Below are 461,373 nucleotides of genomic sequence, written 5' to 3'. Positions count from 1 at the left end.
TCTTCGTTGATGAAAAACAAAGAATCAACCACCAAACTGTTCTTGTCATTTTATACATGACAAAATCAATTCATTGGTCGATTCTGGTTATTTTAATTTGTTAGTTCACACATGGATCATTGTGCTAATTTTTTACTTAAACATCCACACTTCTTCCTGTTGAATGAGTCGATTAAGCGCCAATGTAGGTCACGCCACTACTATAAGCAATTGCATTAGGTAAGACACGATACGAAATCGTTTGATCATTGATGACATTGCTTTCAGAAATAATGATTCCATCAGAAGTGACCGCTTCAACAAAAGCAACATGTCCATATTGATTATCTGCGCCAGCAACTCCTGGTTGGAAACTAATCGCACGACCAGCTTTAGGCAATGAACTAACTTGATAGCCTAATGCACGTCCTTTTCTTCCCCAGTCACTGCCATTTCCCATAAATTCATCCACAGAAGTGCCTAACTGTTTGAAACGATTATAGACATACCACGTACACTGGCCCACGGGATAGCTACCACTTCGATTATAATTGATCCCATCATAGACTGGAAAATGCATTTGTTGCTGTTCCGCTTCCGACAGCTCATTTTTAGATTGGATAATCAAACCGTCCACTGTTTTTGGTAAATCAAATTGCGTTAAGTTATAAACCGCAATTAACGAATTTAATTTATTATCGTATTGCTTGTCTGTTGCATATTTACCTGTTAAAAAACGCGTTGCTTGAAGGTAGTTTTTGGCTTCCGAACGCCACGCTGGTTTATAAAAATCTTGATTTCCGTCAATCCCTTGTCGGAGTAATTGAACATAATCTTGCAGTGAGTCATTATAGCCACCGTAATCGCGAAACCCAGCGGAAATTGTATAAAGTTGGCCCCTCTGATCAGCCTCTTTTGTTGAAAAGCTAACACTATTTCCTTGGAACGAACCTTTCACGCCAAAGAGATTATAATAAGGTTCTTTGGCTAGTTGACTTTCGCCAGAGCCACTTTCTAAAATAGCCTGAGCTATCATCACTGATGCAAAAACATCGTATTTTTCGCCAAGTTCTCTGGCTGTCTCACCAATTTTTTTAATAAACGCTGTGGTTTGTTCTGACTTCTGCATTTCAAATGACGCACCATATGTTGCTAAAACTTCTTTGCCATACTCCGTTAATATGAACTCCTTAAAAGGATTAGTCACTACCAAGCGTTTTTCCTCTTTTGAGTCTGGTTGTTGTTTGGCAGTATAGATATTCTCTAACTGAGCGATTACTTCTGGTTTCTCTTTAGAATCCGCTTCCGCTGCGGCAATTAAATATTTTCCTTGGCCAAGATAAACACCATTTTGAAGCGTTTTTCCTTCAGCTGTTTGCCAAAAAATCAGATCACCAGGTTCTGCCTCCTCTATAGAACGAACTTTACCAAATGTCATTTGTTCTTGCGGCGTACTGCCAATGTCTATTTTAAATAATTGTTGGTAAACTTTTTGGGCAAGGAAACTACTGGTCAATGCTTGCTCCGTCAAATTAAATTCTTTTTTTGTTTTCCCAACGTGTCTTAATGCTTCAGCCACCACAACTGCCCGTTTCTTTTCGCCAAAAGACGACAACAGTGGAAGTTCGTAGCCTTTTAAATTTGAAGAAGCTATTTCATCTACTTTGAGGGACGGATTTAACGATACAGCCTGATTTTCTTCAACAACGTTATTGGTGGCTTCAGGAACTTGAATAGGTTCTTCGGGTTCTTGCTTGGTCACAGGAACTTGTGGTGGTTGAACTTGTGGTGGTTGAACTTGTGTTGGTTGCGATTGTTCAACAGGCTGCGTGATTTCTGATGATACCGTTGACTCTGTAGGTTCTTTTTTTGTTTCAGAACTAGTATTTGTGGTTGTCGTTTCTGTCGTTGAATGACTCGTTGATTCGGTAGTCGTATCGGTAGAACTATTTGATTCAGATGACGAACTACTAGTGGACGTTGTCGATGTAGCAACAGTTGTTTCGGTTGTTTCAATTACTTTTTCTTCCGAAGTAATTGTCGTTTCCGAGGACAGAGCTGTTTGTAGCGAGCTACTTGGTAATTCTGCAGCCAACGTAACAACTGGAGCGACTTCCAAACTCAGAAGAACGAGAATACTTGTTAAAACAAGTAGTTGATTCTTGATTTTCTTTCTTTTCATTCGTAAAAATCCTCTCCTATTACATACTCGCGCATTTGCACACTGTTTTTGTACAAATGCGCCTTGTAAGTTAATGATACGCTAATTTTGGTCTTTTTTATTTTTGAAGAATAATTTTCCTAAACCAATACTTACTATCAATAGAAAACCACTAATTGACCAGATTGGCGAAACAACTTCATTTGCTTTTGGCAAAGTACCAGAAGTGGTGGTTTTCGTTGTCGTTCCACCTGCTGCTGTGCCCTTTCCTGGACTGGTTACGCCACCAGTCCCGCTAACCGTGCCATGATTTCCATTGTTGCCTGTAGAGTTGCTACTGATTGGCTCTTCTGCCATTGCTTCAATGGCTTGTGCTAAAATACTTAAACATTTGTCCACAGCTTCTTGCGTCGCATTTGGGTCCTCAACAAGTGCTTTTGCTTGTTTAATTGCTTCAGCTAAAGCTTCTTGCGATGCTTTTGTAAATTGTTTTCCTGCTTTAGGTTTCAAGGTTTCTGCTTTTTGAAGCAGTTCTTTCAACTTTGTTTTATCCGTTTGAAGGACTTGTTCCTCTAAACTATCCAAAGCAGTTTTTACATTTTTTTCAGCAGTATCAATTTGTTCTTGCCGAGCATTTTTATCAGCTAAAATCCCTTCCGCTTGGTCAATTGCTTCAGTTAAGCGCGCTTTAGACTCGCTGGTAAATTCTTTTCCGGCAGATGGTTTGATTGCTTTTGCTTTGGCTATCATTGCCTCTAAGGCTTTTTTATCTGTAACTAACGCTTCTTCTTGTAACCCATCAATGGCACTAGTTAATTCAGCAACCGCTTCATCAATCATTTTTTGATTAGCTGCTGGGTTTTCCAATGTGTTTTTAGCTGCTAAAAGCGCTTTTTGTAAATCTTGTAACGAGGAGGCAGTAAATTGGTGCCCTTCACTTGGAGTGACTTGCTGCGCTCGTTTGACAACTTCTTGTAATTGGTCTTTATTTACAAGGGGTACTTCTTTTAATTGAGCCATTGCAGTTTCCAATGCGTTTAGAGCCTCTGAGACTTCTTCTTTTGTCGCCGTTTCTTTCGCTACGATTGCTTCAGCCGCTTGAATTGCTTCTTGCAATTGTTTTTCTGTTTCTTTTGTAAATTGGTATCCTTCTTCTGGCTTTTTTCCTTGGGCTTGAGCGATTCGTTCTTTTAAGGTTTCCTTATTAACGGCGACGGGTTGTTCTTTTAATTGTGCAATTGCTTCACGCAATGTTTTAGTCGCTTGGTCTATTTCTTCTTGGGTAACTTTTTCTTGAGCAAATACTTTTTGAGCTGCTGCTAATGACTCTTCAAGAACTTTTTTAGTTTCTTCGGTGAATTCTTGCCCATCACTTGGTTTCTTCGCTAGCCCCTCTTGAATTGCTTTTTCTAAATCAGCTTTATTCGCTACATCAGGCATTTTTTCCAACTGACTTGCAGCCTTTTCTAGGTTTTCCGCGGCAGCAGAAACGTCTGTCTGTGTGGCTTGTTCATTGGCTAGAACAGCTACTGCCTCATCTAAGATTGGTTTAAAGATTGCCCAAGTTTCAGGCGTATATTCTTTTTCGACACGTGCTTGATTTAGCGTAATTAGCGCTTGTAATAACTCTTTATCTACTAGCTCTGTGGGCTTCACTGTTACAGAAAAATCTGAAAGTGTGGCTTGTTGGAATCCTTGGCCTACTAATAAGCCTTGACTCATATCAAATTGTAATGGCTGCTCAACAGTTGTCGCACGTTTTACGCGTGTTGTTTCTTTTACTTTAACTTTAAAGGTAACTAAGTCCATTGAACCATTTAACAATTGTTTATTTCCTTGATTACTAAGAACTAAATATAGATTCTCCACATCATTTGAATGTTTCCGATATTTAGAATAATTTTCCATTTGTTTTGTATTATTCGTGGTTGCAGGCTGACCGACAAGTTCAAATTTGCTAGAATCAAAGGACATTTTTGTGCTTAACGCATTAATGTTTTTTAAGTCTTGACCTTTAAGTGTAAAGGTTAATGTATCGCCAGGAAGATAGGTATCCTTGCCATTTTCATTAACCACAGCAAGGGATAAACCGCCCGCAATTTCTTCGACATCAGGTATCTCAATCCCACCATCTAATTGTCGTAAAACATAACTGATATCATAAGCATCAATTACCCCATTTTTATTTAAATCACCTTTTTCAACATAGCCATTAAAGTCACTGTCCACAGATTCTAAGCCTGTATAGTTTCGATAACTCATTGCATCATTTTCATCAATCGTTCCATCGTTAGTAATGTCTCCATGTAAGATTCCTTCTGTTCCTGGTTGTTTGTAAAAGAGCATCTCACGACCAGAGCCAAAATTACCCACCGATTTTAATACCTTCATTTCAACAAAACGATACGCTTGGTCCTTCGTTTCAATGGTTTTTGTCAAAGCATCTTGCTTCCAGTTAATAGGTTCTGAAAACTCTGTCCAATTAGCTCCATCTTTCGACGTCCGATACTGGAGCTGCAAAATATTTCCGTTGCCGGCATTGTCTCTTGGCAAGTATTCAATTTTATCCATTTGATACTCCGCACCAAGATCAAATTTTAAAGTCAAGAAATTTCCATCACTTGGATTAGCGATGCCGGTTGACCAGTTCGTATGCCAACCTGTACTCAAATCTTTATCTGTTAATTTCTTCAATTCTGCGCCTGGTTGTTCTGGTAAATTACTTGTTGCTTTGACTTGATTAATTGTTTCTTTATAGGGATCATCTTGTGTTTTTCCTTTAATCGGTTCACTCCATTCAGAGACCCCGTTTTTTCCAACAGCTCGAACTCGAAAAGTATGTTCGCTTAGGAAGGAAAATCCATCAAATGTTGCTGTATTCGTTTGAATATTTCCGAAAACAGTCCCGTCACGCTCTACTTCATAACTTGTTGCCTCAGTTACTTGATCCCATTGAAGAGTCAAAGAAGATGGCGTTGTTTTTTCTTCATTGATTGCGACATTTGCCGGAATAGTTAACTGGTCATCGACCGTTGTATTTCCTCCGTCAACCGTTCCTTTATTAATGAAACCTTTGACAGTTATTTGAACATCTTTGGCGGTCACAGATTGTTTCGCTAGTTTTACTGATAACGCTGATTGGTTCAGTTTTTCTCCTGAAGCTTCAGAAAGATACTGATTCACTTGGAATTCTTTATCAAAATAATATAGATTTGTGCCAGCTAAAAATTCTTCTTTATTAGCTGCTTGTTTCAAGGTTACTTCTGTCCCCCCCACCATTGCTGTTACGCTTTCGGGCGCTTCTGAAGCTAACAAATCAAGCGTGGTGCTTCGTTCATCAACAAAGTCTTTATAACTTCCTTTTGTCGGTTCGATAGTAACGGTCAGATCCCCTTTTTCGTTTGATTTAGGGCCTTGACTATTTATTTTAGTCGTAGCTGATTGCCCAGCTTCATAACTAGTTGAAATTCCGTCATCTTCATACATATTAAAAGAAGTGGCGCCATTTGGATAAATCAAGAAAGATCGTTGATCCCGTTGGATTTCCTTTGGATTGTTGTTTGGATTCGTCATTGGGATAATACTGCCATCTTTGACGAAAACGGGCACCTTCCACAGCGGTGTTTTTACTCCATTTAAGACACGGCCACCTTGATATTTTTCGCCTGTAAATAAGTCAACCCAGACTTGTTTTTCATCTGGTAAGTAGATTCCATCACGGATTGAATTTCCTGCCTCATCTTGATTGCTATTATAAATTGGGGCAACGAGTAAATTGGGTCCCCACATATATTGGTATTGAGAATCTTTTGTATATGCTGTTCCTTCATTAGGAAATTCTAAAGCCATGGCCCGTACCATTGGTAGTCCATCAACTGATTCCTTGGCAATACTGTAGTTATAAGGCATCATCATTGATTTTAATTTTAGATACGCTCGGTTCAAATCTGTGGCTTCTTGATCAAAAGCAAATGGCGTTTTTGGATTGGAGCCCCAGCCGTCCATATTTAGCTGCACTGGTGTAAAAGTTTTCCATTGGAAATCACGTATGTTGACCTCTTTATTTTTTTCACCAAAAATTCCATCCATATCTGAACCGACATTTGGTTGTCCAGACAACGAAGTCCCGATATATGTTGGGATATGGAAGCGAATATATTCCCATTGACCACCCGTTTGATCGCCTGTCCAAATACCAGCGTGCCGTTGGGTTCCGGCCCAACCATCTAATGAAACAATCATCGGACGAACTGCGCCGTCTGTTTCTTTTACAAAAACATTCGCGGCATCTTCTACACCATTTAAGCCAAAGGAATACCCATACCCGACCCACGCCACGTCAGTTTTGAGAGCTTTAACACCAGCGACACTAACTTCTTTCGCAATATCCCGTTCTCCTTTTTTAGGATTTTTAGGATCCGCTGGATGGAGATTAGATTGAGTCCACAGCCCCACTTCAACACCATTGGCTTGAGCATACTCTGTAAATTCTTTTAAGTTTTGTACATCGCCGTCCAATGAATCTGTTTGGCCATAGCCAGCACCGTAGCCGTCATTTGGCAAGAACCACCCTAACGGCATATCGTTTTTCTTATATCGATCAATAACTGCGCGTGCAGAAAATTGATAATTCTCTTTTTCTCCATTTAAAGATTCTAGCGTGCCATTTAAGTTTCCTAGATCGCCTGGTTGGTATTCTTTGTAAAAATTACCATCTTCAAATTTAACTGCTCCCGCGGTTCCTTCTGCTACTTTCACCCAATAGTCCCGATTATACGCGTTTAAATGCGCTTCATAGAACCCGTATTCTGGCATCAAAGCTGGTTTCCCGGTTAATTCATAGTAATCTTTTAAAATACCTGCTGAGGAATCATTAAAGAAATAAAAAGCATCAAAATCTGTTCCTTCGTGCGTTGTTGTGGTTGTTTGTGGATCATGACTTCCAAAATCATAGTTGCCAGGTTTCCATGTATTTCGAACAACGCCATACCCTGCAGTTGACCAATAAAATGGGTTAGGCGATGCTACTCCGCCATCTACCCAATTGTTCGTATTGACAATCTGGATAGCTGTTCCTTTATGCGTAAATCGACCATTTTGAGTTCCTCCGCCAAAATAATTTTCTTGACTACTTTGTTTTAACGTTTGTGTAGCTTTATCATTTTTAAAGGATAGCGGAGCGGTTTCTTCTAAAATAACTTGATTCTTTTTCTTGTCTAGAACCTTCATTAAAGCGCTTTCTTTTTCGAACATAATTTTTAAACCATTATTTTCTAGAATAAATTGGTTTCCTGAATCTGTGACGTTCGTTTGCTCAAAGGCTTGTGTACCATAGTCGGCCATTGTTTTAGCCGTAATTTTCGCAACATGCTTTGGATCATTTGGCGTTGGATATTCTTCAAATTTACCAGTTGGATCTAGATGATAGCGAAAAAGATGGTCGTTTAAAATACTAATTTGTGCTTTTTTTCCAGAAGCATACGTAATGACAAAGTTTTTCTCCGCTTTTTCAATCGACACAATTGCTCCGACTGACGTTGCTGAATCAGCTACGTCTTCTTTTGCTGTTTGCTCTTGCGCATCAACCACTTGAGAATCCATCGTAACAAACGAATGGAACGCCAATACAGACGAACTCACTAATAAAAATGTCAACCAGTGCTTTTTACCGTAAATTTTTTTACCCTGATACTCTTTGTTCATTTTTTCCTCCTTAAAATTGCTCCCCATAGAATAGTTCCGACACAATTACTCGCAAAATCCAAAACCCAACAAAGTTTTATCCAGATGAAAAGTCATAAAAAGTCATAACGATTTTCTTAGTTTACTGAGACTGTTAGAAAGTCAGTTTCAGTAACCCCTTCATAAACACATCCTTTCAATAAATTATTAAATGAAAACAATCTATTTTCATCTTATATAAAAATTTTAGTACAGAATCACAATTTCCCGATGAATGCGTTTTCATTTGTTGACTACCAATTTTTCACTTTTTTAATAACATAATTATCGTATGATGGTTTTTTTGTGTTTGTCAACGGTTAATTATAGCAGCCACCATTAACAAGTATTAACCCTTGATAAACCTGTTAATTCACTTATAATGATGATTTTATTGCAAAAATATCTACATCAGAAAAAGAAAGACTTTTTTCAAAAATCTAATACCTGTTGCTCAAATCTAGTCTATTTAAAAATAATCAACACCCTCCTGCTCAGCAAGAGGGTGTTGATTACTCGTTTTTTAGTGATTGATTTGACTTGCTGGTGTGAAAAGCAAACTAATGATGATGCCAACTATCAGTACCGCTAGCAATATAAAAATTAACTTTCCAAACCGGTGATAGGGATTGATCGAAAGCCCAATCCCATAAACTTTCGGAACCCACAAAGGAGGCGTTGGATTATCTTTTTGATCTTTATAGGCTATCTTTAAAATCTGCCACGCAAAATACAACAATGGTAAAACCATAATTACCCCAACTATACCTAGCCATTTTGCTAATAAGTCACTAGTATGCAAAAGACTGATTGTCAGAATTGGTACAAACAAAAGAATAAAGCTAATTGTGGCTCCCACTTGTGCTTGTTTAAGCAGTCGTCTCTCACGGAGAGTAAGATTCGCAAACATTCCATCCATCCTTTCATGGTTTTCAGATTAAATCAACGAATCACTAAAAAACTAAATTAACTGCGAAAATCAATGACCATGCGCCCGCGAATTTTTCCTTGTTCCATTTCTTCAAAAATAGCATTAATTTCTTCTGGTTGGCGTGTTTGACAAACAGGAACAACTTTTCCTTCTGCACCGAATTGGAAAGCTTCGCTTAAATCTTGACGGGTTCCAACTAACGATCCGACTACGTGAATGCCATCAAGAACAAGACGTGGAATAGATAAATCCATTGTCTCAACAGGTAATCCAACGGCGACAACCGTTCCTCCCGCACGGACTGCATCGACTGCGCCATTAAATGCTGATTTAGCTACCGCAGTGACTACTGCTGCATGGACACCACCAATTTCTTTTTGAAGTTGTGCAGCAAAATCAGGATATTTAACTGGATTAATTAAAAGATCAGCACCCATTTCTTTCGCAAAAGCTAACTGATCATCATTCACATCAACAGCTACTACTTTTGCATTAAAGACATGCTTGGCATATTGTAAAGCTAGATTACCTAGCCCACCTAATCCTGAAATCATTAGCCATTGACCTGGACGAATCCCAGATTCTTTTATCGCTTTGTAGGTTGTTACCCCTGCACAAGTAATAGAGGAAGCTGGCTCTGATGCTAAATTTTCTGGCACTTTCACTGCATAACCGTCTGTGACGATGCATTCTTCGGCCATGGCACCATCAACTGTATATCCAGCATTTTTTACTGAACGACAAAGCGTTTCTCGACCAGAAGTACAATATTCGCAATGCCCGCAGCCTTCATAAAACCATGCAACAGATGCACGATCACCAATTTTTAAACTAGTAACGTCTTTTCCAACCTCCGTCACAATACCAATTCCTTCGTGACCTAAGGTACAACCGCTAACATCGCCAAAATCTGCATTCTTAACGTGTAAATCCGTATGACAGACACCACAGACTTCCATTTTCAACCGCGCTTCATTATCTTTCAATGGACGCGATTCTTTTTCAACAATTTTTGTTGTTTTTCCTTTTGCTGCGACAATTGCTTTATACATGGTTCTTTCCTCCTTGTTTCTATTGTGAATCATTGAACAATAATAGTATAATACTACTTTCCAAAATAAGGAACACCAATGACTTGCGTAAATTAACGCTAATTTGACAATTTATCCTTGCTAGACAGCTATTCTTCCCTTATGTCATAGATAATTCATACTGGCATGATTTTTTCTGCATAATTGTCAACTATTTTAAAGGCAGGTTTTACAACCTCATTTTCCCCTTCTTTTTTCCCAAGATATAGCAGACGGTACCTAAAATAACTAGAATTAAAAAGGCCATGAGGTACTTAAGCCAGTGAAGGTTTTTGACTTTATGATCAACAGAACGCTTATTATACTGATCAGCTTGCTTTTTGTTTATCGTGAAATCTTTTGAGAACGTCCAGCTCCCCTCATGGTTTTTCAACTTAATGGTATAGGTATAGTCTCCAGGTTTAAACGAATCTTTCAGTAAAATAGGTAGGTCAAACCTTGTGTTTGGTGCAAAACTCAGATTATTTTTCTTTTCGTGAATGATCGTTTTGTTTGTTCCTTTTTCTTTAACAAAAAAATCTCCTTCGACTTTTGACAATAACTTCCGCTGTGGATTTTTAATTTCCATCGAAACAGTATTGTGGCGGTTAATTTGCCCAATTTTAACAGAACCACTTTCCAATTTTGCAGGTATGGTCTCTGCTGTTTCATTCACCCGAATAGCAATCGTATGCATATAAACATTTTGAATCCCACCCTTGCTTTGGTCCCCAGCTATCTCTACAGGTCGAATCGTCACTCCACCTAATAAAATTCCTGAGAATAACTTTTCTGGCATCGTTATTTGAAAATCAATCGTTTGTGATTGTTTACCAGGAACACTAATGTCCTTCCTATTGGGACTAATCAAATCACTAAGTACCAAACTCATCGATGGATCTTTTTCAAAGCTACTTTTTGTATAGTCAACTATCCCATTACTATTTGTTGTTGCTGTATTTACCTGAACTTTAAATTTTTGAGGGTTCGGCGTAGTATTGGTTATCGTTAATTTGAATGTATCTTTTTGTTTCGGAGTTAATGTCATATCAAAAAAATTACTGGTTTTGTTATTTTGAGTTGCTCCGAAAACGGGTGTGACTGTATACGCATTCGCATTGTCAATTGTTGCTGAACTATTGGTATTAGACGGATCTGCCCAGGCACGCATCGCTCCACCTAAACAGAGAATAGTCAATATAAAAAGTATCTTTAAAATTCTTTTCAATTTATCTGCCTCGTTTTCTTACATCGTTTTATGTTAAATTCTTAGGCGGGTGCTCCATCGATGGCATTCCAGACGATGGTCCCAGAGTAGGTATTTGCAGCAATACTTTTAGGTATATTTAACGTTGCATTTAAATCGGCTGTCGTGACAGTGTCTGATAAACGGATATCACTTTTATCTAGCGAAATAATGGTTGAAGCATCTGTGGTTAAATCAACGCCCGTAAAGGTACCTTTTTCAGAAGATCCGTCAGGTTTTTTAGTGTCTAAATGAAGTGTCATTCCGTCTAAGCCGGTGACACCTTTTCCTTTATCTTCTAAATTCGCTGTCAGATACCAACCTGTATTCGTTGTCCCACGATTATCATTAATGATAAGTTGCGACTTGCTTTGATCTGGTTGCGTATGATCTTGGCCGTCTTTTGTCACCGTCCCAAAGTTAATTTGTGCTAATGGTGTAATGGTTAATCCGCCACCCAAAACCGACACATTCGCTGTAGTATTGGTATTATCAGCCGCATTCACAGTTTGTTGTCCAATTAAAAAAATCCCCGTTCCTAAAGTGACAGTTAAACCAATTATTTTTTTATTCATTATTTTTCCTCTTTTCTTTATAAAGTCCAACGATTAATGTACTTCCGAGTACCACGATTCCTAAAATCGTCTCTTGAGACGTAATCTCGTTTGTTTTTGGTAAAAAATTAGGTTGTCCTCGTGAAGTTGGCATATCGTTAGTCTGAGGTATAAGCTCATTGGGATGTGGAACAATATCCTCACTCTCTTTCACTATTACCATGACTTTTGTGCCAGCTTGTGCGTCAGTTGTCTTGTCTTCAGCTTGTGCTTGAATTGGCAAACCGAGAATAAAGGCAACAAACAATAAATCATAGATAAACCATTTCACAGCTATTCCCTCTTCCCTTACGGTGTTGCTTCTAAGTTCCAAATTAACTGAGCTTCATATTTATCAGCAGGTGTGACTTTTGAAATAGTTAATGTGGGCAATAATTGTAATTTCGTCAAAACTTTTTTATTTTTGATAGATTGGTTACTTACATCAGCTACTAATTGTTGCTCATCGTTAACCATAATATTTTGCTCAGTTGTTACATAATCGACTGACTTTGGATTTAGCGTGAGATCAAGCCCTGCGTCTTTCCACGCTTGTGTTTTCTGATCATTTAAATTATAGGCTACTTCAAGCTGCCAGCCAGTTGTCCGATTAGGATCCCCCGTATCTTCAATGTTCATCTCACAACTTTTTAATGTCTGTGTTTGATCTTGGCCATTAAATTTTACGTTCTCAAAAGGCATTAGTTGTTCAGATAAGTGATAAAAGTCTAGACGATTAGAGTAATAGTAGGTCCAATCAACAGTAATACTTTTACTAAAACCTACTATTTTAGAGATATCATAAGTAATTCTATAGATGCCTGCTACTTCATCGTTTACCTGCTTAGGCGTATAGCGAATCGTTATCTTACTATAAGGAATGGACTGTCCATCATTATCTGTTGCACTATCAAAAAGACGTTTTGGATCGAAGGGCGTCCCCACAGAAAAGCTGCCGTTATGTGCACCAATATGAGCTGAAGAGGGAATGACTTCTAGTGCAGTCTGCGCCTCTAATCCTAGGTAGTTATAATCAATTTCATATTTACCAACCACTTTTGTATCCACCGCATCTACTGGGACCTTTTGCTCTCCGTCCAGTTTATATATGGTGACACTTACGTCTCGAAAATCACCTTTTTTACCATCTGGTGTTTGTAAGCTAGTCACTTCACTTTCTGGTTGCCATTGAGTATATTGATAAATCGTATCTTGAGATTTAACTTTAATTTGCGCTTGATCAATGTGCACAGCTAAACTTTTCTCATTTGAGTAGCTTTTAGATGTATCATCAACATCAAGAATTCTAAATGTTAATGTGTAATCTCCTGAAGTTGGTAAAGCATCTGCTAAACAGTTAAAACTAACGCAATCATCTGTGACTGGTAAATTTTTTAAATCTTGCTCCCCAATTTTATGAAAATCAGTTTGGACAGCACCTGAAATTTTTTCTTCAATCTGAACTTTTCTAGTTGTCGGAGCCTTAACGGTTAGTTCTACTGGTATCTTTTGTTGCGGGTGAAATGTTGTTTGACCTTTAACAAAAGCTGCCTTTTCTAAACTTGGCACTTGGTATGGATCTGTTGTGACGCGCATATATGTTTTATCTGTGGGCTCTGAAGAATCCGTTCCTGGCGGATTGACTAACGGCAGCCCACAACCATCTTTGCCACTAAACAAATAAGTTGTTAACCCGTTTTGCTGTTGTGAAGAGACATTCACATTGGCCTTAGGATCAACTGTGTGAGTATGAAAATTAACTACGCGCGCAAACCGTTGAGCAACATACCCATCTGTCCAATTAAGCGGATTGTCTTGTCTTTGGTTCATCGTAAACTTTGGTGATAAAAAATCCCCTGGTAACATCGTTTTGCTTTCAGGTATTTCAGGATATTTAGAGGCATCTTGGGTATTGTAATTGGATAATGGATTGTCTTTATCGCCGCTGTCCCATGGCGAGATATAAGAAGACCAAGTAGCCACTTTTCCAGTGATTCCAGTGATAATTTGATGATTCAAATTATTTGGATCTTGCTTTGCTGCTGCCGCTAAACTTGTCGCACGTAACCACATGTCCGGACTAAGCAATATCCAATTATGATTAACCGTATTCGTTGTATCTGATTCGTAAGTTCGACCAAAAAAATCTGCCGACAACGAAAATTGATCACTTTCAGTGCCATCCGACAAAACATTTGATACTGGTAAGCGATGTTTCGTTAAATTTTTATTGAGGGAATAATCCTTTGAATCGCCATCCTTCATTAAAGTAGCTACATCTAAATCAAAATGAAGTTCAAATTTTATGGCCGATTTGTCAGGTTCATGTCGCCAAATTTCATAAAGTTTAGTAAAAGAAAAATTAATAGTGTCCCCCCGTTCACAAAACATCACCTGATGCTCAGTATCAATTCCGCTATAATCTTGATCAGGATCACCCCATCCCGGTGAACCATCTTCTGAAGAACCGTTAAACGTCCGCATTCCTTTTGTGTTAACAATTGGTATTTGTGTGTTTTTTTGTCCACTAATTGAATAAAAATTTTCTGGATTATCCGCAAAAGCCTTGTCATAAGCCGCTTTAAAATTATCTGCACTTATATTTTCTGGCAAATGAAACATCAGTCCATATTGCATTCCTACAGTACCAAAAGAAAGAAACTTCAATGCTTCTGTATGAGAAGTGTCCACTGTTCCGTATAATTTTACGTGTAATTTTCCTCCAAATGATCCATCAGGACCACTACCACCGTCATGGCTTATCTCCATTCCATAAGGTAAATCAGTTCTCAAATCAATGGCTATCCCTCCCGCTTGATAGAGCGAAGCTGCCTCGCATTCTTGAAAATGCACGCTCAAAAAACAAGAAATCGATACCAATAGTAGACAAGAGTAAAAGAAATAAGCAATGCTTTTTTTTCTTTTGTAGGTTGGCATTTTCATTTTTAATTGTTCGTTGATTTTTTTCATTGCTTACTCACCTTGACCTTTTTTGGAATTAGAAACTAAATAATAATTATTCTAACTACTGCTAGCTTATCAACATTGAAATTGCTTTGCCACACACAATTAATGTATAAGGCTGTACATTAATTGTGATGGCCGCTTCTTATTGCGCTTGTGTTAACATATCAATACAAAAATTTAAAGAAAGTAGACTACAATGAACCTAAATTTTACTTTTGGAGGTCCATAACATGTTTCCATCCTACCTAACGAATGAGCTAGAAATTTTATTTTACATAGTGAAGCGAGCTCATACGTCATTAAATGAAATTTCTTCCAATTTAAAAATTTCAAAAAGAACGGTCAAGGAAAATCTGATAAAAATAAATCAAGAATTCGAGGATACTTATCAAATCCAACATTTTATTGTCTCTAACAATAATGGCATTGTTTGTGTAAATCCAGCGTACCGAAAAAGCGCGGTCGAATACGCCTACACGTTAAAACTCAATCTTTTAAAAAACAATGTACAATTTAATTATTGCGTACAATTGGTCACACATTCTTCCATTGATAAAAACGAATTAATTAAAGTTTTATATATTTCTGAACATTATCTGGTAAAAATCACGAAACAACTGAATAACTTTTTTAAAATTTTTGATATAGTAATCGTTAGTATTAAGGGTATTTATCAATTAACTGGCAATGAATTATCGATTCGAGTGTTTTCTTTCATTTTCCTACAAGATTCCTTTCAAGAATTGGCTTGGCCTTTCTCTAAAATAAGTCTTGAAGAAATAAAAAAAAGTCTACCCGATGAACTTCTTGAACGATCCTATAAAAATGTCCGAATGAAGAAAAGAGCGTTTTATATTTTATATGCGATATTTAAAACTAGAACAAGTGCACAAAACTTCTTAAAGATGCCGCACTCTAAAAACCTGCATTCTTTTTTTATTCTGATCAATCAATACAGTCATGTGACTTTATTTTTTCTTGAACACTCTTTCGCTGACATTCAATGCGAAACAAGAAAAACTGAAATTTTATACTTTAATTTTTTATCTCGCATTTTTATCCCTTATATCTTTTCGGAAAAGCAAACGAAACAAATAGAAAAATTATTTATAGAATCTAACCATCCTTATTGTGTCTTATCAAAAAAATTATTTAAGCAAGTAGCCTACTTACTGACAAATCAGCATGATTATCAATACGTTTACTATCTTTCTATTTTTAATGCTTGGTACTTTTTAACGGAGGGCAATTATTATACTTTTTTAACACTTTATTTACCGCAGCCAGAAATTTGTACTCCGTCAGATGTGGCATACTTTAATCGAATAAAAGGAACGGTGGCAAAATTAGTTCACCAAGAAACGCATTTAGAGTTACTCAGTCAACTGCTTTACACATTGTCTGTGTCCGAAAAAAAAGTACAAGTGAGAATCTATTTACAAATTATCAAAGATTTTTATGCAAGTTATTTTATTAAAACACGGTTATCCTCCTTATATAATACAAACGCAATCTCTATTACCGAAGACTTCACAAATGCGGATATCATCATCACAGATTCCTTCGAAAAAGCTACTTCTAATCAAGATATTTTCTACTTAGATTCCATTGAAAATGAAGAAAGTTGGCATGAGCTTACAGAATTTATTCAACAAAAATATATGGCTAAACTTAATGTTGGCTTATAATTGTGAGTTTTCTTAAAAAGAGCAAATTTGAAAAAAAATTTTAGAGGTGTATACTAGCAGAGGAATAATTTTTTAGCTTTTAATAAATTTTTAAAGAAGGAATGTTTTGTGAAATTATCTATCAAAAAATTTTTTGAGGTCTTCTTAGAATCGTCTTGGGCGTATAGTCGTCCTATACTAACTTTTGATACAAGACAGAACTGGTTTGCTCTTGTTCTTAGTATCATTATTGCAAATGCTGTTGGTGCTGTTCTAACAATAGTCTTTCCTTTCGCTTTTGTTTTAGTAAATGTTGGTAGCTTTTTGGGCACTGTAATTTGTGTCTTACCACGACATAGCTCTCCACAAAGAAGTGCCATAGATGGTATTTTAATGATTTTTCTTGGTGCCAGTCTGGGGATACTTTTACAGTCGTCAAGTATATTCATTATTTTATTATTCGTCCTTGGTTTGTATTTTTCAGGGATTGTGAGAAACTTTAGTATTGGTCTGTATATTCGATGTCTCTTTGGGACCATTTCTTTACTAGCTGGTGCGCAATTAAAAGGCAATTTGTCTATTGGTCAAACTTTTGAAGGTCTGGGTGCAATAATTTTAGGTATGTCCATCCTTTGTTTGTTCTATTGTCTTTATTCTAAGCCGCAAAATAATGAAGCACGAAAATTAGTAGCCGATTTATATGAACAATTATATTTATTAGCACAAGGAAAACCCGCACGCTATGTCCATTTCAGAATAAAAGTACGCGAATCTGTTGAAACAATGCCCTGGGTCAATCATCAAAAAACACCATGGATTTATCCCTTGGTTTCACAAGCAGATGCAATTGCAGGCTCGTTAGATTCAACCAATGCAGCTGAAAATCTTCCTGCTTTAAAAGCAATTCAACTCTTTTTAAAAGGAGAACAATTAACCCTACCTCTTCAAGAATTTGCTTCAGCAAACACCGAAATAAAATCAGCAATCCTTCTGATACAAAACGAACAATCCTTTAAAAAAATCTCATTTAAATCTTTCTTACCCACAAAAGAAGGACTTGCAGAAGCCAAAGAGATCCTTCATTCTTACAAAGGCAGCTCTGCTAGATTCGCAATTCGTTTAGCTTTAACAGGTTTAGTGTGTCATTTTTGTTCGCTTATTCTTAATTACATGTACCCTTTGCCTTTAGCTAATCACGAATTCTGGGTAGTTATTTCTGGTTGTTTAATGGTTATGCCAGGTTATCATGGTACACTCGGTAAAATCACTTCAAGAACTATTGGTTCTATTTTAGGTGGTTGTTTAGGCATTTTTTTGTCTCAATTAATTGCTAACTTAACAAACCTAAATCCTTTATGGCCAATGCTATTGTCTTGTTTGCTAGTTATATTGTATGAAACCGTCCGTAAATTAAGTCAAGCATTTCTAATGCTAAGTGTGACCACTTGGTTAACTTTCACATTAGGTGGTAGTTCTGCAGGCTATACAAGAGTTTTTGATGTAATTATTGGTGCGCTGATTGCTTTTGTTATGTTTTTTATTTTCCCAACATGGCATAGTCAAGTATTACGTAAAAATATCAATAGTTGGTCAAAAACGATCAGCTCTATTTTGCTAGCGTTAATCAATGAAGAGACCACGTTACCAAGTGATGCTTGGGTACTAGCTTATCGAGTACAACGTAGAGTAAACTATTCTATTCAAGAAATTGTTCTTGAATCTCCTATTTATAGTAACGATGCCTCTGCTGAAAGCTTAATGCAACAAAAACAACTAAATGATCAACTGTTGGAAATGCAAACTGCTATGGAAGAGCTTCTTTTAGAACTTATGAAAACACAACACTACTTAAAAAAATTAACGCCAGTTAGGCCGGACACACTAAACACTGAGTTATTTAACTATTCACAGCAAATACTTTCACTCACGAATCCCAAAAATAATCGACTAATCAACCAGTCCAAACAATCCATTTATTTTCCTCAAATTGAACAATCACTGGTAATCTTAAAAAATTCTACAGCTAATTTCTTTTTAGCAAATATCAAATGATTAAATAGACAAAAAGCCTAGGAAAAATCCAAAGGGAATTTTTCCTAGGCTTAAAAGTTAATAAACTACTGGCAGAGTAATCAATGAAAACAACCGACCTAATCGAGCAGAAAACTTGGTTTTTGTAACGGAATACCCCTGTCCTGACTCCGTTACACCGACTCAATTTTATAAACTTATCTGTCTAACATTCACAAAAAACTTTTTTTTCAGTTTCTGTGAGGATATCATTCATTCGGCCAGATTTAAATCCTTCTAAGTCAAAAGTTACATAATTAAATCCTTGTTTTTTAAGATAATCTGCAATTTTTTCTCTGTTTTCTAATAACAGAGAAAGTTTGTCTTCTGGAATTTCAATCCGTGCTAAATCATGATGTGCTCTGACACGGACAATTGGAAAACCTATTTCCCGTAAATATTTTTCACTAGCAAATACTTGATCAATAGCTGAGCGTGTTAACTTAATGCCATAAGGAATTCTTGAAGCAATGCTACATGAGGCAACTTTACTCCAATTGGAAATACCTGCGTCTTTAGCAAGTTGACGTATTTCAATTTTATATAATTTAGCTTGTTGTAGCGGACTGATGACCCCTTCTTGATCTCTTGCTCTTAATCCAGGACGAAAGTCAGTATTATCATCCATAATCATCCCATCGGCCAGAACATCAAATCCCTCTTTCTGAATAGCCGAACGAATAGTTTTATATAATAATTTTTTACTGTAGAACCAGCTATTAGGGTTATTTGCAACAATTCTATCATCCGCTAATTCGCTCATTTCAAGGCCTAACACATTTGCTCCCAACCCATTAGCTAAATCAACCGCTTTATCAAACTCATCATCAGAAAATAATTCTGAATTTACAACAACCGCAAGTACATTTTCAGCACCTAAAGTGTCCAAAGCTTTTTTTAGCAAGTAAGAGCTATCAATTCCACCTGAATATGCAACAGCCAACTTATCCATTTTTTGTAACTCGCGAACTAAATTTTGTTCTTTCGTTTTCATGACAGACATTTAAACCATCTCCTATTGATTTTCTTTTACATAATTAATTATAGACATCTCCACATTAGAAAAAATCACGATTCATAGTATCAATTATTGTCAATATTTGTACACTTAATACCGTTTTAAATGTTGTAACAAGTTAGCATTGGCTTCTATCTCTTCCTTTGAGTACCTTGTGACAACCGAATCAAACAATAAAATGGAATCAGCTTCCTCGCAAATACTCAAATAGTCATGGGTGGAAAGGATAATTGTTTTACCAAGTTGATGCAGATTTTTTATTATCTTTTTAAATAATTTTTCCGATTCTTTTGTCAACCCAGCAAACGGCTCATCTAATAAATACACGTCTGGATTCATTACTAACAGACTAGCAAAAGCCACTTTTTTCTTTTCTCCTCCCGATAATTGATAAGGCACTTGATTGCTTAAATGGGTAATTTTTAATAAATTCAAACAATCATTAATTCTTTTTGCTGTTTCATGCTCGGATAGTTGGAGCTGTCTAGGGCCAAATGCCAATTCGTCATAAACTGTTGCATTAAATAATTGTGTGTCCGTCTCTTGAAATAATATACCCAAATGAGCATAATACTTCTTTTTATGAATAGGGTCTTTTTTCCAGGCCGTTAATGATTGTTCCATAAAATAAATCGTTCCCTCGGAAGGTTTTAAAAAACCTGCGAGCAAATTTAAAAAAGTGGATTTGCCACTGCCGTTATCTCCCATCAAAACCAGATATTCTCCTCTGGCTATTTCCAAATTACAAGGCGAAAAAACAGGCTTCGTTTGATAGCGATAAACCAAATGATTTACTCGATACATATTAGTTCCTCCCTAAATAAAGCAACCCCCCGAAAAATAAAAGATAGGCAATACTAACCAAAAAATCTTTCGTTTTTAATGGTTGCTTTACTCGATAATATTGACCAGTATATCCTCTTGCTTCCATCACCATGTTCAACTTTTTCCCATACGTAAAAGATTTTAAAGAAATAAGACTGATTAAATTACTACCCGTACTCAACTGGATATTCCCACCAACTGCTCTAGCTTCTACAGCGGCAAGCAGTTGGATTAAGAGATTTCCAAAGAAAAAGATATATTTAATCGTAATATCTAATTGTAAAAGTATTATATTCGGAAAATGAAAGATTTTTAATGCTGCTATAAATTGATTCATGTTGGTTGTTTCCATATATTGACTAATCACTATGGCTAAAAAAAACAAATGAACAATAAATAATAAACTAAATTGACCTAAAAAAAAGATCGGTAAATAGATAATCAGCGGCATCAAAATGAGGATACTAGCTTTTTTGACAATGTTTCGTAGAATAGTTGGTTTTTCAACTAAAAGTAACATGCCTAGGTAGATGCCTAAGAGCCACAAAACAAGAACTTTTTGTGTAGTGCTGATTAAAACAATTAGTAAAAAAGTACTGATCAGTTGAATTGCTGGGTGTATATCACTGAGAATAGTCTTATTGCGTTTCCCACTCACCTGAAATTTATTTAATAAAAAAAGGATTCCTTTTCGATTTTTAAGCATAAAGGTTTCTTTTTTATTAGGTTCAAAGGACGTGGAAGATTCTTTCATCCATTCAGGCATCAACTTTGCCTTCTTCCATTAAATAAACGAAAAATGAGTAAAAAAACGATTATGGCTGTTACGCCACTTAAAATATACCCAAGTGCTAATGGCAGTCCTGGAATAAAGTAATCACTGAAAAGTGCATGAAATGAAAAACCATTCACCATACCTTTTGGTTGTACTGCAGGCAAATGATTCTGTTTTAAATTCTTGACTAATTCAGATAAATCCCATTCACCCCAAGCAGTGGCATGATCAATCAAACCTAATGGACATAAAATTACCATGACCAATAACAGTCTCTTTAATCGCAACAACGGAGTCCTTTTCTTCTTTTCTTCGATAAAAATTGCATCTTTTGACACACTTTTTACAAAATTATAGACACACACGGTAAAGAGACCTTCAACAATTCCTATTACTAACAGATGGACACTCATCATTGCTGGTATAGTTATAGAAAGACCATATGGGTTATAAAGTGGCGTACCATTCGCTTCATGGAATAGTAAGGGTTGGATACCTAATAATACAGAAGTAGAAAATGCCGCCACATTTACACCAAGATACCCAGCTAAGAAAAGACCCATTGTTTCAAATTTTTTTACACGCGTAACTAGCTTATAAACTCCATATCCCACGAATGGCATCACAAACGCCATAGAAAAGGCGTTTGCACCAAAAGCTAATATACCACCATCACCAAATAAACAAGCCTGTAATAGTAAAGCCACCGAAACAGACAGCGTCGCGGCCCAAGGTCCCATCAATAATGCGATGAGAACAGCCCCAACAGCGTGCGCAGTTGTTCCACCAGGTACTGGCAAATTAAACATCATTATTAAAAATGACAAGGAGGAGGAAATCCCTAACATGGTCCCTGTATCTTTTTTTAATTTAATTTGAACGTCAACTTTTTTTACCGCGCGGTACCAGACAGGTACCATAATCGCGCCCATCACTGCGCAAGTTTGTGGGCTTAAATAATTTTCTGGAATATGCATGTTCGTCAGACTCCTATCTTATCGATCAATATAATCAGCTAAATAACTTTGATCGTAAATCACAATTTTTTGTTTTTTGATATCGATGACTTTTTCCTCTTTTAAATCATGGATAATTCGGTTTACGCTATTTCTCGTTGAAATCCCGCAAAACCCCGCAATATCCTCATTAGTTACTTGAAAATCAATTAATATTCCTTCCTCTGTCTGTACACCAAACAAATCAATTAATTGGTAAATAAAAGTACAAACAGCCCCTTTCTTACCATTCATTGTCATATTCTGTAAGGAACTAATACTCTCCGATAATTTTGCTCGGTAGTAATCCCGTACATAATCTTGAAGAACAGCATCTTCTCTAACATATTCCCAAAATACAGTCCTTGGTATCCGATAAAAGCTAGCCTCTTCCGACTCAATGCGGATATTAAAAGGAGCAGATGTATAATTTGATACTTCATCACGTAACAATGAAATAATGTCAGGAGACACAATATACGACAGATTAAATTCTCGTCCATCCTTTAAAATAATACTCGTCTTAACGACCCCTTTCTTTAATACATAGGTGTACGCTTCCTCCAATCCATGATAAGCGAGATAAGTATGGCGTTTTTTTTTGATAATCGGCGTCTTCTTTCTATCTAAGAAAGCTGTAAGATAATCTGACTCCATAATTGTCACTCCTTTGACTAAGTTTCTGTTTGATTCGTTAACTATTATAAACACTCTCACCAACCTTTTGTTAGCAAATGTTACCCACAATAAGGACTGTGTGATTCCTAAATTTCATTATACTTAGTCTCGTAAAATATTACTTAGGAGATGATTGCTATGGTAGAAATTAACCTACCTTATGACAAGAAAATGATTACTGCAAGAATTCCCGATAAAAATTTTATTGGGCTTCTCGAATCAAAAGCTGAACATTTTTCAAATCCATATACTGAGAAAGAAACAGTCGAAAAATCGCTGGACAATCCTATTGGAAGCCTTCCATTAGAAGAATTAGCTAAGGGTAAAAAAGACATTGTCCTCATTAGTTCCGATCACACACGTCCCGTTCCTTCACATATTATCACCCCAATTATTTTGCGTAGAATTCGTTCAGTGAACAAAACAGCTAGAATCCGAATTTTAGTTGCTACAGGCTTTCATCGCCCTTCTACACGAGAAGAACTGATTAGCAAATATGGTAAAGCGATTGTAGAGAATGAAGAAATCGTTATGCATATGTCTACTGATGATTCCTCAATGGTCAAAATCGGTCAACTACCTTCAGGGGGCGATTGTATCATTAATCGCATTGCAGCAGAAGCAGATTTACTGCTGGCCGAAGGGTTTATTGAATCACACTTTTTTGCAGGATTTTCTGGTGGACGTAAATCTGTTTTACCTGGAATTGCTTCTTATAAAACCATCATGGCTAACCATTCTGGAGAATTTATTGATTCCTCCAACTCACGGACAGGAAATTTAACGGATAATCCGATTCATAATGACATGGTCTACGCTGCCGCTAAAGCGAATCTAGCTTTTATTGTTAATGTCGTTTTAGATGGTGACAAAAAAATTATTGGTTCCTTTGCAGGCGATATGGTTGAAGCGCATAAAGTTGGTTGTAACTTTGTAAAAGAAATTGCCCGTGTCAAAAAAATACCTTGCGACATTGCGGTTTCAACGAATGGCGGATTTCCACTTGATCAAAACATTTATCAAGCAGTTAAAGGGATGACCGCTGCAGAAGCAACCAATAAAGACGGCGGTGTCATTATTATGGTCGCTGGGTGTCGTGATGGTCACGGTGGTGAAGGTTTTTATGAAAATATTGCCAATGTTAAAAATCCAAACGAATTTTTAGAAGCAGCCATCCATACACCACGATTAGAAACCGTGCCAGATCAATGGACTTCGCAAATTTTAGCGCGAATTTTAGTTCATCATCATATAATTTTTGTTTCAGATCTTGTTGATCCTGAGCTTATCACTTCGATGCATATGGAAATAGCAAAAACGTTTGATGAAGCATTAGAGCGAGCATTTGAAAGAGAAGGTCTAAATGCAAAAGTGACTGTGATTCGAGATGGCTTGTCTGTCATTGTAGAATAATGATCCTTGAGAAATCAGGAATAAGGAGCGTTGTATTATGCAACCGAAAGAAATTTTAGGAGCTTTTAAAGAGGGAAAATTATCTTTAGAAGAAGCAACAAACAAATTAAATGGCTTTTGCGAATTAGACTTTGCAAAAATTGATACGCAGCGCAAAGAAAGAACTGGGTATCCAGAAGTCGTTTACGGGGAAGGGAAAACAATTGAGCAACTCATCAAAATTATCAATAGCTTAAGAAAAGAAAACAATACAATCTTAGTTACTCGCGTTTCACAACAAAAAGCCCAACCTTTAGAGTCGAACTTTCCTCATGGAACCTACTATGAACTTGCACGTTGTTTCGTTATCAACCAAATGGAGACTACAACAAAAAACTATATTGCGATAGTTACTGCTGGAACGTCAGACATGTCCGTTGCTGAAGAAGCAGCAATCACTGCAGAAACTTTCGGGAATCAAATAAAACGTATCTATGATGTAGGCGTTTCTGGCATTCATCGTTTGTTCGCTCACCTAGATGAGATTCAACAGGCTTCGGCGGTTATTGTGATTGCAGGCATGGAAGGCGCACTGGTGTCCGTGTTAGGCGGACTAGTTAGCGTGCCAGTGATTGCCGTCCCTACTAGCATAGGCTACGGCAGCAATTTCCAAGGACTGACTGCTCTTTTAGGAATGCTAAATAGTTGTTCCTCTGGCGTTAGTGTAGTCAACATAGATAACGGGTTTGGTGCCGCTTATAATGCAAGTATGATTAATCAAATAAAGGAGTCTTCACTATGAAAAGCTTATTTTTAGAACCATTTTCTGGTCTTAGTGGTGATATGTTAAATGGATTGTTGCTTGACTTAGGCGGGGATTTAAACAAACTGTTAATCGAATTAAAAAAACTTCCCATCGATGGGTTCACCATTCAAGCCCAACGAATTGCTAAAAGTTGTATTTACGGAACAGATTTCGATGTTCTCCTACAACATGGAAAAAAGGATTACGGTATAAAACACAGTCTCTCTCCTCACCACGAAAATGAACATCATGAAACGAAAGAACATGCACATCATCATAGCCATTCTAGAAATTTAAAAGATATTTATACATTAATTGAAAAAAGCGACTTGTCCAATTTTGTAAAAAAACATAGTAAAAATGTTTTCTATGACATTGCAAAAGCTGAAGCTGCTGTTCATCAACAAACAATTGACACTATTCATTTTCATGAAGTCGGAGCAATTGATTCAATTGCTGACATCGTTGGCTTTTTTATCTTATGGGAACAGTTAGAGATTGAACAAGTCTATTCAACGCCAATTACAGATGGAAGTGGCACTATCACAATTGCCCATGGAGTCATGCCAATACCAGTTCCTGCGGTGATGGAATTACGTAAAGAAACAAATTTAATCATTCAACAAGACTTTGAGATAAAAACTGAACTTGTCACACCGACTGGCTTAGCTATTTTTAAAGAACTTAGTCCTCTATTTGTCGCACCAGAACAACGATTAATTGAAAAAATAGGTTACGGATTTGGCAAACGGGAAACAGGCAAGTTCAATGCCCTCAGAGGATCAATCTTTACTGAAACACATAGTAAAAAAAAGAGGACAGAACACCATGACCAAGTCTTAAAAATTGAAACAAATATAGACAATCAAACTCCTGAACAGTTAGGTTACGTAATGGATCTATTATTGGAACATGGTGCTCTAGATGTTTTTTTCACGCCCATTCATATGAAAAAAAACCGAAGTGCCATTCTATTAACGGTTTTAACAACAACAGAGGAAAAAGAATATTTTACAGAACTACTCTTTAAACATACTTCTACAATTGGTATGCGTTTTCAAACAATGGAACGTAGTGTGATGGACCGTTCTTTCAAAATCTTGGAAACACCTTTTGGTAAGGTCCATATTAAAAAAAATCATTATCATGGCCTATTGAAAGAGTCTATTGAATACCAAGATTGTGAACGAATTGCTAAACAATATAATTTTACAATCGAGGAAGTCTATCGCCTCGTCCAAACATTAAATAACAAAACTATTGATTAAAGGAGCTTTATCTTATGTTTCATCATATCTTATCAGAATTTATGGGAACTGCATTAATGATCGTATTTGGGGTAGGTGTTCACTGCGACGATGTCCTAAAACGAACAAAATACGCTGGTTCTGGTCACATGTTTGCAATCACTACTTGGGCTTTTGGAATCTCTGTTGTTCTGTTCGTCTTTGGCGGAGTCTGTATTAATCCAGCAATGGCCCTCGCTCAAGCTATTTTAGGAATGATTCCATGGTCTTACTTCATTCCCTATGTCATCGCTGAAATGTTAGGCGGCATTTGTGGCGCCGTCATTGTTTATATTATGTATGCTGATCATTTCAAGCTATCCGCCGATAGTGTCGATCCAATCGCTATTCGTAATATTTTTTCTACAAATCCGAACCAACGAAATTTACCAAGAAACTATTTTGTTGAAACTTTTGCAACATTCATTTTTTTAACATCTATTTTAGCGATTGCACATTCCTACGAAACACAACTACCCATTGCTGTTGGCTTGCTTGTTTGGGCAATCGGCATGGGGCTAGGTGGTACTACAGGATTCGCAATGAATCAAGCACGTGATTTAGGTCCTCGTATCGCCTATCAACTTTTACCAATCAAAAATAAAACCAATAATGATTGGCAATATGGGTTGATTGTTCCCGGAACTGCACCGTTTTTAGGAGCCATTTTTGCGACACTTTTCGTAAAATTTTTCCTAAAATTCTAATAAACCAACTAAATTTCTAAAACAAAAAAATATATAAAATAGAAGCTAGTCTCTAAATTTCTTCTATTTTATATATTTTTATTTTAATCACAAGATTCTTTCTGTGTCTTAGAGAACAATAATTTAATTTATTAGCTTTTTCGTCATCGATTTTCTGCAAAAGTCAGTTTGCTCTAACAGTTAGAGTCCTTTTTGGTGATTGTTCAGTAAGTTAATCCTGGATTGAAAATACCTAATAAAACGCCAACGAGAGAAATAACAACTAAAATAAGCATCGTCCAAATAGCGGAAACATGTTTTTTGGACATTAACCACCAACAAAACAAGGTAACAAGTATCGTTAATAATCCTGGATAAATACTGTCAATTTTATCTTGCAGTTTAAGGAAAACTTTTCCGTCAGCACCTATTAATTTAAAAGAAGTAGTCACATTTACCCAAGATGCAAGGACCCCACCGACAACCATACTACCAATAACTCCGATAGCAACTCTAACGGCGGCTCCTTCTTTCCCAACTAAGAAACTTACTGCTTTATCGCCAAAATGATAGCCTCTAAAATACAAAAAGCGTTGGCCAAAATAGGAAATTAACGTCCAAACAATAATATAAAATATGGCACCAATTGGCGAACCGCCCGTGGACATTCCTAAGGAAATTCCTAACAAGATAGGAATCAAGGTACCATCAACTAACGAATCACCAATCCCTGCAATTGGCCCCATTAATCCTGCCCTCATATCATTAATGGTTTCTCCATCAATTTCATTCTTACTTGCTCTAGCCTCTTCCATACTAGCAGTCACACCAACAATGACCGTTCCAAGCATTGGATTTGTGTTAAAAAAAGCTGTATATGCTTGAATGGCTTTCACTTGGTCTTCATGTTTTGGATAAAGTTTTTTGATAATAGGAAGCATTGAAGAAAGATAGCCGAACGTTTGCATATGCTGTTGTGAAAAACAAGTTAACGCTCCCCAAAACCATAAATGAAAAGAATGCTTTAACGTTTTTTGGTCTAATTTATTTGCTTTCAACTCTTCCATCTCATATGTCCTCCTCTTCGTCATCATTCGTTAGACTTCCCGTTGAATCAACCAGTTTAGTATTGTTTTTAATCAAAGCAATTTTATAAAAAATTACAGCAAAAAGAAGCGCAATAATCGTTATTGAGACTAAATTGAGTTTTAATGAAGCAGCTAATGTGAACCCTACAAAAAAAGGTACAAAATCAATGTTCTTATTAACAATTTGACGTAACAAAATTGCAATTCCCACACACGGAAGCATGCCACCTACAGTAAAAAGCGTTTTCATTGCAAGACCATCCATAGGTAATGCATCTCTCATTGCTGTAACAGCCGTAGCCCCAAAATAGGTTAAAATCACGGTTGGCAAAAAGGAAAAAAGTAGATGAGAAATCCACGGCCAACCAAAATTAATGGCATATAAATGATCAAGCTTGCCTTTTTTTATATCTTTCCAACCAAACGATTGCCAAACTAAATTTAACGCGGCAACAGAATAAAATAATACCGTTCCGATCGTTCCAACTAATGTGCCGACCGATTTAGCCAGGTCGGCTGCAGAGCCGCCAAGTGGATCTAACCCTTTGGTCGAAATCGCCACCATCGCCAAAGGAATCCCGATATATGAAATTGCCCGCACATCAGCAGACACTGTGCCTCCAGGTGTGACCAAAGCAATGTAAACTAATTGCATTGCTACGCCACAAGCGATTCCTAATTTTAAATCTCCTAAAATAATGCCACAAACTAATCCGCCGACTAAAGGACGCCCAATCGTATAATTTCCCACCGCTTGTCCAGCCATACAAGAATTTGAACACAGACAAGCAAATAGGCCTAAAATAGCCGCTTGTATCCAGTTGATTGTCATAATACTACTCTCCTCTTTTCAAAACTTCTAGAATCAGTAACCAAATTTAGCTTTAAAATGCGCCCAAGAACCAATTCGTTGATCAGGTAACAAGGCAAAATCCACTTTGTAACCAGCCTTTTCAATTTCTTCAAAAGCCGCTGCTTCTTCTGCTGTAAAGGATTGGTTATCCCCTAATTTAATTGTCCCTTCGCGATCATTCCCCGGTCCAACATTAATCATTTTTACTTCACTTGGAACAAAATGCCAATCTACCAAAATTTTTTTCATATCCAAAGGGCTCTTTGTAATCAAAAAGTATTTTGACTTAGACGCTAATACTTTATCCTTTACATCAAAAAAATGCGCCATTGTCCAAATAAAGGTTTTTTTATCTTGTGCAGCTGCTTTATATGCTTCCTTTAAAATAGGGTTACTTGCTGCTTTGTCATTCACAGCTATAATGCCATCACAAGGCATTTCTTTAGTCCAACGTAAAGTAATTAAGCCATGAATCATTCGATCATCGATTCGAACAAAAGAAATTGACATGTTCATCTTCTCCTTTAGATATCCTCTTCAGTTATATCGTTTTCAGTTACATCGTCTTCATTTACAGTTAACTCTCTAATGCCATGACAAGCATCTGCTACTATCATTTTTTTCAAATCAGATAATTCACTAGTTTCTTTCAATAGAAGCGCATTTAAAGCCATTGGAAAATTCACTCCTCCAACAATCAGAGAATTTTCTAGCATTTTTTGCTTATCTAATACTTTACAAATAGTAGCAAGTGGACTCCCGCCTACAATATCAGCCAAAACGATTAGCCTCGTTTCCTGCGGTAATTTTTCAACTTCACAAAGAAACCGCTTACCAAAATTATCGGTAGATTCACCAGGTTGTAAGCCAAACACTCTGACTGTCTCTATATCATCGCCAGCAAACATTCCTAATGAATTTTTTAATCCTCTAGCAAAATCGCCATGACTGACCAGAACTAAATAAGTCATTTCCTCTCTCCTTTCTTAACATTTCCACTTCAAAATTTTTTAAATCACCTCTTTTTAAGAGTCCATAATACAACTTTTATAAAATGAAAATATTTGCTTCGTTCGCCTCACACTCCTTTGATAGCATGAATGTTTAACAACAGTACCTTTCTAAAATTAAAGTCATTCACTAAAAAAGTTCTAATGAATTTGGCTGTTGTAGCTTGATTACAAGGAACAATGACTTTCTTTATCCATAAAAACATTTAGTTGATTACGCTTAAAAAAATAAATAATATAGCAATTCCCAAAAAAGTTGCTTTTGAATAGTCCCTTTTCTAAATTTATTGATTCATTTTTTCAACTATTAGGTTAGCAAAGTCCCAACACACATTCCACCCACAATAGGTGTACATAGTTGTACATTATTCGGAGTTAATCAACTCATTTAAGCTATGGTAAAATAACTATATATCACTCCAATTTTCTAATTATATAGGTCATTCCAGGTCATGCTCTTTTGGATACAACAAAATGAACTTATATCGAATCTATGGTTTTATGCTCTTAATAAATTAAAAAGTAAAGTAGGGATATTTGTATGTCAGCAAAAGAAAAAACGATGAAATATGGATTGGTAGGCTTCTTTTTGGGGATATTGTTATTAGCTCATCTAAATTTATTAGCTGAAAATCTTAGTTATCTTCTCTTAGGATTATTACTTTTACTTGTTGCATATCTAATCTTGGTAAAAAAATTTTATTTTTTCTCAAACTTGATTCCTAAAAATACTACTGATATAAATTTAGGTAAAAAATATGGTACGGCTTCTGGCATCGGCAGTTTAGTTATCGGGATTATTTTAATAATTCTGGGACTATTTTTATAGAAAAATAATTACTAAAATAAAACAAGCAGCGAAACCATAAAAAGTACACGAGTTCTTTTCTCGTGTACTTTTTATGGTTACCTGTATAGCCTTCAATTTGTTCCTTTGTTACTTCTTTTTCTTAATAATGCTCTTTACAGTGCCACATTAAAACAGCAATAAAAATTAATGAAGGGGAATTTAACTCAAATACCAATGATTATTATTTAAGACCGCTTTCTCAAATAACCCTCATTGATTACGTACTAATCGTGATAGACTCCTCGTTGCCATTTATCTAAAAATTCATCGAAAAAGTGCGCATCTTGTTGTTCTGGATGTTGTTTTTCAACTTGATTAATTTTTTCAATTAGTTGTTCGTTGTCTTCTGTTGGATGATAGTGTGCTTCAATAAAGGCAGCAGCGATATCACAGATCAAGAATTCTCCTGTTATTTTCCCACCGAAACCAATAACATTTGCGTTCAATTCCTCTTTCGCATACAACGCTGTAGTCATATCGCGAACTAAAGCAGAACGGATACCCGGCACTTTGTTAACCGCATTGTTAATTCCAACGCCTGTTCCGCAAATACATATACCCAAATCAGCCTGATTGCTCATTACGGCTTCTCCCACTTTTTTTCCGAAAATAGGATAGTGAGTTCGAGTAAAATCATACGTGCCTACATCTAAAATTTCATATCCCTTTGCTTTCAAAAAATCAGAAACTGCTATTTTGGTATCCGTCACAATATGATCACAACCAATGGCAATTTTCATAAAAACACTTCCTTTCTATTATTTGTTAAGCCATTTTATTTAACATATCTACACGTATTTGATGACGCCCGCCTGCATAATGACCTGTTAAGAATTCTTTTATTATGTTTTTGGCTAGTTCCGTTCCAACAATTTTTGCGCCCACCGTGATCATCCGAGCATTGTTGTGTTCTCGCGCCATATATGCAGAACGCTCATCTGACAACTCAGCGACAATCATTCCTTTAATTTTAGCAGCAGTCATAAAACTACCTGCCCCATAACCATCAAAAACGATTCCTAAACTTTCAGTATCCTTTAAAACTTCATGAGCAACAGCAAGCGTTGCTTCTATAAAGTCTTCCGAAGCACTTTCACTTTTATCGATTACCTCAACTTTTTCTTGCAATAAGTATTGTTTCATTTCTGCTTTTAATTTTATTCCATCTAAATCTGAACCAAGTATGACACGCATTTTGTTTTCCTCCTTACCTCGTGTATCTACTATTAAAATTCTGTCCCTTTCTTTAAACTCAAATCCCCTTCTCGAAAACATAATAAAACAATATCGAACTTTATTCAACATTTATTTTCTTTTTTGTTTATTATTGTTTAATATTGTGTTGACATCTTTTTGAAAGCGTTTTATATTATACTTGTAAATAAATAATAATATATTAAAGAAACGAGGGGTTCTATGGTTATTAAAACATCGATTTTTTCATTAGATACTACCTATATTTCAAACAAAAAAACACAAGAAGAAGTTTTTGAAGAAGTTTATTTAGACTTGTTAAAAAAGAAATTAGTTACACCTGATTTTCTAACTAATTTATTGGAACGAGAACACAACTATCCGACTGGTTTAAGTTTAACACCGATTGATCCTGCACTACCGAATATCGCCATTCCGCATACCGAAAGTACCTTTGTACGCACGACAAGAATTATCCCGATTAAATTGAAACAATCCTTATCATTTCATAACATGATTATCCCAGATGAAACGCTCTCTGTTTCCTTTCTTTTCATGATTTTAAATGAAAACGGTATTGAACAAACGGGTCTTTTAGCGACTATCATGGATTTTATTAACACGACAGACCGTTCATCACTATTGGCTTTTTTTCAATGTGAAGATAAAGAAGAAGTTTATCGTTTTTTACAAAAAAATTTTAAAGGAGAGATTTAACATGATTAAAATTTTAGCTGCATGTGGGGCTGGGGTAAACTCTAGCCATCAAATCAAATCTGCATTAGAAACAGAATTATCTAAAAGAGGCTACCAAGTTTCTTGCGATGCCGTAATGATTAAAGATATCAATCAAGAGATGCTATCCCACTATGATATTTTCGCCCAAATCGCCAAAACAGATTTGGGTTTCCCAATCACGATTCCTGTAGTTGATGCAGGCGCAATTCTTTATCGAATTCCAGCAATGGCTGAACCTGTTTATCAACAAATGGAAAGTATCATTCACTCTTTAAACAAATGATTTCCTTTTCAGACTAATTACTTACGCTTCACTGTCAACACTAACAAAACTAAGATAAAAATTTTGTTATCTTAGCTTATGAAGGAGAAAATAAATGAATACGATTATTGACCTAGCAAATACAATTTTTAAACCTTTAATTGATTTAGGTGCTGCTCCTTTAATGACTATTGTTTTAACACTGATTGCCCTTTGTTTTAAGGTAAAACTCACTCGCGCATTAGAAGGTGGTCTTAAACTAGGAATTGCTTTAACTGGTATCAGTGCTATTATAGGAATTTTAACTACTGCTTTCTCAGATGCAATGGCCTCTTTCGTAGAACGTACAGGAATTTCTTTAAATATTACCGATGTTGGTTGGGCACCTTTGGCCACCATCACTTGGGGATCTCCTTACACCCTTTACTTTCTTTTAATTATGGTGATTGTCAATGTCATTATGTTAATTCTAAATAAAACAAACACATTAGATGTGGATATTTTCGACATTTGGCATCTATCGATTGTTGGTTTATTTGCTATTTTTTGTGGCGCAAACTTAATAATTGCAACAATCTTAGTTATTTTCATAGGTGTTTTAAAAATTATCAATTCTGACTTAATGAAACCAACGTTTAACGATTTACTTAACGCCCCAGATACCAATCCTATGACTACCACACATATGAACTATATGATGAACCCAATCATTATGGTTTTTGATAAAATTTTTGATAAGCTTTTTCCTTGGTTAGACAAATACGATTTTGACGCTGCCAAATTGAATAGTAAAATTGGCTTTTGGGGATCAAAATTTGCCATCGGGATTTACTTAGGGATTTTTGTGGGTCTTTTAGCTGGCCAAACACCCACGCAAATTTTTTCTCTATCCTTTACGGCTGCAGTCTGTTTGGAACTATTCTCTTTAATTGGAACTTGGTTTATCGCTGCAGTTGAGCCTTTATCACAAGGTATCACTGATTTTGCTTCGAATAAATTAAAAGGGCGTACACTTAATATTGGTTTAGATTGGCCTTTCTTAGCTGGTCGTGCTGAAATCTGGGCAGCAGCTAACGTATTGGCTCCAATTATGCTATTAGAAGCCATTGTCCTACCTGGCAATAAACTTTTACCACTTGGCGGAATTATTGCAATGGGTGTAACCCCTGCTCTACTAGTAGTTACAAGAGGTAAACTCATCCGAATGATTATCATTGGAGCAATCGAATTACCTTTGTTCTTATGGTCTGGTACCCTAATTGCACCGTTCGTTACCGAAACCGCAAAAAAAGTTGGCGCTTTCCCAGCGGGTCTAAATAATAATACTTTAATTTCACATACTACCATGGAAGGGCCAATGGAAAAATTCTTAGGATACTTAGTCGGCAATGCATCACAAGGTCAACTCGAATTTATTTTATACGCATGTCTGGCGCTAGTCGCCTATCTACTGATTTTCATTTGGTATGCAAAACAAATGAAGAAGCGAAATATTATTTATGCTCAAAAAGCTCAATAAGGGAAACTAAAAAGAAGAGGTGCATCTGCACCTCTTCTTTTTAGTAAATCACCCTGACAACTTTTTCCAATACTTTAGATGTGTCAAATTTATCTTTATTTGTAACTACCGCTGTCACTTCTTCTAATTGATAAAAAGAATAAAAATCCTGTTTCTCTACTTTAGAAGTATCCATTAACAAATATTTTTCTATTGAGTTATCTAATGCAATTGCTTGTGTTTGTCCTTCTTCAATAGTGGCTGTCATAATTTTATTATCTTTTAACGCATTGCAACTAAAAAATGCTTTATGGAAATGCATTTCTTCTAATGCTTTATTAGCGATTTCACCAAAAAAAGATTTAGTTAAAAGTCGCATTTCTCCACCAACCAAATAAATGGTCAACGCATTCTTTTTTTTACTTAACGTTTCAAACACAGGCAAACAGTTTGTTACTACTCTTAAATGTTTAAATTCCATTGCCTCGGCCAAAAGTTCAATAGTTGTTCCTGGTCCTAGGAAGATAGTTTCTTCTTCGTGAATTAAACTTAATGCTTTTTGGACAATTTCTTTTTTTTCAACACTATTAATAATTTGTTTATCATCATGAGACAGTTCATGTGGACGATATGTATTTAAACTGCTAGCTCCTCCATGTACTCGTTTTAAACGCCCCGCTGCTTCTAATTCTGTCAAATCTCTACGAACAGTCATATCCGAAACATTTAATCGTTCCATAATTTCAGTAACTTTGATTGCCCCTTTTTGATCTACTAGAGAGACTATCGCATTTAATCTTTCTTCTTTTAGCATTTTCATCGCTCCATTGTTAGTATATCTTTTATTCTACGATAAAATACTTACTATGAATACTAAAACATTTCTCCATTTATTTTAACATGAACGACGATTTGTAAAAAATTGACGATTTAGCCTATCTTTATATAAACAGATATCACTTCAACGATTGATTCAGATCTATTTGAGCCTAGTCAAATAGAGATCTAGCATAAAAACTTCCCAGAAAAACATCCCCTACTCTGAGCACCTCTATCCAAAAAAATAGCACATAGGCAAAGGCAGGCTGCTTATAAAAAGGTAAGCAACCCGCCTTTGCCTATGTTTAAGTAAACGATGTATTTCCCCTATTACTGATTCAAAGTCCTTAAAACTTTATAATCACTGTTTTGCACGAGTAAAACGCTACTAGGGTTATCGGGATAAGCGGCATTACCATCAAATGATACAACAACAGTATTCGTACCAACTTTCGTGAATTGTGTGTATGAGCCTCCAGCACCGCCTACGTTGGCAAAATGCAATGTCAAAGTGTCGCCTTTTGTTTCTACCTCGCGCCAATTTGCCCGCTGATAGTTATGCCAGTCAATTTGAGTTGAAATTTCGTTTGTCGTGTTTTTATACATTCCTTCGTAAAAATCAATCGCTTCCTCTTTTGAAGACCACGGATTGACTGAAATATTTGGGATTTGTTCTTTAGTAATTGACGGGGCACCTACAATTTTTTCAAAGCCAGCCCTCAACTCTGCATTATCTGTTGCTCCAAAATATAGATAGCCATAAGGATTTCCTTGATTTTGCATCGTCACTAAAACTAAGGGCTGATTGTTAACGATGGTGAATAAATACAAATGCTTTTGCATTTCTGGTTGCGTTTCTGCATCAGAGTAAACAGCAACTAACGCATATCCATCCTTCACTTGTCCATTTTCAGACCATTCTAAATAAATAGGATGCTGACCAATCGCTGGCTGCATAGTAACATTTCCTACTAGACCATCAGGCGCTTGAACACCATTAAAATTGATTGAATTTCCTGGTGTATATTCTTTATACGTTTGGTTCATCCGTTGCCCCCAATCAGCCATAAATTGTTGTAGCTGTGCTTTTTTTTGCACAGACCACAACTGATTTTCAGTTTTAGTAGAAGCAGAAGAATTACTTCGAGTTGTACTAGATTTTGACTCCGTGCTCATTTGACTCGCTTGGCTACTGTTAACGGTAGCAGGTGCTTTCATTTCTGATGTTGCTGTCGGCTTGCTTGCAGTGCTGTCACCATTTTTGTTGGAAGAACATCCTGATAAAATACTCAATAAAAGACCTATCAAGATTATTTTTTTCATTGGGAATCCCTTCTTTCTGACAAGAATACTGTACTACTTTTCCCCTTTTCTCACCAGCAAAACTCGACTAAAAACGGCTATATTTATTTGTTATTTAATTGTCAATTTAAGTTGATTGTAAGCATCCCATAACCAAGGATGCACAACTTTAATATCGTGTTTCAAAATATAATCGATATAGAAATATGCGGCATTTTCTAAAGAACAATTTAAAGCTTGTAATAAACCATCTAAGTATGGTGGCTTCCCTTCTTGATCCCACTTTATTTTATCAGCGACAAACAAAACTAAATCTATGTCCGAATAGTTTTTCTTCAGTGTTGTATGGCATTCAATAGCTGATAAAATTTCATTGTCTTCAATACCAAAATCCATTTTCGCAATAGACTTAGAAATTTTTTGATGAATTATCATTGGAAAGGCCATTTCTGCTTCGTTTAATTCAATCCCATATTTTTGTGCGACACTAATTCTCTGATTATTTGGATAAATCGCAGAGATATCGTGTAAATATCCTGCAATACTTACTTTTTCTGGACTAGTTAAATATTTTTCACCAAGTTGATAGGCATACTCTCCAACTTCCATACAATGATAATACGTCTTCTCACAGTTTTTACTCACTAAATATTGTTTAATTTCATTTTTCAACACCTGTTGATGATCCATTTCCACAGCCCTTTCTCATTCCGATTACTCTTCTAGATAAATAAAGTATACTCCTTTCATCCTCTAGCAACCTTTTATTTTTTATTAAATAAACAACTAACTAAATTGAAAAAATTGAAACTTTTTGGTCCTCAAATTCGTCTATAACTAATAGGACGTTCAATTTTGTATAACGTGGAGGTGTATTTTTTAACTTTTTCATTAACCAAAGAGGAGTGAAAGTATGCGACATAAGAAAAGAAAATTCAAAATAAACGGGTATGTATTATTTAGTGCGTTAATCCTCATTGTTCTTGTTTTCATTCAAACGTTCCTATTAACTCAACCCAAGATAACAAGTAAAAATGATGATACTACGCAGACATCGACTAAAAATTCAACTGCAAAAAAAGATTCCCCGACCAAGTTAGAAAAGGAATCAACACACATGACTATTTCATCAAAAAAATATGCTTACTCAGCAGACAAAATCAGAAAATATATAACTGGAGAAGAACCTTACAAAGGTGAAAAATTAGTATTCTTAACCTTTGATGATGGCGTTAATAATCAAATAACCCCACAAGTCCTAGATGCATTAAAAAAGTATAACGTCCACGCAACTTTTTTTCTTGTAGGAAATACCCTAACTTCCGAAAATCAAAAGATAGTGAAACGCGAAGTTGCAGAAGGACATTCAATAGGCTTTCATAGTTCAACTCATGATTATGCAACGTTATATCCAAACGGGATTGTCAACACTGAAGAAATACAAGCGGAAATAGCAACCATGGAGAACTCTCTTAAAAAAATATTGGGCGAAACATTTCAAACAACTCTCTGGCGATACCCAGGAGGTCATATGTCATGGGGAGGTACAGAAAAATCTGATGAATTATTCAAACAACTTGGCATCCATTGGATTGACTGGAATGCGATGGTTGGAGATGCGGAGCCGTTAGACAGACAGCCTACTACAGTCGCAGAAATGCTCGCTTTCCATCAACATTCACTTGAGGTCTATCCAGATTATAATATTAGAGTAGTCTTAATGCATGATTCAGTAGATAAGGAATTAACAAAACAAGCATTGCCACAATTAATAGAGTTTTATCAAGCAAATGGTTATCAATTTGGTGTCTTATATTAGAGCAACTAGGAACACTAAAGGAAGCATTTCTGGTCTTAGTCAATGTTGATTTTCCACTTAATTACACAAAAAAACACCCTCTTGCTGAGCAAGAGGGTGTTCGTTTGTCGAATAGTAAAGATTAACGACGGATTTCTTTGATACGAGCTGCTTTTCCGTGTAATGCGCGTAAGTAGTAAAGTTTTGCACGACGTACTTTACCGTAGCGAACCACTTCAATTTGAGCAACACGTGGTGTGTGTAATGGGAATGTACGTTCCACACCAACACCATTTGAAACTTTACGTACTGTGTAAGTTTCGCTGATTCCAGCACCACGGCGTTTAATTACAACACCTTCGAATAACTGGATACGTTCACGAGTACCTTCGACTACTTTCGCATGAACGCGAACAGTGTCACCAGGGCGGAACGCAGGAATATCCGTACGTAATTGTTCTTGTGTTAATTCTTGAATTAATGGATTCATTTTATCCTTCTCCTTATTCCCAAATATTCTTATGGTCACTTCTGCCACAGCGGAATATTGTAATAGTTAGAGCGCATTGCACTCACCAAATTAGTTTACCACAGACAAAATAAGCTGTAAAGAGAATTTTCTTGAAAGTTCCCTTATTTTTGCTCTTCTTGTTTAATTTCCTCTAATAACTTCAACATTTCAGGCGTCATTTCTACTGATTCCAACATGTCAGGTCGACGCAAAAAGGTCCGTCGTAATGATTCTTTTAGTTGCCATTCTGCAATTAATTTATGGTTACCATTCGTTAGCACGGCAGGGACTTCCATATCATTGAAAATAGCAGGTCTGGTATATTGTGGATGCTCTAATAGGCCAGTGGAATGTGAATCCGTTTGTGCAGAAAGATTGTTACCTAAGACATCAGGTAATAAACGGACTGTCGCATCAATCATGACCATTGCGCCTAATTCGCCCCCTGTTAAAACGTAATCCCCCAATGAAACTTCATCTGTAACCATCGTGCGAATTCGCTCATCATAGCCTTCATAATGTCCACAAATAAAAACTAAATGTTCTTCTTGTGAAAATTCCTCGGCCATTTTCTGATTAAACGGTTTTCCTGCTGGATCTAATAAGATGACCCGTTTTGGTTGCTGGTTTGTCTCTTCTTCAATTGCCTTTAGGTTATCATAGATCGGTTGTACTTTTAAAAGCATCCCCGCGCCACCGCCATACGGATAATCATCGACCGTTTGGTGTTTGTTATCTGAAAAATCGCGAAAATTAGAGACATTCAATTCTAATAACTGCTTTTCCCGAGCTTTCCCAATAATTGATTCCCCCATTGGTCCTTCAAACATTCTAGGAAAAAGAGTTAATACATCAATTCTCATCGTCAATCAATCCTTCTGGAATGTCCACATCAATCCGTTGATTTTCGACATCGACTTTTGTAACAACGCCTTCAATATACGGTAAAAGTAAATCTTTTTTCTTTGGTCGTTGGACGACCCACACATCATTCGCACCAGGAGATAAAATTTCTTTAATTTTTCCCAGTTCACTACCGGTTTCATCATAAACAGTGGCACCAATGATTTGGTGATAATAAAATTCGTCCTCTGCCAATTCAGCGAGATTGTCTTTTTCAACTTTTAAAATACCGTCACGATATTTTTCAACATCGTTGATATTTGGATGTCCTTCAAAGCTTAAAATGTCAAAATTCTTATGCTTGCGGTGGGACTTCACGACCAATTCAATTGGTGCTTTTTTCTCTTGAAATAGCAGTAACGTTGCCCCTTTTTGATAACGTTCTTCTGGAAAATCCGTTTTCGAAATGACCCGAACTTCCCCTTTGATTCCTTGTGTGTTCACAATTTTTCCTACATTTAAATAATCTGTCACGTGAAAGCCTCTCTTCCTTGTATTTCATCTTTCCTATTCTACCATTTCTTACGCGCAAATTCTATGAAAAAACAAAGGCCAACTTTTCCAGTCAGCCTTTGTTTTTATTAATTCGTTAAACCAGTTAATGTGCCATAAATTAAAAATAAATTCAATAACGTCAAGGCAATAGCAATAATCCAAGCTAAAAATTTCACCCACGCTGGATTCGCAAATTGGCCCATTAATTTTTTATCACTTGTATACATCGTTAAAGGAATAATCGACACTGGCAAAGCAATACTTAGGAAAACTTGCGTATAAAGCAACAAGTCTTCAACAGCCGTTTCGCTACCGCCATAAATAATGACACAGATAATGACTGGCACAATTGCTAACAAACGAGTTAACACTCGTCGTGCCCACAACGGCATTTTTAAATGGATAAAGCCTTCCATTACAATTTGTCCTGACAGCGTACCTGTAATCGTTGAATTTTGACCCGAAGCCAGTAAAGCAATTGCAAAAAGAATACTTAACACTGGGCTAGCAATATTACCAACAATATCTGGATTTTTCAGAGCATCAAATAAATCAACAAATTTACCTAATTCACTGTTGGTTCCATAAAATAATGCTCCTCCTAAAATTAACAACAAACAATTTACGACAAAAGCGACAGTTAATTGAATATTTGAATCCCAAGTAGTGAAACGAATTGCTTTGGCTTTCTCAGCATCATCGTTACGATCAAATTTCCGAGCTTGCGCAATGGAAGAATGCAAATATAAGTTATGAGGCATGACTGTCGCTCCAACGATTCCCAAGGCTAAAAATAACATGGATTTATCTGTCGCTATTTTTGTGTCTGGAATAAAACCTCGTAATACTTCACCAACATTTGGATCTGCTAATGCCACTTCATAAGCAAAAACAAAAAAGATAACTGCAATTAAACAAGAAACAATTGCTTCGATTTTGCGAAAGCCTAACTTTGTCAGTAGCAACAGTAATAAAACATCAAACGTTGTTATCAACACACCAATTAATAATGGAAAACCAAATAATAATTGCAAAGCAACGGCACCACCAATTACCTCAGCGATATCTGTTGCCATTATGGCTAACTCCGTCACCACCCACAAGGCAACGCCCGTTCGTTTACTTGTATGCTCTCTAGTCGCTTGGGCTAAATCCATTCCTGTCACGATTCCTAAGCGCGCAGCCATACTTTGTAGTAACATGGCAACTAAACTAGAAAGTAAAATCACACTAAGTAACGTGTACTTATATTCCGCTCCGCCAGCAATTGACGTAATCCAATTTCCTGGATCCATATAACCAACAGCCACTAAAGCGCCAGGTCCGCTATAGGCTAACAAAGTTCGCCAAAAGCTAGCATTTTTAGGTACCTCAACGGTATTATTTATCTCTTCTAAACTAGGTCCATTTGCATAATTAAGCATTTTTTCCGTTTTCTTTTCTTTCATCCAACATCCCTCAATCTATCTTGTTCACACATTTCACTTTTAGGTACACCTAAAACTAGTTAACATAATTATAGTCTTCTTATTCTTCGTTGTAAACTGTTACATTTTAATTTTTTAAGCACTTTCGCTATAAATCGTTTGGTTTTTACCAAAAAATCCCTTACACTTATTTTATCATAGATCGGAGGTTATGAGGATGAAGTTAGATATGGTCGGTATTATCGTCAACGATATGACACAAGCACTCTCTTTTTACCAAACGCTAGGTTTTAACGTGCTGGGAGAAGCTTCGCCCGATTACACAGAATTACAAAACAATGGCGTCAGGATTTCTTTAAATTCACTACAAATGATTACTGGTGTCTATGGGTTTGCGCCTAGCCCACAAGGCGATAAAATTGAACTTGCTTTTCTTTGTGAAACGGCCGCAGAAGTTGATAGCACCGTAAAAAAAATGAGCCAAGCTGGTTACATTGTTTTTAAAGAACCTTGGAATGCACCTTGGGGCCAACGATACGCAATCATTAAAGACGTGGATGCAAATTTAATTTCACTCTTTGCCCCTCTATAATATTACTAAAAAATGCGCCACTTTCGTTTCTTTTACTCTCTTTCGAAAGATCAGTGCAGAATGGGTCTTAAGTAGGATGTCTTTTCTGTCTCTTTTTTTGTATAATAAACTTATCAAATGATGTGTATCTTACAACTTTGTTCGTTTGCAGAAAGAACAAACGATGTTTTTTATTGATAAAAAGTTATATACTAAAAGTACGATGAGTATAACTAAAGGAGATGAGAAATGTGAGTGTTACCCTATCTAGAAAAATTGTTAATATTATTTCCATTTTGGGCATTGTTGCAACCATAATTGCAACCATCTATTTTATCCGATTAGGTGTCTTCAAGGACATCAATGCACTAAGAGGACTAGTAGGGCAATCTGTCATTCTCGGTCCGATTATTTTCATGTTAATTCAGATTATTCAAGTGGTTATTCCGATTATTCCTGGTGGTGTTAGCTGTGCTGCAGGGGTCTTGATTTTCGGGCCAACAATGGGCTTCGTCTATAATTACGTTGGTATTGCACTTGGCTCTATTATCATTTTCTTATTAGGTCGTAATTATGGGAAACCATTCATTATGAGCCTTGTCAGTGATAAAACATATAACAAGTATATCGGTTGGTTAGACAATGAAAAACGTTTTGAACGATTGTTTGCTTTAGCAATTTTCTTCCCGATTGCACCAGATGATGCGCTTTGTTTAATGGCCGGTTTAACAAAAATGTCTGTGAAAAAATTTACTCTGATTATTTTATTAGCAAAACCTGCTTCTATCTATTTATATAGTCTTGCGTTAATTTATGGCGGTACATTTTTAACTAGCTTACTGGGAATGTAAAATAAATAAAAAAGCGAACGGACTAAATCAAAACTCTGCCTGTGTCAGTTTGATTTAGTCCTTTTATTATGGAATTTTGGTAGAAACTGGGGGACTTTTGATGTTTAGTTATTTTAAAAATAGTATTGTGAATACGCTAGATTTTCTTAAAGGGACAACGGCGTATTTTCGCGATGTGCTCTTGATGCACGGATTTATGTTATTCGTTCTATTGCCTTTATTGACAAGTTTGTCTAAATTGGTACTCAAAGAAGGTGGGATTGATTATATTTCCTACGATAACTTAGGGTCAATTGCTACGCAACATCCCTATGTCCTTTTGACTTTTCTACTAATTGGGCTGTTAATTTTACTAGCGCTCTTTTTTGAATTTACCTTTTTATTGCTTAGTGTCTATTTTATTAAGAAAAAGCAACCAATTACTCTAACGCAATTATTGCACGGCACCTTGCTTCAGATCAAAAAAGTTCGAGGAATTACCTTTCTGTTTTTCCTGGCATATTTCTTTTTGATTTTACCATTAAGTGGGTTAACCTTCCGCTCTTATTTATTAACAAGAGTTAAGATTCCAGCCTTTATCTTAGATTTTATTTTTGCAAATCGCGTCATTATTATTATTGGTTTCGTATTGTTAGAACTGATTATCTTATATTTAGCGATTAGACTTGCTTTTGCCCTTCCAGAGTTGATTTTACGTGATGTTGGTTTTCGTGAGTCTTTAAAACGTAGTTGGCAAATTACAAAGCGGCGCTTTTTCCAGATTTTAGGGCAATTTATTATCATTGGTGGAACTGTTTTAGGGATTTTTACGGCTGGCTATTTCTTGATATTTTTAGGTCAAACCGCAGTCGAAACGTTTAAACCTGAGTGGTCTTTACCTAGCGCTGTCATCGCTATGACACTCCTTCAGGTTATGATGCTCTTAAACTTGGTGTTGTCTAGTGTTGCTATTTTTTACATTATTGTTGATGATATGGAGGATGAAGGGATTTTGCCTGACACGCCAGAATGGTTCACCCCGAAATCAGAGGTTCGGGTAGAATGGACCACCTTCAGAGTCGTTCTTTTTTGTTTGATTGCAATCATCTTCGGAATTGGTGTAGGCACCTATAATACGAATTACCTAAGTCATACACCTGACCGAAAACCGGTTACCATCTCCCATCGTGGTGTTAATGGTAACAATGGCGTTCAAAACACCTTGGACTCTTTAATCGAGACCAATAAGGCAAAACCTGATTATGTTGAAATGGATATTCAAGAAACCAAAGACCATCAATTTATTGTCATGCACGATTTTAATTTACGGGCGTTAACAGGCGTTAATAAACGACCGAATCAATTAACACTTAAAGAATTAACGAATATGAATGTCACAGAAAATGGTCAAACTGCTAAAATGGTTTCTTTCGATGATTATTTAGCCAAAGCCAATCAATTAAAACAACGTTTATTAATTGAAATCAAAACCACGCCTCAAGATAGCCCTGATTTAGTACAGCGCTTTGTCAAACAATACCGTGAAAATATTTTAGAAAACGGCCATATCCTTCATACCTTAACCTATGATACGGCGATGGCCTTAAAGAAAGAAGAACCACGCTTTTATGTAGGCTACGTTATTCCTTTCAACATTGTGGGACCGCCTAAAATGCCAGTTGACTTTTTTACTATGGAATACAGTACAATGAATCGTAACTTTGTAAATGCCGCTCATCATGATGGGAAAAAGGTTTATGCTTGGACAGCAAATGATGAAGATGTTATGACACGAATGATTTTTTATGGCGTCGATGGCATCATTACCGATCAGCTCAGTCTACTGAACGAAACAATGAAAACCGATTTAGAAAACCCAACATACTCCGATAAACTGTTGAATTTCGCTATTGGAATGGGTTAAAAAAAGAGCCAATCTGCTGAGCAGATTGGCTCTTTTACGTTCATGTTAGTTGTTTTTACCAAAAATTCTTAAGAAAGCTAAGAATAAGTTGATGAAGTCAAGGTATAATTGTAATGCGAAGAAAACGGCCATCCCAGTACCTGCTTGATCACCTGTTTGCGCATAGACTTGGCGTATACGTTGGTTATCATAAGCAGTAATCCCTGAGAAAATTAGGACCATTAAAATGGAAATAAAGAATTCTACAGCATTACTGTGTAAAAGGAACATATTTAGCAACATCGCAATGATGATTCCAATTAAGGCACTATAAGCGGCATGACCAACTGCTGATAGGTCTTTCTTCGTAAAGACACCTACTAATGACATCGCGCCAAAGGTAGCTGCTGCACTTAAAAATGCGCCGGCCACTGTTCCACCAGTATACATTAATAACGTCACGGATAAAGTGACACCATTTAATAATGCATACGCAACAAATCCTGCAATCGCAATGGTTGGATTCTTCTGTGCTTTTGCGCCTAGATATAAAACTAAGCCAATTTCAACAAGCCAAATCATCCAAAAAGCTAAGCTTGATTGGAATAAAGTAGCTAGAACGGGTAAAAAAACAGTTGTCATTGCATAAGCCATAATTGCGCTAATACCAATTCCTAACGCTAAAAATCCGTAAATTTTGGCATAAAATTTATTCAAACCTGTGCCAGTTTGGATATACTCTTGATTATTCATAAGTTAAAGTCCCTTCTTTCTCTGTTAGTTCATCAATCGTCACTTGGGGTGGTTGAACCATCACCACTGCATCTAACACGCGATTTTCTTGCTCATTAACAGCCTCAACTGAAATGGTAATCACATCTTTCATTTTGTCGACTTTGATTACTTCTAATTGGAAAGTCAATGTTTCGTAATGAAAAACGGGTTCCACAAAGTTCACAGAGAAATTCACAACATGTGAACCTGGTCCTGGTAAATGTTTTGAAATCGCACTAGTGATAATTCCCATCAGCATAATTGATGGTACGATTGGTTTTTCATATTCTGTTTTTTGGGCATAATCATGTTGGATATATAAAGGATTCGCATCATTGGTCAAGCCCAAGTAAAGTAATAAGTCCTTGTCTTCAATTGACTCTGTCAAGGACAACGAATCTCCCTCTTCGATATCTTCGATGGTTTTGCCTAATTTTCTCGGTTTTCCGATATTCAAATTAGTACACCTCCGTTATTGATAAGATAATTGTACCAAAATGTACTTAAAAGGCAAGTTAAAAAGTAGTCTTTAAAGGATGTTTAAACAAAACCAACTTATCTACCATGCTAGCATTCTAAAAAAAACAACGGAACAGGAGCAGCTTCTTATTTTTTGAAGCCAGATACCCCTGTCCCGATTTTGTTTATGTTCTCTTATAAAACGTTTCTAGTTGTGTTACTTAGTAATGTTTCGTAAGCTTGTTCAAATTTCTGAACGTCGCCAGCACCCATAAAGACCACCACTGCATTTTCAAAATCTAGTAAAGGCGACACATTATCTTCGGTAATTACTTGTCCACCTTTTTGAATTTTTTCGCCTAAATCTTCAATGCGTACCTCGCCTTGTGTTTCACGTGCAGAGCCAAAAATATTACATAAGAATACTTCATCTGCCAAATCCAGTGCTTCAGCAAATTCATCCATTAAGGCAATTGTTCGTGTAAATGTATGTGGCTGGAAGACAGCAATAATTTCTTTGTCAGGATATTTTTGGCGGGCGCCATCAATCGTTGCTTTAATTTCAGCTGGATGGTGCGCATAATCATCAACAATAATCATGTCACTGACTTTTTTCTCGCTAAAACGACGTTTTACACCTTTAAAACTTAGCATTTCTTCTGCGACTTTTTGCATATCAAGTTTTTCAAAATAAGCCACAGCAATCACACCTAGCGCATTCATGATATTGTGATGGCCAAATGCTGGTAAGACAAAATGACCTACAAAATCATCCTTGTGATAAACATCAAAAGATGAGCCTTCCGTTGTTCGTTGAATATTTCGGGCTTGGATATCATCCTCTTCACTGACGCCATAATAATAAACTGGCACTTCTGATTCTAACTGACGAAGATACTTATCATCACCATAAGCAAAAATTCCTTTTTTGACTTGATGAGCCATTGTTTGGAACGCTGAAAAAACGTCCTCAATGCTCTTGTAGTAATCTGGATGATCAAAATCGATATTCGTCATAATCGCATAATCTGGTGAATAAGCCAAGAAATGACGGCGATATTCACACGCTTCAAATGCAAAGAAATCAGCATCTGGTTCGCCGTGGCCAGTGCCATCCCCTATTAAATAACTAGTTGGATTGATACCACTTAATACATGTGCTAGCAAACCAGTCGTACTTGTTTTCCCATGTGACCCTGTTACAGCAATGCTTGTATACGGTTCGATAAAACGAGCAATGAAATCGTGGTAACGAATTACTTCTGCGCCTAATTCGATGGCGCGGGCGATTTCCTCATGGGTATCTGGAAAAGCATTTCCAGCAATAACAATCATGTCTTTATCAATATTATCTGCATTAAATGGTAAAATAGGGACACCTGATTTTTCAAGATCCCGTTGTGTAAAGAAATACTCTTCTACGTCTGATCCTTGAACGTTGTAGCCTTTTTGGTGTAAGACCAACGCTAATGAGCTCATGCCAGAACCTTTAATTCCGACAAAATGGTATAATTTGTTCTCTTGATTTCCCATTATAATCCTCTTCTCTGTCACTATATAAAACATACCTTTTTTAAAAAAATTTCAATCATACGAGATTCATTATCGTATAAAACAAAAAAATAATCAACTATTAAAACAGAATAAAAAACTTACATGTTTCAAATCCACATGCAAGTTTCATCTCTTAACTAAAATATTTACTGTTTTCTAATACAGAACTTGAATCTTCTAGCATCCCACTTAATGGTTTATCCAAGATGCCCTTTTTCTTCTCTTCTGTCACAAGTGCTTCAGGCTCCACTTGAGCATTCGCTTTAGCTAATTTTTTCCCATAAGCAGTTTGACTTTTAGCATTTTTCTTTGCGGCATTCAAACGGGAACGCGAACGTAAATCCAACGCATCTTCGCCAAAACGTTCTAAGTCTGGTTTGATTTGTTGATATTGTCGTCTAGTTAAAGGAATCTCAGGTTCTGAGGTTGGAATATTAAACTTCCGCACCGTTGGATCTTCTTCCGTATCTTTCACTTGAAAAGCCGTTGGTTCATCATCAAGAATGACATATGAACGCCGATCTTTTTTCATTGCTTTTAGCAACTCTTCTTCAGTAAAACTAGGTTCCTGTTCCTCAGGAATCACAGAAGCCGGGATATATTTAGGAACAAAATAAGAAGGTGTCGTTTTCTGCACTAATGGTGATGCGGCAGGTCTACTTGGTTTCGCTACGACTTCTTTTTTTTTATACGTTTGTGTCCAGCCATTTCCTTTTGGCGTCCCAAAAAGGCTATTATTTTTTTTCGTTGCTTGTTTATTTTTCGTTGCTTTACTAGCATGTTTTGTGTAGTCTGGCAAATTAGAACGATGACGTGCTAATTGCTCTTGTTGTGCTGCCGTTAATTGTTGTGTTTGTTTATTTGTAGTTGATTGATTCGTTGTTGGTTGTTGGACGGATGGTGTGCTTTGTCTAGTATCTTCGGCAGATGTTGTAGTTCTTCTGCTACCAGACATTGCTTTACCAATCAGATCATCTTGAAATAAGTTACGTTCATTATCTGTTGGTAATTTTACGCCCTGTTCATCATCATACGCTGGAAAACGGAAATGTTTTCTCTTCACTTGAGCATTATCCATTGCGGTCATTCCTTTTATTTTTCTTTCTCATTAGTTTAACACATTCTCAATGAATACTAAAGAACTTGCCTGAATTTTTAAGAGAACAAAAAAAGAAACCTCCGTTTAAAAAGGTTTCTTTTTTGTTTATTTATCTAGTTGTAATTTGGCAAAGTCCGCTTTGACTTGAATGAATGACTGAAACAATTGTAAAAACTGAAAGAGTCGCGCCCGATTTTCAAATTCACTTCTTGTTTGCGGTAATGGTTTTGTGCGATAGGTTTCATAAACGGTCTTAATTCGATTCATAATTTCTTGTCCATCATTATTCTCTGCAAATGTTTCTGCCGTATATTCCAACAATTGTTGAATATAGCGAACTTGTTGCGCATCAACAGTAATATCTTCTAATAATTCCAACATGTTTTTTAGAATATTACTTTGCATTTTTCTCATCGCAAAGTACTCTAAATAGTACGTATTGGTAGACAGCAATTGATTCTCGGCATGATTTTTGGCCCACGTCTCGCCTGTGCGAATAAAGGTTTTTAAATCTGCACAATGCATGACCAAATTTCGCTCTCCTGCAGCGTTGTTTAAATGTAGCGCCATTTCCCTTAAAATTTTACGAAACATTGTTTCAATGACTTCTTGGTCTTCTCTTAAACGTTTTTCTGTATCAGGCATATAGGAATTAGCTAATAACGCTAGTCCCACACCAATACTCATTAATAAAAATTCATTTCCAATAATCGCCCAAGAAAGATTTTTTTCGACTAAATAATGAGTTACCAAAACGGAACTCACAACAATCCCATCAGATAATTGAAAATACACAGCTGCTGGAATAAATAATAACAAAAAAATACCAAAAGCAATCGCTGTAAAACCTAAAAAAGTAAAACAAATATACGCTAAAATAGTTGCTAAAGCTAAGGATAACAAACGATAAATTCCTGTCATGACAGATGTTTTTTTCGTGCTAGTAACACTTAAAACTGAAATAATCCCTGCCGAAGGGGCATAAAGTAATCCCAGTTTTTCCGCAATAATCATTGCTAATGCAGCGCTAATGGCTGTCTTGACTGTTCGTAAACCAATTTTCATGCATACTCCCCTTAAAAAATAATAATTCTTCACTTTTCTCTAGTAATTTTACCTCTATTTCGGTTATCATTAAAGAGAAAAGTTATTTAGGAGCGAATATTTATGATAGTGGGTCGATTTCGTTTAGGCATGCGAACGTTAAAAACAGCAATTGCTGTCATGCTGTGTATTCTTTTATTTCAATTTTTCCATCGTGGCTCACCTATGATTGCCTGTTTAGCAGCTGTTTTTTCATTAAGACAAGATTTAAATACCAGTTTGTCTTTTGGAAAATCGCGCATTATTGGAAACACATTGGGTGGCTTTTTAGCTTTGCTTTATGTATTAGCACAAGATTATTTTCCTAATCAACACTTAGTAGAATTACTGCTGCTACCACTTTTAGTCATTATCGTCATCGTTGTTTCTGATGGGATTAATAACAATGCTGGAATCATTTCTGCAACTGCGACACTTTTAATGATTTCTTTAAGTATTCCGCAAAGCGATTCCTTTCAATATGCAATGGAACGTGTGTTGGATACATTCATTGGGACCTTTATAGCGATTGGTTTAAACGTCTTTTTACAACCTAAGCCAGCAGAAGAAGCCCATGAAATTTCTGAAGATTTAGCTGAATTAGAAAAGAAAGAAAAAGAACTAGAAACTTTACGCCAACAAGTTCAAGCGCGGATTGCTGCAGAAGAAAACACTGATGACAAGGCAAATAAATAAAGAAACAGCCGATTGAAGAGAATAACAATCGGCTGTTTCTTTATAGTTCCCAATTCGTTTTTGCTTGAAAGTTGGCGGCTGCGCCAATCAAGTTGGCATCATTTTGATAATGGCAGGTCACGATTTCTGGAACAAAATCTTTTAATTCAAAGGTTTGTAAATGCGTTAGCATCCGGCGATTAATCTCTGCTAATAAGCCTTCTTTAGCAGAAACACCACCTCCAAGTACAATCATTTCAGGATCATAAGAAAACTGTAAGCCGAATAATCCTTGTGTTAAATAATCATAAAAATTATTGACTTCTTCGCGAGCAATCTCATCCCCTCGTTGTGCCAGTTCAAAAACTTCTTCTCCTGTCACCGCCTGTTTTTCGACTCCAATTCGTTCACAATAGCGCTGAGCCATTTTGACAGCTGTGCCAATTTCACTGAATGTTTGGCCATTACTTAAAAAGTTCAGTCCAAACTCGCCTCCATATAAATGAGCGCCTTTGTACAATTCACCATTGCGAAAAATCGCTCCGCCAATTCCTGTCCCAATAACGACAAAAAGCACTTCTTTTTTCCCTTTCGCCGCGCCTTCATATATCTCAGCTAAACCAGCACAATTCGCATCATTTTCGATAGTCACTGGTAAGCCAAACAACGCTTCTAATTCTTCATAAATGTTAAAATGATGAATATATGGAATGGCGGAAATCCCTAAAATCTGTTGACTTTTTTCGTCAACTACTCCAGGTGAACTAAAAGCAACACCACTAATCGACTCATTTCTTTTGTCTGCATAAACCGAATATAAATGCGCTTTCATTTCTTCCCAAGAGCCAGGTGTTGGAAAGCTCCCTTGATTTGTTAATTCTTTGCCTGTCCAAACGCCGTATTTCACGGAAGAACCGCCAAGATCAAATGCTAAAATTGCCATATTTATCCATCCTTTTCTACTTCTGTTTTCTTATTTCTTCGATACGTATACGGTCCATGATAGGTCTCATCAGGATTTTTCGTCAAGCGAAATTTCAACGGAACATAGTCAATGCCGCCTTTAACAAAAGGATGACATCGTAAAATCCGTGCTACCCCCATCGTTGTTCCTTTGACACTTCCATGTGTATGAATTGCATCAATCATATATTGTGAACACGTTGGGTAATAGCGACAACGTGCAGGCAATCCTGGAGAAATAAATCGTTGATAAAAACGAACACCGCCGATTAACGGATTTTTCATAAAGTGCCTTCTTTCTAACTAATTCTTACTAAAGAATAGCTTGTTTTTTCATGTTTGGCAAGTCCTAGTTACGAGAAATTACACTAGACCCAACTATGACGAATTCTTACATTTCTGTTGCTATCCAAATGAAAAAAAACGTGCTACACTATAAAAAAAGGAATGGAGGCTTAGTAAATGGGATTAAAATTTGAACGTTCCAATGACTTAGATAAACTCTTCGATTCTTTCGCCGTTGATCCATTAAAGAAAGAAGTACCTCTTGAAGAACTGGCAAAACAACGACAAGAAGTAAAAAAAGAAGAAGCAAAAAAACAAGCAAAAGAGTAATTTTGCTTGTTTTTTCTATAGAAATTTTTCAATTGCTGTCCAAGCTGCTTCTTTTCCTTCTTTTGTTTCAGAAGAGAAAATAATAAAGTCATCTTGTTTATCAAAATTCAAGGCTTTTTTGATGACACTCTCGTGTTTGTTCCATTTGCCCCGCGGAATTTTGTCTGCCTTAGTTGCCACAATAATAACTGGCAAATCATAGTATTTCAAAAATTCATACATTTGGATATCATCTTGGGTCGGCGGATGACGTAAATCAATTAAAGAAACGACTGCACGTAATTGCTCACGTTGCGTGATATACGTTTCAATCATTTTTCCCCACTTCGCACGTTCTGTTTTAGAAACTTTGGCATAACCATAGCCAGGAACATCCACAAAGTGTAAGGCATCCTCAATTAAATAAAAGTTTAGCGTTTGCGTTTTACCAGGTTTACCTGAAGTTCTTGCTAAATTTTTACGATTAATCAAGGTATTAATAAAAGATGATTTCCCAACGTTCGAGCGTCCAGCTAAAGCAATCTCCGGTAACTGAGATTCAGGATATTGTTTAGGGGATACCGCACTAATCACGATTTCTGCATTATGTACGTTCATTGTTTTCCTCCGTTCTTCTGTTCAGTCTTTCATTCAAAAGCTTAACAAAAACAGCTCTTTCGGAGATCCGCCGAAAGAGCTGTTTTCAGCTTCAATCTTATACAGCTTCTTTATCTTTTTTGTTATAAATAATTGTTGGTTTACCGGTACCTTCAGCGGCCATTTTAGTAATGATAACTTTTTCAATGCTTTCATCTGAAGGAACATCAAACATTACGTCCATCATAATTTCTTCAATGATTGAACGAAGTCCCCGTGCGCCAGTATTACGTTCAATGGCTTTGGCTGCGATGGCTTTTAATGCTTCTGGTTCAAATTCTAATTTAGTGTCATCAAGAGACAATAATTTTTGATATTGTTTCACCAAGGCATTCTTCGGTTCTGTTAAAATTCGAACCAAGTCATCATTCGTTAATTTATCAAGCGCAGCCATTACAGGTAAGCGTCCAATAAATTCTGGAATTAAACCAAATTTCAATAAATCTTCTGGAATAATATGTTGCATGATGCTTTCTTCTTCATTTAAAGCAGAATTGGTTTTACCAAAACCAATAGTTTTTTCGCCTAAGCGGTTTTTAACAATGGTTTCAATTCCATCAAATGCTCCACCAACGATGAAGAGAACATTCGTTGTGTCAATTTGGATAAATTCTTGATGTGGATGTTTGCGGCCCCCTTGTGGTGGTACACTTGCAACTGTTCCTTCAAGAATTTTTAGTAAGGCTTGTTGAACACCCTCACCTGAAACATCTCGAGTAATCGAAACATTTTCACTCTTACGGGCAATTTTATCAATCTCATCAATATAGATAATGCCCTTTTCCGCACGTTCAACATTATAGTCAGCAGATTGTAGTAATTTTAAAAGGATATTTTCAACATCTTCCCCTACATAACCTGCTTCTGTTAAACTGGTCGCATCAGCGATTGCAAAAGGTACATTTAATGTTTTTGCTAACGTTTGAGCCAAGAAAGTTTTACCTGAACCTGTTGGTCCAATTAAACAAATGTTACTTTTTTGCAATTCAACGTCATCTTGAGTTGCAGCTGTTTCTGATTGATTTACACGTTTATAGTGATTGTAAACAGCAACAGAAAGTGTGCGTTTTGCACGTTCTTGTCCAATAACATATTCATTTAAAACATTTAAAATTTCTTGGGGTTTTGGCACATCCGTTAATTCTCGGACTGCTTCATCATAAAATTCTTCATCAATAATCTCTTTACATAGATCAATACATTCATTACAAATATAGACACCCGGACCAGCAACAATTTTTTTTACTTCTTCTTGTGTTTTCCCACAAAATGAACAACGAACGGTCCCGTTATTATCCGTATTGTCGTACATGTTCGTCACCCCTCTAAAAATCAAAAAATGACTGTCATCACAGTCTCTCATCATAATAGCACAAACCACTTTAAAATGCGAACATCTCAGATAGAAAGTTTTATTGTTCTTAGACTTCTTATGGTATACTACATTATATAAAAGCACTTTCATAAAAAGTGATTGTGTTGAAACAAATTGGAGGAATTGTGATGTTAGAACAAATTTTACTAGGTACCTATACTCGAAGAGCCAGCCAAGGCATTTATAAAATTGCATTAGATACGACACAAGGTCGTTTAACAGAAGCGACACTTTTGTTAGAAGAAACGAGTCCTACCTATCTTGCTCTGAGTCAAAAGGGCGAACTTTTTAGCGTCACTAGTGTTGACGGTGAAGGTGGCACTGCCGCTTATCAACCAGAAATGGACCATTTTAACTTATTGAATAAAGTAACTGAGGAAGGTGCGCCGCCATGTTATGTAGCTGTTGACGAAAACCGACAACTTGTCTATGCAGCAAATTATCACCAAGGTATCGTTCACGTGTATCGTATCTTAGAAGATGGTTCTTTGGAAGATGCTGACAAAGTGATTCATACAGAGCCAACTGGTCCTCATGAAAACCAAAACAATGCCCATGTTCATTACACAGATTTGACGCCTGATCAACGCTTAGTCGTCTGTGATCTAGGAACCGATCGTGTGTATACGTATAATGTTAGCTTAGATGGAAAGCTTTCTGAAATCGCTCAATTCGTGACTGAGCCAGGGACTGGTCCACGTCATTTAGTGTTCCATCCAACAAAATCATTGGCTTATTTATTTGGTGAATTAGATAGCACTGTTTCAGTTCTTTCATATGATGAAACAGATGGTTCTTTCACTGAATTACAAAAGGTTTCTACTTTACCTGCTGATTATGATGCGTTTAATGGTGGTGCTGCAATTCGTATTTCTTCTGATGGCCGTTTCCTTTATGCTTCAAACCGTGGCCATAACTCGATTGCTGTCTATGCTGTTTCAGAAAACGGCGAAGCGATTGAACGAATTCAATTAATTTCAACAGAAGGCGATATTCCAAGAGATTTCGATTTAGATCCTTCTGAAGATTTCATCGTTGTCGCTAATCAAGACTCTGATAACTTAACACTTTATCGTCGGAACCAAGAAACAGGCTTATTAGAAATGATTCAAAAAGATGTTGCTGTTCCCGAATGTGTTTGTGTTTTATTTGTATAATTAAGTTGACTATTTCCTTGGAAAATAACAGGAGTCAGATGCTAAATAATTTTTGCATCTGACTCCTGTTTTCTTATTTTAAACGATGGATTGGTTCTCCAATTCTTTAACGTATAAATAAAAAGAGCCAAAGTCTAAGCGATTCATTTGTAAAGATTCATGAATTTTTGTGAACCCTTTACTTTCGAAAAATCGAATCATTCTATGGTTTGTATGATTAGTTTGAGCATACATTTTACGTCTTCCTTCCCAGACTGCCCGTTTCTCCAATTCATGGAACAATAAACTGCCATAACCCTTGGCAATATAATTAGGCGAAGTTGCAAAGCGCTTTAGCCAAACAAAGTCTTGTTTCTGCTCCATACAGAACGTTGCCATTGAAAAAATCATTTCTTCGTGCACTAGCAAATACAATCGTTTTTTTGTAATGTCTTCTTGGATATCTTCTTGAGAAGGGTAGTCCTTTGTCCACTGTGTAATGCCCACAACATCCATGTATGCCTTTACTTCTGTTAAAAATTGAAAAATCATCGGTAACTCTTTCTCATCAGCCACTCTAATTTTCATTGTTTATTCTCTTAATAAGGTAACAATAGAATCGACAAGACAATCACACTAATAATGCCAATGATGGTCGGTACACTCGTCCGTTTTAAAATTCTGATGGGACTAACTCCTACTGTTGATGCGACAATCATGACAACTGCTGCTACAGGAGAAATCGTTCTAGTTAAATTCGCGATCATCTGCATTGGCAAGGAAATTAAGATGCCATCAATCCCAGCTTTTTCGGCAATTCCAGGGATTAGTTCGATAACCGCATAAAACATTGCCAGTCCACCACCGCTTAAAATTCCAAAAAGGGTCGTTGCACCGCTGAAAATTAAGGTCGTGACAATTCCTGCTGAACTTGATGCTTCGACAGATGCCATAATACTATCAATAATTCCTAACGTTTGAATCGCAGACGTGAACAATGAACCGCCTACGACAAGCATCACAACTTGACTAAACCCTTGCCCCATTCCTTTAAACATCTCGACAGCTGTATCTTGAACCTTTTTAAAAGATTTCAAGCGAAGCGTCTCAACCAATACAGCGATGAAGAAAGAAATAAATGTAAGAACAAAAATATCCATCGTTATTCCTTTAATAAACATTCCTGCGATTCCCACTCCAACAATTAATAATAGCGGTAATATTGGCAATATTGCATAAAATTTAGGAACATCAAATTCTTTTTGTTTGCTTAAGCCTTCTTCATTTAATGAGACATAGGCAGCCTCACCTTCTTTTTTATCGCAGTATTTTTGCCAGAAGTACTGTGCAACCGCAATGATTAATAACGATGGCAGCGAAATTTTGGCATTCCATACAACATAATTTAACACATCATAACCAAGGGTATTTGCGGCGATTACGTTATCCGCGCCTAAAGGTGTTGGCATGATAGTTGCCGTCATTGCAATCACACCTGCAGCAGTTAATGATGAAATCCCCATGCTGGCTAGCATCGGATATAATATAGACATTAAAATAATCGCTAAGCTTGATGCACTAGGAACTACTAGTGACATTAAATTTCCAATTAAAAAGACCACAGGGACAAATAACGATTTACGTTTAATCTTCATTAATGGTTTCACCAAAAAGTTGACAGCCATCTGATTGGCCCCGATTGCATTCATATAGCCTGAATAACCAAAAAGAATCATAATTACAATTCCTGCTGAACTCACTTGTGCAATAATTGTATCTTTAAACTTCAAGAAAATATCAAATAATCCAAAACCGGTTCCTTCTCCTGCAGGATAAATGGGATGTCCTAACATCCATGCACATGCAAGTAGAACAAGCGCACCAATAATTAAGCTGAGTGCGGGATGATAATTTTTTACAATCAAATAGGCTACAACAACTAAAACGACCAATACCAATAAACTTTCAATCATACTTATCCTCCTTCAGTTAATTAACCGCTTTCATTTTTTCGACAACCCATTTTTGAAAAGCTTCAACATTTACATCTATACAGGCAACGGCATTCGTGTTTTTATGATACTTCATTTTTAAATCCGCAACAGTAGCTCCCGCAGCTGGACCTTCCAAAGCAACTTCAATGAACGTTTCAGTTGTCTCAAATAATTCTGGTGAAGTTAAATAGGCAATCGCACAGACATCATGCATTTTCAAACCTGTAGTTAAACTGCCGCCTCTATAATGACGGAAAAGACCATAAAACATTTCCCCAACTCTACCAAGCGCTCTGATGGCTGTTACTTCATGATTCGTTAACACAGCTTGACTTGTAACATCTAATCCTACCATTGTTAGCGGGACACCTGATTGGAAAACAATTTGTGCAGCGTGTGGATCGACATACGTATTAAATTCGGCACTTGTATTTGTATTTCCCCTTGCTAATGAGCCACCCATCATGACGATTTCTGCAATATTTTCTTTGACTTCTGGATAGAGGGTCAGTAACAAAGCAATATTCGTTAATGCAGCAATTGGAACAATGGTCAAAGGAACATCACTAGACAGAATTTCTTTTCGCATAGCTTCCACTGCATGAATATCTAAACACGTAGAGATAGGTTGCGGAAACTCAAAGCCATCCATGCCAGTCTCCCCATGAATCTCAGCAGAATCTTCCAATTGAATAAGTAACGGACAATTACACCCCTTGGCTACAGGAACCTTTTTCCCAAAAAAATCGACAAGTTTCAAGGCATTATTTGTTGTTTTTTCTACATCTACATTCCCTGCAACCGTCGTTATTAAGCGAACTTCTAGGTTAGGATGATTCAGTGCAATCGCTAAAGCTACAGCATCATCAATTCCTGGGTCCGTATCAATAATGATCGGTCTTTTCTTTGTATCCATTTTTCTTCCTCCATTCACATTTAGGAAAAACATTTCCGGAAACGTTTTCTTAATTTGAGATTAACAGCGCTTTCATTAAAAGTCAAGCAGAATTTCTAAATAATAAATAATTAGGCTTTTTCTTGACTTTCTGCTTTTAGAATGCTTACTATAAAAAAGAGTTCAGTGAAAGGACGAAAATGATGAATATTAAAGATATTGCAAAATTAGCTGGCGTTTCCGCTTCAACTGTATCCAAAATTATAAATAATAAAGATCAAACTATTAGTAAAGAAACCCGTGAGCGTGTCTTAAAAATCGTTCGAGATTACAACTACACACCTTACTCAGCAAATCTCGTCACAAATAGTACTACAAAAACCTTCGTGTTATTATTAAATAGCCATGAAACTTTTGAGGCTTGGGTTACGAGCTTTATTGATAAAGCTCAAGAAAATGGCTATAACTGCTTGATTTTAAATAGTCACGGTAGTTTAGAACAAGAACTGAAAAATATTACCTCGCCAACTTTAAAACAAGCCAGTGGCATTATTTGGGACCCAATCAATGAAAACAGTAAACAATACGCGAAATTTATAGAAGAATTAACGATTCCTTACTATTTCGTCAATCACTCAACTAACGAATTGCCTTCTCTAGCGAGGCTTTATGAAGAAGCTAGTTATGTTTTAACCCGAGAATTATTACAGAATAACCATAAAAAAATTAGTTATTTCGTCACTAACCAAAAATATAAAGAAGCAATTATTGCAGGCTATAAAAAAGCCTTATTTGATGTCAATTTACCCTTTAGTAAAGAAAATATTTTAACTACTATCCCTGCTGATTTCAGTAATCAGCTTATCACAGATGGGATTACGGGTATCCTTACTGATGACTATACCCAGGCTGTTTTTTTGGAACAGCTTTTAAAGCAGAGCGGTTTGCGAACCCCCGATAATTACTCTTTACTCGCAATTAAGCGAAAAATTGATCGTTCATTTTTACCTGATCATATTTCTTCCGTCTTATTAGATACAGAGACGTTTGGTAGCAAGTTATCCTTATTATTGCTTAACAAACGCAAAGAAAAAACAGCCTTGATTAATGAGGCTGAAAAATTGGTGCTAGATCACAAAAATACATTAGGCATGTCTAGTGTTAATCCACATAGCAAAATGATTGTAGTGGGTAGTTTAAACGTTGATAATTATCTGTATTCAACAAATTTACCACATAACGGCAAAACAAATTTTTTGTCTAGCTATGCTAAATTCCCCGGCGGAAAAGGATTAAATCAAGCTGTTGGCTTAACCAAACTGGGCCATCAGGCCACCTTAATTGGTTGTTTAGGCTCAGACACAGATGCGAATTACTTATATAAAGAATTAGAAAAATACCACGTTACGACAGATGGTATCACACGTATTCAAGATACTGAGACTGGTCAAGCTTATATTTATGTTGAGACAAGCGGCGACTCCATGATTTCAATCTTACCTGGTGCAAACACAGCGCTTACACCTAAAAAAATCGCACAGCAAAAACACCTATTTATGGATGCCAGTTTTTGTCTCATTCAAACAGAAATTCCTTTGTCTGCTGTAGAGAAAGCTTGTGAAATTGCCCAACATTCAGGGGTACCGATTATTTTAAAACCAGCTGCTATTCATCATATTCCAGTGAATATACTAGAAAAGGTTGATTTTTTCATTCCCAATGAAGATGAATTATTGGAACTTCAACCAGATACTGGTACATTAGAAGAGAAAGCGGCGTACTTCTTAGAAATGGGCGTAAAAAATGTCATTGTTACTTTAGGAAAAAAAGGCGTGTTATTAAAAACACCCCAAGTGTGCCACTATTTCCCTGCAACAGAAAATATAGCTGTGGATAGCACTGGTGCCAGTGACAGCTTTATCAGCGCGCTCGCCTCCTATCTTTCGAAAGGTTATCCGACTGAAGCAGCCATTCAAATAGCAATTCAGGCTGCAGGATTTTCAGTTTCTAAAGAAGGGGTGATTGATTCTTTAGTTGATCACGTCACTTTGGAAAATTATTTGATAAAAAAAGAACCCGCTCTTTTTGCTCATCGTAACACCTGTGTCGACTGACACAGGTGTTTTCCTGCTGAATATCTTGTTATTTTCTCATAAACCAATGAGAATTGTTCTTTTTTATTACAATTTATTAGGCGAACTATTATAATAAAAGAGAAGTTATTACTAAGGAGTGAGTCTCATCAAAACACAAGATGCCATAAAAACATTTTTACTTTCAAAGAAAACACAAAAAAAATTGGCTGTCTTTTTATACTTAGCAAAACAAACGAACCTTGATTTATCTAGTGTTGCCCGAAAATTCGATCTTTCTACTAAAAATTTATCAATTTATCTTCGTGAAATTCAAGAAGACTTAGCAACCCTTCCTGAAAATACCTTAGAGATTCAGATCCATCACGGAAAAATTTCATTACATACGACTTCCAATGATTTTCTTTCCCACTATTTTTTATTATTTAATTATTACTGTGTCCATTCTACTGACTTCATTCTTTTTCAAGCAATTATCAAAAAAGAAAACAATTCTGTCTGGAAAGTGAGTCAAGAAACTAATTTTAGCTCATCTTACATTTACAAACGGTTAAATAACATTAATAAACTATTTGGTTTGTATGGAATTTCCGTCCATTTTTCCCCCTCGGCGAGTAAAGTGATTACAGGTTCTGAATTTCAAGTCCTATATGCTTTTCTTGATGTCTACTGGACCATCTTTTTAAATACCTTAGCCTTACCACGTTATACCTCTACTTATTTTGAAGATATACTGACGCAACATATTAAACCAGAAATTCTTGAACGCTTGGAACACGCTTCTCTACTAAAATTAAATTTACTTTTACACATCGCAAAATATCGCTTTCCATATACTTGTGAAGATGATCTCCAAAAAGAATTTGAAGAACATCCTTATTTAAGGCTTTTCTCAGACTCAAAACAAACTATTTTTTGTTCCCAATCAAATTTTTCAGAAGATCAACAGCGGGTTGTAGATATCATTGCACCCATTGCCATTGATAATTTTGATTCAGCAAAACGAGCCAAAGATTTACTGGCTGCTCTAAATGAAATTTCTTGCCCAGAATATTTCTACGTTGATTCTTTATTAACCAATTTTTGCGAAGTTTTTCAAATTCCAAAAATGCGTGAATTTGATCGTCATTACTTCTTACTTATTTTATTTAAAAATATTATCTATAACCAATTATTTATTTCACAGCAACCAAATACCGCAATTCTAGATTTTTTAGTCAATAAAAATAGTACTTATCAAAAAGATTTACAGAAAGAAATTTATGCTTTTTATCAAAATTTTTCAGCGCATTCCCCTTATCAGCTAAGATTTAAGGATCAGGAGAACCCAATTTGGACATGTGAATTGTTGTTACGAATTTATAAGCACTATAGTCCCCGCAAAAAAATTAAAATTGGTGTTGCATATTCTCGCGATTTTTACATTGCTAGCTTTATTATGATGAAAATCAAGCAAGCATTTAGTGAGGATATTATTTTTGAACGAACCGATTTTTCTAGTTGTGATATTGTGATTACTGACTATCCCTTATTTGATTTACCAAAAGAAATTGACCGAATTTACATTTTAGAAGAAGAATTAACCCGAGAAGATTGGGAACTAATTTTCAGTAAAATAAGTATCGCCATTTTTGATTTGCAATATTAAAACAAACACCACAAGCGCTAACTTGTCTCACCAACCATAATGAAAACAAGCGACCTACAAACCACTTCTGCCAGTTTTAGTCTGACAGAAAATAGTTTGTAGGTCGCTTGTATATTGCTGTTCTTTTCTACGTTACCTTCAAAGACAATCTAGTAAGTGGGTACACGTCGTACTTCAGTCCTTAAAGTGCTACGCTTCCACCGCTGATCAGTTTATAAGCCTGAGACAAAAATCCAAAGTGTTTTTTGTCTCAGGCTCTTACATTTTTTCAACAAAGATGTTACTAGGCGCTACTTGAAGCTGAAAACTATTTTCTCTATCGAGATTCCTCATCAGTAGACTCAAATTTAAAACTTTTTTCTATAAAAGCGACTTCTTTTGCGTATGTTTTTACAAAAGAAGAATAGTCTTTGGGATCTTTGACCTTTTCCAATTGGTCAACAGAGACTTCTAATTCAAATCCTGTCCCATCTTTAAAGAGATAATATTTTGAGATGTCTGTATATCCTTGATTCCGTTTTAAAATATAGCCGGTTTGTACATCAGCAATTTTATCAATTGGGTATGCTTTGATAAACTCTTTACTTGTATCCAAATAATCAGAAAGACTGTTGACAAGATTGCCAGAAAGGTACATACCTGCCGATGTATAATAGTCTCTTTTTTCATAAAAACTGATATTGCCTAGATATTTTGTATCTGGATACTCCTCTGTAGAAGGTAAAATTAAAAAGTTCTTTCCGCCACTGGTTTCAATATCGGCATCGCCGATAATTTCTATTTGATAGCCTTGATTAAATAAAAGTTTATTTTCTTCTATTGTGACTTTTAGTGGTTTTTCTAAATCAACAGGTCCAGTTGTGGTAAGTCCAGCTTCTTTTAAAGGATAAACATCTTCTGATGAAGCGGAGTAATCCCAATAATCATCTTTCTCCGCAAGATCAATATATACTATAAAGCCAATTGCTACAGCAATGCCTATCCAAATAATTTTTTTGTTCTTTTTTTGTTTTTTCTTTTTTTTCGTCTGTGGTTTTACCACTTTTTTATTTGGGTTAGGAAGTTGCTTTACTGTGTCTGTTCTTGTGACAGGAAAAAACGACCATTTTGGCTTTTGAAAAAGCGCATCATATATATCATAAAAATTCTTTTGTTTAGCCATTTTTTCTCTCCACTAATTTTTTTGATAAGGCAATTTCCTCAGATGCTTCGGAGACTAATTTTTCGTAATCATCTGTGATACTTTCCGACAACACTCGTATGGTACTTAAGATACCATTGGTTGCAAGTGTTATTTCTTCTGTTGACAATTTATCTTCTTTAATGCTTAAAAACCGTTCTGATGCTCGTAAAATCTCTGGTACCTTATGATATAAAAAATCACTAAAATGAGTAATTGCTTCAGGATACTTCACTAAGTGTTTAAAGATGCCCTTAGCGGAAGCAACACCCAGTTCTACTTGTTCAATTTTTTTTAAATTTCGTGACTTATTCGTTAGTTCGTTTAAATAAATAATTTGTTTTTTTAATTCGTCCATAATTCTTTGGTACATCTCTAGGTCACTGTCCGTTAGATGGTGCGTCGTTTGATATTTTTTTAGATTTTTTTTATAACGGAAATACGTACGACCATTTCTATAAATAACCCAACCGATGTACCCAGCGCCCACTAACAAAACCATTATCCCATTCAAATCATGTACTCCTTTTTAAATTAGTATATATTACTGAACACATTGTCCAGCTTAAAATTGACAAATAAGTATGAAATGTTACTCCCCCACTTACTTGTGCACTTTTATTGTATCATATAGGAAAATTGTTCTGTTCCGCATTTAGACAAATTGTCTAAATGTCTAAGGAAATCTTTTTTGGTTTAATATGTAGCAAAAAAACACTTGCAAGAATTGATTACTTCTCACAAGCGTTTTTTATTGTCTAAAACAACTATTTACATTTCATTTTATTAAATAGTGAATAAATAAATTACTGCAGCTAATGAAGCACCTAAGATAGGTCCCACAATTGGCACCCAAGAATAAGCCCAATCGGAATCACCTTTTGTTTTCACAGGAATAATTTGATGCGCTAAACGAGGTCCTAAATCACGTGCAGGGTTAATTGCATAACCTGTAGGTCCGCCTAATGATAGACCTAGTCCTAAGACCAAAATCCCAACAAGCATTGGGTTAATGCCAGCCGCTAAGTCGTTTTGAGAAAAGGCTAGTAAGCCAAAAACCAAGACAAATGTGCCGATAATTTCTGTTAAAACATTGGCTGGATAGTTACGGACAGCTGGACCAGTGGCGAAGGTTCCTAAAATAGCACCTTTGTCTTCTGTAATGTTCCAATGGGGTAAATAAGCTAACCAGACAACTAAACCACCAATAAAACCGCCTAGGACTTGAGCTACGATATAAGGTAAAACCATGCCCCATTCAAAGTTTCCAGTAATTGCCATCGCAACTGTTACAGCAGGATTTAAATGCGCTGGACTCATATACCCAGACATGTAAACAGCTAATGTAACAGCAGCGCCCCAACCTAAAGCAATAACGACCCAACCAGAAGCAAAGGCTTTGCTTTTCTTCAAGTTAACTGCGGCACAGACGCCATCCCCTAGTAAAACTAAAATCATCGTTCCGAAAAATTCACCGAATAATTGTGTCATCATCGAAGTTCCCATTTTTTCTTCACCCTACTTTCAAATTTTTTAAATCTGATTCTTCAATTACTTTTTCTAATGTTTCAATGTGTCGTGCTCTTTCTTCCGCTGTCCACTGATAATGCTGTGCCATTTCTTCAATGACTCCCGCTTTCACTTGGTCCAAACGATCACGCATAAACAATAAGTGGTTGGTCCGTCGCAATAAAAAGTCGACGGGTGTTAAAGCCATTTCTTCTTCCATCGCATAGTTTAAAGAGACAGTTTCTGTTAAGGTTAAACCAGGAATTACTTTGGCATCATCAATCATTTCAAAAACAGTTGGTACGTTGGAGCCATATAAATGAGCTAAGTATAATGCATCCTTTTCACTTAACCCTTTAGACACGCCATGTTTTGCCAACGCTTCTAATTCTTCGTCTACCGTTGCAGGGTTCAATTTCCCGCCTGAAACTGGATAGTTTTTAGAATCTATTAAGGTGAATTCTTTCTGGTATTCTTCTGCTAAGATGGTTTGAATCATTTTCATCGCACCTTCTGCCATTTTACGATAATCTGTTAATTTCCCACCAGCCAAAGTGAGCAAGCCATCCGCTGATCTTTCCAATGAGCTGCCTCGAGAGACAGCTGAAGGATTGACTTTATTTTCCACCAAACTGTCTTCCAGATGGTTTAGGACTTCTTCAATTTCTCGTTTATCTGTTTGGTTTTTTTGGTATCTGTCAACGACATCAATGACTTCATCAATACTTTTATCTGAAAGTTTGCCATTGTTTCCCCCGTTATAATCTGAGCCACCGTTAGCAGAAATTAAAGGTCGTAAGCCAGCCCAGCTGGCTTCAATATCATCAATTGTCAATTGTACCTCTGGATAACGATTATTGACTACTTCCAATAGGTAATCCACATCACTTTGTTCTACTGTTGGATGTTGAAAGTCTCCATGGTAATCTGTATCCGTCGTCCCAAAATATGTTTTTTCTTCTCTTGGAACAACGAAGACCATGCGGCCATCTTGTTTACCTGTATCAAAATACGTTGGTTGAGGAACATTTAAACGGCTTTTGTCGACAACTAAATGAACCCCTTTGGTTGGACGCATTTGTGGTGTAAATGAATCATTTTTGTCTAAGCCTCTTAATTTATCTGACCAAGGACCAGTAGTATTAATCACAACATCTGCGTGAATCTCAAACTTTTCGTCAGTTAGTAGGTCCTTTGCTTGAATGCCAGTAATTTTCCCTTCATCATTGTATAAAAAGCCCACCGCTTGAACCCGACTCACAGCATGCGCCCCGTCAGCTACTGCTTGTTTAATATTCTCAATAACTAAACGAGCATCATTATTTCGGTAATCTAAATAAACACCGCCACCTTGTAGACCTTCACTTTTTAGTTGTGGCTCACGTGCCAAAACCTCGTCTTTTGTTAACAGATAGTTGGCGTACTTGGTACCTGTTACATCAGCTAACTGATCATATAAATCCATTGCTATTTTGACAGAAAATAGATTAAATGTTGCATTTGGCTCATCATAAATCGGCAGTAACATGGGATCCGCTTTAGGGATGTGTGGCGCAATGGATTGAACGACGGCTCGTTCTTTCACTGTATCTGCTACCACCTCCACGTCAAACGTTTTCAAATAGCGGATACCACCATGAACTAATTTGGTTGATCGTGAAGAGGTGCCCTCTGCGAAATCCTGCATTTCAATTAACCCTGTCTTCATTTTAGCGGCACTGGCTTGCAGAGCAACGCCTGCGCCAGTAATGCCACCACCAATAATTAAGACATCTAAGTGTTGTGTTTTTAAAGCGTCGATTGATTGTCGGCGTGTTTCTATTGAGAAAGTCATAGAAAATTCCCCTTTTCCATTTACTTATTTTTACGTTTGAATTGTTGGGTAGCTGCTACTGCTTGTTGCCAACCTTCATATAAATCTTCTCGTTCTTCTTCCGCCATAATTGGTTCAAATTGTTGTCCTTCTTCTTGGAATGCTTTGATTTCTTCTAAGTCTTTCCAGAAGCCAACCGCTAAGCCCGCCAAGAAAGCTGCGCCTAAGGCCGTTGTTTCTAAGTTATGGGCTCTTTGAACAGCAGTGTTTAAAATATCTGCTTGGAATTGCATCAAGAAATCATTGTTTGCTGCTCCACCGTCTACTTTTAAGACGGGAATATCTATGCCTGTATCTTCTTTCATCGTGTCAATAATGTCACGAACTTGATACGCAACTGCTTGAAGTGTCGCTTTGACAAAATCTTCTCTCGTGGTACCACGTGTCAATCCAAAGACAGCCCCACGCGCTTGTGAATCCCAATATGGTGCGCCCAAACCAGTGAATGCCGGAACCACATAAACTTCATTGTGTCCTGTTGACGCTTTGGCTACTGCTTCAGATTCAGCAGCCGTTTGCAACATTTTTAAGCCATCTCGTAACCATTGAATCGCTGAACCAGCCACGAAGATACTTCCTTCCAAGGCATAATATACTTTGCCGTTAATGCCATAGCCAATAGTGGTAAGCAGATTATTTTTAGAAAGTTGAGGTTCTTCGCCAGTGTTCATGACAATAAATGAGCCTGTTCCATAGGTATTTTTAACCATCCCAGGTTCAAAGGCCATTTGACCAAATAAGGCGGCTTGTTGGTCACCAGCCATCCCAGCGATAGGAACTTCACTTCCGTAAAAATGGTAATTTTTTGTTAGTCCATACACTTCAGAGTTCGAAACGACTTTCGGTAACATCACTCGTGGGATATTTAAAAGATCCAAAATTTCTTGATCCCAATCTAAATCATGGATATTAAACAACATCGTCCGACTTGCATTTGAATAATCAGTGACATGAGTATCTCCCGTTAATTTCCAAACGAGCCAAGTGTCAATTGTTCCAAACATCAATTCTCCATTTTCTGCACGTTCTTGCGCACCTTCTACGTGATCTAAGATCCAACGAACCTTCGTTGCTGAGAAATAAGCATCAATGATTAACCCAGTTTTTTCATGAATCATTTCGCTGTAGCCATCTTCTTTTAGTTGATCAGCAATAGGTGTCGTTTGGCGTGATTGCCAAACAATTGCGTTATAAATGGGTAACCCAGTTGCTTTGTCCCAAACAACGGTTGTTTCCCGTTGGTTTGTAATCCCAATTCCGGCAATATCCGTTGGTTTCACTCCTGACTCAATTAAAGAACCTGCAATAACGGATTGAACAGAATTCCAAATTTCATTGGCATTATGTTCCACCCAGCCTGCATTAGGAAAATATTGAGTAAATTCCTTTTGTGAACTACCAATTTTGTTTCCTTTTTTATCAAAAATAATTGCACGAGAACTAGTCGTTCCTTGATCAATCGCCATAATATATTTTTCTTCTGCCATGATAATTCCTCCTAAACGTTTTTGAAATCGTTTTCTTTATGTCCCTATCTTACAAACAAAAGACTAACTAAACATGTCAAAAACTTTTTTTATTTTAAAAAAATTGAAAGGATTTCTACTAAAACCAACAAAGACAACGCTTTCAATAATACTTTTATTATCTCTAATTTTTCAATAAAAAGAAACATTTTTGTTTAAAAAAGCCTAATTTTCGACTTTTAGTTGTAAAAAGGCTGGTGCGAGGATCAGACAATTTCCGTCACACCAACCTTTTGTTTATTTCTCCCGCAAGGTGCGTATTTTCCTTTTTAATTGTTGCACATCATAGGTCGAACTTAATTCTGACAAAACATAGACTTCCGGTGTTCCTTGATAGCTCGTTTGCTGATAATTGGTCACAATTAAATCATATGTTTGTTCAGGCTGATACCTCTCCACCAGCGTGCCATTCATATTTTTAAGACTGAGCATTAATACTTGTGTTAACGCCGCTTGATAAAGAGCATCCATTGCTAAATGAATTCCAATTTTTATTTCACCAATCATTTTAAATTCAATTAATGCCAACACGCTTAAATATTTGACCAGAGAAAGTTCATGCAAACTATCTCCTGGTTGATACGTTTCATCAAAACAAGCTAAAGCTTTTTCTAATAACGTTGTTGAAAAAGAAGCTAATTCCCGACTAGATAATTGCTGTTCTTTTTCCCAGATATGGGCCCGATCAAAGACTTCCAATTCTCCTTTAAAAAAATACAGTTTTCCATGAATTTGTGAAAAATAGTAAGCCATGGTTTTCTCAAGAGTAGGTTCAAATTTATGGGGCCGATAATACAAGACCACATTTTCCAAGATAAACGTATCAGCTAAAGAAACAGCGGAACGACGTCCCCGAATTAAGGAATATTCATCAAAAGCTGATTCTGGTAAGACCGACATTGTGATTAGAAAAACAAAATGAATCATGCTTTCTCCTTCGTCTAATTCTAATGAATAGCGACTAGAAAAACGGAAAAACAATTGTCGAACTTGCTTAAATAACGGATCTTCTTTAAAATCAATCATTTTCTTTCTCAATTGTTGATATTTTTTTGAAGTGACCGCTAGGCGCTTTTTCGTAATACTCAACCAAAGGCTAACTTTTAGCGCATTATGTTCATTAAAAGTAAAACCTAAGCCAGTCTCAATCCCTTCAATTATGCGTTTATTTAACGGCGACATCGTTTTTTTCTGGTGTATTTCATAGGGAGTAATATACCAATACAACTGAAAGTAAAAGTAACGAATCTGCAATTCTTCTCCCTGTAGTTGTCCATTTTTTATTTGCAAATCAAAGGCGGCTAACAATTGATTGAGTTCTTTAATTTTTCGAAATAAAGAAGACTCACTAATCATAAATTTAGTCGTTAATTGAACAATAGAAAACTCTTTATTACGATATAAATAATCTAAAAGTTGAAATTTAAGAGACTCTTTTACAAATGCTTCAATTAAATGATTCAACGAAAAAAAATCCGATAAGGTGATTGATAGCTGCTGGCCATCATAAGTAAGCTGACAGTCCTGTCCAAAAGGTTTCAAAAAATAATGTAAATCCTCTAAGTCTTTTTCAAAGGAGGCTTTTGTGACCGCTAAAAATGCTGTTAAATCAGAGACTGAGCAGGTACCGCCTGCTAAGATGGTTTGTTGCACCGTTAATAATTGTCGCATCGCTTTCTTTTCCAATAACGTCTCAACTTTCATCGTTCTCTCTCCAATAAGCCGAAGCACCCATCAAATTTGTAATATCATAAATATTGGTTAAGGAAGGTTGATAAAAATAATCTTTTTGTAATAGGTCTGTCAGTGTCTGACCTGTTTGGATACTTAATGCTAACGTATTTATTTTTTCTAAACAATTGTTTTTTGAACAAAGCTGTGCACCAAGGACCCGTTGCGTCACTTTATCATAGATTAATTTGCCTAAAATTTCTGTCCCATGTTGTAGAGGCGGCGCTGGCTGTCTAACAATTATGGAAGCAAGTGTTTGCGGAAAAAATAAACCTTCCGTTTCGGTTAGACCTGTACTAGCAAGGTAATAGTCCCCCACTTTTGTTCCCATTGTTCGCAAAGAGCCAATGAATCGGTGTGTTTTTTCTTCTAAATTGTTGGCGACTACTAAGCCAGTTCGTACCGCATTGTTCACTAACGGAGCATAAAAAGTTTCCGCGACTGGTTCATTCATAACTGAAATGCAATCTCCGATGGCAAAAACATTCGGCACTGAAGTTTGTAAATAAGAATCCACCGCGATTGTCTGATCCAGATTCCGTTGAATTTTTTTATCCAAATAGGCTAATTGAGGATGTAAGTTTAAAGCAAAAATCCCACTGTCACAAGAAATTTTCTGTTCGCTTGTTTCAAGAACAATACCATTTTCTGTTTCTTCAATTCCTAGGACCGTTTCTTCAAAATGGAAAATTACTGCTTGTTTTTCCAAAGATTTTTGAACTTCTGCAACCATTTCTTTATCAAAATATTTAGGCAATAGATTTTCCAAGCTTTCAAAGACATGGACCGTTTTCTTCATTTTCACAAGAAAATCAATAGCTTCCATTCCAATGGGTCCTGCACCAATGACGGCTACTGTCTGGCTATTTTCCAGTAATGGAACAGCCGCTAAAGCACCTGATAAAAATTTATATTTGAGTAGTTTTTCTGTTTGACTACCACGAATTTGCGTGGAAAACTGGCTCGCGCCTGTCGCTAAAATCAATTTATCATAAGAATACCACTGTTGCTCTTCCTTTCGTGTCCAAGCAATCAATTGGTTCTCAACATCCATTGCCACAACTTCTCTATTTAAAAGCAACTGAATCTTTTGACGACGTAATTCCTCTTCCGTTATGTAACGTGCTTCGTGTAATTCATTGATGGTATGATTAAAATACGCACTTAAGCCACCAGATAAATACCCCACTGTTGCTTGTTTATCAATTAAAGAAATTTCTGCTTGGGGATATTTTTTCCTTGAAGCAATTGCTGCGGAAATACCTGCGAATGATGCACCAATAATCACAATTTTCATTTGTTTCCTCCTCTGTCAGGACCTACTATACTTCTCTCAGTTTATCATGATTAAAAAGAATGCTAAAGCAACAACTATAGTTTTCACTTAAAATAATTATTTTTGCTGAGCGCATTGCTTTTCAAGCACTTTCATTTTCATTTATAATAAATGTTACTACTGTTTGAGGAGGAGTTTTCATGTCTGCAACAAAAGAGCAATTGGAACTATTTTTATTTTATTTATCTGAAACCCATACAAAAAGTTTATCTTTACATGACTTAGTTACAAGTCGACCACGCCCAGAAGAAGCGCGTATTTTATTAAATATTAACGAGGTTTTCACTTACTACCATAGCGCTCGTGTTCTCTACACAAGTGTTCCTGCTCTTGAAAACAACAAGTCTGAGCCTTTTTTCCAAGCCTTCGAAAATTTTTATTTTGAATTAAAACAACATTTTTTCAATGAAGAAGATGAAACCCATCAATTGAATGAACGTCTAGAGGAAATGAAAATTGCCTTTGAACAATTGACGGATGACTACAATGTTCTATAATAGAAGAGAACAATTCGTTGAGAAGGGGTCCTTATGAAGCAAGAAGAAGTGATTGAACGTTTAAAAGAAGAACTAAATTTGCCATTTTTTAATGGTACGCTAGAAGAAAAGAACTATTCTGAAGCAGATTATCAACAAATCAAGAAAGAGTTAATTCAATACTTTGATGATTATGTGCGAAATGTTGAAAATTAACAAGCTAAAACAACCTTTGATTTTAATAAAATCAAAGGTTGTTTTATTATTAAATAAAAAAAATAACAAAAAAACCACCGGCAGTTTTGCCGATGGAAAAGGAGTATTTACTCAATAAGAGTAAAATGAAAAATAAAAAGGTTGTTGTTGGTATGAATTAATAATACAATACACTTTCTCTTTTGTCCATAAAAAAGACATGAAAAAAATATTAAATTCGTTAGTTATTTTTATTAGTTTTTTATTTTTTCAAAAGAATGTTGCTCATCCGCGTAATGGCAAAGGTTAATTCATCCGTTGCTTGATCCTGCTTTTCCTCTGAAGCATTAAATAAATCTGCATCAATACCTGTTTCTGGATCTGTTGCTAAAATCATTTCATTGCATCCTGCTACATATTCTGTATAAGCATGTTGAAATTTTTTGTGAATGCCAAGTACTTGTGGCGTCGGTTTTAATGTTCCGACTTTTTTGAGCATTAATTCATATTTTTCAGTACCTTCTTTAAATTTTGCTTGAATTTCTGCAATTCGTTCGGCTGTTAAATCATTCACTTTATTCTTATCGATCGCTTGACGAACTTCTTCGTAATATGGATTCATGACTTCGCCAATGTCTTCTGTTGTTTTAACGATATCATTAATTGTTTGAACGTAAAATCCTAAATTTGGTCTCATAACCATCCCTCTTTTCCCTTTTCTCTTTCACTCCATTTTACACTTTTTCTATTCCATCTGACAAGTGGCACTTTTTCAGTCTTCATTCTTTTGATTTTTAACAGAGAAAACATAGTGAGGCATCGTTTTGCCACGGTATGTTTTAATGTATCGATCCCTAACAAGCATCTGGTTTCGAATAGCGACATTCATAGAGGCTAAGTTCGTATCACGAATCGTTGAAATAACTTCTGGAAAATTTAATACATCGAATGCGTACTGTTTTGCCGCTGCGGCAGCTTCAATCGCATACCCTTTGTGCCATTCTTTCACACATAAATGATAACCAATTTCTGGATAGCTCTTACCTTTTACTAATTGATTGGTGAGACCACACTCGCCGATGACTTCGCCTGTTCGCTTCTTCTCTAACGCCCATAAGCCGTAGCCGTATTCTTGATAGGACTGTAAGTTCCACTTTAGCCAGTTTGCAACCTCTTCATCAGAAAAAGCGTGTTCATAGGCATACATCACATTTTCATCTTGCAAAAATTTTTTCAATTCCACTTCATCTTCCGACTGCCATTCTCTGACAATAAGTCGTTGTGTTTCGAAAATAATTTTCCGTTTCAAGCCCTTTCACTCCTTACATAAAGAAAAATTGACTGGTTTAAGTACCAGCCAATTTTCTTTTCTTATTTATTAAGCACCTTTACCTGCTTTACGTTGGAAGAACTTCACAATTTCCACAATTGGGATGATAGCAAAAGAAGTACCTGCTACAATTGCCCATTGATATGCATCTAAATGTGTAACGCTGAATAAATCATTAAATCCTGGAATAACAATCGTTGCAGCTAATAGCAAGAACGAAACAAGAATCCCATAGTTAAATGATTTGTTGCGGAATAAGCCAACTTTGAAAATTGATTGATAAATCGACTTCACATTAAAGGCATGGAACAATTGAATTAATCCCAAAGTAGCGAAGGCCATGGTTAAAGCATCGCCGTGTTGTAAATCATACAACGCTTGCGCCGATAAGTTTGTGTTAGCTGCGGTATGTGCTGGGAACATAATTGACATTTTGTACACAATCAAAGTCAATGCCCCTTGCGTAATCCCTTGGTAAACAACACTGCTTAAAACACCGCCAGAGAAGAAGTTCGATTTTTTACCACGAGGTTCATGGCTCATCACATCACGTTCTGCTGGTTCCACACCTAACGCAATCGCTGGGAAAGTATCCGTTACTAAGTTAATCCACAATAAGTGAACAGGTAACAAGGTATCCCAATTGAGCATTGTTGCAATAAACAAGGTTAATACTTCCCCTAAGTTAGCTGAAAGTAAATATTGAATCGTTTTTTGGATATTTGAGAAAACTTTACGTCCTTCTTCTACTGCCACAATAATTGTTGAAAAGTTATCATCGGCAAGGACCATATCTGAAGCACCTTTTGATACTTCTGTTCCGGTAATTCCCATACCAATCCCGATGTCAGCAGCTTTTAAGGCTGGGGCATCATTTACGCCATCACCAGTCATAGCAACCACTTTTCCTTCTTGTTGCCACGCTTTAACAATCCGAACCTTGTGTTCTGGTGAAACACGAGCATAGACAGAGTAGTGTCCCACGACTTGTGCGAATTTTTCATCTGACAATTCATTTAATTCAGCGCCTGTAATGACTGCATCGTCGTCACCTTCTTTGATGATGCCTAAACGTGCCGCAATTGCTTCTGCTGTATCACGGTGGTCACCCGTAATCATAATTGGACGAATACCCGCTTCTTTCGCGACTTTTACAGCATCTGCAGCTTCTTTTCTTTCTGGGTCAATCATACCGACTAAACCAGCAAATGTTAAATCTTTTTCCACAAGTTCAGAACTCATTTCGGCTGGAATCGTCTCAACATATTTATAAGCCATTCCTAAAACACGTAGGGCTTGTTTCGCTAATGAGGTGTTTGTTTTCAAAATTTCTTGACGTTTTGTTTCATCTAATGGACTTGTTTCTCCATTTGATAAGATTTCCGTACAACGTTTCAATAATTCATCTGGTGCACCTTTGACAGAAACTAGGAAGCCACCTGTTTTTAATTCATGAACAGTAGTCATTAATTTACGATCAGAGTCAAAAGGAATCTCTGCCACACGAGGTTCAGCTGCTACTTTTTCGGTTACGTTAAACGCATGATCTAAACCAAATTGTACTAAGGCAGTTTCTGTTGGGTCACCAATTAATGAACCATCTTGAGCGATTTTTGTATCATTCGTAAAGTTCATGATTTTTAAAGCCATATTATCAGCAGGGATTTCTGTGGAAGCAGATAAAACTTGACCATCTGTATACAACGCTTCAACGGTCATTTGATTTAAGGTTAACGTACCTGTTTTATCTGAACAGATAATGTCTGTACTTCCTAATGTTTCAACGGCTGGTAACTTACGGACAATCGCATTTTTCTTGGCCATTTTTTGGGTACCTAAAGCCAAAATAATTGTGACAATCGCTGGTAATCCTTCTGGAATTGCCGCTACAGCTAACGAAATTGACGTTAATAACATGTCAATCCATGAACGACCATTCATCATTCCTACCACAAACATCACCGCTGCAATGACTAAAATGGCAATTGTTAACATTTTACCCAATTGGTTTAAGTTTTGTTTTAAAGGCGTTTCCGTTTCTTGTTCGCTTGCTAGCATGCCAGCAATTTTACCGACTTCTGTATTCATTCCTGTGCCAACCACAACGCCAAGACCACGTCCATACGTCACATTACTATTGGAATAAGCCATATTGATTCGGTCACCGATACCAATATCGGTTCCCTCTAAGATGGTTACTTCTTTTTCAACTGGAACAGATTCACCGGTTAACGCTGCTTCTTCAATTTTTAAGCTATTCGCTTCCAATAAACGTAAATCGGCTGGAACGACATCCCCTGCTTCTAATAAAACAATGTCACCTGGCACTAATTCATCGCTTTTAACAGTAATGACGTGTCCATCACGGCGAACATTAGCATTTGGTGAAGACATTTCTTTTAATGCTTCAATGGCTTGTTCCGCTTTGGCTTCTTGGATGACCCCAAAGATGGCATTCAAGATAACAACCACTAAGATGATAATCGAGTCTACCACATCATGGGAAAAGACGGCTGAAATGACCGCTGCCGCTAATAAAACAATAATCATAAAATCTTTGAATTGCTCAAAGAATTTCACGGCAAGTGATTTTTTCTTCCCTTCATCTAGCACATTTTCCCCGTACGTTTCTAAACGCTTTTGAGCCTCCTGTGCACTTAATCCATCAGTTGTTGTGTTCATTTTCTCCAAAACAACTGTGTCGTCTTGTGCGTAAAACGCTTCAGACAATTGTGTTTTCTTTTCTTCTGACATGTTCTTCCTCCTCTATTTTTTGCAGCATCCTTCAAGTACTATTTTACATTTCATCAAAAATAAATGAAAAAAAATAGACTTGTGTATGCTACTTCGTCGAACATACATAAGTCTCACCGTTTAAGACAACACCAGAAATTGCTTTCGGAGTTGGTGATGTTGTCACAGCATAAATACTGTCAGTTACTCCCTCATGAAAAAACTATTTAACATTGATTGGAGAACCAATGTTATGAATAATTACTTAATTAGTATACCGTTTTCCACTCTTTTTTTCAAATAAAAGTTCTGCTCATTTGAAAAAAACTGAAATCCTTTCATTCGGATTCCAGTTTCTTGATTTGTATTCGTAAAATACGTTGTTGCCCCCGCTTTCGCGACCAACTAATAACCCAAGAAAGTAAGAAAAGACTAATCACGGTTCCTTCACGAACAAAAATCGGCAAATGATAACTAATGGACAATCCTAGTGCCAAACTGACACAAAAAATATCAACTAAATAACGATAAAACTGAAAATTATAGCGCGTTCTTTCAGAAATAAGTGTACAAAATTTTTCAATAGGAAATTGCAAAACACCTAGCGCAACTACCTGTCCTGTCCCGATTCCTGCTATGATTGTCCCTAAAATAAATAGAACAATTTTAACCAAATAATTTTGAAAAACAAGCGAACCAAATAATTGATATAAGAAAAAATTAATGACAAAACCAAAGCCAATTAACGCCACCAAAATAATCAAATAGTCCTGAATTTTACGCTGCTGATCTAACAACCAACACGTGCCTAAAAAAGCGAAATTGATAGCTGTGGTAACCGTCCCGACTTTTAAATGAGTAAGTGTTGCAAAGGTCACATTAAACGCATTAAAACTGCTAACCCCGATGCCTGCTTGAATTGTCAAACTGATGCCCAATGCACTAATTAAATAAAAAAGAAACGATAGTACAATTTTTTTCTTCCACATTATAAAAACTCCTCTACTCTTGATACGTCTATTATGTGCTACAATAGAAGAAACAAATAGGAGATATCTCCTATTATAAGGAGAAAAAATGCTTAAAACAGCCTACCAACGATCACCGAAACAAGAATTAGCTAAAAATACGCCTTTTTTTAATGAAACTGATTTAAAACACAGTTTTATTATCGATTTTGAAAATCAAGAATTCATTCATCACCAAGCAGAGCCATTAAATTATCTTTTTTATTTAATCAAAGGAAAAGCGAAAATTTTAAAAACAGAACGCAATGGCCGCCAATCCATTGTTCAGTTTTTAACGACAGGTGATTTAATTGGCGATTTAACATTAGTTCAAGCGGAAACGATAACCAAGGACGTTATCGCCTTAGGTGAAACCTGTTGTTTGGCTGTACCTTTAGCTTACGCAGAAACTGTTTTAAAAAACAAGGTACTTTTTATGCAGCAACTCAGCCATTATCTAGGGAAAAAAATGCTCCAACGGGTGGACCACTTTACAACGAATCAGACCTATGAACTAAGTTATCGGCTAGCGGAATTGCTATTGGTTGCCGCTAATCACGAAGATGTTTATAAAGAAAAACATACTGAGATTGCCGAATACTTAGGGGTTAGTTATCGCCATCTTATTTATACCTTCAAACAATTTCGAGAGCGCGGCTTTATTCAAAAACAAGGAACTGCTTATCACATCAACCGCTTAGCGTTACATTCTTTTGTGCAAAAAATGAAGAGTTAAAGTGGTGGATTGTTGACAAATAGTGCGCTTCCCGCTACCCTATTCTTATTAATAAGAAAGAAGGGACAGCAATGGAGCAAGCATCATTTACTGTATCTAGTTGGCAAGAACAACCGATTGACAATCTTAATGAAAATTTCCCAGTGAATCAAGCGAGCGCTACTTATCAATTGTCAGGCGCCTTATCTGGGACAGCTTCTGTGGAATACTTAATGACTTATCAAGGCTCTTCAATGGCAGATGGGCTTGAAGCTGTGGCTCAAGTGGTCGGTTTCCTACATTTCGAAGGAACTTATTTAGGAAAAAAAGGCACCTTTACTGCTTGCGAAAAAGGGACGTTTACACAGGGTCTTTTAGACTGCCCAGGTGAACTATTTCAAGCATCAGGTGAGCTTGCCGGTTTATCCGGTCGCTACACTTATGAATTTAGTCAAGAAGAAGCGCTTCTTCATTTAGACTTTGTATAATAAAAAATTTCAAGGAAAGTTGGTGACATTATTTTACTTATTTTAAATTTGGCGGTTGTAAAAGACAATGGGTGTTTTTGATTAGATTAAACTTTTAAGGAGAAAAATCATGAAAAACACCCGAAACACCGTCCCATCATTACTAATTATTATTTTGCTTGTGGGATTTCCACAAATCAGCGAGTCGATTTTCACACCCATTTTACCAGCGCTTAGTTCTGCTTTTAACATTCACGATAGCGTGGCACAATTAACCATGAGTATTTATTTTGTTGCCTTTGCCGTTGGCGTTTTATTCTGGGGAATTTTATCCGATACGATTGGACGTCGCCCAGCTATGTTATTAGGAATTTTATGCTATTTAATTGGAAATATTGGCCTTTTTTTGAGTCCGACATTTCCTTGGCTGTTATTCTTCCGTTTAATTCAAGCATTTGGTGCAAGCGTTGGTTCTGTCATTACCCAATCAATGATGCGGGAAAGCTTTAACGATCTTCAAAGAGGGAAAATTTTTGCTCAAACAAGCGCTGCCCTATCGCTATCTCCTGCCATCGGACCCTTAGTCGGCGGACTTGTTCAAACCTATTTTGGCTATCAGCATGTCTTTAGCACCTTAATTGTCATGGCTGTTCTATTACTTTTCTATAGTTTTTATCGTTTACCAGAAACCTTTCACTTAGGAAATACCTTAACGAAAGCGCCTTTTTGGTCCGTGGCGAAACGCCTTTCCTTCGACTCGAAAGTTTGGTGCTACGGCTTATTGATTGGTGGCATTAATGGTTTATTATTTAGCTACTATGCAGAAGCCCCGTTTATTTTCATCAATCACTTTGGCTTTAGCAGTGTCCAATATGGCTTTCTTGGTTTAGTTTTAGCTGTGTCTAGTATTCTTGCTGCGGTTCTTATCAATTGGTTGCTAGGATATTGGTCAGCGGAAAAAATTGCCTTTGCTGGTTTGCTGCTAAGTATCTTTGCGGCTTGCTGTTTATTAATAATGACACAATTTGAAACAATCATTGGTCTTATTTTGTTTATTTTTCTCTTTTTCTTAGGGATTAATATTACTTTGCCCAATGCCTTAAGTATGGCCTTAAAAGGCTATGAATCTGTAATTGGTACTGCCAGTGGGATTTTTAGTTTTGTCTATTACTTGTTTGTTAGTTTCTTTACCTATTTGATTAGTTACTTTCACAATGGTACCATTTGGGTCTTACCGCTTTACTTTTTAAGTTTTGCCTGCCTGTTAGCTTTCAGCTATTATGTCATTGTTTATCGTAAAACTTTAAAATAAAAATCAAAAAACACACGAATATTTCGTGTGTTTTTTTTAGCTAAAAAATTGATTTTCTAAACTATATTGCTTCCCTGAAACAATATCATATTGAATCAGTCGGTATTCCTCATATAGTTGTTCTTGCTTTTTATTCATTTCTACTGTTTTTTTCCATTCCCCACCGAGATAGTAATTCCCCTTTTCAAAAGCAGGCAATTGTTCTTGTACCTCATTTAGCATAGCGTAAAATCCCGATTGCGGTAAGCCGCTTTGTTGGAAAAGTGAGGGAGCAAAATAAACTGGACTAATGGTTGCTTGATGCTGATTTTTTTCTGTTAACTGATTCGCCGTATCATACATTAGAAATTCGGTCTGGTGAAGGGCTGCCCCTTCATTCAACGCTTGAATGTTTTCATCATAAATACTTGGTAAGTGATCTCCCCAAAAAACGACTAATGTGCGTTTGGGCATTTTTTCGATTTCTTGTAGGAAATTTTTCAAAGCTTCGCTACTGTAGGCAATATCTTGCAAGTAATTATTGAGCGCGACTTGATTGCCGTTTCCTTGAGAAAAATAATTGGACGTTGTGTATTTATTTTCATAGGGCATATGTGTTTGCATAGTAACTAAATGAATGAATTGCGGTTGCTCTTTTTCTTTAAGCAGTGTCGTCACTTCCTGATACGCTGCTTGATCTGAAATGTAAGGATTATTTTCTAGTTTATCCGTATAGTTCATTGTTTTTTCATTGATAAATTGATCAAAACCTAAAATTTTATACACATCTTTTCGTTTATACATAGATGTATTGTACGGATGAATAGCCGTTGTTTGGTACTTTTGTTCCTTAAGTAATGAAACAATGGAAGGCAATTCCGTCATCTTAGGAATCATCATTGTATAAGGTGTAGTCATTTGGGCATTCATTAATTCCATCGAAAAACTTGTTAGGGCTTCAAATTCAATATTCGCAGTTCCGCCCCCGTAGTTTTGTGAAAGCATCTGGCCACTGTAAGTTTTATCAGCGATTTGCTGATAATCAGCTAAAGGATTACCAATAATGGACAAACCTTTCAGATGATCTGGATTTGAAAAACTTTCACTCATGACAAACACAATATTTGGTTGCTCATTGCTCGGCACTGTTTTCGCCTCGGCCAACTTTTGATATTTCTGAGTAATTTCTGAAATAGCTTCTTTTGAATAACCCTTTGGTTGGTCCATAGCCTCTACTTTTAAATTATATAGAAAACCACCAATAAATCCTGTATTGTAGTAATTCATTTTTTGGCTGTAAGGAATCCATAACGCGGTTTTATTATAGGCTTTACGTAACAAATTTTGCGGATTGTTAAAATCACCAATATATGAAAATAGACCAATCGAAAGAACAAGACTTAACACACGAATCGTTTGTTTTTTCTTCGATAAAAAGAAACTTTTATAAAAGGCTTTTCCTAAGAAAAAAAGTGCTACACAACCTAACGCTACCACAAAAACAAACGGCCATAAACCAACCATTTCTTTTAATAAACTAACTTCTGTGATCATTTTTAAGTCGTCTGGGTAAATAGGTTCGACACGATAAAACATCTTTTGATAGTCCGCAAATCCTAAAACACCTATTATGACACTATATAAAAGAGCGCCAACTCCTAATGAGCCTGCCAAACTACATAAAAAAAGTAAAAAAACGCTTAGCACAAAACAACCTAAGAAAAACTTTTCCGTATGCCACGAAAAAGCAAACTTGAAGGCTAAATCAACAGACAAGTTATTCTGACACCATTGCAAATATAAATTACTAAAAATAATTAATAAGATGAACCCGATTCCATACAAAAGGTAGCGGTAAGGCCATCGTCTAAATTTCTCAACTCTCTTTTTCACATCGATCTCCTATTCAAAAACTAGTAATGTATTTATTTTATGCTTCTTGAAAAAGAATGTAAAGAAGTAGCTAGCAAAGAAGTCTAAGGAATGGTAAAGAAAAAATGTTATTTGTTGCAAAAATAATTTTCCAGTGGTATAGTAACAATGGAATTTCGTTATCAGTTATCGTCGCCTTTTTAGAGTACTTTATGAAAGGAGAATAACTATGACTTACAAAGTAAAAAACATTCAATACCGTATTCAATTAGACACAGACAAAAATATTTTCATTGTTTTTGATGCAAAAAATGAAAGTAAAACAGCAACTGGTCACACAATTGAAGAAGCAATTGCACACTTAAAACAATTAAACTAAGGAGTGACAAACATTTCCATGCAAGACCCTTTAGGTAGTTATTTAAGCTAAAAGCCGTTTAGTAAAGAAAAAATACTAGACGGTTTTTTTGTATCTTCTTCGCCTTTTATTTTTTACATAGTATACTGAAACAAACGGAGGTGTTTTTATATGACCATCATTGCAAACTATATTCGCCAGCAACCCCAACATCAAACACAGTTAACAGAAATCTACCAAGCAATTTTAGCGGTTGTTCCTCAGGAGACTACTGAAAAAATCGCTTATGGAATGCCGACCTTTTACTTAAATGGCAATTTAGTGCATTTTGCGGCGGCCAAGCAACATTTAGGTTTCTATCCTACGCCATCAGCCATCCAACGTTTCAGCAAAGAATTACGCCCTTTTAAAACCTCGAAAGGTGCCATTCAATTTCCCTACACGCAAGAGTTACCTCTTTCATTAATACAGGAAATAGTTAAATTCCGTGTACAAGAGAACATGAAAACAGGGTCTCATTGAGACCCTGTTTTCATGTTCTTAAAATTTTTTCCATCGCTTTTCCCTTGGCCAACTCGTCGATTAACTTATCTAGGTAACGGATTTTTTGCATTAAAGGATCTTCAATTTCTTCCACGCGATAGCCACAAATTACGCCTTTGATCAATTGGGCATTTTCATTAAAATTGGGTGCTTCTTCAAAAAATGTTTCCATCGTTACTTTTTGAGCCAATTGTTGTTGCAAGCCTTTTTCATCATAACCAGTTAACCAGTAAATAATTTCGTCAACCTCCGCTTGCGTTCGATTTTTACGTTCTGCTTTTTGGATGTATAGCGGGTAAACACTGGCAAAGGTCATTGTATAGATTTTCGGTTTTGTCATTGGTTTTCCTACTTTCTGAAGTATTCTCTCTTCAGTCTACCACAGGCTTGCTGGAAAAAGAGGCTATTTTGTCTTAGTAATCAAATTGACGATAATAACGACGAATCTCTAATGGGTGACAATTCAATTTTTCTACATGCGCATCAATGCGTTGCGTTACCGCATGCATTAGGAGAAATGAAATAACTCGGCCACGATATTTTTCACTAATTCCTGGAAGTTCATACGCTTTCGAATCAATAATTGTATAATTGGCACAGATTTTCGGCAATAATTTTGCTACTCGTTCTGCCAACGGTCGCTGCTCGTCTTCTCCAATAAACAACGTTACTGGCGTAGTTTCATCTACAATTTCTAGCGTTCCATGTAAGAACTCTGCTGCATGAATTGATTTTGAGCGAAGCCAACTTTGCTCTTCCCAATAGCACATTGCATAAGAATAGACCGCTCCCCATTGGTTCCCTGCGCCAATAAAATAGTGAATGCTATCATGACGATGTTTTTCCGCAAAAGCTAAGCCAAACGCATCGGCACTTTTTTCGGCTTCAGCTAAACCTGTAGGCAAATATTCTTCCAATTCTTGGTAATAATTTTCGTAATCTGTAAATTCGTTGTTTTTTTGCATTAAACGATCAGCTACCATAAAGAACTTGATTTGCTCAGTTCCTGGAGCTGGATAAGTCACCACATAATCACATAAATCTGCTAAAAGACTGTCTTTTGCATCGATAAAACCAAATAACGTTGCGCCGACCTTTTTGATTTCTTGAACGGCTTGCACCACTTCTTGTGTTGTCCCAGTAACGGAAGACAAGATGACGAATGATTTTTCTGTTAAACGTTTATTGCCTGTTGTGTAATACTCAGCAGCATGTTGAACATAGATTGGTAAATTACTTTTTCCATTCGCATAAGTAACTGCTTGCATGGCTGAAGCATAAGTACCGCCGATTCCTAAATAATAGACCGCATCAAATCCTTTCGTCCAAACTTGATCAACAACTTTTTCAACATCTGAACGCAAGGCTAAGGCACCTCGTATGTCTTTGATTTGTTGTTCTTCATTAAATTTTAACATGGCTGATTTCCCTCTTTCTTTGCTATTTTACTTTTTAGGACACAATCAAAATCATCAAAAATCCGTTGAGATAAATCAATTCCTTTACTTGTAGCTACTTGATACGCCAAGTATTGAAATGGAATAACTAACAATAAAGGACTAATTTTTTCTTCGACATCACTTGCTAACTCTAACGTATTTGATGCCCTCGTTGAACGCGTTGTAATTGTGTAACATTGGCCAACATAACTGGCTAGATAGTTTCTCAAGGCTTGACTACGTGCTTGAATAGGACTTTGATTTTCAATAAAAAACAAAAGATGTGTAGTATCCGCTTCAAGATAAGGCCCATGCATATAGGCTTCGACTTCAAATCCTTGGGAAGGTAAGCGAACTGTTTCTGTAAACTTCGTCTCAAACTCTTTTGCCGTACCAATATTAGGTCCATAACCAATTGCGATAAATCGTGTCCCCTCTGTTAATTCTTTTTTCGTTTTTTGCCAAAATTGTTCGGTTTTATAAATCACCGAATCGATTTCCTGAATTGCTTTGGCAAGTTTTGCTAATTCTTCTTCAACCTCTACTTTTGTTAATTGATGCTTTTGATAGCCCAGTTTCAAACCAAATAGAAATAAATTTAAAAGTGTTGCCGTATAGCCTTTTGTGACAAAACCAACTGTTTCAAGCCCCATTTTTAAATCCAGGACTTCATCCACAACCTCCGTAATCGGGCTGGTGACATCACTTGTCAAGGCCACTGTTTTTACAGACGTTTGGTTTTTAATTTTTGCAATGGCATCAATTGTTGAAGCACTTTTACCACTTTGCGAAACCGCTACGACCAGATCAAACCGATCATCCACTTTGCCATAATGAGCAAAATTGAACGGCTCTTGGATTTCTACATAAATAGGCGCCACTTCTTCAAGGTAAACTTTAGCCGCCTGACAAGCGTTATGTGACGAGCCAGTTGCTAAAATTAGACAGTGCGTGACCTTTGAAACGTCTGTATCAGTTAATTGAAATTGGTTAAGAATCTGAGTTAGAGCTGCTTGCTCCTCATTTATATAATCCAGCATCGTTTTCATATTTTGCCTCCTAAAATAGACCAATTAATGAGCCAAGAATTCCGACAATTGCCATGCCACCTAAAATCGCTAAAGGTTTTACTTCTTTTTTCAATAAATAAAAAACAAAACCAAAAGATGCAAGCGGTAATAATTTAGGCATGATATCGTCAAAGATACTTTGAACTGTGACTGCATTTTTGCCACTTCCGCTGATTGTAATCGGGATAGTTAAATCAATCATGGAGGCGGTCATAGCACCTACCACCATCAAGCCAATTATTGAAGCGCCTAATGTGAGACTTTCCATCATGCCATTTGCTTGAATCTTTTTGAGAAAACCAGTTCCTAATTTATAGCCCCAACGATTCAGTAAATAACGAACAATCACATGGGGGACGTTAAAAATGAGTAAAAATAGAATTGGCCCTAACACATTCCCTTGTAAAGCTAACGAAGTTCCAACACCTGTTGCAATCAAGCGTAAGGTTCCCCAGAAAAAGGAATCACCTAAACCAGCTAAAGGTCCCATTAACGAGGTTTTAATACTATCGATTGTTCCAACTTCAAAATTTTCGTCCAGAACATTTTCTTCTTCCATTGCAGCATTAATTCCTAAAATAAACGTCACGATATGCGGCGTAGTATTAAAGAAAGCAAGATGCCGTTTTAAAGCTGCCGCCATCTCTTCTTTTTGAGGATATAATTTCTTTAAAATAGGGATCATGGCATAGACATAAGCCATATTCATCTGACGTTCATAATTCCATGAAAATTCCATTTGAAATGAACGCCAAAAGACTTGATTAAGTTCTTTTTTTGTAATTAAGTTTTCTGTCTTAGTTTTAGAAGTCTTCGTCATCATCAATTACCTCCCCACTTGTTGTTTGTATTGTTTCATTCTTTCCTTTGGCATAATTCATGATATTCACAACAATTACTGCTGTAATGGCACCCAAAATTGCTACTCCTGTTACAGGTAACTTAAAGTAGGCCATTAAGACAAAGCCTAAAAAGAAATATGGCGCTACTTGTTTGTTAATCAGTAAGCGTGCAAGCATCGCAAATCCTAGCGCTGGAATAATTCCCGTTGCAACAGACAACCCATGTTGAATAAATTCAGGGATCAGATCAAGTAAGCCTTTAATGGTGTTGCTACCCACGGCAAATGAAATAGTTACAATGAGCGCTAGCATGAACGATAAGCCAAAGCCTGCAAGTAAATGCATGCGCTCCACCCCTTTATATGCTCCTTCTTCAGCATACTGATCAGCTTTTTGACTCATGATTGGGATGAGCAAACCCAAATAAATATTTTTAAGAATCAACGTTAACGTTGCGATTGGCAAGCCTAAGACTAAGGCTGTTTCTGTTCCTGCGCCAGCAGTAATAGCAAACGCTGTACCAAGAATCCCACCAGTCACTACATCAGGTGGGATTGATGCGCCCACTGAAAAAGAACCGATGAAAGCTAACTCTAAGGTCGCGCCCATGATTACGCCCGTTTTAACATCACCTAATACAATTCCGACAAATAAACCGGTTACAATTGGTCTTGAAAGCAACGAGGTACCTAAAGCATATTCCGACTGCGCAATAAAAGCGATGCAACCTAAAAGAATCGCTTGTCCTATCATTTGTATTTCTCCTTTCTACAAGACATTTAATGCTGCTACTTTTTTGTCATTTGGGACTTGTCGAATTTCAACTTCACAACCATTTGCGACCAATTCTTTAACCATTTTTTCTTCATCCGGTGTGATATTAATTGCTTTAGAAATGTTTCGAGTATTTTCCCTTACTTTCATCCCTCCTAAGTTAATTTCTTTTATTTCTGGATAAGCAGTAGCCAATCGATAAGCATCTTCCACACTTTCAACTACAATAAAAAGTTTGTATTTTTCTGTAACACCACTTTTTAGTGCGGCAATAGCATCTTCAATCGTTTTAATGACCAGTTTTACTCCTGCTGGTTTAGCTAGCTTAATGGTTGTTTTTCGAATATCATTTTTAGGTACGTCATCATTTGCGATTAAAATACAATCGGCGCCTAAGCCTTGGGTCCATGAAAAAGCCACTTGACCATGTAACAAGCGATGATCGACTCTTAACAATTTAATCATTTCATTTCCTCCTAAAATTCTTCTTCTAAAATTTCTTTACTAGATAACTCATTACAATAACAAAAACTTTCTTGTCCGTTTTCAACGGCACGTTTTACTAAATCAACTAATGAATCAACAGTATTTATTTGGGTATATATTTCAATTAACGTTGCTAAATTTAATCCTGAAATTAAATGCATTGCTTGTTTCCCCACATAATTAAAGAATTCGTTATTCACGCTTCCGCCAAATAGGTCTGTAATCACAATTAATTCATTTTGTTGATTGTTCTTTAAAATGTCTTTGACCGTCTTGGCTAAATCATAAGGTTGTTCCATATAAGCGCAAAGACATTCCACATTCTTTGTTTCACCACAAATTAAAGCTAATGATGTCTGAATCCCTGCAGCGAAATTACCATGTGTTGCCAGAATAATTTTACGTTCCATTTTCTTCACCTCACTTACTTCTTTACATAGCAAAAAGAGTGCCAAAAAAGTGGCACTCTCTCCTTTTTATTTTAAAAATCGCTTTCTGCGTTGTTAAACTCCGTTTTTCCAAACAACACATCATAAACATAAAAAAGCTCCGATTCAGGTATATTGACACTATAAACTTTTTCAATGACACTAAACGCCTCTTTCAACTCTTGCAAGACCGTTCTTTGACACTGCTTTAGTTGTTCGGCGCCATTATAATTTTCAATAGGTTCATTCCGGATTAATCGTTCAATTAAACAACTGACATGGACATATACCGCCAATTTACGATCATTTTGAATCGTTTGTTGCCACCGCTCTTCTAATTGAATTAAAAAGACTTCTACTTGTCGAATAATTTTTTCTGTATCTAAAATCGTCACTGATTGAATGACCCGATCTAATGAAAAGTTACGAATCAACTCATGATTTACATAGGACAGCATATCTTTAGTTAATTCTCTCTTTGTCCATTCTAAAAGGGTCGTAATTCCTTTTCCTGCAATCAACTCTTCTAAAGAGATATACGGGAGGTCATTTGAAGACGGGTTGTTTGTACCGATGATGCCGACAATCTCATATTCTGGGAAACTTTCTTTGATCGATTCTGCATTACGTAATTGATTATATTCACAAGGAATAATCTTTAATTGTGCTTCTGCAGGTAAACTTTTTTCAAGTAAATCTCTAATTTTAACGGCTGTACCAATTCCGGTACTACACGTTGTTAAAATGACACGTTCCGTTTTATTTTCAGGTAATATGATTTCCCATTCATTTGGATGAACCGTTAACGCTTTTTGGGGCAATTCTTCAAAAGAAACTTCGTCTTTAATGGCTTCTCCTATAGACAGAGCCAAGCTTGTTGTCACATTATTCATTAATAAAAAAGGACCTTCTTCTTCTGCCGGAAAATACTGATAAATTTCTTTCAATGAACCCATATCAAAAAGAATTACTAAACCATTCCTCGTTTCTTGACGTTCCATATAGTGAATTAAGTGTTCGGAAATTTTTTTGGGAGTAACATCTAACGGCATGTCAAACGATTGAAAAATTGGCACATTTAACAGCCGATTTGCAACATTCGCAATACTACTTGCTGTGGCATATCCGTGGGCAACAATCACCGCTTTCGGATAGTGACTTTCCTTTACTGAACCCGAAGAGTGAAGATAAATGGTGACAATAATTCGATCCATCTGGGATAGCTCAATATCTAATGAACGTTTCACTAAAGTTAACAGTTGTTCAGCGTAGCCATAACTAGTTGCTAATTTAGTTTGAACTTCTGTTAAAAGTTCGTCAATGACTGTTGTAGGTTCTTTTTCTGGAAACCAATCAATACATCTTCGTTGAAACAGATAGGTGCTTAATGCATAGACTAAACTGCCATTAAACCGAATTTGATAAGACGATTCAATCGTTTCCAATAATTGACGGATATTTTGCGTAATAAACAATAGCATTTCGTGATTTTTCTCTCGCTTCTTTTCAAATAATAAATCATCGAATAAGCGTTCAATTTCTTTCGAGATGTCGTTATTGGCAGTGGAAAGATGATGATGGTGAGAGACATAAAGACGAAGGATTCGTTCATAACTCTGGATAATTCTTCTTTGCGCAAGCTCTGTTTCCTCTAACAAACTAACCAGATTTGTTTGCCCATCTAAACGAATAGGCAATTCATTTTCATCAGGAGCTAGTCTGATCGATTGATCCAGAAATTCTTTCGGTAGATCGTGCAAAGTGATTGGAATAACATGTTTGTCAAGATTGACGGCAAAGCTGCGTGCAGTAATAATTTTTATATTATTTCTTAATTCACCTACATTGCCTACATAATGGTGGTTTTCTAAAAGTTGGATAACTTGTGGCGTGATAGTAACTGCTTTTTGAATAGCTTGCTGTTCCTCATAAAATGCTCGCATAATTAATTGTTTTCTTTCCGCTTGAGTGCGTTCAGCAAGACTTGGGATTTTAATTTGAATAGGAATTCGTCTTAAAAATGTCGTTAAAAAGGTGCTAGAAATTTCTTCAGTTGTGGCAAAGCACAACCGACACGTAACAGGAATGGGCCGATTGGTTTCACCCATCCGATAAATGATACCCTGATCTAAAAATGTAAACAATTTTTCCTGCCCTTCAGGACTCAAACGATGAACTTCATCTAAAAATAAAACGCCCCCTTCTGCACTTTGAAAGACCCCAATTTTATCGGAATCTGCTCCCGTAAAAGCGCCTTTAAGATGCCCAAATAATTGACTAGTTAAAAGCTCTGGATTGTTGGCATATTGCGCACAATTAACTGTCACAAAAGGTGCTGAATCGTCAAGTAGTTCTTTTGAAAGACAAAACTGATAATATAAGGATGCTAAAAAACTTTTACCCGTACCACTTTCACCTGTAATTAAGACAGGCAATCCACCGCCAGGATAAAGCGCTGCCATTTTTAATTGTTCGATGGTCTGGGCTAAACTACCTCGATAACCAATGACCGACTGAAAAAAATCACTTTTGCGATCAAAAACAGGCTGTTCATCGATCATTTCTTGGAAACTTTGATAAACAGTTCTTTTTAAAAGATAGTTTTGTTGTTGAAACGCTTCTTTATGAAAAAAGTAAACTGGTCGTGTATTGATCTTAACTAGAATCCCTTCTTCGTTTAACTGATTTAAATAGTGACTAGCTGTATTTCGTTTGATAGAAAATGTCGTTGCAATATTGCTTGCTGTGAAAATTTCACTGACTAAAGATGGTTCAAAAAAAGCTGTTTGATTGCGTAAATAATCAACAATTTGCATTTTTAACATAAAATCACCTCTCATTTATCATAACGTACCTAAAAAAAACGTCAATATTCAAAATTTCTTTTGTTATTTTTCTTTATATAAGGAGCCCATTTTTTATGTTATTTAATCACAGGAACCTGATTCTATCATTGCAGAATAGGCTTTCATTCAGTATACTGTAAATAGAGGAACAAGAAACGAATTGGATAATTAGGCACTGAAAGAACGCACCACCGTTCTGAATGTTTCGAAACACACAACAGGTTATCGAAATGGCCATTGGAGAAAAATTCCTTTTTCTCCGAGGTTAGCGATTGTGACATGTTGCAATCGTTTTTTGTCCTTAAAATGTTGAGAAAAAGAAAAAAGGCACTTTGCATGTCAGCACCACCTGACAAACAAAGCCCTTCATAGACAGCACAACCTATCTATTCCAGTTGCCTTTTTTGCTAGTTACACTAGCTAATTTTAGTGTACCCGATTTTCAGTGAAATTACTAGCATCTTTAAAATTTTTACTGAAACGATCAGCCTGTGCAATGAACTAGTTTTCTTCAGCGGCGGCAACCGCTGAGAAGCTTTTTCTCAAATTTTAAGTGAATAATGTATCATAAACTTTTTTGGCATATCCATCCGTCATATTACATACAAAGTCCACCGCCATTTTCAAACGATAATAGTCTTTTTCTGCTTCTGTAGCGTTCTTTGCTTCTCTTCTATACAACGCTTTCGCGCTTTCCGAAATATTATTAAAGATTCGCTCCTCATACTTATTCATGGAAACTTTTTCATATTTCAGTACGACTGGAACAAATTCATCTAGTAAACGATTGATGATATTGAAGCCCAATACCTCTTGATCCAAAATTGTTTTTGTTTGAAAAACATAGACTCTAGAAAAGTTTTTTAATGCCTGAAAGCATTTCACTTCATCACAATCTTCAATGATAATTTCATTATGATAGATACCTCTCATAATTAAGTCATAATGATTAGCAAAATTTTTCGCTACGCTTTGACAAACAGCTCTTTGTGTCTTTCTCAAAAATTCTTGTAAGGTAGCTTCTTCTGTTTTATCTTTTTCTAACATTAAAAATTTTTTTGTTCCTGTTTGCGCATCAACAAACTGCTTTAAATCTTGATAGCTGTATAAACCATAATTATAGGCATCTTCGATATCTGAAAAAGTATAGGCGATATCATCTGAAGCTTCTAACAAAAAGACTAATGGGTGTCGCTTATTTTGTGTTCCTGTCGCAAATTTAATGGCGTTAAACACTTGTTTTTCCGAGTAAAAATAGCCAACTTTTTTAGACAAAAGCTGTTGCTTATTTAATTGATCTGAAGATGCCGTATATTTGATAACTGTATCTAATGTCGTGGCTGTTAGTTTCATTCCTGCTTTAGAAGTCCCATTATCATGATGCAGTTTTGTTAAAAGTCGGATGGTTTGAGCGTTTCCTTCAAAGTTAAGAAAATCATTTTGTTGTTGCTCCGAAAAATCAGACCAACAAGCATACAAAGGACCATTTTTTTCAAACCAAATACGAATGGCTTCTTCCCCAAAATGTCCAAAAGGGGGATTGCCGATATCATGGATTAATGCAGCTGTTTCTAACAACCGATAGCATTCTGATAATTCCATAACCTCAATGTTTCGTTCGTTCAACTGTGAAATAACTAATCTAAGTATATCCCTGCTATGCATTGCCACTTCTAAGCTATGTGTTAAACGTGTTCTTACAAAATCATTACGTTCTAAAGGAAAAACTTGTGTTTTATCTTGTAAGCGTCTAAATGCATCACTTTTAATTACTCTACGATAGTCACTATCAAAAGATTTACGAAGTTCTGTGGCTAAATCAACTTGCTTATTTAACCAGTCATTTTGATATTGTTTGCCATTATCAGAAATGCGATATGTACCAACCAACTGACGCCAATTCATTTTCATTTATTACCTCCTCCAATTACTCTACCTTCTCTAAATAAGAGACGTAAATATTTTTACATTTACCAATATCACTGAATTCCCGATTGTTATACGCCTTATCCTTTTTCAATTTAAACCGCACTTTTTCGCCTTCTTGAAAAGTTCCCCACGTAAGAAAAAAGAATAGCCAATGGCTTTCATCCTCTGATAGCGTGTCTAACCCTAAGCTTTTAGGCTCAATTAAGCTAGGTAATTTGAAACAGTCATACACCCCTTTTGCTGTGCCATACACAGGACGATGAGTGCTAAGAGTCGTTTCAAAATATCCCTTTTCATCAGGTTTTAAATAACTTGCTTGCCGAATCAGTTGTGTCAGTTTATTTTGGAATGGCTGAATATTTTTCTCAACGTTTAGTTCAAAATCTGGCTCAGCTTGTACATCTGTGTCATGAGATAACTTTTTTAATAAGCAGTTTATTTCATTAGTACTTGTCTTATCATTAAACGCAATCGCCAAACGCTCACTACTAATAACACCTTTCATATCTTTCATAGAAAAATTATTTAACGCAATTGGATAGTGTTTATCTGATAGCATCCAAGAAGCACCCATTTCGTTTAAACATGGAATACTCTGATAATAATGATCAGATAAAAAATACAGCATGACAGGTTGATTGGTTAGCTCCCTTTTAATCGTGTCAAAAATTAATTCTCCTGGCTGTACACCTGTTTCAATAGTGGAACTATAAAAAATATCCTGTGTTCGAAACCCAAACTTTTTCAATAATTGGATAAACGCATCCACATATTCTTGATCCTTTGAACTATGACTAATAAAAATCTTTTTCCCGTTGCTCACTACTCAACATCCTCCAAGTTAAATTTGTGTTTTCATTTTTTTGTGAAATTCTATACTATTTCTTTAAGCGTACAGCGTTATCTGAAACCAGTCAATACTAAAATTATAAAATAACAATTATTTTGTTTTATTAATTTTTTATATAATGTTGTTTTGTTAATGTTTTGTTATTTTTAAACAAGTGATTATAGAGCGATGTACGGTTGAAGTTATTTCTAATCTATTTTTTTCAATATTTTTATAAATATAAAAAAACACGCCTTTCTTTGCAGAAAGGCGTGTTTTTACGTCCGAGTATAAGGAGAATTGGTTCATTAACCAATTGTCCCTTTAAGCGTTATTCATTTAATGAATTATTTGTTTTTTAAGTTGTAGAAAGATTTTAAGCCTTTGTATTCAGCTACATCGCCTAATTGATCTTCAATACGTAATAATTGGTTGTATTTAGCAATACGGTCAGTACGGCTTAATGAACCAGTTTTGATTTGGCCAGCGTTTGTTGCAACAGCGATATCAGAGATTGTTGAATCTTCTGTTTCACCAGAACGGTGAGATACAACTGCAGTGTAGCCAGCTTCTTTAGCCATTTCGATTGCTTCAAATGTTTCAGTTAAAGTACCGATTTGGTTAACTTTGATTAGGATTGAGTTAGCGATACCTTTTTCGATACCTTCAGCTAATTTAGTTGTGTTTGTTACGAATAAATCGTCACCAACTAATTGAACTTTGTCGCCTAATACTTCAGTTAATTTTTTGAATCCGTCCCAGTCGTTTTCGTCTAAGCCGTCTTCGATTGAAATGATTGGGTATTTAGAAACTAATTCTTCGTAGAACGCGATCATTTCTTCAGTTGTTTTTTCGCCTTCGCCTGAGTCAGCTAAAACGTAAACGCCTTTTTCTTTGTCGTAGAATTCTGAAGAAGCAGCATCCATAGCAAGAACAACGTCTTTACCAGGAACATAGCCAGCTTTTTCGATAGCTTCGATGATTACTTCGAAACCTTCTTCGTTTGAACCTAAGTTAGGAGCGAAACCACCTTCGTCACCTACTGAAGTAGCTAAGCCACGACCTTTTAAGATTGAAGCTAATGCGTGGAATACTTCTGCACCCATACGTAAAGCTTCTTTGAATGTAGGCGCACCTACAGGCATGATCATGAATTCTTGGAAGTCAATACTGTTGTCAGCATGTGATCCACCGTTGATGATGTTCATCATTGGAGTTGGTAATACTTTTGTATTGAATCCGCCTAAGTAGTGATATAAAGGCACTTCTAGGTAATCAGCAGCAGCACGAGCTACGGCGATAGACACACCAAGAATAGCGTTAGCACCTAATTTACCTTTGTTAGGAGTTCCATCTAAATCGATCATTGCTTTATCGATAGCCATTTGATCGCGTACATCGTAACCGATGATTGCTTCAGCAATGATGTTGTTTACGTTATCTACAGCTTTAGTAACACCTTTACCTAAGTAACGAGCTTTGTCGCCATCACGTAATTCAACTGCTTCGTATTCACCAGTTGAAGCTCCTGAAGGAACCATTCCACGGCCGAAAGCTCCGCTTTCAGTGTAAACTTCTACTTCGATTGTTGGGTTACCGCGTGAGTCTAAGACTTCGCGTGCGTAAATATCAGTAATAATTGACATGTTTTGTCTCTCCTTTGAGTTTGTATTTATACTAAGGGGATTCCCTCATGTATGATTGTAGTTAATTCTCGCAAACTATGCAAACATTTTTTTGCAAAAGTCATTGAGAAAACGTTACCGTTAGTGATTTCTTATTTTACAGCATCTAATAAAGCTAGGAATGAATCTGCTTCTAAGCTTGCGCCGCCGACTAAAGCACCGTCAACGTTTTCTTTTGCCATATATTCAGCGATGTTTTCTGGTTTAACAGAACCACCGTATTGAATACGAACAGCTTCAGAAACTTCTTTGCCGTATAATTTTTCAACTGTTGAACGAACAACACCACAGATTTCATCTGCAATATTAGCATCTGCAGATTTACCAGTTCCGATTGCCCAGATTGGTTCGTAAGCGATAACCATTGAAGCAACTTGTTCGTTTGATAAACCAACTAAGCCGTTAGTGATTTGACCTTCGATCCATTCCGCTGTTTTACCAGCTTCATACGTTTCTAAAGTTTCACCACAACAGAAGATTGGTGTCATACCATTTGCAAAGATTGCTTTGGCTTTTTTATTGATATCTTCATCTGTTTCGTGGAAATATTCGCGACGTTCAGAGTGTCCGATAATCACATAGTCTACACCTAAATCTGCAATTGCAGCTGGTGAGTTTTCACCAGTGAAGGCACCAGCGTTTTCCCAGTAGCAGTTTTGTGCAGCTAATTTCACTTCAGAATCTTTTAGGTTCCAAGCTAAAGGAGCTAAGAATAATGCTGGAGATCCAATCACAGCGTCAACAACGTCGTTTGATGGAACAGCATTTTTTACTGCTTCTGCAAAGCTTTGTGCTTCGCTTAAAGTTTTGTTCATTTTCCAGTTACCAGCGATAATTGGTTTGCGCATGAAAAGCACATCCTTTTCTTTTTTTAAAAATATTGTCTTTTAAACTGATTATTTATCGTTAATAGAAGCTAAACCTGGTAAAGTTTTGCCTTCTAATAATTCTAAACTTGCTCCGCCACCTGTTGAGATGTGAGAGAATTTGTTTTCGTAGCCTAATTGAATTGCTGCAGCAGCAGAGTCCCCGCCACCGATGATTGTTGTTGCGTCTTCTAAATTAGCAATCGCTTCACAAACACCAATTGTTCCTTTGGCAAAGTTACTCATTTCAAATACGCCCATTGGTCCATTCCAAACAACTGTTTTCGCACCTTGTAATTCGTTAGCAAATAATTCAATTGTTTTTTCACCAATATCCAAGCCTTCTTCATCATCTGGGATTTCAGTTGAAGGAACCGTGTGGAAAGGAGCGTCATTGCTGAACTCTTTAGAGACAACTGTATCAACCGGTAAAACTAATTTGTCGCCAGCTTTTTCCATTAAGCTTTTCGCTAAGTCCACTTTATCTTCTTCAAGTAAAGATAAACCAACACTATAGCCTTGTGCTTTCATGAATGTGTAAGCCATACCGCCACCGATTAAAATTTTATCGGCTTTTTCAATTAGGTTTTCAATGACAGCGATTTTGTCAGAAACTTTAGCGCCACCCAAGATTGCTACGAATGGACGTTTTGGATTTTCAACAGCTTCGCCGATGAATTTAATTTCTTTTTCCATTAAGAAACCAGCAACTGTTGGGATACCAGTTGAAGCAATTCCAACGTTTGAGGCATGTGCACGGTGTGCAGTACCAAAAGCATCATTGACAAATACATCGCCTAAAGAAGCCCAGTATTTACCCAATTCAGCGTCATTGCCGCTTTCTTTTTTGCCGTCAACATCTTCAAAACGAGTGTTTTCAAATACTAAAACGTCGCCGTCTTTCATATTGTTAACAGCGTCTTCTAATTCTTTACCACGTGTTTCTGGAACAAAAGTAACTGGTTGACCTAGTAATTCGCTTAAACGTTCAGCCACTGGTTTTAATGATTTGCCAGCTTTGTCTTCTTCTGTTTTTACACGACCTAAATGAGAGAAAAGAATTGCTTTTCCGCCATTTTCAATCACGTATTTGATTGTTGGTAAAGCCGCTACGATACGATTATCGTTTGTGATCACGCCATCTTTTAACGGAACGTTAAAGTCAACACGGACAAGGACTTTTTTGTCTTTTAAATCTACATCTTTAATTGTCTTTTTAGCCATGAGTAGACCTCCTGTATTGTCAATTTTAGGATTTTTCTTTTTTAAAAAAAGAAAGCGGAGAAGCGCGTTGCTTCCCCGCTTATTATTTCACAATTGTTCAAATTTCACTAATGATAAGAATGAATCTTATAAGTTAGCGAAGTATTCTAAAGTACGAACTAATTGAGCAGTGTATGACATTTCGTTGTCATACCAAGCAACAGTTTTAACTAATTGTTTGTCGCCAACTGTCATAACTTTTGTTTGAGTTGCATCGAATAATGAACCGTAAGTCATACCTACGATATCAGAAGAAACGATTTCGTCTGTGTTATAACCATAAGATTCGTTAGCAGCTTTTTCCATTACTGCATTCACTTCATCAACAGTAACTTCTTTGTCTAATACAGTAACTAATTCAGTTAATGAACCAGTTGCTACAGGAACACGTTGAGCAGCGCCATCTAATTTACCGTTCAATTCTGGGATTACTAAGCCGATTGCTTTAGCAGCACCAGTTGAGTTAGGTACGATGTTTGCAGCAGCAGCGCGCGCACGACGGAAGTCGCCTTTAGGATGTGGTCCGTCTAATGTCATTTGGTCACCTGTGTAAGCGTGGATAGTTGTCATTAAACCTTCAACAACACCAAAGTTGTCATGTAAAGCTTTAGCCATTGGAGCTAAGCAGTTTGTAGTACAAGAAGCGCCTGAAATTACAGTTTCTTCTCCAGTTAATGTTTCATGGTTTGTGTTGTAAACGATTGTTGGTACATCGTTACCACCAGGAGCTGAAATAACTACACGTTTTGCACCAGCAGTTAAATGTTTTTCAGCAGCTTCTTTAGAAGTAAAGAAACCAGTACATTCTAAAACGATGTCTACGCCTAATTCGCCCCATGGTAATTCTTCAGGGTTACGGTTAGCTAAAACTTTGATTTCTTTGCCGTTAACGTTGAATGAACCTTCGTGAACTTCAACTGTACCGTTGAAACGGCCTTGAGTTGTGTCATATTTTAACAAGTGTGCTAACATTTTAGCATCTGTTAAGTCGTTGATTGCAACTACTTCGATTCCTTCTACATCTTGGATACGACGGAAAGCTAAGCGTCCGATACGTCCAAATCCATTAATACCTACTTTAACTGTCATTAAAGATTTCCTCCTTATGAAAATCAAAAATTTTTTATTTTAAAGGGTTACCCCTTTTAAAATCTCGTTTGCGGCAGCTTCATCTGTGATGAGCCACGTTTGTTTTGGTGCATTTTTCATATATGCGCGAATGGCTTTGGCTTTCGTTTTGCCGCCCGCAATTGCGACGACATAGGGAATTTCTTGTAAGTTTTTTAATTGAAGGCCAATTCGTGGAATTTTATAGACCACTTTTCCTTCTTCATCAAAGAAATAACCAAACGATTCTGCCACGGCATTTTTTTGTTTGAGCATAACCATTTCGTCATCAGACATTTTTCGGCGTGCCGCCATGTGCAACGCTCGACCAATACTGTGCACCACACAGTTGGCATGACTAATTAACGTAAGAACTTCTTGAATCGAGGGTTCTTGTAATAAACTATTATACGTTTCACGACTCAATTGTTCTGGGACATATAACGCCCGGTAGTTACCACCCGTTTTGTTGGCCATTACAGCACTAATTGAATTGGCTTGGACAGAAACTGCTTCACCAATCCCTCCTCTGGCTGGAACAAACAAATTATGACGTTTTTCAGTTTCTAGTGATCCCATATTTTCGGCCACCATGGCCATTGTTGTCCCACCCATAACCGCAATTGTATTCTCACCATTTGGTAAGAGTAAATTCAGCGTATTGGTTAAGACATCTCCAAAGTCCGAAAGAACTTTCTTTTGGATATCACTATCTCCTGCAACAACGATACAACGTTGAATGCCAAAGTACTGTGTCATTTCTTTTTCGATTTGGTGCATGCCAAGCAATTGATTCATGACTAATTCTAAGCCTTGATAGACTTCCAAACCGCGTTCTGTTAATGTCATTCCGCTTTTTGAAGGTTCAATCAGGTTGAGCTGCTTCAAAACATCTGTTTCTGTACGCAAGACTCGCTCTGTAATTCCCATCGTTTCTGATAAACTTCTACGTCCAATAGGTTGCATCCAATAAATATTGCGAAGAATTTGGAATCTTTCTTGTAATACATCGAGCATATCTGGAGCAACTGCTTCAATCATTTTAAATTCTTTTAACATGATGCGCTCCTTTTGTGGGTCGAAATATGTCCAAGTAAGACTGAAAACGACCTATGAACTTTAAAAAAATAGAATTGATGTTCGTTTTTCCTACTATTTATTCATAACAGTATTAAAAGTACTTATCAATTACACACTTAGTGTACCAGTTTTTTTAGGTCTTTTCAATAAAAATGATTCTTTTTTCATCGTTTTCTTTCAAATCCAAACAAAGCATTCGTTTGTGGGAAACAATAGCGACTTATTTCCGAATAATCAGATCTAATTAAACCAAAAGCAAAGGAATTCACGAACGTCTTTCAATTAACTTCTTGTTTAAATGGGAATTTCAGGTCCTCACACAAAGCATTTTTTTACTTATTTTTCAAAAAAAGCAACGAAAGAATAGACACAGCCATTCTCTCGTTGCTTCATATCCTTTTATTTGTAATCTTCTTCGTAAAAACGTCCTAAAATTTTAACATTATCTGAGATGCTGACAAAGGCATTCGGATCACTTTCTTTCATGGCTGCTTCTAAACTTGGCAACTCAAAGCGTGTCACAATAGTTAGCAAAACAGTTTGGCGGTCGTGGCGATATGCCCCTTCCGCTTCATGAATAATTGTAATACCGCGGCGCATTTTCTTTTGAATCTCATCCACGACTCGATCTGGGTTTTTGGTGACAATCATAACTTGCATTTTCTTTTGCTTAGTATAAACGGCATCTGTGACCTTCCCACTTACAAAAATTGATAACGCACTGTAGAACATGTACTGCCAGCCAAATAAATAACCTGCAACGAAGACAATTAGTGCGTTAAAATAAATTGAAATCGAGCCAACGGAACGCCCCGTTTTTTTCCGAATGGTAATGCTTAGAATATCTAAGCCCCCAGAAGAAACCCCGTTTTTTAAGACAAAACCAATTCCTGATCCAGAAATCGCCCCACCAAAAATAGCACAGATAATTGGATCTTGGGTCATCACCGTTTGCGGAACAATATGCATAAATAATGAAGTTAAAGTCACGGTAATGAAAGTAAAAATTGTAAACTTCTTACCTATTTTCTTCCACGCAATAAAGAATAACGGCACATTTAAAAGATACAATGTAATGGAGACAGGCACATTAAAACCCACAATTTTTGTTGAGAGGGTTGTTAAAATTTGTGCCAAGCCTGTTAAGCCACTGGAATAAATATTTCCTGGTTGATAGAAAAAGTTCATGGCAATTGATGCAAGAATAGCATAGACAATCGACACAGAAAATTTTGTTGTATAGTCATGAACTGGCAGTCCGTCATAAATTTTTTTCATAAATAATAGCCTCGTTTCAGGTTTTCAATAAATTACATTTCTTTTCATATTATACGTGGTTTACCGAGAGAAAAAAAGAGATTCCTATAATAATTACGGAAGATTCATCAAATGTTTATAGAAATGAAAAAAGAACGAAATCTTAACGATTTCGTTCTTGGGTTGTTTCATAATGGGCTCTTGGTCCACCAATATATTTAGGACGAGAATATAATGCTGTAACATGAGCCGCACCTAACGTTCGAATGCTCAAGCGAAGAGGAACTTGCACATGTTTTACATGCATACCGATAGATGTATCGCCAATGTCAATCCCTGCTTGAGCAACAATATGCTCCACTTCCACAGGTTCATCAAATTTTTCAAAGGCAGCCACTGAACAAGAACCGCCAGCATGTAATTGTGGTACTACCGAGACAATTTCAAATCCTTTTTCTTCAGCCACACGACGTTCCATCGCTAAAGCACGATTAATATGTTCGCATCCCTGGACAGCCAAAGAGATGCCTTTTTTATCTAATTGTTCAATTAAGGTTGAGACAATCCATTGTCCTACTTCGGCACTGGAATTTTTACCAATGACGCCACCTACTACCTCGCTGGTGGTACAACCTAAAACAAATAGGTCCTCTTTTTGTAAATTTCCTGCTGTAATGACTTCTTCTGTAATTGTCACTAACTGTTCTTTTAACATTTTTTCATCGATAGTCATTTGTTCATCCTTCTTTCTTCTAAACGACCATTTTTTGGTAACACACGTTTTAATGTTTGACTAAGAGGCAATGCTACAATCACCCCAAATAAGGATTGAATGATATTCCCTGGTAAAGAGGCAATCCCCGCACCCACGCCGTAAAGCCAGCTAGTCGCTAAAGCATACCCGCTAATCATGAGGAGACTGGCTAAAAGTAATCCTAGCGTTTGCATCTTTTTATTTTTATTAAAGAAGTGACCTGCTAACCAACCTTGTCCGCCATGAATCAATAACGAAAAAACGAACCATTGTGGATAGCCTGACAATAAATCAATTAAGCCACCGCTTAAAGCTCCGACTGTCAAGCCACCAATCGGACCAAAAAGTAAACTAGCAATGTAAATCCCTGCATCCGCCAATGTAACAAAGCCATTTGTTGCTGGGACGGGGATAATAAAGACCATTGACACAGCCACTGTTAAAGCGGTAATTACTGCATATAGACTAATTTTTCTTGTCATTATCCGCCACACCTCCTGCTAGTAATCCTTCATGCCACACACTTCCAAAAGCTGCATTTAGCTGGACCCCAGAAACAATGGCTTCATGAACGTATGTTTTTGCTAAATCAACTGCTTCAATTAACGGATATCCTTTAACTAAATTCGCACCAATTGCAGAGGCAAAGGAACAACCAGCGCCATCAATGGTGTGGGCCATTACTTTTTCTTTGACCAATTGAATATGTTGTTGTCCATCATAAAAAAAGTCACGTGCTTCTTGGCCAAGCCAACGATTACCACCTTTAATCACCACCGTTGCCGCTCCTAAAGAGTTTAACTCTTCCGCCGCTTGTTGGACTTCTTCGACGGTTGTTAATTTTCTACCAATGAGTAATTCTGCTTCTTTTAAATTAGGCGTTATAATCGTTGCGAATGGAAAAAGTTTTTCAATCAATAACTGCATGTATCTTTTTTCATAAACTGAAGTCGTTTCTTTAAAAGCCAAGACAGGATCCAACACCACCGGCAGACCTGCGTGCTTTTTCAAAAAGGTTACAATTTGTAACATACTTTCTTCACTGTGAATCAAGCCAATCTTGATGCCGTCTAAACTCCCGGCAGGTATGGAAGCGAGTTGCTCTTTCACCAAAGAAGTCTCCAGGTCATGAATCTGAAAATGATTCTTGGGGGCTGTAGCAAGGCAAGTTAAAGTTGATAAGCCAAAGACTTGATGATTTTCAAACGTTTTTAAATCTGTTTGAATCCCGCCACCTGAAAAAGGATCGGAACCGCCAATTGTTAAAATTATTTTTGTCATTTGTTTCGCTCCTTTATACACTCAGTTATCATACAAAGTTTTCTAAAAAGAAAAAACAGCCAATTGGCAGATTTTTAGCTCAGCCACTTTTTAAGTCTTTCGTTATCTTTTTCCTTCCCAAAGAAAGAGTGACCTCATCCGTCAATGAAGTCACTCTTTCTTTGGATTTAACACTTATTCGTCAATGGCTGTTACATCAATGTTTAATTCAAACAATTGTAATGGAGAAACTAAACTTGGTGCGTTGTTCATTGGGTCAATTGCTTTCCCGTTTTTAGGAAAGGCAATCACTTCACGAATATTTTCTTCCCCAGCCAATAGCATTGCTAAGCGGTCTAGCCCTAAAGCAATCCCTCCATGTGGCGGGAAGCCGTAATCTAATGCGTCTAGCAAGAAACCAAATTGGTCTTGTGCTTCTTCTTTTGTAAAACCTAACGTTTCAAACATTTTTTCTTGTAATTCTCGTGTATGGATCCGTAATGAGCCGCCACCTAATTCGTAGCCGTTTAAGACAACATCGTAAGCTTCAGCATACACAGAGGCTGGGTCTGTTGCTAAGCGGGCCACATCCTCTGCTTTTGGTTGTGTAAATGGATGATGAGCAGAAACATAGCGGCCAGCTTCTTCATCATATTCAAACAACGGCCAATCCACAATCCATAAGAAATTAAATTTCGATTCATCAATTAAACCTAATTCTTTACCTAAACGTGTACGTACCGCACCTAAAGCAGCGGCTACGATTTCAGGTTTATCGGCACCAAACATTAAAATATCACCGACTTCTGCATTGGTAGCAGCAATTAATTCATCACTAACTTCTGTTAAGAATTTAGCAATCGGTCCTTTTAAGCCATCTTCTTCAACTTTTAACCAAGCTAAGCCTTTTGCACCAAATTGACTCACATACTTACCTAAGTTATCCATATCCTTACGAGAATACTTATCTGCGGCGCCTTTTGCATTCAAAGCCTTCACATGTCCACCATTTTCCAACGCTGCTTGGAAAACTTTGAAGTCTACGTCTTTCACTACATCTGCAACATCAATTAATTCCATAGCAAAACGAGTGTCGGGTTTATCGCTACCATAGCGTGCCATTGCTTCGTCATAGCTCATTCGTGGAAACGGAACAGAAATCTCAATTCCTTTTGTCTCTTTCATCACTTCAGCCAACATATTTTCTGTATATGTTTGAATTTCTTCTGGTGTTAAAAAGGTCGTTTCGATATCGATTTGTGTAAATTCTGGCTGACGGTCGCCTCGTAAATCTTCATCACGGAAACAACGAACGATTTGGTAATAGCGATCGAAGCCTGCCCCCATTAATAATTGTTTAAAGAGTTGTGGTGATTGTGGTAAAGCATAAAAATGACCGGCATGGACACGAGAAGGAACCAAATAATCGCGAGCGCCTTCTGGTGTTGATTTGCCTAAATAAGGAGTTTCAATGTCTAAAAAGTCATGATTATCTAAATAGTGACGGATTGTTTTCGTTACTTGGTGACGTAATTTAATGTTGTTTGTCATTGATGGACGACGCAAATCTAAATAACGATATTTCATGCGCAATTCGTCATTAACGTTATTGTCATCTTCAATGGTAAATGGCGTTGTTTTCGCAGTATTTAAAATCGTAATGTCAGTCGCCATCACTTCAAACTCGCCAGTTTTCATTTTGGGATTAATCGCTTCTTTATCACGATAAACGACTTGACCTTTAACTTCGATGACGTATTCACTACGACATTTATCAGCAATTTCCCATGCTTCTTTTGACTTTTCTGGGTTAAAGACCACTTGGACGATTCCTTCACGGTCACGTAAATCAATAAAGATAACGCCTCCTAAGTCACGACGTTTTTGAACCCATCCTTTTAATACAACTTCTTTTTCAATAAATTCGGCAGATACATTGCCGCAATAGGTTGTGCGTTTTGCCATTTCTCAATCTCTCCTTTTTATTCTTCAATCATTTTTGTCATCATTTCGTCATACACTTCATCAAATGAATCATGAATAGCACTTAACGGGAAGGCTTTTTCTTCGCGTGTTGCCATTGATTTTACGTTGACAATGCCTTCATTCAATTCATTTTCACCGATTGTTAAAACTAATTTTGCTTGTAATTTATCGGCCGTTTTAAATTGCGCTTTTGGTTTGCGATTCATGTAATCACGATCAGCTGAGAAACCAAAGTTACGAATGCTTTGAACAAGTTGCAAAGCTGCGACGTTGGTTTCTGAACCAATGCCAACCACATATGCGTCTAATTCAGATAACGCTGGAATCACAACTTCTTCAGCTTCCATTGTTAACAACACTCGCTCAATGCCCATACCAAAACCAAAACCTGGTGTGTCTGGGCCGCCTAATTCTTCAACTAAACCATTGTATCGGCCTCCTGCACAAATAGTTGATTGCGCACCCATTTTAGGCGCTTCACTCATAATTTCAAAAATTGTGTGTGTGTAATAATCCAGGCCGCGAACCATATTACTATCAATTTCATAAGGAATTTCTAGTAAATCTAACATATCAGTTACTGCTTCAAAATGTGCTTTAGATGGTTCATTTAAATAATCTAAAATGGAGGGCGCTTCTGCGACAATCACCTTGTCTTTTTTATCTTTGCTGTCTAACACCCGCAATGGATTTTCGTGTAAGCGACGTTGTGAATCCTCGCTTAATTCTGCCATATGGGGCTCTAAATAATCGATTAATGCTTGACGGTACGTAGCACGTGTTTCTTTATCCCCCAAGGAATTAATAACTAATTTGATTTGTTGGATGCCTAATTGTTTGAAGAAGTCCAAAGCCATAGCCATGATTTCAACATCCAATGCTGGGTTTTCACTACCAAATGCTTCCACACCAATTTGATGGAATTGACGCAAACGACCAGCTTGTGGGCGTTCATAGCGGAACATCGGCCCCATGTAATAGGTTTTATATGGTTTCGTATATTCCGGACCATATAATTTATTTTCAACGAAGGCCCGAACAATTGGCGCTGTCCCCTCAGGACGTAGCGTCACGTGACGGTCTCCTTTATCATAAAAATCATACATTTCTTTTGAAACAATATCTGTGGTATCGCCAACACTGCGAGATATTACTTCATAATGTTCAAAAATCGGGGTTCTGATTTCTTGGTATTGATAATCTTTAAAAATCAAACGAGCTGTTTCTTCCACAAATTGCCATTTTTCAGAAGTTCCTGGCAAAATATCGTTTGTTCCTTTTGGTTTTTGATAACTCATTGTCTTTCTCTCCTTCTATCATTCCACAAAAATGTGTGCGCCATTTTCTTTTTTCTAAAAATGAAAAAAGCCCTTGTATGTTGAACATACAAGGGCGTAAAAGTCTCTTTTACACGGTACCACCTAGTTTTGAAAGATTTTACTCTTTCCTCAACGATTAACGCTCGTAACGGGACGGCTTTTCTTCCGTCCATCTCCAGAATGTCTTTCACTTTCACTGTTGAAGTTGCTCTCAGCCACGGCAACTCTCTCTTCGCAGACAGATGAAACTTACTCGTTCCTTCGTAGATTTTTAATATTATCTATAAACTACTAAAGTTCTCTTAGAAAGTCAAGGGGTTCCGACAGGAAAATCAATTATTTTTCTCGTGTATCAATCACAATGGTCACTGGACCATCATTGGTCAACGACACTTGCATATCCGCGCCAAATTCTCCTGTGGCTACCGCTATTCCTTCTGCTTCTAATTGTTGATTAAATAATTCATACAAAGGAATCGCCACATCTGGACGAGCCGCTTCAATAAAACTGGGACGATTGCCTTTTTTAGTTTTTGCATAGAGGGTAAATTGAGAGATACTCAAAATTGATCCTTCAATCTCTTGAATACTGCGATTCATTTTTCCTTCGTCATCTTCAAAAACACGTAATTTACTGATTTTGCCAACAACATAAGCCACATCTTCTGGCGTGTCTTCTTGATGAATGCCCACCAGCACCATGAAGCCTTGTTTGATTTGTCCCACTATCTGCTCTTCTATCGCAACTTGTGCTTGACTGACTCTTTGAATAACTACTTTCATCTTTTTTGCCTCACTTTTAACACTTACCCATTGGTTCGACGAACACTATAAACATCTGGTACACTTTTAATTTTGTCAACGATGGTTTTTAAATGAGAAAGGTTTTGAATTTTCACAGTAACATGAATCTGGGCCATCTTATCTTTGGATGGACGAGCTTCAACGCCGACTAAATTTTTTGTCATCGAACTAATGACTTGTAAAACATCACTTAGTAAGCCACTACGATCATAGCCGTAAATCTCCAAATCGGCAGCGTATTCTTTGCGACTGTGCTCGGTATCTTCCCACTCAACTTCAATTAGACGTTGTGCTAGTTCTTCTTGATGTTGTACGTTAGGACAGTCCGCACGATGAATTGAAACGCCACGTCCTTTGGTAATGTAACCAACGATTTCATCACCAGGCACTGGATTACAACAGCGGCTTAAACGAATCAATAGGTTGTCCACCCCTTGAATCACGATGCCGCCTTCATGACGAACTTTCATTTTTTCTGATTCTTTTTTAGCTGGCTGATTTAACAACTCTTCTGCTTCTTGACGTTGGCGTTCCAACTCTTGTTCGCGGCGTTCTTTTTCTGTTAAACGATTGCACACTACTTGCGCACTTACTTCGCCATAACCTACTGCCGCAAATAAATCATCTTCCGTTTGAAATTTAAATTTATCTAACACTTCCGCCATTTTATTCTTCGTTAAAAATTCTTTTGGTGTAAAGCCGATTTCTGTCATGTATTTAATGACAGCATCATGCCCTTTAATAATATTATCTTCACGGTCTTGTTCTTTAAAGAAACGTTTGATTTTATTTTTAGCTTTACTTGTTTTAACCATTTTCAACCAGTCGCGACTAGGTCCGAAAGAATTCGGTGATGTTAGGACTTCAATAATATCCCCATTTTTTAGGACATAGTCTAACTGTACCATTTTGCCGTTGACCTTCGCACCGGTTGTTTTATTCCCAATTTCAGTATGAATGCTGTAGGCAAAATCTAGTGGTCCGGAGCCTTTTGGCAGTTCGGTTACATCTCCGCTTGGCGTAAAGACATAGACTTTGTCGCTAAAAATGTCTTCTTTCACACCTTGCATAAATTCAGAAGCATCATAGCTTTCATCTTGTAATTCAATAATTTCATGGAACCAATCGACTTGCTTCGTCAGTTCATCTGTTTCAATTTTTTCCGCTTTGCCTTCTTTATAGGCCCAGTGAGCCGCCACCCCAAATTCGGCGATTTGGTGCATCTCATGGGTCCGAATTTGGACCTCTACTGGATTCCCTTTTGGTCCAATAACTGTCGTATGGATAGATTGATACATATTCGCTTTTGGCATAGCAATATAATCTTTAAAGCGACCTGGCATTGGTGTCCAACGTGTATGAATCGCCCCTAACACGGCATAGCAATCTTTAATGGAATCGACAATAACACGAATGGCTAATAAGTCATAGATTTCATTAAACTGTTTCTTTTGGTCCTTCATTTTACGATAGATTGAATAAATATGTTTTGGTCGACCATATATTTCTGCGTAAATTTCTAAATCTTCCGTAGCTAAACGAATATCTTCGACTGCTTCTGCCACATAAGCTTCACGTTCATCACGTTTACTTTGCATCAAATTAACAATTCGATAGTATTGGTTGGGGTTAATATAACGTAAGGCCGTATCTTCTAATTCCCATTTAATTCGACTAATCCCTAAGCGATGTGCTAAAGGCGCATAAATTTCTAAAGTTTCTTGCGCAATCCGTCGTTGCTTATCTTCACGTAAATGTTTTAATGTGCGCATATTGTGCAAACGATCGGCTAGTTTCACCATAATGACCCGTAAATCTTGCGCCATTGCCAATAACATTTTCCGATGGTTTTCGGCTAATTGTTCTTCATGAGATTTATATTTAATTTTTCCTAGTTTCGTCACGCCATCGACTAACATTGCGATGTCTTCGCCAAATTCTTCTTTTAAATCGTCCAGTGTTACGTCCGTATCTTCGACAACATCATGTAAAAATCCTGTTGCTACAGTATGGGGATCCATATGTAATTCAGCCAGAATGCCTGCCACTTGAATCGGATGGATGATGTAAGGTTCACCTGATTGTCGGACTTGACCTTCGTGTGCTTTTTCAGCATAAGTTAATGCTTTTTGAACCAACTCAACATGTTCTGGTCCCATATAGGTACTTACAATTTTGATGACCGCTGGGCCTGTCAGTATTTCTTCTTTTGGCATGGTATTCACTCCTCTATGAAGGTGACCTTTGGATAAAGAACACTTCGTTCACGTTTTATCTATTTTAATAAAAAAGAAAAGTACCACTTGAAACAGTAGCACTTTCAACAACTCTATTATACTAAATTTCCCTTAAATTTCAATCACTGTCGCTTTTTTACTCTCTGTTTATTTAAAGAGAATGCCTACAAGAATTTTACAGGCGGGCTTTCGTTTAATTTAAAAGTTCCATTTGGTAGCTAACCGCACTTAAAAGATACAACGGTGCTGTTTCTGCTCGTAAAATTCTCGGACCCAACCCGCAAAGTTTCGCCCCAGCCTGCAGAAATTGTTCAATTTCTTGCGGTGCAAAGCCACCTTCAGGTCCAAAGAGCACACACAAACGTGCGCCTGGCTGGCAAGTGGATAATACTTGTGCTAATTGACTTTTTTCTCCTTGTTTTGCTGATTCTTCATACGCAACCAAGACTGTGTCATATGAGTCAAATTGCGCAATGATTTCTTGTGTTTTTTCCACCAAAAAAACACTTGGTGTCTGCTGCCGATGCGATTGTTCCGCCGCTTCTGTGGCAATTTTTTGTAATCTTTTTTCTTTGGCTGCTCTTTTTTTGTGGTCCCATTTGACAACGGAAGTTTTCGCAGGAAAGCCGATAAACTGATTGCCACCTAGCTCCGTGCCTTTTTGAACAATCCATTCTAACTTGTCCCCTTTTGGTAACCCACACGCAATCGTCACTTCAATTGGCAATTCTTTGTCCATTTCTTCTTTACTAATTTCTTTAAAGTAAACAGATGTTGAATCAATTTCCACAATCTCAGCTAAAATGGCAGTTTTATTTTGAAATACTAAATAACAACGATCATTCGGCGTCATTCGCATAACTCGCACAATATGATGATAGTTTTCATCTGCGACTTTATACAAATCTTTTTCTTGATAATCTTCTTTCATGAAATACCGTTGCATTTTACTCTTCCTCTGGTTTCTTCAAGATAATCGCATACCAATCGCCTTGATTAAAGAGTTGGTCCACCACAAACCCGACTTTCGTTAGTGCTTCTAAAACCATTGCTTTTTTATCTTCAATAATTCCAGAAATAATGAAGGTACCGTCTTGTTTTAGCAAACGCCAAGCATCTTCAATCATTAACACAATAATATCTGCCAAAATATTTGCGACGATTACATCAGCAGAATGGTCAATCCCTTTTAGTAAATCATTGGCTGACACATGAACATCGGCCGCAATGGGATTTAAATCCATATTTTCTTTTGCCGCTGCAACTGCTACTTCATCTAAATCATATGCGTAGACGTCTTTAGCCCCTAAATAGCGACTTGCAATACTCAAAACACCAGAACCCGTTCCTACATCTAGAACTGTTTCGCCACCACGTAAAACAGTTTCTAAAGCTTGCAAGGTTAAACGAGTCGTTGGATGCGTGCCTGTACCGAAAGCCATGCCCGGATCCAATGTGATAATTTTTTCTGCTTCATCTTGTGCGTGATAGGCTTCCCAACTTGGCACAATCGTTAAGAATCGTGTGACACGGACAGGATGATAATATTTTTTCCAAGCAGTTGCCCAGTCGCTTTCTGCTACTTCACTAATTGTCATTTCGTTTTTACCAATGGATAAGCCGTACTCTGGCAAGCGTAAAATATTTTCTTTCATAAATGGTAAAATTTCTGGTAAGAAGGTTGTTTCAGGAAAATAAGCCATCACAATCGCCCCTTCTTTAATGTGGGTGAATTGCTCTTTATCTAAAATTTCCCCATACAGATCACTTTCAAAATTTTCAATGTCCAACGCATCTTCAATGGCCACGCCACTTGCACCAGCTTCCATCATAATGTTTGAAATTGCTTCAACTGCTTCGCTAGCCGTTTCTACTTTTACTTCTGTCCACTTCATGTTCTCACCTCTAAATTAATAACTTGGATACGCAATCCATTGTTCTTTTTCTGTTTCTGCCACTTTTTTAATCATCGCTTCAAAATCTGCTGGCTCCCAATGCAATTCAAAAACTTCCGCTGTTTCATCTGATAAAAAGTCTAACAAATCACTTTGCCCTTCATCTAAAACCACTTTTAAATAGTGAATGAATCCGTCTAAAACTGCTTTGCGTAGCCCTTTTTTTCCTTCATAAGGAATTGTGACTAAATACTCTTCGTCATCAACGACTGACTTTTGCGGATTGTAAAATAACAAACCATCTTCAAATTCAATGAATTCTTCTTCTGAAAGCGTACCATCAACATCATCAATCGCCACTTGCTCATTGTTTTCTGCATATAAACGAACAATGACTTCGATGGTATGGTTTTTACGATCCCAATCAAGGCCTACTTCGTAATCTCCTAAGTGTTTTTCAAGTTGTTCCTCTAAGTATGTGAGCATTGTTGCTTTTTTCATTTTCTTCATCCTTCCAGCCAAAATCTATTTGGTCTACTGCTGTTCTTTTTTGTTTAGAAATATATGGATTGCCAGCCACGACGTATCTTAAAGGCAATTCTGTCCAACGACCTTTATTGGGAATTCCAATTCGTGGTAGTGCCTCAATTTTTTTCGGAAATTTTCGTTTTTCTGGCACAAGCCGTAACGAACTAGAAAAAATCGACTGCCCATATAATTGCTTATCAATTCCTAAGGCTGCAACTAATTTACCTGGTCCATTGGTCAATTCCACGCCTTGACGTCCTTGGCGATTTTCAATCATTTTGTCGACACCTTCAACAGGTTCAATCGCGCGGATCATCACCCCTTGTGGTTTGCCTTGTTCTTGTGTCACCATATTTAAAATTAAATGCGTGTGCATAGTATATAAATAAATCGTGCCTGGTTTGTCATACATGGCTTGTAAGCGTGGCGTTTTTCTCAAGCCAAAGCTATGGGCCGCCTCATCATCAGGACCTAAATAAGCTTCTGCATCCACAATGTACCCACCTAAAACGCCTGTTGCTGTTTCGTGCTCTAAATACATCCCTAACAAGTATTGCGCCACTTCTTCAGTTGTTTTTGTGTTAAAGATATTTATCGTTTCTTTCATTTCTTTCACCACTCCCTATCATACACGAAACCTTCCGCTATATCCATCTAAAACCCAAAAAACCACCAAAAAGCGAATGTACGTTCTTTATGTTATAATAAGATGATTATGAAAAAGGAGGTCCTTTTATGCAACAACCTTTAGCCTATCGAATGCGACCTCGTCACTTAGACGAAGTAGTTGGTCAACAACATTTAGTCGGCCCTGGTAAAATTATTCGTCGGATGGTCGAAGCCAAAATGCTTTCATCGATGATTCTTTATGGGCCGCCTGGCACTGGAAAAACCAGTATTGCCAGCGCAATCGCTGGTTCAACAAATTATGCCTTTCGCATGTTGAACGCGGCCACAGACACCAAAAAAGATTTACAAATCGTTGCTGAAGAAGCCAAAATGAGTGGCACAGTGATTTTACTGCTTGATGAAATTCACCGATTAGATAAAACAAAACAAGATTTTTTGCTCCCTCATTTAGAAAACGGACGAATTATTATGATTGGAGCCACTACCGAAAATCCATATATTACAATTAACCCTGCGATTCGTAGTCGCACGCAAATTTTTGAAGTAAAGCCCTTAACGGAAACAGACATTCAGCAAGCGATTCAAGAAGCCTTAACCGATAGCACACGTGGCTTAGGCGATTATCCCGTCCACTTAGAAGAAAAAGCATTACAACATTTGACACGCGCAACGAACGGTGACTTACGTAGTGCGCTAAATGGACTAGAATTAGCTGTTAAATCAACACCCAAAAATGAACAAGGCGAAATTAAGATCACCTTACCGATTATTGAAGAGTGCGTGCAACGAAAAGCCTTAACCCATGATAAAGATGGCGATGCCCATTATGACGTGATTTCCGCTTTCCAAAAGTCGATCCGAGGAAGCGATGTAGATGCTGCACTTCATTATTTGGGTCGCTTAGTTGAAGCAGGTGATTTACCGATTATTTGTCGTCGTTTAATGGTCATTGCTTATGAGGATATCGGTCTTGGGAATCCTGCGGCCGCCGCTCGGACAGTCACCGCTGTTCAAGCCGCCGAAAAGCTAGGGTTTCCAGAAGCTAGGATTCCTCTAGCTAGTGTCGTCATTGATTTATGTTTATCGCCAAAATCAAATTCTGCAGTCACAGCGATTGATGCTGCTTTGGCAGATATTCGACAAGGCTCTGTGGGAGACGTTCCTGATCATTTGCGTGATGCCCACTATGCTGGAGCCAAAGAATTAAACCGTGGTATTGGTTATCAATACCCACATAATTTTGAAAACGGTTGGGTCAATCAGCAATACTTACCTGACAAATTAAAAGAGGCACGTTATTACGAACCGATTGATATTGGTAAATATGAACAAGCCTTACATCAGCAACTCAAGCGTATCCAAGAATGGAAACAGAAAAAATAACAAAATAATACGCTTTCAAAAAAAGAAACAATCTCGTTGCCGATTTTGAGAGAGTATGCTATTATAAAGATGGTAAATCTGTGATGTACGCGTTGTCCTTTCACTGTGTTGACCGAACATTTTTATTGATATCTAGGGATCCTGCTTGTATCAAAGTTGGTAACATGCCTTTTCTTTTGGTAGTTCAATACTGCGATCGAGGAACCCACCTGCTTATCTTGCGGGTTCAATACTCTAGGACGATTACCGGCATCGACGGATTTTACCATTTTTATGAAGATTTCTAAACAATTTGCTCTGGCAAGTTGTTTTTTTTTGGAGGACAAGATGATTCGTATACTCGTACTATTACTCGCCGTTGTCACAGGCGTAGCCAGTTATTATTTGATGAAGAAAAGTGCAGCTTTTTTACCACTCTTAAAAAAAGAAACTGCAACAGAAAGTCAACAGTTTATCGAACGTTTTGGGCGTTATTACTTGATTATCGCCATTCTAGGTGTTCTAGCGGCTATTTTTAATCGCCCGTTATTGTCAATTGGTTTTATCTTTTTTGTTTTATTACTTTCAACGTTGTTTAGTTTAACTTTTGCAAAAAAAATGTCATAAAAGACGATGAATTTAAAGAGGTCGGGACAGAAGTGTTTAACTCCGAGAAATAAGAAGGAATTTCCGAAAATTGTTCTTTAATTTTTGGAGAATTTCGGCTTATTTCCGAAGGAGTTGCTTCTGTTTCCGCCGTTTATCAATTTTTAAGCCTGGGACAAAAATCCAAAGTGATTTTTGTCCCAGGTTCTTTTTTTACAAAAAAAATGCCAATATTCAGAAAAAAAGAAGCGGTTTCAGTTTCTTTTTTTCTTTGTTTGTTTTACAATTATTATAGAAACAATTAATGATTTTTTTTACGCTGAAAGGAGCGGTTATTATGTTACAACAATATCAAAAAATTATGATAGCAATCGATGGTTCTGACGAAGCAGACTTAGCCTTTAAAAAAGCGGTCAACGTCGCTAAACGAAACGATGCTGAATTACTATTAGCACATGTTGTTGATACGCGCTCTTTCCAATCAGTGTCCTCTTTTGATGGTGCGCTAGCAGAAGAAGCAATGTCAATGGCAAAAGAAACCTTAGACACCTACCAACAACAAGCGGTGGATATGGGACAAACAAAAGTCTCTAGCGTTCTAGCCTATGGTTCTCCTAAGAATATCATTGCCAAAGAATTACCAAAAGAATACAACATTGATTTAATTATGTTAGGAGCAACTGGATTAAATGCCGTTGAGCGTTTATTTATTGGCTCTGTCTCTGAATCAGTTATCCGTAACGCTAGCTGCGATGTTCTCGTTGTACGGACGGATTTAGACAACAAATTATCAAAAAATGAAGAAAAATAAAAAATAAGAAAAAACTGAGCCAACTATCACTTTTGATAGTTGGCTCAGTTTTTTCTTATTTACCTATTAAGCACACCTTGTGAGAGCGTCTCACAAGGTGTGTTCGTTTAATTATTTTAGACGTTCTACGTCACGGGCAATCATTAACTCTTCATCAGTTGGTACTAATAGAAGCTTGATTTTTGAATCATCAGTTGAGATAACTGCTTCTTCACCGTGTACATTATTTTTGTCATCATCGATTTCACAACCAAACCAAGTCATGCCATCAATAATATCTTTACGAACGCCAACTGCATTTTCACCGATTCCAGCAGTAAAGACAATCGCATCAACGCCATTCATAACAGTAACATAGCTACCAATGTATTTACGAATACGATCGATAAAAATGTTGTATGCTGTTTGAACTTCAGGTTTATCTAAGTTTGATTGAATATCGCGCATGTCGCTTGATAAACCATTTGTTAAACCTAATAAACCAGATTTTTTGTTTAAAATATCAACCATGTCTTGTACATCAGTCAAGCCAAGTTTTGTCATTAAATAAGGCAATAGTGACGCATCAACATCCCCTGAACGAGTCCCCATTGTAACGCCAGCAAGAGGAGTGAAGCCCATTGATGTATCGACTGATTTACCACCATCAACTGCAGTGATTGAAGCACCATTTCCTAAGTGACAAGTGATAATTTTCAAGTCTTCAATTGGACGACCTAACATTTCTGCAGCACGTTGAGAGACATAACGATGACTTGTTCCATGTGCCCCATATTTACGTGCAGCAAATTTTTCATAGTATTCACGCGGTACACTATATAAATAGTTGTGTTCTGGCATTGTTGTGTGGAACGACGTATCAAAGACTGCCACGCTAATGATTTCTGGTAAGATATGTTTAAATGCTTTAATCCCCATTGCATTCGCTGGGTTGTGTAAAGGTGCTAATTCAGATAAAGCTTCAATTTTTTCTAATACTTCGTCTGTAATAACAACAGAATCTTTAAATTCTTCTCCACCAGCAACTACACGGTGACCAACACCAGTAATTTCATCATAAGAACCTAAAATGTTTAAGTCGATTAATTGGTCTAGTAACATTTTTACTGCCACTTCATGGTTATCAATATCAACAATTACTTCATATTTTTGTCCTTCACCATATTTAATTGTGAAGATAGAATCTTTTAAGCCAATACGTTCAACGATTCCTTTAGCGATCACTTCTTCATTTGGCATTTGGTATAATTGCCATTTTAAACTTGAACTACCTGCATTAATTGCAATTGTTTTAGACATAATTTTCTCCTCTTCGTTACTATTTTATTTTAAATTTGAAGCTTTCCAAGCTTCAAATTGTTTAAAGAACTCCGTTACTTTATTGATATCTTTCAAAGAGGCAAGTTTTGCTAACAAAACTTCCTTCACTTGCTCAGCATCTGCACCCTTGTTTTGAACAAGCAAGATACTTTTACGTGATTGTTCTGACTTAAACAATTCATCAGGTAACTGTATCATTCCTTGTAAATAGACATTTTTTGTCAACCAATTTTTAAAGAATTCACTTTGCTCAGTCTCTAAAATATTGGTCGGGATTAAGAATAAGCCAAACCCTGCTGGCTTCACGTATTTCATGGCTTGTTCCATTAATAAATGATGCGCATAACTATGGCCTTCCTCAGCAGCAGCAGCAAATCCCTTTGCTCGCTCATCATTTGGATAATAGCCAATCGGTAAGTCACTTAATGCTAAATCAACTGGATCCAATAACAAATCTTGCAATCCGTCTTGATGGAACAACTGAATATTGGCTTGTGACCAAGCATTGTTCACAGAAGATACTGCCAAAAGTGTTTCATCGATATCCACACCATAACCAGAAACTTTGTAACCAGCTGTTTCAAGGTTCAGCAGAACCGTTAACAGTAAATTTCCCATTCCTGAAGCAGGATCTAAAATTTTTAATGGCTCTGATTTATTTGTTAATTGTTCTACTAAATAAACAAACAAAAAGCCAATACCGTCTGGCGTCAATTGATGATTTGCTTGAAGCTGCTCTTTTCTCGTTCCTTTTAACAAAAGTAATTGGGACAAGCGTCGCACATCTTCAGGAGCTAAATCAATTTTTTTAATCGTATGATACAGCGTTTCTAATTGTTTCACTGTCTCTGGATTAGGTACTCCGTCAAGTACTCGTACTTGAAAATCATCTAAAATATTTTCACCATTTTCAATATACGCATCTAAAAAAGAAGTATCCAATGACTGTTGCAATAACTGGATTGCTTGTTCCATTGGCTCGAAAGCCTCTTCAATTTTTTCTGGGAACAAATTAGCACCTCTATTCTATTCAAAATGTAACAACTTCCATACCTGTTTTATTTTAACGAAAAAAGAAAGAATAATCAATGCCTTTACTGTCTTTCTTCTAAAATCTAATAATTTGTAGAAAAACAACGCTATTCCAGCATTGTTTCCGCTTTTTTTTGATGAGAAACTCTCTCTTGATATTGGTATTTTCGACCAGATTTGTTTAATAAAACAGTTATTCTTAATTGTTCATTTTTATATGTATAATCGAGGGTTACTTGCGCGTATACGAGCCTTTCTTCTGTTTTTAACTTTCGTCTATTTTGTTTAACATCTGCAAGAAATAAATGAAGGATACTTTTCCCTGCATAGTATTCCTGGGTAGCTTGCGTAAATTTTTGTGTTAACTGACGTTCTTCTAGTAACTGAAGGGCGAGAAAACTCATCAAATAAACAAAGGCCATGGCCGTGAACAATAAGTTTCCTGAATATTTTTGCCTCATTAAAATTCTCCCTTTATCGGAAAAAAACTATCAAATGTTTTTTCAGAAGTAAAAGTAACTTCCAAAGTAAACGATTGTCCTTCATTTTTAAACTGTCCATTTTTGATACCAATTAACAGCGGTTGATAGCCTTTACCATTGACTCGCTTAATAATTTTATCTTCTTTGATTTGAATTGAAATAGTCTTGTTTGTTTCTGAGTCGAGGAAAGAAATCTCTTGAGCAGAGCCTGTTTGGAAAACGAGCTTTTGACATTCTTTTTCTAATTGAATTAAAAAAATATGCCAGGATTTCGAATCATTGTTTTTCAAATATTGATTTCCGATAAAACTTTGTTGAATCATCAACTGAAACAATTGACACATACAACTTAAAACGACTAGTGCCACTAAACACTCTAACATTGTAAAACCCGCATATTTTTTATTGACCAATCAAAATCGCTCCTCTTGAATCTGTCACTTTTAGTATCCTTCTTCCCTCGTTCTCCATCAAAGAAAATCGGTAAGTTTCTCCTTGATATATCCGCTCTTTGAAACGTAAATCACCCGTCTGCTCTAAAAATAAAATTGCTTCGTATCCTAGACGAGTGCGCGTTAATTCTTGCTCCCGTTGATAATTTTGCTGAATTAATTGTGTAATAGTCAGGGAGAATATCCCTGCTATCACACATACAATACTAAAACTAACGAGACTCTCTAATAAAATAAAACCGCTATAAATAGTTAATTTTCTTCGTATATTTGCCACTCCCCATCTGAAATTGTAAAATAAGTTACTGTTTCTTTTCAGTCCAAGTAAAAATATATTTCACTAAACGGCCATTGTTCCCTGACGAATGAAGAAAACTGAGCTTGCTTGGGCCACTCACTGTCATTTTTTCAGGTACAGCTAGCGAAGTCCTTCCAGCTGGTTGGTTCAATTTATCAGGAAATGAAAAGCTTTGTTGTTCTTCAAAAAACCAAACTTCTTGTGTTTCCTCTAAAACAATTGCTTGCTGTTGCGCAAAACGAAGTTGTTTTTCTACCGTAGCAAGAAACTGTTCAATTTTTAATGTTTCTTGCCAGCGGTGAATAGCGAATGTTGGGAGCATAGTCATAAAGCAAACAATCGTTAAACTAGCAAGTGTTTCCATTAATGTGAATCCTGCTGACTTGTTCATTGCTTTTCTGCTGTATATTTATCTAACTGCTCTTTAGTAATGTAGCCTTCGTTGACTAATTCATTTAAGGAAGGCGTCTTATTTTTTTCTAGTGTGTAGAGCTCGATTTGTGATTCTACAATTTTTACGATTGCTTCATTGCTTTTTTTATCAACTGTTTCTTTATGTTTCGCTAAGTTAGGAACAAAAAGTAAAATCAATACGGAAATAATCAATAAGACAATCAACATTTCTAATAATGTAAACCCTGCGTATTTTTGTTTCTTTTTCATTATAAAACTCCTTCCATATTGCCATAAATAGGCAGCAACATTGCCCCATAGACACCGATAATTAAACAAGCAATTATGATAAAAATAAATGGTTGAACAAGGGTAATGACTCGTTCAATTTTTTTGAAAAAACCTTGGAAACAGACATTACTATAAACCATCAACTCCTTGCCTAATTTTCCTTTTACTTCTCCTTGTTGAATCATTAAACCCAATGCTTTTGTAAAAAAAGGATAAGCAGCTAATTGTCTATGTAAGGTTTCACCAACTAGCAGACCTTCACTAATTGCTCCAGCTAATTCTTTCATTAAGGGGTAATTGGTTGTATGGCGCATCAAATCGATGACCTCTTTCATTTCTAATCCTTGTGCAAGCAACTTCCCCCATTCTAGTGCAAAAAAAGCACTGACGTATTCCCGATAAAGGCCACGGATAATTGGCAATTTCAGATAAATGAACGCTCGCTGAATAGCAGACTGATGCTTCAAATAACGGCTTAAAATAAAGAAACTAAATGAGAGGACAAAAACTAAGGTAACCAGAATGTACGGACTGTACACAATCAGAAGAATCCCAATATTTTTAGAATAACTATTGGCATCATTTTCCATTAATTGGGGCAATAAAAATTGCCGAATACCAACAATGACGAGAATCAAAAAAACAATCAAGAGCAGCGGATAACTAATTATTTTAAAGAACTGTTGCCGATATTTTTCCGTTTGAAAAAAATGTTCGGAAATCGCTTGTAGTGTCCCTACCAAATCCCCGTGTGCGGTAGCAAACGATAATTGAGCCGAGACCATTGTTGAAAATCCTAATTCTTCGACTAAAGCTTGTAAGGCAATGCCTGAGGAAAAACCTTCAACTAAAAAAGTTATACTGTGCTGAGGTAATGCGTTTGATTTTTTCATGAAGGAAAAACTTTCTTGTATATTAAAACCATTGGCAAGTAAATCCGCTAATAGTTTCAGAAAAAGCTGCTGTTGTTTTTTCGTTAGTTTATTCGATGGCTTGAAAATACGTTTTTTCTGTAATAAATCCATACGTCCACGCCTTTCTTAGATTCTTTTGCCAACTACTCTTTATAACAGCTTCCTTAAAGAAGAAATAATCATAAAGAATTCCCGCTACTTGTTCCTTATTAATCGTGGTTGTCAAAATCTGTTGATAAATGATACCTTGCAAGCATTCGGCCAATTCATGCTCTGGGCCACCTAATTCTATCAAACGCCGTTGCACCCCCAATAAGTTACGGGCGTGAATTGTCGCAAAAATAGTATGACCCGTTAAGGCGGCTCGAATAACTGCTTGAGCCGTCTCGCCATCACGAATTTCACCAATAATCAAAATATCAGGATGATGGCGCAAGCAAACTTTGATTAAGGCTTCATAAGTTAACTGAATTTTTTCATTTGTTTGCAACTGTAAAAACTGCTTTTCCTCAATTTCAACAGGATCCTCAATCGCTATCACTTGTTGTTCGCCACTTATTTGTTTAGCCACACGATACATGGTTGTTGTTTTCCCAGAACCAACTGGCCCACTGAATAAATAAAGTCCTCGTTTCTGACAAGATGCTTCAATTTCATTCAGCTGGTGGGGAAAGAAAAAATGTTCAGCTTGTTCACCAAATCGGTGCAAAAAACGAATTACCAAGCTCTCTCGATTCTGAAAATCTCCCACAGATGATAAACGCAAGCGTTGCTTCGTCTCGCCAATTAGATAAGTTGTCGCGCCTAATTGTGCTTTTCGTCTTTCTCCGACATCCATGCCGCCTATAAATTTAAAGTGGAAAATTAACTTTTCGCCTATTTCTGCGGAAACTTGTGTGTAAGGTGTCCGTTGCATCCCTGTCCGAAAAGAGATAGCTATTTCGGTATCATTGGGTAAAAAATAAACGTCTTGCGCCCCATGAAGGACGCCCCATTCAATTAATTGATGGGCCAATTTCTTTACATTTTCAGTCATTCATTTCCTCCTCTCACTAATAAACTACGCATTTATTTTATGATTTCAGCAAAAAAAAAGAACCTTCACCAATAAGATGAAGGTTCTTTTTTTGAAGTTTGTGCTGTCCATCTATCTTCCCCAAAATAGTGGAACTCCTAGACACTTAAGTATTATACTAAAAAAATCTTGCGTTTAGTTTTCAAAAATTTCTCTGAATCACAAAATTTTTGAGAAAAACTATGATAATCTGATTGGATCGTTTACGTTTTTGGCTTCGTTTTTTGTTTATTAACTAAATAAACTGGAATTCCTAAAAGCGTAATTCCTATACCAATCAATGCTAGAATAGGCTGTGTAATACTCGTTGTAACCAAGATGAAGATACCACCTAGACTTGCGATAATTGGAATAATTGGATAGCCAGGAACTTTATACGGTCGTTTTAATTCAGGTTCTCGTTTTCTTAAAATAAAAACGGCTAAGAAAATTAATAGATTAAACAGCCACATAACAAAAACTAACATATCCGTCAATAAATCGAAGGTCCCGAAAAACATCATGATAATGGCTACAGCTAACTGGTAAATTCCAGCAACGTAAGGAACAACAAAGCGTTTAGACAACTTTTGAAACTGACGACTAAAAGGCATCAGATTATCTAAGGCTAAGGCATAAGGAATCCGAATCCCTGTCATTGTGTAGCCGTTTAACGCACCATATACAGAGATTAAAATCCCAATAGTTACGATTTTGCCGCCAATTGGTCCAAAAATAGCCACAGAAGCATCCGAAGCTGCATTCAAATTCCCAGCGATTTGCTCAATTGGTAATGTTTTTAGAAACACAAAATTAATTAAAGCATAAATTAAAGTAATCAATAACAAACCAAAAATAATGGCTTTAGGCAAGTCTCTTTCTGGTCGCTTCATTTCACCAGCCACGTTACCCACACCTAGCCAGCCATCATAAGCAAACATGGTGGCAACTAAGGCGCCACTAAAAGCAACTAAAAAGCCAGTATTCGCTGTTGTTTCAATGGGAAAAAGCGAAACAGCTACTTGTCCTGGAGTAAATAACCCCACTAAAGAAATCAAGGCAATTGGAATCAGTTTTACCACCAATGTCGTTGATTGGACCAAAGAAGCAATTTTTGTTCCTAATAAATTAATTATCGTGATACTGGTTCCCGCAAGAATGGCAATTGGAATCAATAAATTTGCCGATAAATGAAACAAATTGATTAGTTGTGTACTAAAAATAATGGATAACGCCGAAATGTTGGCAGGATAATAAATGATACTTTGTGCCCACCCTAAAAGAAAACCAGCTAATTTACCATATGTATATTCAATATACTTCACTGCGCCACCTGTTTCAGGGATTGCTGTAGCAAGTTCGGCGCTGGTTAATCCTGCACAAATGGTTAAGGCACCACCTAACACCCAAGCAAAAATAGCTAAACTAGCTGACTGTGCGTGTCCAACGACACTCGCAGCTTTAAAGAAAACACCAGCGCCAATCACCGTACCCATTACCGTGGATAACGCACCAAACGTTGTTATCTCTCTTTTTAATTGCTTTTTCTCCATAGACTCCCTCATTTCATTTAAACTAAACAAGCGTAACAAAATTTCACTTTCTTGAAAAGATAACGAAAATAATAGCTGTTTTCATGAAAAATTCTGTGACGATCTCTTTTCAGTATAGCTATTTCTTTTAGAATTTCAAGTTTGAAAACCACAAAAAGAAAATTTGTCATAAAAGTTTTAGAGCATTCATCTTTTGTTTATAAAAAAGAATGGAAAAACCGACGATTTTTTATTAAATAAACGAAAAATCGAATCAAAAAGAAACCTTTCTGATCCGATTTTAACTACGTTATTGGTTTTTGACTTTTTCTTTTTTCATTTGTTTGCTACGTAATTGTCCGCAAGCCGCATCAATATCTGTTCCATGCTCTTTACGAATAACACAATTGATGCCATTCTTTTTGAGTACATCATAAAATTTTAATACCGCTTCTTTAGAGCTTCGGCTATATTGATCGTGTTCACTCACTGGGTTATACGGAATCAGATTAACATAAGAAAGTTTTTTCTTATTCCGTAGTAAATCTGCTAATTGTTGAGCATGTTCTGGTCGGTCGTTCACTTGACTCAACATAATATATTCAAATGTAACACGTCGGTTGGTTTTTTCAATGTATTCATCAATTGCTGCCATTAATTTTTCAATTGGAAAACTACGATTAATCCGCATAATTGATGTACGGACTTCGTTGTTAGGAGCATGTAATGAGATTGCTAAGTTTACTTGTAGTCCACTGTCTGCAAATTCACGAATTTTTGGCACTAAACCACTTGTTGAAACTGTAATATGGCGGGCACCAATAGCCAAGCCTTTATCATCATTAATCGTTCGTAAAAAGTTCATGACATTGGCGTAATTATCAAATGGTTCACCAATTCCCATCACAACGACATGGCTAACACGTTCATCCAACCCACGTTCATCGAAATAATGTTGCACCCACATAATTTGGGCAACAATCTCGCCAGCAGTTAAATCTCTTTGTTTTTTTAATAGCCCACTAGCACAAAATGTACACCCAATATTGCAACCAACTTGAGTGGTCACACAAACAGATAATCCATATTCTTGACGCATTAAGACTGTTTCAATCATATTTTTATCTGGTAATTCAAATAAATATTTCACGGTACCATCTTGCGCTTCTTGCACAATGACTTGTTTTAATGGATTTAATGAAAAATTTTCTTCTAATAAAGTCATCAACGATTTAGAAATGTTCGACATTTCACTAAATGAAGCAACACGTTTTGTATACAACCATTCCCACACTTGTGTTGCGCGAAATTTCTTCTCGCCATGGGCTAAAAACCAGTCCACAAGCTGTTCTCTCGTCAGTCCATAAATGGATTCTTTCTGCATTTCTTTTCCTCATTTCTGCTATTACATTCGCTTCATAACTATAACGTATTCTCACTTTGAATGCAATATCACGAAGAACATCAAAAAAAATCGTTAAGCGTGCATGCTTAACGATTTTTTATAATTAATCTTTCACTAAGTGATAAACTTTCTTGAAGTAGAACGTTCTGGCAATTAAATAGTAAACGACCTGAATCAATAAGAAAACGCCTAAAACTTCCCAGCCAGCTAATTGCATTGGCTGATCTAAGACAGCATACATTGCTTTCAAAGCAACAGCTCCATGAATAAATGAAACAACAATTGGGGTAAAGAATAAAATACCTACTTGTTGGTAAATCATTTTCTTCAATTCTTTTTTCGTCAAACCAAGTTTGTAAATCATCTTGAATTTTTCAACGTCCGTATTCATATCACTGTATAAACGGAAGTATAAGAAACTACCCGCCGAAACAAAGAACACGATACCGATAAATAGTCCGACAAATAGAACTGGCGTATAAAATTGCGTAATGGCTGCCGACATTGCAGCTGTTCCTAGTAACATGGGATACTTGTCACCAATAATATTTTCTGCTTTTATCAATTCTTCACGATCAGTTCCTGCTTTGGGCTGCCAAATGGTATTTATTTCACTTTTAACTCCGTCTAACGGTGTTGTATCAGGAACAACTAAAATCCCTCCAGCTGTTGGCAAAACATTGGTTTTAGAGATTTTATCGACTTTTAAAGTTTGATTGTTAGCTAAACTAACTGTTTTTACGTCCACAAACATATCTGAAGGAACATTTTCTTGTTTTAAATTAACTACGCTATTCCCATCAATCGTTGGTTCGTCAATCATTTTTGCTAACTTATTATATTCTGATGCTTGAATTAAGCGGATACCTTCATTTGTTGTAAATTGTGGATACTCCACTTCATCAAACTGAATATTTTTTTCTTGGAATGTTTTTGTCGCAAATTGTTTCATTTCTTGATTTTCTGGGTTGGTCGAATCAGACAATGTCAGTTCGTACGGCACAGAACTTATTCCTTTAAAAATCATCTCATTCACGCCGTATAACGTTCCAATGGCAGCAAAAGCAACCGTTGATATCACCGAAACCAAGAAGAACGAACGTGCATTATCTTTCATGCGGAATGCTAAATCTGATAAAACGACTATATTGGTTTTTTTCCAAAAGATTTTTGGTTTCCGTTTTAAACGTTCAATGACAGAAACACTCAATTGGTCAAATAAGAATTTTGTCCCTAAAATAACTAAGAAAATTACTGGGAACATCACCATTAAAACTAACTGTCCCTTAGCAACTAAAGCAATTCCGTAACCGACAATTAAAAGTAACACGGCTAAGAAAGATTTAACTTTAGAGCTTTTGATTTCACCTTTACCCATTTCTCCTGCTTTTAATAGCTCTTGAAGTGTCGCTTTTGGCAAGCGGAATTGAATAAAGAAAGAAATTACTAAGAACAAGACCGCAAATGAAATGACAGTAATGATAAACGGCATCACTGGCAAATAAAAACCTAAACCTAGATGCATTAATAAATTGCTAATCCATAAAATAAACTGTGAAAATCCAACACCTAAAATGCTACCAAAAATTGTAGCAAAGAAACCAATCACTAAGTTTTCAATAAAAATCATTTTCTTTAACTGTTTTGGACTCATCCCTTGAATCATCAAGGTTCCAAACTCTTTTTTCCGAGATTGGATAAAGACATCCATCGAGTATAAAACGAATAAGAAAGAAAAACCATAGATTATAATTGCCGCAGCCGTCATTCCCATTTGTGCTTTAGGATTTAAACCATTAGCTAAGGCTGGGTGAAAGACAAAACCAGTGAACGTAAAAAAGATCATCACAGAAAACATTGTACTTAGGAAATAAGCCAAGTATAAATGCTTATTTCGAATCGTGTTTCTTATAACAAACTGATTAAAATTCATTATCGACACCTTCAATCTCAGCCAGTTTCATCATGATTAAATCGTAGAACTCTTTTTGGTTGCCGTTTTGGATAATTTCATCAATTAATTCACCATCTTTAATAAAGACGATGCGCTTGCAATAACTTGCGGCTAGCGGATCATGGGTCACCATTAAAATAGTCGCCGCTTCTTCTTCATTTAATTGTTGTAACAAGCCCATCACATCCTTAGATGATTTCGTATCTAAGTTTCCTGTTGGTTCATCAGCCAATAATAATTGTGGATGATGAATCATTGCCCGAGCAACGGCGACCCGTTGTGCTTGTCCACCAGAAATTTCTGCAATTCGTTTTTTCAACAGATGATTGATACCTAAACGCTCACTTAATTCTGCTAATTGTCGTTTCATTACAGAGACTTTTTCTCCATCAAGCGTCAATGGCAAAATAATATTTTCTTCAACAGTTAATGTTGGCATTAAATTAAAGCTTTGAAAAACAAATCCTAATTCTGTACGACGGAATTTAGCAATTTGTTCTTGATTCAAATTGTTTGGATTTTTTCCATTTAAAAGTATTTCACCGTCTGTTGGACTATCGATTGTTGCCAACAAATTTAAAAGTGTACTTTTTCCACTTCCAGAAGGTCCCATAATACCAATAAATTCACCATCTTGGACAGTTAAATTAATCCCTTTTAAGGCTTCATATTTAATTTCGTTTCCGTAAACTTTTTTCAAATTTTGTACTTCTAACATATTTTCCACTCCTATTCTTCTCACTCATTTAGTGTATCGAAAACGAAAAAAAACGACAATAGAAAAGAATAACAATGAACTTACATTACTGTAAGTGCACTGTTATTCTTTTAAAAGTTATGCTTCATATTCAATCACATAAGGATGAATCTTCGTATTATAAATAGCTTCTGAATATTCTACGCAACGACCTGTTGGGCTTAACGAACGCCGAATTCTTTTTAAGCCCGTTGTTTCAGTTGTTTGCAACATCTTTTGCTCTGCTTCTGTCAAAGTTGCAACTTCAAAACGGTCTTCAAATTTATAAATTTCAATGGCATGTCGATCCATCAAACGATACAAGGATTCTTCTTTGTATTCAGTCAATGATACGTCTTTCATGGCAGCTGGCAAATAGTAATTAAAATAAATATAGGGTTGTTCATCGATTAGATATAACCGTGAAAGGTGAACCACTTCTTCTCCTAAAAATTGATAAGCCGGCATCTCTTTTGACAACGTCAAGTTTTCAACTTGTAAAACTTTTTTAGTGACTTTCTGACCTGATTCATTCAAAAATTCAGTGAATGTCCCTGCTTTTGATAGTTTATTATAGGGACGATTGCTTAACACAGTTGTGCCCCGGCCACTTTTTTTCTCAACAAATTCTTCTGTTGCTAACATTTCGATTGCTCGCCGAATCGTAATTTTACTAACGTTAAACATCTCTTCCAATTCTGTTTCTGTTGGTAAAAACGTTCCTACTGGATACTTGCCACTCAAAATATCTTCTTTAATCTGATCTGCTACTTCTAAATAAAGCACGCTCTTTCTTCTCATGATACGCTCCCTCCCAACCGCACTATTCCTTTCTATTTTACCAGAAAATGATGATTATAACATGATGCTTTGCTGAAATTATAAAAAAAGAACAAAAATAGATAAATTTATCTATTTTTGTTCTTTTTGTTTATTATTCTGGCATCTCAGGTGCTGCCTCTTCTGATTCCGCTTGTAGAAAGACTTTTCTTGGTTTACTACCTTCTGATGGTCCAATAACTCCGTGTGCTTCCAATTCATCCACTAAGCGAGCCGCACGATTATAGCCAATTCTAAAGCGTCTTTGTAGCAATGAAATACTAGCTGTTTGCATTTCAACCACCAAGTTTTTCGCTTCTTCAAACAACTCATCTTGAGGAGCTTCGCCTCCGCCTGAAGTGGTCGGTTCATCTGTTGGCATCATGCTTTCTTGATATTCAGCTTCTTGTTGGTCCGTTACAAACGCAACCACTCGTTCGACTTCTTGATCAGAGATAAAGGCCCCTTGGATACGAATTGGTTTATTTTCTCCCATTGGTAAGAAGAGCATATCACCTCGACCTAATAGTTTCTCCGCCCCGTTGGTATCAATAATGGTACGCGAGTCTGTCCCACTTGAGACCGCAAAAGCCATTCGAGAAGGGACATTTGCTTTGATAATTCCTGTAATGACATCCACACTTGGCCGTTGTGTCGCTAAAATCATATGAATGCCCGCTGCCCGTGCCATTTGGGCTAAGCGGATAATCGCATCTTCTACTTCATTACTTGCCACCATCATTAAATCAGCTAATTCATCAACAATGACAACAATAAATGGCAGAATCGGACGATTTTCGCCATCTTCCGCATTTTTCTGTTGAATTAGTTGATTGTAACCAGTGATATTTCGGACGCCTGTTGCTGCAAATTTTTCATAACGAAATTCCATTTCTTGAACTACTTTTTGCAGGGCTTGTGCCGCTTTTCTCGGATTAGTAACCACTGGCGTTAATAAATGAGGAATCCCGTTATACACATTCAATTCCACCATTTTCGGGTCAATCATCATTAATTTTACTTCATGGGGTTTCGCTTGCATCAAAATACCTGTGATGATGCCATTGATAGCAACCGATTTCCCACTTCCTGTCGATCCCGCAATTAATAAATGCGGCATTTTTGATAGATCCGCAGTTTGAACCATCCCTGAAATATCTCGACCTAAAGGTACTTCTAATAGTTTATCTGGATGACTTGGTTGTGCCTCAACAATATCTCTAAAGGATACTGTACTAATTGCACTATTAGGAACTTCAATCCCGATTAGTGATTTCCCAGGAATCGGGGCCTCCATACGAACATCTTTGGCCGCAAGCGCTAAAGCAATGTCATCCGTCAAGTTAACAATTTTGCTAACTTTTACCCCAACAGCGGGTTGAACTTCAAATTTTGTGACAGATGGTCCTAAACTAGCTTTGACTACTTTAGCATCAACACCAAAACTCTTGAAGGTTTGTTCTAAGACGCCAATATTTTTTTCGATTTTTTCATATTCACCACTTTGATCCGTTGCTTGAATTGTATCTAACAAATCAGTTGGGGGTAGTTGATAATCACGATCTTCCGCTTCTTCAGAAATTTCAAATTCGAGAACACCAGCTTCATCTGCCGCCTCTTCTTCCTGCTCTCGTTGCGGTTTTGTTGTTGCAATTGGTGGTACAGGCATCGCCTGATTTTGCTGTTGAAACGAATCAATTTGAACAGGCGTTGGTGCGGCCGGTTCTTCCACCATTGGTTGGTGGGTTTCAACTGGTGTTTTTGTTAAGCGCTCGGCTGCCGCTTGTTCCATCCGTTCCCGTTCTTGTAATTTTTGTTGGGCAGCGGCTTCAATTTTTGCTTGGCGTTCTGCAGCCCTAGCTTCTTTCTTCGCTGCTCGCTTCGCCTCTTTTTCTTCTTGTCGCGCCTGTGATTTTGCCGAAACATGACTTAGGCGATCTTGAATACTTTGGAAATGATCAACAATTTGCTGAAAATCCCACATACTCATCAAGAAAATACCTGCTAACAGTAGCAATGTAGCAATTAAATAGCTGCCAAATTGTGCCACCAAAAAGTACGTTCCTTGATAAAGCAGCGCGCCAATCATACCGCCCCCTACGTTTTGCGTCACTTGGTTAGCTTTTAAATCGCTTTGCAAAAATTCCCAAGTGTTACCTAAAATATCTGGTTGACTGCCACTAACATTTCGAAACATAAAGGCATGGAAAAATAACAAAACACTAATATAAATCAGAACAGCCCCAAAAATAGGGCGCCCTCTTTTTAACGGAAAATCTTTCCCATAAATCATGACTAATAAGCCATACAGGATTAGTAAAATCGCTGCAAATGGAAAGGTATTACCTACAACTAAGCGTAAACAATTCGCTAATAACGTGCCTAAAAACCCTAAGCGAAAGAGTCCAAAGACACCGAATAAAATAAAAATCAGGCCAAGAAACATATAATTTAAACGTTCTTGTTGTTGCTGTTGTTTTTTGGTCTTTTTCTTTGTCGTACTTTTTTTCTTATTTGTTGCTCTTTTTTGTGCCATTTAACTTCCCTCTTTCCATCACTTCTCATTATACATAAAAATGGAATCGAACAAAAGTGCCCACCTCATTTTACTTGAAAAATCATGGAAATTTTTTAAAAACTTTCATTTAAGAAAAATGGAACAATGGTCTCTTGACCACTGTTCCATTATTTCTTATTTTGCTGATTCTTAATGGTATAAGTCGAAACGACCTTTAGCCATCATTTCTTTGGTACCACCTGTTTCAAAGAGCGCTTTGTTCATGATGATTTTTTTCATGAATGAAGCTGGGTATCCTTTAATGTCTGTTTTACCAACAATTCCTAAAGCACGTGTATTTCCGACAGAACAAACAGAACCTTGTGATTTAAAGCTGAAAGGTTTAGTTGCTTCCCCTTTCAATTGCGCTTGAATATTTTTAGCAGCATGAGCGCCCATCTTCAAGGCGATTTGTGCTGTCGTTGGGTAAGGTCGATTAGTTTCTGTATCCATAACTGCTGAGCAGTCACCAATAATATAGACGTTGCTATGGTTCGCATCTGTTAAATCTGGTTGAACCATGACACGACCACGACGAGCTTCAAATCCAGAATCGCCTACAACGTGGCTTCCACTAACACCCGTTGTCCAAATAATTGTTTTAGCAGAAAGTTCTGCCAAGTCGCCTGCTTCGTTATCTTGATAAACAACTGCGCCTGGTTTGATTTCTTTAATCGGTTTACCTAATAATAAATGAATAGCTGAATCTTTTAATAATTGCACACCATAGTTCGCAAGTTTTTCGTTAAACATCGGCAATAGGCGAGTAACTGCTTCGACACAATAAATTTGGATTTGATCTGCTGAGACACCTGCGATTTCAGCAAATTTTGGTTTGTTTTCAACAAGAGAACCTAATAATTCAATCCCTGTAAAGCCTGCTCCGCAGACAACAATTTTTAAGAATTCTTCGTTTTGAGTTGCTTTGTATTGACGCATTTGTTCTTGGATATGTTCATACACGTTTAAAGCCGTTTTCACATCTACCATTTGTAGAGCATGTTCTTGCACACCAGGGATACCAAATGATTCTGATTCAAACCCAAGAGAAACAACTAAGTAATCATAATTGATTGTTTGACCATCTTCTAAAGCAACTGTTTGTGTTGCAGCATCAATTGTTTTAACTGTTCCTTGGATAAAGGTGGTCATTTTTTCATCGACAACATCCATAATATTGTATGTGATTTTTTCAGCTGGTTGTGTTCCAGCAGCAACTTCATGTAAGTCCGTTGCTTCGTAGTGATAGTTATTACGATCCACTAAAGTAATTTCGACGTCTTTGGCGCCTTTTTGTAATTCGCGTAATGTTTTTAAGCCTGCGTAACCAGCACCTAAAATAACAACATGTTTCTTATTCATTTTGATTCCCTTCCACTCTATAAAAAATTTACAGCCACCACAAACCTATGGCAAAAAATAGCACTTGTGCAGTTGCTCCCACAGCTAAGATCTTCACAGCACAAACAAATGTTTTACTCTTCACTTGTTCCTTCAATAAGGCTTGGGTTTGTTTCCGTACAAAAGGTAAAGTTAAAAGCATGAGTAACATTGTTGGCGGGGTTAATCCTAAACCGACAGCTAACAAAATGGCTAACATTGCTATTGTATTTAATCCGACGAATAATTTCAAAGAACTTGCTTTGCCAAGATAATGAACTAATGTATATCTCTTGTTATTTTCATCTTCCTCTAAGTCACAGATATTATTTGCTAACATTAAGTTAGCAATGTAACAAGTGTTAGGTAAGGCGACTAAAAAAATTCCCCATAAATTAGCTGCTGACCAATTGAAAACTTCAAACGTATTAATGTAGACACAAATAAGGGTAATCATGAACCCCATTGTAAATCCTGAGAAAACTTCCCCTAATGGTAGACTGGACAAAGGTTTCGGTCCTGATGAATAAAAAATACCAATTAAGTAACAATAAAGACCCATAATTAATAACGGCCAGCCGACAATAAATGACAACCCAATCCCCATTAAAGCAGAAACGAGAATCATCCAAAAAATCATTTTGCGTATTAATGGCAAAGATAAATTTTCTCGACCGATAATATTCGTTTTTTCCTTATAATCATGAACTTCTGTAGCATGATGGTAATCATTATAATTATCTAAAATATCGACCGCCATATTAAAAATAAACATCGCAATGAAAAAAATTAAAACATAACCAACATGGAGCCGCCCATATTGGTACCAACTAAAACAAATTCCTAACAAAAATGGCAAAACACTCGCTGTTTTTGCTTTTAATTCTACTAATTCAAAAAATATTTCTCGATTCAAACTATCCCTCCGCTACTTTTTTACAAACTTTGTTACTTTTAAAACTTAATTACTGTATTTCTGTCGCCAATTCGTATACAATCAAATAGTATTGAACCACTGAAAGGATCGTAGTATATTTATGAACACATTTTGGAAGTCGTTTCCTGACGTTGAACGTTCTTTAACGGAAACATGTGAATTAATTGAACAAACGTTGCATACACGCAACGAAGACATTGAAGAAGCCTTAGTAACTTTGGCTCGTTCTGGCGGCAAATTATTACGCCCCGCTTTTTTCTTTCTTTTTGCTCAACTGGGTGATGAAGAAAAACAAGAGAAACAACAATTATTAAAAATAGCTGCATCTTTGGAAATCCTACATATGGCTACGTTGATTCACGATGACATTATTGACGATTCTCCATTGCGCCGAGGCGCTGTGACTATTCAATCACAATATGGTAAAGACGTGGCTGTTTACACAGGTGATTTACTATTCACTGAATTCTTTACTTTGATTGCAGATGCCATGAATGGCTCTGAATTTATGAAAATCAATGCACAAGGAATGAAACGGTTATTACTTGGTGAACTCGATCAAATGAGTCATCGATTTGACCGCCGCATGTCGATTCCTGCTTATTTAAGAAGTGTCAACGGCAAAACAGCCGAACTTTTTTCACTAAGCTGTCTTGAAGGGGCCTATTTCGGTCATAGTTCAAAAGAAGTCCAACGTTTAGCTAAACGAATTGGCCGTCATATTGGCATTGCTTTTCAAGTCTATGACGATATTTTAGATTATACTGCTGACACGGAAACCTTGAAAAAGCCCGCTTTAGAAGACTTGTCACAAGGTGTTTATACGTTACCCCTTCTCTTCGCTTACCAAGCAGCACCTGACGTATTCAGCCCTTATTTGGATAAAGGACGCGCCATTACCTTAGAAGAAGCAGCTGAAGTTGCGGCGCTAGTCAACGACTATCATGGCGTTACAGAAGCACAAGCTTTTGCTAAAAAAGTAACCAACAAAGCAATCACTGATATTCAACAATTGCCTGATGGCACAGCAAAAGAAACCTTACTTTCCTTAACTGAGCTCTTATTACATCGTTCATTTTAAACGTTTTATGGAAGAATTGCCATTAATTGAAATAGAAAAACGACTGATTGTTTGCTTTAATCAACAACCAGTCGTTTTTTTATTCCTCGAAAGAACTAATGCCACGATCAATTCGGTAAAGTTTTTGATAATGCGCATTGGTTACAAGTAATTCTTCTGGTGTACCACTCATCTCTAATTGGCCATCTTCAATAAAGATCACTTGATTCATCAAAGTTACGCCTTGCAAATGGTGGGTAATCCAAATGACAGTTTTATCTTTTAATGCCTCAAAAAAGGTTTCCAGCAATTGCTGTTCTGTAATTGGATCTAAACCAGTAGTTGGTTCGTCTAATAACACAATCGGTGTATCTTGCAAAAGAATCCGCGCTAGTGCCAAGCGATGTCGTTCGCCACCAGAAAAACGCAAACCTGCTTCATCCACCATTGTTTGTAAACCTTCTGGTAATTGGGTAACCATTTCTTTTAAGCCAACTTTTTCTAAAACCGCCCAAACTTCTGCTTCGCTTGCTTCTTCTCTACCAATCCGAATATTATTTAAAATGGTTGTTCGAAATAGGTACGGTGCTTGATGCATAACCCCAATATATTCAGTCATCGTCTCACCAAATGCCTCAGTTGGGATGTTTCCTAAAAGGATTTCTCCCGAAGTAGGCCGTAAATCACCACGAATGAGCGAAGCCAACGTACTCTTTCCGGAACCACTGCGCCCTAAAATCGCTAATTTTTGTTTTTCAGGAATTGTTAACGATAAGTCATTTAATACCTTTTTCTCTTGATTTTCATATGAAAAAGACAAATGTTCTATCGATAAAGTGGTGCCATTTGGCTGAACAGGCGCTTCTGTTGAGTAATCTTCCCCTTCAGGAAGCTCATTAAAACGACGAATGGAATCCTTATAAATCGTTGTTTCCTGTGCTGCAGCAGGTAGCGGAGCAAAAGCATCAATTAACGGAAAAACGGTTAAAACAAAGGCACCAATCCAATTGGCTGCGCCCCCATGATTACCTGGAAACCGCACACTAGTCCAAGCTAAGACAGCAATCGCAATCACCCCAAACAGAAGTTGTAAAAAAAAGTCTCGGCCACGGTTAAATTGCTTCATTTTTTCATCTAATGCACGAACGTTTGCTTCATCTATTTCATAACGAGCAACGAATTCAGAGCCTCGTTGACTAAATACCCAATCAGACACACCTAGAATATTGTCGGTTAGTGTTTGATATAACTCATTTTTGGCATATTTATGTTTTTCTTGACGCGCACCATTCACTAGAACTGAAACAAATGGTAATAGAAAAACAACCACTCCTAACATCAGTAACATGCATAAAGCAAACCACCAAGAAAAGAAACCTAATGCAATCACTAAAAAGATATACAAAATCCAAGCAATAACGGTTGGGAAAATCGTTCGTAAATATAAGTTTTGGATATGATTAATATCTTCCGAAAGCAAACCTAAGATATCCCCAGTGCGATATTTTGTCTTAAAGAAAATCGCATCTTTTTCTAGCACATTATAAAGTTTCAAGCGCAGATCAGAGGTCATTTTTAACACCCAGTTATGACTCGTTAGACGCTCCACATAACGAAAAACAGGACGGCCAATCCCAAATGCTCTTGTTAAAACAATGGGAATATAAATTAATAAAATATTCTCTGGTAAGGAAGCCGCACGACTGATTAAGTAACCAGACGTAAACATTAATGCCCCTGCGCTAAAGAACGTCAAGAAGCCTAAAAGTAAGGCAAAATACAAGGTTTTTTTATAGCGTTTTAAGAAAGGACGAACCCATTGATCGTTTTTCCAAACGTCTTTCGTTGTCGGCTGTTTTTCCATCATTGGCGTCCTCCTCTCATTTGCTTCATTAATTGAACATAGTAGCCATCTTTTTCAATCAACTCTGCTAGCGTTCCTTGTTCCACTAATTGACCTTTTTCCATCACTAAAATGTAATCCATTTCTTCCATCCAATGCAGACGATGTGTCGCAAAGAAGACAAGATGATTGTTCATTAATGGCAACATGCGCTCTTTCATTTCAACTTCTGTTTCAATATCCAAATGCGCTGTCGGCTCATCAAACAGCAAGACGTGGCGTTTTTGATCGACAAAGGCGCGGGCCAACGCTACTCGTTGCGCTTGTCCCCCACTTAACATTCGACCACTTTCCCCAATCAAGGTATGAATTCCTTCGGGAAGGTCTTTAACCAGCTCGTCTAAGCTAACTAACTGAATCGCTTGCTGAATCGCCTCATCTGTTGCTTCAGGTGTATAAAAGCGAATATTGTTTGCCAAAGTATCTTGGAAAATATATGGTGCTTGCGGAATATAAAGGATTTGTTTTTGCCAGTCTTTTTGTAAAAAATGTGGAATCGTTTGGCCATTTATCGCCAATTGACTCGTTTCTTCTGTTGGCAATAAAAAGCCACTTAATAAATTAATTAACGTTGACTTACCAGAACCACTCGCCCCAATAATTCCAATCTTTTTGCGACCATCAACAGAGAATTGCAACGATTGAATTGCTTCTTGCGTTGCATCTTCATAGGAAAAATTTAACGCTGTGACTGACAACTGACTTTCTTGATGCCAATCATCTAACGTGAGCACATCGGTCTGTTCTGCTTCTGGCAATGCTAATACCGCTTTGATCGCTTGAAAAGAGTTTTTTCCATCTAAGGTTGCATGATAATCACTTGAAAAATCACGAATCGGTAAAAAGAACTCAGGTGCTAAAATTAAAGTAACCAAGGCAGGAAATAATAAAATCGTGCCGTTTAATAAACTTAATCCAAGGAAAACTGCTACAACAGCTACCGATAATGTCGTAAAAAAGTCTAACGCAAAGGTTGATAAAATAGCAATTTTCAATGTACTCATGGTCGCTTTTCTGAATCGTTCACTTGTATGGTAAATACTCCCAGCATATTTTTTGCTCAACCCAAACAGTTTCAGCGTGTCAATTCCTCGCAAGGAATCAATAAAATGATTGGAAAGCATTTGAAACGCCGCATATTGCTTGTCCGCTTTACTTTGTGCTGCATAACCTAACACAATCATAAAAATAATAATAATCGGAAAAACAATCAGCAATGTTACGCCTGAACGAATATCTTGTGTAAAAACAAAGGCCAAAATAATCCAAGGAATAATCATCATATTCATCATTTTCGTCAAAATCAATTGTAAATAATTTTCGGTTTGACTGATGCCTTCTAAAGCCATGGTAACCATATTTCCAGTTCCATTTTTTTGAACAACATTTGGCCCCAAACGGAAAATTTTGGTTAATAATTGTTCGCGTAATTCTTTCGAGCGTTCATAACTAAATGTATCGAGCATTCTCTCACGAAAATACGTAATAACATGTCGACCAAGATAAAAAATAAAAAAGAGTAAAATACTCTGTAGTTGTTGGTTAAGATGCCCGCCACTCCAAAGGCCGACAATGGCTTTTGAAAGAAAAAAAGCTTGCCCAATTATAAAGACTGCTTGCAGGAAAGAAAAACCTGCAAGCAAGACAAGAATTTTTTTGATTTTAGGCATCTGTAAGATGTCTTTATCAATCATAGATTTAATACCCCTCTGGTACGGCTGTCTGTGAAATACGTTTTCTGAAAATATAATAGGACCAAGCAGTATAAGCTAACACGAATGGTAAAATGCTTAAAGAAATCCACGTCATAATTTTTAGTGTATATGGTGTGCTTGTTGCATCTTTAATCAACAAATCAAAACCTTCACTACCAATCATAACACGTGGGAACAAGCCACTGAACAAGAGAGCAACTAGTACAACTAATGTTAAACCACTCGCTAGAAAAGCTAACATCTCTTTGCGTTTAAACACCCCAACATTGGCAATGACCGTTAAGACCACAATTGCTAACGTTAAAATTAAAGTGACCGCAAAGTTCTTTTCATAAAAGTCCGTTTTGAAGTACATCAACACTGCAAAAACAACTAAACCGACATATAAAACGCCGTATAAGATTTCTGCATAATTTCGAGCACGTTCGCGAATTGGGCCTTCTGTTTTTAAAGCAATATAGTTCATACCGTGTAAGTAGCAAAGTAATGTTAAGGCTACTCCACCAACAATTGAAAACAGATTAAAATAATCCGTAAATCGCGCATGCATATTGCCGTTTGCATCTAAAGGCATCCCTTGGACTAAGCTAATAAACAAAATACCAAAGAAGAACGGTACAAGGAAACTACCAATTGATAGCGTCCAGTTCCACATCCGACGACGTTTACCTTCCGGCATGTTGTGGCGGAATTCAAAGGAAACTCCGCGAATAATTAAGCCAAATAAAATCGTAAATAGAATTAAATAGTAGCCACTAAATAATGAAGCATACCAATATGGGAAAGAGGCAAACATTGCGCCACCCGCTGTTAATAGCCAAACTTCGTTTCCGTCCCAAACAGGTCCAATTGTTGCAACGACTTGATCTTTTTCGTCGTCATTGTGTGCCAACGTTTGAACGGCCATTCCAACACCAAAGTCAAATCCTTCTAAGAAGAAGAAACCTGAGAACAAGACGCCGATAAGGACAAACCATAATAATTGTAGTGTACTCATTCGCCAAATACCCCCTTATCAAATGGATCCAACGCTGGTTCATTTTCTTTCGCTAATTTTTTCGCTTCATAGTCTGGTCCTTTACGTAATTCTAAAATAACCAAGTAAACCATGACACTACCTAAACCAGCAAATAATAAGAAATAAATGACATTTGACGTAATTAATGAAGCAACCGATACATTTGGTGAAACACTTTGTTCAATCGTAAATAATCCATAGACAGTCCACGGATAACGACCTAATTCAGTGACTAACCAACCTGTTGTATTGGCAAGGAATGGTGCGAATGTACATAAAGCAACAATCCACAGCATCCATTTCTTCTCGTACAGAGATGGTTTTTTCTTCCTTGTAAAGAATAGTCCTAAGGCAGCAACCAATAACATTAAGGCACCAAAACCAGCCATGATACGGAAGCTCCAGAATAAAGTGTTAACTGGTGGATAATAATTTTTATCATCCCCATATTTTTCTACCAAACGCTTGTTGACTGTATCCATTCCATCAACCGAACCTGATAATTTGTTATACGATAAAATACTTAGCATATATGGAATATCGATACCAAAAACTTGTTTATGTTCTCGTTCATCTGCCCAAGCAATCAATGTCCAAGCAGCAGGATCATCAGAGTCTTCATAGGCCCCCTCCATCGCCGCAAATTTCATTGGTTGTCCTTCAATTAGAGCTTTCATTTGCAAGTCGCCAGCTAATAAAACGCCGATTGAACCGAACAAAGTAACCCATAAGCCAATGCGCATAGATGCTTTGTGGAATGAAATATCCCGTTTTTTCAACAATTGGAAAGCAGCCATACCAGCTACTGCCATGCCGCCCAATGTAAAGGCGCCCATGATAACGTGTGAAAATTCATACCAAACTTTTGGATTGCTGATGACAGCTACAAAGTCCACCATTTCAGCACGGCCATTATTGATGACATAACCTACTGGATGTTGCATAAAACTATTGGCAACTAAAATCCAGAAAGCAGACATCATTGAACCGAATACGACTAACCAGATAAAGGTTACGTGAACTTTCGGATTCATTTTATCCCAAGTAAAGATCCATAAACCTAAGAATGTTGACTCTAAGAAGAAAGCTAAGAGCGCTTCTACCGCCAACGGTGCCCCAAAAATATCTCCGACGAATCGAGAATAATCAGACCAGTTCATCCCAAACTGAAATTCTTGAATAATCCCGGTTACAACCCCAACAGCGAAGCTTAATAGGAATATATTTCCCCAAAACTTAGCCATTTTACGATAACGTTCCTCTTTTTTCACAACGTACATTGTTTCCATAATTGCTACAACAAGTGCTAATCCTATTGAAAACGGTACGAAGAAAAAGTGGAAAACTGTTGTCATCGCAAATTGGATTCTCGCCAATGTTACAATATCAAACATATTATTTCCTCCCTGATTTGCCTCCACACAAAGAAACAAGCTTACCTGAATTGTTCATTTCCATTAGCGATGACTCCTTTTATCTACGAAACTAAAAGAAAATTCAAGTGAACTTTTCCAAAAAGTGTGAAAATGCATGTAATATAGAATAATTCCAATCTAAGTATACAACTTTCTGAGGCAGAAACCAAACAATACAGAAGCATTTCTCACAATTTTTTTAGGTGCTCCCAAGATTTCTTCCCTTTCTTCTATCAATAAAAAAAGCCCTTCCTAAAAAAAGGAAGAACTAATCTCAATCTATCAACATTTTGACTTATCACTTGATTAGTTTTCGAAAATTGAAGCAGCTCGTCTTTGATGATAAAATTCTAATCTTGTGATGAAAATTACGGATTGCTTGTGGTGATAGTTTGTTTTTAAACAATATGGCTATAAAACTCTAATTTTTGAGTAATCGTACCAACTTGGGTTTTGGTACCATTCTAAACAACATGACTCTAAAACAGTTGTGGCGTTCCCATAAAAGATTGAAAAGTTTTGGTACCATTCCAAACAACATGACTCTAAAACAAGAAGCTGAACGAATGATTTTTGAAAGATGTTTTGGTACAATTCCAAACAACATGACTCTAAAACCTCGGAGAATTATTTTTTCTCCATGATTCCGTATTCGCATCACTTATCCATAGCTAGATTTCAGTTTAGAAGGTCTGATTTTTTTCTTCACGTTTATTATACCAAACTTTCTCCTTCTTGGCGGAAAAACCCACCATTTTTCAATGGTGGGTTTTCTTTATTTAGTAGCTGTAACAGCGAGCCAGATTTCACTATACTTAGCTTCTGCTGGTCCTTGATATTGCGTAAACGAAATTTCTGGTGCTGCAACAACTTGGTAACCAGATGAAGGCAACCATTCAGAGAATATCCTTGCCCAAGTTTCTTGTAATGTTTGTGGGAAAGGACCTTCATTTGGAAAAACCGCCCATGTATGAGCAGGTACGCTTAGTTGCTCCAAATCTTCATAGGTATTTTCTTGCAAAGTGGCAAAGCCAATCATGTGTGTCATTTCTCCACCTTCTGTTGTTCGTCCCTCTTGAAAGTCAAAAGAAGTATTTACTACTTGATGAGGATATACATCATCAAATGTATGCATTTCCGCTCGTTGTTGTGGTGTAATGCGCTGTGCTAATTCCATGATTGCTTGATTTTCCCCTTGATACTGCAAGGGAACCTTCTGACTAACTCCGACTATTTGAAACGCTGGTTTTTCAATCAATTTAACATCCATTGATTGTCCTCCTTTAATATCAATATAGAAAGAGAATTTAGGGAACGTTTTTTGGATTTGTGTTTTCATTACTTCAGAAGGTGCTTGTCCTGACCAATCGCGAAAAGCTCTTGAGAATCCTTCAATACTTTGATAACCATATTTAAAAGCTACATCTGTCACTTTTTCACCAGCAAGTAATGCTAAATTTGCTTCCGCCAAACGTCTCTTTTTAATATACTCAGCCAGACTCATCCCCGAAATAAACGAAAAAGTTCGTTTAAAATGGTAAACAGAAATCCCTGTCTTTTTCGCCAATTCATCGAAGGATACTTCTTCCGTTAAATGTTCTTCAATATAATCCATTGCTTGATTCAAATTTGCGAGCATCCGTGTCCCTCTCTTTCTATTTGAAAGTTTACTAAAGACCAACAAGGATGACTTGATTATTTATAGCCAACATTCGTCAAATCGCTACTCTTGGTTCATAGCGGCTTTTAAGGCCTGTGCTAAAGCACTTTCTTCTGGTTCGTCTGGTTGTGAATATTTTTTCATCAAACGACGTTCTTCATGTTTAGTCATTTTTTGTTTTCGTTCTTTTTTATCGGGAATTTTTTCAGTAATCGAACAGAATTTACATTTGAAAGAACGACCATTTTTTCCTTCTATGATGACCATTTTTTTATGACATTGTGGGCAACGGTGATTGGATACTTTAGGATCTTTTCGCCGACGATAAGAACATTCTTGGTTTGTACAAACGTAAATCTTCCCATCTTTCGTATTTTTTTCCCGTAAGTTTGAGCCACAATCTGGACATTTTTTTTGCGTAATGGAAAAATCTTGATATTTTTTCTCGCTTTGTTTAATTTCACGGACTAATTTTTTCGTATCCTCTTCAATATCCTTTAAGAAAAGTTGACTCTTTTGTTGACCCGAAGCGATTGCTTCGAGCGACTTTTCCCATTTTTCCGTTAGTTCAGGTGTCACAAGTGATGGATTCACCAAGTCTAATAGTTGCTTTCCTTTGGCAGAGACACTTAAACCGCTATTGGTTCGTTCCATCAATTCTGATTTAATCAGTTTTTCAATAATTTCAGCTCGCGTTGCCGGTGTGCCTAAACTGTGTTTCTCCATTTTTCCTAACAACGTTCCTTCGGTTAATGGTTTTGGCGGCGACGTTAATTCTTTGTTAATGGTAAAGTTTGGCGCAACGGTCATGCCTTTTTGCCATTGGACAGTGGACAGCGGCTGTTCAGCTGTTGTTTTCCAGCCAGCAACAACTACTTTATTTTGATGAAAGACAAATGTTTCTTTTCCAAAAGCGACTGTAACTTTTGTTTGTTTTGTTTGGTTTGGCTCAGCAAACAAACCTAAGAATCGTTGAACAATCATTTGATAGATTTTTTGTTCATCATTACTTAGTTTTTCATAACGAGGACGTTGTTCAGTTGGAATCAACCCATGGTGATCCGTGACTTTTGCATTTTGGAAAACTTTTTGTTGTTTAACAACAGCCCCATTTTTAAGGTAGCCTTTCACTTCTGGTGAAAAATCAGCAATAGCTTGAAGGCGCTCTTTCATCGTTCCTTTCATATCCGTCGTTAGATATTTGCTGTCAGTTCGAGGATAGGAAACAATTTTATGAGTTTCGTATAAACTTTGTACAAGAGACAACGTTTTCTTTGCAGAAAATTGGAATCGCTGATTGGCTTCACGCTGGATTTCGGTTAGATCATACGGTAACGGCGCATTTTCTGTTTTAACTTTTTCTTGAATATCGGTAACTAAGCCCTTTTGTTTTGAGAGTTCTTTGACTAATTGTTCTGCTTCCTGCCGTTCTTTTAAAGCGTATGGATTTTTTTGGGTCATCTTTGCTTTTTCTGATTCAACAGTTAACGAGATAGTAAAATAAGTTTGAGGCTTAAATTGTTCAATCGTTTTTTCTTGTTGGCGCACCATTGCTAAAGTTGGTGTTTGAACACGACCTGCGGATAAGTTATCTTGATATTTCACTGTCAAGGCCCTTGTGACGTTTAGACCCACTAACCAGTCAGCTTTTGCGCGCGCCAAGGCAGAGTAATACAAATTATCGTAGTCTTTCGCTGGGCGAATTTTCTTAAACCCGTCTTTAATGGCTTTGTCTGTTTGAGATGAAATCCATAAGCGTTTGACTGGTTTGTTAAAACGGACATATTCTAAAATCCAGCGGGCCACTAATTCACCTTCACGACCAGCATCGGTGGCAATCACGGCTTCAGAAACATCTTTACGATTAGCTAATTGTTTAATCGCTTTTAATTGATGTCCCGTTTTCGGTAACGGTTTAATCCCTAAATTCTTAGGAATCATCGGTAAAGTTTCCATTTGCCACGTTTGCCATTCTTTGTTTAAATCTTCTGGCATTTTTAGTCCTAAGAGATGGCCTAAAGCCCATGTGACAATCACGTTGGGTCCTTCATAATAATTCTTATTTTTTTGATTTGCTCCTAAAACGCGGCTTAAATCTTTTGCTACGCTAGGTTTTTCAGCAATAATTAATTGTTTTGCAACCACTAGTTTCGCTCCTTTTTGAGTGCTATCTTTTCGTATTATACCAAATATTAGCTCGATTTTCTCTAAATTCCGAGAATAGAAAAAGAGTTTAAAGAAAATTCCCTGAGGTTTTTCTTTAAACTCATGCGTTTCAAATAACTTTCCGTTTGCAGAATTTTGTTTTGCCAAAATGATTGGATATTGTGGTAAACTCAGCTTTATTTTCAAAAGTAACCGCATGATGATTTTCTAGTAATGCTAAACCGAAGTATTGTTGTAAATCTTCATCGCATTCTTCACACCAGCGTTCTTCCCCATCATTCCAGAAAGCCGTTAAATAATTAGGCTTTGTGTTGACGTATGTATAATTCTGAGAAAGTTTTTGCCAAACTTCCACATAATATGTCTCTGCATCGGTCAAGTTATCGAAGGTTTTTTCTTGAACAATGTCCTCTTGCCAATCATCAAAAAACCACCAAGGTTCATTGTCGCCATACATTGTAATTACTTGATACATTGAACCGCTCCTTTTTTTGCTACTGTAGGTATCATAGTCACTTTCTGAAAAAGTTGCAAGGATTTGGTTTCGGACTGAGAAATTTTTGAAATTTATTTTATCCTGCCACTTCTAAAGAAGCAATAAAATCTTCAATCATGCGACGATAACTTTCTTCCGGCGTGGCTTCTTCGCGTTGAAAATAACCTAAAAAACGTAAGGTAATATAACCATGGATTAAGCTACGTAGTTCTCGACTTTTGTGCAGTCGTTCTTCATTATTAAATGGATAAAAAGCTAAAAGTTGTAAGATAATTTGATTGGTTTCATGGATGCCTTCAATTAATTGTTGGTTTTGCGTTTTCGGCACACTGATAAGTAATTCATAGACTGCAGAATTTTCAAAAGCAAATTGTTGGTACGTTTCAGCATATATCCGAATTGCTTCTGCGCCACTCTTACCCACTAAGGCTCTTCGCAATGCATCATTTAATTCTTGAATTAACAAGTCCACTAGAGCATTTTTTACTTCAGCAATATTTTTAAAGTGATTATAGAGTGAAGGATACTTGATGCCTAAATCAACGGCTAAATTTTGAAAGGTTAATTGTTGAACGCCCAATTCTTCCGCTAGGTTGCGGGCACTTTCAAGGATTTTGGCTTTCGTTAAATTCCGTTTTTTTGCCATCTTTCTGACGCCTCCAATTCTTAAATTTTGGACAAGTATTAGTTTATCATATCTATTGACTCTTTTTAAACTATAAATTATAGTTTATAATAATAATTTGTAAACATTATTTTTGAAAGAAGGCTGTTTGGCATGCATATTACCAACCGTTCTCATTTGGCCGATCGTTATGGCAAACGAACTAGTGCAGAATTTTTATTACACGAACGTCCTATTTTATCTTTTCCTATTTCTTTAGCGGCCATTCCTAAAGAAGCCCGTTATTTATCCTGGGAATTAATTGATTATGACACGATTCCTCTAATCGGGTTCCCTTTTATTCATTGGTTAGCTGCCAATGTTCCTGTAACCAATGAGATTCCTGAAGACTTTAGTCGAACAGCACTCAAGCCTACCATTCAAGGAAAAAATAGTCTTGCTTCTCCTTTGGGGAAACAGATGATTCCTGCGCTTGCCACTGAAACGTTACCTGAGTTAACCGAACGTTATCTGGGGTTAAGCCCTCGCTCTGGTGTGCACACCTATACGTTATATGTGTACGCTACAAAAAATCCACTAAATTTAAAAGAAGGCTTTTTTGCGAATGAATTGCATCAAGCATTGAATGATCAACTACTCGCCAAAGCCAAATTTGAATTTCTTTACTAGAAAGTGAGGAAATAGAATGTATGAATTAATTAAAAGTAAAATTTTCCGTCCAAGACAACCTTGGGAAAAAAATCTGCTTGTTTTATGGTTTGGCACATTTATGGCTGGTATCGGCTTTAGCTTAGTGATGCCATTCATGCCTCTTTATATCAACACATTAGGTACTTTTACCCACCAACAATTGAATTTTTGGAGCGGAATCACGTTCTCCTCCACTTTTTTAGTCACGACCATTGTTTCTCCTTGGTGGGGCCGTTTAGCCGACCGAAAAGGACGCAAGTTAATGTTATTACGTGCTTCATTAGGGATGGCTATCGTCATTAGTTTAATGGGCGCAGTCACAAGTGTTTATCAATTGATTGGCTTGCGCTTATTACAAGGTGTTTTTTCTGGTTATATCAGTAATGCGACTGCGTTAGTTGCTACAGGCACACCTAAGGAAAAAAGCGGTCAAGTGCTTGGTACTTTAGCCACTGGTTCTGTTACCGGCACGTTGCTTGGTCCTCTTTTGGGCGGTGTCACTGCGTCTATTTTCGGTTATCGGCCAACCTTTTTCATTACTGGTACGATTTTATTACTCGTTTTTGTTTTGAGTCTCGTCTTTGTCCATGAAGAGTTTGTGCCAATTGAAAAAAATCAAGCCGCATCTGGGAAACAAATTTTAAAAAAACTAGAACATCCCCACGTGATTCTTGGAATGTTTATTACGACATTAATCATTCAAGCTTCCAATAATTCAATTAGTCCCATCATCAGTTTATATATTCAACAATTGTTGGGTGGTCACGGAAATGTCACCTTAATTAGCGGAGTCATTGCTTCTATTCCAGGGATTGCAACGTTAATAGCCGCCCCTCGTTTCGGCCGGTTAGGCGATCGTATTGGCAGTGAACGTATCTTGACAATTGGCTTAATTTTAGCCATTTTCGTTTACCTACCAATGGCCTTTGTTCAAAATGTCTGGCAGCTTGCCATGCTTCGTTTCTTAGTTGGGATTTCCGATGCCTGTTTACTACCAGCTGTTCAAACGTTGATCACTCGTTATTCCCCAAGTGACGCTGCAGGTCGTATTTTCAGTTACAATCAATCTTTCCAAGCGACAGGAAATGTGATTGGTCCTATGATTGGTTCAAGCGTATCTGCCGCTTTCGGTTATCGTGGGGTCTTTATTTCCACTTCTTGTCTGGTTCTCATTAACCTTCTATGGGTTCGTCGAAGCACCGCCGAATTAAAAAAAGAGAAAAATGATGACTAAGTTATACACAGAAAAGTTATCCACAATTTGAATTTTTAATTTTTCTCTTTTTCTTATTTTAAAAAAATAGGCATATAAAACAAAAAAGAAAAGCGGATATTTACTGGTTTTATGACCAGCATATCCGCTTTTCTTTTGGTTAACTATACGCTTTTTGTTTCACAACTCGTGAAACTTTTTAGACGTATTGTAGTTCTTTTTCATCTTGGTAGGCGCGATCAATTAAGCCGCCCCCTAAGCATTCCATCCCATCATAAAAAACAACAGCTTGACCTGGAGTGACTGCGCGCGCTGGTTCCTTAAACGTAACGGTTGCTTTTGTGCCATCTTCAGATAAGGAAACATGCACTGGGATATCTGCTTGACGATAACGGAATTTAGCCGTACAGTCAAACTCTTTTGGCATTGGTGTATCAACAGTAAAATGAACCTCACTAGCTTCTAAATGTGTTGCATATAGTTTTTCATGGTGAAATCCTTGTCCCACATATAATGTATTGGTAGTTAAATCTTTCCCAATCACAAACCATGGTTCTTGTGTTTTACCGCCACCACCAATTCCTAAGCCTTGGCGTTGACCGATAGTATAATACATCAGACCATCATGTTGTCCTTTGATTTCGCCATCTTCTGTCACCATGTTGCCTTTTTTAGCTGGTAAATAATTACTCAAAAATTCTTTGAAATTCTTTTCACCAATAAAACAAACGCCCGTTGAGTCTTTTTTCTTGGCTGTGGCTAATCCAGCACGTTCAGCAATTGCACGAACTTCTGATTTTTCCATGCCACCCAATGGAAACATTGTTTTTGCCAATTGGGCTTGTGATAATTGGCTTAAAAAATAGGTTTGGTCTTTATTATTATCAATTCCACGTAACATATGCACTACGCCATTTTCATCCGTTTCTACTTGTGCATAGTGGCCAGTTGCAACATAGTCAGCGCCTAGTTGCATAGCATAATCTAGGAATGCTTTAAATTTAATTTCTTTATTACACATGACATCTGGATTTGGTGTCCGTCCTAACCGATATTCTGCTAAAAAATATTCAAACACACGGTCCCAATATTCTTTTTCAAAATTGACCGAATAATACGGAATCCCAATTTGATCCGCTACTTTTGCGACATCTTTATAATCCTCAGTTGCGGTACAGACACCATTTTCGTCTGTATCGTCCCAATTTTTCATAAAGATCCCAATTACATCATAGCCTTGCTCTTTTAAAAGCAACGCTGTGACAGATGAATCGACACCGCCACTCATGCCTACCACGACACGCGTTTTGCTGTTATCTGCCATTTTATCACCATCATTTCAATTAGATTCTGAAATCATCCACGATTTGAAGGTCGTAACTTTTCAGTGCTTTTCATTATACTATTTTTTTGAAATAAGTAAAGCAAGCCGGGCGTATAATGAGAAAATACTTGGAACAAAGACACAGCCAACAAGCTGTTGCTTTCAAATAAACAGAAAACCTGAAGGAACAAGCTACTTTCACTTGTTTCTTCAGGTTTCTCTAAGTTATTCTACTTTCTCTAATACACCACGGCTAATTAAGCCATCCATTAAGAAAAAGTATTTTTCTTTACTCATTTCATGTTGTTCATTCTTGAAAATATTCATTGGTTTTAAACCATTTGCCGTTGTAATGGACATTTTCAACTCTTTTAGATCAGCAGTGATCGTAATTTTCAATTTGAAGCCTTCATTTCTCTGAGGCGTTGGATCTAAGGAACGAATCAATTGAAAGTTCCCTGATTTTGTTTCAGTAAAGCCGTTATCTTTTAATGTATAGCGTTTTGCACTAGGATGTACTTTGTAAAAAACTGTTGAGCCTTCAACAGCAGCCGTTGTTGTAAATGCCATGGGTTCCACCTCGTTATTTTCATTGTTATCTTCATTATAGCGAAAACCTGTAGCTGCCGCAATCAGATTATTTTTTCAATTGTTGAATCACTGCAACTAGTACTTCAGAAAAAGTCGCAATTTCTTCTGGTGTGTTCCCGTAGCCAAAACTAATCCGGATTGATTCTTTAATAGCTGAGGAATTTTCACCATACATCGCTGTCAACACGTGTGAAGGATCCACAGTTCCCGCTGTACAAGCCGAGCCAGTTGAAATCGCAATACCTCTTAAGTCCAAATGCATTAAGAGCAAATCACTAGGAATTCCTTTTAAATGAAGATTTAAGACATGCGCTAAACGATTCGTTGGTTCACCATTAATTGAAAAATCAATATTGGCTTCTCCTAACGCTTTTAAAATAATCGTTTGAAAACTTTGATAGGCTGTTTTTCTTGCTTGCTTTTCTGCAGAAGTTAGTAATGAAACGGCAGTACCCATACCAATAATTCCAGCTAAGTTTTCCGTGCCCGCACGTCGTTTTTCTTCTTGTTCCCCACCATGTAAAAGAGGTGGTAATTGGATTGCATCGCTTTTAAATAAAAAACCTACGCCTTTTGGACCATTGATTTTATGAGCGGAAATGCTTAATAAGTCGATCCCTAATTCATGAGGTAAAATGACTTCACTTCCATAAGCTTGGACGGCATCTGTATGAAAAATCGCCGAATGATTTTTAAGAATTGCACCAACTTCAGCAATCGGTAATCGATTTCCAATTTCATTATTGCCATACATCATTGAAACCAAGATCGTTTCTTCGCGTAAAGACTTTTTGAATTGATCCATTGAAATCTGACCATTTTCATTCACAGGCAAGTAAGTCACTTCAAAACCTAACGTCTCTAAATATTCCATCGTTCGTAACACAGCAGGATGTTCAATTGCCGTAGTAATAATATGTTTTCCTTCCTTTTGACGAGAAAAAGCAACTGCCAAGATGGCTGTGTTATCCCCTTCTGTGCCACCACTATTAAAAATAATTTCGTGGGGTTTGGCTTGTAAGCTCTCGGCAATCGTTTGACGCACTTCTTCCAGAAGACCGTGTGCCTTTCGTCCAAACTGATGAATACTTGATGGATTGCCAAAAGTCGTTTGCATATTTTCAGTCATCGCTTGAATGACCGTTGGATGAAGCGGCGTTGTTGCCGCATGATCTAAATAAATGGGTTCCAAATGACTCGTCCCTTTCCTTATGTTCTGGCGTTATTCTAGCATAAAAAGCTTAAAACACAAAATCAGAATACTTTCTCTTCTATTTATAAAAGAGATAAGAAAAATAGGCCCAACACTATTAAAGTTGTTAGACCTATTTCTAGTTTAAGAAATCACTTATTCTCCTTTTGGTTCTAAACGGAATAATGGACTCATTGGTTTATTTTCATGGATACGAAGTAACGCTTCCCCCATTAACTCAGCGCAAGAAATAATATTCAAGGTTGCTGGTTGGCGGTCTGCTGTCGTATAAACAGAGTCAGTAATACTAATTTCCTTAATTGGCGCATTTTCTAAGGTTGCTTTTGCGCCTTCTGATAACAAACCATGCGAGGCGCAAGCATACACTTCTTGCGCACCATTTTTCATTAAAACTTCCGCCGCTGTGGCTAACGTTTGACCAGTATTCAAAATGTCATCAACAAGAATACATTTTTTCCCAGCGACATTCCCAATAACGTAACCTTCTTGACGCACCCCATCAATCTCTTCATGGTCTACAATTGCTAAGGTCGCATCTAAGTACTCCGATAAACTACGTGCGCGTTGAACACCACTGTTTTTAGGCGAAACAATCACAATTTCTTCCCCTACTAATGCTTGTTGACGATAATAATGAGCAAACAAAGGCATTGTAAATAAATTATCTACTGGGATATCAAAAAATCCTTGGACTTGAACAGTATGCAAGTCTAATGTTAACAAACGTGTTGCGCCTGCCTCTACTAACATATTAGCAACTAATTTCGCAGTAATGGGCTCTCTTGGTTTCGCTGTGCGGTCTTGGCGAGCATAACCATAGTAAGGCAAAATAACATTAATTGTTTTTGCGCTAGCACGTTTTAATGCATCAATTAAAATAAGCAATTCCATCAAATGATCATTTACAGGAGCATTCGTTGCTTGGATGATGTAGACATGATCGCCACGAATACTTTCTTCAATATTAATTTGAATTTCGCCATCACTAAATTGGCGCACGGTGCTTTTTCCTAATTCTGTTCCTACTGATGCTGCTATTTTTTCAGCAAGTGGTCGATTTGCATTTAAACTGAAGATGCGTAAGGTGTCATCTTGATAGTTTTCGGTCATGATATCCTCCGTCAATATAAAATAATAGTCGTTTTCATTCATATTCTACCATTTTTTGTCATAAAAATCATGGGATCCTCCTTAATTTATTGAAAGAAACGGTTTTCTTTGTGAAAAAAGCGCTTGTATTTAGGCGCGCCTAAAAATTATTTGCATTTTCTTAAACTATCCCTTATACTGATTTTAAGGCAAACCTAAAAAGGAGGAATTTCATGAGTAAAAGCTTTAACTTAGCTGTTCAAGCGTTAACCGTTCAATATCAAGGACGGACCGCTTTAAATAATATCCACGTTACTATTCCCTCCGGTAAAATTACTGGAATTATCGGACCAAATGGTGCTGGAAAGTCAACATTTATTAAAGGGTTATTAGGCTTGATTAAAACAAAGGAACGTGATGTTTTGTTAAATAATCAAGCGATTGACCAACAAAAAACAACCATTGCCTATGTAGAACAACGTAGCGCCTTGGATCTTAGTTTCCCAATTAGCGTTTTTGAAACGGTCTTGCTAGGAACCTATCCAAACTTGGGACTATTAAAACGCCCAGGAAAGAAAGAAAAGCAAGCAGCCATGGCTGCATTAAAAATGGTGCAATTAGAAGACTATGCGCAACGCCAGATTGGCGAACTTTCTGGTGGCCAATTACAACGTGTGTTTATCGCCCGTGTTTTGGCCCAAGGTGCTGAGGTGATTTTTTTAGATGAACCTTTCGTCGGCATTGATATGTCTAGTGAAAAAGTGATTATGGATATTCTCAAATCATTAAAAAATCAAGGTAAAATGATTATCATTGTTCACCATGATTTGCACAAAGTGTCCCACTATTTTGATGAATTAATCGTTTTGAAAAACCGGCTAATTGCTGCGGGTCCTGTTGAACAAACGTTTACTGCAGAAACGCTCCAAGAAGCATACGGTGATTTGTTAGGTGATTTATTAATACAGGGGGTTGCAAAATGATTGCTGCATTTATTGATGGTTTATTCCGTTATCAATTTTTACAAAATGCCCTTTTGACGTCTATAATTGTCGGACTCATTTCAGGGGTAATTGGTTCATTCATTATTTTACGTGGGATGTCTTTGATGGGTGATGCGATTTCACATGCTGTTTTACCAGGGGTCGCTGTTTCTTATATGTTTGGTTTCAATTATATTTTTGGCGCTTCTATTTTTGGCTTATTAGCTGCATTATCGATCGGCTTTATTACCCAAAAAAGTCCACTAAAAAATGATACTGCCATTGGTGTTGTCTTTAGTTCTTTTTTTGCTTTAGGGATTATTTTTATCTCTTTTGCAAAAAGTTCCACCGATTTATATCATATTCTGTTTGGAAATGTATTAGCGGTCGCAGATACCGATATTTTAATTACTTGTGTCGTCGGTGTGATTGTTTTGATTTTTGTGGCATTGTTTTATAAAGAGTTGCAACTCACTTCTTTTGATCCCACAATGGCTCAGGCTTATGGTTTAAATATTCAATTTTTCCACTATGCATTGATGTTTTTACTAACATTAGTCGCTGTTTCTTCTTTGCAAACCGTCGGAACTATTTTAGTCATTGCCATGCTGATTACACCAGCGGCAACAGCTTATCTATTAACAAATCACTTACCGACAATGATTGGCTTAGCCTCTACTTTTGGGATTTTAAGTTCAGTGATTGGCCTATTCTTCAGTTATTCTTATAACTTAGCTTCTGGTGCGACGATTGTTTTAACCGCCGCCTTATTCTTTTTATTGGCTTTCTTTTTCTCACCAAAGAAAGGCCTAGTATTTGTAAACCGTGAGAAAGAAATGGAGGAATCAACGAATGAAAAAATTTAGTTTATTTTTTTTAACACTTTTAGCAGGGTTAACGTTAGCTGCTTGCGGGAATCAAGCCGCTGAAAAGAAAGAAAAATTAGCAATTGTGACAACGAACTCGATCTTATCCGATTTAGTGAAAAATGTTGGGGAAGACAAAATTGAGCTGCATAGTATTGTGCCAATTGGGACAGACCCTCACGAATATGAACCGTTACCAGAAGACATTGCGAAAGCTTCTGAAGCGGACATTTTATTCTTTAACGGCTTGAACTTAGAAACAGGCGGAAATGGCTGGTTTAACAAATTAATGAAAACGGCCAAAAAAGTTGAGAATAAAGATTACTTTTCTACAAGCAAAAATGTTACGCCACAATATTTAACAAGTGCCGGTCAAGAACAAACAGAAGATCCACATGCTTGGTTAGACATTGAAAATGGCATTAAATATGTAGAAAACATTCGTGACGTGTTAGTAGAAAAAGATCCAAAAAATAAAGATTTCTATACAGAAAACGCGAAAAATTATACCGAAAAACTTAGCAAACTACATGAGGAAGCCAAAGCTAAATTTGCTGATATTCCTGATGATAAAAAATTATTAGTTACAAGTGAAGGTGCCTTTAAATATTTCTCCAAAGCTTATGATTTAAATGCCGCTTATATTTGGGAAATTAACACAGAAAGTCAAGGAACACCTGAACAAATGACCACGATTATTGATACCATTAAGAAATCAAAAGCACCTGTGTTATTTGTTGAAACCAGTGTCGATAAACGTAGTATGGAACGGGTCTCAAAAGAAGTGAAACGACCAATTTACGATACACTTTTCACAGACTCTCTTGCCAAAGAAGGAACAGAAGGCGATACGTACTACAGCATGATGAACTGGAATTTAACAAAAATCCATGATGGCTTAATGAGTAAATAAATAATAAAGAAGAAAGAACCAAGTTGACTCCCCCTCAACTTGGTTCTTTCTTCTTTATTTAACTAATTCCTCAATATCAATTACTCGATCCACAATTTCCTCATAAAAATCTGCTTCATGGGAAACCAGAAAAACCGTTCCTGGGTAAACGTGAATTGCTTCTTGTAAACTTTTTTTGGCCGCTTCATCAATATGATTGGTTGGCTCATCTAAAAATAACAAATTACTTGTTTGCATCATTAGTTCCGCTAGTTTTACTTTTGTTTGCTCACCACCACTTAACAGGGCTAGCGACTGCATTGCTAACTTATCTGGTAAACCTGCTCTAGCCAAATGACTTCTTCGCTCTTTAATCGTTGTATCTGGAAAACGATCTGATAAATAGTCTAGCGGCGTTAACTGCTCATTAGGCCACGCCAAGTCTTGGGTAAAATAAGCAATTTTTGTATTCAGCGGATAATGAAATTCTCCATCTAATGAAGGAATCACTTTCGTTAACGTTTTAATTAATGTTGATTTGCCAATCCCATTGAAGCCTTTCAATGCGACTTTTTCACCGACATGAACCATTAAATCTAACGGTTCTAACAAAGGTTCCCTATAGCCGACAACTAACTTCTGGGTCGTTAGTGCTTGCGTTGCAACTAACCCTTGATAAGGAAATTCAATCGCTGGCTTAGTCAAGGAACCTGGCGGAGTCAATCGTTCCAACCGGTCCAATTGTTTTTGTCGACTTTTAGCCATCGTTGCTCGATTTCCAGCTTTGTATTTACGGATGTAGGCTTCCATTTTTTCAATTTTTTCTTGTTGGGCCTGATACTGTTTCAAATAGGTTTGTTTATTCTGCTCTTTTTGTGCAAAAGATTTTTCTACATTTCCAGTATATTTGGTTAATTTGCCAAACTCAATATCTGCGATGCAATTCGTCACTTCATTTAAAAATTGATAATCATGGGAGACTAATAGAAAGCTTCCTTCAAAATTATTCAGATAGCGAACAAGCCATTGAATATGTGTATCATCTAAATAGTTGGTGGGTTCATCTAAAAGTAACACATCAGGGGCCTCTAACAATAATTTTGCTAAAATCACTTTTGAACGTTGACCACCGCTTAGCTCCCCTAACTTTTTATCCAAACCAATTGCTTGTAGTCCTAACCCATTGGCTAAATCCTGAATAATCGTGTCGATTTGGTAAAAATTACTTTCATCTAAATCTGTTTGTAACTTGCCTGCTTGTTCTAAAAGTTTTTCCGAAGCCGTTTGACTGTATTCTTCATAAAGCTTTGTCAGTTTCGCTTCTTTATCAAAAAGTTCTTGAAAGGCTTGTTTCAAAAAATCAACCATCGTTAGTGATTGTTCTACAGAAACATGCTGATCCAAGTACCCAATCTTGCAATTTTTTTGCCACTGAATCGTTCCTTCGTCTGGCAATACTTCCCCCGTTAAAATTTTAATTAAGGTGGATTTGCCGACACCATTTTGGCCAGTTAAGCCTAAATGATCCCCTTTATTCACTTGCAATGAAGCCTCTTCATACAAGACCTTTTCGCCAAATCGATGCGTTAAATGTTCAATAGTTAAAATACTCATTTTCGTCACTTCTTTCTTGTTAACTGATTATTTTGGGACAACAAAAAAAGAACCACGTCTGCACGTCGTCCATCCTGACAGAAATCCCGACAACCGCTTGTACGTACACTCAAATAAGACTAGCTTTTCTAGTCAAAAAATGTCCTATCAAGCGATGAAGAAATTAATTGCTCGGCTCCACAACAGTGCTTCATCTGTTCTTAAACTATCGGGAGCTACTTTTCTTGTTAATTTATCAGTTAAAACAAAAAACATGTGAATCACCTTTCGTATGCTTGTATTCTACCATAGAATGACAAGAAAGCAAGCCACGTTGGTTTATAACGAAAGGAGCCCACAAACAATCATTTTGTCGGCTCCCTATCCCTATTATTCTGATAAATAGTTTAATGCATAGCGTACGTGGTACTCTGCTGCTAAAAGTAAGGCACGTTCATCAATATCAAATTGTTCATGATGGTGTCCAAAATGGGTAGCAGGATTTTCAGGGTTTCGTGAACCGACCCGTCCATAGATACCAGGAATTACCGCTAAGTAATCAGCAAAATCATCCGCCCCTAAACTTTTAGGATGATCGGTCACAACATTTTCAAAACCAACAATTTCACTGGCTACCTGCTGTGCACGGTTGGTTGCTTGTTCTTCATTAATTAATGGATTCGCTGCCGCATAAACAGAAAAATCAGCAATTTCTGTGCGATGAGACTGGGCAATTTCATGGGCAATTTCTTCGACTCGTTGTAAAACAAATTGGCGCGTTTCCTGACTAAATGTTCGAACAGTACCTTCAATGGTTGCATGGTTTGCTACAATATTATAGCGTGTTCCTGCTTGTAAAACGCCAATTCCTACTACGACAGAATCTAAAGGATCAATCTCGCGAGCTACAATTTTTTGTAATTCCACAACGATACTGGCCGCTGCTAAAACAGCATCTCGGCCATTCTGTGGTTGGGCGACGTGACTACTTTGACCACTGACTTCAATTTTAAAAATATCACAAGAGGCGTTGGTGGCGCCTTTGGTAGCGACTAATTTTCCGACCGGCACACTAGAATCTAAATGAATCCCAAACACTTGGTCGATTGCTTCTAAATAATTTCCTTCCACAAATTGTCGAGCGCCTGCACCAATTTCTTCAGCTGGCTGGAAGGCCAGTTTAACCGTTCCTGAAAAGGTATCCTGATGTTTTTTGAGCACTTTAGCTGCACCTAGCAATGCTGCCGCATGACCATCGTGTCCACAAGCATGATTGAGTCCTGGATTTTTAGAAGCATAGGCAGCGCCTGTTGCATCTGGCAATTCCAACGCATCAATATCTGCACGTAACAAAATCGTTTTGCCAGCGCCAAGACCTCCTTCTATGGTTGCTAAAACACCCGTTTCCCCTACTTCTACAAAAGGAATAGCTAAGGCTAGTAGTTCTTCTTTAATTCGTTTAATCGTTTCATATTCTTTTAAACTTGCTTCAGGGTATTGATGAAAATGACGTCTTAAATGGATTATCCATTCCTTTTCCGTAGCAATAGCTTCTTGGATTGTTTGAATCGTTGTTGTACTCATTATAAATACCTCCTTTATTTTTTACCAAATGTTTCCCAGGCTGGAACATTGGCGCCCTTTGATGTTTCTGCAATGACCTTTTTCGTTTCTTCTTGTTGATATTCTTCTACAACTTTTTGATAAAGTTTATTCTCTTGATCTTCTTCTCGGGCCACGACAATGTTCACATAAGGTTTCGCTTTTTCGTTTACAGGTTCTAAGAAAATAGCATCTTTATCTGGTGTATACCCAGCATCGACAGCCATGCCGCTATTAATCACTGAAGCATCGACATCTTGTAAAGCGCGCGCTGTTTGCGTAGCATCTAATTCAGTTATTTTCAATTGGCGTTTATTTTCAGTAATATCACTGACAGTCGGTAGTTGCTGTTTCGCAGGATCAACTTTTATCAGTCCTGCAGTTTGTAATAAAATTAACGCCCGCCCACCATTCGTTGGGTCATTAGGAATAGCAATTTCTCCGCCGTCTTTAATTTTCGTGATATCTTTCAATTTATTAGCGTAAATTCCCAATGGTGCATTGACTGTATTGCCAATTGATACTAATTTCGTCCCATGTTCTTTATTGTAATTGTCTAAAAAGATTTGATGCTGAAAGGCATTTAAATCAATTTCTTTTTCTGCTAATGCTGCATTGGGTTGCGTATAGTCTGTAAATTCTACCAATTGTAGATCAATATTTTTCTTTTTCAAACGCTCTTTGACCGATTCCCATTCATCATTTTTTGTTCCTACAACCCCTAGTTTAACGGTTTCTGTCTTAGTATCTTTCGCAGTCCCCGATGCACAACCTGCAATCGTAAAAGCTAATACCCCAATAAGTCCAATTAATTTACTAAATTTTTTCATTTGTCATTTCTCCTTTTTTCTAATGTGATGTTTTTTTGATTAATTGATTACTAATGGCTTGACTGATAAATACCATAATTAAAATAATTAACGTGGCCATAAATGTCACATCGGTTTGAAACCGATTGTATCCTCGAGTAATCGCTAAGTTGCCCAGACCACCGGCTCCAATCGCTCCTGCCATGGCTGTTAATCCAATCAAATTAATAATTGTCACCGCTGAAACACGAATAATACTTGGTAACCCTTCAATTAGATAAACCCGAAAAATAATCCCTAAGGGACTCGTCCCCATGGCTTCTGCCGCTTCAATAACGCCAGGATCCACTTCTAATAACGCATTTTCAATTTGGCGCGCGAAGAACGGAATTACGCCAATAACTAATGGGACTAACGCTGCGGTTGTACCAATTGTCGTTCCTGCCAAAATTCGTGTTAATGGTTGAATCAGTGCGAGCATAATAATGAAAGGAATAGAACGGCAAACATTAATAATTTTTTCTAAGATACTATACAGGGGTGGATTTTTCAAAACACCACTTGGGCCAGTACTAACAAGCACGACACCCAACAAGACTCCTAACACGCCAGCAATCAAGGCTGTCCAAAAAACCATGTATAATGTTTCCCATGTACTTTGAAGAAACTCTTGTTTTAATTGGACAACATTCGGAAAATATTTCTCAAATAATTGATACATTCTCAGTTCACTCCTTTTTTAAATCACCTGTAAATTCTGCTTTTGCTTCGTTTGCTGATAGTTTTTCAAAACATTGGTTCGCACGCCTTGTTTCGCTAAATAAGTAAGGGCTTGTTGACGCTGGGCCTCATCACCAGAAAGCACCACAATTAAATGGCCAATAGGAACGTTTTGAACAATTTCGACATTGCCATAAAGGATATTTGTATATACCTGATATTGGCTATACAATTGTGCAATTAATGGCTCGTTCGTTTGATCTCCCACATAAGAAAATTCAATTAATTCTTGATTTTTATCTAAATCAGCTAATTTAGGATGTTCAAGAATCGTGGTTAATGCTTGGTCAATATGAGTTGCTGTCCGGATAAAATCTTTGGTTAAAGGTTGTTGGGGTTGACTAAAAATCGAAACAATATCGTTTGATTCGACAACGCAGCCATTTTCCATCACCGCGACTTTATTACAAATTTCTTTAACCACTTGCATTTCATGGGTGATTAAGACAATCGTCAAGTTCAGTTCTTGATTTAACTTTTTTAACAAGGCTAAAATCTGTCCCGTTGTTTTTGGATCTAACGCACTCGTCGCTTCATCACAAAGTAAAATTTCAGGATCATTTGCTAAAGCGCGGGCAATCGCAACCCGCTGTTTTTGCCCTCCTGATAGTTGACTGGGGTAAGCGTCCCGTTTTTCACTTAGTCCAACTAGCTCTAATAAATGGCTGATTTTTTGACGCCGCTCAGTTTTACTTAGCCCAGAATATTTTAATGAAAAATCGATATTACTAAATATGGTCCGCTCTTTCATCAAATTAAAATGTTGAAAAATCATTCCAATCTTTTTTCGTTGTTGTCGTAATTCCTTTTTAGAAAAAGTTAAAATATTTTCTTTGTTAATAATAACGGTGCCCGCTGTTGGTCGTTGCAATAAATTAATTACCCGTACTAGCGTACTTTTTCCAGCACCGGAATAACCAACGATTCCGTAGATATCCCCTTTATCAATTGTCAAAGACACATCTTGGACAGCCTGAATTTCTTGTTTTTTTTGTTGAAATGTCACACTGATATTTTTTAGTTCAATCATTCTTTATCCCCCTTCATTCTTACCAACCTGCATTTTTTCATAAAAAAGAAAAAAGCATCCTCAACGACACAACTCAAGTTGTATCGTTGAGGACGCTTTTTTGCGTGTTACCACCTCATGTTCAGAATTTGCTCACACAAATTCCCTTTTCAAGTACGGAACAATATGTTCGATACCCTAGCTCGATAACGGGAGCCCCCGTCGCCGCCTTGTGTTTAACACTCGGAGCGCTTGCTCAATAGCCATTTTCCAAAACGTCTTTGTCACCTATTCTCAGCTACCTAGGCTCTCTGTTAAACAAATCAAGTCTTGTACTTACTATATCACTGCTTTTTTATTTCTATTCATTCTAAACTGATTTTCATCTGTTTTCAAAATTAAACAGACTAGAGTTAATGTTCTCTTCGAACAGCTTGTACTGTTCATCACTTACAAAGGCCATACTGCGTCGAGTAACCGCAGACAGCATCTACTCTGTCGCTTCGCGCCAGTCGTAGTGATTCGTGCAAATGACACAACTTGCCCTTCGGTCACCTTGTACTGTTCATCATCTACTCTGTCGCTTCGCGCCAGTCGTAGTGATTCACAGCAAAAAGCCCTTCACTAGCGTTTTGCTAGTAAAGGGCGAATGATTCGCGGTACCACCTTTTTTCGAAATATAACTGATTCTTTATATCTCATCTCTTATCCAAGTCTTTATTAACTTGGTGCACATGGTAACGGGTGCTTAGCCGAAATTGCTTACTTATCAGCAATTTATTCTCAGAGGCCATCTTCAACTTTTCTGAACCTTGTCCCTTTTCACCAATCAGGACTCTCTTTTGAAGGTCATCAAAATTTACTCTTCTCTTCAACGAATGAATAGTTATCTGTGATGTTGATTTACACTTTACTAGAGAAAAAAGAGATTGTCAACAGTTTTTCTTAGAAAAAAATCATTTTTCTTTTTTTACGAAAGAGCAATTGACAAACTTTCGTCTATACGTTATTCTATTTCTTGTGCACGAGATTTGTACGATTTTTCAAAAGGAACTTTGACGATTACTCGTCGCAGTGTAGCCTTTGAAAGTGAACTCTATGGGTTTCACTTCGTTGCAATCCTCGAGTTAGTTTAGCCTTTGAAAGTGCCGCCTTAGCTCAGTTGGTAGAGCACCACCATGGTAAGGTGGGGGTCGCCGGTTCAAGCCCGGCAGGTGGCTTTTTGGTAAAATCCCAACTCTTTAATAAAGAGTTGGGATTTTTTTGTTTTGCCTACCCTTAGTGTTCTGTCAAGATGAGAAAATAACAAAAGCAATTTCTTCATTCCACTCGTTATGGTATATTTTAATTGTTAAATAATTATTGGAGTGGAGTACAATGATGAAACAATTACCTATAGAATCAAAAAAATTTGATTTAAAGAATTGGTGTATTGAAAATAAAGCTTATCTTCTATTGATCATTTTAATTTATCAAGTGGCAGTTTTATCCATCGGCATTATCAATTTCCCTTACTTAGATGATAATGCTCGCCAAGTCGCTGGAATGACAGATTTTGGTACGACTTACGCACGTTGGGGCAGTGAATTTCTCTCATGGTTTGTTCAAGGAAGTCGTCATTTGACAGATCTGGGCTTGACCACACCGATTCTAACAGGTCTTATCTTATCTCTCACAAGCATACTGGCAATTTATATCATCAATGACCAAAAAATTAGCTGGGGTTCCTCTTTAGTAGCTACTTTAATTGGCCTCAATCCTTGGTTCCTCCAATGTCTTAGTTTCAGGTTTGATAGTCCCTATATGGCATTGAGTATTTTTTGTTCGTTTCTTCCTTTTTATTGGTGGCAGCGTAATTCTTTTACGTTTTTCTTGGTTTCTGTCTTTTCACTGTTTGTTATGTTTAATACTTACCAAGCCTCGTCAGGAATTTATATAGTTATCGTCTTATTCCTTACTTTCAAGCAGTTACTTGCTGGAGAAAATTTCATTGCTCTTTGTAAAAAAGTCGCACTTGCTGCTATCGCTTATCTACTTTCTATAGTCAGCTACCTTATCGAGTTAAAATTTGTACCTTCCGCAACAAACAACATTGGGGGCAGTCAGGCCTTACCAAGTTTGCACGATATTCCAAGTGTGGCTTATCAAAATAGTTACCATTATTTTTCAGAGCTATTGAACCAGAGTAATCGTTTATGGCTCTTATTACTGCTCCTACTGCTTGTTTTATTTTTTATTAGTCATCTATCAAATAGTAAAATCAACTTGGGCTTAAGTTTCCTTTATTGTATCTTATATTTAGGACTTGCTTCTCTCTTAAGTTTTGGTATTTTTATTGTCTATTCAAGAAATATCGCAGGTGATGCGCCTCGCTATATTTACGGATTTGCTGTTTTCGTTACAATCAGCATGTTAAGTTTATTTAACAATCGACAAGTGAAAGCAATTTATCTAACTTCGTTACTTGTGGCCAGCTTGTTATCTTATTATATTTTATCGTTTGTTTTGGTGTATTCTTCCACATTAAACTATCAAAAAGAAGCATTCAATCGCCAAGCAGCTGTTTTAACAGATGATTTAAAAAATGTTGTAACAAACGAACGAAAAAAAGTTTATTTAAATACGTTTTTCAAAAATTCAACTGTTTATGCTAATACAAGTCGAAACTACCCAATTCTTTCAAAAATTGTGCCACCAAATGACGGTCTATACTTCCCTAATTACGTTTGGTTCAATACTTCATCGAATTTAGGAGTAGAGATGGCACCACTGACCGATACGGATATGTCTAAAAATCAAAAAGTAGTAAGTAATCACTTTTATGACATTTATACAAACAACAAAGAAATATTTGTGTTTATGAAATAATTTGTTCCATCCAAAAACACTTCTTTTGCAATAAACGTGACTGTATGGTTTGATTAAGATGGATTAAGTATTCTTTTCGGGTACATTTATTACTTCCTGAAACTTGTTTATTTCCCATTTTTCTTATGAAGTAACAAAATTTTTGAGAAAAAACAGCTCGTTTTCTATGTTATGATAGAGAAGTGAAAATCACCAGAAAGGTTGTTGCGGACTATGAGAACTCGTCAGAAAAAATTATTTTTATTTTCAATGATTTTATGGTTAGTTGAATTTTTAATTACACGGATTTCTGATTCTTTTCCAGGAGCAACGCCATTGTTCGTTGTGATTTGCTTGATTCAAGGAATCCTTTTTACTTATTTCTGTCTTGCTTTTTTCTATTATCCGCAATAATCAGTCAAGAAAAGCAATTAGAGCAGATTCAGCAAATTTCTGAAACCGAAAAAATGGCACGTCCTCGTTTTTAGGACGTGCCATTTTTTAAAGCATTATTTGTGTAAAAGCCGTTCGTATCGCCTGTTGAACTTTTTGAACAGCAGCGATTTGATGGCCTTTTGCTTCAGTCAATTCTTTTTCAATATATTCAGGATAGTAGGTTGCCAAATAACCCAAGACCCAGATAGTTGGATCTGAAATAACCGTCTCTACTAATGGATACAAATAGGCAAGATGCAACCGAATTTCTTCTTCCAAATGCTGCAGCATAATTGGATCATCATTTTCTAAACGATTCCTAAGTTCAGTACAAATTTCGGAATAGATCGGCGTATTTAACGGTCCATTTTTTCCTTCTAGTAAGACTGTCTGAGGCTGATTGTCATACCAAAGAAAAGTCAGTGGTTCTGAAAATTTCAACAGTGCTAATTCTTCAATAAACCATTCCCGAGCAAAATAACTAAGTGCTTGGTTCATAACTAAATCTTTTGCGACTTCCACAAATACTGGTTTAGGCAAATATAAACTGGTTTTAATGTTCGCTAATTGTTGATAAACGGGCAATTGATCGCTTACTAACAAGTTCCTTTTAATTGCTTGAATTTGCTGCGTTTCTAATTGTTGATACGCCTCTTCCACTTGCATTAATTGCTGTTCTAACGTTTTTTGTTGTGCTAGCGTTATTTTTTTAGTTTGAAGTAATTGCTTCAATAAAATATACCCTTCAATAAAGCGACGACTTTGACTATAAATTTGCATATAAATTGCCGCTGTTTCAAGGTTCTCAAAATAAGTCTCTTGGAACGCTTCTGCCAATGCTAGTGCTTCGTCAGCTTCACCCATTTCCAACAATAATTGGACAATTTTTTGGTTTACTGGCGGCGTTTGTTGTAGCTGATAGGCTTGTTGAAAATTTTCTAAAGCGACGATCTGATTATGTTCTACAAGTGCTTCTTCTCCTTTCGCAATAAAACGTTCATAGTTTTTGGGAAAATCATGAATGGTACTCATATCTAACCTCCTTTATTTCTTATTTAAAGCAGATGAGCCTGGGACAAAAATCACTTTGGATTTTTGCTCCAGGCTCAAAACCTGATAACCGGCAGGAACAGAACCAACACTACGCGTTGCTCGGAGCTAAACGGTTCTGTCCCGACCTCGATTTTAACTATTCAAACGGACTTTTTAGTAAAGATTACGAATAATAATTGCCGTTTCTAGGTCGCCCTCAGCGTTCATCTTCTCCGCCTTTTCTTCTAAACTATACCCAGCAAAACTTTCGTTTGTTAAAACATCTGCTACTGTAAATTTAGCAACTTTTTCAATACTGACCGCATCTGGGGCTACTTCTTGCACGCTATCCCAGCCTGTATCAATAAAGACTTTTGTATCTTCTGTAATCGCTTCGTTTGCTTCTAACGCCTGCATAATTTCTTTTAACTGTGCATACGTCATAACCTCAACTTGATTTTCCATTTAAACGCCTCACTTCGTCCATTCCTTTTAAGGATTAGGTTTTAATTTTAGACTTTTTCTTTAATTGTTTTTAATGCGTGGTATAAGGCATATTTCATTGGTTTGGCTTTCCATTGAAAATTGCCCATTAATTCTTCGACATGACCGCCAAAGGATTGTTTGAATTTAAGAACCCCATCACTTCCATCAAAGACACCGTCAACGCCATAAAAATTATATTTGGGAATGTTATTTTCTACTGTGTAAGTTAACATTTTATGTTGAATTAAATACGGTGCATAGTATTGTTTATATTTTTCATACGTACCACTAAACAAGTAAACTACTTCTTGTGGATGAACAATGAATAAGGCGCCTGCTAAAATTTCAGGTTCATCTGATGTTTTCATTTCTTTAGCTTCGTCAATCCGTTTGCGCACGGTACGAACTTCATCTTCAAATTCACGTTTCTGGTTATTTTTTTTACGGCTTTTAGGATTGGCAATTAACGCTTCATTGACTTCGTTGAGCGTCTCTTGTAATTTGCGTAATTTCTCATGAAGATTTTCTAAATAAGTAGCAAAGTTTAGTTCCGCCACCATAAATTTCGCTCGTTCACCAAACTCTTCATAAACAGCTTGGTAATAAGCTAAATCCTTATCTTCAAAATTACGCCGTGCACTTGTTTCTTCCGTTAATTTCTTAAAGAGAGGTAGCTCTTCGTAACGAAGTTCTCGGGTTGTTACTCCATATTCCCATGTTTTCTTGATGTCATATTTAGCATCTTTTCCATAAGATTTCCAAAGATCTTCTTCTGTTAATCCAGCCATATCTTTGATAAACAACCAACGTGGCGCGCCATCAAAATTGTGCACATCAAACCCTTGGTGTTCAAAACCAATTGATGTGAAATAGTCAAATGTTTCTTGATTGACCTTTTCAACTTCACCGCCATTAAAATCACGTAAACAAATTTGTTTATTGGGAGTAAAGGTTAAATAAAGGCCATCATTTTTTTTCACATATTTTTTTAAGCCTGTGAAAAAGGCTTCTACACATTTTTTATCTGTATAATCCATCAAAATTCCGCCGTCAATGTCGAAAGCATAACCAATTTTGACTTTTTTCTTGCTTAGGATACACGCAGCAATTAGTTGGCCTTCTCGTTTGACGCCAACGTATTCACAATGCCAGCCACGTCGTTCCAATAAATGTTTCATTTCGGGTGTTTCTAAAAAGTTACCTGCAGGATGTGTCATTGCAAAGGTAGTAAATTCTTGTTCAGTTAATGTACTAAACTGATCCATATCAAACAACTCACAATCTTTTTTTGTTAAATAAATTAGCACTTTTCAGCTTAACCTACTTTTTGCTTTCTTTCAAACAAAGTTACCTCACTGGCTAATTCTTATTTTTCGGTTCTTATTAATTATATCTAATTTTGCTAAAATGCAAACAGTTTTCAACGGAAAAAAAGAATTTCTTTGGAATCTTTCATTTTTGACTGAATATCTTTCTTTTATAAAAAATATCTGAGACAAAAATCTAAAGTGATTTTTGTCTCAGATATTAAAACTCATGAAAACCCGTTGAACATCTTTCTCTCAGGTTCTTGATTTATTCAACAGTTACACTTTTGGCTAAGTTCCTTGGTTTATCAACATCGTAGCCTCTTTGTAAGGTTGCATAGTACGCTAATAATTGACCTGGAACAATGCTAACTAAGGCAGAAAGTAACGGATGAACATCTGGAATAATCAGTTGGTCCTGTGGTTTTGCCAAGGATTCCAAGGCAATCACAATATTTCTTGCTCCACGACTTTCGACTTCCTTTAAATTGCCTCTTGTATGGGCTGCGACTTTGGCATCTGTCACAATCCCAATCACAGGTGTTCCTTCTTCAATTAAGGCAATCGTTCCATGCTTCAATTCACCTGCCGCAAAGCCTTCTGCTTGAATGTAGGAAATTTCTTTCAACTTCAAGGCCGCTTCCATCGACACATAATAGTCGACTCCTCGCCCAATATAGAAGGCATTTCGAGTATACGTCAGATAATCTTCCACTAAGGCTTTCATTTGTTGTTTTTCATCAATCAAGGTTTCCATGACAGCTGCTACCACGCTCAATTCGTGAGCCACATCAAATGAGACGGCTGCTAATGTTTGGCGTTCTTCACCAATTGCTTTTGCTAAAATAGCTAAGACAGCGATTTGAGCAGTATAAGCTTTGGTGGAAGCGACAGCAATTTCTGGTCCTGCGTGTAATAACAAGGTATCGTCCGCTTCACGTGATAATGTTGAGCCAGCAACATTTGTTAATGTCAGTGATGGATGCCCTAATTCATTAACCTGTACAAGTACTTGGCGACTATCCGCCGTTTCACCACTTTGACTTAAGAAAATGAAGAACGGTTTTTCAGATAAAATAGGCATGTTGTAGCCAAATTCGCTTGATAAATGAACTTCCACAGGAATACTGGCAATCGTTTCAATTAAAGATTTTCCGACCCAACCTGCATTATAACTTGTCCCACAAGCAATAATGTAAATTCGGTCACATTGATTAATTTTTTCAAGTAACGCCTCATCTAAAGTCACTTTTTCACCTTGAGTATACGCTTGAACAATTTTGCGCATCACTGCAGGTTGTTCATCAATTTCTTTGAGCATATAAAACGGATATGTTCCTTTTTCAATGTCATTTAAATCTAATTGCGCTTCAAAAGGTTCTCGGTTGATTACTTGTCCTTCTGGCGTTTCGATTACTACTTTGTCCGCTGTAACAGTTACAATTTCACCATCAACAATCTCAACAAATTGATTGGTTTCTTTAATCATCGCCATCGCGTCACTACAAATAACATTAAAGCCTTCACCTAGACCGATAAGTAACGGGCTTTTATTTTTCGCTACGTAGATAGTATTGGGATCCATTTTATCCATTAATGCAAAAGCGTATGAACCTTTAATTTCGGCTAAAGCCGCTTTAAAAGCATCTTTTGTTGAAAAACCATTATCAGCAAAATGAGCAATTAATTGAACGACGATTTCAGTATCTGTATCACCAATTAAGTGAGCACCACTTAAAAATTGTTCTTTTAATTCTTCAAAGTTTTCAATGACACCATTATGCACTAATGCAAAGCGTTGATCGCTTGAAACATGGGGATGTGCATTGGCGACAGTTGGTTCGCCATGAGTGGCCCAACGAGTATGACCAATACCAACTGTTCCATCGATTTCTGGCGTTAATTTTGCTGCTAAATCGGCAATGCCCCCAACTGCCTTAACTACATGGGGCTGTTGGCTTTGATCATTCACACAAATCCCAGCAGAATCATAACCTCTATATTCCAATTTTGTTAATCCTTGAATCAAACTTTCCGTGACATTTTCTTTTCCAATCATTCCGACAATTCCACACATAATGCTAATTCCTACTTTCCAATTGAAATTCTGTATTTACTAGGTCCTGTTTAACTAGCAAATCCCATTATATGTTTCTACCTGCGTGATAACCGCTTTGTTCTAACTTCACAATTAGTTTTTCTTTGTTATCTGTAGAGTGCAGTCCCTAGAGCCACCCGCCGAATCTTCGATAAGCTCTCTCCTCGTCACCTGAACGTTCAGGTCTGGCGCTATCCAATATTGGTCTATATACCCCCTTTGCAAATATATTCCGTAGAAACATAAACAATCATACAATTAAAAGTAGGTGCTTGTCAACAAAAATCTAAAAAACGAAAATTGGTCTAGTTCTTTAAAGTTGTAAAAAAAGAATCTAGTAAACTCATAGTAAGAGAAAGTACTAGATTCTTAATAATAAAAAAATATCCGTTCTATTTATAGAACCTTATCAATTTGTTATTTATTGGAATGGATTATAAAACCGGCCACCATTCACATGGAACAACCAGAAACTGATTCCTAATAAGCATAAGGCAAGTAACATTACCGAAAAATCACACAGATGAAAAGGTTGTTGCGCATACCACGTTCGATTTTTCTTTTGACCAAAACGCCTTAATTCCATAGCGGTACTCACAGTTTCAATTCGATCTAAACTAGATAGGATTAAGGGTAAAACAATTTGTGCTACGCCTTTGATTCGTTGGCCTAACCGTCCCTTTTTAGACATCTCATAACCTCGCGCTTGTTGTGCTAAAGAAATATTAAAAAAATCTTCTTGGATATCGGGAATATAACGAATAGCCAGCGCTACTGCATAACTAATCCGATAACTCACACCAATTCGATTCAAGCTGGAGGCAAATTCACTAGGATTTGTTGTTAATAAAAAGATTAATGCCAACGGAATCGTACAGAAATATTTTAAAACTAAATTAAATTCATAAAATAATTCTTCTTGTGTCAAAGTAAACCGTCCGATTCCTTCCCAAATCACGGTACGTGATTGATATAAATCAACCCCATATTCAGGTGCAAAAAGGTAAACCGTTAAGATATTTAACAAAGAAAAAATAGCAATAAATTTAATAACAAAAGATATTTGATGCCATTTAATATTTGATAATTTTAACAAAACAAGCGAAACCACAGACATTCCTAACAGATAACGAGTATCATACGTGGTCATACAAGCCACAGAGACAACGATTAAAAAGACTAATTTGCTTGTGCCGTTTAAGCGATGAATCCAGGTTGAATCAGGATGATAGCCTAACATTTGTCGTTCACTCATCCAAAACGCACCTCACGATCGTAAGCAACAAATTTTTCCGTAAATAGCAAGGGATTTTCCAAGCCTAACGCTTTAGCAAAGGTAAACAAGCTCGTTTCTTTTAAAGAAGCTGCTTGAATTAATTTTTCATCTGTTAAAACAGCAACTGGAGTCGCATCTGCTAGTAAACGTCCATCACAAACTACTAACGCACGTGTTGTATATTCCAACATTAAGTGCATATCGTGAGTGATCATTAAAATAGTCACACCTAAGCGGTTCAATTCTTCTAAAAATGTCATCATTTCTGTATAATGTTTAAAATCTTGCCCAGCTGTTGGTTCATCTAAAATTAATAATTCAGGTTCTAAAACTAAGATTGATGCAATAGTTACCCGTTTTTTCTGCCCAAAACTCAACGCAGAAATCGGCCAGTTCCGGAAGGGATACAGCCCACAAATATGTAAAATATTCGTCACACGTTCCTCAATTTCTGCTTGTGGCACATCTCGTAAAACTAATCCTAAAGCTACTTCTTCAAAAATCATTTTTTTAGAAATCATTTGATTGGGGTTTTGCATCACATAACCAATTTTATCTGCACGTTCTTTGATTGAATAATTGGAAAAATCCTGTCCTTCCCATAAAATCTTACCCGATTGAGGCGTGATGAACCCGCAAATTATTTTAGAAAGTGTAGACTTCCCGGCACCATTTTTTCCTACAATGCTGATCATTTCTCCATGATGAATAGTTACTGAGAAGTCATCTAACACTTTTTCACCGTGACGATCATATTGATAGGACACTTGTTCCAAACGTAATAGTTCAGCTCCTTTGACTGCACTAACTGAACTAGGTTGGACAGACCACTGTGTCATTTTAGGCAAAACCGTTTCGCCTGATACTTCGGCTAATTTGTCTAAATGACTAACTTGTGTTAAATCAATCCCAGCATATTTCATGGCTGTAACGTACAAAGGTTCACGAATCCCTTGTTGGGTCAACGTATCTTGACGTAACAATTCATCTGGCGTTGTATCAGAAATAATTGCGCCCTCATTCATGACAATAATTCGATCAACTGATTCGCAAAGAACGTCCTCTAAGCGATGTTCTATTATTAAAACAGTTGCTTTTGTTTCTTGTTGAATGGTGTCAATCAAAGTCATTGTTTCTTGTCCCGCTCGTGGGTCAAGATTAGCCAAAGGTTCATCAAAAAGTAAAATTTTTGATTGGTTAATTAGAACGCCCGCCATAGATACACGTTGTTTTTGACCACCTGACAAATCTTGTGGACGGTGTTGCAATAACTGATTCAGCTCAACAATCTCGGACCATTTGTGGACCGCTTTTTTCATTTCTGCTTGTTCAACTGCATCGTTTTCTAAAGCAAAAGCAATATCCTCAGCAACCGTTAAGCCGATAAACTGCCCATCGGTATCTTGCAAAACAGTTCCTACATCAAAAGACAAATCAAATAGACTTGTTTCTTGGATATTTTTACCAGCAACCGTAGCTGTTCCTTGAATCTCACCTTCATAAATATTGGGAATTAACCCGTTGATACATTGCGCCAATGTTGATTTGCCACTACCACTAGGCCCAACGATTAAAACCTTTTCTCCTTCATAGATGGTTAATTGAATCCCCTTTAATGTTGGTTCAGATTGGCTATGATATTGAAAGGAAAAATTATTAAAAGTAATGATTGGTTTTTTCATTCGGCCTCACCTCAGTTTCTCCATAAAAGAAAGGGTCTGAGCATTAGCAAAGTAATTACTAGGGCAGACCCTTAACCATTTAAATTATTTCGACAGTTTCTTAATCTTTTGATAAACTGCCTTTCTTTGTTCTTGTTGATGCATAAGCTTTCATCAACAATGTTCCAATAATCCCCACAGCGACAATATTTGAAACAGTCGCGAATACTCCTTGTGTAAACACTTTACTTGCGGGTTCACTATAAATCAAAATATCCAAACTAGGCGCGATTAAGCCCCAAACGACGATATTACCAAAGGCTTGGAAAATATTGAAACGCACCATGTCATTTGTTGTAAATTCACCATGTTGAAGATCCATTTTACGACCAGCAAAGCCAAAAATAATACCAATAATTCCTGAACAAATAATCCAGCTCCACCAAGCGCTACCATACGTGGTAAAATCTTTTAATGTGTGACCAATCAAACCAATTAGCCCTCCAGCTACTGGTCCAAAAACAACTGACATTAAAGCAAGAAATGGATACGACGTTTCTAAGTTCGTATTAGGAATCCCAGTTGGAATTACAACGAATCGACCTAAAATAACAAAAACTGCAGAGCCAATTCCAATTGCTACAATTGTCTTGACGGACATTTTTTCTTTCATTTCGCTCCTCCATTCTATAACTCCATTGATTTACAGCCGCTCCCTTCTTGATTTTATCAAATAAAAAAAGAAGATACGCGGTGCATCTTACTTCTAAAATAGTACCCTTTTAACCACTCTATGTCAATGATAGACGGAGCTTATTAGCTATTTTCTTTTTTGGATTTCCAACAAAGAAACCAGACACTTAACGCAAGCTAGCATTAAGTGTCTGGTTTCTAATTTGTTCTTATTCAACGCCGATTTCTGCACGTACTACTTCAACAATTTTATCAACGTAATAATCAACTTTTTCTTGTGTTGGCGCTTCGGCCATCACACGTAACAATGGTTCTGTTCCAGAAGGACGAACTAAAATACGACCTTCGCCATTCATTTCTGCTTCTGCTTGTTCGACAACTGCTTTGATTGCCGGAACTTCCATTGCACCATTTTTATCTGTGACACGAATATTGACTAATTTTTGTGGATAAATCGTCACTTCATCCGCTAATTCAGATAATTTTTTGCCCGTTTGCTTCATAACATTCAACAATTGAATCCCTGAAAGCATGCCATCACCTGTTGTGTTGTAATCTAAAAAGATCATGTGACCAGATTGTTCGCCACCAAAATTGTAATCATTTTTACGCATTTCTTCTACAACATAGCGATCACCCACTTGCGTTACCACATCTTTTAAGCCAATTTCTTCTACAGCTTTATGGAAACCTAGATTACTCATCACCGTTGTAACGATTGTATCTTTTTTCAAACGTTTTTTCTCAGCTAAATATTTGGCACAAATATACATGATTTTATCACCATCGATAATTCGTCCTAATTCATCGACTGCAATAATTCTATCACCGTCGCCATCGAAAGCCAAACCAGCATCTGCGCCTTTTTCAACAACCATTTCTGCCAAAGCTTCAGGATGAGTGGAACCCACACCATCATTGATATTCAATCCATTAGGACTTGTTCCCATTGTATAGAAATCTGTCTCTAAATCCGCGAAGACACGATTGACTGCTGTTGCAGTTGCTCCGTTGGCAGCATCTAAACAAACAGTCATATCTGCTAAATCGCCAGGAATACTTTGAACTAAAAATTGCGAATATTTTAGTAAGCCTTCTGGAAATTCATCTAATGAGCCTAAGCCTTCTGCAGAAGGTCTTGGTAAGGTGTCTTCTTCTGCGTCTAACAATGCTTCAATTTCTGCTTCCTGATCGTCTACTAATTTGAAGCCATCTGCCCCAAAAAACTTAATCCCATTGTCTTCCGCAGGATTATGTGAAGCTGAAATCATTACGCCAGCGGATGCTTTTTGTAAACGAGTAAGATATGCTACACCAGGTGTTGAAATCACCCCTAATTGGAAAACTTCAATTCCGACTGATAATAATCCAGCAATCAATGCTTGTTCCAACATCTCACCTGAAATACGTGTATCGCGGCCTACGAGAACACGAGGTTTTCTTGAACTATCTTCATGTTGACTCAACACATAACCACCATAACGCCCTAATTTAAAGGCTAATTCAGGTGTTAACTCCTTATTTGCAATTCCTCTTACACCATCTGTTCCAAAATATTTACCCATTTTGATTCTCCTTAGTCACTTGATTCTCTGTATTTTCAGTTGAACCAGCAGTTGTACTTTCTACTGTTGATCCCTCACTTGTTGTTTCAGAAGTATTTGATTCTACTTGACTGGATGTACTTGGTTGTACTGCTTGGCTACCTGAGCCAACCGTTGTTGAACTTGCAGGTTCCTCTGAAGTTTCATTTGTATTTGATGACTGTTGTTGATTGTACACGGGGCTCAAAGAAACGTCAACCTCATCTGGTGTAACTACGTATTCTCCATTAACGGGAATAGTCACTGATTGTTTTGTTTCTTTGCGAATATCAGAAATATCTACCGGTACCTCAATTGATTCTAGCGTATCTAAAATTGATTGCGGACCACTGACCCTAACTTGGTACGTTGATAAACTATAATTGTAATGAGCGATCCCAGCTGGTGGCGTACCTGTCATACTAACATTCAGTGGTACATCTTTTGTTGGCGCAGTTAAGCCTACTGTTACTTTGACTTGTGGTGCTGGATTTTCGATACTTAGGACTTGACCTTTGGCATCTAGCGCTTGAACATTTACCGTTTGTTTAATCGTATCAATTGTTTGTTTGGCACTTGAGACTGGCGCAATCACTTTGTCAATTGCTTTCGCTGTTTCTTCTCCAGTTGTTACTTCTACGGTTTTTGGATCCACAGAAATATTTTTTACTTTGTAGCCTTCTTTTTCAATGTTATCAGAAAGTTGTGCTTCTACATCGAATTTTTTTGTTACTCTCTTTTCAATCGTTACAGTCACTGTTTTTGGTTCAATTTCAGCTGTAACAGCTGAACTTAGTCCCCGCACTGTCAAAGGCACTTCCGAAGTCCCTAATGGCAATTTGGTTAAGTCTGCGACCACTTGGAAATTTCGTGTGTCAGCATTTGATTCCATGTTTAATTGAATGCGGTTCGCACTACGTAAATGAACATTCACACTCTCTTCAAATCCAGAGACATAATATTTGTCTTTATCGTATTGGACTTGGACAGGAATATTATTCAATGTTTCACTATACGTTTGGCTTGAACCTGAATTGGAGGGATTATTGCCTGTTGCATTGGCATTAAAAAATAACAACAATGCAAACAGCAATGAAAGCAAACCATTAAACCAGCTTTTTTGGGAGGCTTTTCTCATTTGCGTTTAACCCCCTTTGTTACATCATCGATAAAATGCTGCAAAGCACTTTTTTTATCTTCCGATGATTCCGAAATTAACTCCTTACGCAAAATTGTTAAATACTCTTCTTGCGTTAGACCAGGAATTAATTCATTGTTCAACGTCAAACTAACGTCACCAGTTTCTTCAGAAACAACAATCGTAATGGCATCACTGACTTCACTGATACCGACTGCGGCTCTATGGCGCGTTCCAAATTCTTTTGGAATTAAATTGCTTTCTGATAGCGGTAAATACGCACTAGCAACAGCAATTTTTTCATTTTTGATAATCACTGCACCATCATGTAGTGGTGTATTTGGAATGAAAATATTAATCAGTAATTCACCAGTAATATCGGCATCCAAATCAATACCTGTCTCAATGTATTCATCTAAACCGGTATTGCGTTCAATGGTTATCAAAGCACCAATTTTCCGTTTTGACATGTACTGAATGGCTTTGTCAAAGGCCTGAATAATACGCTCATCTTCTTGTTGCGCACCTTTATTCGGGCGGAAAAACGAACTTCTCCCTAGATGTTCCAGCCCTCTTCGCACTTCTGGTTGAAAAATAACAACCGCGGCGATTACACCATACATGATAACTTGATTCATTAACCAAGATAATGTATGTAGACCAATTATCTCACTTAGAATGCGGATAATGATAAAAACAGCGACACCTTTTAATAGTTGGACTGCTTTTGTTCCACGAACAAGCATGATTAATTTGTAAACGAGGTACCATACGACTAGGATATCTATGATATTGATAACAAAATCCTTAGATAAGAAATCCGTTGAGATGACTTGCTGCCAATAATTCAAATCTAATAGTTGATTCAATTGAAACGACATCATACCCCTCACTTCTCTCTCAAGATTTCCTAACAAGTATACCACATTATTTTCTTTCATCACAGAACGCAAGCGGAAACATCAAAAAAATTTAGGAACTTTTTCAAATAACTTGAAATTTTTCATCAAAAAATCGCATTTCTAACTAAAAAACGTGTCCAAGCAAAAAGCTCAGACACGTTTTTTTGATTTCTATTTAATCTTGCTCACGTTGTTTTCTCTTGGCTGCTAGTTCAGCGCGACGGGCAGCCCTTCTTGCTTCCACTTCCGGATCAACTACGCGTTCTTTTTTCACTCGTGGCTTCTCGTTCTCTGGCGCAGTTATTTCTGGTTCACTTTGTTTTTCAAGTTTTGCTCGAATTTTTTCTTCTTGACCAGCTAAACGAGCATAATTATAGAACCGTCTCTTAGCATCATTAATTGTTTTATTAAATAACAATTCCGCTGTATCTGGTTGACTAGATTCTAAGGACGCAAAGCGAACTTGTTTGCGCATAAACTCTTTCATTAATGAAAAATCTGGTTTTTTAAAATCCAATGTCATTGGTTCTTTGCCCTTTTCTCGCAATAATGGATTATAGCGATATAAAGACCAGTAACCTGAATGAACTGCGTCTTTCGCTTCTTTCAACGTTTGACTCATCCCACCTGCTAAACCATGTGTAATACATGGTGTATAAGCAATAATAATCGATGGTCCAGGGAATTTTTCTGCTTCTTCAAAAGCTTTAATCGTCTGCATTTGGTTTGCACCTGAGGCAATTTGAGCGACATAGACATTTTCATAAGTCATTGCCATCATCCCTAAATCTTTTTTAGAGGCATACTTCCCACTGGCAGCAAATTTCGCAATCGCTGATGCAGGAGTTGCTTTGGAAGTTTGGCCACCTGTATTGGAATAGACTTCATTATCTAGAACTAACATATTTACATCCGCGCCACTGGCTAACACGTGGTCAATCCCGCCGTAGCCAATATCGTAAGCCCAGCCGTCCCCACCAATCATCCACTGACTTGGTTTTACAAAAAGATCTTGATCGTCATAAATTGCTTCCAATAAAGGTTGATTCGTTTTTTCTTCAAGCAAAGCTGCACGTAATTTAGCTGCACGTTGTTGCGTACCTTCACTTTCGGACAGATGTGCTATCCAATCTTCCATCAATAAACGTAAAGAATCACTGGCTACAGAAAAAGCTTTGGTCATTTTACTAGCTAAACGTTCGCGACGCGCTTGCGTTGCTAACAACATGCCGTAACCAAACTCGGCATTATCCTCTAAAAGAGAATTTGACCAAGCTGGACCTTGTCCTTGTTCATTAGTGGTGTATGGTGTCACACCCGCTGCAGCACCCCAAATCGATGAGCAACCTGTTGCATTAGCAATCAGCATTCGGTCACCAAACATTTGCGTCAATAATTTAACATAAGGCGTTTCGCCGCAACCAGAACAAGCACCAGAAAACTCTAATAAAGGTTTATTAAATTGCGAACCTAAAACAGTATTCGGTTTTGCTGGGTTTTCCTTTTGACGTAACGTCATAGCAAACGCCCAATTCATAGCCTGCTCTTTTTCTTCTTCATAAGGTTTCATTACTAAGGCTTTGCCTTTAGCTGGACAGGCTTCAACACAAAGTCCACAGCCAGTACAATCTTTGACTGAGACTTGGATACGATATTTCAAGCCGTCGGCACCACGTAGATCACGCACAATGAATCCTTCTGGCGCTTCAGTCATTTCTTCTTCATCGGCTAAGAATGGTCGTATCGCCGCATGAGGACATACAAAGGCACACTCATTACACATAGTACATCGATCGCTAATCCACTCAGGTACTTCTAATGCAACTCCACGTTTTTCAACTGCCGCAGTTCCCAAAGGCATCCGCCCATCTGTCATCCCATTTTTCGCTAGTGTCGCAACAGATAACGCATTGCCTTCTTGACGATTAATCGGTTCAACAATTTCATGAACAAAATCACTAACATTTTCTGAACGTTTTCGCGGTTGAACTTCAAGCGTTCTCCACTCTGCTGGAACAGTTACCTGATGCAACAATTCAACGGTCTTATCGATTGCTTGAATATTTTTTTCGACAACTTTCATGGACTTATGACCATAACTTTTCAGTGCTTCTTCTTTTAAAATTGGCAACACTTGCTCAAAAGGCATGATTTCCGCTAATTTGAAGAAAGCTGTTTCCATTGCGGTATTAATTCGCCCGCCTAGTCCGACTTCACTAGCTAATTTCACTGCATTGATTGTATAAAACTGAATCTCATTTTCAGCTAGATACCGTTTTAATTGATTTGGTAAAAATCGTGCTAGTTGTTCATCATTCCAAAGGGTATTTAAGAGGAAAGTCCCGCCTTTTTTTAACCCTTTTACTAAATCATAGGTATGCAAATAAGCGGCTGTATGACAGGCCACAAAATCAGAATGTTCAATGAGGTACGTTGAGCGAATGGGTGTCTCGCCAAAGCGTAAATGAGAAACGGTCAACCCACCTGATTTTTTTGAATCATAATAGAAAAAGCCTTGTGCATACTTGTCTGTATGATCACCGATAATCTTAATTGCTGACTTGTTCGCCCCTACTGTCCCATCAGAACCAAAGCCCCAAAATTTAGCTTGATAGGTTTTCGGATTCGTCAAATCAAGTGGTTTGCCAACTTCTAATGAAGTATAAGTTAAATCATCATCAATCCCAATTGTAAAACGCTTCTTCATGGCAGAACGTTCTTTCATTAATTCATCAAAAACCGCAACAATTTGATTTGGCAGCACATCTTTAGAACCTAAACCATAGCGCCCACCAATAATTGTTGGGCGAATGTCCGCTTCATACATCGCACTTTGGACATCCAATAATAACGGTTCGCCACCAGCACCGGGCTCTTTCGTCCGATCCAAGACAGCAATTGCTTTAACTGATTGTGGTATTTTTTCAAGAAATGTTTCAACTGGAAATGGCCGATAAAGATGGACATTAAGAAAGCCAACTTTTCTTCCTTGTTGTTGTAAATAATCAACAGTCTGTTCAATTGTTTGTGCAACTGAACCCATCGTAACGATCACTTCTTCTGCATCTTCTGCGCCATAATACGTCACCAAATCATAATTGGTTCCCCGTAACCGGTTAATTTCTGTCATATATTTTTGAACAATACCAGGTAATTTTTCATAATAAGGATTTATTGTTTCTCGTTGTTGAAAGTGAATATCTGGATTTTGGTTCATTCCACTAACGGAAGGGTGATTCGGATTCATGCTCCGACGACGGAATTCGGCTAATTTCTCTTGATTTACTAAGGGTGCTAATTCTTCATAGTCAAGAACTGCCACTTTTTGAATTTCATGACTTGTTCTAAAGCCATCAAAAAAGTTCATAAATGGAACACTCGCTTCAATCGAAGCCAAGTGAGCCACTGGTGCCAAATCCATCACTTCTTGCACACTGCTTTCTGACAACATAGCAAAGCCTGTTTGGCGCGCGGCCATTACGTCTCCTTGATCACCAAAAATATTTAAAGCATTTGTGGTTAAAGCTCGGCTCGCCACATGAAAAACAGATGGTAATAGTTCTCCAGCTATTTTGTACATATTAGGAATCATTAAAAGTAACCCTTGTGAAGCCGTATAGGTCGTGGTAAGCGCGCCGGTTTTTAAAGAGCCATGGACCACGCCGGCAGCACCAGCTTCCGATTGCATTTCGACTACTTTCACAGGTTGACCAAAGATATTTTTCTTACCTTCGGCCGACCACTGATCAACAAGTTCAGCCATCGTTGAACTTGGTGTTATTGGATAAATGGCTGCTAATTCTGTAAAGGCGTAGGAAATATAAGCTGCTGCAGCATTCCCATCCATTGTTTTCATTTTCCGCATGTTTTTCTCATCCTTTATATCTAAAAAATAGAATAGTTGCACGCATATTCTTGTTTATTATAGCGGAATTTCACAAATTATGAAAGATTTTGTCAATTTTTTTGCTTAAAAATAAAAGAGAAATTGAGAAAAACCCCCTTTTTCCCCTATAAAAAAACTATTTCACTGAATTAAAATTACTTTATTTTGTGAAATAGAAATTATCTATTCATTCACAAACTAAAGAACGAAAGAGGAAAATAAGCGTTTCGACTTATCTTCCTCTTTCTAAACATTAAGATTATTAAAAGTAACGGCTTTTAGTACAACTCCAAATATTGTTCTCTTTCCCATTCAGAAACGGTTTGACGGAAGGCTGCCCATTCCATTCGTTTTGCTTCTACAAAATTGGCAAAAATGTGGCGACCTAATGCATCAATCATTACTTGATCTTTACGTAATTCTTTGATGGCATTGTGTAAGGTTGATGGCAAATCTTCAATTTGTGCATGTTGACGTTCTTCCTCATTCATCACATAAATGTTACGATCAACCGCTGGCGGTGGCGTAAGTTCATTACGGATACCATCCAAACCTGCTTGTAATAAGACTGCCATTGTTAAATACGGATTCGCTGAAGGATCGACAGAACGTAATTCTAAACGAGTCGATAAACCACGAGATTCAGGAACTCGAATGAGTGGTGAACGATTTCTGCCGCTCCAAGCTACATAAACAGGTGCTTCATAACCTGGTACCAAGCGTTTATAAGAGTTCACTGTTGGGTTACATACCGCAGTATAGGCACGGGCATGTTTTAATAAACCACCTAAGAAATGATACGCAGTTTGGCTTAAGCCCATCTCTCCTGACTCGTCAAAAAAAACATTACCTTCTTCATTAAATAATGACATATTGCAGTGCATACCAGAACCATTAATTCCAAACAAAGGTTTTGGCATAAATGTTGCATGCAAGCCATGTTTGCGCGCAATAGTTTTCACAACTAATTTGAACGTTTGAATATTGTCACAAGCATCAACTACATCCGCATATTTAAAGTCAATTTCATGTTGACCAGGTGCTACTTCATGATGCGAAGCTTCCACTTCAAAGCCTAAACTTTCTAACTCTAAAACAATATCACGGCGACAATTTTCACCTAAATCGGTTGGCGCAAAATCAAAATAGCCACCTTTATCATTCAAGTCAGTGGTAATTTCACCATTCTCATCTAATTTAAATAGGAAAAATTCTGGTTCTGGTCCTAAGTTAAAAGAAGTAAAGCCTAATTCTTTCATATCTGCTAAGGCACGTTTTAAATTACCGCGGGGATCTCCGGCAAAAGGGGTACCATCAGGATTGTAAATATCACAAATTAAGCGCGCAACTTTTCCATGGTCGCTTTCCCACGGAAAAATCATCCATGTAGATAGATCAGGGTATAAATACATGTCACTTTCTTCGATACGAACGAATCCTTCAATGGATGACCCATCAAACATCATTTTATTATCTAATACTTTATCTAGCTGACTCACAGGAACTTCAACATTTTTAATTGTTCCCATAATGTCGGTAAACATTAGTCGTAAAAAACGTACGTTTTCTTCTTCTGCAATATGTTTAATCTCTTCTGCCGTTTTGGCTTTTCTTGTCATCGGTCTGATCCCCATCCTTCATTTTTATTGGCTGCTGAAACGTTAAAGCCTTGGTACATTCGATTGGAACGGATTTTGCTGAGTAAGTCCTCCTTGCGAAAGGATTTCGTCGTATAAAATCTGACGAACATCTGCATCGGTTAACGGACGAGTTGCCTCGGCGGTGTTTTTTTGTTCCTCTAATTTCATTTCATACACACGCTTAATCCCTGCCATGTTCAATCCATCAGATAAATAATCTTTAATTTCTAACAAAACATCAATATCATTTAAAGAATACATGCGTCGGTTGCCCTCACTACGTTCTGGATGAATCAATCCCTGTTCTTCATAGTAGCGAATTTGTCGAGCGGTCAAATCCGTTAGTTTCATAACTGTACCAATTGGAAAAACTGACATGGAACGGCGTAACTCTTTTTCTCTCATCTCCATCCTCCTCTCTTAGTTATTTCTTAGAATAACAATAGAATGACAAATTGTCAAGAACTTATGTTAGATTTTCTAACATAAAACAAAAAACCTGATAAATATGGACTTTTCCATCTTTTCACGGCTGATTTTCTCCTACTAATCAAAAAAATAGAAATGATTTGTTTTTACAAATCATTTCTAATCAACTTACCATTTTTTATTCTTTTTCGGATTCAACCAACCATTTAGACTCTTTTTTCGCAAAGCCTTTCACGATATACCGATTTTCATTTTCAGCATATTCTTCTGAAATCATTAGTGTCATCCGGCGAAGTTCACTTAATAGTTGTCCGTCAGTTGGACTAATTTCTAATTGATAAGGCTCGAGTAATTCCATCATTTGGGCACGGATAGCTTGAACCAGTCGTTCTTTATCTTCAGGAATTTTAGTTGAGATCAATACATTGGGAAATAATGTTGGCACAAATTCTTTGCTGTCCACTTGATCTCTTTTATTATAAACCGTCAAGCACGGAATATTTTCCAACTCTAGTTCTTTCATCAATGTTTGAACCGTGCGTTCATGTTGTAACCGATCTGGCGCACTTGCATCCACCACATGGAGCAGTAAATCCATCGTCCGACTTTCTTCCAATGTCGACTGAAAGGCTTCAATCAGTTGTGTTGGTAAATCTTGAATGAAGCCAACCGTATCGGTCAGAGTAACTTCCATGCCTTGAGGCAATTGCCATTTTTTGGTTAAAGGATCTAACGTTGCAAACAATTGATCCTCTGAATAAGTTCCTGCTGTTGTCAATATGTTGAGAATTGTTGATTTGCCAGCATTGGTATAACCAATCAAGCCAATTTGAAATAGTTCTGAATTTTGTCTTTTCTGGCGGCTTCGTTCACGATGAGCAGTGACTTCTTTTAACTCACGACGGATGCCTAAGATTTTATTCCGAATGTGTCGGCGGTCCGACTCTAATTTCGTTTCACCAGGCCCACGCGTCCCAATACCTCCTCCAAGTCGGGACAACTGTTTTCCTTGACCAGCCAAGCGAGGCAATAAATAATCCAATTGTGCTAATTCAACTTGTAACTTTCCTTCTTTGGAGCGCGCACGCAAAGCAAAGATATCCAAAATTAATTGTACACGATCAATTACTCGCACAGCTAACGCTTCAGATAACAGTTGATTTTGGCGCGGTGTGAGCTCATGATTAAAAATCACAAGATCCGCTTCATAGGCATCTGTTAATTGAATTAATTCTTCCAATTTCCCCTTACCGATTACGGTTTGTCGATCGACTTGTGGTCGTTTTTGTGTTAAAACAAACACCACTTCTCCATTAGCGGTTTCCGTTAAATTCGCCAGTTCCTCCATTGATGCAGAAAATGTCTGATAATTTTTTTCCGTTTCAACTCCTACTAGAATCACTTTTTCATGAGTGGTCATCACCTACTCACTCTCCTTCTGTTGTAGCCATTCCGCTACTTCTTTTTCCAACTTGGGCAAATCTGTTGGCTGCTGAACCAAATCCCACCAATGCGCAGCCATTCGATTTCTAAACCAAGTCAATTGACGTTTGGCATATCGCCGCGATTGCTGTTTGACTGTTTCAACCGCCATCTCTAATGATTGTTCACCGGAAAAATACGGAAAAAATTCTTTATAGCCAATGCCTTGAGCTGCTTGTGCATGTGGTTGCTGAAACATCTGTTTTGCTTCTTCCAACAGTCCTTTTGTCATCATTTGATCCACCCGCTGATTAATACGCTCATACAATAAAGCGCGATCTGTTTCCAAACCTAATAAATAATAATCATAGAGACGAGCTGGTTTTTCCTTCGGGGTCAAAATACTATAACCTGTTTTATCAAAGACCTCTAACGCACGAATCACTTTTTTGCGATTATTAAAATGAATGCTGTTAGCCGCTAGAGGATCCTTTTGTTGTAATAACTGCCATAAAGCTTGATTCCCTTTTTCTTCCGCAAATAAATTGTACGTTTCTCTAATTTCAGGCGAGTCATCTATCTCACGACTTCCTAGTTGAAAATCATAAAGGAGTGATTGAATATACAAACCTGTTCCTCCAACGATAATTGGTAGTTTCCCTTTTTCAGTAATTTCTTTGATTTTTTGACGACCCTCTTTCTGAAAATCAGCAGCAGAATATGTTTCGCTGACTTCACGGCAATCAATTAAATGGTGAGGAATCTCTTCTTTTTCTGTTTCTGTGACTTTAGCGGTGCCAATGTCTAACGAGCGATAAACTTGCATGGAGTCACCGCTAATAATTTCACCATTAAATTTTTTTGCTAAAGCAATACTTAATGCTGTTTTCCCCACCGCAGTGGGTCCTACAATAACTAATACTTTCTCCAATTATGTTTCTCCTTCTTCTTGCCAATTTTGACGAGCAAATTTTGCTTCTTCAGGAAAATCCGTATGAACACCCGCCAATTTTAGCTGAAAACAATTTTCCATTTCTTCCATCCGATTAACAGTCCACGGCCGCAGCGGTTTGCCAATTGTGATAAGTTCTTTTTCATGAGCCAACATCCAAGACATTTTTGGATGTAAACTATCGACAAGCGCGAATGCCGGTCCTGCTTGACTTAAATCCTCTGCAGATTCATAAATAAAGGCAATTTCTGTCTTAGGATCAGCTTTTTTTAATTTAACTAAACTTGGAAAATAAAAACTGGAATATAAATAACGAAACGGCCAGTTTTTTTGATTCATTTGTTGGACGACTTTTTTCTCAATTCCTTCATAATGGATAATATCCGTTTTAAGTTCAATATTCAAAAAACCATTGAATTGTTCTTCTACAAGACAATTTAAAACATCTTCCAATGTTGGAACACATTGAACAGAAGGATTTTTCTGAAACCAGCTTCCAGCGTCTAGTTGTTTTAATTCGTTTAATGTTAACTGTTGGATTTCACCATGACCATCTGTCGTACGATCCACCGTTTCATCATGCATAACGATTAAATAACCATCTTTAGATAGGTGAACGTCTAATTCAATTCCTTCAGCACCAACACGAACAGCCTCTCTGAAAGCAATACACGTATTTTCAGGATGGGTGCCCTTACTTCCTCGATGTGCAATAATATCTGTCATGCTCTCACTCCAATCTTGTTTATTGTACCATTGGAGTGAGGTGGGTTCAAATATGGGAAAAAGAAAAGAAAGAGCAAGACATCAATCAAAGCGACTGATGATGTCCCACTCTCTAAGTCTTATAAACAATTTAGTCTCAAATCCGTCTTTTTATTCTCTTAATCTTTTAGTTCATAATTAACATATTTATCCAAACCAGATTGAATACTATATTTCGGTTTATAACCAATGGCACGTAATTTAGATATATCCGCTAAGGAATCTTTGATGTCCCCAGCTCGTGCTTCTTTGTATTCAACTGGCAAAGTGACTTTCATAATATCATTTAAAGAAGAAATTAACTCATTTAAATCGGTTGCTTTCCCTGTTCCGACATTATACACTTCCCCAAGTGATTGGTCAGAATGAGCGACAAGATTCAACGCTTGAACCACGTCCTCAACAAAGACAAAATCACGGGATTGTTTTCCATCGCCAAAGATATTGAATGTCACTTCTTGATTGGCTAATAAGCGTTTGTAAGAGTCCATCACAATCGAAATAACGCCAGAATAAGGCGAATTAGGATTTTGGTTTGGCCCATAAACGTTAAAGAAGCGAACAGCGCTTGTTGGAACATCATATAAATGACAATAGTTTAAAACATATTTTTCAGAAGCAAATTTATCCACTGCATAAGGCGTTAATGGACGAATTACTGATTCTTCCTGTTTTGGTAAAGTTGGCTCATCACCATAAACCGCTGCAGAAGAAGCAAACACCAAACGTTTTAAATCTTTCTGGTATTTCCGAATTAATTCCAGTAATTGTAACACACTCTCAAAATTCACTTGGTGTGTTTCCACTGGACGTGCTACCGAATCTGCTACACTAGCAATCGCTGCTAAGTGAAAAATGTAATCGAACTGATACTCTTGCAGTACTTTTTCCATTAATTGTTGATCAATCACGCTACCTTCAATGAACGTGATATTTTCAGATGTGTTTAAATTTTCAGTTTGGCCCATTGATAAATCATCAATGACCACAACTTGATTGTCTTTACTATAATAATTTGCTAAGGTTGAGCCGATAAAGCCGGCACCGCCTGTGATTAGGAATGATTCCACTTTTGTCCCTACTTTCTAAAATGATTAATTTATTGTATTTTATCATATTTTTAACCATAAAACATCGTTCCTTAACGAATAACAATTATTAATATATTACGAAAAAATCTCTTAGAGAATTGATATTCTTTCTTCATTAAGTTATGATTGCAACTGAATAAAGTTTTTATTTATCTTAGTAGAACCATTTTAATAAGGAGAACAGAACATTATGCAAAAAAAATCACGTTTAGAATATTCTATTATTAATTCTAGCATCTCAACAATAATATTTATTTTGACCATAGGAATTCAGTTTATTTCTAGAACGATATTCATTCGCTTTTTAGGAATTGAATACTTAGGACTAAACGGCTTATTTACAAATATACTTAGTATGTTGTCATTAGCCGAATTAGGTGTTGGAACCTCAATCATTTTCTCATTATACAAACCATTGCAACAAGAGGATACTGCAACAATTAAAGCTTTAATGCATCTATATAAAAAAATATACAATATAATCGGTATAGCAATAGGTATCATAGGTTGTTTACTCATTCCTTTTTTACCTGTGATAGTCGGTAAAGATGTAGGTATCCCGAATATTCAGCTTTTATATTTATTATTTTTAGCCAACTCCGTTTTCAGCTATTTCTTTACTTATAACCGCTCATTGCTTAATGCAGATCAGCTTGGATACCTCAATGTGATTAACACGTTTGCTTATTTAGTTGTCGCTACAGTTATTCAGGTGTTCGTATTATACACAACGGGCAATTACGCACTTTATTTACTTATTCAAATTATTTGTACAGTAATTTCAAACATTGATATTTCTCTGCGAGTAAAAAAAAGATACAAACACGTATTTCAATATCAAGAAATAAAAAAATTGGATAGAGAAACTATTAAGATTTTAAAACAAAATACCATTGGAAATCTTTCTAATAAAATTGGTTCTGTCGTTGTTTTGAGTACAGATAATATCTTAATTTCCATATTTGTTAATTTAGCTGCAGTAGGGCGTTACTCCAACTATGTGTTAATTGTAAATAGTATTAAAGGTATTTTCAACCAGTTTACTAATTCTATAACAGCCAGCATTGGAAGCGTAGCCGTCTCAGATGACAGAGAAAATGGTCGTGAAATATTTTTTAGACACTATTTTATAAATTTTATTCTGATTTATTTTGCAACGATTGTTATGTTCTTATCTATACAACCATTCATATCTTGGTGGGTAGGCTCTTCTTACCAACTAGATAATTTCATTTTCACTTTAATCATCTTAAACTTTGTTATTGGCGTTTTTAGAAATTCTGCGCAAGTATTCATAGCTGCATATGGTTTAGCTTGGATTCAAAGATGGAAATCTGTTGTGGAGTCCATTTTAAACATCGTATTTTCTTTAATTTTCTTATTAATTTTCGATATGGGTATCGCTGGAGTTATTTTAGCCACTATCTTATCTTCTCTAACCTCAGTTTCTTGGTATGAACCTTATGTAGTCTTAAAATATGGTATTCATGATAGATTTGGCAAGTATTTGTTTGTCACTTTAAAGTATTGCATAGCCTTAGGATTAGGTATTCTAGCTACTTATCCATTATTTAGTTTGATATCTGCTACAACTCTTTTAAGTATTATATTGAGATCTTTAGCTGGAATTGTTATTGGAGCAATAGTCTTCGTTATTTTATTTTATCGCACAGCTGAATTTAAATTTGTAATAAGTATTTTTAACAGCCTTATCACTAAGCTCAAAAAAAGGCATTAATACGTTTTATTTATTATATGATGAAAAAAAGCTTTTTGTTAAATGTTAGTAAATAAATATTGTAGAATCGTATCAAGAGGTCGGGACAGAAGTGTTTAACTGCGAGAAATAAGAAGGAATTTTCGAAAATTGTTCTTTAATTTTTGGAGAATTTCGGCTTATTTCCGAAAGAGTTGCTTCTGCTCCCGCTCTTTATCAATTTTTAAGCCTGGGACAAAAATCACTTTGGATTTTTGTCCCAGGCTCATTTTTACAACTCATCAACCCTTATTAACAAAGAGCAAAAAAAACACCCCTATATTCGTTTGTGTTACAGGAGTGTCTTTTTATTTTAAATAATTTCTTAGATTTTAAACATGATAATAATGTGTACAAAATTCAATAGATTTTTGCTAAATTATCCTCTTTCTGAATCTTCTTCATCCTTGTCTAAACTAAAAGTTTTATCTATTAATAAGCTTTGAATGGCAAGCATACTCTTGCCGCGTTCAATACTTGTTAATTCTGGATCCGAAACTAATATTAAAAATTTTTCTTTATCTCTATACGTCCATAAAAAACGATTATTATCAAAAAAATCAATTTGTTTAATCATTTTTTCTTCCGCTGAATCGATAAAATTAGGTCCGTATAAAAAATTTACAGATGAATCTTTATCTAAATCATTATAATTTTTATTTAATGAATTGGATACTTTTTTATTCCACCAATCTAAAATCGATAAATTAGCCTTATTCCAAGACTCTGGGTCTTCAAATAAATAAACTCCTTCTTTTATTGAAGTCCCATCCATTCTTGTTCCTACATTAAAAACTACAGAACTAGTTAAACCAGATAGCTCTGCAACGTTGTTCTCATTATAGTCTAAAAATTTTATATCATATTTATTAAAATAACTAATGATATCACTTGTTCTTATAACTTCAAAATCGTCTCGGACAGCTTCTACTTCAGAAGAATCAATTTTAGTTGTCCCCACAGCAATACGATTCTTTTCATCCTTAATTCCTAAATAAAAATCTGTATCTTTAATGGAATCCATTTGGTATCGAATATGAAAATTCTGATCTTTATCGACTTTAACTTTGCCTGCTTTCCTGTTTATGTTAGCTTCTAAAGTACCTGGTTCACCATTCAAAAATTGTCCTTTGATTTCTACAACACCGTTGCCATCTGCTACAAATTCCTTTTGAGTGAAATGAATAATTGGATATTTTGCTTTACTACATCCACTCAATAAAATACTTACTGTAATAACTGTTAGAATTGTCCCAATTATTTTTTTCATTTACGACTTACCTTCCTTAACCTCTCCAACTTAGCAAGTAAAAATGAACTGCCAAAACATATAATCATTGGTGCAATAAATGTTGGTTTCATAATAAATTGTAACCAGCTAGTAGCATCACTACGTGGAATAAACAAAATATTAGAAATACAAATCAATGCAATCGTAGATAAAAGTAAATTGTTTCTTTTAAAACTTACTACAAGAAAAATCAAAATAATTCCTAATAAAATACTAGCTATAAAAACCCCTATATATCCGTAATCTGCAAATATTTCTAACAGATAAGAAGAACCATTTCCATTTCCAGCTAAATACTCATCTTTACGATAAACATATGCCAAATTATGTGCCAAACTATTACTAATCATGCCTTTTTCCGGACTATTAGTGCTAGGCAATCCGATACCATTGAATAGCTTTTGACCAATAAATCCATACTTAAAAGAATCAATAAAACTTCCAAATGTATAATTTTTTACATCAATAAATGGTAGTTTGTCCAAAAAATCATGCCCAAATATAATTGTATCAAAAGAGGTTCCTTGTTTGAAGAAAAAATCAACAATTAATGAAAAAAATCCGTTTGTTTCAATTGAAGAATTTGCTCTAATATAGTTAAATGCCCCCATCAATACAATCATTAAAGGTGTCGCTAGAATAATTACAATTTTTTCAAATTTACTTATCCATTTTTGAGAATCTTGTAAATAGTCTCTAATAATAAAATAAAGTAACGCAAAGATAATTTTTAAAATTAACGGGCCTCGCTGTCCCATTAAAAAAGTTGGAAAAGAGCTTATCACATAACTTCCTAATACCACGTAACTAATGCCTTTTTTGGGCATACAAGCTAAATAAATGCACACAACATAAGGCATCATTAAACCTAATACTTGCACATATGTTGGCAAGTTCGAAGAAAAAGATGCATAGAACTCTTCATATGACGTACTACGTACAAATATTAGTTTTTCCATATCACCATAAACACTTACAATCAATGTTATGAAATAAAAGACTAAACTAAATTTCATTAAATATATTCGATAAGTAGGATACTTTTGTTTTTCCAGCTTAGAATCAAAATCTTTAAGTCCAAACCTTTGAAATAACATCGCACCTATTAAGATGCCAATTAAAGTTAGATACAGAACATTCATCGCAAAATTTGATCCTGAATACCCCCAATGCCACCAAATTCTATTACGAAAGAAACTAATAAATGGACGACTTAATAAGAAGACAAAAATAGTAATATTAAAAAAGAAAAAAACTGATTTTTGTCCGAAATTTTTAAATGAATAAACCAAATTGCCTGTCCAAAAAAACATTACACCAAATAGTTGCCAATTGTACAACATCTTAGCTTTACCATAGAAAAAAAGAATAATCGATACAATTATACAGATGGTTTGAGTAATTGTATATATATCCAGTTTAAGCTTTTTTTTCATAATATTCTCCTAACAACTTTTTAAATTTTAACTATTCTTTTTATTATTTGCTTCTTGTAATTTAGGGAAACAAGAATACGCACACTTACTAAATTGTAGAGCACACATGGCTATCTTTCTAGCCTTAGTAAAATATTTATTTTTCATAATGAACAGAAAATTCTTCCTCAAAAAAGAAATAACCTCTTTTTGAATTATTTTTTCTTCTTCCGTTAACTGACTAGTAACCATTTTATCTAAAACAATAAAATTTGCCCAACATACACGTGTATGAACAACATTAGATAATTCAGGATACCGGTCTAAGATATATTTTTCATTTTCTTTCCAAACATTGATTGTATCTAAATCTTTCTTAGAAAAAAGATTGGTTGAAATACTATTGGCACGGTGAAAATAATAATATTTTTGTTGCGTATCAATAACAATTTTCTCTGTATGCTCTAGAATAGATAAAATAACTGCACCGTCTTCTGTAATCATGCCTACAGGGTATCGGATATCTTCAAAAATTTCTTTTTTATATAACTTATTCACGGCATGAACAGATACAACTTTAGCTTCTAAAATCATTTTCATTGCTGCTACTTTATCTAGTACTATATATTGCTGTTGTTTTTCTACAGGCTCTTTCCCCTCATAGACATCATAAATACCACATATTGATAAATCGGCATCTTCTTTTACGATATTTGTATATAATAATTCATACATATCATCTGCAATGTAATCATCACTGTCTACGAAACCTAAATACTCACCTGTCGCTATTTCAATTCCAGCATTACGAGCATCGCTCAGTCCTCCATTTTCTTTATGGATAACTTTTACCCGTTCATCTTGTTTAGCAAACTGATCACACATTGCTCCAGAACTGTCTGGAGAGCCATCGTCTACAAGAATCAATTCAAAGTCAGTAAATGTTTGAGCTAAAATAGAGCGTACACATTTTTCTAAATATTTTTCTACATTGTATACAGGAACAATAATACTAATTTTGGGCATATCAATTTCCGCTACTTTCTAAAATTTTAATTGTATGTTTTAATGGTTCTTCCATACTGTCGTACAATGGACGCCAACCTAATGCGTAGATTTTTTGATTGTCTAGTAGTGCTTTTGTTGCTTTAGAAAATCCTTGTTTTTCTTGGGCGGTGGCTTCTCCATGAATCACTTTTGTTCCAGCCACATTGGCTAATGTTTCCGCAAAAGTACGTAACGTAATATCGCAATGTTCGTTTGAAACATTGTAAGCTTCCCCTTTTTGCCCTTTAACTAATAAAAACAGAAGAGCAGATACAATATCTGCAACATATGCATAAGAATATAGTTGGGTCCCTGCACTTTTTAACACAATGTTTTCTTTATTGACTGCATTCATAATAAATTGAGAAGAAGCTTTACTATCCGAAAGTAACATCGTAGGCCCGAAAGTACGACTAATTCTTGGAATAACAACATCAATACCATATTTCTGAATATAGGCTTGACATAATGATTCACTTGCTCGTTTTCCTTCTGGATAACCGGCCCGTAGCGTGTTACAGTCAATATAGCCGCAATAGTCTTCCGTAAATTTATCAAGATCTCCACGATTTTCTCCATAGATTTCAACAGTTGATAAAAATAACACTTTTTCACTATTCGCTTTGACCGCATAATCTAAAATATGCTGCGTACCAGCAATATTGGTCATAATCGTTCCAATTGGATCACTGGCATATGATTTAGGATGTGTATTACTAGCACAATGCAACACATAGTCACAAGCTTCTGCTACCTGAATTTCTTCTATGACATCTCCGATAACTATATGGAATAACGGATCTTCTAGATAACTAGTAAATCGCTCTTCTAAACGCGACAATGTTCGTCCCATCGCCCAGATCGAAATATTCGCATTTCTCGTTTTATTTTGGTACATAAGCACATCAATTAAAAAGGTCCCAATCATGCCTGAAGCACCAGTTATAAAAACAGATTTATTAGTTACTTTCGTCCAATCTGGTGTCTTCTCTAAAACTCGTTCAACGTCTGATAAATAATTATCGTCTGTAAATAACATGGTATCCCTCCACTACTCTTCTTTCATTTTCAAGAAGCCTTTAAATAACTGTAAGTCATCTTGTGTAGTTAACTTAATGTTTTTATCTGAGCCTAAAGCAAAATACAATGTTTCGCCTAAATCCACCATCATAGTATTCGTGTATGACGATTCAGAAATACCAATATTCTCACGGAATGCTTTTTCGTAAGCCCAAGTTAATTTTTCAAATTTATAGGCTTGTGGTGTTGACACGCGACGTAATGTTTCACGATTAATATATTGTCGAGTTGTTTCCTCAGTTTCTTTTACAAAAATTTGTTCATTATATGGCAACGAAGTCACTGCATTGCCGTATTCTTGACACTTAACAATTACATCAGATAAAACTAATTCATCAACTAATGGACGAATTCCGTCATGGATAACAATAGTATCTTCTGGGTTTGAATGTTCTTTTAAGAAATTAACCCCATTATTAATTGATTCTTGACCAGAATTTCCTCCTGGAATAATCCATTGTAATTTGTCAATATGGTACTCTTTTGCATAGGCATCTAGTGTTTGTTCCCAACCTTTTTTACACACAACTAAGATTCGATCAATGAGTGGATGCTTTTGAAAAGATTCCAATGTGTAGATAATTATCGGTTTTTCCTCTACCATAATAAATTGTTTAGGAATCTCCTGCCCCATTCGTTTACCGACCCCACCGGCAATAATTAAAGCTGTAATCATTTGATACAAAATCCTTTCTCTAACTAGTCAACCACTAGTTTTATTTCAATTTTGTTTAACTTATATATTCATCAACACAGCCAAAACTGCATTCAATCTTTTACATTTTCTCATAACTAACAGTAAGTTTCAATAATTTATCGTAGACCTTAATCGAACTGTAAATATTTTTGTTCGTTATTTTAATACAAAAATTACGGACAAACGATAAAAACTCTATACTTTTTGATTTACAAAAAACATCTCAAAACTCTGTAGAATTCAAATAGTAGAACTCAAGCCGTATTTAGAAGTGAGTAAAAATAGGCTTAAATGCCATTTGTCACGGATACAAGTATTTCAGAAAATACTATTTTTTATTCAAATACGTTAAATAGACCATAACCATATGTTTGATAAAAAAATAATTTCATAATAAGAATCACTTAATAAAAAATGAAGAAGCCAGAGGGTTTTCTCCTCTGACTTTTACGATGTTTCACTATTTTTATTTACCAATACTATTTGACAAAGAACCTCGATAGATTGTTTGTTCGTTACCTTTATAAACTTATTCTATATTTTAAAGGCGCGGCTATCCAACCAACCGATTGTTTGTCCATTTATTTGAAATTGATAAGCCGTAACACCTGTTGATAGTTTAGCGGATTGAATGATCTGCACATTTTGATTTGCATATAGAGAGCCTAAGCCTATTTTCTCTCCATCTTCTGCTGTATTATTTGGTTTTGTATATAATCCATGCTTCGATGAAACTGCTACATCGCCTATTTTGGCTTTGCGACTCATTTTACTATACGTGGCTTTATCTAATGTAGCTGTAAATGCTCGTTTGTCCATCCAGCCTGCATCTTTTCCACCTACTGTAAAATGGAGTAACTCTGTCCGGCTTGTTTTGGCATATCCTATGATATGAACACTTTGGTTCGCATATTTATCTCCCATACCGATATTAACGATCCCAGGAGCTGTATTCATAATTCCATTAAACACGCCATGTTTTCCTGATTCAGCTGCTGGTTTTACTTTTGCCATGTAATCATAGCTTTTTTCATCTAGCAGCTCATCATACACATTGCTGAAGGCACGGCTGTCCAACCAGCCAATTGTTTGTCCATTTATTTGAAATTGATAAGCCGTAACACCTGTTGATAGTTTAGCGGATTGAATAATCTGCACGTTTTGATTCGCATATAGAGAGCCTAAACCTATTTTCTCTCCATCTTCTGCTGTATTATTTGGTTTTGTATATAATCCATGCTTCGATGAAACTGCTACATCGCCTATTTTGGCTTTGCGACTCATTTTACTATACGTGGCTTTATCTAATGTAGCTGTAAATGCTCGTTTGTCCATCCAGCCTGCATCTTTTCCACCTACTGTAAAATGGAGTAACTCTGTCCGGCTTGTTTTGGCATATCCTATTATATGAACACTTTGGTTCGCATATTTATCTCCCATACCGATATTAACGATCCCAGGAGCTGTATTCATAATTCCATTAAACACGCCATGTTTTCCTGATTCAGCTGCTGGTTTTACTTTTGCCATGTAATCATAGCTTTTTTCATCTAGCAGCTCATCATACACATTGCTGAAGGCACGGCTGTCCAACCAGCCAATTGTTTGTCCATTTATTTGAAATTGATAAGCCGTAACACCTGTTGATAGTTTAGCGGATTGAATAATCTGCACGTTTTGATTCGCATATAGAGAGCCTAAACCTATTTTTTCTCCATCTTCTGCTGTATTATTTGGTTTTGTATATAATCCATGCTTCGATGAAGCTACTGCATCGCCTATTTTGGCTTTGCGACTCATTTTACTATACGTGGCTTTATCTAATGTAGCTGTAAATGCTCGTTTGTCCATCCAGCCTGCATCTTTTCCACCTACTGTAAAATGGAGTAACTCTGTCCGGCTTGTTTTGGCATATCCTATTATATGAACACTTTGGTTCGCATATTTATCTCCCATACCGATATTAACGATCCCAGGAGCTGTATTCATAATTCCATTAAACACGCCATGTTTTCCTGATTCAGCTGCTGGTTTTACTTTTGCCATGTAATCATAGCTTTTTTCATCTAGCAGCTCATCATACACATTGCTGAAGGCACGGCTGTCCAACCAGCCAATTGTTTGTCCATTTATTTGAAATTGATAAGCCGTAACACCTGTTGATAGTTTAGCGGATTGAATAATCTGCACGTTTTGATTCGCATATAGAGAGCCTAAACCTATTTTTTCTCCATCTTCTGCTGTATTATTTGGTTTTGTATATAATCCATGCTTCGATGAAGCTACTGCATCGCCTATTTTGGCTTTGCGACTCGTTTTACTATACGTGGCTTTATCTAGCGTAGCTGTGAATGCTCGTTTGTCCATCCAGCCTGCATCTTTTCCACCTACTGTAAAATGGAGTAACTCTGTCCGGCTTGTTTTGGCATATCCTATGATATGAACACTTTGGTTCGCATATTTATCTCCCATACCGATATTAACGATTCCGGGAGCTGTATTCATAATTCCATTAAACACACCATGTTTTCCTGATTCAGCTGCTGGTTTTACTTTTGCCATGTAATCATAGCTTTTTTCATCTAGCAGCTCATCATACACATTGCTGAAGGCACGGCTGTCCAACCACCCGATTGTTTGTCCATTTATTTGAAATTGATAAGCCGTAACACCTGTTGATAGTTTAGCGGATTGAATGATCTGCACATTTTGATTTGCATATAGAGAGCCTAAACCTATTTTTTCTCCATCTTCTGCTGTGTTATTTGGTTTTGTATATAATCCATGCTTCGATGAAACTGCTACATCGCCTATTTTGGCTCCACGACTCATTTTACTATATGTGGCTTTATCTAGTGTAGCTGTGAATGCTCGTTTGTCCATCCAGCCTGCATCTTTTCCACCTACTGTAAAATGGAGTAACTCTGTCCGGCTTGTTTTGGCATATCCTATGATATGAACGCTTTGGTTCGCATATTTATCTCCCATACCGATATTAACGATTCCAGGAGCTGTATTCATAATCCCATTAAACACGCCGTGTTTTCCTGATTCAGCTGCTGGTTTTACCCTTGCCGTGTAATCATATTGTTTTTCATCTAAAATTACATCATACTGTTTTCCACCACTAGATGTAAATCGTCCAGTGTAATCAGCATTAATATCAAACACACCTACGCCGATATCAACACCTGGAATCGTTAATAAAGAAGACCATTGCCATGCCGCATAACCTTCATTTTTGTGCCATAACTGATCTGCAGTCGGTTCAAAAGGATACTGAGCAATCCAAATATTTTCAGTCCCTAGTTGTGTAGGCGATAAAACTCCTTCTGTAAACCAGGCTGCCATTGAATAATGTAATACATTCGTAAAGCCTCTTGCTTTTAATTGATTGGCAAAAGCAATTGAATTAGCTGTCAATTGTCCATTATTCATGCTACCTTCTTCTGCATCATTAATCATTAAAGTGTCTTTTGATAATCCAGTATTAATTGCTGTATCGGCAAAGTAGTTTGCTTCTTTTATTGCCTGATCTTTTGTTGTAAAGTGACTATAGTGATAGGCGGATACTTTTATTCCCACTGCATTTGCATTTTGAACTTGTGCAAATCTTTCTGGATTTTGATAAGTTGTCGCTTCGGTCATTTTAACGACCACTCCGCCTATTCCATAACTTTTCATAGTTTGATAATTTGCTACACTTAAACTACCATTCCAAGAAGATACATCGATAAAGTTTTTAGGCGGACGATTTGCCTCTGTTATGCTAATAGGATCACCGTAGGCATATGCGGATCTTTTTCTTCTCGTTCCTTTCATTCCTGATCCCATAGGTTTGTTCATATCCTCTGTTATTACGATTTCGTCTTCATCTTTCTTATTAGCTTCTGAAGAACTAGTCGTTTCCGAAGTTTCTTCAGCATCTGTTGATTGCCTAGTGTCTGTAGCACCACTCGTGTCCAAACTATTTTTTGTTTCCGAAGGAACTGATGATAAGGTGCTAGAAGAACTTTCTGTCGAAGTTTCCTCACTAGATGACGTAGAGTTTAGTGTTTCTGCTGTATCCGCAGAAATTACTTCTTCTGCACTTTCACTACTTGATGCATCGATTGCATACACTATTGATGAACTAGGAACCAATGTTGTCAGCATTAGCATTGTAATAACAGATATTTTATTTATTCTCTTCATTATTTATTTAACCCTTCTTTTTACGTATTCTTTACAATTAATCCTCATTTAATTATAGTATGTAAATTTTACTTGAAACCAACAATTTTTTACTTTTCAAATTGAAATTTCTCAAAACTGATTAGAATGAGCACTAGTTTCAAATAATTTTCTAATAAATTTTAGCTTACGTCAAGAAAATCTTGCTAACTTTTTTTTACTATTTTATTTCTAAACTTTATCTTTTTATTACATTGATTGTGTTATTTATTTTTTTACAACAAAATGCTGAACGCTATTTATAGATAACGTTCAGCATTAGTATAAATAATTGAAGTTTTTAAATATATTCTGTGTACGATTTTTTAGTATCAACAATTAGCGCTTCATGATGAGGTTGACGATCTTCCTCTGGTGGCAATTGCATATAATCTCCAAAAACTTGTGTCAAATAGCGATTGTATCCCACTGGTATTGGCATTTTTGTATCTTCAAATGGAACAAAAATAGCAGATTTAAAATCTTCTAAATGATAAATATTGCCCATGTAGCGTGGTCCGACACATAATTCAGTGACATAAGGAGTTGAACCAAAGGAATACTTGGTCATTCTTTTTTCAGCGAAGCGCCAAATATGATAGCGAATTTTGCTTGAAGAAAAAATCCCTAATAAAACCTTGCTTCCTGTAGCCATCAGACCACCATGTTTTTCTGGAACAACTTGCGAACAAAATAACGCATAAATCAGTGCCCAAAACTTTTGAATTTTTCTTCGCAATTTCCCTTCTGGCGCACCATCTAACGGAAAAATATCAATTGGTAAACCATGAGGGATATCTAAATCCTCTTGATAGGGTTTAATAAAAGTAGTGGCAGTATCCCTAATAGTTATAAATGAATTATGATCATTATATGTTTTAGAAGCAACTAATAATGGATATCTATTTATGTCTGCTTTCTGCGGCCATAGCTTTTTTAATTTTTCATAGTCTGGTCGTGGCATAAAAAAATCCAAATCATCATCCCACGGAATAAATCCTTGACTGCGTACAGCACCAATACAACCACCGCCACAGAAATAACATAATAAATTATTTTCTTGACAAAATTGAACAAAATATTTGGACATAGTTAATGTTACAGCTTGTATTTCTTTTAAATCTGTCTGGGTCATCTCTTGCATAATTTTACCTCAATCTTAATCATTATCTTTCCTTAAAAACTTCTCATAAAATTTACCTCGTAAATTATTCGGCATCAAACTTACGACAACATGTGCACTGGAACTCACAAAAAAATCTTTAAAACTACCAAGTCCTGCTTGATAGATTGCTTTGCGTCCTTTTAGTCCTGACTTAAAATACTGCCAACCACCACGCCGTGCGTACATATCACTGCCTGTTCGAGCATAGACTAAATGTTCAGAAAGGTTCTGAGCTTCCTTTCCTTTTTTCAATAACCGCACCCACAAATAATAATCTTCAAATCCTGACATTGGCAGATAGTTACCGACCTCTAAAATGTCTGACTTCTTATACATGACAGTCATATGATTAAACGGGTTTCTTCTTTTGGAAAATTCACGAATATCCTCATTAGAACTGGGAAGGTTACGATAACCCAAAACTTTTTCTATGTTCCCTTCAAATTCGATAATGTTAGAACCAGCAATGACCAAGTTAGGATTTTTTTGAAATAATTGCCACTGCTTTTCAATCCGATCCGTCTTCATAATATCATCTGCATCCATTCGTGCAATCAGTTCATTACGACAAGCTTTAACCCCTTCTGCCAACGCTTTACCTAAACCAACATTTTTTTCTAGAGGTAAAACATGAAGCACTTCTGGATGCGTTTCTTTATATTTATCTACAATGACTGTCATTTCTTCAGTTACAGGACCATCTTCTACTAATACTATTTCATCGACTTTTACAGTTTGATTAAAAATACTGTCTAAACATGCAATAACATATTCAGGACGCTCTTTTATATAAATGGAAAGTAAGACACTTACTGGTACCTTTTCCATTTCTTCACCCCTATTTCTTTTTTCATCCACGCTTGTATATTTTTACATAGAATACCTAATTTTTCAAGCTTTGTTAGAAGTCTCTCTTTTTTTTCAAAAAAAGAGGAGCTACTGCTCCTCTTAACGGTAAATTCTAATAGCATTCTCTTTACAATAATCCATCGTCAATTCTTCACGTTCTTCAGACTCATCCAATCCTCTTGATGATACTTTATCAAAGAGAATTTTGATGGTTTGAAGCAGAATTTTCATATCCAACAGTAATGAATAATTCTTGATGTACAGTAAATCAAAGTTCAATTTACTATTGTAGTCAGAAGCATACTTCCCATAAACTTGGGCATAGCCAGTAATCCCCGCACGTACATTGTGACGTAAATAGTAATTCGGGTTTTCCTGATTAAATTGATCAACAAAGAATGGTCGTTCAGGACGTGGTCCGACAATGGACATATCCCCGCGAATAACATTGATTAGTTGTGGCAACTCATCAATACGTAAAGCGCGCAAGTATTTACCAACTGTAGTGACGCGACTGTCGTTACTTGTAGATAAGACTGGACCTGATTTTGCTTCCGCTGTTGCCGACATCGTTCTAAATTTTAAAATCGAGAACTCACGTTGATCTAATGTAATCCGAGTTTGTTTGTAAATCACTGGTCCCGGTGAGGTTGCTTTGACTAAAATTGCTGCAATAAGCATTAAGGGGGAGGTAATCACAAATAGGCAAACAGAGACTAAAATATCGAATAAACGTTTAATAAAATTCTCTTCTGGTTGAATTTCAAAATTTGAGACTTCGATAATACTTTCATCTTCAAAGTTCATCATGTTTGGTTTTAACATAATTAGATTTTCAAAACTTGTATCTAAAAAGATTTTTTTCTTGTGTTTGACAATTAATTGATACAATTTTACTTTTTCGTTCTCATCAACATTACTTGAAATATAAACAATATCGATTTCATCGATAATTTTTTTTAAGTTTTCATAGTAATTACTGACAACAACACTCGTTACTTTATGCTTGTTATTTTTATCAGACATAAAGTTTTGAATTGACCGCATGACTTGATTTTCTTTACCTAGTAAAACAACTTTTCGCTCATTGCTGACCTTTAAGTAAAGATAATAAACAAGAATTCGCCAAAGACTTAGAACAATAATTCCGATTATAAAAGAATATCCTAAAACAGAACGCGGGAACGTAAACCAACGTCCGGCAAATGTCACAATCATAATCGTTAAAGTCATTAAAATTTGACCAATCACCGTGACAAAAATGATGTCACTAATTTTGCGATTATAAAAAATATACGCACCTAACAACAAATTCAAAAAGATAAAAAAGATTGAAATATAAATTGCAGATTTTTCATAAGCCACAAAGTTAAATGATGGTATTGCTCGGCCAAATTTCATTATAAATCCTAAGATGATTGATAAATTATAGAGCAAAACGTCTGCTAAAATAATTACAATCCGTCTTGCATTACTCCATTCACTTTTTGATGTCATTAAAAACTTCCTCTCTTCACTTCCAGTAATTACATTATTTGTAATAACATGCAACCCCTATATTACCATAATGTCAGCGGACAAGAAAGTTCTATAGGATGAAAATTATCTGCGATGTCTTTGGACACGACTTAATTCTTCAGGTTGGTCCCAGCCCTCTTCGTCAACAGGTGCTATCGGGCGCTCTTCATTGCTAACAGGACTTGTTTGTTTCACTCGTTTTCTTCTTTTAGGTGTCGTTGGTCTTTCATGTCTTCCTCGTTTTTTCTCTGGCCGGAAGTAGAAGGCTAGCCCAAGGAAACTATAAACAATCGGCATCCAATGAGGCGCTAATAAAATATCTTCCATAAATGAATGAATCCAGATTAAAAGGAAGCCTAAAAGTAAACTAACTTGCAAACGATCCAATGTTTTTTTGCGGAAACCAATCAATAAAATCATACTGACTAAAAAACCAAATAAAATCAGATAGCCAATGACACCAAAATTACTTAACGTAAATAGAAAAGCATTATGTGTCCCCAGCGGTTTCCATGAGGCCACAAAAGGCTCCATACCGACTTTAATATGTTGAGGATCAGATAACCATTTAGCAAAAAACTCATGCCAAATTCGTTCTCTTCCTGTAAATAAATCAACAGTATCCGATTCCGCACATAAGTAAAATAACAATGGTCCCAATGCAGCTACTCCGACAAAACCAAATAGCCAAACTTTTGAACGTTGCAAGAAACGTTTTGGTAAAAGATTATCCAACAGAATAAAACCAACTAAAATGGCAAAAGAGGTTTTTGATTGACTGACCCATGTACCTAAAACACCACCAATGTATACAGGTAAAAGCAGCAGGTTAAAAACCTTATTTCTATATGCTTTGATCAAACTACTGGCCATCATTGTTGAAAACATCAATGTTGCACCAATCGTATTGGTATTAATCCAAATACTTTCTAGTTTATTTGATTCTTTAAAAATTTCGTCTGCTGGAATCAACTGTGGCAACTCCACGGACATCCGATACAAAGTCGCACTCAAAGCAACTAAAGAGACAATTAATAAAAGCGTTTGATCCATACGGTCAAAGACACAAACTTTAAAACAAAGGACCAACAAAATAATTAAAGGAATCATTGTATCTGTTTGCATCGTGCTATGACGGATTGATTCCGTAAAGTGAAACAAGAGCCAGGTGGCTAGCGCCAACGCTACGGTCAGCCAGTCAATAAATTTTAATTTCGTACAATTTAATAGCAGTACAAGTATTACTGCTATTAATAATAAAATTGAACTATTGGCATACATATATTTTGTGACTGGCGCATCAATTCCTACGACCCACATCGTATACGAGCCGATCATTGTAACTAATAAAATAAGTCGACCGATTCTATTCAATACTTTTCCCATATTCAAACCTCATTCCATGAATGAATCACTAGTCGTTTATTCGATAAATATATGCCCCGTTCTGATCAGGTCCATATAATTTTTCAAAATGAATCGTTGGTGTGTCTAACGGTTCTAATGGTTTATAAACGACCGCATATTTAATCCCATATTCTTTTAATTTTTCTGGAGATAAACGAGCAATAATCGCATCTTTTTGCATCAACTCTAAAACAGGGGTCTGATTTCCTACTTCAACATTGATGTGCGCATAGCGATTATAAATAAATGTGTCTTTTCCTTTTGGATCTAATGGTTTCCAAGCCTCTGAGTCAGGTGTAAAAGCGACACCGTTAAATGTATGCACACCTAACATCGGCAAATAGCCATACATTAAGCGTTCGCCCACCCACAATTGGTTGGGGTCTTTTTTGTTAATTTCTTCCACTTCTACTGCTAATTTTTTTCCATAGACAGCAGAAACGCCACGAGAAATTGGATTTACAAAGGCTCCAGAAACCATAATGATTCCTAATAAGACAAGGACAAATAACGTGCGCCAACGTTTAAATAAAGCAACAATTAAAACGGTAGCGACAACTAAGACACCAATGATGTCCATTCGTGTAACGTATAACCGTAAATTGCCCGTATATAAAACAAAGAAATACAGAACAACATTTAATCCTAGCGCCCCTAACCAGGCCATCATTGGAATTTTTGCTTGGCGATTCCATAAATAATCGATGAACCATAAACTCAACAAAACAGCTGCAAACCCGAAGGATAACATCGCCCGTTGTTCTGGCACATAAGACCACAATGTCAACTTAGCAAAAATGGTTGGAAATTGCACGCTCATCCAAACTAAGTTAAATAAACAATACACGAATAAGACAAAACCGTAAATGTTTTCTTTGATTTTTTTATAAAAAATAAATGGTGAGAGCGGCAAAATAACAAAAAATAATTGATAAAAACTACTGATTTCCGAATTATTTGAATATGGAACATCTTGAAACGGCATTTTCCAATTTGTTAAAAATAACAAAATATCGCGTTTAGGCATATCGCCACCTAAACTTACCCGTTTTCCTGGATAAGCGGTATCCATTACTGCTTTTAAGGAATCCAATGAGCCATATAGCGATCCGCCAACAATAATCGCCGTCATCAAGAGTGCCCCACCTATCAGGACCCCATCCCACTTATCCAACTTAATTTTTTTACGAAATTCTAAAAAGAATAAAATTAAAAATAATAAAATCAAATAACCAAGTGGTACTTGTAGCGCAGGATAAATAACTAAAACAAATCCTGAGGCCATAATAACAGCCGTTATCGCACAAATGACACGACGTCGAACACTACTATGATAATAGAAATAATTATAAATTCCCACTAAAAAACCTAAGCCAAAAAATACTAAATCTCCAACTGGCGAGACAAACCACCATTGAAGGGCCGAAGAAAACGGAATCCAAACACTTGCTAACAAAGCTAAATATTTATTCCGCCGTGTGACGATCAAACCAATTTCAAAAGAGAATAAAATTAAGCCAATTAATTTAAGATTCCAATACCATGATAAGCCATATTCTTTGCCTAATAGTACATAGCCCCACGTAAAAGGTTTCGCTAACGTGGCCAAATTCCACGCTGGTGAATTATAGCCTACCACCATGTCTTGCCCATTTAACGTAATCACATCATTATGTGTTTTCAAACCTGTTTGTGTTTGTGAGAGGCTAAATGGGGTTTGAACGAGCCATTCATCCGAGCGAACACCTCTTGGTTCACCAGCAATTAATGAACTTTTTTGACCATCTGCATATTCAGAAACATACGCATCCCACATGTTTAATGAACTACCATGGACTTTAAAGGCTACCAGTAAAATAAAAATGACTGCCGCTAGCAGATAGCGCCAGCGTAACAAATGATCAACCAAGCGAGCGCTCTGCTCAGCTTGGTTGCGTAATGGTTGTTTTTCTTTTCTTGTAGTTAGTTGTTGTTCCATCTTTTCGCTCCATTTCGTCATCCGCAATTGCATCTAGTCAATTCGTAATGAAAAGTTTGGAATATCCCTTGTCAGATTAGGATTATAAAATGGATCATTTTCAATTAAAGGTCCCCATTTTTCTTCCATCATCACTTTTTCTTGTTCAAAACGTTTTTTCTTTTTGCCTTTATCATCATATCCACGAGTTTGAGATTCAAAATGATAAAGCTCTGCTTCATGAAGCCAAACATTGTCACGTCCTAAAGCTTGGACTTTCAGGCATAAATCAACATCATTGAAAGCTACGGTAAACGCTTCTTCAAAACCACCAACTGCATCAAAATCTGCTTTTTTCATAAGTAAGCACGCGGCAGTTACTGCTGAATAATTAACATTAATAGCTAACCGCCCAAAATAGCCTAAGTCACCATGGGGATAACCATAATGACCATGTCCAGCAACACCACCTAATCCTAAAATAACGCCTGCGTGTTGGACCGTATTATTTGGATACAATAATTTCGCACCTACACAGCCAATCCGTTCTTGCTGAGCAAATGAAACCATCAAGGTTAACCAATTCTCTGTAATCACTTCGGTATCATTATTTAAAAATAATAAATACTCTCCGTGCGCTTTTTTCGCTGCACGATTGTTAATAGTTGAGAAATTGAATGGAATATCGATTGATTCAACGAAAAAGCGGCCAGGTAATTGTTGTTCAAATTCTGCATACAATTCGTGCATTTTTGGATCTGTACTTCCATTGTCTGCCATAATAATCTCGTAATTTTGGTAGGTTGTTTTTTCAATAATCGATGAAACACAACGTTGTACGTCTTTATAGCCATTTTTAGTTGGAATAATAATTGAGACTAACTTGTCGGATTCAATGTCATAATAAACATCGTATAAGCCATTCGCCGCCCCATGCGTTGCATGACCATTAATACCTCGACGAACGAGCGCATCTTGCACGGCTCTTAGCCCCGCTTCAAAAGCATAACCTTTTGAGCCCTGATCCACTGCTGTTGAGGTTGGCAGCATTCGCCAATAGTAAAGAACTTTTGGAATATGTTTGATGCGTTCTTTTGTCGTTTTTTCAGTAAATCTTAAGACTAAATCGTAGTCTTGAGAACCTTCGTAACCTTTTCGAAAGCCGCCAATTTCTTCTAGAATACTCCGACGATACACGCCTAAATGCGAAATGTAATTGGTTCCTAAAAGTAAATCAGGTGACCAATCTGGTTTAAAGGCTGGATCAGAACGATTTCCATCCATGTCAATCTTATCTTCATCACTATAAATTAAATCCAGTTCTGGGTTTTCATTAAGCACTTTAACCACTTCATAAAAAGCATTGATCGCTAATTCATCATCGTTGTCTAGTAAGGCGACAAATTCTCCGGTAGCAATCGCTAAAGCAGAGTTGGTTGCTTCGGAAATATGACCATTTTGTTCACGAAAGACGACCCGAATTCGCTCATCCAATTGTTGGTACTCTGTTAAAATCTTTTTGACATTAGGATCTGTTGAGGCGTCATCGGCCATACATAATTCCCAGTTAGTATAGACTTGATTCAAAATAGAATCAATGCACAACCGAAGCCATTTTTCTTCAACATTATACACTGGCATCGCAATGGAAATTTTAGGTTGATAATGAAATGTTGCGATTTCTTGTGTCATCGCTTCTATGTCTAGTACTTCATTTCTAGCTAACCAGTTAGGATACGAAGCTTGATTTCTCAGTTTCTCAATTTTCGCTCGTTGAATGGTATGAGAAATACCATTTTTAGCCATATACTTAAATCCTTTTTTGGCTTTTATCCAAAGACGAGTCACTTTATCTTCTGTCCCTGGAATCACTGGATATTTTTTATTCAAGGGAAAATCCACCGTTACAACATGTGCTGATGATTGAAAATGAAAAGGGAGTACTTTTTTTTGTTTAATTCCTTCAAGTGTAACAACAAAGCCAGCTTCAATCGCAGGCTCTGTTTGATAAATTTGATTAACATCTTCACGTAAAACGCGCTGAATGTTATAAGCGGACACTTGGTTTTCATTATTAATTGTGAAAGTTGGGCTTTCTTTAGTGATTGTATCCAACGCCCAACCTGTAATGGTTAAATTATTTGTTGTTTTGTCGCGATAGATACTATCAAAGATCACCTTAATGTCTTCATTCATGTGCATTCTCCTTATAGATGTTTCGGATTTCGGTAGGGATCAACTAAAGCTTCCGCGGTCCATTTTTCCGCAAGTTCTTTATAAGATCCTTTTTTATCATGGTTTTGCATTTTTTCGTCTGCTTTCAAAATTGCATAGGACACATATACATTTCGTTTACCAGCGCTAGCAAATTGTAACGATAAATCGACACCCATCCACTCTTTTCCTAAGTTTTCGTTAATTCCTTCTAAATTTAGGTAAAGTTGTTTATTGAATAGTAAGCAGTCTTCAGTTGCTGCTTGAATATTTCTTGGTAAAGCAATTCTGTAATAGTAACCTAAGCTTTTACCAGGGGTGCCTTTTTCAGGATAAAGTAATCGACCTTTGTCTGTATCAACTGATACTCCCACCGTTTCCACGCGATAGCGTGCGTCAACTACGCGGCCAGTCACTAAACCAGAGGTCTCTTGTTGACCAATGTTCATTAACTCTTTTAACCAATCATTTTTCGTTGGTACCAATCCAGCATTTAATAAAGCCACATATTCTCCCTTAGCAGCTTGAATCATGCCATGACGAGTTTCTGTTGAAACATAACGAAGACGGTCATTTTGGATATTTATTTGATTCTCGAAGCGTGCAGGCAATAGAATTTCATAATTTGTATAGGCAGTTTTTTCTAATAATTGACGTAAGTAACTACTCATATTCTCTGTATCATTCGTAATAATCAATGATACCATCGGCACATGATCATAAAGATAGTTAATTTTATAGGAACCATAAAATTCGGCAATCTCTACTTGTGCTTTTAAGCCACGGCGTTCCGTTGCCGCTTGGACCGCTTTTTGACCAGCTACATAGGCGTAACCTTTGCTTTCAGGGTTTAGAGCAGTCGATGATTCAATGGCACGCCAATGATACATCATACCAGGAATATGCTTGATTTTCGTTGCTTGTTCCGTTGCTCGTAATACGAAATCATAGTCTTGAGCGCCGTTATATGCTGAGTTCAGTCCGCCTACTTTTTCTAATAAATCACGTTTCACAACAACAAAGTGTGTAATGTAATTATGATTTAAAATCAGTTCTGGATTCCAGTCCGATTTGTAAAACGCGTTGAAGCGACGACCATTTTCTGTAATTTTATCTTCATCAGTATAAAGAAAATCAATCGTTGGGTCTGTATTTAAAGCTTTGACCACTTCATATAATGCTTGTGGCGCTAATTCATCATCGTTATCCATGAAACCAACAAAATCGCCAGTAGCAATCGACAAAGCTGAGTTAGTTGCTTCTGAAATATGTCCGTTTTCTTCGCGATAAATAACTTTGATTCGTTGATCTAGTTCTTTATATTTTTCTAGCATAGGCTTAATATGTTCGCTTGGCGATGCATCATCTGCTAAACATAACTCCCAATTTTCATAGTACTGATTTTGTAAAGAAGAAACGCACGCTGCAAGCCATTTTTCTTCGACATTATAAACAGGCACAGCGACAGAAATTTTAGGCTGAAATTGGAACGTTTTAATTTCCGCTAAAACTGCCTCCACGTCAACAGGGGCTTCTGCTTTTTCTTGTCGTTTAAAGTACCACTTCACTGAGCCCATCAAACCACGTGTCTGAATCGAACGCCATGCTCGATCAAATTTCGTGCCTGGTTGAACCATGTTTGGACGCTCCACCACGTATTGAACCTTCTGGCCTGATTTGGTGTCAATGTTTAGCGTGTAAGCTGGTAAATCTTCTGGATCTTTAATCGTAATGACAAAACCATAATCTTGATCGCCTTCTAATTCAAACATATCAATAACATCACGACGGTATTCTGTTTCCACCGTATAAGTGACTGATTCACTAGCTTCTGCAATACTGAATCTTAGCGGATAATTTGTTTGTTTGTCATACGCCCACCCTCTGATAACAGAAACGTTATTTTCTACATCGCGAGCAATATCATCGATGGTTAAATTAATCATTTTGTCAAATTTAGTTAACGTGATTAGTTTATATTTTCCAGTAGGCATAGGGGCAGTCTCCGTCTGTTTATTCATTTCTTCTAAAAATTGATTTCTTTCATCTAACAGTGCATGAATAAAGGTATTTTCACGTTCTGAATAGTTGCCTTCAAAGAAATAATCAATGGCTACTGTCAGGTCTTTGCCTGCCATTTGTGCATCGGTTACTTCGATTACAGGTACTTGCGTATCTAAGAAATAATAGATATTCTCTTGTACCAGAAAAGCATTCGTGGCTGCGACTGGGACTGTCTCGCCGTCTATCGTCATGGATAATTTAACAATTGCCCCCGTTAAACTTGGGAATAATTTTATCAGTTGGACGTCTTCTGGTATCTTCAGTTGGAACTGTTTTGTTTCAGGTTTTTGTAAATCAACTGGTTGATCCAACTCAGTCTCTTTTTCTTCGCCGCAATTAATTAAAATATGAACGTTTTTTTCATTGTATGAATTTACTGGTGTCACTCGCTCTGGCTGTTCTATTGGTTCAGCAGTCAAGGCAAAAAAGTACTGATACACTTCGCCAAAGGGACGCGCTTTAAAAGCTGCTTGTACTTCTACAGGTAACGCTTCATACGTCGTAGGAATTTCGTTGTAGCCAACTTGATTAAATGTAAAATCTTCTTTGGCAATGTATAAACCAACTTCTGCAAAAACTTTTTCAAATCCTTCTTGTAAATAGAATGATTTATGCGTAGCATCCAACAGCCCAGTTTCATTCCACGTTAAACGATTATTAAATAAATCAATTAAGACCGAATTATGCGCCAAATTAGGGAAAGTGATTAAGATTTGACCGCCTGGTTTTAAAAACGGTTTGACTTTTGCTAAGGCGCTTTGAGGATTCATTAAATGTTCCAACACATCCGCAAAAACGATATAATCAAACGTCTTACCAGCAAAGTATTTGACCCAATCATTTTCATCAATATTGCCATAAAAGGCATCTGTTGAAAATTGACTGACATGATCATAAAGTTCTTTGTCTAATTCAACAATTGAGACCCGGCACTTTTTTTCTTCCATCAAATAGCTAGTCATCCGCCCATTACCTGGACCAAATTCCAAGACATCACTATTTTCTTTGATTTGTGCTACGATTTTCCCAACACTGGTACTCTCGTCTGTTTCCATTTCAAAATCATACTTCATCTTTTGTCGTATCCTTCCATTTATGATCTAAGATGACAATTCCTTCTCCGGCATAACGACCGGTAATAAACATCGTCACGTATTTTGTTTTGTAGACTAATGGGACTGTTGCATGTTCCTCAAAGAAAGCAATATCAAAATAATATTCACCTGTTAATAATGACATTTTTTCATATTCTAAATAAAAAACATTCCGTCCTTTTTTCCAAGGAATTTGCACGCCATCTAATAACGTATTTAAGCCACAGACATAATGGTTGTCCACTGTTCGAATAGCGACCCCACAAACAGGCTTCTTAATTTGGTCATTTTTGACAGTATATTCAATTTTTACAATCACTTTTTCATCTTGCGTTACCATTTCTAATGGTTCATAATCCGCATTTAAAAGTTCCGCATGATCCACTTCAATAATATCTGGTGTTGGGGTTTCATCTTTCATGGTCGCTTCGCGGTCAACCGTTTTAATTGATTTCTTTTTCAAAAAGTTTTCGTAGTTGGTCGTCACGTCCATCGTATCTCCATATTCAACGACTTTCCCGTGTTGCAACCAAAAAGTTCTGTCACAAAAACGACGGATGGAGTTTACATCGTGAGAAACAAATAAAATTGTTTTACCAGAATTTTTAATTTCCGTAAATTTTTCCATACATTTTAATTGAAACTCTAAATCCCCGACAGCCAACGCTTCATCGACAATTAAAATATCGGGATCCACGTTAATGGCTACCGCAAAAGCCAAGCGGACAAACATACCACTAGAGTATGTCTTAACTGGTTGATACAAATGATCGCCGATGTCAGCAAAATCAATGACATCTTGGACACGCTCTGCCATCTCTTCTCGGGAAAAACCCAAGACCATTCCATTTAAGAAAATATTTTCATACCCTGAATATTCTGGGTTAAAACCTGAACCTAATTCAAGTAACGCTGAAATTTTCCCATTAATCACCATAGACCCGGAGGTTGGTGTTAGTACTCCTGTAATAATTTTTAACATGGTTGATTTTCCAGAGCCATTTTCGCCGACAAAACCAATCATCTCGCCTTTTTTAATTTGCATCGTGACGTCGTCTAACGCATAAAACAAATCGTGGTAGGATTTTTTGGTTGGACTAAGCGCTTCTTTAAACCGATCGGACGGCTTTTTATACATGTTGTATGTTTTGGTAATATGTTGGATATCGATTGCATATTCTGACATGTCGTTCTCTCCTTATAGTACATCTGAAAAATGTGGTTTTAAGCGTCTAAACACGGTTGAGCCAATTAATAGTAAAACAATAGTAACTCCCCAGAAATATAAGCTATATTGCCAATGTTCCCAGAACCATGCACCGCCTAAATAAGATTCGCGGTATCCTTGAACAATATAATATAATGGATTGATTTTTAAGATTGTCGCAATCATTCCAGTTGGTTGCCATAAAATTGGCAATGTCCACATAACTGTTTGCATAATGATATTGATAAATTGCATAATATCAGGTAAAAATGGTTGTGTTGAAGCAGTAATCCACGTAATTGCTGTTAAAAAGACTAATAAACAAGCTAAGTAGTAAATTAATTGCAAACTGTACAGACTTGGGTAATAACCGTTAGCTGTAGTAATTACAAAACCAATTAGAATGAAAAACAAGTGGGTGTACAAGTTCGATAAAATTTTAGATGTTGGTAAAATTTGTACATTAAACACGACTTTTTTAACTAAATAACTATATTCACGAAACACATTCGTGGCTGATAATAACGAATCTGAAAAGAAGAACCAAGGTACCATCCCTGTTACTAAATAGACAATGAATGGCATATTGTCGCCAGCTCTAGAACGAAGGCCTACAGAAAAGACAAACCAATACGTCAAAACAGTTACTAATGGCGTTAAAAACGCCCAGACAATTCCTAGTGCTGAACCAGCATACTTGGCCTTAAAATCATTAAATGAAAATTGTAATAACAATTTTTTGTTCTGAAAAATATTCTTGAAAATTGAAAATGTTTCTTTAAACATATACTTATTCCTTCCGTAATAAACTATTTTTATCTAAAATTTTTGGATACAAAAATGCCATTTTAAACAACATTTCTATTTTATCGATAAACGCCTAGCTTTTCAATAGTAGACCCCTTTTTATAAAGAAAAATTTAACTGATTTCGCTATATTAAAAAATCTTGTCCAATTTTTAGGAGATTATGCTACAATAATGGAGGTCTTGCATTTTTTTGCACGGAAACTATTTTTGAGAGAAGGGAAATTATGGTTCTTTTTATTATTTACGTATTTCTGTCTTCTGCTGGTCTAGTCTTATTTAAACTAGGTTCTAGCAGTTTGAACATCCAACTCCAACAAACAATCTTTTCAATGAATATCTCACTTATATCTTTATTAGGTTTATTTTGTTATTTAATTAGTTTTATTTTATGGATGTTAATTATTAGTCGTTCCGATGTTTCTTACATTGTTCCTTTAGGCGTTGCCTGTACAAACATCGCTATTTTAATTGCTTCAAATCTTATTCTAAAAGAGACAATCACAACGAATGCCCTTATTGGTGCTGTGGTTATTATTGTCGGCATTGTGATTATGAATCTTAAATAAAAAAGATCGCTATTCATTGAGCTGACCCTTAAATATTAGACTTTCAGGTCCAACTTTTAAGGGTCACTACACATTAGCGATCTTTTTTATTTTCTTCAGATTTCATGATAGATAATTCTTGCAATAATGTTTTAATGCGATTTTCGTGTTTTGAAATCAACACAGAATTTTTAATTTCCATAATTAAAAGGACAATCACCGCAGCTGATAATAAGAAGTTTGATGTTGTTTCAAACCCAAAGGCCATTGCTAACCATTCTGCCACATGCGGGAAAATAGCAAAAATAATTAAGACAATTGAGATTAATAACCAAATCAAAGCATTTTTTAGGAGAAAAATATTTTTATTAATTCCTCGAATAATGTATAAGAAAAAGCCAATTGCAAATAAAAATAAAGCTAGCCATAACACGGTTGGTAGCATTAATCTCCCTCCTTCATAAAGGCAGCAATCAGAATTGCTGAGCCGACTTCTAGCATATACTTCACAGAAGCCAATGCACGAATCGAAGAAACACCACCAAGCCGTTCCATCATATTGACAGGTCTTTCAACAATCACAAAACGTTTTTTAATTAAGTGAACAATCGATTCTGGCTCAGGATAATTTGTCGGATAACGCTTTGCAAAAAAAGCAATCACTTTCCGATTTCCCGCTCGATAACCAGAAGTCACATCATAAATTGTTTTACCAGAAGCCATTCGAATACAAAAGGATAACAAACGAATACCAAAACGGCGCATTTTCGTACTTTGAAAAGCCGCTTCGTTTCCAGGAATGAAACGAGAGCCAATCGAAAAATCACATTTACCCTCTGCTAATGGTTCCAGTAAAATAGGTAAACTATTGATATCATGTTGACCATCACCATCAAACTGAACCGCCACATCATACTCATTTTCTAAGGCATATTTATAGCCGGTCTGTACCGCCCCGCCAATACCTAAATTCAACACTAAATGAATGGCATTAATTTGGTTGACTTCTAAAATTTGTTTGGTTCCATCTGTCGAGCCATCATTAATTACCACATAATCCAATTCATGTTGAAAATGCGTAACTTCCTGTTTAAATGTTTCAATGGAAGCAATCGTCCGCAAAATGTTTTCTTCCTCATTGTAAGCAGGAATGATTAAAAGTACCTTCATAAAGAGAAACACCTTTCCACTTTTTCTCTAACAAAACCCCTCACTTACACAAAACAATTTATTGTTGAACATTTTCTAACATTTGTGCTAAGGCTTCTTGCCAAGTAGGAATTTTAAAGCCTAACGCTTCTGTTTTACTTAAATCCATGACAGAATATTGTGGTCTTTGCGCCTTTTGTGGAAATTGAGTTGAATCCACTGGCAGTACTTCCACTTCAGTATCTTTTAAAATTTCTTTAGCAAACTGATACCAGCTACAGCTGTTTTCATTAGACAAATGATAAACACCAAATGGCGCTTTTTCTGCAATAACAAATACCATAAATTCGGCTAACGTTCTTGTCCAAGTTGGGCGGCCAAACTGATCGTCCACTACCGTTAGTTGGTCTCTTGTTTCCGCTAATTTTTGCATGGTAAAGACAAAGTTATGACCGTATTGGCCAAATACCCATGATGTTCGAATAATATAATAGTCGTCCAGGATTTCTTGGACCGCTTGTTCACCTAATAACTTCGTCCGACCATACTCATTTAAAGGATTCGGTTGATCATCAATCGCATAGACGCCTTCTTTTTTAGTTCCATCAAAAATATAATCTGTACTTACGTAAACAAGTGTCGCCCCCACTGCTTTAGCAGCTTCTGCAACATGACGTGTGCCATCTACATTCACTTTTTCATCTAATTCCTTGCCTTCGTCTTCTGCTTTATCAACAGCTGTATAAGCAGCACAATGATAAATGACGCTTGGTTGAATTTCTTTCACTTTTGCCAACGTACTATCCGCATCAGTAATATCTAATTCTGTTGAATCCGTTGAAACATACTCAATTCCTTGTTCGTCTAATAGGTGACGTAATTCTGTGCCCAATTGGCCATTTCCACCAGTAATTAAAATCATTTTTTTCGCTCCTTCTTGAAAAAAAGGCAGGGCAAAGTAGCTTTTGTACTTTGCCATCGCCTTTCGACTGTTATCTCACATGTCAGAAAAAATTACTGACCATTTTGTGCATATTTTGCTTCAACAGCTTCTTTATCTGCACGCCACCAGTCTTCATTTTCTGTATACCACTTGATTGTTTCTGCCAAGCCTTCACGGAAATTCGTGAATTCTGGTTCCCAACCTAATTCTTCGCGTAATCTGGTTGAATCAATCGCATAACGTAAGTCATGTCCTGCACGATCGTTGACATGCTCATAGGCATCAATAGGTTGTCCCATTAATTCTAAAATTAATTCCATCACTGTTTTATTGTCTTCTTCACCATCGGCTCCAATTAAATACGTTTCGCCAATTTGCCCTTTTGTTAAAATTGCCCAAACAGCCGAAGAATGGTCGTTTGTATGAATCCAGTCACGAACATTTTTACCAGCACCATAAAGTTTTGGTGTAATGCCACTTAAGACATTGGTAATTTGACGAGGAATAAATTTTTCAATATGTTGATATGGACCATAGTTATTTGAACAGTTTGAAATTGTTGCTTGTAAGTTAAAAGAACGAACCCATGCTTTGACTAACAAGTCAGATCCTGCTTTTGTTGAAGAATAAGGACTTGAAGGATTGTAAGGCGTTTCGGCAGTGAATTTTTCCCCTTCGCCTTCTCCATGTCCTGGTAAATCTTCTCTTAAAGGTAAATCGCCATAAACTTCATCAGTCGATACATGGTGGTAACGAACATTGTTTTTACGGCAAGCTTCGATCAATGTGTACGTCCCAATCAGATTGGTTTGTACAAATGGGAATGGGTCGTTTAATGAGTTGTCGTTATGCGATTCAGCAGCATAGTGAACGACTGCATCTGTTTCAGCGACTAAACGATTAACTAATTCAGCATCAGCGATATCTCCTACGACTAATTCCACGCGATCACTTGGTAGACCTTCAAGATTTCTTTCATTTCCTGCATACGTTAATTTATCTAATACAGTTACATGAACTTCTGGATGATTCTTTACAACATAATGAACAAAATTTGAGCCGATAAAACCAGCTCCACCTGTTACGATGATTTTTTTCATAATTGAAACTCTCCTACTTTTTTCTTAAATTTCGCCATAGATAAACGGATTTTCCGCTTCAAATTCTTTTAAGGTTGGATGTTTTTGATCCTTTTCTGACGTAATCGCTTTTTCTGGCGCAATTGGCCAATCAATAGCTAACGCTGGATCGTTAAAAGCAATACCGCCGTCTGCTGCCGCATTGTAGTAATTGTCACACTTGTACATAAAGTTCACGTTCGGTGTCAAAGTGACAAAACCATGGGCAAAACCTTTTGGTACTAAAAGCTGACGGTGATTATGTTCTGATAAAATGTATCCTTCCCATTGACCATAGGTTGGACTCCCTTTACGAATATCAACAATCACATCTAATACCGCACCTGTTACAACGCGAATTAGTTTTGTTTGCGCAGCTTCGCCTTTTTGAAAATGCAATCCACGCAAGACACCTGCTTCTGTTGATAATGAATGATTATCTTGGACAAAATCAAAGTCTAATCCATGTTCTGCAAATTTAGCTTTGGAATAACTTTCTGTAAAAAAGCCACGATGATCACCGAAAACATCCATTTCGATAATTTTGACATCTTGTAATTTTGTATCAATAACTTTCACGTTTCTTCGCTCCTATTCTGCTGCTAAACGTAGCAAGTATTGGCCGTAGCCATTTTTCTTCAATGGTTGTGCCAATTCTACCAATTGTTCTTTTGTAATATAGCCCATTCGATAAGCAATTTCTTCCAAACAAGCGACTTTTAAATTTTGACGTTTTTCAATTGTTTCAATAAATGTTGACGCTTCTAATAAGGATTCGTGTGTGCCTGTATCTAACCAAGCAAAGCCACGGCCCATTACCTCAACAGAAAGTTTATTTTTTTCAAGGTAGACTTTATTAACGTCTGTTATTTCTAATTCCCCACGTTCTGACGGTTTGATCCCTTTCGCAATTTCAACCACTTCATTGTCGTAAAAATACAAACCTGTCACTGCGTAATTTGACTTCGGTTGTGCTGGTTTTTCTTCAATAGAAAGCGCCCGCATCTCTTCATCAAATTCTACCACGCCGAAACGTTCTGGATCATTTACATGGTAGCCAAAGACTGTTGCTCCTGACTCTTTAGAAGCCGCTCGTTGCAACATTTTTGATAAGCCGCCACCATAATAAATATTGTCCCCTAAAACTAAGCAGACACTATCATCACCAATAAATTCTTCACCAATAATAAATGCTTGCGCCAAACCATCTGGGCTTTCTTGCACCGCGTATTCGATATGAATGCCTAAATCATGGCCATCGCCGAATAAGCTTTCAAAACGTGGTGTATCTTCTGGTGTAGAGATAATCAAAATTTCATTAATTCCCGCCAACATTAACGTTGACATTGGGTAATAAATCATTGGTTTGTCGTAAATTGGCATTAATTGTTTTGATGTTGCTTTTGTTAACGGATATAAGCGTGTCCCGCTTCCGCCTGCTAAAATAATTCCTTTCATGAACAATCTCCTTAAATAACTTCTATTTTTAGTTTCTATAAAACCAAATATCCTTCCCTATTATCGCATTAAGCATAGGGTTTGTCATGTTTTTTACGTAAATTTTACAAATCTGTAAAAGTTTAGCGCTGTTCCTTTAAACGCTGATGTAAAGCTTTTAATAAATTCACACGCCAATTTAATTTTTGTTGGAAACTTGTTTTGGTAATAATGGGACTGACATTCGCTCCATGTCGTCGGTAAAGCACTAATGGTTCTTTAATGAGACCCGTTTGCTTCTTCCGTGCAGCTAATAAGCCAATCCACATATCATGCATAGGAACTTCTGGCGGAATGGGTAAAATGACGTTTTTCATCTCTTGACGAAAGGCCATACCTGCCCCAATATAGCCACTTTTTATCGCATTTCGCCAAAATCCTGGTTTGACTTTTCGAAACTTAAAATAAGAGGGATTGGTAACTTGTAAATCCACATCAACAATTTTCAAGTCACTAATAACCACTTGGATGTCAGGGTGCGTTTCAAAATATTCTGTCACTGTCGTTACTTTATTTGGCAACCAAACGTCATCTTGATCTGCTAAAAATATCACTTCGCCTTTCGTATGCGTAAGCGCAAATGCAAAATTAGCAATCACTCCTTGCCCTGGACCTTGTAACAATTGAATTTGGGGATAATTCGCTGCATACGTTCTCAAAATTTCCAACGTATGATCAGTAGAACCATCATCTGAAATAATTAGTTCATCTTCTTCACTGACTTGTAAAAGAATACTATCTAATTGTTCCGCGAGATATTTTTCTCCATTATATGTCGCAATACAAACTGAGATCATAGATTATCCTTTCATTAACTTGAGAAATTCTGCCAATGTTTGCCGCCAAATTTGGCGATTTTTGACAGTTAAAAATTGCTTACTACTGCGTAAAAATAAATGGCGTCGATGATGGGAAAACTTTTCTTGATCATATCGACGATAAAATAACGTTTCTGCTTCAATAATAGAGCGATAACGTTGAGGACTCATTGTACGATAATCTAAAACAGACAATTCTTGTTTTAGGTGGATTGGTAAGACTTCAATCTTTTTATTGGCTTGATTCAATTGATAAAAGAACCAATGGTCTAAATAGTCCAAAGGAAATTCTTCCGAAAATCCTTCCAACCAGCGTAGCGTTTCTGCCGTAATAACTGTACCAGAATTGATAGCCATCAACGGTTGGTTGGCTATCCCTGCTGTTGGCTTTGCTCCTTTAAGCCCAACGTATTGATCACTATATACTGGCGAAATTTGTTGTCCATTTGCTTCTACAATTGGAACATAGACTGCCACAGTCGGATCTAATGGCATAATGATCAACGTATCAAAATAAGAGGCTGGCACTTCTGTGTCTTGGTCAAGGAGCAACAATAATTCACATTGATTCGCTTGACTAAAAGCAATCGCTTCATTATAAGCGGTCGCTAGGCCTGGATTATCAGGATTATGTCGATAAGTAACATTTTGTTGTAAAAATAATGCATCTTCTTGAGGAAGTGGACTGTTGTCATAAATAAATAAGTGCAATTTGGGGTGATCTACCACTTCTTTTAATAACAAATAATTCGGCGTATCAACCATTTTCATTTGATATAAGACGATGACTACCGCTAATCTTTGACTCATTAAAAGAACCTCCAGCCCCATTTGTTAAAAAATTTTCCCATTGATTGCATAAAGATTTTAAATAATTTCCGACTTTTATGGGCGCCCTTTTCATACATGTGAACAACCGTTTCAAAAGGCGTATAGAGAATCCGATAGCCTGCTTTGCCAAAACGTAAACATAAATCGTTGTCTTCAAAGTACATGAAGAAACGTTCATCGAACCCACCAATTTCAACGAATTTTTCACGATCAATCAACATAAAACAGCCTGAGCCCATTTTAATATCCGTTGTTTCTGTATCCGACAAATCGCGACATTCATAAATACTCAAACGTTTATCAAAAATTTTCTTTACAAATTGAAAGGGAATAAAACGTAACATATAATCGAAGACATCTAATTTTTGACGAACTAAATATTGCGTCGTGCCATCTTCATTTAACACTTTAGGGCTAACGACCGCAATGTTCTTATCTATTTTGATACGGTCTAATAGACGATCAAGCACGTCTTTAGTAACCAAAACATCGGGATTAAAAATAATTGCATACTTTGTCGAAGCATTGAATAACACTTGATTATGACCATGACCAAACCCTTGATTTTCTTCAGCGCGATAGATAGTAATAAATGGTTCATATGTTGTTAATTTTTCAAGATACGCTGTTTCAGAATGATTGTCATAGATATGAATATCATAGATACTATCAGTACCCAGTTCGGCTTTTAATTGGTCTAGTACATTAAAAATGTAACGACTATTATAAGTGACAATCGAGATTGTTACCATTTCTTGCATGCTCATTTCTCCTTACTACTGAAACATCGTCTTAAAAAAAAAGCATATGTTTCACACATATACTTTTTTAAGTTTAATGGAATTATATCATAGGTTTACGCTCTCGCAAAGCAACCTAAAGATTTCTTTACTTTCTCTTAGAATGCTTGCCAAGTCGCTTTTTCATTTGCTCCTGACGATATTCACGATTCCCTAAAATCCGTAACAAATACATCAACGGTTGATGCCCTTCGCCAACTAGACCGATTAGTTCAATAAATAGTTCTAAGCCAATTAAACAAAAGACAATTAATAAAATTGATGCTACTGTACTTGAATAGCTGAACAATAAAGAGACAAAGGAAAAAACTAACGCTAATGCATAAATAGTCATGACCGCCCCTTTATGGGTAAAACCTAAAGATAACAAGCGGTGATGCAAATGCATTTTATCTGCTGAGGAAATGGGCTTCTTGTTCAATAGCCGTCGAATAATTGCATAAACCGTATCCGTAATTGGCACACCTAAAATCACCATTGGCGTAATTACCGTAATAAACGTAGCATTTTTCAAGCCCTGTAACGACATTACTGCAATCATAAACCCGAGGAATAACGCCCCGGTATCTCCTAGAAATATTTTAGCTGGATAAAAATTGTATGGGAAAAATCCCGCAATGCTCGCAACTAAAATAAAAATAACAATTGGGATATAGACCGTTTTAGCATGTAGGAAAAAATACCCTGTAATACCAATCGTGGTTAATCCAATAATGGATACGCCTGATGCTAAACCATCCAAACCATCAATTAAATTTACTGCATTCGTAATCGCTAAAATCCACAATAAAGTTAGTGGTAAACTAAACCAGCGCAAATCAATCATTCCAACAACTGGCAACGTCACAAAATCTATCCGAATTCCAGCAACAAAATAAATAACTAATGCTGCTAACAAAATACCGATTGTTTTTTTCATTGGAGTAATCTCTTTAATATCATCAATGAGGCCTGTCAAAACAACCATTCCACCAGCCAAAATAATCGGCCAAATATAATCTTGTGGGATAATCGAACGAAAAATCAATAAACATGAACTAGCAAAAGCAATGTAGATTGCAAGTCCTCCTGCTGTAGGCATATTTTTGGTATTGATTCGTCGCTCTCCTGGTGCATCATAGGCGCCAATCCGAAACGCTAGAAGCTTAACAAGTGGTGTTAATAGCAAAGATAAGATAAATGTCATAAATAAACGTATCAAAACTTCATAAATAAATAGTGACATAGTCGAACCCACTTTCTTCTCGTTCAGGGTATATTATACCGTAAACTGAAGCATTTACAAGCTGAAACATGTGTTCTGGCAACGGTTTAGACTTTTTTAAAGAAATCCATTTATTTTTTCTTTTTAAACCATCTAAACAAGCGTTGTTCAAAACTTGGTTGTTTTTTTTCTTTATCTCCAGATAAGTATTCATCGACAACAGCGTTGACAATTGCTCCTAAAATAATAATCGTGGCAGCAAAATTCAGCCATAACATTAAGATGATAAAACTCCCGATGATTTGATAACTTGCGATTCTAGAACTAAAATATTTTACGTATAAACCAAAAATTTGTGATAATAGTATCCAACCGACTGTCGAAAAAATGGCCCCTGGCAAAATAGAACGTAACGATAATTTCCGATTAGGAACGACCGCATAAATCAAACACATAATCACTAATAAAACAACGGTCGTTAACGGCCATTTTAACGCTTGGAAAGTATCGATCACAGATGTTGAGTAATGGAAAATTGGTTGCAGTAATTCAATAATGTACTGACCCAGACCTAAAATTACTACTACACCAACAATCGCTACCATAAATAACAAAATAACTAAAAATGAGACCACTCTTACGAGAATAAAATTTTTCCTTTGTTCGACACCAAAAGCTTTATTCATCGCATTTTGTAGTGCATTAATACTTTGACTGGCACTCCAAAATGCTGCTAAAGCGGAAACAGAAAGCAACCCGCCTGAACGTTGAGTCAATAGTGAACGAATCGCTGGTTCTAAGTTCTTATAAACATCTTTCGGAATCGCCTCTGCAATATAAGGCAACACAGAATTAGGGTCGATTCTTAAATAAGGTAAGACATTACCTACCGCAATCAGTAATGGAAACAGCGAGAGTAATAAATAATAGGCAACAACCACTGAGCTGTTGCCTATTTCGGCTGTGACCATGTGACTTTGCGTTGTCTCAATAAAACGCATCAAAGATTGATTCTTTTTGATGTTGTCGAGAAACTTCATCACACACTCTCCTTATTAATAAGTCAATTCTTCGCCTTGTGACGTTAAGATTCTTGGACCTTCTTTCGTAATCGCTAATGAATGTTCATATTGACAACTTAGACCGCCATCTTCAGTATAAGCAGTCCAACCATTTGGGTCCATTTTCATGCGCCAAGTTCCTGTGTTAACCATTGGCTCAATGGTAATAACCATTCCTTCTTTTAAACGTAGTCCTTTACCTGCTTCACCATAGTGAGGGATCATTGGACTTTCATGAATAGTTGGGCCAATGCCATGACCTACAAAGTCGCGAACAACCCCGTAGCCTTCCCCTTCTACATACGTTTGAATTGCATGACCAATGTCGCCAATTCTATTTCCTACTTGTGCTTGTTCAATCCCAAGATATAGCGCTTTTTTGGTTACTTCCATCAAGCGATCAATTTCAGGTGTTGATTCACCCACGACATAAGACCAGCATGAATCAGAGATTGCGCCCTTTAAGTCGACACACATATCTACTTTGATTAGGTCGCCATCTTTTAATACTTTTTTACGAGGAAATCCGTGGCAGATTTCGTCGTTGATACTACAACAAGTAGCATATTTGTAGCCTTCATAGCCAATTTGAGCCGCCACGCCACCATGACTTTCAATAAAGTCTCTCACAAATACTTCAATATCCCAGCTTGTAATGCCAGGTTTAATAAACGTCCGTAAATGACGGTGAACATCCGCTAATAATTCCCCTGATTCATCCATCATTTCAATTTCTCGTGGTGATTTTAATGTAATCATACTATCTCTCCTAAACTTGTTTCATTCAAATTATTTTATCACATTTTTTGCAAAAAAGATTGTTCAAACACCAATTTTCAAAAAGTCCCTTAATAAAAGCACTCGCTAGTCTTTTATAAGAAATGCGCATCTGCTATAATAAGTGACAGAATTGTATGAGGGGGAAGAAAGTTTATGACGTTAGCTAAAATTGTGTATGCAAGCATGACTGGGAATACAGAAGAAATTGCCGACATTGTTGCAGAAGCATTTGAAGATTTAGAATTAGAGGTCGAAATTGATGAGTGTACGCAAGTCGATGCCGCTGATTTTGAAGAGGCCGATATCTGTGTAGTAGCTACATATACGTATGGCGATGGCGATTTACCTGATGAAATTGTCGACTTTTATGAAGACTTACAAGAGATTGATTTATCAGGAAAAATCTTCGGCGTTTGTGGTTCAGGAGACACGTTTTATGATGATTTTTGTAAATCGGTGGACGACTTCGAAGCAGTCTTTACTCAAATTGGGGCAAAAAAAGGCGCCGACAGCGTTAAAGTTGATTTAGCCGCTGAAGAAGACGACATCCAACGTTTAGAAGAATTTGCAAAAAAATTAGCAACTGCCGCAGAATAACTACGTTGAAATAAGTAAATATCCACCCGCATAGCGGGTGGATATTTAATAGCCCTAGAAGGGCTCGCTACCTGCTGCTCCCTTTAAGGGAGCTTTTTTAGAGACTGCCAACCGCTACCATTCTATTCTTATCTAGTTGTTACTTCCTAAATGGATCTTTATACTCTCTTTTGTTTATACTATCCCTTACTCGATCTTCTGCTTCTTGTTCTCGTATATACTTAGCTATCGTTTTTTGGTTCAATCCTACAGTGCTCACATAATAGCCTTTTGACCAAAAGGATCGATTTCCATAATTGTATTTTAAATTCGCATGACGTTCATGAATGATTACTGCACTTCTTCCTTTTAAGAAACCCATAAAACCTGATACACTCAACTTCGGCGGAATTCTTACCAACATATGGATATGGTCGGGCATTGCATGCGCTTCAATGATTTCGATTTCTTTCATCTCACACAATTTCCTTAGTATTTTCCCTATATCTCGCCTCAATTGACCATAGATTACTTTTCTTCTATATTTTGGTGTAAACACAAGATGATACTTACAATTCCAACGAGTATGTGCTAAACTTTTATCGTCGTTCGACATTCAAAAACTCCTTTCGATTTGATAACGGTTGGTAGCCTTTATCTATTATATCGAAAGGAGTTTTTATCGCTAAAGCTCTGGCCTCCACGCGCAGTACGCGTGGTTTTTTTGTCGAAATCTCTTTAGAGATTTCAACTGACTAAAGTCATTAATAAAAAAACACCAGAGAAAAATGGCTAGTTTCCATTTTTCTCTGGTGTTTTGATATTCCTAATTTAAAAATAAAATACTGTAATTTAAAGCTGCCGCAAAAGTAACCCAAAGAATATAAGGAATCATCAACCAGCCACGCGTTATTAATTTATAACGCAAGTAGTCCCACTGTTGAACTATTAATAATAGCCATAACAATGAGATATCAATCACAGATAATAAATTATTTTGTAAAGAAAAAAAGAAAAACGTCCAGAAAAAGTTTGCAATAAATTGTAAAATAAATAGCGTAATCATCCGTTTTTTCTGTTGTTTATTTGGATGAACTAAGATGAAATAAAAAGTAATGCCCATAAAAATATACAACACCAACCACACTGGTCCAAATAACCAGCCTGGCGGAGCAAAACTTGGTAATCTCAACACTTGATAATATTCTCTCGCATTTACTGAAAATAAGCCCGACAAGAGCCCTAGTCCGGTAATTCCTACAATACTTAGCCATAAACGCTTATCTTTCACTCGGTTCATGTTTTTTGCCCCTTTCTATTTCTCTTCTTTACTGTAGCATGGTTGCGAATAATCTACCATTAATACACTTAACAAAAAAAGACCGTTCTTTTAAGAAACAGTCTTTTGCTGTAACCTCACAGAAGTTATCAGCATGAGGTTACACTTTTTTTAATTTTTATAGGTCAATATCAATTGGTTCATCTCGTTCAAGAATTGCTTCAATACTATCTTTCATTAAATGAATGATTTGTTCTTCTGAAGGATGGATAATTCCAGAAGTCATCAATGCAGCCACACCCGTTGCGACCACCCATGTTCCCATGTGTAAAGAGTCAATTTGAACATCGTTTAAATTAGCATACTCAGGATCAGCTTTTACCGCTTCAGTAAAATAGTGATAAGAGAATTCTTGCATTTTTTTGCCGCCACCATATTCTTCTAAATAAAGCGCACGGTATAACTTACTTTCACTTGTCGCAAAATGAATATAGTTTAAAGCCAAATCAACAATTGTATTCCCGGTATGTTTTACTGGAAATACTTCTTTCGCTAAGTATTTATGAATTTTTTGGAATAAAGCATCGCGTAAATCATCCATGTTTTTAAATTCCAAATAAATCGGTTGGGTGGAACATTTCATTTTATTAGCAATATTACGTGCAGTGAACTTCGAAAATCCTTCAGTGGCGACTACTTCATAGGCAGCTGTTAAAATCTGCTCTTTCGTAATGGTTTTTTTTCTTGCCATAATTCCCTATCCCCTTTATTCATTCATATACAACGCTTCCAAATAAATGCTTATGGTTATTGTAACACGATTTTTCTATTATGCAAAATTAGAACAACTCTTTGTACAAAAGTTCACTGAGCGGGAGCACGACAACTTTTACCCCAACTTAAAATAACAGTTGATAAAGGCTTTATTTCGTTGAGTTCCCCGCTCTTCCGTGTTATGATATGAGCAGTCATTACCCATCAAATTGAAGGAGGAATCACGAATGACCTTAGAGAATTTTAATGAAAATCTAAAGAAATATGCACGTTTAATTGCTGAAACGGGTGTCAATGTTCAGGACAATCATACGGTTGTTTTACAAATCAGTGTCGATCAAGCGCCCCTTGCCCGCTTAATTACGGAAGAAGCTTATCGCTTAGGCGCGGCCGAAGTAATTGTTCAATGGAGCGACGAAACCATTCAACGTGAATTTTTAGCTCATGCTGCAACTGATCGTATTGAAAATGTTCCTCAATATAAAATTGATCAAACCGATGATTGGATTGCCAAAGGCGCAAGCCGAATTAGCGTGGTTTCTTCTAATCCTGATGCATTAGCTGGCGTGGATGCACAACGTGTAGCAGCTTTCCAAGCGGCTAATGGGAAAGCATTGGTCAACCTACGAAAAGCAACGCAAGCCAACAAAGTAAGTTGGACTGTTGTAGCTGCTGCTAGTGAAGGCTGGGCAGCTAAAGTCTTTCCAGAGTTAGCAACAAGTGAAGAACAAGTTGATGCACTTTGGAATGAAATTTTCAAAACAACACGAATTTATGAAGAAAACCCAGTCATTGCTTGGGATATCCATGATAAAAAATTACAAGAAAAAGCGGCTGAATTAAACGAACAACAATTTACTGCTTTACACTACACAGCTCCTGGGACAGATTTAACGATTGGCTTACCTAAAAACCATTTATGGGAAGGCGCTGGTAGTTATAACGCGCGTGGGGAAGAATTTATGGCTAATATGCCAACAGAAGAAGTTTTCACTGCCCCAGATAGTCGCCGCGTTGATGGTTATGTTTCTAGTACAAAACCACTAAGTTATGCTGGCACAATCATTTTGGGAATGAAATTTACATTTAAAGATGGAAAAGTTGTTGACTTCTCAGCTGAACAAGGCGAAGAAGCATTGAAAAATCTCTTAGCTATTGATGAAGGTGCCAAACACTTAGGAGAAGTTGCTTTAGTACCAGACCCTTCACCAATTTCACAATCCGGTTTGATTTTTTATAATACATTGTTTGATGAAAATGCCTCTAATCATTTAGCCTTTGGTTCGGCCTATGCCTTCAACTTACAAGGTGGCACGGAGATGAGCGAAGAAGAATTAGCTGAAGCTGGTTTAAATCGTAGCCAAACACATGTGGACTTTATGGTAGGATCTGACAAAATGAATATTGACGGCATTAAGGAAGACGGGACGATTGTTCCAGTTTTTAGAAATGGCGATTGGGCATAGTCCTACCAAATGTTGAAACCAAAGTTTTTAGCTCCAAGAAATAAGAAGAAACTGCTTTTATTCAGTAGGTTCTTTTAAAATTTAGAAAGTGAGGCCTAAGTTGCAGCGATTTAGGCCTCACTTTCTTATGCTAAAAAATCAATTGCATTCGAAGGACCTTTAACGTTATAATCAAATTGAAAGCGGATTCTTTTACACGATATAAGTTTACTTTTAAATAAAAGAATTTTTTTCAAAAAAGTAGAATTGGAGAATTAACATGGGATTATTTGATGGTTTATTAGGGAATGCAACACAAAATAACAATGAAACAGCTGAAAAAGAATTACGGGATGTTTTAATCCCTAACGAAAAAGTAGATATGGCCTTCACTTTAGTAAGAGATTTAATTGTCTTTACAGATAAACGCTTAATTTTAGTCGATAAACAAGGAATTACAGGTAAAAAAGTTGATTATAAATCGATTCCCTACAAATCTATTTCACGCTTTTCTGTTGAAACTAGTGGACATTTCGACCTAGATGCAGAACTAAAGATATGGATTTCAAGTGCTGAGTTACCTTCAGTAAGTCTTCAATTTAGAAAAGATAAAGATATTGTTGCTATTCAACAAGCTTTAGCAGCTGCTGTATTATCTTGAATCCACAAAAAAAGACAGGAAAGCGACCAACTTTCCTGTCTTTTTAATTTTAGATAAAATAAAAAAGGCTTCTCAGCCTTGATACGTTCCTTATTCAATCAGACACATGGCGGCACTTGCTTAGTGCTGCTTCCTTCCGGATCTGACACAATTCACTAGCCCGCCATTGTCCTAGCCTTTCGGCAAAACCTAGTATAACGTATTTTTATTCTTTTGACTAGTCTTTCTTTTGATTTTTTAAAAGTTTCTCTTCTTTTTTCTTTGCCCGTAACTTTTTAAAGAACTGAACTAGCAATAAGCGACACTCTTCTTCTAAAACGCCTGCTTCGACATAGGCCACATGATTGAAGCGTTCATCTTCTAATAAATTCATCAAAGTCCCAGCAGTGCCTGCTTTAGGATCGGTTGCACCATAATAAACTTCTGGAATTCGTGCCAAAAGCATCGCCCCACTACACATTGGACAAGGTTCTAAAGTTACAAATAATTGGGTTTCTTCTAGACGCCAATTTTCTATCCCGCGACACGCTTCCTGGATTGCATACATTTCTGCATGCGCCGTTGCTTCTTGCCGTGCTTCTCTCAGATTATGCCCGCGGCCAATAATTTCCCCTTGCCGAACTATCACAGCTCCAATAGGCACCTCAGCCAAACCTTCTGCTTTTTTCGCTTCTGCAATGGCTTCTCGCATAAAAAATTCTTTTTCTTCTTGTGTTAACGTTGTTTCTTTTTTTCCCAATTAATTTCCACCTTTCGGCTTTTTCCCACTAAACTTCTGTCTTGCTTCATGGTACAATAAATCAGTGAGGTGTGTCTATGATTATTGAAAATTTATCTCAGCTTTATCCCAAAGGCTATTTATCAAAAACAATTGGTTCCGAAGCCACCTATTCAATTCCTGTTGACGACCAATTTTTCATTGTGAATAAAGCTTTCTTAAGTATTAAAGAACAGCATTTGTTGGAAGCGCTTTTCCCGATTTCTGAAAACCCAACAATTACTGGTAACCATCCTTGGTTCAGTTACTTATTTCAACAGGCAAAATTACCTGCCGAAGGGACCTTTCGTATGTTGCAAATTCAAACGAATGTCACAAAAGAATTACAAGCTGAATGGCAATTTAATTTAACAAAGATGTTTCCAGATACAGTTGATTGTTTCAGTCCAAGTAATAATATGTATATTTTAGTTGAAGAACAGTCAAAAAATACCTTTCAACAAGAAGAAATTCAAGGGATTTTTTTAACATTAGATACAGACTTTGATTGCACTAGTGCTGTATTTGTTGGCAATTTTTATTCCTCTGAAGACATTCTCCGGCGTTGTTTCCATGAAGAACAACGTATTTTTTCAGAAGAACTTAATTCCTCTAGTCGGACGACTGTTTTTAGTTTAACTGATGTTGCCCTCCACTATTTTACCAAGGAAGCCATGAGCCAAAATGTACTTGTTGAGTATTATCGTCGTTTATTAAATAAAGACACCGATATTCAGCCAATCATCAGCGCTTTGTGGAAAAATCAAGGCAATATCAGCTCCACTGCAAAAGATTTATTTATGCATCGAAATACTTTACACTATCGGTTGGAAAAGTTTTTTGAACAAACTGGCTTATCTTTAAAAAAAATGGATGATTTAATCTTTTGTTATTTGTTATTAAGAAAGTAGTACGTCCATTTTTTACTCGTATGTTTTTTATTCCCAATTAGAAAGTAGGCGTTCCAATGAAAATTACCGCATATGTCGCTAGTGCATTTAGTAAAAACCACGAAGGTGGCAACAAAGCAGGCGTTGTTTTTATGACACAGCCCTTAACGAGAACCCAAAAAATGGCCATCGCCAAAGAACTAGGATTTGCAGAAACTGCTTTTATTTCAGACTCAAAGATTGCTGATTTCCGCCTTGAATATTTTACACCAAAAGAAGAAGTCGACTTATGTGGCCACGCGACAATTGGCGCTTTCACCATAATGAAGCACTTAAATAAATTATTGCAAACAGAATATACAATCGAAACGAACAGCGGTTTGCTCGCAATCACGGCGAACGGTGAACAACTATTTATGGAACAAACTGTCCCAACTTTTTATGATACGCTCACTTTAGAAGAATTGAGCGGCTGCTTTGATTTAAACGCAGTGGCAACTGCTTTTCCTATCCAGATTGTGTCAACGGGTCTAAAAGATATTTTGGTTCCCATTAAAAATGCGCAATTATTACAGGATTTACAACCAAACTTTGAAAAAATTAAGTTACTTAGTCAAAAGTATGGAGTTATTGGGATGCATCTTTTTGCTTTATCTGAAGAAAATATCATTTGTAGGAATTTTGCACCCCTTTATGACATCGATGAAGAAGCCGCTACTGGTACATCAAATGGTGCGTTAGCTTGTTATCTGTACCATCACCAAATTTTACAAAAAACCAATTACACCTTTGCCCAAGGTTATACCTTAAACGCTCCTTCAGAAGTCTTAGTGCGTTTGAACACTACATCCCAAAAGACAATTGATCAAGTTCTAGTTGGTGGCAGAGGCTATTATGTTGAAACAAAAGAATTATTTTTATAAAAAAAAGATGGCCTAGGCCATCTTTTTTACTTCATTGCATCTTCAATAAATGTGAAAAAACGTTCTTTTAAAGAATCTGTATTGTCTTTAACTTTTTCGCCATATTCAGCTAATTTTGAACCGCCATCTTTCACACGATCAACAACATTTAAAACAGAATCTAATTCATCATCGGATAAATCATCGACAATCGATAATAATTTTTGGTTTCCATCAAATTTATCGTCTACAAACTTTTTAACTTTATAACGATTGGAAACATGAGATACCTTCTTAATAATTTTTTCAGAAGCGATGACTGCAACAGAGACACTTGCAACTGCAGCAATGCTTAAACCGATACCAATTTTTGTTGATGCTTTCATTTCCTTCAGCTCCTCTGTTATTTTCTACTTTAATCATAACATATTATTACTTTTATGCGTAATAGAAAGACCTTTACTAGCACTTAGTCTCGTCGGTTATTGCCACCAAATAAAATAACCAAACGTAAAAGTTGTAAAAAGGTCGAAAGCGCCGCTGCTACGTAGGTAAGTGCAGCTGCAAAAAGAACTTTTCTGGCCATTGGGACTTCTTCTTCTGTTAATAACCCACCTTCAGAAAGAATACTTAATGCACGTCTAGACGCATTAAACTCCACCGGTAAAGTCACCAATTGAAAAATCAAGGCTAATGAAAAAGCCAAAATTCCAATGTTGATTAATGTTTGATTCCAACTAAATAAAACACCAATCAAAATTAGTGGAAAGGAAATGGTTGAACCGATGTTGGCAACTGGAACAATAGCTGCACGAAGACGTAAAGGCACATAGTTCGTATGATCTTGTACCGCATGTCCGCATTCATGAGCCGCCACGCCAATAGCCGCGACCGATGTCGATTGAGCAGTGGCTTCGGATAAGCTCAACATTTTGTTTCCAGAATTATAATTGTCAGTTAAATCACCAGCAATTTGCTGAACTCCAACATCATTAATTTGTTCTTTTTGTAAAATATATTGTGCTGCCTGCGTGCCTGTAACATGTTTACTGCTTCGTACTTGATCATATTTACGAAAGGTACTGTTAACATATGCGGAGGCCGCACCAGAAATCGCAATTCCGATAATTACCAATATATAGGTTGGATCGATTCCAAAATAAAAGGGCATCATTGTCCTCTACCTCCATCTTTTTTTCTTTATTGTAGCATGATAGTGAAAAAAAGGGAGCGACAAACGTTGTCTTTTGTTTAAAAAAATGATGAATTTTTCAAGAAAGTGCCGAAACTAACAAAATTGTCACTCAATTAACGGAAAAAAATATGGCAAATTTCCTAAAAAAAAGGCATACTATTCCTTGAGGTGAGGAAAATGAAAACATTACTAAAAATATTAATTCCCATAGTCATTTTAGCCGGTGGTAGCTGGGGCGTTTATAATTACTATTACGGTGGAGAAGCCTATTATACACAAATCACAACATCTGGTGAAAAGAAAGATGAAAAAACAAATTCTGGTGAAGCAATGACCATTTATTACTATCAACAACCTGCGTTTAATAAAAACGGTGAAGAAAAAACCGTGGAATTAAACGAATCCCGTGATCAACCTTTGCATATGAAAGCCTATCTAAAATTGAAAGTTAATCCCCGTAAAGGCGTGATCAGCTGGAATGAAGTGACAGAAAAAGAAGTCCCTGAAAAAGCTTTAGAAAAATTAAAATAAAGAAAAAACCGTTGGCAAGCGACCAACGGTTTTTTCTTTATAATTGATTACTAATTTTTTCGATATTTTTTAGCATAATGGACACTGTGCCATCTGGATTATTAACAAATTCAATTAAATCGCCATTGCGGTAAACATCTAACGGAACAATTAATTCAATACCGTTATCCATTTTTAACTTCTGTTTGCCAAATTTCTTTTCAGAAATTTCGCGAGATTCTCTGACTGGCGGTGTTTTGTCGACAAACTTCGACTCATTCACTTCTTCTTGGTAAGCTAATTTAGCTGATACATTTTCTTTAAATACTTGCTCAGCAATCTGCTCATTGTCAATCGTTCCCGTTTCCTCAATGCTATCATATACCGCTTCTTTTACAGAAGCCATTAGTTCAAACTCATCTTCGTTAAATTTCTTTCCAATACGTTTGACTGCTTTTTTAATTTCTTTGATATTTTCTTCCATGGAAGGCGCCGCTTGCGTCTCAATCACTTTTTCAGAGAAATACCAGATTTTTTCTCCTGAAAATTCATATCTTTTCTCTAGTAATTCAAACGCTAATGTATCTAAGTCAACCGTAATCCCTTCATCTGGTTTTTGTGATTTTGAAGACAAAATTGCTCGATTGATAATCAGTTTGTTATAAACGGATTCTTCTTCATAGTCGACGTAATGCGTGTAACTTTCTTTATAGTTTAATTTAATCATTGCGACATGTAACACCGTATCTAATTCATATAAAATGAACAAAATATCAGCACTAGGCGCATCTTCGCTTCCTGAATAAACATCATACCAATGTTGGGTAACTTCTTGGCTTTTCTTTATAAAATCACTAGGAATCCCACGTAACGTGTCAACAAAGTAACTATTTTCCGCCAATGTTCCAGTCTTTGTTTGTGCAGTCGAAAGTTTTGAAATTTTTGCAGTTAAATACGTTCGAATATACTCGGTGGTTAAATCTAGTTCCTTTTCAGAAAAAACCGGCGTCCCAGTTTCTCGATCAATAATGTGTAAAATTGCTTTTTTTAAATAAATATCCATTTTTACGCTCTCCTTTTCTCAACCTTTTTAGTCTAACTGAAAGAGAGAAAAAAGCCAATAGTTTCTATAAAAAGAAGAAGAATTCGTAGACATTTTTCTACGAATTCTTCTTTACTTCAAAAAGCGATTACCCTTCTTCGCTGTATAACATCCCTGTTGCTTCATCAACTGGATCGACTTTATTAAAAATGCCTTTCTTTCTGAAAATATAAGTTAAGCCCATTGGTACGATAATGGCAATCACCATTGCGCCTAAAAACGGCAAGTAATATTGTGGCACAATAGATAAAATTCCTGGCAAGCCACCGACGCCGATACTTGTCGCACGAACGCCCATTAAAGTGGCAAACATTCCTGCCATTGCTGAACCAATCATGCCCGCAACAAATGGATAAACATATTTTAAGTTGATCCCAAACATCGCTGGTTCAGTCACACCTAGGTAACAAGAAATCATTGCTGGAATCGAAACTTGTTCTTCTTTTTTGTTTCCACGATGCATAAAGATAACCGCTAAAACTGCTGAACCTTGTGCAATATTTGATAAAGCAATCATTGGCCATAAGTTGGTTGACTGAAAGTCAGCAATCAACTGTAAATCAATCGCATTACTCATATGATGCAACCCAGTGATAACTAATGGTGCGTACATAAAGCCAAAGACGGCGCCAAATAACCAATTAAATGTTGACGTTAATCCTGCATTCACAATATCAGAAACCCAACTACCAATCGTCCAACCGATTGGTCCTAAAATGACATGTGCAGCCAATACTGTTGGTACTAAAGCAAACAATGGGACAAAAATCATTGAAATTGCTTGAGGAATCACTTTTCTAAAGAAAATTTCAAGATAGGCAAGTAAGAAGCCGGCTAACATGGCTGGGATAACTTGCGCTTGATAACCAATCATGTTAACTTGAGCAAACCCAAAATCCCAGAAAGGAATTTCTGCTGCTTTAGTCGTCGCAACTGAATAAGCATTCAGAAGTTGTGGTGAGACTAATGTAATCCCTAGGACAATCCCCAAAATTTGTGTGGTTCCCATTTTCTTCGTAATACTCCACGTAATCCCAACTGGCAAGAAGTGGAAAATTGCTTCGCCGATTAACCATAAGAATGAATTGACTCCATTCCAAAATTGAGAAACTTCCACGATTGTTTGACCATCAAGAAAGCCAAATGGAACCCCTTCCAAAATATTGCGGAACCCTAAAATCAATCCCCCGATAACAAGCGCAGGAATCAATGGTGTAAAAATCTCAGCTAAAACAGAAACAACTCGTTGAACAGGACTCAAATTACTTTTGGCAGCTGCTTTCCCTTCTTCTTTTGAAACCCCTTCTAAACCGGAAATTGCAGAAAAATCATTATAAAATTGTGGGACTTCATTCCCAATAATTACTTGAAACTGTCCAGCATTGGTAAAGGTTCCTTTTACAGAAGGAATATCTTCAATCACAGGTACATCCGCTTTTTTTGGATCTTTTAATACAAAACGCATTCGAGTTGCACAATGAGAAACAGCTGAAATATTTTCTTTGCCTCCTACTGCTTTCAACAACTGTTGTGCATCGCTTTGAAACTTACCCATTTTACATTCTCCTCTCAAACTTGTATATACAATTAAGTTGTATATACATCATACTCGATTATTCTTTTTTTGGCAAGCGCTTTCTTTCGAAAAAATAATTTTATTTTTTTACAAATCCCTTGTCTTTTCTTAAAGAGTCAAACAGAACGCTTTTTTAGCTGCTTCTTTATTGCTATACTACAGAGGGAAAAAACGAAAAGGAGTATGAAAAATGTTTTTTAAAGAAATTCATCATGTGGCAATCAATGCCTCAAATTATCAAGCAACTAAAAATTTTTATGTCGAAAAGTTGGGCTTTGAAGTTCTTCGCGAAAATCATCGTCCCGAAAAAAACGATATTAAATTAGATTTAAAATTAGGCAGCCAAGAATTGGAAATTTTCATTTCTGATCAATTTCCCGCTCGCCCCTCTTATCCTGAAGCTTTAGGATTACGTCATTTAGCTTTTAAAGTTGAACATATTGAAGAAGTGATTGCTTTTTTAAATGAGCAAGGAATTGAAACAGAACCGCTACGAGTAGATGATTTTACGGGTGAAAAAATGACCTTCTTTTTTGATCCAGATGGACTACCTTTAGAACTTCATGAATAATAAATAAAGGAGAGAAACAAAATGAAAGATACCTTTCGCTTAGAAAACCAGACGATTTATTTTGGTACAGAACGGGCAATTTCAGCCAGCCCTCAAACGATTTGGCGCTACTTAACTGAGACAGACAAGCTAAAACAATGGTTTCCAGAATTAGAGATTGGTGAATTAGGTGTTAACGGGTTTTGGCGGTTTATTCTGCCCGATTTTGAAGAAACGATGCCTTTCACTGATTATGCAGAGGAAAAATATCTGGGCGTGACTTGGGATACTGGTATCATCTATTTTGACTTAAAAGAACAAGCACCTCATCAGACCCTGTTAGTCTTCTCAGAATCTCTCCCAGAAAATTTTACAACACCTCGCCATAAAGATATCGCTGGTTGGTCAATTGTTCTCAACCGCTTGAAGCAAGTACTTGAAACCCCTGATGCAGCACCAGAAAAAATAGATTTTCCGCAAATAGAAAATCATTACTTGGAAAAATTAACGAATTTAGAAAATTAAAAAGTGTGGCACAACGGGTAAATAACCCTCTGTGCCACACTTTTTAAAAACGTAAAATACGCTGATAAACAAATAAACCTAAATCAATTAAGCAAACAACAAAAATTGCCAATAATACAAAAGAGACCCGCAACTCTGCGGCGTACATCCCTCGTAAACTAATTGTTGCCAAACATAACCCAAAAATCGTTGCCATTGTCACTTGTAACACGGTTCCTGGTTTTAGGGAATAAACAAAAATGCCAATCAAACTAGAAACAACGAGGTGTGTCAGTGGCAATTGAAGCCAATTGACAACAAACAGACTAAGGAAACATCCTAAAAGAGTCCCCCAAAAACGTGTCTTAATACGCGTGTTCATTTCTGCTTTCACTGGATGCAAGAGTAGAAAAACATTCATCGGAATCCAAATTATTTTAATGCCTCCTACACTCCACATTAAAATAAAACTCAGCGTAATGGTGAAACTCATACGAATAGCTAAACGAAATCGTTGCACCCTTTCGTCAGGACTTTCTAAAAATTGTTTGAAACTTGTAATCCCAAAAAAAGTCTGTTGTAAGTCGTGCCAGAAATTAATAACCGCCAATTTTTGTTGTTTCATATTTAATTGAATGCTTTTATGGCCTCTACTCTTTAAGCTGGTTAACTGACTTAATCCTGTTTGCCACCAAGCGTTTAGTGTTAAAGCCAATAAAAAAAGACCAATTAAAAAGGCCACAACTTGAGATTGCATCAAAAATGTATTTCCTTTAACCTGGATTAACTGACAAAACGTAAACATCATCAAATAACTATGATACCGCATCGGTGTCGCAGATGAATAAAATAAATAAACAATTAAAAATGTCACACTACTATTTAAAATAATAGACCAGCTAAAGGAACTACTAGCTATAAATGCTAAAAAACTGATCACAAATTGCCTGATACTCATTTTGAGCAGCGCTACAAACGAATAATCTTTTTTATAGTTAATTTTAAACATAATAGTAAATACAGGCACCATAATTAAATAGCTTGGGGAAAATAAAAAATCCAATGTATAAAAACTAACCAAAAAAAAGGCGATGACTGGGAAAATAGCCCAAACATACGCAAAAAATTGCTGACTTTTTGTACTAAAAAAATAAATAACGATCACTCCAATATCGATTCCTTATCCATTGTAACATGCTTGTCAATTCCCTCTCCAAATTGAATATACCAATTCGTTAAAAATAAATAAAAAAGCAAATAAATACGCTTTCATTTATTGTTTTTTGTGCTATAATCAGCCTATATGATATATCATTTAAAACAAAGGAGCTACTTTCATGAATATTCAAGCGATTGATACGCGACACGGAACTGCCAACCAACATAGTTTTTCAAATGGAAATTGTCTACCCTATACTGGCGTGCCATTTGGGATGAATTTTTACGCCCCGCAAACAACTGACCAAAAAGGCAGCTGGTGGTTTCATCCAGAAGATCGAACATTTCAAGGCTATCGAGTAACGCATCAACCAAGTCCTTGGATGGGTGATTTTAGCCATTTATTAATGACCCCTGTCAGTGGTTCATTGTCGGAACTTTCTTTATTCCATGCCCAAAGTTCTTATCGTCCAGAAGAAAGTCTTTTTTCTCCTGTCGAAATTAACTTAACTCAATTACGCTATCAAATAACTTCTCAATTAATTCCAAGCATGTATGGTGGTATCTTAACCATTGATTATCAACAAAAAGATAATCACTTACTACTAACTCTGCCTGGACGTTATCAAGTAAAACAATTAGATAACCATCAAGTGGCTGTAAAAGTCATCAACTATTCTGGTTGTGAAGATCCAGATTTTAGTTTTTATTTCGTGCTTCATTTTGAACAGCCTTTAACCAAATGGTTTGCCCCTTCTTCAGGCGAAGATGGCAAAATCCTTCTTTCTTTTGGAAATATTGCTCAACAAGTTGTTCATTTTAGTAGTTCATTTATTTCTGAAAAACAAGCGCAGTTAAATTTAGCGCGAGAAATCTCTTTGCGTTCTACTGAGATGCTGCAACAAGGAATCGCAGATTGGCATAATTATTTCGATCGCCTTAAAGTAACGCATGAAAATCCTGAACATACTAAAACGTTTTATCATACACTGTATCGAACATTCCTATTTCCGCAAACCTTTTATGAATTGGACGAAAATCAGCAGCCGATTCATTATGATACGTTCTCACAAACGGTTCGTCCTGGTGTACTATATACCAATAATGGCTTTTGGGATACTTATAAAACGGTTTACCCATTGTTCTCACTAATTGCTCAAGAAAAATACGAAGAGATGCTAGAAGGCTTTTTAAATAGTTACAACGAAACAGGTTTCTTGCCAAAATGGTTATCTCCAGATGAGCGTGGTTTAATGCCCGGCACCTTGATTGACGCTGTCATTGCTGATGCCGCCTTGAAAAAGATTCGTCCTGACTTGATGCCTCAGTTCCTAGAAGCGATGAAAAAAGGCGCTACACAACAAAGCGAACGAGAAAATTATGGACGTCAAGGAACTCTGGATTATCTAAAATATGGCTATGTTCCTTCAACCTATCATGAATCTGTCAATCATACCTTAGATTATGCGTACAGCGATTTCTGCATTTCACAAGTTGCAAAAACACTGAATGATTCAGAAACCGCAACGTTTTATCGTCAACAAGCCTTGAATTATCAACAACTTTTTAATCCTGAAACTGGCTTTATGCAAGCAAAGGATACTGAAGGCAATTTCCGTCCTGACTTTTTAGATATTCGTTGGGGCAAAGATTACGCCGAAGGAAGTGCTTGGCAATCAAGTTTTGCGGTTTATCAAGATTTTGCAGGTTTGATTAAGCTATATGGTAGCGAGTTAGCTTTCGAAAAAAAATTAATTCAGCTATGCAATCAAGCGCCTAACTTTAACGTTGAAGGCTATGGTTTTGAAATTCATGAAATGAGTGAAATGGCGGCAATTGATTTTGGTCAATTAGCCATCTCAAATCAACCAAGTTTCCATTATCCGTTTCTATTCAGCTACATCGGCAAACCAGAGATGGCTCAACCACTTTTAAAACAACTAATGCAAACATTTGATGCTTCACCAACTGGCTATCCAGGTGATGAAGACAATGGTAGCATGTCTGCTTGGTATATTTTTAATAGCTTAGGCTTTTATCCCGTCACACCAGGAACTGGTGAATATGTAATCGGGATGCCTTTAGTCCAGACGGCGGAAGTAAAACTGTCAAATGGTAAACAATTAACCATTCAGACATCACCAAACAAAGTCCAACAACAATTTATTCATGAAATTCAGTTAAACCAAGAAAAACATACTGCGCCTTATTTTACTCATCAAGAACTATTAAATGGCGGGACTTTAGATTATCAATTAGGGATCGTCCCGAATCCACAAAACACAGCAGAACGACCGTTTTCATTAAGTACGGAAAAATAATAAAAAGAAAGATGTTCATAAAAATTGAACATCTTTCTTTTTATTCTTCGACACCTGCGTAATTTGATTGGTATTGCTCTCGAAATTCTTTTGGCGTAATTCCATTTAATTTTTTAAACATTTTTGAAAAATAGTTGGTATTGTTAAATCCTACTTTTTCTGAAATTTCGTTGATTGTATCATCCGTGTACAATAATAATTTTTGGGCATGCTTGGTACGCACTTGATTCAAATATTGAGAAAAACTCCGCTTGGTTTCTTTTTTGAAAATTTGGCCTAAATAACTAGGATTCAAATGAAGCTCATCCGCCACCGTTTTTAAGTTTAATTCTTCTAAATAGCCTTGTTCAATTCTTTCTACAGCTTGGCTAACACTTTCTGAATATTTTTTTATTTTAGGTTTATTTTTCACTTCTGCTAAGACTTGCTGCATTAACGCATACAGTGTATTAAGATTGTTGCTGGCTCGAATTTCTTCCACGATTTTTTCATAGTTTTCTTCTAACACAGTTGGATACTGACGGGAAATATCTGAAAAAAGTAAGAAGACTACATAGCGTACATATTCTGGCGTAGCGTGTTGTTGACTTAGCTGATTGAAAATGGCATCTAATTCCCGTTGAATGGTCTGCATATCTCCAATCATCAAGGCTTGGTTAAACGCTAGAAAAGTAAAATCTTCTGCCGAACGATTCATTTGTTCTTTTTGATTATTTGGCAGAAATTCTTGATAGAACGTTTCAATTGCTTGCAACTGTTTTACTTTCTCATAACTTTCATAAACCGTTTCCCATTCATTGACAGATTCCCCTACAAAAATCTGACCTTGACCAGCTAGAATAGCTTCAATTTCACGAATAAATAAGAACGCTTCTTGTCTGGCCCCTTTATAGATAAGTAACAATTGGTGGTACGTACTCATCCAACTTTCAATGAATAACAGTTGACCTTTTTTCATAAATAGTTCCTTGATTGTTTCTAAAAATGGCATCTCAGCTTCAACCAATAAAACGGTAAAATCACCTGGTTTTATAGTCGCAAATTGCTGCATTAACTCTTCGTATTCCCCTTCGCTGATTTCATCATTAAGCCAACGCATCAAGCCATTTTCTAGATATAGACGTACGCGGGCATGGGATTTTTTTTGTTGGTCCAATTCTGTTTTAATTCTCTGGATATTGGCTAATAGTTCTTGCTTATTGACTGGTTTCAAAAGATAATCTTGGACCTGCAAAGCCATGCCTTTTTTGACGTAATCAAACTCTTGATAACCTGATAAAATTAAACTAATAAATTGATGTCCTTTTTTCTTTGCTTGCTCAATTAATTCGATCCCACTCATTTCCGGCATCGTAATATCTGTTAATAAAACATCAATAGATTCTGTTTCTAAAAAAGCCAATGCTTCTTGCGCACTACGCGCTGTTTTAACAATTTCAAAGCCTAACTCTTGCCAAGGAATAATCCATTTTAAGCCTTCTAAAATCATATATTCATCATCAACAAACATCACTCGATACATCTTTTCACCCCTTATGCTACAAACGAAAGACGAATTGTCGTCCCTTCTCCTTCTTTCCCTTCAATGGTTAAACCATAACTCTCCCCAAAAAAGCGTTGTAAACGTTCATGAACATTTCTTAACCCAATGGATTGTTCCGTTTCTATTTCTGTTTGATTTAAACGTTCGCGAATTTCCTCTAACCGATTGGCGGTAATTCCTTTTCCATTATCCACAACAGCCACAATAATTTTTTCGCCTTCTCGGTAGGCGTGGACCTTGATAGCATTGTCTTGTCGTTGATAGTCAATTCCATGCACAAAATAATTTTCGACAAGCGGCTGAATGATAAACTTAGGAATTTCAACATCAGCAATTGTTTCTTCTATTTCGAACTTATAGGCAAATTGGTCGGGATAACGCATTTGATACAAATACACATACTTTTCGCAAAATGAGATTTCCTCTGCCAAGGTCGTGGTTTTTTCTTGGTTAATATTATTCCTAAGTAGCGTTGAAAAAGCATAGACAACATCAGCTAGTTCTTCTTGTTGCCGACTCAAGGCATACATACGAATATATTCCAACGTATTATATAGAAAATGAGGATTAATTTGTGACTGTAATGCTCTCATGTGAGCATCGCGTTGCTTAATTTCTAAAGTATAAATATCGTGAATGTATTGATCTAAACTGTCTACCATAAAATTAATCGCGGAAGCAATATCATTCAATTCTTCCTGAACTTGATTCGTGTCAATTCGTTCTTTTAAATTGCCATCGCCAATGGCTCGTGTCGCTTCTAAAATTAATTGGACTTGTTGAGAATAGCGTTTAAATAGGCGGTTTAAGCCCACTAATAAAATAACAATCAAAAGTAACCCAATCCCTAAAATGGCTGCATAATTCATAAACAATTGTTGAAATAAGACTCGGCGGCTTGTTAATAAGAGAATGGTACTCCGGCCACGGCTTTCTATTTCCGTAATATCGTAGCGATTATGAAAAACCTGTTGAATGTCACTATCGGTGTGCATTCTTTTATCTAGTTGCCGCTCTTCTTCTTTGGTAAATTGTGCTTTTTCAGAAAAAATTTGATTCCCAGCACTATCATAGATAAACGCATTAATACCTGATTTTTTCAATAAGTCTGCTTGGTTGCCTAGCAACTCTTGACTTGAAAACACAGTGTACAATTCTCCCAGCGGTTGTCCTGTATAAGGATCGGAGATAATTCGCATTAGTTGAAAGCCATGTTTTTTAATTGATGACATATCCATTTTTTTCCCATTTGTAGCTGTGCGATTGGCGAACAAAACCTGATCAAATTCATCTAAGCGAATAATCACTTCTTCTAAGTCAGGAAAGGTGCTAAATAATGTACTTAAATTATTTCCAAAGTGGGTACTGACCCGATCTTCCGACCATTGACTGTAAGTATAGTCAAAATACTCAGGAGGAGAAAGTTCCATATATTTTCGCATGTTTTCAATTTTACTTGCAGAGCCAGCTAATTCATTAATCATATTTGTCGCTGCATTATTTTTATTCGTTACATAGCTGTCAATTTGGGAAACGGCATTATTTTTTTGTGAATCAATTGATAAGTTAATTGTATAAGTAACATAAACGCACAAAGCAGCCACCGTTAACAAAATAATACTTGTTAACAGTAGACTGTATTTTTGTACTAATCGATTTAATAAATATTTTTTTTTAAACAGTTTTTTGAAGATTCGCTTCATTTTGTTCCAACTTTCCATCAATAAACTGGCGATTTTTACGCGTGACATAGGCACACCACATCATAATTAAGGCAAACGAAGCAAATAGTAGCAGTCCTTTCATTTTCCAAGTTAAAGCAACGATACTAATTACACCGAATAAGACTTTAAAAAATACACCGAGGTTTAAAAAGATACTGATAAATGAAAGCTTCATTAAATCAATAGTTGAGATAAAATAGCTTCCTTCATATAGTAGCATATAAATGTAAAAAATAACGAGTATTAGGGAAACAAAAAATAAAATAAATGTAATAATTAACCACATTATTCCGGTAAATTGAACGGCTAAATAAATATTATAAAAAACAAATCCTAAAGTGAAGAGAAAAAGTAAAAAATAACAGTTACTTCTTTTAAAATGTGCTTTCCATGATTCAAATGCTCGTTTAACGGTGATTGCTTGATAATTCATGCCCTCTTCCAAAATGAAATCAGTCATCATTTGGAGTGCTGGACCAACACCAAAAATAATCCCTCCAGCTAAACTAAATAAAACAAACAGTAAATTTAGTTTGATTACTGTCCAGGAAAGGTAAAACAACCGTTGAATCCCTGTACTTTCCATCTTCCTCTTCCTTTCTATTATGTAAAAGGCTGAGCCAAAAGCGCTCAGCTAATGCCTCAGCCTCCTGTGATTATTTTTGAGATTGGATATATTCGTCTAATTGTGTTTGCATTTCTTTTTGAACTTTATCCCAGCCAGCTGTTTTTAGGTCATCCATTAATTTTGGAAGTGTTTCTTCTGGATCAACAGTTCCTGTATTTAAGCTTGCTGCGTAACGATTCATAACTGTAGCAACGTTAGTGATTTCAGTTTTCACTTTATCATTTACAAAAGTGAAACCAAGAATTGGTGAATCTTTTGCTTCTTCGATGCTCTTATCACGTTCTTTAACCATTTCTTCAGTGACAGATTCTTCTGGCCAAATGATTAAGTTGTTTCCTGTGTTCCAAGCACTCAAATGAGTTGTTGGTGTGTAATCTTTCAATAATTTCACGCGATCATCGCCAACTTTTTCATATTGTTTGCCTTCTTCACCATAAACAAGTCCGTTTAACAATTCTGGATTGCTGTTTAATAAGCCTAGCAATTCAACAGCTTTTTCTTTGTTTTTAGACGTATTTGCAACAACATAGTTAGCCATTTGCGCTTGTGATGTTGTTTTTAATGGTTCTGTTAGTGGGCGAGAAACAAGTGGTTTGCCAGCAGCTTGTGTTAAGATTGTATCACCATAATCCATAGGTCCTTGTGTTTCTTGACGCATGAACCAAGTATTGGTATTTAAGTCATATGGTGTTGTACTTGTAGCAGCATCTGTTGGAATCAAGCCATCTTTATACCATTGATGTAAGACTTTTAAGTTATTAATCATGTCTTTGTCGGCATATTGGTTAATAATTTTTGGTGAGCCAGTATCAGTTGTTTTTACTGCAAATGGATATTGGTTACCAATAGGGAAGTCATAATTACCTGTTGCAAAGAATGTTTGGCCGATAGCAAAAGCGGCAATATTTGGTTCTTTTTTATGGAATTCTTTTAGAACTTCGGTTGCACTTTCATAACTACCATCAACTTTACTAATATCTAAATTGTATTTATCGACATATTCTTTATTAAAAGTTAAAACTTGTTGACCGTAAGAGTTACCTAAAATTGGGAACGCATACAGTTTTCCATTGATCGTATTTCCTTTAATATAGTTATCTGGCAATTGATCATAGGCTTCTTTTGCATATTTAGGTGCTAAATCAGTTAAATCAGCATAGGCGCCTTTTTGTGCATTCATTGCATAATTTTGTGCTAATGAAATATCATAGCTTTCACCAGAAGCAACGATTGTTGACATTTTTTGGTCCCAATCGCCCCAACCAACAAATTCCATTTTTAATTTTGCCCCAATTTTTTTCTCGATAATTTTATTCGCATTATCGATTAATTGGTCATAATTATCTGGTTTGTCCCCAACACGATACATTAATAACGTTGGTGTACTATCATCACCTTTTGACGCTGCATCTTTTGAAGATTTACCGCACGCGCTTAGTCCTACAGCTAAAGCTGCTGCGCCAGCTACGGCTAATCCTTTTTGCCATTTTTTCATTCCTTATTTCCTCCTGTACAATTTTATTCTTTCACGCCGCCGATTGTTAAACCACCCACGAAATATTTTTGGAAGAATGGGTAAGTTAACGCAATTGGTAACGTAGATAAGACAACAATCGCCATTCGAGCCGATTCACTTGGTAGAACGCCTAACCCTTCTTGTGCTGCTGCACCCATATCCGTACTTCTTGATAAGAACTCTAAGTTGTTTTGAATTTTCATCAATAAATACTGTAACGGTACCAAGGTATCTTTTTGAATGTAAAGTAATGCATTGAACCAATCGTTCCAATAACCCAAAGCCGCAAACAAACTAATTGTGGCAATCCCTGGAACGGCTAGTGGTAACACAATGCTGACAAAAATGCGCATTTCACTTGCGCCATCAATACGTGCCGATTCAATAATACTGTCAGGCACGGTTTTCTTGAAAAACGTTCGCATCACTAAAATATTAAATGGTCCTAAAGCTAAAGGCAAAATTAACGCCCAAATTGTATCTTTCAATTGCAATAAGTTTGTCATTACTAAATAGTTCGCAACCATCCCTGGTGAAAATAACATTGTAATTAACGCAAACAATGTAAAGAATTTTTTAAATGGAAAGTTGGAACGAGAAATGACATAGGCATATAATGACGTCATTGTTGCATTGACAATCGTCCCTGTCACCGTAATGAAGACCGTTACCCCTAAGGCATGAATAATGCGTTGACTCATTGCCCCTTGGAAAATGTAACGATAGGCCTCCAATGAAAATTCTTTTGGCCAAAACCGGTAGCCGTTTGCTGCTAATGATCCTTCACTTGTCAATGAAATCATAATAACAAAGAAAAACGGAACCACACAGGAAATAGCAAAAATAGCAATGACAATATTGAAAATCAAATTCGCTGTCGGGTTGAAGGATCGAACGTTAACGCTAGTGACTTTTTTCTTTTTCATAATCCTTCCTCCTAAAATAGTGCTGAATCTGGTTCAATTCGACGAACAACTAAATTCGCAATTAATAACAAACATGCCCCAACGACAGATTGATATAACGCTGCAGCTGCCGTCATGCCTACATCACCAGTAGCCGTTAAGCCATTGTAAATATAGGTATCTAACACACTTGTCACGTTGTAAAGCGCACCTGAGTTTCTTGGTACGATGTAGAACAAACCAAAGTCTGCTCTGAAGATACCGCCGATGTTTAAAATTAATAAAACAGACATCATTGGTAAAATTTGTGGAATCGTAACATTTTTTATTTGTTGCCATTTGTTGGCACCATCTACCATCGCTGCTTCATAGTATGTCGGATCAATCCCCATCACAGAAGCATAGTAGATAATACTGTTGTAGCCTAGGCTCTTCCAAACATTTAGGAAGACAAAAATTACTGGCCACCAACGTGGATCTGCATACCAGTTAATCATTGTGCCGCCATTACCAGTAATCCATTGATTCAAAATCCCTTTATCTGGACTTAAAAAGGCATAAACAAAATAGTTAATAACCATCCAAGATAAGAAATATGGTAGCAATGACATCGTGTGATAAACTTTAACCAAGCGACGATTTCTTAATTCACTCATAATAATAGCAAAAGCAATCGCGAAGAATAAGTTAAAGGCTAAAAAGACGACATTGTACAAAATGGTGTTTCTAGTAATTAACCAAGCATCTTTTGACGCAAATAAAAATTTAAAGTTTTCAAAACCAACCCAAGGACTTTCTCTTAGACTAGCTAAGAAACCATCTGGTGAAATATGAAAATCTTTAAATGCGACCACATTAGCTAAGACTGGTATATAGAAGAAAAATATAAACCAGATAAATCCTGGTAACGCCATAAGGATTAAGGCCTTATAACGCCATACATTTTGAAAAAACCCGTTTTTCTTCTTCATTCGTTTCGCTCCTTTCATAAATATAATAGCGTTTTCATAATATCTTTTTAAGGAACAAATTATAGGATTTGAGAAACAAATTATAGATTTTGTGTCATTTTAAGGTAAAAATTTACAGAATTGACTGTTCTTTGTGAAAACGTTTATCTGATTTTTTTTTACAACTGTTTAAGAACCTTAAAAATAATTGGATAAGCCTCACTCATAAAGCGATTTTGCTAGTGTGTATTTGTTTTATAAAACCTGAGAACTTGATACTTTCACAAAGGTTATCCTCTAATTATTTTTGAGGAGGACTATTTTTGAATTTTATCCGTAAAAACACTAGAGCAATTCGTTTAATTGTAGTTTATTTTTTTGCAGTTTTAATGCAAGCTGGTTCTTTATTATTACTAGCTATTTCACTACTATTTTTCTATTTGCCTTTATGCACACACAATATGTTGGATTTCTTGTTATAAATCAAAAAGAGTTGACGACATAGGTCATTTTGACTTATGTCGTCAACTCTTAAATTTTCAGCTAATTAGTCGTTCTAAAACAATCGATTTTGTTTACTCCTCTTTTTCTTTGTTTCTCTTTATAACATAGAGAATTAATACAATTAAGATCAGTACTACACCCAGATACGCAAATATTTTTTGAACTTTTTCTCCTGTTTTTGGTAAATAGGATGATTTAGACGTTTCTTTCTTGTTTATGGCAATTTCATTTTTACTATTTTTTGTAGGTTTGTTCTGGTCTGTAACAACTTTTTTTGTTTCCTTTTTATTTTTCGCTGGTTCTTCAGGCGTAATGGGCACTTCTGGTTCTTCTGGTGGATTGATGCCATCACCTACTTTGGCTTTGTTGAGAATTATTTCGCCTGCCTTGGCTTCTTCATTAACGATCACTTTAAAACGAATACTCCGTTCTTTCATATCGGTGATACTTGGGTATTCCGCTGTGATTGTGCCGTTAGTTTCTTTCAAGCTGGTTGGCTGGGGTTCATCACCGACACTTGTTAGGCTATCTTTGACATACGTCAGTCCTTTTGGTAGTTGGTCTGTGATAACTACTTTGTTTAGGACACCATTTTCGATGGTGTTGCGGAAACTGATTGTGTATTCGATTGCTTCCCCTAGTTTGGGTTTGGCGTTATTAACGGTTTTTGTTGCGGTTAGTTTGCCTTCTTTCGCTTCTGGTACTACAGGCACCTCTGGTTCTTCTGGTGGATTGATGCCATCACCTACTTTGGCTCTGTTGAGAATTGTTTCGCCCGCTTTCGCTTCTTCATTAACGATCACTTTGAAGCGAATACTCCGCTCTTTTGAATCAGTGATACTTGGGTATTCCGCTGTGATTGTGCCGTTGATTTCTTTCAAGCTAGTTGGTTTTGGTTCATCACCGACACTTGTTAGGCTATCTTTGACATACGTCAGTCCTTTTGGTAGTTGGTCTGTGATAACTACTTTGTTTAGGACGCCGTTTTCGATGGTGTTGCGGAAACTGATTGTGTACTCGATTTCTTCCCCTAGTTTTGGTTTGGCGTTATTAACGGTTTTTGTTGCGGTTAGTTTGCCTTCTTTCGCTTCTGGTACTACAGGCACCTCTGGTTCTTCTGGTGGATTGATGCCATCACCTACTTTGGCTTTGTTGAGAATTGTTTCGCCCGCTTTCGCTTCTTCATTAACGATCACTTTGAAGCGAATACTCCGCTCTTTCGTATCGGTGATACTTGGGTATTCCGCTGTGATTGTGCCGTTGGCTTCTTTCAAGCTGGTTGGTTTTGGTTCATCACCGACACTTGTTAGGCTATCTTTGACATACGTCAGTCCTTTGGGTAGTTGGTCTGTGATAACTACTTTGTTTAGGACGCTGTTTTCGATGGTGTTGCGGAAGCTGATGGTGTATTCGATAGTTTCGCCTAGTTTTGGTTTGGCGTTATTAACGGTTTTTGTTGCGGTTAGTTTGCCTTCTTTCGCTTCTGGTACCACAGGCACCTCTGGTTCTTCGGGCGGATTAACTGTGTCATCTACTTTGGCTTTGTTGAGAATTGTTTCGCCCGCTTTCGCTTCTTCATTAACGATCACTTTGAAGCGAATACTCCGCTCTTTCGTATCGGTGATACTTGGGTATTCCGCTGTGATTGTGCCGTTGGCTTCTTTCAAGCTGGTTGGTTTTGGTTCATCACCGACACTTGTTAGGCTATCTTTGACATACGTCAGTCCTTTGGGTAGTTGGTCTGTGATAACTACTTTGTTTAGGACGCTGTTTTCGATGGTGTTGCGGAAGCTAATTGTGTACTCGATAGTTTCGCCTAGTTTTGGTTTAGCGTTATTAACGGTTTTTGTTGCGGTTAATTTGCCAGTTACTTGTTCGTCCGCAATTTTTGCTTCTACTATATTAGAAGTTTCGTTGACTTTTGCAGATGTTAAAATATCTACTGCCTCAACGGTTGCGCTATTAGGCACTAATTCATTTGCTTTTGCTCGTTCATTTATCTGCGCTTTAAATTCGTAAATTGTTTCAGCTGTATCAGCTTTGTAGCTACCTCCTTGTGTAGCAGTTGCACCATTGCCGACACGGACTATAATTTGTTTATTGGTTTCATCATATTCAGCTTGATCATCGCCTGAAGCATCCGTTTTTTCACCAGAATTTGGTCCACTAATAATTTTTAAAGAGCCTGGCAAATAATTTAAGCGACCATCTAGTGCATCCTTCGAGACTGAATTTATCGCTTCTGAATCAGCTTTTGTATTTTTTAGTGAGACACGATACGTGATTGTTTCACCAACTTTGTAAGTTTCTTTTGGTTCCACAATTTCTTTCTTAATTTCAAATTCAGGCGTTTCTGCGTTTACAGCAAAACCAATCGCATTCGTAGAATAATCGTCACCACTACTTGTTGTTCTAAAATTAATTTGGTTTTGTCCAGCATTTAAAACACCTTCGGGAATTGCCATACGATCGATATCAATATCTAAAAAATTAGGATGATCCGGCGCAAATTTTCCTGGATACTTATCTACCATATGTTCATCGTTATCTGTCACAGTTGCGTTCATAGCATTATTAACTGGATTGAGCGTGTTCGAAATATTTACCCAAGTTCCTGCGCTATTTTTAATTTGTGCGTTGTCTCCAGTCCAGTATTTATCTCCTTGAACAGTAAACCAGGTCACAATTGGATCAAGATTTCCTTGTTTTGCTGTTAAAAAGTTGCTCATAGTAAATTCATTATTGGTTCCAGCAGCATTACCACGTGCTCCATAGTAAATACTAAAAGCTCTTGACTTACTTGCCTGATCCTTTGTAACAACAAACAAACTCCAACCACTAAAGTTATAATATTGATATTGACCATTTAAACTACTTGTCATAGGAATATCTGCCAACGTATAACTCCCTGTTGCACTTTTATCCCCTTGTAAAATTGAAGTTACATCTGCATAATTAGAAAATCCAGTGTTATTGTACCCGAAACGTTGTCCTGGGTTTGTTGCATCTTGATCGATACGATGGTACCTTTGGGGCGAAACACGCTGTACGGTTCCATTTGGTGTTGTAAATTGAACTGGTGCACTAATTTCTTCATCAGAAAGATTTGTTCCATAAGCAGGGCCTTTATATCTAGATGCACTCCAAAATAAGCCCGCCCAAGCAATCTCTTTTGCACCATTTAAATCAATATAAGCCCGACTAGAGTTATACGTATTTGGATCATTGTCAACATCTGCAAATTCTAAAGGAAAATTGTTAATTGCATAACCACTACTTGCTCCTCGTGTGTTTAAAAATGTTTGCGCAGCCGCCGTATTTTCATTCGCAATTTTTAAGTTGGTATTTCCCGTTGAAAAAAGTTCTCCTTTATGAACGCTTTGATAAATCGGCGTATTAAACCCCCGACCAGGTGTTGGTGGCACTAACGGACCAGTAGGTTGCGCCTTTAATGGAGGTTGCTCAGGACTTTCGGTAGCCTGCGTTAGTGCTGTCTCTTGAATACTTTCTGTCGCCTTTCCTGCTTCAGGCTTTGTTTCGTTACTAGTAGTTGCGGTCATTTCATTTGTAGAAGAGGCTGTTTCGTTTGCCTGTTTTTCTACTTTTGTTTCTGAAGTTTCCTGTTTTTCCTTCGAAACCGACTCTTTATCTGCTAGCATACCTTTACTAGGTAAATCAATTACTAGTGTTCCTTTTTCATTATCTTCTATTAGTACGCTGACCAATAACTTGCTCGACGCTTTTGTAGTTATTTGCCCATTTATGGTAATCTTTCTTGTCGAATTTGGTTGAAGGTTAAGCAGTTTAATGTCGGTTGTTTGATCTTTCTCATTTGTTTCAACCTTTGTTTGTTCTTCTAAAGACGTAGGTCCTCGCTCTTCACTTAAAGTATCTAAAACAAATTTGATTGGACTATCATTGGTATTTTTTTGTTTTAAGATGAGATCTTTGATTGGTACATCTCGCGTATTTGTTACTTCGTAAGTGACCGTTTTAATATCTTCTTGAGACGATGTATCTTCTATTTTCCCTATTACTTTGAGCCCGTCTTTTTCAACAGTATTCTCAGCATCACTTGTTACTTCTTGAGCAAACGCGTTCATCATTGGTAACAAATTTAAAATAAACAGCATGGTAATCATAAGGTAACTCACAAAATTTTTAACTGCTCTATTCATTTACATTCTCCTTCGTTCTTTTCATTTACTTAAACAAATCATCTTCAAACAACTTTTACAATTACTAATTGTTTCTCAATATCCACCTCCATAAAATACTTTTCAACCTTCAATTCTTTCTTTATTTAGCTACAACAACTTTTTTTAACGTACGATTTTCCGTTTCTCCTTATAATCAAAAAGTAACACATTATATTAGCTAAAAAAAGAAAAAAAACCGATATTTCAACAAAAAATAGCGAATTAAATAACACGTTTTATATGAAGCAAATTTATTGACTTTCCCTAAAAAAATACAAATATAGGTAAGTTCTAGCTTTAAGAGTAATTTTTTTATTGTTTTCCCTTTAATAACATTCGTTCTAAATTGTTTTAAAAACTAAAACTTTTTTCATGTAATTTTCATTACATTTACCAAAAAAAGAAACTAGCTTAGCTACATTTGCTATTGCTAGTTCCTTTTTTAATTATTTTACTTTTCCCCTAAAATTTCAATCCAACCATAATAATATTCAATATATTGATTTTCCTCTTCTAGTTGTGTCAAGATATGCTCTCCGACAACGATGCCTGTTTCAAATCCTTGTTTTGCTAAACGCTTTTTTACTTCTTCGATATTATTCAAACGGGTATCTTGTGTATTGACTTTTAAAATAAAGCCTTTGTATTGGCTACTTGATTCTTTGAGCCAAATCACTTTATCTAAACTTTTTTTATTCACATGATTTGCCAAACAAATCCCATACGTCAGTTCATTGGATTCACTTAAATCCCCGTAAATACCTAAAGTTGAAATGTGTTCCATGTAAACTTTCATCTCTTCTGGATCCTCAATATCAACAACAACAATTTTATCAAAAGGAATTGGTTCATCTGAAAAAACCAATGTTTCTAAATCAATTAACGCATGTAAATGTAATTTTCTTTTCTTGATTTCTTTGTATTTATGCTGAAGCCTTTTTATTTCTTGCCCCAGTTGTTCTTCTGTTGCTTCCATGGTGGCATAGAGATCGGTAGGTGTCTTTTTATATAAATTCAACATATCTTTGATAGGAATCCCCATTTTTCGATAAAAATCAATATCATATATTTTGAACAAATCTTCTAAATCAAAGGTTCGGTATCCGTTTTCTTCATTGCGTGTGGTACTAATCAACCCTTGCTCGTCCCAATAACGAATCGTGGACTTAGGGATATTTAACAACTCAGAAACATCTTTTATTGTGTAATTTTTTTCCATACTGTTCCCTCCATCAAAAAGTTTAGCATTTCTACTGTTGACATTCAAGTTACTTGAACGTGTACAATGACTCTTTGTAACAGCTAAAACGGTATTGTTTAAGGAGGAAATTTCATGAAATTAATGAAAGAGTTTATTAAAGAAAATAAATGGATTGTTCTTGCGACAACTTTAACCATCTGTTTGCAAATCGCAGGAACCCTTGGCGTCCCTAAATTAGTTGGCAAGTTGATTGATGTGGGCATCGTTAGCGGTGACCAACAAGTAATTAAAACGATTGGCATACAAATGTTTCTTGTGGCATTCATTGGAACAATTGCCGCAATTATTTCTAGCTATTTGTCTGCTTTAGTAGCTGCTAAATTTGGTTTTCAAGTTAGAGGATTGTTCTTTAAAAAATTTCAACAATTCTCGATGAAAAATGTTGATAAATTTGGTTCAAATTCTTTGCTAACTAGAATGACCAACGATGTAGATAATGTTCAAACAATGATTGTGCTATTTTGCCAATTAATCTTTCCAGCGCCTATTATTAGTTTATTTGCCTTAGTGATGACATTTTCTTATTCAGTTTCACTCGCTTGGGTAACATTGGCTTCCATCGTATTTTACTTAGTCGTTGTTTATTTTTTAATGAAAAAAGGTACCCCTTTATCTTTAAAAATTCAACCAAAAATGGATCGAATTACTACGACTTTACGAGAGTTCTTTACTGGAATTAATATGATTCGTGCGTTCAATAATCAAGACTTTGAAGAGCAGCGAACCAATCAAACATTTAAAAATTATGCTGAACGCATGAGTAAAGTGAATCGAATCTTTGCTTGGATTACTCCCGTTGCCTTTTTATTAATGGGCGTTGTATATGCCTCTATTTTGTGGTTTGGCGGTAATTTAGTTGCAGTAGGCACCCTACAAATTGGCACCGTTACAGCTGTGATTGAATATACGCTTCTAACTTTGGCCTACTTAATGATCGCAGCTATGGTATTAGTTGTCATTCCACGGTCCATTGCTTCCTTGAATCGATTGCAGGAAGTTTTGTCAGAAAAAATTGAAATTAGTGATCCTCATACTGAAGCAACCATTGCTTATCATCCTGAGAAAGCCTTGATTCGCTTCGATCACGTCACGTTTCAATACACAGAAACAGCTGATCCTGTTTTAGAAAATGTTAGTTTTGTCATTCCTAAAGGAAAAACAACGGCGATTGTTGGAGCAACTGGCGCTGGTAAAAGTACTTTAGTTAAGTTACTTTTACGAATAAATGATGTCACAGCCGGCACGATTAGCTATTCTGGCACAGATATCCGCTCATTATCTCAGCAAACGATTCGCCAAGTCATCAGTTATGTGCCACAAAAAGCCTTTCTTTTCAGTGGGACAATCTTATCAAACTTATTAATGGGAAATGCCAAAGCAACTACAGAAGAAATAAGAACGGCACTTGAAATTTCACAATCTTCTGAATTTATCGATTCCTTACCACAAGGGATTGAAAGTTTCGTAGCACAAGGCGGGTCCAACTATTCTGGTGGTCAAAAACAAAGAATGTGTATTGCACGAGCCTTAATCAAACCGGCAGACGTTTATATTTTCGATGATAGCTTTTCCGCATTAGATTACAAAACTGATGCCGCTCTACGTGCCGCTTTACATGCACAAATGGCGGACAAAACTTTACTCATTGTTGCTCAACGGTTAAGTACAATCATGAACGCTGACAATATTATCGTCCTAGATGAAGGAAGGATTGTTGGTCAAGGTACCCACGCTGATTTACTTACCACTAATAGCTATTACCAAGACTTTGCTAAATCGCAAGGTATCTTACCCAAGTAATTAAAGAAAGGATGTGACTGCTTGAAAGAAAGTTTTCTTTTCAAGCCATACAATGAAAAAAACAATGAATCTTCAAAGCTTTAAACGTTTCTGGAAAATGATTAAACCTGAGCATCCAATCTTTTATGGTCTAATGATCTGCAGTTTAATTGGAAACTTATTAATTGTTGCCATGACCTATATTATGGCAATCGGGATTGATAACCTCTTAGAAGCGATCAAGCGTGTCGGTCTCAAAGGCATGACACTTCCTTTAGTTGAAGAAGCGCTCTTAGGTCCCGTCTTACTTTTAATTCTCTTTTCAATCATTAGTAGTATCACTTCTTTTATTCAAGAACGAGCAATGGCTTCTTTAAGCGAACGGGTTACTTTAAGAATTAGAAAAGAAGTGACAAAAAAGTTTAAAACTTTACCAATGGCCTTCTTTAACAATCACCAAGTGGGCGATATCATTAGTCGTTCAACAACTGGCTTAAACCAATTGTCACAAGTTCTTTTAACAGGCATCAACCAATTTTTCACTTCCGTCGTGACTATCCTTTTTGCAGGAATCATGTTGTTCTATATTGATGCAAAATTAACCATTTTAGTGTTGCTGCTAATTGGCGGCAGTACTTTCATGACGACAAAAATTGCGAATAAAAACAAGGTGTTTGCTGATCAAAGTCAAGCTGAATTAGGTCAATTAAATAATAAGATGGAAGAATATTTAGCAGGAAATTTGGTCACAAAAACCTTTAATCAACAGCAAAATGCTGAAAAAACAATTGATGCTGTTAATCAACAACATTATCGTGCCTTTAAAAAAGCACAGTTTCTAAATTTTGCGATTTATCCAGCTATTCGTTTTATTAATCAGTTGGCTTTTATTATTAGTGCTATCTTAGGCGCAATGCTCGTTTTATCTGGTGGTATTACGATTGGTTTCTTGCAAGCGTATTTGCAATATATCAACCAAATTTCTGAGCCGATTTCTACCGCTTCTTATGTCATTAACTCAATTCAAGCAGCGATGGCTTCCATTGATCGGATTTTTGTTATCTTAGATGAAGCTGATGAACAGCCAGAAGCAACTCATTTAGAAACTATTTCTTCTCCTAAAGGAGCCATTGAATTTAAAAATGTTCAATTTGGCTACACACCAGAAAAAATTTTAATGAAAAATGTTGATTTTTCTGTTCAACCGAAAAAAACAGTGGCCATTGTGGGACCCACCGGCGCTGGTAAAACAACATTAGTCAACTTATTAATGCGTTTCTATGAAATAAATCAAGGTGCCATTACTTTTGATGGGATTGATATTACGAAACTTTCTCGACAAAATCTAAGAAATTTATTTGGCATGGTTTTACAAAACACTTGGCTATTTGAAGGAACCGTAGCAGATAATATTGCCTATGGGAAAAAAGATGCTTCTCGTGAAGAAATAATTGAAGCAGCTAAAATTGCTCAATGTGATCATTTTATTCGGACCCTTCCTCAAGGATATGACACAATTATTTCTAGCGAAAATGGTGCATTATCACAAGGGCAACAACAGTTATTAACCATCGCCCGAATCATTTTAGCAAATCCGCCCGTTGTTATTCTCGATGAAGCAACTTCGAGTGTGGACACACGAACAGAAGCCCATATTCAAAAAGCGATGGAAACTGTCACAGAAAATCGAACAAGCTTCGTTATCGCTCATCGATTATCCACGATTGAAAATGCTGATTTAATTTTAGTGATGAAAAATGGCGATATTATTGAAAAAGGAACGCATCAGGAACTATTACAAGCTCCGACTCTTTACGCCAGCTTATATAATAGTCAATTTCAAACCACTTAAAAAGAACTGGAACAAGTCATTCTTCTTTTGACTTGTTCCAGTTCTTTTATTGCTTAGAAATATTGAATTCCCATCGCTTTTTTGACTTCTGTTAAGGTTTGTGCTGCCACTTTTTCAGCAGCAAGACTTCCTTTATGCAACATTTCCATAATCGCTTCTGGATTTTTAGCCAGCTCTTCACGACGTCGACGAATCGGTGCGAGTTCTTCTTCTAGGACATCAATTAAGTAACGTTTAATTTTCACATCTCCTAAACCGCCATGACGATAGTGCTCTTTTAATTCTTCAATATATTCTTTCTCTTTCCCAAAGACATCCAAGTAAGTAAAGACCATATTTCCTTCAACTTGTCCTGGGTCCTCTATACGAATATGATTTGGATCGGTATACATACTCATTACTTTTTTCTGTACCACTTCAGCTGGATCTGAAAGATAAATACCATTGCCTAAAGACTTACTCATTTTTCCGTTGCCATCAATTCCTGGCAAGCGTCCCATGCCTTTTGGTGGTAACACAGCTTCCGGTCTAACTAAAACTTCACCGTACGTCTGATTAAAACTATGCACAATTTCTTGCGCTTGTTCCAACATTGGTTTTTGGTCTTCCCCAACTGGGACTAAGTTCGCTTGAAAGGCAGTAATATCAGCAGCTTGTGAAACGGGATAAATAAAGAATCCTGTCGGAACACCTTCCCCAAATTTTTTTTGCTCAATTTCTGCTTTGACCGTTGGATTCCGACGAACACGTGACGTGGTCACTAAATTTAGATAGTACATTGTTAATTCAGCTAACTGTGGAATTTGCGATTGGATAAAAATTGTTGTTTTCGTAGGGTCTAAACCAACTGCTAAATAGTCCAAAGCAACTTCTAAAACATTGGCTGAAACTTTTTCGGGATTTTTTGCATTATCTGTCAATGCTTGTAAATCTGCAATCATGACAAATAATTGATTTGTAGGGTCTGCTTGCATTTCTACTCGTTTTTTTAAGGAACCTACGTAATGTCCTAGGTGCAATTTACCAGTTGGACGATCACCTGTTAAGATAGTATTCATTGTCTACACACCTTTATCGTTTACTTTCATTTATTATTTTACCTTGTTTTAAAAAGAATGAATAGTAGGCAATAGAATATTTATTGATTCTAGATAATCGAAGAGACTACAAAGATTGCAAGGTACAGCAATTCTTGTTCCAGTCTCTTCAAACAGTTCGTTTATTTTGTAACTTTAATTGAAAATTGTGCAGTCACTATCGGTAAAACTTTGCTTGTTACTTTGATTTGATAATTTCCTGCAGCAGTCGTTGCTTCTGTCCTAATCAGACCGTTTTCATCTACACTTACTGTATTGCCAGCATCTGGTGTAACCAACTCATACGTTACTTGCGAGCTCCAAGCATCCGTTTCTGTGTGCGGCGCTTGACCAATCACTTTAGATTGAATTTGATAATTTTCGCCTGATTTTATAGTGGCTGTTTCTGTAGCAAATTGAATTCTTTCAGGAATCGCATGAGTTTGCACGACTTGGAAGATTTTTCGTTCATCAGGATTCGCAATTCCTATTTTTTCTTCTACTGCAGCAGGGAACTGGTAAGTACCTGGCGGGCTACTTGGCGAATAATTACTAACATCGTCATCCCAAGAAATAACCTTCAATTTCGTTTCGCTACCATCATCTAATTTTGCAATTACTTCAGTTGGCAAATTCAGTTCGCCTCGCGAGGTGCCTGTTAGTCGATCCAGCGTAGGCAATTCCTTGAATCCAACAATATGTTTAGCGGTGACTTTTACATTGGCAATAATTGGCATTGAGACACCTGCTGCTCGTCCTACAACAGTGAATGTTCCTTCTTTTTGATAAGAAGATGCTGGAACTTCTGACCAATTGACAGTCACTTCTCGTTGTGAACCATCCGAATAAAAAATAGTTGTTTTTTCTGGTAGATTAGGGGCTTGACCCGCTTCTGTCGTGACCTCAATCGACTCATGTTTGACTTCGAAAACATTCGATAAAACAATTTTAGGAGCTAAACTATCCTCTGTTAGCTGTTGACCAGTTGGCAAGGTCAATTTGCCTGCTAAAAAGTCTTGATAGGCCTTTTGTGCGCCTTCTTTTGAAAAAGCATCAAACCCAGCATTATCAGAATCATAACCAGGCAAACGACTGTCTGTAATCGCTAATAAGAAACTTAACTTGGCTGGAATTTTCTCACCACTTTGAATTAGCTTCCGTAGATAGTTACTAATATCAATAGAGATTGTATTTTGATTATTCATAATTGAACTATTTGTAAAAGATTGTCGAGCAATAAATTCTTCATTTGGTACATTTAAATTATTTGGACCATTGTTCCAAGTAATGGTGTTACTCATCCAATTAGTATCTGTTCCATAAACATCTACTTGGAACTGCGTATTTTTCAAACGTTCATCATTTGTATTTCCAGCACCATTCCACGCATCATAACGCATCACATTTAATTCTAAATTGGCACTTTTTAGTGATTGATAGTTCTTCAATTCTTGTGTATCAATTTCAACGTAAATCCGGCGATTATACCCCGCAGAACTAGCATTTTTTAATTTTAATGCGTAATTGCCCGTATAGTTTACTCCATAAGGATATTTATAGGCGTCTCCTGAACTAATGGCAGCAGTACCGCCTGCTATAGCAGAGTATGCTCGGTTACCATCACTCTTTTGAACATAGGCAGTTTGGGCTGTTTTTAATTTAACGGTGTCTTTTCCTTCACCAAGTTCGCCCTCAAAAGAGACCTTGGCTGTTACTTTGACAGCATCTATCGGTAAGCCGATAACTGTTGCTGCAACTTCAATTGTACCTGCTGTATTAATTTTTTCTTGAGGGATTGCTTCCCATTGTAACTTAAATTCTTTTTGCCTGTCGCAACCACTTCTTCATTAACGACTTCTTCGTACGTTAGTTCAACTTGCTCTGGCAAATTAGGATACACACCTGTTGCCGAACTAATTTCTAACACTTGATTTTGATAACGAATACTTTTTTCAATTGTGGACGCTTGTTGCGCGCCAATATCTAAAACTTTATTTTTCAAGCTATTTCCAAAGAAGTCTTCGGCCGCACTGTTCACTTCCGACAAGCCTTTACCAATCGCTGGCGAGGTTTCTTTTAATTGGAACATTTGTGCTCGCTGACGTAAGCGTTCTTTAGAAGTAAATTCAACCACATTATCTTTTGTTGGTTTCATTGTCGTAAATTCTTGCTCTGCCAACTCTTTCACTTTTTCAGGGTTATCTGTGATTTCTAATTGTGGTTTTTCAAAAATGTTTCCACTTGATACTAATTTTGCAACAGTTGCACCACTTTTTTCTGTAGCAATTTCTTTTGGCCAAATAACATTATTTTTGAAATATTTTTCTGGATTATCGACCATTTTACGTTCAATTGGTTGTGTCCCATTTGTTGGATAATTAGATAAGAATTTTAATTGTCCGGTACCTTCTTTGTATAAAATATTATTGTAAAAATTGGCTACTGTACCACTGTTGTCAGAACTATTTCCTTCACCAAATAATGATGTTGAAATGCCGTCGCCAACATAAATCGTATTATTGTGGATAGTTGGCATTGCCGCTCCATCATTTTTTACCCAATAATGGAAAATGCTTTGTTCTTTATAATTGTAGCCACCAGCTCCGCCTGGATTGTCTTTACCTGTTCCTCGGTTACCACCGCCGTCATTAGCTGAGATATTGTAACGAATAACCGAATTTTTTTGATCAGACATAAGCAATAAAAAGCCGCCAGTATTATGATGTGAATAGTTATATTGATAAATAACATTGTTTGACTGCATGTCCACATCATAAGCTTCAGCATCGTTAAATCCATATTTGATTCCGTATACTTCGTTATATTGGAACAGTCCGTCATCTACAGACATTGCCCAAACGCCCGCGTAATTTTGTGTACCATAATCGGCATTGCACATTCGGACAGCAACATTTCCTTCGACGACACCGCCACTTTTGGCTTCTGACAAGACAATCCCGTCGCCAGCAATATCTTCTAAATAGTTATTACGAATCGTAACATTAGAGAACGTTTTGTAGAAAGTGTTGCCTCTTGAGGTATCTGAGTCAGCTTTTGTTCGAATTCCTTCAAGTCCCACTCGTTGAATCACATTATTTTCAATCAAAATATCATTAAATCCAGTCGTTGTTCGATGATCATTGGCTGCCGTTACTACATTGCCATTCTCATCAAACCAACTTCCTAAAACAATAATTCCACCTACCGCTTTTAATCGTTTGGTTGCAGTATTCCCACTTAGATTCAAATAATATTCTGTTTGAACATCATGAACATAGTTATTCCTTATCGTGACACTATTGAACGTTCGATTTTGTTCATATCCTAGGACTAATATCCCCGCTCTTTGAGCATCTCCTGGTTTCTTATAGCCTTCGAGATTATCTAGCTCTGGTGTATTTGTCACTTCTAAGTTTGAAATATCCCAATATTCTTGGTTCACTAACTGCACGGCCCCTGAGATTGCACGTTTGAAAGTCCCTGTGCTGTAGGTGCCACCACCGTTAATAATCGGACGCCGTGTTGTTTCAAAAATGGTTCCTCCTTTGTCATTCGTATCATAAAAATCAATGACAATCTTTTGTGCCGCTGTCCCATTCCCTTTTGGATGCAACAATTGGTTATTCCAGGTACTTTGCGCATTCAGCAGAAGATGGTCGCCTGGCTGAAACTCCGTCTGATTCACTTTTTCAAAATCACGCCAAGCACTGGCTGGAGACTGCCCATCATTGGCATTATTTCCTCCTTCCCCATCCACATAGTAGGTCGTCCCATTTTGAGCGACACCTACTGAACGAAAAAGTAACGGTTGATCACTCACTGTTTCCCTATAAGCAGGAAGACTAAATAATTGAAGCTGGGAAAAAACAAGCAAAATAGAAAGGAAAATGGTTACACTTTTAAAATACGCTTTTTTTCTCATTTTCTGCTCCTTAACTGTTTTTATTAATGACTTTAGTCAGTCGAAATCTCTAAAGAGATTTCGACAAAAAAACCACGCGTACTGCGCGTGGAGGTCAGAGCTTTAGCGATAAAAACTCCTTTCGATATAATAGATAAAGGCTACCAACCGTTATCAAATCGAAAGGAGTTTTTGAATGTCGAACGACGATAAAAGTTTAGCACATACTCGTTGGAATTGTAAGTATCATCTTGTGTTTACACCAAAATATAGAAGAAAAGTAATCTATGGTCAATTGAGGCGAGATATAGGGAAAATACTAAGAAAATTGTGTGAGATGAAAGAAGTCGAAATCATTGAAGCGCATGCAATGCCCGACCATATCCATATGTTGGTAAGAATTCCACCGAAGTTGAGTGTATCAGGTTTTATGGGTTTCTTAAAAGGAAGAAGTGCAGTAATCATTCATGAACGTCATGCGAATTTAAAATACAATTATGGAAATCTATCCTTTTGGTCAAAAGGCTATTATGTGAGCACTGTAGGACTGAACCAAAAAACGATAGCAAAGTATATACGAGAACAAGAAGCAGAAGATCGAGTAAGGGATAGTATAAACAAAAGAGAGTATAAAGATCCATTTAGGAAGTAATAGCTAGATAAGAATAGAAAGGTAGCGGTTGGCGGTCTCTAAAAAAAGCTCCCTTAAAGGGAGCAGCAGGTAGCGAGCCCTTCTAGGGCTATTAAAAAGCCACCCGCTATGCGGGTGGATATTTACTTTGATAATTTTGAAAAAACTTTTCTCTGTCTTTCTCCAACAAGTCCACTTTAGTTGCTTGTTGATACGTAGCTAATTTCTCTTTGTAGCACGTGTTGATATAGGCATTTTTGCCAAATTGTGGTGCTTCTTCAAACTGTAAAAGTTGCCCTCCTTCCTTATTAAAAATATAAAAGTATTGGTTTTCGTGGTATCCTTTCACCACGGTACCAACAGCTTTTTCACTAAGAATTTCCCCAACAGACAACGAATAAATATCCTCTTTTTGGATTTCTGCACTCTTCAATTGATACGATTCAATAACAAGATTAGGTAATTTATTTTGCCACTCCAATAACGTTTCCTCATAAGATAGATTCGGAGAGATTGCTTCGGCTATTTTTTCTAATTCTGCTTGCTTACCTGAAAAAGTTGGAATTTCAATTGCTTCAACAAAGTAATCGGTCTTTTTATATTTATCATCCAATTGCTCAAAGGCCTGCCGCAATTCTTTTTGCGTTGGCTTTTCTTTCTCCATTAATTTTTCTTTTATTTGGTCCTGTAATTGTTGATCTTTTGCATCTAAAAATTGCCAGAGCGTTAAACTGCTCTTTTGGTCTTGCCATTCTTTTTTTTCTTGCCCAAATGTTTGTGAGTGGGCTATTTCTAACTCCGTTGCCAGCTGTTTAATCATTTTATGTTGTACTAAATCCTCCGTTGCAACCTTCAGTAGTTCCTGAGTGGGTGATTTTCCGTTATACGTTTTGCGCCAGAAATTTTTTCCAAACGAAGTTAAATTATTCTGATCAGAGAATTGCTTCGCTACACGATTCATATTTTTATCGCCATAAACAATTAATTCTTCGACTTGGATTGCTTCGTTATTAATCATACTTTGCTGACTGGTAGTAAAAATAACGAGCACAAAAATAGCACCTATCAAAAAGCTACTTAAAATAATTATTTTTTTCTTCATTCGTTCGCTCCCTCCACTTTAATAAACAAGGCAAGAACAAAATAAGCAATCCCACCTTCATTCATTTTCCTGAAAATCGAGATTACTTATTATGTAAAAATTATTTATTCTTTTTTTGCTTTTCATGCAATTTCCCAGTATTTGAATAAATAATCCCTAGGAAAAGGACAGGGGTTACAACAAACCCAAACTGTGGCTTCAAAAACATCATTGCAAACATTGAGAATAGTAAAAAAACATTTAGACAGCTGACATACCATTTCCGCAGTCCATAGTAAATTGAAATCCGAAACACATCTTTAAAAGAAGCTTGCGGGTTTCGTACTTGAAAATACCAAGCATTCAGCATAATAGCTAACCCAAAAATTAGCAGAAGGACCATCAATGGAATAAACCATTTACCAATCGTTGTTTTGGCAAAAAAGAATATATCTGTCACACTGATGATGCTACTTCCTAAGCCTAGCAAGCTGATAAGAAAACCTCTTAACCCAAACTGACGAAACTTTTGGAAAAAAGTTTTAAATGGATCCAGCTCCTTTTCTTCTTTAAAAGTATCGATTAAGCCTAAAAGTGCAATCATCCCTGCCCCCATCGGCAGCAACGTTACTACAAAAAGTGGGAGGTTTCGTGGATCAATGTCTAAGCTAATCACCGCTATGAAAAAAGGAATGTTCACTAAGAGAAGCCCTAGATTACCGATAAATAAAATGTAAAGCCAGCGAAAAATTTTCATATAGATATTATTATCAAAGGTTTGCTTAGTAAACATTCAAACTTCCTCCTAATTCTTCATTCCAGATGTAGCAATACCTTCAACAAAGTATTTTTGCATTGCTAAAAAGACAATCCCTACTGGTAAAATAGAAACCACTGATGCGGCCATGATTAAGGCATATTCAGCATCAAATAAACCGACGAACATTTTCAAACCTAAATGAATCGTTTTATTCTCAGTAGAAGATAAATAAATGAAAGGTCCCATATAGTCATTCCATGTATTCACAAAAGTAATAATCGTGAGACTGGCTAAAGCTGGTTTGGTTAATGGTAAAATAATTTTCCAATAAATTCCCCACTCACTTAACCCATCAATCCGCGCGCTTTCACATAGTGAATCTGGAATACTGCTGTAATATTGTTTCAGTAAAAAGACTCCAAATGCATTAAATGCTTGTAATAAAACAAGTGACCATAACGTGTCAGTCAAACCTAATTGACGCATCATAATAAATTGTGGAATCATATACGATTGCCAAGGAATAGCAATTGTTGCGATGTACGTAATAAAAAGTGTATCTCTTCCTCATATTTTGGAATGGTATAGTACGCACTATAATAAGAACTTATATCATTTTGTTCCTCACTTATTTGACACGGAACAGATAACATCAAACCACAAGATTCGCACTCAACAGATAAGCCTTGTAACAATCTTCCATTTTTTACCATTTTATCTGAACCACAACACACACATTTCTCTAAACATTTTTCTAACATTCTTTTTTCTCCCTTTCTATTTCTTTGCAAATATTCTCCTTTTGGATCACAAACAATACATTCACCAACTTTTGTAAAAAACATACTTCCTCTTATTCTCCTTCGCCAAGCTGTTCTTTCAATTCAATTAAACTGAAATAAAACTTTTCTGCTTCCTCTTTACTATTAAAATTTCGATACAGTTGACTACAATAATTTTTTAGATCATCAATACAAATACTTACAGAATAGCCACCTTTACTGTATACCATACAAATTTCAGTATCTTGTCCTATAAAATATTTATGAATTACTTTCATTTTCTTCCTCTCCTTTTTCTAAATAATTTTTTTGAAAAAATTATATTTCCTTACTCATATTAGTTTTATTTTTCAAAAAAGTGCGAGGTGGAATCGAACCACCAAAAAACATTACGCACTAAAAAAAGAGCCTATTTAAAGACTCTTTCACAAAAAAAACCGAAAAAAATTCAATAAAAATTCATTGTCCTATATTTTCTTTAATATGATAATTATTTTAAGGAAAGAAAAAATAAAGAAAGGAGGAGTTTCAATGAAACAACCAATAAAACAGGAAAACAAATTAACATTGGAGGTTTTTCGATGCTAAATAAATCACTAACTAAACTAATGTTTGCCATCGGAGCAATCATTATTGGTTTAGTTGTAATTGGGCAACTATTAAATAGTGTTCATCCATTAACACTAACAGTAGCCCTAGCAGCTATTATATATTACAATAGCTAATTCAAAAAAGCTATCTATTAATTATAGACAGTTTTTTTACTATCATGTGTTCAAAAATTCTTCCTTTCAGCTTAAAAGTTTAAGAGCAAAAAAAGTTTTACTTTTCCATGCAAAATCATAAGAAAGGATTAAATGGGTTGTAGATAGCCAAAAGACTAAATCTCAAACACATAATAGCCAACTACATTTAATGGAATCGAACCATTATTACAGAACCATCATGCAAATAATCTACATTTCTTCATAAATAAACAATTATCAGCCCGCCTCTTACCGCCACGGTTACACTGCATCTTGTAAAAAGCTTGGTTATCCCGCCATCGCAAGTGGGTTATGAGCTTTGATAAAGGGTATACTACCTAAAAGTTTGGTTATTGAAATCAGTAGTATTGGCTCAACCCTGTACGCATGAAATGCGCCTATTATATCCAGTTATATAGTACACAAGATTATTTTTTTTACATTCCCTTTAAAAACTGCTGAAACTCACATTCAGGTATTTTATGGTGTCTACGAATTTCTTCATCACTCAAAAAAGTTTTTAATTCTAAATATCCTTTTTTCGTCAATGGCTTCGTATTTCCGTTATAATATTCCTCGAATTGTCGTAGTTTCCAAAAAGGAATTTTCAAGATATTCATAATTGCTTTACGAGGTCTTTTAGTTTCGTATAATCGAACAAATCGCTGATATTTACTCATATGTTGAACACTTTTTAGCTCTATCCAACAAATCGTTGTTCGCTTCGCTTTTTGTCCTTTTTGTTTTAACAACTCGTTTGTTCGATACTTTACAATTTCAAATACTGTTTGTTTCGAATCATTCAATGTTTCTACTTCAAAACCAAACATTTCTAACGAAGTATCCTCTTTGTATACGATTGTTTCTACGAACCACTTAAAGACTTTCATACATCTCTCCTCAAACTAAAAAAATATAGTGCAGAGGTTTTTATCAACCTTTGCACTATAAGTATAATCTGCCCTTTTGATTTTAAAATTAACTAGCCATAAGGGTTTAATTTATATATTGACTATATACCTCTTTTCTTTTTCGTTCTTTTTTATACTAAATCCTAAAATCATAAAAAAGAAAGCTGAGATAACAAGGATACTCGTAATAGTTTGAGTTATCCTTAAATTACTTAAATGAAAATTTAATAAAATATAACAATAAATCATTACCGAATGTGCGTTAAAATCGCATTTTTTCATATAGAGATAAGCAAGTTTATATATTTTCCCTAAAAGAAACATCCCTATTATTACACCTGGAATCCAAAAGTTCATGTACATAGTACCAATTGTTTCTGGAGGCCACGATGATGGAAACAATTCTTTAAATGGCATTGATGGTTTGATATTCCTATTCCCTTCTGCAAGTGTCCTTATATAGACCCCTTCATCTACAGGCGGCTTCTCGGGAATAATAGAACTAGGGATGGGAGCAGATAACAAATCTTTAAAACTGCTGCCTAGCCATATGTTACTAACATCAAAATGATTAGTTATAAACAAGTAGGTGTCAATGTAACTTATCTCTTTTGTAGATTTTCCAATGTTATCCTTCACTTCGCTCGCTAAATATTTAGGATTATTTAGAAGTGTTTCTATTCCATCAGGACTTCTTAAAATAGGTATTCCAACAATATAAATTACTAAAAGAGGAACTAACAGCCATATCTTTTTAGGTATTTTTTTTAACCTTTTAACTCCATAATGCCAAGAGATCAAACTAAACGTAACTAATTGAAGCGTTTGTTTTCTTCCTCCTAAAGATGTTAAGAGAAAACCTACAAATAAAATTAATAACAATAAAAAGAAATATTTAATAAATGATTTCTTATATTTGAACGTATATATATAACAAACAACAGAAATCGTTAATGAAGTTGTTGTCAGCGACAAAAGATATCCATTGCCAGCTGTCATTTGAGTTCTAATATTAAGGTTTGATGTTAAAACACTAAATCCGCCTACGCCTCTCAAAAAAATTAGATAGCCTAACATACCAACAAAAAAAGACAGCAAAGTTCCCACAATATATCTTTTTCTGTTTTCTGATTTAGGAAGGCCAGGTAAGTTTGAAAATTTTTTAATCATAGGTACTTTCATACCAAAATATAAAGAAAACGCACCTATCAATAAAATTACGACAAAATATATTATTTCTTTAGGAATATTTTCTATGCCAATTTCTCGTAATACTTGTGGTTGGATGATGTAGACATCATTTGCAATAGAAAACAGATAAGGCACAGACGTGATAATTAGAAAAAAAAATGAAATCGTTACTGGATTAAATAAATCTTTACCTGCTTTTGTCCATTTTACTAACGGAATCATTAATATTAACAACAGTAAAACTGTTATAAAAAATAGCATAAAATATAATAACCTCCTTAACAAAGTTCTAATTTATAAACATACTTGTAAAAACTATTTTTTATTTAATAAATCAAGCAATGGATTTGCCTTAAATAGAGTAGTAATTGTTAAATAGATAGGCAATGCAATAGCAAACTGTATAATATTAGTTAAAATACTACTTGATAAATTACTTGTTAAATAACGTGTCACTGTACACATCAACATTCCGCCTAGTAAAAAGATTCCAATTTTATGATATTCAAATTTAAAATCTGTACTCTCTAAGAAAGATTTTGTTCTTACAAAAGTAACAAAACATTCGGCTAAAATATTTGAAAATACTACACCGAAAAACCCAATAGTTGGCAGCAAAATCAGATTAAATACAATATTAATACCTGCACCAATCATCACTGATTTATTATATTCTTTTATTTGTCCAATCGGCATCAAATATTGCCTAGATATAGAAATACCTAATGGGATAATTACTATAAGTATTGTAAAAAAAGGAATAACATTATTTATATACAGAAACTTTTCTCCAAAAAACCAAGGTACGAGTTTGTCATAAATAGTCAGCATACCAAACATAATAGGAATAGAAAAGAACAACTGCAAATGAATTGTTTTCTCCATCGTTCTTACAATCTTATCAGTATTCCGTTTAGCAAAAATTCCTGTCATGTGTGGCAAAAGAACTAAATCTAAGGTTGTGATGACGGTAATAAATACTGTATTTAACTGCAGTGAATTAATAAAATAACCCACAGCCACACTTCCCAAAGTAAATCCTAAGAGTGTTTTGTTTAAATTAGTATACAGCATGATTGCGATTTGAGGAATAAAATATTCAAACGAACCTTTCAAATGATTCAAGCTATTTTTTATGTGTATCTTTGTAAAATGAATATATTTAGGGATAAACAGCCACACCCCCACTTGGGAAAGAAGGATGCCTGTCGCTTGTATCATTGTATATTTGATTGTGTCCCCTTCATTTTTAATAAACAAAATGATCAAAACGAAAGTAATTAATTGGACAAACAAACTTGACATACTTACCTTTTTAAAATCTTCGATCCCCATAAAAAACCATGAAACATCAAAAAATACTGTTAATATTGTTAAAGATTGGATAAATAAATATATCCTATTGTCTAGAAATAAAGCCACAATGAAATATACCACGATAACACCGATTGTAATGAGGGCTTTAAAAACAAAAATCTCCCAAAATACTTTTGACAGCTCCTGTTTATTTCTATTATAAGCTAGAGCTATTTCCCTATTTCCGTATATTGTCACACCCAGTCCAGCGACCAAAACAAAATACTGAGCAATCGAAAACGTGTAATTATAAATTCCCAGCCCTGCTGGTCCAAGAGCATTTGATACTATTGGTATTGTAATGATAGGAATAATTATTTTAGCGACTTGGAATAAACTCTGGTAAAAAAAATTTTTTGCTATATTTTTCATATTTTAATCCCGTCTAAAAATATCTCTCGTATAAACTTTTTCTTGAACATCAGCCAGATGACTTTCCATACGGTTCGAAACAATCACATCTGCCATTTTTTTGAATTCTTCAAAATCTTTGATTACTCGTGAATGAAAGAACTCTTCGGCATCCAGTGTTGGCTCATAAACCACCACTTCAATCCCTTTTGCCTTGATTCTTTTCATGATCCCTTGAATAGAGGAATATCGAAAGTTATCAGAATTTGCTTTCATTGTTAAACGATAGATACCGACTGTTTCCGGCTTTTTAGCTAAAATTTGTTCTGCAATGAAATCTTTTCTTGTTGTATTTGCTTCCACAATAGCGCCTATGATGTTGCTTGGAACTTCCTCATAATTGGCTCTTAGCTGCTTCGTGTCTTTAGGTAAACAATATCCCCCGTAACCAAAAGAAGGATTATTATAATGCGAACCAATTCGTGGATCTAAACCTACTCCTTCAATAATTTGTTTTGTATTTAAACCTCGAGATTCAGCGTAAGTATCCAACTCATTGAAGTAGGCCACACGTAACGCAAGATAGGTATTTGAAAACAATTTGATTGCTTCTGCTTCAGTAGCATGAGTCAATAAAACTGATACCTCTTGATCTAAGGCATTTCGCTTAAACATATCCGCAATTTCTTGTCCGCGATCAGAACATTCCCCTACTACGATTCTAGAAGGATGGAGATTATCATATAGAGCTCTTCCTTCACGCAGAAATTCTGGAGAGAAAATGATATTTTCTGTTTTAAATTTTTCTTTTACGTCTGCCGTATACCCCACTGGTACAGTAGATTTTATAATGAATGTCGCATCAGGACGAATAGCTAATGCTTTTTCAATAACATCTTCAACTGTAGCAGTATTAAAGTAATTTTTCTTTTCATCGTAATCCGTTGGTGTCGCGACAATCAAGTAATCTCCAAATAAAACTGCCTCTTCAAAATCTTTAGTGAATGCTACATTCAAATCATCTCGTTCAAGAAATTCATGGATTTCTTTATCTTCTAGAGGTGACTTCTTATTTTGTAGCATATCGATTTTTTCTTCGACAATATCATATGCTTTAACATTTTCATGCTGGCTAAGCAGCAAAGCGTTCGCTAAACCGACGTAGCCGAGGCCGAATACTGAAATATTCATAATTAAGTATACTCTCCATAACGTTATTTATTATTCACTTGTCCAGTACATACTATAAACAAAAAAAGAAACTTGAAATATTGACGATGCTTTGCATACTGCTTTCAAACAAATAATAGATTAGATAAACACATATCACAGCTGTTTTTTACTTATCAATTTTTTAGCTATATCTACAGACGTATAAAATTACTTCTTGCCGTTATTCATTATCTTTTCGAGTTTCAAAGAAATATCATCTCTTAAAATTGAGAAATCAATTCTGGATTTCATAAACGCTTTGATGTTATTTTGCATTACTTGATATTCTTCATTAGACATATTATATAAGGCTTTGATTGCTTTTCTAAATCCTTCAATATTTTCCAAAGAACAAATGTAGCCTTCTTGACCATCTTCTATATCATTCCACGGGGTTTTATCACTAAGAATAACTGGGCATCCATTTGACAAAGACTCCGAAATAACGTGTCCGTAATTTTCACTTTTAGTAGGAAATAAGAAAGCATCATACTTCCTAAATACTCCATCAACATCCTCATGACTTATATTTCCTTTATAATTAACCTCTATATTAGCAGGCAAAGCTGCTATTTTTTTTTGACAAATCTCCCAATAATTTTTATCTTCTATAGGACCAAAAATATCCAAAGATACATTTTCTTCAAGTGTATTTAAAATTTCAATTGCATAATCTAAATTTTTTTTGGGAACGATTCGAGATAAAAAGACCAAATTTAATTTTTTTTCGTGTTTATTCTTCTTGTTATTCACTTTGCTTGGACTAGGGATATTGGTAAATAATATTGTATCGTTTGATGGAAATAGATTTTTTAAAACGTTATCCTCTTCATTGCTTGTCGATTGAAAATAAATATTTTTATGGAATATATTTCCTAATTTAAAAACATTTATATAAACATTTTTTTTCATACTTTTATTACTTCTAGCTCCGTCTAGCAACTGTCCCCTAGGCGCAATTAGTAACGGTATAGTAAAGTTGGTATAAAAAACTGAGCCTATTAATTTATAATCAAAAAAACTATTTATATATATTAAATCAGGTTTTATTTCCTTGATTACACTACCCATAAGTTTAGAAAAACTTTTTTCTCTATTTACATAGAGAACTTTCGCTTCTGGCCTTATATTCCATCCCTCATTAATGCCCTGCAACCGTTCATTTTCATTAAGGTCATGATCACGCGTAACAATATGGAAAGTATATTTATCTTTTAATAGCTCACAAAAGTTTAGTATACTGACCGGTGGCCCACCATATTTTTGTGCAGGAAAATATCCTTCAGCAACTATTAATATTTTTTTCTTCACTCACCCCACACCACCCGATTCACATAGTCGGTATAAGATAGGATAATGCGCAAAACTTTTTCCGAAACATTTGGCATAGAGTAGTCTGCCACATGGCGCAAAGTATCTTTTTCTTGTGTTCCCAATACTTCTAGTCCTTGCATTATCCGCTCTTTTTCTAGTCCAACCATCATCACACTGGCTTCTTCCATTGCTTCTGGACGTTCATGCGCTTGTCTGATATTTAGTGCCTTGAAATTCAAGATAGAGGATTCTTCACTGATTGTCCCGCTATCACTTAGTACCGCTTTTGCATGGATCTGCAGTTTATTGTAATCATTAAATCCCATAGGTTTCATCGTTTGGATCAACTCGTGGAACTTGATTCCTTTTGATTCGATCATTTTCATCGTACGCGGATGCGTGCTCACGATAATTGGTAGTTGATAGGTTTCAGCAATTGCATTTAAACTATCTATTAGATTTGAGAAATTGCTTTCTGAACTGATATTTTCTTCACGATGTGCGGAGACCACAAAATAATGCCCTTCTTTTAACTCTAATCGTTCAAAGATATCTGACTGTTGGATGTCTTCTTTTCTTGAATTCAATACTTCAAACATTGGGCTGCCTGTTTTGATGACACGATCTGCAGGTAATCCTTCGCGCAAAAGATATTCTCGTGCAATGTCGCTGTATGTCAAATTGATATCAGCTGTGTGGTCGACGATTTTACGATTCGTTTCTTCTGGGACACGCTGATCAAAACAACGGTTACCGGCTTCCATGTGAAAAATAGGGATATGACGACGTTTTGCTGCAATCGCACATAAACAACTATTGGTATCACCTAATACTAAAAAGGCATCTGGCTTTACTTCTTCCAAGATAGGATCAATCTTGATTAAGATATTCCCAACGGTCTCGATTGCTGTACCTGTTGCTGCATTTAAAAAATAGTCTGGTTTCTTCAACTTGAAATCTTCAAAAAACACTTCATTTAGCTCATAGTCATAGTTTTGTCCCGTATGTACCAATACATGGTCAATAGCTTCTGAACTTTCTAAACGATTGATTACAGCAGATAAACGAATGATTTCTGGGCGCGTGCCTACCACTGTCATCACTTTTAAATTTTTCATTGATTAAACCTCCACATAATAAGTATCTGGATGTTCTGGATCAAATGGCTCATTGACCCACATCACAGTTACCATGTCTGTTGTTCCTAGATTTTCAATATTGTGCGTATATCCCACTGGAATATCTACTACTTCCAACTTTTCTCCAGAAACAAAATACTCAATTACTTCACTTGAATCGATTTTTCTAAAACGGATAACACCTTGCCCGCTTACAACTAAAAATTTCTCGTTTTTTGTGTTATGCCAGTGATTTCCTTTGGTGATTCCTGGTTTTGAGATATTGATGGATACTTGTCCGCGATCTTTTGTTCGTAAAAATTCAGTAAACGATCCACGATTATCTATATTCATTTTTAGAAAATAAGAAAAATCATCTTCTGGCAGAAAACTCAAATATGTGCTGTACAGATTTTTTTCTACTCTTCTGGCAAGGTTTGGCACACTCAAATCTGTTCGGCTGTTTTTAAATGAAGTAATCAGTTCTTTTAGCTCACCAATCGTCACTTCATCTGTTTCTCGAACTGCACAATAGCCATTTTCCATATAAGGTTTACCATTCAGACAATGAAGTAATTCTTTTACTACATCATCGATATAACAAAGTTCAACGGCCGCATTTGGATCATTGACTGTGACTTCTTCATTTCTTGCGATTTTATAACAGAATGTTGCTACTACCGTATTGTAATTTGGTCGTGACCATTTTCCGTATAAATTTGCAAAACGATAAATATAAACAGGTGCTCCGGTTTCCTCTTGATAGGATTTCAAGAGTTCTTCACCAGCTTTTTTACTTTTTCCATAGGAATTTTCGAGTGCTGCTTGGATAGAAGAAGAAATCATCACAGGACAAGTATTTTGATGCTCTTTTAATTTTGAAAGCAATTCTGAAGTGAAACCAAAATTCCCCTCCATAAATTCTGCCTCATTTTTTGGTCGATTGACACCAGCTAAATGAAAAACAAAATCTGCTTTTTTGCAATATTCATCTAATAAATCCTTTGGTGTATCTATGTTAAAACTGAAAATATCTGTGTAGCCTTCATTTTTTAATTCAGCAATCAGATTTTTCCCAACAAAGCCGTTTGCTCCAGTCACTAAGATATTCATTTGTTTTGCCACTCTTTCAATTCTTTTTTAACGTAATCTAATTCAAGAAGTCTTTCCTTGATTTGCTCAATAGATAAGCGTTGCGTATTGTCTGAATTGTATTCTCCTTCTTGTGTTAATTCCTTACTGCCTTCCACAAAATATTTATCATAATTAAGATCACGTGTGTCTGCCGGAACGCGATAAAAGTCACCCATATCTTGGGCTACTAAATATTCTTCTTTCGTTAATAACGTTTCATACTGCTTTTCTCCATGACGTGTCCCAATTACATGAATTTCATTTTCTGCCTGAAATAGTTCTTTCACTGCTTGGGCTAAATCCCCAACTGTAGAAGCAGGTGATTTTTGTACCATGATATCTCCGGCTTTTGCATTCTGAAAGGCAAAAATAACTAATTCTACAGCTTCTTCTAAACTCATCAAGAAACGTGTCATCTCAGGATCTGTCACAGTTAAAGGTTTATTCGCTTTGATTTGGTCAATAAAAAGCGGGATGACTGATCCGCGAGAAGCCATTACATTTCCGTAACGAGTCCCGCATATCGTCGTGCGTTCTTCCGAAACAGTTTTTGCTTTTGCAACAAACACTTTTTCCATCATCGCTTTAGAAATCCCCATTGCATTGATAGGATAAGCTGCTTTATCTGTTGATAAGCAAATCACTTTTTGAATATCCATTTCGATGGCAGCTGTCAGCACGTTGTCGGTTCCTACAATATTTGTTTTTACAGCCTCCATAGGGAAAAATTCACAAGAAGGTACTTGTTTAAGTGCAGCAGCATGAAACACATAATCAACCCCATACATCGCATTTTTCACGCTATTAATATCACGAACATCACCAATGTAAAATTTCAATTTATCGTTATTGTATTTTTTCCGCATGTCGTCTTGTTTTTTCTCATCCCGTGAAAAAATGCGGATTTCTTTAATATCAGAATCTAAAAATCGTTTCATTACTGCGTTACCAAAAGAGCCAGTTCCGCCAGTGATTAATAATATTTTATCTTTGAACATGCTTTGTTCTCCCTTTTCATCATTTAAAATGCTTCATGATTGTAGTATAGCTTTTTTCTACATCAAAATTATTTTTCAAATAAATAAATGCATTTTCCCCTAAGATATTTCTGGTATTCTTATCTTTCAGTTTTTCCATATTACCTACAAATTTTCTTAAATCTCCGTGTTCTGAACAATATCCAAACTGCCCCTCCACTATCATTTCTTTCAAATCTGTAGATCTGTCTACCGCTGCTAAAATAGGTTTTCTTGACTCCATATATCCTAGTATTCTAGAAGGAATATTTGGGATAGTGAATCTTTTGTCTAAAAATACTAAACCTATATCTGCAATAGATTCCACTTTTTTATACTCATTTTTAGGTAATCCATTAATTAATAATGTATTTTTTATATCATTAGAACTTAAATATTTTTTTATTCGCTCATATTCTGTTCCAGAACCAACTATTAATAAGAAAAAATCTTTTCTTTCTTCTAGACTTTTTATTATTTCTAAAAGAAAATCAACTCCTTGGGGCTTTCCTAAATTGCCGCCATACAGCATTACCACTTTATCTTCTGGAATACCATATTCACTGCCTATTTCCTTTTTGAGGAGTTGACAGTCTACCTTATCGTTTTTGATTCTAATAGAATTAGGATTTATTTCCACAATTTTTCTTCTATCAAATTCATTATGGTGGAGTATATATTGAGAATTTTTTTCTGAAATTGTTCCTATATAGTCAGATACTTCGTATAACGAAACTTCCTTTTTTCTAAAATATTTATAAATCAAACTTTTTTTCGAGATTTTGCCCAGATCAACTGCATTTTGTGGAAATATATCTTTCAACAAAAGATAGCTTTTGCAGTTGTCTCTTTTCTTTATAAAATCAACCACTTTAGCAAAAGTCACCGGAGGGGTAGAGTAAACCACTAAATCAAACTTTATATCTGAAAAATAATGCTTGATTCCGTTTATAAATTGTTGTTCTATCTGTATTGTAGAAATACCTTTTTCTAACAAATTAGTTTTTTGGATATTTCCTATTTTTAATTTTAAAATTTTACATTTATCATTGATTTCGATTAAATGAGTTTTTGTATTTTTTTTTCTTTCAACTGGAGATATGATTGAAACATTGTGTTTGTTTTTTACAAATTCAGAGAGCAAATCAGTATAAATATTACTTTCCTCCAAATTTTCGAAATCTAAAAGAGTAAGAAATAGAACGTTCAATGACATAATACATTTAACTCCCTTTAAATTTTTCTGGTGTACTGTTGGTGATTGCATCGATATTCTCTTTCATAATTACTTTTGCGCAAGTTTTAACTATAATCGCTATATCACCAAAAAAGCTGATTTTCTTCACATACTGGAGATCCAAATCAAATTTTTCTTCCCAACTAATTGCATTTCTTCCGTTAACTTGGGCTAATCCAGTTAAACCAGGTCTCACGTTGTGTCTTTTCTTCTGTTTTTCATTATAGAGAGGCAGATATTCCACTAATAATGGACGAGGTCCAACGATCGACATATCCCCTTTTAAAATATTCCATAGTTCAGGTAGTTCATCTAAACTGGTTGCTCTAAGCATTTTACCGAACTTTGTTAAGCGAACATCATCTGGTAAATAATTTCCGTTCTGATCTCTTTCATCAGCCATTGTTCGAAATTTATACATAGAAAAAATTTTTTCATTTTTACCTGGACGCTCTTGTTTAAAAATAACAGGAGAACCAAGCTTAGTTTTTACTAATATTGCGACAATCAAAATAATCGGAGATAAAATGATAAGAGCAATTCCTGATAATAAAATATCTAGTGCTCTTTTTCCAATAAGTTGATAAAACGTTTTTTTACGCATGATTGATCACTCTTTTAATGGTAGTTACTACGCGATTTAAATCTTCATCTGACATTTTTGTGTCTGAAGGCAAACAAACACCTGATTCAAATAAAGTCTCTGCAACATTATCACCAATATAATCATATTGTTTGAAAACGGGCTGCAGATGCATTGGTTTCCATACTGGACGCGCCTCTATATTGTCTTTGTCCAATTCATCAATAAGGAAAGTAGAATCAAGCCCATTAACTGTTATTACACTCAACCAATAATTAGGCTCATTCCAACTATTTTCTGGCATAAATTGGATATTTGACAGATTTGATAGTTCTTTTTTATAAAAATCGTAAATATAGCGTTTCTTTTCAATTCTATCTTTCAAAACTTTGAGTTGTCCACGACCAATACCAGCAACGATATTGCTCATACGATAATTGTAACCAATCTCATTATGCTGATAGTGACGTGCATTCTCACGGGATTGAGTAGCCCAAAATTTTACTTTATATATCTTCTCTTTGCTTTCAGAAACTAACATTCCTCCACCTGATGTAGTGATTATTTTGTTTCCATTAAAAGAAAAGATTCCATATTCACCAAATGTACCAGTAAATTTTCCTTTATACGTAGTCCCTAAAGATTCGGCAGCATCTTCTATCAAGGTCACACCATACTCATCACATATTTGCGTTATTTCATCTAAATTAGCTGATAAACCATACAAATGCACCACTAAAACAGCTTTTGCCTGAGGATATTTTTCTAAAGCCTCTCTTAAATGACTTGGACTCATATTCCAAGTCTCATAATCACTATCTACGAATACTGGTACAGCATTCTGATAAATAACTGGATTCACTGTGGCAGAGAAAGTTAGGGATTGGCAAATCACTATATCATCTTTACCGACCCCTGCTGCTTTTAATGCTAAATGTATAGCGGCAGTACCTGAAGAAAGTGCCGCAGCATGTCCAGTTCCAACATATTCTGCTAATTCCTCTTCAAAACCATTGACATTCATGCCTAAAGGAGCCACCCAATTTGTATCAAACGCTTCTTTTACATACGCTTGTTCATAACCTTCTTCACTCACATGAGGAGAAGCTAATAATATTCTTTTTTCATCCAATTTAATCCCATCTTTCTATGATTCTAGCAGGTACACCAACATTTTTAGTATGATTTTCGATATCTCTAATCACTACACTTCCTGCACCTATAATATTTCCATTACCAATAGCTATATTTTGTATAATTTTAGTTCCGACACCTATTTGATTTTTATCGCCTAAAGTAACTTTCCCGGAAAGGTTTACACTAGGAAAAATAGAATTATAATCACCTATTTTTGCATCATGACCAATAGTAGAACTGATATTGATCATATTAAAATTTCCTAGAACAATATCGGCTGTATAAGACGTATACGGCATCAAGATATTCCCAATACCTAAATGGATATTTATTCCTATTAATGCACTAGGCGCAATCAAATTTGGGAAAATCAAATTAGTGTTTCCTTTTAACGTTTGATATATTTTCTCTTTTATACGGGGAGAAGCAATCCCCATAAAGACAGCAGTTTTCTTGTCTATATTCATTAGAGATTTTATATTTCCTAAAACAGGTTTGCCTACTACTTTATCACCGTGTATGTTTGATTCATCATCAACGAAACCAATCAGTTCATATTCAGGGAAACTTTGCAGTAAAAAAGCAATCTCTTTACCAAATCCACCTGCGCCTACAATAATTGTTTTCACGTAACTCCCCCTACTTATTCGAAGCATTCGCAAAAGCGACAATATCTTTGGCTAACTGCTTGTCATCTTGCGGCAAGCTATCAACAAATTCCATTACGGTCTTCATCGAATACCCTTTGATGTTCCCGACAAAGATTTTTTCGTAAACTACTTCATCATTTCTTTCTTTATCCAATAACAATTCTTCATATAATTTTTCACCTGGGCGAATCCCTGTTTCAACAATTTCGATTTCATCTTCACTATAGCCGCTCAAACGAATCATATTTTTTGCCAGATCAACGATTTTCACTGGTTCACTCATATCTAAAACAAAGATTTCGCCACCTTTTGCTAGCGCTCCTGATTGAATCACTAATCGGCTTGCTTCAGGAATCGTCATGAAATAGCGGCTCATGCGGAAATCAGTGATCGTCACTGGTCCGCCTTTTGCAATTTGTTCACGAAAGACTGGGATCACACTGCCTCGAGAACCCAGTACATTCCCGAAACGCACTGCTGAAAACTTCGTGCATAATTCTTCATTCAATCCTGTCACGATCATTTCAGCGATTCGTTTGGTTGAGCCCATGACATTTGGCGGGTTGTTAGCTTTATCTGTCGATACCATGACGAAATTCTTGACCTTGGCTACTTTCGCTGCTTCTGCCACATTTTTTGTTCCAAAAATATTGTTTTTGACTGCTTCTTTTGGATTGCATTCCATCAATGGAACATGCTTGTGAGCTGCTGCATGATAGACGATATCTGGCTGATGCTGCGCCATGATCTCATGGATTTTCTTTCGATCTTGTATATCCGCAATAATCGGTACAATTTCTGTACGTTTCTTTTTATCATTTATACGCAATTCACGATCAATGAGATAAATCGAATTTTCTCCATGACCTAGCAACAATAACTTCGCAGGACAAAATTGAATGATTTGGCGACAGATTTCTGAACCAATCGAACCGCCCGCACCTGTGACAAGAATCACTTTTCCTGTGATTTGGTCTTGGATCGATTCAATATCCAGTTCTACTTCGTCTCTTCCTAACAAATCGACTACATCGATTTTTTTCAACTTAGACACGCTAGTTTTTCCCGAAGCAAGTTCTTCCATGGAAGGCATCGTGCTGACTTTGACATGAGAAGATTCAACTAATTCAAATAGTTCACGTAATTTTTCTCGTGATAAGGAAGGAATAGCGATAGTGACCATTTCGACATCATATTTTTGAATTAATTCAGGCAAATCTTTTAGCATCCCTAATACTTTTTTACCTGAAAGATAGATATTTTGTTTGTTAGGATCATCATCGACAAACCCCACTACACGAATACTTTGAGCAGTTTTAGACCCTATAAAACTGTTATATAAAATACGGCCGCCTTCACCAGCACCAACAATGATTGTATTTTTAGCTGATTCAACGGATGAATAGCTTCTGTTTTTTCTTTCGACATAAATCCGCCAGACCAAACGACTGCCTATGATCAACAATAATGAGAGAAGATAAATGAATGTCACTAAGCGTAGACTATAACGTTCATTGAAAAAAGATAAAACAATAATACTTGAACCTGCACTTGCGGTTAGCGAGCCGAAAATCACAATCATCTCTCTTAAATTTGTATAGCGGTTAATCCTAGTAAATACTTTGAATAAACTGCCATAAAACAAGTAGAAACCCACAGATAAACCTGCCGAAACAAAAACAAGATTTCTTGGTATACCGACAAATGGTTTCATGAACTCTACAGCTTCTATATTGGCGGCAATCAATAATAAACTATCCACTAAAATCAAGGTAATGATCTTTCTTCTCCTTGTTAATACAAACACCCTATATTCCCCCTAAAATAACCCAAACTTCTTCTTCACTTCTGTATATTCTGGATAAACAACCTCATCTCCATTGATTAAATCCTTTGCTACTTGTTTCATCTGCGCTACTTTTTCCTGTCCAAAATCCTTGGCTATCTGCTCATAGCATTCTTTGAGATAAAAGGTTCGTTTAGATATACCATGGGCATCTGACGCAGTCATTTGGACCAGATTATGTTTGACCATTGTTTTGGCTGTTTTTTGGATATCTTTACCAAACACACCCATGTAACTGGGTGCAGTCAATTGAGCAAGGCATCCCATATCGAGGAAGGGCACTAAATGATTGGGATTTTTTCTGAAGTGTGCATTGCGTTCTGGATGAACAATGACGGGTCTCTTTCCCATTTGCAGCAATTCAAAAAAAAGCCGTTCTGCATATAACGGCACTTCCAGTGTCGGAAATTCAATCAATAAATAGGTATCATCTAGGTCTGTAAATAAGATTTCATCTCGACGGATGTCTTCAACCAAATCACCGGTGATTCTTATTTCTTGTCCTTCCAATAACGTTATTGGCAACTGTCGTTTGTCAAATTCAGATTGCACAAAAGAGACCAGAGAAATCACTTCCGACTTTTCATTTCGATACTTTCCATTGTTGTGATGGGGCGTACACAGAATATGTGTGATGCCCTGGCTAATTGCTTTTTCCGCCATGGCAATACTTGCTTCTAGTGTTTCTGCACCGTCATCGATCCCTGGTAAAATATGACAATGTAAATCAATCATTTCTCTCGTCTCCTATAAGTTAATCTCCGTAATAATAGCCTGCATCTTTGCTGTGTTCTGCTCCGTTATACACAACGCCGAGGACTTTTGCTTGAGCCATGTCTAACAGTTCTTTTGCTTTTGTCAATGACTCTTTGCGTGACGTGTTTTCGCGTACAACTAATAACGTACCGTCTGTTTTTGAAGACATGATTTGGGCATCTGTGACTGCAACGACTGGCGGCATGTCAAAAATAATGACATCATAAAGATCTTTTGCTTCTGCTAAAAGCTGATCCATTCTTGGGGAATTCAGCAATTCTGATGGGTTTGGTGGTTTAGGACCACTAGGCAAAACAGACAGATTCTCAATTGGTGTTTTCTGTACTTCATCTGCAATATTCCCTGCCGTGCTGAGGATCGTGCTTAACCCGCTGATATTGGTCAATTTAAACGTTTTATATAAAACTGGTTTCCGCAAATCGGCATCTACTAATAAAACGCGTTGGCCAGATTTTGCAAATACAACAGCCATATTCGCTGCAGTTGTTGATTTTCCTTCTCCTGGTCCAGAAGAAGTAACAACGATCGTTTTGATTTGCTGACCACCTGGTGAAGCAAATTGGATATTCGTTCGGATCATGCGGTATTGTTCAGCTACCGGTGAAGAAGGGTTTGTAAATGTAATCAAGCTGACTGCTTGTGTTTGTGGTGTTTTTTGTTTGTGTGCCATTTTTCTTCCTCCTAGACTCTTGAGCGGTTTCTGCGTGAAGGGCCGTTTTTTTCATTTACTGTTCCAGGATGTACAGGAGCGGGTCCTTTTTTGCGAATACCAGCATTTAATTCTTTCGCTGACATTTCAGGAACTGTTCCTAAAACCTGGAAGCCTAATGTTTCAGTTACGAATTTTTTATCCTTCACTGTTCGGTCAAGCAATTCCATCAAGAACGCAATCCCGATACCGACCATTAAACCTAATATCAAACCAATGACTAAGTTCAATTTGTTATTTGGAGAAACAGGTGTCGTATTCGCAACAGCTGCTGAAATAATTGAGATCTTATCAACATTCATCACATCTTTAGCATTTTCTTGAAAGACTTGTGCTGTCATATTGGCGACTTTTTGTGCCGTTACTGCATTCGTATCTGTTGCCTGGATCGAGAACATCTGTGAATTTTGAGACTGATTAACTGAAATAGATTCTTTTATTTCTCCAGCCGTCATTTTCACGTTGTCTTCCGTTTCCAATCGGTCTTTGACTTCATTTAAAACCAAGTCGCTGACGATCATATCTTTATACGTATTGATCATTTGCAAGTTCATATTGACATCATTTGCATTGGTCGTATCTGACTGCGGCAAGGTCACGATCAGCTGTGCTTGTGAACTGTATTTAGGTGTTAAGATAAAGAATGTTGCAACTCCTGCGATTGCTAAACCGGCAAACATTGAAATAAGGATGGTTACCAAATGTTTACGCAATGTTTCAAAAATTTCTTTTAAGCTGATTGTCTCTTCCATTTTTTCTCCACTTTCCTATTTAGTCTCTAGATTTAATTGGTCTTTTAATTCTTTTTGTACACGTTCAAGCTCTTGATCACTTACTCTTTGATAGGAGATGCCGTCTTGCATAAATCCTTCTCCCTGCATTTGATCTTGTTTGATCGTGCCAAATGCATCGCGGTAATCGAAAGCGATTTTTCGCATATCAGTAAAACTCATATCAGTTCTCATATTTGTTTCTAAAGCATTTAAGACGGATTGGTAGTTGCTGACACCATTTAGACTCAAGACTTTTCTCGCTATTCCTTCAACGATTTTCCGTTGACGTTCTTGCCTTCCATAGTCCCCATTTGGATCTTCATAACGCATCCGGGAATATGCTAATGCTTGATCGCCATCTAATGTGGTTTTTCCGATGGTGAAATCATAACCGTCTTGTGAAAAAGTGATGTCATTGTTGACTTCGATACCGCCCACAGCATCAACCAATTCTTTTAAACCCTTCATGTTGATGGATACATAATGATCGATTGGAATATCTAAGTAATTTTGAACAGTATCCATCGCCATGGCTGCTCCGCCGAATGCATAGGCATGGTTGATTTTATCTGTTGTATTATGTCCAACAATCTCGACATAGGTATCTCGAGGAATGCTGACGATGGTTGTTTGTTTATCTTCTGGACTTACTGTAGCAACCATCATCGTGTCAGAACGGCCTTGGTCTACACGTCCTAAATCTCCTGTATCTATCCCCATCAATAAAACCGAAAAAGATTCTTGCTTTGCTAAATCAACTGGTGTTGTTCTAGGACCCTCTGCTCTTTCCACTGTTTGATAGGTTTCCTTGATTGAATGGGAGAGATCTAGATACAGTTTAGTTCCCACCCCAACAACTGCTAAAACCAGTACAACAACGATTCCTAAAATAATCAAAAATATTTTTTTCCCTCTTGATTTTCTTGTTTGCTTTGCCATTTTCCCCTCCGTTAACGAAACTCTTGTACTTGTTCATCAATAACTCACCGTACCGTAGCCCATTTGTTGAGCGACTGTTTCTGCCATCGCTGTGTATTTTTCTTTTATTTTTTCGTTTCGGACTTGTTCGATTTGATTAAGTGCTGTCAAATATTGATCATAAGTAGCCTCAGCAGTTACTTGACCGTCTTTTAATAAAGTATCAAATGCTTGATTTAATTCATTGACCTGTGCGACTTGTGCGTCAGCAAATCCTAAATACTGGATCATCGATGTTTTCCAAGCGTTTTCTTTGAAAAAGTTCAAGTTTTCACGTATGTTGGCAATATCCTTTTTCGTTATATTTTCTCTAATAATTACATCATCTTCAGCTTGTTGCCAATTAGAGATATTTTCAGTAAAAAGTTGATTCACAGATTCTTGTACGTTTAGTTTTGCTTCTGCATCTTTTAATTGGTTCGATACAGTTTCTTTTGTGGTTTGGATAGCAGCAGCTTCTTGTGGAAGTTCTGATTGGTCGATGCCGTAGTCGTCTGCTGACAACTTGACGGAAGATAATCTGCTGGAGAGTCTAGAGGTCTCGTCCTTTGTTGCTTCTGGTTTCAGAAAAACTTTCTCTTTTGTGCTATATAAATTGTCTGCTTCTTGTGATAAAGAAGCTAAGGTATCTTTTTGATCGAGGATGGCAGATTCAGCATATGCAATGCGTTGTTCGTGCTGTTTTTGGTTATTTATGTAATAGCCAAATCCACAAATCACCGCCGCGCCTAATCCTACCGCAGTAACAGCGAATATTTTAACAAGCGGTTTCTCCATATATTCACTCCTAATCATTTATTATACATGAGTAAAAAAATAAGTGCTTTTTCATAACATAAAAATCATCCATCTCAAGTATAAACGAATCAAAAAATTAAATAAAGAACTTTCTTAAATATAATCATTAAAAGGGCTCTATGTAATCTTACCATAAACTTCTTTTTTATTAAAGAATTGCCAAATTTAAGATTAAAACGAACAATAAAAAAATAACACTTTACAGATTTTAACTATGTAAATTCTTTTTTATCAACCGTTTTGTTTTTTTACACAAAAAAATAAAATAACAATATTAATAATTAAGGCTCTATAATTTTCAGTTGTCTCTCTCTACCAACACTAAATGTCGAAGAGCCTTTCTTTTTTGCACCTCGGACAATAGAGAGGAAAACCTTTCATTTCAGTATTTTCTTGTATCATTGTTCAGGTTTTATTGCCGCAGACAGGACAAAGTATTCATTGTTGCTTACTCATTTCTATTATCCTTTGTTTGAAATAATTTCTTATTCATTTTTTTACATTATATCTGCCTATGCAAAACTGTATTACCCATATAATTACAAAAATTAAAGCGAAAATACCTAGATAGATTAAAAATCCAACAACACTATGTTCCATCCAATATGCAAAATAAGCGATTGGTAACATTATTACTGAAATAATTGAAAAGTAAATTCCTGTCTGCTTTACAATGCTCCAACTATCCATTTCCCATATTAATGAACTTGCTGCAAATCCTGCACCTAGTGCCCCACAAAGAATTGTTTGGAAAATGACAGCATTGATTTCATTCCCCATAATTGATATGAGTTCGGGTACACAAGGCGAGTAATGTCCATTTGCCCAACCAAGAGAAATCAAGATCGTAATTAAATAGCCCATTGTAATCCCAAGCGGAATACCTAAAAGACTACGCTTAATAATGTTCTTTTTCATAAAATTCACCTCATATTCCTAATACCTTTTTTAGTTTTGGAACATAGTGTCTGGATACATATGTTGTTATTCCATTTGATAATTTAACGCAAATTGTACCTGTAAAACTCAAGTCAAAATTATTGACTTTTTTTAAGTTAATAATTTCCGAATTTGATATACGAATGAATTGATTGGAAGGTAGTCGATTTTCTATCTCATATAACCTAAGTCGAAGAATATATTCCCCTTTGTTAGTAACCGCATAAACTTTTCCAGAATTTGCATAAATGCGAATCAAATCTGTCTGTTCCAATATTTCAATTTTTTCATCTTTAAAACCCGAAATTATTTGTGAGGCATTTTCTGAAATTTTTTTTACAATATTGCTCACATCTTCTGTCATTGAAGCAGTCAGTATGATTACTTTGGGGTCGATACATGAACTGTCAATTTTAATCTCGACCTGCATGATAATCACCTCTTTCTTTTTTACAATGCCATTATAGGTAAAGCAGATAATAGTTTCAATGGATTTGCGATAGTTGGTTGATTTCAAAACACAACTGGTCAGAAAATCTTTCTGATTTTTATATGAACAACGTCAGAGGGGTCTCCTTGCCGCTTTTTTCACTTATGCAAAGATAATTTCGTTGTCTACAATTTCCTTTGAACACGCATGTATGTTATTCATTCTCTTCGTCCACTCTAATAATCTATTGGTCTTTTTTCTTCTGTTTCGATTTGTACAAGATCTCCACTAGCATTTTTCTTGAACCAGTTCAGCAAATGCTTGTGTATTGCCAATTCGTAAACAAGAAACAATCAATATTTTTTTAACGTTTCTACTTCTTCTTGATTTTTTCTTATCATTTTAGGTAAAGTAATAAATCTAACAATAATGAAGCTTATAAACGCTATTAAAAAGTAGTGCTTACTACTGGTATAGCAATATTTATCCTAGGACTTTCAACACTCCTCAGGTTTACGACGAACCTTACGGAAGTGTCTTTATTCCAGATTCAAATCATCGCTTTTTATTGACTATAAAAACTATTTTAGAAATTTTGTCGTTCAATCTATTATACTAAGATGCTATGGCACATCTAAATCTGCTCCTTGAAATGTTAATATACTGATAGAAACTATTATATTTTCAAGGAATAATTTCTTTCTAACTAAAAGAACTTTATAATTTAGAGTAAAAAAACTCGTTTAGTTAGAAAAATGGAAAGGGGACTTTTTTATTTGACTTTAAATTTTAAAATTGCTTCTATTAATTTCGTTTCTAGTTGTCTTAACATAAATTCATCCATATACGTGGTTAATCTTCCTGCTTCATCAAATTCCTTTGATAAACACAAACTAACCATATACTTATTATAATGTTTAAGTATAATTTTTATCGAAATCGGATCTCCATCTACAGCAGATAAAACAATCGATATTGGAACTAGTGAGTAGTAACTTTTTCTTTTTTCTACCATAGAGCATACCTCGTTTTTAATTGTTCAATTGCTTTTTTCCGTTGATACCAAATACCACTAGTACTCATGTTAAGTATTCTCGATATCTCTGAATCGTTAAACCCAGCAAAATAATAAAGTAAGACAATTTTTCTTTTTACTTCTGATAATTCATCAATTGCTGATGACAATCTTTGGTCTGAAACTAGTATCTCCATTCCTAGTAAAATATATCTACTTAGATTGTCAAACTTAGTCTGAGGATACTTGCTTTCATTAGTACTATTTAAAGTTTCTTCTCTTTTTTTCATTAAAGAGTTTCGTTTTCGTATGTTTTTTGTTTCATTTTTTAAAACTTTTTTACAATAAGCATCAAATCCATTGAGGCATTGATTTCATTATTTTCCCTCGCATTCTTGTATTTTTTTACAAAAAAAAGCAACCTAAGAATTCTTTCTTAGATTGCTTTTTCCTGTCTATTTTATTAACTCTGTACTCAAATAAACATACCTATGACTTCAACGACATCAATATAAGCATACTGAATAATTCGTTCTGTATTAGGAATATCTTTTCCATTCTCATATTTATCTATTGACCATTTTGTAATAGATGGATAAAAAAGTTTACCGAAATCTATCCTTTCTAAACGATAGTCCCTTCGAATTTTACGAAATCTAACCCCCAGCATAGAAGAATCCAATTTTTCAAATTTTCTAATCTTCTTTCCCTCTCCTAACATATTTCTATAATCTTCTCCATATAAGAGAGCAGGAACAGTTGTCCCACCAAGGTAAGCAACGTTCATCAATCTTTCCACATCAGGAATATTTACACCTTGTTCCCATCTATTAATCACATTTTTTCTAGCTGGACAAGTGAAGTTTTGACCAAATTTTTCTAAACTCTCTCCTCTATTTTTTCGAATAGTTTTTATTCTGTTTCCCATCAAGTTTTTATTAATACTCGGAAAATTTAAAGAAGCATCACCTAACTTAGTATCTATCAAACTTTCATTACCATCGTTTAACAAAAATAATGCAATTTTTCTTTGCATCTCCTTTGAGAGTTTTCTCCTTCCATTTAAAATATAACTTAATAAAACTTCACTAATTCCGATTTTATTTGCTAAATCTTTGTTAGATAAATTTTTTAAATCCCTATATTCTATTATTTGGTTAATCATATGACTCAAATTCTCTACTTCATTTTTTAACAATGAATCTACATTCAGAGCCTTGCTTAGCGCAATATCTACATTTTTTGAAATTCTTCTTGAACCATTCTCATACTTGACTAAAGCACTTTGAGAAATCCCTGTTAACTCAGATAGTTTCTTTTGAGTCAACTTTTGTTCTTTTCTTAAAGATTTTAAGATATTCCCAGTATTATTTTCAAAAATAAAAAGCACCTCCTTAATGAGCCGACCCCCAAAAGTTAGACCTAGAAATCTAACTTTTGGAGGTTTTTTTGTATGGCAAAATACAGTTTTGAATTTAAACTTAAACTTGTTCATGACTACTTATCTGGTCAAGGAGGTCTAAGGTTTCTCGCAAAGAAGTATGGGTTTAAAGATAGTTCTCAAATAAGCAAATGGATAAATGCCTATAAAGAACTTGGTGAAGAAGGACTACTTCGCAGTCGGAAAAATAAGAATTACTCTGTTCAATTTAAGCTAGATGCGATAGAGTTATATTTAACAACAGAGTTGTCCTATCAAGAAGTAGCTAATCTTCTAAAAATGAACAATCCATCATTGATTGCGAATTGGCTTAGAACGTATCAGAAGTTTGGTATAGAGGGACTCTCTAAACAGAAAGGACGTCCACCTACCATGTCTAAAAAGAAACGAAATGAACCCCAACCAATACCAAGTGAACGATCTCAAGTAGAGAAACTAGAAAAAGAAAATAGAATGTTAAAAATTGAGAATGCCTATTTAAAAGAATTGAGGAGACTGCGTTTAGAGGACGAACAAAAAATGAACGAATCGCACGAATCATTCACAGTCTCCGAAGACACTTTCGATTAAAAGATATTTTGGAAACCCTAAGGTTTCCAAAATCTACTTACATGTACTGGCAAAAACGCCTCGACAGAACAGCTTCAACACAAATCATTGAAGAAGAGATTCAAGCGATTCGTAAAAAACATCAACATTATGGCTATAGAAGGATAACCCAAGAATTGAAACGACGTGGATTTCAAGTGAATAAAAAGAAAGTCCAGCTATTAATACAAAAGTTAAAGTTACAAGTCAAAGCTTTTACTAAGAAATCCAGAAAATATAATTCCTATAAAGGAATCGTTGGTAAAATCGCTAAAAATTTAATTCGTCGCCGATTTAAAACCTCTGTTCCTCATCAAAAAATTACAACTGATACAACTGAATTTAAGTACTTTGAAGCAGATAACGCAGGCATCTTTCGTCAGAAAAAACTATACTTAGATCCATTTATGGATATGTATAATAGTGAAATTCTAAGCTATAGCCTTTCTACTCAACCAAATGGTAAAACAGTTATGGAAGGTCTGAAAGAAGCAATTTCTCAAACAAATGATTGTCCCTATCGGCGCACCTTTCACTCTGATCAAGGCTGGGCTTATCAAATGAATGTCTATATACAAACATTAAAGGACAACCATATCTTTCAAAGTATGTCTCGAAAAGGAACCTGTTTAGATAATTCTCCTATGGAGAATTTCTTCAGTATCCTAAAACAAGAAGTGTACTATGGAAAAATCTATCAAAGTCAAAATGAATTGATAGAAGCAATTGAGAACTACATTTATTATTACAATCATCACCGAATCAAGGAAAAACTTAACTGGAAAAGCCCAGTAGAATTTCGACAATTCAATCAAAAAACTGCATAAAAATAGAGTGGATTTTTCCACTCTATAAAAAGTCTAACTTTTTGGGGTCACTACATAATGAGATGCTTTTATCCTACACTGATAGAAAAAAATCTTCAAGAAAATATTCCAATTTTGTTAATTTTTTTATAGCTGTGACAGTCATATAACAGTTTAAATTTTTTTAAACAGCAAAATCACGTTTTTTAAACAACTCGAAACCCTTTATTTAATAGGCTTTTTTATTGATAACAAGCTATTTCACGTTATCCTGTTCATCCATAGGAGATGTTCCTAACCAGCTTCGTTTATTAATTGGGTTTCCAAAAGGATCTGAACCGTCTTGTGTCATAGTGTGCCAGTATGCTACAGCAAATCTTAAATGTTCTTTCATAGTCTTTCCCATAATTATTTCTTCTGGGTTATAGTGTCGAAATGCGTACATATTTTTTGTGTTAGTTCCTTCATATTTAATTTTTCCGATATTTGAGAAGTAAGCCATGTTAAAAGTCTCCTTATCATCTTTAAAATAGCTATTTCAATTCTATTAATAGTTTTATAATTTATATACTATTGAAAATTGATTAGCCAGAGGTTATTTTAATTTTTTTTTACTCTTCCTCAGTAATTTGTAACTTCGGTATTTTAATACTTTCGGTACCTATTTTCAATAAATGTTCTATAAGATTTTCCTCGTCTATGGCAAAGAATGATTCTAAAACCATTCCTAGATTAACTCCAGTTATTACCTGAATTCTTGAATCTTTGCTTGACATCATCATAGCCGCATTTGCTGGAGTTCCACCCATCAGATCTGCTAAAATTACAATTCTTTTTGCATCATTCAAAGTCCCAATAATTTTATCTAGTTTATTTAAGGTTCCTTCAATACCATCATCAATTTTCATAGAAACAACAGGATAATTGATTTGATCTCCTAAGATCATTTTAGCTGAATTCAAAATTTCTTTTGCCATAAAGCCATGGCTCATTAAGATTACTTCGTTGGTCATCATGATCTCCCTTACAATATATCTTTTAAAAAAGTCTTTTTATCATCTGGTGTCATAACTGTTGTTATTTCAATATCTAGACTTAATAGTTTCTCAAAAGCAGATCGTTCTTCATCCGTGACACTAATATTTGGTCTTAAAACAGAAGTATTATTACGATTTGACATATTACCAACATTAATTCTTTTTATTTCTAAATCATTTTCAATAAATGGTAATAAATCTACGGGTGATTTGACAATCATTAAAACATTTTGTCCTTCATATTTACCATTTTTAATATTACTAATAGCTGTTTCTTCAGTTATGATAGATGAGGAAATTCCAGCTGGAACTGCCATTCTTAAAACCTGCTTTTGTAAATCATTTTTAGCAACACTGTCGTTCACTACCATTAAACGTGTTACTCCCAATTTATTACTCCACATTGTAGCTACTTGACCATGTATTAAGCGATCATCAATTCTAATATTGTTAATGCCTTTCATTTCCATTGAAAATGCCTCCCATAAATTATTTTATTTTAAAATACCTAGAGCAGCTAAAATAATTGACAATACCATAACACCAAGAATTAAATAAATAGGTTTAACGTTCTTCTTTAATGCCCAGAAAACTAAACCAACTAATAATGCAGGCAATAAACCGGGCATTATTTGATCCAAAATATCTTGACCTTTCATTGAAAAATTACCCTGTTTAAAGTTTAAAGCAATATTCGCTTTAACAACTGAAGGTATTAATGCTCCTACGACCATTAAACCTAAAATCGAAGTTGACTCAGTTAATAATTTCAAACTTTTTTCTATAGTAGCAATTAATTTTGTACCTGAGGTATATCCTGCATTGAATAATGGAATACTAATTAATTTTAGCGCTACACTTACAACAATCCATAATAAAATTCCTACAGGACTACCATCAATTGCCATATTTGCTGCAATAGCACCAAAGATAGTCCAAGGAATAACTACAAATAAACTATCGCCCAAACCAGCTACTGGACCCATAAGCCCCGTCTTAATAGACGTTACAGCCTCTTCTGTATTTTCGTCAGCATTCTCTTCCATTGCTACATTAATGCCTAAAATGTAAGGTGCCACCCAAGGATTAGTATTAAAAAATTGTAAATGATTTAACACAGCTTTTTGTAATGCTTCTGGTTTATTTTTGTATGCTGTTTTTAAAAATGGTAACACTGCATAACAATATGCTAAAGCTTGCATCTTTTCATAATTAGAAGAAACTGAGCTTGTAAAAAACCATCTCCACAAAACACTTTGTTTAGTCTTTGTATCAACACTTAATTTTGTTACTTCAGTATTATTCATCGTCATCCATACCTCCTGCTGTATTAATTACAGTATTAATTACAGTATTCTTTACTAAATTTTGACTATTTTTTTTATAAATTATTAATGCAATAGCTGCACCTACAAGAGCTACTCCTAATAAAGGTATTTTCATGTAAACAGCCATTACAAATCCAATAACAAGATAACTGAAATATTCTTTTGCAGGTAAATATCGCAGTAGTAACCCGATACCAACAGCTGGTAATAATCCTCCGGCAACAGTTAATCCATTAGTTAGCCACTCTGGAGTATACGATAAAATTGTATTAATTAATGACGGACCGAAAATTACTGCCAATGCTACTGGTATACCTGTTGTTGCTGCTGTTAAAAATACACCAAACATTTGCATTTTGGTAATCATACTATAATCACCTTTTTTCACACCTGCTTCAGCTTTGTGAACCATCCAGATACCAATGGTATTTCTTATAACATCTAGTTGGACCATCAACAAAGCTACTGGTATGCCAATAGAAATCCCTACAGATGGTTCTTGTCCAGTAGTTATTGTAATAAAAGTTGCTACGATACTTGCTGTTTGATAGTCAGGGATTGAAGCTCCTCCAAAATTACTTATTCCCAAAGATAGTAACTGTAAAGTACCGCCAATAAATAAACCTGTTGATATATCACCTAGGATTAATCCTGTAACAAAACCTGCTGTTACAGGTTGATAAGTTCCAAACATTGTTGAGTTTTTTTCAAAGTTAATAAAAAATCCATACAGTACAATTAACACTAATTGAAGAATACTTGCTTCCATTAATTTTCCTCCTTAATTACATCAAATAATTTCGAAAATTTACTTTTTTCACTCGTTTTGATAAAAATTGGGATTTGTTGGATGTCTGCTTCTACTACCACTGTCTGTCCACCATCAAAGTTTTCTCTTGTCCATAGGTTTGTCCAACTTTCACCTTTTGGTAAATAAACTTCTCGACTGGTTTCTTTATAATTTTCAATTGGCGCAACGAGGATCGCGTCTCCAAATAAATAGGTATCCTCAATATTCCATGTATTCTTATCCTGTGGATATTCATAAAATAATGTTCTCATAAGTGGATCGCCAAACTCATGGGCCTGTGTCATCAATTTGCTAATATAAGGTTTCAATTCTTCTCGTATTTTTATATATTTCGTTAGTATTTGTTGTACTTCCTTACCATAAGACCAAATTTCATTTGGAGCTCCAGTAACCATTGATCCTCCCCCATGATCAGATAATGGTTTACTATGTGGTAAGCGATCACCATGCATTCGTAAAACTGGTGAAAATGTTGCATATTGGAACCAGCGAACTAGCAATTCTCTAAACTCAGGATCTTTAGGATCTCCTCCATGAAATCCTCCAATATCTGTTGTCCACCAAGGTAAACCAGCCAATCCAACATTTAATCCTGTATTTATTTGATTACGAAAAGCTTCAAAGCTGGAATCAATATCTCCTGACCATAACAAGGCTCCATAACGTTGAGCCCCTGCCCATCCGCCTCTTACAAGTGTAACAACTGATTGATTATTTCCTAAACCTTCAGAAATCATTGATAGATAGTCAATTGGATATAAATTTCCAATTTGTAAATCAGTTCCCTTTTTATATCGATAATTATCGAAATCATATACAGAATACCCAGGCTCAGCTACATCTAACCAAAAGTATTTAACACCTTTGTTAACATAATTCTTTTTAATAAGGCTCCAAACATATTCTCGTGCTTTATCATTAGTCATATCAACAAAAATTGTATTCCCTTGAATTTGCATTGTTAATCTAACGCCACGATTTACTTTCACTAAGTAGCCATTTTCTAGATATTCATCAAAGTTCATTGCATCAGTTTGTACAGTAGGCCATATGGAAATAATCGGCTCTACATTATATTCATCTCTTAATGCTCTTAAAAAATTTTCAGGTTGAGGCCAATATTCTTCATCAAATCGATATTCACCTTGTTTAGGCCAATGGAAATAGTCAATAGCGATAGTTGAAAGCTTTATTCCCAAAGCACAGTATTTTTTTACAACATCCATTACTTCATTTGGAGATTGATAGCGTAGTTTACTTTGCCATAATCCCAATAAGTTTTCAGGCATTTTAGGAACTTTACCAGTTAAATCACTATAACTTCGAAGTATCTCTTTTGGGGTATCGCCCGCAATTATTACATAGTCAATGTAATTAGTAGAAGCCATTTTCCATCGAGTCATGTTTTTAGCAAATGATACTTCTCCTATACCCGGATTATTCCATAAAAAACCATATCCTAAACTCGATACATAGAATGGTATAGATGCTTGTGAGTTTCTTTGAGCTAACTCTAGAACTGTATTCTTCAAATCAAGATAGGATTGTTGGTATTGTCCCATTCCAAAAATCTTCTCTTTTGTTTCAGATTCAAATCTAGTTGTAACTTGAAAACCACTTTGTAAATTAGAGCGGTATTCTCTAGACTTTAACTTCAACGTCGAATTAAAATCTTTAGTGATTTCAACTGTACCTGCATCTTCACTTCCATCATCATGCTTGACAGCTCTCAATCTGATAAACTCTTTTAATAGCACTTCATTTTTTTCATTATAAAAGGTCAATCGATCCCGATGGTCTAACACAACTCTAATTTTCCCGTTTATTAATTCCGTCTTATTTTCGTCTTGATTTATTATGACTGTACCTGAAGCATTAGGCTCACCAATTAAAGAATTAAGTCTATTTTCAAAGTTCATATCTGCAAATGATCTGACTCTAACAGCATTTTCTCCCCAAGCTTCTACAATCAATAATTCATCATCAAAGGCTCTCGAAAAAGATTTTGGTGTAACTTCAATCACATCTTCCATCCCGCTTTCAATTTCTTCTTAATTAGTTTGTGTAAGATCACAACACTAGTAATTGCAACAATACAAACGCTTTCATATGCATGCTCTTTTTTCGTGCCAATAAAATGTTATCAATTAATTTGTTTTCACGATAAACTAATTAACTAAAAAAAATAAACACAAAATAATAAGCAACAATGACTTGAAATTTATTCGTTAGCACGTTAAACTAATTAATAAATAGACTATAAAACAAGCTCAATAAAATGTCAACTGTAAACGCTATATTTTTTTATTGTAAATTGATCTTTTTTAGCAAACAAAATTCTTAAATTTTAGTTGTAGCTAAATTATTCTAACTAAGGAGAGAAAAATGATTTCAAGTAAATACACTATTAGAGAACAAAATGAAGCTCAAATTCTTAATCAAATTATAAAACATAAAGAAATATCTAGAGCAGAATTAAGCAAGATAACCTCTTTAAACAAAGCATCTGTTTCATCAATTACAAACAAATTAATAAACGATGGACTCATCATTGAAAAAAGGGTCGGGGAAGCTACAAATCGAGGAAGAAAGCCTATTATGCTGACCTTTAACGGTAGTTCCTCAGGTTTAGTAATTGCGATTGATTTAGGATATAACTATATAGACGGAGCATTAGCTTCTTTAGATGGAAAAGAAATTCACAGGGTTCAACTTATTGATACTTATGTTAACAAAAAAAATGTACGAGACTTAATCCACAAAGTATTCAATCAGCTTACCTCTAGTTATCCTCATACCCACCATGGCATAGTAGGTATGGCAATAGCTCTTCAAGGACAAGTTCTAAATAATAAAATTATCAGTACTTCTTACAATGATCTTGCTGAAATCAACCTAGTAGAAATGTTAAACCAAGAATACAACTTCCCGGTATTCTTACAAAATGAAGCTAGTTTATCGGCATTGGGTGAATACACTTTTTCGTCAGATATTGAAAACTTAGCATCCATTAGTCTACATAGTGGTATTGGTGTTGGACTTGTAAAGAATGGTAAATTAGATGTAGGCAATAAAGGTTATGCTGGACAATTAGGACATACTATTTTGTTTCCAAATGGCAGAAAATGCACTTGTGGAAATAACGGTTGCTTAGAAAAATACTGTTCTACACAAGTAATTTATCACGAAATTTCGAAAGAGAAAAAGCTTAATAAAATAAATTCAGATATAGTTTCAAGTCTATATAATAATAAGGAATTAAAAGTTGTTGAAATGATTGAACAATATGCCTACTATTTATCCATTGGCGTTAATAATACAATCATGTTAGATGCACCTGAATTAGTAATTTTCAATAGTCCATTAACAAAGAAAATTCCAGATATGATAAACATCATTCAGAGAAATTTAAGTAATCAGTTTACAAAAGACGTACCTGTTATTAACAGTCCTATTGAATGGAATCCTGTAATTAGTGGTGCTATCTCACTTTCAATTCAAAAATTTTTAAATATAGAACAACTAAAACTCGGTAATCCAAATAAAAATTAATTTAAAAAATATTTTGCTAGATACAACTCTTGCTTTTAAGTTGAGTTGTATCTAACTTTAAAGAGTAATTTAATTAATGATCGACAAAATATTATCGAAACTCTTTAGTTAAAACTATATAATTATCCCTATTGTGTTAGTGGTGTTATTTACACAATGGTAATTTAAAAAATACTTTCATTATCAATTTATTTTTTGAATTATCGAGGCACTATATCCCAACTCTCCTTTCCTACGATTAGTCAAGAGAAATAACGAAGAAATTTTCTAATATTTTTTCTTGTTAAGAAAGCGAACACCTTTTCCACACTAAATAAACTTCTCGAAACCTCTCGCTTAAATTTTTTATTTGAGAGAGAATTGTGACAAACTAATCTTACCTTATTTGCCCATTTAGAACGTGTACGAATAATCGTATCTAGTCCCTCTCCTAATCATAGTATGGAGACACCATTGTAGTTTGTTCATACAAGTTGCAATGGAAACCTTTTCTTTTTTTGGAAAGATTTTTTTAGTTAATTAAATAGATAGATAATTCCAAAAATCGTACAAATAAATATACCTACTAAAAATTAACTTTTAATAAAACAAACTTTTCGTTACATTAAGTTACGGTTCTTCTTTATGAAAAGAATGAACGAACAAATAGCTGATTTATAGGAATTTTCTTTCAATACACTTTGCCATGATAGTTGTTTTTCAGCATGCATTAAAAATTCATCAAAAGAATGACAGTTATTTGTTTCTACCCATGCCATCATCTCACCTAAAATATCTAGTCGTTTCATCGTTTTTCCTTTTCTACCTTAGTTTTTATTGTTTTTAATTAACCAATGGCCATTTAAGAAAATTTAAAATTTCAACAAAATAAGAATATGAAAAAAGAGTCTACATTCTAAAATAGTTATTACTTCTATGGCTATTAGGAACAAACATTCTTATATGTTCTTCTTGATATCCTATATACATCTTATTCCTACTAATAATTATGGGCACTCTAAGCATGTTTGGATTTTCTACAATCATATCTAAGACAGAGTACAAATTTTTTTCATTTAAATCACTATGCTTTATAGTCCTTTTTAATACATCATCCAATCCATTATCGGTTAAAATTAGTATCTCTTTTAATTGTTCTCTCGTGATTCCAACATGGTTTAGCTTAATTTCAAGATATGGAATCATACGTTCACTAAACCATTTGACTGCTTTTCTAGAAGAAGTACTACTGTTATTCGTGTATATTTTAATGTCCATTAAATCATTCTCCCTTCTGAACTATAAAGAATACCTAACGTAAGAAAGTATTAATTTTCTAGTTGTCCTAAAACAATTTAGGTATAACTGTATTACTTATGAATACAATTATACCTAAATTTCTCTATCCAATTCCTCTGTAATAAATCTGTAAATTTTCTTATCAAAAAGCAAATATAGGAGTCTTTTAATAGTATAAAAAAGAATAAGCTTAAGTTTTACAACTACAATGCAAACTATCTAACAATAGATATATTTATTATTCTCAATTGATTTTTACTTTCAACATTACCTAAACTTCTATAAATTAGTCTTTACAATAATCTCTAATTAACTAAGATTTTAAAGATTTTTGAAATTCTATTTGTATACTATCTAGTAGATTGGGGCTTTCTAGCGTTTTTAAAATAAATAGACCAATAATTACTGCTCCTGTTCGAATAACATGATTAATTTGGTTAGGAGATTTCATTATGTCGGTAACTTCTTTTGTGTGCAAAGAAAACTCTTTGTCTGATATGGCAATCATAGGATGAAAAGCGGGGCAAATATAACTAACATTCCCTATGTCTGAACTCCCAGTCGAGTTACCAATCGGTTCCATAGAATGAGGCAAATTAATCTCTTCCATAATTTCATTGATAGCAGCAATTCCTGGAATATTCCAGTTCATATCATCAAAATCTTCCCCCGTTTTTTCATAAAACAAATTTGTATCAGTTGCTATAGAAGCGCCTTTTAAACAATTAATAATCTTTTTAAAGTTTTCTGATAAGTCATATTTGCTTGAATGCCGCATATTGATAACTAATTCTGCTTTGTCAGGAATTATGTTAGAAGCTACTCCCCCTTCTTTTAAAATATATGAAACTCTACTACCATCCTTCATTTGCTGGCGAGCCATATCGATAGCATGACAAGCCAATAATGCTCCATTTAGTGCATTTTTACCTTCCCAAGGCGCCGCAGCTGCATGTGCATTTTTACCAGTAAAAGTAGCACAAATTTCACTTAAAGCTAAAAAGCGACAAGCTGGCCATGTTTGATTACTATTCATATGAATCATCATTACAAATGCATAGTCGTTGAAAACACCAGCATGTGCCATTGTGATTTTATCACCAATAACTTCTTCATTTGGTGATCCAATTAGATCAATAGAAGCTGATATTTCTTCGCCCATTTCTTTTAGCGTCAAGGCAGCCAACAAGCTTAAACTCCCACTTGCACAATGCCCACATGCATGACCAATTTCCGGCAATGCGTCATATTCCATAATTATTCCAATTTTAGGATCGCCAGGTCTTCCTTTAACGACATGAGCAATAAAAGATGTTGAAATTCCTGCAACTTTTTCTTCGATTGAAATACCTTTGTTTTTTAGAATTTCTACAATTTTTTCTACTGATTTAAACTCTTGACCAGAAATTTCTGGATTCATAGCCAGGTAATTGTTAAGGTTATAAGCTATTTCCTCGTTTAAATTTAGTTTTTCTAAAAATTTAGTTTTCATAAGGTTCTCCTTTCATTTATAAAAAAACTAGCTCGTTATAATAGCTACTGTTAAAACGACATTAACAACAATGAAAATTATTACTAATAATTTAGCTGTGAATTTAAGCCATGTTGTATACTCAATACGTGCAATACTTAAGACCCCTAACATGATTGCGGATGCTGGACTAATTAAATTCATCGTTCCAGAACCTGCTTGAAAAGCTGTAATGATTAAATCCTTTGGTACGTGGACAAAGTCACCTAGATTACTCATTATTCCCATACTAGCAGATGCTAATCCTGAAGTAGAGTAAATCAGAAAACTCATTGGAATATAGAATACATAAGTTAAAATTATAAATAAGACTGGTGGTAAACTACTTAGCGTAGTTTCTCCAAAATTTAGTATCGTCGCTGTAATCATACCGTCATTCATGACTACCTGAACTCCCCGAGCAACAGCTACTATCAATGCGACTTGAAGCATATCTTTTGATCCGTTTATAAAGTGCTTAACAATATTTCCCTCATTCATCCCATACATGTAACCAATAAAAACTGCCATTAAGATAAATAAAATCGTAATTTCTGTAAAATACCATTCACCAAAAGCAGGAAAATCTGTACCAATTAGTTTACCCAAAAATGGAATATTAATAACGAAATCACGTAAGTTCATAAAAAAAGAAAATTTGCTATTAATTGTCTGCCAAGGTATTAACCCTAGAATCATAACAATAAATGTTAGAATAAACAAAAAGATTACTTTCTTCTGTTTATTATTTATAATGTTAATCTATTGAAGTTTAAAGCTGGCAATGTCATTCTTTCTTGATGCATAAACCAATGACTTTTTAGGATCTTTTTCAATTTTTTGTGCATAACGGTAAACATATAGAATTGCAATTGTTGTTAATACGACCCATAAAATTAATCTCCATAGAATTCCTTGGCCAGGCGATATGCCAGCTGCTTGTGATGCTACACCAGTAGCAAAAGGATTTACCGTTGAAGCAAGAACTCCGACTGTCGAACCAATCAAAATAACCCCAACTGCCACCAAACTATCCAATCCTATACTATACATAACTGGTAAAAGTAAGGGATAAAACGCTAATGTCTCTTCAGACATTCCAAATGTTGTTCCTCCTAAAGAGAATAGTATCATTAGAACAACGATGAGCCTTTTTTCTTTTCCATGATATTTTTTTACTATAGAACTAATTCCAGCATCTAAAGATCCTGTAGAATTAACTACTCCTAAAAATCCTCCAAGTACTAAAATAAACAATGAAACAGGCATAGCAGCAGAAGTTTTGTTATCTCCGAGCATTCCAACAACAGGTGCTTTAACAATATCCCAAAATCCTTGCTGATTTTGGGTAACATGATGAAAAGTTCCTGGAATAATTTTATTGATGTGCTCCATTTCATACTGTCCAGCAGGAATAATCCATGTTAAAATAACCATAAATAGGATAATACTGAATAAAATCGCGTAAGATGATGGCATTTTCTTCATATTTTTCTCCTTTCATTATTAATATTTTTAAAGTAAGCGTTCTCTTTAGAATTATATCGCAGATTGTCAATAGAAATGCTAAACTTTTTTATTACAAATATGTTACAGAGTTTTTCTTGTTAAATGACAAGATCTTAGGGATTTTTACACTTTTTAAACATGACAAAATAGAGGGTGCCTGTTTGATAATTTTTTTCACCCCCAATTTATGAAACTATTCAATTATGTAACTCAAGCATCAGAATAATAAACTTGTTCTGGTGTTTGATAATTCAAAACTTTTCGTGGTCGAGTATTAAGCATATACACATATTCTTGAATTTGTTCTTGTGTATACGTACCAATATCTACACCTTTAGGAACATACTCACGTAATAAACCATTCGTGTTTTCGTTTGTTCCTCGTTGCCAGGAAGCGTAAGGATCAGCAAAATAAACTTCTGTCTGCAAGTTTTGTTCGATCTCAGAAAAATTGCTAAATTCTTTACCGTTATCTGCCGTAAGCGTATGAACGACTTCATCAGATAGTACACGTGAAATTTCGTTTGCCACACGAGCAGCGGTTCTATCAGGAATTAATCTTGCAAATAAAAAGCGACTTTTTCGATCAACTATGGTAAGCAAGCAACTCTTGGTTCCTTTACAACCCACAACGGTATCTAATTCAAAGTCTCCAATACGTTTTCTATCCCGCGCTTCTTTAGGGCGATCACGAATGTTTTTCCCGCCCCTCATTCTATTAACATCGGTCCGGCGCTTATACTTTTCCCCTTTTCTGCGTAACACTATCACATTTCCGTTGACTAAATCACCTTTTCTAAGCCAACGATAAATAGTTTTATGACAAACGAAGGAATCCTCGGGAGTTCGATAAGTTCCAACAATTTGTTCAGGTGACCAACCCTTTAATAAATCAGCTTCAATTTTTTGTTTCAACGTTAGTGAATATTTCGAACGATTTTTCTTTTGTGTTTTTCTCGTATCGGCTTTGATTTGTGCTAACGAAGGGTTATATACACCTTGTTCATTCGCGTTTCTTTTTATCTCACGAGAAACTGAAGAAACAGAGCGTCCCAAAAGCTCTGCAATCGCTGAATAACTTTTACCTTCCCTTAAAAAAGACGCTATACACGCCCGTTCATCTATGTTAAACTGTTTATAGTTCAAAAAGAGAACTCCTTTCTGTGGTTTAGTTTGGTTTATGGTGATTCAAACTATACACAAAGGAGTTCTTTTTTTCTAGTCTTTTTTATCATTTAATTCTTAAAATAACTTGTTTCAACTTAAAATAAAACATTTATTGTGCATAATTATTATCTATTGTTTCTTAAACAAAATTAATCCAAGTCTAACAGACAAATCACGACATCTTTCAGATAAAAAACACCATCACACAACAAAAATCCTAAAATCAGCCATGCTATTGATCTTGTTTCTATACAAAATTTCATCAAAAAGTACGTAGTTACAAGAGTTATTCCGCTAATAAAAAATCGCTTGACCCTTCTTTTATTTTTCATCTTTATTTACCCCTTGCTTATTTTTAATGAGATCTTCAATAAACAATTTGCACAAAATATAAAAACATAGTGACACTCTAAGAAGAAAGACAACAAACGAAATACCACGATGTATTTTAAAATAATCACTAAAAAAATAATTAATAGCAATATCTACTAGTATCCAAAATATCAATAAGAATATCCATTTCTTTTTTGACTTTGTTTTCACCACAACTCAATCCAATTCTTCCTAGTTTTTTTTATTTATTAAGTCTGATCATTTAGCTAAAACCGTTTCGGAATATAAAGTAACTAACACAAATTACTATAGTAACGTGACAATCATCCAATGCTTACTCTTGTTTCTACTTTCAAAAAAATTAATAGTTATAAAAAGAGAGTAGCTTAAGGCAGGTATATACAACTTCAAACATCAGGAATTTCTTTTTCTTCCAATAAAACAGTAATATTATTATCTACATTTGTACAAGCAAGACTCATTGTTACTGATTTTTTTAATAACACTAAAATTTGTTTTCTTCATCAATTTTGATGAATATACTGCCACCAAAACATGATAACTAAAATAATTAAACTAACCAAAATCAGTACAATATATTCTAGAAATGTAGTTTTTTTACCAGTGTGTTTTTCTCGTTCTTTAGGGTAAATGTAAAACCATTCTCTAAAATATAACCCTAGCCCTAAAATAGCTAAGATAACAATAACTAGAAGCCAAAAATATAATTCCATTAAATCACCTATCCTGTTCGAAAAATATTCAATATTCTATATAGCCTGTAGTTCCACATCTATCAATCGCATCAATTCTTCTAGCAATATAGCTCCCTGGATCAAGTACGTTTCTTATAGTTGTAGATACTAATTGTGTTATAAAATTAATACCTACAAATTGTTTTATTCCCCAAACTGTTAATTTACCAACTATTCTTCTGTTAATAAGATCTATAGCTCTTTTAGTACCAAACTTCCTTATAACCGCTCTAACAGCACCACTACCTATGCCTCCACAAATTAAACTAACTAATAGATTAATACCAGCAGCAACAACTTTAGTAGATATTCTTATCCTATATCTAGCTCTAGCAGCTAAAGCATCTTCTCCATCAATTTTATCAAAAACACTAGAATGGTTACTATCTATTTCTTCAATAATTTGTTCAGTAGCACCTTCTACATTATTATAAACATCAGATTTTGGATCAAATAAATCTAACAATCCCTGTTTATATGCTTCTGCATCTTCTTCTGTAGGCAAATCTGCTAATGCCACTTCTACATCAACAGCTTCTAAAAAATTGGTTAGTTCTTCCTGATTTAAATCTTGAATATTATCATAATCACCTTCTTCGATAGTTTCCTCAAGTTTATTTAAACGTTCATTATCTACTTCAGGAATAACAATATCATCAGAAATATCAGATAATTCTAATGTATTTTCTGCTGCTAATACTTGACTACCATCTAAATTATCGATTAAAAGATTTAAAGGAAACCCTGTGAGAGCAATTGATACTATCGATAGACCAGCAATAAATTTCACTAACATTTTCTTTTTCATATATGACCTCCTAAGTTTGATTAAAATAACTAAAAAATATCTTCGCGGCGAACGCTCTTCTTTTCGTTTAGTCGACTAGTAAAAAAACAAAAGAAAATCATTTATAATGCTCGCTAAGATATTTTTATTATACATAATTAGAGTTCTCTCATTAATCTTATTAAAGATTAATAACTATTCTTATTTAATTTTTAGCCAAACAACTATAGGAGTTGTGAAAAACTTATTTTACATGAAACAAAGAGGAAAAATGCAAGCCTGACAAACTAATCAACAATTTAACTAATATTCTTTCTTTAACGTGTAATAAGCCATCTTAGTCACTTGATTCTCTTTCACTGTTACGCTTAAAAGAATGGTCACATTGACTTTATTTTGGATACATTCTAACAAAATGGCGTATTCATCTTTAGATTCTTCTACTGGCTGATAAATATGTTTGACAACCCCTTTCGAATGTAAGGCATTGCCACTATTTTTATCATCCACATAAATCCCATTTTCTTCCGCCGCTTGTTTACTCATTAAAGGCAACAATTGCTTATTTCGGTCTTGTAAGCCCCGATAGTTCGCATAGGCTTTACCGAATTTGTTTAGAAGTTCTAAGGGGACATCAACCTCTTTTGCCTCTTCCTGGTGTGAATCAGACGTTGTGGCATTTTCTTTTAATGTGATGGAAGATTGATTTGTTGTTTCTTGTTGTTCCTCTTTTTGATCAAACGATAAAGAAGTACCCCCTTTAGCCTCTTGTTCAACTTCATAACCTGCTTTCGTGGCTTGTTCTTCTTGCGGTGCTTGACAAGCTGTTAATAGAAACATGCCCAAACACCCTAAGGCTAAACCACCTATTTGTTTACTTATTTTCATTTTGCACCTCACTTACATTATCCCCATGTATTTTTTTGTTCCTTTTATTATAGCCAACCTACGAAGAATGAAATTCTACTTATTTATCAGTTATTACCGGAGAAAAAGGAGTTTTAATTTCTTCTAGAGATTCAACTAGATTAGGTAAGGTGATTGTGAATGGACACCCGCCGTATCTGGTTTTGACGTGTAGGATTGTTGTAACTGGACAAAATCGGTCAATCACCACTCGATTAGCCTTTAACGAAGCACCTCGAAAAATAACCAGGGATTGATTCATTGTCAGACCTTCTAACGTTAACACTTCTTGATAGGGGCCAAAATGAATACTTTTAATATCGACTAAGCGTTCTTGACTGAAAGACGCATTGTTTACCCGCCCGTAAAGGATCACTCGTTGAATGTTTTTTTTGAAGAAGTAATTAATTCCTCGTGATAACCCGTAGAATGAAACAATCATTCCTCCTAACCACCAAAACAATGTAGGTATTACCAGTCCATCTCCTTTGCCCATTTGGTCAAACGCCGCAATAGAAATACTAGAAGCCGCTGTTAAAATCAATAAGATTATTATTTTTCTGAAGACCATACCTATAGCCATCCAATTTCCTAATTCCTTTAAATAAACTAAAATCAGTTTAGCGACTAAATCAAACACTGTATACACCATAAATAGCTGGCACAAGGCAAGAAATAGCTCATAATTCAAACCTAGTTGAACATGGAAATACAGACACCCTTTCACCAGAAGGAAGAAAAAAAGAAGACCTCCTACATAACGAAGGAACACGCCTAAATGGTAGAGTTGACACCACCAAAATGGCTTAGTGTAACTATTTTCTACTAAAGGACACCACCCTTTTTCATAGAGCTCATTTGAGAAATTGTCTATCGTTTCTCTGAATTCTTGTCTCACTTCTGATTTAAACAAAGTCAAAGGTAGAACCATTAACATCAATTCGAACAATCCTAACCCCGTACTTGCCATACTTTGACTGATATCTGACCAGTTAGTCTCATAACCTATCAGACGTCCGACAACTAAAAATAGGAACAGCCACAAAGTGGCTAATCCTATATAACTCATCGCTTTTATCCCTTTTCGCATACACCTATCTCCTGTCATTTATTTTTTTCGAACAATACTAGACACTTCGTTGAATTCACGCCCCCATTGCCGACTATATAAGGCACAAATCCGACCTTTTTCTGCGTTTTGTTCATAACTAGTAAACTGACCATCTTTGCCTATGCTGGCAATCACGCCCGTATGGCCGAAACTTCCAGGCGATAGCGCTTGGTGAGGGGCATAATTGATAATATCTCCCGGGCGAAGGTCTTTAAATGTTGGGTGAAAAATGACTTGCCAACCATATGAATGCCAATCATAGTCTTCCCCAATTTGCCACGCGTTCATATGACCTGAACCCATCAATTTGGGGCCACCTAATTGATCCACATAATAAGCCGTTAAGCCATAACACTCTTGATTGTAAATAGGTTGTCCGAGTTTCTTTTCTAAAGCGACAATCGTTCCCCCACCTTGGTGCGTATTTTTTAACCCTTGACCTTTAACTAAGCGATTATACCAGCCTTGCGCATTCGCAATTCTTTTTTGTTGTTCCGCTTGATTACCTCCCGTGCCTGCTCGTTCCCACTTTAGTAATAGGTCAATGGTAATGGCGGATAAGTCTTTCCTCTTACTAAAACTTTTCAATAGTTCACTATCGGAACCGTCAAAGTCCCAGGCATACTCTAATTGAATAGTTACGTCTTGCCAATCTTTTTTCTGCTTATGGGCATAGTTAAGGAGATTCACTCGACGTCCCCCGTCATATTGAAACAAACCAAATGCGTACCCATCAACAGCGGGATCTTTAGCCCACGCTTCCTTATAAGAAAGGCTACTTTGAATCGCCTCTGGTCGTAAGCCGCTTTCTGCTTCCACATTTCCTAGCCAGGCACTAACGAATTCTTCTGTGCCCCCGTGGGCTAGCACAAAGGAAAACACTTGTTGTGCGACTCGTTCTTGTTCTGTCGCCGGTTCAAAAGCCATAAAACTTGTCTCTTTCTTCGCGCCAGAAAATAATAAAAGTGGTGAAAACAGACCCAATAAAACAAAAAAGAGACAACCGAGTTTTTTCATTTTATTCACCACTCTTCGTTTGATTAGTTACTGTTTTAGGATTTACAATCACTCTTGGTTGCGGAGACGAACTAGCCAGCGTTTCCACTTGTGGCACACTATATAGTTTTTGCGATTGATTAGTTACTATTTTTGTTGCCTGACGTGCCGCTGTTTGGTGAATTTCTGCCGATAAAAGTGGTTCGGTCGAATTCATGGCTACCTTGGACACTGACGATGGCGGATTAGTTCTATCCGTTTCACCTTTTCCTTCATAGCTTCCCATTGCTTGTTGGGTCACTCTTTCACGCATTACTTGTTGCGACAACATCACGTGACCATGCGTACCAGTGGCTTTCTGACGTTGGATCACACGTTTTAATTGTGCTTGTCGTTCAGGCGTTACCTCAAAAGGTACCGGTGCAAGACCACTAGACGGAATTTTTAAGCGGTGCGGGAGACGAGATTGGCTTACTGTTTCCGGTGGTAAGAACACTGGCATTGCGTTACGTACCCCAGGTGCCTTGGGTGCTACACTATCCGTCGTAGGAATAGGAGCTTGTCCCCCGGCTTGATTGCTTTTAGGTGGAATACCATTCGTATTTTGAGGTGGGGTGGCATTTCCACTTGACTGATTGCCAGCAGTTGCTCGTTGCGCTCCTTTTGCTTTCGTATCGGTAGCCGCTTGACTCAGCCCTTGTTTGGCTTTTACTGCTAACTGTGCGGCTTGTAACCCAGCTTTCATCTGTGGTGGAAGCAATGGAACTTTAGTAGCCGCAGACAATGTTTTGTTCGCCAATGATAACCCTTTTCGTTTAAGTTCTTGCGGCGCTTGAGCCATCTCTTTCGCTGTTTGTTGCACCGCTTGTTTTCCTTGTTTAGGCACATTGGCCACATAGCCCAAGCCCATTTTTTCAAAGAATGCCGTACGTTTTTTCCATAAAACAAACAAAGCTACAGCCTTCAATACCCCGTTCGCCAAATAAAGAGGTAACGACGTCGGCGCCACCAAACCATCAATTAAATTAAAGAGTAAGAATAAGGCCACAAAACCAATCGAAAGAAAAGCTTTACCAAACAACATCGCTACCAAATTCCCAAAGGTTTTATTCAATATCCGTTGATTTTTAGTTGGTAACAAGGCCATCATTAAATTAAAAGGTAAAAACAAAAGTAAAAAGAGGGCGACAATTTGGAAAATAAACCGGGTAAAGACCATGGTCAATAACGGAATCCCAATCGCCAAATTCCCAAAAACACTGGTGATACTCACCATTATTTTAAATGGCCCGTGTGAAATATCTAAATAACTGCGGGTATTTTTTAAATCCCCTTCTTCCTTTTCGAATTGTTTTTTAGCTTCGTCTAATTTCTCCTCTAATTCTTCGCTAGAACCGTCCACAAATTCTCGAGGATCAATGCCTAATTTTTCTAACTTCCCGACATCAGTGGTTCCATAATTCATTAATAAGTACGGTTCAACAACCGCTTTTTGAAAATAAAGCGTACTTGCCGCCTTCGTTGGATTCGCGTTAAGTTCTGTTAGTGAAACGGTTCCTGTGTCACGCCCAGATACAAACGTACCGGTTGCCTGCAGTAAAAAGCTTTCCACACTATCCGCTACATTTTCAATCGTTCGAACATAGTAACGCCCATCTTGACCACTTTGATTTTGTAGACCACCAAACCAACCAATCGCAATCACCAACACGAGTAGAAAGCGCCAGGCTAATCGTTTGGCTTCCTCCCGTCTATTCGTTAAAAATTTAAAGCCAATTGTTCCGACCAACACTAACACCAAGAAATAACCTAATGAATTCGGTTTAGAGAAATCAAACGCCGTTTGGTAAATCTTTTGAGAAAATAAAAAGAAGTCATCTAGGTAATCTAAAAAGACATTCTTTTGATACATCAAGGTCATTAACCCGTTAATGGCTTCAAAAAGTAAGGTGTTTAAACCAAACCCAATTAGACAAGTCATAGTGAACCAGTTTTGTGCCAGATCCCCTAGTAACTTAGCCAAAAAGCCATCGGTTTCAAAGAAAACCGGTAATAAGCGAGATAAATCTTTTTCTTCAATCATTCCTAGTTTCCCTCCTTTACCTGGTGCCTAGGGATAGTTCTTCCGCTTTAGAAAAGGCTGTTTTATCCACTGTTTTTAGACAAGCCGCTATTTCTTCAAATTGACAATGTACATTTAATTTGGCGACATCACCGACTAAATCACGGAACCAACACTGACCTTTAATCATATGTTGCATTTCCTTTAGATTCGTTTCATTTACTTCCAGACCTAATAACCGTAAAATATTTTCACGGTCAGTCTCTTCATCAAAACAAAACAGTAAGCCAAAGTTTCCTGTCCCATCTTCATTCAACACATCTTTAATGAATTGGGTATCTAAAATCATTTGATTTTTATAACTCCGACCCACACGTCCCATTTCTTCAATCAAAGCCGCCCCTTTTTGCGAGTTGGATAACGTCCAAGCTTCAGTGAAATAAATTGACGTATTTTTATGACGATCACGAGAACCAAATTTCACACAAAAACGGGATAAAGCAATCATCAAAGCCAATGACCGACGGTCTTCTTTCGTATAAGCCTGGGTATCTTTATCCGGTAATTTCAAATCTTTAATTTCTAAAACCGAGACACGTTTTGAAAAATCTAACCCTGGGTTTTCACCATACGAAAAAGCCAACCGCATATTGGTTGCTAAAATTTGGTGGTGTAAGTACGCCCCATATTCTTTCACTACTTCATCTGTCGCATGGGTTAATTCTTCAACGACATGTAAGGAACCAACGGTTTCTCCTGCTAATTTCCGCTGGTAGACGGTTTGAAACGCATCATGAATCGCATTGGACACTTTCGCTTCCTCTTGTCCAGTTAAATTAGGGAGTAATTCCTTTAACATGTCATCAATCGTTGTTAACATTTCTTCAGCGCGTGTTTGGAAAACAAACGGATCTAACACCCCGAAATTGGCGCTTGATTCTGCATCTAACGTCACATAATGGATTCGCCGTAAATAATCACAGAACCAAGGATACGTTTGTTGATAATAAGGATCCTTTAGCACGGCTTCAAACGCTTGTCGTTTTTCCGCCTTAGGATCCACAAACAAACACTGCACATCAAATAGGCTGGAATACAAGAAAATAATTCCAGCTAAAAAAGTTTTTCCTTTCCCACTTTTACCAGTAATGGCAATATGAGGCGTATCATACAATGCCCCAGCAATTCCTTCCGCAATCGCTAGTGGATTTAAAAACACATACCGTGACGAATATTCCACCAATTCTTGTACGGTTTGCCCTTTCAAGCTTTCGCCAACGGTATCAATACGGCCAATATAAAAACCGGAACGCATACCAATGTACTCCGCCGTGGCAAACGCATATTCACCTAATGCTTCTGCGTTACTAGACGAAATCCAACTTTTTTCAGTTAACGGTACCCCAGGCAATAGTTGGTAAAACAACCGCATTTGGTCTTTAGTCGCAAGGGAAACCCCCACTTTTCCTTGTAGGAGTTTTTGTAGGCCTTTTGCGCGTTCAAGGATCTGTTCAACGGTACGTCCATATACAACCAAGCAATCTAAATGTTTAAACAACGGTTCCTAATCATCCATTTCATCGCGTAAATATTTACTTAAAAACCGAAGAATCAAGTTCTTTTTCCCTACTTCTTCTTGATGGTAAGCCGCGTGAGATTCTTGTTCTTTTAATTTTCCTTCATTAAAATGCAACTTTAGCCCCACCATTTTGGGGTCGGACGTCTGTATTTTAGAAAGAAATTCCACTGGAAACCCTTGTTCTTCTGCGAAACGATGTAAATCTAAACCAGCCCCATGATCAGGTAAATCATAAATCGGTAAAATCTTGACATACGACGTGCCTGTTTCACTAGATAGTTTTAAAACCCCGGTGACTGTTTCCCCGTTTTCTTTTAGGAACTCGCTGCTATCTACTAACGCCTGACCGGCTTCTTGAACATCATAAAACAAGACTTCTTCTTGTACTTTATGAGGTTGATTACGAATAAAGGGAGAACGAGTATGATACAAGAGTTCTTCATGGGTCAGACGTTGTCCGCCATGTAATCTCATGGTTGTAAACAGATCTTCTTCGGCTTGTCGGACGTCATCAAAATAAGACTGCGTACTCTCAAGTTCAAAACCTAGTAATCCCATCACACCTACCGCTACCTGTTTTAAGGCGGCTTTAAACGCTGATTTCAAACTAGTCGTTTCACGATTGGATGAAATCTTTACCTCTACCAAATAGCCCCGCTCATAAATCAAGCCATTGTCTTTTTCCAATAGCGTAATACTATTGTCTAAGTAATGTTCTGCCAGCTTCTCTTCACCAGGCGCAAACATCGGTTTTAACTCTTTCGCTTTACTATGCATATCTAGATTCCTAGGTAGCCCACTGTACATAAAATCTTTATAAGGTGCAAGAGCTTTGGATAGCCGCGCCGTATCTTGATTCACTTCTTGTCGTTTTTGGGGATTATGACGCGAGACATTGGTGGGATAAACTTTATAAAAAGCCCACACCTCATTGGTGCGGGTCAATAACAGATTATCTTGGTGTTTTTTATAGGGTAATTCAATTTGCACATGAAGTCCTCCTTGTTTTTTTAGTGATCATTTATTTCATCACCTTTGTTATGTTGAGAATCATTGTCATCATAGAGAACAAAAGTGTTTTGAGCATGTTCAATACGGTTGGCGACAACTCTTCCTTGACAAATCTTCTTCTTAGGGCGATACCATCGGAAATAATACACCACAGAATCCCATAAGTAGTAATGAATTTTCTTGCCCTCTGGGCGCACCTTATTGATTAAAGTAACACCTCCGAAAGGCGCTAGACCATAAAAGATCCAATACGCTAAAGAAGACGTTTCGCTCAAATGTTCCACTATTCGATGAAAGAACAACCAGATAAAAAGAGCCACTACCGCAAAGGTAATGGCGTCCATCATAGCGACAGCAAATGGTAATCGAAAATAATTACCAATGTAACGTATTTTTATAGGTTCCGTAAATAATCGAGTGTAATGATACGGTTCACGTTCCATTCTACTTCCCTCCAAATACTTTGCCAACAAGTTGTGCCAACGCATCTAATGGTTTTCTTGGATCGCCTAAAACATACCAAGCAAGACCAATAATCAATAAAGAAATGGCAATTTTTCCAATCTTTCCTCCGACACCATGCTTAACAAGCATAAATATACCTGCAATAATTACTGCATTTTTCCCTTGCGTTAACACAAAATCAACTAATGTACTTAAACCCATGGTTTTTCACTTCCTATTCTTTTTTTACTTGGTTGTTTTTGCTGGAAAATGGCTATACTCGTCCACAACATAGCCCTGATCCGTATTATGAATTCTTAATTCAAATGATTCCTCTTGTTCCAACGTTAATTTAGGCAATAAAAAAAAGACCGTGCCGCCCACTACATAATGGTCACCGTCTTTCTTCGCAATAAAAGGTTCGCCTAAGCGGACAAATGTCACCAGTCCCTTTAAACCCTCTGGTTTGGTCATCATATAGCGCATATCCTCAGCGGAACTCGTGCTATACTTCGTAAAAAATTCCGTCACGAATGTTTTTAAGCGTTCTGTCTCTGCTTCTGACATATTTTCTAGCTCTGTTAGGTGTTGAAATGTGCGACCTGTTACTTGATCATTAGTCATGGTCATTGGGGCAATAGAAGGTAAAGCCATAATTCGAATCGCAGTATCTTCTTGTACATAGGGAATTCGTAAAATATACGTATCTTCCGCTTCGAAAGGGACTGTTTCTTTTTCAACAATGGTTTTCTTTTCTTCTTTCCCTGCCCGTTTTTCTGTAACTTCTTTTTTCACTTCTTGTTCTTTTTTACCGGATACTTGTAGTGTGACTTTCATCAGCGCCACCGCTAAGCCTTGGTCTTTTTCCAGTGTTAATAAGCGGCTATTTTTTAATCGCACGGTTTGTTTCACCGTCTCTTCTGGTAAAGAAATATCTTTTGCCCAATAAGCTTGTAAAGCTTGTTTGCGTTTGGCCATTTCATCAGAATCAGGACTTTTTGTACAGTACAATTGGACAAAGTTTTCTAAAAAAACATCCAATTGCGGATTATCTTGGGCAAAAATTCTCTTTTCAGTGGCTTTATCGTCTACCAGTTGAATCGTTGATTTCAGACCGGATAATTGACCAGTCACATTAATTCCTTGAAAAAGACCCACTAGCCCAATCATAATAAAAAGGCCGAGTAAACTAAACAATCCAATCGTAAGGTGTTTTACTGGCCATTTTTTCTTTTGTTTTGGTAAAGCTGAAGGGGACTTTTTTAGTTTACGTTTAAAGCCCGTAAGTAATTCTTTCAAACAGAAAACCTCCTTGTTTATTTTTTTTAATTAGAGCGCGGCTTGTAGCCAATGCATTTCACTCATTTGTTGCAATTGTTGTTTAATACACTGTACGTCTGCCAAACTTTTCTCAAAGTCTACTAGATAAGCTTTCACTTGATGAATCACTTCATCAATAAACATGCAAAAACGAATAAAACGTTCTTCGGCTTCTTGTTGCAGAGCTAATTCTCGATTAAAACGATCTACATAGCTATTCCCATAAGTTCGAATGCGTTCTTCGAAGTAATCCAAGTCCACTTGAAACACGTGTTGTTTCATGATATTTATCTTTTCTTCGTACGACAACACCTTTTGACACCAAGCATGAATCGCTGATAGTTGCATGCTAGTTGGTGCTCGAATCTCTGCTTCAATCTCATCTAGCCGTTGAATAAATTGAGTAACTCGTTTAGTGGCGTTCATTTCATTTCACTCCGTTCTTTTCTTTTTTAAACATAACGATTTGTTTTTCAAAGGTTTTTAAAAACATTGATTTAGTTACTCGATCAGCATATGTCCGTCTATTCACTTTGTAACCCGAAGATAAGAAACCTTCCTTGTAGAAATAATAGAAATAACTACTATACATTTTTTCACCTGTCGGCGTTCGTGTATAGCGTCCTTCTACAAATACACTGGTGATAGCTGATAATGAGAATTCTGCGCTAAACTCTTTTTTCACATTAAAAGGAATATCGCTTAGCCCAATATTTCCTAAAATAAATTGTTTATGTTTCTCGAAATAAACAATATCTTCCTCATCAATTGGGATTTCATCAACTATGAATCCATGCAATCGTAGCATTTCAGGAACTGGTACTTTTGAATACTTTTGGTAAAATTTGCTATGCTCTCTAAAAATTGGCATAATATTTTGATTCATAAAATACAACTCCTTTCCATTTTTCTGTAATATTTATGGTATCTTTCTATAAATTCTTCCCTTAACTCTTCCAACCATACTAAAAAATTTAAAACGGGTAGGCATCCTCTAAATCAAATGTTTGGCTCATGTATTCTCTTAAAGCATCATTATTCCCATTCTCTAAAAGTAAATCTTTTGCATCCAAACAGACCATTTCAATCATTTCTTCATGTTTTTCTTTTAGTTCTGCTGAATCAATCCGTTCCATTAATTCATTTGTCCCCATATAATTATCAACCAGTTTAATCATTTTTAAGGAAGGGGCTAAATAATTTGATAACCACCGAAGTGTTTTTTCAATAGACGGCTTTTCACCTTGAACAGAGAGTTTTAACCCGTCCATTTTATCAATGACGTTATACCATGACTGACAAAAAACTTTCATTCCGTTTTTCATTTCATAAACATTTAATGAAGCATTGATAACTTCCTTCACTAGCCAATCTAAACTTTCTCCACTCGATAGAAAATATTCAACAAAGAGGAATGCTTTTTCATCGGCCAAACGAATTTCATAGCGGTTCTTAATTTCATGTTTTAAACGAGCATCTTCGACTGACATTTTTTCTTTTCGTGCTAACTCGTAGTCTTTTTGATAAAAGTTAAAATATAGCGGCGATTGACGACTGCCGAAATAAAGAGATAGTCCTTTATTCACCATTTTTCCACCTTCATAAGCAAAACCACCGTTGAAATCAAAATTTTTAAAAGTTGTGTCAACTAATCCTTGTTCCATTTTTTCTTTTAAGTCGTACAATTCAAAATTCTCTTCACCCTCAACAATCAATTCATCAAGCGCAATATCAATTCGAGTGATTTTTGTATCTACCAAAATACCTTGACCAAAAATATCATCATCGTAAAGCGAACGAAAAAATTCTGTCCACGATCGGTTATTATCTTCCTCAAAGATTTCTTCTAATTGACGACAACCTTCACCTGATAAATCTAACATGATCCCCATATTGCTCTCTTCTGGATTTCTAAATATCCGAATCGAGCCATAATAAAAGGTTTCGGTGTAGTGATAAAACCCTCTGTTTTCATGAGTAAACCAGTTCATATCCATGTGAAGAATTTTTTCAATAACTGTTTGAACACGCATTGTTTTAAATCGAATTCTCAAAAAGTCAATTTTTGCTTCTACCGAAGCATGCCCACCATCTAAATTCAATACATCAATAATCTTTTGTTCCATTTCTATTGTTATCGAACGTTTCCCAGATTCTAATTTTGAGTAGAAACCTTTATCAACCGATAATAATTTACACATATCAACTTGCCTTAACCTCAATTCTTTTCTAAGTCGCTTTAAATCAACACTCCTCATCTACTAAAACCTTCCTACCAAAAAGTTGCCAACATATACTAAAAAAGTTGCCAAAATCTCAATTGCTCAATCCCTTGCGGGAGTAAGCATTCAAACTACTTTTTTATACGGTATGTTTAATTCTACCCCCATGTTATAAAAGGGGGGTAGAATTAAAAAAGGTGGGCATTCGCCCACCTTACGGCTGTTCATTCCAAAAGGATTTTATGTTGCTAAAAGTTGGTGGGGGCTCTCGCTTCGCTACGCCCCCACCAACTTATCACTAGCAACAATCCTTACAATAAACAGCCGTCAGTTTTCCAACAGTTTTTCCAATACGACAATCCTTTCTTTTAATTCAGCGTTTTCTGCTAAAATCGACTGACTTAATTCAACTAGTTCTTTTATATCTCTTTTCATATTTAAAAAAGACTTTTTATCAAAATAATATTCTCTTCCTTCCTCGGACATAAATACACTTGTCATTGATTCTTCTAAAGGAACATTACTTTCTCTTAAACTTATAAGCTCTTTAAAGTCTTCCACATCTTTAACAGAAAACACTTTATAGCTATACGTATGACCCGAACTATTTTTCGCATATCTACGTTCAAAACGTTTATCAGTTACTTTTTCAATTTTATTTGCCCAGTTTTTTAATGTTTTTAATGCAATTTTATTCTCAAGCTGTAAAATCACTTCCTCAAACGAAAACATGTTCTACACCTACTTACCAAACATTTCTTTCCAAGCAGAATCCATGTGCTCCTTAAATCTTGTTTCTAAATACTTATCAACTTCTTGTGACGTTGAAAATTTCTTTTCCTCAACTGGTCTATCTTCATCATAAAAAGCTTCTGTATCTAAAATAGAAGTCACTAACGACTTATAATCAGACAATTTATTATCATCTGTAACTCCTTCCTTCTCAGCTCTACTATCAATTTCTTTAATAATTTCTTGTTCCTTTTCTTTTATATAACTTAACATTTGTCCTTGCGATTTAAATTTCACTTTCTTTTCCTCCCTCATTCAAGGCAAAACTTACTTCTTCAACAATTTTTGATCCTTGATTATCCATAAATTATATACGGCAACAGAATCCAGCAAAACAGCTTTAACCGATTTTTTCACTCAATTTATTCAATTTTGCTTTTTTCAATTCTAATTCTTCATCAATTTCTGCGAGAGCTTCTTTATCTACATGCTTAGCTATTTTTTGAGATACTTCTTCTTGTACTTCTTTTGATGCTTCTGTATAACCTAGCTCTTTTGAAATTTTGATAAATTCTTCAATAAAATCAAAATCCGCTGGCACTTGTGGACTGTAAAATTCCCTTGCTACTGAACCACCTAAGGCAACATAGCCACGACCGTAGACTTTTTGTCCGTCAATTTTTTCAACGTATTTGAATTTTTTATTTTTGTTTTCATCACCAAAAATCATCCAAATACCAGTTTCGGATAAACGGCCAACAGACATACGAAACATAAATTGATCTCTTAATGATGTTTTGATAAATTCACCATCTGGCCTTTGCATAGCAACTATAAAGAAAATCCCTGCTTGACGAGCTTTTAAGATTAATTGCGTTAAATACTCGTCAACTTCTCCGTCCGTTGCATAATCATTGGCTAACTCTGCTTTAAATGCCGCAAATTCATCTACGATAATAAATTTTGGCTTAAATCCATAGTAGGCATAATTTTTACCCATTTTGACACCAGGGCTATTATTCATCTTTTTAAAACGTTCATCCATTAACTCAACTGCATTTTTTAAACAGTTAGTAATATCTTTTTTTCCTGTATGCACTTTTCCTGCAAACATCGGCAATTTACCTAGTGCCATTAAATCAGAATTTTTAGGGTCGCAAATTTCTATTTCACCAACACGACATAAAGCATAGATCAAAGAAAGAATGGTAAAAGTTTTGCCTCCTCCAGTTCCTCCTCCAATCAACATGTGCGGGTCTTTATCAAAATGCCAATACAAGCCTTTCATCAACTGCACTTTGCCTTTATCTGCTTGCATATCTCTAATAGAAATACGTTTACTGTACACATCAGTTGCTAATTCATACATTACAAATCCTTTCTCGCTGGTCTGATTTAAATTATCCGCATGCAAGGCTGTTTCTAAAAAACCGCCGATGTTTTCAAACTTTTCTTGAAATTTATTACCAGCTGTTTCAAATGAAATGAAAATACTATTTTTTGTAGACTTATAATAAATTTTTGGAAACTTAATTTTTTCTTTTGTTTTGCCGTCACTAGTTTTAACTTGTTTCTTCGTATAATACCCATTGTCAAGAATCATACGTGCTAGCACTTGACGTTGTTCTACTTTAGAAAAATACCCTGAATTGATAATCGAAGCTTTAACAAGAAATGTGATTAGTACGATTGAACCTATCGAAATACCCATAATTATTAATGCTGGCACAACATACACTTTCCAATCAGGCGGATTTGAAAGATACAAAGGATAAACCCATTTATAGCCCATAAAATAGCCTAAACATGCTAAAATTGGCATAAAAAATAACACTCGATAGAGTGCCAACAAATTTCTGGAAGAATAACGAATTCTTCGACCTCGGTATCTAAATAATTTTTTCAACATATAAGCTACCTTCATCAAAAATAATAAAATCAAGCTTTCTTATTTTTTTAGGTAATTGTATACCCAAGACACAAAAGCCTACTTTTTGTTCAAAGGAAGTTAAATATACAACTCGAACAAATGTCATTCGATTAGTAAATTTAAAATCATCATACTCCGCTAAAACCAGTATATCTCCAACTTGAAAATTTCTATCGTTTTTTCTAATTTCAAACGTTTTTAATCCAGAAATAACATCATTAAAATAACACGGTTTAATTTTTAACACATGGAATCTTGGCAAACTCTCAAAAAATCTCAAATATTCTTCCATTATTTCCCCTGCCTTTTCCTTAATTCAGCAAGTGCTTGTAAACAAAATTCTTTATACACTGGAATATATTCTGTAGCCATACGATAAATCTGACGTTCATTCATTGTGCTATACGAATGTGCAAACATATTCCTCATATTCCTAAGTCTTTTCCAATCAACTTTACCACTATTTTTCTCTTTAAATTCTTCTGAAAAGCCACTATTCCCAACAGTATATTCACCAATTTGCATTAAACACATACTGATTGCATTAAAAAACACTCTATCATGATAGAAGGTTTCATAATCCCTTCCAAAACGATTGAGTGTCTGTTCTATATCTTCAATGTAGATCAGCGTTCCTCTTAACAAACGTAAATCCTTAGCTTTATTATCTCTCAAATACCTTTACACCTTCCTTTAAAATGGTAGCCAACAATTCTCTTCTTTCAGGTTTATCTTGCGTTTCAACAAGAGTTTCTAGCTCCACTAAATCAATCTCATGCGCTACAGCTTCTTTTAATTCTTCAAAGAAATCTCCATACAAATTCCAATAGGCTTCTTCTGATTGTCCTGTAATATCTACAGCAAAATCAATATCACTGGTTTCTTTTGCTTCATTACGTGCATAAGAACCAAAGACATAAACGACTGGGACATTGTGTTTTTCTGCTATAGGCTTCACACGTTCTTTAATCTCTTTCATTGTCATTACCATTTTTTCACCTCTTCTAACGTCTATTCTAAAGCCATTATAAGCCATCAAACAATCACAAGCAATTTACCACACTTATTCCTACCGAATATTCTCGAAAACACACTTTTTTCAAAACCCTCAAGCAACAAAATTTGACTAAAACTGTTACTCATTTCATCAATGCTAAATATAATTCGTTATGACACTCATTCACTAAACCCCTTTTTCATTAAAAAATTGAGTTGCCTGCGTATAAATTTCATGTTTTGCTAAGTCAAATTTACTTCCCATTAAATTTTTTACTTGATCTTGTTGGAGTGGTTCATCTAATAAAAGTAATTCTTTTCTAAATTCATGGCACGCATTCGAGATAGTGAAGAAAGCATCAAAATAGCGTCTTTTTTGTTCTGATTGAAATTTTTCATCAAAAACTTGTTGTAACTTGTTTTTAAATTCGCTGTACGCTTTTTCTTGCGATTGACTGTCATTTGTCATTAATTCACCTCAATATTTATCATTACTTTTCCCTTTTATAATTTAAACTGGGTACTCTTCAAAATAAACTTTCTTTTCAAAACCCTCATAAAACTTTAGATCATAAACTCGAACTAATTGATCCAAAAAACTATCTAATAATTTCAAAATTGTTTGTTCACTTTCAAAATAAGACTCCTCTAGCAATAAGAATTGAATAAGATTATGACATGTTTCATCAAACAACGTTAAGTACAATTCATTATAGTAAGCGAAACTTTGCCAACCACGATATATACGAATTCTTCTTTGCAAAAATGATCGATATTTTACTTGTTTCTGCTCCATTTTTTTCGACAGACTACTCATTAACTTACAAGACACCACCTTTCACTTATTTTTCAAAAGCTTCCATTCTTTTATATGTGAACTACTCACCACTTCAAGCGTTAAAAACTGTCAGGTTTAGCTAAGTGGTGAGTAGTTCACTTGCATACCATAAACCTCTTCTAATAATGTATTTCTTTCAAATTACCACTTTCTTTATGAAGAAAAATAACACTACTCTTCAGCCGCCTTTCGACTAACCAATTCATTGGGTTCAATCTATGACTTTTTAATAACTCTTTTTCTTTTCTAAATGGGCACTTTCCATGCTTCATTTAACCACTCCTATTCTTTATTATTAATGTCTATTAGCAAGCTTTGCCGACACAAATTAATAATAAAAAGGGCACTCGTTAGAATGCCCTTAATAACTAACAATCGGTTTACCGATTTATCCAAATACCGTTTTCTTTCAGTAAATTATTTTTTTTCTTGTTTTTCTTTTTCTTGAGGTGCTGGCGTTGGTTTGACAATTCCTACTTTTTTAATCCCTACTGCACGCACTTTAAAGGCTTGTTCTGTTTGTATATCGTCATTATACCCTTTATAAGCATTAAGCCACCCACGAGCCGTTACATGTCCAGTCAACTCGATTTCATCATCATAATTGATACCACTAACGTCATAGTCTGAATCAATTGCAATTTCTACTTGGTCATTTAATTTGCTAGAATAAACCGTTACTCTTTGTTCACGAACTTCGTCAGTAATGTTATTTTCACCATCTCGTTCGTTAATAGCAACTACTTCTAAGAAATTCATCGTACCGAATGTTCCTGTTACATCAAAATTTTCAATCGTGTTATTTTCAAATGTTAATCCCATTATTTATTACCTCCTACAACTTCTAAACGTTTTGCATAAACTACCATGTCAATTGAGCGACTATTCCCAATGTTATTACGCTTTACATTGATTCGTGCTACTGGATCAATTAGTTTTATTTCTTCACGACCATTAAACATTTGTGAGTTTCGTAAATGAGGAACAAAAATTTCAAAGTCACGTTGTTTTTCACTTGAAGCAGCAAAAACACGGCCTCTAACTTTCGCACCATCCACCTTAATATCACGTTCTGATTTAAAAGCAGCTTTAATTTTACTTCCTAAATTTTTATCACTTAATGCAATTTCTTGAATTCTACTTGACACAATAATTTCCTTCTTTCAATTAATTTTTATTAAAGCAATCATGTTATTGGAAAATACCCAAATCCTTGATTGCCTCTCTTTTTAACTCTTTTGCTTCTGCTTCAGATAAACTTTCTAAATTGCCATAGCCATTGAAACGAAGATAGTCATCATCCCAGCTACGAATATTGCCAAAATAAACCATTCTAGCCGCTTCATATGGATTTGGTATTAGACAACGAAATTCTCCTTCTTCAAATTCAAAGAAATCAACTCCAATTTCATAATCTTTTGTAGCATCAATTTCCTTAATTAAATGAAGCAAACGCGACACCTCATATTCTCCACGCCAAAGACCAGAAGCATTATCTACATCAAATACTCCTAATTCTAACTCGGCCGCTTGACCAGGATTGAAACGTTCTAAATATTCTTTATGAATACGACCATAGGAAGAATTGGCCAACTCTTCGACAGAGAACCAGCGACCCACTGAAAAATTATTCGGATAACTTCCAATAAAAAATTGATCCTTTTCAATTAATTCTCGTACATCTACTGTGCTCATTATTTTTGTACCTAACTAGTATCAGCACTAGCCTTTCTTTGTATTTTTCAAATCAAAAAAGCCGCTCTTTACATTCGAAAGATCGACTGCTATTTTAGCAAACTAAAAATATACTTATACATGTTAAAAATTTTTTCGAACTAAAAAATCATCACCTCCCTCACTTACTTGCTTTTTTATGAATCCTCTTCAGAATCACCATTAATATATGGAAACATTACACCCAAACTAAGCGCATAAAAGAACAAATAAAAAAGAGCAAGTACAGAGAACGCGAATCTAAAAAAATGATCTTGCCAAACAGTTGCTTCTGCTATATCATCAAATAACCCCGAAAAAACAAAAAATATAAGAACAGCATGAGGGATAAGAAATAATAGAACACGCAAAACGTAACACACAATACTGCCAATTAATTTCAATAAAACTCAACTCCTATCAATATTTAAAAGAAAGGTGAATTACCAGATGATATTTAAGGTGATATTTAAGATGATATTTAATAAGAAAAACAAAACAAAAATAATTGATGCTTATAAAAACCATAGCGACATTCTAGCAAACTTTTGTATTCTCTACTTAATATCATTTTTTTCTTTTGCGATTGTTATTTATTCATTCTCTTTTTTTAACAACTTAACTACCAAATCAATATACAAAATACTATTTTGGTGTTTTGCACTTTCATTAACAGCCATTTCTGTTTTTTTAAATAAATCTATTAAAAAGAAAAAGAAAATAAAATTATTTATTTTATCCGTTAAAGAGTTACTAGCTGTTTTAACCTTACTCTGCACTATTCTCACACAATTCGCAGATTTAACTGTTATTGATAAGATCAATCACCCAGAATTCTCTAATTTTATTTTTAATTGGACCATACAAGGCTTTTTATTTGGAAATTTATACTTTTCTTTACAATGTTATTATTTTATTTTTATTTGGTTGAAATTAGAGTTTAAACACAACTAAATCCAATCGCTCAGTCAGCCGAATCCTGAATAATAGGACAAAAAGCAATCAATACAACAAAAATAACAAACAACAGATACCAAACAGAAAACGAGAATAATCCAAAAAAGAACAGCCAAGAGAAATGCGTCACCTTAATTCTTAAAACATAAATTAAAGAATAGAAAAACAATGTATTCACCGTGTTGAAAAATAAGAAAACAACTATATACCAACACATTTTTTTGTCCCATTTATTCATTTTCAATCCTCCTAGAAAAACAAAACCTGACAGCATTTAGGATCAGTTGTCTTTTTATACGTTCGCTGTAAAAGTTGTTTTCTTAACAAGCGACTTACAAGGGTTAAACGCTCCATATTAGTTAACTTGACAGCAGGCTTCCCATTTTTTTCACGTTCTAAATTATAGCTCTTTTCTATATCTGACATAGCGAAGGCTTTTTTCTCACGTTTCATGCCTTCAACAAATCTCTCAGCGAAAAGTAATACTTCTTCTTTCATGACTTCCCTCCTTTGCTTTTTGAATACAAAAAAAACAGACTAGAATGTCTAATCTGCTTTACTCATTATTTTTATTTAATTCTCTTAATAGATAATTTCTTACTTGATAGAGCTGTTCGATATAAATTGGCACATCTTTTTGAAAGATTTTCATTAACACGGCATTATTTTTTCTTACATACGAGTGCGATATGAAATTTCTAAACCGTTTCATGTCTTTCCAATTAATATGGGAAAATTGTGTGCGTGTTTGTTCAGATATTCTATTTTGAGAAAGTTGTTCTCCTGCTTGTTCAAGTTGAAAAGATAAATTATCAATTACCATTTCATCTTGCAAATTTAATCCTAACTTTTTAAAGCGTTCCGTATATTCTTCGATTTTAGAAAATCGATCAATCATGATTTCTATATAAAATAAATCACTTTGTACTTGTTCTCTCATGCAACTTTTACCTTATCCTTTTCAAACTTTGGTGCAAATCTATTTTCAAATCTTGTCGCAGATTCATAAACATTTTCTATAAAGATAACATCGACCTCTTTTTGAAAGACACTCTCTAACTCATCTATAAAAGAAAAGTAATGTTCTATTAAATAGCCGTCCTCATCACCTCTAACAGCAAAATCTAAATCACTCTGTTCATCTGCTTCATTTCTAGCATACGAACCAAACAAATACATTTCAAGAACGCCATATTTCTTCGCGATTGGTTTGACTATTGCTTTAATTTGTTCGACGGTATATATCATGAGTGACAGCTCCTTCCCTTTTTCTTTTATTATATCACGATTTCAAAAGAGGTGGAAACTACGATATTTTTAAATACTTTTTTATATGATAAATTAATATATTTTGTCTTTCTATTCTTTTTTTATTTACTTTTAAAATAAGTTTTCATCATTGTTAATTGATCACAAAGAGTGTTTAAAATAACGGGATCATTAATCAGTATCTCCTCTTTTTTACTTCAAAATAATAAAAACACCTATTTCTTGTTAAAAAATAGGTGTTTCATTCCTGTTTTAAAAAAGAATGGACTAGGACATATTTTTCTATGAATAGTCACTCGGTCGTATAATCTTATTATTTAAGGTTATCTTACAACGCTAGACATAACACTGGACGCGGCACTCGACGCCACTGGAATTAATGATTTTAGATAATCAAACACTTGATTGGTTAATTCCGGAAAAACAACTTTTGCCACGGTAAAAATAATGGCACTAATCAATACGGTATAAATAACCCAACTTAAAATACTCGTTTCTCTTTCCATGCTAATTTCCTCACTTCCTAATTTTATTTTTTATTGTTCTTTTTTAAAACCGACCTAGCGCCGCTAAACAGTTAAGGTGGCTCTAAAAAGAAAGCGACCAAACGCTGATTTTGGTTACTCGTTTCATCATAACTACTATGAATAAACATCCGACGGTCTCCTTTCTAAAATTTTGTCGGACGGTTCATTAAAAAATCAGCCACCTTCTCTAACAGTTCCGGGTGATAATGATTAACGACCACAGCTACAACTCCGACAAAAAAACAACTGATCATAAAAATCATCAGACCTTGGGTCTCTTCTTCCATTAGGTTCGCCTCACTCTCTTTTTACCGCACTTGTGAAGTTGCCATACCCGTTACCGTTTGGGTTACTTCTTTAGGTGCTGGCAGATAAGTAGGGAACGTACAAGTAATTTCATAAGTCACGCGTTCGCCAAAGCCCACTTTTTTTCCTAATTGTTTACTACTGATTTTGTAATGCCCATGGCTTTCATTGGCTTCATACTTAGCTAAATAGGTTAAAGCATTAGGCGTCAAACCACCATTTTGTTCAATGGCATAATTGACTTGTTGCTTATAATTAGAAATATCTGATAAGGCAATCCCGACGCTCCAGGCACCTAAAAATAAAAATATGGCCATGGCACCAATTAATAGTTTAAAGAACAATGATACATAGCTATCCATAGAGTCCCCCTCATTTCATTAATAAATTCCCTTTGATAATTTCCCACACAAAAGCCCCCATCATACCAAACATAGGCACCCCTAATGAGAAAACAACGAACATCGGATACTTCCCAAAACGCCGCACTTTCATATCAACAATTTCTTTTACTCCCGCAAATAATTCATCATTGGCTAAGCGGCCTAATTCTTGAATAATCGTAGGATCATCTGAACTTTGTTGAAAATAAAATAAGGTGGTCATAAAGTTTATGGCCTCGTCCGTGCCGCTACAATTTTCTGCAAAGTGAATAAAGGGTTCAATTTCATTAGGGTAGTCATTCATATCAGTTAATAATTGATACAATGGCTCTTGTAAGCTATCCCCTTCAATCCGTTTCGCTAAATGACTAAAGATGGCATATAGGCTCTTTCCTTGGTTTTCTACTAACAGATAGGGAATCAACATCCGACAAAACTTAGAAAAGGAAACTTGTCGCACAAATGAGAAGTTTTTATAGCGGCTAATCAATCGTTTGCGTTGGTCGAACCAGAAAAGAATACCTAACAAAAAGCAACCGCCTAAACCATAAAGACCCAACAATTTAAAAAGACCAATCCCTAACCAAAAACAAAGCAGGCTAAGGCCAATCCGCTTTAATTGGAAAGTATTGATCTCTTGTTCTGAATACCCCATTTTTTCACCCATACGGTAAATAATGGGTTCGCTTATTTTTCTTAGAAGCTTACTCATACCGTCACCTCCATAATTTCGTCATCATAAAAACAGTGACATGATTTATGCAGATGGAGCGTTAATACAAGCATATAAAGCCCGCTGGTAATCCAACCAATCAATGAATGGGCAAAGCTTTTAAGATAGACCTCATAGCCCAGTGGGAAAAAGTGAAAGATCAGTAAAATAGCACTACTCATGATTACGTAGAGGACCAATTGGTCCACAATTCTTTTTTTACGTTTCATAAATTGCTTGGTTTGTTCCCGCAACTGATTATGATAGGTTTTAATATCACGAATCATATCAATATTGGTGCGACCTTCTAACGCCACGGTCTCCACTTGTTCAATAAACAAACTAAATACCACATCGTTATTATATTTTTCTGCAAACCGTTGAAAATGTTGGCTAATTTCATTGCTAGAAGCTTCTTGTAGTTCAACTAACAACTGGTCTAAATCTTCTCTAAATTCGCCCTCACAACGTTCTGTTGCTCTTTGTAAAGCAATAAACCAACTCATAGTAGGATCGGAGAGTAATTGAGTTAAATTGTTAATAAAACGATTGCGCTGATCAAAGGCCTTGTGCATATAGAATCGGCGAATGTTTAAAGGAAACAACACACGGTATCCGTAAAAAGCATAACCCAGACCCACCAGCACCATCAGTAACCAACTGTTTAACAATAAGAAAATCATGACACTACCAAAACAAGCCGGCAGAACAATGTTCAAGAAATAATCTTCTTTAGCAATCGGCCGCCCATAAGCAATTTTATAGGCGTTTAATTCATCAATGGCGTACCGTTTTTTCTTTTGAAACATGCCCTTCCTCCTCCCCGATATCAAAGGTCACCCCGTAATCAACAAAGCGTTCTTCTAATTCACTTGGTAATGCAGTACAAAAAGTCGGGTATAAACGCCCATCCTTCGTACAACGTTGTGAAAACAAGGGATAGTCCTTTTCTGGGGTAATATACATAATTTCGTTAATATAACGAATCTTTTTGCCATTTACTACCCGCACACTTACTTGAACTCCAATATCAATGTATTTCTTTATATTGCGCAAAAAACGCTCTTCATTGACCGGAAATTCTTCTAAAATCATACTTAAAATCCGATCAGGAATATCGCTCGCTGACACCGCATGAATCGTAGTGATACTTTTATGATCCGTCATTATTCCCTGTAGCCACTCATAAGCTTCCCGGGCATACCGCATTTCTGTGACCATGATCCATTTTGGGTTGTTACGTAGTCCTGCTTTGATCAATTCACTAATGCCAGTCTTTTCTCCGCTATGCCATGCTAGAATGTCTTTTTCCGGGAATAACTCTTTTACGTGTGATTCTTGGACGTCTTCCACTAACGCAATCCGTTGCCCAAAAGGAATCGCCTGGATTAATAGTTTTTGACACTCCGTTTTACCAGCGCCAGTTTCACCAGATAACACCACATTACACATACTTTGTACACACGCTTGTAATAAGCTTAACGCCCTTATGGGCGCCATTTCCGGGAAATTTTCTTCGGTCAGGACTAACGCACTACGAGAAATCCGAAAGGCCACGGTTAAACCAACCGTTGATAAACTACTATGAACGGCATTCACCCGTAAATTATGGAATTGGATATCTAACACGGGGTCTTTGGTAGTAAATTCTTTCCCGCTAGCATTCGCTAACTTATGAACAATTTTTTCCATGTATTCAAAAGGAACCGGCGTATCATGTATCCATTTGCTTACATTCGATTCAATCACTAATTCCGTACCGTTATAAACAATGTCCGTAATCGTTGGGTTTTGTAAGACCTCTTCAATGACCCCTAACCCAACGCTTTCTCGTAAAATCTTATCTACTAGTTCATTGTGTCCTTCTAATTCAGCTTGAAACTCTTCTAAGATAATCTGACGTAATTCTTTTTTAGCTTTCTCACTGGTTAAACAAGCAATTTTTAAACGGGCATATCGTCTACGAATACCATCGTTCACCGCTTGAATAATTCTTGCTTCTATTACTGGATCAAGTGCTGGTGGCTCGGGTTGAACTGGTTTGATTTCTGCTTGTTTTGGCGGCTTAATGGGTTGTTTTTTTGGTTTATCCGCTATTTTTTTAGGCTTTATTGATTTTAAAAAATCCACTGTATCCCTCTTTTCTTCAAACAAAAAGGTACTCAGTTTAAGCACCTTGTTTATCTAACTTATTTTTTGTTTAAAATTTGTTGCTCTATTAGCTATTTTTAATCCATTTTCATTAGCTTTAAGAAAGTGTTACCAAGAGACAGGCAAGCTTTATGACGATATGCCCAAAAGCGAATTCTAAAACCTTTGGAAGAATTAATAACACAAATATGAACAAAATCACGTTGATATTCTTGAACTTTATACGCTAGCAACTTTAAAACCTTCGTATTCCTCAAATTCAATCGGCGACTTTTTACCCATTCTTTTTTAACTAAACGTTTACTTTGCTTCATAGGTTTTAAAAAATCCACTGTATCCCTCTTTTCTTCATAAAAAATAGACCCTCTCATTTTGTGAAAGGATCGCTTACTATTTTTTTCAATGGTGCTTAAAAGCCATGGTGCGTATCCACGACAATCGTGGTTTTATATTCTTTTTTGCCTGCTTTAATAAGCGCTCGAACCGCTTTAATTTGTCCTTTGGTTCCTTTTAAGTAACGGAAAACAACTTGATCAGCCGTTACTTTTGAACCAATTGGCTGAGATAGTTTTTCGACCGTTTCTTTTTCAAACTGTGGTATATCTAAATAAAGCTCACCCACATTTACCCGACTATCGCCTTTGGATACATGCGTGGCTACTTCTGTTTTAACCGTTTCATTTACTGCCAGAAAGACACTGTCTTGGCTATTGGCATTTTGTTGGTAAAACACTAACACCAATCCCACCGAACAAATAAACAATAAGATCCCAAATATAGTGGCTATATCTTTCATTCTGTTTTTTTTCCTTTCAATTATTTGTTTTTTCTTCGTTATTAAACAATTCCTGTTTACTCATCGTTTTCCTCCTCATCGTCTTTGAATAATCGTTTATGGCAATCGTCACAATACCACCATTTGCCGTATGTTGTTTGCAAGGAATCGTACATACTCCCATTGTCTACGTCCTCTAAGTTGCTAGCGTAATACCAAGATTGACCACTCATGTAATCTTTTCGATAAAATATAGTACCTCCACATTTTGGACATTCATTGATTGGTAACTTCATTTTGTCCCTCCTCTTTTCGAATACCCTACATAATCACAAACGGTCAAATATCGCTGTATCGCTTGTGTGGTCTAGGTTTCGTGTGCTTTTTGGGGTTTGGTTAAAACAATCACTCAAACAAATCTAATTGCATTGATCTTTTCGCTTCAAGTGTTTTATTAAACAATTCCTGTTTACTCATCGTTTTCCTCCTCAATTTATTCCTTCACTTTCACAATCTGTACATATAAAAGTTTTTTCTACTTTCGTTGTAAATGTTCTAATTTTGGTTCCCGATTAATATTTGGAAAACATTAATCAAGTAAACGCCCCTCTGAATCATAAGCATGTGTTTTTATAAAAGAAAGGGAATAAAATAGACAAAGTGCCCCTTCAATACACAAACAAATAAAAAACAATAGATACGACCAAGCAACACAAGCAGGTGAAAGTGCTAGTTCTGCATAAGCTTGATAGGCATAAACGTAGAGCGCAAAATAACAAATGGGTTTTATTAGGCAAATCAACACAAAAGCAAATTTGTCATATTCCATCCAATAAGGCTTCTCTACAAAGGAATGGTAGACGAAAGAGAAGATTCGGAAAAGAATGACGCCGACCAACAAGTAGCCTAATACGCTCATTGAACCCCCAAAAAGCAATGGAGGTTGGTATTGTGTCATAAATGCCGGTAATTTAGCCACTAAAACAAATAGAGAAGTTAAAAATAACAGAGTGGTGCTAATTAATCCTGCTCCCCAAAATATGTCACAAAGAAGACACCAAACAAGATATATAATCAACGGTATCAGCAATAAACAAGAAGTGATTAGTAAAAAAGAATCAATATACTGCTGAACATTACCTATAGTGATCTCTACATGACACACTTTCGCTATAAGCAACAAGATATAGGCAAGAAAAGAAAAATACACACCTCCAATAAACCAGTCGTATTCTTCTTCATAAGTAAAAATAAACATTCGACGATCGTCTCCTTTCTCTTTTTTTAGTTTAGTCCCCTAAAGACTAATGACGATCTATTTTTCATCCTTGAACCATTTCAGATCTGATTCGGTAAAGTCTTTAGGTACACCGTTAGGGAATGGATTATCGGAACGAGCCGGTGATAAGATAATTTCATCTTGTTTAATTGATGGTGATTTCACGTGACCAAACATATAAGCTTTAACCGGCAATTGATCCGTTACTTTCACTTGGATTTCATTGACCCCAATGGGCTCTCTTGATTGTAAGATAACGCCATAGTTTCCTAAGTCAATCCACATAGGAACATAGACCTTGCGGCCGCCAGGAACCAAGGGTTCTTTAATCGCTGGATCGTTCTTCTGTTTTTGCTTTTCTGAGAAAACATTTCCCGATTCTTTTTCAAGAAAAACCGTTGGTAATTCTTGTTGACTTAACATTATTTTTTTATCCACTTGGTGTCGAACTGGTTCTAGCGATAATTTAACTTTATTATCAACAATGGGATAGTTTAACGTTTTTTCCATTAACTGTCGGTCTACAAACAAGTCAAAACTTGGTTCTTTGATACCCGTTACTGATAACTGGTTACCATAAAAAGGTCGCACCGTATAATTAAAGCCATATCCTGTTTTTTGATTCTCTAATTTAACATTATGCATGGTGAATTGTTCAATCTTTTTCACCATCGGTTGACCGTAATCTCTTTCAGTCATGATAACCCCTTTATAATCAATGTTTGGTGTGTCGTTAGGGGTAACATTGATTTGTTTTTCCGAAGCCGTGTAACCATCAGTATCGATTTTTTCTGCTTGTGAAACAATCTCTCCAGTTTTCAAACCTAATAACCGCACTACATAATTATGTTGTTGATTCTTCGTTAAGAATTTAGGCGCAATGGTAGTGGTTATTTCTTTAGGCAGATCACGTAACGTAAAGCTTTGTTCATAAACTAATTGCTTAGTGGTTTTATCAGTTACTTGAACCGTTACTTTTTGTTGCGCGTATTCGTTTCTGGTGTCGCTGTATAACACCGTTTTATCAATCAACAGTTTCAGCGGTAACCCTTTTTTAGCATTCGCCGTATGAATTTCAATGTGTTTAAACCCAATATCCATTAAAGGTAAATCGTAATAGAAAGTTACATTGATATTATTCCCACCCACTGTGCCAGTCACTGGATTTGGGGTTAACACACGGTAGGAGTACGTCCCTTTTTTCAAATCTTTTCTAGGATTATACGTGTATTTTTGCCCACGACGCTTCTTTTCAACTGTTTTTGGTACAATCAGAGCATTCGTCCGTTTATCTACATGAGAAATAGTGATCGTACGTTCCAGATCATAATAAAAAACCACTTTATTCCCCCGAGGTTTGACCGTACCAGTCTTGGGAGTAGTGGTTTGTGGAACATAAGTTTTATCTTTTATTCTCAATGGATTAATCGGCTTATAAGAATAGTTACTGCCAATGGTTTTGGTTTCAGTCGTTGTCTTCAATAACTCATTCGTAACTTTATCTCGATGTTCAACAACTATTGGCGCTGTTTTTGTGACTTCAATGTTGATCTGGAAGATATTAGGGTCATTAATGGCTGAAGAAATAACTGTTTGTTGGTGTGGCATTCTATAAGCCACAGGGGTCCCCATATCCCTTGATTTATAAATTTTTAATACACCTTTAGCAGTCGAATTTTTAGTTGGTGTAATAGTTAATTTATTCCCCGAAATAGAGTATTTAACGTTAGCTGAATTTAATCGTTCCGTATCAAATCTAAGTAACCCTGAATTATTAGTATCTGTTAATGTAACTGATTCACCTAATGTCAATTTAATAGTTTTATTATTAAAGCTTGGCTTTTTATGGTAATCCATTACAACATTATTGATTTTTTGTTTAATTGCGCCATAATTGGTCATTAAAGTACCGTTAGGTTTCGTAATAGATGTAATTCTTATTCCATTTACTTCCTCCCAAACTATGGCTTGAGCAACCATCTCAGTATCCATGTCTGTACCGGCATATTTCCACAATACACTAGTTTGTTTTGCTTTATTATTCATGGCCGGTAAAGGCCCCATGGTATATCCAGGTGTGATTGAATTAACAATAATAATACCTGGATCAATACAAAATACTATGTTTCTATTTTTTCCACTAACTGCAAATAAACCCGTTGAAAGAGTACGAAATGGTGTTCCATCAGGATTAGTACCTCTAAAAGAGTAGAGTCGATTCACATCATACTCAATCGTAACTTCTTTTGAATGCGTAATAGCAGCATTGGCGGCAACAGGTAAAAGTGCAACTATTAACAGTTGTACCATTAATAATAGCCATATCCAAAGCTTTCTTTTAGATTGTTTTCTTTCCATTTGCTTTATGTGACCCCCTTTAACTTTTAATTACAAACATAAAAAAACAGCTTCCCGATTATAGAAAGCTGTTTTTATTAATATGTGTTGTGTTATTACTCTTAATGATAAGGTTGAATAAAAGCATCACCATCATCCCAATAACCAAAATATCCATTATCTGAAATCCAATCCATTAATTCAGGACTACCAATTGGATATGGTGTAGGAATCCAACCATTTTCTTTTGATACACCAAATACTTTTTCATTGAAATTTTCTACCGTCAATTCAGCTGGTAACTCTTTTGAAGCTGGTTGAGTTGGTGTTGCTTCAACTGGTTTCGGTGCTGGCGTTTCTGCCGGTGTCGTAGTTGGTGCTGGTGCCACCGGTTGACTTTGTGGATCAGGTGTTGCAGTGATATTGCTTCCAGTATCACCAGGTGTTTCTGTGTTAATTGGTGTCGCAGTATTTTCTAATGCTCCAGGAGCTAAGTCATTCGTTGCCTCAGCTTCAGGCGTTACAGTTTCAGGTGTTACTAATGCTGGTGCTTCTTTCGTATCTTCTACTTTTTTAAAGCTTACTGGTTCCCCAACTGGTTTCTTAGGATCAACTTTATCTTCTTTTTTAATTTCTGATTTATCGACCACTGAGCCATCCGCGTCTTTCACTGTTACCATGTTTCCATCAAAACTAATGACACGACCGACAGGCAAGTTTTTCTCTTCCCCTTTAGCTAAATCAATATGATTGATTTTTGCCAAAGCGTCAACGTTAATATTAATTTTTTGACCAATTGCCCATAAAGTATCCCCACTTTTTAAAGTGTAATCTTTTTGGTCTTTGGTAATTTGAATTTGATCAGGCGTGTTCGCTTTCCAAGTCTCTGCATGTGCATTCGTTCCAGAAAAAGTTAATCCTCCTAATGTGATAGCTGATACAAACAATCCCGCAATGATTTTGTTTTTCATTTTCAATTCCTCATCTTTCTTTTTTATTTTTTTATTTGTTCTAATGTTACAGAACAATTTAAAAACCGTAGTTAAATTTCAATTAATGTTAATTTCGCTCTTACAAACTAATTATTTAGTTATAACCATCAAATGTCAATGCTGTTTCACTCTCTTTTTTATTGCTTTTGAACATCAATAAGTGTATAATTAATATTTTTAAAATTTTACTTTCTTTTGATTGGCTTTTGATGTACACTTCAAACCGCTCGATTTCTGCACTATCAGACGCAACGAAGACTTTTCCCGCTACGATATAAGGCATATCCCTTGCTTTTAATGTCAAAATCATGCCATCTTTTAATTGCCTTTGGCGAAACAAGCGGGCAAACTTTCTGCCTAGTTTAACCATCATTTCTAATTCGATGGCTCTTTCTGTTTCTGCGATCTCTTCTTCAGAATCCATAAACATTCTTAAAAAGCTAGGTAGTAGCATTTCATTTTCTAATAACTGATCAACCATCAGCTCACCTCCTGATTCGGGTACGGCTGTATCGTTTATCGGCTCGCCGTGTTGACAGAACCTGCAGTCATAAGTCATTTTTTTCTCTCCTCCTTGATCGTTTTCTAATTTAATCGATATCAAGCATTTAGCTATCTCAGTTTTAGGTCTTTCTCCAAATAATGCTTCAGTAACCTTTAGCCTCTGATTCGCAGTTTCTTCAATGGTATCTATCCCAAAACATTCAACTAAGGAAACAAACTCTTCTAATTTTAACGTCATTAAGTCTAATACCTCTTCTTTAGTGACGTTCTTCAGTATTTCCGAATCAGAAATAGATATATATCCCAGTTCGACACCTGACTCTAAACCACTCACAATTGCTTCCGTCAATGAATTGGGTAGTAAACAAACAGAGCAGTTTAAACCAGCAATAGTTGCTTTAAAGCCCAAATGTCGATGCCAGCCATCGGCACACGCTAACCATACATGTATTTCTTGTGAATCTATTCTTACTTTACTCATTCGTTTATCTCCTCAACTTTCTTTCTTCGTGCCTGCCACTCTGCTCGAATTTCCTTATTCATTTGTGTTAATTTGGAACTAATTTCATTCAAACAATCTGCATCAAACAAGGTCAAGTTTTCAGGTGCAAACACATACTTTCGCCAAGCTGGCCAAAAAGTAATCTCTCCCAGGAGAAACCGAGTAGCTTTGTTACGAACTAAAACACGCCTCGTTTTTCCAGTTCGTCTAGGAACTTCTTGAAATAATAAATAATCGCTCATGTTTATTTATTGCTCCTTTCTATGAATTTTGACTATAAAAAAATATTGAACACTAGACAAGAAACTCACTCTGTCTAAATACCCAATAAGGTGAAACTTACTATTTAATTTTGATACATACTTTTCTTGAAAAATAAAGAGGTGGAAAAACGATTTGAATGTCACCCAAACGCATCTACAATTATGGATTAAGATGCCCCGGGAAATTCAAGCGTAACAGCTGTTGCACGATCAAGAAGCACAAATTAGAACCCATATTGCGAGTTACTATCCTCGTTTCTTTTTAACTGTAAGAACACGAAACAGTTAAAAGGATCACCTCTTATTTTTTACGCTGGATAAAAAATGAAAAACCAGCCAATAACATGAAACGGAATCGAACCGTTTTAAACACCTGCATGTTGAAAAACTAACTCTATGTAGAAATGTAATTAAAGAATAGACTATACCCCTTAAGTGAAGTAGAATCTATCTCTTTTTTCTACATAGTAAAACTATGTAAAATCAAGCCCATCAATTACCGCCAGAGTTACTCCGTCCCTAAAAACGGCTTGGTTAACCTCCCATCGCAAAGTGGTCTAGTGTTTTGATAAAGGAGAACAAAAAACTCCTGTACGTAAATTTACGCCTAGTATATTAAAAAGAGTGTTACTTAGGTAAGGATCAAGTCTTCTAAAAATTTTTGGAATTCACATTCAGGGATTTTATAACGGATTCGAATTTTCTCATTCGTGAGAAATTTTCGTAACTGACGATATTTTTCTGGTGTCAATCGTTTCGTTTTTCCATTGTAATAATCTTCATATTCCTTTAATTTCCAGAAGGGGATTTGGAGAATATTCATGATTGCTTTTCTCGGTCTTTTGCTTTCGTGAAAAAATATAAAGCGTTGATAATCACTTTTGTTGTCTACACTTTCTAATTCAAACCAACAAATCCCGATTCGGTGATACTTCTGATGTTTTTCTTTTAAATAAGCCTGCGTTTTATACCTGGCTAGTAAAAATACATCGTCGAGTGACTTTTTTATTGTTTCAATCTGAAAAGCATAAACTTCTAATGAAAAATCATCTTTACATATAATTGTTTCAACCGACCATTTAAAAACTTTCACTGGTTTCCTCCCATAAAAAAATACTTGTAAATGCTTAAGCGATAGGATTTCTATCACCTTTGCACTTACAAGTATAATCCGCCATTACAGCCAAAACTGCTTATGTTGTTTTAGAGATCACTGTTGAAGGTCTAGGTATTGGGATCGGTGAATCTAAACCATCGAAGTTCTGGTTATTAGTATTGAATGAGTTAAGTAAACTTTGATAGGAATCATTTTAAACTATATCTTCTTTTCTATTCACAGAAATAATAAATGAACTTATTATAAAGATAAAGGCGTATACAGTCATTATGCTAATCGATTTAAATGGAACAGTTCCATTGTTTATATACCCTACAGCTAATTCTCTAAAATGATAAGTAGGAGTTAATTTAGATATTGTTTGCAACCAGCTAGGAAATTGATTTGTCGGAAACCATAATCCTCCCAAAATTGCCAATATCAAAAATAATAAATTTGAAAACACAGATGCTGTTTTTTCATCTTTAAAATTTGTTATGATAGTTCCCAAGCTAAGAAATACTATAGCTCCTAATAGTAAGAATACTCCCGATAAAAACCATTGAACAAAGGTTAAATGCACACCTCTAAACAAGAAACCTACTAGAAATACTAAACCAATTGAAATAACAGACAAAACAATCATCTTAAAAATTTTAACCAGATAAATGTAACTATCTTTCACTTGAAATCGATATAATATATTTCTCCAGCCATTCTTTTTATCTTCTATAATTTCAAAAGGAAGAGTAAATATAGAAAAACTGGTCAAACTAAAGGTAGTCATAGACATTAAATATTCTTTTGCAAAAACTCTTTGTGCCTCTTCATTTGGAATCTTAATCATTGCAGTAAACAATAAATAAAATGCTACTGGCATGCCAATACTCATAAAAAGATATTTTTTATTCCGGCTCATTCGTATAAATTCTATTTTTATCAGCTTAATCATATGCCACCCCCTCTATAAATTCTCCATTAAATATGGTATCTAATAGAGATGTATTGGTTATTTCTATCTCTTTAAAAGGAAAACCTGCTTTCATTAGTTCTTTAATAACCTTATTAGTTTTTTCTGATTCAAAATGTAACTCAATCAATTTATCTGCCTTAATCACACTAATAGAATTAGCAATAATAATATCTTGTAGCTCTTTTTTAAATTGTGTAAATAATTCACTATCAAAATAAATTATTTTTTTCGCATTCATCATTTTTAAATGGTACGGTGTTTCGTCTGCAATGAGGCTCCCGCTATCAAGTAATAAAACCCTATCAGAGCAATAATGTACTTCCTCAATATAATGAGTTGTAAATATTATGGTTACTCCTTTTTGCTTTAATTTTTTAATGCACTCCCAAAAATGATATCTCGTTGTAGTATCCATACTTGACGTAGGCTCATCAATGATTAAAAATTTAGGTTGGTTAATAATAGCCAGACAAAAATCAAGTAACCGCTGTTGTCCACCAGATAATTTAGAAGCAAATTGGTTCATTTGTTCTTTTGAAAAATTCAAAATAGCATGAATCTCTTCAATAGAAAGTGACTCATCAGTATAACCGTATACAAAGTGAATTAGTTCATTTACTTTTACATCATCAGGAAAATTAGTTTTTTGAGGTAAAAATCCAATATCTTTTGTCATACATCCAATTGCTATATTTCCCTCATCAGGAAAGTATTTACCCATAATTATATTCAATAAAGTACTTTTACCGGCACCATTTTTCCCTAGAAGGGCTACACATTCATTTTCTTTTATTGAAAAATTAATACTATTTAAAACTTTTTTTTGCTTAAATTTTTTACATATATTTTCAGTTGAAATAATGTCCAAATCAGGTCCTCCCTTACTGTTATTATACTATCTTTAATCATTCTCTGCTGATAAGAACAAAAGCTATCATTTAATACCAGTACAGTTAACTTTCTGTAGAATGTAATTATATTATAACTGAGCGTGAATATAATTATATTCTATATTTATCGTTATAATCCAATCAAATAAAGGAATTTCTTGATATTATAGCTTTAAATTCAGTATTCTGACAAGACGATATCGTTATAAATAACTTTAAAATAACAAATAAATAATTCGTTTTCAACTAAAAACTTCTTATCTTTTGGTGTCCTTAATAAAAAAAGTATCCACGAATAGGTTAACACCTCTAAAATCTAACTGGACGTTACGTTATTAGATTCTCCGTGAACACTTTTTATCAGTTTTAATTTTTATATTTCTACTTTATTATTTTGTTTTGCACTTTTTCTCCAGTATAGAATCCCCACCAAAATGATTAAAAAAGTTCCTAAAAAGCTTACCAGAATTGCTCTTATTTCATTGGTTTGTGGAAATTTTTTTACGGATACTGCTTTTCGAGGCGAAATAGACCGCTCAAAGCTTTTAGATTCAGCTCCTTGGGAGCTCGCCATTTTTGTAGATTGTTCAAGTGATTGTTTTTCTTTCACTGCTTTTGGAAATTGCTCCTCTGTGGACTCTTCTACTTGATAGCTTACAATTACCTGACCGGTTTCAACCGTTTCTACCGCGTATGCTGGGGACGTAAATAAAAACAACATTCCCATTGTTAGTAATATTCCGACCCCCATACATTGTTTTTTCATTTACCTAGCCTCCTATTCCTTGGCGCTCGCACCTTTTTCGATCACGACTAATTCCACGCTGGTACTGGCTCCATTTAATTGTTTCTGGGTGGTTAAATCAAACGCTTCAATTTTCATCTTCAGCTGATAATGCCCCGGTTTCAAAGCTTTAGGTAATGGAAATTCATTCACCGTTTTCCCAGGTTTGACTAAACCGGTTTCCAGTAATACCTCGTTGTTTTCTCCATAAGAAATAATAAATGTAAAACTGGCTTTATTAAACTCAGGATTTGCTAAGGAAACATAGGCTTTTTCTGCTCCTTCCCTAACAGTTATGTCATCATAACCAGGAAAAACCAGTTGCGTCACATCATAATTGGGCGGCTTTTTGATTTTATTGTCATAAGTAACGGCTTGTGGATCGTCCTTTAATTCCACTTGATCAGTGGCGGTCTGTTTAGATGGCTTGAAAAAGAACCAGCCTCCGATTAGTACCAAAATAAATAGTCCCAAGAGGGCTAACCATAGTAGACGTTTCTTTGCGTTCATGTGGTTCTCCTTTCATCTACATTCAGTAACCCGGATTGATTAGGGTACTCGTTGATAGTTAAACGTGACGACATCAGAATAGGTCCCGGACTTATCCGCTTTATTGGTTAGATAGGCTACTAAAGTTTTTTCATTCAGTACCCTATCTAGATTAAACGAATAATTTGCTACAGTAGTAATATCTTGACCATTCATGTCTTTAAGTTTGTAGTTAGCGCCGAAGGAATTATCTGTCCCTTTTAATTGCCAATGGTTTTGCGAAGTAACAGTCAATTGAATCGTACTATTACCAGCATAAGCTTGACCATCAGCAGTGTTAAGCAACTTAATGTTATAATTCGTATCCGCCCCTTTGGTTTGGCTAACCTTCGGTTCATTGGTCTGAGAAAAGCGTAACCTCGCTGGTAATTGTAACGCATAACTAGGGTTTTGTAAGACCTTTACATTGATTGTACGACTCGCGGAACCATACGTATAGATTACCGGATAGACCCCAAGGGTGTGGGGATCAACGGTCCCGCTCACGCTGACTTGATCGTAGGGAACGTCGTTCCCATCTCGATCTCGAGCGTCGATAAAGTGTTCTTGTGGCTGCCAAGTGTCATCACTATAAAGATTAACCTGAGTACTTTTTAGGTTAACAGCAGTTTGATCAGGGACGACCGTCACGTTAATCGTGCGAGTCACCGACCCATACGCATAAGTTACCGGATAGACTCCTGGGGTGGTTAAATTAACGGTCCCGCTCACGCTAATTTGGTCGTAAGGTACCGTATTACCATCCCGATTTTTTGCGTCAATAAACTGTTCTTGTGCTTGCCAGGTATCACTAGTATAAAGTGTCATTTGAGCGGTTTTTAGATTAATAGCGGTTTGATCAGGGACGACTGTCACATTGATCGTGCGAGTCACCGAGCCATAATCGTAAGTTATCGGATAGACCCCCGGGGCGTTCAAATTAACGGCACCAATTATAGCGACTTGGTTATAAGATCCAACATGCCCATATTTATCTATCGCACTTATAAAGTTGTCTTGGGGGGACCAAGTGTCACCAACATAAAGGTTAATTTGCATACTTTTGAGGTTAATGGTGGTGTTATCGGGCACTACGGTAACATAAGCTGTTCTACTTAACCCATAATAAGAATAAATAACGGGATATGTTCCCGGAACAGCAGTATTAACAGTACTATTGACCGCTATGCTGGTCAAAAGGAGCGGATTTTTAGCCCTCGTTTCGTCTGTAGCGGACACAAAGTTATCATTTGGATCCCAAGACTCACCAACATATAAACTGGTATCTCTGGTAGTTAGAGTGGGTTCACAGCTATAATACCAATCACCGGCTTTTGCCGCGCCATCTGATAGCTGTATAACATCCCTAATGTCCCCATAACTTAACCCCACCATGTTTTTACGCCAACCATTCCCTAACCATGTACCTTGGCTTAGTGTAGGGGAATTATCATTTAATATCATTAGAGGAGATAAATAAAATGACGGACCTAATTTTATGTGTTTTAAATGACTATCATACTGGAAAAATGAAAAAAACGTAGTACCATTAGTGGTATTAAAACTGGAGAGATCTAAACTCTTTAAGCCAAGCATACGGTAAAACATTCTATAAAAATCAGTAACATTAGCAGTGTTAAAATTAGAGAGATCTAAACTGGTTAAACCACTTTCCTGAAACATAGATCTCATAGATGTAACATTAGCGGTATTAAAGCTGGAGACATCTAAACTGGTTAAACTACTTAATAAAGCGAACATCCAATCCATATTCGTAACATTGGTGGTATCTAGTCTTTCCAGATGATCAATTTGTGTTAATTTAGTAAGACCCATAAACAGCCATCCTAGACTAGATCCGGCGACTACGTTTCCGTCAAATATAACCCGTTGTATCTTTGGATAACGATAAGTCCAAGAGCCTGGAGTTCCCGCATTAAGGTCAACTACTGTAAAAGGACCTAATTCATTAGTGTAAACTGCATCAAAATAAATAGCCGGAGTCACACTTGTTCTTAAATTATTAGGTAATACACCCCCAGATATGTGCAACACACCGTCTTTTAGATACCAATGAACTGTTCCCAGATCGCCTTCGGCATCTACTATAACGTTGCCTCCGTTTTTGCTAGGATCTATCGACCCTATTCTATTCATTACCGGCGGGAGGTCTTGCGTATTATTTAATATACTTGATAAGTCAAGCCCATAACCTGCTAAAATATCAGCGGCCGCGGCCTCTTCTTCGGGATTTATCGTTTCTTGCAACTTACTTTCTGTTTCATCATTTTCTTTAGGTTTCTCATCAGCGAGGGGTATCGTTGCGGGGCTTACGGGTTCGCCTGATTGCGCTTGTTCAAAAGATTCCAGCTGATTGGTGAGTTCATCAGGTATCGGTGGTGGGGCTACGGGATAATCAATGAAATTGTCAGTAACAAGTTCATCCGCATGTACAGTGGTCCTAGCTCCTACATACCCCGGACCAACTACTGTATTTATTAAAATCACTGTGATCAGTGAAAAAATGATCGTTCTTTTTTTCATAACTCCTCACTATCCTTACTTTATAAGAAATACGACTCTTCGTATGAAAAAGACATACAAAGAGTCGTATTTATCTCTGTACAGAAAGAACTATTAGATTGTAGGCACATTTTGGTAAGTGAAGGTCAATACGTCTGAGTAATTGCCACTTCCGTTAGCTTTACCAGTCAGTGTAGCCGTTAACATTTTATTAGTTGTAGTACTGTTTAAAGTGAATGAATAGTCAGTTGCTGTAGCATCTGTTGTGCCATCTTTTAGTTTATACGTAGAACCTAAGTTCCCACTTGAATCTTTTAATGTCCAGCTTTTAGCAGACGCCATACTTAATTTTACATTTTTTGATCCATTATAAGTAGTCAACCCATCCGGGTTAACCATTTTAAACTCACCATTAACACCTGTTCCTTCTGCAGCACCATTGGCTGGTTCATTTAATTTAGTAAAGTTAAATCCTGAGGGTAATTGAACAGCATATGAGGGTGAATCCGGGTTTTCAGGGTCATTTATTTGGGCCGCGGTTGTATATTGGACGTCGATTGTAGTTGTTCCAGAATCAGCCGCCAAAGCATCGGCCGCCCCCCATGTAAATCCTCCTACTAATGCTGTTGTTACTACTAATCCTGTTAATTTTTTCATATGTTATATCTCCTATCTTATGTTTTGGCAGTCCTAATTATTAATCCTTTTATAAATTATTTTCGGGTTAACTTAGGACCACCTTTATTATTTGGTGATTCTACTTTAAATATGACAAAGTTGCTGTTCTATAACTCCCACCCCCTTATTTAAAATGAAATTGCCTTGATACTGGAAAAGATACTTAGCGACCGTTGATAGATAGTTATTCCAGTTAAAGCATAATCTAATTATATTAAAAAATTCAAAGTAGAGATTCCATAAAGGGTGACAATATAAAAACAAAATGAAGAGTACTAGTTGATAAATGTACTAGTATCAATATTTTCAAGTACATTCAACAGTTTTTAATTATGATATATTTAATTTGACAAACGAATTAGAATAATAAATATAAAAATGGTTCTTTTAACTAGATATGTTTGAAAGAAAATTCACAGTAAAAAACTTGTTAATAAGTTTCATTAACAAGTTTTTACTGTGAATTTTAATAATCATTTATTTTATTAACTAGAAAAACTAGAAATTAAATTAATTTCTATCCCATATTTCCAACCACTTTTACCCGCAGACGCGTCGCATTTTCTGGATGATATGCTAAGGGGGTTTCTTCCACTTCCACAAGCTCAATCGTCTCTTCGATTGCTCCGGCCAATTTTGCCTGATGGGATGCTTTTTGTTTCGCATCCTCCAGACTTTCTTGGCGTGACAGCTGCGAATAAATATAGATTTGTTCATATTGTCCGCTTATCTGAGCAATCGAGGCTCCGATGGCATTCGCCACACCGCCATGAGTGTTATGATACACATTTTCAACACCATTCAGATCTTTCGGGATAATGACTGCTCCGCCCCCTACTAAAATCAAATCCACAGCACCTGAGCTGGTTTTCATTTTATCGATGGCCTCTTCAGTCATTCTTCTAATTTCTTCATACGCTCGTTTGGCAAATTCAATAGGAACATCTTCAACGAGACTTCTATTTCCGATATCGGCCAAGCCTAGTCTTACCGCTATATCTGTGGCGGTAAGCTGGTTACCTCCGAATACGAGTGCTTCCTCAGTAATGCGATAACCGACACTATCTGGACCAATTGTCACTTTATCACCTGCCAGACGAACAATACTTCCCCCTCCCAGTCCGATAGAAACAATATCAGGCATTCGGAAATTCGTTCGAATACCGCCAACATCCACAGCCAGAGACGATTCTCTAGGAAAACCGTCTGCAAGCACTCCTAAATCTGAGGTCGTTCCCCCCACATCTAAGACAATGGCATTCTTTACTTTGGCTAAATAAGATGCGCCACGGATACTGTTTGTTGGTCCGCAGGCAATCGTCAAAATAGGAAAGCGCTTAGCATATGCAATCGACATAAGTGTTCCATCATTTTGACAAAGATAGACCTCCGCGTTTTTTATCCCTTCATTTTTCAATGCACGTTCAAAACCGCTGCTCGTCAGCTTCATTACTTTGTCTAAAGCTGCATTCAAAATCGTCGCATTTTCTCTTTCTAAAAGGCCGACTGAACCAATTTGTGACGAACACGAGACAGGAACGGCGTCACCTAAAATCTCCTTAGCCCATTTTTCAACCAGTAATTCTTGATCATTTTTTAGTGAGGAAAACACTCCAACCACCGCTAGCGACTCAATTTCATTCTTCCATTTTGCTAAAACAGCTTTTACTTCATCTTCCTCTATTTCTGACAAAATTTGCCCATCATATTCATAGCCGCCCTGCAGCAATTCATATTTTTCTCCAAGAACAGCGATCATATCCTCTGGCCATGCCGTATAAGGTTTGACTGAAGCCGTAGCAGGATAGCCTAAACGAATCACACCTACCTTAGACAATTTTTTCCGTTCTACGATTGCATTGGTACACTGCGTAGTCCCAAGCATCGCATAGCTGATTTTACTTGGCGAGATCTCTGATTCACTCATAACTTTGTGCAGTGCATTCTCAATTCCCGCTTGAATATCACCACTGGTAGGAACTTTTACACCATGAACAAGTTCCAATTTTTCATCAATGATCACGGCGTCCGTATTGGTCCCTCCCACATCAATTCCAATTTTATACATTTTACTCTCCTTCCTTTGCAGCTAGCTCTTTTAGTGGAACATAGTCTAGATTATAGCCGAAATAGCGTGGACCAACTGTCTCGATTCCCTCTGCTGTTTGCCATTTTTCATGACAAGGTAAGGCTAATACCCGAATTCTTTTTCCATATTTTAATGCTTCCGTCGTTACCGGCATCAGGGTCTCCAAATCAACCACACAAATCAAGTCCGGCGTCATCGCAGCTGCTTTGCCGTTTTTTTCCGCCATTAAATTTTCATTTTGAAAATAAATCTTCATAGAGGAACCAGCGTCTTGATTCAGTCCTTCCAATGTGGCTTCGCCAAAATTAAAACCGCCTTCAACTTTTCGAATGACATCCATCATTTTTCCTTGGAAAAGCTCTACTCCATCAATCAAAGTTAACAATTTTTCTAATTTAACAGCTTCTTCTGATTCATTGCTGTAGATGGCCTCGCCGATTTTTTCTGACAGCGTCACAATGCCATGAATCCCATGATCCTTTAATTGCCGTCCGGTAGAAGGATATATACTGATCAAGGAACTGGCTCCCATCTCAACTGTTTGAACTCGTGCCAATCGTTCGGTCCATTTGTTGCTGATGGTTTCTGAAATACCGATGTTCCCCTTCTCGTCTGTAATGGCCATCGGAGTTGAAGAAACGCCGCCTAAATTAAAGGTCGTCATTTGAAGTTCAGGAAACGCTCGTCCCATTCCATCACAATCTACTATGGGAACTCCCTGCGTAGCTGCCACAACGATTGGAATCATGGAATTCACACCGCCTGCTTCCATTGGGAATGTTCCTGCAATCTTTTCGATACCTAAGTAACGACTGAGTTTTTTGAACACTCGGAGAAATTCATCACCTTTAGGAAATTTTTCAAATAGAACAGACGGCGCTCCCATCATGGCTGAAGGAATAAAAAAATCATCATCGCCAATTTCATCCGGGGAAATCAATTGAACAGGCCCGTGATCCTTAATCGCTGATAATGCCATCATTTTACCAATATATGGATCACCTCCACCCCCTGTTCCTAAAAATGCAGCTCCTACAGCAATATTTTCAATTGCTTCTTCATCCAAATAACGCATGCCTACTCCTCCATTTCTTTCATCTGCAATGTTTGCTTATTCGTTTTTTTAACAAAATATTTACCCCCTACCAAATAGCAGCAAAAGGATAGGACAATCCCAATCAGCGGCTGATTGGGTAATTGCGGCAAAGAAGGGAAAAAGCCTAACAATACTGGAATGACTGCAACCATTGCACCAATCAGCCAAGAAATAATACCAAGCCAGTTTATCCCTAAAACCGGTGTCCATTTCTCAGGGTCGCCTTTTTGAACACCCCAATAAGAAGCAATCATCACCCCTGCCACTGCTGGCACCATTGCGGACAGAATCGACATGATTGGAACAAAATAATTCAAAATACCGACGACCGCTAACAAAGTTCCGATCCCTCCGGCAATGGCTACGACAATTTTTTCCTTTTCCTTCGAGATACTAAACACATTAATGATAGCTAATCCGCCTGAAAAAGCATTGATCACATTTGTTTTCCAAGTAGCTAATATTAGAGCGATCCCTCCTATTAAGGGCGAACCAATATTCATGAAAACACTGCTAATATCCGACGTTTTATTAACAATCGCTAAAGTTGCTCCCACCGCGATCATTAAAACTCCAGTTGGAATGATCCCCGCACTGGCAGCCTTCACCACATCTGAACGTTTCCCAGAATATTGTGAGTAGTCTCCAGCAATTACAGCTCCTAAAGCAAATGAGCCAATAGTAACAGCCAGACCATCAAAAAAAGAAAGATGTGCAGCAGGCTGATAGGTTTGCAAAAGAGTACTCCCTTGACCTGAAGAAAGTGCTTCAAACAGACCATATAAACAAACAAGCACTAAATAAGGAACCGCAATATAATTGATTAAGCGAATCAGGCGAATCCCATAAATCGCCGAAACCAGCATAATAACGCCCCAGATAATTGATGAGACAGGAACTGAAATATGAATATCATAAATACCTAGAAGATTAGCGAACGCTGAGCCTGCGACGTTGGTCTGGATACCAAACCACCCTAAACAAGCAATTGCTAATATAATAGAAATTATTCGTTGAGAGCCCACCTCGCCAAAAACTTGCTTTGCTATTTGTACCGTGGGCTTATGCAAATCAACACTTTGTATTCCTTGGAGAACCATAATAACTACCGTCAGTGCATAACCTACCAAGCCCACTAATAATGCTTTTTTTAAGCCCATTCCTGAAACTAGTGTACTACCAATCAATAAGCTCGGGACACAAACCATTGAACCCCCCAAAATAAATGCCAAGCTATACCACGGTTGTATTTTATTTTTATCTGTCATAATTTTCCCCCTATATAAGTTCGTAACTCAAAATCTATACAATTAATTCTTCTAAAACTATAACAATACTGGGACTAACACACATTCTCTAAATGAAAGAATTATATATTTTCTCTAATAGCATATTTTATAGTTTTCTCATCATGTTCGAGATTTGCAACAGAACCATTTTTTATTTATGTCTATTTTCGCTATCGTTATTGGAAGTATTAAATATATACTGAAATAAAAAGTATATTAAGTTACTATTATAAGCATCTTTCATACTAACGATTAATATCAACAACTTAATTCTCCCGCTGCTCATTCATTATATTTATCACCAAATTCACTTAGAAATAATGCTTCATTTAAATCATTAGTGCCATCTTCTAGTTTTTGTTTATGTTGATCTAGTTTATTGTTTTCATTAATAAGTGAAAGTAACCATGGACTAACACCAATCATGCCGATTGCAAGGGTACCAATAACTAAAGTTTTTTTGTTCATTTTCTCTCTTCTCCTTTTACCATCTATTACTTTTGTTAGCTACTATCTGTTCATTAATTGCATTCTTTCAGATAAACTTAAATTATTCCAAGTAGAAAGCATTTCTGCAATAGTTTTTTGCGATAAATTTAGTTTGAGAGAAGTTTGGCTTTCATTATCCTCATCAATAGCTGCAGACTTTACTTGTGTAACCTCTTCAATGGATTCAGAATCACTGACTTTCTTGGTAAATCTATTTTTTTCATCTTCATTTAAACTAGTTAAACTATTAATAATCTTGCTGGCTTCTTCCTTAGCTAAAGTTAATTTATAGTCGATATTTTGAATTTCTCTGTAAATTGACATTACATAAGTATAAAAAACCTCTTCATTTGTACTTGCTTGGTCTACTTGTTTAAAGAAATCTAACTTTTCATTTGAATTCAAATTAGTCAATTCTTGTATGGCCGTCTTTGCTGCGATTTGTGAATCTGTTAAAAATTGAGCTTTAATATTATTGAAACTCGCCTTTCCATTTAAAATACTTTTCTCTAGTTCTTCAATGTCTGCAACTAGATTTTTTATTTTCGTAGCTAATTCACTCATTTGATAATCTAGCTCGTTTAAGAATTGGTTATATGATTCCAATTGTTTTTGATTTTCTATCAGATCTTGTCGATCTATTTCTCGTTCAAAAGTTGATTGATCTAAACTATCTATTTGAGCTTGTAATCGTCCCAATTCAACTTGAAGACCGTCTATTTGACTATTTCGGAGTTCTTTCTCATTTGTCAATTGATTGATATAATTTCCTGTTTCCATGACTCTCTCTTGTATTTCTGCTAATTGATTCCCAACATTAGATATTTCACTTATCGCTCCTTTTACTGTTATCAATCTAGTTCTTAACTCTTGCTGTTGTTCATCATTCTCTTCAATAGGGTTTAGTTTGTTTTCTATGTCTTCTTTTTCATTAGTTAGATCGGCTATTTTTTGTCGTGCAGATTGATAGATTGATCTTGCTAGAACCAGTTGATAATTCAAATTAGCTTCTTCTTTTTGTTGTTGTATAAGTTCGCTTTCAATAGTGCTTAATCTATTAATTTGTTCATTTAAATCATTTGTTAAAGTGTCTTTTTTTTGAGTTAGTTCTATTTTTTGTCCCTTTAATAACCGCAATTTCTTCTCATCGTTTAAAATTTCCATATCTCTCAAATGTTCTTCTACTTCTTTTTTTGCTTGTCCTATCTCAGTCTTTTTTTCATCCAATGCCTCATAGGCTTTTTTGGTTGCAGCTAAATCATTCTTTTTATTTACTAATGTCGCCATATCTATATTCATGTTTTCTGTCATCATTTTATCTTTCTGAGCCAATTCCTTTTGAATTACAGCCATTTGATTATCTGCCCATTGATAGTTTTTATCTACTACATCCTTTTTGTTACTACTTGAAGTATCATCTGAAACTTGTTGACCAAATGGTTGATTCATATAAATTTTATCAGCAGGAGTTAGCTCTATTTCATTAATTATTTCTCCCTGAGGACTAGTCAAAGTTACTTTCAATCCATTAAATCGAATATTCGTTCCAATGGGTACTGTATATTGACTACCTATTTTAAAACCATTTAGTTCCATTAATTTTTGCCATTTTACATTAATTGCCAGTGAAATATTATAAAATGTATCACCATCTTCAAATATATAGATTGATTGAGCAGCACCCAATCTTGCATTAATACTCTCTATTGAATTCGCAGACCATTCATCCGCGTAAACTGACTCAATTTTCGAATAAAAACTACCTATTAACATTAAACTCGAAAATAGTGCTCCTTTTATTAGCCATAATTTGCCTTTTTTATACATTTTTACACGATACTTTCTTTCTTCATACTTGAACCTATTATTATTTTTTATTTTATTTTTCATGAGCAAAAACCTCCAAATTAGCACTAATTACTACATATAATAGGCTAATTATACTAGAATAATAATTATAGAAAATTCTATATATTTTCACTAAAATAAACAAATAAAAGAATGCCTTTAAACTACGTTTTCTTGTTTGCTTAAATTTCTCCCTTATCATGATAATCAATATCTATCTTTTTTCAAAATCTATGTCATGTATACACCCTTTACACAGCATCCGTTTAATCAGTACACAGGTTTCCATAAACTCCTCATGGAAATCATACAAAATCTCTATTTTCATTGTCTTACTATCTTTAAGCATGTATCGAACCTTTAAAAGTCATATCCGAATTATACCGATAATAAGAGTAACAATTGGATGTAATTGCTTGATAAAATAAAGATGTCGTTTTCAGTTAGCTCGAATATCAATTCAAAAAAACATGCACTTCTAACTAAGACTAAATTAAAGTGAAAAAAGAACGGCGTGAGTCAATACCTTTCACAACCGTATCTGAATGAATTTATGGGTTCATAATTCTTGATTATCAAAAAGTCAACTACATTTTTATTGTTTATGGAAATATCTACGAAAAGGAATCAATAATCTGGCTAGTATCATCCAACATGAGAATAATCTAAATGTTTATGAGGTTCCCCTTTTCTTATTTTGTGGTAGCAAATGTTGGACTGTGAAAATGTTTTTCCATTGATTGATTAACTCTTTTACAAAAAGTAACGTTCCCATATTCGTAATCAATAAATACATCAACAGAGTGGCAACAACTACTGGAACACCTGCTTCCTCAACAATATTTTTTTGGAAAAAAGTCCAGTATCCAATAATAAATAGAACACCACAAACAAAAACAGATGGAATCCAAGCTTTTGTTTTAACATAGAAACTACATCACTAATATATAAAATAATCATTAGTAATGAAAAGGCCAGTAATTGAGTCATAAAACACCTCCATATTTCTTTAAGATACTCGTATCTTAACAAGAATTAATATTCAGAAAATTCTATATATTAAAAAGTTTTATTAACAAATATAGGAATAGATAAAATCACGCCATCCCAGAAATAATAATATTTCGACAAAAATCACAGCACTCAGTAACCCATCCACCTGTGAAAGCGGGTGACTTTTTAACACCTATAGAAGAGGTCCCCACTCACGTACTCCATAAATGGAGCTTTCTAAAAAAATGCTATCCGTCCAGCACTCGCTACTTTATCTTTTCTTATTTTTGAATGGATCGACGTATTCTCGTTTACTTATACTATTCCGAATACGATTATCTGATTCTTACTCTCTTATATATTTTACAATTGTCTTTTATTTCAGACCCATTGTACTGTAAGCGCCGAAACACGAAGTACCTAGACGACTTTTAGCCCGATTGTTATCATACAATCAGGCTAGGGTCGTTTTTCGATTATTTACATTTTTCTTGCACCTTTGCGGCCCAAGGAAGATAGTCGTCCAAATGCTCGGCTGTCAGAACAGGCAAATTCGGCAGTTCTTCAAATAGATACTGAAGATTTTTTGTACTTTCAAGTCCGTTCTGTTCAGCTGTTTTAATGACACTCAAAATATCTCCTGATGTTTGAGCACCGCTCAAACTGGTCGAAAACAACTGGTTTTTTCGACACATCACCAGTTCCTTAACCAATCGCTCGCTTTGATTATTTGTCAGCTCTAAGCGGCCGTCTTTAAATACTCGTTCCATGGCGGTCCGATGTTTGCACATGTATTGGATGGCTTTATCCAATTTTGATTTGGGAACCGCTGGAATCGTCTCGATATAAGAAAACAGCTGATTCAACAACGGACGTAGCTTTTCCTTACGTTTCATCAGTCGTTCTTCAGGAGAGAGCGTTTTCCACTCTTGCTCCTTTTTGAAGCAAGTTTTGAAGCTGCTGAGCACAAAAGCAGCGGGATGTTCTGTTTCTCCCTGCACTTTGGGCATGGCTTCATGAAACTTTCTCCGGACATGAGCCCAACACCGAACGGGAAGAACATTAGGAAAATCATCATAACCAGTATAACCATCACAATGAAGATATCCTTGGAATGAGGCCAAGAATTTTTGAGGAATCTCTTTACTGCGACTCTCCCTGTGATGATAAATCGCCACTGGATGTTCCTGCTTGATAGAATTGCTAAAGACCCAATAATAGGTGTTGGTCTTAGCGCTTTCCAGTACACGATAGCTCGTTTCATCTGCGAACGCAACGTCGCTCTTCATTAGTTCTTGGCGGAATCGTTCCACTAAAAGAGATAAATAGTCTTGTCCCAAACGAATATGCCAGTTTGAGATATTGTCTCGTGAAATAGCCAAGCCCAGTTGTTGCCAATACTCTTCCTGCCGATAGGCAGGAACCTTTTGCTTGAATTTCAAGCGAATCGTTTCGGCTACCACACTTGGCAAAGCCAAGCTGTCAAGCTGTTTTGAAGCAGGGGGCTTTGGGACGGATGCTTTCTTTAGCGAAGTTTCTCCCGAGCGTTCGCAAGTTTTACAACAATAACTATGTTGGACATGTTGGAGCGTTTCGATTCGTTCTTGATGAAAAGCAATCTCATCACGAACCTTTTTCTTTCCCATATCAACCATCAAGGTGCCGTACTGATCACACAGGCGCTCTTCCTCTGGCAGTTCATGATGGACTTCTTTCGTTGGAAGGTCGGTGAGCTTTTGGGCCTTCACACCTTTTTTTCGCTGATGAGTCTTAACGATGATCTCCTCCGCAAGAGGTGGCGGAGCGATTGGCACGTCAAAGAGATCCAAACTCATTTGACCAGAAAGTTGTTCTGGCAAAGATTCTTTGGATCATCCATAGAGTTTATTCGTCAAATAAGTAATTTGTTCTCTAAGCAGTTGAACCTATGCAGTGAGTGTATCGATTACTTTTAATTGCTTTTGATTGGCTGTCATTTGTTTCTCAAGCATGGCGATTAATTGTGCGGTTGTTTCGTTATTTTCATTTCTATCATTTGTTTGATTTGACAAAGAAACACACCGCTTTCTAAATCTATTTCATGTTATTATTATACCATGAAATAGATAGAAAAAGAAGGAGAAATGGCGTGGAAACAACGTTTTCCAACCGTTCTCCTCTATTTGATTTAATTAGAAAACACCTCGCTTTCCGGCTAGAATTGCTTTGAGTTGATTAATGTCCAAGCCTTCCAATAACCAGCGAATCTGCTGGTGCGTGAGACACCGAATTTCTTTTTTTGATCTCGGCCAGCGAAGCTGTCCTTGATCTAACCGCTTGTACAAAAGCAGAAAACCACCTTTTTCGTAATACAACATTTTGAAACGATCTCGTCTGCCGCCACAAAATAAGAAAAGAGCATTGTCGTACACATCCAGATTATACTCATGCTGGACGATGGTAGCCAGGCCATCGATGCCTTTCCTTAGATCGGTTTTTCCGCAAACAATAAAGATATGAGCGACTTTTTGATAATCAAGTATCATGAGCCATCAGCTCCTTCAAGACCGTCTGCACAAGATATTGACTCGCGCCATTGTAGATGAAAATGTCCTGCTTTTCCACCTTGATTTTTATTCCTATTTTGGCAGGAAGTGCGTGTTTTCCTTGCGATTGATCTTCGAGTTTAATGGCAACGACTTCTTGTCTTTCTTTCATAAAGCAACCACCTCCGATTTTTACTTGTACCATCAGTATAATCGGTGGTGGTTATTAATTGTAGGTACTCAGTGGTTCGGCGCTTACGTTTTTCTTGTTTCTCTTACTGGCGCGAGCAAAACTAACTGAAGTCATCAACAAAAAATCTGAGACAGAATAGTGTTCATTCTGTCTCAGATTTGATTTTACACAACTCATCAGTCTTTATTGACAAGTAGCCGATTTAATTTCTTAATTGCGGATGCTTTTAATTAGCCATCTACATCATAGTTCTATAAACAAATAACTTGTGTTTAATTTTTTTCATCCCCTCCCCATCTGTTAATTTAGATATTTTAACTTTTACTTGTTTTGTTTATTGAGTAAATTATGCTCAGTTGCTAATTTTTGAATTTTATCTACTTCTTCCAAAGTAGTTGATCCATCTACTTTAGCGTTGTATTCCTTTTTCTCCACTTCACTTAATGCAGATAATATTCCAATGTATCCCTTGGCTACATTTTTCGAATTATTTAATTCCTGCGCTGCTTTTGTATCTTTATTGGCTTGATCCTGCTTAATAGCTGTTGCTTGTATCTGATTTATCGCTTCTTCTGTTACCGCATTAGCTACTTGACTATTATATGCAGCTTTCTCACTAGCAGTTAGCCCTGTTAATGCATTAATTGCATCCTGTGCAGTTGTTCTGGATTTAGCTAACTCTTTTGCTACCATAAGATCATTATTTTGCTTAACTAATTGTGCTTCATAAGCTTCCACAGCTTCAACTGTAATTCCATGAGTGCCCCAATACGATGGATTTGTTAGATAATAATTCAAGTCATTATTCTTGGTTGATTGAGGTATTTCCGTTAACCCTAAGATTGTATTCAACGCGTTTGCGCGTGCTTGAATTACTAAAACTGCATCCACATTAGAATAAGTCGGGCTGTCGCTAATAATATAATTAATATAATTATTCTTAACTGCTTCGGTTAGATTAACTAGACTTTTGACAGTCGCTTCTGCATTTGCCTGCACTAATTTTAATATATTAGCTTCCACCAACTTTTTATTCGCATTATTTTGTGCATTAGCTTGTGTTTTCGCATTATCTACTCCAACTGTATTAACTGAGCTGTAAGCTACATCCGTAAATGCTGCTTTTTCTTCATCGCTCAGATTTGTCAAGCTACTAATATATTCTTTGGCTGCTACTTTTGCGCTTGCTAAATCTGCTGCCACTTTTTCATTGTAATGATCCGTATTTTTTTTATCGGCTGCTGCTTGAACTAGTGTTAGTTCGTCAGCTGTTTTCGCTTGCTCGATTTGACTACGGAAGGCTATTTGTTCTTCTTTGGTCAAATACAATAAAGTATCTATCTCTGTCTGCGCAGTTAATTTAGTGCCTATAAAACTTTTTTCTGACCTATTAGCTGAGTCTAAAGCTATTGCATCTGCGTAGATTGGGTCAATATCTGTCACAGCCTTTGCTTCATCTATTTTTGTTATAAACAATTGTTTCTCATCATCACTAAGTGCAGTGAGTGAACGCACCGTAGCTTTTGTAAGATTTTGCTTATCTAATAAGGCTTTAGCTATTTTGTTTTCTATATTCGTATCTGATTGCTTAGCTGCAGTCTCTTGAATTTTATCTACGGATTCCTTATCTACCGCTGCCCTAACTTGATTAACAAAGAGTGTCTTTTCTTCGCTACTTAACCCTGTAAGTGCATTAATATCAGTTGTCACTTTCGTTTTTATAGACTGTAATAATTCTGCTACTTGGGTAGTTTCTTCTTTTTCTAGCATACTATCTACATATTGTTGCACCCCTTCTAATGTACTTATGTCCTTATCAATGGTCCATTCTTTATAATACCTAGGATTCCTTGATAATTTTGAAAATGCTTCTAAACCATATCTAGTTAATTGATAGATTGTATTAGTAGCTTCTGCTCTAGCTTGATATAGAACAATATCGTTAATATCTCTTCCGAATGACCCGAACGAAATGTAATTACCATCAATAGTGATGGTAATATCCTTCCCTAAGTAAGATATAATTTGTTTAAACATTGACTTTTGGCCTGTATTCAACTTATCTAACCCATCAATAACTTTTGTTGCAGTTATCTTAGCCATATCAAAAGCTTGGTTATCTATTGCTGTCTTTGCAGTACTATTTTGTGAAGACGCACCCTGAGTTAGCTTAGTTATTTCATCATTGCTTTTCGCACTATCGATTTGTGCTATCCATGCAGATTTTTCAGCATTACTCAAGTATTCAAAAGCACTAATAACCTTGTTAGCAGCCAACTTATTCTCTGCTAACAATCGTTCAATTTCATTACTCTTATTTTGTGCTATAACCGCATTCTTAATTGCAAGAACTTCTGATTGGTCCCCAGCAGCGTCTATTTGAGTAGAAAAGTTATCTCTTTCTTCCTGAGTAAGTTCTGGATAAGTATCAATATCCGTTTTTACTTTTTCTTTAGCTTCTACTAACAATCTAGCTGTTTTATTGACCTCATTCTTAGCCTCTGCATCTTTTTGTGCGGTCACAATACCGTTAATGGTTAGTGCCTCATCTACTTGGTGAAGAAATTCAATTCTTTCTTTATCCTCCAAATCTGTTAGTTGATTAATAGTGTTTTTCGCTGCGCTAATAGAATCTATCAATGTTTTTTTCACTCTATTAACTGCGTCTTGTTCAGTGGCATATATCTTGATTTTATTGACCTCATCCTCGGACTTAGCAGCTTCGATTTGATTAGTAAAGGTTGTTTGTTCCTCCTCACTTAACTCTGCTAAAGCTTTGATAAAACTTTTAGCAGCAGTTCTAACAATAAATAGAGAATGTGAAGCTTTTACTTTTTTATTCAAATCAGCTTGTGCTATGGCATCCTCGGAAATCTGCTTTGTTTCCACCTTAGTCTTAGCATTCTTAACTTCCGCAGTAAAATCATCTTTTTCAGCAGAAGTTAAATAGTCTAACAGTGAAATTACATTAATAGCCTCATTTTGTGCTGTTGTTAGCTCATTTTTTCCCTTAATTTGTTGGTCTAATGTTTTTGCCTCTTCTAAATATTGTTTTGCCTTTTCCACTGTTGTGGTGCTATAGCTAATAATAGATGAAACAAAAGTATCTTTCTCATTTTGTGACAGATAGTTAAGAAATGCTAATTGTTCAATCGCAATTGCTTGAGCTTGATATAACTCTACCAAATCACTACTATTAGCTGCATTAATATTTCTTATAAATCTATCTTTCTCTGTTTCACTAATATGACTTAAATCTTGAATAACTAATAGGGTGTTCTCTTTCAAATTAGCTAGCAATATTGCATTTATTTCATTTTTATTATCTACATTCCGTTGGATAGCTGAATTTTGGATTATTGATACTTCATCCACATTTTTTGCTTTGGTTACCTTCACTTTAAAATTAGTCATTTCTTCTGGAACTAGATATTCTAAATTATCAATCGTAGTTTTAGCTGTTGCTCTTGCATCAGATAAACCTTTCGCTGTAGATTCTATCGTTTCTACTTGTCTTTTTAGTGTAGAATTAGCTATCTTTTCTTTAAAGTCAGCTTTTTCTGTTTCACTAAGCTCCAGTAAATCATCAATTATAGTATTAGTAGCCACTTTTGATTCTGCTAGCAATCGCACATTTTCATGTTCTTTGTTTGTATTATAAGACACATCTTGTACTACTTTAACTGCTGCTGGATCAATCGCTGAAGTTACTTGTGCTAAGAAGGTATTCTTCTCGTCTTCGCTTAGATCTCCAGCTGCTTTAATCGCAGTATTAGCAGTTACTCTTGCATCAGATAAAGCTTTCGCCTTTGCTTTTGCCGTAGTTACATCAGAGATTACCGAAGCGTTATTCACTTCTGATGCAAAGCTATTTTTTTCTGCTTCACTAATTTCTGAGAAGCCATTCACTTCTGTTATCGCTGCTGCTTTAGCTTCTTTTAGTTCTCGTGCTGTTTGATTGATAGTATTTTGCTTAGCAGCTGCATCTTGTACTACTTTAACTGCTTCCGGATCAATCGCTGACATTACTTGTGCTAAGAAGGTATTCTTCTCGTCTTCGCTTAGATCTCCAGCTGCTTTAATCGCAGTATTAGCAGTTACTCTTGCATCAGATAAAGCTTTCGCCTTTGCTTTTGCCGTAGTTACATCAGAGATTACCGAAGCGTTATTCACTTCTGATGCAAAGCTATTTTTTTCTGCTTCACTAATTTCTGAGAAGCCATTCACTTCTGTTATCGCTGCTGCTTTAGCTTCTTTTAGTTCTCGTGCTGTTTGATTGATAGTATTTTGCTTAGCAGCTGCATCTTGTACTACTTTAACTGCTTCCGGATCAATCGCTGACATTACTTGTGCTAAGAAGGTATTCTTCTCGTCTTCGCTTAGATCTCCAGCTGCTTTAATCGCAGTATTAGCAGTTACTCTTGCATCAGATAAAGCTTTCGCCTTTGCTTTTGCCGTAGTTACATCAGAGATTACCGAAGCGTTATTCACTTCTGATGCAAAGCTATTTTTTTCTGCTTCACTAATTTCTGAGAAGCCATTCACTTCTGTTATCGCTGCTGCTTTAGCTTCTTTTAGTTCTCGTGCTGTTTGATTGATAGTATTTTGCTTAGCAGCTGCATCTTGTACTACTTTAACTGCTTCCGGATCAATCGCTGACATTACTTGTGCTAAGAAGGTATTCTTCTCGTCTTCGCTTAGATCTCCAGCTGCTTTAATCGCAGTATTAGCAGTTACTCTTGCATCAGATAAAGCTTTCGCCTTTGCTTTTGCCGTAGTTACATCAGAGATTACCGAAGCGTTATTCACTTCTAATGCAAAGCTATTTTTTTCTGCTTCACTTATTTCTGAGAAGCCATTAACTTCTGTTATCGCTGCTACTTTAGCTTCTTTTAGCTCTCGTGCTGTTTGATTAATAGTATTTTGCTTAGCTGCTTCATCTTGTACTACTTTAACTGCCGCTGGATCAACCGCTGACGTTACTTGTGCTAAGAAGTTATTCTTCTCGTCTTCGCTTAAATCTCCAGCTGCTTTAATCGCAGATTTCACTATTCCCCTAAAATCCGAAAATTTTTGGGCCTCAGTTTGTATAGCTAATACCTCAGGTGTTGTTCTAGCTTCATTTACTCTTTCTTTGAAACTCTCTTTTTCTATTTCACTTAATTCTGATAATGTACTAATAAATGAGTTTGTTTCTTCTTTTGCTCTTATTAGAGCATTTGCAATTATAGTGTTAGTATTTTTAATAGTCGCCTCGGCAAATATACTCTTAATGTTAGATGGCTCAAAAGTATTGTCTACTCGCGCTAAGAATTCTTTCTTCTCATCCTCAGTTAAATCGCTTAACATGTTAATTTTAGTTTTAACATCACTTCTGGTATCAGAAAGTGTTTGCGCGTTTGTTCGTATGTTATCTATTATACTTAGCGAAGATCCATTTACTAGATCCTTTTTAAAGACATCTTTTTCTGCGTTGCTTAACTCTTTAAGGGTATCAATAAAAGCAACAGAGTCTGCTTTAGCTTCTACTAATTCTCTAGGAATCCGTTTCTCGTTATTTTTATCCGTTGCTACACTTTGAACAGCAATAACTGCCTCTTTGTTAGATGCCTTATTTACTTGATCTAAGAAATCCTTTTTCTCGTCATTGGTTAAATCTTCAAACGTATTAATTTCAGTTATAGCGGCAATTCTAGCATCCGAGAACGCTTCAGCATCCGACTGTAATTGCTTTACCTCTACGGCTGTTTTTGCATTTGTTACACTTTGTTTAATACTCTCTTTCTCTATTTCGTTTAATCCAGATAACGCACTAATCGCTTCCCTAGCAAGAGGTCTAGCTGCAGATAAATCTTTTACGTCATTTTGTATTTGGATAACCTCACCCAATATTTTTGCTTCCTGAATTTTTGCCAAAAATGCTTCTTTTTCTAATTCATTTAATTCAGTTAGAGAGCCAATAAGAAGTGTTGCCGAGTCTTTTTCCTCTAACAATTGTTTGATTTCTTTTTGGGTCTCATTTTGTTTCTGAGCTGCATCTAATATAGGTTTAATATCCTTTATTACTTTTATTTGATTAATTTGATTAATAAAATCTTGTTTTTCTACAGCTGTTAAAGCTACTAATGTTGTATTAATAGTATTTTTAGCGTCATTTTTTGCATTTAATAAATCCCTTGCCTCTTTTTGAATACCATTCTGCTCGGTAGCTTGCTGTTGTATTTCTGAAATTCGTTCCGATGTTTTAGCGGAGTTAATTTGATTAATGAACTCTTGTTTTTCTGAGTCACTTAAGGAGGCTAAAACATTTACTACTTGCTCAGCTTCATTTTTTTCGGATTCTAAATCATGTTTTGCCTTATTTACTTTATCCTTATCATTCGCCGCTGTTTCAATATTCTTCACTTCAGAAGGCAAATTCGCTTGTCCAACTTGAGTTATAAACTCAAGCTTTTCTTCGTCAGATAAGTTGCCTAAAGCATTGATTACATTAGTAATATGACGTTTAAGGTTTGGTAAGTTTTTTAATTCTCTATTCTCTAAATCTTGTGCATTAGCTTCATTCAAAATTTGAAGGATTTCTTCATTTGATCTTGCTTGATTAACTCGTTCCTCAAAAGTTGCTTTTTCTGTTGCATTTAAATCGTCTAATAACTCAATTGATATTTTAGCAGATTCTTTAGCTACTGTTAAAACACCCATACTCGCGGCTTCTTTATTGAAGTCGTTTTGTTTCGTTGCTGTTTGGTTGATTATATCTACTTCTTCAGCAGAATTAGCCGTATCTATTTGGTTTTTAAAATGCTCTTTTTCTGTAACTTTTAAGTTGTTTAACGAATCAATAACATTGGAAGCTGATTTTTTTATTAATACTAGTTCCTTGGCAAGCTGATTTTTCTCATCTTGTGCTAGTATATCGTCTTTAACCGTATGAATATCTTCAAGTGAGTTAGCTTCACTGATTTTAACAATGAAATTAGATTTTTCAATTGGAGATAAATTAGTCAAACTAACGAGGCTGTCTTCTACCACCGCTTTTTCTTTATATAACATTACTAACGGTATTCGATTAGTAGCTTCCTCATCAATCAATTTAACATAACTATCTTTGCCTTTAACAGATAAATTAAGTAATTTTGTAATGAAGTCTTTTACTTTGTCCTTAGCCATTTTTAAGGTTATTTTCGTTACTTCGTCTTGATTAGCGGTATCTTGGGCAATTGCATCATTTTTAGTTTTTATAACTCCATCAATCGTTTGATTACTATCAATTTGACTAATAAAGCCTGCTTTTTCTGCGGTACTTAACCCCGTTAAAGTTTTAATTACTTCTGTAGCATCTGCTTTAGTTATGAGTAATGCTTTATTAGTAGCTTTATTTAAAATCTCATTAACTACTGTCTTATCGGGAGCAGTATCTATTTGAAGAACGAATTCGTTCTTCTCATCCTCAGTTAAGTCATTTAATCCTCTAATAGTTGCTTTTGCTTCACCTCTAACATCAGAAAATAACTTTGCTTCACTTTGTATTTGTACTACATCGTTCTTTATTGTAGACTTTGCTACTTTCTCTTTATATCCTGTTTTCTCTACATCGCTTAAATCCGGCAGCTCACTAATTAAATTAATAGCTCTTTCTTTCTCTTCTGCTAATTCTCTAGGGATTCGTAGTGCTGTATTTTTTTCCGTTGCATTATTTAGAATTTCATCCACTTTTATTTTATCATTAGCTATTACTAAATCGTCCATGAATGTTTTCTTCTCATTCTCAGTTAAATCGCTTAAAGAGTTAATAGTAGCTTTCGCATCAACTTTAACATTAGAAAATGATTCCGCTTCATTTTGTAGCCTTGTCACATCAGTAATCGTTGTGGCATTTACTATTTTTTCTTTATAGCTAGCTTTATCTGAGTCACTTAGACCTGGTAACAACTCAATAAAATATTCTGCTTGCTTTATAGCTTTAGGTAATGCTCTTTCTTCACCTGGTTTGATCACTTCACCGTCTGGTTTGGTATCTTCACCTGGTTTGATCACTTCACCTGGTTTGATCACTTCACCGTCTGGTTTGGTATCTTCACCTGGTTTAGTATCTTCACCTGGTTTGATCACTTCACCTGGCTTAGTGTCTTCATCTGGTTTGATCACTTCACCTGGCTTAGTGTCTTCACCTGGTTTGATCACTTCACCGTCTGGTTTGGTATCTTCACCTGGTTTAGTATCTTCACCTGGTTTGATCACTTCACCTGGCTTAGTGTCTTCACCTGGTTTGGTATCTTCACCTGGCTTAGTGTCTTCACCTGGTTTGATCACTTCACCTGGCTTAGTGTCTTCACCTGGTTTGATCACTTCACCGTCTGGTTTGGTATCTTCACCTGGTTTGGTATCTTCACCTGGTTTGATCACTTCACCTGGCTTAGTGTCTTCAGCTGGTTTGGTATCTTCAGCTGGTTTAGTGTCTTCACCTGGTTTGATCACTTCACCTGGCTTAGTGTCTTCAGCTGGTTTGGTATCTTCAGCTGGTTTGGTCACTTCACCTGGCTTAGTGTCTTCACCTGGTTTGGTGTCTTTATTTTCCGCTTCTTTCGCAAGTAATAATTGATTCGCGTCATCTTGCTTATTAACAGTGACTTTCAGGGCTTGGAAATTTGCTTGCGCTTCTGAAATATGTTTCTCTAATGCATCTATAGTTTGGGTTAATTGGTTAATGTTGGCCTTTAACGTATTAATCTGATTTGTCAATTCGTTTAGTTTTTTCTCATCATTAGCTAATTGGGTAGCAGTTTCGGCTGCTGTTTGCGCATTATTTGTTTGATTTGTCGTTGGTACAGCAAGACTATCTAATTGCTTTTGCGCTTGCTCTAGCTGGGCTTGAAGATCCGTTATATGCGTTTGTTGCTCCGCTTGTTGCTTGGTTAGTTCTGTGACAGTATTTGTTGCTTGAACAACTTGTTCTTGTAACTCGTTTAATTGGGTAGCGTTGGCTGTAGTTGCCTCTAGTTCTGCTTGGATAGCCATTAATTTATCTGTTAATGCGGACCGTTGGTCTGCTTGTTCTTCGGGTAGATTTTCTAACTGGACAGTTAGTGCTTGCTTTTCAGTCGTTAAATCCGTCACTTTTTGTTGAGTGACTTGCCGCGCCTGTTCCGCAGTGGCTAATTGTGTGGCAAGATTCTCTTTTTCTTGTTGAGCTGTCGCAAGCTGATTATTCGTTTCGAGCAAGTGATTTTCTTGTAAGCTTAATTCTTCTTGTAACTGTTTAACTTGTTGCATCAGATCACTTTGTTGCTGGTTTAATTCAGCCGCTTTAACACTATTTGCTTGATTGACATCCTTCGTCAAACGTAATTCTAGCTCTTGTTTTTCTTGTTCAAGAGCTTCTTGTTTTTGTACTAAAGCAGCCAATTCTGCTTGCATTTCTAGCAATGATTGTTTTTTATCCGCTAAAGATGCTTGCATCACCTGATTCAAGTTGGAGAGATTATTGGCTTGCGCTAATTTTTGTATCAACTGTAACTTTTCTTCCTCTGTAAAGAGAGGATTCTGCTTAATCGCTGTTTGCGCGTCTAATTTTGCTTGGGTTAAATCAGTTCCTTGTTGATCATTGCTCGTGCTTAACTTATCTGCACCATTAGAGATCGGTAAGCTTGGAGTAGAACTCACTACTGTTTTGGGTAAATCAGAAGTTTGGTTAGCGAAAGTCGCACTAGGTTCTACTTTATCTGCTGGAGTTAGCTGAGCTTCTTTTACTATTTCTCCCTGTTGATTCGTCACTTTAATATGTGATCCATCAAAACTAATTGTTGTTCCTACCGGAACATGGTATTGGCTACCGTCTTCAAACCCATTGAGTTCCATCAATTTTTGCCATTTAACATTTACCGCTAGGGAAATATTATAGAATGTATCGCCTTGTTCAAAAGTATATCTGGATTGATTCATCGACAGTTTTGCTTGAATACTCTCAACAGAATTAGCTGTCCATTCAGCAGCATGAACGGGTTCTGTATCAGTTAACATCAGACTACCTAAAACTAAAGAAGAAAATAGAATACCTTTAACAATCCATTTTTTCCTTTTTTATACATTTTAGCACGATATTTAGGTTCTCTAGCTCGTAGAGTAGCTTGAAAGTATGCTTTTTTCATCACAAGGTACCTCCTTCACGTTTCATCATATTTTACAAATATAAGAAGTTTCTAATATAATTAGCTCCTTCAAAGATCCTATCATTAATAAATTCTTCTAAATATACATTCCGAATTTTCGGATAAAATCAATGGACCTTCGTTCTAACAAGCAAAAAACAGTCTCTTAATATATTTTCCTATCATTTCAATTATTTTAACTCCCTTCAATCCTACTAAATCCTACTAAATAGAATCCGACTTCCTATTCTTTATAAAGATTTGTCTAACTGCTTAAATAACAGAGTAGAGAAACAAATCATTAAAAATAGTTCAACTATAAAGCAGTTTCTACGTATTTATTTAAGTATACTAAATACAAATAAAAATAAATTCTATATTTATCATTACTAATCATTCAAATAAAGGAGTTTACTTACATATCAACTTTTGAACCAATAAAATAAACAGAAAAAGGCGATTATGTTTTAATGTTAGTTTGACAAAATAAGTGCTTTGTGCTTATGTTAAATTTAATTCTTTTACACACAAGAATATATAAAAACATCCGTTGTGATAGTTGAAATTAAAAGTATCCTAGTGAATATCTAAACGTAACAGAGACTATATTTTGCGCTTTTTCAAGCATAAAACTATAACTTATTCTATAAGTGCTTTTATTTCAGATAGAGAGCGACTTTTAACATTCTGGTTACCAAGCAAGCTTAATCTAGAAATAACACTTCTACTTTCTTACGAAATTCATTTAATAAGTTAGGGCCACTAGTTTCTGTTGTGTGTTTTTTAATATCCCTATTTCATAACAACATAAAAAATACCGACCAGAATTTCTAGTCGGTATATGCTTCACTATTATGAATCACTACAATAACTTAAAAAACTATTGACATTTAATATAGGAACTTAATCTGTATAAAACGACTTTATTACGATAAATCATTAGTTTTTAACTGAGTTTCTTTACACTGTCATAATTGGAATAAAAATAATTATACTGATCATTATTCAGCACTCATTTATAGAAGATGATCAACTTTATCTAAACTAAGTCAAACTTTTTAGTATTCCCCAAATATGATCTAATTGAGTTTCAGAAGGAGGACTGGATATATAGTACACTTTTTTTGGTAACTGAGTAAAATGGATTCCACTATCCAACAAAATCAAATCAGATTGTTCCCCTTGAGAATATTCCTCTTCATCTTTGTATACACACAATTCTATAGAATTCCCGAACTTTTTTTGAATAATTTTTGTTGTTAAATCTCTTTCTATTGGTTTAGAGCATACGTAACCGACTTTTACAAGTGAGTTCTTTAACTCTAAAATCGTATAAAGTCTTCTACTAAATAGTTTTAAATCACTATCAACTAAATATATTGGACTTAAAGTTTGTTTTTTCCATATAGAAATGATGTCTTTCACTTTTTCATATATTTCGAATTCTGTTTCATTTAGATAAATAAATTTTTGTGGCAGTAAAGCATGTATAGGTCGGCGGCCTCGCCACAATAAACTAAATAAAATATCCTTAAAGTATTTATCATAAGATAGGGATACATATAAACTTTTCTTAAATAGGTTATCAAGAATTTTATAGCTTTGTGACTGAGTAAATTTGTCTATATACATCCCCCATATTTCTTCAATTTTACTATCTGGAGAGTAACCTGATTGTATTAAAAAAACCATCAATATAAATATTTTTTCATTTTTAGCAATAGTCTTATCTTTAACTAAGGAAATCTGCAATACTTTATCGATAAATCCTTTCGAAATTAAAAATTTTTCTTTTATAAAATTCGGATCAATAGGAAACTTATAACCATAATCAAGTGAAAAGCAGATAAACAGAACAAGAATATCCTCATCATCTTTAGAGAAGTTTAGATTAAATATTTTTTCCGCTTCAGCTACAGTGCGACAAGAAATTAATTTACTGTTTGGAGAGATTTTTATTATTTCGCAATCAAAAAAATACTGAGTCACAACTATTATAAATCTCACTTTTTGTGGATTACCCATTATACAAGAATTTTTCAAATACAAATCGTGTTTTTTTAAAAATTCGATTATTTTTTTTCTTACAACAAAAGCATAACTTGTACTTATAAATGATTCTTTCAAAAAAAGTTTAAAAGATTTCCTCTTGTTCTTATCGCTTATTGTGTTAGTTAAATAAAAAGAGAAAATTTTAAATGAAATAGAATGATCAATAATTTTCTTACGTAAAATCTTATATTGCTCTATAGTAAGAAAAGACTTATTTTTTGTAGGATTATCACCAAACATTTCTGTAATGTACCTTTGAATAGTTATACTACTACAATCTAGAATATTGCTAAAAACTGAAATATTAATTGTTTGAGTTTGATATATACAGTCGATTAAATTCAATTTTTTTAATGTTTGAGTTTCCAAAAAGGTATAAATTTTAATCACTCCTTTACTGTTACTTAAAAATTCTAATAATACTTTCTAAAAAGCATTAAAATTTTTTTATTTTATGAACGTATATTTGAAACATGCTACATAGCAATTATATGAAAAAATCCAACTACATAAGTAGTTAATTTTTATGATTTTACATTATTTTATTATCCCTAGATTACAAAATATGATAGCACAAACTAAAACAAAGATGTATTCGAATGACTCTTATAACTGTTTATTTACAAGATAATTAGTTCACAAATAAGCATTATTATGAAACGATTACCAGTAATAACCATTTTTTCGACGAATCTTAACACAATATTCTTTTTTTATTTTTTTGAATTAAAATAAAAGTATTTAATTCTCTTGTGCATGATTTGTATAGTTATTATTATTAGTTAGCACTAATATCGCTTAGAGTTATAAATGTATAAGTTATTGCTTCTTTACGTAAAGGACCAAATGATTTTTAAAATTAAAATTCTATACATAATTATTTTCGAGAGGAATTCAGTAAAAACATGAAAAAAAAGCTACCTATCAACGTTTTTGAAGCTCTTCAAAAACGTTTAAAATTTATTTTTGAAGAGTTTGACAATATTTATATTTCTTTTTCCGGCGGGAAAGATAGTGGCTTGCTATTAAATCTTCTGTTGGATTATCGGGATCAGCACTATCCGGAAAAAATGATTGGTGTTTTCCACCAAGATTTTGAAGCACAATATACTATGACAACAGAATATGTTGAAAGAACCTTTGAATCATTAACAAATCGAGTAGAACGCTATTGGATCTGTCTTCCAATGGCAACACGAACTGCGTTAAGTAGTTATGAAATGTACTGGTATCCATGGGATGACCAAAAAGAAGAGATCTGGATTAGAGAATTACCTAAATTTAACTACGTTATTACGTTAAAAGACAACCCCTTCTATTTATACAAATATCGGATGCACCAAGAAGATTTAGCTAAACAATTTGGACGATGGTACCATCAAACTCATGACCCAGGGAAAACGATTTGCTTACTGGGAATTAGAGCAGACGAATCACTTCAACGGTATAGTGGATTTATAAACAAGAAACATCGATTTAAAGATAAATGTTGGATAACAAAACAGTTCAAAGACGTCTGGTCCGCCTCCCCCATCTATGATTGGACCACAGAAGATGTTTGGTATGCCAATTATACCTTCAATTATGACTATAATAAACTTTATGATCTTTATTATAAAGCAGGCCTTTCTCTCTCTAAAATGCGCGTAGCTTCTCCTTTTCAAGACTATGCCAAAGAAGCTTTAAATTTATATCGAGTGATTGATCCTGCTATCTGGGTAAAACTTTTAGGAAGAGTACAAGGTGCTAATTTTACTCAAATTTATAGTAAATCAAAAGCAATGGGTTACAGAAATGTGACGCTCCCTGATAACCATACTTGGAAATCTTATACACAGTTTTTATTAGAAACACTACCGATAAAACTGAAAAACAATTACATTGAGAAGTTTAATAAATCCATTCATTTTTGGCATCATGTCGGGGGTGGTTTAGAAGAAGAAACGATTAATGAATTACAAGAAAAAGGCTATAAAATCAAAAGAAATGGCGTCTCAAACTATACGATCTTTAAAAATTCACGTATTATTTTTTTACAAAAAATACCTGATGATACAGATGATATCAAAACAACGAAAGATGTTCCTAGTTGGAAAAGAATGTGCTTCTGTATTATTAAAAACGATCATCTGTGTCGGTTTATGGGATTTGGTATGACCAGACAACAACAAGAAAAATTGAATTATATAAAATCAAAGTATAAATTTTTAGAGGAGAATAAGAATAATGAATAAAAGTCCTGTATATAATGTTATTGCTGTTCCCATAGATAAAATTAATCCTAACGATTATAATCCTAACTATGTAGCTAGCCCTGAAATGGAACTTTTGTATCAAAGTATTAAGCTGGATGGTTATACGATGCCTATAGTCTGCTACTTTGATAAGAGCAACGAAAAATATATAATTATAGATGGCTTTCATAGATATTTAATTATGAAAGAACATCCAGATATATATGAGAGAGAAAATGGTTTTCTTCCAGTTTCAGTTATCGATCAGCCAATTGAAAATAGAATGGCAAGCACAATTAGACATAATCGTGCTCGCGGAAATCATGATGTAGAAATAATGAGTAATATAGTGAAAGAATTACATGAATTAGGACGATCTGATAGCTGGATTTCTAAATACTTAGGTATGGATAAAGACGAAATACTTCGATTAAAGCAAATAACGGGACTAGCCTCGCTATTTAAAAATTATGATTTTAGTAACGCTTGGGAACCGACAGAAGAAAATTTTCTAATAGAGTAACTAAAAACTACTCAATTTACGTTAATAAATAGAAGTTTTAGCCATCGTGACTCATCATCTATCCAAAACAAACCTAAAAGTCATAATTATTACAGTAATAATTATGACTTTTAGGAGTTTCATTACATAATGTCCAATAACAAAGTGAACTACTCACCACTTAGCTAAACCTGACGGTTTTTAACGCTTGAAGTGGAAGCTTCTTGGGAATAGAGCATACTTGCAAGCGTATGTCTTTACTAACAGCGGTGTCTCTTATTTACCAAGCTATCCCCGTAGTTCCTACGGTTCTTTGATGTATTGTAACCTAAGCTAATGACTGTATTCGTAGACCTTCGGTCAGGATATTGATACTAGCGTTGATGTCTCGATCGTGATGAACATGACAAACAGGGCAAGTCCATTCTCGAATTTCGAATGACTTCTTGCCATCCTTGTGTCCGCATTCTGAACAAATTTGACTAGACGGAAACCATTTATCGACTGTGACGATTTTCCGTCCGTACCAGTCAGCCTTGTATTGTAATTTAGCCACAAAACTAGACCATGATACATCAGAAATACTTTTTGCTAGTTTATGATTTCGCAACATACCTTTTGTGTTTAAGTCCTCAATACAGATAATATCGTGATTATTGATAATCTCTGTACTCAACTTATTCAAAAAATCAGTCCGTTGATTCATTACTTTTTCGTGAAGCCGTGCTACTTTCTGTTTCTGCTTTTGATAGTTTTTCGCTTCAAAAAGATTTACACCTTTCTTTTTAGCTACCAAAGCTCGTCTTGACAACTTACGTTGTTCACGTTGTAGTTTCTTTTTCATTTTTGACGTGAACTTGTTATTATCAATTTTTTGACCATCAGAAAGAATCGCAAAGTCAGTAATACCTAAATCGATTCCAATGGCAAAATAGGCTTTGGGTAATTCAACAACTTCTTCTTTACACAACAAAGAAATATAGTACTTACCACTTGAATGGCGTGATATTGTAGCCGATTTAATGATTCCTTTAGGCTGTCTATGAAGTTTGATTCTAACTAGTGCCTTCAACTTAGGAACTTTAATAAACTTATTATCCACCAAAGCTACAGTTCCATTTTGATTGTTGGTTGTATAACTTTGAACAGGGTTCTTCTTGCTTTTGAAGCGAGGAAATCCAACGGATTTATCACGGAAGAAGTTTTTATAGACTTTATCTAAATTAAGTTGGGCATTCGCTAGAGCAAGACTATCGACTTCTTTCAAGAACGGAAAATCTTTCTTATATTTTGCAGGTGTTGGAAAACACATTTTTTTAGAAGAATCGTTCTTGTTTTCTTCGTAAGCTTTCATTCGGTCATCAAGCATTAGATTGTAGACCTTACGAACACAACCAAAAGATTTAGCAAAGAAAATTTCTTGCTCTTCTGTTGGATAGATGCAAAATTTATACGCTTTTAGTCGCTCCATAAAGGCACCTACTTTCTATTTGTGATTGTTTCCTTGATTTTGAATATATTTCTTAATGACATCAATTGGTGCATCACCAGTTGTCAAGAGACAAAAACTTTTAGACCAGAACGTTTCTTTCCAAAGAAATTGTTTGACTCTTGGAAAGTCACGTTTTATCAAACGTGAACTGGCACTTTTATAGGCATTGATAAATTTTGTCAACTCTGTTTTAGGTTGAGCTTTGAACATGATATGAATATAGTCTTTATCATGATTCCACTCAACTAGAGTTATGTGATATGACTCTCCAATTCGTTCAAAAGTAGTTTTGGCATAATCAGATATTTCATCATCAATCACTTGTCTACGATATTTCGTTACTAAGACAAGGTGATAATACAGGAGGAATACTGAATGATTATTTGTATCTAATTCCATGTTATATCAACTCGTTTCTTTTATAGACTGATTATAACATGAGACAAAATAAAAAGGCCATATTACCCTAACTTTCGGTTCCTTCTTCCGAGATCAACACGATTCCTTGCTCGTTTTTTGTGACCACAGCTGCAGGAAGTTGTTTCCGGTGATATTTAATCACGTCTTTGGTGACGCCGAATAAATCAGCTAGTTCTGACATAGTGTAATTCATAAGTTAGTTCGCCTCCCCCCTTAGTATACAAAAACCTACACTACCTACCAATAAAACTCTGGCAAGCGTAGCAAGGTACATGTAACTTGCTGGGTAGTTACCCACTACACGAAAAAAAGAGTAGGAAAGTTCCCCACTCTTTCTTACCTTGGAGCATGCCCCAACCCCCTGTTTTTTATACCCTGAATTTTATTACTTACTAAAATATTTACTTGGTTTTACATAATAAGTTATTGTTAGAAACGAATTTAATAAAAGCATCAGTATTAAAAGAATTTTGCTTTCAGTTTTAAAAACGATATAGCAAAAACATAAAAGCATAACTATTGCAACAAATAGTCTAGTTTGCCATTTAAAAATAATTTTTAGCAAAACATTCCACCAGCCAGATATGCTGCTCCTACAGCAGCACCTATACCTAATCCTATTGGCCAAGCAACTCCTAAAGCCCCCGCTGCAGCCCCATATAAAGTTGAATGTGCAAATCCTGCAACTCCCATTACGGCTGAGCAAGTATTAAATCTAGATAGTCTATTAGGTCTAAGTTGTTCCAAAGCATTTGTTAATGGGCCATTTCCATTTTCTTCAATGATAGCAGCATTAAAATTATTTATATAGTTAACTACTTGATCACTCGTTAATTCATAATTATAAGTTTCTAGTATATTGTTAAGGGTATTCATATCAACAATTTTTACCTGTACAAATCCTTCAGGATTTACATAATTTGTTAAATTTTTTCTTAATGCAACTCCCAATTGAATATCTCTATCTGTAACTGTCGTCTCAGTCTGTACAACAGATTCTTCAGCATCAGCTACTACACTAAAAGCACCAGACAAAAAAATAGATCCCACCATTAAAAGAACTGTTCCTACAAATAATATTTTCTTCATAAAAAAACCTCCTATTTAGTTGATTTGAGTCAACTAAACCATATAATGATAGCGCTTTCTAAACAATTCTATTTTGCTCTCTTTTTATTATTTTTTATATGCAAAAAAAGGATTAATTATATGTTTAGATAAGCCGTTAATCCTCGATACTGGTGTCTGTAATCATGACTTCATAATTTTTATAACGAGTGTGAAGAAAAGTCTTAAAAAACTTTTCTATCTCCTTCAGTAAAAAAAGCCCATACTACCTGCCAACAAAACTTTAGTAAGCATAGCAAGTGTATATACACTCGCTGGGTAGTTACCCAATAATCAAAAAAGAGCGGGAAAGTTCTCTGCTCTTTTTCCATTTTGGGACATGTTCCAAAAAACTGGTATGTTCACTCAAAATTTTGGTCTACTTACCATGTGTCCATGTGTGAAAATCACGCGTTTATTTACCACGTCCAAGATTGTGATGGGCGATTAGAAACAATTCCAGAACGACTCATTAAATAAAATAAATCAAAACCTAAAAACATATTATTTCACCCCTATCTGTAATTTAAATGGTATTATAACATAAACTTATTTAAAATATTGCAGTGATTGGAGCATTTATATATGACAGACAAAGAATGGTTTAGACGCCGTAAAATAGAAAAATTAGAAAAATATTTATGTTTATTTGTTGTTTTGCTTATGTTATATGGTCTTTTATTCAATTGGCTTTTTTTAATAAGATTCTTCGGTATGGTTATTCTTGTCTCAATAATTGTTAGTATTCAGGAATTAATCCTTTTATTGAAAGAACGTAAAGATAAAAAAGATAGTTAATTCATACCAGAGGTTATATGTAATAGTTTTCTATTAATTTATCTCTGGCAAGCGTAGCAAGGTACATGTACCTCACTGGGTCACTGGGTAGTTACCCTATTATACAAAAAAGAGAGTAGGAAAAGTCCCATACTCTCTTTTTTACCTTGGTATACCCAAAGCACTTATTCTATTAATGTTTTTTATTTTAGTTTGTTTACCTAGACTTAAAGAAAGTGAACATTCCGAATGAAATTAAACTAAAAAGAAAAATTGAAAAAGTATTTATACTCATAGGAAGTTTCAAAATAATGAACAGGAACATGAGAACAATAGACATAAGTAACACTAAATATTTATAATAAGACTTAGGGATTTTAGGCCACACTTCTTTATTTAAATAGATTCCTAAAATTGCCATACATGCTATAAAAATAGGCATATACTCACGTCCTTAACTTATTATACTGAATAAATTCCCGTCCAGTTTACGTCCATATTGATATAATCATTTAAATGAGTATTGCTGTAATAGTCTAAATCACTTTTCACTTTTTGAAAATAAGCAGCTCCCAATACACCAACTGGTGGAGCCCAAAGAGCAGTACTCCCACTCATGATTGAATAATTATCTAAATCGTGATCCATTTGATATACCGCATTATTACTCCTAAAGTAATAACGTGTCCCCCACCAAAAGTTCGCATACGTATATCCTCCGCCAACTCTGAAAGTTAAATATGCTGCTATCTTCGTATTAGGATCTATTATTCCATGGTTTGCTTCTATTTGCTCATTAGCATATTCTATAGTTTGTTTAATCTGTTCTACTTCAGTAGAGTTGGTTTGAATAGTGTTCTGAAGATCTAAAACATAACGATTATTTTGAACTTGAATATAGGGGTCGAATTTTTCTTTTAAACTATTGTCAGTGTCAGGAGTAGTGTCATACGAAAATGAAAAGAATAATAGTCACGCTTTAATTGAAAAACTAGAGGAGCAGCAATTTCACTAAACTTAAAGAATGCTTTTCCTTCAACATTTAGATCAATATAACTAAATAACTGTGTCATTCTAATTCCTTCTCTACTTCACAACCAATATACTTTGTAGGTACAGAATATTTTGCTTTTCTGAAATTGACCATCGATTCTTTTGATACGATTCGAATAATGCTTTCTTCAAAATAGGCGCCTAATAGTTTGTCATTTACAGAACGAAGAGTATGTTTTTCTTCGTTTTCCCAAAGATCAACAGGACGAGCAAACGTGGATTGAGAAATTTCTTCATAATTCAGTTCGTGGCACAAGGTATTAACCAAACTAACTAAATCTACTGAATCATAAAATTCATAATCATAGGGTTTTAGTCGTTACACTAATCTAGCTAAGGATTCAACTGAACCTTTGGTTTGCGGACGATAACTCCGACAAGCAATCGCTTAAAAACCAGCATCTTTACTAAATTCATGAAAACGAGGATTGAATATAACCTTTCTGTATTGCGTTCTGGCTCGATCAACTACGGTCCGCATATTATCTTCTCTAGGAACACCTCCGGTATACTCAAATGCTTCTGATAAACAAGAAAATAATGTATCTTGTTTCCGATTCCAAGTTAAGGTAATAAATTTCAATTTAGAATAATGAAGAACATAAAGAAATAGGCTAAACTTATGAGCATTTCCAAATTGATCGTGAAGAATCATATCTTCTTTCCAATCCACTTGAGCTGCTGTACCAGGGGAAGTTTCCACCCGAATCGTTGCTTTCTTTATTTCTTTATACTTTTTTGTCCGACAATATTCTCTGACAATCGTATAACCACCAGAAAATCCTTTCTTTTGTAGAAACTTAAAGATCGACATAGCTGTGCAATTCAGTTCCAGCTTTCCATCAATAATTTCTTTAAATGGATCCAGCTTGGATGGTGTAGGTTTTTTGTTTCTAAATTCTTCTATCGGTATTTCTAAACCTCGTTCGTAATACCTTTTTACTGTTCTAGGATCGCAGTTATACTGGCGTCCAAGCTCCGTAAAATTAGGCTTAAGATTATTAATCATATAAAATCGGACTCCTTCATATACATCTTTTCTCAATCAACCTCCATTCGGACTGAGTTAAGAAAAGTGTATAAAAAAATGTAGGAAAAATGGCATTTTTGTTCCGCCATTTTCCTACATTTTACCGCCGTTATTTACACTTTTTCTGAGCAATTCAAGAAAAGGCACGTCCTATGACAACACTGCAATGGACTCATTTTATAAATCACTTAAACGAGAAGTATTAAACAAATACGGTTTTAAGAACAAATCAGAGGCTATCATGCAGCTTGTAGACCACCCAGAAAATTACTACAACGTAAAAAAATACATTCTATTTTGGGCTATAAAACACCAGACGAATTTCTACTTTCACAAAATTAACTTATCTTTTTGTTTATAAAAGTCTTGTCATTTCAAATATTGATGGTACCAATTATTTAGACAGCTATCCAGATAACTTAGAATAACTGAAACCAGAGTAAAAAACTAATAAGATGCTTTTAAAATATTATCATTTAAGATGCGAATTCGCATACCCCGAAAATTATCTTCTCTCTTTAGTTCAGCAATTTCTGATATCCAAATAGTTCAATTTGAGTTAACGCTGGAAATGGTGACTCATCTTCTGCTTTGACCAGCTGTTTCAATGTAGCAGTCGTTACTGTTCGTGGAGAGAAGGTGAAGTATTGTGTTGCTACCGCATCGCTCGTAGCGAATATTTCTTCTGAACCATCGGAAAAGGCTATGGTTACTTGTTTCCAATAACTATCATGGGGAAAATCAGCACGTAATACCAATCCAAGCTTATCGAGTTCAACTTCTCGGCCAAAATCAATTGTGATTTCAGCATCTTTTTGCTGATTGATCCCCCAAGATTGATAGGGGTACGATCCATGATCCCCGTTGGCCAAAATTCCATCAATTGCATTTCTAGCAAAAAAAGTCGCATCGTTTCGTGTTTCAACATTTGCATAAGCGTGCGGATAAACATTGTCCACATCTTTTTGATCATGAGGATTGAGCGCCCAGTTACGATAGCTGGTCTGTTCTTCAGCAAAAGCCTTTCTGACAAAAAAGTAATGCTTCTCGTCAAGAAAAGCCGCTGGTGGATAGGCCTCTCGCAATTTTTCCGTCATGGGAATTTCATAGACCCACTCGCCTTTTGATAAATACACTAAAGAGGAGCCCATTGCATTGTCTAGTTGGACGTAAACTAATTGTTTTTCTGCGGTTACAACTTTGAATTTATCTCCTGCTTGAAAAGTATACTTTTTCGTTGCCAAAACTGCTTCATCCACCCCGCTGCTGCTCAGAACTACTTCATTTTTTTGATTAATTATTGATAATTCTATTTGCATACTATCCTCGCTCCTTTTACTTTTTTCTTTAAAAACTTACCAGCAATAAATAAAAAGAGAGGCGGCTTTGACCGATTCCTCTCCTCTTTATTTTCTTAAGGTTGTCTACCAATATAAGCTAAAATTCCGCCATCAACATACAGAACATGACCATTTACAAAGTCAGAGGCCTGTGAGGCAAGAAAGACTGATGGACCCGCAAGATCGACCGGATCACCCCAGCGTGCTGCTGGTGTACGACCGACGATAAATTGATCAAATGGATGACGTTCCCCGTTTTCTTGCAGTTCTCTCAGCGGCGCAGTTTGCGGTGTCGCAATATAACCAGGACCGATACCGTTGCACTGGATATTGAATTGACCATATTCAGAAGCAATATTTTTTGTCAGCATCTTTAAACCACCCTTTGCCGCGGCATAAGCACTAACAGTCTCACGACCTAATTCACTCATCATTGAGCAAATATTAATAATTTTACCCCCGCCTTTTTCGATCATCTCAGGAATAACCGCTTTTGACATAATAAACGGCGCATTCAAATCGACATCGATGACTTGGCGGAAATCCGTCGCTGACATATCTGTCATTGGAATTCGTTTGATGATTCCAGCATTATTAACTAAAATATCGATTGAACCAACCTCTTCTTTGATTTGCTTGACCATTATTTGAACTGCTTCTTCATCTGTTACGTCACAGACATAGCCTTTTGCTTCAATGCCTTCTGCTTTGTAATTTGCCAATCCTTCATCGACTGATTCTTGAGTTAAATTATTGAAAACGATCGTTGCTCCTGCTGCCGCTAATGATTTGGCGATTTCAAAGCCAATTCCATAAACTGCACCCGTAATCAATGCGACTTTCCCATCTAAGCGAAACATATCCATATTAAAATCCATCTATTCTCCCACTTTCATTCGTTCTATTTTAGTTCATCCATTGGAACCATATCCATGTCGGTATAAGTGATATTCTCTCCACACATCGCCCAGATAAATGAATAGTTGCTTGTTCCTATACCTGAATGGATCGACCAACTCGGTGAAATCACGGCTTGTTCATTCCCCATTACCAGATGCTTTGTCTCAGCTGGTTCACCCATCATATGGAAAATTTTTGTATCTTCCGCCATATCAAAGTAAACATACGCTTCCATTCGGCGTTCATGCGTATGACACGGCATGGTATTCCAAGCACTGCCCGGCTCTAAAATCGTGTAGCCCATTTGCAGCTGACAGCTTTCACAAATATTGGGATGAATATATTGATAAATTTTACGTTCATTTAATGTCAATGCTTCCCCAGTTTCCATTGGCTTAATCTCATCAATACTGATTTTTACATTTGGGTATTTGTGATGCGCCGGAGCAGAACTAACGTAAAATTTTGCAGGATCAGCTGCATCTTCTGAAGAAAAAATCACTTGTCGAGTTTCTTTCCCGATATAATAGCCATCTTGCTTCTTCATCGATTCTTTTTGACCATCGATTTCAATAAAACCCGGACCGCCAATATTAATAACTCCTAATTCACGCCGTTCCAAGAAATAATCGACACCTAATTCTTTGTTCAAAATTATCTCCAACGACTCAGCCGTCGGTGTTACGCCGCCAAAGATCATGCGATCATTGTGGGTATACGTCAAACTGACTTCACCAGGTATAAATACTTTTTCAACTAAAAACTCTTCCCTCAAATCATCTGTTGAATAATGACGAATATCCTTTGGACTGTGCGTATATCTCGTTTCCATATTCTGCATGTTTATTTTCCTCTTTTACTTAATATTTAACGAACGATTCGACCAGAACCTGCTGTCAAAAATTGTTCGATCTCTATTTCTGAAAATTGATTACAATCCCCATGAACAGTATGCTTCAATGCTGATGCAGCCGTAGCAAACTCAACGGTTCTTTGCCCGTCAAAATCTGAGATCAATCCATGCAAGATCCCCGCCGCAAAAGCATCACCGCCGCCAACTCGATCAACGATCGGATTTATCTTATGAACTTCTGACTCATAATACGTATTCTCCAGCCATAAAGTCCCTACCAACTGATTGCTGCTAGCCGAATAAACGATCCTTTTCGTTGAATAGAAGCATTTAATATTGGGAAACTGCTGCTGCATTTGTTGATAATAATAAACAAATCCTGAATTCATCCGATCTTCTGGAATCCCCAATAAATAGCGCGCATCCAATTCTCCAGCTGAACAATAATCAACATAAGGCAAGATTTCTTTTAGTGCTTTCCCTGCTGCAGCCTGACTCCACAGTTTCCCGCGATAATTAATATCAAAGCTGACTAACACACCAAATTTCTTTGCGGCTTTCACTAATTCAACCGTCCATTGACACCATTGCACTGATAAAGCTGCTGTAATGCCTGAAATATGAAATAGCTCAATCCCAGAAAAAAGCTTTTCATAAGACCACGGAAACTCGGCTGCTTCTGCAAAGCTTGACCCCGCTCTATCATAAGTAACACTAGCAGCACGTTCACCGATCCCCGCTTCCATGTAATAAGTTCCTAAACGCGCTCCGCCAAGTTGTACAAAATCACTCATCACACCGTTTCGACGCAAATGTTTCACTGCCGCTTGACCGAATGAGTTATCAGGTACTTTACTTGCAAAAGAAACCTGATGACCAAAATTGGCTAATGAAATAGCTACATTTGCCTCGCCGCCGCCATAGTGACAGTCCAATTGTTGTGTTTCGTTTAGACGAACACCTATATCCGTTGAAAGTCGCAGCATAATTTCGCCTAAAGTTAGTATCTTTGCCATAATTAGTTTTCCTTTATTTCTCTAAATTTGGCCATATATTGTTTAGCCAAAGCCGTTACCTTACCAAACTCACCTGTTTTAGCGTGAGCTAATAAGTTCCCACCAACACCCACTGCCGTCACACCTGCCTCAAACCATGACGTCATATTATCCAGACTAACACCGCCTGTAGGCATAATATTCAAGTAGGGCAAAGGTGCTTGAAATGCAGAGATAATACTCGGACCATAGGTACTTCCCGGAAATAACTTCACGATATCTACTCCGCTCTTCAAAGCTGTCTGCATCTCAGTAATTGTCATACATCCTGGCAAGTAAGGAACTTGATACAAGTTACAAATTTCAGCTGTCTCCCGATCAAAGCTAGGACTGACAATATATTCGGCTCCGGCCATTATAGCTAGGCGAGCCGTCACAGCATCTAAAACCGTGCCCGCGCCAATCACGATTTCTTTCTCGTCATGATATGTTTCAACTAATGACCGAATGACTTCATCTGCCTGAGGGACTGTAAAAGTCAGTTCTAATCCCATCATTCCGCCCTCTACTACTGCATGACTAACTTTCAAAGCTTCCTCTTTAGAATCTGCTCGCAATACTGCGATAACTCCCGCATTTTCTAAGCGTTTCAATACTTCAACTTTTTTCATTCGTCTACGCCTTTCTTATAAAGCTTTATGGAATCAAATAAATCAACACCAGATTGACTACATCGCGCTATTTCTTTTTTTAGATTCCTTCTTCTGGCAGTTCTTCTGTTTCATTGTTTTTTTCAAAAAGCACAATGTTGCTCTTTCCAGCCTGTACGACTGTTTCAGCAATTTCAAATGGGTCGGTGACGCTATTTCGCATCATCAAGCCTTCTAATAGCATTCCTAAGTTTGTGCCACTCACAACAAAAACTTGATCTTTTCCCTCAGAGAATTCAACACAAGTTTTAAATGGGGTCCCACCCAACAAATCTGTGAAACAAATAGCTTGATCAAACATTTGAATTTCTGCCGCTGCTTTTTGGCGATACTCATCTACCGTCTCCTCGGCTAAAAAAGGAATAATGATCACGTCTTCGAGTTCTCCGGCAATCATCGCTAAAGCACTCTGCATCCCAATCGAAAATTCACTATGCCCAGTAATTAAAAATTTCATCTCTTTGCTCCTTTATTTAATCCGAATCTTTGCTTCCTTTTGATCAATCAAAACAAGCCGGCCATAAAAAAATTGGCCATATTCACTCACTAATAATTTATTCCCTTTGACAATATCTTCCCGCATAACAAAGAGATCAAATTTTTCCGATCCGGCGATTATCCGAAATCCTTTAGCCTGACAGAATTGCTCACTCTCTCCTGCTTGGCTCACTTTTATTGGCGTAATTTGGATATCCTCTAACGGAGAAATGACTGTAGCTTGAATTTCTTTTCCCGTTTTGTAACAAAACTTGTTTGACAAACGCGGGTGCTCATTCAGCTGGTTATAAATCTCTGATCCTTTTACCACTGATTGCTGTGTTTGACCTCCAGCAAAAAGGAGTGTGTACTTATGCTTATTCGTAGTTAAGGCAAACCGATGCGCTTCTTTTTGACAATTTATCGACGGTGCCAAATTATAGGTACTCGTAATTTCAGTCTCTTTCTGTCCTGCAAAGCTATCAATAATAACTACGGAGTTGATCGACTTTAAATAGATGAAGCTGCGCTCAAAAATCATTGCATTCTGATCCGCCTTATCCAGCCAGCCGCATTCTGCAAAAAAACCGACAGAAAGTTCTTTTATTTGCTGAAACAAGGGCGTCGGTAATTTGTCATAGCCCCACGTATCAGAAACTAAAGTATGGGGATTTTCTGCGATAAACATCGTATTGTGCGCGGCGCACTCTTTAAGCTGAAGCCGCTCTGATTTGTTGACATAGCTGTAACGACCACTATCAGAAAACAAGTCATCCCCTTGTAGTTGTAGTGTAAATCCACCTGTAGAAGCATGGCCATGTGCGCTCCCATGCAGACCGTTAAAAAGTGTAAAATAGATATCCTCTGTTTTGTACGCCATCAGCCCACTTGATTCGCCACGAAAAAGCTCTTTTGGCTTCATTGTTTCCCAGATTCTTTCTTCATAAAGATCCCCCGTCCAAAGCCTTGCTATATTCGCAGACATGGAGGGCTCATATAAGAAACCTAATTTGCGATAGATATCATATACGTAATGAAAGTTGACATGATCACTATCATTGATAGGATTTAGGATATCTTGGTTGTCCGCCAAATAATGGGTAGATAAAATAGGTGTTTTTAATTTCGTGCGAAGATTCAATGGTAACTGGACTTCAAGATATTCAGAAATCTGCAGTAGATACACGAATGTCATCAAAACTTCGTGCTGGTACAGCGGGCTCTGCTCCCAATGAATCCCATCTGAATAGAATTGTAGGTCAAGCTGTTCAGCTAAACGAGACCATATTAGATCCCTCTGTTTACTGGTCACCAGTTCTGGAAGAAATAAATCAATAGCTGCCATTCCGCCAATTGCCAACACACCCCAATTACTAAGCCTGTATTTATCGATATAGGACCGCTCCAAATAGTCCAGATGGATCAGCAAGGCGTTTTGCAGCACATCATCGATTCCTAGTTGTTTGAAATCAGCGATCGGAATATACGTTAAACTTTTCATCCAGTTTGTTACTCGAATCCCAACATCTAACGGACGCCAGACATCCCTATTCGTCGAATTTGGTTCACCCTCATCGTTAATAAAATCAATAAGCAAGCTGTGCCATTTCTGTAAGTAACATTCTTTTTTAGTTAGCGCATATGCTTGTGCCAGATCTACAAGAAAGCTTTGACGACTCAACATAAAGAGCCATTCTGGATCATCAGCAGGATACCGATTCCACGCATACTCTTTTAAAGAATACGGAATGGAGCAAGCTTCCATATCCATCGCATCATTGTAAATAATCTGATCTTTCAGCAAATAAGAAGTACGTTCAAAAAGTGGTTTCAAAAATTGTGACTGTTGCTCCAAGTACTCTGAAAGCCAATCTTGCTGAAAAAATTTTAGTTGGTAGTCTTCGATTCCTTGAAGATTCATCGTATTCCCGCTTTCAAATTTTTATTCGCCTCAGGATTAAAATTACAGTATGCTTCCTCATTCACTCCGAAAAGTGGCAAATACGGAGACAAGAACATTTTTTCAAAATTGAAAATCTTGTTTCTGATTACCCTCGTTTACTATGCCAAAATTCCTAGGACAGACGCTGCTATCCCAATAGCAAATAGTAAGACCAATAGTTTATACGTGTTCCAATTTCTCTTCTTGATCAAATAGAACACTAAGATAGTTAAAATTACTGGAAGCATTTTAGGCATAATCTTATCTAAAATATCCTGAATAGCGATTACTTGTTTTTCACCGGATTCAACGTGATGCGAATACTTTATGGCGATATTGGCCTTAACAAATGACGTAGCTAATGCGGCTATAACAGTTACTCCGACAATATTGGCTGCCGAAGAAATTTTACCGATCTTATCACTCAACGTTTCAATGACACTCGTTCCAAGTTTAAAGCCCAAATAGCCCATTAATAATTTAATAATCAACATTGAGATTAACATTGAAAACCAAAAGCCCATCGGCGCAAAACCCAAACCATCCATTGCTAAACCGGCAAAGATCGTTGAAAATAAAGGAGCAATCCCAAATTGAGCGATTGAGTCGCCAATTCCTGATAGCGGCCCCATAAGCGCCATTTTAATGCTGCGTGTGTCCGAGATACTTTGGTCATTGTCATACATCGCTAACTGCATACTGGTAATGAAGGGCAGCATTTGTGGGTTGGTATTATAAAACTCTAAGTTTGCACTCGCCGTTTCTTTCAGCTTCTCTGGTTCATCTTTATAGATTTTCTTTAGCGCCGGCATGATCGTGTATAAGTAACTAATCCCTTGATAAGAGGTATAGTTAAAAGCGTTCTGTAATAAATACGACCGCAGAGCTGTCTTCATATAGTCTTTTTGCGTTAGTTTAGGTGTCCTAGATTCCATTACTAAAATCCTCCTCTTCCATCAAGGTGGTTTGGCTGTTTCCTTTTGTGCTCTCTTCCCCAACAATCGTTTTATCTTTTCCATAATATTGAATCAACGCAAAGACAGTTCCTACCATTGCAACAGCCATCGTAGGCAGTTCCAAATATGCTGCACAAATATACCCTAATAACACATAAGGCGTCAGACTCTTTTCGAGCATCACAGACATGATCATCGCAAAACCTATCGCTGGAATAAGTCCGCCCGCAACTGAAAAACCATTGATCAGCCAGCTTGGTAGCGCTTCAACAAATGCCTGCAATCCAGGACGACTCAATGCCGCTAATAGCCCGATCAGAAATCCTGCAACGAAAAAAGCAATATATGTTGAATTAGCAATCAGATTAAAGCGTTTATATTTGCCTTGTTCAATTGCATTCCTCGACCATTTAACATTCCCAGAAAATATGGTATAGATCGCCGTCGTTACCAATTGGAACAATACGGCAAAAGGAAATGATAGTGCCAATGCGGATTCAGGCGTCACTCCTTGATGCTTCAGTGTGATAGCCATAATCGTACCAACGATTCCGGGTCCAACGGGATTTGGCGGTACAGTTCCGCCTGCGCCAACACCAAATCCCATATAGGCTAACTCAGCTAAAGCTCCAAATGTTAAGGCTGTTGGAATATCGCCTAAAACAACACCTACAAAAAAGGACATAACCAGTGCACGGTTTGTGTAAAGTCCCAATAGCTGTCCCGAATAACAAAAAGCTGTGATTAATCCGATCAATATACCTTGAACTAATGAAATCTCCATCTGCTTCTCCTTCTAATTAATTAGTTATTTTTGCCATTAATGCATCTAAGTACTGTGAACCATCATTTGAAAGTGGTGAAGTCTTGGTATTAAAGGTCACACCGTAGTCCTCATGCAATGAACGGAGAGCTTGCTTATCTTCCTCGCCTAAATAGATAAATTGAGAAATTTTCTCTTTATCTTCGCTGGCATGAACATTCCCAATATTTAGCTGCTCCATTGGAAAGCCAAGTTTGCATAATTCTAAGGCATCATGCAAATTTCCAACGACTACAAAAATCGTTTGACTAGGGGCTGCTTTCCAAATAACTTTTGCCGTACGCTCAATCGTCCAAAAACGAATATTTGTTTCTTTCGGAACTACCGTTTTCATCAACGTCTGCTGCAAGCTGTCCTCTGCTGCTTTATCATTGGCACAAATAACTAAGTTCACTCCTAAACTCTTGATCCATAATTGACCTTGTCCATGTATTAGCCGTTCATCTACACGCACCATTTTTACATTGGGTTTTTCCATTTTCATTCCTCCTGTTTTTTACCAGTACATTTTCCAATTTTTTTTGAACCGCACTAACGCTTCTAGATAGAAATAATCCCCCCAGATATTGCCTTCATTCACGCCTTTGCCGCTGTGCCAAGAATAGACACCCTCATTCAGCAAGGCCGTAATCCCATCCGTTTTGGACTCAGTATAGTTTTCAGATAAGCTTCTTAACATTGAATGCTGCGCATACTTGTAGACCAGCTTATGATTGTTCGTCTCAGGTAAAAACGGGTCCATTAGACTCATACCACAAACAGCAATCGCTGTCGCAGAAGTATCTCGGGACTGTTCGGAACCATCCATAAAAATCAGATCCCAATAACTAACAAAATCCTTCGGCAAGCGATTCAAGAAATAATTTGTAATCGCCTCAAAAAGCTCTGTATTCTCTTCCTCTGGACAGTAGGAGCGGAACAATGCCAAGCCATAAATCAACCACGATTGTCCCCTCGCCCAGCTTGAACTATCGGAATATCCTTGGCGGGTCTTTCCATATAAAGGATCGCCCGTTTTAGCATCGAAGAAAAACGTATGGTAAGCAGATGAATCTTCTCTAATCGCATTATCGATTGTCGTATGATAATGTTTAACGGCTACTTCACGATAACGTTCATCTTGAGTCACTGTTGACGCCCAAAATAATAATGGAATATTAAGCAAGCAATCTACGATCAAACGATAATTATCTTGGTTGCCCAATTCTCCCCAAGCCTGGATAAATTCTCCCTTAGATTGGTAGCGCTGTAATAACTTTTCAGCGGCACTTATTGCAGCATTCTTAGCCGCCTCATCTCCTGTTAGCTTATACGCACTGACACAGGATAAGCTGTACAAGAACCCTAAATCATGATGCTCAACTTCAATTTCATTTTCAATTCGGTAAATGAAACTCTCAACATTTTGTTCTGCCACTTCCCGGAAATGGTTTTCCCCAGAAACTTCATAGCACAGCCACAGAATTCCTGTCCAAAAACCGTTTGTCCATTCCGTGTTATCCATAGCTAAGTACGTATTGTCCTTTGTTGCTGGTGTTGGAAATCTATCTCCCAGATTTAGGATATTTTTTTCAACCTTTTTTAAAGCCTTATCTATTGCTTGATCAATAAAGTCTTCCGTAAGCATTCCTTGGCCAAAGAATCGCTCACTAGATAATAATTTCTCTCGTGTTCTCTTTTTCATAAGCATCCTTTCTAAAAAACAACTTAACGCGTTAACCGGTGTGAGTACATCATACAATACCGATTTAAGTTTGTAAACCGCTTTCTAAAAAAAACGCAAACATTTTCCATAAAATGGACTATGTTTGCGCTCTTTGACGAACGTACTTATATTTGTAAAAACTTATTCACTAATAATCTCAATCTGATAAAAATCAGAATGAATAAAACTTTGGGTATATTCAATCGGAGCTCCATCGTTCCCTCTAGCTAAACGCTTGATATTGAATAGTGAAAAACTATCTTCTTCGCCAAAACTTTTTCTTATGATTCGCAGCGGCTCTAACTCTTCTGAATCATTTGTTAACAAAATCGTACTCACTTCCATCGTCATAGGAAGATTCGCCATATTTCCTTGAAGACCCAATTCGTCGGATAAGCTAGCTCCCTTAATCAGCCGTCTAACAGAATCATCCTCAAGTTTTTCTGCAAAGAGATAACGATTTTGAATCTTCCACGGAAAATCATTCGTTAATGCAACTTGGCTTAGCTTAATCAACGCTTTAGTGCCTGATTTGTCGCCTAATATTTGTGCGATCTCTTTATCAGTAAATTCTTCAGAAACTAAAGTGATCGTTTCCTCAACAGACTTTTGTTTTTCGTTATTGGACATCGATAACTTCTCTGAGAAGAGAACTTTTCTATGCTTCAAATTTTTTCTGACAAAGGTCCCCTCGCCCTGACGACGAATCAAATACCCTTCATTCACCAGATCGTTCAAAGCCTTTACTACTGTCGTATTACTGACATCATATTTTCTTTTTAAATCACCTTCTGAATAAATTTTCTCACCCGTACTAAACTCTCCAGATTCAATCTTCTCTATGATATCTCGCTTTATAATCTCATACTTAGGTAACATATAATCCTCTCCTAACACGTTAACCGTTTATCTTCATTGTAAAGAACTTTTCTATTTATGTAAATAGAATGAGTAACAATTATTTATATTGCTAAACTAAAACGGTCGTCTTAAATTTTCCTTCTAAAAATCTAGATGAAAGACTACTTATTGATATCCGCCAATCGAAATTCCACTCAATGACACGATTAGATGGAATTTTGGTTGGCGGCTATCACCTTTATGGACGAACACTTCAGAATTACGAAAGGATTCACAGAATAGGGAGTGGATCTCCAATCTTCCATAATAAAAACGGTGTAAGGCTAACTCGCTCTGGAGTATGATTTCGAATTAAAAAGATTGTCAAAGAGGCGAAAAAAGCCTCTCCTATGCTTTCTGAAAAGACTATTACTCCTCATTCTTTCAGACATTCGGTAGCAATGAATCTTTTGGAAGCTGGAGTGGATATTTCCACGATTACGATATGGCTTGGTCGCTCCATTTTATAGACAACTCACAAATATATGATAGCCTATGTAGAAATGAAACGGAAAGTAATGGAAAAAGCAGGAGCAATAGGAGAAAATTTATTCTATTATAAACTATCCAACTATATTTTTAGTTTTTTAAACACTTTATGTCAAGGGCAATTTAATTTTGGATCTTTCCTTGAATTGTTGATGATAGTCATTTTTCAGATAATAGAACCTTCATTTTTAATGTTTGAAAGTGACAACACCCAAACATCATTCGCTTTATTTTCTTCAACTTACTTATCTTTCCTTCGGCTAAACCATTAGAGAGTTCTGGAAAAATTAGTGCATTTTGAATGTCATCTTTATCTTGTTCCAATCCGTTTAGAAATGTGTTGAGGTGTTTGTTATTCAGCCTTCGTACGATACTTATCCACTGATCTAGAGCATCCAAACTGCAATCGGATAAAATTTTGCGAAATGTCGCTACCAATTGAAGAATTTCTAAAATTTTTGTTTCTGATTTCAGTATGTACTGAGTTGTTTCATCCAATTCACTTAGGAAAAATTCTTTCACAAATAGACATTTGATGATGGGTCTACGTGACACTTTGTTTGTAATCATACGACGGTTGTTATATGTTTCTAGCACTTGTTTATAGGATTTTTTGGAAAGTTGAAAAAGCTCTAGAGTAACCTTCATTAACTAAAACCTTGTACACATCATGTAATTTTTCAAATTGTAGTAGTAGCTGTTGTAATCGTGCCACGTAAGAATCGATTTCAATAACGGAAACTTTCTGATGGTGGTCCTCTAATACATCAATAGTTGGAAGACCGGTGAGCTTTTGGGCCTTCACGCCTTTTTTCGCTGATGAGTCTTAACGATGATCCCCTCCGCAAGAGGTGGCGGGGCGATTGGCACGTCAAAGAGATCCAAACTCATTTGACCAGAAAGTTGTTCTGGCAAAGATTCTTTGGATCATCCATAGAGTTTATTCGTCAAATAAGTAATTTGTTCTCTAAGCAGTTGAATCTCTGCAGTGAGTGTATCGATTACTTTTAATTGCTTTTGATTGTCTGACACTCGTTTCTCCAGCATGGCGACTAATTGTGCGATTGTTCCGTTATTTTCACTTCTATCATTTGTTTGATTTGACAAAGAAACACAACGCTTTCTAAAACTATTTCATGTTATTATTATATCGTAAAATAGATAGAAAAAGAAGGAGAAATGGCGTGGAAACAACGTTTTCCAACCGTTCTCCTCTATTTGATTTAATTAGAAAATACCTCGCTTTCCGGCTAGAATTGCTTTGGGTTGATTAATGTCCAATCCTTCCAATAACCATCGAATCTGTTGGTGCGTAAGGTAACGAATTTCTTTTTTTGATCTCGGCCAACGAAGTTGTCCTTGATCCAATCGCTTGTATAAAAGAAGGAAACCATCTTTTTCGTAATACAACATTTTGAAACGATCTCGTCTGCCGCCACAAAATAAGAAAAGAGCATCGTCGTACACATCCAGATTATACTCATGCTGGACGATGGCAGCCAGGCCATCAATTCCTTTCCTTAGATCTGTTTTTCCACAAACAATAAAGATATGAGCGACTTTTTGATAATCAAGTATCATGAGCTATCAGCTCCTTCAAGACCGTCTGCACAAGATATTGACTCGCGCAATTGTAGATGAAGATGTCATGAATTTCCGCTTTGATTTTTATTCCTATTTTAGCAGGAAGTGCGCGTTTTTCTTGCGGCTGACCCTCGAGCTTAATGGCAACGACCTCTTGTTTTTCTTTCATAAAGCAACCACCTCCGATTTGTACTTGTACTGTCAGTATAGTCGGAAGTGGTTTTTGATTGTAGGTACTCAGTGGTTCGGCGCTTACTATTTAAATCTAACGAAGAGACAAAAGTTAAAGACAGACTATCCTTGTCTACCAATCGCTAACTTTAAGCATCTTCATTCAAGCAAAAAAATGTTCTATTATCTGTTTTTTATTTCTATAGAGTAATCGTCTTCATTACTGCACCTCATAGACTTATGTTGCTAGTTAAACCAGTCAGATAGTAAAACCAACAACAGCATTCTTTAGTCACTCTTTCCAGTAAATAACAGCATTCTTCAAACCATTTACTTTAGTTACAATGTAACTAAACTCTTATTATAAAAAATTAGCTAATCAAATAAAGGATAACCTATACTGGTACCTTGTTCTATTCATGTATGTTGCATATGAATTGATTTTTAAATCAACCCATAAGTAGCAGTGCCTATGATTATTTATAAAAAAGGAACTTCATGCCTTGGCTAAACTTTATTTCTAGTGATACATATTGTTCAGTATTTATAAACTAGTTAGGTAAAAATTTTTAGTAGTGAGAACCTTTTTTATTTTTGTCTGTATCGTTAGTAGGGAAAGAACTTACTGGTTAGTAAATGACTAGTAGCTGTTTAGCTAGTTCATTCACTCTTTTTGGAACTTCCAATTGTAAGGCAAGTCATACTCTTTAATCATTTTATAAACATCTTCTACCTTCAAATGAGAACAATCAGCTAACTCATTCATGTTTAAAAGCGGGTATTGTAGACACAATTTACGTAGTGACTCAATTTTTCTATTTTGCCACTCCATTTCTAAAAGTGTTTGTTTCATGAGTTGAATTCCTTTCTGTTATATTTTAAATACTTATAATTAATCATTTTAGTGAATAAGAAACGCCAAACAACCGTTCGTTTGGCGTTTCTTTTATTCTATTTGTTTAAGAAAGATGCCGATCTTTCTTGCTAGCGATTAAAGAAAGTGATAATCGTAAGAGAATTTTTTCATAGTTTTTTTCTGATACTTTCTTTTCTCATTAGCACGAATAATATACCTCCAATTTCGGATAACTGGGTAAGGAAGGTGATACTGTTAATTAATAAATATGGAACAGGATTCTTATAATTTTACATACAGACACCTAAGGCTTTGTTAGTACGTTAATTATATCTGAGAATACTACTCTAAAGTTAGCGGCTATGCCATAATTCTTATACTTATTAGCTAAGTTGAAATCTACAAGCCATAGCAGTGCGTTGGTGTTATTGAAATAATTTAATAGATCTATATTTGTTTTTAGTGGTGAAGCTGCTAATAAAGCTGTTATTGATTCTACATATAAATTTTTAAGAATATTTCTGGCATCTTCCGATGTTGCTGTTGCAGAATCAGTATAAGCCGCAACGATTTTTGTATATTCAACACCATATATAGACAAACCTAATTTACGAATTTCTTTGCTTATTAATAAAGGAAGTTCGACTTGTTCAAAATTATTTAACTCTTCCATATTATTGATATTATCAATTTTATTTAATAAATCATTTTCTTCACTAGCTGTTATTATTTTACTATTAACGTTTTTAGCTTCACTACCTAAACCTTTTATAGTTATTTTTAAGTAATCTTTATTCAATACTATTAAAGCTTGGGCTTCCGCTGCTTGTTGAGCTTGTGTTACTTCATCCGCTGTACCGGCATTATCGACTTGCATAGTAAAGCCGTTTTTTTCATCGCTACTTAGATTTGTTAGAGCGTTAATCGCCTCTTTCGCGGCTGTTTTTGCATCTGTTAAGGCTTGGGCATCGGCTGCCGCTTTATTCTCGGCATCTTTGGTTGCCGCTGTTTGTTGGGCTTGTTCTACCTCAGCAGTTGTTCCTGCGTTATCGACTTGCGTAGTAAAGGCCGTTTTTTCATCCGCACTTAGATTTGTTAGAGCGTTAATCGCCTCTTTCGCGGCTGTTTTTGCATCTGTTAAGGCTTGGGCATCGGCTGCCGCTTTATTCTCGGCATCTTTGGTTGCCGCTGTTTGTTGGGCTTGTTCTACCTCAGCAGTTGTTCCTGCATTATCGACTTGCATAGTAAAGCCGTTTTTTTCATCGCTACTTAGATTTGTTAGAGCGTTAATCGCCTCTTTCGCGGCTGTTTTTGCATCTGTTAAGGCTTGGGCATCGGCTGCCGCTTTATTCTCGGCATCTTTGGTTGCCGCTGTTTGTTGGGCTTGTTCTACCTCAGCAGTTGTTCCTGCGTTATCGACTTGCGTAGTAAAGGCCGTTTTTTCATCCGCACTTAGATTTGTTAGAGCGTTAATCGCCTCTTTCGCGGCTGTTTTTGCATCTGTTAAGGCTTGGGCATCGGCTGCCGCTTTATTCTCGGCATCTTTGGTTGCCGCTGTTTGTTGGGCTTGTTCTACCTCAGCAGTTGTTCCTGCGTTATCGACTTGCGTAGTAAAGGCCGTTTTTTCATCCGCACTTAGATTTGTTAGAGCGTTAATCGCCTCTTTCGCGGCTGTTTTTGCATCTGTTAAGGCTTGGGCATCGGCTGCCGCTTTATTCTCGGCATCTTTGGTTGCCGCTGTTTGTTGGGCTTGTTCTACCTCAGCAGTTGTTCCTGCATTATCGACTTGCATAGTAAAGCCGTTTTTTTCATCGCTACTTAGATTTGTTAGAGCGTTAATCGCCTCTTTTGCGACTGTTTTTGCATCTGTTAAGGCTTGGGCATCCGTTAGGTCTTTACCATTTGCTAAGTTTTCTTCATTTTGTTTAACTGCATTTAAATATGCATTGAGAACTTGCTGATTAGTCGTCGCATTTTTCACTTGAAGAATAAATTCTTCCTTTTCATTTAAACTTAAATGTAGTAAAGCATGAATAGCAGCTGTTGCTACTACTTTCGCATCGGTTAAAAATTTAGATTGAATATCATCCAAAATATTTTTTTCATTTAAATCATTTTTTTCAAGTGTATCAATTTCCGTAATCAAAGTAGCTATTTTTTCATTCAACTGATTTAGTTGAGTATCAATCGCAGCTATTTCTTGGCTATATGAGGCTAATTGTTGTTGTTGTTCTAGTGCTTCTTGCTTAGTGTTACCTTTCTCGTTATCTGGTAAATTAAAAGCAGCTAATTGTTCCTGAGCTTGTGACAACTCCTCTTGGAGTTGGTCAGTTTCATTTTGCTTAGTTTCTTTTTCATTTATTAATTGATTAATTCGATTGTCTGATTGGTTTAATCGTTCATTTAATTCCGCTAATTGACTGCCTGAGTTATCAGCTACTTCTAACATTGCTTCTACAGATGCTAACTGACTTTCTAGTGCTTGCCGCTGCTCCACTTGATCTTCTGGTAAATTAGCTAATTGGCTTTTCAACGCTGATTGTTTAGTTTTCAACTCTTCAATCTTTTGTTGAGCATTTTGATAAACTGTTGTTGCCGTTGATAATTGATTCACAATCTCATTTTTTACATTCTGTGCTTGTGTTAATTCTTCATCAATAACTTGCAACCTAGCCCGTTGTTCCTCTAGGTCGTTTTGTAACCCATTAACCCTTTGGGTTAATGCTGATTTTTGACTGGTTAAAGCAGAAATACGCCACTCATTTGACTGGTTAATACTATCAGTTAACAGTTCTTCAACTTCTTGTTTTGCTCTTTCAAGTTCTGCTTTTTCTGTCGCTAAAACTTCTCGTTTATCTTCTAAGTCTTTCAATTCATTTTTTTTACCACTTATTTCTTCTTTACTAATAACTGGACTTTCTACAGCTTTTGATGGTAAAAGTTGTATATTACTAGTATTTCCATCAGAAACTTTAGCATTATTCCTTACAGTACTCGGCGTAGTTGCATTTGAACTTTTACCATCACTGGGCACATCGGTCACTTGTTGTCCAAAGGTTTGATTTGGATCAACTTTGTCTGCTGGCGTTAATTGTGCTTCACTCACCACTTTCCCCTGTGAATCGATGATTTTCACCTTTATACCATCAAAACTGATCGTTGTTCCTACCGGAACATTGTATTGACTCCCCTCTTCAAAGCCATTCAACTCCATTAATTTTTGCCATTTAACATTAACAGCTAAAGAAATGTTGTAGAATGTGTCGCCTTCTTCAAAGGTATAACTCGATTGATTTGCTACCAATTTTGCTTGAATACTTTCAACCGAATTTGCTACCCATTCATCTGCATAGACTGATTCTGTATCTAATAAAGCTAATCCTCCCAGCATTAAACTTGAGAATAACAACCCTTTAATAAGCCATTTTTTCCCTTTTTTATACATTTTCGCACGATATTTAGGCTCATTATAGCTAGGTAAAGTCTTCACACTTGATTTTTTCATGGAAAAACTCCTTTCATGTTATCAATTGATACATATCAAATTATACTAAAAGGTAATGCGAGTAAAATTCTATAATTATCAATTTCAATAAGACAAAAAAAGGATTTTCATTAAAAGTGTTTATATATGCTTGAACTTTTGATGGAAAATCTATCCTTAAATTTCAAATTTACATAATATTTAAAATGTTGTTAAGGAAATCACCTCGTGTGAATTTTGGATTCAACGGTCTCTTGTTTCTATAGATAACTGGTATTATCTATTTAAGATATTACCAGTTTGGAAAATATCAATCACAAAACTATTTCTTACTGTTTCAACTGCTTCCACAGTAATCGTATTGATGTTGTTAATCTTTAAAGCGCGATTAATTTATTTAAATAGTCGATGAGTTAAGCGAAAGTTACCCTTAGTTATCTTGATAGTAGTAGTAATTATTTGATAATCAGAAAATCTCCTATCCTAATATCTTCCAATAAAAATTCTATCTAGTAACACGAATGTTACCAACCGTTGCCAAGTAAAGTACAACCGTAATTTTATAGCCAATCCCTATCGTATAATGATGATATCTTATACAGGAGATTTTTTATAATTCATTATTCTAAAATATTGGAGCTGGCCAGAGTGTTCGTGCTATCACCAACAGTATGGAACTGTTCGTCCGAAAGTCAGGGAGGAGATCGAAATGACAAAAGGCAAAGGATTATTTCCCTCTTTCTCGGAGGAACTGGATGATCAATTGTTGGAATCGTTCATTTTCTCGCATAAAACGATTGAAGGATCAAATTATAGCATGATGGATCTTGTGCAAATCCATTGAGAGTTAGCGAAGCTTATTGTGAACCTTGCGCTATTCCACTATGAGTTTGAGATACTTTTACGAATGTAAGTTCGTGCCACCTATTCTTACCGTTCATTTCTTCACCATTACAAAAATTATACGGTTAAATACAAAGCAATCATGCTTATTCATCGGAAATCTAGAGAGCTTTGTGAAGTTGAGTGGGTGGGTTTAGTAAGCCAGACCAAAAATTGTGATATCGGCGAGTCGATAAAGCCTATGTTTTCGTATCAACGTTGCCGTGTAGCCAATTATCCTATGCCGAGGTAACGATTAGCGTTGATTTGCACACACCACCGAGCTCTAGATTATTTAGGCAGGGTTTCACAAATTATTGTACCGGGTAATCTAAAAGCCTGCGTCATGCGAAATACGCTTAAAGAGCTGATTTTACACCTCACTTATCGTGAGATGTGTGATTTCTATGGGAAATTGTCTAGAAAAATTAGTAAAAGAAGCAAAAATATCTGTAACAGTCATTACAAATGGGACTATTTTAATGAATTGTTCCATTATAAATTTGATTATTCTCGGCCGTACATTACACTCAAAATCAAATGCCTTAGTTGGTAATATTACTACTGAATTAATTAAGAAATATGTGATAAACAAAGCATTTATTAGCTGTTCAGGACTTTCAATGCCTGTTGGACCAACGGATACCAACGAACAAGAATCAAAAATTAGTGGAAATTCTTTCCTTGCTTCAGAACAAAATTTCTTATTAGCTGACAATACAAAATTTGATTTTAAAACAGTTTATTTAAATTCAAGTTTTGATTCATTAGATTACATTGTTACGAATGAGCGTGCATCGAAGGAATGGAAAGAATTTTTGACAGAGAAAAAATGAGCTTCTTTATTAAAAAGTTTCTATAAAAAATAAACTGTGCAAATTATTATCATACTAAAAAGTATGAGATAACTTGCATAGTTCGTTTTTTAATTATATTCAAACATTTTAGAAATACCTCACTCGCTATGATAAGTTAACAAATTCTTATTTATTATTTGTTTACATTGCAGTACTTTTTATCATAACAAAATAGTTTTAAGACACGTCCTAGTAATCTATAAATTTAATCATCATTGGTTCTTCTAAAAATTTATACTTTGCTTTTATATAAATTAGTTTTCTTTGTTAAAGATATAATAAATTTTGTTTTTCTTCTTTCTATGAATTAATTTCGTAGCTAGATTGTAACGGAATATAATACCTACAAAGTTTCTATATTGATTGATGAAATCATTAAATATAAGATCAAACACTAAACATTCATTTCAATCACAATTACTTTGTAAATAGTTATTCTTTAAAAGAACGAAGAATCTATCTATAGAATATTTGTAAAAGTTATGTTGATAAATTATTATCCGTTATGTTAGTACTAGTCTTATATCCTTATTGATTAACCTTTAAGTTTAACAAATGTATACCATGAAAATTTATAGATTTTTAAACTCTATAGTAAAAAAGGAGTTCTTTTTACAAGAACTCCTTAGTGCGAGAAAATCTTAAATAAAAATAGCTAGACAGAAATTAAGCACGTTTACGTCTTAAAATCCATGCAAATCCGGTTAAAACAATTGCTGCTACCCCGCTTAATAGCATCCAAGGAGTATTTACTTCTCCAGTCTGCGGCAAGGTATCCACCGTTTCTCCAGAAGAAACTTTATTTGAATTCGTTGCTACAGGAGTGACTTTTTCTGAACCTTTCACAGCTTCTGTTGTGCCTGTTTTAGCTGGAGTCCCTGCTTCTGCCGGTGTTCCTGCTTTAGCTGGTGTTCCTGCTTCTGCTGATGCACCTGTTTTTGCTACTGCGCCTGGTTTTGCTACTGCGCCTGGTTTTGCTGCTGCACCTGGTTCTGCTGGTGTTCCTGGTTCTGTTGCTGCACCTGGTTCTGTTGCTGCACCTGGTTCTGCTGGTGTACCTGGTTCTGTTGCTGCACCTGGTTCTGCTGGTGTACCTGGTTCTGTTGCTGCACCTGGTTCTGCTGGTGCGCTTGCTGCTGTATCTTCTTCAACTAGAGCATAGTTAGATAAATGTGTTGTTTCAAAGGTGTAATAACCATTTTCTGCAGAACCTGGCATAACACTTTTTATCCCATTTTCATCAATGTGATACACTTTTACTTTAGCATCATCATAACCCATAGGGATTGGAAGACTCACTTGGATTGTACCGTTAGGCTGTACTTTCACATTTTTGCTGTCTGATAGAGAGATATCAAACAATGAGAACTTTGCATAATCTACTTTTAATTTATCAAACACAGTTCCTTCATTAAGCGAAGAAACAACTAATGTAGCTCCTTTTGGAATCACTCCACTAAGAGCTTTCACAGAAACGTTAGTAGCATTATCAGAAAGTGTTGCATCATCAGCTGGTGTTTCAGTATCAGCTGGTGTTTCAGTATCAGCTGGTGTTTCAGCGTCAGCTGGTGTTTCAGCGTCAGCTGGTGTTTCAGTATCAGCTGGTGTTTCAGTATCAGCTGGTGTTTCAGTATCAGCTGGTGTTTCAGTATCAGCTGGTGTTTCAGCGTCAGCTAGTGTTTCAGCGTCAGCTGGTGTTTCAGCGTCAGCTGGTGTTTCAGTATCAGCTGGTGTTTCAGTATCAGCTGGTGTTTCAGCGTCAGCTGGTGTTTCAGTATCAGCTGGTGTTTCAGCGTCAGCTGGTGTTTCAGTATCAGCTGGTGTTTCAGTATCAGCTGGTGTTTCAGCGTCAGCTAGTGTTTCAGCGTCAGCTGGTGTTTCAGCGTCAGCTGGTGTTTCAGCGTCAGCTGGTGTTTCAGTATCAGCTGGTGTTTCAGCGTCAGCTAGTGTTTCAGCGTCAGCTGGTGTTAAACTTGAAGCTATTTCATTACCACCTAATTCATCAGCTAAAACCATTGTAACAGGGATACCCGTCCCAGCTGCAAGTAGAGAAATCATAAATAAATTAGATATTCTTTTTACCTTTCTGATTTTTTTTAATTTTTTTGCTTGTGTTCTTCTATTCACCTTTTCAGTCCTCCAATAATAAATTCTTTTAATTTTCTCGCAAAATAGATTATCTCACAAAATATTTATTCTGATTCATTGTATTTTATTTGTATAGTTTATGATCGCCTGTATACTTTTAAAAAAGTAAATATATACTTATCGCCTTTATATTTAAATAACATATATGATTCTATATAATTCTTTTATTTAACGTAAATTCAGAACATATAATAACGAATTGCTTAATTTTCTTTTGTAGTTATATGAATGAAATTACTTTAATTTATAAATAAAAAGATGATTAATGGTATTTTTATTTATCTATACTATTGGTTTATTCGGCCCTAAAAATACTATATCTTATACATAATTAAAATCTTTTAACTCTTTTTAATTGTAAAACCAACGAACTATCACTATTTAAAAGTAAGCGCCGAACCACTGAGTACCTACAATCAAAAACCACTTCCGACTATACTGACAGTACAAGTACAAATCGGAGGTGGTTGCTTTATGAAAGAAAAACAAGAGGTCGTTGCCATTAAGCTCGAGGGTCAGCCGCAAGAAAAACGCGCACTTCCTGCTAAAATAGGAATAAAAATCAAAGCGGAAATTCATGACATCTTCATCTACAATTGCGCGAGTCAATATCTTGTGCAGACGGTTTTGAAGGAGCTGATGGCTCATGATACTTGATTATCAAAAAGTCGCTCATATCTTTATTGTTTGCGGAAAGGAATCGATGGCCTGGCTGCCATCGTATAGCATGAGTATAATCTGGATGCGTACGACGATGGTGTCTTCTTATTTTGTGGCGGCAGACGAGATCGTTTCAAAATGTTGTATGTATAAAAGATGGTTTCCTTCTTTTATACAAGCGATTGGATCAAGAACGGCTTCGTTGACCGAAATCAAAAAAAGAAATTCGCTGCCTTACTCACCAAATATTATCGTAACGTTTTAACTAATTTTGCTAAATTCAGCATTTAACATATCAAAATTTAATCCCCCAAAAAATCTAAAAGCTATCTTTCCTTCCGAATCGATCAAATAAGTGGTTGGAAGAGCTTTAATCATATAATTATTTGATGCTTTTCCTTGCTCATCTAGTAAAATAGGGAAAGTTAAATTATACTTTTCGATAAAATTTCGTACTACCAGATCATCCTTTTCTGTTTTTAGTAAATTAACACCTAGAACAATTGCTTCTTTTTCTTTGTAAAAATCTTCTATCTCAGGCATTTCATCATTACAAGGTGGGCACCAAGTAGCAAAAAAATTCAAGACAATTGGTTTGCCTATAAATTGTGAAAGTTTGATTTCTTCTCCGTTTAAGGTAGTTAATTCCAAGTTTGGTGCTTTTTCCCCCACTTTTAATCCTGTTAAATCAGGTGATTTATCTAGTTCGACAGATTTTTCTTGTTCAGCTGGAATAGATTCTTCCCCAGATTGAATAAAATCAAAAGTGGCCCATAATCCTAAACATATAATTAGCACTATAATTATTTTTTTCAATACTATCATCCTTCTATTAAGGTCAAGTTAACCAATATTTTCGTTCATTATCTAAATTAAAGGAGTTCAGATATATAATTCGTGATAAACGATTCTACACCTAGAACAAGCACCAAGCCCATTATTATCATCAAAACTGCACTAATCTTCATAATTATGCCACTGTGTTGGCTTAACCATTTTGTCTTACCGATAAATAAAGTTAATAACAGGAACGGTAGTATAAAACCAATTATATATACTAAAATATAGAGAGCTGCTTGATTTGGATGACTTGTTACCAATAAAAGGATCGAACTTAGAATCGGGCCAATGCAAGGTGTCCAACCTGCAGCGAAACCTAAGCCAATAAAAAATGTACTAAAATAGCTCACTTTTCTTCTTTCATAGTGAAAGCGAAATTCTTTCATCATTAAAGGCACGGTTAACCATCCTCCTAGAAACAATCCCATTATTATCACATAAATACCTATTACTCTTCTAAATAATGCGCCACCTCTTCCTATCATTAGTGAACGCAACCATTCTCCCAGAAATGAAGCCCCTAAACCTAAACTAATAAAAATCAAAGACACAGCCAGCAAAAATATAGTGGCATGTGTCAATAGAATTGTAATTTTTTTTACATCTTTTTCTTCAGATAAATCTTTAACTGCAATTCCGGTAATATAAGACATAAATATAGGAAAAATTGGAAGTACACATGGCGATAGACATGAAGCTATTCCCGCCCAAAAAATTAGTAAAAGACTCACTAATGAAAAGTCACTTATTTCTGGCATCATAATAACCTCAATTCAGCTTAATTTTTATAAATAATATTTAATAATCTCCAATACTTAGTAATTCAAGCTATTTGAACTTAAGATTTGTATTTGATACGATTTTTCCTAATTGATAAGTTTGTCGCTGACTAGTCATCTCAAATCTCATAAACCGACACATATGAATATTTTAATAATACAAAAACACATACTTTTCTAGGTAAGGATATCTTTTGTTGTCTTAATATCATCTTTACCGTTAAGTATTTTTTAGAAAAAGGTAATACGTGAATTTTAAAAAAATAGTATAGTTTGAGATGCCATTACTTTTAACTTTATAGACTTTTTCTTGTAATCTATTAATCGTTTCTTCTAAGCAATCCCCAACATGATACCAAAAATGAATACCTTATTAAACTTCAGAACCTCCCACGACTTAAGTCGCGGGGTTCTGAGTCCTTACGGACTTAAAACCCTTTTACCCAAATGTAGTTTCTTCTTGCCTGAGACACGGGATATCGAAGAAGTCGCCACTCAGCGATATAACTTTGATAACTTAATAATTCGGTTCATGGACAAACAAAGTATCGGCTCTCGTAGGATTTTCCTGATATCGAGTCTATCCACACAGGATAAAAATCTATAGCGAACAAACTTAGGGTGCACAAGCATTTAACTGGTGTAATGTGCTTAACGTTTGTTCTGTTCTTACTAGAACTTCGGGAACTCTTGCCCCAAGCGCTAACCTTCTCTTCTCAGACAAGGGTTTTATAGCTGCAAGAATGAAAAATCGTGCGCCGATATTGTAACTAGCGTTTAAGTCAGCGTGATACTGTTTTCCTTCTGAAAACTCGCAAAGGTCTTTACAGTCAGAACGCGTAACTTTCCCGGTACCATCATACGCTTACATAGAAGTTTCTCTAACTAAGACTCGTGAAATTCTCATACCTAAATAATGAGCCATTTCCTCGACCTTATTTTGAGTTCCTATTTTTCTCCAGTAATGTAATTTGAAATGAAGTTCCTTCGCTCCATACATTCCTTTGGGTACACGCATTTGACCTAAATACTCGAATACTATCGTGTTTACCTTATATTTAGTCGCAAATTCTATGATTTGATATGCTGTGTCATTCTTCATTTATTTTTGTAGTCCTTTGATTGCGTTCCAATGACTCGAACAAGTGGCACTTCTAGTTTGACGTTGTGCTTTTTTTAGCTGGTTAACTAAATGGAATAGACGGTCTTTTTCTTTAGTCTGTTTGATAAACAGACGTTCTAAGACAGCTCCATCACTATCTATTACGCAACACACTGCACTATTCGTTAATCCTAGGTCAATCGCTAGAACCCGCGTTTTATCTTCTTTTAGTTTATGAAGTTTAACTTCTTTCTCATAAGCAAACGATAAGAAATACTTACGACCTTGCTTAACTAATTTTGGATTACACTGCTTCCAGTCTGTAATTCCTCGTTTTGCTAAGTCCGTCTTTTTTGAACACTCACTTTTTCTCAAACCCAATCATTGTTTTTGTAAACTTTGATTTCATATCAGTCGGCTAGTTGGCTATACATATTCCCTTTATAGAGTACGGGGAAATCATTGTGCTCGAATTGCGAAGTCGGTACTTTCTTTGTGAACTTTTTCTTATTATCAATCGCTTCTGTTCGTTCTTTCTCCCAATTGAGATAATTTGAACGCCAAGAAGACCATTTACCATAAGCAGAAGCCATCGTGGCACGTCTAATATAAGAGGGATACTTAGGGAACAACACGTTGAAATCTTCATATTTTAGCTGAGGATTTTTTGCAGTATGGTGGATAAGTTTCTCAACAACAGTCGTAGTTGCGTTTGTATTTTCCTCATAGCCCATAGAAAATTCTTGAAACATCCCTTCTAAGGTATAGGATAACGCTTGATTGTATATTTCGAACGTCTGGTCTAATGACAGGGTGTGACTCAAAATTTTTTAGCTAACTGTTTTCGCTCGTGTTTTGTAGCCCATCGTTCTCACCTCACTTCTTTTTCTGATTTTGAATGTAATTTTGTATTTGCTCTTCTGTTTGCTCTGTAACTGTCGCTACGAAGTAGCTTGGATTCCAGAAGTGCCCACCACCCCATAACCTAGATTTGATCTCTGGGTGTGCAATGAACATTCTACAAGCAGATACTCTTTTCAGCGCTTTTACCATATTCGATATGTATATGGCGCTGAGGCTTACATTTAATATAATTGTTTTTTTTATTGAGATAGCATAAGACCGACTTTGTAATAAAAACCACAGGTTTTACATTGGAAAATCGGGATTGACAATCAGACGTCATTCAATTCTTTAGCGAGCCAATATTTATCCTTAAACCCGTATTTTTTATTTACAAACCCACTGTAACTCTGAAGTAACTCATCTGCTCGAATTTTCATCACTAATTGAAATGTTTTTTTCAATCATAATTGTCGCCCCACCAGCTTTCACTAGTTTACCAATCCCACAAGTTAATTCCGCAACATCAATGGTCCGATTAACTAAATTGACTTCATCTATTGAATTTTGCTTACTTAGAACTAGTGTCACTGCATGTTTAATTTTAAAACTATCCTGATCTTTAATTATCTCGGATTCCATCATTAATTTCTCAATAGTAATTTTTCTGGTCTCAATTAAGTGCACCAACGTCAAAAAGAAACAAGAACCCGTAGCCATACATAATAATTCTTTCGGATTAAATCCTTCTCCACTCCCCTCCAATTTCTTAGGAATAGCTATAGGCACTTTAATTGTATCCTTTTCAATTTGTCCTAAACCTGTTCTTCCTCCATACCAATTAGTAATTAACTTTGACATATATAGTATCTCCTTCGTTTTTATTATTTATAGCTTTATGAACAATACTGTAGTTTTCGAGATTTAAATAATGGAGTTTTCTAAATATAATGTTTTACCGTTTGAATCGAATAAACTGATTTTAGTAATTCTATTATTAAATCCTTGCGTAACATATAAGTGCTGTTCATCATTAATTCTGAAGATTTGATCAGAATCTACCTTTGGAAAAAGCATTTTAAACTTATCTATTAAATCACGATTAGTTGTTTCTACATAAATATCTTTAATTCCTAAAACTCCATTGCTATGTTCATAGGAGTGTCTTACCTCTGGATCATATTCGCTCATAAAAAAAGGAACTTGAACATCTTTTGGTAAAGAAAGTTGCCATTCAATGTGATTATTATTTAAGTCTTTTCTTTTCATTGATTTAGAATCAGATAGACTCAATTTTGTTTTTAACTTAAGCAAATTGCTTACATACTCTTCTTTTGGAACACTGTTCAATGCCCAATCTACTATATTACCGTCCCCCAAGTATAGTTTAAATCGATTAACAAGATTGGCATTTAAAGGTTTTAACAAGGCTGTAGCGCTATACATAATTCTTCTAATCAATGGATTATTTATCGCACAGAAAAGTTCAATAAAAGATTGATCAGAAAAATAAATCATCGCATGCCTTGAATACTTAGATTTACTAACATAAGTAACTATATATCCGAGATTTTGAAAATCATTGATTGCTTCTTCCAAATTATTCAATCTTATTAAAACATGTCCAATTCTAAAATTCATAACAACCTCCTCTTTGATATAATAGCCGTGGTATAACCTTGAGCTTGTGATTGCTGACCCAAAATAATTGATGACTAATTAAACTCTTTTTTCAAACACTTCAGAAGAACACTTATATCATTAGATTTCAAAGAATTTAAAAATTTTAATTCTTTGTCACATTTTTCGCATTGTTTGCTTAACAATTCAACTCTTTTCAATGTTTTCCTGTTAAGATACCAATCAGGATTATGAGTTAACCAAATTAATTCATGCCAATATTTTTTTCTTTTTTCAGATACAATTATTTTTTTCTTTAAAAAACGCTGTTGGACACTTTCAAAAATACCAGATCTTTTTAAAATTACATTCCAAGAGCCCAATTTTCTACATGCAGATTTCGACCAAATAAAGTCTTTTGTTGTGGGACAATAATCGTTTTCTTTATAAAAATTCCAAGCTTCTACTAAAAAAAATTCTTCGGTATAGTCTTTCACTTAATATTCACCTTCTATCTAATCATGTTTATTAGTTGCACTAATAGCAATAATTCATCCATAAATACAGTAACTTAAGCTAAGTAATATAAGTAAAAATCTACTTAATTCTTGTTAAAGAGGAAATGTTAGAAGATTTTTCTGAACTTAGAGGATACTTCTATTATAATAAAATCACTTCCAATAAAAATCTGTTTATTTTAATTTATAATTTCAATTTAAAGTAGTTTCACTGTATATATTTTTAATATTATTTCTTTCTGGCTTGAGTAAATCTTTAAGAATATTTATATGTGTACGTGGTGGGGTAGTGGTTTTATTTTTGTAAAGAACCTTTTTAACGTAAATCAGGCAGAAGTCGCCCATCCTCTATAGGTGGATGATGAATGACGTTCGGTATGAGGGTTACCTTTGGTAACTCGAAAACCGACATAATAAATGCTATAATGACCTTAATTCCAAGCATGATGGTGCGATTCCAGTGTGAAGGCGCTTGAGTAATAAATATCAAGTTAGCGCCACAAGTAAAACTATAAGACTTGAAGACATTCGTGACGATGCGAGTGTAACAATGATTATGATTAGAGTGAAAACCAAACTGAATCTAACATAACGTTGTGTGGTTAGTATGTCGACCGACGATAATAAAAAATCAAGAACCGTAGGAACTACGGGGATAGCTTGGTAAATAAGAGACACCGTTGTTAGTAAAGAAATACGATATCAAGTATGCTCTATTCCCAAGAAGCTTTCACTTCAAGCGTTAAAAACCGTCAGGTTTAGCTAAGTGGTGAGTAGTTCACATCACCTTTGTCGTCCCTTAATGATCAACCCTTTTTATGGCACAAAAAACATCCGTAGTAATTAATATCACTTACACTTTTATAATTTTAAAAAAATAAAGTAACCCATCCACACGTGAAAACGGGTGGCTTTTTAACACCTCTAGAAGAGGTCCCTACTCGCTTACTCCATAAATGGAGCTTTTTAAAAGACCGCCAGCCGCTCATCGCTCGCTACTTTATTTCTTTCTCTTCATTTTGAATGGATCCGTGGTTTCTCTTTTACTTATGCTATCTTGAATTCGGTCCTCTGCTTCTTGTTCTCTTATATATTTTGCATTTGTTTTCTGATTCAACCCTACTGTACTTACGTAATAGCCTTTTGACCAAAAACACTTATTCCCATATTTATACACTAAATTTCCATGTTGCTCATGGATATGTGTGCGTTTCCTCCTTTTAAGAATCCCGTGAAACTTAAAATGTTTATTTTCGATGGCACTCTAACTAACATTCAAATATGATCTGGCATTACATGGGTTTCTATGATTTCTACCTCTTTCATTTCACATAGCATACGCAAAATTCTTCTAATGTCTTTTCTCCATTCTCCATAAACCACTTTCCTCCTATACTTTGGTGTAAACACTATATGGTACTTACAATTCCATCGACTGTGTGATAAAGTTTTGTCGTTATTTGATGACATAGAAAACTTCTTTCGATAATATGGGCGGTAGGTAGCCACTTATTAGTTTATCGAAAGAAGTTTTTATCGCTAAAGCTGTCTCGTCCACGCGTAGAAACGCGCTTTTTTTCGTATGCTTCGCGAACGAAACTGACTAAAGTCATTAATAAAAACACCAACTAAAATATCGCACATCTTAGTTGGTGTTTATACTCTAGATCTATTTTTTTAATTCAGAATTTAGCATCCAAACAAGTTTTTCTAAACCTTTTTTATGCCCGATGAAAATATCCTCTGTACAACTGTCACCTTCTTCACAAGCAATCGTTATACCTTCTCCATATAATGATACTAGATAGTGATATCCTTGCAATAAATAATCTAGATATTCTTTAATGCTGATGTCTCTTGATCCCTTTTTTTCACACAATTTTGACTCTTTAATAAACTCATCCAAAGTTGAACATGGGTTCCCATCAAGAGTGATCAAACGTTCTGAAATCTCATCCAACTGATAATTTACTTGATCCATAAGTTCGTCCATTTTAGGATGCATCGTCAAAAATCCTGCTCCACTCATATACCAATGTACCTGATGGATTCTCACTGAAAAAACACTTAAATCTGCCACCAATTGATTCAATATAACTGTAGTTTTATCGTATTTCATACAAACTCTCCTTTTTGCTTTAGTTTAAAATTTGTCTATATTTAATTTACAAATTTTATTATTCCTTAAAAATTTAAATTCTTTTTTCACAAGCAGTACTGTCCATAACACGATAATTACATCAATACCAAATGAAGCATAGTAGATACCTTCAATACCAAAATATCTTGGCACAACGAGCATAGCTGGTACATAAAAAATGAATTGTCGAGCGATCCCAATTATTGCTGCTGGTTTGCCTTTATCAACTGCAGGAAAAAAAGTCATTGCCATAAATATAAAGGATAGGAATGGTATGATAAAAATAAAAACTCTAAATTCGTTCAATTGAATTGATCCGAAATTTTGCCCTGCTAGCATGGTTGATAGAATCTCATTTGGAAAAATTAATGAAATCAACCAAAGTGGTATAGTAAGCATCATTGCAACTACTCCAAATAGTTTATAGGATTTGATAACACGTTCATATTGTTTTGCACCATAATTAATACCAATCACTGGCTGTAAAGCTCTCATTAAACCAAATATAGGCGTAAGGAAAAACTGGAAAATTCTAAATACTACTCCATAAAAAGCAATATCTGAAACTGTTCCATAAGTAGATAATACATTAAATACTACAAATGCTTGAACCAATGTCATTACTGACATAATTAAAGAGGAAGCTCCTAGACGATTAATATCCCCTATAATTTTTTTATCACACGTAAGACTTAACGCATTTGCTTCAAAGCTTGCTTTCCCTTTTACAAGATAAATGAAACTCACAAAAGAATATATAAACATACCCATGTTTATTCCCCAAGCAGCTCCAACAACTCCCATATTCATCAAAGCTATAAATATATAGCTAAAGATACCATTTGCTATTAGTCCTACTGCCATCATCCATGCCGCTGTCTTCATTCTTCCTTCAGCACGAATAATCATATTGATTGCTAAACCGTATACCCAAAATATTGTACCTATTACAGTGATTCTAAAGTATTGGTCTCCCAATAATAATTCTTCGCCTTTTCCTCCCATAAATTGAATCATTTGGGAGGAAAGCAATAGACCCGCAATCATATATATAACTGTAAAAAAAATAATCAATACATTGACATTCCCCATTATCTTTCTTTGCTTGTCTGTATCGTTGGCTCCAAGGGCAATGCTTAAAATAGAGCCTGCCCCTACTCCAATCAATGATCCTAACCCAGTTACAATAGCTGTTATAGGATACGCAAGGGATATTCCGGCTAGAGCTATTTCTCCTGCATATTGCCCCACAAAAAGAGCATCAAGCACAGGATTAAAGCCGTATATTACCATTGCTATAATAGTAGGCCAAGATAACCTGATAACCACTTTCCACAAATTCCCTTGCAATATAAATCGATTTTCTTGTTCTTTATTATTTAAAGCATTTGTTGACAAATTATCACCTCTCAAAATTACATTTAAAAATCGGGATTGACAGTAAATTCTTTATTAGAATTTCATTTCGTTGCTATTAATAAATCTACGCACAATATTTGACTAATCATTTCAACTTTTTTAAATCCTGCTTCTAATATCATATTTCTCACTTCTTCTGACTCTAATCTATACATATAGTTATTTTCATTTTTTATAGCTAAATCGATTTGATTAGAGTCAGCACCTTTGGACAAAGAAAACTCTTTCCACCAGTCTAAATGATAATCAGAGAATACACTTACTATAAAAAAACCATTAATTAATAGACTATCATACATTTTTTTCAAAAATAGTCGTTTATTACTTACAAAATGAAAAACTAAAAACGAAAAACCGAAACTATAGCGTTGAGCTAATTCATACACTTCAAACCTAGCATTAATTAATTCTGCCTTACTATTTCCTAATCTATTCTGATATGCTTTCAACATTTCCCTGCTAGCTTCAATTATTGTTAAAGGCACAGAAGGATACTGATTTTTTAAATAACCTATTTCGATAAGTCCCCTCCAACCAATAGTATATTTTGAGGTGCACTACCGTGTATAACTGTTGGGAGAACGCTATCAAATACTAGTTCAAACATTAAATTGTAGCCAGGGATTTTTGTTATAATATCCTCTAAATAATTTGATACATACTTTTCATCTATGAATTGTTTCATAAAATTAACCTTCTCCTATATTTTCTAAGTTACTTACTCCAACTCCTTTTTCCTTAGAATGATTCAGCTTAAAGCTATTTCCCACAAGCAAAAATGTCGTTAAATTATGAAATGTAGCTAGTGTTGTAGGAGATAATCTGTTAAACAGGCCCAAAAATATTAAACTACCATTAACAAAAAAAGTCATTCTCAAGTTGTTTTTTATTTTTCCAAACAATTTAAATGCTAATAAATCAATATAAATCAAATCATGTAGATTATTGGAAAGAAGTGTAATATCACTAATATGGTTAGTTACATCTGAAGCTCCTCCCATAGAAATTCCAACATCTGCTAACGCAATCGCTGCGGAATCATTTAAGCCATCACCAACCATTAAAACTTTTTGCCCGGCGACCTTTAATCGTTGTACATAATTAAACTTATCCTCTGGTTTTAAATCTGAAACTACTTCATCAAAAGGTATATTGCTAGTTACAACTTCTGTCCTTTGTTTGGTATCACCAGTCAAAAGAATAGTTCTCTTATTCCTGTTTTTTAAGAGTATTATTGTTTCTTTCGCTTCAGACCTAAGTGGTGTATCAATAGCGAATATTGCAACTAGTTCTTTGTCATAGCCGAGATACAATAAATTGAATTGTTCTTCTAGCTCGCAAATAACGGCATTCTGATTCTCATAAATATTGACACATTCTTCCAAGATAAATTTCTTGCTTCCAATTACAACAGGTATTCCGTCAATAGAGGAACGTATTCCCTTTGATGCAATATGGTATAACTCACCATGCATTTCTTCATGTACGATTCCTTTCTTTTCAGCTTCATCTACCAATGCGTTAGCAATTGGATGGTAAACATGTTCCTCTAAACAAGCTCCGATTTTAATCACATCAAATTCAGTATAGTTATTAAAAGTAATTACTTTTTTGATTTTTGGATCTGCAGTAGTAATCGTTCCTGTTTTATCAAAAATATAAGTATCAATTTCACTATACTTATCTAAAATACTTGTTGATTTTATTACAACCTGATTGTTTACTGCATCTTTTATTGCAGTTAAATAGGCAACAGGTGTAGATAATTTTATTGCACAAGAAAAATCAACCATTAGAAATGATAATGTTTTAGAGATTGATCTTGTAATAGCAAAAGTCATTAACATTCCAAGAATATTAAATTTAGCTAATTTATCTGCAGAACTAACTAATTTTTGTTCTTCTATGGAAGAGCTAAATTCAGATTCATTAATAAGTTTTATCATGTTAGTTATACCTGAGTTTGGAATACTATTTGTTATAGAAACAACTATTTCGCCTGACACTAATAAAGTATTAGCTAATATCTCCTCACCCACACTTTTAGGAATAGGATACGCTTCTCCAGTAATGGATCTTTCATCTATAAATCCATTCCCTTTAATGATTTTCCATCAAATAAAATTTCATTTCCTTCGTAGAAAACTACTAAATCTCCCTCTTTAACCTCTGACATGTCTATTTCTCGTAATTGGTTATCGATTAATACCCAAACTTTTTCATCCGATTTTTTTAGACTTTCTTCTAAATCTTTTATTGACTTTTTCTTAGACCATCCTTCTAAATCTGTTCCTAATTTTAATAAAAAAGTAATGGTACTTGCTGTTTTAAAATCATCAGTGATAAGAGTAACTAAAATGGCTAAACCATCTAGCATACTCATGTCCAGACTAAAATGCTTAATAGATCTACATGCAGCGGTTAAAAAAGGTATAGAACGACACAATATAGCAAAATTTTGAAATGGCTGCGGTATTAACAATTTTATTGAAATTTTTTTATAAAGTGCTTGCGATATTATATCGTAAGGTGTCTCTTCATTAGATAATATTGGATGTTTGTATAACTCTTTTAAACATCTAATGTCGATACTTGATAAGAAATCACATATATCATTCATAGTATCTACTTGATGAGAGATAGAAATATGTTGATTATCATTATAAAAATGGATTTTTTGTATAGACAGATTAGTTGCGGTTAAGTGTCTAAAATATTCTTTGATATCTGGGGTAAGTTTAAACGGTAACCTAATCCTTGTTCTTCTTTTGGTTAAAAAAACTAATTCATAATTCAGCATGATTAGTATCTATATCATCGGATGCATCGGCAAGATCTTTTAAATTTTCATCTTTTTTTTCTTCCTCATATATGTCTTTAGCATTAGCGTAAACGTCATCTGTATGTTGTTTAATCATAGAAAGCGATGAATCCAACCCGTCTTTTAGTTTAAATCCTTTTGCCAAAACATGAGCATAACTTTTTTTAGCTTCTTTACTAGATAATAGTTTTAAACCAGCACTTCCAAATAGGACACCTCCGAAAAATAGACTACTTTTCTTTCCTACTTTAGTTATTTTTTTCAATTCTTTAAACATATAAATTCCTCCATTTCATTTACTACTAAAGTTAATACTTTAAATTGAGGAAACATTTAGAATCATATTTCCTCAATTTAACACTAACTAGCTCAACTATTTACTCTACTTTTATATATTTATTTTGAAAATCTTCTATCATCCTCTTCCCTTTATCGGAAATAAAAATGTATTTTTTATCTCTATAAATAACTTGATCATTTTCTAAATTATATAATCTTTCGGTAACAGAGGAAGGAGCAATATTTAAAAAATCAACTAAATCTTTATTTCGAATTTTTTTACCTTTACTTAGCTTCTCAATCGCTAGTAGATAGAAAATAGTTGAATCATTTTTAACCATTCCCATCCCTCCTTATACTATTTAGATAGACCTTCAGCAATTTTATCTAGATTCCATTTCATCATTGAATAGTAACTATCTCCTTCATTTCCTTTTTCCGCAATAGAATCAGTAAAAATAGTTGTGTAGATAGGAATATCAGTATCTTTCGATACAGTTTTCATTGGTCTAGGATCTACACTACTTTCAACAAATAATGATGGTACTTTAGTCTTTCTTAATTTTTCCACTAAATTTTTAATTTGGTCAGGAGTTCCTTCTTCTTCGGTATTAATTTCCCATATATACGCAGATGGAACATTATAAGCCTTTGAAAAATATTTGAAACAACCTTCACTTGTTACAATCATTTTTTTATCATTTGGGATAGATGCAAATTTAGATTTTGCTTCTGTATCTAAAGCGGATAGTTTTTTTACATACTTATCAAGATTTTCTTTATAGAAATCCTTATTATCAGGGTCCTTAGCTGCTAATTGTTTTTCGATATTCTTAGCAAAAATAATCCCATTTTCTAAATTTAACCAAGCATGTGGATCTTCTTTTCCTTCTTCGCTTTCACCCTCTAAATATATGACATCAATTCCATCGCTAACTGCAAAATAATCTTCATTCTCTTTTTTTTCAGCATTTTTAACTAGTTTAGTAAACCAAGCGTTTCCTCCTGTTTCTAAATTAATTCCATTATAAAAAATTAAATCGGCCTTCGAAGTTTTTTGTACATCTTCTGGTAGAGGCTCATATTCATGCGGATCTTTCCCTACTGGTACAATACTATGAAGCTTAATCTTATCTTCTGCTATATTTTTAGTAATATCAGCAATAATTGAATTGGTGACTACAACACTTAGTTCTTTATTTTTAGCACTATCACTATTTTTTTCATTCTTTGCGCCGTTACTAGAACAAGCTCCTAGAATTAATACTGTTGCAATTACTGTAAACAGACTCAAAATCATTTTTTTCATTTTTGAAATACCCTCTTTCTTAATACATGTTGTTTAGGTGAAACAAAAAAACTAATTAAAAATAATATTGCCGAAGTCAAAACAATACTGGAACCCGCAGCGATATTAAAACTATATCCAATGAATAATCCTAAGACTGAAACAATAGCTCCTATTATCGAAGAGAGCAATACCATCGTTTTCAAGCTATTTGTGTAAAGGTAAGCAGTTGCTGCAGGTGTAATCAACATTGAAACAATCAATATGGTTCCCACACTTTGCATTGCTGTAACTGCAACCAAAGTAAGCAGGATCATCAATAAATAATGGTAAAAATTAACTTTCATTCCTATTGCTTTAGCCATTACTGGATCAAAGGACGTAATAAGCAGCTCTTTAAAAAATAGAAATACTAATAGTAAAACAACTGCAGAAACACCAATTGTTATCCAAACATCCGTATCTTGAACCGCCAAAATATTTCCGAATAAAATATGAAATAAATCAGTAGAACTATTTGCAACGCCAATAAGAATTACTCCTAGAGCTAAAAAAGAACTAAAAGTTATCCCTATAGCAGTATCACTTTTTATTATGCTATTTCCTTTAATAAAAGTAATCAATACTGAAGATAACAAACCAAATACAATTGCTCCAATAAAAAAATTTATTCCTAAGATAAATGATAATGCAACGCCAGGTAAAACAGCATGTGATATTGCATCACCCATTAAAGACATTCCTCTTAGAATAATAAAACATCCCACTACGCCAGAAACTACCCCAATAATAATCGCCGTAATTAATGCATTTTGTAGGAAATGAAAATCATATAGTCCATTGATAAAATTCTGAATCACTCTGTAATCCCTCCTACAAAAATACCTTCACCGTAAGCCTTTATTAAATTTTTCCCAGTAAACGTTTCATCTGTTTCGCCATAGTTAATCAGATTTTTATTGATAATAATAACTTCATCAAAATAGCTTTTCACTTTACTCAAGTCATGGTGAACAATCAAAATGATTTTTCCTTCCTCTTTTAGTGAATCCAAAATTTCCATAATGATTCTTTCACTAATAGAATCGATACCAACAAATGGCTCATCTAAGAATATATAATCTGCTTCTTGTACTAGACATCGGGCTAACAATACTCTTTGGAATTGACCACCTGATAATTCACTAATTTGTCTTTCTGCGAAAGAACTTAAGCCTACCTTATCCAAAGCGTTGAATACTCTTTCCCAATCTTTTGATTTTAATTTTCTCATTACGCCAACACTTGAATAAGTTCCCAAAGAGACGCACTCTTTTACTTTAATAGGAAATGTATAATCTACATCGCTTTTTTGTTCCACATAAGCAATTTTTTTTAGATAGCGTTTCGCTGAATGTTTATCAATTAAGGTTTTCCCTTTGTGATTAATGATGTGTAACATAGCCTTAATAAGGGTTGATTTGCCCGCACCATTGGGACCAATTATTCCCACGATTGCAGGCTTTTCTAAAGTAAAACTAATATTTTCTAAAGCAGGTGTAGACTCATTATAAAAAACACTAAGCTCTTTAACCTCAATCATTAATAAACTCCTTTCATAGTAAGTTATTTTTTTCTAGATTTTGTCATAAAATCCCTGAATAATAGATAGGCAAATAGATAGAATACGGTGCTAACAAACACAATAAATAATATAGAAATCAACAAAAATACTAGAATATCCATACTGACCCTCCCCCTTTTATATGTTGATTTGAAAATTAAAATACATATGAAATATCTATTAAGCAGTAATTTATCAAAAAAACTTCACTAAACAGACCTAATTAATTATTAAGGGATACCTAAAATATAGCATAAAATTTCTCTACAGCAATGTTTATTCTATTCCTATGGACAAAATTTATGCCTATAAATAAAATTAGTCACTTAATGTAATTTAATTATTAAAAAAAGTGCTTCCACTATCGGGAAACACACTTCTCTTTTACTATTTAGTCATCAATTCAGATTAGCTACTAACATGATGCTATTTTATTAATTCAAATTATTTAGATAGGTTTCTTAATTAGCTTTTCTCAATTCCTTGGTGAATTACTCACAACTTAGCTAAACCTAACGTTTCTTAACACTATGAAATTAACTCAAATATTTTTTGTTTTTCAGTGTAAAATTTATAGTCTGTCTCTACTTTATAGAACTGGTTATTCAGTATTTTGGTACTATAATTAATTTTCTTGTCCATTATAACTCTTCCGTATTCTTCTGACATAACTATGATTCTAGTTCCTAACTTTAGTGCTTCATCAATATCATGAGTAATTAAAAATATCGTTTGATTTAATTCATACCATAAAGATCTTACAAGCTTTTGCATTTTATCACGTGTTGTAGCGTCTAAGGAACTAAATGGTTCATCCATTAATACCAATTCCGGATCATTAATTAATGTTCTAGCTAATGAAACACGTTGTCTCATTCCACCAGATAACTCAAATGGGTACGCATTTGAAAATTTGGAAAGTCCGATTTTATTCATTATAGTTTTACTTTTTTTAGATATGATATTCTTATCTAACCTTTTCATTTTTAAGCCATATTCTATATTACCTCTGACTGTTAACCAAGGAAATAACGTAGAGGATTGAAACACTACTCCTCTACTTATATCAGGTTCAGTAATTAATTTACTATGCATTCTACATTCACCTAAGCTTGGCATAATATATCCTGCAATCAATTTTAATAATGTACTTTTTCCACATCCAGAAGGACCTATCACACATATAAATTCGTTTTTACAAATAGTCAAGTTTATGTCATGTAAGACTTTTATTAATCTACCTTGATTCTTAAAGTCTTTTTGTATACCAGTTAAACATATTAAACTATTTTTATTATACATTTTATTATACCTCTTTATTCTTGTTTTGAAATTGCTTCATTAATATATCTAGAATTGATAAATGATTCAATTTTTTCATCTGTAGGTATAGACTTAATCGCACCTTGATCCTTTAAAAACGAAGCTGTTTCTTTAAATATTTTGTAATAATCTCCTGGATTTTTATCAGTCCCAAAATACTTTTTGCTAGTTTGTTCTTTTGGAGTTAACCAATGCGTAGACTCCATTTGTCTCAATGCTTCTTCTTTTGAAATACTCAGACCATCTGCAGCGTACTGTGCGGCAGACGAAGGATTAGTCGCATACAATTCACCAGCTTCATTTAATACTAAAATAAATTCTTTAACTAATTCAGTATACTTTTTTGAAAATTCAGTGTTTACTAGTTCGATATTAGTCGTCATATACCCTCTCTCAGCAAGCTGTTTGCTATCAATTATAGTAGTACCCGTTTTTTTTATCTCAGAAAGAGTGGGCTCCCAAGTATAAGCAGCATCTAAGTCTCCTCTGTTCCACGCAGCAGCAATTTCAGCAGTTTCCATATCTAATAGGGTTACTTTTTTTTCAATTCCAGCTTCAGACAGTGCTTTTAATAAACTAAAATGTGAAGTTGAACTAAAAGGGGTTGCAATTTTTTTCCCAGCTAATTCTTTTATTTCTTTTATATTAGCGTTATTTTTCACAACTAATGCTTCATTTTCTCCAAGTACCTCATGTATCCAAATTAATTCTACCGGCAAATTATTTGCACAGGCAACAACCGCGTTAGTATAACCCATTTCAGCAAAGTCAATACTTCCTGCGGCAAATGCTTGATTAGCAGCGACACCCGAATCAAAAAATATAAATTTCACTTCAATTCCCTTATCTGTAAAATGTTTTTTAAAAATATCCTTTTTTATTGCTACTTGAGTATCATTAGGAACTCTAATTATCCCAATTTTTATTTCTTTTGGAAAACTATCATTACTATTTCTTTTGCTATTACATCCACAAATTACCACTGATAAAATACATATGAACATTATAAAAATGATCTTTCTTCTTTTTATTCCCATCATTCTTTACCTTTCCAAAAGACAATTTTATCTTCTAATTTTTTTAAAGATAGATCTAAAATCAATCCTGTACATCCCATAATAATAATTCCAACAAACATAACATCACTCTTCAAATATTTAGATGCATCAATGACCATCCATCCTATTCCAGAAGTAGCTGCTATCATCTCTGCGGAAACTAATGTCGTGTATGCTATTCCAACTGCAGTTCTTATTCCAGTAAATATTTCAGGTAAACACGCAGGAAGAACAATCGTTAAAAAAATATCTTTTTTATTCGCTCCTAATGACTTTGCGATTAATAAAAAATCCTGATTAATTTTTTCAACACCTGCCACACATGAAAGATAGATTGGTGCAAAAGCAGCTAAAAATAGCAACATGATTTTCGAGGATTCATCAATACCTAACCATAGAATAATCAAGGTATAGTATGCTAAAGGTGGTAATGGTCGATAAAATTGAATTACTGAATCGACAACACTTCTTATTTTCCTTGAATATCCACTCATTAAACCAAGAGGGATTGCTACTGTTAATGCACAAAAAGAAGATACTATCAACCGATACAAACTAATGCTAGCATGCTGCCAAAAGGATATACCATTATAACCATTTTCTAACAAGCTAAAAAAAGTTTTGCACACATCTATGGGTGTCGGTACTAAAGTTGAATTTATAACTTTTGTTTCGGTTAGTACGAACCACATCAATAAAATGACAAACCATGTCAATAAACTAGTGTATCTTAACCTTAGTTTGTTTTTCATTCAATTCCCCCAAACTTATAATTAGGTATTCAAAAGGCATTGATGTCAATAAATTTATCAATGCCCTTACCAAAATTTTAGATTAAATCAAATCTATAGTCTGTGACTATGGGTTCTCTCATTGTAGTTTTATCATTAAAATATTCATACATACAAATACCTAAAAAAGAGCCCATTAAATTATAGATATTGCTGAAACCACGCAATTGTAAAGCATTAACCATGTTATAACTACGTTGACTAGATAAACAATATATATAAACTGGTTGATCTGTTGGGATTTCATCCAATCTATTTCTAAATTCACTTAGCGGAATGTTGATTGCATTTTTCACATGGCCTTCAGCAAATTCCTCAGGCTCTCGAGCATCGATAATAAAGCTGTCACTTTCAACTAAAGATCTAGTTTCTGTTACAGGAACTTGCCTGAATACACCATTCAGAACATTTAACGCAACCAATGCAGCCATATTAACTACATCTTTAGCAGTACCGAACATTGGTGAATAGGATAATTCCAATTCAGCTAAATCTTCAACGTTGCCATGTTTCATTATCATAGCAGCTATTACATCAATTCTTTTATCTACGTTTCCCTTACCTATAGCTTGGGCACCTAATATTTGTCCGGATGGATCAGAAAATATTAATTTAAAAAATAAAGGATTAGCGTTTGGCATCAAACCAACCTTGTCTTTGGGAATAACATAAGCAATTTGATAGGCAATCCCTTCTTTTTGGCAATCCTTCTCATTTAATCCTGTAGATGCAGCATTTAAATCAAAACAACGAATAACTGAAGAACCAATTACTCCAGTATTACGATATGTTTTGCCATATATATTTCCAGCTGCGGCCCTAGCTTGTCTTTGGGCAGGACCAGCTAGAGTTAGTCTAGTTGGTTTTCTGGTAATAAAATGTGTCACTTCTATTGCATCTCCAACGGCATAAATATTTTTTTTAGAAGTAAGATAATGTTGATTCACTTTAATTCCACCAGTTACACCAATTTCTATACCTGCTTCCTCAGCTAACTTAATTTCTGGAGAAACACCTATTGCCATAATAACTACCTTTACATCAACTTCTTTACCAGAAGATAAAGTTACTGTATCTTCTTTAATTTCCTTTACACCGTCATTAAGTATAAGTTTGATTCCTTGATCAATAATCTCTTTATGCAGAATCTGTGCCATATCATAATCGAAAGGCGCCATTACTTGCTTTGCCGCTTCAATAATTACTACATTTTTTCCAAGCAGTCTCAAATTTTCAGCTACTTCAATTCCAATAAAGCCCGCACCAATAACTGCAATATCTGATATGTTATTTTCGTCTACAAACTTTTTAATCTTTTCAATATCAGGAACATTTCTAACAGTAAAAACATTATCAGATTCAATCCCTTTTATGCTTTTTGGTAATATAGGATTAGCACCTGGGGATAACACTAGCTCGTCATACGATTCTTGACTCATTTCACCATTCAATATGTTTTTCACAGTAATAGTCTTATCTTCTGCCTGAATTGAAATAACCTCACTATTTACTCTAGCTTCGATATTATACTGTTTAGCAAAATCTTCCGGTTTCATTAGTACTAAATCCTTAGACTCTTTTACTATTTCACTTAAATGAAACGGGAGAGAACAGTTTGAGAAAGAAACAAAGGGGCCCTTTTCAAACATAATTATTTCTGCAAATTCGTCAATTCTTCTAATTCTAGCAGCAGTTGATGCTCCACCTGCTACCCCACCGATTATTAATACTCTTTTACTCATAATACTACCTCCTAAAATTATTTTGTTTTTGGTACTTGCGATATTTTGCCGACAAAAATATTTAATGCAAACAGACCACCCATTATCATAGACAAGGCAAATACCCACCCAGAAATTGAAAAAGTTGAAATAGCAGAATACATAGCTCCAGCATTGCATCCTTTTGCTAATCTTGCACCGAATCCCATTAATAAACCACCGATAATAAAGTAAACTAAATCTTTCGATTTCCATTTAAAATTGAATTTGAATTTGAATCTTCCAGCAACTAAAAAGGTCAATAACGAGCCTAAAACAATTCCTGAATTTCGGATAGTCCCTCCATCATGTAACAGTCCCGAATTCACTTTTTCATTTATTTCGGCAAATGCTGGAGACGAAAATGAGAATCCAAAATTTTTCAAAAACGCTACGTCTAAGACAGAAAAAGAACTTGTAACTCCCCACGCTTTTCCTGTAGTTAACAGTATTAGAGTACATACAATAGAAAACAACAGAGCACCCTTTGCAAATGTCAAACGTTCAATGAAAAGTTTATGGTATAACTTGAAGCTTAAAACAGAGGACTCAGAATTTGGATTATCTATTAATGGCTTCTCAAACTCAGACCAGTCGTCTAAGGGGTATTTATAAGTCCCTTTTAACTTTCTAGTATTTTCATATTTAACAGTAATAAAATATAAAATTAGTAAGAGCGACATAGACAGTAATAATGCACCAAAATAACCAATATAATCCGGCAAATATATTTGAGTACCTATTTTCCCCAGATTACTCTGATCAAATATGTAGCGCACCCATTCACCAGGAGCGGACCCCAAAATAAAGAAGATAAAAACAACTATAGCTCGCCCTTCCCCTTCTCCCAAATCTGTCAAGGTTCCTGAAGCACAGCCACCAGCAAGGATCATTCCCATACCAAAAAGAATACCTCCAATTATAGTGGCTATGTTGGTAAAATATACATTCTGAGTGCCTGGAATAATTAAATCACCTTCAACAGCACGAAATGCAGGTACTGCTCCATTTTGAGCAGCAAACCATTGAACACCGAAAAAAAGTAGCATAGTTACAGCAAGCATTATTAGGAGAGCTTTGGTTAAACTTCCCTCCCCTCTGATAAAAATTCTTTTGATTCCACCTGCAAATCCAAATCTAGATCTAGTAAGAACTGCTCCTAGTAATACTCCACTAAATAAATGCATACTAAAAACTTCTTTTTGTGTATGTAGGTAATTTCCCCAAACAAAAAGAATAATAAGAATCAGCAATGCTATAACTGGTTGGAATTTATTAAAATTTTTTTTATCTACCTCAATTAGTTCTTTAGATTTCAATTCCATAATACTTCTCCTTTCTCTGAAAAAACAAAAGTGAATTTTTTCACTTTGTAAACACATAATAATCCTAAGCATGATGAAACGGAAATAACTATTCGTTATGCAGTTATTCTTATACAGAATATATAGGTCTGTTATTTAAATCTATCCTTGAATAGATACAAATTATGCCTTTAAATCAATGGGATTTGTTTGAAGTTATATATATTTATAGATTATGTCACCCTAATGAAAAAGTTATTTTGAGCAATATTCAATAATAGATAAATTGTCTATTTTACAACCAATACAGTATTTCAGCATATTAAGATTTGTATTATTCTACACAAAGTGATAGCAATAGTTGTTAGAACTCAATTTTATTCGATCCAATTTTAAAATTAGGTCTTATATGTAATGAGGGCAAAATAAAAAGGCATAATGCCTTTTTATTTTGCCCTTACTACATGCTTAAAATTAAATTCTTATATACATTTACTTAGATCAAGCTGAGAAAAAATCTATAGTATCATTTAATTCATCATTTTGATTTTTAACAGCATAAAAGGACTGTTTAATACTTAAATTATTAAGTTGAATTTTACTTAGTTTTTTGTTTTTAAGTTCATCAGCAACAGACATTCCATACATAAAACTAATACCTTCATTTTGACATACCAGAGATTTAATTAGCGAAATAGAACCAAATGTTTTTACTTGTTCAAAATTACTCAACACTATGTTTAATCTTTTCAGACTATTTTCAACTGATTTAAGTATCCCAGATCCTTTTTCTCTTACAAATAGTATATTAGATAGAACATCTGAAGTAGATACCCTCTTATTAGCTAAAGGATGATTTGACGAACAAACTAGTATTATTTCATCTTCAATAAATGGAAATACTTGATACGCATTAAATGGAACTGGACCAGATATTAAAGCCAGATCAATTTTTCTTTTTCTTAGTAAATCTAAAAGGTTAACTGTATTATCAACCATTAAAAATATTTCAGAATGAGGGAAAGTTTCATTAAATTTTTTAATTTTATTTATAATGAAGTACTCTCCTATGGTTTTGCTTACACCAATTCTTAAGTTAGAATTATCTTGCAGTTTACTAATTATTTCTTCTGACTCACTAACTAAAATTTTTAGTTTTTCGTATAATAGATTTCCCTTAAAAGTAGGATTAAGCTGGCGCCCTTCATAAGTAAATAATTTTATGTTAAGTATACTCTCAATATATTGAATGTGTTTAGTTATCGCAGGTTGAGAGAAGTTCAAATTTTCCGCTGTTCTTGTATAGTTTTTGGTTTCAACTAGATCTAGAAACGTTCTATATCGATAATCAATCATTAAATTCATCTACCCATCCGCAGACTTTATTTTTTAAATCGTTCAACGCTTAGTTATCCTGTCTAATTTTGATTTTGCAGAAACTATTTTCTTTATCGTAGACCTTCGGTACAGTATTTATACATGTATTGATATCATGATCATCATTAGTAAGAAGAATCTGAACCCAAATTATTAGGATAATAGTTATGGTAATTTATTTTTTGTGTAGAAAAGCTACCTTTTCGGGGACCCATAAAATCAACCTATGTTTTAATAAACGAAATCTTCTGATAGCTTTGTTTTATTTATAAGATTTCGATATACCTCTGATGTTCTACTCAACTCTTCATGAGTTCCTTGATTTACAACTTCTCCATGATCCATTACTACGATTTTATCTGCATTTTCAATAGATTTCAATCTGTGGGATATAATTAAAACTGTTTTATCTTTAATTAAACGATTCAAACTTTCTTGAATTTTCTTTTCATTTTCTACATCCAAACTTGCTGTTATTTCATCCAAAATTAAAATTGGTGCACCCTTTAGAAATGCTCTAGCAATTGAAAGTCTTTGTCTTTCTCCTCCTGATAGTTCACTGCCATTTTCACCTATTAGTGTTTGATATCCATCGGGTAGTTTTTCAATAAAATCAGAACAATTCGCCAAAATAGCTGCTTCTTTCACTTCTTCATCTGTAGCATTATTACTTCCAATCCGAATATTTTCCATAATACTTGTATTGAATAAGGTAACATCTTGAAATACGATAGAAATGTTACTAAATAGCGATTCAGTTGCAACATTTTTTATATCATGACCATCAATCAAAATAATACCTTCATCATAATCATACAATCTTGAAATCAATCTTAAAATGCTTGTCTTTCCACACCCGCTAGCTCCTACCAAAGCAGTTACTTCTCCTTGATTGGCTATAAAAGAAACAGATTCTAGAACTTTTGATTCATTACCATAGGAAAAAGATACATTTCGTAGTTCAATATGAAAATTTTCAAATCCAGTTAATTTTCCCTTTTGAACTTGAGTTGTTTTCATTTCCCTAATCCTTTTAATTTTAGGAGATAAATAGAAAATCTCTAATATTCCTTCTTTTGTAGCATCAAGTGAATCTTTAATTTTTATAGCAGCTAATAGATAACCGATTACAAACAAAAGATCAATCTCACCTATCAACAGTAATTTAATACCCACTATAATAACTATGGGGATACTTATGAATGAAAACAGAGAGGATAAGGATAAAATATAGAACGTATGCAACTCTACTTTTAAATGGATTTTCTCGCTTTCTTCCATTTGCTTGAATAATTTACTTTGAACTTTTTGGTGTAGGTTAAAACTTTTGATTTCTTGCTGCAATTCAATCGTTTCTTGAAAGGCCTCTGAATTCTCTCTTAACACTTTATAGTACTTACTATTAGCTTTTACTTGGGATTTTTTTGATAAAGGTATCAAAATAAAACTAATTAATGTAGGTATAATAACAGCTAATCCCATTTTAAAATTGCCAAGCAATAGCATTACAGAAATAATTGGAAAGAATAATGCCATTCCTCCGGCTTTTGGAATAGCATGACTCATAGCATGTTCAATTCCCTCTACATCAGCCATAATAGTCTGAGACAAATCCGATAAGTTATGCTTTGAAAAATAAGACAAAGGTAAATTAGATAAATCTTCAGCTATTTGCGTTCTTAGATTGGCACTTTCTTTATAAGTACTACTATATAAATTGTCATACTCTTTACTCAATAAAAAGTATAGCACTACTAGTGAGATAAACGACAATACTAAATAAATCCACTTATCCCTTGTATGATTCAAAAATAGTTCATCTATTAAAAGCATCAGTATAAATATGGGGACCATATTTATACAATAAACGAAAAAACTTGAATAGGTTGCTTTAACTAGATCCCTTGCCCCTTGATTTGTTAATACAAATTTTTCTTTATAAAACTCCTTCATCTCCAACCCTCCAGTTATTTGCCTCATTGTATTGATTAACAATTTTTTTATAAAGCTGATCCTTTCTCAGTAACTCCTCATGACTACCTTTTTCAATAATTTTACCTTGAGATAATACAATAATCTCATCTACAGACTTAATACTAGATAAGCGATGCGCAATCATAATTACTGTTTTAGTTTGCATTAGATTTTGAAATGCTTTTTGTAATTCATATTCATTATCTGGATCGATTGATGCACTTGCTTCATCCATAATCACAATTTTTGCATCTTTAAGTATTGCACGAGCAATTGCTAAACGTTGCTTTTCCCCACCCGACAAATATACCCCTTTAGCGCCTATTTTCGTTTGTTCTCTATCAGGAAATTTCGCTAGAATTGATTCGCATCCTGCTAATTTTAAAGCGCGTATAACGTCATCATATGATGCATTAGGATTTGCCACTGAAACATTATCATAAATAGTTTGATTGAAAAGCTTAGCATCTTGAAAAACAAATCCTATGGTATTGATAATCGTTTCCTTAGTATAGTATGTCAATGGATGCCCACCAATCTTAATTTGCCCTTGGTCAACATTATAGAATCCTGAAATTAATTTAGCTATTGTACTTTTGCCACTGCCAGATCCTCCCACTAGAGCATAAGATTTCCCTTCCTCCAAAGTTAAGCTGAAGTTTTCTAAGATTTTTTTTTCTCGATAACCAAAACTAATTTTCTCAAATTCAATTTGATAATTTTCTAAGGTAGTCTCATAGCCATACACTAATTGATCTTTCTTCATATCCTGATACAGGGTCTCTAATGTATCAACTGCATAACCAGCTTCAAACATATACATAGCAACAAACATCACTCGCATAAATGAAACAAAAATAACGCCACTCAAAAAAAGTAACATAATTATTTCCACAACAATAACACTAGTACTATCAAAACTATTCATAAAAAAAACTAGAGGTATAATTACCATAGAAATTACTCCAAAAAATGCCCATTGAAATAATACATAAGGCTTCCTACCACTTAAAGAATACTCATAAGCATATTTAGCATAATTATTAATAGCTTGATGTAAACCTTTAAATGAAATAACTTTTGCTCCAAAAATTTTTATTACTTGAATCCCGCGAACATATTCTACTGTTTCAGAACTCAAACTAGCTAATGAGTCTTGATATATTTTAATGAATTCATTATTGCCCATCATTTTTTTTAGTAAATAGAAACCAAGAATTAACATTACTAATAGAATTATCCCCACTTTAAAATCAATAATAAACCCTAAGATAATCGATAAAAGTGGCGCTGCAACAGCTTGAGCATTATCTGGAATTAAGTGCGCAACTGACATATGAGTTTTTGTTGCATTGTCATCGATTGTCTTTCGAATATATCCTGAAGAATTTAAATCAAAAAATCTAAAACTAGCCTTGGTTAGACCTTCAATTCCTCTTTTCCTCAAGTTAGTTTCCAAACGAAAACCAAGAATATGTGAAAACAGTCCTGATAACATGTATAATAGTGCGCCCAATGTTAATAGAATCGAAGTTTTGATTGCATAATTTTGTGCTATATTTCCATTCCTAAAAACTATTAATTCTTGTAGGAACCGATAAATGTAAAAATAACCATAAACAGTCATAAATACAGATATTATCGAAAATAAAATAGCCGTCCATCCATAGATCATTTTATCAGGAACATAGCTAAATAGTTTTTTATAAATTTTCATTTTTTCCTCCTTAGTTCATTATTTTTAAAGGATTCTTTAAAATAGTGCGTACCTTTAAATTTATTTATTTAATTTAAATTATTTATCTAGATGTTTATCTAGTCAACTCCGTTTTAAGTTTTCATTTTTATTAAAAAAAGTACCCCCATATATTACGTCATTAGACAATGCATTAATGAAATTAACTAGTAAAAATGTACTAGGAATAATACGATATCCTAGTACATTTATATAAGCAACTATTTTTTATGATCGTTAAATCAATTCTTTATGGAACATTGGCTATCGAAAAAGTCAATGAATCTGTAAAATCCCCCGTACTATGTCCTTTCTCATTCAAGATACCTTGTAAACTAATCGCCGTTCCATTCGTTTGACGACTATCAAATTTTCCAATTGGTGCCGGGAAAGTCGATTCATGATTTATTTTCACTTCATTGCCAATATAATCCTTAAAGAAAAGACTATACGGTACTTTTTCTTGTGTCCTAGCATGAACTAATTGATTCCCATTCGCAGAATTAATTGTTACTTGACGAATTCCTGATGCGGGAACATTTGAATCAGTCGGTACTAGTTCAAGCTGATCACTTAGTTGTTTTTGACTATTGGTAAAAGTAAGAGCTGCTGGAATTTTTAACAACCATTCAGGATTTTGCGTATCTGGCTCAAAATGATAGGTAGTTAATCCACCTACGGACATGATAGGATCTTTTATACCTTGAATGGTATAACCTGAATTTGGGACTAGATACATATCATACGCTTGATCTGCGAATTCACGTTGCGCTTGTAATTGAATTTTAAAGTTCTTCGAACTTAGTGCGGGTAACTCTGCAATATCTACTTGCACTTCTGCGACTTTTTTCCAATCAAGGATCTTATCTTCAGATAAAAATTCTGTTTGTCCACTTATGCGATACAATACTTGCGCTGAAATATCTGGATTTAAGACGATTAATGGACCCGTTAAAATCATACTAATGTCATTAGTTACGGTTTGAATGGTGTTATTTTTATCTGTATAGTTAACTTTTTCTCCTTTTTTAGGAATCAAAAATGTTACTCGATAATTTTTTAAACTACTATTTGTAGAACTAATCGTTAATAATCCGTTTAATAAACTCTCACTCTCTTTCGTAAAGGAAACATTTAATTTATCCTTTGAATAAACATCTTCTTTTCCAGGCAGAATAGTCACACCACTAACATTTTTACGCAATACACTAATACTAGTTTCAGCGGTAGATAGCTGGTAATATTTAGCGGGCCCATCAGCTATTTCTGCTAATAAGTTTTGGGCACTTATCTCTACTTGATATTTTTTTAAGTAATTATCTTTTTCTGCTAGATACTCACTTAAATCTGCGTATATTTCTCCTGTTACTGTAGAGTTGCCTAATTGACCACCAGGAATCACTGACACTTGTAGCTGAATATTATCTTTCAAATATGGATATTTACCTGGCGTGAAAATAGAAGTGCCATAATTCGAGTTGCTAACCATCTCAATATTCTTTTGTGTGATTTGTAACCAACTACGCCCGTCTGGGCCTTTAATCATTTTTCCATCCCAATTATCTGCAGTACTTCCCGTAAACCCATTGAATAGGAATAAATCTGGATTTTTCCATTCAACGTAATAAGTTAGTTTTCCAAAAGGAACATTAGCGTTGTAACCATTAACATTCTTGACAGCCTTCGTAAGTTGTGGCGTTAGTGTAATAGTAAAAGACTCACTTTGATAGACATTTGCTAAACTAAGGGCGGTACTAGTGGTCATCTTAGTCACCGTCATACTACGTTTGAAAGTAAAATTAACCAGTTGTTTATTGGTCGCCGTAAAACCAGTCAAATTCCAATTCGGATAAGCCTCTGATTTTACATCCCCTGCAATGGTAATTTGTTTTACGTTGTCATCCGTCGGATGAGAGGGAGCCTCATCTAATTGTTTACGTGTTACTTTTGCCCCTAGATAAAAGATGTGTCCTTGGTTTAAGTTGATATAATGAGCTCCAGGATAACGTACCGTCACTGTAGTAAAATGATCCCCTGCAGCTAGTTGATGAAATACTGCTTCTTTGCCTGTTTCACCTACTGTATAAGAACCCGTATCGCCTTTAAAAGTTTGGTAGTCTACACTCATTCCAGCTAAACCAGAAAATCGACCATCTAAGTATTGTGCACTATCGTTATTTAGTTGATAGGAAAAATTATTACTTACAGTAACTGAATATAGTGATGTATTGTAATAGACGTTAAACACTGTTTCAGCGTTATTTTGCGGTTGTTCTAAAAAGTACTTGTTTAAATTACTAGGACTAGCTCCATCTCCATACTGATAACCGTTAAAATTAGTGAGATTAATATAACTATCATTTATTTGAGTAGGATCTGTAAAAGTTCCCGTTAGTGTCATTTGATTTTTCATTTTTTTTGACAGGTTCTCAATCTCTGTTGGGAAATTTGCTGTTTTTCTCCATGGTAAACTCTTACTTGTAGATTTGGTCTTTCCTGAAATAGTAAGATAGAAATCAGCTTTAATTGTTGAAAAACTCAAGACAGATTTCACTACACGTTTCTCTCCCAAATCTGGTAAAACAAACGCATTTCCCGTAACTGGGTAAGTTTGACTCGTGCCGTCGTCTAAAAAACACTCAATAGAAGCTATTTTGACTAAATCTTTTACCGAAGCATCTAGGGACCAATGATCCGGAAAAATCCCTTCGGGATACTCCATCGAAAACGTAGTCGTCGTATCTTCTAAAATTTTATCATTTCGTGTATCAGCAGATCGTTGTAGATAGGGTCTAAATCCAAATGTATTATCCGGATAAATAGCGCCTGCTAAACTGGTATTACTAGGAGTAAAACGATAATCTTTTGGCGGTTCTGGTGTTAAAACAACAGTCGCATCATGACTAAGTTCCTTTCCTACTTTCTCACTTTTAACAGACGTGGTGATTACCCGTTCACTACCATCAAAGGGATCGCCATTTGCTAAACTTGGCCCCATGGTTAAGTTAGATGTAGCGATTCGAAGCTCTTTGCCGTACAAATCATCCATGCGAATCTGTAGTTCAGTGACTCTTTTCCCTGCGGGAATTATAGGTGCAATCCTTGAATTAGTTTTTATATCCGCAAACTCTTGTTTTGTCCCATCATCGAAATAAACAATAACATTTTGAAGAGTTCCTACCGCAGGTTGGATGCCGCCATAGGAACCTAAAGTATTCCGGTCGGTTAGATAAAATGTCCAATTGGTAGGTTGAACTTCATAGGGATACGTAATCGTAGCTACATTTTCCGGTAAATGGAGCGGCTGGTAATACATGTACGATGGATTACTAGCATAAGAATAGTTATTATTGATATAGATACTTAGATCAGAGGAACCTATGGTTCCGGCTCTAGCTGATAGTTTAGTATTCCAAAAAGGATAAACTGAATTACTGTAGTGACTAATAACTAAGTTATCTTGTTCTCTTAAAGCTTTTAGTTGGATTGGGATTTTACTCGTCACAGTAGTAGCTTGATCCTTTAATGTAGCAGTAATTTCCACAGTCTTATCACTATTTGCCTCCCTAATACCCGTTTGATACAAACTCAATTGGTAGGATTTCCCATAGAAAGATTCAAAACTTATTTTTAATTGGCTGATTTTTTCACCGTCTGCCGGTGCACTTGCCCTAAGAGATTGTTGATTAGTATATCCAGGCGTATTTACGATGGTAACTGATAATTCATTGCCTTTATCAGTGATGGCAACAGCTTTTTCTATTTTTCCTTGAGTTTTATCAGCCGTACTTCCTGCCTCTGAACTTTCGACTATCCAATTCGTTCCTGTGACCTCTTCTGGAAAATCAATGGTTAATTCTGCTCCTTCTCCATGACTATCCGGTAAGATATTACCATTAAACGGATTACTAACAGTAAAATAATTATTACTCGATAGATTCCCATTGACCGAATAAAAGACAGTTGATAAATCACTATGACTAGTTAACTGCCATCTATTTTCCTTTGCAATATCTGTGTCATATGTTTTCACTATCAGTGCAGAAGGAATAGTTAGGACACGCTCGTCCCCAAAAACTGTATAAGTTAACTCTAGATCCGCTGCTTGATAAGTAGAACTTAGTGCGATTGTATTAGATGCATTCGCAGCTAAGCTGAGATAATTAAAAATAGAACTAGAACCCACAATATTTTTATTAGTGCTATCTGCGGCAATTTCCAAATATGCTCCTTTTTCATTCTCATCCATAGCTATAATATTACCACGATAACTAGCTGGCATATCATTAGCAAGTTCAAAATGAAATTGCGGAGGAGCGTAGACTCGCAAACGTTGTAACTGGGCCGGCTGATTGCCGCTATAAATATTGCCACTCTCTCTAGCAATATAATTATACCCACTAGCATTTAGCCAATTACTATTAAGCCACGTTTGGTTCGCGTACGCCCACAAGTAGGAACTAGTATTTGCATAATAACTATTAGTAACATAAATACTCTCTGGTAAGGTTCCTCGAACAATCTTAGCAGGAATACTATCAGAGCTACTGTACACTTGTTTATCGGCAGTTAAAACCGTTACACTATACTGACCAATTGTCACATCGCCAGTGGTAAGATAAAGCTGTTCGTCAGCTGGATTCAAACCTATATGACCCGTAGAATAGTATGGGATCATTGATATAGGAATTTGTAAAGAGATACTTCCTTTTGTTTCCTGATGTATCTGAAGGTATTGATAATTAACCCCCTTCGTTGCATCCCATTCTGTATAGCTACCAGTAATGATTCCATCTTGTGGCAATCCTGTGATTTTTATATATCGTGGCACTTCAATCTTTACTAACCAATCACTTTGAGAGGGGTCCTCGGAAATATTAAACGTCACTGACATTAGTCCATTCTTTATTTCAGTTAATGGTAGTTCTGTCAAATCGCTGCTTAGTAAAACACTATCTTCTGCTTGAACGTTTGATTGATTTAAAAAAAGCATTGAAAAAGTTAAACTAACAACTATCATGAATAAAAATGATAACTTTCGCACACCTCATTCCTCTTTTCTTTGATTAATTGTCAGTAGCATTTTCTTTAGCTAAATAAGACCGAAGGTCTATTCATAAATTTTTCATCCTATAAAATAGAGAGTAAGCAAATGACTTTGGCAACACTTAACTAAATCGTTTGCTTACTCCAGTTGAAATGCTAGACTGAATCAGTCTTACTTAGCCTATTAAATTAGGCACAATTCTTTATTGCCTTGTGTTTACTACTAACTGTGCTTCAATAGAGCCTCCGTTTAGTTGCTTAGTATCATCCTTTAAATCAAAAGTATCAATTTTAATTTGTAGAGGGTAGTTCCCCTCTGGTACGGTTTGATTTAATTCCACCGTCGTGACAGCATCTCCTGGTGAAACAAGACCACTTTGATAAATAACCTTTTTATCTAGTGACAACGTAAACTGGAAGTAACACGGATTCGTTTCTGGGTTCCATAAAGCCACATACAATTCTTTTGTATCTGCCACCATAGTGACCTGATTATACCCTGGAAGTTGAATTTGATTCGGCACCTTTTTTTTACTGTATTCAATCTTAGGAACATATTTTTTGGCATTTGGATCAAGGCGGTTAAGTGAATCGTCATTCGTAAATAACCAAAAACAGACAGACACAAACAGTAATAAAATTAGCGGCAAGAACCACAACCATTTTCTTAACTTAATGACAGCAAGGTATTCCCCACCTTCACAAGCAAGATAACCAGATAGCTGATAAAAAAGTGCTGAGTAAGTGTTGGAATATACAGGTATCTTCGCTGCTTGTTTTTCAAAAGAAAGACTTCCGATTTCATGTGCGAACCTTTTCCCGATTACCCCTTGAATCGCCATCGGTGCAATATTCAATGCTAGTTCACTAACTTTATTTTTACTGTAGTACTGATACGTATACTCCTGTTTAGCAAACTCTTTATCATAGTCCTGATGAGTTTGATAATGAAATTCTTTCATAGTAGTCCTCGCCACTATGGATTAACTGCCGTGGCATAATATGTCAAATTATCCGTATAGTCTCCAACTTTATGACCTTGACCTAATAGTTTAGCTAGTCCCGCTTTTTCCGGCGTAGCTGTAGTTAACACCCCAACTTCTGTTTTGACAGCACCAGTAAAAGTAGCGTCATAGGCTAAGCTATAAGCTACATCCGTAGCACCAGCTTTTTTTAATTTGTATGCATTAGTAGATTGAACCTCTACCTTAACACCATTAGCAGGTAACGCCGCTGCCCCACGCGGAACTAACTTAATTGAAGCATCTTCTTCTTTGTATACATTGGTAAACTCAATGCTAGCAGGAACTTGTAAAATCCAATCTGGATTATCTGGATTTGTTGGATCAGGGATTTGATTATAGTTATGATAAGTAACAGGTACATTCGCATCAGCAAGTGCTGAAATCGTTCCAAATAAACCAGTACTCAATAGCATTATAGTACCTGCTAAAAAATTCATTTTCTTCATATTAATTCACATTTCCTTTCTTTAATCACTACTTATTTCCTATTAGAAAATACAATAACCTTTGAATATCTCTACCGTTTTATTTGTGCTTGTACTTAAATTTCACTCCTTTTTTTTTACTTATGAATTCTAAAAATCTAATGTGATTTAAAATAATTCATAGTGGTGTATTAGCACTAAAATAAGTATACCTAAATACTATATGCTTAAAATTCCTTATAAAGAGTAGACCAAATAAAAATAATAGTAACAATCGATCTAAAGTGTAGTCATTCAAGCATTTCTAACGTATAATTAAGTACGTGAAGGACGATTGTATTTATATTATCCCTCTCTTTCATTTGTTAAGCCTTGGTTCTCCGTGAATTTCCAATAGTAGGGTAAATTATACTCTTTAATAATTTGATAAACTTGTTCAATACTTAAGCTTAAACAGTGTGCTAGTTCATTCATATTTAACTTTGGATGCTCTATACATAATTTCTTTATTGCAGTAATATTTTCATTCTGTTTTATCTTGTCTATCTCTCTCATATTTTTTTCTCCTTAATATATAATGAGCATTAGTGATGCTTATGATAACTCTCAAAAATTGACAAATATCCTTGATTCATGAATACTTCCCCATGATTTATTACTTAAATCAAACTCTTTTTATTTATTCTTCCTACTAGTAAATATAAAAATTTAGATCAATAGTAGCTTTACAACAGTATAAAATCCTCTATGTTTCATAAACAAAAAATAGCTTTATTTGTCAAAATTCTTCCAAGTATTCAATAAATTCCTAAAAGTTACTTAAAACTTTACCGCTTCATCACTACAATAGAGTAGTAGCGCACTTATAAATCATAGTAATGGTTTCTTAGTACCCAGCAATCTTGTAACTCTTCCCAATAAAACTCTTTTTCAGAATTTAGAAATGCTCTAAAGTAAGTAGGCTCAATTCTTTCACAATCGTTAACTTCTGTTACTACATACGTATAGCTATAATCTCCGTTATTTTCTACTATACTCATTACAAAAATTGTTCCATCAATCCAACACTTATCTATTTCATTAAAATAATCTGGTTCTTTCAAGTCATTAACTAAACATAATGCATATTCTTCTTTTAATGAAGTAATAGTAATATCATTCATTGAAGTAGATAATATATCTAATGCTTTTTCTCTAGATATCGTGTTCCTATATACAATTATTCGACAATAATTTTGTTTCAATTTTTTACTGTGAAATTTTACTGTCAAGAGAACATAGTAATTCTCATATTTTACATTCGTTCCAATAGCCAATACCTGATCCCTCTTTTCTTTTACACTGCCTTCTTACTATAACTATAGCGATTGCTTTCCGTCCTTGTATCCGCATTCTGAACAGACTTGGCTGGAAGGAAACCACTTATTTACTTTGATAATTTCACATCAATACCAGTCAACTTTGTAATGTAGTTCCATCAAAAAGCTATACCATGATACATTAGAAATACTTTTAGCTAGCTTATAGTTACGTAATATTCCTTTTACATTTAAGTCTTCTACATAAAAAATATCTTGATTTATATAATTTCTTATTTATAAAATTAAGAAGTATAGTATTTGCCACTTAAGTGACATGATATTGTAGCAGATTTGATAATTTTCTTAGGTTATCTATGAAGCTTGATTCTAACTAATGATTTTAGGTTAGGAAATTTGTTAAATTTATTATTAAATATATTCTCAAAAACATAGTAGTAATTCCACTTTGACTATGCTAATTGCTTCATTAATGATCACTCTAACCGTAAAATAAGATTCTTTGTCCTAACCGATTAAATCTATAAATAAATTATACTTAAATAAATCGCTTTCAAAATCTGTATTTCAAATAATATTCTCGACAAACAAGAGACTTCTTAAATCCTATTTAATTATTATAAAGGAAAATATGTTGCAACACTAAGCTTTTTCATTTTGATAAAAAGCTCTTTTTATAAGAACACCTTATATGAGCAAAACATTTTAAAGGAACTAATCGCAACATTAAACAAGTTTATAACTCAATATATGCCGAAACCTTACTACAACAACTAATGTTACTAAAGTTACCCTAAATCTAACAGGAGTTATATCTCAAGTTAGTTGAACAACTTTTTCATGATTTCAAAAGTAATTATTTTATTCATGGATAAGGATTTAGCTTACTTTTCAATTGCACATTAGAAACTAGAAAGATCACGTTATTATCTCAGACCCTACTACTAAATTTATTACTAACTGACAGTCATGATTTTCCTATCTTTATGATTGATCGTACCTACGCACAAAAAATCCTTCTCGCAAGTCTGGGATTACTTATCCAGTACCTGTTAAAAGGACAATATAGATATTAAAACATTCTTTCAAAAAAATTGTATCTTGATTGGAGCTTTCTGGATCCAAATGGATTTAACATTCTAATAGGTTTGCTGAAAAAACAACCAATTTGACGAAACTTGATTCCCTTGGACGAATTTCAGAAAGAGAAAATAGCTCATTAACAATTTGTTTGATCTCTGCTATCTGTTGAAGTATTCTCAATTATTCGCCAGCATATTTTCAAAATCCATATCTAAAAAATGGTAGCTTTTATTACTCTCTGTATCCATATCTTTTAAAATACTGTGTGATAAACATCATTTTATTACCACTCTTCTTCTATAAAAATTTATACTTTAGTTTCATATGGTTCAATTATTATAAAAGAAAAAATCAAAGCTTTCGACGCTTTATGTTAGATAAATACTTCCTGAAGCTGCTTCAAACTACAGGTCGTTAATGCACCTGACCGAGCAATTTCTCCTTCTTCTATATGCAGATAATAATTACAGCACTTAGCAACTAATTCAAAATCATGTGAAATAACAAAAATCGTCTTTCCCTTATCTGCCAGCTCTCGCAGGCAGTTCGCTACCTCCTGCATGTGTTGATAATCCAACCCGCTTGTTGGTTCATCGAAGAAAATCCAATTACTTTCACTAGCTAGGGCGCTTGCAATCGCCACCCGCTGTTTCTGTCCACCTGAGAGCGAGAGCGGATGGCGCTCTGCAAAATCTACGACATTCACCTGAGACAGATGGTATTTAGCTTCTTCTTCTGATTCTTTTCGCTGACTTAATAGAACTTCCTCCAAGACTGACTCAGTAAATAATTGATGGTTCACATCTTGCATCACGATGTAACTATTCTTAAGTCGTTCCTTATTAGAAAATGACTTACCATTAATAATCAACTCTCCTTTGCAACGTTTTTCTAGTCCACAAAAACAATGAGCGAACGTTGACTTTCCTGCACCATTAAAACCGACGATGGCTGTAATACTACCTTTTGGAATTAGCAATTTAGGAATAGTTAATTTTGCTACACTTCCTTTTTTATAAGTGAAATAAAAATTTTTAAGCTTCAACATTTTTTTTGATAAAGCTGTATCATTTTCAGCGACAATCGAATCTAACCAAATAGAGCGTAGCCCTAAGCGTTGCAAATAGGAGGAGGAAATCTCTCTAATCTCTTGTTTGGAAAATTCCTGTTCAATTTTTCCTTCTCTTAAATAGATTATTCGATCTACAATATCTTTTAAATAATGTAACCGATGCTCTGCAATAACCACGGTTTTCCCCAGATTCTTCCAGAATAGAAGTTGTTTTTTTAAATCTAAAATCGCTCTCAAATCTAAATTGGATGATGGTTCATCCAACACGTAGATTTCATTTTCTGCAACCGAAACCGAGCCACAAGCAATTTTTTGTTTCTCTCCGCCAGAAAGTTTAAATATATTACGATCCAATAAATTGGAGAAATTCAAATGGCTGTTTACACGTTCGATACGCCTTATGATGGTTTCTTTGGATATGCCAGCATTTTCACAAGCAAAAGCTAATTCAGAAGTGGTATTGGTGCAGAAAAATTGGGCCCGCGGATTTTGAAAAACAGAACCAACAGTTTTAGAGATTTCCTGAATTGTCAGTCTCTGAGGTACTTGACCATTGACTGTTACAGAACCTGATAGTTTTCCTTCATAAAAATGAGGAATTAATCCATTTAAAATTCGTGTCAATGTCGTTTTACCACAGCCTGATGCCCCGCATAAAACTACAATTTCTCCCGAATTAATTGTTAGATTAATATCCTGTAATGAACTTTTTAATGCTTCTCCTTCATACTGATAGCTCACATTTTTTAATTCAATCATGCACTCGCTCCACTTCTCTTTATAAGAATATATAGCACAAAACAACCATCATCGTTACTACCAAAACTGTTAAATCAAGGTTTCGTAACTTGACATCATAAATACTTGTTCTCTGTGACTTACCGCCTAACCCACGAGTTAATGCAGCAGCAGTTAAATCATTTCCAATCTGAACAATCGAGGACATCAATGGAACCAAGCGATATTCAATGTACTTAATCGGATGCTGCAAGGTCATCTTTCCGTTAATATTCCGAATTCTCATTGCATTAGTGATTGAAGACGTTTCTTCCTTGATCGTAGGAATAAAGCGGAAAATTACGACAACAGGAATAGTCAAAACATCTGGAACATGCCACTTGTGTAATGCTGTAATCAGGTGAGCCACTTGTGTCGTTTTAATGAAATAATACCCCATCACTAAAGAAGGTACAAAACGAGTAATCAATCCCGAAATAATCAGCAGAACCATACTCACTCCCCCAGCAAATCGAAGAAGTAAAAAAGATTCTATCAACCATCCACCGAGAAATAATCCTGTATAACCGACACTTTTTTTCAAATCGCTATCTATAGCTAATAACACTGCTGGAATCAGACCGAGTATCAGCCGAAAGTAAATTTTTATTCCGGTAATATCTCCAGCCATGGTTAGTACCGCAATGAATAAAAGTATGAGTAATTTTGTTCGTGGGTCTAACGCTGTTGTTTGAATTTTATAGAGGTGAAGATGCTTGATTTCCATTATGCTATGCCTGCACGTTTGAAATGCTTCTTCAACACATGACGACCAATATAGGCTCCAATAATTGCACCAACTATTGCCAAAATAAGAATAATCGGTAACATCGTTGTAGTTATTAAATTTCCCAGCTTATTCGCATATTCTGAACCATAGCCACTTTCCAAAGATTTTAGATACGTATCTTTCATGAAGAACAATGGAAACATAGCCCCGAAGGACCACATTGAGAAAAGAATATATGCGGCCAATAAAAACGACCATTTTCTATAAGATCCTATTTTCGCTATTAAGTCCGCTAAGAATGTAACAGGAATACCGATAACTAAAATGGTCCATGGGTGCCCAGTCATAAACATTAATAGAGAAACAAGTACTCCTGTCACTGTCAAAACACCGAATTTAGGCACCTTAGTCAATAAAAGCATTAACGGAATACCACCCACTAAACCAATCAAACAAGGCAGTAAAATCATCATAAACGGAATATATCCCGTCATTCCCGCTGTAAAAAACAACACAATATATAATGCTGTAAAGATACCTATATTGATCAAATCTTTCACATTCAATTTTTCTTTATCCATTTCTTAATTCCTCCTAATTGAGAATGATTTTCATTATCATATCAATTAGTTTAGAAATTATCAATATATTTCCGTATGTGAACGTCATAATGTGGTACTCATAACACTAACTATTTCACTAAAATAGTAATCGTTTTTTGATTCATTGCTTCTATCACAAAAGAATTATTTCAAATGAATGGAATCATTAGCAAAAAAGTGGAAATAATAATTAAAATAATGCTTTTTAAAGTAAAAAAAGTGGCTAAATAATTAATACTCTGTTTAGTATTTTAAAATCAAAATATAGGTACCCGCTCTTTAATTATTCTTTACCTATTTTTACTAAAATCAATTTAATGAAAAATAGCGAGTAGCACATACAAAGTAATACAGAAATAGATACATTATCTATGCCAATTAATAGAACTTATAAATTTCAGAATATATTGGCGAAAGTCAAGACAATAGTAGGAGGCGTTAAATTGATAGATAATTTCATAGAAAAAGATATACTACGTAGAGTTAAAATTACTTATATATTATATGAGTGTAGACAAATAAAAATCGGAAAACTTGCTACTAATATCAATACCAGTTTCAATACAATCAAAAAGGATTGTAAAAAAATCGTATTAGAACTAGAAGCGGATATTGTTTTTTATTGTATTTCACGTTCTCATATAACTATTCAATTCAAACAACAGATTTGTTGTTACGATCTAATCCGTAAGTTATACTCAGAATCGCTTTTTTTAAAAGTATGTTATCGATATCTTTTAGGAAAAAATAACTATAGCTCTATAGCTGATGAAGAATTCATATCAGTTACAAAGGTGTTCAATTTAAAAAATAAGGCTGATCAATATTTCAGACAGGCTCTTGGTACTAACATCTATGGAAAAATAGCATTTGAGAACAACTTAAAAGTAAGATACATTTATTTGTCTTTATGGATGAGAGGCATAGGAGTCAACAATTTAAAAAATGATAAACTCTTTTTAACAGCTGAACAACTTGCCTACAATCTAAGTGATCTTTTGAAAAATCAACTAAATAAAAAGAGTTTGCATTATTTGAAATACGCTATATTTATTTGCCTTAGCAAAAAAGAACCATTATCGATAGATTATGAAACAATTAAATTTTTAAAAAGCGGGGTTATTTTCAACAAAATAAAAAAACTTTTTTCAAAACATGAAGTTGAGATAAACGATGAGAATCTAGCTTTTATTTCTTTTATCTATAAAATTTTGCCGTACAATCCAAACAATTATCGATTAATTGAAGAAGATTATCAATACTATCGTAATCGATTAATCGATAATTATTCTTCTGTCGTACAACTCATAGATAATTTTGAATCAGCTTTTAATATGAAACTTCTTGGGGAACTTGAATTTGAAAAACCATTAGTGGATTTAGTTTACACTACTGCTATGGATTTGAATGAATTTTTACTAAATCAGTACTATTTTATTGATCCTAATGACTATCCAGTAAAAAAAATAGTAACTACAATCATTCACTCATGGTTGAAAAAAAATCTCTCGGAAAATATATCAATATCGGAATCAATTATTCTACAGTTTTGTCACTTAGTTATGCCTATTCTAAAAAAAGGTCATAGTAAGAAGATTTCAATCATCATCGTTGCAAAAGATGAATATTCTCATATGTTGTTTAGAAATAATATTAATAAAATCATATCTACGAATTATTTTTTTATCAACTATAAGATCTACTACTCTATTAACGACGTTCCTGAATTGTTTATTAATAAAAACTGCTTTGTAATTTGTGAGCGATGCTTATTAGAGCAAGAAAAAGAATTTATTTTACCTATTTCCATCCATAATCTAACAAATGACTTAAAATATATTTCTAACTGTATCTTCACCTCTGTTTTAGAGTAACAAGAATAAAATATTTTTATAAACTACTTGGCTCCCTGAGTAACATTTTTTCAGTTTAGTTCGGAAATCATATGAAACAAAAAGACATAATTTGACATATGTACTAAATTGCTTTAGCAATAAAAACTCCTTCGATAGATTAATGAGACGATATCATCCGACTATTTTATCGGACGGAGTTTTTATGATTAATGTCGAGAAAAGTTTATAACATACTATACAGAATTTTTTTATGTAACATAATATTTGCTATTGAACATGTTAGTCTTAACATTATCTCTCTAAGGGAGTTTGATTTTTTTGTGTCCTTCAAGCGTTCTTACCAAAAACTTACCACAGATTGTTCCATTAGTAATTTTCATTATCAAAAGATAATAAAATAAATCGTTTATGTAGTTTTCCAAATTGTCACAGTCAATCATTATACCTAACGACATTCATCCCCCACCTAAAGCGGGTAGGGGACTTCTGCGTGTATTAAATTAAACTTTTTATAGCATCCACAGTCTGTTGCATCCGATTTGAATCACTTCCAAATCTACCTAACAAGACACCATCAAGATCTGCTATTTTAATCATTGTAATACTATTCTCAGGGCTGACAGAGCCGCCGTATATTACACGAACTTTCTCGCTTGCTTGTTCCCCAAAAATCCTTGCAATTGCTTTTCTAATTAATGAGGTCGCCATTTTAATATGAGGTGCTCCAGCAGCCTTACTTTTTCCGACTGCCCAAGCTGGAGTATAAGCAATAACGACCTTATCTAGATCTTTTTCGTCGACACCATACAATCCATTGAAAATACGTAAGAAAAGTTCATGTTCTAACTCCATTTCATAATTTGGGTCTTTCAACCCGTCAATGGCATTATCAGCATCTTTTTTTTCAAACTCGCCAACACACAAAATTGCATTTACATCATTTTTGAGCGCTAGTTTAACTTTTTTATTAATAACATTATCTGTTTCATTAAAGAACTTCCTACGTTCCCAATGACCTAACTCAACAAAAGTACCTTTCATATCGATAAGTGATTCAATTGAAAACTCACCACTCAACTCACCAACTTCTACTGGAGCAATGTTTTGGGCACCTAACTGCACTGTAGAATTCCTTAATGCATCATAAACTGGATATATGGTTCCCATTGAGGGCAAAATGACAACATCAATATCAGAGTTTTTATGTTCACTGATCTGCTTGGCAAATGCTTTTGCTTCCTTAATGTGGTTCTGCCTCATAGACCAATTCATGATGACGATTGGTTTCTTTTGATCTTCCATCATAATCATCTCCTTAGTTATTTCTATTTATTCTTACCTTAAAAATGACTATATAACTCACAGAAATCTGTAATTACCTATTGGAGAATGCCGCCCAGTCTTTTTCAAACTGCTCGATACCTTTATCAGTTAACGGATGGCTCCATAATTTCGGGAATAGATTACCAGGAATTGTCGCGATATCTGCACCTAGTTCAGCCACTTTCTCCACATGTTCAAGTCCTCGAACACTCGCGGAAATAATTTCTGCTTTGTATCCATAGTTATCTAGTACTTTTCTCAAGTTTTTAATTAAAGCCATACTGTCAGTTCCAATATCATCTAAACGACCTAAAAATGGGCTGATATAAGTAGCGCCAGCTTTTGCGGCCATCAAACCTTGAGCTACGGTAAAGACTAACGTTACATTGGTTTTGATTCCTTTTTTAGATAGAGTGTTTACTGCTTTCAATCCTTGTTCTGTCATCGGGATCTTGACGACAACATTACGTGCCCACTTTGCAAGCACTTCTGCTTCGGCGATCATTTCTTCAGCTTGCGATCCTGTTACTTCCGCACTTACAGGCCCATCGACGAGAGAACAAATTTCTTTGATGACCTCTTCAAAATCTCGCCCTTCTTTAGCAATAATTGTTGGATTCGTCGTTACTCCATCAACTAAACCCAACTCATTGATTCGTTTGATTTCATCTACATTTGCCGTATCTAAGAAAAAATTCATTATTAACCTCTTTCCGCGATTTTCTTTCAGCGTTCATTTTTTAAATACACAATCCCCTTTGTCAATAGGGCTAGTTTAAGACATTATTTTCTCTTACAATGCTCATCATTTCCAAGGCATGTTTGGTAATCGTCGCAAAATCACCTGTATCAATCAAACGTTTATCCGTTAAATAGCCGCTAATCCCAGCACCGTTGAAACCTAGATCAAGATAGTCTTGCAAGTTATCAGGTGTGACTCCTGCTGTTGCGACTAGTTTAATATGATTGATTGGCCCAAGAAGGTCCTTAATATATCCTATCCCCAAAGCTCTGATAGGAAACACCTTAACAAAATCTGCACCCGCTTCATTCGCTGAGATTATCTCGCTTGGTGTTAGCGCCCCAGGCATCGAGACCATATCTAATTCTTTTGTTCGTTTGATAACACTTGAGTTCGTATTAGGCGAGATAATATATTCTGCTCCTGCTTGGTGAGCGGCTTCAACTTGTTCAATGGACAGAACAGTACCCGCTCCAATTTTAACTTCATTTCCAAACTCCTTAACCAGCGAGGCGATGGCCTTTGGAGTCTTAGTCAAACATTCAGAATCTCCTTGATCAAAAGTAACTTCTACAAGCTTTACTCCGCCATCGTTCAGCGCGGACACCAAGTTAATGAGCTTTTCTCCATAAGTTCCTCGACAAATTGCAATTACCTTGTTCTTTTCGATGAAATCGTTCATTTCTAGTTTCATTAGGCTTTCTCCTTTGTTAAATCCGCCACTTGACTCTTATTTTTCTTTTTTGCTGGTGTTTCTTCTAAAGCCGGCTTTAAAAAGCCAAGTATCAACGCTGTCACTAATGAGCCAATTATAATTGCAGCAATAAACCATAGTTTATTGTCAACAACCGGTAATACAACAAATCCACCATGAGGAACATAGCATTTCACATTCCCAATCGCTCCAATTACACATCCTACCGCTGTCCCAATCATTGTTGAAGGCAAGATTCGTTTCATATCACTAACTACGAAGGGAATGGCTCCTTCAGTAATTCCAATACATCCCATGATTCCAGCAGCAACCGCCGCATCCCGATCACCTTCAGTAAATTTCTTTTTAAAGAATAATGTCGCTAAGAATATCCCGATAGGTGGAATAGCCACGGCGATTCTAAACATACCGTTCGGTTCATAAATACCTTCATTCATAAGTGCAAGTGTAAACATCGAAACTGATTTGGTGATTGGTCCTCCCATGTCGACTTCTCCGAACAATCCAATAAATACTGCCAATAAAATGGCACTGCTACCGTTTAGACTGCTCATGATACTAGTTAATCCGTTCATCAAAAATGCCAATGGTGTGGCAACAACATAGATGTAAATCAAACCTAGAATAAAAACCGAAATGGTTGGTATGATCAGAATCGGTAAAATGGTTTTAATCGTTTTGCTAACTTTCCATTTTTTCATCCATTTGACCAAATATCCTGCAGCAACACCTAGAAGCATCGCCCCTAAAAATCCTGACTTTACTTCCACATCATTTACAGTAACAGGATTATTAGCAAGGAAGCCTAGAATCATCCCTGGTGCCAAACCAGGCTTACCCGCAATTGAATATGCGATATAGCCGCCCAAAATAGGAATCATCATTGCAAAAGCGGCTTTACCTAAAAGGTTAATGTTCTGCATTAATTCGTTAGTAACAACAACTCCTGTATCGCTTTTTTCTCCAGTAGCAAGTGAGATGGCCAACATGATACCACCAGCAACTACTGCAGGCATCATGAAAGAAACCCCACTTAAAAATGATTTTTGAACTTCCTTTAAAGTAGCTTTGATATTCATTTTATCCTCCTTTATTTTTACCCATTTACTAATTTCTCGGCAGCATCCAATACTTTCGCAGGATACGAAATAGCATCATTGACATCAGCATTTAAAACTAATTTATCTTCAAAACGTTCTTCATTCTCAATAAAGACAGATACCGCCAAAATGACTACATCTGCTTCTTCAGCTTCTTCCTCAGTAACCTCATTCTCGATCCCGATGCTGCCTTGAGTTTCAATTTTGATTTCATGTCCTCTCTTTTTTCCTTCTTTTTCCAATGCTTCTTGAGCCATGTATGTGTGAGCTACTCCTGTAGGACATGCCGATACTCCAACGATTTTCATATTAAATTCCTCCTATTTTCTTTTCTACTTGATATAGTGAATCCAAAATTGACTCTTTGCTCCCAGTTAATAAATCATTTCTAAAACCTTCATCTAAAAGCTTTTTGCTGATTTCAGCGAGTACTTTCAAATGAAAAGTCGTTTTATTCTCTTCTGGTATTCCTAGCATAAACACCAATTCAACTGGATTACCATTTGTATCCCATTGAATTGGTTGGTTCGTTCTAAGAAAACAGATAAAAGGATTAATTACTTCTTTTGATTTCCCATGAGGAATACTTACGTCATAGCCAATCGCTGTAGAAAATTCTTTTTCTCTTTTGTTTACAGCTTTAATATAATTTGCGCTATTTTTTAAATAGCCGAGCTCTTTTGCCTTTTCTGATAAATAATGAATGATGGATTTCTTATTTGTTAACGCCGAATCCAAAACGATTAAACCTTCATCAATCAATTGTTTGACCTCCTAATACTTTCACTATTTCTTCTTCATCTTTGCTAAAGATAAAACGATCGATATTTTTCTTCGTCTCAACGATCCGATAGATTTCTGATAATAATCCTTTAATATGCTTTAAATCCTTTTCTGCAACACAGATCATTAAAACAGTGTTGATCATTCGAAAATTCCAACGTATTGGTTTTACCAATGTCATAATTACTAATTTGCTTTCCTTAACTGTTGATGGTGAAGGATGTGGAATCGCCGCCCCAGTTGGAAGATCTGTCACCCCTAGCTTCTCTCTATCCCAAATTTCCTGTTCGAACGAATCCGTAACGAAATCATTTTGCAAAAGCTTTTGAGTGATCCTTTTGATGCATTGTTCTTTAGTAGCAACTGTTTCGTTCAAAAAAATCAAATCTGAATCGATTATTTTTCCTAAGTGCTCAAACGGTTGATTGTTTACTTCTTCCTCATAAAATAAATCTAGATAAGTCGCGGAAACTTTTTTTAGATCTTGTTTACTCATTAGCGGGGAAACATACGTTACAGGAACATCAATTTTTTCTAATTGTACTGAAGAGATCACCAAATCAATTTTATTCAAATCTCTTTTATAGAGTGTTCGTAATGAGACAACTTCAACTATATCCTGTGGAGAGAATACCCTTTTTAAACGATTGGCAATCAGCTCTGATGTTCCAATTCCAGTAGGACAAACAATTAATATCTTACGATTTGCCGACAACCGATCGATTGCCCCTTGAAAATGGATCATCATGAACGCGACCTCATCATCGGTTAAGCGAATATCTAATTCCTTTTCAATCCCGGCCAATATTAGCCAAGTTGTACTGTATAACACAGAATACTCTCGCTTTATTTCCTCCAAAAGCGGATTACTGACAGGAACGTTCAATTTAGAACGATATATCATGGACACCAAGTGATAAAGAATGTTCATGTAGAGTTTTTCATCTCTGGTTAAGTCAACCTGAATTGAATCACTCATCTCCTGAATCATCTTTCTTACCACAGCATCGTATTCCTTCTGAATTGCTAAATCTCTCAAACGTGGTTCGAAGCCATGAGACACTAATTGTCGATTGAGGTATTCAAAATCGTTTGAATCTAGCTTGATACTGTTATCCAGTTCAAAATATTCTACTAATTCATTTGCTAAAAAGAAAGTTTTAAGCGACTCCACATTTTCAAATAAAAAATTATCTTGATATTCAATATGAAAACCTTCCTGCAAACGAAGAACTAATATACTGATTGACAATACTAATGATTGAAAATGATCATCAGACAATTTATCGATATTAAAGTGATCATTTGTTTGCAGAAGTCCAGAAACTTTTTTGATGATGTCCTTAGGTAAAAAACTGAATAATAAGCTGGGAAATTGAACTCTATAGCTATTGGTTAAGTCTGATTTATCAATGATAAAGTAAGCATATTGTTTAATTGCCTTTTGTATCTCAGACTCATTTCCGTTTACCTTTGTTCCATTATTATCAGAACGAATCGTGGCCGAACTTCCTTCAATAACAGTCTGTACTTGATCTAAGTCATTTGAGATCGAGGTTCTGCTGACGAGAAACTCATCAGATAATAGTTGGTAAGACACCTTTTTGTTTCTCAATAATAAATATTCCGCCATTTTGATTTGCCGCTCGAGTGGAAGCTGATTGAAGTCTATCTGAGTTGAAGCTTCACCAAAAATTTTTAATATTTCATCATTTGACAAATCAGACTTACTTAGAAAAATACCTTTACCTTGCCGTTTCAAGATTTCAATTTTCTTTTTTTTTAATGCCTTATTCAGTTCATCAATGTCTTTATACAATGTACGATCGGAGATAGATAAAATCTTGGAGAAATGATTTACCGATAAAAAATCTTTTTGCTCTAAAAGCAATCTCAATAATTTATGTTGACGCTTGCTTATTTCATGCATGATTTTTCTCCTTTCTAGGAAGCGCTTCCCTGTATCTGTAATTTATCATTTTATTCTACATTTGGATATCACATCTCGTTTCAAGATGGATCCTGAAGTTTTCTAGACATGTTGAAAAATAGCGATCATAAAGCTAAATCCATATAATAGTCACTCTTTTTTTATCAAATAATTACTTTTATGGTTAACTCTTCAGATCCTATAAATATTATGTTGTTCTATCATTTTTTCGAAATATTTTGGATTGGTATCGCTTTATTTCGTACAATAAAACTGTTTATAATACAAAAAAAGAACTCCTCGTATAATAATATTGTCAGATAAAGTTCTGAAAGAGGGAGTTTATTTGATATACCCTGATTCTTGATTTTTTGAAAAGATTTTCAGAAAAAATTGTTGACTAATTCATAGCTAGCTTTCTTTGATTTAGTTTGGTTTATGATGATTCAAACTATACACAAAGGAGTTCTTTTTTCATTCTTAGCTTAAAAAACAACATACTGAAATCCAAACCGCATGCGGTATATATCACCTTTAACATTAATGAATTTTTTAGAAATTTCATCTGCTAAAGCTACAGTTACAAATAATTCATGATGGGTAAAACTTACAAGAAACCCTGTAAAAGGAATTGACAAAACCAGCAAATTAACAACCGTTTTTACCAACACTTTCTTACTCATATATTACCTACTATGTTTGATTAAAATAAAAAAAGAGTCGATTCCCATATTTGCTGTGAGAATCGACTCTTTTCGCTGGATTCATTATCCTATTTCATTTATTTCAGTCGATGATTCGTTTGATAATAACTGCATTTGAGCGAATTAAGTTACATCAATTTCACCATCATTTAAGTATTTCATAAAATCTGGAAATACTTTAACTGCTTCAGCTACCGTGCTTACTTCATCTAATTTGGCCCTGATTATAGAGCGTGGTTCTTCAGGAACATCTAATATTCTATTAATAAGAATTCTAGTTGGCCCATTTATAACTTGAATTAATTCTTTCAGTGTAGCTGCGTTATCTACTTCTATATTAAAAGCCTCTTTTTCGCTATCACTCATCCAAGAAAATTCAGAGCCCATTATCATAGCTTTTGCAGCATCCCTTGCACCTACTAATTCGTTCGCATCCGCTAAAGCTTGGGCATCCGCCGCCGCTTGGGCTTCCGCTGCTTGTTGGGCTTGTGTTACTTCATACGCTGTCCCGGCATTATCGACTTGCGTAGTTAGGAACTACGGGGATAGCTTGGTAAATAAGAGACACCGCTGTTAGTAAAGAAATAAGCTATCAAATATGCTCTATTCCCAAGAAGCTTCCACTTCAAGCGTTAAAAACCGTCAGGTTTAGCTAAGTGGTGAGTAGTTCACTTATACGTGATTTTTTATAAAAAAACTATAGGAAACGTTTTGTAATATTTAGATGTTTATGTCTGTAGGACTCAAACTTACGACCGGACGGTTATGAGCCGCCTACTCTAACCAACTAAGCTAAGGGTACGAAAAAAGACTGGTTGAGAATTATGGCTAAAACTCATCCAGTCTTAACGGTTTATCGAGGTGCTACCTTCGATACTATTAATTTACCACTAGGTGTAAATATGTCAACACAAAAAAAAGCCCTCCGAAGAGGGCAATCACCCTTTATGAAAAGGGGTAATCATGAAAAAATACTATTAGCTTATGAATAGTCTAATGTTCCCCAACAAATCTGTAAAGTTTTCTCCTATTCCGTGGACAAAAAAACCGTCCTCCGAAGAGAACGGCTGTCTGTGAAAAAGGTTTGCTTAGAAAAGCTTTTTTTGGGTACTTTTATCTTAATCGCATTGATAAAATTTGTAAAGTTTTTCTCTATTTCGGGGGACAAAAAAACCGTTCCCCGAAAAGAACGGCTTCCTTCTAGAAAAGAAACTAATAGAAAGGGGTTGATTTTCCTGATATTTTTATTTTAAACCTCTCAGTAAAATTTGCAAAGTTTTTCTCTGTTGCCTGGACAAAAAAAAGTCCTCCGAAGAGAACGATATCCTTTGCGAGAAAGGAGTTCATCGAAAGGGCTTAATCTTTCTGATGTTTCTATCCTAAATCCATAAGTAAAATTTGTAAAGCTTTCCCCCTATTCCTTGGACATTTGTCGTTCTAACAGTTCGTTTTCCTTCGTTTGTTCGGCTACTTTTTGTTCCATCTGATCAGCGACTTGTTCGGCCTGATCTGCTTGTTTTTCCGCTTCACCTTGTTTCTCTTTCACTTCTGATAACGTTGTTTTAAGCGCCTTATTCTCTTTTTGAACCTCTTCTAACTTCAATTCATGCTTCTTGGCCATCACGATCAATAAACGCAAAATAACCGTTCCCCGTGAGACTTAAAAGTAAAAATAGCAATAACCCATACGCTGTTTTTTGTAATCAACTTTCATTTTTAGTTCACTCCTTTCACTAAGTTAGGTTTTGCCTTGGATAAATCAGATTGGGATTACTTAATCTATTCCATTGCGCCAACGTTTGGTAACTCGTCCCGTATCGCGCCGCAATCCCACTTAACGTTTCCCCAGCTTTTACTATATGGGGTTCATGATCGGCATCTTGTGGTGGTTGTGCGTTGCTTAGTGCCGTGGTTAATTGTTGCCCAGGATAAATGGTATACGGCGCAGACAGACCGTTTCTTTGGGCTAATGTTGGCCAGGCTACCCCCGTTTTGCTGCCAATCCCAGAAAGAGTATCCCCGGCTAATACCACGTACACTGAACCCTTTGTTTGCGGAATGGGCGGTGTTGGTTGCGGTGGCTTCGATGCTGCGATTGTTCCGGTGGCTTTTTTAATGAACCGCCCCGTATAATCCTGGCTAATATCAAATCGGCCCATCCCAGAATACACATTCGCAAAGCTTCGATCACTCGACCATTGCCAAACACCGTATTCGGTATACCATTGTTTCCCTGCTGGCTCATAAGGATAAGCAGCTACCCAAAAGTTTTCTTTACCGAAAGCTGCTACTGATACTTGATTATCTAACCAGGAACCACTAACGTATAACATGACGTTAGTAAAGCCCTGTTTCCTTATCTCATCAAAAAAATGCTAGGGAAGTCGCCGTTTTGTTAGGGATATGATGCTCTTCTAAATCATTAATCAATATATCATCACTTTGAAAGCCTAAATCCCGTGCCGTTTGGGCAAAAAATTGCGCTTCTAAGCGCGCTTGCCACTCACTGTTATACTGTGCATAATGATACGCCGAAACTTGTAGTCCTGCTGCTTTGGCATTTTCAATCTGATTTCGAGCGGCCGGGTTCCGATAGCCCAATCCTTCGGTTAGCTTGACTACATTTCCTTTAACGCCATAGGTATTGATTAAATTTCGATAACTTTCTACCTGAATGTTTCCGTTCCAACTAGAAATATCAATAAAATCATCTTTAGGTAACGCCCATACACTTTGCGGCAATAAGCAAATGACCATTAACACCACTGTCAAAAGTTTCTTTTTCATCCTTTGCCCTCCTCTTTCTTCATATCTCGAATGTCATGTTCTGCTTCACGCATTCGGCCTTCTAGTTTGAACGTCCGTTCAACTACTTCATTGTGCTTATCCACTCGTTTTCGTAAATCATCGATTTTTTAATGATCCTACTTAGTTCCTGTTTAATATCTTTATTAGTTCCTTCTACTAGTACACCCGAACGATCATCAAAACCTCCTAAAAATACTTTGTTTGTAAAAAATTCTTTTGCTTGTTCAAACGATAAATCATTTTCATGAAGTGCCCAGTTAACCACATTAGCTGGGTAATTCTTATACCTACTTAGTTCAACTCTTTCTTTACACATATGCAAAAAAACATCTTTTTTATTTTTAACTGTATTTAAGAGTTCAATCTCTCGTAATTCTAAAAGGTCCATAAATTCTTCAGTGGTTAACTTATCGATTTCTCCTCCTAAGGCTGCATAATAGATTTCGTTAATATTAGTATTAAGAGTCATCTCTATCATAACTTGCATATTTTCTTTGATTATTTCAATAGCATCTATTACTACTTGCCTATTTCTAGAATAATGTTCCTTAATTAAAATATTGCAGTGATTGGAGCATTTATATATGACAGACAAAGAATGGTTTAGACGCCGTAAAATAGAAAACTAGAAAAATATTTATGCTTATTTGTTGTTTTACTTATGTTATAGGGCCTTTTATTCAATTGGCTTTTTTTAATAAGATTCTTCGGTGTGGTTATTCTTGTCTCAATAATTGTTAGTATTCAGGAATTAATCCTTTTATTTAAAGAACGGAAAGATAAAAAAGATAGTTAATTCATACCAAAGGTTATATGCAATAGTTCCCCATTAATTTATCTCTGACAAGCGTAGCAAGTGACTATCCACTCGCTGGGTAGTTACCCACTACATAGAGTAGAGGAGAAAGTCGATTAACTTTCTGCCCCTCTCACACCACCGTACGTACGGACCCGTATACGGCGGTTCAATAAGTTGAGTGTAGGAACTGGTACTGCAAGGATATGTCCACATATCCTTGTCGTGCCAGTTCTTTGTCTGTTAATGATCGATGTAAAATATAGCTCTTGGCGATTGCCCAATAGCCTTTTCTTGTATTCGACCATTCATACGCTTTTCTGTGATTGATCCCCAATCGTATCAGATTTTTCCTTCTGGTTTTTGGTTTCTTCCATTGCTTCCAGATGTACTGTCTGATTCTTCGCTTCAACCAGCCGTTTAGTTCCCTCATGAACACTTTCATTTCACCGATTCCATAATAATTCAACCACCCTGTCATTAATCGGTTGATCTCTCTTAGGAGCACTTGGATGCTTCTTGCTCGGTTTCTTTTAGTGATTTTCTTGAGTTTCTTTTCCACGTTTTGTTTTGCTTTCACGTGGGGACGGATTTTGACACCGTTTCTTGTCGGTAGAATACAAAATCCAAGAAACTTCCGTTTCAAGGGGCTTCCTACTGCACTTTTCTCACGATTCGCGATCAGCTTTAATTGTTCTTCAAGGAATTCAATGGATTTAGTCATTACTCGTTGTCCAGCTCGTTTGCTTCTGACATAGATGTTACAGTAAGTAGCCCAAGGGAACCTCCCACTTAGGCCCTCTCAGAACCGGACGTGAACCTCTCAGCTCATCCGGCTTCCATTATCCAGCCGATGGTAATATTCCAATTTTCCAATGCGCGAATAACCTTCTTTCCCGCTTGGCAATTTCCCCCAACCAATGTTCCGCTGTAGTGCGCCCCCAAAGTTAGACCAAAAAATCTAACTTTGGAGGCGTATTTAAATTGGCAAAATACGATTATGCATTCAAGAAAAAAGTAGTAGAAGCTTACCAAAATGGCGCAGGAGGTTATCGAATACTAGCGAATCAATTTGATATTGCTTCACTTTCGACTGTTCGTAAATGGGTTAAAACAGTCGAGAAATTTGGATTTAACGCACTTCATCGAAGAGTAAATTACCAACATTACTCTTCCAAATTCAAGCGGGATGTCATACACTATTATTTAACGAGTGGTGACTCTTATCTGACTGTCGCATTGAAATATGGTCTGCCAAACGATACCTTAGTCTTGGCTTGGCACCAGAAATTTCTAGAAACAGGCATAGAAGGGCTTTCACCAAAACAGAAAGGAAGACCTTCTATGTCAAAGAAAAAGAAACCCGTTCAGGTGAAAAAAACACGAACACGTGAACAAGAATTAGAACATGAAAATGAACTATTGCGAGCGGAACTAGCCTTCATAAAAAAGCTCCGCGCTTTAGGAATGAATATCCCGGAACGACTCAAGAACGAGATGCCCGAATCATCCACGAACTCCGAAAAAAATTCCGATTAACAATCTTACTGGAAGCAACCAAATTTCCTAAAGCGACGTATATGTATTGGCAAAAGCGATTTGAGCGAAAAAATCCCAATCAAAAATTAGAAGCCCTGATTAAGAAAATTTTTGACGAAAACAAAGGAAACTATGGCTATCGCCGTATTCAATTAGCTTTAAAAGAACAAGGATTGAACGTAAACCAGAAAAAAATTCGTCGTCTTATGCGTAAACTTGGCCTAAAAGGGACAAAATTTATTCGTAAATCAAGAAAATATAATTCCTACAAAGGAACCGTTGGCTATGGCGAAAAAAACCGTCTACATCGTCGTTTCTACACTTCAGTACCCCATCAAAAGCTAACAACAGATACCTCTGAATTTAAGTATTATGAACGTGATCAAAGTGGAAAGATTCAAATAAAAAAACTCTATTTAGATCCTTTTCTTGATTTATTTAATGGTGAAATCTTGTCTTACCGTATTTCTAAACAGCCGAATGCCAAAGCAATTCTTGAGGCACAAAAAGAAGCCATTGATAAAACGCAAGATTGTCCATATCGGCGCACTTTTCATTCTGACCAAGGTTGGGGGTACCAAATGAAGCAGTACAAAAAGCAATTAACCAGTCACCAGATCTTTCAAAGTATGTCTCGAAAAGGCAATTGTTTTGATAATTCTCCTATGGAGAATTTCTTTGGTTTACTAAAACAAGAAACCTACCATGGCATTATTTATTCTAGTTTCGAAGAACTAGAACAAGCAATTGAGGAATGGATTGATTATTATAATCATCAACGAATAAAGACAAAACTAGGGTGCAGTCCCGTTCAATTCCGTAAACGGTTCGTCGCATAAAAATACCGACCAGATTTCTCCAGTCGGTATTCGGTCTAACTTTCGGGTCTCACTACACGCTTTTCTTCGTGCTTGTCGCTTTTTATATTTACGACGAACCCACTTCACTAGACATTGGTTGACGTAGCGCAGTAGACTGTACATTTCAGATTTGTAAAATTTCATGTAATAGTTCATCCATCCTTGAATTTTACTATTGAACATGTTCGCTAAATCTTCTAGCTTTTTGTCCGCCTTTAACTGTAATCGCCAATTCCTTATTTCTTTGCGAATCGCCTTTTTCGCTTTATCTGATACAGCAGGAAGAAAATTTGTGAAGTACTTTCCATATTTATTCTTGGCACCTCTAGGTCTAAACGTAAAACCTAAGAAGTCAAAGGTAGTAATCGGATAGTTTCCTCTCCGATCACTATCTTTGCAGTAAACAATCTTTGTCTTATCTGGATGTAATTCTAATCCAAAGATTTTAAACCTTTCTTCCAATCTTTTCTTCAGATATTTCGCTTGCTTTAAGGATACGCAATGGGTGATACCATCGTCTGCGTATCTAGCCCACTGTATGTTAGGAAATTCTTTTTCCATGAAGTCGTCAAAGGTATAGTGAAGAAACAAGTTCGCTAGAACTGGACTGATTACGCCACCTTGCGGTGTTCCGGCTTCTCTCGAAACAGTTGAACCATCTTCCATTTGAAAAGATGTTTTTAACCATCTTTCCACGTATAAGATAATCCACTTCTCTTGAGTGTGCCTTCTTACCATTTCAATTAGGTAATCATGTCTGATATTGTCAAAAAGTCCTTTAATATCAAATTCCAGTACCCAATCTCTTTTCCAGCATCTAACTCTTGTTTTCTCTATTGCCTGAATCGCCGACTTATTCGGTCGATAGCCATAGGAATCTTCGTAAAATAATCGTTCTACTGCAGGTTCGAAATACATCTTCGCTACCATCTGTGCAATCCTATCTTCAACTGTTGGAATTCCAAGTACTCTCAGTCCCCCGTTCTTTTTAGGAATGGACACTGCTTTTAATGGTTTCGGGAAATAACTACCCGATGATAGCCGATTCCACAGTTTATATAGATTATCTTTTAACTTACATTCGTAAGCCTCAATTGATTCTTCATCTACTCCAAATGTTCCTTTATTGGCTTTTACCTTTAGAAATGCTTGGTAAACTACTTGTTTTGAAATATTGTATGACTTTGTTCCTTGCATAAGTTCCTCCTCCTTAAAGTTGACTTATCCTTGAAACTGGATAACTCGGGTTCTTCGCTCCCCTCTCATTACAAGAGTTTCTTCACTACTACAACCCAATCTGCCCCCATGACTGCATCGGTACTCTTTTCTTGCGGGGCTTCCGCTTGAAATACTCCCTTAACATCAGCCCGTGGGTTCCCACGTTCCATATAGACGCCTATGTTATGTTCATGCCACCTTTATGCCGCCCGCCGCTTGATCAGTAAACAGGCTTCCTCCAAGCTCATCCTAGATCAACGACTATACCTAGTTTTGACGGAATTTCTACGCTTTCGACACTTCTGTAGGTGGTTCGTATGGTCACTCATCTCCATAACACGTACCTGACAACTCTTGGTTGCCTTTTCCTTAACGCTCAATACCATAGCTTTTGACTACAGCACCTTAAGGTGGTTTGAAACTTCCACCTGTATGGCGGTTTCGGCAGGCCATCTGCCATCATCTATACAGCATAGCTGCATTGAATAGCTTAACTATTCACGCACACTTTCGTGGCGCACAGTCATCGGCGTACCGGACGAATTTATGACCTAGATTTTCTAACACTTGGTCAAATTCGTTTAGGTAAATATTACTCAACAACGGCGAAAGATTGCCCCCTTGGGGCGTTCCTTCCTCGCTTGTGGTGACCAGTCCATTTTCCATTACACCACTCATGAGATATCGGCGGATAAGTCGCAACACTTGTTGATCCTTCACTTTTCGTTCAATGAAAAACATTAGTTTGTCGTGGTTGACGGTATCGAAATAGGCTTTCATATCAATATCTACTACATATTTATAGCCTTGTTCGTAATAGGATTTCGCTTTTTGTACTGCTAAGTGCGCACTGCGATTCGGGCGAAATCCATAACTATTATCCGAAAAGATCGGTTCAAATAGTGGTTGTAGAACCTGATTGATGGCCTGTTGAAGCATACGATCAATTACTGTGGGAATTCCGAGTTTCCTAACACCGCCATTTGGCTTTGGTATTTCCACTCGCAATACTGGTTGTGGTTTGTAATTTCCTTGACGCAGCTCATCCAGTAATTCCTCACGGTGTTCCTTCAAGTAAGGTAAGAGCTGGTCTATGGTCATACCATCGACACCCGCTGCTCCCTTATTTCTGACTACTTGAAGATAGGCTTGATTAAGATTATTTCGTTTGAGTATTTTCTCAAACAGATTTCCTACACCATCCTGTGTCCTTTGTTCATCGCAAGAAGTGCTGCGCACTTCATCATACCCTTCGTGTTCCACACGTGCTCTTTGATGATAGCCAAGTTTTCTTGTTTTCTGCGGTCGTCGCATCTTCTCACACCTCCTAAATTCGTCAAGATTCTTATTGTTCAGTCCTTCGTAACGGTCAGTCTCGTTACTACTATGACCTCGGCTGACTTCTTATGATTCACCCTTATGTCTCCACAAGGGTTGTATCGGTTTGTTTTCATTCAACGCCCACGATACCCTCATAAGACCTCCCCCGGTAAGAGTGAAAACTTTCCTCCCATGTAACTGCTGGATTTACTGTATAGGTTTTGGGCAGTATTGGACTTTGTCTTGTTAGGCAGACTTATCCGACCTAATCCAGCCTTGTATCCAGTTTCTGTTCGTCAGTTCAGGAGTTTGCGTCCGGCTTCCTTCAGCCACAACCTCACGATTGCCACCTTGCCATTCGCTAACAGTTCCTACTGCCAAGCCTGTAATGGACTTTCACCACCTAGTTTTCACCCATGCAGGGCGCACCTAAAAAAGAGAGCAGGGAACTTCCCTGCTCTCTTTTTTACCTTAGAACATACCCCAAACCCCTGTTTTTTTACACTTGAACATAACTTATTTTTGTTTATGACACACTTCGTTTTATATACGAGAAAGTACTTTCATATTATAATTAAGCGCACTAAAAAATGAAGGGAAGTTTAAACAGTTATTGAATATCTCTGCAAGGATACCTGATAACCTTTATATGTTGGATAATTTTAAGAATAGCGGAAAATAAATCATCAGTTGTACTAACAATGTATTGACATAAATGTGTTTTTTTAGTACAATGTTCATACAAAAGATAAATGGAGGTAGCTACATGTCTCAGTCAACAATAACATTTAGAATTCCTAATGACGAAAAGGAATTGGTATTAGAGTATGCAAAAGCTCATAATTCTTCATTAACTGAACTTTATCGGAATGCAGTACTAGATAAAATTGAAGATGAAATCGACTTAAAAACCTTACGCAACGCAATGGAAATTTCCAAAGAGAAGAAAGAAACTGGTATTTCTCAAGAGGAAATGGAGAATTTATTGAATGAAATATAAAGTTACGTATATGCCACAAGCCCAGAAGCAATTAAAAAAAATGGATAGAAATCAGGCTAGAATTATAGTCGCATGGATTAAAAAAAATTTAGAAGGAACTGATGATCCTCGTCAACATGGAAAAGGGTTGACAGGAAACAGAAGTGGTGAATGGCGTTATAGAATTGGAAACTATCGAATATTGACCAATATTTATGATTCTGAAATTGTAATACAAATATTTTTAATAGGTCATAGGAGTACCGTTTATAATAGATAATTTACTGGTAATGACTAAAATTTGAAAACAAAAAAGAAGAGTTTAATTTTCGTTTTACTATTTGCCATTCTAATTTTATAAAATAATGATACGTTCCTTAAATACTTTTACTCTTCCACATCATTTGACATAAAGCCAATAAACCAGACAAGCATAAGCTATCTGGTTTATTGGCTTTTCGTTTTTATCTACCTACCATTTCGGCTCTTTCTTCTTTTTTATGGCCGTCACAATTCCCAAGAAAAGAAGAATTGCCCCTCCTATCAGACGTACCATTACCCTTATTCGCTCATTAAGTTGTGGAAATGATTTTATAAACGTTTCTTTATGGGAACCATCTTTAGAAGAAATAGGCGCTGCCAAACGTTTAATTGGTTCAGCTCCTTGGGAGCTTACTATTTTTGTAGGTGATTCACTGACTGGTTTTTCTTCAACTTTTTTTATAGGGGGAGTAATTGTTGGCTCTTTTTTACCTTCAATTGCAGGCGACTTACTAGCTGGTTCTTCTACTTGATAGGTCACAATCACCTGACCGGTTTCAACTGGTTCTGCCGCGAATGTTTTTTGTGTATAAATAAGCATCAGCCCTATTACGAGTAAGCCTCCCATCCCAATTAATTGTTTATTCATTTACTTAGCCTCCCCGACTTATTCCTTAGAGTTCGCTCCTTTTTCTACCACCACTAAATTTACTCTGGTACTAGCTCCGTTCAATTGTTTATTGGTAGTTAAATCAAACGCTTTGATCGCCATTTTTAGCGGATAGGTTCCTGGTCGTAACTCCTTGGGTAGCGGAAATTCATTCACCGTTTTCCCAGGTTTGACTAAACCGGTTTCCAGTAATACCTCTTTGTTTTCTCCATAAGAAATAATAAATGTAAAACTGGCTTTATTAAACTCAGGATTCGCTAAGGAAACATAGGCTTTTTCTGCGCCTTCCCTAACCGTTATGTCATCATAACCAGGAAAAACCAGTTGCGTCGCATCATAATTGGGCGGCTTTTTGATTTTATTGTCGTAAGTAACGGCTTGCGGATCGTCCTTAGATAATTTCACTCTCCAGACAATTACATTATATTAAATATATTTGAATTATAATTCCGTAAAGGTTAGTGGTTAAACTTCAAAAAAAAGATTTTTGATTAACAAATGCATTCATACCAACGTTTAGTTAGAATTTTTGTCTTTTCAATCTATTTATATATCGTTTGAAAAATAATTAAAAATAGTATCCTACCCACTTTGCCTTCATCAGAGAAAGTGAAAAATAAGGTATCGCTTAAAAAGCTCAATCACCATAAAAAAACTTGTCAATCAAGTTCATTGACAAGTAGTGGTATTCATTTAAGTAATGAGCTATCATTAACAGGATTGTTAATGCTTCTTTTTATATGAAAAAAGACCCCACTACAATGATAATAGATTCAGCCACTAAAGTACTTCCACATACCGTAATAAATGTTTGCTTGAATCCAGTTTTATGATTAAGTCCAGTCAAACTTAAGAAGGTCAACAAAACACCACTTTGAGGAACAATAGTTAAAATATTAGAAGCCACTGCTGCCACTCGATGAATCATTTCTGGATTAAGTCCCGCATCAAGATAATATTGAGCAAAGTTTGGCATCACAATCCCTAAAGCACCTGATGAAGAACCTGTAATGGCCGACATTGCTGACGTTAATACAGTCAAACTAATCAACGGGCTCCCCGGAATATTTAAAATCAAGTCTGAAAAGATACCGAATCCTGGAGCAATCATAACGACTGCACCAAAGGCAACAGCAGATGCAGTAGCAAAAATTGGTCCTATTGAGCCGCTTGCACCAACACTTAATGTAGAGATTTTATTATCTATATACCCATAAAACAAGATAAATGCCGTAACAATTCCTGTCAGTAAAGCGATATAAATAATATTTTTTTTCATAAACTCATTCCCGACCATACTCCCAACAATCGCTACAACAATCAGCAATGCCAGAGGAGCAACACTAGCAATAAACGAAGGCGTTTTCTTGCTGACTACGTCTTCCTCATGTCCATTTGTGTAAGTTGCGTAGGTTTCACCTTTTGCCAAGCTCTTTTTTAAACAATACTTCATGTAAATTAAGCCAAATACAATACAGCCGATACTACCTAAAATACTTGGTATCAGCGCTGCTGTTAATGATGTGTTTAAGTATTGAATGGGAATGACGTTTTGAATTGCTGGCGTTCCAGGTAAGATAGTCATTGTAAAAGTTGCAATTCCTAACCATAATGGAACCTGAATCAAATTCCAAGATAAATCCATTTTTTTAAATAATGATCGAGCTAATGGGAGAACTGCAAACATTACTACAAATAGACTAATCCCGCCATATGTCAAAATTGCACTAATCAAAAATATGGCTACCAATACACGATAAGGATTATCATATCCTACTTTGTTTAAAATAAATTCTGCTATAGAGACAGTTGCACCACTTGTTTCCATTAGTTTGGCTAAAATAGATCCTAGTAGAAAAATAGCAAAGTAATTCATAATATAGGTAGATAGTGCACCCATGTAATTGTTTGCCTCTTTTCCCAATAAGGAATCGACAATAGACATATTATTCAATAACACTACTAAAATCGTTGCCATTGGTGCGGCAACAATAATATTAATTTCTCTTATTGAAAAATAAATGATAGCAGCTACACCTAGTAACACACCAATTGGGGCGATAATTTCCATAAATAGACTCCTTTATTTAGAAGAAGAGACAAGAGCTTAGGCCTCGTCTCATTTCTCCATTTATTCTTACAAGTAAGTTATTGTGCTGTATATCCACCATCTAACAAAACTGGTTGTCCAGTAATTCCTTTGGCTTGTTCACTTGCTAAGAATGAGACATAATCAGCAATCTCCTGCACATCAATTAAACGTTTTTGAGGAACAAGTGGATAAAGAACTTCCTCTAAAACTTTTTCTAACGGAATATTTCTTGTTTTTGACAAATCATCAAACTGTCCACGAACTAATGGTGTGTCAACATAACCTGGACAAATGGCGTTCACTGTCACACCTGTATCCGCTGCTTCTAACGCAGCAACTTTTGTTAAGCCAATCAGTCCGTGTTTTGCAGAATTGTATGCTGATTTACCCGCAAATCCGATCACACCATTGATAGAAGCCATATTGATAATACGACCGAATCCTTGTTTTTTCATTATTGGAAATGCGCGTTTGATAGCAATAAATGGTGCAACCAGCATGATTTTCAACATAAATTCATATTTTTCTGTTGGAAAGTCTTCAATCATCGCCACGTGTTGCAAGCCTGCATTATTTACTAAAATGTCTAAGCGCCCATGTTTTTCAACTGTTGAATCAATTGCTTGATTAATCGCTTCTTCACTTGTTACATCACATACCATGCTATCTGCTGCATAACCTTCTGCTGTGTATTCTTTAACGACTTCGTTCAATTTTTCTTGCTTAATATCTGAAAAGACAACGCTCTTTCCTTCTTTTAAAAAAGTTTCTCCAATTTGTTTTCCAATTCCACTTGCTGCACCTGTTACAAATACAACTTGTTTAGTCATAATATTTTCCTCTTTTCACTTTTTATTTTTTTACTAATTGTACTTCTGTCGCTTCCTGAACTTCTTCAAATGTGTAATCTGGATGGATTTCCTCTACAACAATTCCTTCAGGTGTTACATCAAACACACCCATTTCTGTAACAATTTTATCTACAACCTGTGTAGCAGTCAGCGGCAGAGAGCATTCTTTTAAAATCTTCCACTTACCTTTATTTGTATGTTCCATCGCAACAATTACCTTCTTAGCACCGACAAGTAAATCCATGGCACCTCCCATTCCAGGAACCATTTTCCCAGGAATCAGATAATTAGCTATATTGCCCTTTTCATCTACTTGAAGAGCCCCCAAAACAGTGACATCTACGTGCCCTCCACGAATAATTCCAAATGAGGTAGCACTGTCAAAAAATGCACCTCCCGGAGCGATTCCCACTACCTGACCTCCTGCATTTACAATCGTGGGATCAGGGATTTCTCCCGCCTTATCCAGACCAATAAATCCATTTTCTGATTGCAGTGTAATCGATATCCCTTCAGGCAGGTAATTTACCACTTTTGTAGGTAAGCCAATCCCTAAATTTACTAATGAATCATTGGGTAGCTCTAACGCAACACGTCTAGCAATTCGCTCCTGAATTTCATCTTTAGTTAGTTCCTTCATTTTTCCCACTCCCTCCATCAACAAGATAATCTACAAATATATTCGGTGTTTGGACGGCAATCGGATCAATTTCTCCTATTGGTACAATTTTTCGTGCTTCAACAATAGTTGTTTGTGCATTAGCAGCCATCAATTGATTGAAATTATTTTCTGATCCTCGATAGGTCAAATTACCCAGCTCATCTGCTACATCCGCTAAAATAAGTGCAACATCTGCTTTAAATGGTTTTTCTAATAAATACATCTGACCATCTACCTCAATTTTCTGCTTACCTACCTCAATTAATGTTCCAATACCCGTTGGTGTTAAAAATCCACCCAATCCAAATGCTCCTGCACGAATTTGTTCAGCGAGTGTCCCTTGAGGAACTAAGTCAATGATTGTTTCTTTCGCGTTCATCTGGCGTCCAGCCTCTTTATTTAACCCAATATGAGAGGCAATAATTTTAGAAAACTGGTGTGTTTCAATCATTTTACCTACCCCTTTACTCGGTAAGCCTGCATCATTACAGATAAGAGTTAAATCTTTTATCCCTTTTTTTACCAGGGCATCTATTAATAAGTCAGGCGTGCCATTCGTCATGAAGCCGCCCACCATTACCGTGTCTCCGTCTTTTACTAAATCAACGGCTTGTTGAATTCCAATCACTTTTCCCATAATTTTTCCTACCTATCTTTCTACCAGTACGGAAGTTCCTTGCCCGCCACCAATACAAAGTGTAGCAAGTCCTCGAGTTACTGATCGTTTTTCCATCTCATGTAATAGAGTTACCAAGATTCTTGCGCCACTCGCACCAATTGGATGACCGATGGCAATTGCTCCCCCATTTACATTGACGATTTCTGGATCTAATCCTAATTCTTGAACCACGCTCAATGCTTGTGATGCAAAGGCTTCATTCGCCTCTACTAGCTCTAAATCAGAAATTTTCCAACCAGCTTTTTCTAATGCTTTATTTGTTGCTGGAATGGGGCCTGTCCCCATAATTTCAGGAGCTACTCCTGCACTTGCATATCCTTTGATTGTTGCTAGTATAGGTAACCCTAATTCTTCTGCTTTGCTTCTCGTCATCAAGATAACGGCGGCGGCTCCATCATTTAACCCAGAGGCATTCCCTGCTGTAACCGTTCCTGTTCCATCTCTTAGAAAAGCAGGTCGTAGAGACTTAAGCTTTTCAAAAGTTGTCCCTGGTTTTATATATTCATCCTCTGTAACAAGAATCGGTTCGCCTTTTCTCTGTGGCACTGAAACGGGGACAATTTCTTCTTTAAAACGACCACTTTGACTTGCCTGTGAAGCACGCTTTTGACTAGTTAATGCAAACTGATCTTGCTGTTCACGAGTAATATCATATTTTTTTGAAATATTTTCTGCAGTTATGCCCATATGATAACGATGAAATGCATCTGTTAATCCATCATTTACTAGCGTGTCAATAATTCCTCCATCACCTAATCGACCACCCCAACGATAATCTTTTAAAACATAACCCGCTTGACTCATATTTTCTGTTCCACCTGCAACAATAATTTCTGCATCTTCACAGAGAATACTTTGCACAGCTAATTCAATTGCTTTTAAACCTGATCCACAAACCATATCCACAGTAAAAGATGGTTTCGTATCAGGAATACCGGCGTGTATAGCTACTTGTCTAGCTACATTTTGGCCTAGACCGGCATGAAGAACATTCCCAAAAATAACTTCATCTACTAAAGATGGATCGAATCCATTTTCTTTGATTAGTCCTTTTACTACTGTCTTTCCTAATTCAACAGCTGAAACTGATTTAAATATTCCGTCAAATGATCCAACAGGGGTTCGTAATGCACCAGTAATTACTACTTCTTTGCTCATTTTACAAGACTCCTTCATACTTTTTAAGTAAGCGCTTCCTTCTTGTTCATAGAATAACAACTTATACTTGAAATGAAAAATATATATTTCTTTAGTATGTATAATTTTTTTTTATACCATGAATCCATTGACTTTATCTTAGTAAATGTTTAGTCTTTATTTTAGAAAACTAATTGGGGGTGTTAATTTTGGATATTAAGCATTTACGTTATTTCATTGCAGTTGTTGAAAATGACTTTAACCTCAGTCGTACTGCGGAAAATTTATATATTTCTCAGCCTACATTAAGTATGATGATTAATGATTTTGAATCTAGACAAGGTATAAAACTATTTAATCGAGAACAAAGCAAACTCGTTGGATTGACTCTTACGGGTAATTACTATTATCAAGATGCCTTAGAAGTTATAAAAAAATATAATGATATGCAAGAAAATCTACATCGCCATGAACAGAATATAAAAGGGAGCATCACTATTGGAATCCCCCCTTTAGTTTTATCTGTTGTATTTTCAACTATTATGCCAAAATTAATTTTAAATAATCCTGATATTCAATTTACCATCAAGGAATCGGGTGCCTATCAATTACGTCAGGATCTTTTATTAGAAACAGTCGACATTGCTGTCTTACTACACCCAGAAGGTATTTCAAAAAAAATAATTGATTCCTATCAAATACAATCTTCAGAATTAGCTGTCTTTATGTCTACTAACCATCGTTTAGCAAACCATACCTTGCTAGATTGGATGGATTTACATAATGAAAAAATGGCAATTTTTGATGAGACCTTTATGATTCATCATTTAGTAAAAGCCAAGTTTGAACAAAATAATATCCACCAAAATATTGTCCTTCAATCTGGCTCATGGGATTTTTTACTTAACTCTGCGCGAATTAATCATGAATTGATTTCCATCCTTCCTGTTCCAATTGCTGAACAATATTCATTTGAAGATATTGTAGCTATTCCAATTAAACAAGCCATTCCTTGGAAAGTAATGTTAAGTCGTTTAAAAAAAAGTAATTATAACCGAGTTGAGGAATATATTCTCGATGTACTCTTGGAAGAATTTGATACACTGGAGTAAAAGTAATGTCCCTCATAACCGGTTGTTTAGGTACATTGGGCATCAAACATCCTAGAAAGGTGTAAATAATCGAAAAACGACTTTAGCATGATTGTAGAATAGCAATCATGCTAAAGTCGTCTAGGTAATCGGTGTTTTCAAGCTTACTCGAATACTATGCGCCGCGTACCGAACTAAGTTTTACTCAAATTTGTCTCCACCAACACAATTTGATAAAAAGCTCAAAAAGAATGAAAGACCGTATGAAATAAAGGTTTATTCTCATTTGTCCTTCTTTTCTTGTAACTAAAATACACTACGTTTCATAGTAATTCCCCCTCAAATTCCCTTAACTTGGTGTCTACTTTAGTATAACCCGTCCAATCCACAAAATTATCTTTTTGTTCATGAAAGTATTACCATTCAAACCTAGTTGATTTAGGTGTCCCACCTAATAATTTATTTGGTTTATTACTCATTATTTTCAACTCCATTCTTTTTCAGGAAGTTAACAGTGAGATTAGTTATTCCAACATTTTTGAGTTCATTATTTCCTTATTCATTAAAATTGTCTTCAACTTCTATATCTATATATTACCTTATAAAGTATAGTTTAATTACAAATTTATATAGGAGGTACTTTTGTGAATCAGCAAGAATTTAACTATTTGTTGGATAGTCATCCCTTACTATTAAAAGAATATTTGAAAGAAAACTTACTTACGAAAGACGAAGCACCGAAGTATACTAAGCAATCTCAAGCTGGTTTTGATCAATCCGTAAAACTTAATTCTGTTATTCAACCATTTTTTTCAAAAGAAAAGAATGGACGTACCATTTTTAAGCTTTACTTAAAGTCTGAAATGATTGCATATGGAAAAACTAAAAGACATAAATAAAAAAGAAGACCACCAAAATTTGGAAGTCGTTCCCTAGTATTTGACCTAAAACCATGCTATAATAGAAAAGAAAAGGGAGCTATGCTTGAACATAACTCCCTTACTGTAGAGCCGTTAAAACGGTGACAAAATTTTATAGATTTTGAAATGACCGTTTAACTGGCGAAAGTTAAAACAGCGGTCATTTCTTTTTGTGAGAGTGTAATATTAACTGTGTAAGTAACCGTTAATCCTAGGTAGGTGGTTGCTTCACAGTTTTTATTTTTCTAAAATGAAGCTAAGAGGTGATTTTATTATGGCTAGAAAGAAAAGAAATCCTGATGCTGAAAAGCTAGCTGAAACCATTTTAAACGCTTATCAACCTGAATCTGTAGAAGACATGCAAGATGCCTTAAAAGATGTATTTGGACCCTTATTTGAGAAAATGCTGCAGGGAGAATTAAACAACCATTTAGGATATGACCCTCATTCGAAAGAACCCAAAGAACATGAAAACCGCCGAAATGGTTATGGGAATAAAACACTTAAAACAAGTTTTGGCGAAGTAGATATTCATGTCCCTAGAGATCGTGATGCCTCTTTTGATCCTGAATTGATTCCTAAGAGAAAGCGAGATGTCTCCGACATCGAAGGCAAAGTTCTTTCGATGTATGCTCGTGGAATGAGCCAGCGAGATATTGCCGCAACGATTGAAGATATCTATGGCTTTGACATCTCTCATGAAATGATTTCAGATATCACAGATGCCGTACTTCCCGAATTAGAAGAATGGCAAGCTCGTCCATTAGCTAAATGCTATGCCTTCTTATTCGTTGACTGTATGTATGTCACCTTACGCGAAAACTATGAAGCCAAAGAATATGCGGTGTATACAATTCTTGGTTATGATCTTAAAGGAAACAAAGAGATCTTAGGTTTATGGCTCCATCAAACAGAATCTAAAAATCGCTGGATGCAAGTATTTGATGAATTGAAAGCACGTGGCGTAGAAGATGTCTTTTTCATTTCGATGGATGGTGTTTCTGGTCTCGAAGAAGGCGCGAAAGCGATCTTCCCGTCCGTCATTGTTCAACGTTGTATTGTTCACCTTGTTCGAAATGCGCTGCGATACATTCCGAGTAAAGATTACAAGGAAGTCTGCAGAGATATGAAAAAGTTTTATGGGGCGTCTTCTCTCAATGCCTCACATGCCGCTTTCGATAGCTTTCAAAATCGATGGGCTCACTATTCTGGGGCAGTAGACGTATGGAAAAGGAACTTCTCCCACGTTGAACAATTGTTTGATTACGGCAGTGCCATTCGAAAAATCATGTACACGACGAACGCCGTGGAGAGTGTCCATTCCAGCTTTAGAAAAGTCACCAAAAAAGGAGCGTTCTCCAATGAGAATGCGCTCCTTAAGTTGCTTTATTTACGTACGAAAGAGTTACACACGAAGTGGGCTGGCGGTCGTATCCAAAACTGGGCTATGGTGCTCAATCAGTTAATGGTCAACGAAACCTTCTCTTCTCGAATTGAAAAGTATGCCATTTACCTTCCGTAAGGGCAGGTTTATTTAACTATACGTTCAAACAGTTTTCTACTAGTTGCTTAAAAATACTGTGAGAGGCTATTTACTAGAAAACTTAATTAATTAACTTCCACAGTCTAGTTGACAAACCCCTTTTTGTCGTTTTTCAGCAATTTCACAATTAGTCCGACTAAAGCTATGGTAAACATACCAAAACCTAAAATCGTCTGAATTGTTTCATATGCAGACAAAGGCTTACTCCTTTCATAGATTTTAGCACTTACATACATAAGCACCACCACCTTTCAGAAGTCGCCACCGCTTTATCTTTTCTACCTCTATAGTATAACATAAAAAGGCATGAAACCCTATATATAATAAGGTTTCGTGCCACTATTTTTTCTTTATTTTGCTTTCTTTTTTACATCAGCTAATGACTCTTCTACTATATTCTTACTTAAAATTTCTAACAATAAGGTAAGTCATATTCTTTAATCATTTTGTAGACTTCTTCCACTTTAATCTCTAAACGCTCTGCTAATTCAACCATCACTAACTCTGGGTGCTCCAGACAGAGTTTTCGTAATAGATCCACTCGAAACTGTGGTTTCATTGCTCTTGTAGACGTATTTATCGGTTTCATCGAAATTCCTCCTTCCCAACACAAAAAGCGCTCGTATCATCTACGAACGCTTTTTACAGTGTTTTTTCTTATTTTCCACTCACGTTTTCCTGCATATATTTTTCAATTTCTTGACTGGTCATTGCTGTATAGTCCATAGTTTCATCGAAATATTTAGCAGCTTCTAATACACTTAGAACTAAAATTTCTT

At 35.8% G+C, this 461,373-nt stretch carries 429 protein-coding genes, 1 tRNA gene, 2 other RNA genes, 11 pseudogenes and 2 other annotated features (1 of these 445 cut by a window edge); of the genes and pseudogenes, 73 read left to right on the top strand and 370 right to left on the bottom strand.

The window, feature by feature from the left end:
- Positions 1-172: 172 nt before the first annotated feature.
- From IGI80_RS16310 to IGI80_RS16275, 8 genes are all read right to left on the bottom strand, one after another.
- Positions 173-2,161, bottom strand: a complete 1,989-nt coding sequence (locus tag IGI80_RS16310) for an amidase domain-containing protein (RefSeq protein WP_438724182.1) — start codon at positions 2,159-2,161, stop codon at positions 173-175.
- A gap of 81 nt (positions 2,162-2,242) precedes the next feature.
- Complete coding sequence (locus IGI80_RS16305; RefSeq protein ID WP_438724181.1) at positions 2,243-7,870, bottom strand: TIM-barrel domain-containing protein; 5,628 nt, start codon at positions 7,868-7,870, stop codon at positions 2,243-2,245.
- 514 nt (positions 7,871-8,384) lie between these two features.
- Positions 8,385-8,780, bottom strand: a complete 396-nt coding sequence (locus tag IGI80_RS16300) for a hypothetical protein (protein WP_002361986.1) — start codon at positions 8,778-8,780, stop codon at positions 8,385-8,387.
- Between the two features lie 47 nt (positions 8,781-8,827).
- Entirely contained in the window at positions 8,828-9,844 is a 1,017-nt protein-coding gene (adhP, locus tag IGI80_RS16295) for an alcohol dehydrogenase AdhP (protein ID WP_033659021.1), read from the bottom strand.
- Positions 9,845-10,052: 208 nt separating this feature from the next.
- Positions 10,053-11,033: a DUF916 and DUF3324 domain-containing protein gene (locus tag IGI80_RS16290; RefSeq protein WP_002379535.1), complete on the bottom strand. Its 981-nt coding sequence runs from the start codon at positions 11,031-11,033 to the stop codon at positions 10,053-10,055.
- Between the two features lie 98 nt (positions 11,034-11,131).
- A complete protein-coding gene (locus IGI80_RS16285; RefSeq protein ID WP_002357217.1) occupies positions 11,132-11,683 on the bottom strand; it encodes a hypothetical protein in 552 nt (183 codons plus the stop codon).
- Positions 11,676-12,035, bottom strand: coding sequence for a hypothetical protein (locus IGI80_RS16280; protein ID WP_002397402.1), 360 nt, complete (start codon positions 12,033-12,035; stop codon positions 11,676-11,678). Before IGI80_RS16280 ends, IGI80_RS16285 begins: the two co-directional genes overlap by 8 nt.
- On the bottom strand, positions 12,011-14,671 hold the full coding sequence (locus IGI80_RS16275; RefSeq protein ID WP_438724180.1) for a bacterial Ig-like domain-containing protein: 2,661 nt from the start codon (positions 14,669-14,671) through the stop codon (positions 12,011-12,013). The genes IGI80_RS16280 and IGI80_RS16275 overlap by 25 nt, the downstream gene beginning before the upstream one ends.
- 227 nt (positions 14,672-14,898) lie before the next feature.
- On the opposite strand from IGI80_RS16275, the gene IGI80_RS16270 reads away from it, so the two are divergent.
- Positions 14,899-16,356 (top strand): helix-turn-helix domain-containing protein, encoded by a 1,458-nt coding sequence (locus IGI80_RS16270; RefSeq protein WP_002394536.1) that lies wholly within the window; start codon positions 14,899-14,901, stop codon positions 16,354-16,356.
- Positions 16,357-16,464: 108 nt separating this feature from the next.
- Complete coding sequence (locus IGI80_RS16265; protein WP_438724179.1) at positions 16,465-18,387, top strand: FUSC family protein; 1,923 nt, start codon at positions 16,465-16,467, stop codon at positions 18,385-18,387.
- A gap of 184 nt (positions 18,388-18,571) precedes the next feature.
- Here the strand turns inward: IGI80_RS16265 and larE are convergent, their stop codons facing one another.
- The 5 genes from larE to IGI80_RS16240 form a co-directional block, all read right to left on the bottom strand.
- Positions 18,572-19,408, bottom strand: a complete 837-nt coding sequence (gene larE / locus IGI80_RS16260) for an ATP-dependent sacrificial sulfur transferase LarE (protein WP_002374609.1) — start codon at positions 19,406-19,408, stop codon at positions 18,572-18,574.
- Between the two features lie 105 nt (positions 19,409-19,513).
- Positions 19,514-20,227, bottom strand: a complete 714-nt coding sequence (locus IGI80_RS16255; RefSeq protein ID WP_002394538.1) for an ABC transporter ATP-binding protein — start codon at positions 20,225-20,227, stop codon at positions 19,514-19,516.
- Position 20,228: 1 nt separating this feature from the next.
- The gene (locus tag IGI80_RS16250; protein WP_085366425.1) at positions 20,229-21,014 is read right to left on the bottom strand and encodes an energy-coupling factor transporter transmembrane component T family protein; all 786 of its coding nucleotides are present in this window, start codon (positions 21,012-21,014) and stop codon (positions 20,229-20,231) included.
- Positions 21,014-22,000: a cobalt transporter CbiM gene (cbiM, locus tag IGI80_RS16245; protein WP_002361997.1), complete on the bottom strand. Its 987-nt coding sequence runs from the start codon at positions 21,998-22,000 to the stop codon at positions 21,014-21,016. The genes IGI80_RS16250 and cbiM overlap by 1 nt, the downstream gene beginning before the upstream one ends.
- A gap of 18 nt (positions 22,001-22,018) precedes the next feature.
- Positions 22,019-22,675: a Crp/Fnr family transcriptional regulator gene (locus IGI80_RS16240; RefSeq protein ID WP_002361998.1), complete on the bottom strand. Its 657-nt coding sequence runs from the start codon at positions 22,673-22,675 to the stop codon at positions 22,019-22,021.
- A gap of 159 nt (positions 22,676-22,834) precedes the next feature.
- Here IGI80_RS16240 and larA point away from each other — a divergent pair, with 159 nt between their 5' ends.
- Genes larA through larD form a run of 4 tightly spaced genes read left to right on the top strand, consistent with a single transcriptional unit; the run spans position 22,835 to position 26,886 of the window.
- The gene (gene larA, locus IGI80_RS16235; RefSeq protein ID WP_010826125.1) at positions 22,835-24,109 is read left to right on the top strand and encodes a nickel-dependent lactate racemase; all 1,275 of its coding nucleotides are present in this window, start codon (positions 22,835-22,837) and stop codon (positions 24,107-24,109) included.
- A 37-nt stretch (positions 24,110-24,146) separates the two neighbouring features.
- Positions 24,147-24,890 (top strand): nickel pincer cofactor biosynthesis protein LarB, encoded by a 744-nt coding sequence (gene larB / locus IGI80_RS16230; RefSeq protein ID WP_002362000.1) that lies wholly within the window; start codon positions 24,147-24,149, stop codon positions 24,888-24,890.
- Positions 24,887-26,161: a nickel pincer cofactor biosynthesis protein LarC gene (gene larC / locus IGI80_RS16225; protein ID WP_438724178.1), complete on the top strand. Its 1,275-nt coding sequence runs from the start codon at positions 24,887-24,889 to the stop codon at positions 26,159-26,161. The genes larB and larC overlap by 4 nt, the downstream gene beginning before the upstream one ends.
- A gap of 14 nt (positions 26,162-26,175) precedes the next feature.
- Positions 26,176-26,886, top strand: a complete 711-nt coding sequence (gene larD / locus IGI80_RS16220; RefSeq protein ID WP_002357197.1) for a D/L-lactic acid transporter LarD — start codon at positions 26,176-26,178, stop codon at positions 26,884-26,886.
- Between the two features lie 203 nt (positions 26,887-27,089).
- Here larD and IGI80_RS16215 read toward each other — a convergent pair whose 3' ends face one another.
- Genes IGI80_RS16215 through IGI80_RS16200 form a run of 4 tightly spaced genes read right to left on the bottom strand, consistent with a single transcriptional unit; the run spans position 27,090 to position 29,777 of the window.
- On the bottom strand, positions 27,090-27,959 hold the full coding sequence (locus IGI80_RS16215) for a PTS system mannose/fructose/sorbose family transporter subunit IID (protein ID WP_438724177.1): 870 nt from the start codon (positions 27,957-27,959) through the stop codon (positions 27,090-27,092).
- On the bottom strand, positions 27,934-28,785 hold the full coding sequence (locus tag IGI80_RS16210) for a PTS mannose/fructose/sorbose/N-acetylgalactosamine transporter subunit IIC (protein WP_002357194.1): 852 nt from the start codon (positions 28,783-28,785) through the stop codon (positions 27,934-27,936). The genes IGI80_RS16215 and IGI80_RS16210 overlap by 26 nt, the downstream gene beginning before the upstream one ends.
- 33 nt (positions 28,786-28,818) lie before the next feature.
- On the bottom strand, positions 28,819-29,316 hold the full coding sequence (locus IGI80_RS16205) for a PTS system mannose/fructose/N-acetylgalactosamine-transporter subunit IIB (protein ID WP_002357192.1): 498 nt from the start codon (positions 29,314-29,316) through the stop codon (positions 28,819-28,821).
- Between the two features lie 14 nt (positions 29,317-29,330).
- Positions 29,331-29,777: a PTS sugar transporter subunit IIA gene (locus tag IGI80_RS16200; RefSeq protein WP_438724176.1), complete on the bottom strand. Its 447-nt coding sequence runs from the start codon at positions 29,775-29,777 to the stop codon at positions 29,331-29,333.
- Positions 29,778-30,357: 580 nt separating this feature from the next.
- On the opposite strand from IGI80_RS16200, the gene IGI80_RS16195 reads away from it, so the two are divergent.
- Positions 30,358-30,645, top strand: a complete 288-nt coding sequence (locus IGI80_RS16195) for a hypothetical protein (protein ID WP_002362004.1) — start codon at positions 30,358-30,360, stop codon at positions 30,643-30,645.
- 245 nt (positions 30,646-30,890) lie between these two features.
- Here IGI80_RS16195 and lacB read toward each other — a convergent pair whose 3' ends face one another.
- Positions 30,891-31,406 (bottom strand): galactose-6-phosphate isomerase subunit LacB, encoded by a 516-nt coding sequence (gene lacB, locus IGI80_RS16190; RefSeq protein WP_002374591.1) that lies wholly within the window; start codon positions 31,404-31,406, stop codon positions 30,891-30,893.
- A 25-nt stretch (positions 31,407-31,431) separates the two neighbouring features.
- Positions 31,432-31,860, bottom strand: coding sequence for a galactose-6-phosphate isomerase subunit LacA (gene lacA / locus IGI80_RS16185; RefSeq protein WP_002357188.1), 429 nt, complete (start codon positions 31,858-31,860; stop codon positions 31,432-31,434).
- 222 nt (positions 31,861-32,082) lie between these two features.
- On the opposite strand from lacA, the gene IGI80_RS16180 reads away from it, so the two are divergent.
- From IGI80_RS16180 to IGI80_RS16170, 3 genes are all read left to right on the top strand, one after another.
- A complete protein-coding gene (locus IGI80_RS16180; RefSeq protein WP_002357187.1) occupies positions 32,083-32,577 on the top strand; it encodes a PTS sugar transporter subunit IIA in 495 nt (164 codons plus the stop codon).
- Position 32,578: 1 nt separating this feature from the next.
- Entirely contained in the window at positions 32,579-32,881 is a 303-nt protein-coding gene (locus IGI80_RS16175) for a PTS fructose transporter subunit IIB (RefSeq protein ID WP_002357185.1), read from the top strand.
- A gap of 94 nt (positions 32,882-32,975) precedes the next feature.
- A complete protein-coding gene (locus tag IGI80_RS16170; RefSeq protein WP_438724175.1) occupies positions 32,976-34,379 on the top strand; it encodes a PTS galactitol transporter subunit IIC in 1,404 nt (467 codons plus the stop codon).
- A gap of 40 nt (positions 34,380-34,419) precedes the next feature.
- Here IGI80_RS16170 and IGI80_RS16165 read toward each other — a convergent pair whose 3' ends face one another.
- The 3 genes from IGI80_RS16165 to yqeK all read right to left on the bottom strand — a co-directional run bounded on the left by IGI80_RS16165 (position 34,420) and on the right by yqeK (position 37,169).
- The gene (locus tag IGI80_RS16165) at positions 34,420-35,172 is read right to left on the bottom strand and encodes a DeoR/GlpR family DNA-binding transcription regulator (RefSeq protein ID WP_002362011.1); all 753 of its coding nucleotides are present in this window, start codon (positions 35,170-35,172) and stop codon (positions 34,420-34,422) included.
- A 335-nt stretch (positions 35,173-35,507) separates the two neighbouring features.
- Positions 35,508-36,500 (bottom strand): DUF4767 domain-containing protein, encoded by a 993-nt coding sequence (locus IGI80_RS16160; protein WP_438724174.1) that lies wholly within the window; start codon positions 36,498-36,500, stop codon positions 35,508-35,510.
- A 90-nt stretch (positions 36,501-36,590) separates the two neighbouring features.
- The gene (yqeK, locus tag IGI80_RS16155; RefSeq protein WP_031324486.1) at positions 36,591-37,169 is read right to left on the bottom strand and encodes a bis(5'-nucleosyl)-tetraphosphatase (symmetrical) YqeK; all 579 of its coding nucleotides are present in this window, start codon (positions 37,167-37,169) and stop codon (positions 36,591-36,593) included.
- Between the two features lie 223 nt (positions 37,170-37,392).
- Between yqeK and IGI80_RS16150 the strand changes: the two genes are divergently transcribed.
- The gene (locus tag IGI80_RS16150; protein ID WP_002378417.1) at positions 37,393-38,298 is read left to right on the top strand and encodes a polysaccharide deacetylase family protein; all 906 of its coding nucleotides are present in this window, start codon (positions 37,393-37,395) and stop codon (positions 38,296-38,298) included.
- Between the two features lie 121 nt (positions 38,299-38,419).
- Here the strand turns inward: IGI80_RS16150 and rplS are convergent, their stop codons facing one another.
- The 4 genes from rplS to IGI80_RS16130 all read right to left on the bottom strand — a co-directional run bounded on the left by rplS (position 38,420) and on the right by IGI80_RS16130 (position 41,634).
- Positions 38,420-38,767: a 50S ribosomal protein L19 gene (gene rplS, locus IGI80_RS16145; RefSeq protein ID WP_002357176.1), complete on the bottom strand. Its 348-nt coding sequence runs from the start codon at positions 38,765-38,767 to the stop codon at positions 38,420-38,422.
- A 143-nt stretch (positions 38,768-38,910) separates the two neighbouring features.
- Positions 38,911-39,651, bottom strand: a complete 741-nt coding sequence (trmD, locus tag IGI80_RS16140; protein WP_002381776.1) for a tRNA (guanosine(37)-N1)-methyltransferase TrmD — start codon at positions 39,649-39,651, stop codon at positions 38,911-38,913.
- On the bottom strand, positions 39,641-40,165 hold the full coding sequence (gene rimM, locus IGI80_RS16135; RefSeq protein WP_002362017.1) for a ribosome maturation factor RimM: 525 nt from the start codon (positions 40,163-40,165) through the stop codon (positions 39,641-39,643). The genes trmD and rimM overlap by 11 nt, the downstream gene beginning before the upstream one ends.
- 107 nt (positions 40,166-40,272) lie before the next feature.
- Positions 40,273-41,634, bottom strand: coding sequence for an Nramp family divalent metal transporter (locus tag IGI80_RS16130; protein ID WP_002360069.1), 1,362 nt, complete (start codon positions 41,632-41,634; stop codon positions 40,273-40,275).
- A gap of 196 nt (positions 41,635-41,830) precedes the next feature.
- Here IGI80_RS16130 and IGI80_RS16125 point away from each other — a divergent pair, with 196 nt between their 5' ends.
- From IGI80_RS16125 to IGI80_RS16115, 3 genes are all read left to right on the top strand, one after another.
- Complete coding sequence (locus IGI80_RS16125; RefSeq protein ID WP_438724173.1) at positions 41,831-42,205, top strand: VOC family protein; 375 nt, start codon at positions 41,831-41,833, stop codon at positions 42,203-42,205.
- 230 nt (positions 42,206-42,435) lie between these two features.
- Positions 42,436-43,035, top strand: coding sequence for a TVP38/TMEM64 family protein (locus IGI80_RS16120; RefSeq protein WP_002357169.1), 600 nt, complete (start codon positions 42,436-42,438; stop codon positions 43,033-43,035).
- Positions 43,036-43,135: 100 nt separating this feature from the next.
- Positions 43,136-44,938: a glycerophosphoryl diester phosphodiesterase membrane domain-containing protein gene (locus IGI80_RS16115; RefSeq protein WP_438724172.1), complete on the top strand. Its 1,803-nt coding sequence runs from the start codon at positions 43,136-43,138 to the stop codon at positions 44,936-44,938.
- A 45-nt stretch (positions 44,939-44,983) separates the two neighbouring features.
- On the opposite strand, the gene IGI80_RS16110 is transcribed toward IGI80_RS16115, so the two are convergent.
- The 5 genes from IGI80_RS16110 to IGI80_RS16090 form a co-directional block, all read right to left on the bottom strand.
- The gene (locus IGI80_RS16110; protein WP_002357165.1) at positions 44,984-45,670 is read right to left on the bottom strand and encodes a Bax inhibitor-1/YccA family protein; all 687 of its coding nucleotides are present in this window, start codon (positions 45,668-45,670) and stop codon (positions 44,984-44,986) included.
- Positions 45,663-46,148, bottom strand: coding sequence for a MaoC/PaaZ C-terminal domain-containing protein (locus IGI80_RS16105; protein WP_002357164.1), 486 nt, complete (start codon positions 46,146-46,148; stop codon positions 45,663-45,665). Before IGI80_RS16105 ends, IGI80_RS16110 begins: the two co-directional genes overlap by 8 nt.
- Positions 46,149-46,345: 197 nt before the next feature.
- Entirely contained in the window at positions 46,346-47,683 is a 1,338-nt protein-coding gene (gene murC, locus IGI80_RS16100) for a UDP-N-acetylmuramate--L-alanine ligase (RefSeq protein ID WP_002357163.1), read from the bottom strand.
- Between the two features lie 154 nt (positions 47,684-47,837).
- Positions 47,838-48,791 (bottom strand): hypothetical protein, encoded by a 954-nt coding sequence (locus IGI80_RS16095; protein WP_353973662.1) that lies wholly within the window; start codon positions 48,789-48,791, stop codon positions 47,838-47,840.
- A 117-nt stretch (positions 48,792-48,908) separates the two neighbouring features.
- Complete coding sequence (locus IGI80_RS16090; RefSeq protein WP_002360063.1) at positions 48,909-49,868, bottom strand: aromatic acid exporter family protein; 960 nt, start codon at positions 49,866-49,868, stop codon at positions 48,909-48,911.
- 102 nt (positions 49,869-49,970) lie between these two features.
- Here IGI80_RS16090 and IGI80_RS16085 point away from each other — a divergent pair, with 102 nt between their 5' ends.
- Positions 49,971-50,582, top strand: a complete 612-nt coding sequence (locus IGI80_RS16085; protein ID WP_002374566.1) for an FUSC family protein — start codon at positions 49,971-49,973, stop codon at positions 50,580-50,582.
- Positions 50,583-50,622: 40 nt separating this feature from the next.
- Here the strand turns inward: IGI80_RS16085 and IGI80_RS16080 are convergent, their stop codons facing one another.
- Together IGI80_RS16080 and yidD are read right to left on the bottom strand one after the other, a co-directional pair.
- On the bottom strand, positions 50,623-51,504 hold the full coding sequence (locus tag IGI80_RS16080; protein WP_002360061.1) for an ROK family protein: 882 nt from the start codon (positions 51,502-51,504) through the stop codon (positions 50,623-50,625).
- A gap of 2 nt (positions 51,505-51,506) precedes the next feature.
- Positions 51,507-51,809, bottom strand: coding sequence for a membrane protein insertion efficiency factor YidD (gene yidD / locus IGI80_RS16075; RefSeq protein ID WP_002357157.1), 303 nt, complete (start codon positions 51,807-51,809; stop codon positions 51,507-51,509).
- Between the two features lie 177 nt (positions 51,810-51,986).
- On the opposite strand from yidD, the gene IGI80_RS16070 reads away from it, so the two are divergent.
- Positions 51,987-52,139, top strand: coding sequence for an SPJ_0845 family protein (locus tag IGI80_RS16070; RefSeq protein ID WP_002357156.1), 153 nt, complete (start codon positions 51,987-51,989; stop codon positions 52,137-52,139).
- A gap of 15 nt (positions 52,140-52,154) precedes the next feature.
- Here the strand turns inward: IGI80_RS16070 and yihA are convergent, their stop codons facing one another.
- Positions 52,155-52,736: a ribosome biogenesis GTP-binding protein YihA/YsxC gene (gene yihA / locus IGI80_RS16065; RefSeq protein WP_002357155.1), complete on the bottom strand. Its 582-nt coding sequence runs from the start codon at positions 52,734-52,736 to the stop codon at positions 52,155-52,157.
- Positions 52,737-52,833: 97 nt separating this feature from the next.
- Entirely contained in the window at positions 52,834-54,087 is a 1,254-nt protein-coding gene (gene clpX, locus IGI80_RS16060; RefSeq protein ID WP_002357154.1) for an ATP-dependent Clp protease ATP-binding subunit ClpX, read from the bottom strand.
- Positions 54,088-54,278: 191 nt separating this feature from the next.
- Between clpX and IGI80_RS16055 the strand changes: the two genes are divergently transcribed.
- Entirely contained in the window at positions 54,279-55,307 is a 1,029-nt protein-coding gene (locus IGI80_RS16055) for a lactonase family protein (protein ID WP_002357153.1), read from the top strand.
- A 78-nt stretch (positions 55,308-55,385) separates the two neighbouring features.
- On the opposite strand, the gene IGI80_RS16050 is transcribed toward IGI80_RS16055, so the two are convergent.
- Genes IGI80_RS16050 through rihC form a run of 3 tightly spaced genes read right to left on the bottom strand, consistent with a single transcriptional unit; the run spans position 55,386 to position 58,229 of the window.
- Positions 55,386-55,874, bottom strand: coding sequence for a GNAT family N-acetyltransferase (locus IGI80_RS16050; RefSeq protein WP_438724171.1), 489 nt, complete (start codon positions 55,872-55,874; stop codon positions 55,386-55,388).
- Positions 55,875-55,885: 11 nt separating this feature from the next.
- Positions 55,886-57,259 carry a C4-dicarboxylate transporter DcuC gene (dcuC, locus tag IGI80_RS16045; RefSeq protein ID WP_002360057.1) on the bottom strand — a complete coding sequence of 458 codons (1,374 nt, stop codon included), beginning with the start codon at positions 57,257-57,259 and terminating at the stop codon, positions 55,886-55,888.
- A gap of 16 nt (positions 57,260-57,275) precedes the next feature.
- Complete coding sequence (gene rihC / locus IGI80_RS16040) at positions 57,276-58,229, bottom strand: ribonucleoside hydrolase RihC (protein ID WP_002383111.1); 954 nt, start codon at positions 58,227-58,229, stop codon at positions 57,276-57,278.
- Between the two features lie 146 nt (positions 58,230-58,375).
- Between rihC and IGI80_RS16035 the strand changes: the two genes are divergently transcribed.
- Positions 58,376-60,289, top strand: a complete 1,914-nt coding sequence (locus IGI80_RS16035) for a PfkB family carbohydrate kinase (RefSeq protein WP_438724170.1) — start codon at positions 58,376-58,378, stop codon at positions 60,287-60,289.
- Between the two features lie 118 nt (positions 60,290-60,407).
- Positions 60,408-61,916, top strand: a complete 1,509-nt coding sequence (locus IGI80_RS16030; protein WP_002357145.1) for a helix-turn-helix domain-containing protein — start codon at positions 60,408-60,410, stop codon at positions 61,914-61,916.
- Between the two features lie 316 nt (positions 61,917-62,232).
- Here the strand turns inward: IGI80_RS16030 and IGI80_RS16025 are convergent, their stop codons facing one another.
- From IGI80_RS16025 to IGI80_RS15995, 7 genes are all read right to left on the bottom strand, one after another.
- On the bottom strand, positions 62,233-63,078 hold the full coding sequence (locus tag IGI80_RS16025; protein WP_010708798.1) for a hypothetical protein: 846 nt from the start codon (positions 63,076-63,078) through the stop codon (positions 62,233-62,235).
- The gene (locus IGI80_RS16020) at positions 63,071-63,598 is read right to left on the bottom strand and encodes a 5-bromo-4-chloroindolyl phosphate hydrolysis family protein (protein WP_002390303.1); all 528 of its coding nucleotides are present in this window, start codon (positions 63,596-63,598) and stop codon (positions 63,071-63,073) included. Before IGI80_RS16020 ends, IGI80_RS16025 begins: the two co-directional genes overlap by 8 nt.
- A 284-nt stretch (positions 63,599-63,882) precedes the next feature.
- Complete coding sequence (locus IGI80_RS16015; RefSeq protein WP_002357140.1) at positions 63,883-64,602, bottom strand: MIP/aquaporin family protein; 720 nt, start codon at positions 64,600-64,602, stop codon at positions 63,883-63,885.
- 7 nt (positions 64,603-64,609) lie between these two features.
- Positions 64,610-66,439: a type 1 glycerol-3-phosphate oxidase gene (gene glpO / locus IGI80_RS16010; protein ID WP_002370986.1), complete on the bottom strand. Its 1,830-nt coding sequence runs from the start codon at positions 66,437-66,439 to the stop codon at positions 64,610-64,612.
- Positions 66,440-66,459: 20 nt separating this feature from the next.
- Entirely contained in the window at positions 66,460-67,965 is a 1,506-nt protein-coding gene (gene glpK, locus IGI80_RS16005) for a glycerol kinase GlpK (protein ID WP_002357138.1), read from the bottom strand.
- A gap of 276 nt (positions 67,966-68,241) precedes the next feature.
- Positions 68,242-69,708, bottom strand: coding sequence for a helix-turn-helix domain-containing protein (locus IGI80_RS16000; RefSeq protein ID WP_174121263.1), 1,467 nt, complete (start codon positions 69,706-69,708; stop codon positions 68,242-68,244).
- The gene (locus IGI80_RS15995) at positions 69,698-71,032 is read right to left on the bottom strand and encodes an FAD-dependent oxidoreductase (RefSeq protein ID WP_231432764.1); all 1,335 of its coding nucleotides are present in this window, start codon (positions 71,030-71,032) and stop codon (positions 69,698-69,700) included. Before IGI80_RS15995 ends, IGI80_RS16000 begins: the two co-directional genes overlap by 11 nt.
- 179 nt (positions 71,033-71,211) lie before the next feature.
- On the opposite strand from IGI80_RS15995, the gene IGI80_RS15990 reads away from it, so the two are divergent.
- Positions 71,212-71,568: a hypothetical protein gene (locus IGI80_RS15990; RefSeq protein ID WP_002365807.1), complete on the top strand. Its 357-nt coding sequence runs from the start codon at positions 71,212-71,214 to the stop codon at positions 71,566-71,568.
- 33 nt (positions 71,569-71,601) lie between these two features.
- Entirely contained in the window at positions 71,602-71,763 is a 162-nt protein-coding gene (locus tag IGI80_RS15985) for a hypothetical protein (protein ID WP_002357133.1), read from the top strand.
- Positions 71,764-72,004: 241 nt separating this feature from the next.
- On the opposite strand, the gene IGI80_RS15980 is transcribed toward IGI80_RS15985, so the two are convergent.
- The 4 genes from IGI80_RS15980 to IGI80_RS15965 form a co-directional block, all read right to left on the bottom strand.
- The gene (locus IGI80_RS15980; protein WP_002385841.1) at positions 72,005-72,445 is read right to left on the bottom strand and encodes a hypothetical protein; all 441 of its coding nucleotides are present in this window, start codon (positions 72,443-72,445) and stop codon (positions 72,005-72,007) included.
- 69 nt (positions 72,446-72,514) lie between these two features.
- Positions 72,515-73,051: a GNAT family N-acetyltransferase gene (locus IGI80_RS15975; protein ID WP_002364151.1), complete on the bottom strand. Its 537-nt coding sequence runs from the start codon at positions 73,049-73,051 to the stop codon at positions 72,515-72,517.
- Between the two features lie 69 nt (positions 73,052-73,120).
- Positions 73,121-75,826: a cation-translocating P-type ATPase gene (locus IGI80_RS15970; protein WP_002377094.1), complete on the bottom strand. Its 2,706-nt coding sequence runs from the start codon at positions 75,824-75,826 to the stop codon at positions 73,121-73,123.
- Positions 75,827-76,143: 317 nt separating this feature from the next.
- On the bottom strand, positions 76,144-76,794 hold the full coding sequence (locus tag IGI80_RS15965; RefSeq protein WP_033626480.1) for a YczE/YyaS/YitT family protein: 651 nt from the start codon (positions 76,792-76,794) through the stop codon (positions 76,144-76,146).
- 88 nt (positions 76,795-76,882) lie between these two features.
- On the opposite strand from IGI80_RS15965, the gene yeiL reads away from it, so the two are divergent.
- The 3 genes from yeiL to IGI80_RS15950 all read left to right on the top strand — a co-directional run bounded on the left by yeiL (position 76,883) and on the right by IGI80_RS15950 (position 79,306).
- The gene (gene yeiL / locus IGI80_RS15960) at positions 76,883-77,548 is read left to right on the top strand and encodes a transcriptional regulator YeiL (protein WP_002362037.1); all 666 of its coding nucleotides are present in this window, start codon (positions 76,883-76,885) and stop codon (positions 77,546-77,548) included.
- A gap of 71 nt (positions 77,549-77,619) precedes the next feature.
- Complete coding sequence (locus IGI80_RS15955; protein WP_002362038.1) at positions 77,620-78,015, top strand: DUF3224 domain-containing protein; 396 nt, start codon at positions 77,620-77,622, stop codon at positions 78,013-78,015.
- Between the two features lie 109 nt (positions 78,016-78,124).
- Positions 78,125-79,306 (top strand): multidrug effflux MFS transporter, encoded by a 1,182-nt coding sequence (locus IGI80_RS15950; RefSeq protein ID WP_002365813.1) that lies wholly within the window; start codon positions 78,125-78,127, stop codon positions 79,304-79,306.
- Between the two features lie 36 nt (positions 79,307-79,342).
- On the opposite strand, the gene IGI80_RS15945 is transcribed toward IGI80_RS15950, so the two are convergent.
- The gene (locus IGI80_RS15945; protein ID WP_010819464.1) at positions 79,343-81,178 is read right to left on the bottom strand and encodes an LTA synthase family protein; all 1,836 of its coding nucleotides are present in this window, start codon (positions 81,176-81,178) and stop codon (positions 79,343-79,345) included.
- A 208-nt stretch (positions 81,179-81,386) separates the two neighbouring features.
- Here IGI80_RS15945 and IGI80_RS15940 point away from each other — a divergent pair, with 208 nt between their 5' ends.
- Both IGI80_RS15940 and IGI80_RS15935 read left to right on the top strand, forming a co-directional pair.
- Entirely contained in the window at positions 81,387-81,536 is a 150-nt protein-coding gene (locus IGI80_RS15940; RefSeq protein WP_002357118.1) for a hypothetical protein, read from the top strand.
- 150 nt (positions 81,537-81,686) lie between these two features.
- On the top strand, positions 81,687-82,037 hold the full coding sequence (locus IGI80_RS15935) for an iron chaperone (protein WP_002357112.1): 351 nt from the start codon (positions 81,687-81,689) through the stop codon (positions 82,035-82,037).
- A gap of 10 nt (positions 82,038-82,047) precedes the next feature.
- Here the strand turns inward: IGI80_RS15935 and IGI80_RS15930 are convergent, their stop codons facing one another.
- The 29 genes from IGI80_RS15930 to IGI80_RS15790 all read right to left on the bottom strand — a co-directional run bounded on the left by IGI80_RS15930 (position 82,048) and on the right by IGI80_RS15790 (position 111,349).
- Entirely contained in the window at positions 82,048-82,398 is a 351-nt protein-coding gene (locus IGI80_RS15930; protein WP_002360043.1) for a DUF2200 domain-containing protein, read from the bottom strand.
- A gap of 73 nt (positions 82,399-82,471) precedes the next feature.
- Positions 82,472-83,476, bottom strand: coding sequence for an SIS domain-containing protein (locus tag IGI80_RS15925; protein ID WP_002357110.1), 1,005 nt, complete (start codon positions 83,474-83,476; stop codon positions 82,472-82,474).
- Positions 83,470-84,546 (bottom strand): SIS domain-containing protein, encoded by a 1,077-nt coding sequence (locus IGI80_RS15920; RefSeq protein WP_002381754.1) that lies wholly within the window; start codon positions 84,544-84,546, stop codon positions 83,470-83,472. The genes IGI80_RS15925 and IGI80_RS15920 overlap by 7 nt, the downstream gene beginning before the upstream one ends.
- Before the next feature lie 10 nt (positions 84,547-84,556).
- Complete coding sequence (locus IGI80_RS15915) at positions 84,557-85,390, bottom strand: PTS system mannose/fructose/sorbose family transporter subunit IID (RefSeq protein ID WP_002384383.1); 834 nt, start codon at positions 85,388-85,390, stop codon at positions 84,557-84,559.
- A complete protein-coding gene (locus tag IGI80_RS15910; protein ID WP_002357107.1) occupies positions 85,371-86,162 on the bottom strand; it encodes a PTS mannose/fructose/sorbose/N-acetylgalactosamine transporter subunit IIC in 792 nt (263 codons plus the stop codon). The genes IGI80_RS15915 and IGI80_RS15910 overlap by 20 nt, the downstream gene beginning before the upstream one ends.
- A 15-nt stretch (positions 86,163-86,177) precedes the next feature.
- A complete protein-coding gene (locus tag IGI80_RS15905) occupies positions 86,178-86,648 on the bottom strand; it encodes a PTS sugar transporter subunit IIB (RefSeq protein WP_002357106.1) in 471 nt (156 codons plus the stop codon).
- 11 nt (positions 86,649-86,659) lie between these two features.
- The gene (locus IGI80_RS15900; RefSeq protein ID WP_438724169.1) at positions 86,660-87,079 is read right to left on the bottom strand and encodes a PTS sugar transporter subunit IIA; all 420 of its coding nucleotides are present in this window, start codon (positions 87,077-87,079) and stop codon (positions 86,660-86,662) included.
- 71 nt (positions 87,080-87,150) lie between these two features.
- Positions 87,151-89,922: a sigma 54-interacting transcriptional regulator gene (locus IGI80_RS15895; RefSeq protein ID WP_438724168.1), complete on the bottom strand. Its 2,772-nt coding sequence runs from the start codon at positions 89,920-89,922 to the stop codon at positions 87,151-87,153.
- Between the two features lie 143 nt (positions 89,923-90,065).
- Positions 90,066-90,281 carry a hypothetical protein gene (locus tag IGI80_RS15890; protein ID WP_002357102.1) on the bottom strand — a complete coding sequence of 72 codons (216 nt, stop codon included), beginning with the start codon at positions 90,279-90,281 and terminating at the stop codon, positions 90,066-90,068.
- 211 nt (positions 90,282-90,492) lie between these two features.
- Positions 90,493-91,854: a deoxyguanosinetriphosphate triphosphohydrolase gene (locus IGI80_RS15885; protein ID WP_002357101.1), complete on the bottom strand. Its 1,362-nt coding sequence runs from the start codon at positions 91,852-91,854 to the stop codon at positions 90,493-90,495.
- Between the two features lie 16 nt (positions 91,855-91,870).
- Positions 91,871-92,695, bottom strand: a complete 825-nt coding sequence (locus IGI80_RS15880) for a toll/interleukin-1 receptor domain-containing protein (protein WP_002360036.1) — start codon at positions 92,693-92,695, stop codon at positions 91,871-91,873.
- A gap of 353 nt (positions 92,696-93,048) precedes the next feature.
- Positions 93,049-94,347, bottom strand: coding sequence for a phosphopyruvate hydratase (gene eno, locus IGI80_RS15875; RefSeq protein WP_002357098.1), 1,299 nt, complete (start codon positions 94,345-94,347; stop codon positions 93,049-93,051).
- Between the two features lie 131 nt (positions 94,348-94,478).
- Positions 94,479-95,234 carry a triose-phosphate isomerase gene (gene tpiA, locus IGI80_RS15870; protein ID WP_002360035.1) on the bottom strand — a complete coding sequence of 252 codons (756 nt, stop codon included), beginning with the start codon at positions 95,232-95,234 and terminating at the stop codon, positions 94,479-94,481.
- Between the two features lie 48 nt (positions 95,235-95,282).
- A complete protein-coding gene (locus IGI80_RS15865) occupies positions 95,283-96,476 on the bottom strand; it encodes a phosphoglycerate kinase (protein ID WP_002357094.1) in 1,194 nt (397 codons plus the stop codon).
- A 126-nt stretch (positions 96,477-96,602) separates the two neighbouring features.
- A complete protein-coding gene (gap, locus tag IGI80_RS15860) occupies positions 96,603-97,604 on the bottom strand; it encodes a type I glyceraldehyde-3-phosphate dehydrogenase (protein ID WP_002357093.1) in 1,002 nt (333 codons plus the stop codon).
- Positions 97,605-97,643: 39 nt separating this feature from the next.
- On the bottom strand, positions 97,644-98,681 hold the full coding sequence (locus tag IGI80_RS15855; RefSeq protein ID WP_002357092.1) for a sugar-binding transcriptional regulator: 1,038 nt from the start codon (positions 98,679-98,681) through the stop codon (positions 97,644-97,646).
- A 420-nt stretch (positions 98,682-99,101) separates the two neighbouring features.
- Positions 99,102-99,980: a YitT family protein gene (locus IGI80_RS15850; protein WP_002357090.1), complete on the bottom strand. Its 879-nt coding sequence runs from the start codon at positions 99,978-99,980 to the stop codon at positions 99,102-99,104.
- A 142-nt stretch (positions 99,981-100,122) separates the two neighbouring features.
- On the bottom strand, positions 100,123-100,692 hold the full coding sequence (locus IGI80_RS15845) for a TIGR01440 family protein (protein ID WP_438724167.1): 570 nt from the start codon (positions 100,690-100,692) through the stop codon (positions 100,123-100,125).
- The gene (locus IGI80_RS15840) at positions 100,689-101,195 is read right to left on the bottom strand and encodes an ECF transporter S component (RefSeq protein WP_002357086.1); all 507 of its coding nucleotides are present in this window, start codon (positions 101,193-101,195) and stop codon (positions 100,689-100,691) included. Before IGI80_RS15840 ends, IGI80_RS15845 begins: the two co-directional genes overlap by 4 nt.
- Entirely contained in the window at positions 101,179-102,015 is an 837-nt protein-coding gene (locus IGI80_RS15835; protein ID WP_002383128.1) for a bifunctional hydroxymethylpyrimidine kinase/phosphomethylpyrimidine kinase, read from the bottom strand. Before IGI80_RS15835 ends, IGI80_RS15840 begins: the two co-directional genes overlap by 17 nt.
- A 153-nt stretch (positions 102,016-102,168) precedes the next feature.
- Positions 102,169-103,938, bottom strand: coding sequence for an aspartate--tRNA ligase (gene aspS, locus IGI80_RS15830; protein WP_002360034.1), 1,770 nt, complete (start codon positions 103,936-103,938; stop codon positions 102,169-102,171).
- A 17-nt stretch (positions 103,939-103,955) separates the two neighbouring features.
- Positions 103,956-105,257 carry a histidine--tRNA ligase gene (gene hisS, locus IGI80_RS15825; protein WP_002362049.1) on the bottom strand — a complete coding sequence of 434 codons (1,302 nt, stop codon included), beginning with the start codon at positions 105,255-105,257 and terminating at the stop codon, positions 103,956-103,958.
- Positions 105,254-105,475, bottom strand: a complete 222-nt coding sequence (locus IGI80_RS15820; RefSeq protein WP_002383130.1) for a hypothetical protein — start codon at positions 105,473-105,475, stop codon at positions 105,254-105,256. The genes hisS and IGI80_RS15820 overlap by 4 nt, the downstream gene beginning before the upstream one ends.
- A gap of 139 nt (positions 105,476-105,614) precedes the next feature.
- Entirely contained in the window at positions 105,615-106,061 is a 447-nt protein-coding gene (gene dtd / locus IGI80_RS15815) for a D-aminoacyl-tRNA deacylase (RefSeq protein WP_002357080.1), read from the bottom strand.
- Between the two features lie 23 nt (positions 106,062-106,084).
- Positions 106,085-108,298, bottom strand: a complete 2,214-nt coding sequence (locus IGI80_RS15810; RefSeq protein ID WP_002357079.1) for a RelA/SpoT family protein — start codon at positions 108,296-108,298, stop codon at positions 106,085-106,087.
- A gap of 214 nt (positions 108,299-108,512) precedes the next feature.
- Entirely contained in the window at positions 108,513-109,265 is a 753-nt protein-coding gene (locus tag IGI80_RS15805) for a 16S rRNA (uracil(1498)-N(3))-methyltransferase (protein ID WP_010715313.1), read from the bottom strand.
- Between the two features lies 1 nt (position 109,266).
- Positions 109,267-110,214, bottom strand: coding sequence for a 50S ribosomal protein L11 methyltransferase (prmA, locus tag IGI80_RS15800; RefSeq protein WP_002357075.1), 948 nt, complete (start codon positions 110,212-110,214; stop codon positions 109,267-109,269).
- Positions 110,215-110,229: 15 nt separating this feature from the next.
- Complete coding sequence (locus IGI80_RS15795; RefSeq protein WP_002388170.1) at positions 110,230-110,715, bottom strand: DUF3013 family protein; 486 nt, start codon at positions 110,713-110,715, stop codon at positions 110,230-110,232.
- Positions 110,672-111,349, bottom strand: coding sequence for a DNA-3-methyladenine glycosylase (locus IGI80_RS15790; RefSeq protein ID WP_002364174.1), 678 nt, complete (start codon positions 111,347-111,349; stop codon positions 110,672-110,674). The genes IGI80_RS15795 and IGI80_RS15790 overlap by 44 nt, the downstream gene beginning before the upstream one ends.
- 128 nt (positions 111,350-111,477) lie before the next feature.
- Here IGI80_RS15790 and IGI80_RS15785 point away from each other — a divergent pair, with 128 nt between their 5' ends.
- The 4 genes from IGI80_RS15785 to IGI80_RS15770 all read left to right on the top strand — a co-directional run bounded on the left by IGI80_RS15785 (position 111,478) and on the right by IGI80_RS15770 (position 114,151).
- Entirely contained in the window at positions 111,478-112,755 is a 1,278-nt protein-coding gene (locus tag IGI80_RS15785) for a replication-associated recombination protein A (protein WP_002360030.1), read from the top strand.
- A 72-nt stretch (positions 112,756-112,827) separates the two neighbouring features.
- Positions 112,828-113,021, top strand: a non-coding RNA gene (gene ssrS, locus IGI80_RS15780) — 6S RNA.
- Between the two features lie 7 nt (positions 113,022-113,028).
- A complete protein-coding gene (locus IGI80_RS15775) occupies positions 113,029-113,361 on the top strand; it encodes a hypothetical protein (protein ID WP_002357068.1) in 333 nt (110 codons plus the stop codon).
- Positions 113,362-113,677: 316 nt separating this feature from the next.
- Positions 113,678-114,151, top strand: a complete 474-nt coding sequence (locus IGI80_RS15770) for a universal stress protein (RefSeq protein WP_010717650.1) — start codon at positions 113,678-113,680, stop codon at positions 114,149-114,151.
- Between the two features lie 111 nt (positions 114,152-114,262).
- On the opposite strand, the gene IGI80_RS15765 is transcribed toward IGI80_RS15770, so the two are convergent.
- The 17 genes from IGI80_RS15765 to IGI80_RS15685 form a co-directional block, all read right to left on the bottom strand.
- Entirely contained in the window at positions 114,263-115,450 is a 1,188-nt protein-coding gene (locus IGI80_RS15765; protein ID WP_002357064.1) for an acetate/propionate family kinase, read from the bottom strand.
- A 24-nt stretch (positions 115,451-115,474) separates the two neighbouring features.
- Positions 115,475-116,482, bottom strand: a complete 1,008-nt coding sequence (locus IGI80_RS15760; protein ID WP_002357063.1) for a class I SAM-dependent methyltransferase — start codon at positions 116,480-116,482, stop codon at positions 115,475-115,477.
- Between the two features lie 128 nt (positions 116,483-116,610).
- Positions 116,611-116,964: a competence type IV pilus minor pilin ComGG gene (gene comGG, locus IGI80_RS15755; RefSeq protein ID WP_010820074.1), complete on the bottom strand. Its 354-nt coding sequence runs from the start codon at positions 116,962-116,964 to the stop codon at positions 116,611-116,613.
- Positions 116,964-117,398, bottom strand: a complete 435-nt coding sequence (comGF, locus tag IGI80_RS15750; protein ID WP_002362055.1) for a competence type IV pilus minor pilin ComGF — start codon at positions 117,396-117,398, stop codon at positions 116,964-116,966. The genes comGG and comGF overlap by 1 nt, the downstream gene beginning before the upstream one ends.
- The gene (locus tag IGI80_RS15745) at positions 117,388-117,714 is read right to left on the bottom strand and encodes a type II secretion system protein (RefSeq protein ID WP_002370967.1); all 327 of its coding nucleotides are present in this window, start codon (positions 117,712-117,714) and stop codon (positions 117,388-117,390) included. The genes comGF and IGI80_RS15745 overlap by 11 nt, the downstream gene beginning before the upstream one ends.
- A gap of 25 nt (positions 117,715-117,739) precedes the next feature.
- On the bottom strand, positions 117,740-118,126 hold the full coding sequence (comGD, locus tag IGI80_RS15740; protein ID WP_438724166.1) for a competence type IV pilus minor pilin ComGD: 387 nt from the start codon (positions 118,124-118,126) through the stop codon (positions 117,740-117,742).
- Positions 118,123-118,398, bottom strand: coding sequence for a competence type IV pilus major pilin ComGC (gene comGC / locus IGI80_RS15735; protein WP_438724165.1), 276 nt, complete (start codon positions 118,396-118,398; stop codon positions 118,123-118,125). Before comGC ends, comGD begins: the two co-directional genes overlap by 4 nt.
- Complete coding sequence (gene comGB / locus IGI80_RS15730; RefSeq protein ID WP_438724164.1) at positions 118,398-119,444, bottom strand: competence type IV pilus assembly protein ComGB; 1,047 nt, start codon at positions 119,442-119,444, stop codon at positions 118,398-118,400. The genes comGC and comGB overlap by 1 nt, the downstream gene beginning before the upstream one ends.
- Positions 119,401-120,369 carry a competence type IV pilus ATPase ComGA gene (gene comGA / locus IGI80_RS15725; protein WP_438724163.1) on the bottom strand — a complete coding sequence of 323 codons (969 nt, stop codon included), beginning with the start codon at positions 120,367-120,369 and terminating at the stop codon, positions 119,401-119,403. The genes comGB and comGA overlap by 44 nt, the downstream gene beginning before the upstream one ends.
- A gap of 242 nt (positions 120,370-120,611) precedes the next feature.
- Entirely contained in the window at positions 120,612-121,940 is a 1,329-nt protein-coding gene (locus IGI80_RS15720; protein ID WP_438724162.1) for an APC family permease, read from the bottom strand.
- A gap of 289 nt (positions 121,941-122,229) precedes the next feature.
- On the bottom strand, positions 122,230-123,303 hold the full coding sequence (gene rlmN / locus IGI80_RS15715; protein WP_002356987.1) for a 23S rRNA (adenine(2503)-C(2))-methyltransferase RlmN: 1,074 nt from the start codon (positions 123,301-123,303) through the stop codon (positions 122,230-122,232).
- A 124-nt stretch (positions 123,304-123,427) separates the two neighbouring features.
- Positions 123,428-125,257 (bottom strand): ABC transporter permease, encoded by a 1,830-nt coding sequence (locus tag IGI80_RS15710; protein WP_438724161.1) that lies wholly within the window; start codon positions 125,255-125,257, stop codon positions 123,428-123,430.
- Positions 125,247-125,996, bottom strand: coding sequence for an ABC transporter ATP-binding protein (locus IGI80_RS15705; protein WP_438724160.1), 750 nt, complete (start codon positions 125,994-125,996; stop codon positions 125,247-125,249). The genes IGI80_RS15710 and IGI80_RS15705 overlap by 11 nt, the downstream gene beginning before the upstream one ends.
- 117 nt (positions 125,997-126,113) lie before the next feature.
- Positions 126,114-126,815, bottom strand: a complete 702-nt coding sequence (locus tag IGI80_RS15700; RefSeq protein ID WP_002356983.1) for a GntR family transcriptional regulator — start codon at positions 126,813-126,815, stop codon at positions 126,114-126,116.
- 133 nt (positions 126,816-126,948) lie between these two features.
- On the bottom strand, positions 126,949-129,369 hold the full coding sequence (locus IGI80_RS15695; protein WP_438724159.1) for a DNA translocase FtsK: 2,421 nt from the start codon (positions 129,367-129,369) through the stop codon (positions 126,949-126,951).
- Positions 129,370-129,540: 171 nt separating this feature from the next.
- A complete protein-coding gene (locus IGI80_RS15690) occupies positions 129,541-130,752 on the bottom strand; it encodes an NAD(P)/FAD-dependent oxidoreductase (RefSeq protein WP_002360017.1) in 1,212 nt (403 codons plus the stop codon).
- A 28-nt stretch (positions 130,753-130,780) separates the two neighbouring features.
- Positions 130,781-131,686: a prenyltransferase gene (locus IGI80_RS15685; RefSeq protein WP_002360016.1), complete on the bottom strand. Its 906-nt coding sequence runs from the start codon at positions 131,684-131,686 to the stop codon at positions 130,781-130,783.
- Positions 131,687-131,807: 121 nt separating this feature from the next.
- Here IGI80_RS15685 and IGI80_RS15680 point away from each other — a divergent pair, with 121 nt between their 5' ends.
- The gene (locus IGI80_RS15680) at positions 131,808-132,788 is read left to right on the top strand and encodes a polyprenyl synthetase family protein (RefSeq protein WP_002360015.1); all 981 of its coding nucleotides are present in this window, start codon (positions 131,808-131,810) and stop codon (positions 132,786-132,788) included.
- A 79-nt stretch (positions 132,789-132,867) separates the two neighbouring features.
- On the opposite strand, the gene cydC is transcribed toward IGI80_RS15680, so the two are convergent.
- From cydC to IGI80_RS15640, 8 genes are all read right to left on the bottom strand, one after another.
- Positions 132,868-134,634, bottom strand: a complete 1,767-nt coding sequence (gene cydC / locus IGI80_RS15675) for a thiol reductant ABC exporter subunit CydC (RefSeq protein WP_438724158.1) — start codon at positions 134,632-134,634, stop codon at positions 132,868-132,870.
- Positions 134,631-136,364, bottom strand: coding sequence for a thiol reductant ABC exporter subunit CydD (gene cydD, locus IGI80_RS15670; protein ID WP_438724157.1), 1,734 nt, complete (start codon positions 136,362-136,364; stop codon positions 134,631-134,633). The genes cydC and cydD overlap by 4 nt, the downstream gene beginning before the upstream one ends.
- A gap of 4 nt (positions 136,365-136,368) precedes the next feature.
- Complete coding sequence (gene cydB, locus IGI80_RS15665) at positions 136,369-137,382, bottom strand: cytochrome d ubiquinol oxidase subunit II (protein WP_438724156.1); 1,014 nt, start codon at positions 137,380-137,382, stop codon at positions 136,369-136,371.
- A complete protein-coding gene (locus IGI80_RS15660) occupies positions 137,379-138,797 on the bottom strand; it encodes a cytochrome ubiquinol oxidase subunit I (protein ID WP_002356974.1) in 1,419 nt (472 codons plus the stop codon). The genes cydB and IGI80_RS15660 overlap by 4 nt, the downstream gene beginning before the upstream one ends.
- A gap of 796 nt (positions 138,798-139,593) precedes the next feature.
- Complete coding sequence (locus IGI80_RS15655; RefSeq protein ID WP_438724155.1) at positions 139,594-140,457, bottom strand: AraC family transcriptional regulator; 864 nt, start codon at positions 140,455-140,457, stop codon at positions 139,594-139,596.
- 84 nt (positions 140,458-140,541) lie between these two features.
- Complete coding sequence (locus IGI80_RS15650) at positions 140,542-142,623, bottom strand: DNA topoisomerase III (RefSeq protein ID WP_002388224.1); 2,082 nt, start codon at positions 142,621-142,623, stop codon at positions 140,542-140,544.
- Between the two features lie 130 nt (positions 142,624-142,753).
- On the bottom strand, positions 142,754-143,119 hold the full coding sequence (locus IGI80_RS15645; RefSeq protein WP_002356966.1) for a DUF1033 family protein: 366 nt from the start codon (positions 143,117-143,119) through the stop codon (positions 142,754-142,756).
- 97 nt (positions 143,120-143,216) lie between these two features.
- Positions 143,217-143,786 (bottom strand): TetR/AcrR family transcriptional regulator, encoded by a 570-nt coding sequence (locus IGI80_RS15640; RefSeq protein ID WP_002356965.1) that lies wholly within the window; start codon positions 143,784-143,786, stop codon positions 143,217-143,219.
- 132 nt (positions 143,787-143,918) lie between these two features.
- On the opposite strand from IGI80_RS15640, the gene IGI80_RS15635 reads away from it, so the two are divergent.
- Positions 143,919-144,434: a YbhB/YbcL family Raf kinase inhibitor-like protein gene (locus tag IGI80_RS15635; RefSeq protein WP_002356963.1), complete on the top strand. Its 516-nt coding sequence runs from the start codon at positions 143,919-143,921 to the stop codon at positions 144,432-144,434.
- Positions 144,435-144,450: 16 nt separating this feature from the next.
- Positions 144,451-145,689: a multidrug efflux MFS transporter gene (locus tag IGI80_RS15630; protein WP_002356962.1), complete on the top strand. Its 1,239-nt coding sequence runs from the start codon at positions 144,451-144,453 to the stop codon at positions 145,687-145,689.
- A gap of 178 nt (positions 145,690-145,867) precedes the next feature.
- Here IGI80_RS15630 and mnmA read toward each other — a convergent pair whose 3' ends face one another.
- The 4 genes from mnmA to IGI80_RS15610 all read right to left on the bottom strand — a co-directional run bounded on the left by mnmA (position 145,868) and on the right by IGI80_RS15610 (position 149,906).
- Positions 145,868-146,992 (bottom strand): tRNA 2-thiouridine(34) synthase MnmA, encoded by a 1,125-nt coding sequence (gene mnmA, locus IGI80_RS15625; RefSeq protein ID WP_002362075.1) that lies wholly within the window; start codon positions 146,990-146,992, stop codon positions 145,868-145,870.
- Positions 146,993-147,217: 225 nt separating this feature from the next.
- Positions 147,218-147,562 carry a DUF1831 domain-containing protein gene (locus IGI80_RS15620; protein WP_002356959.1) on the bottom strand — a complete coding sequence of 115 codons (345 nt, stop codon included), beginning with the start codon at positions 147,560-147,562 and terminating at the stop codon, positions 147,218-147,220.
- Between the two features lie 67 nt (positions 147,563-147,629).
- Positions 147,630-148,775 carry a cysteine desulfurase family protein gene (locus IGI80_RS15615; RefSeq protein WP_438724154.1) on the bottom strand — a complete coding sequence of 382 codons (1,146 nt, stop codon included), beginning with the start codon at positions 148,773-148,775 and terminating at the stop codon, positions 147,630-147,632.
- Positions 148,776-148,931: 156 nt separating this feature from the next.
- Positions 148,932-149,906: a ribose-phosphate diphosphokinase gene (locus tag IGI80_RS15610; protein ID WP_002362076.1), complete on the bottom strand. Its 975-nt coding sequence runs from the start codon at positions 149,904-149,906 to the stop codon at positions 148,932-148,934.
- A 212-nt stretch (positions 149,907-150,118) separates the two neighbouring features.
- On the opposite strand from IGI80_RS15610, the gene IGI80_RS15605 reads away from it, so the two are divergent.
- From IGI80_RS15605 to IGI80_RS15595, 3 genes are read left to right on the top strand one after another with little or no spacing between them, the layout of a single operon-like run.
- Positions 150,119-150,868 carry a metal ABC transporter ATP-binding protein gene (locus IGI80_RS15605; protein WP_438724153.1) on the top strand — a complete coding sequence of 250 codons (750 nt, stop codon included), beginning with the start codon at positions 150,119-150,121 and terminating at the stop codon, positions 150,866-150,868.
- Entirely contained in the window at positions 150,865-151,734 is an 870-nt protein-coding gene (locus IGI80_RS15600) for a metal ABC transporter permease (protein WP_002364373.1), read from the top strand. The genes IGI80_RS15605 and IGI80_RS15600 overlap by 4 nt, the downstream gene beginning before the upstream one ends.
- On the top strand, positions 151,721-152,647 hold the full coding sequence (locus tag IGI80_RS15595) for a metal ABC transporter substrate-binding protein (protein ID WP_002360002.1): 927 nt from the start codon (positions 151,721-151,723) through the stop codon (positions 152,645-152,647). The genes IGI80_RS15600 and IGI80_RS15595 overlap by 14 nt, the downstream gene beginning before the upstream one ends.
- 54 nt (positions 152,648-152,701) lie before the next feature.
- On the opposite strand, the gene IGI80_RS15590 is transcribed toward IGI80_RS15595, so the two are convergent.
- From IGI80_RS15590 to IGI80_RS15570, 5 genes are all read right to left on the bottom strand, one after another.
- Entirely contained in the window at positions 152,702-154,240 is a 1,539-nt protein-coding gene (locus IGI80_RS15590) for an ABC-F family ATP-binding cassette domain-containing protein (RefSeq protein WP_002362078.1), read from the bottom strand.
- Positions 154,241-154,609: 369 nt separating this feature from the next.
- A complete protein-coding gene (locus tag IGI80_RS15585; protein ID WP_010816628.1) occupies positions 154,610-155,803 on the bottom strand; it encodes an amidohydrolase in 1,194 nt (397 codons plus the stop codon).
- 14 nt (positions 155,804-155,817) lie between these two features.
- Positions 155,818-156,651, bottom strand: a complete 834-nt coding sequence (locus IGI80_RS15580; RefSeq protein WP_002401303.1) for a MetQ/NlpA family ABC transporter substrate-binding protein — start codon at positions 156,649-156,651, stop codon at positions 155,818-155,820.
- Between the two features lie 19 nt (positions 156,652-156,670).
- Positions 156,671-157,351 carry a methionine ABC transporter permease gene (locus IGI80_RS15575; RefSeq protein ID WP_128705166.1) on the bottom strand — a complete coding sequence of 227 codons (681 nt, stop codon included), beginning with the start codon at positions 157,349-157,351 and terminating at the stop codon, positions 156,671-156,673.
- 18 nt (positions 157,352-157,369) lie between these two features.
- Entirely contained in the window at positions 157,370-158,440 is a 1,071-nt protein-coding gene (locus IGI80_RS15570; protein ID WP_438724152.1) for a methionine ABC transporter ATP-binding protein, read from the bottom strand.
- 85 nt (positions 158,441-158,525) lie between these two features.
- Positions 158,526-158,776: a binding site (T-box leader), on the bottom strand.
- Between the two features lie 281 nt (positions 158,777-159,057).
- Positions 159,058-159,303 (bottom strand) — a binding site (T-box leader).
- A gap of 263 nt (positions 159,304-159,566) precedes the next feature.
- Here IGI80_RS15570 and IGI80_RS15565 point away from each other — a divergent pair.
- The 3 genes from IGI80_RS15565 to IGI80_RS15555 all read left to right on the top strand — a co-directional run bounded on the left by IGI80_RS15565 (position 159,567) and on the right by IGI80_RS15555 (position 161,680).
- Positions 159,567-159,639: transfer RNA gene (locus tag IGI80_RS15565), tRNA-Thr, on the top strand.
- 157 nt (positions 159,640-159,796) lie between these two features.
- Entirely contained in the window at positions 159,797-161,287 is a 1,491-nt protein-coding gene (locus IGI80_RS15560) for a glucosyltransferase domain-containing protein (RefSeq protein ID WP_438724151.1), read from the top strand.
- Positions 161,288-161,500: 213 nt separating this feature from the next.
- Complete coding sequence (locus tag IGI80_RS15555; protein WP_002383739.1) at positions 161,501-161,680, top strand: hypothetical protein; 180 nt, start codon at positions 161,501-161,503, stop codon at positions 161,678-161,680.
- Positions 161,681-161,767: 87 nt separating this feature from the next.
- Here IGI80_RS15555 and IGI80_RS15550 read toward each other — a convergent pair whose 3' ends face one another.
- The 17 genes from IGI80_RS15550 to IGI80_RS15470 all read right to left on the bottom strand — a co-directional run bounded on the left by IGI80_RS15550 (position 161,768) and on the right by IGI80_RS15470 (position 184,041).
- Positions 161,768-162,733 (bottom strand): hypothetical protein, encoded by a 966-nt coding sequence (locus IGI80_RS15550; protein ID WP_438724150.1) that lies wholly within the window; start codon positions 162,731-162,733, stop codon positions 161,768-161,770.
- Positions 162,734-162,907: 174 nt separating this feature from the next.
- Positions 162,908-163,198 carry a hypothetical protein gene (locus tag IGI80_RS15545; RefSeq protein WP_002359936.1) on the bottom strand — a complete coding sequence of 97 codons (291 nt, stop codon included), beginning with the start codon at positions 163,196-163,198 and terminating at the stop codon, positions 162,908-162,910.
- 47 nt (positions 163,199-163,245) lie between these two features.
- Entirely contained in the window at positions 163,246-164,526 is a 1,281-nt protein-coding gene (locus IGI80_RS15540) for an aminoacyltransferase (RefSeq protein WP_438724149.1), read from the bottom strand.
- Between the two features lie 268 nt (positions 164,527-164,794).
- Positions 164,795-166,603, bottom strand: coding sequence for a glutamine--fructose-6-phosphate transaminase (isomerizing) (gene glmS / locus IGI80_RS15535; protein ID WP_438724148.1), 1,809 nt, complete (start codon positions 166,601-166,603; stop codon positions 164,795-164,797).
- 442 nt (positions 166,604-167,045) lie between these two features.
- Positions 167,046-167,879, bottom strand: coding sequence for an energy-coupling factor transporter transmembrane component T family protein (locus tag IGI80_RS15530; protein ID WP_131639054.1), 834 nt, complete (start codon positions 167,877-167,879; stop codon positions 167,046-167,048).
- Positions 167,876-169,582: an ABC transporter ATP-binding protein gene (locus IGI80_RS15525; protein ID WP_002356938.1), complete on the bottom strand. Its 1,707-nt coding sequence runs from the start codon at positions 169,580-169,582 to the stop codon at positions 167,876-167,878. Before IGI80_RS15525 ends, IGI80_RS15530 begins: the two co-directional genes overlap by 4 nt.
- A gap of 100 nt (positions 169,583-169,682) precedes the next feature.
- Positions 169,683-170,234: an ECF-type riboflavin transporter substrate-binding protein gene (locus IGI80_RS15520; protein WP_002356937.1), complete on the bottom strand. Its 552-nt coding sequence runs from the start codon at positions 170,232-170,234 to the stop codon at positions 169,683-169,685.
- A 229-nt stretch (positions 170,235-170,463) separates the two neighbouring features.
- Positions 170,464-171,819: a phosphoglucosamine mutase gene (gene glmM / locus IGI80_RS15515; protein WP_438724147.1), complete on the bottom strand. Its 1,356-nt coding sequence runs from the start codon at positions 171,817-171,819 to the stop codon at positions 170,464-170,466.
- The gene (locus tag IGI80_RS15510) at positions 171,812-172,975 is read right to left on the bottom strand and encodes a CdaR family protein (RefSeq protein WP_002356934.1); all 1,164 of its coding nucleotides are present in this window, start codon (positions 172,973-172,975) and stop codon (positions 171,812-171,814) included. The genes glmM and IGI80_RS15510 overlap by 8 nt, the downstream gene beginning before the upstream one ends.
- A complete protein-coding gene (gene cdaA / locus IGI80_RS15505) occupies positions 172,972-173,856 on the bottom strand; it encodes a diadenylate cyclase CdaA (protein WP_002389035.1) in 885 nt (294 codons plus the stop codon). The genes IGI80_RS15510 and cdaA overlap by 4 nt, the downstream gene beginning before the upstream one ends.
- Positions 173,857-174,052: 196 nt before the next feature.
- Complete coding sequence (nifJ, locus tag IGI80_RS15500; protein ID WP_438724146.1) at positions 174,053-177,784, bottom strand: pyruvate:ferredoxin (flavodoxin) oxidoreductase; 3,732 nt, start codon at positions 177,782-177,784, stop codon at positions 174,053-174,055.
- 257 nt (positions 177,785-178,041) lie between these two features.
- Positions 178,042-179,382, bottom strand: coding sequence for a type I glutamate--ammonia ligase (gene glnA / locus IGI80_RS15495; RefSeq protein ID WP_113794343.1), 1,341 nt, complete (start codon positions 179,380-179,382; stop codon positions 178,042-178,044).
- Between the two features lie 42 nt (positions 179,383-179,424).
- Complete coding sequence (locus IGI80_RS15490; protein ID WP_002388239.1) at positions 179,425-179,808, bottom strand: MerR family transcriptional regulator; 384 nt, start codon at positions 179,806-179,808, stop codon at positions 179,425-179,427.
- 202 nt (positions 179,809-180,010) lie between these two features.
- Complete coding sequence (gene hflX, locus IGI80_RS15485; RefSeq protein WP_438724266.1) at positions 180,011-181,252, bottom strand: GTPase HflX; 1,242 nt, start codon at positions 181,250-181,252, stop codon at positions 180,011-180,013.
- A gap of 3 nt (positions 181,253-181,255) precedes the next feature.
- A complete protein-coding gene (gene miaA, locus IGI80_RS15480) occupies positions 181,256-182,185 on the bottom strand; it encodes a tRNA (adenosine(37)-N6)-dimethylallyltransferase MiaA (protein WP_438724145.1) in 930 nt (309 codons plus the stop codon).
- Complete coding sequence (locus IGI80_RS15475; RefSeq protein WP_438724144.1) at positions 182,186-182,932, bottom strand: glycerophosphodiester phosphodiesterase; 747 nt, start codon at positions 182,930-182,932, stop codon at positions 182,186-182,188.
- A 158-nt stretch (positions 182,933-183,090) separates the two neighbouring features.
- Positions 183,091-184,041: a GDP-mannose 4,6-dehydratase gene (locus tag IGI80_RS15470; RefSeq protein ID WP_438724143.1), complete on the bottom strand. Its 951-nt coding sequence runs from the start codon at positions 184,039-184,041 to the stop codon at positions 183,091-183,093.
- Positions 184,042-184,252: 211 nt separating this feature from the next.
- Between IGI80_RS15470 and IGI80_RS15465 the strand changes: the two genes are divergently transcribed.
- Positions 184,253-185,800: an oligosaccharide flippase family protein gene (locus IGI80_RS15465; protein ID WP_002411414.1), complete on the top strand. Its 1,548-nt coding sequence runs from the start codon at positions 184,253-184,255 to the stop codon at positions 185,798-185,800.
- 397 nt (positions 185,801-186,197) lie between these two features.
- On the opposite strand, the gene IGI80_RS15460 is transcribed toward IGI80_RS15465, so the two are convergent.
- The 15 genes from IGI80_RS15460 to IGI80_RS15390 form a co-directional block, all read right to left on the bottom strand.
- Positions 186,198-187,088: a hypothetical protein gene (locus tag IGI80_RS15460; protein WP_129193845.1), complete on the bottom strand. Its 891-nt coding sequence runs from the start codon at positions 187,086-187,088 to the stop codon at positions 186,198-186,200.
- On the bottom strand, positions 187,085-188,545 hold the full coding sequence (locus IGI80_RS15455) for an O-antigen polysaccharide polymerase Wzy family protein (RefSeq protein WP_002411416.1): 1,461 nt from the start codon (positions 188,543-188,545) through the stop codon (positions 187,085-187,087). Before IGI80_RS15455 ends, IGI80_RS15460 begins: the two co-directional genes overlap by 4 nt.
- 27 nt (positions 188,546-188,572) lie before the next feature.
- Positions 188,573-189,550, bottom strand: a complete 978-nt coding sequence (locus tag IGI80_RS15450) for a glycosyltransferase family 2 protein (RefSeq protein ID WP_438724142.1) — start codon at positions 189,548-189,550, stop codon at positions 188,573-188,575.
- Position 189,551: 1 nt separating this feature from the next.
- Positions 189,552-190,610: an NAD-dependent epimerase/dehydratase family protein gene (locus IGI80_RS15445; protein ID WP_438724141.1), complete on the bottom strand. Its 1,059-nt coding sequence runs from the start codon at positions 190,608-190,610 to the stop codon at positions 189,552-189,554.
- 12 nt (positions 190,611-190,622) lie between these two features.
- Positions 190,623-191,327, bottom strand: coding sequence for an IspD/TarI family cytidylyltransferase (locus tag IGI80_RS15440; protein ID WP_002378508.1), 705 nt, complete (start codon positions 191,325-191,327; stop codon positions 190,623-190,625).
- 555 nt (positions 191,328-191,882) lie between these two features.
- A complete protein-coding gene (locus IGI80_RS15435) occupies positions 191,883-195,542 on the bottom strand; it encodes a GW domain-containing glycosaminoglycan-binding protein (RefSeq protein WP_438724140.1) in 3,660 nt (1,219 codons plus the stop codon).
- Positions 195,543-195,861: 319 nt separating this feature from the next.
- Positions 195,862-196,704, bottom strand: coding sequence for a LicD family protein (locus tag IGI80_RS15430; protein WP_002410863.1), 843 nt, complete (start codon positions 196,702-196,704; stop codon positions 195,862-195,864).
- A 15-nt stretch (positions 196,705-196,719) separates the two neighbouring features.
- Positions 196,720-197,553 (bottom strand): glycosyltransferase, encoded by an 834-nt coding sequence (locus IGI80_RS15425; protein ID WP_438724139.1) that lies wholly within the window; start codon positions 197,551-197,553, stop codon positions 196,720-196,722.
- A gap of 120 nt (positions 197,554-197,673) precedes the next feature.
- On the bottom strand, positions 197,674-199,071 hold the full coding sequence (locus tag IGI80_RS15420; RefSeq protein WP_104853734.1) for a sugar transferase: 1,398 nt from the start codon (positions 199,069-199,071) through the stop codon (positions 197,674-197,676).
- A 105-nt stretch (positions 199,072-199,176) separates the two neighbouring features.
- On the bottom strand, positions 199,177-200,478 hold the full coding sequence (locus tag IGI80_RS15415; protein ID WP_438724138.1) for an EpaQ family protein: 1,302 nt from the start codon (positions 200,476-200,478) through the stop codon (positions 199,177-199,179).
- Between the two features lie 28 nt (positions 200,479-200,506).
- Positions 200,507-202,510, bottom strand: coding sequence for a DUF7657 domain-containing protein (locus IGI80_RS15410; RefSeq protein ID WP_438724137.1), 2,004 nt, complete (start codon positions 202,508-202,510; stop codon positions 200,507-200,509).
- Complete coding sequence (locus IGI80_RS15405; protein ID WP_438724136.1) at positions 202,511-204,652, bottom strand: glycosyltransferase family 2 protein; 2,142 nt, start codon at positions 204,650-204,652, stop codon at positions 202,511-202,513.
- A gap of 11 nt (positions 204,653-204,663) precedes the next feature.
- Positions 204,664-207,807 (bottom strand): glycosyltransferase, encoded by a 3,144-nt coding sequence (locus IGI80_RS15400; RefSeq protein WP_438724135.1) that lies wholly within the window; start codon positions 207,805-207,807, stop codon positions 204,664-204,666.
- The gene (locus tag IGI80_RS15395; RefSeq protein ID WP_438724134.1) at positions 207,797-209,014 is read right to left on the bottom strand and encodes an ABC transporter ATP-binding protein; all 1,218 of its coding nucleotides are present in this window, start codon (positions 209,012-209,014) and stop codon (positions 207,797-207,799) included. Before IGI80_RS15395 ends, IGI80_RS15400 begins: the two co-directional genes overlap by 11 nt.
- 12 nt (positions 209,015-209,026) lie before the next feature.
- Entirely contained in the window at positions 209,027-209,821 is a 795-nt protein-coding gene (locus IGI80_RS15390; RefSeq protein ID WP_002356900.1) for an ABC transporter permease, read from the bottom strand.
- 247 nt (positions 209,822-210,068) lie between these two features.
- On the opposite strand from IGI80_RS15390, the gene IGI80_RS15385 reads away from it, so the two are divergent.
- A complete protein-coding gene (locus IGI80_RS15385; RefSeq protein WP_002356899.1) occupies positions 210,069-210,410 on the top strand; it encodes an EamA family transporter in 342 nt (113 codons plus the stop codon).
- Between the two features lie 73 nt (positions 210,411-210,483).
- On the opposite strand, the gene IGI80_RS15380 is transcribed toward IGI80_RS15385, so the two are convergent.
- The 12 genes from IGI80_RS15380 to map all read right to left on the bottom strand — a co-directional run bounded on the left by IGI80_RS15380 (position 210,484) and on the right by map (position 220,569).
- Positions 210,484-210,834, bottom strand: a complete 351-nt coding sequence (locus tag IGI80_RS15380; RefSeq protein ID WP_002356898.1) for a DUF2304 domain-containing protein — start codon at positions 210,832-210,834, stop codon at positions 210,484-210,486.
- Complete coding sequence (locus IGI80_RS15375; protein ID WP_002359897.1) at positions 210,834-211,559, bottom strand: glycosyltransferase family 2 protein; 726 nt, start codon at positions 211,557-211,559, stop codon at positions 210,834-210,836. The genes IGI80_RS15380 and IGI80_RS15375 overlap by 1 nt, the downstream gene beginning before the upstream one ends.
- Positions 211,560-211,617: 58 nt before the next feature.
- The gene (gene rfbD, locus IGI80_RS15370; protein WP_236919281.1) at positions 211,618-212,460 is read right to left on the bottom strand and encodes a dTDP-4-dehydrorhamnose reductase; all 843 of its coding nucleotides are present in this window, start codon (positions 212,458-212,460) and stop codon (positions 211,618-211,620) included.
- A gap of 92 nt (positions 212,461-212,552) precedes the next feature.
- Positions 212,553-213,581 carry a dTDP-glucose 4,6-dehydratase gene (rfbB, locus tag IGI80_RS15365; RefSeq protein ID WP_438724133.1) on the bottom strand — a complete coding sequence of 343 codons (1,029 nt, stop codon included), beginning with the start codon at positions 213,579-213,581 and terminating at the stop codon, positions 212,553-212,555.
- Between the two features lie 24 nt (positions 213,582-213,605).
- On the bottom strand, positions 213,606-214,178 hold the full coding sequence (gene rfbC / locus IGI80_RS15360; RefSeq protein WP_002356893.1) for a dTDP-4-dehydrorhamnose 3,5-epimerase: 573 nt from the start codon (positions 214,176-214,178) through the stop codon (positions 213,606-213,608).
- 12 nt (positions 214,179-214,190) lie between these two features.
- Positions 214,191-215,057 carry a glucose-1-phosphate thymidylyltransferase RfbA gene (gene rfbA / locus IGI80_RS15355; RefSeq protein WP_002364387.1) on the bottom strand — a complete coding sequence of 289 codons (867 nt, stop codon included), beginning with the start codon at positions 215,055-215,057 and terminating at the stop codon, positions 214,191-214,193.
- Between the two features lie 122 nt (positions 215,058-215,179).
- Positions 215,180-215,893 (bottom strand): glycosyltransferase family 2 protein, encoded by a 714-nt coding sequence (locus IGI80_RS15350; protein ID WP_438724132.1) that lies wholly within the window; start codon positions 215,891-215,893, stop codon positions 215,180-215,182.
- Positions 215,894-215,896: 3 nt separating this feature from the next.
- Positions 215,897-216,724 (bottom strand): glycosyltransferase, encoded by an 828-nt coding sequence (locus IGI80_RS15345; RefSeq protein WP_438724131.1) that lies wholly within the window; start codon positions 216,722-216,724, stop codon positions 215,897-215,899.
- Positions 216,724-217,512 (bottom strand): glycosyltransferase family 2 protein, encoded by a 789-nt coding sequence (locus tag IGI80_RS15340; RefSeq protein WP_438724130.1) that lies wholly within the window; start codon positions 217,510-217,512, stop codon positions 216,724-216,726. Before IGI80_RS15340 ends, IGI80_RS15345 begins: the two co-directional genes overlap by 1 nt.
- 121 nt (positions 217,513-217,633) lie before the next feature.
- The gene (locus IGI80_RS15335; protein ID WP_002366956.1) at positions 217,634-218,770 is read right to left on the bottom strand and encodes an MraY family glycosyltransferase; all 1,137 of its coding nucleotides are present in this window, start codon (positions 218,768-218,770) and stop codon (positions 217,634-217,636) included.
- Positions 218,771-218,880: 110 nt separating this feature from the next.
- Positions 218,881-219,789, bottom strand: a complete 909-nt coding sequence (locus tag IGI80_RS15330; RefSeq protein WP_438724129.1) for a YihY/virulence factor BrkB family protein — start codon at positions 219,787-219,789, stop codon at positions 218,881-218,883.
- Between the two features lie 15 nt (positions 219,790-219,804).
- A complete protein-coding gene (gene map / locus IGI80_RS15325; RefSeq protein ID WP_002356886.1) occupies positions 219,805-220,569 on the bottom strand; it encodes a type I methionyl aminopeptidase in 765 nt (254 codons plus the stop codon).
- Positions 220,570-220,743: 174 nt separating this feature from the next.
- Here map and IGI80_RS15320 point away from each other — a divergent pair, with 174 nt between their 5' ends.
- Positions 220,744-221,187, top strand: coding sequence for a flavodoxin (locus tag IGI80_RS15320; RefSeq protein ID WP_002356885.1), 444 nt, complete (start codon positions 220,744-220,746; stop codon positions 221,185-221,187).
- A 139-nt stretch (positions 221,188-221,326) separates the two neighbouring features.
- Here the strand turns inward: IGI80_RS15320 and tnpA (IGI80_RS15315) are convergent, their stop codons facing one another.
- The 3 genes from tnpA (IGI80_RS15315) to IGI80_RS15305 all read right to left on the bottom strand — a co-directional run bounded on the left by tnpA (IGI80_RS15315) (position 221,327) and on the right by IGI80_RS15305 (position 223,196).
- Entirely contained in the window at positions 221,327-221,782 is a 456-nt protein-coding gene (tnpA, locus tag IGI80_RS15315) for an IS200/IS605 family transposase (protein WP_438724128.1), read from the bottom strand.
- 210 nt (positions 221,783-221,992) lie between these two features.
- Positions 221,993-222,466: a TspO/MBR family protein gene (locus tag IGI80_RS15310; protein ID WP_023894516.1), complete on the bottom strand. Its 474-nt coding sequence runs from the start codon at positions 222,464-222,466 to the stop codon at positions 221,993-221,995.
- A 157-nt stretch (positions 222,467-222,623) separates the two neighbouring features.
- On the bottom strand, positions 222,624-223,196 hold the full coding sequence (locus tag IGI80_RS15305; protein WP_002356883.1) for a TetR/AcrR family transcriptional regulator: 573 nt from the start codon (positions 223,194-223,196) through the stop codon (positions 222,624-222,626).
- Positions 223,197-223,446: 250 nt separating this feature from the next.
- On the opposite strand from IGI80_RS15305, the gene IGI80_RS15300 reads away from it, so the two are divergent.
- The gene (locus IGI80_RS15300; protein ID WP_438724127.1) at positions 223,447-224,685 is read left to right on the top strand and encodes an aminopeptidase; all 1,239 of its coding nucleotides are present in this window, start codon (positions 223,447-223,449) and stop codon (positions 224,683-224,685) included.
- A 259-nt stretch (positions 224,686-224,944) separates the two neighbouring features.
- Positions 224,945-225,325 (top strand): PH domain-containing protein, encoded by a 381-nt coding sequence (locus IGI80_RS15295; protein WP_002356881.1) that lies wholly within the window; start codon positions 224,945-224,947, stop codon positions 225,323-225,325.
- Positions 225,326-225,416: 91 nt separating this feature from the next.
- On the opposite strand, the gene ffs is transcribed toward IGI80_RS15295, so the two are convergent.
- An RNA gene (ffs, locus tag IGI80_RS15290) (signal recognition particle sRNA small type) lies at positions 225,417-225,503 on the bottom strand.
- A 39-nt stretch (positions 225,504-225,542) separates the two neighbouring features.
- Positions 225,543-226,064, bottom strand: a complete 522-nt coding sequence (gene tadA, locus IGI80_RS15285) for a tRNA adenosine(34) deaminase TadA (RefSeq protein ID WP_002362126.1) — start codon at positions 226,062-226,064, stop codon at positions 225,543-225,545.
- A 77-nt stretch (positions 226,065-226,141) separates the two neighbouring features.
- Here tadA and IGI80_RS15280 point away from each other — a divergent pair, with 77 nt between their 5' ends.
- Positions 226,142-226,993, top strand: a complete 852-nt coding sequence (locus tag IGI80_RS15280; RefSeq protein ID WP_002383772.1) for a PucR family transcriptional regulator — start codon at positions 226,142-226,144, stop codon at positions 226,991-226,993.
- A 56-nt stretch (positions 226,994-227,049) separates the two neighbouring features.
- Positions 227,050-227,895, top strand: coding sequence for a PhzF family phenazine biosynthesis protein (locus IGI80_RS15275; RefSeq protein ID WP_010710597.1), 846 nt, complete (start codon positions 227,050-227,052; stop codon positions 227,893-227,895).
- 26 nt (positions 227,896-227,921) lie between these two features.
- On the opposite strand, the gene IGI80_RS15270 is transcribed toward IGI80_RS15275, so the two are convergent.
- Both IGI80_RS15270 and IGI80_RS15265 read right to left on the bottom strand, forming a co-directional pair.
- The gene (locus tag IGI80_RS15270) at positions 227,922-228,260 is read right to left on the bottom strand and encodes a hypothetical protein (RefSeq protein WP_002356871.1); all 339 of its coding nucleotides are present in this window, start codon (positions 228,258-228,260) and stop codon (positions 227,922-227,924) included.
- 83 nt (positions 228,261-228,343) lie between these two features.
- The gene (locus tag IGI80_RS15265; RefSeq protein WP_002384290.1) at positions 228,344-229,048 is read right to left on the bottom strand and encodes a zinc metallopeptidase; all 705 of its coding nucleotides are present in this window, start codon (positions 229,046-229,048) and stop codon (positions 228,344-228,346) included.
- A 198-nt stretch (positions 229,049-229,246) separates the two neighbouring features.
- On the opposite strand from IGI80_RS15265, the gene IGI80_RS15260 reads away from it, so the two are divergent.
- Positions 229,247-229,600, top strand: a complete 354-nt coding sequence (locus IGI80_RS15260) for a YxeA family protein (protein ID WP_438724126.1) — start codon at positions 229,247-229,249, stop codon at positions 229,598-229,600.
- Between the two features lie 37 nt (positions 229,601-229,637).
- On the opposite strand, the gene IGI80_RS15255 is transcribed toward IGI80_RS15260, so the two are convergent.
- Both IGI80_RS15255 and treP read right to left on the bottom strand, forming a co-directional pair.
- Positions 229,638-230,642: a nucleoid-associated protein gene (locus IGI80_RS15255; protein ID WP_438724125.1), complete on the bottom strand. Its 1,005-nt coding sequence runs from the start codon at positions 230,640-230,642 to the stop codon at positions 229,638-229,640.
- A 127-nt stretch (positions 230,643-230,769) separates the two neighbouring features.
- Positions 230,770-232,236 carry a PTS system trehalose-specific EIIBC component gene (gene treP / locus IGI80_RS15250; protein ID WP_002383776.1) on the bottom strand — a complete coding sequence of 489 codons (1,467 nt, stop codon included), beginning with the start codon at positions 232,234-232,236 and terminating at the stop codon, positions 230,770-230,772.
- Positions 232,237-232,447: 211 nt separating this feature from the next.
- Between treP and gloA2 the strand changes: the two genes are divergently transcribed.
- A complete protein-coding gene (gloA2, locus tag IGI80_RS15245; RefSeq protein WP_002356864.1) occupies positions 232,448-232,828 on the top strand; it encodes an SMU1112c/YaeR family gloxylase I-like metalloprotein in 381 nt (126 codons plus the stop codon).
- Positions 232,829-232,849: 21 nt separating this feature from the next.
- Positions 232,850-233,332, top strand: coding sequence for an SRPBCC family protein (locus tag IGI80_RS15240; RefSeq protein ID WP_010713246.1), 483 nt, complete (start codon positions 232,850-232,852; stop codon positions 233,330-233,332).
- Between the two features lie 43 nt (positions 233,333-233,375).
- Here IGI80_RS15240 and IGI80_RS15235 read toward each other — a convergent pair whose 3' ends face one another.
- Positions 233,376-234,476, bottom strand: coding sequence for an FUSC family protein (locus IGI80_RS15235; protein ID WP_438724124.1), 1,101 nt, complete (start codon positions 234,474-234,476; stop codon positions 233,376-233,378).
- A gap of 172 nt (positions 234,477-234,648) precedes the next feature.
- On the opposite strand from IGI80_RS15235, the gene IGI80_RS15230 reads away from it, so the two are divergent.
- Positions 234,649-236,790 carry a GH92 family glycosyl hydrolase gene (locus tag IGI80_RS15230; protein WP_438724123.1) on the top strand — a complete coding sequence of 714 codons (2,142 nt, stop codon included), beginning with the start codon at positions 234,649-234,651 and terminating at the stop codon, positions 236,788-236,790.
- Positions 236,791-236,830: 40 nt separating this feature from the next.
- On the opposite strand, the gene IGI80_RS15225 is transcribed toward IGI80_RS15230, so the two are convergent.
- The 8 genes from IGI80_RS15225 to IGI80_RS15190 all read right to left on the bottom strand — a co-directional run bounded on the left by IGI80_RS15225 (position 236,831) and on the right by IGI80_RS15190 (position 250,026).
- Positions 236,831-238,312 carry a response regulator transcription factor gene (locus tag IGI80_RS15225; RefSeq protein ID WP_002359882.1) on the bottom strand — a complete coding sequence of 494 codons (1,482 nt, stop codon included), beginning with the start codon at positions 238,310-238,312 and terminating at the stop codon, positions 236,831-236,833.
- 11 nt (positions 238,313-238,323) lie between these two features.
- Positions 238,324-240,054 carry a sensor histidine kinase gene (locus IGI80_RS15220; RefSeq protein ID WP_438724265.1) on the bottom strand — a complete coding sequence of 577 codons (1,731 nt, stop codon included), beginning with the start codon at positions 240,052-240,054 and terminating at the stop codon, positions 238,324-238,326.
- Positions 240,008-240,643, bottom strand: a complete 636-nt coding sequence (locus IGI80_RS15215; protein ID WP_002362905.1) for a YesL family protein — start codon at positions 240,641-240,643, stop codon at positions 240,008-240,010. Before IGI80_RS15215 ends, IGI80_RS15220 begins: the two co-directional genes overlap by 47 nt.
- Before the next feature lie 70 nt (positions 240,644-240,713).
- The gene (locus IGI80_RS15210; protein ID WP_438724122.1) at positions 240,714-242,180 is read right to left on the bottom strand and encodes an ABC transporter substrate-binding protein; all 1,467 of its coding nucleotides are present in this window, start codon (positions 242,178-242,180) and stop codon (positions 240,714-240,716) included.
- Between the two features lie 23 nt (positions 242,181-242,203).
- Positions 242,204-243,127, bottom strand: a complete 924-nt coding sequence (locus tag IGI80_RS15205) for a carbohydrate ABC transporter permease (RefSeq protein WP_002359877.1) — start codon at positions 243,125-243,127, stop codon at positions 242,204-242,206.
- Between the two features lie 11 nt (positions 243,128-243,138).
- Positions 243,139-244,095, bottom strand: a complete 957-nt coding sequence (locus IGI80_RS15200; RefSeq protein WP_002356852.1) for an ABC transporter permease — start codon at positions 244,093-244,095, stop codon at positions 243,139-243,141.
- 536 nt (positions 244,096-244,631) lie between these two features.
- Positions 244,632-248,738, bottom strand: coding sequence for an isopeptide-forming domain-containing fimbrial protein (locus IGI80_RS15195; protein ID WP_438724121.1), 4,107 nt, complete (start codon positions 248,736-248,738; stop codon positions 244,632-244,634).
- A gap of 472 nt (positions 248,739-249,210) precedes the next feature.
- Positions 249,211-250,026, bottom strand: coding sequence for a MerR family transcriptional regulator (locus IGI80_RS15190; RefSeq protein WP_002383586.1), 816 nt, complete (start codon positions 250,024-250,026; stop codon positions 249,211-249,213).
- 66 nt (positions 250,027-250,092) lie between these two features.
- Between IGI80_RS15190 and IGI80_RS15185 the strand changes: the two genes are divergently transcribed.
- Together IGI80_RS15185 and IGI80_RS15180 are read left to right on the top strand one after the other, a co-directional pair.
- Positions 250,093-251,820, top strand: coding sequence for an ABC transporter ATP-binding protein (locus IGI80_RS15185; protein WP_438724120.1), 1,728 nt, complete (start codon positions 250,093-250,095; stop codon positions 251,818-251,820).
- 52 nt (positions 251,821-251,872) lie between these two features.
- Positions 251,873-253,651 carry an ABC transporter ATP-binding protein gene (locus IGI80_RS15180; RefSeq protein WP_438724119.1) on the top strand — a complete coding sequence of 593 codons (1,779 nt, stop codon included), beginning with the start codon at positions 251,873-251,875 and terminating at the stop codon, positions 253,649-253,651.
- A gap of 53 nt (positions 253,652-253,704) precedes the next feature.
- Here IGI80_RS15180 and trpS read toward each other — a convergent pair whose 3' ends face one another.
- The gene (gene trpS, locus IGI80_RS15175) at positions 253,705-254,709 is read right to left on the bottom strand and encodes a tryptophan--tRNA ligase (RefSeq protein ID WP_002356846.1); all 1,005 of its coding nucleotides are present in this window, start codon (positions 254,707-254,709) and stop codon (positions 253,705-253,707) included.
- A gap of 161 nt (positions 254,710-254,870) precedes the next feature.
- Positions 254,871-258,649, bottom strand: a pseudogene (locus IGI80_RS15170) (Ig-like domain-containing protein).
- A gap of 175 nt (positions 258,650-258,824) precedes the next feature.
- On the opposite strand from IGI80_RS15170, the gene tnpA (IGI80_RS15165) reads away from it, so the two are divergent.
- A complete protein-coding gene (gene tnpA, locus IGI80_RS15165) occupies positions 258,825-259,280 on the top strand; it encodes an IS200/IS605 family transposase (RefSeq protein ID WP_438722451.1) in 456 nt (151 codons plus the stop codon).
- A gap of 106 nt (positions 259,281-259,386) precedes the next feature.
- Here tnpA (IGI80_RS15165) and IGI80_RS15160 read toward each other — a convergent pair whose 3' ends face one another.
- The 29 genes and pseudogenes from IGI80_RS15160 to IGI80_RS15020 all read right to left on the bottom strand — a co-directional run bounded on the left by IGI80_RS15160 (position 259,387) and on the right by IGI80_RS15020 (position 285,484).
- Positions 259,387-260,361 carry a hypothetical protein gene (locus IGI80_RS15160; RefSeq protein ID WP_438724118.1) on the bottom strand — a complete coding sequence of 325 codons (975 nt, stop codon included), beginning with the start codon at positions 260,359-260,361 and terminating at the stop codon, positions 259,387-259,389.
- A 100-nt stretch (positions 260,362-260,461) separates the two neighbouring features.
- Complete coding sequence (locus tag IGI80_RS15155; protein ID WP_438724117.1) at positions 260,462-261,133, bottom strand: DUF624 domain-containing protein; 672 nt, start codon at positions 261,131-261,133, stop codon at positions 260,462-260,464.
- A gap of 12 nt (positions 261,134-261,145) precedes the next feature.
- Positions 261,146-261,667, bottom strand: a pseudogene (locus tag IGI80_RS15150) (carbohydrate ABC transporter permease); the annotation flags it as partial.
- Positions 261,604-261,945 (bottom strand): hypothetical protein, encoded by a 342-nt coding sequence (locus IGI80_RS15145; RefSeq protein WP_438724116.1) that lies wholly within the window; start codon positions 261,943-261,945, stop codon positions 261,604-261,606. The pseudogene IGI80_RS15150 and the gene IGI80_RS15145, both read right to left, overlap by 64 nt.
- Positions 261,946-261,953: 8 nt before the next feature.
- Positions 261,954-262,160 carry a hypothetical protein gene (locus tag IGI80_RS15140; RefSeq protein WP_438724115.1) on the bottom strand — a complete coding sequence of 69 codons (207 nt, stop codon included), beginning with the start codon at positions 262,158-262,160 and terminating at the stop codon, positions 261,954-261,956.
- 905 nt (positions 262,161-263,065) lie between these two features.
- Entirely contained in the window at positions 263,066-263,518 is a 453-nt protein-coding gene (locus IGI80_RS15135) for a hypothetical protein (protein ID WP_014862282.1), read from the bottom strand.
- A 111-nt stretch (positions 263,519-263,629) separates the two neighbouring features.
- On the bottom strand, positions 263,630-264,991 hold the full coding sequence (locus IGI80_RS15130) for an O-antigen polymerase (RefSeq protein WP_438724114.1): 1,362 nt from the start codon (positions 264,989-264,991) through the stop codon (positions 263,630-263,632).
- Positions 264,992-265,045: 54 nt separating this feature from the next.
- Positions 265,046-266,458 carry an oligosaccharide flippase family protein gene (locus IGI80_RS15125; RefSeq protein ID WP_438724113.1) on the bottom strand — a complete coding sequence of 471 codons (1,413 nt, stop codon included), beginning with the start codon at positions 266,456-266,458 and terminating at the stop codon, positions 265,046-265,048.
- Positions 266,459-266,461: 3 nt separating this feature from the next.
- Entirely contained in the window at positions 266,462-267,628 is a 1,167-nt protein-coding gene (locus tag IGI80_RS15120) for a nucleotide sugar dehydrogenase (protein WP_010709683.1), read from the bottom strand.
- Positions 267,629-267,817: 189 nt separating this feature from the next.
- The gene (locus tag IGI80_RS15115; protein ID WP_160194925.1) at positions 267,818-268,960 is read right to left on the bottom strand and encodes a glycosyltransferase; all 1,143 of its coding nucleotides are present in this window, start codon (positions 268,958-268,960) and stop codon (positions 267,818-267,820) included.
- Positions 268,957-270,081 carry a non-hydrolyzing UDP-N-acetylglucosamine 2-epimerase gene (wecB, locus tag IGI80_RS15110; RefSeq protein WP_438724112.1) on the bottom strand — a complete coding sequence of 375 codons (1,125 nt, stop codon included), beginning with the start codon at positions 270,079-270,081 and terminating at the stop codon, positions 268,957-268,959. The genes IGI80_RS15115 and wecB overlap by 4 nt, the downstream gene beginning before the upstream one ends.
- A 3-nt stretch (positions 270,082-270,084) precedes the next feature.
- Positions 270,085-271,194 (bottom strand): capsular polysaccharide biosynthesis protein CapF, encoded by a 1,110-nt coding sequence (locus IGI80_RS15105; protein ID WP_438724264.1) that lies wholly within the window; start codon positions 271,192-271,194, stop codon positions 270,085-270,087.
- Positions 271,191-272,213, bottom strand: coding sequence for a polysaccharide biosynthesis protein (locus IGI80_RS15100; protein ID WP_160194926.1), 1,023 nt, complete (start codon positions 272,211-272,213; stop codon positions 271,191-271,193). The genes IGI80_RS15105 and IGI80_RS15100 overlap by 4 nt, the downstream gene beginning before the upstream one ends.
- A 19-nt stretch (positions 272,214-272,232) precedes the next feature.
- Positions 272,233-273,498, bottom strand: coding sequence for a glycosyltransferase family 4 protein (locus tag IGI80_RS15095; RefSeq protein ID WP_438724111.1), 1,266 nt, complete (start codon positions 273,496-273,498; stop codon positions 272,233-272,235).
- Positions 273,455-274,072 carry a sugar transferase gene (locus IGI80_RS15090; RefSeq protein ID WP_010709689.1) on the bottom strand — a complete coding sequence of 206 codons (618 nt, stop codon included), beginning with the start codon at positions 274,070-274,072 and terminating at the stop codon, positions 273,455-273,457. The genes IGI80_RS15095 and IGI80_RS15090 overlap by 44 nt, the downstream gene beginning before the upstream one ends.
- Entirely contained in the window at positions 274,065-275,183 is a 1,119-nt protein-coding gene (locus tag IGI80_RS15085) for a DegT/DnrJ/EryC1/StrS family aminotransferase (protein WP_438724110.1), read from the bottom strand. The genes IGI80_RS15090 and IGI80_RS15085 overlap by 8 nt, the downstream gene beginning before the upstream one ends.
- A gap of 1 nt (position 275,184) precedes the next feature.
- Positions 275,185-275,817: an acetyltransferase gene (locus IGI80_RS15080; RefSeq protein ID WP_014862292.1), complete on the bottom strand. Its 633-nt coding sequence runs from the start codon at positions 275,815-275,817 to the stop codon at positions 275,185-275,187.
- A gap of 10 nt (positions 275,818-275,827) precedes the next feature.
- The gene (locus tag IGI80_RS15075; RefSeq protein ID WP_438724109.1) at positions 275,828-277,645 is read right to left on the bottom strand and encodes a polysaccharide biosynthesis protein; all 1,818 of its coding nucleotides are present in this window, start codon (positions 277,643-277,645) and stop codon (positions 275,828-275,830) included.
- A gap of 12 nt (positions 277,646-277,657) precedes the next feature.
- Entirely contained in the window at positions 277,658-278,419 is a 762-nt protein-coding gene (locus IGI80_RS15070; protein WP_438724108.1) for a tyrosine-protein phosphatase, read from the bottom strand.
- 19 nt (positions 278,420-278,438) lie between these two features.
- Positions 278,439-279,131, bottom strand: a complete 693-nt coding sequence (locus tag IGI80_RS15065; RefSeq protein WP_438724107.1) for a CpsD/CapB family tyrosine-protein kinase — start codon at positions 279,129-279,131, stop codon at positions 278,439-278,441.
- 11 nt (positions 279,132-279,142) lie between these two features.
- Positions 279,143-279,922, bottom strand: coding sequence for a YveK family protein (locus IGI80_RS15060; RefSeq protein WP_131750130.1), 780 nt, complete (start codon positions 279,920-279,922; stop codon positions 279,143-279,145).
- 15 nt (positions 279,923-279,937) lie between these two features.
- Positions 279,938-280,882, bottom strand: a complete 945-nt coding sequence (locus IGI80_RS15055) for an LCP family glycopolymer transferase (protein WP_131750131.1) — start codon at positions 280,880-280,882, stop codon at positions 279,938-279,940.
- Between the two features lie 36 nt (positions 280,883-280,918).
- Positions 280,919-281,698, bottom strand: coding sequence for a hypothetical protein (locus IGI80_RS15050; RefSeq protein ID WP_438724106.1), 780 nt, complete (start codon positions 281,696-281,698; stop codon positions 280,919-280,921).
- Between the two features lie 342 nt (positions 281,699-282,040).
- The gene (locus IGI80_RS15045; RefSeq protein WP_438724263.1) at positions 282,041-282,121 is read right to left on the bottom strand and encodes a cysteine-rich KTR domain-containing protein; all 81 of its coding nucleotides are present in this window, start codon (positions 282,119-282,121) and stop codon (positions 282,041-282,043) included.
- A gap of 87 nt (positions 282,122-282,208) precedes the next feature.
- Positions 282,209-282,637: a DUF3021 domain-containing protein gene (locus IGI80_RS15040; protein ID WP_438724105.1), complete on the bottom strand. Its 429-nt coding sequence runs from the start codon at positions 282,635-282,637 to the stop codon at positions 282,209-282,211.
- A gap of 10 nt (positions 282,638-282,647) precedes the next feature.
- Positions 282,648-283,088 carry a LytTR family DNA-binding domain-containing protein gene (locus IGI80_RS15035; RefSeq protein ID WP_438724104.1) on the bottom strand — a complete coding sequence of 147 codons (441 nt, stop codon included), beginning with the start codon at positions 283,086-283,088 and terminating at the stop codon, positions 282,648-282,650.
- Between the two features lie 772 nt (positions 283,089-283,860).
- Positions 283,861-284,103, bottom strand: a complete 243-nt coding sequence (locus IGI80_RS15030; protein WP_438724103.1) for a helix-turn-helix domain-containing protein — start codon at positions 284,101-284,103, stop codon at positions 283,861-283,863.
- A pseudogene (locus IGI80_RS15025) lies at positions 284,097-284,459 on the bottom strand (RNA polymerase sigma factor); the annotation flags it as partial. The pseudogene IGI80_RS15025 and the gene IGI80_RS15030, both read right to left, overlap by 7 nt.
- 119 nt (positions 284,460-284,578) lie before the next feature.
- The gene (locus IGI80_RS15020; protein WP_438724262.1) at positions 284,579-285,484 is read right to left on the bottom strand and encodes a helix-turn-helix domain-containing protein; all 906 of its coding nucleotides are present in this window, start codon (positions 285,482-285,484) and stop codon (positions 284,579-284,581) included.
- Positions 285,485-285,556: 72 nt separating this feature from the next.
- On the opposite strand from IGI80_RS15020, the gene IGI80_RS15015 reads away from it, so the two are divergent.
- Positions 285,557-286,114, top strand: coding sequence for a transposase (locus tag IGI80_RS15015; RefSeq protein ID WP_438724102.1), 558 nt, complete (start codon positions 285,557-285,559; stop codon positions 286,112-286,114).
- Positions 286,030-286,959: an IS3 family transposase gene (locus IGI80_RS15010; protein WP_438724261.1), complete on the top strand. Its 930-nt coding sequence runs from the start codon at positions 286,030-286,032 to the stop codon at positions 286,957-286,959. The genes IGI80_RS15015 and IGI80_RS15010 overlap by 85 nt, the downstream gene beginning before the upstream one ends.
- Before the next feature lie 244 nt (positions 286,960-287,203).
- On the opposite strand, the pseudogene IGI80_RS15005 reads toward IGI80_RS15010, so the two are convergent.
- From IGI80_RS15005 to IGI80_RS14980, 6 genes and pseudogenes are all read right to left on the bottom strand, one after another.
- Positions 287,204-287,440 (bottom strand): annotated as a pseudogene (locus IGI80_RS15005) (xylose isomerase); the annotation flags it as partial.
- 109 nt (positions 287,441-287,549) lie between these two features.
- Complete coding sequence (locus IGI80_RS15000) at positions 287,550-287,930, bottom strand: PTS sugar transporter subunit IIA (protein ID WP_438724260.1); 381 nt, start codon at positions 287,928-287,930, stop codon at positions 287,550-287,552.
- A 32-nt stretch (positions 287,931-287,962) separates the two neighbouring features.
- Positions 287,963-288,445: a PTS sugar transporter subunit IIB gene (locus IGI80_RS14995; RefSeq protein WP_438724101.1), complete on the bottom strand. Its 483-nt coding sequence runs from the start codon at positions 288,443-288,445 to the stop codon at positions 287,963-287,965.
- A 24-nt stretch (positions 288,446-288,469) separates the two neighbouring features.
- Entirely contained in the window at positions 288,470-289,282 is an 813-nt protein-coding gene (locus IGI80_RS14990) for a PTS system mannose/fructose/sorbose family transporter subunit IID (RefSeq protein WP_438724100.1), read from the bottom strand.
- Positions 289,275-290,072 (bottom strand): PTS mannose/fructose/sorbose/N-acetylgalactosamine transporter subunit IIC, encoded by a 798-nt coding sequence (locus IGI80_RS14985; RefSeq protein WP_438724099.1) that lies wholly within the window; start codon positions 290,070-290,072, stop codon positions 289,275-289,277. Before IGI80_RS14985 ends, IGI80_RS14990 begins: the two co-directional genes overlap by 8 nt.
- Positions 290,072-292,147 (bottom strand): glycoside hydrolase family 31 protein, encoded by a 2,076-nt coding sequence (locus IGI80_RS14980; RefSeq protein ID WP_438724098.1) that lies wholly within the window; start codon positions 292,145-292,147, stop codon positions 290,072-290,074. The genes IGI80_RS14985 and IGI80_RS14980 overlap by 1 nt, the downstream gene beginning before the upstream one ends.
- A 352-nt stretch (positions 292,148-292,499) precedes the next feature.
- On the opposite strand from IGI80_RS14980, the gene IGI80_RS14975 reads away from it, so the two are divergent.
- The gene (locus tag IGI80_RS14975; protein ID WP_438724097.1) at positions 292,500-293,666 is read left to right on the top strand and encodes an ROK family protein; all 1,167 of its coding nucleotides are present in this window, start codon (positions 292,500-292,502) and stop codon (positions 293,664-293,666) included.
- A gap of 599 nt (positions 293,667-294,265) precedes the next feature.
- On the opposite strand, the gene IGI80_RS14970 is transcribed toward IGI80_RS14975, so the two are convergent.
- From IGI80_RS14970 to IGI80_RS14820, 31 genes and pseudogenes are all read right to left on the bottom strand, one after another.
- Entirely contained in the window at positions 294,266-294,454 is a 189-nt protein-coding gene (locus IGI80_RS14970) for a hypothetical protein (RefSeq protein ID WP_438724096.1), read from the bottom strand.
- A gap of 100 nt (positions 294,455-294,554) precedes the next feature.
- A complete protein-coding gene (locus IGI80_RS14965; RefSeq protein WP_438724095.1) occupies positions 294,555-294,923 on the bottom strand; it encodes an ArsC/Spx/MgsR family protein in 369 nt (122 codons plus the stop codon).
- Positions 294,924-295,257: 334 nt separating this feature from the next.
- Positions 295,258-296,436: an amidohydrolase gene (locus tag IGI80_RS14960; RefSeq protein ID WP_438724094.1), complete on the bottom strand. Its 1,179-nt coding sequence runs from the start codon at positions 296,434-296,436 to the stop codon at positions 295,258-295,260.
- Positions 296,437-296,463: 27 nt separating this feature from the next.
- Positions 296,464-297,942: pseudogene (locus IGI80_RS14955) on the bottom strand (YfcC family protein).
- Positions 297,943-298,173: 231 nt separating this feature from the next.
- Positions 298,174-299,109, bottom strand: a complete 936-nt coding sequence (locus IGI80_RS14950) for an IS30 family transposase (RefSeq protein WP_438724093.1) — start codon at positions 299,107-299,109, stop codon at positions 298,174-298,176.
- Between the two features lie 1,116 nt (positions 299,110-300,225).
- Positions 300,226-301,026: a hypothetical protein gene (locus IGI80_RS14945; RefSeq protein ID WP_438724092.1), complete on the bottom strand. Its 801-nt coding sequence runs from the start codon at positions 301,024-301,026 to the stop codon at positions 300,226-300,228.
- A 282-nt stretch (positions 301,027-301,308) separates the two neighbouring features.
- Positions 301,309-301,893: an EF0163 family protein gene (locus tag IGI80_RS14940; RefSeq protein WP_438724091.1), complete on the bottom strand. Its 585-nt coding sequence runs from the start codon at positions 301,891-301,893 to the stop codon at positions 301,309-301,311.
- Between the two features lie 79 nt (positions 301,894-301,972).
- Complete coding sequence (locus IGI80_RS14935; protein ID WP_438724090.1) at positions 301,973-303,001, bottom strand: hypothetical protein; 1,029 nt, start codon at positions 302,999-303,001, stop codon at positions 301,973-301,975.
- Positions 303,002-303,019: 18 nt separating this feature from the next.
- A complete protein-coding gene (locus IGI80_RS14930; protein WP_438724089.1) occupies positions 303,020-304,039 on the bottom strand; it encodes a phage tail tip lysozyme in 1,020 nt (339 codons plus the stop codon).
- Between the two features lies 1 nt (position 304,040).
- Positions 304,041-306,101, bottom strand: coding sequence for a CD3337/EF1877 family mobilome membrane protein (locus IGI80_RS14925; RefSeq protein ID WP_438724088.1), 2,061 nt, complete (start codon positions 306,099-306,101; stop codon positions 304,041-304,043).
- Positions 306,102-306,117: 16 nt separating this feature from the next.
- Positions 306,118-307,638, bottom strand: coding sequence for an ATP-binding protein (locus tag IGI80_RS14920; protein ID WP_438724087.1), 1,521 nt, complete (start codon positions 307,636-307,638; stop codon positions 306,118-306,120).
- Between the two features lie 6 nt (positions 307,639-307,644).
- Positions 307,645-308,649, bottom strand: a complete 1,005-nt coding sequence (locus IGI80_RS14915) for a hypothetical protein (RefSeq protein ID WP_438724086.1) — start codon at positions 308,647-308,649, stop codon at positions 307,645-307,647.
- A gap of 20 nt (positions 308,650-308,669) precedes the next feature.
- Complete coding sequence (locus tag IGI80_RS14910) at positions 308,670-309,113, bottom strand: TcpE family conjugal transfer membrane protein (RefSeq protein WP_438724085.1); 444 nt, start codon at positions 309,111-309,113, stop codon at positions 308,670-308,672.
- A 1-nt stretch (position 309,114) separates the two neighbouring features.
- Positions 309,115-309,336, bottom strand: coding sequence for a TcpD family membrane protein (locus IGI80_RS14905; protein ID WP_438724084.1), 222 nt, complete (start codon positions 309,334-309,336; stop codon positions 309,115-309,117).
- Between the two features lie 24 nt (positions 309,337-309,360).
- The gene (locus tag IGI80_RS14900; protein WP_438724083.1) at positions 309,361-310,413 is read right to left on the bottom strand and encodes a conjugal transfer protein; all 1,053 of its coding nucleotides are present in this window, start codon (positions 310,411-310,413) and stop codon (positions 309,361-309,363) included.
- A gap of 30 nt (positions 310,414-310,443) precedes the next feature.
- Positions 310,444-310,860 carry a hypothetical protein gene (locus IGI80_RS14895; protein ID WP_438724082.1) on the bottom strand — a complete coding sequence of 139 codons (417 nt, stop codon included), beginning with the start codon at positions 310,858-310,860 and terminating at the stop codon, positions 310,444-310,446.
- 1 nt (position 310,861) lies between these two features.
- Complete coding sequence (locus IGI80_RS14890; RefSeq protein WP_438724081.1) at positions 310,862-311,320, bottom strand: hypothetical protein; 459 nt, start codon at positions 311,318-311,320, stop codon at positions 310,862-310,864.
- 88 nt (positions 311,321-311,408) lie between these two features.
- The gene (locus IGI80_RS14885; protein WP_438724080.1) at positions 311,409-312,692 is read right to left on the bottom strand and encodes a replication initiation factor domain-containing protein; all 1,284 of its coding nucleotides are present in this window, start codon (positions 312,690-312,692) and stop codon (positions 311,409-311,411) included.
- A gap of 291 nt (positions 312,693-312,983) precedes the next feature.
- Complete coding sequence (locus IGI80_RS14880) at positions 312,984-313,388, bottom strand: hypothetical protein (RefSeq protein WP_438724079.1); 405 nt, start codon at positions 313,386-313,388, stop codon at positions 312,984-312,986.
- 9 nt (positions 313,389-313,397) lie between these two features.
- Positions 313,398-313,685 carry a hypothetical protein gene (locus IGI80_RS14875; protein ID WP_438724078.1) on the bottom strand — a complete coding sequence of 96 codons (288 nt, stop codon included), beginning with the start codon at positions 313,683-313,685 and terminating at the stop codon, positions 313,398-313,400.
- A 103-nt stretch (positions 313,686-313,788) separates the two neighbouring features.
- Positions 313,789-315,297, bottom strand: a complete 1,509-nt coding sequence (locus tag IGI80_RS14870; RefSeq protein WP_438724077.1) for an FtsK/SpoIIIE domain-containing protein — start codon at positions 315,295-315,297, stop codon at positions 313,789-313,791.
- The gene (locus IGI80_RS14865) at positions 315,278-315,610 is read right to left on the bottom strand and encodes a DUF3850 domain-containing protein (RefSeq protein ID WP_438724076.1); all 333 of its coding nucleotides are present in this window, start codon (positions 315,608-315,610) and stop codon (positions 315,278-315,280) included. The genes IGI80_RS14870 and IGI80_RS14865 overlap by 20 nt, the downstream gene beginning before the upstream one ends.
- Positions 315,610-315,993, bottom strand: coding sequence for a HepT-like ribonuclease domain-containing protein (locus tag IGI80_RS14860; protein WP_438724075.1), 384 nt, complete (start codon positions 315,991-315,993; stop codon positions 315,610-315,612). Before IGI80_RS14860 ends, IGI80_RS14865 begins: the two co-directional genes overlap by 1 nt.
- Positions 315,983-316,309, bottom strand: coding sequence for a nucleotidyltransferase family protein (locus tag IGI80_RS14855; RefSeq protein ID WP_438724259.1), 327 nt, complete (start codon positions 316,307-316,309; stop codon positions 315,983-315,985). The genes IGI80_RS14860 and IGI80_RS14855 overlap by 11 nt, the downstream gene beginning before the upstream one ends.
- A gap of 192 nt (positions 316,310-316,501) precedes the next feature.
- Entirely contained in the window at positions 316,502-316,783 is a 282-nt protein-coding gene (locus tag IGI80_RS14850) for a hypothetical protein (protein WP_438724074.1), read from the bottom strand.
- A gap of 42 nt (positions 316,784-316,825) precedes the next feature.
- The gene (locus IGI80_RS14845; protein WP_438724073.1) at positions 316,826-317,131 is read right to left on the bottom strand and encodes a hypothetical protein; all 306 of its coding nucleotides are present in this window, start codon (positions 317,129-317,131) and stop codon (positions 316,826-316,828) included.
- Between the two features lie 140 nt (positions 317,132-317,271).
- Entirely contained in the window at positions 317,272-317,424 is a 153-nt protein-coding gene (locus tag IGI80_RS14840) for a DUF6906 family protein (protein ID WP_438724072.1), read from the bottom strand.
- Between the two features lie 145 nt (positions 317,425-317,569).
- A complete protein-coding gene (locus IGI80_RS14835) occupies positions 317,570-317,974 on the bottom strand; it encodes a DUF961 family protein (RefSeq protein WP_438724071.1) in 405 nt (134 codons plus the stop codon).
- Complete coding sequence (locus IGI80_RS14830; RefSeq protein WP_438724070.1) at positions 317,974-318,300, bottom strand: hypothetical protein; 327 nt, start codon at positions 318,298-318,300, stop codon at positions 317,974-317,976. Before IGI80_RS14830 ends, IGI80_RS14835 begins: the two co-directional genes overlap by 1 nt.
- Positions 318,301-318,343: 43 nt before the next feature.
- Positions 318,344-318,847: a hypothetical protein gene (locus IGI80_RS14825; protein ID WP_438724069.1), complete on the bottom strand. Its 504-nt coding sequence runs from the start codon at positions 318,845-318,847 to the stop codon at positions 318,344-318,346.
- A gap of 176 nt (positions 318,848-319,023) precedes the next feature.
- A complete protein-coding gene (locus tag IGI80_RS14820) occupies positions 319,024-319,269 on the bottom strand; it encodes a hypothetical protein (protein ID WP_438724068.1) in 246 nt (81 codons plus the stop codon).
- A gap of 58 nt (positions 319,270-319,327) precedes the next feature.
- Between IGI80_RS14820 and IGI80_RS14815 the strand changes: the two genes are divergently transcribed.
- Complete coding sequence (locus IGI80_RS14815; protein ID WP_438724066.1) at positions 319,328-319,819, top strand: hypothetical protein; 492 nt, start codon at positions 319,328-319,330, stop codon at positions 319,817-319,819.
- A 10-nt stretch (positions 319,820-319,829) separates the two neighbouring features.
- On the opposite strand, the gene IGI80_RS14810 is transcribed toward IGI80_RS14815, so the two are convergent.
- The 29 genes from IGI80_RS14810 to IGI80_RS14670 all read right to left on the bottom strand — a co-directional run bounded on the left by IGI80_RS14810 (position 319,830) and on the right by IGI80_RS14670 (position 346,147).
- Positions 319,830-320,060 carry a hypothetical protein gene (locus tag IGI80_RS14810; protein WP_438724064.1) on the bottom strand — a complete coding sequence of 77 codons (231 nt, stop codon included), beginning with the start codon at positions 320,058-320,060 and terminating at the stop codon, positions 319,830-319,832.
- Between the two features lie 11 nt (positions 320,061-320,071).
- Positions 320,072-320,320, bottom strand: a complete 249-nt coding sequence (locus IGI80_RS14805; protein WP_438724062.1) for a hypothetical protein — start codon at positions 320,318-320,320, stop codon at positions 320,072-320,074.
- A 58-nt stretch (positions 320,321-320,378) separates the two neighbouring features.
- The gene (locus IGI80_RS14800) at positions 320,379-320,762 is read right to left on the bottom strand and encodes a HepT-like ribonuclease domain-containing protein (RefSeq protein WP_438724060.1); all 384 of its coding nucleotides are present in this window, start codon (positions 320,760-320,762) and stop codon (positions 320,379-320,381) included.
- Positions 320,759-321,070, bottom strand: a complete 312-nt coding sequence (locus IGI80_RS14795; protein ID WP_438724058.1) for a nucleotidyltransferase family protein — start codon at positions 321,068-321,070, stop codon at positions 320,759-320,761. The genes IGI80_RS14800 and IGI80_RS14795 overlap by 4 nt, the downstream gene beginning before the upstream one ends.
- 344 nt (positions 321,071-321,414) lie before the next feature.
- On the bottom strand, positions 321,415-321,597 hold the full coding sequence (locus IGI80_RS14790) for a hypothetical protein (RefSeq protein WP_438724056.1): 183 nt from the start codon (positions 321,595-321,597) through the stop codon (positions 321,415-321,417).
- Between the two features lie 329 nt (positions 321,598-321,926).
- A complete protein-coding gene (locus tag IGI80_RS14785; RefSeq protein ID WP_438724054.1) occupies positions 321,927-322,286 on the bottom strand; it encodes a hypothetical protein in 360 nt (119 codons plus the stop codon).
- A 10-nt stretch (positions 322,287-322,296) separates the two neighbouring features.
- The gene (locus IGI80_RS14780; RefSeq protein WP_438724052.1) at positions 322,297-323,019 is read right to left on the bottom strand and encodes a hypothetical protein; all 723 of its coding nucleotides are present in this window, start codon (positions 323,017-323,019) and stop codon (positions 322,297-322,299) included.
- A complete protein-coding gene (locus IGI80_RS14775) occupies positions 323,016-323,828 on the bottom strand; it encodes a hypothetical protein (protein ID WP_438724050.1) in 813 nt (270 codons plus the stop codon). Before IGI80_RS14775 ends, IGI80_RS14780 begins: the two co-directional genes overlap by 4 nt.
- Positions 323,797-325,149 carry an ATPase, T2SS/T4P/T4SS family gene (locus IGI80_RS14770; protein WP_438724048.1) on the bottom strand — a complete coding sequence of 451 codons (1,353 nt, stop codon included), beginning with the start codon at positions 325,147-325,149 and terminating at the stop codon, positions 323,797-323,799. Before IGI80_RS14770 ends, IGI80_RS14775 begins: the two co-directional genes overlap by 32 nt.
- 98 nt (positions 325,150-325,247) lie before the next feature.
- Positions 325,248-325,502, bottom strand: coding sequence for a hypothetical protein (locus tag IGI80_RS14765; RefSeq protein ID WP_438724046.1), 255 nt, complete (start codon positions 325,500-325,502; stop codon positions 325,248-325,250).
- 77 nt (positions 325,503-325,579) lie between these two features.
- Positions 325,580-325,966 (bottom strand): hypothetical protein, encoded by a 387-nt coding sequence (locus IGI80_RS14760; protein ID WP_438724045.1) that lies wholly within the window; start codon positions 325,964-325,966, stop codon positions 325,580-325,582.
- A 56-nt stretch (positions 325,967-326,022) separates the two neighbouring features.
- A complete protein-coding gene (locus tag IGI80_RS14755; protein WP_438724044.1) occupies positions 326,023-326,241 on the bottom strand; it encodes a hypothetical protein in 219 nt (72 codons plus the stop codon).
- 293 nt (positions 326,242-326,534) lie between these two features.
- Complete coding sequence (locus IGI80_RS14750) at positions 326,535-327,203, bottom strand: hypothetical protein (protein ID WP_438724043.1); 669 nt, start codon at positions 327,201-327,203, stop codon at positions 326,535-326,537.
- A gap of 57 nt (positions 327,204-327,260) precedes the next feature.
- Positions 327,261-329,582 carry a thioester domain-containing protein gene (locus IGI80_RS14745; RefSeq protein WP_438724042.1) on the bottom strand — a complete coding sequence of 774 codons (2,322 nt, stop codon included), beginning with the start codon at positions 329,580-329,582 and terminating at the stop codon, positions 327,261-327,263.
- 101 nt (positions 329,583-329,683) lie between these two features.
- Positions 329,684-330,532 carry a LysM peptidoglycan-binding domain-containing protein gene (locus IGI80_RS14740; RefSeq protein WP_438724041.1) on the bottom strand — a complete coding sequence of 283 codons (849 nt, stop codon included), beginning with the start codon at positions 330,530-330,532 and terminating at the stop codon, positions 329,684-329,686.
- Between the two features lie 115 nt (positions 330,533-330,647).
- Positions 330,648-331,538, bottom strand: coding sequence for a hypothetical protein (locus IGI80_RS14735; RefSeq protein ID WP_438724040.1), 891 nt, complete (start codon positions 331,536-331,538; stop codon positions 330,648-330,650).
- On the bottom strand, positions 331,535-331,801 hold the full coding sequence (locus tag IGI80_RS14730) for a hypothetical protein (RefSeq protein ID WP_438724039.1): 267 nt from the start codon (positions 331,799-331,801) through the stop codon (positions 331,535-331,537). Before IGI80_RS14730 ends, IGI80_RS14735 begins: the two co-directional genes overlap by 4 nt.
- Before the next feature lie 652 nt (positions 331,802-332,453).
- The gene (locus IGI80_RS14725; RefSeq protein WP_438724038.1) at positions 332,454-332,915 is read right to left on the bottom strand and encodes a hypothetical protein; all 462 of its coding nucleotides are present in this window, start codon (positions 332,913-332,915) and stop codon (positions 332,454-332,456) included.
- A gap of 217 nt (positions 332,916-333,132) precedes the next feature.
- On the bottom strand, positions 333,133-333,870 hold the full coding sequence (locus tag IGI80_RS14720; RefSeq protein WP_438724037.1) for an ABC transporter permease: 738 nt from the start codon (positions 333,868-333,870) through the stop codon (positions 333,133-333,135).
- Positions 333,863-334,759 carry an ABC transporter ATP-binding protein gene (locus IGI80_RS14715; RefSeq protein WP_438724036.1) on the bottom strand — a complete coding sequence of 299 codons (897 nt, stop codon included), beginning with the start codon at positions 334,757-334,759 and terminating at the stop codon, positions 333,863-333,865. Before IGI80_RS14715 ends, IGI80_RS14720 begins: the two co-directional genes overlap by 8 nt.
- A 395-nt stretch (positions 334,760-335,154) precedes the next feature.
- Positions 335,155-335,547 carry an LPXTG cell wall anchor domain-containing protein gene (locus tag IGI80_RS14710; protein ID WP_438724035.1) on the bottom strand — a complete coding sequence of 131 codons (393 nt, stop codon included), beginning with the start codon at positions 335,545-335,547 and terminating at the stop codon, positions 335,155-335,157.
- A gap of 12 nt (positions 335,548-335,559) precedes the next feature.
- Positions 335,560-336,075, bottom strand: a complete 516-nt coding sequence (locus IGI80_RS14705; protein ID WP_438724033.1) for a hypothetical protein — start codon at positions 336,073-336,075, stop codon at positions 335,560-335,562.
- Between the two features lie 39 nt (positions 336,076-336,114).
- A complete protein-coding gene (locus IGI80_RS14700) occupies positions 336,115-338,637 on the bottom strand; it encodes a bacterial Ig-like domain-containing protein (protein WP_438724031.1) in 2,523 nt (840 codons plus the stop codon).
- 93 nt (positions 338,638-338,730) lie between these two features.
- Complete coding sequence (locus IGI80_RS14695) at positions 338,731-339,273, bottom strand: hypothetical protein (protein ID WP_438724030.1); 543 nt, start codon at positions 339,271-339,273, stop codon at positions 338,731-338,733.
- 538 nt (positions 339,274-339,811) lie between these two features.
- Positions 339,812-341,362 (bottom strand): hydantoinase/oxoprolinase N-terminal domain-containing protein, encoded by a 1,551-nt coding sequence (locus tag IGI80_RS14690; RefSeq protein ID WP_438724028.1) that lies wholly within the window; start codon positions 341,360-341,362, stop codon positions 339,812-339,814.
- 1 nt (position 341,363) lies between these two features.
- Positions 341,364-342,458 (bottom strand): DUF917 domain-containing protein, encoded by a 1,095-nt coding sequence (locus IGI80_RS14685; protein ID WP_438724027.1) that lies wholly within the window; start codon positions 342,456-342,458, stop codon positions 341,364-341,366.
- A 2-nt stretch (positions 342,459-342,460) separates the two neighbouring features.
- The gene (locus IGI80_RS14680) at positions 342,461-343,747 is read right to left on the bottom strand and encodes a cytosine permease (protein ID WP_438724025.1); all 1,287 of its coding nucleotides are present in this window, start codon (positions 343,745-343,747) and stop codon (positions 342,461-342,463) included.
- Positions 343,748-344,050: 303 nt separating this feature from the next.
- Positions 344,051-344,236 (bottom strand): hypothetical protein, encoded by a 186-nt coding sequence (locus IGI80_RS14675; protein ID WP_438724024.1) that lies wholly within the window; start codon positions 344,234-344,236, stop codon positions 344,051-344,053.
- 42 nt (positions 344,237-344,278) lie between these two features.
- Complete coding sequence (locus IGI80_RS14670; RefSeq protein WP_438724023.1) at positions 344,279-346,147, bottom strand: LysM peptidoglycan-binding domain-containing protein; 1,869 nt, start codon at positions 346,145-346,147, stop codon at positions 344,279-344,281.
- Between the two features lie 584 nt (positions 346,148-346,731).
- On the opposite strand from IGI80_RS14670, the gene IGI80_RS14665 reads away from it, so the two are divergent.
- The gene (locus tag IGI80_RS14665; RefSeq protein ID WP_438724258.1) at positions 346,732-346,845 is read left to right on the top strand and encodes a hypothetical protein; all 114 of its coding nucleotides are present in this window, start codon (positions 346,732-346,734) and stop codon (positions 346,843-346,845) included.
- Here the strand turns inward: IGI80_RS14665 and IGI80_RS14660 are convergent.
- From IGI80_RS14660 to IGI80_RS14630, 7 genes and pseudogenes are all read right to left on the bottom strand, one after another.
- Positions 346,830-347,095: pseudogene (locus IGI80_RS14660) on the bottom strand (hypothetical protein); the annotation flags it as partial. The gene IGI80_RS14665 and the pseudogene IGI80_RS14660 sit on opposite strands and share 16 nt — an antisense overlap.
- 479 nt (positions 347,096-347,574) lie before the next feature.
- Positions 347,575-348,957, bottom strand: coding sequence for an IS66 family transposase (tnpC, locus tag IGI80_RS14655; RefSeq protein WP_438724022.1), 1,383 nt, complete (start codon positions 348,955-348,957; stop codon positions 347,575-347,577).
- A 66-nt stretch (positions 348,958-349,023) separates the two neighbouring features.
- Positions 349,024-349,149 (bottom strand): hypothetical protein, encoded by a 126-nt coding sequence (locus tag IGI80_RS14650; RefSeq protein WP_438724020.1) that lies wholly within the window; start codon positions 349,147-349,149, stop codon positions 349,024-349,026.
- A gap of 120 nt (positions 349,150-349,269) precedes the next feature.
- Complete coding sequence (tnpB, locus tag IGI80_RS14645) at positions 349,270-349,623, bottom strand: IS66 family insertion sequence element accessory protein TnpB (protein WP_438724019.1); 354 nt, start codon at positions 349,621-349,623, stop codon at positions 349,270-349,272.
- Entirely contained in the window at positions 349,613-349,795 is a 183-nt protein-coding gene (locus IGI80_RS14640) for a hypothetical protein (protein WP_438724018.1), read from the bottom strand. Before IGI80_RS14640 ends, tnpB (IGI80_RS14645) begins: the two co-directional genes overlap by 11 nt.
- A gap of 342 nt (positions 349,796-350,137) precedes the next feature.
- Positions 350,138-359,836 carry a LysM peptidoglycan-binding domain-containing protein gene (locus IGI80_RS14635; protein WP_438724016.1) on the bottom strand — a complete coding sequence of 3,233 codons (9,699 nt, stop codon included), beginning with the start codon at positions 359,834-359,836 and terminating at the stop codon, positions 350,138-350,140.
- Positions 359,837-361,008: 1,172 nt separating this feature from the next.
- A complete protein-coding gene (locus IGI80_RS14630) occupies positions 361,009-362,385 on the bottom strand; it encodes a hypothetical protein (protein WP_438724014.1) in 1,377 nt (458 codons plus the stop codon).
- A 536-nt stretch (positions 362,386-362,921) separates the two neighbouring features.
- Between IGI80_RS14630 and IGI80_RS14625 the strand changes: the two genes are divergently transcribed.
- Entirely contained in the window at positions 362,922-364,250 is a 1,329-nt protein-coding gene (locus IGI80_RS14625) for a phosphoadenosine phosphosulfate reductase (protein ID WP_438724013.1), read from the top strand.
- Complete coding sequence (locus tag IGI80_RS14620; RefSeq protein WP_438724011.1) at positions 364,243-364,773, top strand: IbrB-like domain-containing protein; 531 nt, start codon at positions 364,243-364,245, stop codon at positions 364,771-364,773. The genes IGI80_RS14625 and IGI80_RS14620 overlap by 8 nt, the downstream gene beginning before the upstream one ends.
- Positions 364,774-365,080: 307 nt before the next feature.
- Here IGI80_RS14620 and tnpB (IGI80_RS14615) read toward each other — a convergent pair whose 3' ends face one another.
- The 4 genes from tnpB (IGI80_RS14615) to IGI80_RS14600 form a co-directional block, all read right to left on the bottom strand.
- Entirely contained in the window at positions 365,081-366,223 is a 1,143-nt protein-coding gene (gene tnpB, locus IGI80_RS14615) for an IS200/IS605 family element RNA-guided endonuclease TnpB (RefSeq protein WP_438724010.1), read from the bottom strand.
- Between the two features lie 15 nt (positions 366,224-366,238).
- Positions 366,239-366,643: an IS200/IS605 family transposase gene (tnpA, locus tag IGI80_RS14610; protein WP_438724008.1), complete on the bottom strand. Its 405-nt coding sequence runs from the start codon at positions 366,641-366,643 to the stop codon at positions 366,239-366,241.
- A 67-nt stretch (positions 366,644-366,710) separates the two neighbouring features.
- Entirely contained in the window at positions 366,711-366,857 is a 147-nt protein-coding gene (locus IGI80_RS14605; protein WP_438724007.1) for a MerR family transcriptional regulator, read from the bottom strand.
- 365 nt (positions 366,858-367,222) lie between these two features.
- Positions 367,223-367,753 carry a hypothetical protein gene (locus tag IGI80_RS14600; RefSeq protein ID WP_438724006.1) on the bottom strand — a complete coding sequence of 177 codons (531 nt, stop codon included), beginning with the start codon at positions 367,751-367,753 and terminating at the stop codon, positions 367,223-367,225.
- Between the two features lie 603 nt (positions 367,754-368,356).
- Here IGI80_RS14600 and IGI80_RS14595 point away from each other — a divergent pair.
- Positions 368,357-368,569, top strand: coding sequence for a hypothetical protein (locus IGI80_RS14595; protein WP_438724005.1), 213 nt, complete (start codon positions 368,357-368,359; stop codon positions 368,567-368,569).
- Positions 368,570-369,010: 441 nt separating this feature from the next.
- Here IGI80_RS14595 and IGI80_RS14590 read toward each other — a convergent pair whose 3' ends face one another.
- The 15 genes from IGI80_RS14590 to IGI80_RS14520 form a co-directional block, all read right to left on the bottom strand.
- Positions 369,011-369,196 carry a hypothetical protein gene (locus tag IGI80_RS14590; RefSeq protein WP_438724003.1) on the bottom strand — a complete coding sequence of 62 codons (186 nt, stop codon included), beginning with the start codon at positions 369,194-369,196 and terminating at the stop codon, positions 369,011-369,013.
- A gap of 421 nt (positions 369,197-369,617) precedes the next feature.
- Positions 369,618-369,869, bottom strand: coding sequence for a hypothetical protein (locus IGI80_RS14585; RefSeq protein WP_438724002.1), 252 nt, complete (start codon positions 369,867-369,869; stop codon positions 369,618-369,620).
- Positions 369,870-369,989: 120 nt separating this feature from the next.
- On the bottom strand, positions 369,990-370,646 hold the full coding sequence (locus IGI80_RS14580; protein ID WP_438724000.1) for a hypothetical protein: 657 nt from the start codon (positions 370,644-370,646) through the stop codon (positions 369,990-369,992).
- Between the two features lie 503 nt (positions 370,647-371,149).
- Complete coding sequence (locus IGI80_RS14575; RefSeq protein WP_438723998.1) at positions 371,150-371,950, bottom strand: discoidin domain-containing protein; 801 nt, start codon at positions 371,948-371,950, stop codon at positions 371,150-371,152.
- Positions 371,951-372,045: 95 nt separating this feature from the next.
- Positions 372,046-372,849 carry a gluconate 5-dehydrogenase gene (locus IGI80_RS14570; RefSeq protein WP_438723997.1) on the bottom strand — a complete coding sequence of 268 codons (804 nt, stop codon included), beginning with the start codon at positions 372,847-372,849 and terminating at the stop codon, positions 372,046-372,048.
- A 23-nt stretch (positions 372,850-372,872) separates the two neighbouring features.
- The gene (gene kduI / locus IGI80_RS14565; RefSeq protein ID WP_438723996.1) at positions 372,873-373,712 is read right to left on the bottom strand and encodes a 5-dehydro-4-deoxy-D-glucuronate isomerase; all 840 of its coding nucleotides are present in this window, start codon (positions 373,710-373,712) and stop codon (positions 372,873-372,875) included.
- A gap of 26 nt (positions 373,713-373,738) precedes the next feature.
- A complete protein-coding gene (locus IGI80_RS14560) occupies positions 373,739-374,740 on the bottom strand; it encodes a PfkB family carbohydrate kinase (protein WP_438723995.1) in 1,002 nt (333 codons plus the stop codon).
- A gap of 2 nt (positions 374,741-374,742) precedes the next feature.
- The gene (locus IGI80_RS14555; protein WP_438723993.1) at positions 374,743-375,390 is read right to left on the bottom strand and encodes a bifunctional 4-hydroxy-2-oxoglutarate aldolase/2-dehydro-3-deoxy-phosphogluconate aldolase; all 648 of its coding nucleotides are present in this window, start codon (positions 375,388-375,390) and stop codon (positions 374,743-374,745) included.
- A 79-nt stretch (positions 375,391-375,469) separates the two neighbouring features.
- Entirely contained in the window at positions 375,470-375,886 is a 417-nt protein-coding gene (locus IGI80_RS14550) for a PTS sugar transporter subunit IIA (RefSeq protein ID WP_438723992.1), read from the bottom strand.
- Between the two features lie 12 nt (positions 375,887-375,898).
- Positions 375,899-377,827 carry an alginate lyase family protein gene (locus tag IGI80_RS14545; RefSeq protein WP_438723990.1) on the bottom strand — a complete coding sequence of 643 codons (1,929 nt, stop codon included), beginning with the start codon at positions 377,825-377,827 and terminating at the stop codon, positions 375,899-375,901.
- 140 nt (positions 377,828-377,967) lie between these two features.
- Positions 377,968-378,783: a PTS system mannose/fructose/sorbose family transporter subunit IID gene (locus IGI80_RS14540; RefSeq protein ID WP_010741496.1), complete on the bottom strand. Its 816-nt coding sequence runs from the start codon at positions 378,781-378,783 to the stop codon at positions 377,968-377,970.
- Entirely contained in the window at positions 378,773-379,588 is an 816-nt protein-coding gene (locus IGI80_RS14535) for a PTS mannose/fructose/sorbose/N-acetylgalactosamine transporter subunit IIC (protein WP_438723989.1), read from the bottom strand. The genes IGI80_RS14540 and IGI80_RS14535 overlap by 11 nt, the downstream gene beginning before the upstream one ends.
- Positions 379,589-379,604: 16 nt before the next feature.
- Positions 379,605-380,105 (bottom strand): PTS sugar transporter subunit IIB, encoded by a 501-nt coding sequence (locus IGI80_RS14530; protein WP_438723987.1) that lies wholly within the window; start codon positions 380,103-380,105, stop codon positions 379,605-379,607.
- An 18-nt stretch (positions 380,106-380,123) separates the two neighbouring features.
- Positions 380,124-381,311 (bottom strand): glycoside hydrolase family 88 protein, encoded by a 1,188-nt coding sequence (locus IGI80_RS14525; RefSeq protein ID WP_438723985.1) that lies wholly within the window; start codon positions 381,309-381,311, stop codon positions 380,124-380,126.
- 162 nt (positions 381,312-381,473) lie between these two features.
- The gene (locus tag IGI80_RS14520; protein WP_332115553.1) at positions 381,474-382,211 is read right to left on the bottom strand and encodes a GntR family transcriptional regulator; all 738 of its coding nucleotides are present in this window, start codon (positions 382,209-382,211) and stop codon (positions 381,474-381,476) included.
- A 332-nt stretch (positions 382,212-382,543) separates the two neighbouring features.
- On the opposite strand from IGI80_RS14520, the gene IGI80_RS14515 reads away from it, so the two are divergent.
- A complete protein-coding gene (locus IGI80_RS14515; protein ID WP_438724257.1) occupies positions 382,544-382,702 on the top strand; it encodes a tyrosine-type recombinase/integrase in 159 nt (52 codons plus the stop codon).
- A gap of 178 nt (positions 382,703-382,880) precedes the next feature.
- On the opposite strand, the gene IGI80_RS14510 is transcribed toward IGI80_RS14515, so the two are convergent.
- From IGI80_RS14510 to IGI80_RS14480, 7 genes and pseudogenes are all read right to left on the bottom strand, one after another.
- Entirely contained in the window at positions 382,881-383,318 is a 438-nt protein-coding gene (locus tag IGI80_RS14510; RefSeq protein WP_438723984.1) for a transposase, read from the bottom strand.
- 330 nt (positions 383,319-383,648) lie between these two features.
- Entirely contained in the window at positions 383,649-383,828 is a 180-nt protein-coding gene (locus IGI80_RS14505) for a hypothetical protein (RefSeq protein WP_438723983.1), read from the bottom strand.
- A gap of 120 nt (positions 383,829-383,948) precedes the next feature.
- Complete coding sequence (gene tnpB / locus IGI80_RS14500) at positions 383,949-384,302, bottom strand: IS66 family insertion sequence element accessory protein TnpB (RefSeq protein ID WP_438723981.1); 354 nt, start codon at positions 384,300-384,302, stop codon at positions 383,949-383,951.
- Complete coding sequence (locus IGI80_RS14495; RefSeq protein ID WP_438723980.1) at positions 384,292-384,474, bottom strand: hypothetical protein; 183 nt, start codon at positions 384,472-384,474, stop codon at positions 384,292-384,294. The genes tnpB (IGI80_RS14500) and IGI80_RS14495 overlap by 11 nt, the downstream gene beginning before the upstream one ends.
- A gap of 666 nt (positions 384,475-385,140) precedes the next feature.
- Positions 385,141-385,329, bottom strand: a complete 189-nt coding sequence (locus IGI80_RS14490; RefSeq protein ID WP_438723978.1) for a hypothetical protein — start codon at positions 385,327-385,329, stop codon at positions 385,141-385,143.
- A 307-nt stretch (positions 385,330-385,636) separates the two neighbouring features.
- Positions 385,637-388,837: a LysM peptidoglycan-binding domain-containing protein gene (locus tag IGI80_RS14485; RefSeq protein ID WP_438723976.1), complete on the bottom strand. Its 3,201-nt coding sequence runs from the start codon at positions 388,835-388,837 to the stop codon at positions 385,637-385,639.
- 255 nt (positions 388,838-389,092) lie between these two features.
- Positions 389,093-389,290: pseudogene (locus IGI80_RS14480) on the bottom strand (hypothetical protein); the annotation flags it as partial.
- A gap of 235 nt (positions 389,291-389,525) precedes the next feature.
- Between IGI80_RS14480 and IGI80_RS14475 the strand changes: the two are divergent.
- Positions 389,526-389,660 (top strand): hypothetical protein, encoded by a 135-nt coding sequence (locus IGI80_RS14475; protein ID WP_438723974.1) that lies wholly within the window; start codon positions 389,526-389,528, stop codon positions 389,658-389,660.
- A 445-nt stretch (positions 389,661-390,105) separates the two neighbouring features.
- Positions 390,106-390,534 (top strand): hypothetical protein, encoded by a 429-nt coding sequence (locus IGI80_RS14470; RefSeq protein WP_438723972.1) that lies wholly within the window; start codon positions 390,106-390,108, stop codon positions 390,532-390,534.
- Positions 390,535-391,221: 687 nt separating this feature from the next.
- On the opposite strand, the gene IGI80_RS14465 is transcribed toward IGI80_RS14470, so the two are convergent.
- Positions 391,222-392,682: an LPXTG cell wall anchor domain-containing protein gene (locus IGI80_RS14465; protein ID WP_438723970.1), complete on the bottom strand. Its 1,461-nt coding sequence runs from the start codon at positions 392,680-392,682 to the stop codon at positions 391,222-391,224.
- A gap of 495 nt (positions 392,683-393,177) precedes the next feature.
- Between IGI80_RS14465 and IGI80_RS14460 the strand changes: the two genes are divergently transcribed.
- Together IGI80_RS14460 and IGI80_RS14455 are read left to right on the top strand one after the other, a co-directional pair.
- Positions 393,178-393,360, top strand: coding sequence for a hypothetical protein (locus tag IGI80_RS14460; protein WP_438723968.1), 183 nt, complete (start codon positions 393,178-393,180; stop codon positions 393,358-393,360).
- Entirely contained in the window at positions 393,350-393,628 is a 279-nt protein-coding gene (locus tag IGI80_RS14455; RefSeq protein ID WP_438723967.1) for a hypothetical protein, read from the top strand. Before IGI80_RS14460 ends, IGI80_RS14455 begins: the two co-directional genes overlap by 11 nt.
- Here the strand turns inward: IGI80_RS14455 and IGI80_RS14450 are convergent.
- The 37 genes and pseudogenes from IGI80_RS14450 to IGI80_RS14270 form a co-directional block, all read right to left on the bottom strand.
- Complete coding sequence (locus IGI80_RS14450) at positions 393,625-394,179, bottom strand: TlpA family protein disulfide reductase (protein WP_438723966.1); 555 nt, start codon at positions 394,177-394,179, stop codon at positions 393,625-393,627. The two genes, IGI80_RS14455 and IGI80_RS14450, sit on opposite strands and share 4 nt — an antisense overlap.
- Positions 394,180-394,235: 56 nt before the next feature.
- Positions 394,236-394,964, bottom strand: coding sequence for a cytochrome c biogenesis CcdA family protein (locus tag IGI80_RS14445; RefSeq protein ID WP_438723965.1), 729 nt, complete (start codon positions 394,962-394,964; stop codon positions 394,236-394,238).
- A 1,120-nt stretch (positions 394,965-396,084) separates the two neighbouring features.
- Positions 396,085-396,459, bottom strand: a complete 375-nt coding sequence (locus IGI80_RS14440; RefSeq protein ID WP_438723964.1) for a hypothetical protein — start codon at positions 396,457-396,459, stop codon at positions 396,085-396,087.
- A gap of 35 nt (positions 396,460-396,494) precedes the next feature.
- Entirely contained in the window at positions 396,495-396,908 is a 414-nt protein-coding gene (locus IGI80_RS14435; protein WP_438723962.1) for a hypothetical protein, read from the bottom strand.
- A gap of 52 nt (positions 396,909-396,960) precedes the next feature.
- A pseudogene (locus IGI80_RS14430) lies at positions 396,961-397,146 on the bottom strand (transposase); the annotation flags it as partial.
- Positions 397,147-397,347: 201 nt separating this feature from the next.
- The gene (locus IGI80_RS14425; RefSeq protein ID WP_438723961.1) at positions 397,348-397,788 is read right to left on the bottom strand and encodes an OsmC family protein; all 441 of its coding nucleotides are present in this window, start codon (positions 397,786-397,788) and stop codon (positions 397,348-397,350) included.
- Between the two features lie 63 nt (positions 397,789-397,851).
- Entirely contained in the window at positions 397,852-398,568 is a 717-nt protein-coding gene (locus IGI80_RS14420) for a VOC family protein (protein ID WP_438723960.1), read from the bottom strand.
- A 74-nt stretch (positions 398,569-398,642) separates the two neighbouring features.
- Positions 398,643-399,044 (bottom strand): hypothetical protein, encoded by a 402-nt coding sequence (locus tag IGI80_RS14415; RefSeq protein WP_438723959.1) that lies wholly within the window; start codon positions 399,042-399,044, stop codon positions 398,643-398,645.
- 1,021 nt (positions 399,045-400,065) lie between these two features.
- A pseudogene (gene tnpA / locus IGI80_RS14410) lies at positions 400,066-400,535 on the bottom strand (IS200/IS605 family transposase).
- A 199-nt stretch (positions 400,536-400,734) separates the two neighbouring features.
- A complete protein-coding gene (locus tag IGI80_RS14405; protein WP_438723957.1) occupies positions 400,735-401,184 on the bottom strand; it encodes a Dps family protein in 450 nt (149 codons plus the stop codon).
- A 24-nt stretch (positions 401,185-401,208) separates the two neighbouring features.
- Complete coding sequence (locus IGI80_RS14400) at positions 401,209-402,603, bottom strand: MATE family efflux transporter (RefSeq protein WP_438723955.1); 1,395 nt, start codon at positions 402,601-402,603, stop codon at positions 401,209-401,211.
- A gap of 62 nt (positions 402,604-402,665) precedes the next feature.
- A complete protein-coding gene (locus tag IGI80_RS14395) occupies positions 402,666-403,109 on the bottom strand; it encodes a hypothetical protein (protein ID WP_438723954.1) in 444 nt (147 codons plus the stop codon).
- A 26-nt stretch (positions 403,110-403,135) separates the two neighbouring features.
- Complete coding sequence (locus tag IGI80_RS14390) at positions 403,136-403,309, bottom strand: hypothetical protein (RefSeq protein WP_438723952.1); 174 nt, start codon at positions 403,307-403,309, stop codon at positions 403,136-403,138.
- 4 nt (positions 403,310-403,313) lie between these two features.
- Positions 403,314-404,675 carry an HAD-IC family P-type ATPase gene (locus IGI80_RS14385; RefSeq protein ID WP_438724256.1) on the bottom strand — a complete coding sequence of 454 codons (1,362 nt, stop codon included), beginning with the start codon at positions 404,673-404,675 and terminating at the stop codon, positions 403,314-403,316.
- 32 nt (positions 404,676-404,707) lie between these two features.
- On the bottom strand, positions 404,708-405,424 hold the full coding sequence (locus IGI80_RS14380) for a hypothetical protein (RefSeq protein ID WP_438723951.1): 717 nt from the start codon (positions 405,422-405,424) through the stop codon (positions 404,708-404,710).
- Positions 405,411-405,722, bottom strand: coding sequence for a DUF6110 family protein (locus IGI80_RS14375; RefSeq protein WP_438723950.1), 312 nt, complete (start codon positions 405,720-405,722; stop codon positions 405,411-405,413). The genes IGI80_RS14380 and IGI80_RS14375 overlap by 14 nt, the downstream gene beginning before the upstream one ends.
- 100 nt (positions 405,723-405,822) lie before the next feature.
- The gene (locus tag IGI80_RS14370) at positions 405,823-406,065 is read right to left on the bottom strand and encodes a metal-dependent transcriptional regulator (protein ID WP_438723949.1); all 243 of its coding nucleotides are present in this window, start codon (positions 406,063-406,065) and stop codon (positions 405,823-405,825) included.
- Positions 406,066-406,082: 17 nt separating this feature from the next.
- Positions 406,083-407,033 (bottom strand): metal ABC transporter substrate-binding lipoprotein, encoded by a 951-nt coding sequence (locus IGI80_RS14365; RefSeq protein ID WP_438722266.1) that lies wholly within the window; start codon positions 407,031-407,033, stop codon positions 406,083-406,085.
- Positions 407,030-407,872 carry a metal ABC transporter permease subunit gene (locus IGI80_RS14360; RefSeq protein WP_438722268.1) on the bottom strand — a complete coding sequence of 281 codons (843 nt, stop codon included), beginning with the start codon at positions 407,870-407,872 and terminating at the stop codon, positions 407,030-407,032. The genes IGI80_RS14365 and IGI80_RS14360 overlap by 4 nt, the downstream gene beginning before the upstream one ends.
- Positions 407,869-408,594: a metal ABC transporter ATP-binding protein gene (locus IGI80_RS14355; protein WP_438723948.1), complete on the bottom strand. Its 726-nt coding sequence runs from the start codon at positions 408,592-408,594 to the stop codon at positions 407,869-407,871. Before IGI80_RS14355 ends, IGI80_RS14360 begins: the two co-directional genes overlap by 4 nt.
- Before the next feature lie 549 nt (positions 408,595-409,143).
- Positions 409,144-409,917 (bottom strand): ABC transporter ATP-binding protein, encoded by a 774-nt coding sequence (locus IGI80_RS14350; RefSeq protein ID WP_438723946.1) that lies wholly within the window; start codon positions 409,915-409,917, stop codon positions 409,144-409,146.
- 14 nt (positions 409,918-409,931) lie between these two features.
- Entirely contained in the window at positions 409,932-410,978 is a 1,047-nt protein-coding gene (locus IGI80_RS14345) for a taurine ABC transporter substrate-binding protein (protein ID WP_438723944.1), read from the bottom strand.
- Positions 410,975-411,748 (bottom strand): ABC transporter permease, encoded by a 774-nt coding sequence (locus tag IGI80_RS14340; protein ID WP_438723942.1) that lies wholly within the window; start codon positions 411,746-411,748, stop codon positions 410,975-410,977. Before IGI80_RS14340 ends, IGI80_RS14345 begins: the two co-directional genes overlap by 4 nt.
- A gap of 77 nt (positions 411,749-411,825) precedes the next feature.
- Entirely contained in the window at positions 411,826-413,529 is a 1,704-nt protein-coding gene (locus IGI80_RS14335) for an FAD-dependent oxidoreductase (protein ID WP_438723941.1), read from the bottom strand.
- 17 nt (positions 413,530-413,546) lie between these two features.
- On the bottom strand, positions 413,547-414,872 hold the full coding sequence (locus IGI80_RS14330) for a YeeE/YedE family protein (protein ID WP_438723939.1): 1,326 nt from the start codon (positions 414,870-414,872) through the stop codon (positions 413,547-413,549).
- A 480-nt stretch (positions 414,873-415,352) separates the two neighbouring features.
- A complete protein-coding gene (locus IGI80_RS14325; protein WP_438723938.1) occupies positions 415,353-416,216 on the bottom strand; it encodes a LysR substrate-binding domain-containing protein in 864 nt (287 codons plus the stop codon).
- Positions 416,217-416,459: 243 nt separating this feature from the next.
- Positions 416,460-418,181, bottom strand: coding sequence for an ABC transporter ATP-binding protein (locus IGI80_RS14320; protein WP_438723937.1), 1,722 nt, complete (start codon positions 418,179-418,181; stop codon positions 416,460-416,462).
- On the bottom strand, positions 418,165-419,919 hold the full coding sequence (locus tag IGI80_RS14315; protein ID WP_438723936.1) for an ABC transporter ATP-binding protein: 1,755 nt from the start codon (positions 419,917-419,919) through the stop codon (positions 418,165-418,167). The genes IGI80_RS14320 and IGI80_RS14315 overlap by 17 nt, the downstream gene beginning before the upstream one ends.
- 268 nt (positions 419,920-420,187) lie before the next feature.
- A complete protein-coding gene (locus IGI80_RS14310) occupies positions 420,188-424,981 on the bottom strand; it encodes a hypothetical protein (RefSeq protein ID WP_438723935.1) in 4,794 nt (1,597 codons plus the stop codon).
- A gap of 205 nt (positions 424,982-425,186) precedes the next feature.
- Positions 425,187-425,945 (bottom strand): hypothetical protein, encoded by a 759-nt coding sequence (locus IGI80_RS14305; RefSeq protein ID WP_438723933.1) that lies wholly within the window; start codon positions 425,943-425,945, stop codon positions 425,187-425,189.
- Between the two features lie 14 nt (positions 425,946-425,959).
- Positions 425,960-426,445 carry a hypothetical protein gene (locus IGI80_RS14300; RefSeq protein ID WP_438723932.1) on the bottom strand — a complete coding sequence of 162 codons (486 nt, stop codon included), beginning with the start codon at positions 426,443-426,445 and terminating at the stop codon, positions 425,960-425,962.
- 333 nt (positions 426,446-426,778) lie between these two features.
- Positions 426,779-426,988, bottom strand: coding sequence for a hypothetical protein (locus IGI80_RS14295; protein WP_438723930.1), 210 nt, complete (start codon positions 426,986-426,988; stop codon positions 426,779-426,781).
- Positions 426,989-427,296: 308 nt separating this feature from the next.
- The gene (locus tag IGI80_RS14290; protein WP_438723929.1) at positions 427,297-427,596 is read right to left on the bottom strand and encodes a hypothetical protein; all 300 of its coding nucleotides are present in this window, start codon (positions 427,594-427,596) and stop codon (positions 427,297-427,299) included.
- A 195-nt stretch (positions 427,597-427,791) separates the two neighbouring features.
- Positions 427,792-428,013, bottom strand: a pseudogene (locus IGI80_RS14285) (zinc ribbon domain-containing protein); the annotation flags it as partial.
- 1,195 nt (positions 428,014-429,208) lie between these two features.
- Positions 429,209-430,666 (bottom strand): ABC transporter ATP-binding protein, encoded by a 1,458-nt coding sequence (locus IGI80_RS14280; RefSeq protein ID WP_438723927.1) that lies wholly within the window; start codon positions 430,664-430,666, stop codon positions 429,209-429,211.
- 19 nt (positions 430,667-430,685) lie between these two features.
- The gene (locus IGI80_RS14275; protein ID WP_438723925.1) at positions 430,686-431,411 is read right to left on the bottom strand and encodes an energy-coupling factor transporter transmembrane component T; all 726 of its coding nucleotides are present in this window, start codon (positions 431,409-431,411) and stop codon (positions 430,686-430,688) included.
- On the bottom strand, positions 431,411-431,995 hold the full coding sequence (locus IGI80_RS14270; RefSeq protein WP_438723923.1) for an MptD family putative ECF transporter S component: 585 nt from the start codon (positions 431,993-431,995) through the stop codon (positions 431,411-431,413). Before IGI80_RS14270 ends, IGI80_RS14275 begins: the two co-directional genes overlap by 1 nt.
- A gap of 464 nt (positions 431,996-432,459) precedes the next feature.
- Here IGI80_RS14270 and IGI80_RS14265 point away from each other — a divergent pair, with 464 nt between their 5' ends.
- The gene (locus IGI80_RS14265) at positions 432,460-433,890 is read left to right on the top strand and encodes a hypothetical protein (RefSeq protein WP_438723921.1); all 1,431 of its coding nucleotides are present in this window, start codon (positions 432,460-432,462) and stop codon (positions 433,888-433,890) included.
- Positions 433,891-434,367: 477 nt separating this feature from the next.
- Here the strand turns inward: IGI80_RS14265 and IGI80_RS14260 are convergent, their stop codons facing one another.
- From IGI80_RS14260 to IGI80_RS14195, 14 genes are all read right to left on the bottom strand, one after another.
- Positions 434,368-435,177, bottom strand: coding sequence for a triose-phosphate isomerase family protein (locus IGI80_RS14260; protein ID WP_438723919.1), 810 nt, complete (start codon positions 435,175-435,177; stop codon positions 434,368-434,370).
- A 70-nt stretch (positions 435,178-435,247) separates the two neighbouring features.
- Complete coding sequence (gene fsa / locus IGI80_RS14255; RefSeq protein WP_438723918.1) at positions 435,248-435,895, bottom strand: fructose-6-phosphate aldolase; 648 nt, start codon at positions 435,893-435,895, stop codon at positions 435,248-435,250.
- A gap of 70 nt (positions 435,896-435,965) precedes the next feature.
- Positions 435,966-436,619, bottom strand: coding sequence for a bifunctional 4-hydroxy-2-oxoglutarate aldolase/2-dehydro-3-deoxy-phosphogluconate aldolase (locus IGI80_RS14250; protein WP_438723917.1), 654 nt, complete (start codon positions 436,617-436,619; stop codon positions 435,966-435,968).
- An 11-nt stretch (positions 436,620-436,630) separates the two neighbouring features.
- Positions 436,631-437,731 carry a PTS fructose transporter subunit IIC gene (locus IGI80_RS14245; RefSeq protein ID WP_002362844.1) on the bottom strand — a complete coding sequence of 367 codons (1,101 nt, stop codon included), beginning with the start codon at positions 437,729-437,731 and terminating at the stop codon, positions 436,631-436,633.
- Between the two features lie 17 nt (positions 437,732-437,748).
- Positions 437,749-438,060, bottom strand: a complete 312-nt coding sequence (locus IGI80_RS14240; protein WP_002362843.1) for a PTS fructose transporter subunit IIB — start codon at positions 438,058-438,060, stop codon at positions 437,749-437,751.
- A gap of 1 nt (position 438,061) precedes the next feature.
- Entirely contained in the window at positions 438,062-438,514 is a 453-nt protein-coding gene (locus IGI80_RS14235) for a PTS sugar transporter subunit IIA (RefSeq protein WP_438723916.1), read from the bottom strand.
- On the bottom strand, positions 438,507-440,465 hold the full coding sequence (locus IGI80_RS14230) for a BglG family transcription antiterminator (RefSeq protein WP_438723914.1): 1,959 nt from the start codon (positions 440,463-440,465) through the stop codon (positions 438,507-438,509). Before IGI80_RS14230 ends, IGI80_RS14235 begins: the two co-directional genes overlap by 8 nt.
- A gap of 485 nt (positions 440,466-440,950) precedes the next feature.
- On the bottom strand, positions 440,951-441,148 hold the full coding sequence (locus IGI80_RS14225) for a hypothetical protein (protein ID WP_438723912.1): 198 nt from the start codon (positions 441,146-441,148) through the stop codon (positions 440,951-440,953).
- A 144-nt stretch (positions 441,149-441,292) separates the two neighbouring features.
- The gene (locus tag IGI80_RS14220; protein ID WP_438723911.1) at positions 441,293-441,556 is read right to left on the bottom strand and encodes a hypothetical protein; all 264 of its coding nucleotides are present in this window, start codon (positions 441,554-441,556) and stop codon (positions 441,293-441,295) included.
- A 1,027-nt stretch (positions 441,557-442,583) separates the two neighbouring features.
- Positions 442,584-442,790 (bottom strand): hypothetical protein, encoded by a 207-nt coding sequence (locus tag IGI80_RS14215; protein ID WP_438723909.1) that lies wholly within the window; start codon positions 442,788-442,790, stop codon positions 442,584-442,586.
- A 112-nt stretch (positions 442,791-442,902) separates the two neighbouring features.
- Positions 442,903-443,502: a LysM peptidoglycan-binding domain-containing protein gene (locus tag IGI80_RS14210; RefSeq protein WP_438723908.1), complete on the bottom strand. Its 600-nt coding sequence runs from the start codon at positions 443,500-443,502 to the stop codon at positions 442,903-442,905.
- A 31-nt stretch (positions 443,503-443,533) separates the two neighbouring features.
- Positions 443,534-443,956: a GH25 family lysozyme gene (locus IGI80_RS14205; RefSeq protein ID WP_438723907.1), complete on the bottom strand. Its 423-nt coding sequence runs from the start codon at positions 443,954-443,956 to the stop codon at positions 443,534-443,536.
- An 82-nt stretch (positions 443,957-444,038) separates the two neighbouring features.
- Positions 444,039-444,464 (bottom strand): hypothetical protein, encoded by a 426-nt coding sequence (locus tag IGI80_RS14200; RefSeq protein WP_438723906.1) that lies wholly within the window; start codon positions 444,462-444,464, stop codon positions 444,039-444,041.
- Positions 444,465-444,942: 478 nt separating this feature from the next.
- Positions 444,943-445,497 (bottom strand): group II intron maturase-specific domain-containing protein, encoded by a 555-nt coding sequence (locus IGI80_RS14195; protein WP_438723905.1) that lies wholly within the window; start codon positions 445,495-445,497, stop codon positions 444,943-444,945.
- Positions 445,498-445,757: 260 nt separating this feature from the next.
- Here IGI80_RS14195 and IGI80_RS14190 point away from each other — a divergent pair.
- Positions 445,758-447,151 (top strand): IS3 family transposase gene (locus tag IGI80_RS14190; RefSeq protein WP_251846742.1). Its coding sequence is split into 2 segments (ribosomal slippage): positions 445,758-446,298 and positions 446,298-447,151, totalling 1,395 coding nucleotides; the frame shifts between segments, so codons are not numbered across the junction.
- Here the strand turns inward: IGI80_RS14190 and ltrA (IGI80_RS14185) are convergent.
- The 3 genes and pseudogenes from ltrA (IGI80_RS14185) to ltrA (IGI80_RS14175) form a co-directional block, all read right to left on the bottom strand.
- The gene (ltrA, locus tag IGI80_RS14185) at positions 447,107-448,369 is read right to left on the bottom strand and encodes a group II intron reverse transcriptase/maturase (RefSeq protein WP_438723904.1); all 1,263 of its coding nucleotides are present in this window, start codon (positions 448,367-448,369) and stop codon (positions 447,107-447,109) included. The genes IGI80_RS14190 and ltrA (IGI80_RS14185) overlap by 45 nt on opposite strands.
- Positions 448,370-448,437: 68 nt before the next feature.
- On the bottom strand, positions 448,438-448,560 hold the full coding sequence (locus IGI80_RS14180) for a hypothetical protein (RefSeq protein ID WP_016178252.1): 123 nt from the start codon (positions 448,558-448,560) through the stop codon (positions 448,438-448,440).
- Between the two features lie 349 nt (positions 448,561-448,909).
- Positions 448,910-449,704 (bottom strand): annotated as a pseudogene (gene ltrA, locus IGI80_RS14175) (group II intron reverse transcriptase/maturase); the annotation flags it as partial.
- Between the two features lie 772 nt (positions 449,705-450,476).
- Here ltrA (IGI80_RS14175) and relB point away from each other — a divergent pair.
- The gene (gene relB / locus IGI80_RS14170) at positions 450,477-450,710 is read left to right on the top strand and encodes a type II toxin-antitoxin system RelB family antitoxin (protein ID WP_438723902.1); all 234 of its coding nucleotides are present in this window, start codon (positions 450,477-450,479) and stop codon (positions 450,708-450,710) included.
- A complete protein-coding gene (locus IGI80_RS14165) occupies positions 450,700-450,969 on the top strand; it encodes a type II toxin-antitoxin system RelE family toxin (RefSeq protein WP_438723900.1) in 270 nt (89 codons plus the stop codon). Before relB ends, IGI80_RS14165 begins: the two co-directional genes overlap by 11 nt.
- A gap of 192 nt (positions 450,970-451,161) precedes the next feature.
- On the opposite strand, the gene IGI80_RS14160 is transcribed toward IGI80_RS14165, so the two are convergent.
- From IGI80_RS14160 to IGI80_RS14130, 7 genes are all read right to left on the bottom strand, one after another.
- Positions 451,162-451,599: a hypothetical protein gene (locus IGI80_RS14160; protein WP_438723899.1), complete on the bottom strand. Its 438-nt coding sequence runs from the start codon at positions 451,597-451,599 to the stop codon at positions 451,162-451,164.
- Between the two features lie 18 nt (positions 451,600-451,617).
- The gene (locus IGI80_RS14155; protein WP_438723898.1) at positions 451,618-452,025 is read right to left on the bottom strand and encodes a hypothetical protein; all 408 of its coding nucleotides are present in this window, start codon (positions 452,023-452,025) and stop codon (positions 451,618-451,620) included.
- Between the two features lie 331 nt (positions 452,026-452,356).
- A complete protein-coding gene (locus IGI80_RS14150; protein WP_438723896.1) occupies positions 452,357-453,691 on the bottom strand; it encodes a GntP family permease in 1,335 nt (444 codons plus the stop codon).
- 77 nt (positions 453,692-453,768) lie between these two features.
- Entirely contained in the window at positions 453,769-454,542 is a 774-nt protein-coding gene (locus IGI80_RS14145; RefSeq protein ID WP_438722926.1) for a 3-hydroxybutyrate dehydrogenase, read from the bottom strand.
- A gap of 22 nt (positions 454,543-454,564) precedes the next feature.
- Positions 454,565-455,203, bottom strand: coding sequence for a 3-oxoacid CoA-transferase subunit B (locus tag IGI80_RS14140; RefSeq protein WP_438722924.1), 639 nt, complete (start codon positions 455,201-455,203; stop codon positions 454,565-454,567).
- The gene (locus IGI80_RS14135; protein WP_332115584.1) at positions 455,187-455,861 is read right to left on the bottom strand and encodes a CoA transferase subunit A; all 675 of its coding nucleotides are present in this window, start codon (positions 455,859-455,861) and stop codon (positions 455,187-455,189) included. Before IGI80_RS14135 ends, IGI80_RS14140 begins: the two co-directional genes overlap by 17 nt.
- A 12-nt stretch (positions 455,862-455,873) precedes the next feature.
- Complete coding sequence (locus IGI80_RS14130; protein ID WP_438722922.1) at positions 455,874-457,061, bottom strand: acetyl-CoA C-acetyltransferase; 1,188 nt, start codon at positions 457,059-457,061, stop codon at positions 455,874-455,876.
- A gap of 188 nt (positions 457,062-457,249) precedes the next feature.
- On the opposite strand from IGI80_RS14130, the gene IGI80_RS14125 reads away from it, so the two are divergent.
- The 3 genes from IGI80_RS14125 (at position 457,250) to IGI80_RS14115 (ending at position 460,573) form a co-directional block, all read left to right on the top strand.
- Positions 457,250-458,152, top strand: coding sequence for a LysR family transcriptional regulator (locus IGI80_RS14125; RefSeq protein WP_438723895.1), 903 nt, complete (start codon positions 457,250-457,252; stop codon positions 458,150-458,152).
- 623 nt (positions 458,153-458,775) lie between these two features.
- Entirely contained in the window at positions 458,776-459,030 is a 255-nt protein-coding gene (locus tag IGI80_RS14120) for a hypothetical protein (protein ID WP_438723894.1), read from the top strand.
- Between the two features lie 295 nt (positions 459,031-459,325).
- On the top strand, positions 459,326-460,573 hold the full coding sequence (locus tag IGI80_RS14115) for an IS256 family transposase (RefSeq protein ID WP_438723893.1): 1,248 nt from the start codon (positions 459,326-459,328) through the stop codon (positions 460,571-460,573).
- 104 nt (positions 460,574-460,677) lie between these two features.
- On the opposite strand, the gene pepG1 is transcribed toward IGI80_RS14115, so the two are convergent.
- The 3 genes from pepG1 to IGI80_RS14100 form a co-directional block, all read right to left on the bottom strand.
- Positions 460,678-460,830 carry a type I toxin-antitoxin system toxin PepG1 gene (gene pepG1, locus IGI80_RS14110; protein WP_438723891.1) on the bottom strand — a complete coding sequence of 51 codons (153 nt, stop codon included), beginning with the start codon at positions 460,828-460,830 and terminating at the stop codon, positions 460,678-460,680.
- Between the two features lie 176 nt (positions 460,831-461,006).
- A complete protein-coding gene (locus tag IGI80_RS14105; RefSeq protein ID WP_438723890.1) occupies positions 461,007-461,183 on the bottom strand; it encodes a hypothetical protein in 177 nt (58 codons plus the stop codon).
- Between the two features lie 68 nt (positions 461,184-461,251).
- On the bottom strand, positions 461,252-461,373 hold the final stretch of the coding sequence (locus tag IGI80_RS14100) for a helix-turn-helix domain-containing protein (RefSeq protein ID WP_438723889.1). Its footprint extends 160 nt past the window's final position; only the last 122 of its 282 coding nucleotides appear in the window; its start codon lies off the right edge, out of view; it ends in the stop codon at positions 461,252-461,254.

This window comes from Enterococcus sp. DIV1420a, from assembly GCF_051712165.1.
Lineage (GTDB): Bacteria > Bacillota > Bacilli > Lactobacillales > Enterococcaceae > Enterococcus > Enterococcus faecalis.
The sequence above is the reverse complement of the archived record's forward strand: the minus strand, read 5'-3'. Positions and strand labels throughout refer to the sequence as shown.

Coding starts and splice junctions, on each gene's coding strand:
- IGI80_RS16310 (WP_438724182.1), bottom strand. CDS start 2,161: ATGAAAAGAAAGAAAATCAAGAATCAACTACTTGTTTTAACAAGTATT.
- IGI80_RS16305 (WP_438724181.1), bottom strand. CDS start 7,870: ATGGGGAGCAATTTTAAGGAGGAAAAAATGAACAAAGAGTATCAGGGT.
- IGI80_RS16300 (WP_002361986.1), bottom strand. CDS start 8,780: ATGGATGGAATGTTTGCGAATCTTACTCTCCGTGAGAGACGACTGCTT.
- adhP (WP_033659021.1), bottom strand. CDS start 9,844: ATGTATAAAGCAATTGTCGCAGCAAAAGGAAAAACAACAAAAATTGTT.
- IGI80_RS16290 (WP_002379535.1), bottom strand. CDS start 11,033: ATGCGTGCCTGGGCAGATCCGTCTAATACCAATAGTTCAGCAACAATT.
- IGI80_RS16285 (WP_002357217.1), bottom strand. CDS start 11,683: ATGAATAAAAAAATAATTGGTTTAACTGTCACTTTAGGAACGGGGATT.
- IGI80_RS16275 (WP_438724180.1), bottom strand. CDS start 14,671: ATGAAAAAAATCAACGAACAATTAAAAATGAAAATGCCAACCTACAAA.
- IGI80_RS16270 (WP_002394536.1), top strand. CDS start 14,899: ATGTTTCCATCCTACCTAACGAATGAGCTAGAAATTTTATTTTACATA.
- larE (WP_002374609.1), bottom strand. CDS start 19,408: ATGTCTGTCATGAAAACGAAAGAACAAAATTTAGTTCGCGAGTTACAA.
- IGI80_RS16255 (WP_002394538.1), bottom strand. CDS start 20,227: ATGTATCGAGTAAATCATTTGGTTTATCGCTATCAAACGAAGCCTGTT.
- IGI80_RS16250 (WP_085366425.1), bottom strand. CDS start 21,014: ATGCCTGAATGGATGAAAGAATCTTCCACGTCCTTTGAACCTAATAAA.
- cbiM (WP_002361997.1), bottom strand. CDS start 22,000: ATGCATATTCCAGAAAATTATTTAAGCCCACAAACTTGCGCAGTGATG.
- IGI80_RS16240 (WP_002361998.1), bottom strand. CDS start 22,675: ATGGAGTCAGATTATCTTACAGCTTTCTTAGATAGAAAGAAGACGCCG.
- larA (WP_010826125.1), top strand. CDS start 22,835: ATGGTAGAAATTAACCTACCTTATGACAAGAAAATGATTACTGCAAGA.
- larB (WP_002362000.1), top strand. CDS start 24,147: ATGCAACCGAAAGAAATTTTAGGAGCTTTTAAAGAGGGAAAATTATCT.
- larC (WP_438724178.1), top strand. CDS start 24,887: ATGAAAAGCTTATTTTTAGAACCATTTTCTGGTCTTAGTGGTGATATG.
- larD (WP_002357197.1), top strand. CDS start 26,176: ATGTTTCATCATATCTTATCAGAATTTATGGGAACTGCATTAATGATC.
- IGI80_RS16215 (WP_438724177.1), bottom strand. CDS start 27,959: ATGATGACGAAGAGGAGGACATATGAGATGGAAGAGTTGAAAGCAAAT.
- IGI80_RS16210 (WP_002357194.1), bottom strand. CDS start 28,785: ATGACAATCAACTGGATACAAGCGGCTATTTTAGGCCTATTTGCTTGT.
- IGI80_RS16205 (WP_002357192.1), bottom strand. CDS start 29,316: ATGTCAATTTCTTTTGTTCGAATCGATGATCGAATGATTCATGGCTTA.
- IGI80_RS16200 (WP_438724176.1), bottom strand. CDS start 29,777: ATGACTTATTTAGTTCTGGTCAGTCATGGCGATTTTGCTAGAGGATTA.
- IGI80_RS16195 (WP_002362004.1), top strand. CDS start 30,358: ATGTCAGCAAAAGAAAAAACGATGAAATATGGATTGGTAGGCTTCTTT.
- lacB (WP_002374591.1), bottom strand. CDS start 31,406: ATGAAAATTGCCATTGGTTGTGATCATATTGTGACGGATACCAAAATA.
- lacA (WP_002357188.1), bottom strand. CDS start 31,860: ATGCGTGTCATACTTGGTTCAGATTTAGATGGAATAAAATTAAAAGCA.
- IGI80_RS16180 (WP_002357187.1), top strand. CDS start 32,083: ATGGTTATTAAAACATCGATTTTTTCATTAGATACTACCTATATTTCA.
- IGI80_RS16175 (WP_002357185.1), top strand. CDS start 32,579: ATGATTAAAATTTTAGCTGCATGTGGGGCTGGGGTAAACTCTAGCCAT.
- IGI80_RS16170 (WP_438724175.1), top strand. CDS start 32,976: ATGAATACGATTATTGACCTAGCAAATACAATTTTTAAACCTTTAATT.
- IGI80_RS16165 (WP_002362011.1), bottom strand. CDS start 35,172: ATGCTAAAAGAAGAAAGATTAAATGCGATAGTCTCTCTAGTAGATCAA.
- IGI80_RS16160 (WP_438724174.1), bottom strand. CDS start 36,500: ATGAAAAAAATAATCTTGATAGGTCTTTTATTGAGTATTTTATCAGGA.
- yqeK (WP_031324486.1), bottom strand. CDS start 37,169: ATGGATCATCAACAGGTGTTGAAAAATGAAATTAAACAATATTTAGTG.
- IGI80_RS16150 (WP_002378417.1), top strand. CDS start 37,393: ATGCGACATAAGAAAAGAAAATTCAAAATAAACGGGTATGTATTATTT.
- rplS (WP_002357176.1), bottom strand. CDS start 38,767: ATGAATCCATTAATTCAAGAATTAACACAAGAACAATTACGTACGGAT.
- trmD (WP_002381776.1), bottom strand. CDS start 39,651: ATGAGAATTGATGTATTAACTCTTTTTCCTAGAATGTTTGAAGGACCA.
- IGI80_RS16130 (WP_002360069.1), bottom strand. CDS start 41,634: ATGAAAGAAAAGAAAACGGAAAAAATGCTTAATTATGCAAATGGACCT.
- IGI80_RS16125 (WP_438724173.1), top strand. CDS start 41,831: ATGAAGTTAGATATGGTCGGTATTATCGTCAACGATATGACACAAGCA.
- IGI80_RS16115 (WP_438724172.1), top strand. CDS start 43,136: ATGTTTAGTTATTTTAAAAATAGTATTGTGAATACGCTAGATTTTCTT.
- IGI80_RS16110 (WP_002357165.1), bottom strand. CDS start 45,670: ATGAATAATCAAGAGTATATCCAAACTGGCACAGGTTTGAATAAATTT.
- murC (WP_002357163.1), bottom strand. CDS start 47,683: ATGGGAAATCAAGAGAACAAATTATACCATTTTGTCGGAATTAAAGGT.
- IGI80_RS16095 (WP_353973662.1), bottom strand. CDS start 48,791: ATGACCGCAATGGATAATGCTCAAGTGAAGAGAAAACATTTCCGTTTT.
- IGI80_RS16090 (WP_002360063.1), bottom strand. CDS start 49,868: ATGAAAATTGGTTTACGAACAGTCAAGACAGCCATTAGCGCTGCATTA.
- IGI80_RS16085 (WP_002374566.1), top strand. CDS start 49,971: ATGATAGTGGGTCGATTTCGTTTAGGCATGCGAACGTTAAAAACAGCA.
- IGI80_RS16080 (WP_002360061.1), bottom strand. CDS start 51,504: ATGGCAATTTTAGCATTTGATCTTGGCGGTTCTTCCGTGAAATACGGC.
- yidD (WP_002357157.1), bottom strand. CDS start 51,809: ATGAAAAATCCGTTAATCGGCGGTGTTCGTTTTTATCAACGATTTATT.
- IGI80_RS16070 (WP_002357156.1), top strand. CDS start 51,987: ATGGGATTAAAATTTGAACGTTCCAATGACTTAGATAAACTCTTCGAT.
- yihA (WP_002357155.1), bottom strand. CDS start 52,736: ATGAACGTACATAATGCAGAAATCGTGATTAGTGCGGTATCCCCTAAA.
- clpX (WP_002357154.1), bottom strand. CDS start 54,087: ATGTACGACAATACGGATAATAACGGGACCGTTCGTTGTTCATTTTGT.
- IGI80_RS16055 (WP_002357153.1), top strand. CDS start 54,279: ATGTTAGAACAAATTTTACTAGGTACCTATACTCGAAGAGCCAGCCAA.
- IGI80_RS16050 (WP_438724171.1), bottom strand. CDS start 55,874: ATGAAAATTAGAGTGGCTGATGAGAAAGAGTTACCGATGATTTTTCAA.
- dcuC (WP_002360057.1), bottom strand. CDS start 57,259: ATGATTGAAAGTTTATTGGTATTGGTCGTTTTAGTTGTTGTAGCCTAT.
- rihC (WP_002383111.1), bottom strand. CDS start 58,229: ATGTTTTTCCTAAATGTGAATGGAGGAAGAAAAATGGATACAAAGAAA.
- IGI80_RS16035 (WP_438724170.1), top strand. CDS start 58,376: ATGATGAATATTAAAGATATTGCAAAATTAGCTGGCGTTTCCGCTTCA.
- IGI80_RS16025 (WP_010708798.1), bottom strand. CDS start 63,078: ATGGCTAAACAAAAGAATTTTTATGATATATATGATGCGCTTTTTCAA.
- IGI80_RS16020 (WP_002390303.1), bottom strand. CDS start 63,598: ATGGTTTTGTTAGTGGGCGCTGGGTACATCGGTTGGGTTATTTATAGA.
- IGI80_RS16015 (WP_002357140.1), bottom strand. CDS start 64,602: ATGGGAACTTCGATGATGACACAATTATTCGGTGAATTTTTCGGAACG.
- glpO (WP_002370986.1), bottom strand. CDS start 66,439: ATGACTTTCTCAATAGAAACACGCCGACAATCAATCGACGCTTTAAAA.
- glpK (WP_002357138.1), bottom strand. CDS start 67,965: ATGGCAGAAGAAAAATATATTATGGCGATTGATCAAGGAACGACTAGT.
- IGI80_RS16000 (WP_174121263.1), bottom strand. CDS start 69,708: ATGAAAGTTGAGACGTTATTGGAAAAGAAAGCGATGCGACAATTATTA.
- IGI80_RS15995 (WP_231432764.1), bottom strand. CDS start 71,032: ATGAAAATTGTGATTATTGGTGCATCATTCGCAGGTATTTCCGCAGCA.
- IGI80_RS15990 (WP_002365807.1), top strand. CDS start 71,212: ATGTCTGCAACAAAAGAGCAATTGGAACTATTTTTATTTTATTTATCT.
- IGI80_RS15985 (WP_002357133.1), top strand. CDS start 71,602: ATGAAGCAAGAAGAAGTGATTGAACGTTTAAAAGAAGAACTAAATTTG.
- IGI80_RS15980 (WP_002385841.1), bottom strand. CDS start 72,445: ATGGTTATGAGACCAAATTTAGGATTTTACGTTCAAACAATTAATGAT.
- IGI80_RS15970 (WP_002377094.1), bottom strand. CDS start 75,826: ATGTCAGAAGAAAAGAAAACACAATTGTCTGAAGCGTTTTACGCACAA.
- IGI80_RS15965 (WP_033626480.1), bottom strand. CDS start 76,794: ATGTGGAAGAAAAAAATTGTACTATCGTTTCTTTTTTATTTAATTAGT.
- yeiL (WP_002362037.1), top strand. CDS start 76,883: ATGCTTAAAACAGCCTACCAACGATCACCGAAACAAGAATTAGCTAAA.
- IGI80_RS15955 (WP_002362038.1), top strand. CDS start 77,620: ATGGAGCAAGCATCATTTACTGTATCTAGTTGGCAAGAACAACCGATT.
- IGI80_RS15950 (WP_002365813.1), top strand. CDS start 78,125: ATGAAAAACACCCGAAACACCGTCCCATCATTACTAATTATTATTTTG.
- IGI80_RS15940 (WP_002357118.1), top strand. CDS start 81,387: ATGACTTACAAAGTAAAAAACATTCAATACCGTATTCAATTAGACACA.
- IGI80_RS15935 (WP_002357112.1), top strand. CDS start 81,687: ATGACCATCATTGCAAACTATATTCGCCAGCAACCCCAACATCAAACA.
- IGI80_RS15930 (WP_002360043.1), bottom strand. CDS start 82,398: ATGACAAAACCGAAAATCTATACAATGACCTTTGCCAGTGTTTACCCG.
- IGI80_RS15925 (WP_002357110.1), bottom strand. CDS start 83,476: ATGTTAAAATTTAATGAAGAACAACAAATCAAAGACATACGAGGTGCC.
- IGI80_RS15920 (WP_002381754.1), bottom strand. CDS start 84,546: ATGAAAACGATGCTGGATTATATAAATGAGGAGCAAGCAGCTCTAACT.
- IGI80_RS15915 (WP_002384383.1), bottom strand. CDS start 85,390: ATGATGACGAAGACTTCTAAAACTAAGACAGAAAACTTAATTACAAAA.
- IGI80_RS15910 (WP_002357107.1), bottom strand. CDS start 86,162: ATGATAGGACAAGCGATTCTTTTAGGTTGCATCGCTTTTATTGCGCAG.
- IGI80_RS15905 (WP_002357106.1), bottom strand. CDS start 86,648: ATGATTAAATTGTTAAGAGTCGATCATCGCTTGTTACATGGTCAAGTG.
- IGI80_RS15900 (WP_438724169.1), bottom strand. CDS start 87,079: ATGGAACGTAAAATTATTCTGGCAACACATGGTAATTTCGCTGCAGGG.
- IGI80_RS15895 (WP_438724168.1), bottom strand. CDS start 89,922: ATGTTAAAAATGCAAATTGTTGATTATTTACGCAATCAAACAGCTTTT.
- IGI80_RS15890 (WP_002357102.1), bottom strand. CDS start 90,281: ATGCAAAGTGCCTTTTTTCTTTTTCTCAACATTTTAAGGACAAAAAAC.
- IGI80_RS15885 (WP_002357101.1), bottom strand. CDS start 91,854: ATGAAAATGAATTGGCGTCAGTTGGTTGGTACATATCGCATTTCTGAT.
- eno (WP_002357098.1), bottom strand. CDS start 94,347: ATGTCAATTATTACTGATATTTACGCACGCGAAGTCTTAGACTCACGC.
- tpiA (WP_002360035.1), bottom strand. CDS start 95,234: ATGCGCAAACCAATTATCGCTGGTAACTGGAAAATGAACAAAACTTTA.
- IGI80_RS15865 (WP_002357094.1), bottom strand. CDS start 96,476: ATGGCTAAAAAGACAATTAAAGATGTAGATTTAAAAGACAAAAAAGTC.
- gap (WP_002357093.1), bottom strand. CDS start 97,604: ATGACAGTTAAAGTAGGTATTAATGGATTTGGACGTATCGGACGCTTA.
- IGI80_RS15855 (WP_002357092.1), bottom strand. CDS start 98,681: ATGTTAAAAGAATTTAAAATGATTGAAGCAGTTGCTCCAGATATGCTC.
- IGI80_RS15850 (WP_002357090.1), bottom strand. CDS start 99,980: ATGAAAAAAATTTATGACGGACTGCCAGTTCATGACTATACAACAAAA.
- IGI80_RS15845 (WP_438724167.1), bottom strand. CDS start 100,692: ATGACTATCGATGAAAAAATGTTAAAAGAACAGTTAGTGACAATTACA.
- IGI80_RS15840 (WP_002357086.1), bottom strand. CDS start 101,195: ATGACAAGAAAAATTAGTCTATATGCAGTAATTACCGCTTTAACAGTG.
- aspS (WP_002360034.1), bottom strand. CDS start 103,938: ATGGCAAAACGCACAACCTATTGCGGCAATGTATCTGCCGAATTTATT.
- hisS (WP_002362049.1), bottom strand. CDS start 105,257: ATGAGTTATCAAAAACCAAAAGGAACAAACGATATTTTGCCAGGAACT.
- dtd (WP_002357080.1), bottom strand. CDS start 106,061: ATGAAAGTAGTTATTCAAAGAGTCAGTCAAGCACAAGTTGCGATAGAA.
- IGI80_RS15810 (WP_002357079.1), bottom strand. CDS start 108,298: ATGCCAAAAGAAGAAATACTGACAGGCCCAGCGGTCATCAAAATTGTA.
- IGI80_RS15805 (WP_010715313.1), bottom strand. CDS start 109,265: ATGCAACGGTATTTCATGAAAGAAGATTATCAAGAAAAAGATTTGTAT.
- prmA (WP_002357075.1), bottom strand. CDS start 110,214: ATGAAGTGGACAGAAGTAAAAGTAGAAACGGCTAGCGAAGCAGTTGAA.
- IGI80_RS15795 (WP_002388170.1), bottom strand. CDS start 110,715: ATGAAAAAAGCAACAATGCTCACATACTTAGAGGAACAACTTGAAAAA.
- IGI80_RS15790 (WP_002364174.1), bottom strand. CDS start 111,349: ATGAAAGAAACGATAAATATCTTTAACACAAAAACAACTGAAGAAGTG.
- IGI80_RS15785 (WP_002360030.1), top strand. CDS start 111,478: ATGCAACAACCTTTAGCCTATCGAATGCGACCTCGTCACTTAGACGAA.
- IGI80_RS15775 (WP_002357068.1), top strand. CDS start 113,029: ATGAAGATTTCTAAACAATTTGCTCTGGCAAGTTGTTTTTTTTTGGAG.
- IGI80_RS15770 (WP_010717650.1), top strand. CDS start 113,678: ATGTTACAACAATATCAAAAAATTATGATAGCAATCGATGGTTCTGAC.
- IGI80_RS15765 (WP_002357064.1), bottom strand. CDS start 115,450: ATGTCTAAAACAATTGCAATTAATGCAGGTAGTTCAAGTTTAAAATGG.
- comGG (WP_010820074.1), bottom strand. CDS start 116,964: ATGAGGCAAAAATATTCAGGAAACTTATTGTTCACGGCCATGGCCTTT.
- comGD (WP_438724166.1), bottom strand. CDS start 118,126: ATGAACAAGTCAGCAGGATTCACATTAATGGAAACACTTGCTAGTTTA.
- comGC (WP_438724165.1), bottom strand. CDS start 118,398: ATGAAAAAGAAACAAAAATACGCAGGGTTTACATTATTAGAAATGTTG.
- comGB (WP_438724164.1), bottom strand. CDS start 119,444: ATGGATTTATTACAGAAAAAACGTATTTTCAAGCCATCGAATAAACTA.
- comGA (WP_438724163.1), bottom strand. CDS start 120,369: ATGACTGAAAATGTAAAGAAATTGGCCCATCAATTAATTGAATGGGGC.
- IGI80_RS15720 (WP_438724162.1), bottom strand. CDS start 121,940: ATGGAGAAAAAGCAATTAAAAAGAGAGATAACAACGTTTGGTGCGTTA.
- rlmN (WP_002356987.1), bottom strand. CDS start 123,303: ATGCAGAAAGAATCCATTTATGGACTGACGAGAGAACAGCTTGTGGAC.
- IGI80_RS15710 (WP_438724161.1), bottom strand. CDS start 125,257: ATGAATTTTAATCAGTTTGTTATAAGAAACACGATTCGAAATAAGCAT.
- IGI80_RS15705 (WP_438724160.1), bottom strand. CDS start 125,996: ATGTTAGAAGTACAAAATTTGAAAAAAGTTTACGGAAACGAAATTAAA.
- IGI80_RS15700 (WP_002356983.1), bottom strand. CDS start 126,815: ATGAGAAGAAAGAGCGTGCTTTATTTAGAAGTAGCAGATCAGATTAAA.
- IGI80_RS15695 (WP_438724159.1), bottom strand. CDS start 129,369: ATGGCACAAAAAAGAGCAACAAATAAGAAAAAAAGTACGACAAAGAAA.
- IGI80_RS15690 (WP_002360017.1), bottom strand. CDS start 130,752: ATGAATAAGAAACATGTTGTTATTTTAGGTGCTGGTTACGCAGGCTTA.
- IGI80_RS15680 (WP_002360015.1), top strand. CDS start 131,808: ATGAACACATTTTGGAAGTCGTTTCCTGACGTTGAACGTTCTTTAACG.
- cydC (WP_438724158.1), bottom strand. CDS start 134,634: ATGATGGAAAAACAGCCGACAACGAAAGACGTTTGGAAAAACGATCAA.
- cydD (WP_438724157.1), bottom strand. CDS start 136,364: ATGATTGATAAAGACATCTTACAGATGCCTAAAATCAAAAAAATTCTT.
- cydB (WP_438724156.1), bottom strand. CDS start 137,382: ATGAGTACACTACAATTATTATGGTTTGTCCTTATCGGCGTCTTGTTC.
- IGI80_RS15660 (WP_002356974.1), bottom strand. CDS start 138,797: ATGTTTGATATTGTAACATTGGCGAGAATCCAATTTGCGATGACAACA.
- IGI80_RS15655 (WP_438724155.1), bottom strand. CDS start 140,457: ATGCTCGCAAATTTGAATCAAGCAATGGATTATATTGAAGAACATTTA.
- IGI80_RS15645 (WP_002356966.1), bottom strand. CDS start 143,119: ATGTATCAAGTAATTACAATGTATGGCGACAATGAACCTTGGTGGTTT.
- IGI80_RS15640 (WP_002356965.1), bottom strand. CDS start 143,786: ATGGCAAAAAAACGGAATTTAACGAAAGCCAAAATCCTTGAAAGTGCC.
- IGI80_RS15635 (WP_002356963.1), top strand. CDS start 143,919: ATGCATATTACCAACCGTTCTCATTTGGCCGATCGTTATGGCAAACGA.
- IGI80_RS15630 (WP_002356962.1), top strand. CDS start 144,451: ATGTATGAATTAATTAAAAGTAAAATTTTCCGTCCAAGACAACCTTGG.
- mnmA (WP_002362075.1), bottom strand. CDS start 146,992: ATGGCAGATAACAGCAAAACGCGTGTCGTGGTAGGCATGAGTGGCGGT.
- IGI80_RS15620 (WP_002356959.1), bottom strand. CDS start 147,562: ATGGCATTTACAACAACGGCTGCTGTTGAAGGCTCAACAGTTTTTTAC.
- IGI80_RS15610 (WP_002362076.1), bottom strand. CDS start 149,906: ATGACCGAAAACTATCAAGATGACACCTTACGCATCTTCAGTTTAAAT.
- IGI80_RS15605 (WP_438724153.1), top strand. CDS start 150,119: ATGAGTAAAAGCTTTAACTTAGCTGTTCAAGCGTTAACCGTTCAATAT.
- IGI80_RS15600 (WP_002364373.1), top strand. CDS start 150,865: ATGATTGCTGCATTTATTGATGGTTTATTCCGTTATCAATTTTTACAA.
- IGI80_RS15595 (WP_002360002.1), top strand. CDS start 151,721: ATGAAAAAATTTAGTTTATTTTTTTTAACACTTTTAGCAGGGTTAACG.
- IGI80_RS15590 (WP_002362078.1), bottom strand. CDS start 154,240: ATGAGTATTTTAACTATTGAACATTTAACGCATCGATTTGGCGAAAAG.
- IGI80_RS15585 (WP_010816628.1), bottom strand. CDS start 155,803: ATGAGTACAACAACGATTCAAACAATCCAAGAAGCTATTGCTACGGAA.
- IGI80_RS15580 (WP_002401303.1), bottom strand. CDS start 156,651: ATGAAAAAATTTAGTAAATTAATTGGACTTATTGGGGTATTAGCTTTT.
- IGI80_RS15575 (WP_128705166.1), bottom strand. CDS start 157,351: ATGTATCAATTATTTGAGAAATATTTTCCGAATGTTGTCCAATTAAAA.
- IGI80_RS15570 (WP_438724152.1), bottom strand. CDS start 158,440: ATGATTGAACTAAAAAATATCAGTGTGACATTTCAACAAAAAAAACAA.
- IGI80_RS15560 (WP_438724151.1), top strand. CDS start 159,797: ATGATGAAACAATTACCTATAGAATCAAAAAAATTTGATTTAAAGAAT.
- IGI80_RS15555 (WP_002383739.1), top strand. CDS start 161,501: ATGAGAACTCGTCAGAAAAAATTATTTTTATTTTCAATGATTTTATGG.
- IGI80_RS15550 (WP_438724150.1), bottom strand. CDS start 162,733: ATGAGTACCATTCATGATTTTCCCAAAAACTATGAACGTTTTATTGCG.
- IGI80_RS15545 (WP_002359936.1), bottom strand. CDS start 163,198: ATGGAAAATCAAGTTGAGGTTATGACGTATGCACAGTTAAAAGAAATT.
- glmS (WP_438724148.1), bottom strand. CDS start 166,603: ATGTGTGGAATTGTCGGAATGATTGGAAAAGAAAATGTCACGGAAAGT.
- IGI80_RS15530 (WP_131639054.1), bottom strand. CDS start 167,879: ATGAGTGAACGACAAATGTTAGGCTATCATCCTGATTCAACCTGGATT.
- IGI80_RS15525 (WP_002356938.1), bottom strand. CDS start 169,582: ATGAAAAAACCAATCATTACTTTTAATAATTTTTCCTTTCAATATCAT.
- IGI80_RS15520 (WP_002356937.1), bottom strand. CDS start 170,234: ATGAAAGAAAAAATGTCCGTCAAGACAATTGTAGCAATTGGAATTGGC.
- glmM (WP_438724147.1), bottom strand. CDS start 171,819: ATGGGTAAATATTTTGGAACAGATGGTGTAAGAGGAATTGCAAATAAG.
- IGI80_RS15510 (WP_002356934.1), bottom strand. CDS start 172,975: ATGAGAAAAGCCTCCCAAAAAAGCTGGTTTAATGGTTTGCTTTCATTG.
- cdaA (WP_002389035.1), bottom strand. CDS start 173,856: ATGTCGTTTCAATTGAATCAACTATTAGATTTGAATTATTGGCAGCAA.
- glnA (WP_113794343.1), bottom strand. CDS start 179,382: ATGACAAGAAAAGCCAAAACGGCAGAAGAGATTAAACATATTGCAGAA.
- IGI80_RS15490 (WP_002388239.1), bottom strand. CDS start 179,808: ATGAGAGAAAAAGAGTTACGCCGTTCCATGTCAGTTTTTCCAATTGGT.
- hflX (WP_438724266.1), bottom strand. CDS start 181,252: ATGACCACTCATGAAAAAGTGATTCTAGTAGGAGTTGAAACGGAAAAA.
- IGI80_RS15475 (WP_438724144.1), bottom strand. CDS start 182,932: ATGACAGATATTATTGCACATCGAGGAAGTAAGGGCACCCATCCTGAA.
- IGI80_RS15465 (WP_002411414.1), top strand. CDS start 184,253: ATGCAAAAAAAATCACGTTTAGAATATTCTATTATTAATTCTAGCATC.
- IGI80_RS15460 (WP_129193845.1), bottom strand. CDS start 187,088: ATGAAAAAAATAATTGGGACAATTCTAACAGTTATTACAGTAAGTATT.
- IGI80_RS15455 (WP_002411416.1), bottom strand. CDS start 188,545: ATGAAAAAAAAGCTTAAACTGGATATATATACAATTACTCAAACCATC.
- IGI80_RS15450 (WP_438724142.1), bottom strand. CDS start 189,550: ATGCCCAAAATTAGTATTATTGTTCCTGTATACAATGTAGAAAAATAT.
- IGI80_RS15445 (WP_438724141.1), bottom strand. CDS start 190,610: ATGTTATTTACAGACGATAATTATTTATCAGACGTTGAACGAGTTTTA.
- IGI80_RS15440 (WP_002378508.1), bottom strand. CDS start 191,327: ATGATTACAGCTTTAATTATTGCCGGTGGGGTCGGTAAACGAATGGGG.
- IGI80_RS15435 (WP_438724140.1), bottom strand. CDS start 195,542: ATGAAGAGAATAAATAAAATATCTGTTATTACAATGCTAATGCTGACA.
- IGI80_RS15430 (WP_002410863.1), bottom strand. CDS start 196,704: ATGCAAGAGATGACCCAGACAGATTTAAAAGAAATACAAGCTGTAACA.
- IGI80_RS15425 (WP_438724139.1), bottom strand. CDS start 197,553: ATGGAAAAGGTACCAGTAAGTGTCTTACTTTCCATTTATATAAAAGAG.
- IGI80_RS15420 (WP_104853734.1), bottom strand. CDS start 199,071: ATGACATCAAAAAGTGAATGGAGTAATGCAAGACGGATTGTAATTATT.
- IGI80_RS15415 (WP_438724138.1), bottom strand. CDS start 200,478: ATGGGAAAAGTATTGAATAGAATCGGTCGACTTATTTTATTAGTTACA.
- IGI80_RS15410 (WP_438724137.1), bottom strand. CDS start 202,510: ATGCAATTGCGGATGACGAAATGGAGCGAAAAGATGGAACAACAACTA.
- IGI80_RS15405 (WP_438724136.1), bottom strand. CDS start 204,652: ATGAATGAAGACATTAAGGTGATCTTTGATAGTATCTATCGCGACAAA.
- IGI80_RS15400 (WP_438724135.1), bottom strand. CDS start 207,807: ATGAAGTATGATTTTGAAATGGAAACAGACGAGAGTACCAGTGTTGGG.
- IGI80_RS15395 (WP_438724134.1), bottom strand. CDS start 209,014: ATGTCAGAATATGCAATCGATATCCAACATATTACCAAAACATACAAC.
- IGI80_RS15390 (WP_002356900.1), bottom strand. CDS start 209,821: ATGTTTAAAGAAACATTTTCAATTTTCAAGAATATTTTTCAGAACAAA.
- IGI80_RS15385 (WP_002356899.1), top strand. CDS start 210,069: ATGGTTCTTTTTATTATTTACGTATTTCTGTCTTCTGCTGGTCTAGTC.
- IGI80_RS15380 (WP_002356898.1), bottom strand. CDS start 210,834: ATGCTACCAACCGTGTTATGGCTAGCTTTATTTTTATTTGCAATTGGC.
- IGI80_RS15375 (WP_002359897.1), bottom strand. CDS start 211,559: ATGAAGGTACTTTTAATCATTCCTGCTTACAATGAGGAAGAAAACATT.
- rfbD (WP_236919281.1), bottom strand. CDS start 212,460: ATGATTTTAATTACTGGTGGAAATGGCCAATTGGGCACAGAATTACGT.
- rfbB (WP_438724133.1), bottom strand. CDS start 213,581: ATGAAAAAAATCATCGTAACAGGTGGAGCTGGTTTTATCGGCTCAAAT.
- rfbA (WP_002364387.1), bottom strand. CDS start 215,057: ATGAAAGGAATTATTTTAGCAGGCGGAAGCGGGACACGCTTATATCCG.
- IGI80_RS15350 (WP_438724132.1), bottom strand. CDS start 215,893: ATGATCTCAGTTTGTATTGCGACATATAATGGAGAAAAATATCTCGCG.
- IGI80_RS15345 (WP_438724131.1), bottom strand. CDS start 216,724: ATGAGTCAAAGATTAGCGGTAGTCATCGTCTTATATCAAATGAAAATG.
- IGI80_RS15340 (WP_438724130.1), bottom strand. CDS start 217,512: ATGAGCATGCAAGAAATGGTAACAATCTCGATTGTCACTTATAATAGT.
- IGI80_RS15335 (WP_002366956.1), bottom strand. CDS start 218,770: ATGTCACTATTTATTTATGAAGTTTTGATACGTTTATTTATGACATTT.
- IGI80_RS15330 (WP_438724129.1), bottom strand. CDS start 219,789: ATGAAGTTTCTCGACAACATCAAAAAGAATCAATCTTTGATGCGTTTT.
- map (WP_002356886.1), bottom strand. CDS start 220,569: ATGATTACATTAAAATCACCACGAGAAATTGAAATGATGGATGAATCA.
- IGI80_RS15320 (WP_002356885.1), top strand. CDS start 220,744: ATGACGTTAGCTAAAATTGTGTATGCAAGCATGACTGGGAATACAGAA.
- tnpA (WP_438724128.1), bottom strand. CDS start 221,782: ATGTCGAACGACGATAAAAGTTTAGCACATACTCGTTGGAATTGTAAG.
- IGI80_RS15310 (WP_023894516.1), bottom strand. CDS start 222,466: ATGAACCGAGTGAAAGATAAGCGTTTATGGCTAAGTATTGTAGGAATT.
- IGI80_RS15305 (WP_002356883.1), bottom strand. CDS start 223,196: ATGGCAAGAAAAAAAACCATTACGAAAGAGCAGATTTTAACAGCTGCC.
- IGI80_RS15300 (WP_438724127.1), top strand. CDS start 223,447: ATGACCTTAGAGAATTTTAATGAAAATCTAAAGAAATATGCACGTTTA.
- IGI80_RS15295 (WP_002356881.1), top strand. CDS start 224,945: ATGGGATTATTTGATGGTTTATTAGGGAATGCAACACAAAATAACAAT.
- IGI80_RS15280 (WP_002383772.1), top strand. CDS start 226,142: ATGATTATTGAAAATTTATCTCAGCTTTATCCCAAAGGCTATTTATCA.
- IGI80_RS15275 (WP_010710597.1), top strand. CDS start 227,050: ATGAAAATTACCGCATATGTCGCTAGTGCATTTAGTAAAAACCACGAA.
- IGI80_RS15270 (WP_002356871.1), bottom strand. CDS start 228,260: ATGAAAGCATCAACAAAAATTGGTATCGGTTTAAGCATTGCTGCAGTT.
- IGI80_RS15265 (WP_002384290.1), bottom strand. CDS start 229,048: ATGATGCCCTTTTATTTTGGAATCGATCCAACCTATATATTGGTAATT.
- IGI80_RS15260 (WP_438724126.1), top strand. CDS start 229,247: ATGAAAACATTACTAAAAATATTAATTCCCATAGTCATTTTAGCCGGT.
- IGI80_RS15255 (WP_438724125.1), bottom strand. CDS start 230,642: ATGGATATTTATTTAAAAAAAGCAATTTTACACATTATTGATCGAGAA.
- treP (WP_002383776.1), bottom strand. CDS start 232,236: ATGGGTAAGTTTCAAAGCGATGCACAACAGTTGTTGAAAGCAGTAGGA.
- gloA2 (WP_002356864.1), top strand. CDS start 232,448: ATGTTTTTTAAAGAAATTCATCATGTGGCAATCAATGCCTCAAATTAT.
- IGI80_RS15240 (WP_010713246.1), top strand. CDS start 232,850: ATGAAAGATACCTTTCGCTTAGAAAACCAGACGATTTATTTTGGTACA.
- IGI80_RS15230 (WP_438724123.1), top strand. CDS start 234,649: ATGAATATTCAAGCGATTGATACGCGACACGGAACTGCCAACCAACAT.
- IGI80_RS15225 (WP_002359882.1), bottom strand. CDS start 238,312: ATGTATCGAGTGATGTTTGTTGATGATGAATATATGATTTTAGAAGGC.
- IGI80_RS15220 (WP_438724265.1), bottom strand. CDS start 240,054: ATGGAAAGTTGGAACAAAATGAAGCGAATCTTCAAAAAACTGTTTAAA.
- IGI80_RS15215 (WP_002362905.1), bottom strand. CDS start 240,643: ATGGAAAGTACAGGGATTCAACGGTTGTTTTACCTTTCCTGGACAGTA.
- IGI80_RS15210 (WP_438724122.1), bottom strand. CDS start 242,180: ATGAAAAAATGGCAAAAAGGATTAGCCGTAGCTGGCGCAGCAGCTTTA.
- IGI80_RS15205 (WP_002359877.1), bottom strand. CDS start 243,127: ATGAAAAAGAAAAAAGTCACTAGCGTTAACGTTCGATCCTTCAACCCG.
- IGI80_RS15200 (WP_002356852.1), bottom strand. CDS start 244,095: ATGAAAGGAGCGAAACGAATGAAGAAGAAAAACGGGTTTTTTCAAAAT.
- IGI80_RS15195 (WP_438724121.1), bottom strand. CDS start 248,738: ATGAATAGAGCAGTTAAAAATTTTGTGAGTTACCTTATGATTACCATG.
- IGI80_RS15185 (WP_438724120.1), top strand. CDS start 250,093: ATGAAATTAATGAAAGAGTTTATTAAAGAAAATAAATGGATTGTTCTT.
- IGI80_RS15180 (WP_438724119.1), top strand. CDS start 251,873: ATGAAAAAAACAATGAATCTTCAAAGCTTTAAACGTTTCTGGAAAATG.
- trpS (WP_002356846.1), bottom strand. CDS start 254,709: ATGAATACTATCTTAACAGGTGATCGTCCAACTGGTAAATTGCACCTA.
- tnpA (WP_438722451.1), top strand. CDS start 258,825: ATGTCGAACGACGATAAAAGTTTAGCACATACTCGTTGGAATTGTAAG.
- IGI80_RS15160 (WP_438724118.1), bottom strand. CDS start 260,361: ATGAAGAAAAAAATAATTATTTTAAGTAGCTTTTTGATAGGTGCTATT.
- IGI80_RS15155 (WP_438724117.1), bottom strand. CDS start 261,133: ATGTTTACTAAGCAAACCTTTGATAATAATATCTATATGAAAATTTTT.
- IGI80_RS15145 (WP_438724116.1), bottom strand. CDS start 261,945: ATGTTTTTTACAAAAGTTGGTGAATGTATTGTTTGTGATCCAAAAGGA.
- IGI80_RS15140 (WP_438724115.1), bottom strand. CDS start 262,160: ATGAAAGTAATTCATAAATATTTTATAGGACAAGATACTGAAATTTGT.
- IGI80_RS15135 (WP_014862282.1), bottom strand. CDS start 263,518: ATGAAAGTCTTTAAGTGGTTCGTAGAAACAATCGTATACAAAGAGGAT.
- IGI80_RS15130 (WP_438724114.1), bottom strand. CDS start 264,991: ATGCTATTTTTTATAACAGTTTTACTGTTGTTAATATTAATGATTCCG.
- IGI80_RS15125 (WP_438724113.1), bottom strand. CDS start 266,458: ATGAAAAATATAGCAAAAAATTTTTTTTACCAGAGTTTATTCCAAGTC.
- IGI80_RS15120 (WP_010709683.1), bottom strand. CDS start 267,628: ATGAATATTTCAGTATTCGGCCTCGGCTACGTCGGTTTAGCGAACGCT.
- wecB (WP_438724112.1), bottom strand. CDS start 270,081: ATGAAAAATTTAAAAGTGATGACAGTGGTAGGCACGCGCCCAGAAATC.
- IGI80_RS15105 (WP_438724264.1), bottom strand. CDS start 271,194: ATGAATATCTTAGTGACTGGAGCAAACGGCTTTGTTGGGAAAAATCTG.
- IGI80_RS15100 (WP_160194926.1), bottom strand. CDS start 272,213: ATGTTCAAAGATAAAATATTATTAATCACTGGCGGAACTGGCTCTTTT.
- IGI80_RS15095 (WP_438724111.1), bottom strand. CDS start 273,498: ATGCAATCACCAACAGTACACCAGAAAAATTTAAAGGGAGTTAAATGT.
- IGI80_RS15090 (WP_010709689.1), bottom strand. CDS start 274,072: ATGCGTAAAAAAACGTTTTATCAACTTATTGGAAAAAGAGCACTAGAT.
- IGI80_RS15070 (WP_438724108.1), bottom strand. CDS start 278,419: ATGATTGATTTACATTGTCATATTTTACCAGGGATCGATGACGGTGCA.
- IGI80_RS15065 (WP_438724107.1), bottom strand. CDS start 279,131: ATGGCACACAAACAAAAAACACCACAAACACAAGCAGTCAGCTTGATT.
- IGI80_RS15060 (WP_131750130.1), bottom strand. CDS start 279,922: ATGGAAGAGACAATCAGCTTAAAAGAAATTTTTGAAACATTGCGTAAA.
- IGI80_RS15055 (WP_131750131.1), bottom strand. CDS start 280,882: ATGGCAAAGCAAACAAGAAAATCAAGAGGGAAAAAAATATTTTTGATT.
- IGI80_RS15050 (WP_438724106.1), bottom strand. CDS start 281,698: ATGGAGAAACCGCTTGTTAAAATATTCGCTGTTACTGCGGTAGGATTA.
- IGI80_RS15045 (WP_438724263.1), bottom strand. CDS start 282,121: ATGATACAAGAAAATACTGAAATGAAAGGTTTTCCTCTCTATTGTCCG.
- IGI80_RS15040 (WP_438724105.1), bottom strand. CDS start 282,637: ATGAAAAAGAACATTATTAAGCGTAGTCTTTTAGGTATTCCGCTTGGG.
- IGI80_RS15035 (WP_438724104.1), bottom strand. CDS start 283,088: ATGCAGGTCGAGATTAAAATTGACAGTTCATGTATCGACCCCAAAGTA.
- IGI80_RS15030 (WP_438724103.1), bottom strand. CDS start 284,103: ATGGTAGAAAAAAGAAAAAGTTACTACTCACTAGTTCCAATATCGATT.
- IGI80_RS15015 (WP_438724102.1), top strand. CDS start 285,557: ATGGCAAAATACAGTTTTGAATTTAAACTTAAACTTGTTCATGACTAC.
- IGI80_RS15000 (WP_438724260.1), bottom strand. CDS start 287,930: ATGAGCCATGGCTTTATGGCAAAAGAAATTTTGAATTCAGCTAAAATG.
- IGI80_RS14995 (WP_438724101.1), bottom strand. CDS start 288,445: ATGGAAATGAAAGGCATTAACAATATTAGAATTGATGATCGCTTAATA.
- IGI80_RS14990 (WP_438724100.1), bottom strand. CDS start 289,282: ATGAATAATACTGAAGTAACAAAATTAAGTGTTGATACAAAGACTAAA.
- IGI80_RS14985 (WP_438724099.1), bottom strand. CDS start 290,072: ATGGAAGCAAGTATTCTTCAATTAGTGTTAATTGTACTGTATGGATTT.
- IGI80_RS14980 (WP_438724098.1), bottom strand. CDS start 292,147: ATGGAAGATGTGATTGAAGTTACACCAAAATCTTTTTCGAGAGCCTTT.
- IGI80_RS14975 (WP_438724097.1), top strand. CDS start 292,500: ATGATTTCAAGTAAATACACTATTAGAGAACAAAATGAAGCTCAAATT.
- IGI80_RS14970 (WP_438724096.1), bottom strand. CDS start 294,454: ATGAAACGACTAGATATTTTAGGTGAGATGATGGCATGGGTAGAAACA.
- IGI80_RS14965 (WP_438724095.1), bottom strand. CDS start 294,923: ATGGACATTAAAATATACACGAATAACAGTAGTACTTCTTCTAGAAAA.
- IGI80_RS14960 (WP_438724094.1), bottom strand. CDS start 296,436: ATGAAAACTAAATTTTTAGAAAAACTAAATTTAAACGAGGAAATAGCT.
- IGI80_RS14945 (WP_438724092.1), bottom strand. CDS start 301,026: ATGAAAAAGAAAATGTTAGTGAAATTTATTGCTGGTCTATCGATAGTA.
- IGI80_RS14940 (WP_438724091.1), bottom strand. CDS start 301,893: ATGAAAATAAGTAAACAAATAGGTGGTTTAGCCTTAGGGTGTTTGGGC.
- IGI80_RS14935 (WP_438724090.1), bottom strand. CDS start 303,001: ATGCGAAAAGGGATAAAAGCGATGAGTTATATAGGATTAGCCACTTTG.
- IGI80_RS14930 (WP_438724089.1), bottom strand. CDS start 304,039: ATGAAAAAACTCGGTTGTCTCTTTTTTGTTTTATTGGGTCTGTTTTCA.
- IGI80_RS14925 (WP_438724088.1), bottom strand. CDS start 306,101: ATGATTGAAGAAAAAGATTTATCTCGCTTATTACCGGTTTTCTTTGAA.
- IGI80_RS14910 (WP_438724085.1), bottom strand. CDS start 309,113: ATGGAACGTGAACCGTATCATTACACTCGATTATTTACGGAACCTATA.
- IGI80_RS14905 (WP_438724084.1), bottom strand. CDS start 309,336: ATGGGTTTAAGTACATTAGTTGATTTTGTGTTAACGCAAGGGAAAAAT.
- IGI80_RS14895 (WP_438724082.1), bottom strand. CDS start 310,860: ATGAACGCCACTAAACGAGTTACTCAATTTATTCAACGGCTAGATGAG.
- IGI80_RS14890 (WP_438724081.1), bottom strand. CDS start 311,320: ATGAATCAAAATATTATGCCAATTTTTAGAGAGCATAGCAAATTTTAC.
- IGI80_RS14885 (WP_438724080.1), bottom strand. CDS start 312,692: ATGAGGAGTGTTGATTTAAAGCGACTTAGAAAAGAATTGAGGTTAAGG.
- IGI80_RS14880 (WP_438724079.1), bottom strand. CDS start 313,388: ATGTTTTCGTTTGAGGAAGTGATTTTACAGCTTGAGAATAAAATTGCA.
- IGI80_RS14870 (WP_438724077.1), bottom strand. CDS start 315,297: ATGTTGAAAAAATTATTTAGATACCGAGGTCGAAGAATTCGTTATTCT.
- IGI80_RS14865 (WP_438724076.1), bottom strand. CDS start 315,610: ATGGAAGAATATTTGAGATTTTTTGAGAGTTTGCCAAGATTCCATGTG.
- IGI80_RS14855 (WP_438724259.1), bottom strand. CDS start 316,309: ATGGTAATGACAATGAAAGAGATTAAAGAACGTGTGAAGCCTATAGCA.
- IGI80_RS14850 (WP_438724074.1), bottom strand. CDS start 316,783: ATGACAAATGACAGTCAATCGCAAGAAAAAGCGTACAGCGAATTTAAA.
- IGI80_RS14845 (WP_438724073.1), bottom strand. CDS start 317,131: ATGAGTAGTCTGTCGAAAAAAATGGAGCAGAAACAAGTAAAATATCGA.
- IGI80_RS14840 (WP_438724072.1), bottom strand. CDS start 317,424: ATGAAGCATGGAAAGTGCCCATTTAGAAAAGAAAAAGAGTTATTAAAA.
- IGI80_RS14835 (WP_438724071.1), bottom strand. CDS start 317,974: ATGGGATTAACATTTGAAAATAACACGATTGAAAATTTTGATGTAACA.
- IGI80_RS14825 (WP_438724069.1), bottom strand. CDS start 318,847: ATGAGCACAGTAGATGTACGAGAATTAATTGAAAAGGATCAATTTTTT.
- IGI80_RS14810 (WP_438724064.1), bottom strand. CDS start 320,060: ATGAATAAATGGGACAAAAAAATGTGTTGGTATATAGTTGTTTTCTTA.
- IGI80_RS14805 (WP_438724062.1), bottom strand. CDS start 320,320: ATGAAAGAAGAAGTATTACTTTTCGCTGAGAGATTTGTTGAAGGCATG.
- IGI80_RS14800 (WP_438724060.1), bottom strand. CDS start 320,762: ATGAGAGAACAAGTACAAAGTGATTTATTTTATATAGAAATCATGATT.
- IGI80_RS14795 (WP_438724058.1), bottom strand. CDS start 321,070: ATGATATATACCGTCGAACAAATTAAAGCAATAGTCAAACCAATCGCG.
- IGI80_RS14790 (WP_438724056.1), bottom strand. CDS start 321,597: ATGGAAAGAGAAACGAGTATTTTAAGTTGGGTTATTTATACCGTATTG.
- IGI80_RS14785 (WP_438724054.1), bottom strand. CDS start 322,286: ATGGATAGCTATGTATCATTGTTCTTTAAACTATTAATTGGTGCCATG.
- IGI80_RS14780 (WP_438724052.1), bottom strand. CDS start 323,019: ATGAGTAAGCTTCTAAGAAAAATAAGCGAACCCATTATTTACCGTATG.
- IGI80_RS14775 (WP_438724050.1), bottom strand. CDS start 323,828: ATGTTTCAAAAGAAAAAACGGTACGCCATTGATGAATTAAACGCCTAT.
- IGI80_RS14760 (WP_438724045.1), bottom strand. CDS start 325,966: ATGAAAGATATAGCCACTATATTTGGGATCTTATTGTTTATTTGTTCG.
- IGI80_RS14755 (WP_438724044.1), bottom strand. CDS start 326,241: ATGAAGTTACCAATCAATGAATGTCCAAAATGTGGAGGTACTATATTT.
- IGI80_RS14750 (WP_438724043.1), bottom strand. CDS start 327,203: ATGTTTATTTTTACTTATGAAGAAGAATACGACTGGTTTATTGGAGGT.
- IGI80_RS14745 (WP_438724042.1), bottom strand. CDS start 329,582: ATGGAAAGAAAACAATCTAAAAGAAAGCTTTGGATATGGCTATTATTA.
- IGI80_RS14740 (WP_438724041.1), bottom strand. CDS start 330,532: ATGAAAAACAAAATCATTGCGGGATTGTTTGTATCAGCTATCACATTA.
- IGI80_RS14735 (WP_438724040.1), bottom strand. CDS start 331,538: ATGAGTAAAGTAAGAATAGATTCACAAGAAATACATGTATGGTTAGCG.
- IGI80_RS14730 (WP_438724039.1), bottom strand. CDS start 331,801: ATGAGCGATTATTTATTATTTCAAGAAGTTCCTAGACGAACTGGAAAA.
- IGI80_RS14720 (WP_438724037.1), bottom strand. CDS start 333,870: ATGATTAAGCTGATAAAAATAGAATTTATACGAATGAGCCGGAATAAA.
- IGI80_RS14710 (WP_438724035.1), bottom strand. CDS start 335,547: ATGAAAAAACAATGTATGGGGGTCGGAATATTACTAACAATGGGAATG.
- IGI80_RS14705 (WP_438724033.1), bottom strand. CDS start 336,075: ATGAACGCAAAGAAACGTCTACTATGGTTAGCCCTCTTGGGACTATTT.
- IGI80_RS14700 (WP_438724031.1), bottom strand. CDS start 338,637: ATGAAAAAAAGAACGATCATTTTTTCACTGATCACAGTGATTTTAATA.
- IGI80_RS14695 (WP_438724030.1), bottom strand. CDS start 339,273: ATGAAAAAATTAACAGGATTAGTAGTAACAACAGCATTAGTAGGAGGA.
- IGI80_RS14690 (WP_438724028.1), bottom strand. CDS start 341,362: ATGTATAAAATTGGAATTGATGTGGGAGGGACCAATACGGACGCCGTG.
- IGI80_RS14685 (WP_438724027.1), bottom strand. CDS start 342,458: ATGCGTTATTTGGATGAAGAAGCAATTGAAAATATTGCTGTAGGAGCT.
- IGI80_RS14680 (WP_438724025.1), bottom strand. CDS start 343,747: ATGACAGATAAAAATAAAATACAACCGTGGTATAGCTTGGCATTTATT.
- IGI80_RS14675 (WP_438724024.1), bottom strand. CDS start 344,236: ATGAACAAAAAAACTTTAGTTATTGGTACCCTTGCAATCGGCATGATT.
- IGI80_RS14670 (WP_438724023.1), bottom strand. CDS start 346,147: ATGAAAAATAAAATAAAAAATAATAATAGGTTCAAGTATGAAGAAAGA.
- tnpB (WP_438724019.1), bottom strand. CDS start 349,623: ATGATACTTGATTATCAAAAAGTCGCTCATATCTTTATTGTTTGCGGA.
- IGI80_RS14640 (WP_438724018.1), bottom strand. CDS start 349,795: ATGAAAGAAAGACAAGAAGTCGTTGCCATTAAACTCGAAGATCAATCG.
- IGI80_RS14635 (WP_438724016.1), bottom strand. CDS start 359,836: ATGTTAACTGATACAGAACCCGTTCATGCTGCTGAATGGACAGCTAAT.
- IGI80_RS14625 (WP_438724013.1), top strand. CDS start 362,922: ATGAAAAAAAAGCTACCTATCAACGTTTTTGAAGCTCTTCAAAAACGT.
- IGI80_RS14620 (WP_438724011.1), top strand. CDS start 364,243: ATGAATAAAAGTCCTGTATATAATGTTATTGCTGTTCCCATAGATAAA.
- tnpB (WP_438724010.1), bottom strand. CDS start 366,223: ATGGAGCGACTAAAAGCGTATAAATTTTGCATCTATCCAACAGAAGAG.
- tnpA (WP_438724008.1), bottom strand. CDS start 366,643: ATGGAATTAGATACAAATAATCATTCAGTATTCCTCCTGTATTATCAC.
- IGI80_RS14605 (WP_438724007.1), bottom strand. CDS start 366,857: ATGAATTACACTATGTCAGAACTAGCTGATTTATTCGGCGTCACCAAA.
- IGI80_RS14600 (WP_438724006.1), bottom strand. CDS start 367,753: ATGAAGAAAATATTATTTGTAGGAACAGTTCTTTTAATGGTGGGATCT.
- IGI80_RS14595 (WP_438724005.1), top strand. CDS start 368,357: ATGACAGACAAAGAATGGTTTAGACGCCGTAAAATAGAAAAATTAGAA.
- IGI80_RS14590 (WP_438724003.1), bottom strand. CDS start 369,196: ATGGATCACGATTTAGATAATTATTCAATCATGAGTGGGAGTACTGCT.
- IGI80_RS14575 (WP_438723998.1), bottom strand. CDS start 371,950: ATGCAAATAGAATTATCAATAATTAATCAAAAAAATGAAGTAGTTCTG.
- IGI80_RS14570 (WP_438723997.1), bottom strand. CDS start 372,849: ATGGATTTTAATATGGATATGTTTCGCTTAGATGGGAAAGTCGCATTG.
- kduI (WP_438723996.1), bottom strand. CDS start 373,712: ATGCAGAATATGGAAACGAGATATACGCACAGTCCAAAGGATATTCGT.
- IGI80_RS14560 (WP_438723995.1), bottom strand. CDS start 374,740: ATGGCAAAGATACTAACTTTAGGCGAAATTATGCTGCGACTTTCAACG.
- IGI80_RS14555 (WP_438723993.1), bottom strand. CDS start 375,390: ATGAAAAAAGTTGAAGTATTGAAACGCTTAGAAAATGCGGGAGTTATC.
- IGI80_RS14550 (WP_438723992.1), bottom strand. CDS start 375,886: ATGAAATTTTTAATTACTGGGCATAGTGAATTTTCGATTGGGATGCAG.
- IGI80_RS14545 (WP_438723990.1), bottom strand. CDS start 377,827: ATGAATCTTCAAGGAATCGAAGACTACCAACTAAAATTTTTTCAGCAA.
- IGI80_RS14540 (WP_010741496.1), bottom strand. CDS start 378,783: ATGGAATCTAGGACACCTAAACTAACGCAAAAAGACTATATGAAGACA.
- IGI80_RS14535 (WP_438723989.1), bottom strand. CDS start 379,588: ATGGAGATTTCATTAGTTCAAGGTATATTGATCGGATTAATCACAGCT.
- IGI80_RS14530 (WP_438723987.1), bottom strand. CDS start 380,105: ATGGAAAAACCCAATGTAAAAATGGTGCGTGTAGATGAACGGCTAATA.
- IGI80_RS14525 (WP_438723985.1), bottom strand. CDS start 381,311: ATGAAAAAGAGAACACGAGAGAAATTATTATCTAGTGAGCGATTCTTT.
- IGI80_RS14520 (WP_332115553.1), bottom strand. CDS start 382,211: ATGTTACCTAAGTATGAGATTATAAAGCGAGATATCATAGAGAAGATT.
- tnpB (WP_438723981.1), bottom strand. CDS start 384,302: ATGATACTTGATTATCAAAAAGTCGCTCATATCTTTATTGTTTGTGGA.
- IGI80_RS14495 (WP_438723980.1), bottom strand. CDS start 384,474: ATGAAAGAAAAACAAGAGGTCGTTGCCATTAAGCTCGAGGGTCAGCCG.
- IGI80_RS14490 (WP_438723978.1), bottom strand. CDS start 385,329: ATGAAACAAACACTTTTAGAAATGGAGTGGCAAAATAGAAAAATTGAG.
- IGI80_RS14485 (WP_438723976.1), bottom strand. CDS start 388,837: ATGAAAAAATCAAGTGTGAAGACTTTACCTAGCTATAATGAGCCTAAA.
- IGI80_RS14475 (WP_438723974.1), top strand. CDS start 389,526: ATGACAAAAGGCAAAGGATTATTTCCCTCTTTCTCGGAGGAACTGGAT.
- IGI80_RS14470 (WP_438723972.1), top strand. CDS start 390,106: ATGGGAAATTGTCTAGAAAAATTAGTAAAAGAAGCAAAAATATCTGTA.
- IGI80_RS14460 (WP_438723968.1), top strand. CDS start 393,178: ATGAAAGAAAAACAAGAGGTCGTTGCCATTAAGCTCGAGGGTCAGCCG.
- IGI80_RS14455 (WP_438723967.1), top strand. CDS start 393,350: ATGATACTTGATTATCAAAAAGTCGCTCATATCTTTATTGTTTGCGGA.
- IGI80_RS14445 (WP_438723965.1), bottom strand. CDS start 394,964: ATGATGCCAGAAATAAGTGACTTTTCATTAGTGAGTCTTTTACTAATT.
- IGI80_RS14425 (WP_438723961.1), bottom strand. CDS start 397,788: ATGTCAAAGTTAATTACTAATTGGTATGGAGGAAGAACAGGTTTAGGA.
- IGI80_RS14420 (WP_438723960.1), bottom strand. CDS start 398,568: ATGAATTTTAGAATTGGACATGTTTTAATAAGATTGAATAATTTGGAA.
- IGI80_RS14405 (WP_438723957.1), bottom strand. CDS start 401,184: ATGAAATACGATAAAACTACAGTTATATTGAATCAATTGGTGGCAGAT.
- IGI80_RS14390 (WP_438723952.1), bottom strand. CDS start 403,309: ATGAAACAATTCATAGATGAAAAGTATGTATCAAATTATTTAGAGGAT.
- IGI80_RS14380 (WP_438723951.1), bottom strand. CDS start 405,424: ATGCTGAATTATGAATTAGTTTTTTTAACCAAAAGAAGAACAAGGATT.
- IGI80_RS14375 (WP_438723950.1), bottom strand. CDS start 405,722: ATGTTTAAAGAATTGAAAAAAATAACTAAAGTAGGAAAGAAAAGTAGT.
- IGI80_RS14370 (WP_438723949.1), bottom strand. CDS start 406,065: ATGGTTAAAAATGATTCAACTATTTTCTATCTACTAGCGATTGAGAAG.
- IGI80_RS14365 (WP_438722266.1), bottom strand. CDS start 407,033: ATGAAAAAAATGATTTTGAGTCTGTTTACAGTAATTGCAACAGTATTA.
- IGI80_RS14355 (WP_438723948.1), bottom strand. CDS start 408,594: ATGATTGAGGTTAAAGAGCTTAGTGTTTTTTATAATGAGTCTACACCT.
- IGI80_RS14350 (WP_438723946.1), bottom strand. CDS start 409,917: ATGTATAATAAAAATAGTTTAATATGTTTAACTGGTATACAAAAAGAC.
- IGI80_RS14345 (WP_438723944.1), bottom strand. CDS start 410,978: ATGATGGGAATAAAAAGAAGAAAGATCATTTTTATAATGTTCATATGT.
- IGI80_RS14340 (WP_438723942.1), bottom strand. CDS start 411,748: ATGAAAAACAAACTAAGGTTAAGATACACTAGTTTATTGACATGGTTT.
- IGI80_RS14335 (WP_438723941.1), bottom strand. CDS start 413,529: ATGAGTAAAAGAGTATTAATAATCGGTGGGGTAGCAGGTGGAGCATCA.
- IGI80_RS14330 (WP_438723939.1), bottom strand. CDS start 414,872: ATGGAATTGAAATCTAAAGAACTAATTGAGGTAGATAAAAAAAATTTT.
- IGI80_RS14325 (WP_438723938.1), bottom strand. CDS start 416,216: ATGAATTTAATGATTGATTATCGATATAGAACGTTTCTAGATCTAGTT.
- IGI80_RS14320 (WP_438723937.1), bottom strand. CDS start 418,181: ATGAAGGAGTTTTATAAAGAAAAATTTGTATTAACAAATCAAGGGGCA.
- IGI80_RS14315 (WP_438723936.1), bottom strand. CDS start 419,919: ATGAAAATTTATAAAAAACTATTTAGCTATGTTCCTGATAAAATGATC.
- IGI80_RS14305 (WP_438723933.1), bottom strand. CDS start 425,945: ATGAAAGAATTTCATTATCAAACTCATCAGGACTATGATAAAGAGTTT.
- IGI80_RS14300 (WP_438723932.1), bottom strand. CDS start 426,445: ATGAATTTTTTAGCAGGTACTATAATGCTATTGAGTACTGGTTTATTT.
- IGI80_RS14295 (WP_438723930.1), bottom strand. CDS start 426,988: ATGAGAGAGATAGACAAGATAAAACAGAATGAAAATATTACTGCAATA.
- IGI80_RS14290 (WP_438723929.1), bottom strand. CDS start 427,596: ATGAATGATATTACTATTACTTCATTAAAAGAAGAATATGCATTATGT.
- IGI80_RS14280 (WP_438723927.1), bottom strand. CDS start 430,666: ATGATTGAATTAAAAAATGTGAGCTATCAGTATGAAGGAGAAGCATTA.
- IGI80_RS14275 (WP_438723925.1), bottom strand. CDS start 431,411: ATGGAAATCAAGCATCTTCACCTCTATAAAATTCAAACAACAGCGTTA.
- IGI80_RS14270 (WP_438723923.1), bottom strand. CDS start 431,995: ATGGATAAAGAAAAATTGAATGTGAAAGATTTGATCAATATAGGTATC.
- IGI80_RS14260 (WP_438723919.1), bottom strand. CDS start 435,177: ATGATGGAAGATCAAAAGAAACCAATCGTCATCATGAATTGGTCTATG.
- fsa (WP_438723918.1), bottom strand. CDS start 435,895: ATGAATTTTTTCTTAGATACGGCAAATGTAGATGAAATCAAACGAATC.
- IGI80_RS14250 (WP_438723917.1), bottom strand. CDS start 436,619: ATGAACGATTTCATCGAAAAGAACAAGGTAATTGCAATTTGTCGAGGA.
- IGI80_RS14245 (WP_002362844.1), bottom strand. CDS start 437,731: ATGAATATCAAAGCTACTTTAAAGGAAGTTCAAAAATCATTTTTAAGT.
- IGI80_RS14240 (WP_002362843.1), bottom strand. CDS start 438,060: ATGAAAATCGTTGGAGTATCGGCATGTCCTACAGGAGTAGCTCACACA.
- IGI80_RS14230 (WP_438723914.1), bottom strand. CDS start 440,465: ATGCATGAAATAAGCAAGCGTCAACATAAATTATTGAGATTGCTTTTA.
- IGI80_RS14225 (WP_438723912.1), bottom strand. CDS start 441,148: ATGAGTAAGAAAGTGTTGGTAAAAACGGTTGTTAATTTGCTGGTTTTG.
- IGI80_RS14220 (WP_438723911.1), bottom strand. CDS start 441,556: ATGGGCTCTGAATTTTCTTGGATGAGTGATAGCGAAAAAGAGGCTTTT.
- IGI80_RS14215 (WP_438723909.1), bottom strand. CDS start 442,790: ATGGCCAAGAAGCATGAATTGAAGTTAGAAGAGGTTCAAAAAGAGAAT.
- IGI80_RS14210 (WP_438723908.1), bottom strand. CDS start 443,502: ATGTTATACGTTAGTGGTTCCTGGTTAGATAATCAAGTATCAGTAGCA.
- IGI80_RS14205 (WP_438723907.1), bottom strand. CDS start 443,956: ATGAAAAAGAAACTTTTGACAGTGGTGTTAATGGTCATTTGCTTATTG.
- IGI80_RS14200 (WP_438723906.1), bottom strand. CDS start 444,464: ATGCAAGTTATGATAGAGATGACTCTTAATACTAATATTAACGAAATC.
- IGI80_RS14195 (WP_438723905.1), bottom strand. CDS start 445,497: ATGACTAAATCCATTGAATTCCTTGAAGAACAATTAAAGCTGATCGCG.
- ltrA (WP_438723904.1), bottom strand. CDS start 448,369: ATGCAAGGAACAAAGTCATACAATATTTCAAAACAAGTAGTTTACCAA.
- IGI80_RS14180 (WP_016178252.1), bottom strand. CDS start 448,560: ATGGAACGTGGGAACCCACGGGCTGATGTTAAGGGAGTATTTCAAGCG.
- relB (WP_438723902.1), top strand. CDS start 450,477: ATGTCTCAGTCAACAATAACATTTAGAATTCCTAATGACGAAAAGGAA.
- IGI80_RS14165 (WP_438723900.1), top strand. CDS start 450,700: ATGAAATATAAAGTTACGTATATGCCACAAGCCCAGAAGCAATTAAAA.
- IGI80_RS14160 (WP_438723899.1), bottom strand. CDS start 451,599: ATGAATAAACAATTAATTGGGATGGGAGGCTTACTCGTAATAGGGCTG.
- IGI80_RS14150 (WP_438723896.1), bottom strand. CDS start 453,691: ATGGAAATTATCGCCCCAATTGGTGTGTTACTAGGTGTAGCTGCTATC.
- IGI80_RS14145 (WP_438722926.1), bottom strand. CDS start 454,542: ATGACTAAACAAGTTGTATTTGTAACAGGTGCAGCAAGTGGAATTGGA.
- IGI80_RS14140 (WP_438722924.1), bottom strand. CDS start 455,203: ATGAAGGAACTAACTAAAGATGAAATTCAGGAGCGAATTGCTAGACGT.
- IGI80_RS14135 (WP_332115584.1), bottom strand. CDS start 455,861: ATGGGAAAAGTGATTGGAATTCAACAAGCCGTTGATTTAGTAAAAGAC.
- IGI80_RS14130 (WP_438722922.1), bottom strand. CDS start 457,061: ATGAGCAAAGAAGTAGTAATTACTGGTGCATTACGAACCCCTGTTGGA.
- IGI80_RS14115 (WP_438723893.1), top strand. CDS start 459,326: ATGGCTAGAAAGAAAAGAAATCCTGATGCTGAAAAGCTAGCTGAAACC.
- pepG1 (WP_438723891.1), bottom strand. CDS start 460,830: ATGTATGTAAGTGCTAAAATCTATGAAAGGAGTAAGCCTTTGTCTGCA.
- IGI80_RS14105 (WP_438723890.1), bottom strand. CDS start 461,183: ATGAAACCGATAAATACGTCTACAAGAGCAATGAAACCACAGTTTCGA.